The organism is Pseudomonas sp. HP_08, assembly GCF_055284095.1.
In genome coordinates, this window is the sequence record NZ_JBTOQC010000001.1 from 1 (window position 1) to 456,787 (window position 456,787).

Sequence of the window (456,787 nt, forward strand, 5' to 3'; positions counted from 1 at the left end):
CCGGGTCGGCTCCGTCCCGCGGGCGCCGGGGGGCCGCTGTTTTGGGCCCCGCGGTCCCGCCCCCCCACCCCGGGGGGGCCCCCCCGCCCCCCCCGCCCCCCCCCAAGCCGCCGATCCCGATCAATGGGTGACGCGGCTGGTGCCATTGACCGTCATGACGCGAACGCGGTCGCCCACACGGAAGATCTCGTTCTCTTCGACCTGTTGCACGTAGGCGCGCATGCCGCCGTCGTCTTCGCGGACCGTGATTTCCACGCCTTGGGTGCGAGTCAGGCCTTCTTCGGTCATCGAGCCGAGCAAGCCACCGGCTACCGCACCGATCACTGCCGCCACGACGCTGCCGCGACCGCCGCCGATGGCGCTGCCGCCGACACCACCGACCACTGCACCGGCGCCTGCGCCGATCGGGGTCTTGGTGCCTTCGATCTTGACCGGACGCAGCGACTCTACAGTGCCCAGGCGTACCGTTTGCACCGCACGCGCCTCACTGCGCGAGTAAGAGTCACCGGTCAGGTTTGAAGTACAACCGCCCAGGGTCAGAGCCATGGCGGTGAATGAAGCAACCAGCAGTGCAGACTTGCGCATAAGGGTATCTCCAGAAGAACCAGTCACCATTAGACCCCCGACCGGCAGGGCCCGTCACGGTGCTCGCTCGTGCATATCAAATTCATTCAGGCGTCATACAGCACACGCCCACGCACAGCGTATGACGGCTGCGCAGATGAATAATTCACACGTTTTGAGTCGCCTGTCAGGGCGCCAGCCGCTCGCGAGTCCAGGCATCGTTGTGCAAACGATAGTTCAAACGGTCGTGCAGCCGGCTTGGTCGCCCCTGCCAGAATTCGATACGGTCGGGCACCAGACGGTAGCCGCCCCAATGCGCCGGGCAATGCGGCAAGGTGTCGAGAAAACGCTGCTCGGTGTCGTGCAGCAAGCCTTGCAGTTGCTCGCGATCGGCAATCACCTGGCTCTGTGGCGAAGCCCAGGCACCGAGGCGGCTGCCCAAGGGGCGCACCTGATAATAGGCATCGGACTCTTGCGGGCTGACCTTGACCACCCGCCCTTCGATACGCACCTGACGCTCCAGAGTCGGCCAGAAAAAGGTCATGGCGGCAAACGGCTGCGCCGCCAGTTGCTGGCCCTTGGCGCTGTCGTAGTTGGTAAAGAAGGTGAAACCCTGACTGTCCAGTGCCTTGAGCAGCAGCACGCGACAATGCGGACGACCGTCGGCATCCACTGTGGCCAGTGTCATCGCGTTGGCTTCCACCGGCGCCTGTTCGGTCTTGACCGCCTCGGCGAACCATTGATGAAACAGGGCAAAGGGCTCACCCGGAGCCTGGGCTTCGGTCAGGCCATCACGGGCATAGTCGCGGCGCATATCGGCCAGGGAGGAAGTCATGGGGCAAGGTTCCTTCGAAGCAATCCAAAGCCGGCAGTTAAGCACAACCGCCTGGCAGCGGGTAGTTCGAACGCAGACAGCCCAGGCCCGCGGCCCTCATGTCGAGGGGGCGGGACCTGGGCTGTCTGTCAGCTAGAAAGAGGGCTCAGCCGGATGGCCGGGCTCAGTTACTGGCCTGGGTGTCGGTTTTCTTGGCGGTATCAGTTTTCTTGGCGGTGTCTTTCTTGGCCGGTGCTGCTGCCTTTTTGGCAGGTGCAGCCGCTTTCTTGGCCGTTGTTGCCTTTTTCGCGGTTTCTTTCTTGGCAGGTGCGGCTGCTTTTTTGGCTGCCGGTGCCGGGGCTACGGGCTTGACGTCCTGCACGGCCACCAGGGTCGGTGCGACCGCTGGCACTTCGTAGCGGCTCATCAGGGCGCGCATGGTGTCTTGCGGGGTCAGCAGGATTTCGACGCGGCGGTTAAGCGCACGGCCCTGCGGGCTGTCGTTGGCGGCACGTGGCATCACGGAGCCCATGCCACGGTTGCTCAGGCGGTTACGCTCCAGGCCACTGAGGCGGAAGATCGCAGAGATCGACTGTGCACGTTCCTGGCTGATTTTCTGGTTGACCGCTGCTGCACCGGTGGTGTCGGCATGGCCCAGGATCAGAACGGCGGTTTTCGGGTCGGCTTCGACCGCCTTGGCAAGACGGGTGATCGGCCCCAGGCTCACCGGCAGCAACATGGCCGGACGATCAGGGTTGAACGAGCTGTCGACAGGCGCCGTAACGATCAGCAGGTCTTCGCGACGCTCGACCTGAAAGCTGCTGTCCTTGATTGCCAGACGCACGCGCGGCTCGTACTCGTCGAGCCAGGCCTGGGTAATCTTCGGATCCGGCATCGGCAGGACCTTGGCTTCTTGCGGCTTCTCGGCGCTGTCGCTGTTGCCGAACGGCCACCACCACTTGCTGTCGGTTTCAGACTTGGCCACCAGCGCCGGCGCTGGCTTGGCGGCAGGCTTGACCTCAGGCTTTTGCGCAACTTTTTCAGCTGCGTCCTGTGGCTTGGCGTCAGCCGATGCCTCAGAACTGAATGGCCAGTACCAGGGGCCTGCTGTACTGGCGGATCCGGATTCGGTTTTAGGCGTTTGAGCACAGCCGGTAACAGCGATGCACAGGGCAAGAACGAGGTATTTATTCGAGGACATGGCAGACCTACAGCAAAAATTGATCAGACAGAGGGACGCAGGAGCGTCCATATAACACGCAACGGGACCGCGTTGGAAAAAGAAACCGTCCTACGGTTCAGGTTCGGCCACATTAACTGACAGTCGGTATTTAACAAGCACTTATACGCGATTGTTATTGCAAAGACTCACGCAGGACCGCTATCAGCTTTTGCGCCCTGGGATCCATCAGTACATAAGGGCCCAGCGTGTTGGTGACGAAGCCGAAGGCGACGTCGTAATCGGGGTCGGCAAAGCCCACCGAACCGCCCGCCCCCGGATGACCGAAAGCACGCGGCCCCAGGCCGTAGGTGGCATTGGCCACGGTGGGTTGGTCGAGCATGCAGCCCAGGCCAAAGCGGGTCGAGGTCAACAGGGTACGGTCCTGGCCGAGACTGTGTTCACGGGTCAGCTCGTTGAGCATGTCCGATTCGAGCAGGCTGCCGTCGAGCAAGCCGCTATAAAAGCCCGCCAGACTGCGCGCATTGCCATGGCCATTGGCGGCCGGTTGCTGGAAGCGGCGCCATTCGGGTTTGTTGGTGCTGGTCAGGATCGACGGCGGGTTGGTGAAGGCACGCGCGGTGATGGACTCAGGCTCGCGCATGGTCGCGTGGAGCAGACGCTGGGCGGCTTCGTCACCGGTATTGCCCTTGCCACGGGCGATGTGCGCCACCCGGTGAAACTCTTCATCGGCCAGGCCAATATGAAAATCCAGCCCCAGCGGCCGCGCGACGCGCGCCACGATTGCATCGCCCGGCTGACGACCGTCGGCGCGGCGCAGCATCTCGCCCACCAGCCAGCCATAGGTGATCGCGGCGTAGCCATGGCCTTGGCCAGGCGTCCACCATGGTGTCTCGGCGGCAAGGGCGGCGGTCATGGTTTGCCATTGATACAGCGCCTCGGCGGGCAGGCTGTCACGCAGCGCCGGCAGACCGGCCTGGTGGCACAGCAACTGGCGCAAGGTGATCGAGCCTTTGCCGGCAGCGGCAAACTCCGGCCAGAGCCGCGCCACCGGTTCGTCGAGGTTGAGCTTGCCCTCATCGACCAGTTGCAGGGCGGCGACCGCCGCAAAGGGTTTGGTGCAGGAAAACAGGTTGGCGATGGTATCGCTGTGCCAGACCTCGCTGCCGTGCTGATCGGCGGTGCCGGCCCACAGGTCGAGCACGGTCTGGCCACCGACCTGGATGCACAAGGCCGCGCCGCGCTCCTGAGGATCGTCGAACAATGCCGCAAACGCCTCGCGAACGGCTTCGAATTCAAGCTCGAAATGACCCTGGATCTGCAACGACTGGCTCCTGGTTGAATACTGAATAACGGGGCTGCATTGTTCCAGCCTTCACAGGCTTTGTGAACCTCAGGAAATCTCGCGATGAAACGGCGGCAGCGCATTGAGAATCGCCTTGCCATAACGCTGGGTCACCACGCGCCGGTCGAGCAAGGTGATCGTGCCGCGGTCAGCTTCGGTACGCAGCAGCCGACCGCAGGCCTGGATCAGGCGCAACGAGGCGTCGGGCACGGCGATTTCCATGAACGGGTTGCCGCCACGGGCTTCGATCCATTCCGCCAGCGCCGCTTCGACCGGATCGTCCGGCACCGCAAACGGAATCTTGGCGATCACCACATGCTCGCAATAGGCGCCCGGCAAGTCGACGCCTTCGGCAAAGCTGGCCAGGCCGAACAGCACGCTGGACTCGCCGCTGTCGACCCGCGCCTTGTGCTTGTTCAGCGTCTCTTGCTTGGACAGGTTGCCCTGGATGAACACCTGCTTGCGCCAGTCGCGCTCCAGGCCGTCGAACACGTCCTGCATTTGCCGGCGCGAAGAAAACAGCACCAGGCTGCCGCGTGAACCTTCGACCAGGCCAGGCAAGTCACGAATGATCGCCGCCGTGTGCGCCGGCGCATCCCGAGGGTCGGCCTTGAGGTCCGGTACGCGCAGCACGCCGGCGTCGGCATGGTGGAACGGGCTGGGCACTACAGCGGTGACGGCATCGCGCGGCAAGCCTGCACGCATGCGATAGCGGTCGAATTTGCCGAGCGCGGTCAGGGTTGCCGAGGTCACCAGGGCTGCATAAGCGACGTTCCACAGGTTACGTCGCAGCATCTCGGCGGCCAGGATCGGACTGGCGTTGACTTCGATGTCGAACAGCGCACCGCTGTCGGCCAGGGTCAGCCAGCGCGCCATGGGCGGGTTGTCTTCGGGGTCTTCGGCGGTGAAGGCGGTCCACAGTTCCCAGTTGCCCTGGGCACGGGCCAGCAGGCTGCCGAACAGCGGGTACCACTCTTCAGCCTGATGGCTGGCGATGCCGATGCTCACCTCGCCGTCCATGCCTTCTTTAAGCAGGTCGGTCAGGCGCGTGAACAGGTCGTTGAGGCGTGAAAAGCCTTTCTTGAGTTCGATGCCGATGTCACGAATGTGCTCCGGGATCACTCCACCGATAAAACGATGGCGCGGCCGCTCGCGGCCTTCCATGTCTTCACCGGCTCGGAAGTCGGCCAGTTGCTCGCAGGCCGCAAACATGAACTGCTGGTGGTTCTTGATCTCGCGGGCCAGTTCCGGCACCTGTTCGATCAGGCGGCCCAGGTCGCCGGGCAGCGTGTGCTGGGCCAGCAGCTTGGTGAGATTCTTGGCGGTCTGTTCCAGCCAGTCGGCGGTGGAACGCAGCCGTGTGTAGTGGGCGAAGTGACCAATGGCCTTGTCCGGCAAGTGATGGCCTTCGTCGAAGACATACATGGTGTCGCGCGGGTCGGGCAGCACCGCACCGCCGCCCAGCGCCAGGTCGGCCAGCACCATGTCGTGGTTGGTGACGATCACATCGACCTTGCCCATGCCTTCGCGGGCCTTGTAGAAGGCGCACTGCTGAAAGTTGGGGCAATGGCGGGTGGTGCACTGGCTGTGGTCGGTAGTCAGCCGGGCCCAGGTCTGGTCTTCCAGCTCCTGGGGCCAGCTGTCGCGGTCGCCGTCCCATTTGTTGCCGGCCAGTTTCTGCAACATGCTGTGAAACAGCTTCTGGCTGACCTCATCGACTTCGATCTTGAAGCCTTCTTCTTCGAAAAGCTGCGCAGTGGCGTTGGTCTGGTCGCCCTCCTGCAGCAGCACATCGAGCTTGGACAGGCACATGTAGCGCCCGCGTCCCTTGGCCAGGGCGAAGCTGAAGTTCAGGCCGCTGTTGCGCATCAGATCGGGCAAATCCTTGTAGACGATCTGCTCTTGCAGGGCCACGGTCGCGGTGGCGATGACCAGCCGCTTGCCCGCCGCCTTCGCCGCCGGAATCGAAGCGATGGCATAGGCCACGGTCTTGCCGGTACCGGTGCCCGCCTCTACCGCGACCACGGCAGGGTCGCCCACGCGCCGGCCTTCGTCGTCGGTTTTTACATCACCCAGCACCTTGGCCACCTCGGCGATCATCAGGCGCTGGCCATAACGTGGCTTGAGGCTTTTGGCTTCCAGAAAACGCGAGTAGGCGCCCTGGATCTGGGATTTGAGTTCTGTGGTGATCATTGGCTCGGTTCAGACGCAGCCCTAAAAGGCTGGATAAATTTTCAGTGTTTGCGAGTGGGCGCTATCATAGCGCGCTATGTTCAATCGCGCAGAACGCGCATTGGTAAAAAACATTACAGCCGACCGAACGGTATCCCTGGAGTTGCGAATGACCGCTTTTGCCTCTGTCTACACCCTGCACGTTCTGGCCGCGCTGGTCTGGGTGGGCGGCATGTTTTTCGCCTGGATGATTTTACGCCCGGCCATCATCGCCGCCCTGCCGGGCCCGCAACGCCTGCAGTTGTGGGTCGACGTGTTCCCGCGCTTTTTCGTCTGGGTCTGGGCCGCGGTGGTGGTATTGCCGGTCAGCGGGGTCGGCATGGTCCACCTCACCTACCCAAGCCTTGAACTGGCGCCGCGCTATGTGCAGGCGATGATGGGCCTGTATGTGGTCATGGTCGCGCTGTTTCTGCGCATTCATTCGTTACAGTTGCCGGAGCTGCAAAAAGCCGTGCAAGCCCAGCAATGGGCCGAAGGCGCGGCGGTACTGGGGCGTATCCGCAGGCTGGTGGGCATCAACCTGCTGATCGGCCTGGCGGTGGTCGCCATTGCCGCCGCCCGCCCAGGGTTTTAAAACCGCTGCACATTCACCGTGCCCGCCGGCCCCGCTACGCCAGCCTGGCCGGCCTGACCCGACTCGCCGGCCTTGCCACCGTCGGCGCGGTAGACGATGCAGCCTTTGGAATCGCCGCCCTTGCCAGCCTTGCCGCCGCTACCGCCAGGTCCACCCGCGCCGCCATCGACATTGACCTTGATCCGCTCGGCGGCAAAGGCCAGTGGCAGTTCCAGGCGTACCTGGCCACCGGGTGCGCCGTTATGGCCGTTGCCACCGGCATCGCCGTTATAACCACGCCCGGCCTGCCCCCAGGTGCAGCCCGGCGCCTCGCCATTGGCGCCATCAAGGCCGACAAAGCCTGGCGCACCTGCACCGCCGCGGGCATCGACCGACAGCAGTTCGGCATCCAGTTGCTGCACACGCAAGGTCAGGGTACGCCCCGGTGTGGCGGGCTTTTGATAGGTGCCCGGCGCACCACGGGCGGTAATCTGGCTGCCGCTGCCCAGTTGCCCATGAACCACTTGCACATTCAGCGGCTGGGCGCTGGGCACGATGGCGATGCGCGCTTCATGGCCGAGCAGCAGTTGCTCGACCTTGAGTTCAGTGACGCCGCCCGGTATCAGCAAGGTGCCGTAATCAGCCACTTCCAGGCGTTCGACCTGCAAATTTGTACCATTGGCCGGCAGGCGCATCAGTGAGTTGGGTTGAACCTGAATGTTCTGGGCCATGGCCAGCGGGCTGCACAGGGCAGTAAGCAACAGCAATTTACGCATGACGGGTCTCAAGGTGACGGCGGCCGATGGCCTGGATATGAAAGATGCCGAACAGGATGATCTTGCCGCGATCGCGCCAAGGGTGCTTGCGCCCGCGCAGGCTGCCATTGAAGAACACGACTTCGAGCACATGCACGACCAGCAGCACGGCACCGGCCATGGCGATCAGCACATCGAACGGTGTCGGGGTATCCATGACCGCGTTGGTCAGCACGACAGCCCAGAACCCCAGCGTCAGCAGTTTGCCCAGCCCCCACAACAGCTTCATGTCATGCCCCTGATCGTTGTTTTGCATGCAATTACGCGCTTTTTCCAGCACGCACAGTAACGCCAAGCATAAGCACTATGCCAGCGTCGAAAAATGATTGAGTGTTTGCGCCGCACTATCGGCCTGGCCATAAAGGCCAGACCGACAAGGACAGACAGAAGGATCAGCGGTTGATCTTGATTTCCACGCGGCGGTTCTGCGCGCGGCCATCAGCGGTGCTGTTATCGGCCACAGGACGGGCCTCGCCTTCACCGCTCACCGAGACGAACGAGGTGCGCGGGATGCCCGAGCTGATCAGGTAGTCGGTCACCGAATGGGCGCGACGCTCGGAGAGTTTCTGGTTGTAGGCATCGCTGCCGACACTGTCGGTGTGACCAGTGACGCGCAGTTGCACGTTGGGTGCTTCGTTTTTCAGGCGGCTGGCGACCACGTCCAGACCATTGCGGTCGGAAGGGGTCAGGCGCGCCGAGTCGAATTCGAACAGCACTTCCTTGTTGATCACAATGACTTCTTCACTCGGCTGCGGTGCAGGCGCGACCGGGATCGGCTCCGGTGCTGGCGGCACCAGCGGGCAACCGGTGGCATCGACTGGCGTACCTTTTGGTGTGTCGGGGCACTTGTCGACGCTGTTCAGAACGCCGTCGCCATCATCGTCGCCATCGCCATGAACCCAGCAATAAGCGCCGGCCATCACGCCGACCGCGCCGCCGAGACTGGCCGCCACGGCCGCCGTCTGGAACGCCCCCACCGCCGCACCACCCAGGAAGCCGCCAGCGGCACACTTGGGCCAGTCGGTCTTCTGCAAACCGGCACAACCGGTCAATACGCTGGTTACCAGAATCAAAGGTACAGCTGTCCGAAACATGGTCATTATTCTTCACTCCCATGGGGCGGCGGTTCTGCCGCTGATGCGACGGCACTTTGCCATTGCGCTAAGGTTTGTCTGTCGTGAATTCAAGAAGGTTCACCACCCGGAGCATTTAAGTTCACGAACCGGTGATCTGCTTGCCGATTGGGGTTTGCCCCCCGTATTTGCTCAGCGGCTAAGCTGGTTGAGATAGACTGCGCAGCCGTTGTGCCGGCCTTTATGAGGATTATTGATGACCGCAGGTTTCTCCACCCGCACGCCCCAGCAAGCGCTGGCTGCCCTGCTCGACCGCTATGCCCCGCAGCGTCTGCTGCTGATCGGTGCCCATGACTTTCCGGCCCTGCAAGCCTTCCGCGAGGCACACCCAGGCACCGAAGTCGCCCTGAGCGCCCCGGGCCTGCTGCCGGCAGAGCTTGCCGCACAGCGCTTCGACCTGGCCGTGGTCATCGATTGCCTGGAGCACATCCCGCGCCGCGACGGCTTGCAGTTGCTGGGCGGCATCCGCAATCTCAACGCCAGCCGCATCGCGGTGCTGGCCGACCTGGCCGCCTGCGGCTGGCAGGAAACCGATTTCTTCTCGCTGGCCCTGCAAGCCAGCGAGCGCTTTGCCCGCGACGAACAGGTGCTGACGCTGTTCACCTACGACCTGCGCGAATACAAACAGGTGCCCGACTGGCTGAACGCGAAGTTCTGGGCCAACCCGCAAAACTTTGGCAAATACTGGTGGTGATTGAATGAGTAGTACAACTTGCCCCTGTGGTAGCGGGGATTTGTTGCTGGCCTGCTGCGACCGCTATCACACAGGCCTTGCAGCCCCGTGTGCCGAAAAACTGATGCGCTCGCGCTACAGCGCCTATGTGCTGGGGCGGGTGGATTATCTGCTGGCGACCACGCTGCCGGCGCAACAGCCCGCACTGGACCGCAACGCCATTGCTCAGTGGAGTGCGCAAAGTACCTGGCTGGGGCTTGAGGTTGAGAGCACCGAGGTGCTGGGCGGCAAGCCCGAGCACGCTTTCGTGACCTTCACCGCGCGCTGGCACGACGAAAGCGGCGAACACAGCCACCGCGAGCGCTCGGCCTTTGTGCAGAATCAGGGCCGCTGGTATTTCATCGACCCGACCGTGGCGTTCAAGGCCGGGCGCAACGACAGCTGCCCGTGCGGCAGCGAACAGAAGTTCAAGAAATGCTGCGCGGGGTATGTGTAAACCTGGCCCGACAGGGTTGTAGAGCCAGGTTCATCACATATCAGAACTCCAGCTGCGCCGAGAAAGTCACGGTGCGCGGATCACCCAGGTAGCTGCTGTTGAGCCAGTATTCCTTGTTGGTCAGGTTGCTGACGTTCATGCGCAGGGTCAGGTCGTTCTGCGAAATGTTCATGCGGTAGCGGGCACCGGCATCGAAGGTGGTGAAGGCCGGCAGGTCATAGTCGTTGGCCAGGTCGGTGTACTGCTTGCCGGTGTAGAACGCACCGCCAGTCAGCGCCAGGCCCGGCACCGGATTGAGGTCGTATTCGGCATAGACCTTGGCCAGTTGCTTGGCAACGTTGGTCGGCACATTGCCGTCGTTGGCCGCAACGCCGGTTTTCTTGACCTTCGGATCCAGCAGGGTAAAGCCACCGACCACGGTCAGTTCTGGAATCACCTTGCCGGTCACGCTGAACTCCAGACCGTTGTTTTCCTGGCGACCATCGACCACGTAGACGTTGCCACCGGTGGTGTAGCCGTTAGGCTTCTCGATGTTGAACAGCGCCAGGGTCAGCAGGGTTTCACCGACAGTGGCCTTGGCGCCGATTTCATACTGCTCGCTGACTTCGGGCGCGAACGTCTGGCCGGCGTTGACGGTGCCGCTCGGTGCCACGCCGCCGGTTTGCAGGCCCTCGATGTAGGTCACATAGGTGGTCAGCCACGGCAGCGGCTTGTAGACCAGCGAGATGTTCGGTGAGGTTTCGGTCTGGTTGTAGCGCGTCTCGGTTTCGGCGCTGCCGAAGGCCTTGGCGTACACGAACTCGTTGGCGTAGGTCTTGATCCGGGTGTTGGTCACCCCAAGGATGGTCGACCACTGTTCGTTGAAGGTGATGACATCGCCGATCAGGAAGTTGTCGGTTTCGGTGACATTGGCCAGGCGCTGGTCGCCGTGACCGATGTAATACGACGGCTTGCCGACTTGCGGCCGCTGGCTGAGCGGAATCTCACCGACCGGCGAGTTGTATTGCGCGCCACCTACGCCTGCCACATAGGGAATATGGTCCTCATACTGCCGCTGGCGCGAGGTATTGCCCTGATAACCCGCCGTCAGCTTGTGGCCGATAAAGCCGGTATCGAACGCCGCATCGACAAACAGGTAGCCGGATTTTTCTTCGGTGTCGATCGGCGCAAACGCATACAGCGGTTGCGAGTAGCTACCGGCGCTGTAGACCGTCGGACCGGTGTAGGTGTTTTCGCTGGTGTACTGCGTGGCATAGAACGCGCCGCGCAGGGTGAAGGTGTCGTCCAGGCGCCACTTGCCGCGCACGCCGGCCTTGTCGCTTTCGAAATCGGAGAAGGACCATTTCTGGCTGTACAGCTCATCGTTTTTCAGCGACGAAGCGCTCGGGCGCAGCGAGCCGTTGCCGAAGTACCAGTAGCTGCTCAGGCCGCGTTGCTCGGTTTTCTTGTGCGAGGCATCGAACTGCAGCAACAGGTCGTCGGTGACGTTCCAGTCCAGCGCCAGCGAGAGCATTTCGCGGCGACGCTTGTTCATGTCGATGGCCGTTTCGCCATCCTGGGTCAGGACGTTGACGCGGTAGGCGAGCTTGCCTTCGCTGTCGATCGGCCCGCCAAAGTCGCCGTGCAGGTAGTAGTTCTCGCCGCCGGCATTGCCGAGGGTCACGCTGTTGTAGCGCTCGTAGGTCGGGCGCTTGAGCACATAGTTGACCAGGCCGCCTGGCGAGGCCGGGCCATACAGGAAGCCGGTCAGACCGGTGATGACCTCAAGCTGCTCCTGCTCTTCCAGATAGTTGTTGCCGTCGGCACCGGTGGTGAAACGCACGCCGTCGTTGGCCACGTTCAGGTTGCCGGCACTGCTGAAGCCGCGAATGTTCACCGCACTGGCATAGCCTGCGCTGGTCGGCGAGTACATCTGGGTGAACGGGTTGTGCTTGATCACATCGTCCAGCGAGGTGGCCTGGATATTCTTGAGCAGGGCCTGAGGCATGACGCTGATCGAATACGGCGTGTCTTGCAGCTTCATGCCGCCCAGTGCGCCGACGTTGCTGACGCTCTCGCTGCGATAGCCGACCGCTTCGCTGCCTTCACGGCTGGTGGCGTTGGCGTTGATATTCACGTCGGAAAGGTTGATCGCACCCTCCTGAATGGCCATCAGGGTGTAGGTGCCAGCGCCGCTCTGTACCAGTTGCAGACCGGTGCCGCGCAATGCTTCACGCAGGGCCGACGGCGCGTCGAGCTGACCCTTGACCGGCGCGTTGCGCTTGCCGGCCACCAGTGCCGGATCAAGGCTCAGGGCCAGGCCGCCCTGGCTGGCGATCTGGTTCAGGGTGCTGGCCAGAGTGCCGGCCGGAATATCGTAGGCGCTGACACCGCCAACCTGGCTGGCGGCCATCAGCGCAGTGCTGGCCAACGGGGTGCCGAGGGCGATGGCAACGGCCAGCAAACCTGGGCGCAGGAAGGTGTCGAGAGAGCGGGACATGGGGACAACTCCGGAAAGGAATGTAAGTCGATGCCCCTCTAGCCGGACGAAAAACCCAAAGTGACAGGGCCGATTGAACTTTTTATTCAGGCGACCTGTCGTTGCGCGCGCTTCAAGTCAATTGCAGTCAGCTCAACTTGAGGTGTGAAGTGTCCGGCGGCGGGCCGGCCTGGGGCTTTTTCGCCTGGCCCATGTCACTGCCGGCCGGCGCCAGGCTCAGGCCGGTAAGGTCAAGTTGTGGGGCGCGAGGTGCAGGCTTGGGGTCCTGCATGTCGCTGCCGACCTCGGCCAGCGACAGGGCCGGGGCATCGACGCTGACAAACGCCGCCATGTACACATCGCGCGGCACCACCTGCAACCGTCCGTCGGCAGACTTGGGCTTTTTCAGCCAGTTGGGCGCATCGGGCGGCGGCGCCAGCTCGACTTCTTCTATGTCCGGGTGCATATCCAGCATCTCGACCCGTGCGCCGGCGCGCTCCAGGGTCGAACGATATTTTTCCGCCGCCAGCGCATCGAGGTTGTTCTTGAGCACCAGCCGGCGCCCGGAAAACAGCAGCGCCATGCGCTGGGCATCGGCCTGGAACAATCGGGCCAGATTGGCTTTGACTTGCGCAGGCTCGGCGCCGTCGACCACCTGGCCGCTGAAGACAATTTCGTAAAGGGTCATCGTGGGCACTCTTGCAGCATGTGCCGCGAGTATGGCGCAGCGCTGATCGGGCGGACAAGCTGGCGGGCCAGGCGGTATACACTGTGCCATTAAATGCCGTGAACGGAGCCCGCCATGGCTACTCCAAGCTCCATGAACAGAACATTGTTGATCGTGATTATGCTGTGCGGGCTTGGCGGTTGCTCCAGTTGGTGGGGGGAGTCTGCCTGGCAAGAACCGCGCATACGCCTGCTCAAGGTCGAGCCGGTCAAGGTGCGCCTGTTGCAACAGGACCTGCGCCTGTATTTCGAGATCGATAACCCCAATGACGCACGCCTGCTGGTTCGCAGCCTGCGCTACAAGGTAATAATCGATGATATGCCGCTGCTCGACGATGAAGTCAGCGACTGGTTTTTCGTGTCCGGCCACAGCCACGAGATTCTCGTGGTGCCGGTGCGCACCAACCTGTGGCGCTATGCCAAACCCATTGCCCAGCGCCTCAAGCAACGCGACCGGCCGATCCCCTACCGGCTTGAAGGCAAACTCAAGACCGGGCTGCTGTTCAGGGACAGCGTGCGTATTGGCTTGAATGGCGAGATAATGCCCACCGATCAAATGATGGAGTACCCCAGATGAACCAGCCCCATGTCCATGGCCCTGATTGCAACCACGACCATGATCATGACCATCACTCGCATGACCACGGTCATGTGCATGGCCCGCACTGCAACCACGCCCCTCAGGAGCCGGTGCGCAACACCCTGAAGGATGTCGGTCGCAACGATCCTTGCCCGTGCGGCAGTGAAAAGAAATTCAAGAAGTGCCACGGCGCCTGATTCGCCCCGCTTCTGTTTGACGGCCTGCCTTGCAGGCCGTTTTCATGTGTGTAACGGCATGGAGCCCGCAATGATCGACCTGCACTACTGGATCACCCCCAACGGCCACAAGATCACCCTGTTTCTGGAAGAAGCCGGCCTGCCGTACACGATCTTCCCGGTCAATATCAGCAAGAACGAGCAGTTCAAGCCGGCGTTTCTGAGCATCGCCCCCAACAACCGGATTCCGGCCATTGTCGACCACGCGCCCGCCGATGGCGGCGAACCGATAAGCCTGTTCGAGTCCGGCGCCATCCTGCTGTACCTGGCCGAGAAGACCGGGCGCTTTATCGCTCAGGACCTGCGCGGCCGTCAGGAAACCTTGCAATGGCTGTTCTGGCAAATGGGCGGCCTGGGACCCATGGCCGGGCAGAATCACCACTTCAATCGCTTTGCCGCCGAGAAAATCCCCTACGCCATCAACCGCTACATGAGCGAAACCGCACGCTTGTACAGCGTGCTGGACAAGCGCCTGGCCGGCCGCGCGTTTGTCGCGGGCAATGAGTACAGCATCGCCGACATGGCCATTTATCCGTGGATCGCGCGGCACACCTGGCAGGACCAGAACCTTGAGGACTTCCCGAATATCAAGCGCTGGTACGACAGCATCACCGGGCGTGAAGCGACGCAGCGGGCGTATGCACTGGTGGACACGTTCGATCCGCCAAAAACCTGATTCATTCAAACCGGCGCGGGGCTGTCGCCTGCTCATCAGAAATATTCCGCAATAAACCCCGTTTCCACGCTTGCGCGTCGCAGGTCTGCTCTCTAACGTAGCGACCTTTGCAGTTGCCTCGCACGCCGGAGTTTCGCCATGGCCTCGCCCGCCTTTTCTCGTTCGTTTTCCCGTTTCGGTGCCGCCGCCCTGGCCACCGGTTTTCTGGGGCTTGTCGGTTGTCAGCTCAACGGTGGCGATAGCTCGACCCTGCTGCCGGACACCGGCACCTTTGCGATAAAGGGACTGGCGCAGAACGTCTCGGTACGGCGCAACCCGCAAGGCATGGCGCTGATCGAGAGCAGCTCGTTCCATGACGCGCTGTTCACCCTGGGCTATGTGCACGCCGGCGACCGCATCGGGCAAATGCTCAACATGCGCCTGCTGGCCCAGGGACGGCTGGCCGAAGTGGTGGGCCCCGAGGCGCTGCCGGTCGACCGGCTGATGCGCGCGGCCAATCTCAAGCGCAGTGCCAGCGAGCTGTACAAGGCCTCGTCGCCACGCCTGCAACGCTTCTTCGAAGTCTATGCGCGCGGCGTCAACGCTTACCTGTTCCGCTACCGCGACAAGCTGCCGGACGATCTGGCCAGCGCAGGTTACCGCCTGGAATACTGGCAACCCGAAGACTCGGCGCTGATCTTCAGCCTGCTGAGCTTCAACCTGTCGGTCAACCTGCAGGAAGAACTGGCAGCGCTGGTGCTGAACCAGAAAGTCGGCGCCGACAAGCTGGCCTGGCTGCTGCCGACCTACCCCGACGAAGCCTTGCCGGTCGCTGAAGCCGAGAAACTCAAGGGCCTGAGCCTGGCAGGTCAAGCGACCGCGCTGAACGACTTGAGCCGGGTGGCGATGCAGTTGTCCGATTTCAATCTGCTGGGCGCTGCGGCATCGAGCAACTGGGCCATCGGCCCGCAACGCAGCCGCAGCGGCGTCAGCCTGCTGGTCAGTGAGTTGCAAGTGCCGGCGGGCCCCGCGTCGGCCTGGAGCGTGGTGCAGGTTCGTGCGCCCAAGTATCAGGTTTCGGGCGTGACCCTGGCCGGCTTGCCGCTGTTCTTGAGCGGCTTCAACGGCAAGCTGGCCTGGAGCATGGGCAACCTCAAGGGCGACAACCAGGACCTGTTCCTGGAAAAGCTCGGCCGCGAAAACAATCGTTTGATGTACCAGGCCGACGGCAAGTGGCTGCCCGCCGCCAGCCATCAGGAAACCTTCCTGGTCAAGGGCGGCCAGCCCGTACGAGAAACCGTGTACACCACCAGGCACGGTGCCCTGCTCAATATCGGGCTCGATGCCGGCCAGTCGGCCAATGCCTTGGGCCTGGCCCTGCAGATGCCGGACTTCAAGGACGACAAGAGCCTCGATGCGTTCTTCGACCTGTCGCGTGCCGGCACCGTCGACAAAGGCTTCGACAGCACCCGCGAGATCCGTGCCATTGGCCTGAACATGATCTTCGCCACGCCCTCCAACATCGCCTGGCAAGTCACCGGCCGTTACCCGAACCGCCGCGACGGCCAGGGCCTGTTGCCGTCGCCGGGCTGGGACAGCCGCTACGACTGGGACGGCTTTGCCGACGCCATGCTCCATCCGTATGACCAGGACCCGCGTCAGGGCTGGCTGGGCACTGCCAATAACCGCGTGATCCCCAAGGGTTACGGCATGCAGTTGTCCAACACCTGGGGCGCCCCGGAGCGTGCCGAGCGCCTTGCCGAAGTAGCCGGCAACGGCAAGCACGACAGCCGCAGCAGCATCGCCTTGCAGTACGACCAGACCACGCCGTTTGCCGCAAAGCTCAAGCAGATGTTCGAGGCACCGGGCATGGGCAAGCCGCTCAAGCAGGCTATCGACGCCCTTCCCGAAGCGGACCGTGCCAAGGCGCGTGAAGCCTACAGCCGCCTGATGGCGTTCGACGGCAAACTGACCGCCACCTCGGCCGATGCCGCGCTGTATGAGCTGTTCTTGCAGCAAAGCGCGCAGCAGATCTTTCTCGATGAACTGGGCCCGAGCGACAGCCCGGCCTGGCAAGCGCTGGTCAGCCAGTCGCGCTCGGCATACTCGGCGCAGGCCGATCACCTGCTGGGCCGCGACGACAGCCCGTTCTGGGACGACATTCGCACCCCGCAAAAAGAAGACAAGCCCGCCATTCTGGCGCGCAGCCTGGCCGCCGCCATCAGCGCCGGCGAAAGCCAGTTGGGCAACGACCGCAAGGCCTGGCAATGGGGCAACCTGCACCGTTACGATTGGACGCCATCACGCAATCCACTGGCCCGTTCTCTGGGCGGCGAAGGCAACTTCCCGCGTGGCGCGGTCGCCACGGGCGGCGATGCCACCACGCTCAATGCCACCCCGTACGCCTGGGGCCAGAGCTTCGACACCCAACCGGTCGCCAGCCTGCGCCTGCTGGTCGACTTCAGCCAGGCAGAACCCTTGCAGGCACTGGTTTCTACCGGCCAGTCCGGCAACCCCGCCAGCCCGTATCACGCCAACAGCATCGAGGCCTGGCTCAAGGGCCAATACACCACCTTGCCGCTGCAACAACAGAACTACGAACGCGGCTACGGCAAACAGCGCCTGACCCTGACACCGCAGAAGTAGTCGCCCCCAAAGCGGTCGACGTTCCCATGGCAGGGAACGTCTGCCCTGCGCTGTTGCTCTAACCGGCAGATCCCTGTTGCCAATAGAGCCTACTCAGCCATGAAACTGCTTAGCAGGATGACTTCTGGCGAAGCCGCGTCCCCTCACTGCGACTTTCTCACCCATGGCGGTGCAGTCGGTGCGTTGCTGCAAAACGGCGCCCTGAACGGCTCGCCGCTGGGCGCGCCCGGTCAATGGCCGGAGACGCTTAAAACCCTCATGACCACCGTGTTTCCGGTGCAGGCGCAAATCGTCGTGTTCTGGGGGCCTGAGTATGTCGCGCTATACAACGACACCTACGCGCCCACCATCGGTAACAAACACCCGGCAGCCCTGGGTCGTCCGGCCATTGAGCACTGGCGTGAATTGTGGGACGACCTGGAGCCGCTGCTGCGCGGGGTACGCGAAACCGGGCAGACCTTTTCGGCCAAGGACCGGCCGTTCTATATCGAGCGCCATGGCCGGGGCGAAAACGTCTGGTTCGATGTGTCGTATTCGGCGGTGCGCGAGGCCGACGGCTCGATTGGCGGCGTGTTGTGCATCGTCACCGAAACCACCGAGCGGGTGCAGTTCGAGCGGCATCAGGCTTTCGTGCTCGAACTGGGCAAGATCCTGCCTTCCATCACCCTTCCCGAGCAGATCGAAGCCACGGTGCTGACCCGGCTATGCGAAACCCTGGGCAATGCGCAGGCCTTTCTTGCTGAAAGCCACAGTGCCGATGACAATCTGTTCCCGCACAAACCCTCATCCACTACTGGCCCGTCCTCGCCCTTGCGGCTGAATGCAGAACAACTCGGCCAATTGCTGGCGGGCAAGAGCGTGCATGCGCACAGTGCGAGCACGCCCGCCTCACGTTTGTTTGTGCCGGTACTGCGCCATGGCCAACTGGAAGCGGTGCTGGATGTGCAGCGCGACAGCCCGGCCGGTTTCGACAGCCATGAAGTGCATCTGGCTGAAGAAGCCGCCGGCCTCGCCTGGCTGTGGATCAACCACGCCCGCGCCGAAGCTGCCCTGCGCGCCAGCTCCGCGCAACTGTCGGCGATGTTCGACCAGGCCGGTGCCGGCATTGCCGTGTGCGACCTCGCCGGTGCAATCGTGCGGGCCAACGATCGCTATTGCGAGATCGTCGGCCGCTGTCGAGAAGCGCTGTTCGGCCTGCACATCGAAGACATCACCCATCCCGAGGACGCGGCGCTGCATACCCTGAACGGTGGCCACAACCTCGACAACATGACGCCTTTCGTCATCACCAAACGCTATACCCGCCCCGACCGCAGCCTGGTCTGGGTGCAGAACCACATCACCCCGCTGCGCGACGAAAACCAGCGTTTCAGTGGCCTGCTGTGTGTGTGCGTGGACATCAGCGCGCGCATCAACGCTGAAGTCGAACTGCGTGAGCTCAACGAAAGTCTTGAACAACGTGTTGCCGCCAGCATCGCCCAGCGCGAGCAGGCCATCGTGCAACTGCACGAGTCGCGCAAGCTGGAGATGGTCGGCCAGCTCAGCGGCGGTATCGCCCACGACTTCAATAACCTGCTGACGCCAATCATGGCCTCGCTGGAACTGATCCGCCGCCGCTCGCCGGACGCACAAGCCACTCGCTTGCTGGACGGCGCGCTACAGGCCGCCGACCGCGCACGCATTCTGGTCGGCCGGCTGCTGACCTTCGCCCGGCGCCAGACCCTCAAGCCGCAGGCAGTGGCGTTGCATACCCTGATCAACGACATGAACGATCTGATTCAGCGCTCGCTGGGGCCGATGTTCGAGGTGCTGATCGATATTGCCGAACCGTTGCCTGCGGTGTTCGTCGACCCGCATCAACTGGAGCTGTCGCTGCTCAACCTGGCAGTCAACGCCCGCGATGCCATGGACGAAGGCGGACAACTGAGTATTACCGCGCAACTGGCGACCGTTGCCGACGGCCAGGTCAACGGCCTGAGCGCAGGAAACTACGTGCAACTGGTGGTGGCCGACAACGGCAGCGGCATGCACATCGAGACCCTCAAGCGCTGCGTCGAACCGTTTTACTCCACTAAGGGCGTAGGCAAAGGCACCGGGCTGGGGCTGTCGATGGTTCAAGGCCTGGCGCTGCAATCGGGCGGCGGTTTCGACATCGCCTCGCAAGAGGGCCAGGGCACGCAAGTGATGCTGTGGCTGCCCATCAGCGAAGAAACAGTGGCCAGCGATCCGCAAGAACCGACGCCCGCGCCGACGTCGTCCTGCGCAGCGCATGTACTGCTGGTCGATGACGAAGATCTGGCGCGCTACGCCACCGCCCTGCAACTGCGCGACCTGGGCTACCAAGTGACCGACACCGCCTCGGCGCACCAGGCCTTGCAGATGATCGAATGCGGCCTGCGCCCTGACCTGCTGATCACCGACCACGCCATGAGCGACAAGACCGGCGCGCAACTGGCCTCGGAAGTACGCCAGACCCTCGCGCACCTGCCGGTATTGATCATCACCGGCTACGCCAATCTCAAGCGCGGACAGGTCGGGGATTTCGAGGTCCTGGCCAAACCGTTCCGCCGCGACGACATCGCCGCAAGGGTGGCGCAGTTGATCGAGAGGACGACGTAATGTCCCTGTCCGTCTACTACACCGCCCGGCGCAGTAAACCGCTGACTCCTGCCGAGATCGCCGGGGTCACGACCATCGTCGAGCGCTTCAGTGTCGATCGGTTCATTGCTGATTACCTGGCCAGCGGCGAAGGCCTGAACTGGGAGTCGTTCGACGTCCAGATCAATGGCAAGGCCACCGTAATCAGCGGTTCGACCAGGCTGCCCGACAACACTGAAGACGCCACCTGGGTCGGCGTGCAGCACTGGTGCCGCTGCCTGAGCCAGTTGCGCAGCGCCCTGCCCGGCTGCCAATGGCGTGTGGCGGTCGAGGATCACGAGATCCATTGGGACGCGGCGTCATCGGCGTATGACCCCAGCCGCTAATCGTATTTGAAGTCCACGCTGATCTTCGCGCTGTCCAGCGGCAGGCTGACCTGGCACTGGCTCCAGGGCTGGCCGTCGGCGTACAGGCCGTTGACCATGAAGAACTCACGCAACCGGGCCAGCAACACCAGAATGTCATGGTCGATACGCGCATTGGGCGGCATGAACCACTGCAATTCGCCCTGCTCGTCGAGGTAGTTGAAATGCAGCCTGGCGTGGTCGGCTTCATAGGAAACCCAGGCGTCCAGATACGCCACACGGGCGGTCTTGGGCACTATGGAGAGCAGAATCTCACCCAGTTCCTGATAAATGTCGTCGTCCCTGTTCATGCGTCACCCGGTTCATTTTCACGAAACGGTCAGAGGCGACAAATGCGTAAAAGTTTCCTTCTTCAAGCAGGTCCGCTTATTCACGTCCGGTATTTGCCGTGCATGCGCCGGTTTATTTGAGAATCACTACCATTTATCTTGCACACATCTTAAGGGGCATTTTCAGAGGGCGTGCGCCGGTGGGCAACGATCATCCCGGGCTTTTGTACGCAGAGCACAACAGTTGGCTCAAGGGTTGGCTCAAGGGTTTGGCTGTATCGGCGGCGGCTGCGCTGGATGTGCTGCTTGATGGCTTCAAAACCAGCCACTTGACTTTCGCCGCCCTGTTTACTGTTGTCTACTGTCATTTATGACAGGTAGACAACAGTTTCCACGCCCCTTAACGTCATTGAGTGACCTTGATCAGCCTCTAGAAACACAGTGTCCGAAGCGAACTTGTTCGCGAAACCATGGGCAGGATTGCCCACGCCCATAGATCGCCAACACATTAGCGCCTGCAGCGGGTCAAGTCGCGCAACAGACTAAGGAGTGTACCCATGCAAATTTATATAAAAGCGCTTACTAACATATTCAACGGCAGGACACTTGCGCTAGAAGTCGAGCCCAGCGATACGGTCATCAATTTGAAAGCCAAAATCGAGGAAACGGAAAAAATCCCCAGTGCCAACCAGCGACTGGTCTTTGCCGGTCAACAGCTGGAGGACCAGGAAACCCTCGCCAACTACAACATTCAACGGGCCAGCACGCTTCAGATAGTGATCAAGTAATCCGGAAAAACTTTCACGCCGTCTGTTTGAGTCAGAGCCAGCCGCAAGGCTGACTGTGGCTCAACCCGTTGATCGATGGCCTTGTTGCACTGTCACTTCTGACAGTAGCACCCCGAAATTACTCGGTATACGCTGAAACTGGACAGCCATCAGAGCGCGTCCAGGCAGTGATATTCAATTGATCAAAAGGATAATGATCATGACTACCGAATTTATTAAAAATGGAAACTTCGCCGACAAGTTCGAACACTGGAAGCAGGTCAACGAATTTGAACTGCGCTTCGAGCCATACGGGGAAGGCAACAGCATTTATGTGCCAGTCGATTCTGCCATCGAGCAGTCCATTCTCCCCATACGAGGGAAAACCATGCGTATCGAGTTTGAGGTTCGTTCTGACAAAGCGATCGAAAACACGATTTTCTTGGTCAACGTGGGGGGCGTGGCCAATGATGGCGGGTTACATATGTCGCCAATCATTGACCTCGTCACTCACCGCTGGAAAAAAGTCAGTGTGCGGTGCTACTTCGAAGTACCGCTGTCCAAATGCTTTGTGCGAGCGAGCGAACCGGTGACCGCTATGGCCGGCCACCGGGTGTCTACAGACCTCGACGCCAGGCAAGACAAGCAAAAATCGTTGTGGTTCGCAAATTTCAGCCTGATCGAAGAACCCGAAGCTTAACCCTGCGTCCCTCTACGCCCGCCCTTGCCGGGATTGAGCGCAGGCCTGGGCGTGCGTTATGTGCGCGGCAACCACGGCTCCGATTACGTCAGTAGTTGCGGCAGCGATCTGGACTGCGACTACGGCGAGAGCCGCACATTGACTGCGGATGTGACCTACAACGGGTGATCGACCTGAGTCCTGCGGGGCAGTTGCGTTAATATGCCCCGCTGCGATCATCGATAAGGACTCTTCAATGCGCCTGACCATGAACTGGCAAGCTCTTGAACATCAGTTGTTCGACTCGGCGCGGCAGGTTCTGCAAGCGCATCTCGATCAAGGCGAAGGCCCGCTGTATGCCGCCGCCTTTCACGCCAGCTATCGCGAGGAAGAGGCGGTGTTATCACTGCCCTCCTTTGCCGCCAACAGCCTGCAAGCCCTCGAAGAAAACGATCCTGACCTGCAGGAGCAAAGCTTCAGTTCGGTGAAGTGGAACCCGGCGGACTGGCAGTGGGACTGGGATGTCGGTGACTACGCCAGCGCTGAATTGATTGCTCTGGATGAGCCGCTGCAAGCCTTCGCCAATCGTGGGGGCTCTGACCTGTGGCGCAGTGCCGAGCGGCGTTTTCTGGTGACGGTGGCGCGGGCCGCACGGGCGCTGGGCAAGCATTTCAGCGGGCATCCGGGCGTGACCGAAGACTTCGTGGTGATATTTCACGATTTCGGTGGCGATGTTGCCCTGGCCAAACGCAGCATCAGCCGCCAGCAGTTCGAAGCCTTGTTCCCGGTTGAACTGGACATCGAGAACACCCTCAAGCACGTCAGTACGCTGCCGTTGCCTGAGCAGGCGGCGTTCTACTTAAGCCGCTTGCACTGCTTCGACGGCGTTTCCTGCGAAGTCGCCGAACCCTGGCTGATTGCGCATGGTGCCGTTGCGCAAGCGGGTTTGATCGAGCAGTTGAAGCACCACAAAGAAGCGACATCCGCCGCACGTATTCTGGGCCTGGCAGGCTGTAGCGATCCGGTGGTGATCGATGCCCTGCGCCAACAAGCCCTGCACACCGACCAGCCACCGCTGCGTAACTGGTGCGCCACGTCATTGGGGTATCTGGGCGATTTCGACTGGCTGATCGAGCAAGCAGCGGATATTGCCGTCAGCGGCTTTTGCGCCCACTTCAACCGTTTGCGCCTGCCAGGCGCGCAGCCACCGGTGCTGGACCCTGCGCCGCTGCGACGCTTGCTTGAACAGCGGCCTGAGTTGAGTGCGGCGATCGAAGAAAATCTGGATGAGCAAGACTGGCGCGCCATTATCGACCCGAAAATACCTCCACGCTCGCCAGGCGGCTGAGATAGGATGCCTGCCGGATTTATACCCTGCCCTCCTTTACCCGCCGCAACCTGGGGAACTGTTTGTCTGAAATACGACCCATTCTGCAGCGCGTCGTAGCTTTCGCTGCCTTGCTGCGCAATCGCGTGTGGCTGGCGTATACGACCAGCCTTGGTGTGTTCATCGCCAGCCTGTTGGCGCGCGTCCAGTTGATGGACGATTTGCCGGTCGGTTTTCCTTACCTGACGTTTTTTCCGGCGGTGATTCTGACCGCGTTTTTCTGCGGCACACGCCCCGGCATCCTGTGCGCGGTGCTGTCGGGAATCGCCGCCTGGGGCTGGTTTATTTCGCCGGGCGAGCCGTTCTCGACCAAGGGCGGTGACCTGCTGGCACTGGCGTTTTATGCCTTTATCGTCAGCGTGGACATTGCCCTGATTCATTACATGCAACGCAGCAGCGCACGGCTGCTTCGTGACAAGCAGGTCATCAGCCAGCTTTACGAACAACAGAACTTCATGTTTGCCGAACTCCAGCACCGGGTCGCCAATAACATGCAGTTCATTTCCAGCATTCTGTATGTCGGCCGGCAGAACGTGCAACGCGGCGCCAACGCCCTCGATGTGCTCAACGATGCGCAACTGCGCCTGCAAAACATCTCACGCATCCACCGCCGCCTGTACGACCCCAGCCGCGCCGACCTGCCGGCCAGTGCGTGCCTGGCAGAGCTGTGCGAAGACCTGCTCAGCGTCAGCGGCCAGAGCCATATCCAGTGCATCGTCGACCCCAGCGATGTGCGCCTGGACCTGACCCGCCTGACCACCTTGTCGATGCTGGTCGCAGAACTGGTGACCAACGCCCTCAAGCATGCGTTCGACGCCGCCCGGCCGGGCATTATCCGCGTGTCGCTGGAGCACCTGCCAGCCGACGGCTTTCGCCTGCGCGTGGCCGACGACGGCAAGGGTTTCGCAGGGCCAGACCCGGCGGCGGGCCGGCAAAGCCTGGGGCTGAAAATCATCGGCAGCTTCGCCGCCCAACTGGGCGCGACACCGACCTGGCGCACCGAGAACGGCACGGTGGTCGAGGTGCAGTTCAGTTAGACGGGGCATTGAACTGCAACTGCCACAAGGCTTGCCGGCACATTACGAAACAATCAGCACTGTGGTCTGCACGTCCAGCCGGAAACCGTACTCGCGAAAGAACGCTCTTTGCTCGTCATGGGAGACAACGACAAAAGGTCGGCGGTGTTTTTTGTTACAGGCAAAGGCCTTCTTGTGGCGGTATTGGCTCACGTCATGGTGCGCTTTTAAAAGCTCAATGGTTGATACCAGTTGCCGTTTGGCCTCAGCTTGCCAGCCAGGAGATTCACGCTCTTTCAGCTCGACAAGATACAGCCCTGTTTCAGTCGTCAGCATGCAATCGCAACGACCGTTTCCACGTGCCTCATCGTCTTTGATCACACACTTGTCCACGGCAGTAAAGGTCACTGCCTTGCGCAAGCGATTATCGACTCTGGCGATCCACTTATCCGTAGATGCCGTGTCGACATAGGCCATGGGCGACTGCTCGTTATCACACAAACCGAATTCGGCTTCATTGAATGGGCCACTCTGGCAACGCGGGTCAAAAAAATTCACCCGGCCAGTTCCTCTTCGATTTCCAGCAGTTGATCGAACAGCTCGTTGCCTTTGCGGAGCAGGTCGTTCAAATAATTGTGATCCGACGGTATGCCCTCGACAGCGCTCAACCTGCAAACCGTTCCGGTGGCCTCATCGGACTGGTAAATGGCCAGTTCATCCGGATCGACCAATGCATCCGGAGCAATGACCTGATCCAGTCTGGCGAGCAGTTCGGTTCGGCCCTGTTTGACGATCAACTCATGCAACTGGCTGCCTTGCAGTGCCAGGCTCAGGTAATTGACGATGTAGGGGCTGTGCGTGGTCATGACCAACTGGTTATGACTGCCCTGGCTATTGAAGGCCAGCAAGCTCTCAAGAATCTTCCACTGTGACGATGGGTAGAGGTTCTGTTCGGGCTCTTCGACAATATTGATAAACGCTGTCTTGTTGAACCGCGACGACAGTACAGACAGCGCCGCCCGTACTTGCTCCTCGGTCAAGGAGGGGTTGCCGAAAATTTTCTCGACGCCACTTTTGAAACGACTCAGTTCATCGGCGCTCATCGCATCATGGTTTTCATCGCCTGTGGCCTTGACGGTATCGGCCAGGTAATGACTGACCAGATAGAGCGGCACCGCCGACTGAAAACCACTTGAAGCATCGGTCAGCCGCAGCTTATAGCCAGGCTCACGGATATTGAGAATATCGTTGAGTTTGTCGTATTCAAGCTCTGCCTGATTGATAGGCAGGCGTAATTTTCCTTTGATACTGGCCTTGGCGTTGTCGAATTCGGTCAGAAACTCCTTGAGTGAATCAGAGGACAGTTTCAGCTCTCTGGGATGCCGGACATAGGCAATGAAGTTTCTTTCGGCAGGCACATACATCACTTGCGGCAGAGGGTAATGGCCGTCTTGCGTCTCGGTGACGTGCAACTGGCCTTGCGCATAGTTGATGGAGTACGCCTCTCCCTGATAGTCGATGCAGGCCTCATCCGAGACGTAATGTTCAAGGCGGTGATAGGCCAGAAACTGATTGAAGCGGTTCTTGCGCTCAAACCATTTCGTTTCATAGTCGCCTCGTACCAAGGCCTTTTCGATCCACACAAAAGTGGCGAACAACTTGGCCAGGGTACTTTTTCCGGAGCCCTGATTACCGATGAACACCGTCACGCGCTTGAAATCGATCCAGCCGTCGTTCTCGGTCATTCCTTCACGGACAGGGCCAAAATTCTTGACGCGCAAGCGAGGCATTGATTTCTCCAGCAAGGCAGACTCGGGTGGGCCGAAGTGTACTCCATGACACTCGGTTTGAGCCGACCGGTCTGCATGCTGGCGTTTGTTGCCGATCAGAAATCCCAGCGTGTAGTCAGCATCACGTTACGCGGATCGCCGTACGACACCGAGGTGTAGAAACCGACGTTGGTGTAGTACTTCTTGTCGAACACGTTGTTGACGTTGACCGTGGCCGAGAGGTTGTCGGTGATCTTGTAGCGGGCCATCAAGTCCACCAGCCAGAAGTCGTCCTGGGCGAATTTTTCCATCGTGCCTTTGGCGCGGTTGTTGACGATTTGCCAGGCCTGGCCCTGCCAGCGGGCGCCGCCACCGACGGTCAGGCGCTCCAGCGGGCCTTGCAGTTTGTAGGTGGTGTAGAAGTTGAGCTGGTCTTGCGGTTCCCAGGTCGAGACCTTGTCGCCATGCTGGTCGCGCACGATCTTGTGGGTGTAGCCGCTCAGCAGGTTCCAGCCGGGAGCCAGCTCGCCAGACAGCTCGGCTTCGAAGCCCTTTGTGGTCGCGGTAATGCCGTAATAGGCATCAAACAGGTCCGGATTGGTCGGGTTGGCGTTGTAGGCATCGTCCGATTCAGGACGGTTGTCCTGATGCACTTCGAAGTACGCCAGGCTGGCATTCAGGCGGCCATTGAGGAATTCGCCCTTGATGCCCAGCTCGTAGTTCTGGCCTTCGTCGGGTTCCAGAATCTTGTTGGTGCGGTCGCGGTAGTAGGTTTGCGGCAGGAAGATATCGGTGTAGCTGGCGTACAGCGACAGCTGCTCGTTAAGGTCATAGATGGCCCCGACATACGGCACCAGGCGACCAGTCTCGCGGGTGTCGTCGGTGCCGGTCATCTTGTAGTTGGCCAGGCGCGTACCGAGCATCAGGGTCAGGTCGTCGGTGAGGCTGAAGCGTGAGGTGATGTAGCCGCCGGTCTGCCAGGTGGTCTGGTCGGTGTAGCCGTTGGGCTGGCCCCAGTCGGGCTCCATGCTGTCGCCGTCCCAGCTCCAGAAATCGTGGACGTTGTTGGTGTAGACCGGGCTCCAGTACGACTTGCCTTTCCAGTGCGCCTTGGATGCCGCGCCGCCAATGACCAGCTCATGCTCGCGGCCGAACAGCGAGAACGGGCCGCTGAAGTACACGTCTGCCGAGTCGGTGGTGGTTTCGCCGGTGTATTTGTTGCCGTACACCGAAGTCAGGCCGGTAGTGGCGTTGGGGCGGCCCTGGATCGAGCCCAGCGGCGCGTAGTAGCCGTTGAGCTGGTGGTTGAACTGCGCCTTGCCGACCCAGCCATTGGCAAAGCTGTGTTCCAGGGTGGCGAACGCGGTGCGGGTGTATTGCTCCCAACGGCTCCACTCGGCGCCGTTGTTGAACGAGCGCGAGGTGCTGATGCGATTGCCGAGGCTGTCGTAGATCGGGCTGCTGCCCGACCAGCTGGAACCTTTCGGGTCGTTGTCCTGGTAATCGGCGCCGACGCTGAGCAGCGTGTCGGGGGTCAGGTCGATTTCCACAATGCCGTAGTAAACGCTGGATTTGCGCTGGTAGTGATCGATGAACGAGTGCTTGTCCTGATAGGCCGCCACCGCCCGGCCGCGCACGTTGCCCGAGTCGGTCAGCGGACCGCTGACATCCAGCTCGGAGCGGTAGTTGTCCCAGCTGCCAGCGCCCAGTTCGGCGTGGCCCTTGAACTCGGCGGTGGGCTTCTTGCGGATCAGGTTGATGGTGCCGCCAGGGCCGCCGGCGCCGGTCAGCAGGCCGGTGGCGCCCTTGAGCACCTCGACGCGGTCGTAGATGGCGGTGTCGCTCAGCGTCTGCCCGGCCGAATAGGCCGAGTTGCGCGTGGTGGGAATGCCGTCGTACTGGAAGTTCTCGATCGAGAAGCCGCGGGCATAGTAGTTGTTGCGGTCGGTGTCGAAGGCCGAGACGGTGATGCCCGGCGTGTGGCGCATCACGTCATCAAGGTTGTCCAGGCCCAGATCGTCCATCACCTGCCGCGTCACCACGGTGATCGATTGCGGCGTTTCGCGCGGTGTCAGTACCAGCCGGGTGGCGGTGGCAATGGTGCCGGGCGTGTAGGCGCCGCTTTCTTCGGTGATGGTGCCGAGCTGGTTGGAGGTGATGTTGGTCGCCTCCAGGTGCATCGAACCGTCGTTGACCGGCAGGCTTTCAAGCTGGAAGCCATCCTCACTGGTGCGCGCCCGTAGTGCGGTGCCGCGCAGCACCTGGGCAAAACCTTCGTCTACCGAGAACTGGCCTTTGACGCCGGGGCTGGTCAGCCCGGCGACCTGGCGCGACTCGAAGGAAATCGGTGCGCCGGCGGCCTGGGCGTAACGACCCAGCACTTCGCCGAGCGGGCCGGGGGCGATGTCGAAGGCTTGCACTTGCTGCTGGGCAAAGGCCAGCGCCGGCGCGGCCAGTGGCAGGCTGGCGATGATCATGCGCGTGGCCAACAGCAGGCTGGCGGGGCGTGAGGATGAAGCCATGGTTGCGGGTCTCCTTGATGAATTGATAGCGATCACTCAAGGCTGACGTCATGAATCTCACGACCCGCGCTGAACCTGCAGGAGGGAGCTCTGCTCGCGAATGCTGATTGACAGACGCAACTGATGTGCCGGTTTGACGGACCTCATCGCCAGCAGAGCTGCCTCCCACAAGTCCGCGTCGGGCCAGAATGATCGGCACGGCCTTAAGGGATGGGCCAAAGGAGGACGCTTCAGATTCGCAAACACGCAGAAAATTTTAGCGTGGCTTGATCGGGGTCTTCAGCGACACCCGCGTCACCCACGGCGTGTACTGCCGGACCTCGATCGGCAAGGTACGCGCCAGCAGGCGCAAGGCGCGTTCGCTGTCGTCGGTGGGCAGCATCACGGTGACGCGCAGCGCGGCCAGCGAGTCCTTGTCGAACAGCATCAGGCCCGGTCGATACCGGCCCAGGCGCTCCAGCACTTCGGCCAGCGGCTGGTCGTTGGCGATCAACTGGTCTTCGTCCCAGGCCTTCTGCACGGCCTGGCTGTCGATATTTTTAACCTCCTGCGGACCATTGGCGTCGAAGCGCACCTGCTGCCCGGCCTTGAGGGTCAGGCTGCGCCCGGCGCTGTCGATCCGGGTCGTCGATTCGAGCATGGTCACTTGCGTGGCATCGCCCAGCCGTTCGACGGTAAAGCGCGTGCCCAAGGCGCGAATACTGCCTTGTGGGGTGCGCACATAGAACGGCCGCTGCGGGTCTTTGGCGACATCGACCAGGATTGCACCGTGCAGCAGATTCAACACGCGCTGTTGCGCATCAAATTGCACATCCACTGCCGAGCGCCCCTCCAGCACCAGCGCACTCGCGTCTGCAAGTGCCTCGTTGCGCCATTCACCGGTGGCCGTGTGCAGGTCGGCAAACAGGTAACCCTGTTGCTTGTACTGCAAGACCGGCACAGCAGCCGCCACCATCAACGCCGTCAGCGCCAGCAACTTCAAGGCCCGCGCGCCGGAACCTGGCCGGGCAGCCTGACGCAGCGCAGCACCGCCCGATTGCGCGGGTAACTGGCGCAGCGGCTCAAGGTGGCCTTGCAACCGGGCAATGGCGGCGACATGCCGTGGGTCGGCCGCCAGCCAGGCTTCGAACGCCTGGCGAGTGGCCGGGTCGCGTTGATGGTCCAGTTGCACCAGCCATTCAGCGGCCTGGCGCAGCAGTGAAGTGGGCAGTGAAGTATTCAGGGTCATGGGTTGGCCGCGCGGTCGCAGGCCAGCAACGCCTCGACCAGATCGACCTGCACGGTACGGATCGACACGCCGAGGCGCTGGGCGATCTGCTCCTGGCTCAGGCCGTCCAGATGACGCAGGATAAAGGTCTCGCGCACCCGCAGTTTCATGCGCGCCAGTGCCCGGTCGATGCGCTCCAGAATCTGCACGGCCTGGAGAATCTGCTCCGGCGACGGCGCTTGGTCCAGGTGCTCGATGCCGCGCTCCAGCTCTTCGCGATACGCCTCTTCCAGGCGTCGACGCCGGCCCTTGTCCATCAGCAACCGCCGCGCCACGGTGGCCAGATACGCTTGCGGCTCCCTTGGCGCAACGTAAGGTCCTGCCGCCAACAGACGCAAAAACGTGTCTTGCGCCACATCGGCGGCGCTGTGCGAACAGTGCATGCGCCGCCGCAACCAGCCCAGCAGCCAGCCGTGATAGCCACGGTACAACCCGTCAAGGGTCGCGGCATCGAGGGTTTCGGCTTGAACGGTAGGGTTGGGTTTCATGACGATCGGCGCAATTGAGAATCATTAGATATTACTGTGATAGCGCATTGGCTCGCAATCATGTGTGCCGTCGAGTTGACCCAAGGTCGTTGCGCGTTTTAAAACATCGACCCTTCATGCCCGACCTCACCGGAAGCCATCGCCCATGAACCGCAGCGCATTTTTCAAACTGCTGGCACAGAAACTCTATCCCGTGCTGCGGGCCGAAGGCTTCAAAGGCTCGGGGCAAACGTTGCGGCGCATCGATGGGCCGTTGATCCATGTGTTCAATGTTCAGGGCTCAAGAGGGGGCAATCAGTGCTACCTGAACCTGGGCGCGCACCTGGACTTTCTGCCGGCCGAAGGCGGGCTGGCGGTGCAGCCTCAAGCGCTGGAAGAAGCGCATTGCGTGTTTCGGGAGCGGATCGAGCCACCGGCCGGCCCGGCGTTCGGCTGGGCGTATGGGGATAACGCGGAACAGGCCGAAGAAACCGTCGAGTTCATCGTCAGTGAATGGCCGCGGGTTGGCCGGACGTTCTTTGCGCAGCATGCTTTCTACCCACAAAGCTACGAGGCGCTGCTGGCGCGTGAGGTCGATGCAGATACCATTCATGCCCGCAGCGCTTTGCATCTGGCACGGATTGCCGCGCATCTGGGCCAGCCTGAACGTGCACGGCAGTTGGCCGAGATCGGCCTGGCGCGTGCGCCCGAGCGGGCCACGGGATTGAAAGCAGAGCTGGCGCAGGTCCTGTAGGAGCGCGCTTGCCCCGCGACCGAGTGCGTAGCGCTCGCAAAATCTCGGAAACGCTGAAATTTTACGACTGCTAACGCAGCCGGTCGCGGGCAGAGCGCGCTCCTACGGGTCTGCGGTTCAGGTATACGCCTCGACAACCCACTTCACCTTCGCCAGTGCCGTGCGCAAGGTCACAAGATCAACCGAGCCCAGCGCCAGGCGCAGGGCATGCGGCACGTGGCTAGAGACCGCGAACGGCTCGGCGCTGGAGACGGCGACCTGCTCGCGGTTGAGCGCCGCGACGATCCGGTCGGCGCGTGCGTCTTCGATCAGCGGCAGCCAGAGAAAATACGAGGCCGGGTGGCTGAGGTAATGCAGGCCATGCAGCACCTCGGCGGCGATGCGTTGGCGTGCCTGTGCATCTTCGCGTTTTTGCTCCTCCAGGCGCATTACGGTGCCGTCTTCCAGCCACTGGCAGGCGATGGCGGTCAACACGCCCGGTGTGTTCCAGGTGGTGGCGCGGATGATCCTCTCCAGCGCCGGCACCTGGTCCAGCGGCGCGCTGATAAAGCCGACGCGCAAGCCGGTGGCCACGCTCTTGGATAACCCGCACACATGCACCGTGCGCTCCGGCGCCAGGCTGGCCAAGGGTGCGGGGCTGTCTTCGACGAGAAAAGCGTAGGCGGCGTCTTCGATGATCAGCAGATCATGGCGGCGGGCAATGTCGACCATACGCTGGCGCTGCTCGATGTCCATCACCCAGCCCAGCGGGTTGTGCAAGGTCGGCATGCTGTACACCGCCCTCACCCGCCGGTTGCGACACAGCGTGTCCAGCGCGTCCAGATCCGGGCCGTGTTCCAGCACCGGGATGGCGACGATTTCCAGGTGCAGCGCTTCGGCCAGCACCTTGAAGCCTGAATAGGTCAAGGCGTCCGCCGCGATCACATCGCCCGGTTGCAACAGCGCCATCAAGGTCACCGCCAGGCCTTGTTGCGCGCCGTTGACCAGCAGCACCTGTTCGGCCTGCACCGTCAGCCCGCGTGCCGCCAGATGCCGCGCCACACAGGCACGTTCATGCGGGCGGCCGGCGTGGGGCTGGTAACGCAGCAATGCTTCCAGATCACCCGTCGCCGCCAGTTGGCGCAGGCCCGCGCGCAGCAGTTCGGCCTGTTCGGGCAGGGCCGGGTAATTGAAATTCAGATCGGCCATGCCGACCGCCACGTTTTTCTGATCGATGCCCAGCCCCGGCGGCAACGAGGTGTCGCGCACGAATGTCCCACGGCCGGTTTCGCAACTGACCAGGCCCATGCTTTGCAACTCGCTATACACCCTGGAGGCGGTCACCAGCGCCAGCCCTTCGCGGGCCGCCAACTGGCGATGGGTCGGCAAGCGAGTACCGGGCGGCAAGTCACCTGCGCGAATGTCAGCCGCCAGGGTATCGACCAGTGATTTGTAGCGAGCGCGGGGCATGGGCAAATGTATCCATGACAATTTTTTGATTGTGCTGATAGTGACTCCTAGCATGAGGTTCTCGCAACCCGTCATGAGCCCGCCCCGATGCAACGTACCTCTTCCTTGCAACACACGCCCTCAATGGCCGGCTGGCTCAATGGCCTGATCGGCGTAGTCATTTTCAGCGGCTCGCTGCCGGCCACGCGCCTGGCCGTGACGCAGTTCGACCCGCTGTTTCTGACCTTCGCCCGGGCCAGCATCGCCGGCGTCCTGGCGCTGTGCCTGTTGCTGCTGTTGCGCCAGCCACGCCCGGCCCGCGCGCAATTGATGTCGCTGGTGATTGTCGCGGCCGGCGTGGTGTTGGGCTTTCCGCTGTTGACGGCATTGGCACTGAAGCATGTGACTTCGGCGCACAGCATCGTGTTTGTCGGCCTGTTGCCACTGGCCACGGCGATTTTCGGCGTACTGCGTTGCGGCGAGCGCCCGCGCCTGGCGTTCTGGCTGTGCTCGGCGCTGGGCAGCCTGATGGTGGTCGGGTTTGCCTTTAGCCAGGGCGTAACCGCCAATCCGCTTGGCGATGTGCTGATGCTGCTGGCGATTCTCGCCTGCGGGCTGGGCTATGCCGAAGGCGCACGCCTGTCCAGAACCCTCGGTGGCTGGCAGGTGATCTGTTGGGCCCTGTTGCTGGCATTGCCGTTGATGCTGGTCCTCAGCCTGTGGACGGCGCCGGTTTCGTTCGCGGCTATCACCCTGCCGGCCTGGGTCAGCCTGGGGTATGTGTCGGTGTTCAGCATGCTGGTCGGCTTTGTGTTCTGGTACCGCGGGCTGGCGCAAGGGGGCGTGGCAGCGGTGGGTCAGTTGCAGCTTTTGCAGCCGTTCTTTGGCCTGGCGCTGGCGGCCACATTGCTGGGTGAACAGGTCAGTGCCGGCATGCTGGGCGTAACCCTTGCGGTGATTGGTTGCGTGGCGGGAGCGAAGCGTTTTGCAAGGTAAGACTTGCTCGTCACGCCTGCGTAAAAACCCTTTCGTTTGTAAGAATATTGTCAATTTTATGTAAGGCAAAACATACAATCCACTTCTAAATGATATTCATTTGCGTTAATGTCCCGATCCGTTTGAATTCTTCCCCCATGAATCCAACTGATCGACAAGGACTGTTCTGCAATGAAATGCCCTCCGTTTTCCCGTTGCCTGCTCACGGTAGCGCTGCTGTCAGCCACTGCCGTCCAGGCCGAGGAAATCCTCGAAGCCGACACTGCTGCCACCAGCGCCACCGAACTGGATGCCTCGTTTGTCACCGCCAGCGGTGGCGGCACCGACCTGCGCGATGCGCCGGCCAGTGTCAGTGTGATCACCCGCGAAGAGATCGAGCGCCAGCCGGTCTACGACCTCAATACCCTGCTGCGGCGCATTCCGGGCGTGACCGGCGGCTTTGGCCCGGTCGGTGAACAATCGAAGATCAAGCTGCGCGGCCTGGACGACAAGTACACGTTGATTCTGGTCGACGGCAAACGCATCGGCAGCTCGGCCGACACCAATTACCGCCGCGATCTGGGCCGTCAGGACCTGAACTGGATTTCGCCGAACATGATCGAGCGCATCGAAATCGTTCGCGGACCGATGTCGTCGCTGTATGGCTCGGACGCCATGGGCGGCGTGATCAATATCATCACCCGCAAGGTGGCACGCGAATGGAGCGGCTCGCTCAACGTCAACACCACGATCCCCGAGGACTCCGATCGCGGCCAGACGAATCAGACCAGTCTCAACCTGTCCGGCCCGCTGACCGAGTCGGTCGGCCTGCGCCTGGGCGCCAACCTGACCCGCCGCGCCAGCGACGAGGCCGAGCCGCGCCTGGATGCATTCGGTGACTACAAATACAACGATGGCGCCGGCGGCTCGAAGGATCACAGCGTCAATGCGTTGCTGGACTGGAAGATCAACGACAACCACAGCCTGTCGTTCGAGGCGACCCAGGGCGTGGAGCGTTCATGGTCATCGAAGAAGACCTTCGGCGATTGGGGCGACACGGTGGGCGAAGGCTTTGGCGCCGGGCGCCTGACCCGCGACAGCTTTGTGCTCTCGCACCACGGCGACTGGGGGTTTGGTACTTCGCGGGTGGATGCGTACCTGAACAAGTTCAAGAACGACATCAGCGTCGGCAAGGCCAGCTCCGAAGAGAAGATCGTCGAAGGCAGCCTCAACGTGCCCTTCGAGCTGTTGTTCAATCAGCGCCTGACGGTGGGCGGGCAATGGAAGCGTGAACAACTGACCAACACCGATACCCTGGGCACGGTGCCGGTGGATTATCAGGGCGTGGCCGTGGCCGGCTCGGATCTGGAAGGCGATTACTCGGCAGCGTTTATCGAAGATGAAATCTTCCTGCTCGACAACCTGTCGCTGACCCTGGGCAACCGCTTCGATCACAGCGAGGAATACGGCAACCACAACAGCCCGCGCGCCTATGTGGTGTATCACCCGCACCCGGACTGGACCGTACGCGGTGGCGTTTCACGGGGTTTCCGCGCGCCCAGCCTGAAAGAAGGCAGCGCGGGTGCGGCGACCAACTCCGGCGGCCGCGGCTGCACTTCACTGCGGCCCCTGGGCTACGTGACGGGCGCGTGCTGGATGGCCGGCAACCCCAACCTGCGCCCGGAAATCAGCACCAACAAGGAAATCGGCGTGGCCTTCGATCATGAGGGCTGGGAAGCGGGGCTGACCTACTTCCACACCGACTTCACCGACAAGATCGAATATGCGCCGCTGGGCTACTACGAGGGTCGCTGGTGGACCATGCTCGAAAACGCCGACAAGGCGCGCACCCGTGGCTGGGAGGGCAGCTTGCGCGTGCCCGTGGCCAGCAACGTCAACTGGCGCACCAACGCCACCTACATGCTCGAAAGCCGCAACCTGTCGACCGGCCGCGACCTGATCAGCTCGCCCAAACTGTCGCTGTACAGCGCCATCGACTGGCAGGTCACCGAGCGGTTCGGCACTGAACTGTCGGCGCAACATGTCGGCAAACAGCGCGGGGTGGGCACCGACTTCGTCAAGTCCTACACCACCTACGACCTGACGGCCAATTGGGCGGCGAACAAATGGCTGACCCTGAATGTCGGCGTGCAGAACCTGCTCGACGAAGACCCGCGCGACGACTCGACGGCCTTCTATGTGCCGGGCCGCGCGTTCTTTGCCGGCGCCACGACGTATTTTTGATTAACCCATTGCCTCAATGCATGACCCGGGTCACCAGGTAGTTGACCAGCTCCGGGTCATCGTCCAGCTCGATGGCGCGCGCCGGGCGGGGCAGGTCTTGCATGACCTTGTTCCAGAACGCATCGGCGACGTCGTCCTGCGGGTAGTAGCGCACCAGCCAGTTCTCATGACCGCCCATCAGCACCTGGCCCATCAAGGCGCGGCCGATGCCTTTGCGCCGGTAGCGCTTGAGAATAAAGATATCGGCCAGCTCCAGGGCGTCGATGCCCGGCACTTCACTGCGCTCGATCAACACAAAACCTGCGATTTCGCCGTTGACCCGCAACAGGTTGGCGCTCCAGTCCGGGTCTTGCCAGTAACGCACCAGGTGATCTTCATGGACATAGAAGCGGCCATCTTCTTCGACATCCTGAAACTCCCAGTCCGACGACTCGTAAGCATAGAACTGATAGAGGTTGGCGATCACCTCGATATCGTCGGGTTCGGTCGGGATCAACTCGATGGTGAGTTCGGTCATGGGCGAGCCTTCGGGTGCTGCACGGCAGCTATATATAGAAGAGAAACGAAAAACCTTGGCATGCACATCTCGGTAACAGGGAAACCAGGGGCGCTATTGTTTACAAAACGCGGCGAATGGCAAATCCCCTGAACTTGCACGCCTCGCCACGCCTCATAACTGACAAGCCTATCGTGGTGGTAATCCCATGGATCTTGTCGTTGCACGTCCTGAAGGTTTGTATTGTCCGCCCGGAGATTTTTATATCGATCCGTGGCGACCGGTGGCGCGTGCCGTGATCACCCACGGGCACGGTGACCATGCGCGCACCGGCAGCGGCCATTATCTGGCGGCGGCCAGTGGCGAAGGCATTCTGCGCTGGCGGCTGGGGCAGGACATCAACCTGCAAACCCTGGCCTACGGCGAAGCCGTGACGCATAACGGCGTGACCATCAGCCTGCACCCGGCCGGGCACGTGCTGGGCTCGGCGCAAGTACGCCTGGAATATGAGGGCGAGGTCTGGGTCGCGTCCGGCGATTACAAGGTCGAGCCCGACGGCACCTGCGAGGCATTCGAGCCGGTGCGCTGCCACACCTTTATTACCGAGTCGACCTTCGGCCTGCCGATTTATCGCTGGACACCGCAGGCGCAGATTTTCGCCGGCATCAACGACTGGTGGCGCAGCAATGCCGCGCAAGGCAAGGCCAGCGTGTTGTTCGCGTATGCCTTCGGCAAGGCGCAGCGGATTCTGCATGGCATTGACGCCGGCATCGGCCCGATTCTGGCGCATGGCTCGGTCGAGCCGCTGAACCGGGTATACCGCGATGGCGGCATCCGCATTCCCGAAACCCAGTACGCCGGCGACTTCAAGAAGACCGACCCCGCGCTGCGCCAGGCGTTGATCATCGCCCCGCCCTCGGCCGGTGGCAGTACCTGGATGAAACGCTTTGGCGAGTACAGCGATGCCTTTGCCAGTGGCTGGATGATGCTGCGCGGCACCCGCAGGCGCCGCGGCGTGGATCGCGGTTTTGTGCTGTCCGATCACGCCGACTGGCCGGGCCTGTTGTGGGCCATCGAACAGACCGGCGCCGAGCGGGTGATGGTCACCCACGGTTCGGTGGCGATTCTGGTGCGCTACCTGCGCGAACTCGGCCTGGATGCCCAAGGCTTTGAAACCGAATACGGCGACGAAGAAGACAGCACCACGGCGCCTGAAGCCGAGCAACCCACGCCTGAGCAAACCGCATGAAAGCCTTTGCCGAACTCTATGCCCGGCTGGACGCCACCACCTCCAGCAACGCCAAGCTGGCGGCGATGCACGACTATTTTTACCAGGCGGCGCCAGACGATGCAGCGTGGGCAGTGTTTTTCCTGGCCGGTGGCCGGCCACGGCAACTGGTGCCCAGCCGAGTACTGCGTGAGCAGGCCACCGAGTTGAGCGGCCTGCCGGCCTGGCTGTTCGAAGAAAGCTACCAGGCGGTCGGCGATCTGGCAGAAACCCTGTCGCTCTTGCTCCCGCATGCCGAACACAACAGCGATGAAGGTCTGGCGGTATGGCTGCAAGACAAGTTGCTGCCGCTGCGCGGTCTCGCGCCCGAGGTGCTGGCCGAACGCTTGCCGGCACTGTGGGCGCAACTGGATCGCAGCAGCCTGATGGTGTGCATCAAGCTGATCACCGGCAGCTTTCGTGTCGGCGTGTCCAAACTGCTGGTCACCCGCGCCCTGGCGGCCATGGCCGGGCTGGACAGCAAGCGCGTCGCCCAGCGACTGGTGGGTTACACCGATCTTTCGCACCGCCCGACGGCGGCGTCTTATCTGAAACTGATCGCGCCTGAATCGGACGACGAACATGCCCAGCGCGGTGGCCAGCCTTACCCGTTTTTTCTCGCCCATGCCCTGCAACAGCCGGTGGAGCAGTTCGAGGCGCTGATTGGCCCGGCACAAGACTGGCAAGTGGAGTGGAAGTGGGACGGCATTCGTGCCCAGGTGGTCAAGCGCGAGGGCCGCTTGTGGGTCTGGTCGCGGGGTGAAGAACTGGTCACCGAGCGCTTTCCGGAATTGCACAGCCTGGCCCAGTGCCTGCCCGACGGTACGGTGATCGACGGCGAGATCGTGGTGTGGAAGGCCCCGGATATCGAACCTTCAAGCGAAGCCGACTCTGCCCTGAATGACTTTGCCCTGAGTACTGAAAGCACGGCGCCATGGGTTCAGCCGTTTGCCCTGTTGCAGCAACGCATCGGGCGCAAGACGCTGGGCAAGAAGATCCTGGGCGATGCACCCGTCGTGATGCTCGCCTACGACCTGCTGGAATGGCAGGGCCATGACTGGCGCAGCCGTGCGCAACACGAGCGCCGCACTCAATTGGAACAAGTTATCGAGGCCAGTCACAGCCCGGTGCTGCTGCCCTCCCCCGTGATCACCGGTGCAGACTGGCAAGACCTCGCCCGCCAGCGTGAAGCGGCGCGCAGCCTGGGCGTGGAAGGCATGATGCTCAAGGCCCGCGAATCGTTGTATGGCGTCGGCCGCACCAAGGACATGGGCGTGTGGTGGAAATGGAAACTCGACCCGTTCAGTGTCGATGCCGTGTTGATCTATGCCCAGCGCGGCCACGGCCGGCGCGCCAGTTTGTACAGCGACTACACCTTTGCGGTGTGGGACGGCCCGCCCGGCGCCCGTGAGCGCACGCTGGTGCCGTTCGCCAAGGCCTATTCCGGGCTGACCGATGAAGAGATGCGCAAGGTTGACGCCATCATTCGCAAGACCACCGTTGAGAAGTTCGGCCCGGTGCGCAGCGTCACCCCGACCCTGGTATTCGAACTGGGCTTTGAAGGCATTGCCCTGTCGAAGCGGCACAAGAGCGGCATTGCCGTGCGCTTTCCGAGAATGCTGCGCTGGCGGCATGACAAGCCGGTGGATGAAGCGGACAGCCTGGCGACCTTGCAGGACTTGCTAGGCTAGCGCCCCAAAACAATGCAAGAAACAGGCACTGCATCATTTTGAATCACACCAGCGCCGCAGGAGCGGCTTTAGCTGCGAGCCTGCGTGGTCATTCGCAGCGATTCGCGGTCAAAGCCGCCGCTACGGTTGTGTGTGCCTCGAAGATGGCAAACAGACATAATTGCGACACGGGCTTATATTTCAAACGCACGTTTTGTTCGTTGGTTCAGAAATTGCTATCCGTTAGCTGTCTGGCATCCGCCGGTAGCAGTCTTCCAGGCTGCTGCGCCTTATTCTGGTTTTAGGAACTGAGCATGAAAAAAGCATGGTTGACCCTGTCTGCGCTGGCTCTGTGTGTCGCTGCTGGTAGCGCGATGGCCAAGGAATACAAGGAACTGCGTTTTGGCGTCGATCCATCTTATGCACCGTTCGAGTCCAAGGCTGCCGACGGCAGCCTGCAAGGCTTCGATATCGATCTGGGCAATGCGATCTGCAAGGAACTGAAAGTCACCTGCAAATGGGTCGAAAGCGATTTCGACGGCATGATTCCAGGCCTTAAGGCACGCAAGTTCGACGGCGTGATTTCGTCGATGACCGTGACCCCGGCCCGCGAAAAAGTCATCGATTTCTCCGATGAACTGTTCTCCGGCCCGACCTCGCTGGTGTTCAAAAAGGGTGCAGGCCTGAGCACCGATCTGGCCACCCTCAAGGGCAAGACCGTCGGTTACGAGCAAGGCACCATTCAGGAAGCCTACGCCAAGGCCGTGCTGGACAAGGCCGGCGTGGTGACCAAGGCCTACCAGAACCAGGACCAGGTTTACTCCGACCTGACCTCGGGCCGTCTGGACGCTTCGATCCAGGACATGCTGCAAGCCGAGCTGGGCTTTCTGAAGTCGCCAAAGGGCGCCGACTACGAAGTCAGCGAGCCGGTCGACAGCGAACTGCTGCCTGCCAAGACCGCCATCGGTATCGCCAAAGGTAACACTGAGCTCAAGGAACTCCTGAACAAAGGTATCAAAGCGTTACACGCTGATGGCACCTACGCCGAAATCCAGAAAAAACACTTCGGCGACCTGAACCTGTACAGCGGTAAATAAATAGCCCCCGATAAAGGGAGCCCGCCCATCGATTTCGGCTATGATCCGCCGCCGTTTTCGATGGGCGTTTTTGTTGCTGACCGCTGAAGGTTTTATCCATGTTCGAGACATTACTGACCACTCTGGGACTCTCGGCTTTCAGCCTCAGGGGCTTTGGCCCGCTGTTGCTTGAAGGCACCTGGATGACCATCAAGCTTTCAGTGCTGTCGCTGCTGCTGAGCATCGTGCTCGGGCTGATCGGCGCCAGCGCCAAACTGTCGGGCAGCGCCTTGCTGCGCGTGCCGGCACAGATCTACACCACCCTGATCCGCGGTGTGCCGGACCTGGTGCTGATGCTGTTGATTTTCTACAGCCTGCAGACCTGGCTGAGCCTGTTCACCGATGCCATGGGCTGGGATTACATCGAGATCGACCCGTTCAGCGCCGGTGTGATTACCCTGGGCTTTATCTATGGGGCGTATTTCACCGAGACCTTTCGTGGCGCGATCCTGTCGGTGCCGCGCGGTCAGGTCGAGGCGGCGGTTGCCTATGGCCTCAAGCGCAGCCAGCGGTTTCGTTATGTGGTGTTCCCGCAGATGATGCGCTTTGCCCTGCCGGGCATCGGCAATAACTGGCAGGTGCTGCTCAAGGCCACCGCGCTGGTGTCGATCATCGGTCTGGCCGATCTGGTCAAGGCTTCGCAGGACGCCGGCAAGAGCACCTATCAACTGTTCTACTTCCTGGTGGTGGCCGCTTTCATCTACCTGATGATCACCAGCGCCTCCAATATCGCCCTGCGTTGGGCGGAACGGCATTACGCCGCTGGCAGCCGGGAGGCCAAGCGATGATCGAGTTGCTGCAGGAATACTGGCGCCCCTTCCTCTATAGCGACGGCGTGCACATCACCGGTCTGGCCATGACGATGTGGCTGCTCAGCGCCTCGATCGCCATCGGCTTCTGTGTCTCGATTCCGTTGTCTATCGCACGGGTCTCGGACAGTCGCTGGTTGCGCTGGCCGGTGCAGTTCTACACCTATGTGTTTCGCGGCACGCCGCTGTATATCCAGTTGCTGATTTGCTACACCGGCATCTACAGCATCGCCGCGGTGCGCGAACAACCGCTGCTCGATGCGTTCTTTCGCGATGCGATGAACTGCACGCTGCTGGCCTTTACGCTCAACACCTGTGCCTACACCACAGAGATTTTTGCAGGCGCGATTCGCAGCATGGCGCACGGTGAAATCGAGGCGGCCAAGGCCTATGGCCTGAGCGGCTGGAAGCTGTATGCCCATGTGATCATGCCGTCGGTGCTGCGCCGTTCGCTGCCGTACTACAGCAACGAAGTGATCCTGATGCTGCATTCCACCACCGTGGCCTTTACCGCCACCGTGCCGGACATTCTCAAGGTGGCGCGGGACGCCAACTCGGCGACCTTCATGACCTTTCAGTCGTTCGGCATCGCTGCCTTGCTGTACCTGAGTGTCACTTTCATTCTGGTCGGGCTGTTTCGCCTGGCCGAACGGCGCTGGCTGGCCTTTCTCGGCCCGGCTCACTAGGAAGGTCCACCATGCGGCATTTGACTCATGACCTGCTGTCGCCGGTGCCGGGCACGGCGCGGCAGATTCACAGCTTTCATTACGGCCCGGACAACGGCGCCTGCAAGGTCTATATCCAGGCCTCTCTGCATGCCGACGAACTGCCGGGCATGCTGGTGGCGTGGTACCTCAAGCAGCGCCTGGACGAGCTGGAACGTGCGGGCAAGCTCAAGGGCGAGATCGTGGTGGTACCGGTGGCCAATCCGGCCGGCCTTGAACAAGTGCTGATGGACACGCCGCTGGGCCGCTACGAACTCGAAAGCGGACAGAACTTCAACCGCCACTTCGTCGACCTCGCTGAACAGGTCGGCGATGCCGTCCAAGACCTGCTGACCGACGATGTGCAAGACAATGCCCGGCTGATTCGCACGTACCTGCGCCAAGCGTTGCTTGAACAGAGTGCCGCCACGCAATTGCAGTCCCAGCGCCTGACCTTGCAGCGCCTGGCCTGCGACGCCGACATGGTGCTCGACCTGCACTGCGATTTCGAATCGGTCGAGCACTTGTACACCACGCCCGAAGCCTGGCCGCAGGTCGAGAATCTGGCGCGCTACCTGGGCTCGCACGCCAATATGCTCGCCACCGACTCGGGCGGTCAGTCGTTCGACGAATGCTTCACGCTGGTCTGGTGGCAGTTGCAGCAACGCTTTGGCGCGCGCGTGCCGATGGGCAGCTTCTCGGTGACCCTGGAGCTGCGCGGCCAGGCCGATGTCAGCCATGCCGTGGCCAGCCGCGACTGTCAGGCGATCATTCTGTACCTGATCAATTTTGGCGCCATCGACGGCGAACACACCGAGCCGCCCGAACTACTTTACCCCGCCACGCCGCTGGCAGCCGTGGAACCGGTGGCGACGCCGGTGGGCGGACTGCTGGTGTTCTGCGCAATGCCCGGCGAATACGTCGAGGCCGGCCAGTTGCTTGCCGACATCATCGACCCGATCAGCGATACCGTGACCCAGGTCCGCGCCCCGCAAGCCGGCTTGCTGTATGCCCGCTCCCTGCGGCGCATGGCGACGGCCGGCATGGTCATCGCCCACGTCGCCGGCACCCAGGTCTGTCGCGATGGCTACCTGCTTTCTCCTTGAGGACTTTATGTACAAACTGACCATCGATGGCCTGCACAAAAGCTACGGCGACAACCACGTGCTCAAGGGCGTTTCGCTCAAGGCAAAAAGCGGTGATGTGATCTGCCTGATCGGCGCCAGCGGCTCGGGCAAAAGCACGTTTTTGCGTTGCATCAACTTTCTTGAACAACCCAACGACGGCGCCATGAGCCTGGACGACAAGCAGATCCGCATGGTCCAGGACAAGGACGGCATGCGCGTCGCCGACCCGCAAGAGCTGCAACGCCTGCGCACCCGGCTGGCCATGGTGTTCCAGCACTTCAACCTGTGGGCGCACATGACGGTGCTGGAAAACATCACCATGGCCCCGCGCCGGGTGCTGGGCGTGCCCAAGGCTGAAGCCGAGGCACGGGCGCGCAAGTACCTGGAAAAGGTCGGCCTGCCCGAACGCGTCGCCGAGCAGTACCCGGCGTTTCTGTCCGGCGGCCAGCAGCAACGGGTGGCCATTGCCCGCGCCCTGGCGATGGAGCCGGACATCATGCTGTTCGATGAACCGACCTCGGCGCTTGACCCTGAACTGGTCGGCGAAGTGCTCAAGGTGATCCAGGGCCTGGCCGAGGAAGGCCGCACGATGATTCTGGTCACCCACGAGATGGGCTTTGCGCGCAAGGTCGCCACCCAGGTGGTGTTCCTGCACAAGGGCCTGATCGAGGAAGCGGGGCACCCGGATGAAGTGCTGAATAATCCGCAAAGCGAGCGCTTGCAGCAGTTTTTGAGCGGCAATCTGAAATAAGGCTTCCCACAAGAAAAACAATGGCCTTGTGCTGCGGTCCGTATCTTGAGCCCCTTCAGGAACGTGCCGTCGCGCATGAGCAAACATCCCGACATCGCCCGAGCGTGGTTTGACTCGCTGGGCTGGACGCCCTTCCCGTTCCAGAAACAGGTATGGGCGGCGGTCAAACGCGGTGAGTCGGGGCTGCTGCATGCCAGCACCGGGTCCGGCAAGACCTATGCAGTGTGGCTGGCGGCACTGAATAAATTTGTCCGCGTACCTGACAAACCACCCAAAGGCAAAGACAAGAGCGCGCCGCTGACGGTGATCTGGATCACGCCGATGCGCGCCCTGGCCGCCGACACGCAACGCTCGCTGCAAGCGCCTCTGGTCGAAATGGAAATCGCCTGGTCGGTGGGTTTGCGCACCGGCGACACCTCCAGCAGCGAGCGAGCACGCCAGGGCCGGCGCCTGCCTTCGGCGCTGGTCACCACACCTGAAAGCCTGACCCTGCTGCTGGCCCGTGCCGACGCGCAAAGCGCGCTGGGCAACCTGCAAATGGTCGTGGTGGATGAATGGCATGAGCTGCTCGGCAACAAGCGCGGCGTGCAATTGCAACTGGCGCTGGCACGCCTGCGGCGCTGGAATCCGCAACTGATCGTGTGGGGTATTTCCGCCACACTGGGCAATCAGGAACATGCCCGGCAGGTGCTGCTCGGTGGCGATGACAGTGACGGTAGCGGCGGCGTCACGGTGCAGGGCAAGGTGATCAAGGACTTGCAGGTCGACACGCTGTTACCGGCAACGATAGAGCGCTTTCCGTGGGCCGGGCACATGGGCCTGAGCATGCTCAAGCAAGTAGTCGCCGAGGTCGACAGCAGCAACAGTTGCCTGTTGTTCACCAACACCCGCGCGCAATCGGAGCTGTGGTATCAGGCCATTCTTGGCGCCCGCCCCGACTGGGCCGGGCTGATTGCCCTGCACCACGGCTCGCTGTCGCGCGAGGTGCGCGACTGGGTCGAACGGGCGCTAAAGGACGGCCAGCTCAAGGCCGTGGTGTGTACTTCAAGCCTGGACCTGGGCGTGGATTTTCTGCCGGTCGAGCGGGTGTTGCAGATTGGCTCGCCCAAGGGCGTGGCGCGGCTGATGCAACGCGCCGGGCGTTCAGGCCATGCGCCGGGACGGGCCTCGCGGGTCACGCTGGTGCCGACGCACAGCCTGGAACTGGTCGAAGCGGCCGCCGCGCAGGTGGCGGTGGCCGCGCGCATGATCGAGGCGCGGCACTCACCGCATCAGCCGCTGGATGTGCTGGTCCAGCATCTGGTCAGCATGGCGCTGGGCGGCGGTTTCAAGCCCGACGAACTGTTCGATGAGGTGCGCGGTGCCTGGGCCTATCGCAATCTCGACGAGGCGCACTGGCAATGGGCGCTGGCCTTTGTGCGTAGCGGCGGCCACTCGCTGACCGCCTACCCCGATTATCGCCGCGTCGAACCGGACGAGCACGGCATCTGGCGGGTGCCGGATGCACGCCTGGCGCGCCGGCACCGCATGAGCATCGGCACCATCGTCAGTGACGCCAGCATCACCGTGAAGTACTGGAAAAAAGGCGGCGGCTCGCTGGGCACGGTCGAAGAAGGCTTTATCGCCAGGCTCAGGCCCGGCGACCATTTTCTGTTTGGCGGTCGCCTGCTGGAGCTGGTGCGGGTCGAGGACATGACCGCCTATGTCAAGCGCGCCACCGGCAAGAAAGCGGCCGTGCCGCGCTGGAATGGCGGGCGCATGCCGCTGTCCAGCGAACTGGCCGAGGCGGTGGTGGACCAATTCGACGCCGCCGCCCATGGCGTGTTCGCCAGCCCCGCCATGCAGGCGGTCAAACCGCTGCTGGCGCTCCAAGAGCAGTGGTCGGCGTTGCCGCAACGTGACCGGCTACTGGCAGAAACCTTGAAGTCGCGCGAAGGCTGGCACCTGTTTCTTTACCCTTTCGCCGGGCGCCATGTGCACCTGGGGCTGGCCAGCCTGCTGGCCTGGCGGCTGAGCCGGCGCCAGCCGCTGACCTTTTCGATGGCGGTCAACGATTACGGCCTGGAACTGCTCAGCAGCAGCGAGCTGGACTGGCACGCGCTGCTGCATGAAGGCGGGCTGTTCGACGAGGCGCATCTGGCCGAGGACATCATGGCCAGCCTGAATGCCAGTGAACTGGCCCAAAGGCGCTTTCGCGAGATCGCCAGAATCGGCGGGCTGGTGTTTGCAGGCTATCCGGGCGCCGGCAAAAGCATTCGCCAGTTACAGGCCTCGAGCGGTCTGTTCTTTGAGGTGTTCAAGCAGTACGACCCCGACAACCGCCTGCTGGGCCAGGCCCACGATGAAGTGCTGAGTCTGGAGCTGGATTATCAGCGCCTGCAGGACACCTTGCAGCGCCTGGGCCGCTTGCCGCTGGACCTGCATGCTCTCAAGCGCGCCACGCCACTGGCATTTCCGCTACTGGTCGAGCGCCTGCGCGAAAGCCTCAGCAGCGAGAAACTCGCCGACCGTATTGCGCGCATGGTGCGCGATCTGGAAAAAGCCGCCGGTCCGCAGGTGGACGCATGAGCCCTGAACTTGAAGTGCAACTGGCTGGCGAGACCTTGTGGCTGCTGGCTGACAAGGCGCTGTATTACCCCTCGGCGAAAACATTGCTGATGGGCGATGTGCATTTTGGCAAGGCGGCTGCCTATCGCCGCCTGGGCCAACCGGTGCCGCATGGCACCACGCGCGGCAACCTTGAACGCATCGATCGGTTGCTCGCACGCTACCCGAGCGAACGGCTGATAGTTCTCGGCGACTTTCTACACGCGCCGCAATCCCACGCCCCGACAACCCTGGCAGCACTGGCCGAATGGCGGGCGCAGAATGCCGGACTGTCGATCACTCTGATCCGCGGCAACCATGACGATCGCGCTGGTGACCCGCCGGATTATCTGAGCATCGATGTGGTGGATGCGCCCTTGTTGCTGGGCCCGTTTGCCTTGCAGCATGAGCCTGACCCGCACCCGACTCACCATGTGCTGGCCGGCCATGTGCATCCGGTGTTTACCCTGCACGGGCGCGGTCGGCAAAGCCTGCGCTTGCCGTGCTTTGTACTGGGTGAAAAGGTCAGCCTGGTACCGGCATTCGGAGAATTCACCGGGGGCTACAGCGTGCGGCCGCAGCCGGACCAGCGCCTGTATGTCAGTGGCGATGGCGCGGTCTGGGCGTTACGCGGATAAAGCGCGGGCAAGCGTCAGACAACAGGCGCAGGCGGCGGCTTGTCAGGCAGGGTCGGCTCACCGGGTTCGATGGGCTGCGGCGTATCAGGCGTGGGTTGGCCTGGAATGCCGCCACCCACCATATTCAAGTGCTGGTCAGCCATCAGCGACCAGGCCAGCAGCCCGATCTCGTTGAGGGGCACAACTCGCTGTCCAGCATGTTTCGAATCGATTTTCATGGGGCACTCCTGAACGTTGGTTCCCTCACCGCTGGCGGGGAAGAACAGTCACCCAGTAGAGTGCCGATCCGGGCATAAATTCAATCACCCGTTCATGAAATCTGTGTTAAGGACGCCCTTAAGCGCGTGGCAGGGTCACGCCACGTTGCCCCTGGTACTTGCCGCCACGGTCCTTGTAAGACACTTCGCACTCTTCATCGGACTCAAGGAAAAGCATCTGTGCGACGCCCTCGTTGGCGTAGATCTTGGCCGGCAACGTGGTGGTATTGGAGAACTCCAGGGTCACATGGCCTTCCCATTCCGGCTCCAGCGGCGTGACGTTGACGATGATGCCGCAGCGCGCGTAGGTGCTCTTGCCCAGGCAGATAGTCAGTACGTTGCGCGGAATGCGGAAGTACTCGACGGTGCGGGCCAGGGCGAAGGAGTTTGGCGGGATGATGCAGACATCGCTTTTAACGTCGACGAAGCTGTTGGCATCGAAGTTTTTCGGATCGACGGTCGCCGAGTTGATGTTGGTGAAGATCTTGAATTCGTCGGCGCAACGCACATCGTAACCGTAGCTGGAGACGCCAAAGGAGATCAGGCGTTCAGCGCCTTCGCCACGCATCTGGCGCTCGACGAAAGGTTCGATCATGCCGTGCTCTTGCGCCATGCGGCGAATCCACTTGTCCGATTTGATGCTCATGGCGGTGTCCTGAAATAACGAGGTGAAAAATATGCGGGCATCTTACCGGGCCGAGGCGCCTCCTACAAAGGCCACGCGGCGCTGTCCGACGGGCAAAGGTGGCTAATGCAAATAATCCTCACCTGCCCATTGGCACTTTCCGGAAAAACGGTTAAGGTGGCGCCACTGTGTTGCTTGTGTCACTGAGAATCTCTACAAGATGTTGAATCCGATCACCATCACCATGAATTTCCAGCTCTTTGCACTCAGTCTCGGTCGGGGTGTTTCCTGATCCGCAGTTAACTTTGTCCAAGGAGATGCATCATGTCCAATCGCCAAACTGGTACCGTCAAGTGGTTCAACGATGAAAAAGGCTTCGGCTTCATCACTCCACAATCTGGCGAAGATCTGTTCGTGCACTTCAAAGCCATCCAGATCGACGGCTTCAAAACCCTGAAAGAAGGCCAGCAAGTTACTTTCGTCGCTACCCGCGGCCAGAAAGGCATGCAGGCTGAAGAAGTGCAAGTAGCTTAATTTGCGCTGATTCGCTTCAAAAAACCCCGCTCTCGAGCGGGGTTTTTTATTGCCTGCGAAAAGGTCTTGCCAGCTAGCAAGGGCCGACCACTATGGCCGGCCCTGAGACCTTTCAATCATCACTGACCGAAATGGTCGGCAGCGCCGGGCTGGCCGCCTCTTGCAGCACAATGCGCGCACCGACCTGACGGGCCAGCTCCTGGTAGACCATGGCGATCTGGCTTTGCGGCTCGGCGATGACCGTAGGCTTACCGCCGTCGGCCTGTTCGCGAATCAGGATCGATAGCGGCAGCGAGGCCAGCAGTTCGACGTCGTACTGGCTGGCGAGCTTCTCGCCGCCACCTTCGCCGAACAAATGCTCGGCATGGCCGCAATTGGAGCAGATGTGCACGGCCATGTTTTCGACCACGCCCAGCACCGGGATATTGACCTTGCGGAACATCTCTACGCCTTTCCTGGCGTCCAGCAACGCCAGGTCCTGTGGCGTGGTAACGATCACGGAACCGGCCACCGGGACTTTCTGCGCCAGGGTCAGCTGGATGTCGCCGGTGCCCGGTGGCATGTCGATGATCAGGTAGTCGAGGTCGTTCCAGGCGGTCTGGGTCACCAGTTGCAGCAAGGCGCCGGACACCATCGGCCCACGCCAGACCATCGGCGTGTTGTCATCGGTCAGAAAGGCCATCGACATGACTTCGACACCATGCGCCTCGATGGGCACAAACCACTTCTGATCCTTGACCTTGGGCCGGGTACCTTCGGCAATGCCGAACATGATGCCCTGGCTTGGACCATAGATATCGGCGTCGAGAATACCGACCCTCGCCCCTTCACGGGCCAGCGCCAGCGCCAGGTTGGCGGCGGTGGTCGACTTGCCGACGCCACCCTTGCCCGAGGCTACCGCGACAATGTTCTTTACATTGGCCAGGCCCGGAATCTGGCTTTGCGCCTTGTGCGCCTGAATCCGGCTGTCGATGCGCACATTGGCAGAGGTCACGCCATCCAGACCTTCGATGGCGGTCTGCAGCACCTGCGCCCAGCCCTTGCTGAACAAGCCTGCGGCATAGCCCAGCTCGATCTGCACGCTGACGTTGCCCGCATCGATATCGATGGCCTGCACGCAACCGGCGCTGACCGGGTCCTGATTAAGATAAGGGTCGGTGTACTGGCGAAGAATTGTCTCCACCGCTGCGCGGGTCACTGCGCTCATGGACTGGCTCCGATATAGAAACTTGAGTAAAACAGGCGGCTATCCTACCCGTTATGGCAGGCGGCGCCATGCTTTCACTGCAAATCCGGGCCGTTTCCTACGTGCGCACGGGGTGAAAAAAAATCCCCACACCTTTATAGTGGCCGGTCTTCGTTTGACTTCAAGTAGCCGAGCCCCATGTCCGAGCCACGCAAGATTCTCGTTACCAGCGCCCTGCCCTATGCCAATGGTTCCATCCACCTTGGCCACATGCTCGAGTACATCCAGACCGACATGTGGGTGCGCTACCAGAAGCACCGCGGCAACCAGTGCACCTATGTCTGCGCGGACGACGCCCACGGCTCGGCCATCATGCTGCGCGCCGAAAAGGAAGGCATTACTCCCGAGCAACTGATCGACAACGTCAAGGCCGAGCACAGCGCCGACTTTGCCGACTTTCTGGTCGACTTCGACAATTTTCACTCGACGCACTGCGATGAAAACCGCGAGCTGTCGAGCCTGATCTACACCCGCCTGCGCGATGCAGGTCATATCGCCACCCGTTCGGTCACCCAGTATTTCGACCCGGACAAGAAAATGTTCCTCGCCGACCGCTTCATCAAGGGCACCTGCCCGAAATGCAGCGCCGAGGACCAGTACGGCGACAACTGCGAAAAATGCGGTGCCACTTACGCACCGACCGAGCTGAAGGACCCGAAATCGGCGATCTCCGGCGCCACGCCGGTGCTCAAGGATTCCAAGCACTTCTTCTTCGACCTGCCCGCCTTCCAGGACATGCTCCAGCAGTGGACCCGTAGCGGCACGCTGCAGGAAGCGGTGGCCAACAAGCTGGCCGAATGGCTCGACAGCGGCTTGCAGCAGTGGGACATCTCACGTGACGCGCCGTATTTCGGCTTCGAGATCCCGGACGAGCCCGGCAAATATTTCTATGTGTGGCTGGATGCGCCGATCGGCTACATGGCCAGCTTCAAGAACCTGTGCGCCCGCCGCCCGGAACTGGACTTCGATGCGTACTGGAACAAGGATTCCAGCACCGAGCTGTACCACTTCATCGGCAAGGACATCGTCAACTTCCACGCCCTGTTCTGGCCCGCGATGCTGGAAGGCGCAGGCCTGCGCAAGCCGACTGCCATCAACGTACACGGCTACCTGACCGTCAACGGCCAGAAGATGTCCAAGTCGCGCGGCACCTTCATCAAGGCGCGCACCTACCTGGATCATCTGTCGCCGGAATACCTGCGCTACTACTACGCCTCCAAGCTGGGCCGTGGCGTCGACGATCTGGACCTGAACCTTGATGACTTCGTGCAGAAGGTCAACTCCGACCTGATCGGCAAACTGGTGAACATTGCCAGCCGTTGCGCCGGCTTCATTCACAAGGGCAATGCCGGCGTTCTGGTCGAGAGCAACGCCGCACCGGAACTGACCGAAGCGTTCCAGGCCGCTGCACCGAGCATCGCCGAGGCCTACGAGGCCCGCGACTTCTCCCGTGCAATGCGCGAAATCATGGCCCTGGCCGACCGCGCCAATGCCTTTATTGCCGACAAGGCGCCGTGGTCACTGGCCAAGCAGGAAGGCAAGCAGGATGAGGTTCAGGCCATCTGCGCACTGGGCATCAACCTGTTCCGCCAACTGGTGATTTTCCTCAAGCCGGTGCTGCCGAACCTGGCCAGCGACGCCGAGCAGTTCCTCAATGTGGCGCCGCTGACCTGGAACGATCACCTGACCCTGCTGGGCAACCATCAGCTCAATCCGTTCTCGGCGCTGATGACCCGTATCGACCCGGCCAAGATCGAGGCCATGGTTGCAGCGTCCAGGGAAGACCTGGCCGCCAGCAATGCAGAGCAAGCGCCCAAAGGCAATGGCGAACTGGCCAAGGACCCGCTGTCTCCGGAAATCGAGTTTGATGCCTTCGCCGCTGTCGACCTGCGCGTGGCGCTGATCGTCAAGGCCGAACCTGTTGAAGGTGCCGACAAGCTGTTGCGCCTGACCCTGGATATCGGCGACGAACAACGCAACGTGTTCTCCGGCATCAAGAGCGCTTACCCGGACCCGAGCCTGCTCGAAGGCCGCCTGACCATGATGATCGCCAACCTGAAAGCGCGCAAAATGCGCTTCGGCATCTCGGAAGGCATGGTCATGGCAGCCGGCCCTGGCGGTGAAGAAATCTACCTGCTTAGCCCGGACAGCGGTGCCAAGCCCGGTCAACGCATCAAGTAATACCTGATCGGGGGGCCCGATAACCGCTTTCGCCAGCGGTTATCGGGCCTTTGCCTGTGCGCCGCCCCGCCAGGTTGTCCCGTTAGCATGGGTGGATACCAGCATGAACCTGATTCAACGCATCGACGCCCTGCTGCCTCAGACCCAATGCGGCAAATGCGGCCACCCCGGCTGCATGCCCTACGCCGAAGGCATCGCCAAGGGTGAGGCAATCAATAAATGCCCGCCTGGCGGCGAAGAAACCCTGGCAGGCCTGGCGCGACTGCTCAATACCCAGGCTTTGCCACTGGATACAACCCGCGGCGCGGCGCCTGCGCAAGTGGCGTTTATCCGCGAGGCCGAGTGCATCGGCTGCACCAAGTGCATTCAGGCCTGCCCTGTCGATGCAATCGTTGGCGCAGCCAAATGGATGCACACCGTTCTGGTCGACGAATGCACGGGCTGTGACCTGTGTGTCGCACCCTGCCCGGTGGACTGCATCGACATGTTGCCACTTCCGCTGCACGGCGCAGCGCAGCCGGGCAAGGTCGTGCAAATGGTCGGCGACCTGGCCCTGGATGCCGGCCAGCTTCAGGCCCGTACCCACAAGCGCAACCTCGCCCGGTTGCGTTACCAGCGGCGCGAAGCCCGACTGCAGCGCGAGCGCGAACAACGCTTGACTCGCACCCCGCGCACGCAGGCGCCAGAGCCGGTACAGGTTGAGACAAGCACAGAAGACCAGGCGCTGAAACAGGCCAGGATTACCTTGAATATGCTTCAGGCGCAGTTGAATAAATCGCTCAAGGCTTTTGGTCATCCGCCTATTCGCGAACAGGCCATGCGCCTGGCCCAGCTCAAGGGCCAGGTCGATGCGGCGGAACAGGCGCTGCAAGGGCTGGAGCCTGCGAGCCCGCCCCAGCCCGGCCCTCAGACTGCCGCGCAGCCAAAAACCGCTACAGCGCAGCTCAAGCGCGCCAAAATCCAGTTAGCCATGGCCCGCGCCAGCCTCAGCAAGGCACAAACGGCTGGCGCCGCTGCCGAGCAACTGCACGCCTTGCATACCCAGGTGCATGACGCCGAACAGGCGCTGCGTGCCGCCGAACAACCCAGTTAGCCACAAGGGCCCATTCGAAGGCCTCATCAGGACCCAACCGACCATGAATGCCGCCAAACGCCAGGAGATCTTTCGCAGGCTCCACGAGGACAATCCGGACCCGAAAACCGAACTGGCCTATACCACGCCTTTCGAGTTACTGGTTGCCGTGACCCTGTCTGCCCAGGCCACCGATGTCAGCGTCAACAAGGCCACCGCCAGGCTGTTTCCGGTGGCCAATACGCCCGAGGCGATTTACGCGCTGGGTGTTGACGGGCTGTCTGCCTACATCAAGACCATTGGCTTGTATAACAGCAAGGCGCGCAATGTCATCGAAGCCTGCCGCCTGCTCATCGAGCGGCACAACAGTGAAGTGCCGCAAACGCGAGAAGCCCTGGAAGCGCTTCCGGGCGTAGGCCGCAAGACCGCCAACGTGGTGCTCAATACCGCATTCCGGCAGATCGCCATGGCCGTGGACACCCACATCTTCCGCGTCAGCAATCGCACCGGCATTGCGCCTGGCAAGAATGTGGTCGAGGTGGAAAAGCAGTTGATGAAGTTTGTGCCGAAAAATTACCTGCTCGATGCCCATCACTGGCTGATCCTGCATGGTCGCTACGTATGCCAGGCACGCAAGCCTCGCTGCGGCAGTTGCCGTATCGAAGACCTGTGCGACTACAAGGAAAAGACTTCCGACGATTGAGTAATAGATTCATCCAGGCCCCGATGATTGAAAAAATCTTTTTTACCCGCCTGGGGATTGGCGATATAAGGGGCGCCAATGACAGCCTAAGCCTGGAGTCAAATTGCATGAGTACCGGCAAAGAGCAATTGGACGTGGAAGATGATTTCGTGGTCGATGCGGACGACAGCGAAACCCCTTCCGTCGAGCCCGCCAAGACCAATCTGAGCAAACGCCGCACCATTGATAACATGCTTGAAGAACGGCGCCTGCAAAAGGAGCTGGCCGACTACGATTTCGACATCTAGGACCTTGCCCGCAATCCCCCTCAGACCAGCCCGTTGCGCTGTGCCAGCTCGATCAGGTCGACCAGCGAATGTGCATTGAGCTTGAGCAGCAGACGGGTCTTGTAGGTGCTGACCGTCTTGTTGCTCAGGAACATGCTGTCGGCTATTTCCTTGTTGGTCTTGCCCCGGGCCAGCTGCTGCAGAACCATCATTTCCCGTCCTGACAAGCGATCGACCATATCCGCTTCACTGGCGTTGCCCATGCTCGAACGCACCGTATGCAAAGCCTGATTGGGAAAGTAGCTGTACCCGGAAAGCACGGCCTTGATCGCGCTCAGCAACTCGGTGAGATCCTGCTGCTTGCACACATACCCTGCAGCGCCCGCCTGCATGCAACGCATGGAGAAATGCCCAGGCGCCTGGGAAGTGAGAATCAGCACCTTGAAAGGCAGGGCCATGGCCGAAAGGCGGGCAATGACCTCAAGGCCGTCGAGTTTGGGAATGCCGATATCGAGAATCACGATATCCGGCAAGTGCTCACGGGCCAGTTGCAGTGCATCGACGCCGTTGTCGGTCTCCGCAATCACCTCATAACCATGGCGCTCCATCAGCATGCGTACGGCAAGGCGAATGACAGGATGATCATCCACGATCAGCACTTTATTCATGGGCAGTCCAATTTTTGCTATTCGAATTTTCAGAGTCAGCACAATAGCCTAGTCGTTTAGTGCTTTGCATGACGCGCCCCCCTTGAGACCGACAGCCAAAGACCATTCCCACACTTAGCGCAGAACTTTCCTACAAATCTCGCCACAACTGACGAGTCGTCAATGTTCGTCACAAGTTATCCCTTCAAAATCCGGTGGAGTGATTGTTTTCCGGAACGCCGTGATAGAGCCGTTTGTTCCAGGCTTGACAAGCCTTATTGTGCGTCCCTGCACTAAGAGCCCGAACTCACGCAGGTGCTTCATGAACAGACAATCTTCATGACACTCATGCAGATCTTTGTCGGGCAGGAGGCCGATGAACAAAATATCATCCAGCAAAGTGCCATTACTGTGGAGCCAACCCTCTGCGGCCCACCTTCCGGGCACACTGGCGTCGCAGCTTACGCCAAGGTTGCCATGCTTCTTACTCCGACACGCGAAGCACGTGCCGAACGGCATTCAACAATCCTGCAGATGCCCGCAGCGTCGTTAACGCAAGGCCAAATGCCAGCTTGCCGTTTAAAACTACACGTAACCTGACACCGATTTCGTACATATATCTATTTTGGGAGTCAGACCACAAAATATTCAGAAATACCTTACAAGACTTTGTCCGATCTGGCTGACGCCGTGCCCGGTGTCACGTCACTCGGGGACAGGTCTTACACCCATGCAGGGCTCAGTCGCCAAGAAGCTAATACCATCTCCGACGCAGAATCCAGACCCGAAATGCGAAAGAGGAAATGGACTACAGCACTAACAGACGTTGCAATAAAATAAGTAAGACAGTTACCACACGAATAAGTGTATTTATGTAGCCTTCCAATTTTCACTTGCAAATCTTATTACCAGTCGTTACTTTTTTAACAACGACTCTTACTAGATACGGGTGCACCCCACTTACCGGGTAAGTGACCGGGCGAGGCAGGCCATTATAATGACGCCATGGCGTACTGTCTTTTAAGTGGGCGCCGCTTATCAGCAGCGTCGAACGGATTCGATCAACATAAACATGGCCAATCAACTGCACCCTTCCCTTTGTCATGGCCGACCGGGCCTGACAATTCTTTTTGAATGGCCGTGTGTATAACCATGTTCAAAAAGGAATAGACCATGAACAACAAATCTTCACGCTCGACTTCAACATCGTCAACCCCGATGGACCTGACGGCTGCGGTAGAAGAGTTCGTTGCCCAGGGCGGTGTCATTGCCGTCATTGCCGACGGTGAATCAGCAGAGCAGACGACGGGGATGAGCGACAAGGAACAGGCGGCACGCGAACCTGAACTTGACCTGCAGGCGCGGCTGGCACTGCTCAAATCACTGGCCAATAAAGGTGCCGGGGTTTCATCGTTGCAGTATTCCTTGCGCATGAACAAGAAGGACATTCGCCAACTGGCACTGAAACATGGCATCACGATCAACTTCAGCCGGCCGGTCAGAGAGAACCGGAACGCCGCCAGGCACGAGGCGCTCGACGTCGATGACGTGCTCGCCGGGCACGCCATGCATTACTCCAGCCTGGGTTACACGGTGCCTGAAATTGCGCAGGCGCTGGGGCTGAGCATTCGCCAGGTCTGGAATATCGGCAAGGCCTATCGGTTCGAGTTCAAGCAGCAGAAGCAAGGCGATACGCCCTGAACAGAACACCGCACACAGGCACGGGCACACCGGGCGTCGGATGCAAACTGTGCAACATGGCAGGAGAACACCCTTAGTTCATGTAGGAATCATCTACAGAACACAGATCATTCATCTTCACAGCAAGTAAGCTTCTGAAAAAATTCATTTACCCAGAATGAATTGCGCAATAGTGAAGCGCATAGCCAGCATGAGGCCGTCCGAAGCGTTTGCTGACAAAAGCGACTAACGTTATTGGTACCCCCACATAAAGGAGGATACATGCGCATTCCTGTACCTCATCGACTCGACACTTTTCGAATCGACCCGACACAATCATATAGATGGAAATATCATGTCCATACTGAACGAATACAGAAAGCTGGAACAGGCCTTGAAGGCTTGTCAGGAACGGCTTGAATCGCTCAAACACAGCGAGCAACTTTCCAGAGACCTGGCCTTTGAACAAAAACTGCTGACGCTGTTAAAGCGCCATAGCATGGGGATTGAAGACTTGCTGGTTTTTATTCCGAAAGCTGCGCGACAGTGCGTGCCGACGCTGCAAGAGGAGTCGCCTGCCTACAAGGCCTGCCCACCGGTGCAACGCAAGGCTGGCAGACCCCGCATAAAGGCATGAGGCGGTCATGCCGGCGTGCAATGCAGCCCCGGCCGGGGCTGCATTGCATCGTCAGGACGCGACTCAGAAGAACTTGCGGTTCTTGTTCGCAGCAATACGCATGCGCAGTGCATTGAGCTTGATGAAGCCCGCAGCGTCGGCCTGGTTGTAGGCACCGCCGTCTTCTTCGAAGGTGGCAATGTTGGCGTCGAACAGCGAGTCATCGGACTTGCGGCCCGTCACGATCACGTTGCCCTTGTACAGCTTCAGGCGGACCACGCCATTCACGTGCGCCTGGGAGGCATCGATCATCTGTTGCAGCATCAGACGCTCAGGGCTCCACCAGTAGCCGGTGTAGATCAGGCTGGCGTAACGCGGCATCAGCTCGTCCTTGAGGTGAGCCACTTCACGGTCCAGGGTGATCGACTCGATGGCGCGGTGAGCGCGCAGCATGATGGTGCCGCCCGGGGTCTCGTAGCAGCCACGGGACTTCATGCCCACATAACGGTTCTCGACGATGTCGAGGCGACCGATGCCGTTCTCGCCGCCGATGCGGTTCAGTTCAGCCAAAACCTGGGCCGGGCTCAGATCCTTGCCGTCGATGGCAACGATGTCGCCATTGCGGTAGGTCAGCTCGAGGTAGGTCGGGGTGTTAGGCGCGTCTTCGGGCGACTTGGTCCAGCGCCACATGTCTTCTTCGTGCTCGGTCCAGGTGTCTTCCAGTACACCGCCCTCGTAAGAGATGTGCAGCAGGTTGGCATCCATGGAGTACGGCGACTTCTTCTTGCCGTGACGCTCGATCGGGATGGCGTGCTTTTCAGCGTAATCCATCAGTTTTTCGCGCGACAGCAGGTCCCATTCACGCCATGGCGCAATGACCTTGACGCCGGGCTTGAGGGCATAAGCGCCCAGCTCGAAGCGAACCTGATCGTTGCCCTTGCCGGTGGCGCCGTGGGAGATCGCGTCGGCGCCGGTTTCATTGGCGATTTCGATCAGGCGTTTGGCGATCAGTGGACGTGCGATGGAAGTACCCAGCAGGTACTCGCCTTCGTAGACAGTGTTGGCACGGAACATCGGGAAGACGAAATCGCGCACGAACTCTTCGCGCAGATCGTCGATGTAGATTTCTTTGACGCCCATGGCCTGCGCCTTGGCGCGTGCAGGCTCCACCTCTTCGCCCTGCCCCAGGTCAGCGGTGAACGTCACCACCTCGCAGTTATAGGTATCTTGCAGCCACTTCAGAATTACTGAAGTATCGAGGCCACCCGAATACGCCAGAACGACCTTGTTTACGTCCGCCATGCCATCACTCCACCGGGTTGTACGGAAAACCGTCGAGTCTACCGTTCAAACCGGCAGATTTACAGTGGCGCGACAGCGTGTGATGACCAGGCGACAGTTCTTGCCAACCCTTGCGGCGTCAGGATGCCTTGCCGGGCGCGCCTGTTGCGGACGGTGCAGGCGCCGGCAGAGTCGCCGCCGGAGCGACCGGTGGCAGTTCTGCCGGGGCGGCGGGCACGGGCCGTTCTTGAGGGGCAACGCGCTCCAGTTGCACATTTACCCGGCGGTTGCGCGCGCGGTTGGCATTGTTGGTGTTGGCTGCCAGCGGGTAGCGTTCGCCATGAAAACGCAGGGTGATCTGCTCTTCAGGCACGCCATTGGCCTTGAGATAGTCCATGACCGCCAACGCCCGGCGCCGTGACAGGTCGCGGTTGGTGAGGCGGTTGCCGCTGTTGTCCGAGTGGCCGTCCAGTTCGATATGGTTGACCGTCGGGTCAGCCTTCAGGTACGCGAGCATGTTGTCCAGGCGCGCCTTGGCCTTGGCATCGAGTTCGATACCGCCGCCGGGGAAGCCCACCTCGGCTTGCTTGATCTGATCGAAGTTCATCGGCAGCAATTTGGCCGTACAGGCCTGATACTCGCCGAAAGCCTCACGGAACCGGGCCGGCAACAGGCGCACTTCCATCGCGCCGCCGCCGTCACGGGCAAAGTGACGAATAACCGGGCTGCGGCCTTCGAGCAGACCGGTAATCAGACGACCGGCTTGCGCCTGGGTGGTATTGAACGGGATTTCGCCGTTGCTGACGCGCACCGACCCCAGATTGATGTCGCCACGCCCCGGCTGCCAGGGCGAGGCGGCCGCCAGCAGCGTCGCAGAGCCATTGCCCAGCGTGTTGTAAGAAGCCTTCAGGCGAAAGGTCGCCTGCTCGCCGGCGCGGCGCACGAATTCGCCGGCGCCCAGGTCCGTGATGGGCTGGCTCAGACGGCACTCGAACTGATCGCCCTCGACCTTCCACTCGATGCTTTCCAGGCGCGTCTGGAAATTGACCGCCACAGCGGGAAGGCTGACGACGAGGCTGAGCAGGGCTAGATATCGCTGGCGCACGGGAGGCTCCACCTGAAAAAATGCCGGCAAAACAGAAAAATGCCGACCTACTTGCTTGCTATCGGTAACTTCCTACAAAACTTGATAGCGAGTGCCTGAGACTGTCTTTTCCGGTAGCATTCCGCGAGTTCGAACCGCCTGGAATCCCCAATGTCCGACCGCCTGACCCTATTGCGCCCCGACGACTGGCACATCCATCTCCGTGACGGAGCTGTGCTGCCTCATACCGTCGCCGACGCTGCGCGCACCTTTGGCCGCGCAATCATCATGCCCAACCTGGTGCCTCCCGTACGCAACGCGCAACAGGCCGATGCCTACCGCCAGCGTATCCTCGCAGCACGGCCAGCCGGCAGCCGCTTCGAACCCTTGATGGTGCTGTACCTGACCGACCAGACCACGGCCGAAGACGTGCGCACCGCCAAGGCCAGCGGCTTCGTGCATGCAGCCAAGCTGTACCCGGCCGGCGCGACCACCAACTCCGATTCCGGCGTCACCAGCCTCGACAAGATTTATCCGGCCCTTGAAGCCATGGCCGAAGTCGGCCTGCTGCTGCTGGTGCATGGCGAGGTCACCCGTGGCGAGGTCGACGTGTTCGATCGCGAAAAGATCTTCATCGACGAACACCTGCGCCGTGTCGTCGAGCGCTTCCCGACCCTGAAGGTGGTGTTCGAACACATCACCACCGGCGACGCCGTGCAGTTCGTCAACGAGGCGTCCGCCAATGTTGCGGCGACCATCACCGCGCATCACTTGCTGTATAACCGCAATCACATGTTGGTGGGTGGCATTCGTCCACACTTCTATTGCCTGCCGATCCTGAAGCGCAACACGCATCAGGTGGCACTGCTTGACGCTGCCACCGGTGGCAGCAACAAGTTCTTCCTGGGCACCGACTCGGCGCCGCATGCCCAGCATGCCAAGGAAGCGGCTTGCGGCTGTGCCGGCTGCTACACCGCCTATGCCGCCATCGAGTTGTATGCCGAAGCGTTTGAACAGCGCAATGCACTGGACAAGCTCGAAGGTTTTGCCAGCCTGCATGGCCCGGCGTTCTACGGTTTGCCTGCCAACCAGGACACCATCACTTTGATTCGCGACGAATGGACAGCGCCAGCCAGCCTGCCGTTTGGCGAACTGAACGTAATCCCGCTGCGCGCAGGTGAAAAACTGCGCTGGCGTGTTCTGGAGGAAAACGCGTGAGTGACGATCATCTCGACGACGATCTCGACATCCACCACGGCGGCGGCTCGCGCCACCCGATGGCCGCACGCTTTCGCGGCTATCTGCCGGTTGTGATCGATGTCGAAACCGGCGGTTTCAACTCGGCCACCGACGCCCTGCTGGAAATTGCAGCCGTCACCATCGGCATGGATGAAAAAGGTTTCGTGTACCCCGACCACACCTACTTCTTCCGTGTGGAGCCCTTCGAGGGCGCCAACATCGAAGCGGCAGCGCTGGAATTCACCGGGATCAAGCTCGACCATCCACTGCGCATGGCTGTCAGCGAAGAAACCGCGCTGACCGACATCTTCCGTGGCGTGCGCAAGGCCATCAAGGCCAATGGCTGCAAGCGTGCGGTACTGGTCGGCCACAATGCCAGCTTCGACCTGGGCTTCCTTAATGCCGCCGTGGCGCGCCTGGACATGAAGCGCAACCCGTTTCATCCGTTCTCCAGCTTCGATACCGCGACCCTGGCCGGCCTGGCCTATGGTCAGACCGTGCTCGCGAAGGCCTGTAATGCCGCTGGCATGGACTTCGACGGTCGCGAGGCACACTCGGCCCGCTACGACACGGAAAAGACTGCAGAGCTGTTCTGCGGCATCGTCAACCGCTGGAAAGATATGGGCGGCTGGCGCGATTACGACTAAATCCGCTTGCGCACCTGCACCACGCAGGTGCGCATTGGGTGACACGGTTATTGCAACACCGCACCATTCATCGGGCTGGCTGAATCCGGTTCAAAACAATTTTGACAAGCATTCTCATTATCATTAGTCTCGTCGGCAACTAGCAATCAATGCACAGCGACGGTTCAAGCTTATGTATGTTTGTCTCTGCCAAGGTGTTACTGACGGCCAGATCCGGGATGCCATTCTCGAAGGCTGCTGCAGTTATCGCGACGTTCGCCAGACACTCGGTGTTGCTACGCAATGCGGCAAATGCGCTTGTCTCGCCAAACAGGTCGTACGCGAAACCTTGACCGAACTCCAGACCAGCCAGGCCTCGCTGGCTTATCCTGCAGAATTTTCTGCAGCATAAAAGACCCTGTTTTATCGAACCGGACCTTGTGTCCGGTTTTTTTATGCCTGCAATTCAATTACTTAGCGCCAAGATGCAGAACTCAAACATTCTTATTCAGATTTAAATTCACTTATTATTCAATAACTTAGGTTTGACAGCCGTTTAGTGCCGGCTCAAACTCGCCGCCTATAGACATTAGCCTGCGGCAGGAACACAACATGAAAGGCGACATTACAGTCATCCAGCACCTCAACAAGATCCTCGGTAACGAGCTGGTCGCCATCAATCAGTACTTCCTGCATGCGCGTATGTACGACGACTGGGGCCTGACCAAAATCGGCGCCCACGAGTACCGCGAGTCCATCCAGGCAATGAAAGATGCCGACAAGGTCATCAAGCGCATCCTGTTCCTTGAAGGCCTGCCTAACCTTCAGGACCTGGGCAAGATCCTGATCGGCGAGCACACCAAGGAAATGCTCGAGTGCGATCTGCGCATCGAGCACAAAGGCCTGGCCGATCTGAAAGCTGCCATTGCGCACTTTGAAACCGTGGGCGATTTCGGTAGCCGCGAACTGCTCGAAGACATCCTGGAGTCCCAGGAAGAGCATATCGACTGGCTGGAGACCCAATTGGGCCTGATCGTCAAAGTCAGCATCGAGAACTACCTGCAGTCGCAGATGGACAGCTGATAACGCTGCCGGTCGCGCAATGAAAAAGCCCCGCTCTGTTGCCAGAAGCGGGGCTTTCTTTTGCCTGTCTGCTTGTGCCTGCCGGGTTCAGACCCGGCAGGTCACCGGCATCAAGCCTTGGCTTGTTCTACAGCCTGCTTGACCAGGGTCTGCAGCTCGCCGTTCTGATGCATTTCGACGATGATGTCGCTGCCGCCGACCAGTTCGCCGCCTACCCACAGTTGCGGGAAAGTCGGCCAGTTGGCGTACTTGGGCAGATTGGCGCGAATTTCCGGGTTCTGCAGAATGTCGACGTAGGCGAACTTTTCACCGCATGCCATCAACGCCTGGGAGGCCTTGGCAGAAAAACCGCACTGTGGCGCGTTGGGAGCGCCTTTCATGTAAAGCAGGATCGTGTTGTTGGCAATCTGCTCTTTAATCGTTTCGATGATATCCATGAAGCACCTCGGCTGAACTTTCCGACTCAGATGTCGGCACGGTGGCGCATTGTAACGGAAAGCCGAGCGTGGCGCTCAGTCTTATACCGCTCTGGCACAGTGGCACACGCTGCATTCAACTGATATCGGACACCGAACCGATTGGCGTGACCTTGCGCTGCATCTGGATCTCGGTCACGGTTTCGATCTGCTCCTGAGCCACCGGCACGCCGGTCAGCTCACCGATCAGGCGCCAATGCTCATCGAGGCCTGCGCTGATGGTTGCCATCCGATCGATCATCCTGCGTCCCGAAGCCCGGGTAACCTCGTCCTCACTGCGCAGCAACTCAAAAGACATGGAGGTCATCGAGGCCGTGAGATGCGTAAGGGTGCGGGCAGTCAATCCCAGAAGCTCCGTTAATTGACGCTCTTTTGAGTTCATGCCGATAAACCTCCTGTAGATCTGTATGCTTTATAACTCAGGGTTGATACTAAAGATACAAACGACTTCCTGGCGACGTGACGCACATCGCATCACTCACTCATCCACTGCCAGCCCCGGCGTGTACAGGGGTCAACGGGCACATCAGGCAACACACACAGCCCCTTGTGGCTTTATTGCAAATATTGCAAAACAATCGGGGCGCAGTGTACAAATGCTCTCTTGCCCTGATGAACAATGGATGGACTCTTCCCGCTACCCGGTCAATGCCTTCCCGTGGCCATGATGGGTCACCGATCAAGCAAAATACTCCGAACCCCTTATAAATCAACGGCGCCGTTGTGTTGCTGCGACATTTTTTTATACCATCGCGCCTTCCCTATTCGTCGTTCAATCGGCTTTCGCTGCAGGTCACAACCGTTTTCCCGATATAAAACCGGTTATGAACACCTGCGGTCTGTTGCAAAAAAGGTAATCAATAATGAGCGCCAGGCACTTTCTCTCGATGATGGATTACACCCCAGACGAACTGCTGGGCTTGATCCGTCGTGGCGTAGAGCTCAAAGACCTGCGAAATCGCGGCGTACTTATCGAACCCTTGAAGAATCGTGTCCTGGGCATGATCTTCGAGAAATCCTCGACACGTACCCGTCTTTCCTTCGAAGCCGGCATGATCCAGTTAGGTGGTCAGGCCATTTTTCTGTCCCATCGCGACACTCAATTGGGACGCGGCGAACCTATTTCCGACAGCGCCAAGGTCATGTCACGCATGCTCGACGCCGTCATGATCCGTACCTATGCCCACAGCAACCTGGTCGAATTTGCCGCCAACTCGCGCGTGCCGGTGATCAATGGCCTGTCGGACGACCTGCATCCCTGCCAGTTACTTGCAGACATGCAGACCTTCTTGGAGCACCGTGGCTCGATCAAGGGCAAGACCGTGGCCTGGATCGGTGACGGTAACAACATGTGCAACAGCTATATAGAAGCAGCGATTCAGTTCGACTTCCAGTTGCGGGTCGCCTGCCCTTCAGGCTACGAGCCCAATCCTGAATTCCTGGCCCTGGCCGGCGACCGTGTCACCGTGACCCGCGACCCGAAGGCAGCGGTGGCCGGCGCGCATCTGGTCAGCACCGATGTCTGGACCTCCATGGGCCAGGAAGACGAGACGGCCCGGCGCCTGGCGCTGTTCGCGCCCTATCAGGTCAACCGCGCACTGCTCGATCTCGCTGCCGAAGACGTGCTGTTCATGCACTGCCTGCCCGCTCACCGTGGCGAAGAAATCAGTGAAGACGTGCTCGACGACCCGCGCGCCGTGGCCTGGGATCAGGCTGAAAACCGCCTGCATGCACAAAAGGCCCTGCTGGAATTTCTGGTCGCGCCGTCCCGCCAGCCATGAGCCAGTCCTTGCTGCTGAACCTGCGCAACCTCGCCTGCGGCTATCAGGATCAACGTGTGGTGCAGGACCTGAACCTGCACCTCAACGTTGGCGACATCGGTTGCCTGCTGGGCTCCTCAGGCTGCGGCAAGACCACCACGCTGCGCGCCATTGCCGGCTTCGAGCCGGTGCATGCCGGTGAGATCAGCCTGGGCGGCGAGGTCATCTCGCGCCCAGGCTTCACCCTGGCACCGGAAAAGCGCCGGATCGGCATGGTCTTTCAGGACTACGCACTGTTTCCACACCTGAGCGTGGCGCAAAACATCGGCTTTGGCATTCGTCGCCATCCGCGCCTCAATCAGGTCGTCGATGAGCTGCTGGAGCTGGTCAACCTCACAGGGTTAGGCAAACGCTACCCGCACGAACTGTCCGGCGGTCAGCAGCAGCGCGTGGCCCTGGCCCGGGCACTCGCACCCGAGCCGCAATTGCTGCTGCTCGACGAGCCGTTTTCCAACCTCGATGTCGAACTGCGCAAACGCCTGAGCCATGAGGTGCGCAGCATTCTCAAGGCACGCGGCACCAGTGCGATTCTGGTCACCCACGATCAGGAAGAAGCCTTCGCGGTCAGTGATCATATCGGCGTGTTCAAGGAAGGACGACTGGAGCAGTGGGACACGCCCTACAACCTCTATCACGAACCACTGACGCCCTATGTGGCCAGCTTCGTCGGTCAGGGCTATTTCATCCGTGGCCAGTTGCTCGACCATGAATCGATCAACACCGAGCTGGGCGTGCTGCGCGGTAATCGCGCCTACCCCGGTGCGCCCGGCAGCGCTGTGGATGTGTTGCTGCGCCCCGATGACATCGTGCATGCCCCGGACAGTGCTTTGAAGGCGCGAGTGACCGGCCGCACCTTTCAGGGTGCCTCGACCCTGTACAGCCTGCAACTGTCCACCGGCAGTCAGCTTGAAGCGCTGTTCCCCAGCCATGTCGACCATATGCCCGGCGATGAAGTCGCCATCCGTGTAGCCGCCGAACACCTGGTCGCCTTTGCCGCCGCCGGCAGCGTTGCCACCCACAGCGTCAAACGCTGAGACTTCAGCCGCGGCCTATCGCCGCAAAGCGTGCCGCAGTCTGCTGAGCCAGTGCTGCGGCAGGCAACTCCACCTCCAGACCTCGCCGTCCGGCACTGACAAAGATCGTCTCGAATGGCTCGGCGCTCTGGTCGATGAACGTGCGCAAACGCTTCTTTTGTCCCAGCGGGCTGATGCCGCCCAGCAAATAACCGGTAGAGCGCTGCGCTGCCGCCGGGTCGGCCATCTCGGCCTTTTTGACCCCGGCCGCCTGGGCCAGCGCCTTGAGGTCCAGGGTTCCGGCAACCGGCACCACCGCGACCAGCAACTCGCCCTTTTCGCTGCTGGCCAGCAAGGTCTTGAACACCCGCGCCGCCTCCAGCCCCAGCTTTTCGACCGCTTCAAGGCCATAGGAAGCCGCCTTGGGGTCATGCTCGTAGCTGTGCACGCGATGTTCGATACGGTTTTTCTTCAGCAGATCCAGGGCAGGCGTCATGGGGCACTCCATTGCGGACAGGGCGGCCGCCACTTTAAGCGAAAAGTTGCCTCAATGCCGCCGTCCTGCCACCAGAAATTTCCCACATCAAAAGTAGACCGCCATGAAGCGCGCTCAAGGCCGGCCCGGTCTATGGTTCAGGGCAGCTGTCCAAGACCACCCCGGCACGCGGGGCAATAACAATAAAACCGAGGTACGCATGACGCTTTCGATCAACCAGCCCACCCTCACCGGCCAGTGTACGGCCGAGTTTCTCGGCACCGCCCTGATGATTTTCTTCGGCACCGGCTGCGTGGCCGCGCTCAAGGTTGCAGGCGCCAGCTTCGGCCTGTGGGAAATCAGCCTGATCTGGGGCATGGCCGTCAGCCTGGCCATTTACCTCAGCGCAGGTATTTCCGGGGCGCACCTGAACCCTGCGGTCAGCATTGCGCTTTGCCTGTTCGCCGGCTTCGAGCGGCGCAAACTGCCGTTCTACATCGCCGCTCAAGTCGGCGGGGCATTCTGCGGCGCAAGCCTGGTCTATCTGCTGTACGTCAGCCTGATCGTTGACGTCGAACAGACCCGGCTGATGGTGCGCGGCAGCCAGGCAAGCCTGGAACTGGCCGCCGTATTCGCCACCTACCCGCACCCGTCGATCTCGGTCGGCCAGGCGTTTGCGGTCGAAGTGATCATTACCGGCGTGCTGATGGCCGTGATCATGGCCCTGATCGACGACAAGAACGGACTGCCGCGCGGGGCACTGGCACCCTTGCTGATCGGCGTGCTGGTGGCGGTGATCGGCAGCTCCATGGGGCCGCTGACCGGCTTTGCGATGAACCCGGCACGGGATTTCGGGCCGCGCCTGATGACCTTCTGGGCCGGCTGGGGAGACAGGGTCTTTACCGGTGGCCGCGACATCCCCTACATGCTGGTGCCACTGCTGGCGCCGATTATCGGTGCCTGCCTGGGCGCCGCCGGGTATCGTCTGCTGATCGCCCGCCACCTGCCGGGCAGCAAAACCCAGTCCTGCTCTTGAGGCCCATCGACATGACCGACGCCAACAACAAGCACTACATCATTGCCCTTGATCAGGGCACGACCAGTTCGCGAGCCATTGTCTTCGATCGCAATGCCAACGTAGTGAGCAGCGCGCAGAGCGAATTCACCCAGCATTACCCGCAAGCGGGCTGGGTCGAGCACGACCCCATGGAAATCTTCGCTACCCAGAGCGCCTGCATGACCCAGGCGCTGGCCCAGGCCAACCTGCAGCCCGACCAGGTGGCCGCCATCGGCATCACCAACCAGCGCGAAACCACTCTGGTCTGGGAAAAAGACAGCGGCCGGCCGATTCATAACGCCATTGTCTGGCAATGCCGGCGCAGCACGCAGATCTGTCAGCAGCTCAAAAGCCTGGGCCTGGAAGATTACATCCGCAAGACCACAGGCCTGGTGATCGACCCGTATTTTTCCGGGACCAAGCTCAAGTGGATTCTGGACAATGTGCCCGGCAGCCGGGAACGCGCGCGCAATGGCGAGCTGCTGTTCGGCACCGTCGACAGCTGGCTGATCTGGAAACTGACCGCGGGCAAGGTGCATGTCACCGACTACACCAATGCCTCGCGCACCCTGCTGTTCAATATCCATAGCCTGAAGTGGGACGAACGCATGCTTGAGGTGCTGGACATCCCGGCGCAGATGCTGCCCCAGGTCAAAAGCTCCAGTGAAGTGTATGGGCACAGCGAAAGCGGCATCCCCATTGCCGGTATCGCTGGCGACCAGCAAGCCGCCTTGTTCGGCCAGATGTGTGTCGAGCCAGGCCAGGCCAAGAACACTTATGGCACTGGCTGTTTTCTGCTGATGAACACCGGCGACACGCCTGTGCAATCGGCCCATGGCCTGCTGACCACCATCGGTTGCGGGCCTCGGGGCGAGGTGGCGTACGCCCTTGAAGGTGCGGTATTCAATGGCGGCTCCACGGTGCAATGGCTGCGTGATGAGCTGAAAGTAGTCAACGATGCGCTCGACACCGAGTACTTCGCCAGCAAGGTCAAGGACAGCAATGGCGTGTATCTGGTCCCGGCCTTCACCGGCCTGGGCGCGCCCTATTGGGACCCTTATGCCAGAGGCGCCCTGTTCGGCCTGACCCGTGGAGTGAAGATCGACCACATCATTCGTGCAACCCTGGAGTCGATCGCGTTCCAGACCCGCGATGTGCTGGATGCCATGCAAAAGGACTCCGGTGCACGTCTCAAGTCGCTGCGCGTCGACGGCGGTGCGGTGGCCAACAATTTCCTCATGCAGTTTCAGGCCGACATTCTCGGCACCCACGTCGAGCGTCCGCATATGCGCGAAACCACGGCACTGGGCGCCGCATTCCTGGCGGGGCTGGCCACCGGTTTCTGGAGCAACCTGGACGAACTGCGTAACAAGGCCGGGATCGAGCGGGTCTTCGAGCCGCAACTGGACGAGGCGCAAAGACAGCGTCACTACGCCGGCTGGCAAAGGGCCGTGGAGCGCACCCGCGACTGGGCGCCTCATGATGACGAGCCATAAACGCGGGCAATGACAGGCAGGACACGGCTGGGTCATGATGGGCGCCACGTTTAAAAGGCGCCCACATCAAGGAACACCATGAACCTGCCTCCTCGCCAGAAACAGCTCCTGGAACTGGTGCGTGAACGCGGCTATGTCAGCATCGAGGAAATGGCCACCCGGTTCGTCATGACGCCACAGACCATTCGCCGCGACATCAACCAGCTTGCGCAAATGAACCTGTTGCGCCGCTACCATGGCGGCGCGGCGCACGACTCGAGTGTTGAGAACACCGCTTATGCGATGCGCGCCGACCAGATGCGTGACGAAAAGCAGCGCATCGCCGAGGCCGTCGCCGCACTGATTCCGGACAACGCCTCACTGTTCATCAACATCGGCACCACCACCGAAGCCATTGCGCATGCCCTGCTGGGGCACAGCAACCTGAAGATCATCACCAACAACTTGCACGTGGCCTCGATCCTGAGTACCAAGGACGACTTCGAGGTGCTGCTCGCCGGCGGCAATGTGCGGCGCGATGGTGGTGTGGTGGGCCAGGCCTGCGTGGACTTCATCAAGCAGTTCAAGGTCGACTTTGCCTTGATCGGTATCAGCGGCATCGATGAAGACGGCAGTCTGCTGGATTTCGATTATCAAGAGGTTCGGGTGTCTCAGGCAGCCATCGACAATGCCCGTCAGGTCATCCTTGCTGCTGACTCCAGCAAGTTCGGACGCAATGCCATGGTTCGCCTGGGACCGATCAGCCTGATCGACTGCCTGGTCACCGACCAGTTGCCAGCCCCGGCACTGCAACAGTTGCTGGCCCTGCAAAAAATTCGTCTTGAAGTCGCCTGACACTGCCAGGCATTCGAATCAAACCGGACCTGCCGCACATTCATGTAACCGTCATTGGTCGTAAGTCATCCTGTGGTCTATGATTTTCGAAAGTGAACATTTAATGTTCATATGAACCTTCAGAGCACAGCACAGGCTTTGCGCAGGAGATCACTCGATGTCGACTATCAATGCATCGGTTTCACCCGAGATCTACGACATCGTGGTCATCGGCGGCGGTATCAATGGCACCGGCATTGCCGCCGATGCCAGCGGTCGCGGGTTATCGGTGTTGCTTTGTGAACAGGACGACCTGGCCAACCATACGTCCTCGGCCAGCAGCAAACTGATCCACGGCGGCTTGCGCTACCTGGAACATTACGAGTTCCGCCTGGTGCGCGAAGCGCTGGCCGAACGCGAGGTGCTGCTGGCCAAGGCGCCGCATATCGTCAAGCCGATGCGCTTCGTGTTGCCACACCGGCCCCATTTGCGCCCCACATGGATGATCCGCGCCGGGATGTTTCTTTACGATCATCTGGGCAAGCGCGAAAAGCTGCCCGCGTCACGCAGGGTGCGGTTCGGCGCAGACAGCCCACTGAAACCGGCCATCACCCAAGGCTTCGAATACTCCGATTGCTGGGTCGATGACGCTCGTCTGGTGGTGCTCAATGCCATGGCTGCACGAGAAAACGGCGCACATATCCATACCCGTACCCGCTGCGTGAATGCCCAACGGGTCGACGGCCTGTGGCACGTGAACCTGCAGGATCGAGAGGGGCACGCGTTTTCGGTTCACGCCAGGGCACTGGTCAATGCCGCAGGTCCCTGGGTCGCACGTTTACTGCGTGAAGACCTCAAGCAGAATTCGCCCTATGGCATTCGTCTGATTCAGGGCAGCCATCTGATCGTGCCGAAACTCTACGAGGGCGATAACGCCTTTATCCTGCAGAACGAAGACAAACGCATCGTCTTCACCATTCCCTATCTTGAGCACTTCACCATTGTCGGCACCACGGACCGGGAATATCAGGGTGATCCGGCCAAGGTAAAGATCACCGACGCGGAAATGGGCTACATCCTTCAAGTGGCCAATGATCACTTCAAGCGGCAACTGAACCGCAGCGATGTCCTGCACACCTATTCGGGCGTTCGCCCACTGTGCAATGACGAGTCCGACAATCCCTCGGCCATCACCCGCGACTACACCCTGTCATTGAACGGCGCCAGCGGTGAAGCGCCGATTCTCTCGGTGTTCGGCGGCAAGCTGACCACCTACCGCAAGCTGGCCGAATCGGCGCTGGCACAACTGACCCCACGCTTCCCGAGCATGAAGCCAGCCTGGACCGCCCGCGCGCCATTGCCCGGCGGCGAACGCAGCCTCGAAGCCAGCGAGCTGGTGACCCGCTATCCCTGGCTGCCGACCGCATTGGCCCGCCGCTGGGTGCGCACCTATGGCACGCGCACCTGGCAACTGCTCGACGGCGTGCAAAACCTGGCAGGCATGGGCGAGCACTTTGGTGCCGACCTGTATGCGCGGGAGGTCGACTACCTGTGCACCCACGAATGGGCGGTGAACGCTGAAGACATTCTGTGGCGGCGTACCAAAATGGGGTTATTTACCAGCGCCGAACAGCAACTCGCCTTGCAGGCCTGGCTGGACAAGAGAGCCTGCGCAAGCGCTGCATAAATCATTCGGATTTCCGAACGCCGCCGTGGTCAAAATTCGGCTTCCCGGACGCCTTATAAGCGTCCCGAGGCTGAAACAATAATTTAATCCCTTAAAAATCAATAACATAACCATATCGTCCGATCTGGCACGAGTCATGCTCTACACTCATTGTCGACCGCTTCAGCACCAAGGCGCGTGTCTAGCAAAGGCGCTGCTGAAGCATTCGTTGAACCCGTGGACTGACGACAGATCGGCCACCCGAATAAAAAATGAAGTCGAGGATTCACCGATGCGTATCGTTCCCCAGTTGTTAGGCGCAGCCATCGCTGCCGCTCTGATCAGTACCCCGGTTTTCGCTGCCGAACTGACCGGCACACTGAAGAAAATCAAAGAGTCCGGCACCATCACTCTTGGTCACCGCGACGCGTCCATCCCGTTCTCGTACATTGCCGATGCTTCCGGCAAACCGGTTGGTTACTCCCACGACCTGCAACTGGCCGTCGTTGAAGCCATCAAGAAAGAACTCGATGTACCGAACCTGCAGGTCAAGTACAACCTGGTCACCTCCCAGACCCGTATTCCACTGGTGCAGAACGGTACTGTCGACCTTGAGTGCGGCTCGACCACCAACAACGCAGAACGCGGCCAGCAAGTCGACTTCTCGGTCGGCATCTTCGAAATCGGCACCCGTCTGCTGTCCAAGAAAGACTCCACCTACAAAGACTTTGCCGACCTGAAAGGCAAAAACGTAGTGACCACCGCCGGCACCACTTCCGAGCGCCTGCTCAAGTCCATGAATGCCGACAAGCAGATGGGCATGAACGTGATTTCTGCCAAGGACCACGGTGAGTCCTTCCAGATGCTTGAATCCGGCCGTGCCGTGGCGTTCATGATGGACGACGCGCTGCTGGCAGGCGAAATGGCCAAGGCCAAGAAGCCTGATGACTGGGCCGTAACCGGCACCGCACAGTCGTACGAAATCTACGGCTGCATGGTGCGCAAGGGCGACGAGGCCTTCAAGAAAGCCGTCGATGACGCCATTGTCGCGGTGTACAAGTCTGGCGAAATCAACACCATCTACAACAAGTGGTTCCAGTCGCCTATCCCGCCAAAAGGCCTGAACCTGCAATTCCCGATGAGCGACGAGCTGAAAAAGCTGATCGCAGAACCGACCGACAAACCGGCTGAAGCCAAAGCAGGCTGATCCGCCGTTGTCCGCCCGGAGCCGCCTGCGCGGCGCTCCGGGCTCGCTCAATCAACACGCAACAGAGGCTTTACGAAAAGTGGCCGTGTCACTTTTCGTAAAGCGCCTGGCGCAAGCGTGCATTTCGATCGACACCGAACAAGAGGGGGAGACCCTGATGAATTACAACTGGGACTGGGGCGTGTTCTTCAAGTCCACCGGCGTCGGCGACGAGACTTATCTGGACTGGTACATTTCCGGTCTGGGCTGGACCATCGCCATTGCTCTCGTTGCCTGGATCGTCGCACTGGCACTGGGTTCGGTGCTGGGCATCATGCGCACGGTGCCTAACCGTGTGGTCTCCGGCATCGCCACCGCCTACGTGGAAATCTTCCGTAACGTGCCGCTGCTGGTGCAGCTGTTCATGTGGTACTTCCTGGTCCCCGACCTGCTGCCCGAAGGCATGCAGGAGTGGTACAAGCAGGACCTGAACCCTACGACCTCGGCGTTCATCAGCGTCGTGGTGTGCCTGGGTCTGTTTACCGCCGCACGGGTGTGTGAACAGGTGCGTACCGGCATCGAAGCCTTGCCTCGCGGTCAGGAAGCTGCCGCACGGGCCATGGGTTTCAGCCTGCCGCAGATCTACTGGAACGTGCTGCTGCCGCAAGCCTACCGGATCATCATTCCGCCGCTGACCTCCGAATTTCTGAACGTGTTCAAGAACTCCTCGGTAGCGTCGCTGATCGGCCTGATGGAGCTGCTCGCGCAGACCAAGCAGACCGCCGAGTTTTCGGCCAACCTGTTCGAGGCTTTCACCCTGGCGACGCTGATCTACTTCACCCTGAACATGAGCCTGATGCTGCTCATGCGCCTGATCGAGAAGAAAGTCGCGGTGCCCGGCCTGATCTCCGTAGGGGGTAAATAATGGACTTCAGTGGAATCATTCCTGCCCTGCCCGGCCTGTGGAACGGCATGGTCATGACCTTGCAGTTGATGGTCATGGGTGTGGTCGGCGGTATTGCCCTGGGCACAGCGCTGGCCTTGATGCGCCTGTCGTCGAGCAAGCTGCTGGCCAATATTGCCGGTGCCTACGTCAACTACTTCCGCTCCATTCCGCTGCTGCTGGTGATTACCTGGTTCTACCTGGCGGTGCCGTTCGTGCTGCGCTGGATCACCGGCGAAGACACCCCGATCGGTGCGTTCACCTCCTGCGTCGTGGCCTTCATGATGTTCGAGGCGGCCTACTTCTGTGAAATCGTCCGCGCCGGTGTGCAGTCGATTTCCAAGGGCCAGATGGGTGCAGCCAAGGCACTGGGCATGACCTATGGGCAAATGATGCGCCTGATCATCCTGCCGCAGGCGTTTCGCAAGATGACCCCGCTGTTGCTGCAGCAGAGCATCATCCTGTTTCAGGACACCTCGCTGGTCTACACCGTGGGCCTGGTCGACTTCCTCAATGCCTCGCGCGCCAGCGGCGACATCATTGGCCGTGCCAATGAATTCCTGATTTTCGCCGGTCTTGTGTACTTCACGATCAGCTTCGCCGCCTCGCGCCTGGTGAAGCATCTGCAAAAAAGGTTCGCCGTATGATTTCCATCAAGAATGTTAACAAGTGGTATGGGGACTTCCAGGTACTGACCGATTGCACCACTGAGGTCAGCAAGGGCGAAGTGGTCGTGGTCTGCGGTCCGTCCGGCTCGGGCAAATCGACGCTGATCAAGTGCGTCAACGCGCTGGAACCGTTCCAGAAAGGCGACATCGTGGTCGACGGCACCTCGATTTCCGATCCCAAGACCAACCTGCCCAAGCTGCGCTCGCGCGTTGGCATGGTGTTCCAGCATTTCGAGCTGTTCCCGCACCTGTCGATCGTCGAGAACCTGACCATCGCGCAGATCAAGGTACTGGGCCGCAGCAAGGAAGAAGCCACGCAAAAAGGCCTGCAACTGCTGGAGCGCGTCGGCTTGTCGGCGCACGCCAACAAGCACCCTGGCCAGCTTTCCGGTGGCCAGCAGCAGCGTGTGGCGATTGCCCGCGCACTGGCCATGGACCCGATCGTCATGCTGTTCGACGAACCGACCTCGGCGCTGGACCCGGAAATGGTCAACGAAGTGCTCGACGTGATGGTGCAACTGGCCCACGAAGGCATGACCATGATGTGCGTGACCCACGAAATGGGCTTTGCCCGCAAGGTCGCCAACCGGGTGATCTTCATGGACAAGGGGCAGATCATCGAAGACTGCGCCAAAGAAGAGTTCTTCGGTGACGTGACGGCGCGCTCCGACCGCGCCCAGCAGTTCCTCGCCAAGATCCTGCAGCACTAAGTCGGCCGGCTGCCCGTGCCAGCGCACGGGCAGCTGTTCGCTCCGGAATAACTGTGATGAAATGCGACCCCACCCTGTCTCGCGCCGCACCGCCATCACTTGCCGTGAAACCCCGCCTGATCCGCCACCTGTTCCTGCCGCCGCTGCTGCTGATCCTGGTCATAGCACTGGGCTTTGGTGCCTATCGCGTCAGTGAACACTACGGCATCCGCGATTTGAGCGAGAGCGGCGCCCGCCAGCTCGAACTGCACGCGCGCACCGTCGAAAGCGAGATCAGCAAGTACACCTATCTGCCGAGCATCCTGGAACTGGAAGACAGTGTCGGGCAACTGCTCAACGACCCCAATCCCGAACTCCAGCAACAGGTCAACCGCTATCTGGAAGGCCTTAACCGGCGCAGCCAGAGCCGCGTGATTTATGTGCTGGACACCACCGGCCGCGTATTGGCCACCAGCAACTGGCGCGATGCCGACAGTTATCAAGGCGAAGACCTGTCGTTCCGCGCCTATTTTCAGGATGCCGTGCGCGGTACGCCGGGACGCTTTTACGGCATCGGCACCACAATTGGCGAGTCCGGCTATTATCTGGCTCACGGCCTGGAAGAAAAAGGCCGGATCATCGGCGTGGCGGTGGTCAAGGTGCGCCTGGACACCCTTGAAGAACGCTGGCAACGGGCGCGTCTTGAAGCATTCGTCAGCGACGAGAACGGCATCATCATTCTCTCCAGCGACCCGGCCCGGCGCCTGAAATCGGTGCGCCCGCTGACCCCGACCATCAAGGAGCGTCTGGCGCGCAGCCTGCAATATTACTGGTGGCCGCTCAACGAACTGGTGCCGCTGGAGCGCGAAAGCCTGACCGAAGGCGTCGAAGAGCTGACCTTCCCGGCCAACGCCAAAGTCGATCAGGAACACACTCAGGTCAGTTACCTGGCGCAGACCCGACAACTGAACGACACGCCGTGGCACCTGACCCTGCTGACCCCGCTTGAAGACCTGCGCCGCGAAGCCGCCAACCAGGGCATGTTGATGGCGGTGGCCTGCGCATTGGTGACCTTTCTGCTGATCGCCTGGAACGAACGGCGCAAGGTGATCTCGACCCGGCTGGCAGCCCGCGAGGCCTTGCAGGCGGCCAACGATGAACTGGAACGCAAGATCGCCGAGCGTACCGAACACCTGCGCGCCAGCAACGAACGGCTCAAGGCGCAGATTCGTGAGCGGCGGCAGGCCGAAGAAACCCTGCGCAAGGCCCAGGACGAACTGGTTCAGGCCGGCAAGCTGGCAGCCATCGGGCAGATGTCGACCAGCATCGCCCATGAGCTGAACCAGCCACTGGCGGCGCTGCGCACCCTGTCGGGCAACACCGTTCGGTTCATCGAACGCGGCTCGCTGGACATCGCCACCACTAACCTGCGCACCATCAACGACCTGATCGACCGCATGGGGCGCATCACCGCCAGCCTGCGCGCCTTTGCCCGACGTGGCGACGATCGCGGCCAGGCGCAGCTGGGCAAGGCGGTCGAGGCGGCGCTGCAATTGCTCGCCGGTCGCGTGGAAAGCAGCGCACTGACTTTGCACCACGAATACACCGACCGTTTGCTGGGCATCGATCAGACGCGCCTGGAACAGATTCTGGTCAATCTGATCGGCAATGCACTGGACGCCATGCAAGCCCAGCCGTTGCCCGAGCTCTGGCTGACCGGTGCGCAGGTCGAGGACCGCTATCAATTGCGGGTGCGCGACAATGGCCACGGCATCGACGACCAAGCACGCAAGCACCTGTTCGAACCGTTCTTCACCACCAAGCCAGGCGAACAAGGCCTGGGGCTTGGCCTGACCCTGTCGGCCAGCCTCGCCGCCGCCGCCGGTGGCAGCCTGAGCGCCGAGCAGCCCCTCGGCGCAGGCACGGTCTTCGTCCTTAGCCTGCCGCTGGTCGGCGCGCCCGCCCCCGGCACGGATGTGTCTACATGAGGCCACTGCCATGAGCATCAACCATGACCTGACCGTGCTGATCGTCGAAGACGACCCCCACGTATTGCTCGGCTGCCAACAGGCGCTGGCGCTGGAAGACATCGTCAGTGAAGGCGTGGGCAGCGCCGAGGAAGCGCTGACGCGGGTCGGCGAAAACTTCGCCGGTATCGTGATCAGTGATATCCGCCTGCCGGGCATCGACGGCCTGCAACTGCTCAGCCTGCTCAAGGCGCGCGACGCCAGCCTGCCGGTGGTGCTGATCACCGGCCACGGTGATATCTCGATGGCGGTCAATGCCATGCGCGACGGCGCCTACGACTTCATGGAAAAACCCTTCTCCCCCGAACGCCTGGTCGACGTCACGCGCCGCGCGCTGCAACAGCGCGGCCTGGCGCGTGAGGTGTGGGCGTTGCGCCGGCAACTGGCCGAGCGTGACAGCCTGGAAGGCAAGATCATCGGTCGTTCGCCAGCCATGCATAACCTGCGCGAACTGATCGCCAACGTTGCCGATACCTCGGCCAACGTGTTGATCGAAGGCGAAACCGGGACCGGCAAGGAACTGGTTGCCCGTTGCCTGCACGATTTCAGCCGACGCAGCAGCCACCCGTTCGTGGCACTCAACTGTGGTGGCCTGGCAGAAAGCCTGTTCGAGTCGGAAATCTTCGGTCACGAAGCCAATGCCTTTACCGGTGCCGGCAAGCGCCGTATCGGCAAGATCGAGCATGCACACAAGGGCACGCTGTTTCTCGATGAAGTCGAAAGCATGCCGATCCCGCTGCAGATCAAACTGCTGCGTGTGCTGCAGGAGCGCACGCTGGAACGCCTGGGCTCCAATCAACAGGTCGAAGTGGATTGCCGGGTGATTGCCGCGACCAAGTCCGATCTTGATGCCGCGAGCAAGGTCGGGCAGTTTCGCAGCGACCTGTACTACCGGCTCAATGTAGTGACCCTTGAACTGCCGCCACTGCGCGAGCGCCGCGAAGATATCCTGCAACTGTTCGAGCATTTTCTGCAGCTCTCGGCACTGCGTTTCGACCGCGAGCCACGCAGCATCGATCGCCAGACGCTGTCAGCGCTGAACAGCCATGACTGGCCGGGCAATGTCCGCGAACTGCGCAATGTCGCCGAGCGCTATGCCCTGGGTCTGCCGGCATTCAAAAACGTAAGCAGCGGCGTCGAAAACCCTGCCGTGAGCTTTGCTGAAGCCGTGGAAGCATTCGAAAAGAACCTGCTCAGCGAAGCGCTGCAACGCAGCGGCGGCAATCTCAGCCAGGCCAGCCAGGAACTGGGCATGGCCAAGACCACGCTGTTCGACAAGGTCAAGAAATACGGGTTGTGAATCCGTACCACAAGGCCTGATTACAACTGCGCCATCTGCCGCTGTTCGTCGTCATGATGCGCCCTCAGATAAGGCAGCACCGCCGCCAGCAATGGCGCCTTGAAGGCTTCCTGAAAACGGTGGGCAAACCCTGGAATCAGCTTGAGCTGGCTGCCACGAATGTGCGCCGCCAGGTGTACGCCGTGCATCACCGGCAATAACGGATCGGCCGTGCCGTGCACCACCAGGGTCGGCACGCGCAGGCGATTGAGCAGCTCGACACGACTGGGTTCGGCCAGGATCGCAGTGATCTGGCGCTTGACGCCTTCGGGGTTAAACGCCCGATCGTAGGCGATGGCCGCCTGTTGCAACAGCACTTGCCGATCGTCCTTGACCCGTGGGCTACCCAGTGCGGCCAACAGATCGGCCTGCTGCTCCAGCGCCATCGCCCGGTTCGGCGCGCCGCGGCGGGCGAGCAATTGCAGCAGGGCGGCATTGGGCATCGGCAGCCCTTCTGCGCCGGAGCTGCTCATCACCAACGTCAGGCTCTCGACCCGCTGCGGCGCCTGGTCCGCCAGATGCTGGGCAATCATGCCGCCCATGCTCGCGCCCAGTACGTGAAAACGGCGAATGTTCAAATGGTCCATAAGGCCCAGGGCATCGTCTGCCATGTCGCTGAGCGAGTAAGGCGCCGACACCGGCACCCCGAGCTTGAAGCGCAGCACCTCAAAAGTCAGATTGACCTCGGCCGCAGGCTTGACCCAGCTCGACAGGCCGACATCGCGATTGTCATAGCGAATCACCCGAAAGCCTTGCTGGCACAGGGCAGCCACGACCTCATCGGGCCAGTGAATCAACTGCCCGCCCAAGCCCATGACCAGCAGCAACGCAGGGTCCGATTCAGCGCCAATGCTTTGGTAGGCGATGCGCACATCCTTGAGTGCGGCCACCTGTACGGGTGTATCGACAGCACATTTTTCGGCAGCGAAAGACGGCAGGCCGCACAGCAGTGCAGCCAGAAAAAGAAAGACGCGCATTGCACAAACACCAAAAAAAAGATCCCCAGTTGGCGCGCAGTCTGATGATGTTTTGCCATTCGCGCTGCCACACTTTCGTGACGATTTGATGAACCAGGATCAGCGGTCAGAAGCAGCGGCAAGTGGTGAGCTGCAAGCGCCAAGATGAGTGGAGGGATCGACATCGGCCTGATCATGAGACAGACTCACCTTATTTTAATAAATCACAAATTCTGCTCATGGAGCGTCTGCCGTGCTGGAAATTCGTCATCTCAAGACTTTGCATGCCCTGCGCGAAGCCGACAGTCTGGTAGAGGCCGCCGAGCGTCTGCATCTGACCCAGTCGGCGCTGTCTCACCAGTTCAAGGAACTTGAAGAGCGTCTGGGTATGCCGCTGTTTGTGCGCAAGACCAAGCCGGTGCGTTTCACCAGCGCGGGGCTGCGCCTCTTGCAGCTGGCTGATTCGATGTTGCCGCAACTGCGCAGTGCCGAGCGTGACATGGCGCGCCTGGCAGGCGGCACCGCCGGACGTCTGCACATGGCGATCGAGTGCCACAGTTGTTTTCAGTGGCTGATGCCGACCATCGACCAGTTCCGCGATGCGTGGCCGGAGGTCGAGCTGGACTTGTCTTCGGGGTTTTCCTTCGCGCCGCTGCCAGCGCTGGCCCGTGGCGATCTGGATCTGGTGGTGACGTCAGACCCGCTGGACCTGCCGGGCATCACCTATGTGCCGCTGTTCACCTATGAAGCCATGCTGGCGGTGGCCAACCAGCACCCGCTGGCCAGCCGGCCGTACATCGTGCCGGAAGACCTGCTTACCGAAACGCTGATCACCTACCCGGTGGAGCGTGACCGCCTGGATGTGTTTACCCGCTTTCTGGAGCCGGCCGATGTCGAGCCGGCCCAGGTGCGTACCTCAGAGCTGACGGTGATGATGATGCAACTGGTGGCCAGCGGCCGCGGGGTCTGTGGCCTGCCGCACTGGGCGCTGCATGAATACAGCTCGCGCGGCTATGTGAAGGGCAAGCGCCTGGGCGAAAAGGGCCTGTTCGCCACCCTGCACGCGGCGATTCGCGCCGATATGCTCGACGTGCCCTACATGAGGGATTTTCTGCTCACCGCCAAAGACACCTCTTTCGCCACCCTGGACGGGGTCAGCGCGGTGCGTTAAGCGCTTTGCAGGGTTTGCCAGTAGGCCGGCAGAATCAGCTCGCCGGTCAGGGGCGCCAGTTCCAGCGCAGCGCTGGCCTGGGCATCGACCCACACCGCTTCTTCGATCTCGGCCGCCGGCTGCACCTGGCCGTCACAGGCCACGCGGAACAACTGGCAACGCACTTCAAACCCCGGCTCGTTGGCGGCCGGCGCCTTGAATTCACCGAGAAACAGCGCTTGCTCAGTGTCGATGCGCAGGCCCAGTTCTTCTTCGAGCTCCCGCGCCAAAGCTTGCACGGGCGGCTCACCGGCTTCGATCTTGCCACCCGGCTGCATGAACGCGCGGGTGCCGCGCTTGCGCACCAGCAAGGTCCTGCCGTCGGCGCCAACCAGCAGCGCGGCGGCGATGTCGATGATGTTCACAGGTTGACCTCTCTTTTCAGCAGACGGGCCTCTTCACCGCGCTCCAGCGCCAGTTCGATCAGGCGGTCGATCAGCCCGGCATAGGTCAGGCCATTGGCCTGCCAGAGCTTGGGGTACATGCTGATCGAGGTGAAACCGGGGATGGTGTTGATCTCGTTGATGACGATGTCACGCGCCTCGGTGACAAAGAAATCCACCCGCGACAGCCCGGCACACCCCAGCACGCGGTAGGCCTGCAAGGCCACTTCACGCACCTGCAAGGCCAGGTCCGGCGCCAGCTCGGCCGGGATCACGGTACGCGCCTGGCCATCGTTGAGGTACTTGGTGTCGTAGGCATAGAAGTCGTCGTTGGCAATCACCTCGCCACACACACTGGCTTGCGGCTGGCGGTTGCCCAGCACGGCGCATTCCACTTCACGCCCGACCATGCCCTGCTCGATCAAGACCTTGTGGTCGTATTCGAATGCCAGCGCCAGGGCAGCCTGCAAGCCGGCTTCATCGGTGACCTTGCTGACCCCGACCGAAGAGCCCTGGCTGGCCGGTTTGACGAACATCGGCACGCCCAGTTGCGCGGCCGCTTCATTGAAGGCCAGCGTCTGGCCGCGTTCGAGCACCACGAACGGCGCCACGGCAATACCGGCATCACGCAGCAAACGCTTGGTTACATCTTTATCCATGCAGGCGGCCGAACTCAGCACATCCGGGCCGACAAAAGGAATAGCCAGCAGGCGCAGCAAACCTTGCAGGGCGCCATCTTCGCCGAAAGCGCCATGAATCAGCGGAAAAACCACCTCGATACGCGGCAGGCTCCGGCCGGACTCGACCTCGATGAATTGCCCGCCGGTGCTGCCCGGCAACAAAGCCAGCTGAGTGCCTGAGTCGCTCAGGCTGATGTGCGCCGGGTCATTGGCATTGAGCAGATAATCGCTTTCATCGAAGCGCAGCCAGCGCCCCAGCTTGTCGACACCGATCAGGGTCAGGTCGTAGCTGGCACGGTCGATGGCATTGATGACATTGCGTGCCGACTGCAACGAAACTTCGTGCTCGCTGGATTGCCCGCCGAAGACGATGGCGACTGATTTTTTCAAAGCGCGGTACTCCTGTTTTTCAGGCCGCGAAGATAAAAGCAATACCGAGGGGAGTCCAGTGGGCCGGCTGTCGCAGCAGGCAAATGCGGAAAAAAAGATGCCGAGTGGTCATGTGTACGACGATAAATGACCGCCCGGCGGTGTCATGTAGATCATTGTGCGGCGCTTGTGTCCTTGAGCGCAGCCGAACCAAAACCGGCAAAACGCTTGTTGAAGCCCGCGATGCGGCCTTCGGTAGTGGTCTTGCGCTGCTGCCCGGTGTAGATAGGGTGCGAGGCGCTGGACACATCAAGTGCCACATAAGGGTAAGTCTGGCCGTCGCTGTGCGCATGGGTACGCGAGGTGTCGACGGTCGAACCGATCAGGAAGAACACATCGGCTGCCGTGTCGTGAAACAGGACGGTGCGGTAAGCAGGGTGAATATCAGGTCTCATGATAGCTCCGATTCGGGGGTTGATGATTACGTTATACAGTAACATATAGCATCATCCTGCGATTATCAACCGGCTAGCCGGTGCCATGGCGTCGCTTGATCAGGCCGGCACTTGCCGCTAAGGTTTCGCCCGCCTCCAGCAGATCGTGGCCCGGCCATACGGCTGCGCTCACTCGAGTGCCATCGGGTCGCCGCGCACGACATCACCTCTATCAGCAGGATTTTTCATGTCCGAGACCCTTGTCACCTATGACCTCCCCCCGCACGCCTATGCCCGCCTGATCGAGGCTCGCGACTCGTTGCGCTTGCTCGACAGCTACGTCAACAAGACCGATGTGCTGTGCAACCCGTCGATGCTGGTCGGCTATGTGGCCATGCTGCAAAGTGCGCTGCAGGAAGTGATCGCCGCCAGCACCCCGACCGAGCCGCGTGACGGTTTCATGCGCAAGGCCGACGAGCTGGGATTTGTCGCCCTCAACCCCAAAGAACATGAACTGATCGAGCATTTGCGCTGGACCAGCCCGCAAGGACGCGAAGATGTCTACAGCATGGTCGAGCGCATCCGGCAGATAAAACCCTGGGTGATGGAGAGCTGAGTTCAGCACCGTGTTGTTTATGGCCCATAAGCGCGGGCCAGACCGCTGCACCGAGACATTCTGTAATAGGGCATTTTTTGCATTTGCCGTAGAATCCGGCGACCCTGCCTCGCCCCGGCGACTCTGACTGACGGTAGGCAACCAAGGCCATCATGCGCCTGTCTCTAATTCATCGACATTTTTCAAGAGCCCACCGTTATGACTAACGGACGCGATTATCGAATCGACTTCTTTCGAGGCCTGGCGCTGATCTTCATCTTCTGGGATCACGTACCGGACAACCCCCTCGCGCAATCGACCGTGCGTAATTTCGGTTTCAGCGACGCTGCGGAAATTTTCGTATTTCTCGCCGGTTACGCCTCCATCCTGGCCTACGGACGCATCTCCCGACGCGACGGCTGGCTGGTGGCGAGCGTACGCATCCTCAGGCGCACCTGGGTGCTGTATGTCGTCCACATCTTTTTGCTGACCCTGTTGATGGGCATCGTGTTCGTGGCCAACAACTATGTCGAAACCCGCGACATGGTCCAGCAAATGGGCCTTGAACACTTTGTCGGCAATCCGCAGCAGGCGCTGGCCGATGAACTGCTGTTGCGCTTCAAGCCCAACCTTACCGACCCGTTGCCCCTGTATATCCTGCTGTTGCTGGCATTGCCGCTGATCCTGCCGTTGATGCTGCGCAAGGTCGAACTGGCCGTGGCCCTGTCGTTCGCGCTGTACATGATGGTGCCGCTGTACGGCTGGAACCTGCGCTCGTACGAAGGCGGCGGCGTCTGGTACTTCAACCCGGTGGCCTGGCAACTGGTGTTCGTGTTGGGCGGCGCCTTTGCCCTGTACAACGAACGCCCGCGCACCGCAGACAACCGTCCCCTGACTCAGCAACCCTTGTTCGCGCTGGCCGCGATCTATGTGCTGATTGCCGGTGCCCTGACCTTCAGCGAAAAATGGCCGCACATCCACACCGCGCTGGTCGCCAGCCTGCATCTGGAACACCTCTACCCGATCAGCAAGACCGACCTGGCGCCGGTACGCCTGCTGCACTTCGTGGCGCTGGTCTATGTCACCGCCAAACTGCTGCCCACTCATGCCAACTGGCTCGACAACTGGCCCGCCCGCCAGACCTGCCTGATGGGCCGCTACTCGCTGGAAGTCTTCTGCCTGGGCGTACTCCTCGCCCCGCTGGCCGATGCCGCCAATGCCCTGGCCGGTGATACCTGGCCCATGCAGGTGACCACCGCCATTGCAGGCCTGGGCCTGATGATGCTGATGGCCAACGGGCTGGAGCTGAACAAGCGGCTGGGCGCCAGTAAAGTGCCTGTCGAGAGTGGCAAGTTGAGAACGGCTTCGCAGTAAGCGGCGCCTTCAGACGTTCTGCAACGTGATCAGGCCAAGGTTTTCCAGACCTGGCCTGATCACTTTTCTGCCTCAGGATGAGCCGTTCAAATACTCAATGCGCTCATCCACCTCCCCCGGCACCGCTCCCGACAAATAATCACGCAGCACTCGCATCTGCTTCCCCTTGGGGCTGCTCTTCAACCACACCAGATAATAGCCATCTCCCGTCGCCACTGCCTGTTTGAACGGCAGGCGCAGTTGCCCGCTGCGCAGTTCGGCGTTGGCCAGCAGCAGGTCGGCCACCGACACGCCCAGCCCTTGCACGGCGGCGCTGATGCCTTGGTCGAGGGTGTCGAACAACTGACCGCGTTGCAGATTGATTCGCTGACCGGCGCCAGCGCGCTCAAGCCAGCGGCGCCAGTCGCGGCGGTCGGCGGAGGGATGCAGCAGCTCGACGTCATTGAGCCGCGACAGCGCAGGCTCGTCGGGCAGGTAATCCGGGTGACAGACCGGGATCAGCCACTCATCGAAGAGCTTGCAGCTGTCGATGTCAGCGCCGAAATGACCGGGGCCGAGCAGGATGGCGCAGTCATAGGGCTCGGTATAAAGGTCCACCGTGTCGATATCCATCCACACGCTGGAAAGCTGCACGTTGCAGTGATTGCCGGCCTGGCGAAAACGGTCGAGGGCCTTGAGCAGCCAGCGCATGGTCAGGGTCGAAGGCGCCTTCAGCCGCACGTTATGGCGATCGACCTTGAGCAGTGCGCAGGCATTTTCGATGATCTTGAAACCGGTCTTGAGTTCATCGGCCAGCAACCGGCCCTGATCGGTCAGGCTCAACCTGGGACCATGACGTTCGAACAGCGCGCAATCGAACAGCGACTCCAGATTCTTGATGTGGTGGCTGACTGCACTCTGGGTGACCGACAGTTCCTGCGCGGCCTTGCTGAACGAGCCAAGACGCGCCGCCACTTCAAAGGCACGCAGTGAATACAGCGCCGGGATCCGTTCAGTCATGCCCTGTCCGATGATGAGTAAAGCTAATAGTAGGGCAGAACTTAACCCGTTTTACAACGCAGCGGTGCAACGCAAGAATCAGCGTCCTCAGCTTCTGGACACCGCACTGTGAATATCGCCCTGACCCTCACTTATATCGCCACCGTCTTGCTGTTGATCGCCACGCCCGGCCCGGTCGTGGCGCTGGTGGTCAACACGGCCAGCCGCGCAGGCCGTCGCCCGGCCATTGCCACCGCACTGGGCAGCAACGCCGCATCGCTGGTGCTGATGGCTGTGGCAGCCTGGCTGATCATCGGCAGCACCACCATCGCTCCGCAATTGCTGACGGTTCTCAGCCTGGCCGGCTGCCTGTTTATCGCCTGGATGGCGCTGGCAATTCTGCGTAACACAACCGCGCAAGCCGTCACCCACAGCACGGGCCATGGCGGCGTGCGGCGCGGCTTCATGGTGGGCATCTCCAACCCCAAGGACATCATTTTCTTCCTGGCCTTCTTCCCGCAATTTCTGCAGATCAGCACATCGCTGAACACCAGCCTGGCGCTGCTTTCCTTACTTTGGATCATCATCGATCTATTGGTGCTGGGCGCCTGGATTGTGCTGGCCGGCACCTTGGCACGGCGCCTCGGCGGCCATCTGATCAGCCGCTGCTCGGGCATCGCCTTGCTGCTGATCGCTGTTGCCGGTGTGATTCATAACCTGCATCAGTGGCTGACATAGCGGCAGATTGCCTGACAATTTCCGCTGCTCTCTCCGGTCTGCGTCTACGCTTGTTTCAGGGCGCCTCTAAAAACGTTGCCGAGGAAGTCAGCGCAAGGCAAAAACGGGCGAAAAAGCGGAGTTTACACATTGTAAATGAGCATTTTGAGCCTGTTTTTAACGCAGTGATGACGACGCAGGTAGTTTTTAGAGGTGCCCTCAAGCAGGTTCAACAGGATGGCCGGAGCCAATTGTCTATGGGCGTATTACGGCATTCAGATACTGAGCAAGCGGCGGATTGCGCTGATCACCCGCCAGCGCCGCCCTCACCTTCGCCGCGCAAGCGTTACGGCTGGCGAGTGTTCTGGGTGCTGGTGGTCATGGGCGGCGTGGGGCTGGGTGTGGCCCTGGCGATGGAAAGCCGCAGCTCGCGCTGGCAGGCGCAAGAAATCTCGCGACTGGCGGCCGACCTGACCTGGAAGCTTGAGCCTGGCCCCAGCGATCTGCGTATTTATCCGGGCGAAGGGCCGTTCGACAAGCGCCTGGGCTATTCGGCACTGGAGGTCTTCACCCAGCGTTTGCTCAAGCGCGATTACCTGATTGCCGAACAAACGCGCTTTTCGCCGGAATTGATGCGCTATGGCCAACTCGGTTTTTTCGTGCCCTATCAGGAAAAGATCCAGACCGGGCTGACCATCACCGATTGCCGCGCCGCGCCGCTGTACCAGTTCAGTTATCCGCAGCAGTTTTATGCGGAGTTTGCCGCCATTCCGCCGCTGGTGGTGCAAAGCCTGTTGTTCATCGAGAACCGCAACCTGCTTGACCCCGAACAGCCGCTGGCCAACCCGGCGGTGGATTGGCCGCGCTTTGTCAAAGCGGCCTGGTCGCAAGTCGCCAAGCGCTTGTCACTGCCCGGCCAGTCGGCGGGCGGCAGCACGCTGGCCACACAACTGGAAAAGTACCGGCACTCCCCCGATGGCCTGACCCAGACCGGCATCGAGAAACTGCGGCAGATGTTCTCGGCCAGCGTGCGGGTTTACCAGCAAGGCGAACAGACCCTGCCGGCGCGCCAGCGCGTGGTGCGCGATTACCTCAACAGCGTGCCGCTGTCGGCCGTGCCGGGTCATGGCGAAGTGCATGGCCTGGCCGAAGGCTTGCGGGTCTGGTTCGGCGCCGACTTTGCCCGCACCAACCAGGTTCTGTCTGGCAACACCGACACCCCTCAGGCGCTGGATGAAAAAGCCCTGGCCCTGCGCGAAGTGCTGGCGCTGGTGATTGCCCAGCGGCGGCCGTCGTATTACCTGTCCAAGGGCCGCGCCGAACTGGCGGACCTGATCGATAGCCATCTGCGCGTGCTGGCCGGTGCCGGCATCATCGAGCAACCGCTGGCCGATGCCGCGCTGGCCCGGCAGCTGACCTACCGCGACTGGGAACAGCAGCCCACCTGGCAACCCATCGAAAACAACAAGGGCATCAGCGTGGCACGCAGTCGCCTGTCGAACATGCTCGACCGGCCGTTCTACGACCTGGACCGGCTCGACTTGTCGGCCACCACCACGTTGCAGGGCGAGTTGCAGGACAAGGTCACCCGCTATTTGCGCGAGCTGGCCGACCCGACATTCGCGGCCAGCCTGGGCCTGATCGGTGAGCGCTTGCTGAGCCCGGCCAGCACCGCGCAGGTGCGCTACAGCTTCACGCTGTTCGAAGGCACGCCGGACGGCTTTCGCGTGCGCGTGCAGACCGACAGCACCGACCAGCCCTTCGATATCAACGAAGGCAGCAAGCTGGAACTGGGCTCCACCGCCAAGTTGCGGGTGTTGACCACGTACCTGGAAATCATCGCCGAACTGCACCAGCGCTATGCCGAGACCAGCACCGGCGAGCTGCGCAAGGTGCCGGTCGAAGAGCCTGACCGGCTGACGCGCTGGGCACTGGATTACCTGATCCAGAACCCGGACCGCGACCTCTCGAAAATGCTTGCCGCCGCGCTCGACCGGCGTTATTCGGCAAGCCCCGGCGAGGCTTTTTTCACCGGTGGCGGGCTGCACCGCTTTAACAACTTTCGCAGCCAGGACAACGGCCGGCTGCCGACGCTGCGTGAGTCGCTGCGCGAGTCGATCAACCTGCCGTTCATTCGCCTGATGCGCGATGTGGTGCGCTACAGCACCTATCAGGCGCCCGGCAACAGTGCCGAACTGCTCAAGGACGATAGCGATCCCCGCCGTCAGGAATACCTGAGCCAGTTTGCCGACCGCGAAGGCCGGGTGTTCCTGCTGCGGTTCTGGAAACGCTACAAGGACAAGACCTCGCCAGCGCGCCTGGAGACCTTTCTGGACGGCATGCGCCCCACCGCTTCGCGCCTGGCGGCGGTGCATCGTTATTTGCAGCCCCAGGCCGATCAGAAAACCTTCAACACCTTTGTCCGTACGCGCCTGGCCGACAGCGAAGCGGCCAAGGTCACGGACAAACGCCTGACCGAGCTGTACAAAAACTATGGCCCCGGCGCTTACGATTTGCCCGATCAGGGCTACATTGCCCGGGTCCACCCGCTGGACCTGTGGCTGGTGGGCTTTTTGCTCGACAACCCGCAAGCGCAGTTCAAGGACGCCGTGGCCGCCAGTGTGCATGAGCGTCAGGAAGTCTATAGCTGGCTGTTCAAGAGCCGGCACAAGAGCGCCCGCGACAGCCGCATCCGCAGCATGATGGAGGTCGAGGCGTTTCTCGATATCGAGCAGCGCTGGCAGCGCCTGGGCTATCCGTTCGATCATCTGGTGCCGTCGCTGGCGACCGCCATCGGCAGCTCCGGAGACCGCCCGGCGGCGCTGGCCGAGTTGATCGGAATCATCCAGAACGACGGCATCCGCCTGCCGACGGTGCGCATCGACAGCCTGCACCTTGCCGCCGACACGCCTTATGAAACCCGACTGAGCATCAACCCCGACCTGGGCAAGCGCGTGCTGCCCTCCGAGGTGGCCACGGCCATGCGCGAGGCCTTGTCGGAGGTGGTCGACAGCGGTACCGCCAAGCGCGTATTGGGCACCTTCAAACTCCAGGACGGTAGTGTGCTGGCCATGGGCGGCAAGACCGGCACCGGGGATAACCGTATCGAAAGTGTCGGCTCTGGCGGGCGCATTCTGCAGTCACGGGCGATCAACCGTACCGCGACATTCGTGTTCTATCTGGGCGACCACCATTTCGGCACGCTCACCGCCTATGTGCCTGGCCGCGCCGCCGAAGGCTATCGCTTTACCTCTGCTTTGCCGGTGCAGGTGCTCAAGGGCATGGCGCCTATTCTCACGCCGTATCTGGAAGACCATGGCCTGGCCATGTGTGGTCCAGCCCCGCCACTTTAAATTTGCAAGAGAATCAGATACTTGATTCTCAAATGAGAATAATTCCAGACAAGGTGCTTGCGAAGACGTAAAGATATATCTTAAGGTATATCTAAACGTAACAACGAGAACCCTGATGAAAGATGACTTTCACCCTGCAGGCCCTCACGCCGACAAGCGTGGTGGCCGCGAACGCGGCGAACGTGGCGGGCGCGGGCCTCGGGTATTTGCCCCCGGCGACCTCAAGCTGCTGCTGCTGGACCTGATTGCCGGGCAGCCTTGCCATGGCTATGACCTGATCCGCCAGATCGAAGCCATGTTCGAGGGCGCCTACAGCCCGAGCCCTGGCGTGATCTACCCGACCCTGACCTTTCTTGAAGAAAGCGAACTGATTCAGGGCGATGCCGCCGCTGGCAAAAAACGCTATGCCCTGACCGAAGCCGGCCGCGCCTGGCTGGACGAACAGGCCGTCGCCATGGACGGCGTGCGCATGCGCATCGAAGTCAGCAAGCGCTCGCTGCGCGGCCATGACCGGCCCCAGGAAATTCACGAGGCCGTGAACAACCTGCGCCACGCGCTGCACATGCACCACGGCCGCTGGTCGCCCGCAGAAATCCTGCGCGTGCGCGACCTGCTCAACGACACCGCCAAAGCCATTGCCGACGGCCCTCATTCCCAAGCCGAGAAACCTTTATGAATTCACCTCAATCGATCCATCGCGTCATGCATGAAATCAAACGCCGCAAGCTCGAAGTGCTGCGCGTGACCGACATTACGCCGCTGATGCGCCGCGTCACCCTGCACGGGCCTGACCTGGCGGGTTTTATCAGCCTGGGCGCCGACGATCACGTCAAGCTGCTGTTTGCACGCACACCTGAAGAGCAGGCGGCGCTGGAAAACCTGAGCCTGGGCCGCGACAGCGAAGGCCCGCGCCCGGCGATGCGCGACTACACGCCACGGCGCTACGATGCGCACACCAACGAGCTGGACATCGACTTTGTGCTGCACGGTCACGGCCCTGCTGCCAGTTGGGCCGCCCAGGTGCAGCCCGGCCAGTTTCTGTACATCGCCGGCCCGCGTGGTTCGCTGGTGGTGCCGGACATCTTCGACAGCTACTTGCTGATTGGCGATGAAACCGCGATCCCGGCAATTGCCCGGCGCCTTGAAGAATTGCCGGCCGGACGTACGGCGCGGGTGCTGATCGAGGTGGCCAACCTGCAAGAGCGCCAGCCGCTGACCAGCCAGGCCCAGGTCGACGTCAGTTGGGTGGTGCGCGGCGAGCAGGACCTGCTCGACGTTATCCGTGATGTGCAAGTACCCGCAGGCAAGCTCTACGCCTGGGTGGCGACCGAGGCGGCGCTGTCACGCAAGGCACGGCGCATCTTGCTGGATGACCTGGGACTGGACGACGAATTCGTCAAGGCCGCCGGTTACTGGCGCCTGGATGAATCCGAGCCCGAAGCGCATTGATCGCCATCGCCCGATCCTCGCGGGTCGGGCCTCTCAAGCCTTCTTGAGCAAACGGTCCGCTGTCAGTACCAGCAGCGCGATCAGCACAAAACCTGCCAGTACGCCGCCTGCATTGAGCAGCGCCGGGGTAAAGCCAATGGTGCCGACATCGATGAACGGGTACATATAGTCGCCGAGCGCATTGCCGCGCAGCAGCACATAACCGAAGTAGGTAATGGGGTACAGCATCCACAGCAGGATATGGCGGATGCCCAGCGCCGCCCTTGGCACGTACAACGCCCAATAGATCACGAACAATAGCGGCATCACGTCGTGCAGCAGTTCATCGGCAATCCACTGCCAGCCTTGCGGTTGCCACAGGTGGCGCAACAGCAGGTTGTAGGCAAGCCCTACCAGCGCGATGCTGGCGGCGATACCGCTGCACACCGCAGGATTACGAAAGAACCGCCAGCCGGGACCATCGCGGCGGCTGAGCGCGCAGGTCAAGGCGACCGCCACCAGGGTATTGGTCAGCACGGTAAAAAAACTGAAGAAGCGCACCAGCCCGCCCAGCAGGCTGGCGTGATCGGCCCAACGGCCAAGAAAAATCAGGTATTGCTGAACGGCCAGGCCAAACCAGCCCAGGGAGGCGGCGACCAGAACGAAGCGGCGCATTACGATGGACGCTTGGTGCGCTGCAACTTCACGTACAGGCCTTCAACCTTTTCCCGTGCCCACGGGGTCTTGCGCAGGAACGTCAGGCTCGACTTGATGCTCGGGTCGCTCTTGAAGCAGCGGATATCGATGCGTTCGGCCAGCCCCGACCATTCATAGTGCGCGACCAGCGCTTCGAGGATGCCTTGCAGCGTGACGCCGTGCAGCGGGTCGTTGGAGGGTGTTGTCATGTCATACCTTGATGTGAGGCTGGGTGAAAACAGCGCACCTTAGCCCAGCGCGTGCGCGGCGGGAAGTGCTGAAGCAAGAAGTGCTGCTGGAAAACTCTAGCTGCAGCACCGGCCTTGCTGCCCGCCATCCGTCCTGTTTCCCGAATCTCGCTGAAACGTTTTGTTACCACCGACGTCTGCACTGTGTGCAACTGCATCCTGCCCCGGCGTTCGGGGGCGTGGCACCAGAACAATGATCAATACGGTGCCAGTTACTTAACCTTCACGGAGATTCGCACTATGAGCACTGAAGGTGCTATTGGGCGCAACCGTCTGCTGCCGAGACTGCTCGGGGTAGTTGTGTTGCTGATGGGGCTGTTCCTGCTGGCCTATGGGGTCAGGCTGCTGCAACTGGGCGGCTCGACGTATTACATCCTGACCGGCCTGGGGCTGATGGTGACTGCGATCCTGCTGTTCAAGGGCCATCGCGCGGCCTTGGGACTGTACGCAATCATCCTGTTCGCCAGCACCGTGTGGGCACTCTGGGAGGTGGGCCTGGACTGGTGGCAACTGGTGCCGCGCCTGGCACTGTGGTTTGCCCTGGGTATTGTCTTGTTGCTGCCCTGGGTACGTCGCCCGCTGCAGATCGATCGCCCCGCGCGCCTGCACACTGGCGGCCTGGGTATTGCCGTGGCACTGGCCGGCCTTGCCGCCATCGCCAGCCAGTTCACCCATCCAGGGCGTATCGAAGGTCAGCTGGATCGCGAAACAGCCGGCATCACCAATAGCGCGCCAGCCATGCCCGACGGCGACTGGCAGTCTTATGGCCGCACCGCCTACGGCGACCGGTATTCGCCACTGGCGCAGATCACGCCCGAGAACGTGCATAAGCTCGAAGCGGCCTGGACATTCCGCACCGGCGACATTCCGGGGCCGGGCGATCCGGGCGAGACCACCGCAGAAAACACCCCGCTCAAAGTCAACGGCATGCTGTACGTGTGTACCCCGCACAGCCAGGTGATTGCGCTGGACCCGGACAGCGGCAAGGAAATCTGGCGCTACGATCCGAAGATCAGCACCCAGAGCGCCAAGGACTTCAAGGGCTGGGCACACATGACCTGCCGTGGCGTGGCCTATCACGACGAAGCGGCTTATAGCGCGACGCCAGCCGCACAAAACGTCGCGGCCACTAGCTGTCCGCGGCGAATCTTCCTGCCCACCGCCGACACCCGCCTGATCGCGCTGAATGCCGACACCGGCAAGGTCTGCGAAGGCTTCGGCAACCAGGGTTCGGTCGACCTGCGAACCAATATCGGCAGCTTTGCGCCCGGCGGTTACTACTCGACCTCGCCGCCTGCGGTGACCAAGGACCTGGTAGTGATCGGCGGGCACGTCACTGACAACGTTTCGGTCGACGAGCCGTCCGGCGTGATCCGCGCCTTTGACGTGCGCACCGGCCGCCTGGTGTGGAACTGGGACAGCGGCAATCCTGCGCAGACCGCCCCGATTGCCGAAGGCCAGACCTACACGCGCAACTCGCCCAACATGTGGTCAATGTTCAGCGTCGATGAAAACCTCGGCCTGCTCTACCTGCCGATGGGCAACCAGATGCCCGATCAGTGGGGCGGCAACCGCACCGAAGACTCTGAGAGATTCAGCGCCGGCCTGGTCGCGCTGGACATCGCCACCGGTCAGTTGCGCTGGCACTACCAGTTCACCCATCACGACCTGTGGGACATGGACGTCGGTGGCCAGCCAACGCTGATGGACATGAAAACCGCCGACGGCCTCAAGCCTGCGGTGCTGGCCTCGACCAAGCAGGGCAGCATTTATGTGCTGGACCGGCGCAACGGCGAGCCTATCGTGCCGATCCATGAAGTGCCGGTGCCGCAAGGCGCGGTCGAAGGTGACCGTACCTCGCCGACCCAGCCCAAGTCAGAGCTGAACTTCATGCCGCCGCCGCTGCGCGAACGCGACATGTGGGGCGTCACGCCGTTCGACCAGCTGCTGTGCCGCATCGACTTCAAGTCGTTGCGTTACGAAGGGCCGTTCACCCCGCCGTCGCTGCAAGGCACGCTGGTGTATCCGGGTAACTTCGGGGTGTTCGACTGGGGCGGTATTTCGGTCGATCCGGTGCGCCAGATCGCCTTCGTCAACCCAAGCTATATGGCGTTCCGCTCCAAACTGGTGCCGGCCGCCGAGGTTGAAGCAGGCCCTGGCCGCAAGAGCGAGACCGAAGGCGTGCAGCCCAACAAGGGCGCACCATACGGGGTGATTCTTGAGGCCTTGCTGTCGCCCATGGGCCTGCCTTGCCAGGCACCGGCCTGGGGTTACGTGGCAGCTGTGGACCTGACCACCCACAAGACCATCTGGAAACACAAGAACGGTACCGTGCGCGACAGCTCACCGGTGCCGATCCCGTTGACCATGGGCGTGCCGAGTCTGGGTGGCACGATTACCACTGCCAGCGGCCTGGGCTTCCTGAGCGGTACGCTGGACCAGTATCTGCGCGCCTACGATCTGCGTAACGGCAAGCAACTCTGGGAAGCGCGCCTGCCAGCAGGCGCACAGACCACGCCGATGACCTACACCGGCAAGGACGGCCAGCAATACGTGCTGGTGATGGCCGGCGGTCATGGCTCGCTGGGGACAAAACAAGGGGATTATGTGGTGGCTTACAAGCTGCCTAAATAACCGGTGGGACCGAACCCGGTACTGGCATCTGCCGGACCGGGAAACGGGCCACAAAGCAGGTGCCGTGCTGCGCATCGGAGGTGACCGACAAGGTGCCTTCATGCCCTTGCATGATCTGCGCGGCGATGTACAGGCCCAGCCCCAGGCCTTCGCCGCGCGCACCGGCTTCACAGCGCGTGAACGGCCGGAACAGCAAAGGCATCAGGGCCACGGGAATCGGCTCGCCCTGGTTGGCCACCGACAGCATCAGGTCGCCCTCGTCGATACGCGCCACCAGCTTGATCGGCGATTGCCGCGCACCGTGGATCACGGCATTGCCCAGCAGATTGGAGAGCAGTTGCCCCATCCGTCCGGGGTCGCAGTAAATACCCGAGCCCAGACACAAGTCGACATCTATCTGGCTGTCCGGATTCGACGCCAGCACTTCGCCGACCACGGCTTGAAAATACCCTTCCAGGTCATCGACCCAGACACGCCGCACCGTGATGCCGTCGCCCAGCCGGCCGCGTGCGAAATCCAGCACGTCTTCGATCAAGGCGCCCATGCGCTGTGAACTCTTGCCGATGGCCGCCGCCAGCTTTTGCTCACGCTCGTTGGTGACGCGCGCCTGCAGCAGCTCGGCGCTCATGCGAATGGCACTCAAGGGCGTGCGCAGGTCATGGCCGAGCACGGCGATGAACTGCTCGCGCAATCTTCCGGCCTCTTCGGCGTCGGACAGGGCATGCTCTTTGATTTCAAGATCGCGTTGCAGATCCAGGTTGGCGGCGATCAATTGCGCGAAAAGCGTCAGGGTCGCCAGCAGGCTGGAGTCTTCGACATCGGCCGGCGCCGGATCAATGGCACACAAGGTGCCGAAGAAGTGCCCGTCAGCCTGCACAATCGGAATCGAGACGTAGCTCTGCAACTGGTAGATACGCGGCGTATGGTGCGCGGCATACAGCGGGTGTTCGCTGGCATGGCCGAACACCACCGGCTGACGATGCTGGCGTATTTCATGGCAGATGGTGGAATCGATCACCAGTTGACCGCCAGGCTTGAGGCCAAAATCAATCGAGTCGTCGACGGCGCACGCCACCCAGTGCTGTTCGGTGACCCGCGCCACGGCAGCGAAGCGCATGCCGGTCATCTGCTTCATCATGCGCAGGATGATCGGCACCGAATCGATACGGTCGATGGCGCCGATATCGCTGGAGAAGTCTTTTGCCGTCATGACATCCAGGCCCGGTTCAAGAGAAAGCCACGATCATACGCCTACTTGCCAATCACGTCCCCGCGCAGCGCGGCCAGGCGACCGATGAGGCGATTCTGCGTCGGCACCGGGATCTTCTGTTCATCCATGGACTTGATCAGGTTTTCCACCAGTGCATTGAAGTTGCTGCGGGTCAGGTTCTGGCCCTTGTGCGATTCCGCCAGGCTGTCGCCACCGTAGGTGCATGGGCCGCCGGCCTCAACGCAGAAAAACTCCACCAGACGGTCACGCAACAGCACGATGTTGACCCGGCGAAAGCGTTCAACGATGCGCTCGTCCTGCGCCACGTTGAGCAACATTCCTTCGACGATGCGCTGAATACCGGCACGCTGGCCCAGCGCCTGATACAGGCTGTCGTCTTTGGCAGGCTGCGGGGGCTGGGCGCAACCGACCAGCACGAGGAACATCAGGCACGCGAACAGACGCTTCATCAGAATCCTCCCTGCAAGGACACATAAGCGCCGTTCTGGTCTTCCAGGGTCGCGATCTCGCCCAGCCGGGCGTAGGCTGCGACCACGGAGAAATGCTTGTTGGGGAACCAGCCAACAAACACATCGGCCCAGTCGCTTTCACCGGCGAACGACAGGTTGTCGGGTTTTTCGCGGTACTCCAGGCCCACGGCCCAATGCGGGTTGAACAGCACCGCCACCGAGCCTTCCTTGAGCAGGCTGCGGCTGTCGCGGCGGTCGCCACCGAAGCCCAGCAGGCCGGTTTCGTTGGCCCGGCTATAGCGCACCCCGCCGTTGAGCAGCAGGTTGTAGCCAAACGCCCCACCAATGAACAACCGGCTGGCGGTCAGGTAGCCTTCGACGTCGGCATCGCGCCTGGCGCCGACCAGGCTGGGAATCAGGAAATCGTTCTGGTGCTTGTACTGCACGCCCAGCGACACCTGTGGCAGGTTGTCGAAAATCAAATCGCCGAACAGCCGCACTTTCACACCAAAGACGTCCTGGGTCAGGTTGTCTTCGGGCAGGCTCAGGTTGCGCTGCAAAGTGCCCAGGTCGAAGCGTTGGTGCGCATAGGAAAATTCGACGCGGTTGCCATACGACACCGTCACCCCGGCCACATCGAAGGTGTAGTCCGGCAGGTCGACGTGAGTGGCAGCGGCAGTCGCACCCCACTCACCCTCTTCGCTGTAGCCGCTGATCACCGCCCACGGAATGATCCCGCCGCCGGCGGCACCTTCGATACTGCCGGCGCCGCCGGTAGCAACCAGACGACCATTATCGGCCAGGGCCTGCGGCGCGACAGCGCCCAGCACGCAGCTCAGCAGGCAACTTGAAAAGCATGAAATCCGGTAGTGCATGTCAGTGAACCATCAGGCCGGTGGAGGTATGGCTCTTGGTAATCCAGGCCTCGAACGCCACCGCGCTGAGCGGTCGACTGATGAGGTAACCCTGAGCCGTATCACAGTGCCAGCGTTCGAGCAGTTGCAGGCTGTGCTCATACTCGACGCCTTCAGCAACCACCTTGAGCCCCAGGTTGTGGCTCATCTCGATGGTCGAACGAACAATCACCGCGTCTTCGCTGGTTTCATCCAGGTTGCGCACGAATGACTGATCAATCTTGAGTTCCTGCACCGGCAGGCGCTTGAGGTGCGCCAATGAGGAGTAACCGGTGCCGAAATCATCCACCGACAGGCTGATGCCGCATTCGCGCAGGCGATTGAGCACGACCAGGGCGCGCTCCGGCTCGCTCATGATGGCGCTTTCGGTGATCTCGAAAATCAATTGCTCGGCCGGCACCTGATGCAGGCGCAGCACATGCGTCACATGCCCGACCAGATCGCCACCGAGCAGGTCGTCGGCCGAGACGTTGACCGACAGCTGTACGAACAGGCCGCGCCGGCGCCATTCGGCCACCTGGCGCACGGCTTCGCTGATGACCCAGGTGGTCAGCAACTGGATACTGCCGGTGCGCTCGGCCAGCACAATGAATTCGCCCGGCGAGACGTTGCCGAACTGCGGATGGTTCCAGCGCAACAGAGCCTCGGCCTGGCGTACATGGCCCTGGCGAATGTCCAGTTTGGGCTGGTAGTGCAGGTGCAGCTCGCCGTTGCCAGGCGCTTTACGCAAATCGCGGATCAGGCTGATCTGGCGCTGGTGGGCCAGGTCGCGGCCGTCTTCATAGATATGCAGGCGGCCCGGCAGGCTGGCGGCATCCTTGCGGGCAATCAGTGCGCGATTGAGCAATTCTTGTGCAGCATCGCCGTGCTCGGGGTAGACGGCGATGCCGATGCAGCATTCCAGCGCGATATCGTGGCCATCAACGTGCTGCTGCTCGTTGAGCAGGCGCTGCAACTGGTCGCCGCGACCCACTGCGCTGTCGCTGCTGGTGTGGTCGAGCAACAATAGAAATTCGTTGGCGGTCAGCCGCGCGACCGTGTCGCCGGCATGCAGGCCCGATTGCAGGCGCTGGCCCAGCTCGCGCAGCAACAGGTCCATCGCCTCGGCTCCCACGCTGTCATGAACCGACTTGAAATTGTCGATGCCCAGGTACATCAGGGCCACCGGCCGTTCGGCCGCAATCGAGCTGCCCAGACGCTCCATGACCAGCGCCCGGTTGGGCAGGCCGGTCACTGCATCGTGCAAGGCGTTGTGCGCCAACTGGTCCTCACGCACCGCAATGCCGTGCTGCATGCTGTTGATCGCGCCCGCCAGCATGCCGAGTTCGTCCTGGCGCGCCATGTTCACCGGGGTGCGGTAATCGCCATCACCAATACGCTTGGCGGCCAGCGCCAGGGCACGCACCGGCAACGACACGCTGCGCGCCAGGGCCAGGGTGCCGATCAACGAAGCCAGCAAGGCGGCCAGGGATATCCAGAAAATCTTCTGATCCAGCGGCTCAAAGGCCTGCAAGGCTTTGTCCAGCGGGCTTTGCAGCAAGGCCAGTACCTGCCCTTCGCCGGAGTCGGCAAGGGTCAAAGTCTGGCTGAGAAATTTGAGGTCCGCGTGTTCGGTCATGTTCATCTGCCCGCCCGCCGACGACTGCATCAGCGCGACCAGGCTGGGATGCATGCCCTCTGGCTGGGTGCTGATCAGGTTGCCGGGCTGGCCGTTCTCGATGGTCAAAAACGACACCTCCAGGCCGCTGAGCGAGAGCATCTCTTTGGCGATGTCGCTGTCGATGGTAAAGCCCATGACCACACGGCCCAGTGGCAGCGGCGCCAATACGGTACTTTCGACCAACAGGTGCGGGATGCCACCGCCCGGCACAATCAGCATCGACTGGTTGTTGCGCTTGGCGTTGCGCAGCGCCTGATCGTAGATGAACTTCGAGCCCTCGGGCACTTCAGGCTCGGTACTGGCGATGACCTTGCCGTCCATGCCCAACAGGAACATGTCGCTGGCATTGATGCGCCCGCCATGGTTGAGCAGCACCGAGCGAATGGTCGAAGCATCCGAGCTGGCCACTGCATCGCGAAAGCCGAAGTCAGCCGCCAGCAGTTGCACCGCATCGCGCAGCCGCCGGCCGCGCAGGTCGATCAGGCGTTCGAAAACCCGGCTGCCGACCTCAAGCTGCGCCTGGGCCTGGCTGTGCACCGCATCGCTGGTGGCGAATTTGACGGCCACAAACACCGCGCAGATCACCACCAGCAGCAAGGCGATCAGCACGCCGGCAATGCGCGCCTGAAAGCTCAGACGAAGCTTCATTAATGCGCAGCCTTATGGAAGGCATCACCAAAGGCCCCCGGCGCAGGACGTGACGACGGCTCTTCAGGCTTGACATCGATGGCCAGGTCGAAACGCTTGCTCAGGCCGCCTGCCGGAACCTCGATGTCACCGCCGGCCACCGGTTGCAGGTCTTCGTTTTGCGGGTGCCAGAGGGTCGCGGTGTAGCGCCCCTCTGGCAGTTGATCGAGCTTAAGCTGGCCGCTGGCATCGGTCACGCCGAACCATGGGTCGTCGGTGACATAGATATAGCCCAGCATCCAGTCATGGATATTGCACCCCAGCACCACAAGACCGGGCTTGTCGAACAGCACAGGCTCCGACGGGGTCTTCTCGTAAAGCCGCAGTTCGAAGCGCTTGGCTTGCGAGAAGGAATACACCTGATGGCGAATGTCATCGCTATTGGGAAAGGACACTTGAGTGCCGGTGCGCACGGCCAGAACCCGTGGCACGAACTCCTGATTGCGCTGGTCCATGCTGGCCTTGAGCGCCGCGGACGGTGCCGCGCCACTGCCCTTGAGGGTCAGGACCGTGTTGGCCAGCGGCTGGCCCTGGCGATCGAACATCTGTGCGGTCAGGGTCGCTGCACTCGCACTCGCTACAGAACACACACACATGGCTGCCAGCAGCACGCGAGAAAAAACGTTGGTCATACTGAACTCATCCACAACGGCCAATGCCGGAAAGTTAAGCCAACCCTGGCAGCGATGTGTCTGGCTTGCAGATTACCGCTCGCGTCGGGCCAAGGGAACGCATGGATAGAATCATTTGGCCATCATTCAGCTATAGCCGACGGATGGCTCTTATCTGCGCCCGCGCAAGGGTTGTTTCACGCCTATGACACGCTATCGACCGATGCCATTGAAACCTGAGGCCAATCGCCCCATCTAAACAGGCATGTTCAATCTCCCAGGTGCACCATGAGCGACCAGCCGACCGCTACACACGACTCATCCGATGACGGCACTGAATATGAAGTGAATCTCGGCTCAGGCACCTCGCTGGCCCTTCCCGGACAGAACCTGCCGGACAAGGTCTACATCATCCCGATCCACAATCGCCCGTTCTTCCCCGCGCAAGTACTGCCGGTGATCGTCAACGAAGAGCCGTGGGCCGAGACGCTGGAACTGGTCAGCAAGTCGGACCATCATTCGCTGGCGCTGTTTTTCATGGACACGCCGCAGGAAGATCCGCGCCACTTCAATACCAAGGCCCTGCCGGAGTATGGCACGCTGGTAAAAGTCCACCACGCCAGCCGCGAAAACGGCCGCCTGCAGTTCGTGGCACAGGGTTTGTCGCGGGTGCGCATCAAGACCTGGCTCAAGCACCATCGCCCACCGTACATGGTCGAGGTCGAATACCCGCAGACCTCCAACCAGCCGACCGATGAGGTCAAGGCCTACGGCATGGCGCTGATCAATGCGATCAAGGAACTGCTGCCGCTCAACCCGCTGTACACCGAAGAGCTGAAAAACTACCTCAACCGCTTCAGCCCCAATGACCCGTCGCCGTTGACCGACTTTGCCGCCGCACTGACTTCGGCCAGCGGCGTGGACCTGCAAGAGGTGCTCGACTGCGTGCCGATCTTGCGGCGCATGGAAAAAGTGCTGCCGATGCTGCGCAAGGAAGTCGAAGTCGCGCGCCTGCAAAAAGAAATCTCGGCTGAAGTGAACCGCAAGATCGGCGAACACCAGCGCCAGTTCTTCCTCAAGGAACAGCTCAAGGTCATCCAGCAGGAACTGGGCCTGAGCAAGGACGACCGCAGCGCCGACATCGAGCAGTTCGAGCAGCGCCTGGAGGGCAAGACCCTGCCCGCCCAGGCGCGCAAGAAAATCGATGAAGAACTGAACAAGCTCAAGGTGCTGGAAACCGGCTCGCCCGAATACGCCGTGACCCGCAACTATCTGGACTGGGCCAGCGCCATCCCGTGGGGTGTGAACGGCGTCGACAAGCTCGACCTCAAGCACGCGCGCAAGGTGCTCGACCAGCATCACGCCGGGCTCGACGACATCAAGGCACGCATCCTCGAATTTCTTGCCATTGGCGCCTACAAAGGCGAGATCACCGGCTCCATCGTGCTGCTGGTCGGCCCGCCGGGCGTGGGCAAGACCAGCATCGGTCGCTCGATTGCGGAATCTCTGGGCCGTCCGTTCTACCGCCTGAGCGTGGGCGGCATGCGCGATGAAGCCGAGATCAAGGGCCATCGCCGCACCTACATCGGCGCCCAGCCGGGCAAGCTGGTGCAGGCGATCAAGGATGTCGAGGTGATGAACCCGGTGATCATGCTCGACGAGATCGACAAGATGGGCCAGAGCTACCAGGGCGACCCGGCCTCGGCGCTGCTCGAAACCCTGGACCCGGAACAGAACGTCGAATTCCTCGACCATTACCTCGACCTGCGCCTGGACTTGTCCAAGGTGCTGTTCATCTGTACCGCCAACACCCTGGACTCGATTCCGGGCCCGTTGATCGACCGCATGGAAGTGATCCGCCTGGCGGGTTACATCACCGAAGAAAAACTGGCCATCGCCAAGCGCCACCTGTGGCCCAAGCAACTGGAAAAGGCCGGTGTGGCCAAGACCAGCCTGTCGATCAGCGATGCTGCCCTGCGCGCCGTGATCGAAGGCTATGCCCGCGAATCCGGGGTGCGGCAACTGGAGAAACAACTGGGCAAGCTGGTGCGCAAATCGGTGGTCAAGCTGCTTGATGCGCCAGACACCGCGATCAAGATCGGCCCCAAGGATCTGGAAGCCTTGCTGGGCATGCCGGTGTTTCGCAGCGAGCAAGTGCTGTCCGGCACCGGGGTTATCACAGGCCTTGCCTGGACCAGCATGGGCGGTGCGACGCTGCCGATCGAGGCGACGCGCATCCACACCCACAACCGCGGCTTCAAGCTGACCGGCCAGTTGGGGGATGTGATGAAGGAGTCGGCAGAAATCGCCTACAGCTACGTCAGCTCCAACCTGTCCAAATTTGGCGGCGATGCGAAATTCTTCGACGAGGCCTTTGTGCATCTGCACGTGCCTGAAGGTGCCACACCCAAGGACGGCCCGAGCGCCGGCATCACCATCGCCAGCGCCCTGCTGTCGCTGGCGCGCAACCAGGCGCCGAAAAAGGGCGTGGCGATGACCGGCGAGCTGACCCTGACCGGGCATGTGCTGCCGATTGGCGGGGTGCGCGAGAAGGTGATTGCAGCGCGTCGGCAGAAGATCAACGAACTGATTCTGCCGGAGCCTAACCGGGGCAATTTCGAAGAACTGCCGGCGTACCTGAAGGAAGGCCTGACGGTGCATTTCGCCAAGCGCTTCAGCGATGTGGCGAAGGTGTTGTTCTAAAAACACGCACGGCACCGGCCTGCCCCATGGGTTGCCGGTCGGTGCCGTGATGGTATCCTCAGGCCCTTGTCTTGCCGAACGGACCTTGCCATGACCCCTGCCCGACTGATTGCGCCCTTCAGCCTTGTTCTGCTTGCTGCTTGTGCGCAAACGCCGGACCCGATCGTCTCGCTGGAAGAGCAGGACGATTGCCCGCTGGCCCTTGTCAAAGGCCAGACGCTGTTGTTGTCCCTGCCCAGCAATCCCACCACCGGCTTTCGCTGGCAGGTCCGCGACCCGGCAGCCGGCGTTTTGCGCAGCCTGGGGCCGGAGGTGTATAACGCCGACCGCAGTCAGGACATGGTAGTCGGCAGCGGCGGCCAGTCGGTCTGGCGTTATAAAGCTGAAAAGGCCGGTACCGGCCGTTTGCTGCTGACCTACAAGCAGCCGTGGGAACCGGATGCCGAGCCACAGACCACATTCGAGTGTGCCATCAGCGTGCAGTGAACCGGCGACTGGTCCGGCAACCTGCACAGGCCCATGCATCCGGCCCGCAACTTGGCTAGAATGCCGGGCTTTGCACGCCATGCGCCGGAATCGCCGTGACCCATCCAGCCGATCGCCTCTTCTCCCAGCCCTTGCCCCAGGTGCCTGACTTCGCCTTCAACGAAGACGTGGTGCGGGTTTTCCCGGACATGATCAAACGTTCTGTGCCCGGTTATCCGGCCATCGTCGAAAACCTCGGGGTGATCGCCGCGCATTTTGCCAGGCCCGACACCGTGCTCTACGACCTGGGCAGTTCGCTGGGCGCCGTGACCCAGGCCCTGCGCCGGCATGTGCGCCAGGATGGCTGCCGGGTGATTGCGGTCGACAACTCTTCGGCGATGGTCGAACGCTGCCGCGAATACCTCAATGCGCAGAATTCGATGTTCCAGGAGCTGCTGCCGGTCGAGGTCATCGAGGGCGATATCCTTGAGCTGCCCTGGCAGCCGGCCTCGGTGGTGGCGCTGAACTTCACCTTGCAGTTCATCGCCCCCGAACGGCGCCTGGAACTGCTCGGCCGCATTCGTCAGACCCTGGTGCCGGGCGGCGCGTTGATTCTTTCGGAAAAACTGCGCTTCAACGATGTCGATGAACACGACCTGCTCACCGAGCTGCACGTCGACTTCAAGCGCGCCAACGGCTACAGCGAACTGGAGATCGCCCAGAAACGCAGTGCCATCGAAAACGTCATGAAACCCGACAGCCTCGAAGAACACCGCCAGCGCCTGCGCGAGGCCGGTTTTTCGCGCGTGGTGCTGTGGTTTCAATGCATTAACTTTGCCTCGTTGATAGCCCTGCCATGATCGATCTCGCTCCACTGGTTCGCCGCCTGGCGAACACGCCTCTGGCCACTTGGGCCGAAGGCCTGCAAGCGCAACTTGATGCCAAGATGGCCAAGGGGCACGGCGACCTCGAACGCTGGAGCAATGCGCTGCAAGCCTTGCCGGCGCTGACGCCCAGCCGCGTTGAACTGCTCGACGGTTTTACCCTGGACGTGGACTGCGACGAGCAGACCCGTGCCCAGGTACGCAGCGCGTTGATGGGCCTGTCACCGTGGCGCAAGGGGCCGTTCGATGTGTTTGGCGTGCACGTCGACACTGAATGGCGCTCGGACTGGAAATGGTCGCGGGTCGCCCCGCACCTGAACCTGACCGGCAAGCGCGTGCTGGATGTCGGCTGCGGCAACGGTTATTACCAGTGGCGCATGCTCGGCGCCGGCGCCGACAGCGTGATTGGCGTCGATCCCAACTGGCTGTTCTTCTGCCAGTTCCAGGCCATGCAGCGCTACTTGCCCGACCTGCCGGCCTGGCACCTGCCGTTTGCCCTGGAAGATCTGCCAGCGGGGCTGGAAGGTTTCGACACGGTGTTTTCGATGGGCGTGCTGTATCACCGCAAGTCGCCCATCGACCATTTGCTGGCGCTGAAAGACTGCCTGCTCAAGGGCGGCGAACTGGTGCTGGAAACGTTGGTGGTGCCCGGCGATGTGCAACAGGTGCTGGTGCCCGAAGACCGCTACGCGCAGATGCGCAACGTGTGGTTCTTGCCTTCGGTGGCGGCGCTGGAGCTGTGGATGCGCCGCGCAGGCTTTACCGAAGTGCGCTGCGTGGACGTGAGCACCACCAGCGTTCAGGAACAGCGCAGCACCGACTGGATGCGCTATCAATCGCTGGGCGATTTCCTCGACCCCGACGACCACAGCCGCACCGTGGAAGGCCTGCCGGCCCCGATGCGCGCCGTGGTCATCGGCCGCAAGCCCTGATCGGGTTTAACGGGCCGCCGCGGTAATCAGCGCTTTCATTTCGGCCACGGCCGCCTTGAAGCCAACGAACAATGCATGCGCGACCAGCGCGTGGCCGATGTTCAGTTCGTTGATGCCTTTGATCGCGGCCACTGCCTCGACGTTGTGGTAATGCAGGCCGTGGCCGGCATTGACGATCAGGCCCTGGGCGACGCCAAAGGCGACGCCGTCGGCAATGCGCTGCAGTTCAACCGCGACCTCGGCCGGCGTTTCGGCATCGGCGTAGCGGCCGGTGTGCAGTTCGATGGCCGGTGCGCCAACGCGCCTGGAGGCTTCGATCTGGCGTGGGTCGGCATCGATGAACAGTGACACTTCGCTGCCGACTCGCGACAGGCGCTCCACCGCCGCCTTGATGCGCTCTTCTTGCCCGGCGACATCCAGACCGCCTTCGGTGGTCAGTTCCTGACGGGTTTCCGGCACCAGGCACACGTGGGCGGGGCGCAGGCGCTCGGCGAAGGCGAGCATTTCTTCAGTGACGCCCATTTCGAAGTTCATGCGCGTTTGCAGCACATCCTTGAGCAACAGGATGTCGCGGTCCTGAATGTGCCGGCGGTCTTCGCGCAGGTGCACGGTGATGCCATCGGCGCCCGCCTCTTCGGCATCCAGCGCGGCCTTGATCGGGTCCGGGTAACGGGTGCCGCGGGCCTGACGCAGGGTGGCGACGTGGTCGATATTCACGCCAAGAAGGATACGAGCGCTTTGGGTCACGGGGATCTCCTGGGAAGCAGGGGTTGTCTAGGGTTATCTGAAAAGACAGGCCGCAGAGCATAAAGCCTGTTCACGGCTTGCGAAACAGTTCGCGGCTGACCAGTGGCCGACCGCCCAGATGCACGGCCAGTGCCTGGCGCATCAGGCGTTTGGCGGCAGGCAATGCACCGGGTGTATCCCAGTCGGCGTTGCTCATGGCCAACAGCTCGACACCCTGGAACAGGCCGGGCTGCAATAGCCAGACGCGCTCAAGTCCGGCATCGACGCGCAAGCGGTAGAGGCCATCGGCATCCAGCGCCTGGCCGTCGACGTCGGTGTCCAGCGCAAAGCCGTAACCCAGGTCATCGAGCAGCCGCCATTCGAACGAACGCAATAACGGCTCCAGCGGCCGGCCTTCAGCCAGCGCCTCCAGTGTGGCGGCGTAATGGTCGAAAACCGCCGGGTGCGGGTCTTCGGCGGGCAGCAGGCGAATCAGCAGTTCATTGAGGTACATGCCGCTGAACAGCGCTTCGCCGATCAGCCAGCGGGCGATGCCTGCGCCTTCCATGCGCCCGACATTCTTGAGTTCGCCGCGCCCGCGAAACTCGGCTTCCAGTGGCACGAATGGCCGTGCCAGGGTGCCGGCCTTACCCCGCGCGTTGCGCAGCACGGCACGCAAACGGCCTTGCGGGGTAAGAAAGTCGACCAGCGCACTGTTTTCGCGATACGGCCGGCTATGCAGCACATAGGCAAGTTGAGCGATGGGCGTGCTCATCGAGGAGCCTTACAGGTCGTTGTAACCCAGCGAACGCAGGGCACGTTCGTCGTCAGACCAGCCACCCTTGACCTTGACCCACAGGTTGAGCATGACCTTGGAGTCGAACAGCACCTCCATGTCACGACGTGCATCGCTGCCGATGCGCTTGATGCGCTCGCCCTTGTCGCCAATGATGATTTTCTTCTGCCCGTCGCGCTCGACCAGAATCAGCGCATGGATGTGCAGAACACGCCCCTGCTGCTTGAACTCTTCGATTTCGACGGTGATCTGGTACGGCAGCTCGGCACCGAGCTGGCGCATGATCTTCTCGCGTACCAGCTCAGCGGCCAGGAAGCGGCTGCTACGGTCGGTGATCTGGTCTTCCGGGAAGAAGTGATCGCTCTCGGGCAGGTGCGAGGCAATCAGGCCTTCCAGCGCGTCGAGGTTGTGGCCGTGCTGGGCGGAGATCGGCACGATCGAAGCCTTGGGAAGCTGGCTTTGCAGCCATTCCAGGTGCGGCATCAACTCGCCCTTGTCTTCGATGCGGTCGGTCTTGTTGATCGCCAGAATCAGCGGTCCTTCGACGTATTGCACGCGCTCCAGCACCATCTGGTCCTCATCGGTCCAGCGGGTACGGTCGACCACGAAGATCACCACGTCGACGTCTTTCAACGCCGCCGAGGCGGTCTTGTTCATGTAGCGGTTCAAGGCCTTGTCGCTGTTCTTGTGCATGCCGGGAGTGTCGACATAGATGGCCTGCACGTCGCCTTCGGTCTTGATCCCCAGCATGTTGTGCCGCGTGGTCTGCGGCTTGCGCGAGGTAATCGCCAGCTTCTGGCCGAGGATGTGGTTGAGCAGCGTGGACTTGCCCACGTTGGGTCTGCCGACAATCGCGACATAGCCGCAGCGGGTTACATTTGTATCAGTCATTGCCATTCTCCACGCCCAGGGCGATTAGGGCCGCAGCAGCAGCGACCTGCTCTGCAATACGCCGGCTGACACCCTGGCCGCGGCTTTTTTCGTTCAACAGGCTGATTTCGCACTCGACAAAGAATGTCCGGCAATGCGGTTCGCCCTGGATATCGACCACCTCGTAGCGCGGCAAATCGCACGCGCGCGACTGCAAAAACTCCTGCAAACGGGTTTTCGGGTCTTTGTTGGTGTCGACCAGGGTCAGGCTGTCGAACTCATTGGTCAGCCAGGCCAGCACACGCTCGCGCGCGGTGCCCATGTCCGAGTCCAGATAGATCGCACCGATCAGCGCTTCCAGGGCATCGGCAAGAATCGACTCACGACGGAAACCGCCGCTTTTCAATTCACCCGAGCCCAGGCGCAGGTACTCGCCCAGCGCAAAGCCGCGAGCCAGCAGGGCCAGGGTTTCGCCCTTCACCAAACGGGCGCGCAAACGCGACAGCTGGCCTTCACGGGCCTGAGGAAAACGCTCGAACAGCGCCTCGCCGGCCACGAAGTTGAGAATCGCGTCACCGAGAAACTCCAGGCGCTCGTTGTTGCGACCGGCGAAGCTGCGGTGGGTCAGGGCCAGGATCATCAGGTCCTGGTCCTTGAAGGTATAACCGAGCTGACGCTCGAGACGACTTAAGGGTGCACTCACGGTTTGGCCACGCTGAATTGCTTGTCGAACTTCATGACCAGGTCGACATTGAAGATCAGGGGTTCACGTTGTTCGTAATCGAGGTGGGCCACGAACCTGTTGTTCTCCACCTTCAGTTTTAAAGCCTGTTTCAAATCTAGATTCCGGATATTGTTGACCTGCATGTTCTTACCGACATAACTGTAAAAGTCATCGACCGACTCGATCCCCAGTGACGGGTTGTTTTCGGCCGTCTCGATGATCTTCTTCATGGAAAAATAGTCGAGGTAATGAGGCACTGTCTTGAAGGCAGTGCTCACGGTAAACGCAATGAGTCCCAGCAGCAGCAACAGCCCTACCAGCGACAAACCCTTTTGCGTAGTACCGAACTTCATGTCCATTTCCAAAGAGTAGCTCGACACCGGTGCTTTACGAGCCATGGTTTCAAGCGATCCAAATGACATACGGCGCTGTTCGAGACAGCGCCGCAGCGATTACTTGATCAACCCGACCCGTGAAAAGGTCGGGAAGTGACTGAGCTTGGGCTCGGGCCAGCTCATCCATACAGCGAAGGCCTTGCCCACGATATTGCGATCCGGGACCATGCCCAGCTCATCCTTGGGAATATTGGGGTCATCCCAGTAACGGCTGTCGTTGGAGTTGTCCCGGTTGTCGCCCATCATGAAATAGTGCCCGGCAGGCACCGTCCACTCGGTGTCCGGCGGCGCGCGGTAGCGGGTCATTTCCTGACGAATCTGGTGTTCGACCTCACCGAGCTTTTCCGAATACAACTCGGCGCTGCCCAGCGTGCCCGGCTCGCTGCCGATCAGGGTCTTGGCCACCGGCTGCCCATTGATGAACAGACGCTTGTCGCTGGTGTAACGAATCTGGTCGCCCGGCAGGCCGATTACACGCTTGATGTAATTGACGCTTGGATCGCTGGGGTAGCGGAACACCATCACATCGCCGCGCTGCGGATCACCGATCTGGATGACCTTCTGGTCCAGCACCGGCAAGCGGATGCCGTACGAGAACTTGTTGACCAGAATGAAATCGCCCACATCGAGGGTCGGCTTCATCGAGCCCGACGGAATCTGGAAGGGTTCGACCAGAAACGAACGCAGCACCAGCACGATGAACAGCACCGGGAAGAACGACTTGCCGTATTCGACCAGTACCGGCTCCTTGCTCAGGCGCTCGACGACCGCCATGTCCGGCTGCCCGACACTGACCTGATAGTTCGAGATGGCGGCGCGGCGCCGGGGCGCCAGCAACACCAGATCGAGCAAGGCCAGCAGGCCGCAGACGAATACAGCAATGACCAACAACAGCGGGAAATTTAGTGACATATGACCTGCTATTCCAACCTGAGCACTGCAAGGAAGGCTTCTTGTGGAATTTCCACGTTACCGACCTGCTTCATGCGTTTCTTACCGGCCTTTTGCTTCTCGAGCAGCTTGCGCTTACGGCTGACGTCACCGCCATAACATTTGGCCAATACGTTCTTTCTGAGCGCCTTGACGGTTGTCCGCGCAATCACCTGCCCGCCAATGGCGGCCTGGATGGCAACATCGAACATCTGCCTTGGAATCAGTTCCTTCATCTTCTCAGTCAGCGCGCGGCCTTTATAGTTCGCGTTATCGCGGTGCACGATCAGCGCCAGGGCATCGACCTTGTCACCGTTGATCAGTACGTCGAGCTTGACCAGGTTGGCCGACTGATAGCGATCGAAATGGTAGTCCAGCGAAGCGTAACCGCGGCTGGTCGACTTCAGACGGTCGAAGAAGTCCAGAACCACTTCGTTCATCGGCAGGTCGTAGCGCACCTGCACCTGCGTGCCGAGGAACTGCATGTCGCGCTGCACGCCACGCTTTTCGATGCACAGGGTAATGACGTTGCCCAGGTGCTCTTGCGGCACAAGAATCGTCGCCTGGACGATCGGCTCGCGGAAGTCTTCGACCGCCGAAACATCCGGCAGGCGCGACGGGTTGTCGACGTAGACGGTTTCACCGGTCTTGAGCTTGATCTCGTAGATCACGCTCGGGGCGGTGGTGATCAGGTCCAGGTCGTACTCGCGCTCAAGGCGCTCCTGGATGATCTCCATGTGCAACATGCCCAGGAAGCCACAACGGAAGCCGAAGCCCAGCGCGTCGGAGCTTTCAGGCATGTACTGCAACGACGAGTCGTTGAGCGTCAGCTTTTGCAGGGCATCGCGGAAATCTTCGAAGTCATCGGAGCTGACCGGGAACAGGCCGGCATACACCTGCGGCTGAATGCGCTTGAAGCCTGGCAGCATCTCGACATCGGGTGTCGAGTTGAGGGTCAGGGTGTCACCCACCGGCGCGCCAAGGATTTCCTTGATGCCGGCGATGATGAAGCCTACTTCGCCGGCCTTCAGGTCAACGGTCGCGGTGTGCTTGGGGTTGAATACGCCAACGCTGTCGACCAGGTGCACCTTGCCGGTGGACTTGACGAGAATCTTGTCGCCCTTCTTGACCCGGCCCTGACGCACACGCACCAGCGAGACGACGCCCAGGTAGTTGTCGAACCAGGAGTCGATGATCAGTGCCTGCAACGGCGCGTCGATTTCACCGGTCGGCGGCGGAATGGTCGCGACCAGACGCTCAAGCACCTCGTCAACGCCCATGCCGCTCTTGGCGCTGCACGCCACCGCGTCAGTGGCGTCGATGCCGATGATCTTCTCGATTTCGTCCTTGACCCGGTCCGGGTCGGCCTGCGGCAGGTCCATCTTGTTCAGGACCGGCATGACTTCCAGGCCCTGCTCGATGGCGGTATAGCAGTTGGCGACCGACTGGGCTTCGACGCCCTGGCCGGCATCGACCACCAGCAGCGCGCCTTCACAGGCCGCCAGGGAGCGGCTGACTTCGTAGGTGAAGTCGACGTGGCCCGGGGTGTCAATGAAGTTCAACTGGTAGGTGATGCCGTCTTTTGCCTTGTAATACAGGGTAACGCTGTGGGCCTTGATGGTGATGCCGCGCTCGCGCTCAAGGTCCATGGAATCGAGAACCTGTGCCTCCATTTCGCGCTCGGACAAGCCGCCGCACATTTGAATGAAGCGGTCGGCCAGCGTCGACTTGCCATGGTCGATGTGGGCGATGATGGAGAAATTACGAATGTGGCTCAAATCACTCACGGATCAACACTCAGAAAGGGGCACAGGCAAATCGCCCGCTGAAAAATAGCCGGGAATTGTACCTGAAGGAACGCCGGGGCGTCACGCTCGCCGCAAAGCGAGCCCGACAGTAAAGCAAAAGGGCGACCGATGCCGCCCTTTCGCTGTTTGACCCCGAAAATTACTCGGCGAGCTTGAAGGTAATGAAACTTGCACGGCCCTGACGCAGCACGCGCATGGACACGGAGCGGTCCTTGGGCAGGCTCTTGGCGACTTCAGTGAACTGCTTGGCCGAGACGATCGCCTGGTTGTTGAGGTGAGTAATCACATCGCCACCTTGCAGCCCGATCAGGGCCGCCGGTCCGCCTTGAACCTCCTTGATCACCACGCCGCCCTTGAGATCCAGGCTCTTTTTCTGCTCGGCGGTCAGCTCAATCACCGAAACACCCAGGCGATTGCTGCTGCGCTCGGCACCCGAACCCGGCGTACCCATTTCCTGGCCCTCGTCAGGCAGCGCACCCACGGTGACGCTGACCTTCTGACGCTTGCCGTCGCGGATCACTTCCAGCTCGGCCTTGCTGCCGTCCTTGAGGTTGCCGATCAGGTGCGGCAAGTCAGCGGACATGACGATTGGCTGACCATTGGCGGTGAGGATCACGTCACCGACCTGCAAGCCACCCTTGGCGGCAGGGCTGTCTTCCAGCACCTGGGCGACCAGCGCACCGGCAGGACGCTCCAGACCGAAGGATTCGGCCAGGTCCTTGTTCACTTCCTGAATGACCACACCCAGCCAGCCGCGATTGACCTTGCCGCTGGCTTTGAGCTGATTGGCTACATCCATCGCCACATCGATCGGAATCGCGAACGACAGGCCCATGAAGCCGCCGGAGCGGGTGAAGATCTGCGAGTTGATGCCGACCACTTCGCCTTTCATGTTGAACAGCGGACCACCGGAGTTACCCGGATTGATCGCCACGTCGGTCTGAATGAACGGCACATAGGTATCGTTCGGCAGGCTGCGACCCTTGGCACTGACGATGCCTTTGGTCACCGAGTGGTCGAAGCCGAACGGGGAACCGATAGCCAGTACCCACTCACCGACCTTGAGGGTATTGGAGTTGCCCAGCTTGGCAGTCGGCAGGTTCTTGCCTTCGATTTTCAGCACGGCGACATCGGTGCGTGGATCGGTACCGACCAGCTTGGCCTTCAGCTCGCTGCGATCGGACAGGCGGACGAGGATTTCATCGGCACCGTCGACCACATGGTTGTTGGTCAGCACATAACCGTCATCGGAAATGATGAATCCTGAACCCAGCGACTGGGCCTCGCGCTGACGATCACCACGCCCTGGCGAGCGCGAGCCTGGCGGCACGCTGCGCTCAAGGAACTCGCGAAGCATCGGCGGCAGGCCTTCCATGTCCGGCATCTGGCCGGCAACGGCGCGCTCCGGCATTTTCTGCCGGGTACTGATGTTCACCACGGCAGGAGATGCCTGTTCAACCAACCCGGTGAAATCCGGCAGGTCCTCTGCCTGGACCGCAGCGATCTGGCCGAGCATGAGCACAGCGGCCATCAGTGAGAAATAAGATTTCAAGCGTGGTATCGACATACGGCTCCCGTTGGTACGAGCAAATTAAGCAATAGAGCGACTGATCCTTCAGCTCAAGGTATTGCCCTGGCGATCAGCGTTTTCGGCCCTTATAAACGACAAAGGCCACAGCTGCGAGGCTGTGACCTATAGAAAAAATTCAGCATTTTTGCAACGTGCAAAGCTCACCAAATATTTCCGTCGGACCGCTTCCAGACCAGACAGACTATAGGCCGTATCGCGGCCGCAGCCGAAGTGAAACCTTTTACATCTGCGACCGCGCGGCCCGCTCACCGGCTATTTGCTGCCGGCGGCATCGCCACGGCGCATCGACAGCGCAATACGTTCGGCCGTGCCGACCGGAATCTCGCCAACCACCGTCACCATGTCGTCACCCTGAGCCGAGCTCAGGTGCCGCGACACGACGGCCGTTGGACCGAACTGGGTACGGATGTCGGGCGCAACCTTGGCCGTCACAGGCTCGATGAAGACCGAAAAACGGGTCAGGCCATCGCCGTACAGCAGGCTGACAACCTGAGCGCTGGACTCGCCGTCCTTGCGCACCGACTGGTTACTCAGCTCAAAACCTGACGGCAGCCAGTCCGCACGCCAGGTAACGGGCGTGGATGGCGTTTGTGAGGCAGGCTTGTTTTTAGGCGCGGGCAAAGGCTTGCAATCGGCACTGGCCTGCAAGGACTGCTCGGAAGGACTCTGGGAGGGATCGAATTCAGTGAACTGGAATCGCTCCAGCAGCTGCCCTTTCTCGCTCAGCAACAGCGACTTGAGGGTCATGCCGGTGGCGTTGTCCAGATGCAGCTCGACACCATAACGGTGCTGGTCCTTGGGCGACATGACCAGAATAGTGGCAGGGCGTCCGGCAACGCGGGACTTGCCAGCCACTTTCATGTCGTACCACGCAGACAGTTTTCTGGCATCCAGCACACGCCCTGAAGGATCAGGCAGATTGGCCAGCCCTGTCACCAGCGTGCCACTGACGCATTGCGTCAGACCATCGACACGCAGGATCTCTTGCGCTGAGCCATCGAGCTGAAGAAGGCGCTCACGAACCTTGCCCTCTTCTACTCTGTGCCAGATGCGATGGGTGGAAAAACCACCGTTACGCTCGTAAACGAAAGTGCCTTGAAAGCTTTGTTGCTGCTCGGCTTGCGCAAGACGCTTGAGAAGGTCTTGCGCATCGTCGGCATACGCTGGAGCGGCTAGCCATCCACTGAACAACAACGGCAATAGAGGAATGGCTCGCATACTCTTCCTTAGCGGTTTTCCAGGCTGGCAGCGCGTGCGTAAGGCAGAGCGCTTTCAGTCTCCTTCAAAGCCGCCTGCTGGGCATGCTGACGCAGGTAACCTGGCACGCGCTGGTCGTCTGCACCGGCCTGAGCCTGTACAGCACCGTTGGCGGGACCGGCAGCTTCCTCGGTGTAACCGGCCAGTACCGCAGGGCCTTGAGGTTGGGCGACCGACAGGTTGGCCGGCTGCTGATTCTGCTGTGCCAGTTGTGTACCGGTGATTTCGTCCTGGTTGTACAGACGTACACCAGCCAGTACTGCAACTGTTACCGAGGCTGCAACTGCCAGACGACCCAGAGTACGCCATGGGCCGCGACCCGCCTTGACTGGCGAAGCCTCGTCGGCAATCGCGGCCGATACAGCGGCCGAGATGTCCAGATGGGGCAAAAGCAGTTCCTTGTGCATCGCCGCACGGGCTACCTGGTAACGCGACCAGGTGGCACGGGTGTCCGCATCGTCGATGGCACTCAGCACTCGACGTAATTCCAGTTCGTCCGCTTGGTTATCCATCACTGCGGACAGCGATTCCTGCAGGGCTTCACGACTCATGGCGGGTTCCTCTCTTGGCTATCGCCGCTGTCTCAGGATTCCTGCAACAACGGCTGCAGGGCTTTATCGATGGCTTCCCGAGCGCGGAAGATCCGAGAGCGCACGGTACCCACCGGACACTGCATGACGCTCGCAATGTCCTCATAACTCAGACCGTCGAATTCGCGCAAAGTTAGAGCCGTACGCAAATCTTCTGGGAGAAGCTGGATGGTTCGATGCACAGTGCTCTCGATTTCATCCCTCAACAATGAACGCTCCGGAGACTCGATGTCCTTGAGGCCATGATCGCCGTCGTAGAACTCTGCGTCTTCGGACTTCACATCACTGTCTGGTGGCCGCCGACCGCGCGACACCAGATAGTTTTTCGCCGTGTTGATAGCGATGCGGTACAGCCATGTATAAAAAGCACTGTCGCCGCGAAAGTTGCCGAGTGCGCGATACGCCTTGATAAAGGCCTCTTGCGCAACGTCTTGAGCTTCATGGGTGTCGTGCACGAATCGCACGATCAACCCGAGAATCTTGTGCTGGTATTTCAGCACCAACAGATCAAATGCTCGCCGATCGCCACGCTGAACGCGCTCGACCAGCTGCTGATCCTCTTCCTGGGTTAGCATGAACACTCCTCATTGAGCCTGAAGGAGTGTTGCATCAGCCATCGTTCAGGCTTGCAAACATAGACTCGGGCTTTTGACAAAAGTTCTCCCCCTTCAGGCAAGTTTCCTGCTGGCACTAAGCTGGCCCGCACGAAAAACGCAGCTCGAACACTGCCCGGCTGCGTGAATAGTCTTGTCGTCGATTTCGCTGCCGATGATCCTTCCAGGCATGGCCGACGCTGTTGCTGATACAGGCAACCTGCTATTGAACGCAGGGTTTGCTGAAAAGTTCCCGCGCCCCGTAAATGCAGGCGCAAGACCCACCTTGCCGACCTTGATCGAAGCCTCGCCTTGACGCCGGGAGGCCCCAACGAGCGATAGCACCGAAAAACGGTAGGCATGGCATCGGCGACTGGCGCACAATTCGACCCCGCCTCTGGTCTCACATTGCCATGTAAAGCGAGTCTATTGTGCCGGTCCCCCCTTACTTATACTAGTGGCCGCTCGACGCGGAGTTGATACATGAGCCAACATTTTCAGCATGACGTTCTGGTTATCGGCAGCGGCGCGGCGGGATTGAGCCTGGCCCTGACCCTTCCCTCGCACCTGCGCATTGCCATTTTGAGCAAGGGCGACCTGGCCGATGGTTCGACCTTCTGGGCCCAGGGCGGCGTTGCGGCGGTGCTGGACGACACCGACACCGTCGAATCGCACGTCGAGGACACCCTCAATGCCGGTGGCGGCCTGTGCAACGAAGAGGCGGTGCGCTTTACCGTCGAGCACAGCCGCGAAGCCATCGAGTGGCTGATCGAGCAAGGCGTGCCCTTCACCCGTGACGACGATGGCGACGAGCAGCCGCACAGCTTCGAATTCCACCTGACCCGCGAAGGCGGCCACAGCCACCGGCGCATCATCCATGCCGCCGATGCCACCGGCGCGGCAATCTTCAGGACGCTGCTGGAACAAACCCGCAAGCGCGACAATATCGAGCTGCTGGAGCAGCGCGTCGCGGTCGACCTGATCACTGAACCGCGCCTGGGCCTGCCCGGCCAGCGCTGCCTGGGCGCCTATGTGCTGGACCGCAATACCGGCGAGGTCGACACCCACGCCGCGCGCTTCACCATTCTGGCCTCGGGCGGCGCCGCCAAGGTCTACCTCTATACCAGCAACCCCGACAGCGCCTCCGGCGATGGCATTGCCATGGCCTGGCGTTCGGGTTGCCGGGTGGCCAACCTGGAATTCAACCAGTTCCACCCCACCTGCCTTTACCATCCGCAGGCCAAGAGCTTTCTGGTCACCGAAGCACTGCGCGGCGAAGGTGCCTACCTCAAGCTGCCCAACGGCGAGCGCTTCATGCCGCGCTTCGACGAACGCGCCGAGCTTGCCCCGCGCGATATCGTGGCACGCGCCATCGACCATGAAATGAAGCGCCTGGGCATCGACTGCGTCTACCTGGACATCAGCCACAAGCCCGAAGCCTTCATCAAGTCGCACTTTCCGACGGTTTACGAACGCTGCCTGGCGTTCTCGATCGACATCACCCGCGAACCGATTCCGGTGGTGCCGGCGGCGCATTACACCTGCGGCGGCGTGGTGGTCGACAGCCAGGGCCGCACCGATGTGCCGGGCTTGTACGCGATCGGCGAAACCAGTTGCACCGGCCTGCATGGCGCCAACCGCATGGCCAGCAACTCGCTGCTCGAGTGCTTCGTCTATGCCCGTTCGGCCGCCGCCGACATCGTCGACCAACTGGGCGACATCGACATGCCGATCTCCCTGCCAGGCTGGGACGCCAGCCAGGTGACCGACTCGGACGAGGACGTGATCATTGCCCACAACTGGGACGAGCTGCGCCGCTTCATGTGGGACTACGTCGGCATCGTGCGCACCAGCAAGCGCCTGCAACGTGCTGAACACCGCGTGCGCTTGTTGCTGGACGAGATCGATGAGTTCTATAGCAACTATCGAGTAAGCAGAGACCTGATCGAGCTGCGCAACCTGGCCCAGGTGGCGGAGCTGATGATTCGCTCGGCCATGGAGCGCAAGGAATCACGCGGCCTGCACTACACGCTGGATTATCCGGACATGCTGCCAGAGGCCAGGGACACGATCCTGGTACCGGGCAACTTCAAGAGCTGAGTCAGCCGCGCCGGGCAAACCGGAGCCGCACCCGCAGGCGACGGTGAATGTCCGGCGCCAGCGCATCGCGTGCAATACACACCGAATGCGCCCGCCAGCCGGGCCGTTCGCCGTGCAGCAGGCGAAAGCGCAACACCACCATCAAGGGCAGCGCCAGGCTGTCGGCCGCAATCTGCACCGGCTGCCAGCCGCCCTGCCCGCTCCATACCTGCCAGCCCTCGCGTCCATGGCGCAGCGCCTTGAATGCACGCGCATGGCTGAGCAGGATCGCGCGCGGCAAGGTATACGCCGCATGCGCCAGGCACAGCAACAGGCTAGCCGCCTGAGCCCAGAAAGGGATATCCAGCTGCCACAAGGCCAGCCATGCCAGCGCCTGGACAAGCAGATAACCCGTCAGCAACCCTCTGGAGGCTTGCCAACGGCATTCGAACGACTCACTTGGGCTGGACACGGTCCAGAATCATGCGAACCATGCGCTGCAACTCGGGATCTTCAGACTCGCCGCGCTGCATGAACCAGCCAAACATGTCCTGGTCTTCACATTCGAGCAGACGGCGATACAGCGCCCGATCGACGTCATTGAGGTTGGCGTAAACCTCGCGGACAAACGGCACCAGCAGCACGTCCAGCTCAAGCATGCCGCGACGGCTGTGCCAGAAAAGGCGGTTGAGTTCTACATCTTCGACCATGGATCGCTCCTCAAAGTAGCCGGCAAGTATACAGCCATGCCGCCGTACGTGGTGCCTGGCGGTTTGCGTATACCTTTATTGATGTCGCAGCACTATGATGTGCGTCATTCTTTTCAACCTTTGCGATGACCATGGCCGACTCAGCTTTCTTCTGCACGTTGTCTCACGAAGGCATTCTGGCCGTTCGCGGCGTGGATGCCGGCAAATTCCTCCAGGGTCAGTTGACCTGCAATATCAATTACCTGAGTGAAACGCGCTCAGGCCTGGGCGCACGCTGCACGCAAAAGGGCCGCATGCAATCGAGCTTCCGCATCCTGTTCGAAGCCGATGGTTGCCTGCTGGCCATGACAAGCGAACTGGTCGAGCCGCAACTGCTCGACTTGCGCAAGTACGCGGTGTTTTCCAAATCGAAACTGACCGATGAAAGCGCCGAGTGGGTGCGCTTCGGCCTACAGGACGGCGACCACGCGCTGGCCGCGCTGGATCTTGCCCTGCCGCCTGAAACCGACAGCCTGGTGCGCAACGAGCAATTGATTGCCACCCGTGTCAGCCCCGGCCGGGCCGAACTCTGGGTGCGCGCCGCTCACGCTGAAGCGATCAAGGCGAAACTGGCCAGCCATTTGAGCGAAGGCCCGCTCAACGACTGGCTGCTGGGGCAGATTCGCGCAGGCATCGGCCAGGTCATGCCCGCCACCCGCGAAGAATTCATCCCGCAGATGATCAACCTGCAGGCGGTGGGCGGCGTGAGTTTCAAGAAAGGCTGCTACACCGGCCAGGAAATCGTGGCGCGCATGCAGTATCTGGGCAAGCTCAAGCGCCATCTGTATCGCCTGAGCCTGGACGGCGCCGAACTGCCCGAGCCGGGCACCCCGCTGTTTTCGCCCGCGCACAAAAGCGCCGTGGGCAACGTGGTGCTGGCCGCCAACAGCGCAGGCACCAGTGAACTGCTCGCAGTCCTGCAAGCCGATGTCGCCGAAGCCGGGCTGATTCATCTGGGTAGCGCCGAAGGCCCTGCCCTGCACCTGCAAGACCTGCCTTACACGCTGGACAGCAAACTGGAAACCCAACGCTGAACAAAACCGACAGGCTATAGACCTGTCGGCTTTATAAGACACCCACAGCTACGAGACTTAGCATGAGCAAGATGGCTGATGAGGTACAAAAAGATCTGATCAAGGCTATCGACCGTGATGCCTTGTTTCTCCCGACCTTGCCTGAAGTTGCCTTGAAAATCCGCCAGGCTGCCGAAAACACCGAGATCAGCGTCGCCGCGCTGAGCCGGGTGATCGGCAGCGATACCGCCCTGTCGGCACGCCTGATCAAAGTGGCAAACAGCCCAATGCTGCGTGGCAGCGTCGAGGTCAGCGACGTCAACACCGCCATCCTGCGCCTGGGCGTTAACTACACCAGTAACCTGGCGATTGGTCTGGTGGTCGAGCAGATGTTTCATGCCAAGTCGCCAGTCGTCGAACAGAAAATGCGCGAAATCTGGCAGCAGAGCCTGCAAGTGGCCGGCATCGGCCACACCTTGTGCCAGCGCTACACCAGGCTCAAGCCCGACCAGGCCACACTGGCAGGGCTGGTGCACTTGATCGGCATCTTGCCAATCCTGACCTACGCTGAAGATCATTTCGAACTGTTGGCGGACCCGGTCAGCCTCAACCATGTCATCGACAACATTCACCCAACCATCGGCGAACGCCTGCTGCGCTCCTGGGACTTTCCTGAACCGCTGGCCACCTTGCCCAGCCAGTTCCAGGATTTGAGCCGGGTGTCGAAAAAGGCTGACTATGTCGACCTGGTACAGGTGGCGAGCGTGCATCTTTATAAAGGCAGCAACCACCCGTTTGGCCAGGTCGATGTGACCGACCTGCCAGCGTTCAACCAGTTAGGGCTCGACCCGGCCGGCGGGCAGCTGAGCGTAGAGATGGATGAAGCGCGCAAGATGCTCTATTGAACGACACTGAATCTGCGGGTGATCACACAAAACTCACCCGCACCTTCAATCCGCGTTCGGCGCCGTCGTGCAGCGAGATTTGCGCCAGATGGGCGCGGCAGATTTCACCCACGATGGCCAGACCCAGGCCCGTACCCGGCCCTTGCTGGCTGCGCCGGTAGAAACGCTCGAAGACCCGCACCCGATCGGCTTCCGGAATACCCGGCCCGTCGTCCTCGACCTCCAGAATCCCCGGCGCATGCACTCGCAGCACCACGTTGCCGCCCGACGGCGTGTGCGCCAGCGCGTTGTCGATCAGGTTGCTGAGCAGCTCGTTGAGCAAGGTCGGCTCGCCACGCAGCCACACCGGTTCATCGGCTTCCAGCGCCAGCGCGACGCCTCGCGCGTGCGCCAACGGCGCCATGGCCAGACCCAGCTCGCGGGCCAACTGGCTGAGGTCCAGTTGCTGCGCGCCACCCTCGCTGATCGCCCGGGCGCCGTTTTCGATGCGCGCCAGCGACAGTAACTGATTGGCCAGGTGCGTCAGCCGATCGGTACTTTGCGCCGCCAGCTCCAGGGTACGCCGCCACTGCGCCGGGTCCTGCTCACGCAAGCCCAGCTCGACCCGCGCCTTGAGCGCCGCCAGCGGCGTGCGCAGTTCATGCGCCGCATCGGCGATAAATTGTCCTTGTCGCTCAAACTGCACACGCAAACGCTCGGTGAAGTGGTTCAGTGCGCCGACCAGCGGACGCAGCTCGTGCTGCACCTCAACCATCGGCAAGGCGCGCAGGTCGTCAGGCTGACGCTCTTCCACCGCGCTGCGCAGGCGGCCCAGCGGACGCAGCGCGGCGCTGACCGTGAACCAGACCAGCAACAGCGCACCGCCACCCAGCATGCCCAGGCGCAGCAAGGTGTCGGCCATCAGGCTGCGGGCCATGTTGACCCGCGCCTCCTGAGTCTCGGCCACACGAATCTCGGCAATGCCGTTCATGCCCGGCTCGCTGACCGGCTTCAGCAGGCTGACCACACGCACGTCCTGGCCCAGATAAACGCCGTTATAAAAGCTGGCCAGCGCCGGGTAGTCATCGGTGCGCAAGGTGCCGGGCGGCGGCGATGGCAGGTTTTCGTAGCCGGAAATCAGCTTTTTGTTGATGTCGTTGACCTGGTAGTAAATCCGCCCCTCGCTGTCGTAGGCAAAGGTGTCGAGCGCCACATAGGGGATCTCGGCGCTCAAGGTGCCGTCGCGCTGGGTCAGGCCGGCCGCGATAGTCCGCGCCGAGGCCAGCAGTGTGCGGTCGTAGGCGGTGTCGGCCACTTCACGGCCGTTCCAGTAGGCACTCATGACACTGGCCAGCATCAGTACGATCAACAGCAACGCCAAGTTCCACAGCAGCCGCCCGCGCAGGCTGTTATTGCGCATCGCGGCTTTCCAGCAAGTAGCCCAGGCCACGGAAGGTCACGATCGCCACCGACTGCCCGTCGAGTTTCTTGCGCAGGCGATGGATATAAATCTCGATGGCGTCGGGACTCGCCTCCTCGTCCAGGCCGAAAACCTGCGAGGCCAGTTGCTCCTTGCTCATAACCCGCCCGGGCCGGGCAATCAACGCCTCAAGCACGGCCTGCTCACGCGAGGTCAGGTTGAGCAGCTCGCCCGCCAGGCTGAACCGCCGAGTGTCCAGGTCATACGACAGCGGGCCGCAACGCTGCTGGCGCTCACCGCCCAGCACACTGCGGCGCAACAGCGCCTTGACCCGCGCCTCCAGCTCCGACAGCTCGAACGGCTTGGCCAGATAATCATCGGCGCCCAGATTGAGGCCCAATACCCGATCCTTGACGTCACTGCGCGCGGTGAGCATCAGCACCGGCAGGTTCTTGCCGCGTGCGCGCAACCGGCCCAGCACCTCGAAGCCGTCCATGCGCGGCAAGCCGACATCGAGGATGACCACGGCATATTCCTCGCTGTTCAAGGCCAGGTCGGCGGCCACGCCATCGTGCAGCACATCAACGGTCAAACCTGCGCCCTTGAGCGCCTGCGCGACACTTTCAGCCAGTTGCAGATGGTCTTCGACGAGCAGAACGCGCATCAACGTCTCCAGAATCAGGATGTTGCCATGATGGCTTGTGGACACGGAGTTTACAGGCGCACCCAGGCCTGTGAAGCACCGAAACAACTCGACGCGATTAAACGCTTGCCAGAAAGGTAGCTGAAAGGTTTGTGAAAGGTTGGTGATTTAGCATCGAGCAAACGCCCGAAAATGAGGCGTGGCGAATAACAACAATAAGTAAACGGAGTTACTCATGACCAAGCCCTTTGCGGCCGGACACCACGTCCATCCCTCGACTGCCCTTGCGCAGCATTCCCCCCATACGATTTCAACGCTTCGATGCAGCCCTCTGCGTTGATGATGCCTTTCGCTTTGTGAGACACAGGCCGCTGTCTGAAACACAGGCTGCCGCCAACCGCTTCACCCTTCCAAAAACAAGAAACGCTTCAGGAGACTGACCATGAACCTGTCCCTTCGTCATCTGGCCCTGGCCGCCGGCAGCATGCTGATCGCCAGCCAACTGTTCGCCGCCGAACCCAAACGCCCCGAGTGCATCGCCCCGGCTTCACCTGGCGGCGGCTTTGACCTGACCTGCAAGCTGGTGCAAAGCGCGCTGATCAACGAGAAGATCCTGACCTCGCCGATGCGCGTGACCTACATGCCCGGCGGCGTAGGCGCGGTGGCCTATAACGCGGTGGTCGCCCAGCGGCCGGCAGATGCCGGGACTCTGGTGGCGTGGTCCAGCGGTTCATTGCTCAACCTGGCGCAGGGCAAGTTCGGTCGCTTCGATGAAAACGCGGTGCGCTGGCTGGCAGCGGTCGGCACCAGCTATGGCGCCATTGCGGTGAAAAGCGACTCGCCGTACAAAAACCTCGATGACCTGGTCAAGGCCCTCAAGGCTGACCCGAGCAAGGTCGTGATCGGCTCCGGCGGCACTGTCGGCAGCCAGGACTGGATGCAGACCGCACTGATCGCCAAGGCCGCCGGCATCAACCCGCGCGCACTGCGTTATGTGGCCCTTGAAGGCGGCGGTGAAATCGCCACCGCCCTGCTCGGCGGGCACATTCAGGTCGGCAGCACCGACATTTCCGACTCCATGCCGCACATCCTCAGCGGCGACATGCGCCTGCTGGCGGTGTTTGCCGACAAGCGCATCGACGAGCCGGAAATGAAAGACATCCCGACCGCCAAGGAACAGGGCTACGACATCGTCTGGCCGGTGGTGCGCGGCTTCTACCTGGGGCCAAAGGTCAGCGACGAAGACTACAACTGGTGGAAAGCCTCGTTCGACAAAGTGCTGGCCTCCGAAGACTTCGCCAAGCTGCGTGACCAGCGCGAGCTGTTCCCGTTCGCCATGACCGGCCAGGAGCTGGACACCTACGTCAAGAAGCAGGTCGCCGATTACAAGCTGCTGGCCAAAGAGTTTGGCCTGATTCAGTAAGCGAACCTGCCAACCTGACTAGCCATTGCGCCTGAACCCCAGGCGCAATTGGGGAGAATCCCATGGTCCTGCAACGTATTTTTGCTGGCGCGCTGCTGATCGTCTGCGCCGCCCTGGCCGTCATGGCCTGGCCTTACGAGGCCCCGTTTTCCTATGAACCGGTCGGCCCGCGCGCCTTTCCCCTGCTGATGCTGGGGCTGATGAGCGCCGCCTTGCTGTACATGATCTTTCGCCCGACAGCGATCGTCCACACCGAAGAAGAGCCGCCCCTGGACCGCGAAACCCTGATCAAGATCGGCATCTGCATTGCCCTTCTGCTGGTGTTTGCAGGTCTGTTCGAGCCGCTGGGCTTCATCCTCAGCAGCATCCTGATCGGCATCCCCATGGCCCGTCTGTACGGTGGCCGCTGGCTGCCGGGCGCGGTGGTCGTGACCTTGATGAGCGTCGGCCTTTACCTGCTGTTCGATAAAGCCATGGACGTTCCCCTGCCTTTGGGCCTGCTCAGCGTTCTGGAGAATTAATGTGGATACTTTCAGCTATCTGGGTCAGGGCTTTGGCGTTGCCCTCACTCCTTACAACCTGATTACGGCGCTGTCCGGCACCCTGATCGGCACCATCGTCGGCCTGCTGCCGGGGCTGGGACCGATCAACGGCGTGGCGCTGCTGATCCCTATCGCTTTCGCTTTGGGCCTGCCGCCGGAATCGGCGCTGATCCTGCTGGCGGCGGTGTACCTGGGCTGTGAATACGGCGGCCGGATCAGCTCGATCCTGCTGAACATTCCGGGCGAAGCCTCCACCGTGATGACCACGCTGGACGGCTACCCGATGGCCCGCAAAGGCCTGGCCGGTGTGGCGCTGTCGCTGTCGGCGTGGAGTTCGTTCATCGGGGCGTTTATCGCCACCTGCGGCATGGTGCTGTTTGCCCCGCTGCTGGCCAAATGGGCGATTGCCTTTGGACCCGCGGAATATTTCGTGCTGATGGTCTTTGCCATCGTCTGCCTGGGCGGCATGGCCGGTGATCGACCGCTGAAGACCTTTATTGCAGCGTTGATCGGCCTGTTTCTGTCGGCGGTCGGCATCGATGCCAACAGCGGCGTATACCGGTTTACCGGCGATAACATTCACCTCACCGACGGCATTCAGTTCGTGGTGCTGGTGCTGGGCCTGTTCTCGATCAGCGAAATCCTGTTGCTGCTGGAGAAAACCCACCGTGGCCAGGAAGCGGTAAAAGCCACCGGGCGCATGCTGTTCAATTTCAAGGAAGCGTCTTCGGTGTTCATCGTGAACATCCGTTGCGGCCTGCTGGGTTTCATCCTCGGCGTGCTGCCGGGTGCCGGCGCGACCCTGGCCAGTGCCGTGGCCTACATGACTGAAAAACGCATTGCCGGCGCCAGCGGCAAATTCGGCCAGGGCGACATGCGCGGCCTGGCGGCACCGGAAACGGCCATCGGCGCTACTGCCTGCGGCGCGCTGGTGCCCATGCTGACCCTCGGCGTTCCGGGTTCCGGCACCACGGCGGTGATGATCGGCGCGCTGTCGCTGTACAACATCACGCCGGGGCCGATGCTGTTCCAGCAACAACCGGACATCGTCTGGGGCCTGATCGCGTCGCTGTTCATCGCCAACGTCATGCTGGTGATCCTGAACATTCCGATGATCCGCATCTTCACCCGCATCCTGGCCGTGCCGAACTGGGCGCTGGTGCCGGTGATCGCGATCATCACCGCGATCGGCGTCTATGCGGTGCACGCCACCACGTTCGACCTGTTCCTGATGGTCGGCATCGGTATCTTCGGCTATATCCTGCGCAAGATGGATTTCCCGCTGTCGCCGATCCTGCTGGGCTTCATTCTCGGCGGCCTGATGGAACAGAACCTGCGCCGGGCGCTGTCGATCTCCAATGGCGAGCTGGGCATTCTGTGGAACAGCCCCATCACACTGGGCGTCTGGATTCTGACCACGTTCATGCTGCTGTTCCCGCTGTACCGCATCTGGCGCAAACGTGCCAAGCAACGCAGCGCGCTGGCCGATGCCTGACAGCACGTGGCGTAGCTGGTGGCCAACACCGCTGATCGGCCTGCTGGGCGGCTGGCTGGCCAGCCTGGTGGGCTGGCCGCTGCCGTGGATGGTCGGCTCGTTGCTGGCGATCATCCTGGTGCGCTGCCTGACACCCTGGCAGGTGACGCAAATCCCCGGCGGGCGCAAGTTCGGGCAGTTGATCATCGGTGTGGGCATCGGCCTGCATTTCAATGCCGAGATCATCGAGCAGGTGATGACGCATTTCGGCCTGATCTTCTTCGGCGCGCTGATCACCGGGCTGTCCAGCCTGATCGGCGTCTGGCTGATGCTGCGCACCGGAGAAGACCGCCCCACGGCGTTCTTCTCCAGCATGCCCGGCGGCTCGCAAGAGATGGTCAACCTGGGCGCGCGTAATGGCGCGATCCTCAGCAACGTGGCGGCGGCGCAAAGCCTGCGGGTCTTGGCGGTGGTGCTCTGCGTACCGGCGATCTTCAAATACCTGCTCGGCGATGGCGCCGTGGTCACGCACGCCACCAGCGTTGACTGGCGCTGGCTGGCGGGCCTGAGCCTCGGCGGCGCGGCCATGGCCGTGCTCTGGCAACGTCTCAAACAACCCAACCCGTGGTTGTTCGGGCCGCTGCTGTTGACCTCGGTGCTGAGCATCACTTGCGACCTCAACCTCGGCCTGCCCAACGGCGCCAGCCAGTTGGGCCAGCTGTTGATCGGCAGCGGCCTGGGCTGTCACTTCAACCGGGCATTCTTTCGCCGTGCGCCATCGTTTCTGGCGCGTACCCTGCTGGGCACCTCATTGATGATGCTCACCGCCGCACTGGCTGCATTGGGCCTGGGCACGCTGACCCATCTGGACGTGCGTTCGCTGACACTGGGCATGATGCCCGGCGGCATCGCCGAGATGAGCCTGACCGCCGAGGTGCTGCAACTGTCGGTGCCGCTGGTCACCGCCATGCAGGTCATGCGCTTGCTGTTCGTGCTGTTTCTGGCCGAGCCGCTCTATCGGCTGTGGGCCAGAAAAGTCGCCTGAGAGGTTGCTTAGGCCGGCGGCAGTCGCCAGTCGATCGGCGTCATCCCGTTCTGCTCCAGGTACTTGTTGGCGCGGCTGAAATGGCCGTTGCCGATAAAGCCTTTATAGGCCGACAGCGGCGAAGGATGTACCGAGGTCAGCACCAGATGCTTGGTCGCATCGACCAGCTTGCGCTTGCCCTGCGCATGCGCGCCCCACAGCAGAAACACCAGATGCGGCTGGTGCGCACTGACCACCTCGATGACCTTGTCGGTGAAATGCTGCCAACCCTTGCCCGCGTGCGAAGCCGCATTGGCGCGCTCCACCGTCAGGGTGGTATTAAGCAACAGCACGCCCTGATCCGCCCAGGATTGCAGATAGCCGTGATTGGGAATGTCGATATTCAGGTCGCGGTGCAGCTCTTTATAAATGTTCACCAGCGAAGGCGGCGTCGGCACGCCGGGCTGCACCGAAAAGCACAAGCCATGGGCCTGGCCCGGGCCGTGATAGGGGTCTTGCCCGATGATCACCACCTTGACGTTGTCCAGCGGCGTGGAGTTCAGGGCATTGAAAATCAACGGTCCCGGCGGATAGATCTCTTTGCCGGCGGCATGCTCCTGACGCAGGAACTCGCGCAGCTCGCTCATGTAGGGCTTTTCGAACTCGGGGCGCAGGGCCTCTTTCCAGCTGGGTTCGAGTTTGATCCGGTCATCGCTTGTCATGGTAATACCCGCTAGAAACAATGCGCGGACACTAGGAAAGCTGGCCGGCAAAGTCAAATGCCCTGCGTCGGGGTCCATAAAAAACGGCGCTGCAATGAGCGCCGTTGATCGGGGTAAATAAAGGCCTTAACGACGATCCCAGTTGCCGGGCCGGTGGTCGCGACCTCCGCGCTGGTAATCGCCACGGTCACGACGTTCCGAGCGGTACTCGGGACGGCGGTCATGACGGTCGCGATCGCCGCCTCGCCAGTGGTTGTCCCAGCCATGCCCAGGCGGGCGGCCTGGCGCGTAATAGCGCGGTGGCGGCGGTGGTGCGCGGTAGTAAACCCTCGGTGGCGGGCTGTAATAACGTGGCTGGGGTGCGACGTAGATGCGTCGCTCCTGATAGTAAGTCGGACTGTAACCGGTGTCGTAGTAACTCCTGACCTCAGTCGGCCGGGTGTACACATCGGACTCGTAGTACGAAGAGCCTCCATAACAGCCGGTAATGAATAGAGACAGCAGCAAGACAAGCAAGGATTGTCGATACATGGCGGCCTCCTGGACCGCAGGTGGTCACAACCAGCGACGCTGGTCGGCGCCCGCCGGGATAAACCGGGGGACGATACATCAGACTGGAAAACGTCCTTCAAGTGCGATACCGCCCGTACCCGGACGTCTACAAAGAACCTCGATAAAGGCCTGCAAGCCCTGCCGCGCAAGGATTTCAGGGCAGTTACAAGCCGTACAAGAATGTGCAACAAGACATTTCAAGTACCATTCAGAACCGGCTGTCGAGGCATCCAGCCAGGCGCTATATATAGTTAACCGCATGCGCCGTCAGGGCCGCGACATAGTGGGTTTCCATCCTTTTGTGAACCTTGCCATGCACGACGCCTTGAACCCGCCACCTGCCTTTTTCGAACCGGTCTTTCCTGACAGAGCCCTGCTGTCCGGCCAGGATCAGGAGCGCACTGACCAGTTGCCGGCAGCGGATGCCTTTGCCCTGTCGCCCTTCCATCATTCAACCGCCGATCAGCGTCTTCCGGCGCCGGTCACCGCGCCACCTTCCACCCGCGAGGTCGACACACAGCCTCTCAAACACCTGCAACGCTTGCGCAGAAGCCCAGGCTTTGCGCTGCTCGCCGACTCGGTGCTGCTGTTGCAGTCGGTGCAACTGGACATCGACTATCCGCTGCCGTGGCACCTGTATGTTCGCCAGCGCCTGAGCGCATGGTTGCTGGAGGTGACCGGCACAGCGCTGGACCCCGATACCCTGAAGCTGTACCTGAACAGCCCGCATGCCTGGGTTGATGCGCTAGACAATGAACGCGACAGCTTTGCCCTGAGCCTGACCGAGCTGGCCATTGCCAGCGCCGATCGGCAGCACGTGTCAGCACTGGCCAATTGCGTCCCGATCGACGACCAGCCACTGTCCGCCCTGCCGCGGTTCACCGTCAGCGCGCTGCTCAGGCAGGTGCTCGACAACCGCTGGTTCCACGATTACGGGCAGCAGCTCCAGAGCTTCTGGCAGCGTCATACCGACACATGGCTAAACCTTGCCAGACTGTCTTTTCTCGATGGCCTGGCCCGGCAGCGCAAGCGCAACGTCCTTAGCAAGGCGGGCCTGTACCTGACCCTCGATGCGCTGGGTTATCCGCAGCTCCCGACCGACAGCCAGGCACTCAAGCCTGGCGATCCGGGCGACAAGGCAGAGGTTCGCCTGCTGTACATAGACGATGAGGTTGTGCCCGGCCTGTTTCAGATTCGCTCCAGGCTCAACTCGCATTGCTTTATCCATCTGCCGGGCACCGCCAAGTCCGCCTTCGAATACATCAGCGAGGACAGCAGCGTCATGACGGCCCGTCTGCTCGACGCCATGAACGGCTCGAAGTGGCACCGTCAGTGGCTGGGTGACCGCCAGCCCCGGCACGATCAGTCACCGCACATCGAGTCGCGGCCGTTCACAGGCGATGTCTTCAACCAACTGCTGCTCGCCGCACGCGACGTTGCCGAGCGGCCTCCAGTCCCGCATGGCGATGCGCTGCTTTACCGCCTCATTGCCCGTGGCCTGACCCTGGCCAGCGCCGTCGATCTCTGGCAGACAACGCCTGAAATTCTCGAGGCGTTGCCCAGGCCCGATGATATTGCCGCAGGACGGATGAAACGCTGGCTGCAACGCCAGGGCCTGGACCTCGACCCGCGCAAGGTGTTCATTGCCTACCGGCCAGGGCCTGCCCACACGCCCTTGGGCCATGTAAGGCACGCCAACACTTTCGTGCATGTGCCCGACGAAACGCCACTGAACCTGGTCAACGCGCTGATTGGCTATTACCAGATCGAATCGCCCAGCGGTTACATCGACCCGGACGCACAGACCGTGGTCTACCACGACCCCGGCGGCAAAGGTGAATGGGCCGAGGAGCGGGTGCTGCCGGTCCGTGCTGCGGCGCTGTGCGCGTACATCGAGAAAGTCGACTTTCTTGCGGTGATGACCCGGCATATCGATCAATTCTGGGAGGGGCAGCAAGGCAAGATCGAACGAGCCCTGCGCACCCTGCTGATCACCCAGGCGGTGATCAGCCTCAAGCACGGCACGTTGCAACGCAGTGGCTTTGACGACGTCGTCGAGGGATTGAACAGCACCACGCCGTGCTGGAGGGCGCTGGGCTTCGAGGTTCAAAGCTCCTTTATCGAAGGCCTGACCCGCCAGCCCTGCGCCAGCCTGTTGATTCTGTGCCCGGCCAATACGTCACGCCGCGTGCTGTACCAGGCCGGTCAGCACAAGGCCTTTGTAGAGTTCAAGAACACCGATGCCTTGAGTGCGTACCTCAGAACCGCCGCCGCCCACGAGCACTGGCGCACGGCGGTGCTGCACTATGTGCCCAGCCATCATCGCGAGCGGCTCGCCTACCTGTTCAAGTACTGGAGCGGGATCATACCGGCCTTGCCGCCCGCCTCCATGCTCAGGCCCTGGACAGACGCGATCTATCAGCCCGATGCGCACCGCACGCTCGATCATTCGCTGCACGAACACCCTCTGCCGCCCGGACCGCCCATGGATTTCATGCGTCAGACCCTCAAGGCCAACACGCTGGAGGATGCTCGCCAGCTTATCGTGACCTCCCGCCAGGCTTCGTTGCAGTTCTGGAGGACACGTGTGCTGCACCTGCGCTACTTGCTGGCGCCGATGTCGCTGCTGATGACACCGGCGTTGATTGCGTCACTGGCCGCTGAAATCGGCCTGGTCACTGTGGATATCGCGCAAGCCCGGCTGCCCGGCCACCGCCAGGCCGAAAAGCGCCAGGCGCTGCTGTCGATGCTCTCGCTGGGATTGCTTGGCCTGGCGCCGCAGACGCCACGGCTGCTGAGTGCGATGAGCAAACTCGGAACCGCCAGCAAGGCCGTGCTGCGGGCGCCGCAGACCGGAACGCGGCCCTTGCAGGAATTCGGTGCCTGGCGACGTCACTCGCTAAACCCGCGCCAGACGCGCCTGGAAAAGTTCTTTCATACCGACAGCCTGCTCAAACGCTGGACGATCCAGCCTCGTCCTTATTTTGGCAGCCTGCCGGTCCACGCCTGGAAGCTGGGGCGTAATTTTCTGTTATGGACCTCGGACCGGGGACAGGCCCGCATCCTGGTGGTCAGCACCCATGGCTACGCCCTGCCGTGGAGCAGAACGGTGTCCATCCCCAACGGCACACTGATTCAGACCTATGCACCTCACGGGTACATGCTGGCCGACCCGCTGCTGCACCGTGTCGTCAGCCAGCGAGTCAGTCCATTCGGCATCTCCAGTGCAGCCGGCAACATCCTCAACCCTTCTGGTGCAACCCTGCCGCCGCTGTTACCGACCGATAAACTGGTGGCCGGGACCGACCTGCCCGGTCGTCTGAAAAACTACACGCTGTCCAAATTCCAGACCACCCACAGCGAAAGCTATCAAGAGGTCGCCCGCGTCGTGCGCAACAGCCATAACAGCCCGCTGGCCGGGCAGTTGCCTTCCGCGCCCATGGATGTCTTGTCGGTGCGCAACCGTTTCGGCAGCCCGTCACCGGCCTTGGCAGACCTGTTCAACACACTGGCCGGCCAGGGCATTCATTACGACCGGATTATTCTGTTGCACTGCCGCTGCACCGCCATCAACGGGCTGTTGCGCCGTGCACCGGTCTGGACACCGCCGCTCAGTCAGGGCTTGCCGGTGACGCCATAGCTGCGCATGGCCCGATAAATGCTGTGATTACCCGATAGAGTGCCACACGGTGTTTCGTCTAATATGCCAGCCCTCAGGGTTATCCAGCCATCCGGACTTGCCATGCCTTCGCCCAACACCATCACGTCACAGCGACCGTTGTTAATGACCCTGGTGTTGCTGCTTGCAAGCGGCTTTCTGGCGACTTCGCTGTTGAGCTACTACGCGTCGCGGACCTCGATCCGCGACAGCATCATCAATACCGAGTTGCCGCTGACCTCCGACACGGTCTATTCGGAAATCCAGAAAGACCTGGTCCGCCCGGTGCTGATTTCTTCGATGATGTCGCGCGACACGTTCATGCGCGACTGGGTGGTGGGTGGCGAGCGCAACCCCGAGCAGATCACCCGCTACCTGCGCGAAGTGATGGACCATTACGGTGCCTACACGGCCTTTTTCATTTCCGACGCCACGCTGACCTATTACCAGGCCAAAGGCGTGCTGAAAAAGGTCAAGCCCGGCGAGCCGCGCGATGAGTGGTATTACCGGGTACGCGACATGACTGAGCCCTATGAGATCAGCGTCGACCCGGACATGGCCAACCAGGACAGCATGACCTTTTTCATCAACTACAAGGTCTTCGACTACGATAACCGCTTCATCGGCGCCGCCGGCGTGGGCCTTACGGTCGATGCGGTGATCAAGCTGATCGACCGCTACCAGCAGCGCTACGACCGCAGTGTGTACTTCGTCGACACCGCCGGGCGCATCGTGCTCACCGGCGCCAGTGGCGGCCCGCGTGGCGCGGCCATCGGCCAGTCGCTCAAAGACCTGCCGAACCTGCGCGACCTGCAGGACAAGCTGCCCAAGCCCCACAGCGGCACCTACGAGTACAACACCGAGGGCGAAGGTCACTTTCTCAATGTGCGCTTCATTCCCGAGCTGAACTGGTACCTGTTCGTCGACAAACAGGAAGACGGTGCCCTGAGCGAGGTGCGCCAGTCGCTGTATATCAACCTGGTGATTTGCCTGGTGGTCACCCTGATCGTGGTGTTGCTGTTGCACCGCACCCTGCGCCGTTATCAGAGCCGCCTGGAAACCCAGGCCACACTCGACAGCCTGACCGGCCTGCCCAACCGTCGCGGCTTCAACCTGCTGGCGGGCAACACGCTCAGCAGCGCCAGCCCGGTGGTGGTCATGCTGCTGGACCTGGATCACTTCAAACAGCTTAATGACACCCACGGCCACCTGGCCGGCGACACGGTGCTGGCAGGCTTCGCCGAAGACCTGAAAAGCTGCCTGCGCCAGTCGGATGTGATCTGCCGCTGGGGCGGCGAAGAATTCATCATTCTGCTCAGGGACAGCGACATGGCCGGTGCCCGCCGGGTCGCCGAGCAGATCCGTCTGCTGGCCGAGCAGCACGACTATTCGTTTTCAGGCATCACCGTGCAAGTCACTGTCAGCGCCGGTCTTACCGAGCGCCAGGCCGACGACAGCCTGCAAGACCTGATCGCCCGCGCCGACCGGGCCTTGTACCGCGCCAAACTCAGCGGCCGTAATCAGGTGTGCATCGAGCAGGCGGTTCCGGCATGACCCTGACCCCGAACACGCTCGACCCCAACCTGTGCCCGGCGTGCGGGCACAGCAACCGCTGCACCCTGGCCGACCCGCGCACCGCCACGCGCCCCTGCTGGTGTTTCAGTGTCAGCATCGAACCTGCTCGCCTGGACGCCCTGCCCGCCGAGCTTCGCGACAAGGCCTGCCTGTGCCCGCGCTGCGCCGGCATCGAAGACCTCACGTCACAGAACAGCGACTGACGCCATGCGCCTGGACCGTTTTCTCGGCAATCTGCCGCGTTTCAACCGCCAGCAAGTGCGCCTGGCGCTGATTGCCGGCCGGGTGCAGGTCGACGGACAAGTGGCTCGTGACCCGTTGCATGAAGTCCGCGAATTCAGTTGCGTGCAGCTCGACGACGAAGTGCTGCAAGCCGGCAAACCGGCGCGTTACTACATGCTGCACAAACCTGCTGGCTGCGTCAGCGCCACCCATGACGCGCAACACCCCACGGTGCTCGATCTGCTCGATGTGCCCGACAAGCACGAACTGCACATTGCCGGCCGCCTTGACTTCAACACCACAGGCTTGATGCTGCTGACCAACGACGGGCTGTGGTCAAGGCGGCTGACGCAACCGCAGACCAAGCTGCCAAAGGTGTATTACGTCGAAACCGAACAAGTGATCGACGAGCGGTATGTGCCACGTTTTGCCGAAGGTTTTTACTTCGCCTTCGAGAACATCACCACCCAGCCCGCACAGCTGACCGTGCTCGGTCCACGACAGGCGCGTTTGAGCATTGTTGAAGGCCGCTATCACCAGGTGAAGCGCATGTTTGGCCACTTCGACAATAAGGTCTTGATTCTGCACAGAGAAAGCATGGGCCCATTGATGCTTGATGCAAACCTGTCCCCGGGCCAGTACCGCGAATTGACTGCCGCAGAAATCCTCGCCGTCTGAGACCGTCAGTCGGACGCAGGCAAATCATTGTCAACAAGGTACGAACGGCACTTGCGGGTTCCCGGATCGACTGCTTGAATCCAATCGTCGGTCTGCATGTGACCGATGAGTCATACCCGCATTCTAAGAAACCTTTTGCCGTACCGGGCCACGTGGCCCACGACAAAATGCCCGCCTAATAACAACACCTGTCGGACAGATCGTTCGGATCGACATGGGCCTTTCAGGCGTATGCCTACCTGTCACGAAACTCGTGCAAATTCAGTTGCGCGCACACTTGTCTACGCCAGGAGAAGACATATGAGGCCAGAAATCGCTGTGCTTGATATACAGGGACAGTTCAGGGTTTACACCGAATTCTATCGCTCGGACGCCGCGGAAAAGACCATCGTTCTGGTCAATGGCTCAATGGCCACCACGGCATCCTTTGCACAGACTGTTCGCAACCTGCACCCCCAATTCAACGTCGTGCTGTACGACCAACCCTATGCCGGCAAATCCAAGCCGCACAACCTCAACGACACGCCGCTGAGCCGCGAGATGGAAGGCCAGATCCTGCTGGAGCTGATCGACCACTTCCAGGCCGAGCACGTGATGTCCTTTTCCTGGGGTGGCGCCCCGACGCTGGTGGCCTTGTCGCATCGGCCAAAACGCATCGAAAAGGCAGTGATCAGCTCGTTCTCGCCATTGATCAACGACCCCATGCGCGACTACCTGGTGCGCGGCGTCAAACACCTCGGCGAACACAATCGCTACGAAATGGGCCATCTGGTCAACAACACCATTGGCAAGCACCTGCCATCGCTGTTCAAACGCTTCAACTACCGGCACGTCAGCAGCCTTGACCTGCATGAGTACGACCAGATGCACCACCACGTCAGCCAGGTGCTGGAAATCGATCCGCAGAACTACCTGGCTGCGGCACAGAACATCAATGTACCGGTGCTGTTCCTCAACGGTGCCCTGGATGAATACACCAGCGCCTGCGATGCACCATTGTTCGCCAATTATGTTGAACACAGCAGTTTCAGCGTCATCCAGGATGCCGGCCACTTTCTGGACATGGAAAACAAGGCCGCTTGCCGCGACTCGAAATACGCACTGACGCAATTCCTGAAGCCCGAACCACTGGCCTCCGGTACTGCCCGTTATTCCAGCAACCCGACTTTGGGCCACCATGCACTCGCCTTCTGAACCACGACGGTACCCAACACCGCGAATCCATTCGCCGACGCTCACCCCAAGCCTCTCGGCGAATGATTCTTGCAGCATGGGGTAAATCAGCGCTTCAATTCAGTTCGGCTATCTGGTACAACGTCAGTCGCTTTTCGCGGGTGTCGTATAATGGCATTACTCCAGCTTCCCAAGCTGATAACGAGGGTTCGATTCCCTTCACCCGCTCCAGCCTTCTCCGCGTAACCCCAGGTTACCGCCCCCGATAGCCATAAAGCCTGCAGTCATTGGCTTTGGCTATTCGTGATGCCCCGCTTTATCCTGCTTCATAGTCGTTTGCGACCTCTCTCAAAAGTCCTTGTCAACCGTCCCCCTGTCGACGGCTGTGCTTTCACGTTGAGTTGGCACCCATGAAGAAATACATCCTCTACCCGCTCTTGGCATTGCTCGCAGGATGCAGTACCGGGCCCTATCTGCATCCGGAATCCACTGTGGGCACAAATGCCGTGCTCGACCGCAACTGCCCTGGCCCGAAAGCGGCCATCAGCTATGCCCCTGTCTCGGAAGAACTCGACTGGGTTCATGTACTGGTCTATGTGGCGCCACCGGGGACCTCAAGCTGGCCGGGCAACGTGCGATCGACCGATACCGAGCTGCGCCTGTTTGGCCGACTCTACACACCGCCACGCTTGCGCAACCTCAATACCCCGGATCAACGCCGAGCGGCCTACAAACAAACCGACCCGCCGCTTTGGGTCAGCGCCGCATCCCCCATGGTCAGCGTAACGCTGGCCACAGGTGAAACCTGGCAAGTCAGTATCGAGCAACTGAAAACCGGCTTTGACCCGAGGGAGCAATCCAGCAGCAGCCGCAAGGGAACGCCCTTGGGCAAGGGCGATCTGGATGACTTCACCCTCACCTTCCCGGCTATATTCGTGAATGGTGAAAAAGTACCGATGGCGCCGATTCACTTTAAAAAACGTGAAGAGCGCTATGCGCCGGTATTCAACTGCTGAGTAAAAACCGTACATCACCCAAAGAACGCAGAATGCGCCGTTATTCGATCGAAGCACGCTCACTTAAAATCGTCGGTGTCGCCGGGCACACCTATTGGGTGCTGCGCGATGAGCACGGTAAGGCGCTGGCCGAGTTGCACGGCCTGGCCACCGAGCGACACACCGGCAAGCCCATTCCGATCGGCACCGACGAAGCCCGGCATTCGCTGCGGGCCTGGCATTTTCTACACGATGCAGACTATGCCGGGTCAATCGGCGCCAGGGTCGACAACATCAGCTTCATTCGCGCCAACCAGCAATCACGCACCGTCGCCATCGGCGACAGGGATGAAATTCTGGCGCGCTGGAACACGGCGGTAAACGCCGTACCCGCGCTCAACGCACAAGATCTCAACTACCCCAATTACGGCTTCAGGCTCTTGCGTGACACCATCAACAGCAACTCCGCTTACCGCACCTTTGGCGAGTTGATGAATGTATCGGTGCAGGGTTTTCCCCGCACGATTGAGCCGGGCATCGGCAACCGCGTGCTGTCGCCAGAGCGTACGCAAGCGCTGTGTTACGGCGCCCCCGCAACCAAGCATCAAACGCCGCGCTCACGCAATCGCCTGGCAATAACCGTGCTTGTGGCACTATTGCTGGCCCTGCTGTTATTTAAAGGAATGAAGCTCGATGCGTAAACTTTTTGCACTGGCGCTGCTGTGTACCCCGCTGTTTGTGTCAGCCGATTGCACGGAGCACTTACAGGCCTGGGCCAAGACTGTGCGTGCTGACCTGAAGCTCGACAGTGAACACGCTGTGTGCAAGATCAATCCGGGCAACCCGCGTCAGACCCTGGCCGCCCTGCCCTTTGCCGAGAACGTCGACGAAAATGGCGAGGGCGACTACAGCCTTGGCGTGGTCGTTGCGGACACCGACACCGGCAAGATCATTGCCCAGCACTACCAGCCCACCGCGATCGTGTCGGACGCCATCTATTTTGAAAGCCTTGCGCTGGACACCGCGCGCTATCAACTCACGCCTGCGCTGCGAGCGTTTGGCGTACGCATCAGTCATTTGGGCGCCTCGCGAGTCAATCCTTCCAGCAGCACACTGCTGAACCTCTATGTGCTCGACGGCCAGACCGTGCGCCCGGTCATGGACAAGCTGGAAGTGAGCAACGGTAGCGGTGAATGGGACGGCTCGTGCAGCGGCAGCTTCAGCCAGACCGAGCGCACGATCTCGATAGGCGACAAGGGCAAGAACGGGTTTGCCGGCCTGCAGATCGAGCAGAAAGTCACCAGCACGCAAAACCTGCCGAAGGGTGATGACTGCGAAGATATCGAAAGCACACCCGCCGTTTCCCGATTCACGCTGGACTATGACGGCAAGCGCTACCCGGTGCCGGCTGGATTGTCCTATCCGTAACAGGTGGTCAGATGAACACATTTACGACGTGGCGCACGTGCACGGCACGCGCGCTGGTAACTGCACTGATTGCGCTGCAACTGCCCTTCGCCGTCGCCGCCAACACGCAAGCGCAGGCGATCAGTCCGGAACCTGAACCGGTGTGTCCGTCTCAGGATTTCGATCGCTTCCTGCAACGTTTCGCCAATGACGTCGAGGAGCAGAAAGCCTTCGTCATTACGCCGCTGCAAAACGGGTTCATTGATCCCGAAGCACAACCCGAACCTCGCCAGGTGTCGCAACTTCTCGACAAGGCCAAGCTGGATTTCCCGTTGATGCCTGACGACAAGCAACAACGCGCACAAGGCCTGACGCTCACCAGACAACTCACCGGACCAGACCGGGCAATGATCAAGCTCACCAAGGCCGACACCGATTACCAACGCTCATTGTTCTTCAAGCGCGAGGCCTGCTGGATGCTCTATCGCATCCAGGACGATTCGCTGTAGGCGCCTGCGCGGTGGCGGGCTTATTGTTTCGGCAAAAAGACCATCTCGATCGGTGAGCCGTTCTTGCGATACAGCCCATTGGGTAACTCGTTCGGCTTCAAGCCCGGGTACCAGGCTCTGACCTGGGTGTCTGTCACCCATTCGACCTGCACTTGGTCGAGCCGCAATCCAGGTGGTCCCGCATCAAACCCCACCAGGGGCTCTACGAGGGAATGGCATCTTGACGATACACCGGCCTCAAGAATGTAGACCTCCAGCTGTTCGCCCCAGGTGATTGACCCGGTTTCCGGGCAGTGGCGAACCTGAGCGTGATACTTCCCGCTCGGCGAAGGCACCTCGTAGACCACCTTGTCAGGACCACAGCCCGTCAGCAGTACCGACGACAAAAGCACAGCCGGAATCGTTTTTTTCATTGCTGCAGTCCCTTTTGATCGATGGCAACCCGCATCGTACTGACGCTTTACTTCAGCAAAAGTTGCCGAAGGTCGGGCCACACATGCCACCCAGCACCTCAACTGCTTCCGCCAGAAACCGGCGCGCCGCTTCATCCTCGAACCGTCCCTCGCGAATCTTGCCGCTCACACCGCCAATCACAATCTGCGGGTACACCGCCAACCGTGCCTGCACCGCCCACAGGGTTTCGTTCACCTGCTGCTGCGCACGCACGCCGCCGGTAAACGCCGGCGATGCGGTAAAGGTCAGCACCGGTTTGTCTTTCAGGACCGAGCGGCCGTGTGGACGTGACAGCCAGTCGAGGGTGTTTTTCAGCACGCCCGACATGCCGTGGTTGTACTCGGGGGCCGCGAGTACGATGCCATCGGCCGCAGCCACCGCCTCGCGCAGGGCGCGGACTGATTCTGGCAAGGCCGCGCCGTCGTGGTCTTCGTTGTACATCGGGATATCGTGCAACGGGTGAATCACCAGCTGCACATGCTCCGGCAGCAGTTCGCTGGCCAGGGTACGCAGGATGACTTCATGGCTGGATGCCTGGCGCAGGCTGCCGCACAGGCCCAGCAGGTTCAGGGTTTTCATGGGTGTTTCTCCGGATTGCGCTGGATGGCCATGGCCACGCCCTGGCCGCCGCCGATGCACAGCGTGGCCAGCCCGCGGCTCAGGTCGCGATGAATCATTTCGTGCAGCAGGCTGACCAGAATGCGGCAGCCCGAAGCGCCCAGCGGATGGCCCAAGGCGATGGCACCGCCGTTGACGTTGACCCGTGAAAGGTCCCAGCCCAGCTCGCGTTGCAGCACCAACGCCTGCACGGCGAAGGCTTCGTTAGCTTCGATCAGCTCCAGTTGCTCAAGGGCCCAGCCGGCCTTTTGCAGGCACAGGTCGGTGGCGAATACCGGGCCGATGCCCATCACCGTCGGGTCGACACCGGCGCTGGCAAAGGCGGCAATGCGGCCCATGATCGGCAGGCCCAGTTTCCGGGCCTTGTCTTCACTCATGAGCATTACCGCTGCGGCGCCGTCGTTGAGTGACGAGGCGTTGCCGGCGGTGACGCTGCCGTCCAACGCAAAGGCCGGGCGCTGGCTGGCCAGGCTCTGGGCTGTCGGCAATGTCGTCGGGACTTCGTCGCGGTCGATAACGACGCAGCCGCCACGCCGGTCGCGCACCGTCACCGGTACGATTTCGGCCTGAAAGCGGCCACGGTTGCGCGCCTGTTCGGCGCGCTGATGCGACACCAGCGCGTAGGCGTCCTGTTGCTCGCGGCTGATGCCGTATTGCTCGGCGAGGTTCTCCGCGGTGATGCCCATGTGGTAATCGTTGAAGGCATCCCACAAACCGTCATGCAGCAGGCTGTCGCGCAATTGCCCGTGGCCCATGCGCAGGCCGCTGCGGGCATTGGGCAACAGGTACGGCGCGTTGCTCATGCTTTCCTGGCCACCGGCGATCACCACGTCGGCATCGCCGCAACGAATGGCCTGGGCGGCCAGTTGCACCGCTTTCAGGCCCGAGCCGCAGACCTTGTTGAGGGTCATCGCCGGCACGGTATACGGCAGCCCGGCACGCAGGGCGCTCTGGCGGGCCGGGTTCTGTCCGGCGCCTGCGGTCAGCACCTGGCCCATGATCACTTCATCAACCTGATCGGCCGCCAGCCCGGTGCGTTCCAGCAGGCCACGGATGACCGCCGCACCCAGCTCCACTGCCGACTCGTTGCCCAGAATGCCCTGGAACCGCCCTGTCGGCGTGCGGGCCGCTGCCACTATTACCGCGTCGCTCATTGCACATCTCACGGGCAAGACAAAGCCGCACCCTTGGAATGGATGGCTTGTCGGACCTTCAAGGAAAATCAGGCGGTGGGAGGGTTAAACCGTGCCCACCATGAAAAACAAGGCCTTGGCCACTTGCGTGGAGCGGTTGCGCCAGGCGTGGCGGGTGCCTTGCTGAATCACTACGTCGCCGGGGCGAATCAGGCGTTGCTCGCCGTTGTCCAGTTCCAGCCACAGCTCGCCTTCAAGCAGCACGCCGTAATCCAGCGTCGGTGAGCGATGCATGGCCGGGTCTGCAGCCTCGAAGGTTTCCAGCAGGCCGGGCATGGCTTCGATCATCTGTCCCACCAGCCGTTGTGGATCGAGCGGCGCGGCCATGACGGTGTCGGGCGGCAGGCTGACCATCAGCAGCGAAGTGCCGCCGGGGCCGGGAATCAGTGAGCCGCTGGCCTGGGTCAGATCCTGGGTGGTCGGCCAACCCGATTGGGTGGCCCATACCTGGCTGATGCCGTAGCCGGGCAAGTCTTCAAAATCTTTGCTGCGCGGTGCCGGGGCATCGGCAACGAATACGGCGTTGCCCTGTTCATCGTGTCCGGTAACGATTCTTCTGACGTGCATGGCAGGTTCTCAAACAGTCGGTCGTTCATGACGCCGGGTGAAGTCGTGGCACTTCACCCGGCGGCCCTTAGGTGCAGATCACGGGCAAATAACGTAATTGCCAAAGCCACCGTTACGGTTCTCGATGCCGCTGATGGCTTCGTTGATCTGCTCCAGCGCAAAGGCACTGTGTTCGAAGAACGACAGGTCCAGCACACCGGACTCCACCATGTCGGCCATGTTCTGGCCCTGGGCGGTAGTGAACCACGCCGAACCGCTGAGCTGGATGTCGTTGTCCATCATCCAGTGCAAATCCAGCGGTACCGGGCCTGCCACCGCGCCTATATTGACCAGATGACCGCCACGGTGCAGGCCGCGCATGGCATCGACCAGGGTTTCGCCTTGCGCACCGGGGCCCAGTGCGTCGATCACCACATCCAGGCCTTCGCCATCGGTAACCTGCGCCACCCAGTCGGCAATCGAGCCTTGGCCGAGGGTGTGAATCTGGATACGCCCCGGCGCGGCCAGGTCCTTGACCCGCTGGAACAGCGCCTCGTTACGCGCGGTGCCGAGGATCTTGCGCGCGCCCATCGCCAGTGCCAGCGCCACGGCGCCCAGCCCGAGAGTGCCGCTGATGCCGTTGATCAGCACGGTGGTGCCCGGCCCGACATTGGCCTTGAGCAGCGCCCGGTAAGCGGTGCCGAGGTAACCCAGGCGCGCGGCAGTGTTGAAGTTCAGGTTGTCCGGCAGCTTGACCAGGCTGTATTGCGGCGCCGGCATGAATTCGCACAGCCCGCCGTACGGGTAGTCTTCGAACATGCGCGGGCTGTTGGGGGTGAAGCCGAAATAACCGTTGAAGGTGTAGGCGGTGCAGGCGGTGGTGTTGCCCGAACGGCAGGCACGGCACGAGCCGCAAAAGCGCGCCGGGTTGACGTAGACGCGGTCGCCGGGCTTGAAGTCGTAGACCTGATCACCGACCGCTTCGATCACACCGGTCGGGTCCAGGCCAAAGATGGCCGGCAGTCTGGGCAACGGCAGGTGCGGAAACCAGGTGCTCCAGTTGGTCAGGATGTTGTGCAGGTTGGGCACGATGCCGCAGGCCTTGACCCGCACCAACACTTCGGTGGGCCGAATGGCAGGCACTGCAACCTGTTCGATTTCCATCGGTTTGCCGCCTTCGTACATCCGTGCGGCACGCATCATTTTCATGGTCATGCTGGTTTTCTCCGACTCTTGTTCTTGTTTTTGCTGGCCGCTCACAGCTGTTTCGGTGCGAGCGCAGAAACCTTGATGGTGTCTTGCATGTACAGCGTTTCAGCGCAGGCCGTCCTCACCCTTGACGTCGTCTGCCGCCAGGCCGCCCAGGCGTGCCTGAATGCGTCCGCCGGTGGCCATGGCCAAGGCAAAGGCGATTTCGTTGCGTCGCGGACCGTCCCACACGGTGACCTCGGCCGTACTGAAATGGCTGCGCACATAGGCGGCGTGAATGTGTCCCAGCGGCATCATCAGGCGGCTGCCCGGCCCGCCAATGGTCTTGGCCGCCGGCACGATTGCCCTGGGCTCGCCGAGCAGCGCGCGCATGGCCCAGCCGCCGGCTTCGTGCCACACCGCACCGTGTTCCAGTTCACCGTCTTCACCGACGATGGCCGCCTTGCCGTAGGCCTGTACCTGATCGGCCCCGCCCAGCGCATCGACCAGACGTTGCGACAACTCGGTGCCCAGCCCACGCAGTTCCTGCATGAACGGTAAAAGGTCCTCGACATAGCGCCCGGCATAGGGGTTTTCGATGACGGCGGTGGCCACGGCAATCTTCAACGGCGTGGCCGCCAGCGGGCCGCCTTCGTGCAGAACCTCCTCGATATCCAGCTTGAATTTGCGGACTTTCACCAATGCCATGCTCGCTCTCCTGGTAACGCCCTGAAATATTTATTGGCGTGTTTGCATTATGCATCTTGCGATTTATTGTGCAAGAAATTATGTTTTATGCACAAAACAACAGCGAGGCACCACCATGAAACTCATTTCCTTCACGCTAAACGGCCAATCCGGCTACGGCGCCGTGGTCGGCGAACGGGTCGTCGACCTGGCTCGCCACTTCAGCGAGGTGCCCGATCTGGCCAGCCTGCTGGCCGATTCCGCAAAGCTTGATGACGCCCGTCAGGTGGTTGCCAGCGGCAACAGCGATTACGCCCTGAGCGAGTTGACCCTGGCGCCGGTGATTCCCGCGCCGGGCAAGGTCATCTGCGTGGGCATCAACTATGTGGCCCACGCCGAAGAGGCCGGGCGCAAGGTCGGCCAACACCCGGTGATCTTCCAGCGTTTCGCCGAAACCCTGACTGCCCACGACGCGCCGCTGGTGCGCCCGAAGGTGTCCCAGGAGTTCGATTTCGAGGCCGAGCTGGCCGTGGTGATCGGCAAGGGCGGCTCGCACATCAGCCCGGAAAATGCCATGGACCACGTCGCCGGCTACACCTGCTTCAACGATGCCAGCGTGCGCGACTGGCAGTTTCATACCCACCAGTACGGCATGGGCAAGACCTTCCGCAACACCGGTGCGTTGGGCCCGTGGCTGGTGACTGCCGATGAAATCGCTGACTATCGCGAGCTGAAAGTTCGCGGCATTCTCAACGGCGAACAACTGCAGGAAGGCAGCCTCTCGGAACTGGCGTTCGATATCCCGCACCTGATCGCCTATGTCTCCCAGGCGCTGGACTGGAACCCGGGCGACATTCTGGCCACCGGCACACCGAGCGGTATCGGCTTCAAGCGCAACCCGCCGATATTTCTCAAGCCGGGCGATGTGTTCGAGGTGACCATCAGCCAGATCGGCACCTTGTCCAACCCGGTCGTCGATGAAGACTGAGCCATCAATCCTCTAACAAGTACAACACCAGGAAATCAGAACATGACCACCCTGCCCCGCATCGAGTTCACCCACACCGGCACCTTTTGCAGCGACCTGGACAACATGGTCGAGTTTTACTGCAGCACGCTTGGCTTCATCGTCAGCGACAAGGGCGTAGCCTCCACCGGCCACCGCTTGTTCTTCATGACCCAGAACCCTGAAGTGCATCACCAACTGGTGCTGTTCGACGGCAAGCCCACCGACCTGCCGTTCAACCCGATCAACCAGTTGTCGTTCCTGCTCGACAGCCTCGACGACCTCAAGGCCTTCTACGCCTTCGCCAAGGAAAAGGGCCTGGGCCCGCTCGATCAGGTCGACCACGGCAATGCCTGGTCGATGTACTTCAAGGACCCGGAAGGCAACCCGATCGAGATGTACGTCGATGCGCCGTTCTACACCAACCAGCCGTGCCGCGAACCGCTGGACCTTGAGCAGAGCAGCGAGCAGATTCTGGCCACCACCGAAGCCATGTGCCGGCGCCGTCCGGGCTTCCAGACCCGCGAGCAGTGGATCGAATCGACGCGCCAGCGCATCGCCGAACAGCGCGTGCGCTGGTAACGATCATGGCCAGGCCAAATACTGTTTACTCAGGCGCCACATAACGTGTGGGAGGCAGCTCTGCTGGCGAATGCTGCCGTACAGACGCAGCAAATGTGCCGGTTTTACTGGCCTCATCGTCGGTATGCCGCCCAGAGCAGAGCTCCCTCCCACATTGACCGCGCACTCTGACCAAACAGCATTGCAACCAAGCCACCTCTGTGCGGCCCGCCGGGCCGCACATCACTCGGGGCAGAATCTGTCATGCACAACAATTTCATCGATGGCCTGTGGTGCGAAGGCCACACGCAGCGCGACAACCTCAACCCGTCGAACCTGGCCGAAAGCGTCGGCCTGTACGCCCAGGGCGATGCCCACGACACCCAGCGCGCCATCGCCGCCGCCACGGCTGCCCAGCCGCTGTGGCAGGCGGCCGGCAGCCAGCGCCGCGCCGATGCGCTGGACCTGATCGGCAGCGAGATCCTCGCCCGTCGTGAAGAACTCGGCCGTTTGCTGGCCCGTGAGGAAGGCAAGGTGTTGGCCGAAGCGATTGGCGAGGTGGTGCGCGCCGGGCAGATTTTCAAATTCTTCGCCGGTGAAGCCTTGCGCGTCAGCGGCGAGCATCTGGATTCGGTACGGCCCGGCATCGAAGTCGATGTGCTGCGCCAGCCGGTCGGCGTGGTCGGCATCATCACGCCGTGGAATTTTCCCATCGCCATTCCGGCCTGGAAGATCGCCCCGGCGCTGGCCTACGGCAACGCGGTGGTGTTCAAGCCGGCCGATCTGGTGCCGGGCAGTGGCTGGGCGCTGGCCGACATCATCAGCCGCGCCGGCCTGCCGCCGGGCACCTTCAACCTGGTGATGGGCCGTGGCAGCGTGATCGGTCAGGCGCTGGCCGAGTCACCGGCAGTGCGCGCCATCAGCTTCACCGGCTCGACCGCCACCGGGCAGCGCCTGATGCACACCGCAGGTTCGCGCTTTGCCCGGCTGCAACTGGAAATGGGCGGCAAGAACCCGCTGGTGGTGCTCGCCGATGCCAACCTGGAACACGCGGTGGAGTGCGCCGTGCAAGGCGCGTATTTCTCCACCGGCCAGCGCTGCACCGCGTCGTCGCGCTTTATCGTCGACAAGGCCATTCACGGGCGCTTTGTCGAGGCGGCCATCAAGCGCCTGAAAAGCCTGCGCGTCGGCCATGCCCTGTTGCCAGACAGCCAGATCGGCCCGGTGGCCGACAGGGCGCAGTTCAGCCAGAACCTCGACTACATCGACATCGGCGTCAACGAAGGCGCCTCACTGGCCTGGGGCGGCGAAGCGCTCAAGCGCGACACCGAGGGTTATTACATGAGCCCTGCGCTGCTGGTCGACGCGCAGTCATCGATGCGCATTGCCCAGGAAGAAATCTTCGGCCCGGTGGCCTGCACGCTGGTTGCCGACAGCTACGAACACGCGCTGCACATCGCCAACGATACGCCGTTCGGCCTGTCGGCCGGCATCTGCACCACCTCGCTCAAGCACGCCACGCACTTCAAGCGCCATGTGCAGAGCGGCATGGTGATGGTCAACACGCCGACGGCGGGCGTCGACTATCACGTGCCGTTCGGCGGCACCAAGGCCTCCAGCCACGGCCCACGGGAACAGGGCCGGCACGCCATCGATTTCTTCACCACGCTGAAAACCGCCTACACCCAGGCCTGACAGCGCCCGGCAACTGAAAACAAGAGAGAAAACACTATGGATTACGACCTGATCATCGTCGGCCTGGGACCGGTGGGCGTTACCGCCGCCAACCTCGCAGGCACCTGGGGCCTGCGCACGCTGGTGCTGGACAAGAGCGACAGCGTTTATCAGAACCCGCGGGCCATGGGCATGGACCACGAGGCCATGCGCACCTTCGACAACATTGGCCTGGCCGACGCTATCGCCGAACATGTGATGCCGTATCGCGCCTCGCATTACCTCAATGGTGAGGCGCAGCTGATCAAGCACATCGACGCCGCCAAGCCGCCGTTCCAGCTGGGCTGGGCGCCGAACTACGTGTTCTCGCAGCCGCCGCTGGAGCGCGCCTTGCGCAGCAACCTGCAGCACTGGCCGCACGTCGAGGTGCGCCTGGGCCGTGAGGTGCTCGGTTTTCAGCAGCGCGAAGGCCAGGTCAGCGTCAGCTTCAGCAACCCTGATGGCACACAGGAACACGCCAGCGCCGCTTACCTGCTGGCCTGCGACGGCGGCACCAGCCCGATCCGCATGCACTTGCAACTGAACATGGAAGACCTGGCCTTCGACGAGCCGTGGCTGGTGGTCGATGTGATGCTCAAGGAAGGCGCCGGCGACAGCTTGCCGGTGACCAACGTGCAGTACTGCGAAACCGGGCGGCCGAGCACGTTCGTGGTCGGGCCGGGCCGGCACCGGCGCTGGGAGTTCATGATCAACGACGACGAATCGCCGACCGAAATCATGCAGCCCGAGTCGATCCAGAAACTGATCTCGCGCTGGCTGCCGGCGCAGGACTACGACATCTGGCGTGCGTCGAGCTACCGCTTTCATGCACTGATCCTGGAACAGTGGCGGGTCGGCAACCTGTTCTTCCTTGGCGATGCCGCGCACATGACCCCGCCGTTCCTGGCGCAAGGCATGTGCCAGGGCATTCGTGATGCGATGAACCTGATCTGGAAACTGGCGCTGGTGCGGCGCGGCGTCGCCACGCCGACGTTGCTCGACAGCTATCAGGTCGAACGCGCGCCGCATGTCAAACGCACCACGGAAGTTGCCAAGGAGTTCGGCCAGACCATCTGCGAACGCGACCCGGTGCGCGCCGTCGAGCGTGACCGGGTGCTGCTGGCCAGCCTGGAAAGCACACCCAGCGGCACGATTCGCCAGTCGCTGATTCCGGGGCTCAAGGGCGGCTTTATCGACGGTCAGGCGCCGGCGGGCGAGCTGTTCCCGCAGCCACGGGTGACCGACTGCAAGGGCCGCGAAGACCTGCTTGATCGCTTTACCGGGCAGAGTCTGCGGCTGGTGATCGGTGAAGGGTTTGCCGCCACCGAGGTGCTGTTGAGTGCGCTGCAAGACAGCCTGGCCGGGCAGGATATTCCGGTCAGCGTGGTGCAACTGAGCGCGCAGCCATCGAATGCACACCAGTACCGTGAGCATGACGGCGTGCTGGCCAGCTGGATGGCGCGGCATGGTTGCGAAGTGCTGCTGGTACGCCCGGACCATTACGTCTACGGCGGCGCCAACGACCTTGAACAGGCCGTGCAATTGATCCGTCAGGCATTGGGCCGCTTGCGCGGTTGATCTCGGTTTGACGCCGCGCTGTCGCGCAGCAAACATCGGACCGGTAGGAGCGCGCTCTGCCCGCGACCGGCTGCGCTAGCAGTCGTAAATTTTCAGCGTTTCGCAGAGTTTTGTGAGCGCTTTGCGCTCAATCGCGGGCAAAGCGCGCTCCTACAGACGGTGAATTTTAAACTCAATAAAATCAATAACTTATTTTATGCTTGATGAGAGGCAGCTCTGCTGACGATTGCTGCGGTACAGTCGCTAAAATGTGCCAGCTTTACTGGCCTCCTCGTCGGTATGCCGCCCAGAGCAGAGCTCCCTCCTACAATGACCGTGTTGCCACCCATCAATCGGTGTCAGGTTTTACGGGTTACTGCAACGTCGAATGCTGCTGGCGCAGCACGTCAGTGACGTTTTTCAGGGTGCCGCCGATGTGGTTGCCCAGCATCTGCGTCGAGGCTTCGATGTCGCGGGCCAGCACCGCGTCCATCAACACCTTGTGCTCGTCGCCCTTGTGGCGTTCGACCTTGCGGTGCAAGGCCGAGAAGCGCCGGTAGCGCTCGGCCTGGTCGAACAGCGAGTCGATCAGGCGCAGCAGCATCACCGACGGGCAGGCGGAGAACAGGGCGAAGTGGAACGCCTTGTGACGCACCGACCAGTCATCGTCCAGCGCCACCGAAATACTGCCCAGGCGCTTCTCGACCACACCGAGCCGATGGTAGGCGCCCAGCACGCTGGCCTCCCAGGCATCGTCGCCATGGCGGATAGCATCGGCCAGCGCTTCGCATTCGAGCAGGCGGCGCAGTTGGGTGATCTGCTGGAAATCTTCGACCGACAGCTTAGCGACGCGAAAGCCCTTGTTCTCGACGGCCTCGACGATGCCTTCCTGGGCCAGGCGATTGAGCGCTTCGCGAATCGGTGAGCTGCTCAGGCCGTAGTTCTGCGAGAGCTCGGCCACTTTGAGTTTTTCGCCGGGGGCCAGGTCGCAGCAGATGATCGACTTTTTCATCTGCTGCAAGGCCACCTCGATGAGAGAGCCGCTGTGTGGAGTAAGCATGTCAGTGGGTATCCATGGATGTTGCACGCTTGTCGATTTTATGCACAAAGGAAACTTTGTGCAATTTTTTGACATCATTCAAGCCTGAAATATCCCAACGCCTCGCGCCGTTGCCCGGCCAGTTGTTCCAGCTCATGGCTGGCCTGACGCAAGCGCACGCTGCGAGCCTGGCCCTGCACCGCCGCCTCACGCACGCACAGCATGCTGCGGCTGACCTCACCGGCCCTGCGGTTCTGTTCTTCGGTGGCGCTGGCGATCTGCAGATTCATGTGATGAATGGTCGCCACATCGCTGCTGACGCCACGCAGCGAATGAATGATCCGCGCCCGAATCAACCAGGCCGCAACGGCGCCAAGCAGCACCACCAGTACGGTCAGGCTTGCGGCGAGCAACGCCGCTTGCGCCTCTCCAAGGCCTTGCAGCAGGCGCTGCACCTCATCCTGATCGGCCTGGCGACCTTCCAGGCGATAGCTTTTTTCAGCGATGCGGGTCGCGAGAATCGCTTCGTGCACGCTGACAATTCTGTGCAGCCGGCCCTGGCCTTCGAACACCGCTTGCAGGTTGCCGGCAATCGCCGCCGCGAGCAGCACGCTCAACCCGCACAGCAGGCTGAAACCCAACGCCAGCAGGGTGCCGATGGACAGCGATCGCAGCGGCGCAGACATAGATTTCATCTTCTTGTGCTTCCTATGGCATTCCAGTGGTGGCGCCGTTGGCGGCAAGTCTTGGTTTTTTGCTTGACTTCCCTTCCTCAGGCATCCTATTTTTGTGCACAAAGCATAACAATAAGCAAAAAAGAATTAATAATGCACAAAAATAAAAGCATCATCTGAAGCCACCGTGCTCACAGATGGAACCCCCTGTAACAACAATAAAAATGCAGACGAGGTATCCATGAACATCCAGCAACGCCACCGCGTTACACCGGTTTTCACCCGGCGTACGGTCAACACCCTGAGCGCCGCCATCGCCCTGTGTTCGGCCAACGCCATGGCTTTCACCTTCGATACCGGCATCGACGGGCTCACCACCCGCTGGGACAACACCGTCAAGTACAGCAACGCCTGGCGCCTCAACGAGCGTGCCGACAACGTCATGTCTTCGGCGTCCAACCCCAACGTCGACGACGGTGATCGCAACTTCAGTACCGGCCTGATCTCGAACCGTTTCGACCTGCTCTCGGAGCTGGACATCAAGTACAAGGATGTCGGCGCGCGCATCAGCGGCGCGGCCTGGTACGACACCGTGTACAACGAGCGCAACGACAACAATTCGCCCGGCACGGCCAACCCGGTGAGCGTTCGCTACAACGAATTCACCCGCAAGACCCGCGACCTGCACGGCCGTGACGGCGAGTTGCTCGACGCCTTTGTCTACGGCGCCACCGACATCGGCTCAACCCGCTTGTCGGCACGCCTGGGTCAGTTCAACCAGATCTACGGCGAGAGCCTGTTCTTCGGCGCCAACGGCATCGCCAACGCGCAAAGCACCGTCGACCTGGTCAAGCTGCAATCGGTGCCCGGCTCGCAGTTCAAGGAAATCCTGCTGCCCACCGAGCAGTTCTCGTTCAACTGGCAACTGACCGACACCGTCAGTGTCGGCGCCTACTACCAGTTCGAGTGGAACAAGACCCGCCTGCCCGGCTCCGGCAGTTTTTTCAGCGCCGGCGACTTTGTGGGCGATGGCGCCGAAAGCATCTATTTCGCCGGCGGCCGCTTGCTGCGTGGCAGCGACATCAAGGCCCGCGACTCAGGCCAGTTCGGCGGCCAGATCCGCTTTGCCCTGCAGGACTGGGAGTTCGGCCTGTACGCGGCGCGCTATCACGACAAGACGCCCGTGTTTTACTGGCGCCCGGGCTTTCTGGGCGGCGACGACAGCTTCGTCAACGTCTACCCCGAAGACATCAAGACCTACGGCGCCAGCTTCAGCACCTTGGTGGGTGAAGCCAATATCGCCGGTGAAATCTCGATGCGCGTCGACACGCCGCTGGCCGCCAACGGCGGTGTCGTGGTCACCGGCGACATGACCGCCAACAACAGCAGCCGCGCGCTGTACCCGATCGGCGACTCGCTGCATGCACAACTGTCGATGGTCAATGTCTACGGCGGCACCGCGCTGTGGGACGGTGCCTCGCTGGTCGGCGAGGTGGCCTTCAACCGGCGCCTGAGCGTCAAGCGCAACGCCGAACGCCTGGACCCCAACAGCACCCGCGATGCCTATTCGGTGCGCGCCACCTTCGAGCCGCAGTACTTCCAGGTGTTTCCCGGCATCGACGTGCAGTTGCCGATCACCGTGGGCTACACCCCTTACGGTCGCTCGTCGGTGACCCCGCAGGCGTTCGCGCCCGAGCACGGTGGCGACATCACCCTGGCGCTCAAGGCCGACTATCAGAAGCAATGGTACGCCTCGCTCAGCTACACCAATTTCTTCGGCGACGGCGGCCCCATCGTCGGCCAGGACAACAACTACACCTTCGAGCAAACCCTGAAGGACAGAGACTTCATCGCCTTTTCGATCCAGCGCACTTTCTGATCCACGGAGAACAATAAGATGAAAAGACAAGTTCTGCTGCTGACTGCCCTGGCCGCCAGCCTGATCGTCGGCACCGCTATTGCGGCGGTCTCGCCTGAAGAAGCCGCCAAGCTCAAGACCTCTCTTACCCCGCTGGGCGCCGAGCGTGCCGGTAACGCCGACGGCAGCATTCCGGCGTGGACCGGCGGACTGAGCAAAGACATCGCCGGCCCCAAGTTCGGCGATGTGCCGGCTGACCCGTTCCCCGGTGAAAAACCGCTGGTGCGCATCACCGCCGCCAATGCCAGCCAGTACGCCGGCAAGCTCAGCGAAGGCACCCAGGCGCTGTTGCAGAAATACCCCAACAGTTTTTTCATCGACGTTTACCCCACCCATCGCACCGCGGCCGCGCCGCAATGGGTGTATGACAACACTGCCGCCAACGCCAGCAAATGCCAGCTCACCGAAGCCGGCTTGTCGGTGCAGGGCTGCTACGGCGGCATTCCGTTCCCGATTCCGAAAAACGGCAACGAGCTGATCTGGAACTCGCTGCTGCGCGTCGAGGCCGAGTCCATCGAAATGGGCTACCGCAACACCATCGGCAACGCCGACGGCTCGCGGACCATGGCCAGCCGGGGCGTCGAGAACTGGCAATACCCGTACTACTACAAAGACGGCAGCGCCGAGAAATGGCCCGGCCAGTATGTGCTGCTGCGCTTTATCACCAACGAGCCGCCGTTCAAGGCCGGTGAATCGCTGGTGACCCACGACAGCATCAACGCCGCCAGCCCCCGCGATGCCTGGCAATACCTGGTCGGCCAGCGCCGGGTGCGCCGCGCCCCGACCGTGGGTTACGACACCCCCGATTTCGTCGCCTCCGGCGCCAACTACTTCGATGAGGTGCACGGCTTCATTGGCCACCCGGACCGCTACGAGTGGAAGCTGATCGGCAAGAAAGAAATGTACGTGCCCTACAACACCAACAACTTTCACGCCCAGAAACCTGAGGATGTGAACACCAAAGACGTACTCAACCCCGAGAAGCTGCGCTGGGAATTGCACCGCGTCTGGGAAGTCGAGGCCACCGTTGCGCCCGGCAAACGTCATGCCGTGCCCAAGCGGCGCTTCTACATCGACGAAGACAGCTGGACGGTAGCGATGGTCGATGGCTACGACGCGCAGGGCAAACTGTGGCGGGTCAATCAGGTGCTGCCGTTCGTGGTGCCGTCGATCCCGGCCGTGGTGGTCAAGCCGGTGGTCATCTACAACCTGCAAGCCGGGACCTACAGCGTGGTGCAGGGCCTCAATGGCGAGCGCTATTCGGTAGTGCCGCGCAAGCCGGAGAACTTCTTCACCGGCAATGCGGTGGCGTCGGACTCCGCACGCTGACCCAGCCTCAAGGGCGGGCCTGCGTGCCCGCCCCTCGTTCGAGGATTCAACGATGCAACGATTTCCAGTCAGCCTGCTGACGGCATGCCTGTGCCTGCACGCCATGACCAGCAGCGCCCAAGAGGCGCCGGTGCTTACCGAGCCACTGCAACAACCGGCCCTGGTCAGTGCCCTGGCGCAACGCTCGCTGATGCTCGACGTCACCCGCGCCGGCAACGCCCTGGTGGCGGTCGGCGAGCGCGGTTTTATCGTACGTTCCGAAGACAATGGCCAAACCTGGCAGCAAGTGCCAGCGCCGGTCAGCGTGACCCTGACCCGCGTGACATTTCCCAGCGCCGAACAGGGCTGGGCCATCGGGCATGCCGGCGTGATCCTGCACAGCAATGACGGCGGGCGCAGTTGGCAGTTGAAACTGGACGGCCGCGAAGCGGCGCAATTGCTGGTGCAGGCCGCCGAGCAAAACCTGGCGGCTGAACCTGGCGCGGCGGCCGAGCGACGCTTGAGCGATGCACGCAATCAACTCGCCGACGGCCCGGACAAGCCGTTTCTGGCAGTGCATTTTTTCGACACGCAACGCGGCCTCATCGTCGGCGCCTATGGTCTGGCCTTTGCCACCCAGGACGGCGGCGCGCACTGGCAGCCGGTCGACCGGCAACTGGACAACCCCGGTGCGCTGCACCTGTACGCCATCCAAGCACTGGGCGATGCCGTGTTCATTGCCGGCGAGCAAGGCCTGCTGCTGCGCTCCAGCGATGGCGGCGCCAGCTTTCAGGCGCTGGATTCACCGGCCAGCGGAACCTTGTTCGGGCTGGTCGCGGCAGGCCCGCAACGCCTGCTGGCGTTCGGGCTGCGCGGCAAGATTTTCCTGTCCGACGATGCCGGCGACAGCTGGCAAGGCATCGCCAACCCGCAACCGATCACCCTCACCGCCGGTACGCGCCTGAGCGATGGCCGCGTGGTGCTGGTCGACGAATCCGGCCGGCTGCTGGGCAGCAACGATCCGCTACAGGGTTTTAGCGCCACACCGCTGGCTGAGCCGGCCTACCTCACCGGCATCACCGAATTGGCCGACGGCCAGGTGCTGGTCAGCAGCGCGCGCGGCTTGTCGCGGCTGAGCCTGGACGCACAGAGCCTTGATCCACAGAAGCGGAGCACGCCACGTGAACAGTAACGTTAACCCCCCGACGTCTGGCAGCGACTCCACGATCAGCCTGTTCGACCCGCGCTCCGGCGGGCTGCCCGAGCGAGTGCTATTCCGCTTTCGCTGGCTGATTGTGCTGCTGTGCCTGCTGGCCAGCGCACTGCTCGGCTGGCAGGCGCAGCACCTGCGCCTGAGCGCGGCCTTCGAGAGCATGATCCCGGTGGATCATCCGTACATCGAGAACTACTTCAAGTACCGCAGCCAGCTTGGCGAAGGCGGCAATACCTTGCGCATCGCCGTGCGCAGCAACGGCGCCAGCATCTATGACGCCCAGTACCTGGAAACCCTCAAGCAGCTCAACGACGAGTTGTTCCTGCTCGGCGGCGTCGACCGCCCGTATATGAAATCGCTGTGGACGCCGGCCACCCGCTGGATCGGCGTGACCGAAGAAGGCTTCGACGGCGGCCCGGTGATTCCTGAGGATTACAACGGCTCGCCGGCCAGCATCGAACAGGTGCGGCAGAACGTCGAACGCTCCGGCGAGATCGGCAGGCTGGTGGCGCCCAACCTGCGCTCCAGCGTGATCATCGTGCCGTTGCAAGACACCGCCAACGGCCAGGCGCTGGACTATCAAGCGCTGTCGCTGCAACTTGAAGCACTGCGCAGCAAGTACAGCAACGCGCAGGTCGACATTGCGATTACCGGCTTTGCCAAAGTGGTCGGCGATCTGATGGACGGCCTGGCGCTGATGCAGTTGTTCTTCGCCGGCACCCTGCTGATTTGCGCGCTGGTGTTGTACTGGTACACCCGTTGCGTGCGCAGCACCTTGCTGGTGCTGCTGTGTTCGGTGATCGCCGTGATCTGGCTGATGGGCCTGCTCGCAACGCTGGGCTATAGCCTGGACCCGTACTCGATTCTGGTGCCGTTCCTGATCTTCGCCATCGGCCTGTCGCATGGCGCGCAGAAGATGAACGGCATCATGCAGGACATCGGTCGCGGCGCCGACAAACTGACCGCCGCGCGCCTGACCTTCCGCCGCCTGTTCCTCACCGGCGCCATGGCCCTGCTGGCCGATGCGGTGGGCTTTGCGGTGCTGATGATCATCAACATCCCGGTGATTCAGGACCTGGCCGTCACCGCGACCCTCGGCGTGCTGGTATTGGTGCTGACCAACCTGGTGCTGCTGCCGGTGTTGCTGTCGTACACCGGCGTCAGCAAACAGGCCGCGCAACGCGAGGCCGACGCCGAACAACGCGCCACCCGCGATGTGCTCAACGAGCGCAATGCGCTGTGGGCGTTTCTCGATCTGTTTACCCGTCCGGGCCGCTGGAGCAACGGCGCCCTGTTGATCGCCGCCGCGCTGGCAGTGGCAGGCTTTGCGGTCAGCCTGCACCTGAAAGTCGGCGACCTCGACCCCGGCGCGCCAGAGCTGCGCCCCGAGTCGCGCTACAACCTGGACAACGCGTTCATGGTCAGCAACTACGCCGCCAGCAGCGACAAATACGTGGTGATGGTCAAGACCCCGCAGTACTACTGCGCCAACTACGAAACCCTGGTCAAGGTCGATGCCCTGGAAGCGCGCCTGCAACAACTGCCCGGCGTGGTCTCGACCACCTCGCTGGCCGCGCTGAGCAAACAAGCCGCCGCCGGCATGAACGAAGGCAGCCTGACCTGGTACGAGATTCCGCGTAACCAGGGCCTGCTCAACGCGATCATCACCCGCGCACCGCGCGAGCTGTTCAACCAGAACTGCGACCTGCTGACCCTCAACGTGTTTCTCGCCGACCACAAGGCCGACACCCTGACGCGGGTGGCCAATACCGTCGAGGCGTTTGCGGCGGCCAATAACAGCGAAACCCTGCAATTCATGTCGGCGGCCGGCAACGCCGGGATCGAGGCGGCGACCAATATCGTGGTCAAGAAATCCAACGTGCAGATGCTGCTGATGGTTTACGCGGCGGTGACACTGCTGTGCTACATCACCTTCCGCTCGTGGCGCGCGGTGGTGTGCACAGTGCTGCCACTGATGCTCACCTCGATTCTGTGCGAGGCGCTGATGGTCGGGCTGGGCATTGGTCTTAAGGTCGCCACCTTGCCGGTGATCGCCCTGGGCGTGGGCATTGGCGTGGACTATTCGCTGTACATTCTCAGCGTCACGCTGGCCAACTTGCGCCAGGGCATCGCGCTGTCGCGGGCCTACTACCTGGCGTTGCTGTCGACCGGCAAAGTGGTGGTGCTGACCGGCGTGACCCTGGGCATCGCCGTGGCGACCTGGGCCTTGTCGCCGATCAAGTTCCAGGCCGACATGGGGATTCTGCTGGCCTTCATGTTTATCTGGAACATGCTCGGCGCCCTGATCCTGACCCCGGCGCTGGCGCGGTTGCTGCTGAACGGTGAAGGTGCCCGGAAGATTACCTGAAAGGCTCGCGAATGCCTGGGCCGGATCACCACGCATCTACTGGTTTTCTGGTCCTTTCGCGAGCTGGCGCTCGCTCCTACGGATTTTGGGGGTGGCCTGGTATTGAACACGACACACATTGCGTAGGAGTGAGCGCAGCTTGCGAAAGGGTCAGTGAAACCAGCACATTTGCGGTGACTGCACCTTCGCCTTCGCGAGCTACCGCTCGCTCCTACGGAAACACGACACACATTGCGTAGGAGTGAGCGCAGCTCGCGAAAGGGCCAGTGAAATCAGCACATTTGCGGTGACTGCACCTTCGCCTTCGCGAGCTACCGCTCGCTCCTACGGTTTCAGCGCCTGTCGGATTCACGCCAGATTCAATAGCCTGATCTCGCGAATCTCGATGTGTTCCCACACACGTTCAAGCACATACGGTTCATCCGCCAGCCAGCGTTCGATGTCGGCGCGGCTGTCGAACGCCAGGTGGACGTTGGAGCCGATCATCTTGCCCTGTTCGTCGAGCAGCACACCGCCGCCCAGTAGCCGGCCTTCGCCAGCCAGTGCCTTGAGGCGTTCAAGGTGGCGTTCGCGGCAGGCCAGGCGACGGTCCAGCGCATCCGGGTAATCGTGGGCAATCAGTGCAAAAGGCATAGCAATTCCTGTGAGTGGATAAGGCTTTCAGTGGCGCTGGACGGAGGGCTGGAGCGCAGGCGCCATAGCGGTTTCACTGGCCGGGCGTGAGAGCATCGCGGCGATGGCGGCAATCAGTGCCAGGCCGCCCATGAAATAGCCGACCGGCAACCAGCCGCCGCCCGGTGTCAGCAGCGCGTAGCACAGGCTGGGCGAGAAGCCGGCGATGATGAAGCTCAGTTGCGTGGCCAGGCCCACACCGGTGTAGCGCACGCGGATGCTGAACATCTCGGCGTAGAACGATGGCCACAAGGCGTTCGGCGCGCTGTAGATCACGCCCTTGAGCAACACGGTGGCGAGGATGATCAGCGCGATATTGCCGGTGGTGATCGACCACATGAACACGAATACCCCGACGCTGCAGGCCAGCGAACCCAGCACGAAGATGCGCTTCTTGCCGATGCGGTCGGCCAGCAGACCGAACAGCGGCTGGCAGATCAGCGCCGCGACCTGGCTGGCGGCGATGGCCGAGAGCATCGAGGCACGGTCGATGCCCTGGTTATTGGTGCCCCACGACAGGCCGAAGATCATCACCAGCGACGACACCGAGCAGATCAGCGCGCAGCAGAACACGGTGATGAACGCACGCCATTCCTTGCTGAACATCTCGATCACCGGCGCTTGCTGCGCTTGGGCCTTGGCTGCCTGGTTGGCCAGAAACTCCGGGCTCTCGTCGACACCATGGCGAATGAACAAGGTAAAGCCGACCAGCACGGCGCTCAGCAGAAAGGGAATGCGCCAGCCCCAGGACAGCAGTTGTTCCTCGGACAGCATCGACAGCGGGATGAACACCGAGGTGGCCAGGATCGAACCCATCGATGCGCCGTTGATCAACCAGCTGGTGTAGAAGGCCTTCTTCTTGCCGGGCGCATGTTCCATGGTCAGCAGGCTGGCGCCGACCTGCTCGCCGCCGGCCGACAAGCCTTGCAGCAAGCGGCAGGCCACCAGCAGCCCCGGCGCCCACGCACCGATGCTGGCGTAGGTCGGCAACAGACCGATGGTGGTGGTGGCGATGCCCATCAGCAACAGGGTCAGCATCAGCACGTGCTTGCGCCCGAGGCGGTCGCCCAGGTGGCCGAACAGCAAGGCACCGATGGGCCGGGCGATGTAGCCGACGCCGAAGGTGGCCAATGCCGCCAGGGTGCCAGCCATCGGGTCGCTGGACGGGAAGAACAGCGTGCTGAACACCAGCGCCGCCGCCGAGCCGTAGATAAAGAAGTCGTAGTACTCGACCACGCTGCCCAGAAAGCTGCCAAAGGCAGCCTTGCGGGCCATGCGCGGATCTTTTGCGTGTGAAGTCGTCATGATTCAACCTGTACTTTTCTTGTCTTTATGAGGGTTGTAATGCGTGTTGCTGTCAGCTGCCGAACGGTGCCAGTTGGCTACCGCCGCACACATGCATCACCTCGGCGGTGATGAAGGCCGAGTCGCCAGAGGCCAGAAACGAGGTGGTGCCGGCGATGTCTTCAGGTGTGGTCAGGCGCTTGAGTGGCGTGCTGGCAATCGAGCCTGCGGCCATGCGTTCGAAGCTCTCGGCGTCGCGGCCATCGAGGGTAAAGGCCGACGGCAACAGGCCCGGCGCGATGGCATTGACCGTGACACCCAGCGGCGCCAGTTCACGGGCCATCGAGCGGGTCAGCCCGACCAGCCCGGCCTTGCACGCCACATAGGCCGGCGGGCCACCGGCGACCCAGCAACGCGAGACCATATTGATCACCCGCCCGCTACCTGCTTGAGCCTTCCAGTACGGGGCGACTTTCTGGCACAGCAAGGCCGGCCCGCGCAGGTTGACCGCCATCATGTGGTCCCACAGCAAAGGGTCGAAATCGAAGATCGAGCCGCGATGGTTGACCGCAGCGTTGTTGACCACCACGTCGATACGACCGAACGCCGCGCCAGCCTGTTCGACCATCGCGCTGATCGAAGCCTCGTTGCCCAGGTCGGCGTGCAGCGCCAGGGCGCGTTGGCCGGGCGCCAGTTGCAGGTCGGACACCTGCGCCTGCGCCGCTTCAAGGTTCAGGTCGACCGCAATGATGTCCAGGCCGTCGCGGCACAGGCGTGTGCAGATGGCACGCCCCAGTTCACCGGCAGCCCCTGTTATCAGCGCCACGCGGCGTTCAGCGTGAGAAGTGTTCATTGGCGCGATGCCTCGTTGTTGTCGTTGTGGGAGTGACGGACGTGGCAGACGAATCGCTCGACTGCATGTAGTCGCGAATCAGGTCGCGGTTGCGCAACAGCTTGTGGCGGTCGTCATGGCAGCTGGAAAAGTCTTCGATCGACACCCAGTCGGCAAAGCCATTGGCGGCCAGCGTGGCGAGCATGCTGCGCAGCGGCAGCACGCCTTCGTCCGGCGGGCACCAGTCCCATTGCCAGCCAAGCCCCGGTTCCAGCGGGCGGTAGGCAACATTCTTGACCTGCACATGAGCCAGGTGCTCGCCCATCAGGTCCAGCGACAACTGCACGTCTTCGCGGCCTTCGATGGCCAGGTTGCCGATGTCGTAGATGATGCCCAGATCGCTGGCCGGATAGTGCTCGGCGACGCGCATGGCCAGCGACGGGCTGGAGCAGATGGTGCGCTGATGCACTTCCAGCGCCAGGCGCACGCCCTGCGCTTGCGCATGCGGCAACAGACGATCAAGAAAGCGGCGCATGCGCGCATAGGCTTCGGGATAGCGTTCGTGTTCATAGCCCGGCGCCCACAGCCGCAGCCGTGCCTGATCGGCCATGGCGGCCAGGTCGATCAGGTGAAAGGCCGCCGGCAGATCACCGACCGCCAGGTACGGGCTCAGGCCGAAGATCTTCAGGCCCAGCGCCTGGCAGTGGCGCTGGATACGCCTCATGGCGACCTGATCGGGGGCGATGGTGCAGCGGTTGTTGTGCCGGGCATCCCAAGGCTGGCGCGGGTCGAGCTGGCCGGTGTCGGCGACCCGCCACTCGACGCCCTGATAACCCAGGCGGGCCAGTTCATCGGCCAGTGCTTCGGGGCTGAGGCTGGGCAACGAGGCGCTTGAAGCCCCCAGGCGCGGTGCGGGGTGCGTCATGAGGTTTTCCTTGAAGTTGTTATCGAGAACCTGAGCCGATACTAGGTCAAACCTCAAGTTGATTAAATTGATATAAAATCCGCGCTAATCAACCTGTGGGTTAACCCATCAAGAGCCCTGCGACATGAGCCAGTCCCCGATCAACCTTCGCCACCTGCGGGTATTTCTTGCCGTGGTCAGTGCCGGCAGCCTGGCCAGTGCTGCGCAACTGCTGCATATCACCTTGTCGGCGGTGTCCAAGAGCCTCAAGGAACTGGAACAGGAGCTGGGCACGCAATTGTTGATTCGCGGCCGCAAGGGCGTGCGCTTGTCAGCGGCCGGCGAGACCTTTCACAAGCATGCGGCCCAAACCCTGGCCAGTTTCGGCCAGGCCATGGACCCGACGCAAATGGCAACCGAGACCCCGCAACTGCTGCGCATCGGTGCCTTGCCCACCGCCGCCGGCTACATGCTGGCGCCGGTGGTTGCGCAGATGCGCGAGCTTTACCCGCATGTGCGGGTGCAGGTGTTGTCCGGGGTTTACGACTATCTGGTGGGCAAGTTGCGCACTGACGAAATCGACCTGATCGTCGGCCGCCTGATCGGCCGCGACATGCTCGGCGTGGCGTTCGAGGCGCTTTACGAAGAAGACCTGTTGATGGTGGTGCGCAAGGAGCATCCGCTGGCGGCACGCGAGCATTTGCGCCTTGATGACCTGCGCCCGTACGTGCTGATCGCCTCGCCGCAAGGCACGCTGGTGCGCATCAGCGTCGACAACTTTCTGCTGTCGCAAAACGCCGGCGCCGGCTTTCAGATCCTTGAGTCAGTGAGCGAAACCTTCTCGCGGGTGTATGTGCAGGACCATGACGCGGTGTGGTTCGTGCAGCGCGGCGTGGTCGATCTGGATGTGCGCCTGGGCATCGTGACGGCGTTGCCGTTCGCCAGCCCGCTGCTGCGTGCGCCGGTCGGCCTGACCACGCCGACCGACCGGCCGCTGTCCGAAGCCGCCGGGCATTTCACCCGCCTGTTGCGTGCGTGGAGGCAATGATGCTGACGTTGAACATTGGCCCTTTTGCTCTAGGCATGCACCATGCTTTGCTGCTGGCCTGCCTGCTTGTCGCCACGCTGACCGGCTGGTGGATGGGCCGGCGCCAGGGCTGCAACCCTGAACGCCAGCTGTTCAGGCTGTTGATCGCCGCGCTGGTGGTGGCACGGCTGGCGTTCGTGATTCGCTACTTCGAGCATTACCAGGGCGTGCTGTGGCGCATCGTCGATATCCGCGATGGCGGTTTCAGCGCGGTGCCTGGCCTGGTTGCCGCGTTGGCACTGGGCGGCTGGCAGCTATGGCGCAACCCCGGACTGCGCAAGCCGCTGGGCGTGGCAATGGCCGTGGGTGTGCTGGGCTGGGGCGGCGGTAATCTGATCCTGCAGAATCTGCAACGCGCCAGCTCGCTGCCTGAGCTGACCCTTTACGATCAACACGGCCAGCCCGCCGACTGGCGTAACCCGTCGGGCAAGCTGCGAGTGGTCAATCTCTGGGCCACCTGGTGCCCGCCGTGCCGACGCGAGATGCCGGTGCTGATGGCCGCCCAGGCCGAGCATGCCGATATCGAGTTTCTGTTCGTCAATCAGGGCGAGACACCCGACACCGTGCAGCGCTTTCTGAGCAGCCAGTCACTGAGCCTGCGTAACCTGCTGTTCGACCCGGAAGGCCAATTGGCGCGCAGTGCTGGCTCTGCCGCGCTGCCCACCACCCTGTTCTATGATGCCCAGGGCCGGCAGGTCGGCAATCATCTGGGCGAGCTGTCCGGCGCCAGCCTGGCGCAGGCGCTTGAAGCGTTGAGGGCGCAAGCGGCCCATTAGCACTCAGTCAGGCACCGGAATGCGCGTCACCGACTTGATTTCCTTGAGGGCCAGGCTGGACTGAATCGAGAGGATGCCCGGCTGGCAGCGCAGGACATCCTCGACGAAGCGGCCGTAGCTCTCAAGGTCGGTGGCCAGCACGTTGAGGTGGTAGTCCGCCTCGCCCGTCACCTTGTGGCACGACAGCACTTGCGGGTGTTGCAGAACGACCTGTTCGAATTGCGCCGCCACGTCGGTGTTGATCGCCGAGTGGTCGCCCAGCCGCACCTGAACGAACGCCAGCACATCGAAGCCCAGTTTGCGGCGGTCCAGATTGGCCTGGTAGTCGCGAATGATGCCCAGGTCTTCCAGGCGTTTACGTCGACGCCAGCACGGCGTCACGGTCATCGACAGTTTTTCGCCCAGCGCGGCGCTGGACAACGCGCCGTCGTCTTGCAGCAGGCGCAACAGCGAACGATCGACCCTGTCCAGTTCATCCAAAGCAATGACTTTGCCCATAACAGCCTCCAGACACCGATAGTTTGCTCGATGGTTGAATCAAGCCGTCGATAAAGCAAAGCATTTCTGCCGGATCAGCGCGAAAATTTTCCCGGTAGAAAATCCCTGTCCAGTCCAACAAGAGGCTTCGTCACGTGCTGACCATCTTCAGTCCCAGGCACCGCTTGCACCACGGCTCAGAACTCAAGGACGGCGTGATCAAGCCCTCCTTCGAAAACCCTCAACGCGCCGACACGGTGCTGGCCCGCGTGCAATCAAGCCGGTTGGGCGATGTCATTGCCGAAGCGCAATACGACCGCAGTTGCTATGTCGCCGCCCACAGCGAGCGCTATGTGGCCTTTCTGGAAAGTGCCTGGGGCGAATGGCGCGCCACGGGCAAGACCCATGATGCCTTGCCGCTGGTCTGGCCGGTGCGCGACCTGGCCATCACCAACCCGCCGGAGCACATCGACGGCAAGCTCGGTTTTTATGCCATGGATGCCGGCGCGCCGATCACCGCCACCACTTGGGAGGCCGTGCGCAGCAGCGCCAATGTGGCCCTGACCGGCATGGACCGGGTCATTCAGGGCGCCAGCGCCGCCTTTGCCCTGTGCCGCCCACCGGGCCATCACGCCGCGCGCGAATATATGGGCGGTTATTGCTACCTCAACAACGCGGCGATTGCCGCCGAACGGTGTTTGAGTGCCGGCGCCAAACGGGTGGCCGTGCTGGATGTCGACTTCCATCACGGCAACGGCACGCAGAACATTTTCTATGATCGCGCCGATGTGTTCTTCGCCTCGATTCATGGCGACCCGCGCGTCTCCTACCCGTACTTCTCCGGTTACCAGGATGAATCCGGGGTCGGCGCCGGCGCAGGATTCACCGCCAACTATCCGCTGGGCAAAGGCACGACCTGGGAGACGTACCAGCAGGCACTGGCGCACGCCCTGCAACGCATCGTCGATTACCGACCTGAGTTTCTGGTGATTTCACTGGGCGTGGACACCTTCGAAAACGACCCCATCAGTCACTTCCGCCTCAAAAGCGAAGACTTCACCCGCATGGGCGAACAACTGGCCAGGGCCGGCATTGCCACTCTGTTCGTCATGGAAGGCGGTTACATGGTCGATGAAATCGGCATCAACGCCGTCAACACCCTGCAAGGTTTTGAATCCAGTCGCTAAGGCCATGTGCCCGGATTGTTAGTGACTCCAGACCGTTGTTCGCTCACGCATTCATTCCAGTAAGCAATGGCCTGGAGGCCGGCGCGTGGGCGTGCCCTGACGTTTTTGAAGTGCCCCGACATAACAACAAGAGGCCTGTAATGAGTCAATATTCAAGCACGTCCCCCGTAGAAAAAGCGCACAACACAACCCTCAAGCGCACGCTTGAGAACCGTCATATCCAGTTGATTTCCATCGGCGGCGCCATTGGTACCGGGCTGTTCATGGGCTCTGGCAAAGTCATCGCCCTGTCCGGCACGTCGATTGTTCTGGTCTACGCGATCATTGGCTTTTTCGTGTTCATGGTCATGCGCGCCATGGGCGAGTTACTGCTGTCCAATCTGCAATTCAAATCCTTCGCCGACATCGTTGCGCAGTACCTGGGGCCGCGCGCCGGCTTCGTGCTCAGTTGGTCGTATTGGTTAAGCTGGTGTGTCGTCGCCATCGGTGATGTGGTGGTGGTCGCCGGCTTCTTTCAGTACTGGTTTCCCGAAGCCCCGACCTGGGTGCCGGCGTTTATCACCCTGCTGTTGCTGATCAGCCTGAACATGCTGGCGGTGAAGATATTCGGTGAAGTCGAATTCTGGTTTGGCCTGATCAAGATCATTGCCATCGTGCTGCTGATCGTCACCGCGTTCGTCATGATCGGCATGTCCTACACCTCACCCAACGGCGTGGTGGCCTCGTTGTCGCACATGGTCGAGCCCGGCGCGATGTTTCCCCATGGCCTGAGCGGCTTTCTGGCCGGTTTTCAGATCGCCATTTTTTCGTTTGCCGGCACCGAACTGATCGGCACCACGGCGGCCGAAGCGCGCAACCCCGAGAGGACGCTGCCCAAGGCCATCAACACCATTCCGGTGCGCATCCTGTTGTTCTACGTGTTGGCGCTGGTGTGCATCATCAGCGTGGTGTCCTGGGCCGAAGTGCCGGCCAATCGCAGCCCGTTCGTCGAGCTGTTTCTGCTGGCCGGTTTTCCGGCAGCGGCCGGCATGATCAATTTCGTGGTCCTGACCTCGGCAGCGTCCTCGGCCAACAGCGGCATCTACTCCGGCTGCCGCATGCTGTTCGGCCTGGCGCAGCGCAACCATGCGCCCGCGCTGTTCGCGCGGCTGTCCAGAGCCGGCACGCCGGTGCAAGCCTTGTTCTTCTCCGGCACCTGCATGCTGGCGGGCTTGTGCCTGCTGTTTCTGATTCCCGAGGTCATGGCCGTGTTCACGCTGGTCTCGACCGTCTCGGCAATCATCATCATTTTCACCTGGTCGATGATCCTGCTGTCCTACATCGCCTACCGCAAACACAACCCGCTGGCCCATCAACAATCGAAATACCGCATGCCCGGTGGCGTGTGGGCGGCCGTCATCACACAGGTTTTTCTGCTGATCGTGCTGGGCCTGCTGGCGCTGGAGCCCGACACCCGCGTCGCCCTTTACGTCATGCCGTTCTGGTTCCTGGCCTTGCTGCTCGCCTACCAGTGGCGCAGCAAGACAGCCGCACCCAATCCTGATTCCAATTCCGTATCCATGAACTGAGTGGAGGGCCTTATGACCCGTTTCGTCGATGTTTCTACAATGTCCCAGCTGGTTGAGCGCATCGGGCTTGCCCGCTTTATCGGTGAACTGGCCGATGAAATTGCCGATGACTTCAAGAAATGGCCTGAATTCGACAAGTCAGCCCGTGTTGCCAATCATTCGGCCACCGGCGTCATCGAACTGATGCCGGTCGCCAACACCCAACGCTATGCGTTCAAGTATGTGAACGGTCACCCCAGCAATACCCAGAACGGGCTGTACACGGTCATGGCCTTTGGTGTGCTGGCGGACGTCGACACCGGTTACCCGGTGTTGTTGTCCGAACTGACGGTCGCCACCGCCTTGCGCACCTGCGCCACCTCGCTGATGGCGGCCCGCGCCCTGGCGCGACCGAATGCGCAACGCATGGCACTGATCGGCAATGGCGCGCAAAGCGAGTTCCAGGCCCTGGCCTTTCACTTTCACCTGGGCATCAAAGAGATTGCCCTCTATGACGTCGACCCGCAGGCGACCGAAAAGCTGATCCGTAACCTGGCAGACTTTCCGTCACTGAAGCTGATCCGCGCCCGCTCGGTCGCCGAAGCCGTACGCGGTGCGGACATCGTCACCACCGTGACCGCCGACAAGGCCTACGCCACCATCCTGACCCCGGAGATGATCGAGCCGGGCATGCACATCAATGGTGTCGGCGGCGATTGCCCCGGCAAGACCGAACTGCATGCCGATGTGCTGCGCGCCGGCACGGTGTTCGTCGAGTACGAGCCGCAAACCCGCATCGAAGGCGACATTCAGCAGATGCCTGCGGACTTCGCGGTGACTGATCTGTGGCGGGTGCTGAACGCCGAAGTGCCCGGCCGGGTCAGCGACGCACAGGTGACGATCTTCGACTCGGTAGGCTTTGCCCTGGAGGACTACTCGACCTTGCGCTACATCAATGACCAGGCCGAACGGCTCAATCTCGGCGTCGGTATCGAGCTGGTTCCATGGGGCCGGGACGATGACGAGAACGATCCCAAGGACCTGTTTCGCCATACCCGCTCCTCCAGCCGCAAAGTGCGGCGTATCGCCTGACAAACCCGACAGCCCGCCTTGCAGCGGGCTGTTGTTGCTCAGATCCACTGATCGTTCACCGCCGTTCGCTCGCCGCCTTCATGGCCGGTGTTGAGCACGCCGCGAGGTTCGATCAGCAGCATCTTCACTTCCTGTTCGGCCCACGGTTTGTGCTCTATGCCTTTGGGCACCACATACAATTCGCCGCTATTGAGCAGCACATGGCCGTCGCGAAAATCGATGCGCAACGTGCCGTCGAGCACCAGAAAGGCTTCGTCGGTTTCGGGGTGGGAATGCCAGATGAAGTCGCCCTGGATACGCACCACCTTGAACTGGTAGTCGTTCATTTCGGCAATCACTTTGGGTGCCCACTGTTCGTTGAACAGCGACAGTTTGTGCATAAGGTTGATCGACTGGCTCACGGGGCGAAACTCCTGTTGGATGAAGTATCGCCAGCCTAATCAACAGGCCGGATCCGGCTCTTGTACGATCGTGCAACTTCAGCGCGATCGCGCCTGCATCTTCAGCCAGCGTGCCGGGCTTAACCCGTAGCTGTGGACGAAGTGCCGGGTCATATGGCTCTGGTCGAAGAAACCGGCGGCCAGGGCTGCGTCGACCAGATTGAAACCTGACCTGAGCAATTGCCGGCACAGGTCCAGGCGCCGCAAGGTCACGTAGCGATAAGGACTGGTGCCGTACAACGCCCGAAAATCGCGCGACAGGCTCCAGCGTTCGCGACCGCTGACCTGCTCCAGTTCTTCAAGGGTCACGCTGGCGCCCTGGCGGCCATGAATGTATTCCCGGGCACGCTCGGCGGCGCGGTAATCGAAGCGGCGCCGGGCCCTGGACTTTCCGGCCACGGCTTGCAGCGCCTGGGCCAGGTCGAACAGCGCGTCCTGTTCCTGCAAGGCCTCCAGCGGGCAATCCATGGCCTGCATGAATACATCGCAGGCGCGGTACAGACGAGCATCGGTGCTCAACGCGCCCTTGATGAACGGCAACGGCTGACCGCCCAGAATCTGCTGGATCAGCACCGGTTCGACGTAAATCATCCGGTAGCGAAAACCCGCTTCGGTGCCGGCCATGCCATCGTGCAGTTCATCGGGGTGCAGCACCAGCGTGCCGCCCGGCAAGCTGTGGCGCAGGGTTTTCTGGTACTCGAAACTCTGCACACCGGCCAGGGTGCGGCCAATGGCATAGGTGTCATGCCGGTGCGGGTCATAGCCATGACCACTGAAAAACGCCTCGATGCGCTCGATGCGCGTGGGCGATTCTCCGTGCTGTACCCAGTCGTGTGCACTCATGGCCGCGAGCTGCCTTGTCGGTTCTATTTCAGGTACGAACGCAGCAGCGTCGCAATCTGGTCGATCTCGGTCTGGCGCTGTTCGGTGCTCAGTTCGGCATCGCCCAGGTGGTCACGAATATGCCCTTCCATCACTTCGGCCATCAAGCCATTGACCGCGCCACGAATGGCGGCGATCTGCTGAAGAATTGCCAGGCAGTCCTTTTCCTGTTCCAGCGCAGTTTCCAGCGCCGTGGCCTGGCCCCTGATCTTGCGCACGCGGGTCAGCAGTTGTTTCTTGCCCTTGACGGTATGAGCCATTATCTTTCCTCGAAACTATACTGGGGTACAGTATAAAACCTGTTCATCTGGAGCATGCCGGCATGACCCTTCATACCTCGGAACGCTATCTGCATTCCCACCAGTTCCATCAGCCCGATCTGTCGGCCGAGCGTAAAACGCGGGTCGCAGTATGGGTCACGGCGGTGATGATGCTCGTGGAAATCGTGGGCGGTTGGCAATTCAATTCGATGGCTCTGCTCGCCGATGGCTGGCACATGAGCTCTCATACGCTGGCCTTGGGTCTGTCATTGCTGGCTTATGCGGCAGCCCGGCGCCTGGCGCACGACAAGCGTTTCACCTTCGGCACCTGGAAAATCGAGATTCTCGGCGGTTACTCCAGCGCCATCCTGCTGCTGGGCGTGGCCGGGCTGATGGTGTTTCAGTCCATCGAGCGGCTGTTGTCTCCGGGGCCGATTCGCTATGACGAGGCCATCGTCATCGCCGTCGTCGGGCTGGCGGTGAATCTGCTATGTGCCTGGCTGCTGCGCGACGACCATGCTCACCACCACGACCACGCGCATGATCACGGCCATGCACACCATCACGACCTCAACCTGCGCTCGGCCTATCTGCATGTGCTGGCCGATGCCGCCACCTCGGTGCTGGCAATCATTGCCCTGCTGGCAGGCAAATTCTGGGGCGCGGGCTGGCTTGACCCGGTCATGGGGCTGGTCGGCGCGATACTGGTGGGGGTATGGGCCAAGGGACTGTTGCGCGACACCGGCCGTGTGTTGCTGGATGCAGAAATGGACGCGCCGGTGGTGCAGGAAATCCGTGATGTCGTCGAACAGCTACCGGTTCCGGCAGGCATCACGGATTTGCATGTGTGGCGCGTCAGTAAAGACCAGTACGCTTGCGTGCTGACACTGGCCACCACCGCTGCGCTGGATGCCGACAGCGTGCGGCACGCGTTGTCCATCCATGAAGAACTGGTGCATGTGACGGTGGAAATCAACCGGCTTGAGGCGTGAATCAAACCTCGGCGCCGCTGACCTCCACCTTCCACACCCGCTCATCTTGTTGCTGACTGCGAATACGCACCGGCAAAAAGCGTTCGATCACGCTGATATTGCTTTGCAGGTGCTCGCTCAGGTGAGTGGTGGTAAAGCTTCCGGCACCGGCCAGGGCCATGGGCAGCAGCAACTGGTCGGCCAGGTGTTCGGCCACCGCCGCCGTGCCGGCCAGCCAGGGCCGGGCGTTATCCGCCAGGTAATCGGCGACCCTTTCAGCCCGCAGGCCGGAGTGGCCGAAGGCAATGAACAGTTCGCTCAGGTGCTCGCAAACGACTTCCATCATCAGCGCATTGCCCGGCCCGCATTCGGGATCGAGGACCTGCCAGTGCAGCTCTTCAGGTTGCAGGTTCAGGCGCTTGGCGATACGGCTCAATTCGCGTTCGGCCACATGCCCCGGTATGCCGGCGATCACGGCAGTCGCCCGACGGCTCAACCGCGCACCGCGCTCGCACAGGTGCAGGGGTTGCAAGGCCGAAGGCTCGACAAGCGCGAGCAGTTCACCGCCGCCCGCCGGTACGAAACCATGGCGCAGCAGTTGCAGTTCGACCCTGGCGCCCATGCGTTGCAGCAGCGGCAGAAATACCCGCTGCAGAAAGTCCGCCGGTGGCGCCAGCGGATTGTGGGTACCGCCGCTGACACTTACACGGCTGGGCTCAGGCGCATGCAGCAAGGCCGGCAGCAGGGTTTGCAGCACCAGGCTGCAACTGCCGGCGGTGCCGATGCTGAAACGGTAATCCCCGCCGCGAATCGGGCCAGGCGCAAAGCTGATGCACTGCGAATGCATCTGCGCGCCCTCGACCGTGGCGCCGCACAGCTCGGCGGCGGCCAGCACGCAGGTCAGGTGCTGACGCAGCAGGCCAGGCCGGGTACGACGGGCACGGATATTGGTGATTTGCAGCGGTTTGCCGGTCACCATCGACAGGCTCAAGGCGCTACGCAGCACCTGTCCGCCGCCGATGCTGCCGTCCAGTTCAATGACGTCCATTTTCATTTTTTTCTTCACATAAAATAATTGTTGTACCGACACACACGCTGTGGCCCAACACCCTCCTGTAGGAGCGCGTTTACCCGCGACCGAGTGCGTAAGCGCTCGCAAAATCCATGAAACGCCACAAATTTACGACTGCTAACGCAGCCGGTCGCGGTGGTCCGGCATTCCGGTAAACGCGCTCCTACCCGTCTGTTGCAGGCCGCAAGACCGTATTGCGCCACGGTGTCCCTTGTAAGAGCGCGCTCTGCCGGAATGCCGGAACAGACCGAGTGCGTAAGCGCTCGCAAAATCCATGAAACGCTGAAATCTTACGACTGCTAACGCAGCCGGTCGCGGTGGTCCGGCATTCCGGCAAACGCGCTCCTACTGTTGCAGGCCGCAAGACCGTATGTGTCAGGCGTATTGCGCCACGGTGTCGCGCAGGTACTGGTTGAGCAGTGTGTTGTCTTCCTGGGTGCGCGGCAGGCTGGGCACTTCGCGCTCCAGCTCGGCCTTGATGAACGCGTGCAGCAAGGGTCGACGCGGGCCGTAGGTGGCTTCGTCGGCATTGCGTTTCAACACCAGCAGTTCATCGATTTCGGCCAGCAACGGCCGGTCATCCAGTGTGCCCAGCAACTCGCTGAAGGTCATCGGCGGACGGCCACGGCCCTGGTCGATCCAGCGCACGGCCAGCAGTGGCCGCAGCACATAGAAGTATTTCTTGAAGCGCACGCTCTCTTCTTGCAGGTAGCCGCGAAAATTCTTGCGCGCCATCGACAGGTAATGATTACGCGCCGCCGGCGGGCTGTAGAACGTCTCGGCCAGTTCACGCAAACGTGCGGTGGCCGCCGCTTCCTGGCGATAAACCAGCGGTGAATCCAGCCACTCCAGCAAGGTCGGATTGGACTTGCGCAACAACCCGAGGGTCTTGCGCAGCTCCCAGCCGCTGACGTCCAGCTCATCGTCCAGAGGTCGCTCGATCACATCGCGCGGGGTGTCGACCTGCACGAACCAGTCAGGCTTTTCGACGTAGACAAAACGCACGTCGTAGTCGCTGTCGCTCGAGGCAAAGCCCCAGGCGCGGCTGCCCGATTCACAGGCATACAGCACCGTGACGTTGTGCTCGCGCTCTATGCGTTGCAGTTCTTGCAGCACGCGCTCGCGCATGGCGCTGTTGAGCGGATGAGCCTCTGTGTGATCCATTTTCACATCTCCTTTCTTAACCTTTCACGCACACCACCTGACGCAGGGTATGCAGCACTTCCACCAGTTCGCGCTGGGCATCCATCACTTGATCGATGTCCTTGTAGGCCATCGGGATCTCGTCTATGACATCGGCGTCCTTGCGGCATTCGACATGCGCGGTCGCACGAATCTGGTCTTCGACGGTGAACAGCTTCTTGGCCTTGGTGCGGCTCATGGTGCGTCCGGCGCCATGGCTGCACGAGCTGAACGCCTCTTCGTTACCCAGGCCGCGAACGATAAAGCTCTTGGCGCCCATCGAGCCTGGAATGATGCCCAGCTCGCCCTTCTTCGCCGACACCGCGCCTTTGCGGGTGATCAGTACGTCCTGACCGAAGTGCCGCTCTTTCTGCACATAGTTGTGGTGGCAGTTGACCGCCTCCAGCGCCACCTCGAACGGTTTGCTGATGATCTGCCGGGCCGCCTGAACCACCGCCCGCATCATCAACTCTCGGTTTTGCCGGGCAAAATCCTGGGCCCAGCCGACCGCTTCAACGTAGTCATCGAAATGCTGGCTGCCTTCTTCGAAGTACGCCAGATCGCGGTCCGGCAGGTTGGCGATGTGCTGACGCATATCGTCCTGGGCCAGGTGGATGAACAGGTTGCCGATGGCATTGCCCACCCCGCGCGAACCGCTGTGCAACATGAACCAGACCCGGTTGGCTTCATCCAGGCAGACCTCGACGAAGTGGTTACCGCCGCCCAGGGTTCCCAGGTGTTTGCGGTTGTTGGTGTTGCTCAGTTTCGGGTATTTGTCGGTGATCAGCTTGAAGCGTGTCGACAAGGCGCCCCAGGCGTCATCGGCCTGCTGCGGGACGTCTTCCCATGAACCTTTGTCGCGGCCGCCACGGGTCACGGTGCGCCCGTGCGGCACGGCCTTTTCGATCGCGCTGCGCAGCCCGCCGAGGTTGTCCGGCAGGTCGCTGGCGGTCAGCGAGGTACGCGCGGCGATCATGCCGCAACCGATGTCGACCCCGACCGCTGCCGGGATAATTGCGCCAACGGTGGGAATCACGCTGCCGATGGTCGAACCTTTACCCAGGTGCACATCGGGCATCACCGCCAGGTGCTTGAAGATGAACGGCATCTTCGCGGTGTTCATCAACTGCTCGCGCGCTTCGCTTTCTACCGGCACGCCTTGGGTCCACATCTTGATGGGTTTACCGTTGGCGACTTCCAGCAGTTGGTAAGTTTTCTCTTGCATGATTTCACTTCTTTTTTCTGGCCGAACACTCGGCATTTATTCCATATCCCCAGGCGACAATCGTCGGTGAAACATTGCATTGTGCTCTACCACTGAGCTACAGCCTGACGGCTGACGGGACTCGAACCCGCGACCTCAATAGTGTGTAGTTCCACCTGCATTCGCCGGGCAAACTCGGTAATAGGTGGCACGACAAAATCGGTGACTTATAAGAACATTGGATGTAAAGCCACCCGCATTCGTGCCGTTCACAGGCGCTGACAAGAGATAACGAGACGTCTTGGAATGTAGTCCCGTCGGCATTCAGCGCCGGTGAATCAAAACTCCATGGCCTCAATGGCCTGTACCCAGTGGCCAGCGCCGTAGCGCCCGCCGATGAACTGCTCGATCACATCGAACACCGCATCACTGAAGCCGCCGACATTGAGGATGTCCTCGCGGTCTGCCGCCTGAGTCGTCGCGCCGGGTTGCATGTCGATGCACACCAGCCGTGCCTGCGGGTTGCGCCGCTTGATCCGCTCCCACTGCAGCATTGTCTCGGTGGCGCCATGGCGCCGTGCGTCGATCCATGACTCGTTGTCAGAGACCAGAATCACCGTGTCGACCTTGTCGCCGGCATCGGCCAACCGCGCCAGTGGCGCCGAGCAGTTAGTGCCGCCACCACCAATGGCGGCCAGCTTTTGCGCATTGCTCATCACGCTGTCGCGAGGGTTGAGCTTTATGTCCACGACACTGCGTTCAAACGGCATCACCCGTGCCTCTGGCTGCTTGCGCAACACCGCGGCCGTCACCAGTGCCGCCACATCGATGCAGCGCACCGCCGTGGTCGCGCCTTCGCGGTAACCCGTCACCGGGTTGTGCATCGAGCCCGAGACATCGGGGCAAACCACTACGGCACCCGGCAACACCGGCACATTGCTCAGCGACAACTCCAGCGCATCCTGCAAGGCGTTACGCACGCTTTGCGGCACCGCATCGCCGGCCATTCGATACGCGGCCAGTAACTGGTACGGATACACCCGCGCCTTGGCCACGGCCGCCGGATCCGCCAGCCGTGCAGTCATGAACGGCGTGAAACCGGGCACCTGAAACGCGCCATTGCGCGCCAGGGTGTTGAGGTTCATGCGCAGCGCCTGCCAGCCCATGTTGCCTGCGAGGCGCGCCCATTGCGTCGCGTTCAGGGTTTCGTTGCTCAGCAGTTGAAACGGCACTGCCGGTACGATCAGGCTCGCCCCGCTGCGAAACGCCAGCAGCTCGCGGGTCAGTTCAGGCAGCGCCTTAACATCCACCGGCTTGCCGATCAGCCAGGCAAAGAATGCTTCGCGCCAGACCTCGACCGGCTTGGGGTGAACCATCTTCACCACATCCGCCAGCGACGGCTGATTACCCACCGAAGCCTGCAACAACTGGTACTCGGTGGCGCTGTTCAACCACTGTTGCACCAGACGCTTGGGCTGCGAACCCAAGGATTTTCGCCCGGTCACACCACTGCGCAGGATCTGCACAAAGGTGCGCAGCATCTTGCCGCTGTCGATGACCTGCTCGAACAGTGCCGGCACCAGCGCGGAACGCTGCGCCACCAGGGCGGCCAACAGCAGCGCCGGCATGTCTTTCATATGACCCTTGCGGCGGGCATACAGAGCGGCCTTGGCCACGTAGCGGCTGTCCAGTTCGCCGACCAGTCGCAGCACGCTGTCGAGCTGCGTCTGGGCAGAGGCATAGAACGTCTGGTTCAGGCAGCCGGTGACTGCCAGTTGCGCCAGCTGGTGCCGGGCACTGTAGGCATAGGCCGGGGCCTTGGCCGCATTGTGCGTGTCGCTGTCGGGCAGTGTTGCCGGGTGACTGTTGAACAGTTTGACGTTGGCCATCTTGGCATCTCGCTCTGTTTATCCTGTGTTGCCAGAGATATTGCAGTCGACGTGCCAGGTTTATTTTTAATGACAGATTATTTTTTAAACTACTGATTTATATGTACTTTATTTTTTAAACGGATTTTATACGTCGTTCAGAGAGACAGTCGACCCTTTAAAATTCTATCCTTTGTTATCAGCATTTATCTTCAGGTATCAGCATGTCAGCCAAGCAAACCGTTGCCATAGGTTTTGTCGGCGCCACCCTCGACCGGGTCGGCAAGGGCGCCACGCGCTGGAGCCACTGGCGCCCGAGCATCAGTCTGTGTCAGCAGCCGGATGTGCTGATCCATCGCCTGGAGTTGATCCACGGCGTGGATGCCCGCGACGTCAGCCTGGCCCAGCGGGTAACTGAAGACATTCGCCAAGTGTCACCGGAAACCGAGGTGCGCCTGCACCCCATGGCGCTGAAAGACCCCTGGGACTTTCAGGAGGTGTACGGCGCACTGCACGACTTTGCGACCGTTTACACGTTCGATACCGAGCGTGAGGATTACCTGGTACACATCACCACCGGCACCCACGTGGCGCAGATCTGCTGGTTTCTGCTGACCGAGGCGCGCTACCTGCCGGCGCGACTGATCCAGACCTCGCCGGCCCGGCGGCTGGGCAATGAACAACTGGCCGTGGGCAAACACAGCATCATCGACCTCGACCTGTCGTGCTACGACCACATCGCCTCGCGCTTCGCCGACAAGCGCCTGCAAGGCCTGGCCTTTCTCAAGTCCGGCATCGCTACGCGCAACGCAGTGTTCAACCGCTCGATCGAACAGATCGAGCGCGTTGCCGTGCGCTCCACCGCGCCGATGTTGCTGATCGGCCCGACCGGTGCGGGCAAGTCGTTTCTGGCCCGGCGCATCTATGAACTCAAGCGCAGCCGGCATCAGGTGCAGGGCCGCTTCGTCGAGGTGAACTGCGCGACCCTGCGGGGCGACGGCGCCATGTCGGCGTTGTTCGGCCATATCAAGGGCGCCTTCACCGGCGCACAAAACGCCCGCGACGGCCTGCTGCGCGCCGCAGATGGTGGCATGTTGTTTCTCGACGAAATCGGCGAACTGGGCGCCGACGAACAGGCAATGCTGCTCAAGGCCATCGAAGAAAAACGCTTCTTTCCGATGGGCGCGGACAAGGAAGTCGAGAGCGATTTTCTGATCATCGCCGGCACCCACCGCGACCTGCGCGAGCGCGTGGCCCAAGGACTGTTTCGTGAAGACCTGTATGCGCGGATCAACCTGTGGACCTTCAGCCTGCCGGGCCTCAGTGGCCGTCGCGAAGACATCGAGCCGAACATCGACTTCGAGCTGGAACGCCACGCCCGCGAACAAGGCCGCTTGGTGCGCTTCAACCTGGAAGCACGACGCCGCTACCTGGATTTTGCCTGTGCCAGCGAAGCCGCCTGGCTGGGCAACTTTCGCGAACTGTCAGCCTCGATCACCCGCATGGCCACGCTGGCCGACAGCGGGCGCGTTGATGAGGCTCAGGTCGAAGAAGAAATACAGCGCCTGCGCTTTGCCTGGGGGCTGAGTCAACACCTGGGCCAGGAACAGGATGACCTGCAACCGCTGCTTGAAGACGGTCTGGAACTGGACCTGTTCGACCGCTTGCAACTGAAAGCCGTCATCGACGTCTGCCGCCAGGCCGACAGCCTGTCCGACGCCGGGCGCAAACTGTTCGGGGTTTCGCGTCAGGGTAAAGCCAACCCCAATGATGCGGACCGGCTGCGCAAGTATCTGGCGCGGTTCGGGGTGGAATGGAAAAGGATTCGCCCGTAGGAATGCACGCTTTGTCACTGACACAGCGCAGTCTCGCAGCAAACACAGGACAACTGTAGGAGCGCGCTTGCCCGCGACCGAGTGCGCTAGCGCTCGTAAACTTTAAGCGTTTCATAGATTTCTGCGAGTGCTGCACACTCGGTCGCCGGCAAGCGGGCTCCTACAAATGCGTTCAATCAGATAGCTCTGCGTTGTGTTTGATGAGGGTCCGCTTGTTGTGCGACCGCGCTTTATCAGCGACAAAGCCCGGCCTCCATCTGAAGGTTATCCAGCGGCACCCAACCCGCAGCCCCATCCAATGGTCGATGGCACCACACCCAACCATTGAGCTGCCGCTCACCCACCAGACTGTCGCCTTCATCTACATCCAATTCCTGAGCACTGTAATCCTCCAGCGCCTGTACATTTTTCTCATCCAGCCAGTGAATCAGTTGCCTGGGCACCCAGCCTCCTGTTTGCTCAGCGCCGATGCAGTAGTACCAGCCATCCCAACCCTGGGGGCCCTGGTATTTTTCCCCGGCGATCAACTTGTCACCCTGTCTGAAACTGAGCGGCTCACCTGCTTCGCTGCGATGAGATTTGATGACCCGATAATTCATGACAGCATTCCTTGCGTTGATTTAAAGCGTGCGAACCACTGTAATGGATTCGGCCAACCCGAACCCCAACAGGAGCCTCATATGGCCCCCACTCTCGACATCCGCCGCTACCGGGGCGAGCACCCTCGGCACCAGCATGCGTTTACGCAACTGGTGCTGCCCATCAGCGGGCGTATGGAAATCGATGTGGAAGGTCGCGGCGCCCGGCTTGATGCCGGCACGGCGGCGCTGGTCGCGCCGGGTGCGGCGCATGCGCAGATGGCGGAGCCGGGCAGTCGCTTTCTGATCCTTGATTGCCCGTCGACCTGGCTTCAGGAACAGGCGCTGCACAGCCTGGCGCAGCGCATTTATGTGCCGATCTCGCCGGCCACTCGCCGCCTGATCGAATTTGCCGAACTGGTCGGCCAGGAAGCCCTGGTCAATAGCGCAGACCAACTCGCGCCCCTGCTGTTGTCGTCGTTAGCCAGCGGGCCACTGGCCGCGCCGAGCGGTATACAGCCGTTGCTGGCGCAATTGCAGGCCAACCCCGCCGCGGCCTGGAGCAACGAAGCCATGGCGCGGATTGCCGGCATGAGCCTGAGCCAGTTGCACCTGCGCTTTCGGCAGTTGTTCGATGAGACGCCACAGGCCTGGTTGACGAACGTGCGCATGCACAAAGCCCGGCAGTGGCTGGCCGACAGTCATTTGCCCATCGCTGAAATCGCCCTGCGCAGCGGCTTTTCCGATCAGGCCGCGCTGACCCGTGCCATGAGCCGCCTGTGCGGCACGACGCCGGCGGCTTATCGCAAGAGCCTGGGTAAAAAATCCGGGACTCCCGGACAATAAAACCGCTCGCCCACGCCCCAGACTGGCCGCTTTGAATTTGCACGGCGGTGGCTGTCATGTTGGCTGATCGGGTACTTCTCAAAGGCATTGGTTTCGGGGTGGGCGCCGGCCTGTGCTGGGGCGTGATCTTTCTTGGCCCCAAGCTCACGCCCGGCCTGTCGGGCGCGCAGTTTGCGGTGTTGCGCTTTCTTTGTTACGGGCTGATTTCAGCCCTGTTGCTGGCGCCACGCTGGCGGCAAGCGTGCGCCAAGCTGCGCCGCGAAGACTGGGTTTCGCTGTTCTGGCTCAGCCTGATCGGCAACCTGCTGTACTACTCGCTGGTCGGCAGCGGCGTGCAACTGGCCGGCGTCGCCACTACGTCGCTGATCGTCGGCCTGATTCCGGTACTGGTGGCGCTGGCCGGGCGCAAGGATGCCAATGCCGTCTCGATGATCCGGCTGGCGCCGTCACTGTGCTGCGCCACCGCCGGCGCGGTACTGATCAGCCTGCATGCGTTGCACACCGGCAGCCACGGCGAACAACCCACACACATTATCTGGGGCCTGCTGTGCGCCGTCGGTGCCTTGATCAGCTGGAGCTGGTTCGCGGTCAGCAATGCCAGGCGCCTGAGCGTCATGACCGGTGTGTCAGCCAACGACTGGGCGCTGCTGGCCGGCGTCATGACCGGCGCGCAGTCGCTGGTGCTGGCCGTGCCGTTGCTGGGGCCGGCGCTGAATACGCATGACAGCCATACCTGGCTGGAATTTCTGCTGGTTGCCGGTGGCGTAGCGTTACTTGCGTCGGTGATTGGCGGCGCCCTGTGGAATCAGGCCAGCCGCCTGTTGCCGCTCGCGCTCAGCGGCCAGGTGCTGGTCATCGAAACCCTGGCCGCGCTGCTGCTGGGCTTTCTCTGGGAAGGCCGCTGGCCCGAAAGCGTGGAGTGGGTAGCGATGGTGTTACTGGTGATCGGCGTGGTGTGGTGCCTGCGTTGTCATCAACAACATCCGCCTCGCGCCGCTGTGGTCTGAGCACCATCGGTCGCCTCGCCTGACAGCGCTGTTGACCTGTCGGCGCCTTGATCGTTAACTGTATATGCATACAGCAAAACAATATCAAGGAAGCCTCCATGAGCATCACCTTCCTCGGCACGTTGTCCGATATCGGCCAGGCGTTACCCCTGTACGCCTTTAAAGTGCCCGCCGGCTTTCCTTCGCCGGCAGCCGACCACCTTGAACACACGATTTCGCTCGACCAGTTGCTGAACATCCGTACCCCTCACACTTACCTGGTGCGTATCGACGGCCAGAGTATGGAAGGTGCGGGCATTTTCGAAGGTGATCTGGCGGTGGTAGACCGTTCGGCGACCGCAGGTCATGGCGATATCGTGATTGCCGCGATCGATGGCGATCCCCTGTGCAAGCGCCTGGCCAGGCATGGCACGCAAATCTCGCTGCTGTCCGAACATCCCGACTACCCGGAGCGCCTCATCGGCCAGGGTGAAGAGCTGCTGATCTGGGGCGTTGTGAAGTTCAGCGTGCGCACCCATGGCCAGAAAGCCTGAGCCGGTTTTCGCCCTGATCGACTGCAACAGCTTCTACGCCAGCTGCGAGCGGGTGTTCCGGCCGGACCTGAACAAAACGCCCATTGTGGTACTGAGCAATAACGACGGTTGCGTCATCGCCCGCAGCCATGAAGCCAAGCCATTTATTGCCATGGGCGCGCCCTATTACCAGATCAAGGACATCCTGCGTCAGCAGAACATTCGCGTCTTCAGCAGCAACTACGCGCTGTATGGCGACATGAGCGAGCGGGTGATGACCCTGATCGAGTCACGGGTGCCGGTGCTTGAGGTCTACAGCATCGACGAAGCGTTTGCCGACCTCACCGGCATGCCTGGCGACCTGACCGCTTTCGGTCATGAGTTGCGCACGCAGATCGAGCGCTGCACGAGCATACCGGTGAGCGTCGGCATTGCTTCGACCAAGACCCTGGCCAAGCTGGCCAACTACACCGCCAAGCGCTACATGGAGCGCACAGGTGGCGTGATCGACCTGCGCGACCCGCGCATTCGTGACTGGGTGCTGAACAAGATGCCGGCCTGTGCCGTGTGGGGCGTGGGCCGGCGCATGCAGGCGAATCTGCAGGCCCTGAATATTCACAGCGCCATGGACCTGGCCCAGGCCAACCCTGCCCTGCTGCGCCGGCGCTTCAGCGTGGTGATGGAAAAGACCGCCCGTGAACTGACCGGCACGCCTTGCCTGCAACTGCTCGACCAGGAGCCTGCCAAACAGGCGATCTGTTGCAGCCGCATGTTCGGCCGGCGCCTGACCACTATCGAACCGATCAAGCAGGCCGTGGCCACTTACGTGATGCGGGCAGCAGAAAAACTGCGCGTCCAGCGCTCGCTGTGCAAGCAGATGCGCATCAGCATCCGCACCGGCATGCACAACCCTGAAGAGCATAAATGGGCCAGCGGCACACTGGTCGAGCTGCCCTACCCTTGTAACGATGTGCGGCTGATGACCCGCCTGGCGCTGCAAGCGGTGGATCGAATCTTTCTGGACAATTTCAACTACAGCAAGGCCGAGGTCTTGTTGCTCGATTTGCGCCAGCAAGGACAATTCACCGACGACCTGTTCGCACCGTCCCAATCGCTGCAAAGCACCAGGGTGATGAACGTGCTGGACGATATCAACCAACGCTGGGGACGCGGCACCCTGCGCAGCGCAGCCGTGCCCCATGACCCCGACTGGGCGATGAAGCGTGAATTCCTGAGCCCGGCCTACACCACCCGCATCGATCAGTTATGGGCGGTTAAATGATCGTGAGCCGACGCCTTATGCACAGCTGAAAAAACTGGCTAGTCTCAGTTCGATACTCTGTGCCATCACCCGCACAGGCATGGACTCCCTTGTTGTTTCAGGCCGTGAATAAGGACTTTCATTGATGAACAGGCTCGTGTCGATAGTGCTGGTGGCAAGCCTTGCGCTGGGTGGTTGTGCGGCACGTCTGGAATCCAGCGGTGCGCCGCCACCGGCAATCAGCGAGGCGGCTAAAGCCAATCTGGTAGTGACCTTTATTGGCACCCAACGGGTTGAGGCCAATACCGACTGGTATCTGGTCAAGGGCACCTGGTCACAAGCGCTGGCCAGCGATGCAGCCGCTGCCGGTTATCGCACGACGTTTCTGGCCGGCAGACCGCAAACGCAAGCGCGTGACGGGCTGATGGTGATAATCCGGGTCGAAAACTTTCGTTATCTGACCGGTGCCGCACGTGCGGCGGGCAGCTTTGCCATCGGCAATGCCTGGGTCAATGCGCAAGTCGACTACAAGGACCTGCGCACCGGCCGGTTGCTGGGTTCACGCCAGTACGACACGAAATCGAAGGGCTGGCAGATGTGGTTCTCGGCCATGACCGACAAACAGCTAAAAGCCATTGCCCGGCAAATGGTGCAGGACATCGGCCAGGCCAGATAGCGCAAACAACCCTACAACGCCGCCTTGAAGATGCCCTCGATCTGCTGTTGATCCGCCGGGCGTGGGTTGGTCAGGCCGCAGGCGTCTTTCAGGGCATTGGCGGCCAGGGTCGGAATATCGGCCTCCTTGACGCCCAGTTGGGTCAGACCGGCCGGAATCTCGACGCTGGCCGCCAGGCGACTGATCGCCTCGATGGCCGCCTGGGCACCGGCTTCGAAGTCGAGGCCACGAATGTCGGCGCCAATGGCGTGGGCAACGTCGGTCAGCCGGGCGGCGCTGACGCTGGCGTTGAAGCGTTGCACATGCGGCAGCAATACCGCATTGCACACGCCGTGAGGCAGGTCGTAAAAGCCGCCCAACTGGTGCGCCATGGCGTGGACATAGCCCAGCGATGCATTGTTGAACGCCATGCCGGCCAGAAACTGCGCGTAGGCCATGTTTTCGCGGGCCTGCAGGTCGTCGCCGTGGTCGACGGCACGTTGCAGGTTGCCGGCGATCAGACTGATGGCCTTGAGCGCGCAGGCATCGGTGATCGGCGTGGCGGCGGTGGACACATAGGCTTCGATCGCATGGGTCAAGGCATCCATGCCGGTGGCGGCGGTCAGCGAGCGCGGCATGCCGGCCATCATTTGCGGGTCGTTGACCGACAGGATTGGTGTGACGTTACGATCGATGATGGCCATTTTCACGTGCCGCGCCGTGTCGGTGATGATGCAGAAGCGGGTCATCTCGCTGGCGGTGCCGGCCGTGGTGTTGATGGCGATCAGCGGCAGTTGCGGGTTCTGCGAGCGGTCCACGCCTTCATAGTCGCTGATGTGCCCGCCGTTGCTGGCGCACAGGGCGATGCCCTTGGCGCAGTCATGCGGCGAACCGCCGCCCAGTGAAATGACGAAGTCGCACTGCCGTTCCTGCAACAGCGCCAGGCCCTGCTCGACATTGGCGATGGTCGGATTGGGCCGGGCGCCATCGTAGACCACCGAATCGATGCCCTGCTCGACCAGCAGGCCTGCCACCTGGCTGGCCACACCCGCCCTGGCCAGACCGGCGTCGGTGACGATCAGCGCCTTGAGAAAGCCGTACTTGCGGATGGCCTGCATGGCCTCTTGCAGGCAACCGCTGCCGATCATGTTGACGGCGGGAATGAAAAAGGTGCTGCTCATGGCGGATTCTCCTGATTCGAAGCACCAGCATCGGCCTGACACAGCCCTGCGGTATTGACCCAGCGCAACGAAACCGGCACTGCAATGCGTTGACCCGACAAACTGTACGGCTCAATCGCTGCGCAGCTGTAAAGGAAAAAGACGGCGGTCTATGGCTAGATGCCGCCTTGCAACCCACCACAAGCAACCGGCGTCACTTATGTCCTCTCGTGAAAATACCGGCATGGCCCTGGGCCTGCTGGGCGTGATTATCTTCAGCCTGACCTTGCCGATGACGCGCATCGTGGTTCAGGAAATTCACCCACTGCTCAACGGTATGGGCCGCGCCCTGCTGGCGGCGATTCCGGCGGCGCTGTTGTTGCTGTGGCGCCGCGAGAAATGGCCGACCCGCGCGCAGCTCAAGGGCCTGGCGCTGGTGGTGCTGGGTGTGATCGTCGGTTTTCCGGTGTTGTCGGCCTGGGCCATGCAGAGCCTGCCGGCGTCGCACGGCGCGCTGGTCAACGGTATTCAGCCGCTGTTCGTGGCGATTTATGCCGCCTGGCTGTCCCACGAACGCCCGTCGCGGGCCTTCTGGGGCTGCGCGGCATTGGGCAGCGCGCTGGTGCTCGGTTATGCGCTGATCAATGGCGCTGGCACTATTCAGGTGGGCGATCTGTGGATGCTCGGCGCCATCGCAGTCGGTGCGCTGGGTTATGCCGAAGGTGGCCGGCTGGCCAAGGAAATGGGCGGCTGGCAGGTGATCTGCTGGGCGCTGGTGCTGTCGTTCCCGCTGCTGCTGGGACCGGTGGCGTGGCTGGCCAGCCAGCATCAAGGAGCGATTTCGTCGCAGGTCTGGTGGGCGTTCGGCTATGTGACGCTGTTTTCGCAGTTTCTGGGCTTCTTTGCCTGGTACTCAGGGCTGGCGATGGGCGGGATCTCGCGGGTCAGCCAGATCCAGCTGCTGCAGATTTTCTTCACCATCGCCCTGTCGGCGCTGCTGTTCGGCGAGCACGTCGAGCCGATCACCTGGATCTTTGCCATTGCCGTGATCGGCACGGTGGTTCTGGGACGCAAGACCACCGTGGTTGCACCCAAGCCTGCGGTCAGTTGATCAGGCCGTCGGCACGCAGCAGGGTTTCGAGGCATTGCTCGCTGATCGCATAGAACGCTTTCAGCTCTGCAATGCGCGCCAGCAAACGCGCCGGGTCGCCAGGTTCTGCGCGCTTGACCGCCAGGATCATCTTGTTCTTGTTGGTGTGTTCCAGCGAGATGAACTCGAACACCTTGGTCTCGTAGCCGCAGGCTTCAAGCAACAGGGCGCGCAGGCTGTCGGTGACCATTTCGGCCTGTTGGCCCATGTGCAGGCCGTATTGCAGCATCGGCTGCAACAGGCCGGGGCTCTGAATCTGCTGACGGATCTGTTTGTGGCAGCACGGCGAACACATGATGATGGCCGCGCCTGAGCGAATTCCAGTGTGAATCGCATAATCGGTGGCGATGTCGCAGGCATGCAGCGCGATCATCACATCAAGCTCGCTCGGCGCGACGCTGCGCACATCACCGCAGCGGAACACCAGGCCGGGATGCTCAAGCTGCGCGGCGGCGTTGTTGCACAGCGTCACCATGTCTTCGCGCAGTTCCACGCCGGTCACTTCGCCTTCGGCCTGCAAGGTGTTGCGCAAGTAGTCGTGGATGGCGAAGGTCAGATAGCCCTTGCCCGAACCGAAGTCGGCCACGCGAACCGGTTTTTCCAGGCTCAGTGGCGAGCTGCTCAAGGCATGGGAAAACACTTCGATGAACTTGTTGATCTGCTTCCATTTGCGCGACATCGCCGGGATCAGCTCATGCTGGCGATTGGTCACGCCCAGGTCGGTGAGAAACGGCCGGGTCAGTTCCAGATAGCGTTTTTTCTCACGATCATGCCCGGCCGACGGCGCTTCACGCGATTGTTGGCCGGTGTGCCGCGACAGGTTGGCCTTGCCCTTCTTGCTGAACTCCAGCTGCGCTTCATCGCTGAGCGTCAACAGGTGCGCATTGCGAAACGAGCCAGGCAACAGCTCGCCAATCAACGCCTGCGCCTCGCTCAGTGAATGGTTTTTGGTGATATCGCGGGTCTTGTAGCGGTAGACGAACGACAGGCAGGCCTGATCCTTGATCGTCACCGGGGTAATAAGGATGCGCTGCAGGTCCGGCTCGCTGCCCACATGACGGGCCAGGACCAGTTTGACCAGGGCGTTCTGCGTCAGGCAGTCGTCCAGCAAACCGAGGAATCGGGCACGTGGTTCGGTAGCGGACGCGGGGGTGGAAGCAGTGGCAGACATCGAAAACGCCTCGGGCGGCTGGGCAGATCAGGAAGCCGGGCATTTTAACGGCAGTGCCGTCAGAAGTCCGCTTTGTCTGCCTGCCAAATGCACCGCTAGCCGAGCACGACCAGACGATTGGTCAACTCATTGCGGCTGCGGGTCACCGGAATGTGGTCGGCCAGCAGTTCGCCACAGGCATGAATGCAGCCCAGGAACCCTTGCAGGTTCTGACCGTTGCGCAGTTGCTGGGTGAAGACATCGACCATGGCTTTAAAGGTTTCGTCGTGCAAACGGCTGGAAATGCCCTGATCGACCAGAATCTCGACGTAGCGCTCGGCTTCGCTGACAAACAGCAGCAGGCCGTTGCCACCGGGCGTGATGTGCAGGTTCTGCTCAAGAAAATGCCGGCGCGCCAGGTTACCGGCCCGCCAGCGACGTACCGACGAGGGCACCAGTTGACTGGTGACCCGGGTAATGCGGCACAGCAAGGCAACCAGCACGAACGTCGCCAACTGGGTCAACAGCAGTTGATTGGCCGAGAAAGCGCCGGTGGCGTAGCTGGCGATGCCTGGCAGCAGCAGCCCCATGACGCCCGCCCAGACCAGCGGCACATAGGCATAGTCGTCGGACCTTGCGGTCACTACAGTGACCAGTTCGGCATCGGTACGGCGTTCGACGCGGCTGATCGCTTCAGCAACCAGCCGCTGTTCGTCTTCTGTGAGTAAAGCCATCGGTGCCTCGTGTTCAATTCTTGTTTTACCAGTTGCCGGAAGCACCGCCACCGCCAAAGCCCTTGCCGCTGCCGCGAATCACGCGGCTGCCGGAAGGATCGAGTTTGGCCCCGCCACCGCCCGCCTTGCTGCGCAGGCGGCGGCCCAGGTTGGTCATCGCCAGCACCGCCATGAACAACGCGACACAGGCCAGCAACAGCAGTAGCAACGACCACACAATACTGCCCGTCTGCCCGACATAGGTGTTGTCCGGGAAAGGGTCAGGGTCGTCCGGCACATGCCCGCCCAACGCGGCAACCATGGCCTGGGCACCGCGCTCGATGCCCGTGGCGAAATTGCCCTCGCGAAACTCCGGCGTGATCAGCATGTTGATGATCATCGAAGACTGGGCCTCGTTGAGGCGACTTTGCAGCCCGGTACCGACTTCGATGCGCACCTTGCGGTTATCGCGTGCAACGATCAGCAGCGCGCCGTTTTCACGTCCCTTGCGGCCAACATCCCAGGCCTGGCGCAGGCGCAGGCTGTAGTCTTCGATGGTGGTGCCTTGCAGGTCGACCAGCGTCACCACCACGATTTGCTCGCCAGTCACCTGCTCGTGCTCGCCGAGCATGTTCGACAGGCGCACGGTCGTGGGGTTGTCGAGCATCTGGGCGGCATCGACCACGCTGCCGGTCATGGGTGGAAACAATAAAGCAGGCTCATCGGCCCGTGCCATCGTGCTGGCGACGCACAGCAACAGCCAGGACAGCATCATGTGTAGAGCAACCTTCAAATCTTCACCTGCCAGACCTTGCCAATCCGTAACCTGTAAAGGGTAACCCATTGGCCATTGGGCCTTCTATGCCGCAGTTTCTGGGTATCGCTGCAACCCTGTGCATGCATCCTGGAGTGTCTCCTGTTGTATTTTTTGAGGCGGCTGCAATTGACTGCCTTAGCCAAACCGCAAGTTCCCCGGCATAATCCGGCGCCAATGCCGGAGTATCGGTCAAAACTGGCTGCATCAGAGCGATATGATGCAACAAAACGTCCAGCGACTACCCTGTGCTCTGTCCTGACAATACCGCCAAAGGTTCAAACCCTAAAATCTGGTGGCCAGTATTTAACGCAAGTTACTGGCAAACGCCTTGAGAAATAATCCATGAACAAGTTGTGCTTAACAGGTTTCCTGGTCGTTATGGCCAGCCACTCGGCGCTGGCCGCAACCCCAGCCAGTGCTGCGCAGCAAACGCCACTGCAAGCCAAGAATGCCTTCATCGCCAATTTGATGAAACAGATGACCCTTGATGAAAAGATCGGCCAGTTGCGCCTGATCAGCATCAGCGGGGAAATGCCACAACCCATGATTCTCAAGGAAATTGCCGCCGGTCGGATTGGCAGTACCTTCAACTCCATTACACGCTCGGAAAACCGTCCTCTGCAAGAGGCCGCCGTCGCCAAGAGCCGCCTGAAAATTCCGATGTTCTTCGCCTATGACGTGGTCCACGGTCATCGGACGATTTTCCCGATCAGCCTGGGCATGGCCGCCAGCTGGGACATCGACGCCATTGCCCTGAGCGGCCGCATCTCGGCCAAAGAGGCCGCCGCCGACGGCATCGACATGACCTTCGCGCCAATGGTCGATATCTCCCGCGACCCGCGCTGGGGCCGTAGCTCCGAGGGCTTCGGTGAAGACACTTACCTGGTGTCGCGGATTTCCGAAACCATGGTTCGCGCGTTCCAGGGCAACAGCCCTGCCGAGCAGGCCAGCATCATGGCTGCGGTCAAGCATTTCGCCCTGTATGGCGCGGTCGAAGGCGGTCGCGACTACAACACCGTCGACATGAGCCCGACGCGCATGCACCAGGATTACCTGCCGCCGTATCGCGCAGGGATCGACGCCGGTGCAGGCGGTGTGATGGTCGCGCTGAACTCGATCAATGGCGTGCCTTCGACCTCCAACACCTGGCTGATGCAGGATTTGCTGCGCAAGGAATGGGGCTTCAAGGGTGTCACCATCAGCGACCACGGCGCCATCGGCGAACTGATCCAGCACGGCGTGGCCAAGGACGAGCGTGAAGCGGCCAAGCTGTCGATCAAGGCCGGCATCGACCTGAGCATGAACGATGTGGCCTACGGCAAATACTTGCCGGAGCTGGTCAAGGCCGGCGAAGTGTCGGTCAAGGAAATCGATAACGCCGTGCGTGAAGTGCTGGGCGCCAAGTATGACATGGGCCTGTTCAGCGATCCGTACAAGCGTATCGGTGTTGCCGCCGATGACCCGGCCGACACCTATTCCGATGACCGCCTGCACCGCGCCGAAGCCCGCGATGTGGCGCGCAAGACCTTGGTCCTGCTGAAAAACCAGAACGCTACCCTGCCGCTGAACAAGCAAGGCACGATCGCAGTGATCGGCGGCCTGGCGCAAAGCAAGCTGGACATGATGGGCAGCTGGTCGGCTGCCGGGCGTCCCAACCAGTCGGTCACCATTTATGAAGGCCTGACCCAGGCCGTCGGCGACAAGGCGAAACTGGTTTACGCCCGCGGCGCCAACGTCAGCGATAAAGAGAACGTGCTCACTTACCTGAACTTCATCGAGAAAGAAGTTGATGTAGACCCGCGTCCGGCCCAGGAAATGATCGATGAAGCGGTCAAGGTTGCCCAACAGGCCGATGTGATCGTCGCGGTGGTGGGTGAATCGCGCGGCATGTCGCATGAATCGGCCAGCCGTAGCAGCCTGGACATTCCCGGCAAGCAACGCGACCTGATCAAGGCTCTCAAGGCCACCGGCAAGCCGCTGGTGCTGGTACTGATGAATGGCCGGCCACTGGCGCTGGGCGACGAACTGGAGCAGGCCGATGCCGTGCTCGAAACCTGGTTCTCGGGCACCGAAGGCGGCAATGCCGTGGCCGATGTGCTGTTCGGCGACTACAACCCGTCGGGCAAACTGCCGATGACCTTCCCGCGTTCGATCGGCCAGTTGCCCAGCTACTATGCGCACCTGAACACCGGCCGGCCGTACACACCGGGCAAGCCGGGCAACTACACCTCGCAGTACTTCGAGGAAACCAACGGTCCGCTGTTCCCGTTTGGCTATGGCCTGAGCTACACCAGCTTTGACGTGTCGGACATCACCCTGTCCGACGACAAGCTGACCCGCCAGGGCAAGCTGACCGCCAGCGTGACGGTGAAGAACACCGGTAAAGTTGCCGGCGCCACCGTGGTGCAGTTGTACCTGCGTGACGTGGCCGCCTCGATCAGCCGCCCGGTCAAGGAGCTCAAAGGCTTCGAGAAAATCAGCCTGGAGCCCGGCCAGGAGAAGGTCGTGACCTTCACCCTGAGCGAGAATGACCTGAAGTTCTTCAACTCTGCACTCAAGTACGCAGCCGAAGCCGGAGAGTTCAAGGTGATGATCGGTCTGGACTCGGCCGACGTCAAAGAGGCCCGCTTCAATCTGTTGTAAAGCGGTTGGCGGCGCAGGGACCGGCATGATGCCCGGCCCTGCGCCAGTACTCAGACTGCCGGCAGCCCTTCGATGACGCTCACGCAACGCACCCTGCGACTGTTTGTCTATGTGCTGGTCATTGTCACCGGCGCCGCCATTTGCGCCGGGCTGGCCATGCGTCAGACGCAGCAGCATGTACTGAGCGAAGACGCCAGGCGCGCCAGCGACCGGCTCGCCCTGTATGCCAACACCCTGCACACCCTGATCGAACGTTATCGTGCGCTGCCGGCCGTGCTGGCGCTGGACACCGAGATTCGCGATGCCGTGCGCGGCACGCTGAGCGAACAGGCGCAGGCCTCGCTCAATCGCAAGCTCGAAAGCATCAATGGTGCGGCGCATTCCTCATCGCTGGAGCTGATGGACCGTCACGGCCTGGCCGTGGGCGCCAGCAACTGGCGCAGTCCCAGAAGCTATGTCGGCAACAACTACGGCTTTCGCCCCTATTTTCTGCAAACCCGCGCCAAAGGCACGGGGCGTTTCTATGCGGTGGGCGTGACCACCGGCATCCCCGGCTATTTCCTCTCCAGTGCGGTGCTTGATAACGACGGCGAGTTCATGGGCGCCATGGTCGTCAAGCTGGAGTTCCCGACCCTTGAAAGGGAATGGGCGCAGGACGATGACCTGCTGATGGTCAGCGATGCCAAGGGCATCGTGTTTATTGCCAACCGTCCGGACTGGCGCTACCGCGAACTCAAATCGATTTCCGTCGAAGATCGCGCTGAACTGCTGAGCACCCGTCAATACGACAAAAAGCCCTTGTCGCCGCTGCGCAGCCGGGTGTTGCAAAGCTTTGGTCCCAACAGCCATCTGAGCCGCGTCGAAGCCCCCGAAGGCAGCGCCGATTACCTGTGGCAATCGCGGGAAATGGTCGACGAAAGCTGGACCCTGCACCTGCTGCGCAAACCGGAGTCCGTCAACGAAGACATCCGTAATGCCGGCCTGGCTGCCGCCGGTATCTGGCTGGCGCTGGTGTTTCTCGCCCTGTTCCTGTCGCAGCGCTGGCGCATGGCGCGCTTGCGCGAACGCAGCCGCAATGAGCTGGAACGCCTGGTCGAAGAACGCACCCGCGACCTGCGCACCGCTCAGGAAGGCCTGGTGCAATCGACCAAACTGGCAGCCCTGGGGCAGATGTCGGCGGCCCTGGCGCATGAGATCAACCAGCCATTGACCGCCCAGCGCATGCAACTGGCAACCCTGCGCCTGCTGCTCGATCAGGGCCGTATAGAAGATGCAAGCCAGGCGCTGAGCTTGCTCGACCAGCAACTGACGCGCATGGCTGCGCTGACCGGCCACCTGAAAACCTTCGCCCGCAAGAGCCCCGACGGCTTGCGCGAGCGCCTGGACCTGGCCACCGTGGTCGACCAGGCGCTACTGCTGCTGGATACACGGCTGCGCGATGAACAGATCGAATGCGTGCTGTATCTGGCGCGCCCCGCCTGGGTGCGCGGCGACGCGATCCGCCTGGAGCAGGTGTTGATCAACCTGTTGCGCAACGCCCTGGATGCCATGCGCGACCAGCCGCGCAAGCGCCTTGAAGTGCGCATCGAAGCACAGGGTGAGCAATGGCAACTGAGCGTCATCGACACCGGCACCGGGATTGCCGCCGAACACCTGCCCAGCCTGTTCGATCCGTTCTTTACCACCAAGCCTGTGGGCGACGGACTGGGCCTGGGGCTGGCGGTGTCTTATGCGATCATCCACAGCCTGGGCGGGCAACTGAGCGCGCGTAATCACGATGACGGCGCGGTGTTCAGTTTCAGCCTGAACAATGATTTCCTGGAGTCCGAATCGTGATTCTGAACTCGGTTATCGTGGTCGATGACGAAGCGGCCATTCGCCAGGCCATCGAGCCCTGGCTGACCCTCGCAGGCTTTGAGGTAAAGCTTCACAGCCGCGCCGAAGAGTGCCTGGCGAATTTACCCGAGCATTTTCCCGGCGTGATCATCAGCGATGTGCGCATGCCCGGCATCGGCGGCCTGGCCCTGTTGGCGCAGGTGCAGGCGCGCGACAAGGACCTGCCGGTGATCCTGCTGACCGGGCATGGCGATGTGCCGATGGCCGTTGAGGCCATGCGCGAAGGCGCCTACGACTTTCTGGAGAAACCCTTCAGCCCGCAAGCACTGCTCGACACCCTGCGCCGCGCTCTGGAAAAACGTCAGCTGATTCTGGAAAACCGCCGCCTGCACGAACAGGCCGATGCGCGCACCCGGTTGGAGAATACGCTGCTGGGGGTTTCGCCCAGCCTGCAAACCCTGCGCCGACAGGTGCTGGAACTGGCGGGCATGCCGGTCAACGTGTTGATTCGCGGCGAAACCGGCAGCGGCAAAGAGCTGGTTGCCCGCTGCCTGCACGATTTCGGCCCGCGCGCCGGCAAGCCATTTGTCGCCCTGAACTGCGCGGCGATTCCCGAGCAGTTGTTCGAGGCCGAACTGTTCGGTCATGAGAGCGGCGCGTTCACCGGCGCTCAGGGCAAGCGCATCGGCCGGCTGGAATACGCCGATGGCGGCACGGTATTTCTCGACGAGATTGAAAGCATGCCACTGGCCCAGCAGGCCAAACTGCTGCGCGTGCTGCAGGACCGACAACTGCAACGCCTGGGCTCCAACCACAGCATCACGGTGGATGTGCGCATCATCGCCGCCACCAAACCCGACCTGCTGGACGAAGCACGCGCCGGGCGCTTTCGCGAAGACCTCGCGTACCGGCTGAACGTGGCAGAGCTGCGCCTGCCCGCCCTGCGTGAACGTCGCGAAGACATTGCCATGCTGTTCAAGTATTTCGCTCAGGCGGCCGCCGAGCGCCTGGGTCGCCCGACACCGGTGCCGGGCGGGGCACAACTGGGGCAGTTACTGGCGCACGACTGGCCTGGCAATGTGCGCGAGCTGGCCAACGCCGCAGAGCGTGAGGTGCTGGGCTTGAGCCAGCCGCCAAACGAACCTTCGGGGCAATCGCTGGTCGATCAACAGGAAGCATTTGAAGCTCAGTGCCTGCGCGCAGCGCTGACCCGGCACAAGGGCGATATCAAGGCGGTGCTCACTGAGTTGCAACTGCCGCGCAGAACCCTGAACGAGAAAATGCAGCGCCATGGTCTGGCCCGCGACATGTTCCTGAATTGAGCATTGCCCTGAGCCGCCGGTACTCGCCAGACGCAAAGCACAATGACATCATACGCCCGCGAAAATTTGCGCTTCATGGATCCATACCTGGGGTTTAGCTTGCCGTGACCATTTCCCCGACCGTGCCCGTGAGCGGCACAGAAGCGACGTGTTTCGTGCGCGATCATGACTGGTCGAGCAATGTGCTGGGCAGCCGCCAGCACTGGCCGCCGTCTTTGCTCGGCGCCTTGAACCTGATATTCGCCTCGCCTGCCTGCATGCTGCTGGTCTGGGGCCCACAACAGAGTGTATTTGCCAACGACGCCTGCTGCGCGGCGCTGGGCATCGCGGCGCATCTGCTGCAAGGCCAGCCCGCAGCGTCCCTGCCCGACCTGCCTTGGGCAAACTTGAGTCCGCTGATTGAACAGGCACTGGCCGGGCACAGTTCGCAGTGCGACGCCATCGCTGTAAAACGACTGCAGACTGAAACCCGTTGGTGGGCGCTCTCTTGCTCTCCCTTGTACGCCTCACTGCTGGACGACGACACCCGCCAGGTCGAAGGTGCGTTCTGTGTGCTGCGCGATTTGACTGAAGAGGTCCGTGCCAAAGCGCATCAGGACGAAGAGCACGCGTTCACCCAGCGAGTGCTGGCCAGTATCAACGACTGCATCAAGGTGCTGGACCTGGAGGCGCGGCTGACTTTCATGAGCGAAGGCGGCCAGCAGTTGATGGAAATCAGCGATTTCAATGCGGTGCGCGGCTGTCCCTGGCCGGACTTTTGGGAAGGCCAGGGCAACCATGAGGCCAAGGCCGCCATCGCAGCGGCTCAGGCCGGGCGCAGCGCAAGCTTCACCGGCATGGCGCAGACGCTGGCCGGCACCCGCAAATGGTGGCATGTGCAGGTCAGCCCGGTGCTGGACAAGGACGGCAAGCCCGAGAAGATTCTGTGCGTGTCGCGCGACATGACAGCGGTCTATAACGCCGAAGAAGCCCTGCGCGCCCTCAACGATTCGCTTGAGCAACGGGTGCTGGAACGCACCCGCGACCGCGACCGGATCTGGCAGATGTCGACCGACCTGATGCTGGTGGCGCGCTTCGACGGCACCATTCATGCGCTCAATCCTGCCTGGAGCAGCGTGATGGGCTGGGACGACCAGCAACTGCTGGGTACTGACTTCATGCACCTGGTGCATCCCGACGATGTCGAGCCAACCCGCGCCGCCATGCTCCGCCTTGCGCATGGCTTGAGGATTGCCGATTTCAAGAACCGCTACCGACATGCCAATGGCTCGTACCGGACCATCGCCTGGGCCGCCGTGCCCGACCAGCAGTTTGCACATGCCGTGGGGCGCGATATCCAGGACCAGGTCGAAGCCAGTGAAGCATTGCGGGTGTCCGAAGAGTCCTTGCGCCAGGCTCAGAAGCTGGAAGCCATCGGCCAGTTGACCGGCGGGGTGGCCCATGACTTCAATAACCTGCTGACGGTGATCAAATCGTGTACCGACCTGCTCAAGCCTGCGCAGTTGCCTGAGGCCAAGCGTGCCAAGTATGTACAGGCCATTTCCAGCACCGTGGACCGCGCCGCCCGCCTGACCGGCCAGTTACTGGCCTTTGCCCGTCGCCAGGCCTTGCAGCCGCAGGTGTTCGACATCAACGAGAGCGTGTCGCGCATCGGCGAAATGATGGACAGCCTCACCGGCTCACGCATTCAGGTCGACATCCAGGTACCGGCAGAACCCTGCTATATCTACGCCGATGGCAGCCAGTTCGATACCGCACTGATCAACATGGTCGTCAATGCCCGGGACGCCATGGCCGGTGTCGGCCATCTGAGTATCAGTATCGAGCGCATCGAACGCTCAACGGCGCCGCCGCTGCCCACCCTGACGCAAGGCGACTATGTGTCCATCGCCCTGACCGATACCGGCTCCGGCATCCCGGCCGAGAAGCTGGGTGTGATCTTCGAGCCGTTCTATACCACCAAGGCCATTGGCCAGGGCACCGGCCTTGGGTTGTCCCAGGTGTTCGGCTTTGCCAAGCAGTCCGGTGGTGAAGTCGCCGTACACAGCGAGCTGGGCAGCGGTAGCCGCTTTACCCTGTATTTGCCCAGTTCCACTCAGCCCCCGGAACCGCACACACGACCGGTGCAGGCTGCAACGACCGTGGGCACCGGGCTGACGGTGCTGATGGTCGAAGACAACCCGGAGATCGGCACCTATACCTCGGCAATGCTTGAACAAAGCGGCTTTCAGGTCGTGTGGGTACCGTCCGCAGAGCTGGCGTTGCAGACCCTGAACCTTGACGCTCAAGGCTTTGACGTGGTGTTTTCCGACATTGCCATGCCCGGCATGAGCGGCATCGAACTGTGCGCCGCCATAGAAACGGCCTGGCCTGAGCTGCCCGTGATTCTTACCACCGGCTACAGCACCGAGTTTGCCGACTTCAGCCAGGGTGAAGCCCGGCGTTTCGAGCTGTTGCAGAAGCCCTACCGGATCGAGGATCTGTGCGCGCGCCTGCATGCCGGTGTCCGGCAACACCGACGCTGAATCACGCCTATCGGCAATAATCCGCTCATTGCAATCAGGCAAACGAGCGGATTATTGCTCACCCACCACAGGTAAACCGCTCTATTGCGGGCCTTAAAGGTCTGGCACAAGTCCTGCTATGTCTAGCTCATGGGCCGCAGTCACGCGCCCCTTACTAACAACAATGAACTGGCAAGGATCAAGATGGCTATTCCCACCTCTTCCAATGAGTCGGCGGGCACCTCCGCCACCCCGAAAACCACTTCCTCGCGCCTGAAATCGATCTTCAGCGGCTCTGTCGGCAACATGGTCGAATGGTACGACTGGTATGTCTACGCGGCCTTCTCGCTGTATTTCGCCAAGGCATTCTTCCCCAAGGGCGACACCACCGCACAACTGCTCAACACCGCTGCGATCTTCGCCGTCGGCTTTCTGATGCGCCCTATCGGCGGCTGGCTGATGGGCCTGTATGCCGACTACAAGGGTCGCAAGGCTGCGTTGATGGCCTCGGTTATCCTGATGTGCTTCGGCTCGCTGGTCATTGCCCTGACACCGGGCTATGAAACCATCGGCATCGGCGCGCCGATCCTGCTGATCTTCGCCCGCCTGCTGCAAGGTCTGTCGGTGGGTGGCGAATACGGCACCTCGGCCACCTACCTCAGTGAAATGGCCACCAAGGAGCGTCGCGGCTTCTTCTCCAGCTTCCAGTACGTGACGCTGATCTCCGGCCAGCTCATCGCGCTGGGCGTGTTGATCGTCCTGCAAAACATACTGACCACCGAAGAGCTGTATGCCTGGGGCTGGCGTGTTCCGTTCGTGATCGGCGCACTGTGCGCTGTGGTCGCGCTGTACCTGCGCCGCGGCATGGAAGAAACCGAGTCGTTTACCAAGAAGAAGAAAGAAAAGGCCAAGGAAAGCCTCATGCGCACGCTGATGCGCCATCCCAAGGAACTGATGACCGTGGTCGGCCTGACCATGGGCGGCACCCTGGCGTTCTATACCTACACCACCTACATGCAGAAGTATCTGGTCAACACGGTGGGCATGAGTATCACTGACTCGACCAGCATCTCGGCCGCCACCCTGTTCCTGTTCATGCTGCTGCAACCGGTGATTGGCGCGCTGTCCGACAAGATCGGCCGCCGCCCGATCCTGATTGCTTTCGGCGTGCTGGGGACGCTGTTCACGGTGCCGATCCTGACCACCCTGCACACCATCCAGAGCTGGTGGGGCGCGTTCTTCCTGATCATGGGTGCGCTGATCATCGTCAGCGGCTATACCTCGATCAACGCGGTGGTCAAGGCCGAGCTGTTCCCGACCGAGATCCGCGCACTGGGCGTCGGCCTGCCATATGCCCTGACCGTTTCGCTGTTCGGCGGCACGGCTGAATACATCGCGCTGTGGTTCAAGAGCGTCGGCATGGAAACCGGTTACTACTGGTATGTCACCGCCTGCATCGCCTGCTCGCTGCTGGTGTACGTGTTCATGAAGGACACCCGCAAGCACTCGCGTATCGAAACCGACTGACAGAGGCCTGGCCTCGCGTCACGGTGATACACAGGGGCAACCCACATTCGTGGCCTGCCCCTTTTTTCATTCAGCTGCGCTCTGTCATCCGGCCCATGACGGTGCACGCGACAGTCCTCCCTTCCTTGATCCAGAGCCGCTAGAAGACGATTTCAATATTGTCAAGGGGCTTTATTTCACGATATTTCCGCAAATGCACCGCCAGTGCCCATTTTTGCCTGCGCGGCCCGAAAACCGGGCGTTGCGGCTAACTATCATTTTCAGCAATGTTGGCTAGCAATCCTATTAACTTCTTAATAATCATGAGCGGCGTAGCATTGCCTCCATACCGGGACAACAACCCACCCGACCTGACTTCCCGAACTTGGAGACACCCTCATGAAAAAGACTACTGTATTCGCCGGCCTGATCTTCTCCGTCCTGGCTTCCAGCGCTTTCGCCCTGCCAGCCACTGACGCCACTCAACAAGCCATCAGCGCTGACTACATCGCTGCCGATGGTTCCGACAATGTCGGCCCTAACCGCCAGCCTTTGATCGACAGCGACCGCGCTGACCAGAGCCTCGCCGCTGATGGTGCCGACCACGTAGGTGCCAACCGCCTGACCTCCGACGGTGCTGACCACGTAGGTGCCAACCGCCTGACCTCCGACGGCGCTGACCACGTAGGCGCCAACCGCCTGACTTCCGACGGTGCTGACCACGTAGGCGCCAACCGCCTGACTTCCGACGGCGCTGACCACGTAGGTGCAAACCGCCTGGCCGCTGACGGTGCTGATCGTGTCGGTGCCAACCGTCTGATCTGATCCGAAGATTTACGTTGTGTTCTTTCTCCTTGATGCTCCTGTTCAATGCCGGTCAGTCCCCCGCTGACCGGCATTTTTTTGTCTGGCCTTCAGTCATCTCACCGCACCGATTGCCACAGCCCGCCTGCGCCAGCACTATGTGCCTCAACAAAAAACTGTTGCCAGGAAGCTCGCCATGTCAGATGACATCTACTCCTACGAACCGTCCAAGGGCCACGGCCTGCCTCATGACCCGTTCAACGCCATCGTCGGCCCGCGCCCCATCGGCTGGATCTCGTCCCAGGATGCTCAGGGCGTACTGAATCTTGCGCCCTACAGCTTTTTCAATGCCTTCAACTATGTGCCGCCGATCATTGGTTTCTCCAGCGTCGGCCGCAAGGACAGCCTCAATAACATCGAGCAGACCGGCGAGTTTGTCTGGAACCTGGCCACCCGCTCATTGGCCGAGGCCATGAACCAGAGCTGCGCGCCCGTAGCGGCCGAAGTCGACGAGTTTCAATTGGCCGGGCTGACGCCGCAGGCCTCTCAGAAGGTGGCGGTGCCGAGGGTGAAAGAAACGCCGGTGGCGTTCGAATGCAAGGTGACCCAGATCGTGCAGCTCAAACGCGCCGATCAGCAACTGGTGCCGAGCTGGCTGATTCTGGGTGAAGTGGTGGCCGTGCACATCGCCACCTGGCTGCTCAAGGACGGTATCTACGACACCGCCGCCGCCGGGCCGATTCTGCGCGGCGGCGGCCCTGCCGATTATTTCCAGTTGGGGCCAGAAGCGTTGTTCAAGATGCGCAGGCCCGACGCCTGATCCGGCTTGCAGCCTGATATTACGAAAGTGGGCGCCACACCAGCTCGGCTTCGGCATCAACGTCGAGCAGGCGCTCAAGTTCGTCCACAGCGGCCTGGTCGGCCTCATCGGCAGTCTTGAAGGTCTGCCCGCTCAGCACGGCATGAAAACGCGGCGCCCCGCCACCTTCCAGCGCCTTGACGGCAATCGCCGCCTGATAAACGCCCTGCGCCGGGATCACCGCCGAGACGGCTTCAAAATGTGCAAATGCCTTGCGGGCCATGGCTTGCTCCTGTCATGAACATCAAACCGGGGATTCTAACCCTGGCGCGAAACCCTATAGATAGCGTTGTGCCAATTTTCTTTGCAAGGCAGGACTTTGTCCTACACTTCAAGTAACTCTTTCACTACTCCATCGGTTGATCCAAGGGGTGCGACATGAGAGTCACAACAAGAAAATGCCTGGCTGCACTGGGTCTGATTGGCGTCGTCGCACTGTATGCGGCAGGTGCCTGGCGCATCGAACAAATCCGTGAAGCACCCCGTGTCGCAGCGTGCGCCTTTGGCCACTGCTCGCCGGCCAATGCGTCTCTGGCCGCCTTGCGATGACGCTGCTGTTCAAGGCTATCGATTAGCAAGCTAACGGCTTAGACTGGCTGGCATTACAACCCGCCCGTGAGCGGGACAACTGCCCTCAGGTTTTGCCGTGACCCGTCCCAGCCCGACCCCGCCTGCAATTGGTAGCATTTTGTTCGCCTTGATGATGGCGACCTTTCTCAGCGCACTGGACCAAACCATTGTTGCGGTGTCACTGCCGGCCATTTCTGCGCAATTGAAAGAAGTCGATCTGCTGGCCTGGGTGATTTCCGGCTATATGGTTGCCATGACCGTCGCCGTGCCGATCTACGGCAAGCTGGGCGATTTGTATGGACGTCGTCGGTTGATGCTGATTGGCCTGGGCCTGTTCACCCTGGCCTCGCTGCTGTGTGGCCTGGCGCAGAGCATGGAGCAACTGGTTCTGGCGCGGGTGCTGCAAGGCATTGGTGCCGGCGGCATGGTCTCGGTCAGCCAGGCGATCATCGGCGACATCATCCCGCCCCGTGAACGCGGGCGCTATCAAGGCTATTTCATCGGCATGTATGCACTGGCCAGTGTTGCCGGCCCGGTATTGGGCGGGGTAATGACCGAGTACTGGTCGTGGCGCTGGGTGTTTCTGATCAACCTGCCGCTGGGCATCGTCGCCTTGATCGTCGCCCATCGCACACTCAAGGGCCTGCCTGTCCCGCAACGCAAACCGGTGATTGATTACCTGGGCACGGCGCTGATGATTGTCGGCCTGAGCGCCCTGCTGCTGGGGATCACCGAAATCGGTCAGGGTCATGGCCTGGCAGACAGGCAAGTGCAGGTACTGCTGGGCGTCGCCGTGCTGGCGCTGGTGGCCTTTATTGCCTATGAACGTCGCGCGGCGGAACCGTTGTTGCCGATGCACCTGTTTGCCAGCCGCAGCGCGGTGCTGTGTTGGCTGACCGTGTTTTTCGCCAGCTTTCAATCCATTTCGCTGACGGTGCTGATGCCCTTGCGCTATCAGACACTGACCGGTGCGGGCGCCGACAGCGCAGCCCTGCATCTATTGCCCCTGGCCATGGGCATGCCCATTGGCGCTTACTGCGCCGGTAAGCGCGCGTCGTTGACCGGGCGCTACAAGCCATTGATTCTCGGCGGCGCGCTGTTGTTGCCGCTGGCCATTCTGGGCATTGCGTTCACCGCACCGCAGCAGGTGCTGATGACCTGCGTCTTCATGGTGCTGACCGGCATTGCCACCGGCATGCTGTTCCCCACCGCCCTGGTGGGCGGCCAGAATGCCGTGCAGGCGCGCGATATCGGTGTGGCGACCAGCACCAGCAACCTGTTCCGCTCGCTGGGCGGTGCAATGGGCGTGGCACTGATGTCGGCGCTGTTGCTGGCCATGCTGCAAACCACCGGCATTGCCGCGTTGGGCGCAGGCGGGCTGAGTGCAGGTGCTTTAGGTGGCGAGGGCCACTCGGGCAATGCCTTGCTCGCCAGCCTCGATGCGCCCCATGGGCCGGCACTTGAAGCGCTGCGCGCCGAGTTGGCGCAGACCTTTCGCCATCTATTGCTGGTCAGCGTCGGCATCGCCCTGCTGGGCGTGGGCGTGGCAGTGGCAATGCCAAACACCGTACTACGCGGGCGCTAGCCCTGCAGCTTGTCCATGAACCACTGCGTACGTTCAGGCTTGAGCCCCTCGAAACCGGGCATGATGTCGCCCTCGCAAAACCGGCGCCTGGAACCGGCCCTGGCGTTGCTGAACCAATAGCCGCTTTGCGGGCATGCAGTGCCGGCATTCACCGGCGGCACGGGTTTGTCGTCGAAGCGCGCATACCAGCGGGCGGTGCTTTCCTCAGTGAAGCCCTTATCGGTCGGCAGATACGGATGCAGGCAACCGGTGTCCTGCAAACGTACCGGGCTGACCAGCCGATTGACCTGCACATAAGCCTTGGGCGCCGGTAACTTCACATCGCCCAGCTCCGGCACTGAACCTGCACGCACCAACAGCCCGCCGTCGTAGGCCTGAAACAGCACATCGCTCCAGCCGCTTGATCGCGCCCGCAAGGCATCGCTGCCGCCCAGGCGCTTGACGAACGACTGGCCCAGCACCGTGTACCAGCTCACGCCCTTGATATGGTTGAGCAGGCGCAAGCTGTCGATATGCGGACGAGGATCAACCATCAATCCGTTGTATTGCCGGGCGAACTGATATTCCAGCGGCAGATAGCGATGCCCTTCGGACGGCAGCACGCAAGCCAGCCCGCCAAAACCATGCTCGGCCTGTACAGCGCTGCACAGGTAGCGAATCCAGCCATCGTAGGTGTGCAGCCCGTCGGGCTCGCTCAGGCATGACACGGGCAGCACCATTTTCAGACAGGACAGGTCGTTTTCAGCCTGCACCCGGGTGGTGCCCATGACGAACAGGCTGCACGTCGCCGCCTGCTCGGCACTGCTGCTGGCCAGCGACCACAGCAGTGGCCGGTCTTGCGCGATCTCACGCACCCGTCGTCGACAAGCGGCAAAGCCGGAGGCGGTGAGTGTGCGTCGATGCTGGAAAAACTGGCACTTCAGCTCGGACCTGAACGCCTGGTAAAACCGCATGAAGCAGGCTTCAAGGCGCTCGCGCACAGCCTGCGTATGACCATTCTTGAAATACAGCGTAGTGATCAGGCCCAACCGGACGATGGGAATGCCGCGAGCATTATTGATGGCCAACGACTGCGCCTGGTGCGCCAGCCTTGCCAGTGAACGCTCCGATTCCGGAGTTGCTTGCAACATGTCTGCCTTCCTGCCCTGCACTGTCGAGGGCCGAAGAGTGAAGACAGATGGGCGCGTGAGCAATATGGCCAGACAAGTTTGGGAAATCAGCTACACATATCTGGAAATATCTGACTTGGGGTCTGTCAGACGAGGCGGTTTCCTACCCTCAATGACGATATGCGCACCTGGCGGGCGGATTATTTCGGACATGGCCGAAAAATTGCTCGCCAGTTTCATCAAGCCGTTCGCAGTGCCGGGCTAAGTTTCAACATGTCCAGGCAGGTGTCGACCAGAGGCTCGGCCTGCTCGTGCAGGCAAAAACTGTCCGGCACCAACAGCCACTGGCCGAGGATGCCATCGATATAGGCATGCATGCATACAGAGGCCCGGAAGATGTCCAGCGTCGCCGGTAACTGTCCCTTGCGCACGGCGTTGCTTAATGCAAGACCGATCCGTTCGTTACAGAACAGTGCATTGGCCCGGCGCTGACGGCGAAAATCGCACATCTCGTCAGTGAACTCGCATTTATGAAAAAGGATCTCATTGATGCGTCGGGTTTTCGGATCCTTGGAAACTTGATGAAACAAATGAATCAGCAGCTTCTTTATGCAGCCAAGAGGGTCATTTTCGGCCTCGTTCTGGCTGGCCAACGACATTTCTTCGAGGGGTTCATGCAGGCTGTCGAGCATCGCCTGCACCAGTTCTGCCTTGTTGGTGAAGTGCCAATAGATCGCGCCTCGGGTCACGCCGGCAAGCGTTGCGATGTCGGCCAGCGTGGTTCGCGCGACGCCGCGCTCATAGAACGCCTGCTCGGCAGCTTCCAAAATCTGGCTACGGGTGGCTTGTGCTTCCTCTTTAGTGCGGCGAACCATGGCAGTAAAACCTCAATAAAAATGCTCCAGCCTGTGTGCAGAGGGCAATGGAGTCGTGATCGGGCGAGCGTTTTTTACGGCGTCCCGATCCGCTGTGTGCGGCCTTTGGCCCCATAGCGTGCTGTTTACAAACAGCCGTGAATGTAAGTATATTAGTTAGCATGCTACGCATCTAGCAACAAAGTTTTTACAAATCTCTAAATTCTTGAGCAATCAAGGCTTCCGACCCCGAGGATCTTCATGCAATTCAAGCCAGCTGTTCCCGTTCTGGTCACTGCCGTCGCCCTGGCAACACTGCTCAGCGGTTGTAGCAAGAAGGAAGAAGCGGCTCCGCCCGCTCAGACTCCTCAGGTCGGCGTGGTGACCCTCAAAGCCCAGCCTTACACCTTGACCACCGAACTCCCGGGCCGGACCACCGCCTTCCGGGTCGCCGAAGTCAGGCCGCAGGTCGACGGCATCATTCTCAAGCGCCTGTTCACCGAAGGTGGCGACGTCAAGGCCGGTCAGCAGCTCTATCAGATCGACCCTGCGCTGTATGAAGCCACCGCCAACAGTGCCAAGGCCACGCTGCAATCGGCCAAGTCGCTGGCTGACCGCTACAAGCAACTGGTCAGCGAGCAAGCCGTGAGCCGTCAGGAATACGACCAGGCCCTGGCCACCAGCCTTGAAGCTCAAGCGACATTGCAGACTGCGCAGATCAACCTGCGCTACACCAAGGTGCTGGCGCCGATTTCCGGACGCATCGGTCGCTCGATCGTGACTGAAGGCGCGCTGGTTACCAGTGGCCAGACCAACGCCCTGGCCACCATCCAGCAGCTCGACCCGATCTATGTCGACGTGGTGCAGTCCTCGGCCGAGATGCTCAAGCTGCGCGCCGACCTTGAAAGCGGCAAGTTGCAGAAAACCGGCGACAACACCGCCAAGGTCCAGTTGACCCTTGAAGACAACAGCGCCTATCCGCAGGAAGGCACCCTGGAGTTCTCCGAAGTGACGGTCGACCAGACCAGTGGTTCGGTCACCCTGCGCGCCGTGTTCCCTAACCCCGAGCACCGTTTGCTGCCTGGCATGTTCGTTCACGCGCAACTGCAGGCCGGTACCAATGCCAAAGCGATTCTGGCCCCGCAGCAAGGCGTGACCCGCGACCAGAAAGGCACTCCGACCGCACTGGTCGTCAATCAGGACAACAAGGTTGAGCAACGCACCCTGGTGGCCAACCGCACCGTGGGCGACAAGTGGCTGATCGAGAAAGGCCTGAACGAAGGCGATCGCATCATCACCGAAGGTCTGCAATACGTAAAACCGGGCGCTGAAGTCAAAGCCAGCGAAGCGAGCAACGTCAAAGGCGCCAACCCGGCACCTGCTGCGGCCACCGATAAAGCCGCCGGCAGCCAAGGGGAGTAACCCATGTCGAAATTTTTTATTGACCGTCCCATCTTCGCCTGGGTAATAGCCCTGGTGATCATGCTGGTCGGCGGCTTGTCGATTCTCAAGCTGCCGATCAACCAGTACCCGAGCATCGCCCCGCCGGCCATCGACATTCAGGTTACCTACCCGGGCGCTTCGGCGCAGACCGTTCAGGACACCGTGGTCCAGGTCATCGAGCAACAGCTCAACGGTATCGACCGCCTGCGTTATGTCGGCTCGGAAAGTAACTCCGACGGCAGCATGACCATCACCGCGACCTTCGAGCAGGGCACCAACCCTGACACCGCGCAGGTTCAGGTGCAGAACAAGCTGAACCTGGCCACCCCGCTGCTGCCTCAAGAAGTGCAGCAGCAAGGTATCCGCGTCACCAAGGCGGTAAAAAACTTCCTGATGGTGATCGGCCTGGTGTCCGCAGACGGCAGCCTGACCAAGGAAGACCTGGCCAACTACATCGTGTCCAACATGCAGGACCCGATTTCGCGGACCTCGGGTGTGGGTGACTTTCAGGTGTTCGGTGCCCAGTACGCGATGCGTATCTGGCTCGACCCGGCCAAGCTGAACAACTTCCAGCTGACGCCAGGCGATGTAAGAACCGCCATCAGCGCGCAGAACGTACAGGTCGCGACCGGCCAGCTCGGTGGCCTGCCGTCGATCAGTGGCCAGCAGCTCAACGCCACGATTATCGGCAAGACCCGTCTGCAGACCGCCGAACAGTTTGAAAACATCCTGCTCAAGGTCAACACCGACGGCTCGCAAGTGCGCATCAAGGATGTCGCCACAGTCGGTCTGGGCGCACAGAACTACAGCGTCGACTCGCAGTTCAACGGTAAGCCGGCCTCGGGCCTGGCGATCAAGCTGGCGCCCGGCGCCAACGCCCTGGACACCGCCAAGGCCATCCGCGAAACCGTGGCCTCGCTGGAGCCGTTCTTCCCGCCAGGCATGGAAGTGGTCTTCCCGTATGACACCACGCCGGTGGTCAGTGAATCGATTTCCGGGGTTGTCCACACCCTGATCGAAGCGGTCGTGCTGGTGTTCCTGGTGATGTACCTGTTCCTGCAGAACTTCCGCGCCACGGTGATCACTACCCTGACGGTTCCGGTCGTATTGCTGGGTACATTCGGCATCCTGGCGGCCTTCGGCTTTACCATCAACACCCTGACCATGTTCGGTATGGTTCTGGCCATCGGCTTGCTGGTGGACGATGCCATCGTGGTGGTGGAAAACGTCGAACGGGTGATGATCGAAGACAAGCTGTCACCGCGTGACGCGACCATTCGTTCGATGAGCCAGATTCAGGGCGCACTGGTCGGTATTGCGCTGGTGCTGTCGGCAGTACTGCTGCCCATGGCGTTCTTCGGCGGCTCGACCGGCGTCATCTATAAGCAGTTCTCGATCACCATTGTCTCGGCCATGGCCCTTTCCGTGGTGGTGGCACTGATCTTCACCCCGGCGCTGTGCGCCACGATGCTCAAGCCTATCGATCACTCCCATGACCTGGAGAAACGCGGTTTCTTCGGCTGGTTCAACCGCACCTTCGACCGTGGCGTACACGGCTACGAACGCGGCGTGAACGGCATGCTCAAGCACAAGTGGCCGGCCTACCTGGCCTATGTGCTGATCTGCGTGGGCATGGTGTGGATGTTCAACCGCATTCCGGCAGCCTTCCTGCCTGAAGAAGACCAGGGCGTAATGTTCGTTCAGGTCCAGACCCCGGCAGGTTCGACCTCCGAACGCACTCAAGAAGTGCTGGACACCATGCGCGAACACCTGCTGACCAAAGAGTCGGGGTCCGTGAAGTCGGTCTTTACCGTCAACGGCTTCAACTTTGCCGGTCGCGGCCAGAGCTCGGCGATTGCCTTCGTATTGCTCAAACCGTGGGATGAACGCAACGCCGAGAACAGTGTGTTCGAACTGGCCAAGCGTGCTCAGGGCTACTTCTTCAGCCTGCGCGATGCGATGGTCTTTGCTGTCGTACCGCCTTCGGTACTGGAACTGGGTAACGCCACCGGTTTCGACGTTTACCTGCAAGACCAGGGCGGCGTCGGCCACGAGAAACTGCTTGAAGCACGTAACCAGATCCTTGGGGCCGCAGCACAAAGCAAGATCCTCGCCGGTGTGCGTCCGAACGGCCTGAACGATGAGCCGCAATACCAGTTGATCATCGACGACGAACACGCCAGTGCGCTGGGTGTGACCCTGTCGGACATCAACGACACCCTGTCCATTGCGCTGGGCGGCAGCTACGTCAACGACTTCATCGACCGTGGCCGGGTCAAGAAGGTCTACCTGCAAGGTGATGCCGGTTCGCGGATGAACCCTGAAGACCTGAAGAAATGGTATGTGCGCAACAACCAGGGGCAAATGGTGCCGTTGTCGGCCTTTGCCAGCGGCGAGTGGGTCTTCGGTGCGCCCAAGCTGACGCGCTATAACGGCGTGCCGGCCATGGAAGTGCTGGGTACTCCGGCGCCGGGCTACAGTACCGGTCAGGCCATGGCCGAGATCGAGCGTCTGGCCAAGGATCTGCCGGCAGGTATCGGTATTTCCTGGACCGGCCTGTCGTACGAAGAACGCCTGTCGGGCTCGCAAGCGCCTGCGCTGTATGCGCTGTCGTTGCTGGTGGTATTCCTCTGCCTTGCAGCCCTGTATGAAAGCTGGTCGATTCCGATCGCGGTCATGCTGGTTGTGCCGCTGGGGGTTATCGGTGCCTTGATGGCGACCAGCCTGCGCGGGCTGTCCAACGATGTGTTCTTCCAGGTCGGCTTGCTGGTGACGGTGGGTCTGGCGGCGAAGAACGCCATTCTGATCGTCGAATTCGCCAAAGAACTGCACGAACAGGGCAAGGGGCTGGTCGAGGCCACGGTCGAAGCGTGCCGCATGCGTCTGCGTCCGATCATCATGACGTCCATGGCCTTCATCCTTGGTGTCGTGCCGCTGGTGATCTCGACAGGCGCCGGTTCCGGCAGCCAACATTCGATTGGTACCGGCGTAATCGGCGGTATGATTACCGCCGTCGTTCTGGCGATCTTCTGGGTGCCGCTGTTCTTCGTCTCGATCTCCGCGATGTTCAAGAGCAAACAGAAAAACATTCCAAACCACGAGGCTGGCCAATGAGCAAGTCCCTGATTTCCCTTGCAGTCACCGCCTTCATTCTTAGCGGCTGCTCGCTGATACCCGAGTATCAGCAACCCGCCGCACCGGTGGCCGCGCAATACCCGCAAGGCCCGGCCTACGAGCCGGCCCAGGCGGCCAATGTGGCGGCGGCCGAGCAAGGCTGGCGGCAGTTTTTCCGCGACCCTGCGCTGCAACAGCTGATTCAGACCGCGCTGGTCAACAACCGCGACCTGCGCGTGGCAGCGTTGAACATCGACGCCTACCGCGCCCAGTACCGTATCCAGCGCGCCGACCTGTTCCCGGCCGTTTCGGCGACCGGCAGCGGCAATCGCCAGCGTCTGCCGGCCGACATGTCGACCACCGGCCAGAGCAGCATCAGCAGCACCTATTCGGCAACACTGGGCATCAGCGCCTACGAGCTGGACCTGTTCGGCCGGGTGCGCAGCCTCAGCGAACAAGCGCTGGAAAACTACTTCGCCACCGAAGAAGCCCGTCGCAGCACGCAGATCAGCCTGGTGGCCAGCGTGGCCAATGCCTACCTGACCTGGCAGGCCGACAAAGAGCTGCTCAAGCTGACCCAGGACACGCTCAAGACCTACGACGAAAGCCTGCGCCTGACCAGCCGCAGCAACGAAGTCGGCGTGGCGTCGGCGCTCGACCTGAGCCAGGCACGCACCTCGGTCGAAAGCGCCAAGGCACGTCTGGCCCAGTACCAGCGCCTGGTGGCACAGGATCAGAACAACCTGACCCTGCTGCTGGGCACCGGCCTGCCCGCCGGCCTGCCTCAAGCACAGCCGCTGAGCGCAGACCTGTTCAGCGAAATGCCGGCCGGCATGCCGTCGGACCTGTTGCAGCGCCGTCCTGACATCCTTCAGGCCGAGCACAGCCTCAAGGCTGCCAACGCCAATATCGGCGCGGCACGTGCAGCGTTTTTCCCCAGCATCAGCCTGACCGCCAATGCCGGCACCATCAGCCCGGACCTGTCGGGGCTGTTCAATGGCGGCTCGGGTACCTGGCTGTTCCAGCCGAGCATCAACCTGCCGATCTTCAACGCCGGCAGCCTGCGTGCCAGCCTGGACTACTCCAAGATCCAGAAGGAAATCAGCGTCGCCAACTACGAGAAGGCGATCCAAACCGCCTTCCAGGAAGTGTCCGACGGCCTGGCCGCACGCAAGACCTACGACGAACAGTTGCAGGCGCAGCGTGATTTCGTGACCGCCAACCAGGATTACTACCGCCTGGCCGAACGTCGCTACCGCATCGGCATCGACAGCAACCTGACCTTCCTCGACGCCCAGCGCTCACTGTTCAGTGCCCAACAGACACTGATCACCGACCGCCTGGCGCAGCTCACCAGCGAGGTCAACCTGTACAAGTCCCTCGGTGGCGGCTGGTACGAGAACAGCGCGCAGAACCAACCTATCGCCAAGGAAAAACCTTCGGTGCAGTTGTTCTGATCGTGCTGGACTGAAAAACAATGAACCCGCCATCAGGCGGGTTTGTTGTTTTTGGAGTAGATGGGCTTATTGGGGCGGTCTGTGAGATAGGTTCCGACCCTCTTCGGGCCGGGCTACTTTGTCATGGCAAAGTAGCCAAACCGTTTGCTCCTGGCTTGGCCCTTCGGGTTCCCTCCTTCCGGCGCCACTCCATCGGGCCGCGCCGATGGGCCGTCCATGGCCCAGCGGCGCTGGCTCGGCTTCCCTGCCTCGCTCCCCGACTCCGTGTCGCCTGCACTCGGCCTTGCGCCCAAGTCGCGTTCTGCGGCGCCTGTGACATTTGCGTAGAAGATCAAGATCAAAAGCTTTTGCTCTGCTTTTCATGCCCGATGGCACAGACGACACAAATCGCGACTTGTGCAGGCCGAGTGGAGGCGTTGCGCAGGGGGGAAAAGGGCCTGGACGGCCCGTTAGCCGCTTGGGCCATGGAGGGCCCATAAGCGGCGACCCCCGGAGTAATGCCGGAAGGAGGGGACCCCGAAGGGGCCGGAACCAGGAGCAAGCGGTTTGGTTACTTTGCCAAGACAAAGTAACCCGGCCCGAGGAGGGTCGGAACCCACCCCACAGACCACAACCACCAGTCAATCCAACACAATCCCCACCCAGAAAACCATCAAAACCATCAATGATCGTGATGCAGATAAGCAGGCTCTTTAGGCAAGCGCAGGCTAAACAGGAAAGCCACGGCCATCATCACCGTCACATACCAATAAAAGCTGTTCTCCATCCCCACATTCTTCAGATTCAACGCCACATACTCAGCCGAACCACCAAACATCGCGTTGGCCACCGCATACGCCAGCCCTACCCCAAGCGCACGCACTTGCGGCGGGAACATTTCGGCTTTCACCAGACCACTGATCGAGGTGTAGAAGCTGACGATGGCCAGCGCCAGAGTAATCAGCGCAAAGGCCACGAACGGGCTGGTCACAGTCTTCAGAGCCATCAGGATCGGGAAGGTACACAGCGTACCCAGCGCGCCGAACCAGAGCATCGAGTTACGACGCCCGATACGGTCGGCCAGCATGCCGAACAACGGCTGCATGCACATGTACACAAACAGCGCGCCGGTCATGATGTAGCTGGCGGTCTTGGGTTGCATGCCACCGGTATTGACCAGGTACTTCTGCATGTACGTGGTGAACGTGTAGAAAATCAGCGAGCCGCCGGCGGTGTAGCCCAGCACCGTGATAAAGGCCGCCTTGTGGTGCTTGAACAGCGCCGCGACGCTGCCGGCGTCCTTGTCCTTGCGGCTTTCGGCGGTGGTGGTTTCATTCAGGCTGCGACGCAAGAACAGCGCGATGACCGCCGCACAGGCGCCGACCACGAACGGGATGCGCCAGCCGTAATCGCGCAGTTCTTCAGTGCTGAGAAACTGCTGCAGGATCACCACGGTCAGCACCGCCAGTAACTGGCCGCCGATCAGGGTCACGTACTGGAACGAGGCAAAGAAGCCGCGCTGGCCGCGCAACGCCACTTCGCTCATGTAGGTGGCGGTGGTGCCGTATTCGCCGCCTACCGACAGGCCTTGAACCAGGCGCGCCACCAACAGCAGCGCCGGTGCCCAGGCGCCAATGCTGGCGTAGGTGGGCAGGCAGGCGATGACCAGCGAGCCTGCGCACATCATGCTGACCGAGATCAGCATCGAGCTTTTGCGCCCGTGCTTGTCGGCGACCCGGCCAAACAGCCAGCCACCGATAGGACGCATCAGAAAGCCTGCGGCAAATACGCCAGCGGTGTTGAGCAGTTGTACGGTGGGGTCATCGGAGGGGAAGAACGCAGGTGCAAAGTAGATCGCACAGAAGGCGTAGATGTAGAAGTCGAACCACTCGACGAGGTTGCCTGACGAGGCCCCTACGATGGCGAAGATGCGCTTGCGGCGCTCCTCCCCGGTGTAGTGCGGCTGCGTGGTTGTTGTCATGTGTCTTTCTCCCCATCCTGGTGTGTTATTGGCGCAATTGCTGGGTTCAGGATAACCCTTATCACGAAACAATTGGTCACAACTGATGGGATTAAAGTTCCACACGCCGAGCCCCGGCGCAGACGCCAGGAGCTGGAAAAAAAGACGCAGGCCGAAGCCTGCGAAGAGGAGGTAAAAGCTTTGTGAGTTGCGCAGCCGTCAGGTGCGCTCGATGGCCAGTGCCAGGCCCTGGCCTACGCCAACGCACATGGTCGCGAGGCCTTTGCGGCCGCCGGTTTTTTCCAGCTGATGCAGTGCTGTCAGTACCAGACGGGCGCCGCTCATGCCCAGTGGGTGACCCAGGGCAATGGCGCCGCCGTTGGGGTTGACCTGTGGCGCGTCGTCGGCCAGGCCCAGCTCGCGCAGGACTGCCAGGCCCTGGCTGGCGAAGGCTTCGTTGAGTTCAATCACATCGAAATCGGAAACGGCAACGCCCAGACGCTCGACCAGCTTGCGCACCGCAGGCACAGGACCGATGCCCATGACACGCGGCTCGACACCGGCGCTGGCCATGCCGAGAATCCGTGCACGCGGCGTCAGGCCGTGCTTTTTAACCGCTTCCGCCGAGGCCAGGATCAGCGCGGCGGCGCCGTCGTTGACGCCCGAGGCGTTGCCGGCAGTCACGGTCTTGTCCGGGCCGTTGACCGGCTTGAGTTTGCTCAGGGTTTCCAGGCTGGTGTCGGCACGCGGATGCTCGTCCTTGTCGACGATGGTTTCACCCTTCTTGTGCGCCACACGTACTGGCACGATTTCTTCGGCAAAAAAGCCCGCTGCCTGGGCGGCGGCCGTGCGCTGTTGGCTGCGCAGGGCGAAAGCGTCCTGGTCGGCGCGCGAAACCTTGTAGTCGTCGGCCACGTTGTCGGCGGTTTCCGGCATCGCATCGACGCCGTATTGGGCTTTCATCAACGGGTTGATGAAGCGCCAGCCGATGGTGGTGTCTTCCAGCTTCATGTTGCGCGAAAACGCAGCATCGGCCTTGCCCATCACGAACGGCGCACGCGACATCGACTCGACGCCGCCGGCAATCGCCAGCTCCATCTCACCCGACGCAATGGCGCGGAAGGCGGTGCCGATGGCGTCCATGCCCGAAGCGCACAGGCGGTTCAGGGTCACGCCCGGAATGCTCGCCGGCAAACCGGCCAGCAGGGCGGCCATGCGCGCCACGTTACGGTTGTCTTCGCCGGCCTGGTTGGCGCAGCCGAAGAACACTTCGTCGACATCGCTCCAGTTGACCGAAGGGTTGCGCTCGATCAGCGCCTTGAGCGGCACGGCAGCCAGGTCGTCGGCACGCACGGTGGACAAGCCACCGCCAAAGCGGCCGATCGGGGTGCGGATGGCGTCGCAGATAAAAACGTCACGCATCATGCTTCTCCTGGCGCCTGACCATGGGCGGCGGCAGTGCGCGCTTCCAGGTCACGCAGGGCGGTCAGTTCGACTTCGGTCGGGTCGGCCGAGAACGTCACGTTTTCGGCAAAGCGCACCGGCCAGCCGGTGGCGGCGGTCACTTGCTCGCGGGTCACGCCTGGGTGCAGGGTGGTGACCACGAACTCGTTGCTGCCCTCTTCCGGCTCCATGATGCACAGGTCAGTGATGATGCCGACCGGACCGGCGCCTGGCAGGCCGAGACGCTTGCGCGAGTCGCCGCCTTCGCCATGGCCGACCGAGGTAATGAAGTCCAGGCGCTCGACGAACGAACGTGGCGATTGCTTGAGGATGATCAGCACCGACTTGGCGGAACCGGCGATTTCCGGCGCGCCACCAGCACCCGGCAGGCGCACTTTCGGGTTGTGGTAGTCACCGACCACGGTGGTGTTGATGTTGCCGAAGCGGTCGACCTGCGCAGCACCGAGGAAGCCAAGATCGACGCGGCCGCCTTGCAGCCAGTAACGGAAGATCTCGCTGGTCGACACCACGGTGTCAGCGGTTTCGGCCAGTTCGCCGTCACCGATCGACAGCGGCAGCACGGTTGGCTTGGCGCCGATCGGGCCCGATTCATAAATCAGCACGACATCTGGCGAAGAGGTCAGGCGCGCCAGGTTGGCGGCCTTGGATGGCAGGCCGATGCCCACGAAGCAGACGGTGCCGTTGTTCAGACGACGCGCGGCGGCAATGGTCATCATTTCACTGGTGGTGTACGTCATTACTTTGCCTCCGCAGCGCTGGCCAGCTTGCTCTGGAATTCACTGAAATCCGCTGTGTCCTGAATGTACTCTTTGACCCAGGCCTGAAAGGTTTCACGGTCGCGGGCAATCGGGTCCCACTCTTGATAGAAGCGGTTGTCACGCTCGTAGTAGCCATGGGCGTACGACGGATGGGCACCACCCGGCACCAGGCAGACGGCGCTCAGGGCCCAGGTCGGCAGCACGCAGGAGTTCATCGGCGCTTGCAGGTCGTCGACGATCTCTTCGACGGTGACGATGCAGCGCTTGGCCGCCAGGGCCGCTTCTTTCTGCGAACCGAGAATGCCCCAGATCAGCACGTTGCCTTTACGGTCGGCCTTCTGCGCGTGAATCACAGTGACATCGGGGCGTACGGCAGGCACCGCCGCCAGCACTTCGCCGGTGAACGGGCAAGTAACAGTCTTGATCAGCGGGTTGACCTTGGGCAGGTCGGAGCCGGCATACGCACGCAGTACGGCGAACGGCAGGCCCGAGGCGCCGGCGACATAGGCGTTGGCGAGGTCGGCATGGCTGTGTTCTTCCAGCTCAAGGGTGCGCGGCCATTTCTTTTCAACGGCATCGCGCAGACGGTGCAGGGAACCGACACCCGGGTTACCGCCCCACGAGAAGATCAGACGCTTGACGCAACCGGCGCCGATCAACTGGTCGTAAATCAGGTCCGGGGTCATGCGCACCAGGGTCAGGTCGCGCTTGCCCTGACGGATGATTTCATGGCCGGCGGCCGAGGGGATCAAATGCGTGAAACCTTCCAGCGCGACGGTATCGCCGTCGTTGACCAGTTGTTTCACCGCATCACGTAAAGACATGATTTCAGCCATGAGGTGCTCCCGAACCCAACGTCACGTTCAATGATCGGCGCGATAACAGGCGCCGCGATGAGCATGAGGTTATGCGCGAGCCGGGCGGCAAACAATCCGATAATCGATTATTCGTTCGATAATCGAACAGGATCGCAAGCCGTCCTCAGGTGAAAATCTGCGCGCTCAATTCGCGACTGGCTTCGAGCATGATGGGCAGGAAACGCTGCTCCAGTTCATGACGCGCCACCCGCGCCGCGCTGGTGCTGACGTTCAGCGCCGCCAACACTTGGCCGGAGGCGTCATACACCGGTACCGCGATCGAACGAAGGCCTTGCTCAAGTTCCTGGTCGACGATGCACCAGCCTTGCTGGCGAACCTGCTGCAGGCATTCGAACAAGGCTTCGCGGGTGCGCAAGGTACGGCTGGTCTTGGGTTGCAGGTCGACGTGATCAAGGTATTCACGCAGGGTCACATCGTCCAGCGCCGCCAGCAGAATGCGCCCCATTGAGGTGCAATAGGCCGGCAGGCGGCCACCGACCGAGAGGTCGACGGAAATCAGCCGCTGGGTGGTCGCGGAACGGGCGATATAAAGGATGTCCTCACCTTCCAGCGTGGCCATGTTGCAGGCTTCGTGAAGTTGATCGCTCATGCGGTCCAGATAAGGCTGCGAAGACACCGCCAACGGCGTGGACGACAGATAGGCGTGGCCCAGGGTCAGCACCTTGGGCAGCAACGAATAGGTACGACCGTCTGTCGTCGCATAGCCGAGCTTGATCAGCGTGTGCAGGCAACGGCGTACGGCCGCCCGCGGGATTTCGGTGCGGTGGCTGATCTGAGCAATGGTCAGGTGCCGCTTGCGCTCTTGAAAGGCATGAATGACCGCCAGGCCACGCGCCAGTGAGGTCATGAAATCGGGGTCACCGGTCAGCGCCTGAATGCGCTTGGCAGGTGAGGCAACAATGGGCGGCGCCAGCGAGACAAAAGAATTACGCAGTTCTTCATTCATGACCACAACCTCAGCATTATCCTTGCAGACCTTGTATTTCAAAGGTTCAGGCCTTTATACGACACAATGCAGGCGGCCCAGGCGTGCGATTATCGAACAAGTGGCCGATAATCGCAATTGACCCCTGACAAATATACTTATACCTTTACCCCTGCCATGAAGTGGCTTCTTGGAAATCCTGGTCAGGTACCCACTGAGAAGTCCAAGGCAACGGCCTTGTCCACGAAGCAAGGCCGTTTTTATTGCTGCCTCTCCCCGCCTGTTTTGTTAGCACATCATTGTGCGTTCGCCGCTGAAAGTTCCCTGACAATTGCCACGGTGCAAAACAATTAACATTGTGCAGCCCCTGTAGTTGACGTCCCGGTACTTCTTGGAGATAGTAGCCCTCACTTGGCTGCTTATACCTTGCGTCGTGATTGTGCCCTCCGTGCCATCCCGGGCCGATCGCCATTTTTCGATGCGTCACGCAATGCCCTGTTGCGTTAACCTCGATGCAAGGTTCAGTCAATGTCCGCAATGTCCAGCATTGCGTCTTACTCATACGAATGTCGCTACGACAGCTGTTTTTTTCTGGTGCCCGTAGCCGCGAGCCACCACAAGCGTCGAGCATTACCCTCGAAGTACCGGACTGCCTGCACGGCCCGACTTTTTTGTCTGTCCTGCCCTCCGGTGCAGTGAGCGAATGCTCGCACTTGCAGTGCCTGGCGTTATCACTGGAACTCATTGGACATGATCAGGTAACACCCGTGACTAAAGATGAACTGCGCGCGGAACTTGAGCGCCACGAACAACGCTACAAGGAAGTTTACGGTGGTGAAGTGACCACCTATGCCGCACAGCCAGAACCTGAGCGCAAACCCTGGCGCAAGCGCGCCACGGTGCAGGACCAGGCGTTCAAGCAAGAGCTGCAACGAATGGAAAAAGAGCTTAAAGAAGACGAGTGACCGTCGGCTCGACAGAGCGACAACTGCCCTTTTACCTGATGTTTTCCCCTTTTCGGGGCGGTTTGGTCGTGCCCGCAGGCTGCTGATTATCGATACCGATCAGCGGCCGATATATGGAAGTGTATTTTTTCTGTCATAATCCCGCCCCCTTCAGAACGGGTCAGAAATTCTACATGATCGATTTATTCAGCGGGCTTGATGCATGGGTGCTTGTGAGCCTGTTGCTCGCCCTGGCATTCGTCCTATCGTTCGAGTTCATCAATGGCTTTCACGACACTGCCAACGCGGTGGCGACGGTCATCTATACCAAAGCCATGCCGCCGCACCTGGCGGTGTTCGCCTCCGGGGTGTTCAACTTCCTCGGCGTGCTGCTCGGCGGTGTCGGCGTGGCCTATGCGATCGTCCACCTGTTGCCGGTCGAGCTGCTGATCAACGTCAATACCGGCCACGGGCTGGCCATGGTGTTCTCGCTGCTGACCGCTGCCATCGCCTGGAACCTGGGTACCTGGTATTTCGGTATTCCGGCCTCCAGTTCCCACACTCTGATCGGCTCGATCCTGGGCGTGGGTCTGGCCAATGCCCTGATCAATGGCATTCCGGTCAGTGACGGCGTGAACTGGCAGAAAGCAATCGATATCGGTGCGTCGCTGGTGTTCTCGCCGCTGGCAGGTTTTCTGGTAGCCGGCCTGTTGCTGCTGGCACTGAAGAAGTGGCGTCCGCTGTCGAAGATGCACAAGACCCCCGAGCAGCGCCGCACGCTGGATGACAAGAAGCACCCACCGTTCTGGAACCGTCTGGTGCTGGTCATTTCGGCGATGGCGGTCAGCTTCGTGCATGGCTCCAACGATGGCCAGAAAGGCATCGGCCTGATCATGCTGGTGCTGATCGGTATCGTGCCGTCCCAGTTCGTTCTCGACCTGAACAGCACCACTTATCAGATCGAGCGTACCCGTGACGCGACCTTGCACCTGAGCCAGTTCTACCAGCGTAACCACGCTACCCTCGGTGAATACCTGGCCATGGGCAAGGCGGCACAAAGCGATCTGCCGTCCACGGCGGCGTGTGATGTGAAGCAGACCATGCCGACCATCGATGCCCTGCTGACCAAGCTTCAAGGCGTGACCGATTACACCGCGCTTAACGCCGAAGATCGTATCGAAGTGCGTCGTTACCTGCTGTGCCTGGACGACACCGCACGCAAGGTCGGCAAGCTGCCTGACCTGGCGGCCCGTGAAAAATCCGACCTGAACAAGCTGCGCAAGGACCTGACGGCCACCACCGAGTACGCCCCGTTCTGGGTGATTCTGGCGGTCGCACTGGCGCTGGGTATCGGCACCATGGTCGGCTGGAAACGTGTGGTACTGACCATCGGCGAGAAAATCGGCCGTCAAGGCATGACCTACGCGCAAGGCATGTCGGCACAGATCACCACCGCCACCGCCATTGGCCTGGCCAACGTGTTCAGCCTGCCGGTGTCCACCACGCATATTCTGTCGTCGGGCGTGGCCGGCACCATGGTCGCCAACCGCAGTGGCCTGCAAGGCGGCACGGTGCGTACCATCCTGCTGGCGTGGGTGCTGACCCTGCCGGCCACGGTCTCGCTGTCTGCCGGCCTGTTCTGGCTGGCGTCCATGGCGCTGTCTTGATCCGGCCTGGACCGAGCTGACCTGAAAAGCCCCCGGATGAACGTCCGGGGGCTTTTTTCTTTCAGCGCTTTTTACTGCCCAGCAACGAGCCCATCAAGCCACGCACCAGTTGCCGCCCAAGCTGGCCGGTGGCCTGGCGCATGACGTTTTTCATCGCCTGCCCGGCCAGCCCTGCAAAAAAATCACCGGCCTTGTCACTCAGGCTGGCGTCCTGCGGCGCTGCTTGATCGCCCACGGCCACCGTTGTTTTGCGTGCGGCGAGTATTTCGTAAGCCGACTCTCGATCAATGGGTTTGTCATACCGGCCGGCGAGCGGCGACCCCGCTATCAACGCCCTGCGCTCAGCTTCGCTCAGCGGTCCGATGCGCGATTGCGGCGGGGCGATCAGCACGCGCTGGACCATCGCCGGCGTGCCCTTGTCTTGCAGCGTGCCAACCAGCGCCTCCCCCGTCCCCAGCTCGGTCAATACCGCCCGTGCGTCGAAGGCAGGATTGGCCCTGAAACCTTCGGCAACCGCTCGCAGTGCCTTTTGCTCACGCGCGGTAAAGGCCCGCAGGCCGTGCTGGATACGCAGGCCGAGCTGGGCCAGCACATCATCGGGCAAATCACTCGGCGACTGGGTGACGAAAAATACCCCCACGCCCTTGGAGCGGATCAGCCGCACAACCTGTTCGAGCCGTTCCTGCAGCGCCTTGGGCGTATCGGCAAACAGCAGGTGCGCCTCATCGAAAAACAGCGCCAGTAGCGGTTTGTCAGCATCGCCACGCTCGGGCAACTGCTCGAACAGTTCTGCCAGCAGCCACAGCAGGAACGTGGCATAGACCTTGGGCGCCTCGTGTACCAGGCGACTGGCATCGAGCAGGTGAATACGCCCGCGCCCATCGCTGGCCGGTTGCAGGATGTCCTGCAATTGCAGGGCCGGCTCACCGAACAAGGCTTCGGCGCCCTGCTGCTCCAGCACCGCCAGACGCCGCTGCAAGGCCTGACTGGAACCGGTGGTCATCAGCGCTGCGTCTTCACCCAGCAATTGCGGGTGTTCGCGCAAATGAGCCAGTAAGGCCTTGAGGTCCTTGAGGTCGAGCAGCAATAAACCCTCACGGTCGGCCACCTTGAAGGCGGCGTACAAGGCGGCCTGCTGGCTGTCGGTCAACGCCAGCAAGTTGCCCAGCAACAAAGGCCCCATCTCACTCAGCGTGGTGCGCAGTGGATGACCGGACTGACCGTGGATGTCCCACAAGGTGACCGGATAGGCCTGAGGCCTGTGAGCCAGCCAGGGCATGCCGGCCAGTCGCTCGGCAATCTTGCCCTGCACCGCCCCCGCAGCCCCCAGGCCACAGAGGTCGCCCTTGATGTCGGCGGCAAACACCGCCACTCCGGCATCGCTGAAGGCTTCGGCCAGACGCTGCAAGGTCACGGTCTTGCCAGTCCCGGTCGCACCGGCGACCAGGCCATGGCGGTTGGCCAGGCGCAGCGCCTGGACCACCGGCTGGGCAGCAGGGTCTGCCCCCAGCACGATTGCTTGAGAATCCGGCATTGACTCAATCCTCTTGGCAGGATTGCCCAGTGTCCTCCCAAAACGCCGCGCATGACCTTCTACCCGGCGGACGGTCGCGGTGCGGCCTGAACAACTATTCTGTCAATGGCTCGCCACAGACACCCACGCATTGCAGGAGTGTGCCTTGTGCATATTGCCGACATGACCATGTTCTACGCCCCGGCCAGCGGAGGTGTGCGCACGTATCTGGACGCCAAGCATTGCCGCCTGATGCGCTATCCGGGTGTGCGTCACAGCCTGCTGATTCCGGGCGCGCGCAGCTGCCATAACGACGGCGTGCATGAAGTCCCCGCCCCGCCGCTGCCCTTCGGCAACGGCTATCGCTTTCCGTGGCGGGTCAGTCCCTGGCGGACGACCCTGCAAAGCCTCAAGCCGGACCTTATCGAGGTCGCCGATCCTTACCTGACCGCCTGGGCCGCACTGGATGCGCGCCGTCAGCTCGATATACCGGTCATCGGTTTCTATCATTCCGACCTGCCCTTGCTGGTCAGCAATCGCATGGGCCACTGGATGGGCAGCAGTGCGCAGGCGTATATCAGCAAGCTGTATGGCCACTTCGACCGGGTTCTGGCCCCCAGCCAGGCCATGGCCGACAAGCTGCTGGCTATGGGGGTCGAGCAGGTGTACGTGCAGCCGCTCGGTGTCGACTTGCAGATGTTTCATCCCGGACAGCGCGACCCGCGCCTCAGACAAGCGCTGGGGCTGAAGCCCGAGACCCGGCTGCTGGTCTTTGCCGGGCGCGGTTCCAGAGAGAAAAATCTTCCTGTGCTGCTGCGCTGCATGCAGCAACTTGGGCCGGGTTATCACCTGCTGCTGGTGGGTTCGCACATGCCGACTCAGGTGCCGGACAATGTGTCGGTGATCGAGCGCTTTTGCGCGCCCTGCGAGGTGGCGCATCTACTGGCCAGTGCCGACGCCTTGCTGCACGCCGGCGACCAGGAAACCTTTGGCCTGATCGTGCTTGAGGCCATGGCCTGCGGCATTGCCGTGGTGGCTGTCGATGCCGGCGCGTTCAGCGAGATCATTCCTTGCACCTGCGGCCTGTTGTGCGAGGCCAATCAGCCACAGGCCATGGCTGGCGCCGTACGCGAGCTGTTCAGCCGGGATGTACAGGCCATCGGGCGAGCCGCCCGGCGTCATGTCGAACAGCGCTACAGCTGGGACAGCGTGGTCGCCGGGCTGCTGGACCATTACCGCACCGTGCTGGGCTGCCACCTGCCGGCCGCAGTCCATGGCTAAGCCGCCAAAGCCGGCCTTGCTGCTGGTTCTGCACGATGTGGCGGCGTGTAACTGGCGGGCGTATCTGAGCTTCATTGCCGCCGTCGATGCGCTCGGGCCAATTCCCGTCACCTGGCTGGTGGTGCCGGATTTTCACAAGCGCCATCCGCTGGACAGCGATCCACAATTGCTCAACCTGCTGCACCAGCGCCTGATGCGCGGCGATGAGTTGGTATTGCACGGTTACTACCACTGCGACGACGCGCCCGCCCCGCGCCAGGCGGCTGATTACGTCATGCGCCGGCTGTACACCCACGAAGGCGAGTTCTACACCCTTTCAGAGCAGCAGGCGCTGGTGCGCCTGGACGCTGGCATCGAGGCGTTCAGACGGCATGCATGGCCGTTGCACGGTTTTGTCGCACCGGCCTGGTTGATGAGCAACGGCACCCGCCAGGCACTTGCCCAGCGGCCGCTGGACTACACCAGCGACGCGCGCGCCTTGTACCGGCTGCCCGATTTTGAGCGGCTTGCGGCACCGGGCCTGGTGTGGAGCGCCCGCAGCCCGCTGCGCCGAGGGGCCTCATGGCTGGTGGGTCAATGGCAGGAACGACAGTGGCGACAGGCGCCGGTGATCCGCCTGGGCTTGCACCCGGTCGACATGCAACACGCGCTGGCACGCAATTATTGGCTGGCAGTGGTGCAACGCCTGCTCGACCAGGGCCGTCAGCCATTGACCAAACAGGCCTGGCTCGCCACTCAGGGCTGTGGGTCGGGGTCGGTATTGTCGTCGGGGTCCGCAGAATGAGTCTGACGCCATAACTCGGCGGCGCCGGCAAACTCGGTGCCGTCCTCGGGACTCAAGGCATCGGGGTCATAACGGCTCAGGCAACCCTCGCCAATCACCGGCGGGGCTGTTGAAGTGGCTTTATCGAGTGGATCGCTCATGGCCAGGACTGCAAGGGGGAAGACGCTGCCAACCGTATCGCGGACCGCTACGGTTGGCCATGCCTTTGATCAGTCAAAGACCACGGTTTTGTTGTCGTGGACCATTACCCGGTCTTCCAGGTGGGCACGCAGACCGCGGGCCAGAACCAGTTTCTCGACATCGCGGCCCAGACGCACGGTGGTCTCGATGCTGTCGCGATGGCTGATGCGCGCCACGTCCTGCTCGATGATCGGGCCGGCGTCGAGCTCTTCGGTCACATAGTGGCAGGTGGCACCGATCAGCTTCACACCACGCAGCGCGGCCTGGTGGTAAGGCTTGGCGCCCACGAACGACGGCAGGAAGCTGTGGTGGATGTTGATGACCCGGTGAGCATATTCCTGGCACAGCTGCGGCGGCAGGATTTGCATGTAGCGCGCCAGCACCACGACATCGGCCTGATGCTCGCCCACCAGACGCGACACTTCGGCGAACGCAGGCTGCTTGTCCTTGGGATCGACCGGTACATGGTAGTAAGGAATGTTATGCCACTCGACCATGCTGCGCAGATCCTGGTGGTTGGAAATCACGCAGGCGATTTCGCAGTCCAGTTCTTCACTGTGCCAGCGGTGCAGCAAGTCGGCCAGGCAGTGGGACTCGCGGCTGGCCATCAATACCACACGCTTTTTCTGGCCAGAGTCGGTAATGCGCCAGTCCATGGAAAACTCTTCGGCAATCGGCGCGAACGCTTCGCGAAAACCGTCGAGATCGAAAGGCAGCGTGTCAGCACGGATTTCGTGGCGCATGAAGAACCAGCCACTGAGATTGTCAGAATGATGACTCGATTCTGTAATCCATCCGTTGTAGGACGCCAGAAAGTTACTGACCTTGGCAACGATGCCGACCCGATCCGGGCAAGCGGTCACCAGGCGAAAAGTGCGCATGGGTAAAACTCCAGAACTCCGTAAAGGCCGCCATTCTAGCCGCTGTGCTGCAAAACTGCAGTATTGCTGTCATGCCTTTGAGCGACCCGATATGGCATAAAGCCTTATTTTTTGCATTGCATCTTGCCAGTATGCTTTCAGCCCGACAGCTTGCAGGAAAAAGGCTGACATTCAAGACGGACTTTTCACGCAATAAATTCCGACATAACACCTCTTCCACCTGCGCTTAAACAGTGCCTTGTCGTTGTCATAAAGCAGACTAAGAACGATTTAACTGGCGGATATGACGCTTTTTATGCGCACCTGCATGGGCGCTGGCCGCGACATTCTGTACAGCCAAGACCCACCTGTTTAGGCAATGCACTGGTGCACGCCTAGTTCTGCGATGCTGTACAGACGCTGTAGTATTACGAACCACTTCAAATAAAACCTATTAAATGTTTACTTGCTCAAACCGCCTGACTATTATTGCCGCACTGTCTCCCTGCAACCCTTCGCACAATAGGTATGCCTCATGTCACTGATCATCGAATACCGCGCCACTGAAGAAGCTATCAAAGAGCTGCAGGCGCGTTTGAAAAATCTGTCCCAAGATGACAAATTGCAAGCCGAGCTCGAGTTTGAAGGCAAACTGCGCGCCCTGATGGGTGAGTACCAGAAGTCGCTGCGCGACATCATTGCCCTGCTCGATCCGGACGCCAAGATCAACAAGGCACCCCGCGGCGGCGTCGTGAAAACGACCACTACCAAGCGCGCGCGCAAGGTCAAGCAATACAAGAACCCGCATAACGGTGAAGTCATCGAAACCAAAGGTGGCAATCACAAAACCCTGAAAGAGTGGAAAGCTCGCTGGGGCGGTGACGAAGTTGAAAGCTGGGCCACTCTGCTGGGCTGATCACTGCGCCTGCAGCACCCAAAACGCCAGCCTGCTGGCGTTTTTTATTTGTATAAACTTGTACGAAAATTCGCAGCGCTGTTAATGCTCAGACAAACGCTGTCAGGCACTCAACGCGCCTGACACCTGATGCTAAAGCCCCAGCTTGCCACGCAATTGCTGTACATAATCCTGCCACTCATTCAATACCTTGAGCTGCGCAGGGCTGGCACTTGGCAACAACTCAAGCCAGGCACTGGTAAAACTTTGCAAAGTATTCGGAGCGCCTAATTCAGGACGACTCAAGCGTGCCCGGCAGAAATCCAGCCAGCGCTGTTGTTCATCGCCACTCAAGGTGTCGGCAAAATTACGCGCCCGATAGCGAAACAACAACTCAGGCAAGCGCAAGTCATCGAAAGGCCATACCGGCTGCGCCAATTGCTCCGGCTCGGCCGTGCGTACTTGTTCGCACAAACGGCGGTCACGGTCACCAATAAAACCGTCGTACAACTGCTGCTCGGGATCTTCACTGGCGCTGAAATCCTCTTTGCCATACACCGCCTGAATGCGCGCCTGCCAAAGTTGCTGACTGTGCTGCAACGACACTGCCCGCTCGCGCAAGAGCGTCATATCCAGTTGCAAACGCTGTTGATCTTGTTCGCGCAGAACATTCAGCGGCGCCAATACCGGACAGCGATTTATATGAATAAGTTTGAGCGGCACCGGCCGTTCACCTTCGGCCAGGTCCTCGCGACGGGTATATAAACGCTGGCGCAGCGTATCGGCGTCCTCCTCAAGCAGCGGCGCAGCGTCCAGGTGCAGGTCACAGACAATCAGCGCATTGCGGTTATGCGGGTGCCACGCCAGTGGCAGCACCACGCCCAGATAATGCCGGGCGGCCGAGAAGCGACCGGATATATGCACCAGCGGCTGTAACAGGTTGATCTGCTCCTGCACCTTGCGTTTGTTACGCAGGTTGAACAGGTAATCGTACAGTCGGGGCTGCCGGTCACGAATCAAGCGCGCCAACGCAATGGTCGCGCGTACATCCGACAGCGCATCGTGAGCCTGGCCATGTTCGATGCCGTTGGCGGCGGTCAGGCGTTCGAGTTTAAGGCTGACGCGCCCCTCTTCTTCGGGCCAGACAATGCCCTCGGGACGCAACGCATACGCTGCGCGCACAACATCGATCAGATCCCAGCGGCTGTTGCCGCCCTGCCATTCACGGCCATAGGGATCATAAAAGTTGCGATACAGGCTGTAGCGGGTCACTTCGTCGTCGAAACGCAAGGTGTTGTAACCCGCGCCACAGGTGCCCGGTGCAGCCAGTTGCGCATGCACCCGGGCCATGAAATCGGCTTCGCACAGGCCTTTTTCGGCCAGCCGCGCCGGGGTAATGCCGGTGATCAGGCACGCCGCCGGATGTGGCAGGATGTCATCGCTGGGTTGGCAGTAAAGGTTGACGGGGGTATCGATCTCATTGAGTTCAGCGTCGGTGCGGATACCGGCCATCTGCAACGGACGGTCGTTGCGCGGGTTGATGCCGGTGGTTTCGTAGTCGTACCAAAAGATGCTTGAGGTCACGGGCTGTTCCTGAACCAGGTAAGCGTGAAGTGTAGAACCTGCCGGTTGCAAATAGCCAATTGGCGAGCGGCAACGTGGCTTGCGTTACAACGCCCGCAGCCCCTAGCATCCACGTTCACTCTCAAGTGCGATGATCATGCTTGCAGCTTCGCCAAGGCCGGCCCCGCCACTGGATACCCGACTCAGGATCGAGACGCCCGAGGGTATCGACCTGATCCTGCGCCCTGCGGGCCTGGTGGTGCGCGCACTGGCTTTCAGCATCGATCTGGGCGTGCGCGGCCTGCTGATGTTCGGCATTTACGCGCTGTTTTCGCTGCTCGAACAATTGGGCGCGGGGCTGATCGCCATTGCCGTGTTTTTGCTCAACTGGTGGTACCCGGTCTTGTTCGAGGTCCTCAACCAGGGCCGTACGCCCGGCAAACAGCTGATGGGCCTGCGCGTCATGCACGATGACGGCACGCCCGTGGGCTGGTCGTCATCGCTGATTCGCAATCTGCTGCGAGTGGTCGACATGCTGCCCTTCGGCTATGCCCTTGGCGCGGTCGCCTGCCTTAATCATGCGCACTTCAAGCGTGCGGGCGACCTGGCGGCCGGTACGCTGGTGATCTACCGCGATCAGCCCTGGCAGCGTCCGGTATTGCCCGAGGCGCCGGCCTCGATAGCCCCCTTCGTCCTGAGCCTGGATGAACAGCGCGCCATTATCGAACTGGCCGAGCGCCAGGACCAATTGTCCCCCGCCCGTACTCAGGAACTGGCCGCCTATCTTGCAGAACCCCTGCACGTTCATCCCGATCAGGTTGTGGCCCGCCTCAATGGCATCGCTCGCACCTTGGTGGGCTCGGCATGAAACAGGCCCTGTTCGAATCACGCCATCAGGCCGACTGGGACGCCTTTGCCGAACAGTTGAATCGGCTGGAGCGCAACACGCGTAACGTGCGTCTCAGCAAGGTTCGACAGGGTAAACGCCAGCCGCGCAAATCCTTGCCCCACGAAACCTTCAGCCGCGACTACCGACGCATCTGTCAGCACCTGGCGCTGGCCCAGGCGCGTGGCTACAGCACGTTTCTGGTCGACTCGCTGCAACAACTGGCCATGCGCGGTCATCAGCAACTGTATCGCCATCAAGGTACCCGGACGATGCAGTTGCTGGTGTTCATACTGGCGGGTTTTCCGAGGCGGGTCAGGGCCGAGTGGCGTTTCGTGGCGGTGTCGACCGTGCTGTTATTCGCCAGCCTGCTGGGCATGGGCCTGCTGGTCTATCACGTGCCCGACCTGATCTACAGCATCGTCAGCCCGGATCAGGTGCGCGACATGCAAGCCATGTACGACCCTGGCGCCAGCCGCATCGGCAGAACCGAAGAACGCTCTTCCAGCGAAGACTGGGTGATGTTCGGTCACTACATCATGAACAACATCGGCATCGCCTTTCAGACCTATGCCACCGGCCTGCTGCTGGGCCTGGGCAGCCTGTTCTTTCTCCTCTACAACGGCCTGTTGATCGGCGCGTTCGCAGGCCACCTGACTGAAATCGGCTATGGCCAGACCTTCTGGACCTTTGTCGTCGCGCATGGCGCCTTCGAGCTGACCGGCATCGCGCTGGCCGGCGCTGCGGGCCTGAAGCTGGGCTGGGCGCTGCTGGCGCCGGGCAGAATGACCCGCAGCCACGCACTGCGCGAAGCGGCCCGGCACAGCATGCAATTGATGGCCGGCGTCATTGTCATGCTGCTGATCGCCGCCTTCATCGAAGCCTATTGGTCATCCATGGCCTGGCCGGCAGTCTGGATCAAATACCTGGTGGGCGGCATTTTATGGACTTTGGTGGCCGTCTGGCTGCTGTTGGCAGGACGCACCGCACATGCGCCTGACTGAAGCCTGCATCGCCGTCCGTCCGCGCCCGGCCTGGGAAGCGCTGGACCTGGGCATTCTGCTGGTACGCGAGCATCGCGGCTTGCTGATGACATCCTGGGCGCTGGTCACCTTGCCGGTGCTGGCGCTGCTCAGCCTGCTGTTATGGGACTACCCGACACTTGTCATGCTGCTGTTCTGGTGGCTGAAACCGCTTTATGAGCGCCTGCCGCTGTTGATTCTTTCGCGCGCGCTGTTTGGCGCGACGCCTACCCTTAAAGAAGCTCTCAAAGCCTGGCCGGCAACGCTCAGGTCGCAATGGCTGCCCAGTCTGTCATGGCGGCGCCTGAGCCTGGTGCGCAGCTTCACCTTGCCGGTGCAACAGCTCGAAGGCCTGAGCGGCGCTGAACGCACCCGACGCCTGAGCGTGCTGTGCCAGAGCGACATGCACGCCGCGCGCGTCCTGACGCTGGTAGGTATGCACCTGGAAATGGTCCTGTGCATCGGCATGATCATGCTGTTGTACATGCTCACGCCACAGTCACTCACGTATGACCTGGACTGGCCTGGACTGTTACAGGACAGCCAGCCGATGCTGTGGGTCGATCACTTGCTCAACCTGCTCTATGCCCTGGCGCTGCTTGTCTGGGAGCCGATCTATGTGGCCTGCGGCTTCACGCTGTATCTGAATCGACGCACCCGGCTGGAAGCCTGGGATATCGAACTGGTGTTCAGGCGCCTGCGCCAGCGGCTGGCCAGTGGCGCCACCAGCCTGTTGCTCGGCGTAGCGCTGATCTTCGCCACTGTGCCCTCATCGAGCTGGGCCGCTGACCTTGATAACGAGGCAGGCCCCGACAGCCCGCGCCTGACTCACCAGCCGCTCGACAGCCAGCAATCGCGTCAGGCCATCGATCAGCTACTCGACAAGCCACCGTTCAAGAATCCTGAAACCGTATCGGGCTGGCGCTTTGCCGAAGCCCCTCAGGACGCAAGCCCGTCCGCCGAACGCTCTGCTGCGCCGCAGTGGTTGGCTCGACTGCTCGAAGCCGCAAGCCTGATCGCCCGCATGATCGAAATCCTGCTGTGGGGTCTGGCTATTGGTGTGCTGGTATTGCTGGTCTGGCGCTACCGTCAATGGTTGCAACTGTTTGTCAGCCTCTTGAGCAAGCGCAAGCGCGTGGCCCCCGTTGCGCCGCAGCAGTTTTTCGGCTTGCAGGTGAGCGCCGAGAGCCTGCCCGACGACATTGCCGCCAGCGTGCAGGCGCTGTGGGCCAGCCAGCCGCGCGAAGCGCTTGGCCTGCTGTATCGGGCGCTGCTCAGCCGGCTGATCAGCGATTACCAATTGCCCCTGAGCCAGGCCGACACCGAAGAACAAGTGCTCGAACGCATCGCCCGGCTCAACCGCCCGGCACTCAGCGCGTTCAGCCAGGAACTGACCCGCCACTGGCAGAACCTCGCCTATGGCCACCGACTGCCTGAAGCCGATATTCAGCAGCGGCTCTGTGATGGCTGGCGACATCTGTTCGATGGCAGGAAGCACGCATGAAGCCCGGCTATCGTGTGCTTTGGCTGCTGCTGATCGCGGCTCTGGCCGGGCTGGCTGCTTTGTTCATCGCGCAACTGGAGCCCTATGAAGAAGTCGTCGACCAAGGGCCTTCGCCCGAAGCCCGGCGTAACCCTTTGCTGGCTGCCGAGCACTTTCTGCGCGAGCGCACAATCGATGTGCGGCGGTCCAACACCTGGAGCGACCTGCCCGACACCCGCCAACAACGCCAGACGCTGTTGCTGCTCGGCAAGCGCACGCACATGCGCCCTCCCGAGGTCGAACAATTGCTTGCCTGGACCCGAGCAGGCGGGCATCTGGTGCTGGTCGCCGAACAGACCTGGAACGAGCAGACCCAGCGCAGTGGCGACCTGCTGCTCGATCGCCTGCAAATCCGCCGCCTGCTGACCCGTGATCTGCCCGAGATCGAGCATGAACAGCCGGCGATTCCCTATGCATCCCCCGAAATGCCCACCCCGCGCTGGCCGGAACTGACACGCCTGTACCTTGAAAACGAGGATGCGCCGGCCTTCCTGAGTTTCGACCCGACCTTTCACCTCGAAGACCCCGAAGACCACGCCCGTTACTGGGCCAACAGCGCCAACGCCACGCACTTGCTGCAACTGGTGCAAGGCAAGGGTCTGGTGACGATTCTCACCGATGCGCAGCTGTGGCAAAACCACGTCATCGCCCGCAACGACAATGCCTGGTTGCTCTGGTACCTGACCCAGAACAGCACGGTCACACTCATCACCGACACCGACCACGAAAACCTGCTGACCCTGTTGCTGCGCCACTTCCCGCTGGCGCTGGTGGCGCTGGCCGTGCTCGTGGCACTGAGCGTATGGCGTGTGGCGCTGCGTGAAGGCCCCGTGCAATGGCCGGCACCGCTGGCGCGCCGGCAACTCACCGAGCATCTGCGTGCCAGTGCCAGCTTTCTGCTGCGCCGCCGCGGCCACCAGGCGCTGTTGAAGCATCTGCAACAGGATATTCTGCGCCGCGCCCGCCTGCGCCATCCGGGCTTTGAAACACTGGTCGTTGCCGAGCAGTGGCAGGTGCTGGCCCGACTGACCCGGCAACCCACCAGCGCCATCGGCGAAGCCCTGCACCCGCGTCCGGCACAGCGCCTGTCCAGCGCTGAATTCACCCGCCAGGTCGCCCACCTGCAAACAATCAGGAATGCCTTGTGATCCGGCCTCTGGAAAGCTTCGGTTATCTTTAAGAAAAACCCGCGCATCGATGCGCAGTTCTTATCTCGTAAAACCCCTGTAAATACTGGAAAAAATGGCATTCAGCGTCTACAGTCACCTCATGGCATATAGCGTCGCGCTGGAGGTAAGGAATGAAACTTGAAGATCGCATGACTCGCTCAATCAACCAGCGCGCAAGCGTGGTCGTCTTGCGTTCGGACTTTGCCAGAATGGGCAGTGACTCTCAGGTCGGACGAGTACTGGCTCGTTTTGTAGAAGAAGGAATGCTCATTCGAGTGAGCAAGGGAGCGTTCGCCAAGACTCGTATCAACAAGTTCACCGGCAAGCCAACGCCAGCGGGAACGCTGGAAATGATCGCAGCGGAGCTTTTCCGCAAGCTCAAGATTTCCGTAGAGCCGAGTTCACTCGTTTCGCAATACAACAGCGGCAGGTCGACCCAGATTCCCATGGGAGCAACTGTTAACACCGGACGTCGGCGTATTTCGCGGAAAGTGACTGTAGGAAACAGCACTTTAACTTATGAAAAAAATTCCAGACGATCTGAAATCTGACATCGAAGATGCTGCCACCGCAGGTCTGTTGGGAAATCTACCCGCTGCCGTTGCTGAAAAAGACCAGCACATCACTGACGCACTGCGCATTCTGACCAAAATCCAGGTCACTCACACCGCGCAGCAAAGGGATCGCCGCAGGGGAAATCCCACGCCAGCGTCGATCAATGTAGCCACACGATTGATTTTTGCTGGCGGCACCTGCCTTTCGAAAGCTCATGGCCTTATTGAGCGGATGTCCGAAGACATTGACATCAAGGTCATGCTTGAAGAAGTGCCTGAAGGCTACGTTTTGCAAAAAGGCAATCGGGGCCGCTTAAAGGATTTGCAACAAGAAGTAGAGCGCTGCCTGACGGAAGCGGGCTTTGAATGCGTAGCTCATGACAACGACGAAAACCCGGTATTGCGCGATAGCCGCCGCTATTACTGCCTGTTGGTTTCGTACGTTGCACATTTTCAGGACGTCTCTGGCGTGCTTCGCCCCCAACTCAAGCTTGAACTGATTCACCGCCCGCCGCTGCTGGCCGGTGAGAAGCGCGAAATGGGATATATGCTTGACCAGTTCGTCTCTCGTCCAACCCCCTACCGCTTTTCCATGACGTGTATCACAGTGGCAGAGACGCTGGCTGAAAAGGTGCTCTCGCTCTTGCGTCGCTGCGCCTGGAACCGGGATGGACATCAACGCGGCGAATTTGATACTGCCCTGGTTCGCCATGTCTACGATGTCTGGCGCATCGCGCAGAGCCAGCCTGATGCCATAGAACCGGCCTGCCAGATCTTTGCCGCGCTGGTGCAAAAGGATGTGGAAGAATTCAAGGGGCAGCATCCGGAATTTGACCAGGCTCCCTATGCGGTGCTTCGCCGAACGCTGGCCTGTGCAGCTACCCACAAAGGGCTACAGGCGAACTTTGAGCGGCGCCTGAAGCCGCTGCTCTACAGCGCAGACAAGCCGGACTTTCAAAGCTGTTATGCCGCTTTCGCGGCTGTTGCAGAGCAGTTACTGAATCACAACGCCTGAACATGATTGTCAGATCCACAGGGCAGTGTTGCCAGCACCTGGAAGCATGCCCTCTAACCTGGATAAAAAATCCATCTAACCGTGAGCAGGGCTGAGAAAATCATGAGCGAGTACAACAACCCGCTGCCCCCTGGCGAAACCCCCGCCATCCTTGATGAAGCTGTCGACAGCAACCAGACCCGTCAGCGCCAGCGTGCCAGCCAGTTGGCTCAGGCCTTGCGCCAGGAATTGCAAAAGGCCGTGATCGGCCAGCCGGCGGTCATCGACGATGTACTGACCGCCCTGATCGGCGCCGGCCATGTGTTGATCGAAGGCGTGCCGGGGCTGGGCAAGACCTTGCTGGTGCGCGCCCTGGCCCGCTGTTTCGGTGGTGAATTCGCGCGCATCCAGTTCACCCCCGACCTGATGCCCAGCGATGTGACCGGGCATGCGGTTTACGACCAGCAGAGCGAGCAGTTCAAGCTGCGCAAGGGGCCGTTGTTCACCCATCTGCTGCTGGCCGACGAGATCAACCGCGCCCCGGCCAAGACCCAGGCCGCGCTGCTTGAAGCCATGCAGGAACGCCAGGTCACGCTCGAGGGCCGGACGCTGCCTATCGCTCAGCCGTTCATGGTTTTGGCCACTCAGAATCCCATTGAGCAGGAAGGCACTTATCCATTGCCCGAGGCCGAGCTGGATCGCTTCATGCTCAAGCTGCACATGGATTACCCGGCAGCCCATGAAGAGTTGCTCATGGTCCGCCAGGTGACCCGCTCGACACGCACCGACATGCTCGATGTGCAGCCGCTGCGGGTGGTGATGCAGCCGCGTGAAGTGCAGGCGCTGCAACGCATCGCCAGCGAACTGCCGGTCGACGAACAGGTGCTGGAATACGCCGTGCGCCTGGCACGCGCGACCCGTAGCTGGCCAGGGCTGACCCTGGGCGCCGGGCCACGGGCGTCGATTGCTCTGGTACGCGGCGGACGCGCCCGGGCGTTGTTGCGTGGCGGCGAATTCGTTACCCCCGACGATATTCGTCACTGCGCACTGGCGGTGCTGCGCCACCGGGTGCGACTGACGCCGGAGCTGGACATTGAAGGGCTGTCGGTGGATCAGGTGCTCAGGCAAATGTTCGATCAGGTTCCGGCGCCGCGCCTGTGAAGCAGCTATTGCGCCCCTCTGCTGCCTTGCTGGGCTGGATCATTCTGTTGCTGGGCTGCGCTCTGGTGCTGGGAGTCCTTGATGCATTGGCGATTGAAGTGCCGGTACAGGTCATCACCTTGTTCTGGAGCGCTTTGCTGGCGCTGTCCGGCCTGGCGCTGGTCGACGCCATTCGGGCCACCCGCCTGCCCTCGCCGCGCCTGCAACGGCATCTGCCCGGCAGCCTGGCGCTGGGCCGCTGGAACGAGGCGCATCTGAGCCTTGAGCACGACGGCGCCCATGCGCTGCAGTTACAGGTGTTCGACCATCCGCCCCAAGGGCTGGAGTTCGAGCATCTGCCACAGAACCTGACCTTGCCCGCTGCCGGGCAGGCGCGCCTGAGCTATCGCTTGCGCGCGCTGAAGCGCGGGCGTCTGCTATTCGAGCGCTGCGAAGTGATTCTGCGCAGCCCTTTGCGTCTCTGGGAAACCCGCCGCTACCTGGTACTGAACGACACGGTACGGGTCTACCCGGATTTCACCCGCCTGCACGACGGACACCTGCATGGGGTAGACAACTGGCTGAGCCGCATCGGCGTGCGCCAGCGTCCGCGCCGTGGGCTGGGCCTGGAGTTTCACCAGCTGCGTGAATTTCGCGAAGGTGACAGCCTGCGCCAGATCGACTGGAAAGCCACCGCCCGGCATCGCACCCCGATTGCCAAGGAATATCAGGACGAGCGCGACCAGCACATTGTGTTTCTGCTCGATTGCGGCCGGCGCATGCGCAGCCAGGACGATGAGCTTGCGCATTTCGACCACGCCCTCAATGCCTGCCTGCTGCTGGGCCATATCGCATTGCGTCAGGGTGACGCCGTGGGCCTGTCGACCTTTGCCAGCGAGCAGAATCGCTACCTGCAGCCGCAAAAGGGCAACCGGCAACTGAACCTGTTGCTTGATGCGGTATTCGATCTGCAGAGCACGCAACAGCCTGCCGACTACAGCGCAGCGGTGCAGCATCTGATGGCCAGGCAGAAACGTCGCGCTCTGGTGGTGTTGGTCACCAACCTGCGCGATGAAGACGATGAGCAGTTATTGAGCGCCGCCCGTCAGTTGGGTCAGTGGCATCGGGTGCTGGTCGCCAGCCTGCGCGAAGGCGTGCTGGATCAACTGCGCCAGGCGCCGGTAGAGCGCCATGACCAGGCCCTGGACTATTGCGGCGCGATCGAGTTTTACAATGCTCGCAGCAGCGTGCATGAACGCCTGGCGGCACTGGGAATACCGGTGATCGATGCACGCCCCGACGAGCTGGGCGCGCAGCTGGTAAACCGTTATCTGGGCTGGAAAAAAGCCGGCACCTTATAAAGGCGCCGGCCAGGTTTCCAGCTCACCCTCTGATCTCAAGCCGAAGCTTCGAGAGGGTAGAAGCTGAAGTAGTGTTGCAGGCTGTGCATCAGATCAAGGTATTCGGCTGGTGCTTCCTGCACATGAAAACCTGAATCGTAGCAGCCTGGTGTTTCGTCCTCGTGGCACCACTGACATGTTGCGCTGACATCTACTGCGCGAAACCCGTCATTGCCGTAAGGCACTTTCAGGCGCAGGTCAAAACGCCCGCCAACCAGCATTGGCAGATCGCTGATCAGCATCAAACCGTCTTCGGACACATTACCAAGGCACCCCATGGGGCGATCGGTGTACCGATTGAAGACCTGGAGGTAATACTGCAACTGGTGTCGCTCTATTCGTCTTTCCATAAGCCTGGCAGCCCCTTCAATGACTACGGGAGGTCATCACGCCAACGTCGTGGAAGCACTGCAAACGTGAACCTGCCCGCTGCACGAAAATCCATGGATACAGAACCTCTCGGCCCTTTCATTCCGTTAACAGTCAGACTAGCGCACTATTTGCGAAGATCCACCCGATCACAGTACCAATCATCCAATCGGGTGTAACTAGCGTGAAGCAGGAAAGGTCCTGGCTGGTTCACGTGGCGGGTAGTGTCCCAGTTGCGCCAGCGTATCAAGACGCGCCCGTGCCCGGTACGCATATTCGTGCCCCGGGAACTGATTGACGATAAACAGGTAAGTCTGCGCCGCATCCACAAACAGATTCTGCCTTTCCAGGCACTGACCGCGCAGCATCGACACTTCAGGCTGTACGTAGCGGCGCGAGCGGCTTTGCCGGTCGACTCTGGAAAGCAGCAGCATGACGCGCTCGCAATCGCCGCGCTCGTAGGCGCCATAGGCGTCGTCGAGGTTGGAATTCATGGCCCAACGGGTGCAACCGCTGGCAGCGGCCAGCAATAGGACAAGCATCACGATACGCATGGGTCAAAATCTCCTGTTCTGAGCCCCATATCGGCCGCAGCGAGGATTTCTTCAGCACCAACTGTCAGACGATTGCCCTGTGTAACCGGTGACAGGTAGTGCAAAGGAACAATGACTACAGGTCCAGACAGGAGTAGCCTTTCGCTGCGCTTCAATCTAGGAGTTTGTGCATGACCGTTCGCCGCACCAAAATCGTCGCCACACTGGGCCCTGCCAGTAACTCACCGGAAGTCATCGAGCAACTGATCCTTTCGGGTCTGGATGTTGCCCGCCTCAACTTCTCCCACGGTACCCCGGACGAGCACAAGGCCCGCGCCGTGCTGATCCGCGAGATTGCCGCTAAACACGGCCGCTTCGTTGCCCTGCTGGGTGACCTGCAAGGGCCGAAAATCCGTATCGCCAAATTTACCAACAAGCGTATTGAGCTCAAGGTCGGTGACAAGTTCACCTTCTCCACCGCTCATCCGCTGACTGATGGCAATCAGGAAATCGTGGGCATCGACTATCCCGATCTGGTCAAGGATTGCGGTGTAGGCGATGTGTTGCTGCTTGACGATGGCCGTGTGGTCATGGAGGTCAATACCCAGACCGCCGATGCCCTGCACTGCACCGTTGTGGTTGGCGGCCCGCTGTCGGACCACAAAGGCATCAACCGTCGTGGCGGCGGCCTGACCGCGCCGGCGCTGACCGAGAAAGACAAGCGTGACATCAAGCTGGCTGCCGAGATGGACCTGGACTACCTGGCCGTCTCCTTCCCGCGTGACGCTGCCGACATGGAATACGCTCGCCAGTTGCGCGACGAGTCCGGCGGCACTGCGTGGCTGGTGGCCAAGATCGAACGCGCCGAAGCCGTGGCCAACGATGAAGTGCTCGATGCACTGATCCGCGCCAGCGATGCGGTGATGGTTGCTCGCGGCGACCTTGGCGTCGAAATCGGCGACGCCGAACTGGTTGGCGTACAGAAGAAAATCATTGCTCACGCGCGCACCCATAACAAGGCTGTGATCGTCGCCACGCAAATGATGGAGTCGATGATCACCAGCCCCATGCCGACCCGCGCCGAAGTGTCCGACGTGGCCAACGCCGTGCTCGACTACACCGATGCCGTGATGCTTTCGGCTGAAAGCGCCGCCGGCTCCTATCCGGTCGAAGCCGTGCAGGCCATGGCGCGCATCTGCCTGGGTGCCGAACGTCATCCGACCGGCAAGACCTCGAAGCATCGCATCGGTGAACAATTCACCCGTTGCGACGAGAGCATCGCGCTGGCGGCCATGTACACCGCCAACCACTTCCCCGGTGTAAAGGCGATCATCGCCCTGACCGAAAGTGGCTACACCCCGTTGATCATGTCGCGCATCCGTTCTTCGATGCCGATCTATGCCTTCTCTCCGCACCGCGGTACCCAGGCCCGTGCCGCCATGTTCCGTGGCGTCTACACCGTGCCGTTCGATCCGGCGGCCCTGCCACCAGGCCAGGTCAGCCAGGCGGCGGTCGACGAGCTGCTCAAGCGCGGACTGGTCGAGCAAGGTGACTGGGTGATCCTGACCAAGGGCGACAGCTACCACACCATCGGTGGCACCAATGGCATGAAGATCCTGCACGTTGGCGACCCGCTGGTCTGATACGGCGCAAGCAACACCCAAAAGCCCCGGTCGCTCATGCGCCGGGGCTTTTTATTTGCCGTGTCCTGCGCCGACGAACACATCTGCCAGCAACTGGTTGCGCGGCAACCCCGACAGGTACAGGCGCTTGGCAAAGGTCTCGACACTGCCCGGGCTGCCGCAAGCCAGCGCCACGGCCTTGCGCGACAGCAGGCGCAACTCGTCCAGTGCCGGCGTCAGTTGATCGGCGGTAATCAGCCGGACCTGTACCTGCGGATGCGCCTCGGCCAGGCGCTGAAGATCCTCGGCCAGATAATGTTCGGCCTGCTCATGCGCCAGATGCAGCAAGCGCACAGTGCCTTGATGCCCTTGGCGCAAGGCTTCGCGCAACACGCCCCACAACGGTCCCAGCCCGGTGCCGGCGGCCAGCAGCAGCAAGGGCCGGTCTTGCCAGTCGGCATCGTAGTGCAAGGCGCCGCCACGCAGTTCGCCCAGGCGCAGGCTGTCGCCGGGCCGCAACTGGCGAGCGGCATCGCAGAACGCGCCCGGCTGCCGGCAATCGAGATGAAACTCAAGCCACGGATCCTCGCCCGGCAGACTGGCCAGCGAGTAAGGCCGGGCAATGTCGCTGCCGATCCACAGCACCTGATGCTGGCCGGCCTGGTAACGCAATGGCCGTTGTGGCACAAGGCGCAAGCGCAGCACGTTCGGGCTGAGCCAGTCGCAGCCCTGCACCTGGGCCGGCAGGCCGTCGTGCAGCGGATCGAATACTTCTACCGCCAGATCGTCGACGACCCGGCACTGGCACGCCAGCCGCCAGCCTTCGCGGCGTTTGTCGACCGCGAGCGCCTCGGGCAGCAGGTCCTGCGGCTCACCTTCCACGCAACGCACCAGACAGGCATGACAACTGCCGGCCCGGCAACTGTAGGGGATGGCGATACCGGCCGCATGCAAGGCATCGAGAAGATTACTGGCGACGGCAACCGGCCACTGCCTTGCACCGATTCGCAACTGGGGCATCGAAAACGTCCTGGCGCCGCGTGTAGAAAATAAGCGCGATTGTACAGGTACACCTTCCGGGCAGGTTATACTGCCGCGCCTTTTTGCGCCCGCTACGGCTAACCTGACACTTTGGACCTGTACCGCAGTGCCAGATGTGCGCCGATAGCGTAATCAATGTTCCCGTCCAGATAGAGGAGCGCGCCGCATGACCGTGATCAAGCAAGACGACCTGATTCAGAGCGTTGCCGACGCCCTGCAATTCATTTCCTACTACCATCCCGTGGATTTCATCCAGGCGATGCACGAAGCCTATCTGCGTGAAGAGTCGCCGGCAGCCCGCGACTCCATCGCCCAGATTCTGATCAACTCGCGCATGTGCGCCACCGGCCACCGGCCGATCTGCCAGGACACCGGCATCGTCACCGTCTTCGTACGCGTCGGTATGGACGTGCGCTGGGATGGCGCGACCCTGAGCCTGGACGACATGATCAACGAAGGCGTGCGCCGCGCCTACAACCTGCCGGAAAACGTCCTGCGCGCCTCGATCCTGGCCGACCCGGCCGGTGCCCGCAAGAACACCAAGGACAACACCCCGGCCGTCATCCACTACTCCATCGTGCCGGGTAACACCGTCGAAGTGGACGTTGCTGCCAAGGGCGGCGGTTCGGAAAACAAGTCGAAGATGGCGATGCTCAACCCGTCCGACTCGATCGTCGACTGGGTACTGAAAACCGTACCGACCATGGGTGCCGGCTGGTGCCCGCCCGGCATGCTGGGCATCGGTATCGGCGGTACTGCCGAGAAGGCTGCGGTCATGGCCAAGGAAGTGTTGATGGAGTCCATCGACATTCACGAGCTCAAGGCTCGCGGCCCACAGAACCGCATCGAAGAGATCCGCCTGGAGCTGTTCGAGAAGGTCAACCAGCTGGGCATCGGCGCCCAGGGCCTGGGCGGCCTGACCACTGTGCTCGACGTCAAGATCATGGACTACCCGACCCACGCCGCTTCGCTGCCGGTGTGCATGATCCCCAACTGCGCCGCCACCCGTCACGCCCACTTCGTGCTCGACGGTTCCGGCCCTGCCGAGCTTGAAGCGCCGTCGCTGGATGCCTACCCGGAAATCGTCTGGGAAGCAGGCCCGTCGGCCCGTCGCGTCAACCTCGACACGCTGACGCCTGAAGAAGTGCAAAGCTGGAAGCCGGGCGAAACCGTCCTGCTCAACGGCAAGATGCTCACCGGCCGCGACGCCGCGCACAAGCGCATGGTCGAAATGCTCAACAAGGGCGAAACCCTGCCGGTGGACCTCAAAGGTCGTTTCATCTACTACGTCGGCCCGGTCGATCCGGTGCGCGAAGAAGTGGTTGGCCCGGCAGGCCCGACCACCGCGACGCGGATGGATAAGTTCACCCGGCAGATCCTCGATCAGACCGGCCTGCTGGGCATGATCGGCAAGTCCGAGCGCGGCCCGACCGCCATCGACGCGATCAAGGATTACAAGGCCGTGTACCTGATGGCCGTCGGCGGCGCCGCGTACCTGGTGGCTCAGGCGATCCGCAAGTCGAAAGTCGTGGCCTTTGCCGAACTGGGCATGGAAGCGATCTACGAGTTCGAGGTCAAGGACATGCCGGTCACCGTCGCGGTGGACAGCAAAGGTGAGTCGGTACACATCACCGGTCCTGCGATCTGGCAGAAAAAGATCAGCGACAGCCTGGCGGTAGAAGTGCAGTAAATCTTCACCGTACAGATCAAGCCCGGCCCGCAATGGCCGGGCTTTTTCATGCCTGCGGTTCTGATGACCATTGGGCGTCTACTGTCATAACTGTCAGTAGACGCCTGCCCTGCCGACTCGCACACTGGCCCCGTAGTCGCAGAAAACGTCAGGGACGACAAGTCCTTCTCTCTTGTGGCCAGGCCCGTCAGGATGTCGGGCGTGACCGAGTAACAGGGTAGTGCTGGCAACACTGGTGGTGTTGCCACCGTGAACGATCAGGGAGTTTTATCAGGCCTGTATTGATCGGTGAACGGATGGCCATCGGCAATGCCGAGAGGGAGAAGGCCGCACAGAATTACTTTGCCGGAACGCCCTTGTGGCGCTCCGGCATTTTCACGAGCGCATCAACCGCGCCGATCCAGCAGATTGACCACCAGCCGGTCCAGCCATCCCCACACCCGTTGCTTGACCCTGCGCCACAGCGGGCGGGCCTTCCAGTCGGCCAGGGTGACTGCCTTGCTGCGCGCAAAGTCGGTGTCGAAGCTGGCCACCACCTGCGCCGTCAGCGCAGGATCGATCGCCTCCAGATTGGCCTCCAGATTGAAGCGCAGGTTCCAGTGATCGAAGTTGCACGAGCCGATGCTGGTCCAGTCGTCGATCAACACCATTTTCAGGTGCAAGAAGCACGGCTGGTATTCGAAGATCTTGACGCCTGCGCGCAGCAGGCGCGGGTAATAGCGATGCCCGGCATAGCGCACCGACGGATGATCGGTGCGCGGCCCGGTGAGCAACAGACGCACATCCACGCCGCGCAGGGCCGCCTTGCGCAGCGAACGACGCACGCGCCAGGTGGGTAGAAAATACGGTGTCGCCAGCCAGATACGCCGCTGCCCGCTGTTCAGGGCGCGTACCAGCGACTGCAAGATGTCGCGGTGCTGGCGCGAGTCGGCATAGGCCACGCGCCCCAGCCCCTGACCGGAGGACGGTACTTTGGGCAGATGGGTCAGGCCGAAGTTTTCCACCGGACGCCAAGCCGTGGGCTTTTCATTGGCATGAAACTGCCGATTGAACAGCGCCTGCCAGTCGATCACCATGTCGCCGGTGATTTCGACCATCACCTCATGCCACTGGCTGACCGGCTTGTCAGGCTCCCAGAACTCATCGGTCACGCCGGTGCCACCGACCACCGCCAGCCGCTTGTCGACCAGCAACAGCTTGCGGTGATCGCGGTACAGATTGCGAAAGCCGCGGCGCAAGCCGATCGGGTTGTAAAAACGCAGAATCACTCCGGCATCGGTCAACCGCTGACGCAGGCGCGAATCAAACGCCTGGGCGCCGTAGCCATCGAACAGGCAACGCACGATCACCTTGCGCTGCGCAGCCTCGACCAGCGCCTTGACCACCGCGTCGGCGCAATGGCCGGCTTCGACCAGGTACAGCTCCAGATCGACCTGCTGTTCAGCCTTATCGATGGCGGCCAGCATGCGCGGAAAGAAATTCGGACCGTCGATCAATAACTCGAACCGGTTGCCGTTACGCCACGGAAAAATCGCCCCGGCCATATTCAGTACGCCGCAACGATCGATACAGCGTGATCGGCGTGCAACAGACGAATGAAATTGAACATGCGGACTCCGGAGCATGAAGGGACAACCTGTCGGCTGTCAGACCGCTGCCAATCAACCCGGTTCGCCGCCCATAGTCAAGGCGCCTGCAATAACCGGCAGCCCTGCCGCTCGCCCAGCCACATGGCCCGGTTGCTGCGGCCCATGCCGCTGGCGGTCACGGTGCGGGTGGCCGCATCGTCGCTCAGGGTGCCGGGCACGTACTGTTTGACGTAACCACGGCAATACTCGGCCGGATTGCCCGTGACATAACGGCACGAGCAGTACTCCTTGGCCGTGTAGGCGCTGATGATGTCGGGAAAGGCCTGCAAGGCGACCCGCTGCTGCCACAGCCACACCACCAGCGCCGCCATGCCCAGCAACAACAGGCTGACCAGAGGGTGACGACGAATAAAGCCTTTGCGCGTGTTCATGGCTGTACCTGCGTACCAAAGGCGGCCAGCGCCAGTTGCAGCAGCCGGTCGTGGCTGTAGCTGCCATCGCGGTCGTCGCCGTAACGCACGATCAACAGATTGGCGCTCGGAATGACATACAGCGCCTGGCCCCAATGCCCCAGGGCGGCGAAGGTATCGGCCGGCGCCTGCGGCCAGGGACCCGGCGCACCGCTAGAGGTGCGATTGAGCCACCAGTGACCGCCGATGGCATCGTTGCCGGCGTCGCTATCGGGCCCGGCAAAGGGCGTTAGCACAAAGTCGATCCAGGCTTGCGGCAATAATTGCGTATCACGCCAGCGCCCCGAACGCTGCATCAACAGCCCGACACGCGCCAGGTCGCGGGCACTCATGTACAGGTAGGACGAACCGACGAAGGTGCCGCTGGCATCGCTTTCCCAGACCGCACTGCGAATGCCCAGCGGTTCGAACAGCGCGGTCCAGGGATAATCGCCATAGGCCTGGGAGCCGACCATGCCCTTAAAGGCAGCGGCCAGCACCGTGCTGTCGCCGCTGGAATAGCGCCAGGCCGTGCCCGGCGCCCAGGCCGCGCCGTGATCGGCGGTGAAGCGCGCCATGTCCTGTCGGCCACGGGTATAGAGCATGGCCACCACTGAGGAGTTGAGCGGTGCGTATTCGTAGCCTTCCTGCCAGCCCAGCCCTGAAGCCCAATGCAGCAAATCCTCGATGGTCACGCGCGGGTGCGCCTTGAAGGGCGGGTAAAAGCTTGCCACCGGGTCCTGCAACCTGAAACGCCCTTCGCCAAACGCCACGCCCAACACCGTGGCCAGCACACTTTTGCTCACCGACCAGGTCAGGTGCGGCGTCTCGGCCGTGGTTACCCCGGCATACCGCTCATAAACGATTTGCCCGTCGCGCACCACCAGCAACGCATCGCTGCGCACACCTTGACGGCTGACCTCGTCACGCGGCGCAAAGGCATAGGTTTCCAGTGCCTGCACGGCGCTGCTGGCCGTCACGGGGGCAACGGCCCATTGCGGATTCGGCCAGCTTTCGGCCTGGCTGGCATTTGCGCAAAGGCTGATTGACAGCAACAGAACCAGACGCTGGATCATCGGAGGTTTTCCGGAAAAACGGTGGAGGCAACGCTAGCAGGCGTAAATGACAAAACGTCAACCACCCCGAAACCCCTCGTAACACAACCATCACCAAAGCTTCATGGGCATGACACGGCGCCTCCCTAGCCTGCATCTACAGCAAAGCGCTTGGACACATCAGTCGATCAGCCCTACAGGCTGGCTCCCGGAGAGTTCGCATGACCCAGATCGCTCGCATTCGTGAAACCCGCTCCGAACGTCGTCTTCAGGCCGAACGCCTGACCGGACCGCGTGCCCTCCAGGAAGCTCAGGCCTTGCGCTTCAGCGTTTTCAGCCAGGAATTCAATGCGCGCCTGAAGGGTGCCGAACTGGGCCTGGACATCGATGATTACGATGTCCATTGCATGCACATCGGCGTGCGCGACCTCAGCACTGGCCGACTGGTCGCCACCACGCGCCTGCTCGACCATAAAGCCGCCGATACCCTGGGCCGCTTTTACAGCGAAGAAGAATTCAACCTGCACGGCCTGCGCCATCTGCAAGGGCCGATCCTGGAACTGGGCCGCACCTGCGTCGACCCGGCCTATCGCAACGGCGGCACCATTGCCGTGCTCTGGAGCGAACTGGCCGAAGTGCTCAACGAAGGCCATTACAGCTACCTGATGGGCTGCGCCAGCATTCCGATGCAGGACGGCGGCGTGCAGGCCCACGCCATCATGCAGCGCTTGCGCGAACGCTACCTGTGCAACGAACACTTGCGCGCCGAACCCAAGACTCCGCTGCCCAGCCTTGATGTACCCGGCAACGTGATCTGCGAAATGCCGCCCTTGCTCAAGGCCTATATGCGCCTGGGCGCCAAGGTCTGTGGCGAACCCTGCTGGGACCAGGAATTCCAGGTGGCCGATGTGTTCATCTTGCTCAAGCGCGACGAGCTGTGCCCGCGCTACGCCCGCCATTTCAAGGCCGCCGTGTGATGAGTCGGGTGCGCAGCCTTGCGCGGGTGACCCGAGTGCTGCTGGTGATTGCCGCAGGCTTATTGATGGCCAGTGTGGTTGCAATGCTGGAGCGTCTGAAACTGGGCGGCTCGATGGCGCTGCGCCAGCGCTGCAGCCGCTGGTTCATGGCGCGCCTGAGCAATGCCCTGCCGTTTCGCGTCACGGTGATTGGCGAGGTGCCGCGCCAGCCGATGCTGTGGGTCTGCAACCACGTGTCGTGGACCGATATCCCGCTGCTGGGCCGGCTGGCGCCGTTGTCGTTTCTGTCCAAGGCCGAGGTGCGCACCTGGCCGATTGCCGGCTGGCTGGCGCTCAAGGCCGGAACCCTGTTTATTCGCCGTGGTGCCGGCGACAGTCGTCTGGTGCAACGCCAGATGAGCCAGCATCTGCAACAAGGCAGCCCGCTGCTGATCTTCCCCGAAGGCACCACCACCGATGGCCGCAGCCTGCGCACCTTCCATGGCCGCCTGCTGTCCAGCGCCATCGACGTTGACGTCGACCTGCAACCGGTGGCGATCCAGTACCTGCGCAATGGCCAGCCGGACACCCTCGCACCGTTCATTGGCGATGACGATCTGCTCTCGCATATTCGCAGGCTGTTTGCCCATGAACAGGGCGAAGTGCGCGTGCACCTGCTCAAGCCGATTGCCAGTGCCGGGCAAGAACGTGCAGCGCTGGCCTGGCAGGCGCAGCAGGCGGTTCAACAAGCGCTGTTTGGTGCAGCCACTGTCACTGATGTGCCGGTCGAACTGCCGGCCTCCTCCGCCAGAGCCGCCTGAGCAAATTCCTGTAACAGCGGATAAAACGCCTCGAAATCGGCACTCAAGGGCTCGTACAGGTCAGGCAATTGCTGCATGGCCTCGAACAGCCCCGCCGGCCGGGTCAGGCGCCGGGCAATGCCGTTCAAGGCCATCTCGACCACGTCATAGTCCTGATATGAACCCAGCCAGTCCTGCGCGGCCATGCGCGGCGCGATCAGCGCCAGGCGCTCTGGCAGCTCGGGCTCGGCGGCCAGTACGCGGTAGACCTTGCCGGTAAAGTCCGACAACGGGATAGCAGCATAGCGTTGCCAGTCGCGCGCCAGGCAATGGTCGAAAAACACATCCAGAACGATCCCGGCATAACGCCGCTGCTCACGCGCAAAGCGTTGCAGCGCGGTGCGGGTCAACGGGTGCTGGTCGGTAAATACATCGATGCGCCGGTGCAGGCGGATCGAAGCTTCCAGTTCCGGGGCAAAGCGCCCTGCCAACGGACCTTTGACGAAATCGCCATACAGGCTGCCGAGCAATTGGGCGGGCCGCTGGCCGCCAAGATGAAGGTGTGCGAGATAGTTCATGGGGCAAGCCTACGCCGTAAGCCAGGGTAACGGCCACCATATCGTTATAACCCGATATACCGATTTATCCAGTCCTCAGTCCTTCTTGATATTTTCATATCGCTAAATATCGATATAAGGTTCGTCGTATCGCGATACACCGCTACAACCCCTTGAGAACGACATGCCTATCGACCTCGACGACATCATCAAAGCCCTGGCCCATCCGGTTCGCCGCGAGATTCTGCTCTGGCTCAAAGACCCGCATGCCTGCTTTCCAGGCCAGGAGCACTCGCTGGAACACGGCGTGTGTGCCGGCCAGATCGATCAGCGTGCCGGGCTTTCACAATCCACCGTGTCTGCTCACCTCGCCACGTTGCAACGCGCAGGCCTGATCACCAGCAAGAAAGTCGGCCAATGGCATTTCTTCAAACGTAATGAAGAAACCCTGCAGGCTTTCGTCAAAGCGTTGGTGAACGAACTCGACGCCCCGCGTTGACCCTGATTTACCTTCCGCCAGACCGCCACTACCGATCTGGCTCCTGCGACGCATTGAGGGCATTTTGAATGACGACACTCTTTGACCCGATCACCGTGGGCGACCTGCACCTGCCCAACCGCATCATCATGGCGCCACTGACCCGCTGCCGCGCCGACGAAGGCCGGGTGCCCAACGCGATCATGGCCGAGTACTACGTACAGCGCGCCTCGGCCGGCCTGATCATCAGTGAGGCGACTTCGATCACGCCGATGGGCGTGGGTTATCCGGACACTCCCGGCATCTGGTCGAACGATCAAGTGCGCGGCTGGAGCAATGTCACCAAGGCGGTGCATGGCGCCGGCGGGCGTATCGTGGTGCAGCTCTGGCATGTCGGGCGTATCTCGCACCCGTCGTACCTGAATGGCGAGGCACCGGTCGCACCCAGCGCGGTAAAACCTGCAGGCCATGTCAGCCTGGTGCGCCCGCAGGCCGATTACCCGACACCCCGCGCTCTGGAGCTGGCCGAGATCGGTGATGTCATCGATGCCTATCGAGTGGCGGCTGAAAACGCCAAGGCCGCCGGTTTCGACGGGGTGGAAATCCATGCCGCCAACGGTTACCTGCTCGATCAGTTCTTGCAGAGCAGCACCAACCTGCGCACCGACGTATACGGCGGCTCGCTGGAAAACCGTGCTCGCCTGCTGCTGGAAGTGACCGATGCGGTCATCGATATCTGGGGCGCCGGTCGCGTAGGCGTACACCTGTCGCCACGCGCCGACTCCCATGACATGGGCGACGCCAACCTGGCTGAAACCTTCGGCTATGTGGCAACAGAACTGGGCAAGCGCAACATTGCCTTTATCTGCGCCCGCGAACGCGATGCCGATGACAGCCTTGGGCCACAACTGAAAAAGCAGTTTGGCGGCGTGTACATCGCCAACGAGAAATTCACCAAGGCCAGCGCCAATCAATGGCTGCAAAGCGGCAAGGCCGATGCGGTGGCATTCGGCGTGCCGTTCATTGCCAACCCCGACCTGCCCGAGCGGTTGGCTCAGGATGCGCCGCTGAACAAAGCCAATCCTGAGACCTTCTATGGCAACAGCCCGGTCGGCTACATCGATTACCCACGCCTGTAATCGACAGGACAAAACCCTGGCAAGCCAGGGTTTTGCCCGTCAGGGCGGTCAGGAAGGCTTGACCATGCCCAAAATATTGCCTTCGGCGTCGGTGACCGTACCGTCGGGATGCTGCCAGCGGCCATCGGGATATTTCACCGTACCGTCTGCCAGCTTCCAGGTGCCGTCCTTGTACTCAATGCTGCCATCGGGATGGGTTGTCGAGCCGTCGGCATGCACGGTCGTGCCATCGATGTTCTGCACGCTGCCATCCACATGCCTGACCGACTGACCTTGCGCATCGACGACACTGCCATCGGGCCAGGTGGTCGTGCCGTCGGGGTTGAATACGCTGTGGAGCGGGTGAATCAGGCCCAGCACGCCGGTCGCTGTATTAACGATCGACAACAGTCGATCAAGCCGCGAGGGCGGTGTCGGCACAACCGGCATACTGCTGCGGCTCAGAGGTTTTAACGGCTGGCCGGCCACGTGCCTGACCGCAGGCCTCTTCGGCCGGGTGTCAGGAACCTTGCCCGAGCCGCCGGCGGTGACCGGAGGCTTGACCAGGTTGTCCTTTTTTACCGTCGGCTTCTTGATTGGCGGCTTGAAGCGTTGATCGGCACTTTTATCCTCATCGACTTCAACGTTATCGATGTATTCGATATCTTGCTCAACGGTCGCCAGAGCGCCCGGTATATCCTTGATTCCATTCATGCTAAGGCCCCATTGGGTTTGACAATGGGCTTACTGTACGGTGGCGTTGCCGCATCAATTCGCTACATATGTAGTGCAGCGAATTTATTCCGGACCGAAATCAGGGACGGGTATTAAGCCGCTGAGAAAGGCTCTGCACCTGGCCACTCAGCGCGTTGATATTGCGTGTCACCTGAGCACGAAAGGCATCGAACTCGGCGGTATTGGTTGCGCTCGAAGCCTGTGCAGAGCCTGAAGCGACGCGGCTGTCCTGCTCGCTTCTGATCACCAGCAGTTCCTGTTCAAGACGCTCGATGGCGGCCGCCGGATTGTCTTGCTTCTTGAGGTTCGCGACATCCGTCCCCAGGCTCTTGAGCTGTGCCTCAAGCTTGCTCTGGTCACCTTGGGCGGCCTTGATCTGCTCGGGCAGCGCCTGTTTGAACGTAGTCAGCTCGGTTACCAGGCCCTTGAGCTGTTCCTGCAACTGGGCCAGTTCGTCCTGCTGGCGAGTGGACTGGGTGCCGATCAGTTCCAGGCGCTTGTCCAGGCTGCCCTGTGCGCCCTGGGCATTTTCACGCGCGGCGTCCTGCTCTTGCAGTTGCGTTTCAAGCAGCCGGATACGCTGCTTGAGCGCCTCGCCATCGCTGCTCAAGGCTTCGGTGGCCACCATCTTGCCGGAGATGTCCTGCAAGCGGCCGGCTGCCTCTTCGCTGATGCGCGCAAAGCTTTCCTGGGTTGCGACCAGTTGCTGTTCCATCAGCGAGATCTGCTGAAAGCTCCACCAGCCCAGCCCGCAGAACGCGATGACAAGCGCCCCGACCAATGCCCACAAGGGCCCGGTGCTCGGACTCTTGACCTTGACCACCGGCGGGGTGCGCGAATACACCGTAGTGCGCTCGCGCGCGCCGCGGGTTTGCACGAAGTCGTCATCGTCGTCATCCCTGGCACTGAGGTTAGGAATGTCATCGACGTCGTCGTGGGGATCTTTGCGCATAAGCAACCCTTTCAAGAACGGTTAGAAGCAGGCGGGGAGTATAAACGGCCCAGCCTTGCGAACAGGCGGCACAGCGATCAGTGACCTTGACCGGTTTGCCACCAGGCACAGAATTCATCCAGTGCCGCCCACAGGCTGACCTGCGGCTCGTAGCCCAGATAATGCCGGGCACGGCTGATATCCAGGGTGAAATCCTTGTTCATGACCTGCATGCCGAGGCGCGACAGGGTCGGCTCCGGCCGGCCGGGCCACAACAGGCAGGCACCTTCGTTAAGCGCCGCCAGCGTATAGGCCAGGCCGTACCCGCGATAGCGCGTGACTTGCGGCAACTGCAGGCGGCGCATCACATAGTTGATGGCGTCCCATAACGGTACCGGCTGGCCATTACTGATGTTATAGGCCTTGCCCAACGCCGCGGAACCGGCCAGCAAACTGCTGAACAGCGCCTGGTTGAGGTTGGCCATGCTGGTGAAATCCACCTTGTTGAGGCCGTTGCCAACGATCGACAGGCGCTTGCTGCGCTGCATGCGCAACAAGCGGGGGAAGATACTGCGATCGCCCGCGCCCGTCACCAGTCGCGGCCGCAAGGCGATGACCTGCAGACCGAACTCCTGGGCGCCGAAGACTTTTTGCTCAGCCAGCATCTTGGTCGCCGCATAGGCATTCCCCAACCGCCGCGGCACTTGATCTTCCTTGAGGCCCAGGTGCGAGCGGCCGTCAAAATAAATCGATGGCGACGACAGGTGCACCAGCCGCCGGACTTTCTGTTTCAGGCAGGCCTCGACGACATTCTCTGTGAGCTGCACGTTGGCCTGCTGCAAATCCTGACGACGGCCCCAGACGCCTACCGCCCCTGCGCAATGCACCACGGCATCGACATCGCGGCACATCACCCGGACCTGCTCGGCATCGCCCAAGTCGCCCGGGATGAACTCGGCGCCCTGCATGATCAGGTGCTCCAGTGCCTCACTGCGCCGGGCATTGATCCTGACGCTCAGGCCACGCTCCAGGGCGTGTTGCGCAAAGCGCCCGCCGATGAAGCCGCTCGCGCCGGTGACCAGAATCTTCATTGACCGCTCCCTTGACACTTTCGACGCAAACCGCGACACAAACATTAACCAGTGGGCAATGACGCTCCATCAGGCCCGCGCGGCACCAGCCATTGACCGGACTGTTGGGCCAGGTGCTCTGTCAGCCGGGTCAGCAACTGGCCGCCATTGCGCCAATGATGCCAGTACAACGGCACTTCGATGCAGCGTCCGGGAAACAGATCGCGCAATGTGCCGCCGTGTAGCTGCTCGCGCACTTGCAGGTCGGGCACCATGCCCCAGCCCAGCCCGGCTTCGAGCATGCGCACGAAGCCTTCGGACGAGGGGCACAGATGATGCTCGAAACCGCCATGCAGGCCAAGCGCTGCCAGGTAGCGATGCTGCAAGGTGTCGTCGGGGCCGAACACCAGCGCGGGCGCCTGGGCCAGCCCCGCCGGGTCCGGGCCGGCGCTAAAATGCCGCTCGATAAAGGCGGGGCTGGCCACCGCCAGATAGCGCATCGCCCCGATGGGCAGGCTGCGCGCACCGGCCACCGGGCGTTCGCTGGCACACAGGCAAGCGGCCACTTCACCGGCGCGCATGCGTTTGAGGCCGACGTCCTGGTCTTCTACCACCAGGTCGAGCAACAGACGATGACGAATGCAGAACTCGCCCACCGCCGTGGCCCACCAGGTGGCCAGGCTGTCGGCATTGAGCGCGACGCGCAGGCGCTCGGGCATGGCCTCTTCGTCCAGGCTCGGCACCTGGCCTTGCAGGTCACGCTCAAGCAGCCGCACCTGTTGCACATGGTTAAGCAGCCGCCGGCCGATCTCGGTCGGTCCCGGTGGCGTGGCGCGCACCAGCACCGGCTGGCCGACGCGCGCCTCCAGCAACTTGATGCGCTGCGACACCGCCGACTGCGACAAACCCAACACCTGAGCGGCGCGCTCAAAGCCGGCCTGTTCGACGACGGCGGCAAGGGCGGCCAGAAGCTTGTAATCGAACATCACTTTTCCTAATGAGTAATGAGCAGGATTGATTTTTCTTATAACCCCAATCCGCGCAGAATCGCCAGCTCAACCTGCTCCCGGACAATTTCCCCATGTGGCAAAGCTATATCAACGGCCTGTTGGTCGCCCTCGGACTGATCATGGCGATCGGCGCGCAGAACGCCTTTGTGCTGGCTCAGGGTCTGCGTCGCGAACATCACATTCCTGTGGCCTTGCTGTGCATTGTTTGCGATGCGCTGCTGGTAGCCGTCGGGGTCTTCGGCCTGGCCAACCTGCTGGTGCAGAACCCGACCCTGCTGGCGGTGGCGCGCTGGGGCGGCGTGGTGTTCTTGAGCTGGTACGGCCTTCAGGCGCTGCGCCGGGCCTGCTCTCGCCAGAGCCTGACCCACGGCGCCAACCAAGGCGTCAAATCACTACGCACCGTGTTGCTCAGCGCGTTGGCCGTCACTTTGCTGAACCCGCATGTTTATCTCGACACGGTGTTGCTGATCGGCTCGCTGGGCGCCCAGCAAAGTGTCCCCGGCGCCTACGTGTTCGGCGCCGCCAGCGCCTCCTTTATCTGGTTCTCGGTGCTGGCAATCGGCGCTGCCTGGCTGGCGCCCTGGCTCGCCCGCCCCGCCACCTGGCGGCTGCTGGACCTGATGGTGGCAGTGATGATGTTCAGCGTTGTGGTGCAATTGATCCGCAGCGCATGAAAGGCGCTTATGCCTTTTTATCGAAAACCCTTGAACCCCTATTCCACACAGTTGTTGCGTGGTTATGCTTAAGGGCCGGTGCTATGATCCGGGGTCTGCGTCGCAAAAGAGTAGAAAACTCCCGGCGCATGTTGTTGTAGACGGCCGCACCGTGAGTGGCCTCGCGATATTCGCACTCGACCTGAAAGGAGATAAACCATGGCTTTTGAATTGCCGCCGCTGCCTTACGCAAAAGACGCACTGTTGCCGCACATTTCCCCGGAAACTCTGGAATATCACCACGACAAGCACCACAACACCTACGTCGTGAACCTGAACAACCTGGTCCCTGGTACCGAGTTCGAAGGCAAGACCCTGGAAGAGATCATCAAGTCCTCTTCGGGCGGTATCTTCAACAACGCGGCCCAGGTCTGGAACCACACCTTCTACTGGGAATGCCTGTCGCCAAACGGCGGCGGCGAGCCTACCGGTGCACTGGCTGACGCCATCACCGCTTCCTTCGGTTCTTTCGAGAAATTCAAGGAAGAATTCAGCAAAGTCACCATCGCCACTTTCGGCGCTGGCTGGGGCTGGCTGGTGAAAAAGGCTGACGGTTCCCTGGCCCTGGCCAGCACCATCGGCGCCGGCAGCCCGCTGACCAGCGGCGACACCCCGCTGCTGACCTGCGACGTCTGGGAACACGCCTACTACATCGACTACCGCAACCAGCGTCCGAAGTACGTAGAAGCGTTCTGGAACCTGGTGAACTGGGACTTCGTGGCCAAGCAATACGCCGCCTGATCCCCCGTTGCACACAAAAAACCCGGCCAGTCCGGGTTTTTTGTTGCCTGCACAAAATACAGCGCAAAAAATGCCCTACTGCTTTGTAGAACGTCAGAAAGCGATAGCGGAGCAATATCACTTTTTGTATCGTGCTATTTCTCGCTCAAGTTCTTGGCGTATGCGTCCGACATTATGAGACGCCCTTCCCTGCGCAAGGAGGCAATGGCAGCGTAACCCGGCCAGTTGTTGGTTTGCCGGCGTCGCGGGTTGTTCAAGGTGTGTTGATCAGCAAGCTCCCGGAACCGATTAAAGGAATGAGCATTTGAAGCTGGAATTCAAACACAGCCTGTCGGTGAAGCTACTGCGTGTCGTGCTGCTGGCCGCGCTGATCGTAGGCGTTGTACTGAGTTGTGCGCAGATCGTCTTCGATGCCTACAAGACTCGCCAGACCCTGGCGTATGACGCCGAACGCATTCTCGATATGTTTCGCGACCCGTCGACTCAGGCGGTGTACAGCCTTGACCGCGAAATGGGCATGCAGGTCATCGAGGGTCTGTTCCAGGACGGCTCGGTGCGCCAGGCATCCATCGGCCATCCCAACGAAACCCTGCTGGCGGAAAAGGAACGCCCGCTCAAGGAATCTTCGAGCCGCTGGCTGACCGACCTGATCCTCGGCCAGGAGCGCAGTTTCACCACACAATTGATGGGCCGCAGCCCCTACAGCGAATACTACGGCGACCTGCGCATCACCCTGGACACCGCCAACTACGGCGAAAGCTTTCTGATCAGTGCGCTGATCATCTTCGTGTCAGGAACCTTGCGCGCGCTGGCACTGGGTCTGGTGCTGTACCTGATCTACCACTGGATGCTGACCAAACCGCTGTCCAGAATCATCGAACACCTGACCGACATCAATCCAGACCGGCCCAGCGAGCATCAGTTGCCCTTGCTCAAGGGCCATGAAAAGAACGAGCTGGGTGTGTGGATCAATACCGCCAACCAGTTGCTGGCCTCTATCGAGCGCAATACCCACTTACGTCACGAAGCCGAAAACAGCCTGCAACGCATGGCCCAGTACGACTTCCTGACCGGCCTGCCCAACCGCCTGCAACTGCAGTTGCAACTGGACCAGATCCTCGACGCCGCCGGGCGCGAACAGCGCCGGGTGGCCGTTCTGTGCGTGGGCCTGGACGACTTCAAGGGCATCAACGAGCAATTCAGCTATCAGGCCGGCGACCAGTTGCTGCTGGCCCTGGCCGATCGCCTGCGCGCCCACAGTGGCCGGCTGGGCGCATTGGCCCGCTTGGGTGGCGACCAGTTCGCGCTGGTCCAGGCCGATATCGAACAGCCTTACGAAGCCGCAGAACTGGCGCAAAACATTCTCGACGGCCTGGAAGCACCGTTTGCGCTGGAGCAGCAGGAAATCCGCCTGCGCGCCACCATCGGCATCACCCTGTTCCCGGAGGATGGCGACAGCACTGAAAAGCTGCTGCAAAAAGCCGAGCAGACCATGACCCTGGCCAAGACCCGCTCGCGCAATCGCTATCAGTTCTATATCGCCAGCGTCGACAGCGAAATAAGAAGGCGCCGCGAACTGGAAAAAGACCTGCGCGAAGCCCTGCCACGCAATCAGTTGTTTCTGGTTTACCAGCCGCAAGTCAGTTATCGCGACCATGCGGTAATGGGCGTTGAAGCCTTGATCCGCTGGCAACATCCGGAACATGGCCTGGTCCCGCCAGACGTGTTTATTCCATTGGCCGAGCAAAACGGCACCATCATTGCCATCGGCGAATGGGTACTCGACCAGGCCTGCCGCCAACTGCGCGAATGGCACGATCAGGGCTTCGTCGAGCTGCGCATGGCGGTGAACCTGTCCACCGTGCAGTTGCACCACGCCGAGTTGCCACGGGTGGTCAACAACCTGCTGCAGATCTATCGCCTGCCGCCGCGCAGCCTGGAGCTGGAAGTCACAGAAACCGGCCTGATGGAAGACATCAGCACCGCCGCCCAGCACCTGCTGAGCCTGCGCCGCTCCGGCGCGCTGATTGCCATCGACGACTTCGGCACCGGCTACTCGTCGCTGAGTTACCTCAAGAGCCTGCCGCTGGACAAGATCAAGATCGACAAGAGCTTCGTACAGGACCTGATCGACGACGATGACGATGCCACCATCGTGCGCGCCATTATCCAACTGGGTAAAAGCCTGGGCATGCAGGTCATCGCCGAAGGCGTGGAAACCGTCGAGCAAGAGGCCTATATCATTTCCGAAGGTTGCCACGAGGGCCAAGGCTACCTGTACAGCAAGCCGTTGGCGGCGCGCGAATTGCTCACCTACCTCAAACAGGCCAGGCGCAGCAGCGCCGCAACGTTATAGAGCGGTCGTTCAGGCGTCATGGCGCCTGGATGACCGGCTTGCCGGTCACGCCGATTCATACCCCGAAAACTTTAGTTACATCCGCAGGGGCGATGCCCCCCGGTTTACGGGCGTTATGCCTTTACACCGAATGTGAATGTTTCGCATTATGTCGCAGCTTTTTCGGGCGCCCTCGCCACTTCCTCTCCTAGACGCAGGATTTCGTCATGATTCGTATGCCCCTGGCTAGCGCCAGTCTGCTGGCCATCGCTATCTCTCTCGCCGGTTGCGGCGAAGGCAAGGACAAGGCAGCCGCCCCGGCACCTGCCGCAGCCCCTGCTCCGGCCGCTGCACCAGCGCCCGCACCGGCTGCCGCAGCACCTGCAACACCAGCAGCACCCGCCGCGGCACAGACCAACGATGCAGCCGCCAAGGCCGTGGTCGCCAACTACGCCAACATCGTGCATGCGGTGTTCAGCGATGCCGAAGCGGGCGCCAAAAAGCTGCAGGTCGCCATCGACGAATTCCTCGCCACGCCGAACGACACCACCCTCAAGGCCGCCCGTGATGCCTGGGTTGCCGCACGCGTGCCGTACATGCAGACCGAAGTGTTTCGCTTCGGCAACACCATCATCGACGACTGGGAAGGTCAGGTTAACGCCTGGCCACTGGACGAAGGCCTGATCGACTACGTCGCCAAGGACTACCAACACGCGCTGGGCAACCCGGGCGCCAGCGCCAATATCATCGCCAACACCGAGATTCAGGTCGGCGAAGACAAGGTCGACGTCAAGGAAATCACCGCCGAGAAACTGGCCAGCCTCAATGAGCTGGGCGGTTCCGAAGCCAACGTCGCCACCGGCTACCACGCTGTCGAGTTCCTGCTCTGGGGCCAGGACCTGCACGGCAACGGCCCGGGCGCCGGCGAGCGCCCGGCCAGTGACTACCTGGAAGGTGCTGGCGCCACCGGTGGCCACAACGAGCGCCGCCGCGCGTACCTGAAGGCGGTGACCGAACTGCTGGTGGCCGACCTCGAAGAAATGGTCAACAACTGGAAACCGGGTGTGGCCGACAACTACCGCGCCACGCTGGAAGGCGAGTCGGGCGAGAACGGCCTGCGCAAGATCCTGTTCGGTATGGGCAGCCTGTCGCTGGGCGAACTGGCCGGCGAGCGCATGAAAGTTGCACTGGAAGCCAACTCCAGCGAAGACGAGCACGACTGCTTCAGCGACAACACCCACAACTCGCACTTCTACAACGGCCTGGGCATCCGCAATGTCTACCTGGGCGAGTACACCCGCACCGACGGCAGCAAAGTCAGCGGCCCGAGCCTGTCCTCGCTGGTCGCCAAGGCTGACGCCGCCACCGACACCACCCTGCGCGCCGACCTGGACAACACCCAGGCCAAGCTTCAGGTACTGGTCGACCGTGCCAACAAGGGTGAGCATTTCGACCAGTTGATTGCTGCCGGCAACACCGAAGGCAATCAAGTGGTACGCGACGCCATCGCCGCCCTGGTCAAGCAGACCGGCGCCATCGAACAGGCCGCCGGCAAACTGGGCATCACCGACCTGAACCCGGACAACGCCGATCACGAATTCTGATCATGTTGTAAGGCGTCAAACAGAATGCCGGTCAGTTCGCTGACCGGCATTTTTTATGGCTTCTTTTCGTAAAAAGCGTTGGTAAAGAGCCGCCTCGCACCGTGATCCGTCTGCAAATGCTGTAGGGCTATTCCGAAACGCTGTTCAGCGTATTGTTTGTCTTACTACTCCTGTCGACTATCGCGCCTTGATCCTGTTCAAGGCGCACCTGCATGTCTGATTTTGAATCCGGCCCTACCCCTCAAGACGCATCTGTTCTTCAAGCGCAAGACGATGAAGACAGAAATGTCGTCTGGTTATCACCTAGACCGCGTCCCACTGGCTTCCCTGCCTACCGATCACCACGACTGGCCCTACAAAAAGGCAATGATGTTTATCTGGATTTCATTTCTAAGGTGCGCGCACCTGAAAAGGTGATTCGCAGCTGCATGAACGTCGTACTCATAATGACCGTGCTATTTCTATCACCAATCATGTTCATGGATATCAGCGCCACTCTCACAGAGGACCGCCCGGCCTTTGGAATCTTGCGCATGCTGCTAGCAGACGGCACGATCATTCTGAGCGGTGCCACCTTGATGGCATGTGCATTGGCCGCCTCGATCGCCTGGAGCATCTGGACATCGACGCGTCCCTACCCTGTGCGTTTCAACCGCCAGCGGCGTGAGATGGCCTACATTAACGACGCTGATCAACCTCCTTACTTCATTCGCTGGGAGGAAGTCCTGGCATTTGTCAGAACAACGGAAATAGATACACACTCAGGCCCATTCCATTACTACGCCTTGAACATATGCCTGTGTGCGAAAGATGATGAAGAGGTGAACGTGCTGCTTTCATTTCACTCAAGCCTGGAGATGGCTATAGGGGAATGGGAGAGCATTCGCGTCTTCATGGAGAAGGGCCCGAAATTCTTGCCGGATACCGATGTGCTCAGTGAGATTCCCAAAGATGCGCTCGAGCTCTTTCGCCTGCAGCGTCAAATTTTTCGGGAGGACCATGGCTACCTGCACTATCTGTTGGGTTTTGTTCTACCCAACCTCCTCAGTGGATGGACCCTCTCTTTTCATATCGCTAAATGGATAAAGAAACTGCCCCGATCAGATCATTCAACAGAAATGGAAGAATGGTCACAGCCGATTCCATTCAAATCATGGAAGCGTCCGGACCCTTGGTGTCGCTACGAAACCTGGAAAATGAATAAATATTTTGAGGCGGGAGGCACTCTTGAGGACTACCAACGCGAAGTTGAAAGAGAGCTTCTTCTGGATGCAGCGGGAGAAGATGACTAAAGACACCAATTCGTAACAACAAATTGCACCAGCGCCAGCAAACGATAATCCCTCTTATTCAAACCCTATAGGGCTGTTAAGCTTGCTCGCCCTGATTTTTGGCTGTTTGCAGATTGCGTATGACTGTGTCGTTGCGTTCATCCCAGGCTTTGCTGTTAGCCCTGGCCCTGAGTGGGTGTGAGGACGCACCGCGTTTCACCCAGGCCGAGCCGGGTGAAGCATTGTCGGGCGGCGCTACGACCGTGCAGCGCAGCGACAAGAATGCCTTTTCACTGCCCTCGGCCAATCTGCCGCCGGTCAAACGGGTGGATTTCAGCGTTGGTAACAGCTTTTTCCGTAGCCCTTGGGTGATTGCTCCGTCGACCACCACTGCGCGCGACGGCTTGGGGCCGTTGTTCAATACCAATGGCTGCCAGAACTGCCATATCCGTGATGGTCGCGGTCATCCGCCACAAGCGGGCGACAGTAATGCGGTGTCGATGCTGGTCAGGCTGTCGATCCCTGATCGTGCGGGTTCTGCCGATATCGTGCAGCGTCTCGGTGTGGTGCCGGAGCCGGTGTACGGCACGCAGTTGCAGGACATGGCCGTGCCTGGTGTCGCGCCGGAAGGCAAGGTGCGGGTCGAATACGATCCGCTCACGGTGCGCTTTCGCGATGGCACCGAAGTGGAGCTGCGCCAGCCCACGTTGCGCATTACCCAACTGGGTTATGGCCCGCTGCACCCCGACACGCACATTTCGGTACGCATCGCGCCGCCGATGATTGGCCTGGGCCTGCTTGAAGCCATACCGGAGGCGGCGATTCTGGCCAACGCCGATCCCGACAACAAAGATGACGACGCGATTTCCGGGCGACCCAACTGGGTCTGGGATGCTGCTCGCCAGCAGGTCGCACTGGGGCGTTTTGGCTGGAAGGCCGGGCAGCCCAATCTCAACCAACAGAATGCCCATGCGTTTTCCGGAGATCTGGGCCTGACCACCCGTCTGCTTCCCGCCGATGACTGTACGCCGGCCCAGATCGCTTGCCTGCAAGCCCCGAACGGCAACGGGCCGCAGGGCGAACCTGAGGTCAGCGACAATATTCTGCGCCTGGTCGAGTTTTACACTCGCAACCTGGGTGTACCGGCTCGCCGCGATGTCGACGACCCTCAGGTGCTGGCCGGCAAGAACCTGTTTTTCAAGGCCGGCTGCCAGCAGTGCCACACGCCGCAGTTCACCACACGTGCCGATGCCGCAGAACCCGAGCTGGCCAATCAGATCATTCGTCCCTATACCGACCTGTTATTGCATGACATGGGCGAAGGTCTGGCCGACAATCGCAGCGAATTTCAGGCCACGGGCCGCGAGTGGCGTACACCGCCGTTGTGGGGCCTGGGGCTGACACAGACGGTCAGCGGACACACTCAGCTGTTACACGATGGCCGGGCCCGCAATGTGCTTGAAGCGATTCTGTGGCATGGCGGCGAAGCCCAGGCCGCGCAGCGTCAGGTGCTGGCCTTTGATGCAGAACAACGGGCAGCCTTGCTGGCCTTCCTTAATTCATTATGATTGCGTCCCTTTAACCAAGGAGCCAGAGATGTTCCGTCCCAAGTTGTTGTTCACCGGCCTTGCAGCCCTGGCCCTGGGCGCCTGTACGCCCGCCGACCCACAGGCGGTCACCTCGGCAGCCATTGCCAAGCAGGTAATCCTGCCGACTTACAGCCGCTGGGTCGAAGCCGACCGTCAGTTGGCGGCCAGTGCCCTGGCGTTCTGCCAGGGCAAGACCGACCTGCAAAGCGCACGCACCGATTTTCTCAAGGCACAAAAAAGCTGGGCCGAGTTGCAACCTCTGCTGATCGGTCCGCTGGCCGAGGGCAATCGTGCCTGGCAGGTGCAGTTCTGGCCCGACAAGAAAAACCTGGTCGGCCGTCAGGTCGAGCAACTGGTCAACGCCCAGCCATCGGTCAGCGTCGAAGAGCTGACCAAGGCCAGCGTTGTGGTTCAGGGCCTGTCGGCGTACGAGTACATTCTGTTCGACGCCAATATCGACATGGCCAATGCCGAGCAGAAAGCCCGTTACTGCCCGCTGCTGACCGCCATCGGCGAGCGCCAGAAGGTGCTTGCCGAGGAGATCCTCAATAGCTGGAACAGCAACGATGGCATGCTTGCGCAACTGAGCAAGTTCCCCAACCAGCGTTATGCCGACTCGCATGAAGCCATCGCTGAACTGCTGCGCGTGCAGGTCACCGCACTGGATACATTGAAGAAAAAACTCGGTACGCCGCTGGGCAGACAAACCAAAGGCCTGCCGCAACCATTCCAGGCCGATTCCTGGCGCAGCCAGGCATCGCTGAGCAGCCTGCAAGCCAGCCTGAGCAGTGCCGAAACCGTCTGGGCCGGCGTGGATAACAAGGGCTTGCGCGGCTTGCTGAAAAGCGACCAGAAGGCGCTGGCCGACAAGATCGATGCGGCTTACGCGAACAGCAAACAGTTGCTGTCGCAACTCACCCCGCCGCTGTCCGATTTGCTCGCCAGTGAAGCCGGGCGCCAGCAGCTCAATGCCTTTTATGACAGCCTCAATGTGGTTCATCGTCTGCATGAAGGCGAGCTGGCCAAGGCCTTGGGCATTCAGTTGGGATTCAACGCTAACGACGGCGACTGACCAGGAGGAAACAAATGATGTTGCGACGTCAGGCCCTGGCCCTTGGCAGCCTGTTGCTCAGCGCCTTCACCCTTGGCGGCTGGACCCTGTTTCGGCAAAAGGGCAGCAGCCCGTTGCTGTTGTCTGCCCGCGACGATGGCGACGGCAAGCACTATGCCGTGGGCTATCGGCTCGACGGCAAGGAGGTGTTTGCCACCGAAGTGCGCCTGCGTTGCCACGACATCATCAACCACCCCGATCTGCCGCTGGCGGTATTCATTGCCCGGCGTCCGGGGACTGAAAGCTACCTGATCGACCTGCGCGATGGTCTCTTGCTGCAAACCATCGTCTCACCGCCGGGCCGTCATTTTTATGGTCATGCGGTCATTCATCAAGGTGGTGAATGGCTGTACGCCACTGAAAACGATACCCGTGATCCTGGTCGTGGCGTGCTGGGTATCTATCGCTTCGTGAATGAGCGGCTGGTGCGCGACAGCGAGATTCCGACTCACGGCATCGGCCCGCATCAGGTGTCGTGGATGCCGGATGGCGAGACGCTGATCGTGGCCAATGGCGGTATCCGCACCGAGGCCGAGAGCCGGGTCGAGATGAACCTGGATGCGATGCAGCCCAGCCTGGTGCTGATGCAGCGCGACGGTACGTTGTTGAGCAAGGAAACCCTGGCCCAGCAGATGAACAGCGTACGTCATCTGGCAGTGGCCAGCGATGGCACCATCGTCGCCGGCCAACAGTTCATGGGCGATGCTCACGAGACTGCCGAACTGCTGGCAATCAAGCGACCCGGCCAGGCGTTCCAGGCATTTCCGGTGGCCGTCGAGCAACTGCGCGCCATGAACCATTACACGGCCAGTGTCGCTATTCATGACGACCTGCGCCTGGTGGCCCTCACCGCACCGCGGGCCAACCGCTTGTTCATCTGGGATCTGGACAGTGGCGCACTGCGCCTTGATGCGTCCATGCCCGATTGTGCCGGCGTGGGTGCGGTAACCGATGGCTTTGTGGTCACTTCCGGCCAGGGGCGTTGCCGTTTTTACGATTGTCGTCAGGCGGATTTGCAAGCCCGGCCTCTGGATCTGCCGAGTGCATTCTGGGACAACCACCTGCATTTGCATGTGGCTTAACAGCTCGTTGTCGCTCTGATCCGTGCCAGTACCGCATGGGCACTGGATTCATCGGGAATGACCAATGCCTCGCGCAGGCGTTCTTCCAGGCGCTGGTCACGGGTGCACAGTGCATTCTGCGCTTCAAGGTGTTCAGCCACTTCCTGCTGGCGCTGGCGGATGGCATCGAGCGAGTCTGCCGCCGCCTGAAGACGGGCGCTCGCCTCGCAATGCGTGGCTGAAAACTTGCGCCCCATCCCGGGGTTGCGAAACACGTCAATCTGCCGTTTGAGTAAACGCAGCGTATCTTCGCCGCTCTCCAGCGAAGTGCGCAGGGTTTCTACGCTTCTGGCGTATTGCTGCGAGACGCGCTCGTCTTCGGCCAGTACCAGTTCACATCTGCCGATATGAGCGGCGATCTCAAGGGCCAGTTCATTGTGCCCCAGCGCCAGGGATTTCTCGGCGTTGCCGGTCAGTTCCGCCAGCCGCCCGGCTGTCTGCTCGACCTCTCTGGCAGCAAGAATGTTCTTGGCCATCAGATTGGCAAGGCTCGAACGACCGATACTCACCTGCTCTTCGGCCTCACCAATCTCCTGGTCGAGTATGCGCAAGGCCTGCCGAGGCATGATGGCGTCATCTGCTTCATGGGTACTACCCCGCAGGGCGATCAATATTTTTGTCCAGATCATGCCCATGGCAATTCCCTTCTGCGCAGTCGCGAGATGAATGAAAACGAGAGATCCAACCGTTCAGGGAAAACGATGACATATGTATTGCTCCAGAGATGCCGGAAACACGCGACCAGGAAAGTAAGAAACTTCCACGCGGCTTGAAGTTTTACTCATGCAGGGGTGCATGGCAGTAACGCCCGGACGAAAAAAAGCCCCGGGCAGAAAACGCTCGGGGCTTGTCGGGTCACGCATGGATTCAGCCTCTTTGCCGGGTCCCCTGAGCCATGCTGTACAGAAACAGCAACAGATCATGATCGGGCTGAATCACCTGTTGAGGCTTCGCGATACGCGGCAAGGGACAGTGGCCCTCCCCGTGTACGGCGCTCAGAATTTTAGTGGCCGGCTGCTCCCAGGCAGCCGTTGCCACAGTTGCAGTCGCCAGGGCGGCTACAACGAATAAACCTCGAGCCATTTCTAGCTTCATTACTCCAACCCCTTGAGAGCGCTGCCAAACGCTGTCTGATAAAAGTAGATGAACTTTTCCCAGTCAGGGGTGTTGAATGACGAATGGCGTCGCAATTGCTTGATGTCGTGCAGCGCAGCACGTCGTGCGGTCAGGCGCTTGCGGGCTTTTTCCAGATCAAGCAACGCGACGTGCGCACGGGCCTGTTCGCCCTCACCGCTGACTTTTACAAACACGTGCTTGATGTACAGGCAACTGTGTTGCCAGCGACCCCGGTGCATGCGGGCCAGGTTATCGGCCAGGGTCTTTAGCATCTGCTCATGCAGCGCCTCGCCATAGCACTCTCGACCACCCGCCGCGTACCAGTCGTCAAGGGGCTCGTAACCCTCCAGGGCCTCGGTCACCAGCAGGGCTCGCCATTGCTGCTGCTCATTGCGCTCGGCACCGCAGAACACAGTGGTCGGCGCAGCTACACCCAGGCGGTGCAAACCTTTCAGGGCGTCACGTTCACGCAGCACCGTAGGGCGCCCGAACGGATACAGCCAACTGCGGTAGATATGCCCGGTCTGGCGCTTTATGTACCAGAGCCTGCCATCGTCACTCTGCACGCGCTGCACGCCGCTTTCGCCACCACGCCGCAGATTGGGCGGCTCGACCCACTCACCGTGCATACGCCAGAAGTGCTCGAACTCACTTTCAGACTCTGTCAGTACTGCCTGTCCCATCGTGCACACCTGTTCTGATTACTTCTTGCGCAACAAATAAACTCGCCACATTGCATACAGCGGGAGGAAATCCATTCGTTGCTGAATACGAAAACCGGCCTGTTCAAACTCGGCTTCCACCGTAGCGGCCGGTAACACAAAGCGGTTCTGGTAACTGTCCTCCCCATCGGCCTGTTCGCCGGAACGCTTGCGATCGCGTTCCAGGCGCTTGCGTTTCCAGGCCTTGAAGTTGCCATCTACCCATAACGAAACAATGACGCTATCACGGGTAACCCGCTGAAACTCCCGTAACAGAGCGATACGATGCTCTGCTTGACCAATATGGTGCATCAAGCGCATGCAAAAGATGCTGTCCACGGCATTGTCGGGCAGATCGATGGCAAAGGCAGATGTCTGCAAAGGTTGTACCCGTTGCACGATTTCAGCAGGTTGTGCCTTGCATGCGGTCCTGAGCATATCGGCCGAATTGTCGGCACCGATAATCAAGCGGTTGGGTTTTTCCGCCAGCAGCGGCCAGAAACGCCCGGCCCCGCACGGAAGATCCAGCACAAGCCCGGGGTCGCCGGCCAGGCGCAAGGCCTTGCGGGCCAATTGCTCATCGCGACGATGGGACATCTGACGCCACAATCCGTTCTGGTGTTTGCGCAGATATTGTTGGGCGTGGTCATTGTCGTATTTGCTGGAAAATTCCAGTTCAATGCGGTCGTTCATGTCAGCACTTCCCGATTCAGATGCCGGCCACAATAAGTAGCTTCGCGTCATCTTCAGGTCATGCGTTTGTGAAAAAAACGTACTGCGTCGAGCGTGGATGTTTCCAGAAATTACAAGAACTTACGAGTGTTTCAAGGGTGTCACAGGTGTGTACGACACTTTCTCGACATCGATACATTCAGGCCTGTGAGCTGTCTACCCGCTCTTTATGAGCGGGCAACTTCCAGGCTGACCTTGAACCGGCAACCATTGGGTTCCATTGGCGTCAGGCTCACGGTCCAGCCCTGGTTGGCACAGATACGCTGCACTAGCGACAAGCCAAGGCCCAGCCCTTCACCACGCTGCTCGTTGCCACGCACGAACGGTTCGAACATGGCTTCGCGCTTCTCCTCAGGAATGCCTACGCCGCTGTCCTCGACCATAAAGCCCTGTTCGTACAAGGTCAGGGCAATGAAACCGTTGTCGGTGTAATGCAGCGCATTGCGCAACAGATTACCCATGACGGCGAGCAGGAACGTGGCGTTGTAGCTCACATCCGGCAGTGGATCGATTTCGCACGGGTTGTAAATCAGTTGCAGCCCCTTGCTTTCAATCGGGCCACGCCATTGGGCAACCAGTTGCTCGGCGGCGCTGTTCAGCGTTGCCTTGGGCGTCATGGTGGGGTCTTCACGCTGGGTTCGGGCCAGCATCAGGAAGGTCTGCACCAGGTCGCGCATCTCTTCGCAGGCCCGGGCAATACGCTCGACCTGGCGCCTGGCGCGCTGGTCAAGTGCCGGATTTTCCAGGAGCAGTTCGCACGAGCTGGCCAGCACCATCAACGGCGTACGCAGTTCGTGGCTGACATCGCTGGTGAACATCCGCTCGCGGCTCAACGCCTGACGCAAACGCCCCAGCGTGGCATCGAAGGCCACCGCCAGTTCGCCGACTTCATCGGCTGCGTAATCCGGCGCCAGCGGCGGCGCCAGACCCAGCAACTGGTCGCGGTGCCGTACCTGACGGGCCAGGCGCGACACCGGCGCAATGACGCGCCGCGCCAGCACCCAGCCGAGAAAGACGGCCAGTGCCAGGGCCATGACAAAGCCCACCAGCACGACGGCAAACAGCACGCGCTCGCGCTCTTCGAAATCGCTCTGGTCCTGTAGCAACGCATAATGGCGGCCTTCGACCACCTCGATCATCGCGTGGTAGGACAGCGGCCCGCGAAACACTTCATGAAAGCCGGGCTCCAGATGGCGCAAGTCCTGGGGCAGGTCGAAATCGCCAGGGCCATTGCTGAAGTAGAACAACTGATCCTGTTTGGGCCGATGGCTCCAGTCGCTGACGCTGTCGGCCAGCAACAGACGATTGAGGTCGCCGCCAAGGCCTGCCGAAATCAGCTTTTCTTCGACCAGGTGGACCGTGGAAATAATGCCCACGGCGAACGATCCGGCCACCAGTGCACTCATCAGTGCAAAGGCGATGATGATCCGTTGTGCAAGACTCTGTTTAAACTCCATCCCGGCCCTCGGCCAAACGGTAGCCCACGCCATGCACGGTGTGCAGCAAGGCTTTGGGGAACGGTTTGTCGATCACCTGGCGCAACTGGTGCACATGGCTGCGCAGGCTGTCGCTGTCCGGGCAGTCGTCGCCCCACAGCGCTTCTTCAAGAATCTCGCGGCGCAATACGTGCGGGCTTTTCTGCATCAGTACGGCCAGCAGTTTGAGCCCGACCGGGTTGAGCTTGAGCAGGCGCCCCTCGCGGGTGACTTCTAGGGTATCGAGGTCATAAACCAGGTCGGCAACCTGCAAGGTCCGCCGCCCGCCGCCCTGGGCACGGCGCAGCACCGCTTCGATGCGGGCGGCCAGTTCCGAAAGCGCGAAAGGCTTGAGCAGATAGTCGTCGGCACCCGAGCGAAAGCCTTGCAGGCGGTCGTCGAGCTGGTCACGGGCGGTGAGCATGATCACCGGCGTATCGCGCCGGGCATCCTCACGCAGGCGTTTGCACAAGGTGTAGCCATCGATGCCAGGCAGCATGATATCGAGCACGATCAGGTCGTAATGTTCGGTGGCTGCCAGGTGCAGGCCTGAAAGGCCATCCTGGGCACAATCGACTGTATATCCCTTCATCCCCAGATAATCGGCCAGGTTGGCCAGAATATCGCGGTTGTCTTCAACCAGAAGGATTCGCATAGGGTTCTCCGCATGCAGTTAGGGCTGGCGCAGCTTAGGGGCTGTTGACGTTACAGTGCAAGCCGAAGCCACCCGCTACAGCCAGACATTAAAACGCCGCAATACATTTTCACGCGCCAGAATAAAAAGAACCCCGCACAGGGCGGGGTTCTTCAGGTGACGCTAAAGGGTGAAGCAGCTTACATCATGCCGCCCATGCCACCCATGCCGCCCATGTCAGGCATGCCGCCGCCGGCTGGCTTGTCTTCCGGGATGTCGGCGATCATCGCTTCGGTGGTGATCATCAGGCTGGCGATCGAAGACGCTGCCTGCAGAGCCGAGCGAGTCACTTTGGCCGGGTCCAGGATGCCCAGGTCAATCATGTCGCCGTATTCGCCGGTCGCAGCGTTGTAACCGAAGTTACCCGAACCTTGCTTGACCTTGTCGACCACAACGCTTGGCTCGTCGCCGGAGTTGGCAACGATCTGACGCAGTGGTGCTTCAACAGCGCGACGCAGCAGAGCGATACCCACGTCCTGATCGGCGTTGTCGCCTTTCAGGCCTTCGATAGCCTGCAGCGAGCGAACCAGAGCCACGCCACCGCCAGGTACCACGCCTTCTTCAACGGCTGCACGGGTCGCGTGCAGGGCGTCTTCAACGCGGGCTTTCTTCTCTTTCATTTCGACTTCGGAGCCGGCGCCGACCTTGATCACGGCAACACCGCCGGACAGTTTGGCCAAACGCTCTTGCAGCTTCTCTTTGTCGTAGTCGGAGCTGGTGTCACCGATCTGCTGACGGATCTGAGCGATACGCGAGTCGATGTCACCTTTAACGCCAGCACCGTCGATGATGGTGGTGTTTTCTTTGTTCAGCACGACGCGCTTGGCGTTACCCAGGTGCTCCAGGGTAGTGCTTTCCAGGCTCAGACCGATCTCTTCGGAGATAACGGTACCGCCGGTCAGAACAGCGATGTCCTGCAGCATGGCCTTGCGACGGTCGCCGAAACCTGGCGCCTTGACGGCAGCCACTTTAACGATGCCGCGCATGTTGTTCACAACCAGAGTCGCCAGGGCTTCGCCTTCGACGTCTTCGGCAACGATCAGCAGCGGACGGCCAGCTTTGGCAACGGCTTCCAGGACTGGCAGCATTTCGCGGATGTTGGAGATCTTTTTATCGACCAGCAGCAGCAGCGGGCTGTCCAGCTCGGCAACCATGGTGTCCGGCTTGTTGATGAAGTACGGCGACAGGTAGCCGCGGTCGAACTGCATGCCTTCAACAACCGACAGTTCGTTTTCCAGGCCAGTGCCTTCCTCAACGGTGATAACGCCGTCTTTGGTCACTTTTTCCATGGCTTCGGCAATGATGTCGCCGATGGAATTGTCAGAGTTGGCCGAGATGGTACCAACCTGGGCAATTGCCTTGGTGTCGGTGCATGGCTTGGACAGCTTTTTCAACTCGGCAACGATGGCGATGGTCGCCTTGTCGATGCCGCGCTTCAGGTCCATCGGGTTCATGCCGGCAGCGACGGCTTTCAAGCCTTCGTTGACGATGGCTTGAGCCAGAACGGTAGCGGTGGTGGTACCGTCACCGGCGTCGTCGTTGGCACGGGAGGCAACGTCCTTGACCAGCTGCGCGCCCATGTTTTCGAAACGGTCTTTGAGTTCGATTTCTTTGGCAACCGAAACACCGTCTTTGGTGATCAGAGGAGCACCGAAGCTCTTCTCGATGATCACGTTACGGCCTTTAGGGCCCAGAGTTGCTTTTACCGCGTCAGCCAGGACGTTAACGCCTGCGAGCATTTTCTTGCGGCCGGCATCGCCGAATTTAACTTCTTTAGCAGCCATGATCGTTATTCCTTAAATACTTTGTAGTAGAGGGAAATTGAGCGCGAAGGACTTAGCCTTCGATGACGGCAAGAATCTCGTTCTCGCTCATCACCAGCAGGTCTTCGCCGTCTACTTTCACGGTGTTGCTGCCGGAGTAAGGACCAAATACCACTTTGTCACCCACTTTCACGGCCAGCGCGCGGACTTCACCGTTGTCCAGAACACGGCCGGTACCTACAGCGACGATTTCGCCACGGTTAGGCTTTTCGGCAGCCGAACCTGGCAGCACGATACCGCCGGCAGTTTTCGTTTCTTCTTCGCTGCGACGGATTACGACGCGGTCATGCAGAGGACGAAGCTTCATTGTCGATCTCCTGATTTTGTTAATTACGTCCGGTGATGGCACCGGCGAGTTGTTTAATCCGGTCTGGCCGGGTACGGCTCGACGTGCGAACCGCAGAATACGGTCTGACGTTCAGTCAGAAACCTTTCGGTGACCCATACATAAGGGCACCCAAGGTGATTACAAGTGCAGCGCTCGAAAATTTTTACATCGGCTTTAAATGCACACGGCACCCGAAGGTGCCGTGCGCCCCGCAAACACGGGTCATTTATCGCGATGTTCGAACTCGCCTTCGATCACATCGGGTTGACGGGTAGGCGCATGAATCGCACTCGGGCGATCGGTGCCAGGCTGTTGCGGGGCATGCTGATAAGCCTGCAGGTCATCGGCAAACGCGCGCTGGCGCATGGCCTGGTCTTCGGCGCGCTTGCGCAGCTTGCCGATCAGCAGGCGGCGGGTGAACGGCAACAGGCAGACCACGGCCAGAATGTCGCTGAGAAAACCCGGCAACAGCAGCAGGCCACCGCCGACGGCAACCATCAGGCCTTCAAGCATCTGCTGGGCGGGCAACTGGCCACGCGCCAGGCTTTCACGGGCGCTCAAGGCCGTGGCGATACCGGCCACGCGCATGATGAACAGGCCAAGCATCGAGGTGGCCAGCACCAGCAGGAATGTCCACAGGAAACCGATGGACATGCCGACCTTCACCAGTATGAACAGCTCAAGCACCGGAAAAAGTAGAAAAAGCAGCAGAAAAACACGCATCAAATCTATTCCTCTACGGAAGAACGTCTTCCAATAGACTCTATTTGCAGCCGGAAAGTCGTTAAATCAAGCCCCGGATGTTTCAGGAGTCGGCCATTGCTGGGCGCGAGCCAGATAAACCAAGGCTTCGCGAACCTGTATCGGAGTGTTGCAGGTTTGCGCAAAGGGTAACCAGAACAAAGCCTGTCCAATACGCAAATGCAGGCCCTCGCTGTCGACACCGACCATCTGCGCAGGCTCGGTCTGCGGCAGACCCGCCAGTTGTACATAGTGGGCAATGGCCTGGGCATGATCCTGATTCATGTGTTCGACCATGCCGGTTTCGCTGGCCCCGACAAACGGGTTGGGCAAGGCGACATCGTCCAGCCAGTGAATCGCGCCGAAGCCGCCGATGTAGCGGTAACGCACCGGTGTCAGCACCCAGAAGTCGAAGTCGTGGGCGCTGTGATAGTTCTGCGACTCGGGAAAGTAGCGGTAATAGCGCTGGGCGGCCGCTTCGATGCTTTCAGGGTCGGTGAGCTTGTGCCCTTCGGCCATCAGTGTGATGCGCCCTACCGCCTGGACATTGGCAGCCTCGCGCTCGCCCACCAGCAACGAGCACTTGGGGTCCTGCAACAGATTATGCGTGTGCTGGGCGATACGGCTGATCAGGATCAGCGGCCGGCCCTGCCCGTCCAGGCAATAAGGCACCACCGAGCCGAACGGAAAGCCGGGCATCGATTTGGAGTGCGTCGACAGTACGCCGCGGTATTCGCGCAGCAGAAGCTCGCGGGCCGATCGAGAGGCTTTCACGCTCATCATGTCTCCTTCGCTTATGGTTTTGTGGCAGGCCAACGCTTGCAGGTCGACTGCTATAACTATGAGTCAACGGCATGCCCGCCATGCCATCACTATGACTTGTTCAATGGGCACGCACATGGAATTGAAAGGCAAGTTAATCATTATTACCGGCGGATGCCAGGGTCTGGGCCTGGCAATGGCGCGCAACCTGGCGTCTCGTGGCGCCAACCTGGCGTTGCTGGACCTCGACCAGAGCAAGCTCGATGTGGCGGTGGCGCAGCTTGTGGCGCTGGGCATCGAGGCGCGTGGTTACCTGTGCAACGTGGCCGATGAAGCGCAGGTGGTCTACACGGTGGCGTGCATTGCTGCCGACGGCGGCACGATTCACGGGCTGATCAATAATGCCGGTATCTTGCGCGACGGGCTGTTGGTCAAGGTCAAGGACGGGCAGATCAGCACCATGAGTCTGGCGCAGTGGCAGTCGGTGATCGATGTCAACCTGACCGGGGTGTTCCTGTGTACCCGCGAGGTGGTGGCCAAGATGGTCGAGCAGAACAGCCAGGGTGCGATCATCAATATTTCGTCGATCTCGCGGGCCGGCAACATCGGCCAGACCAATTATGCGGCGTCAAAAGCGGGTGTGGTGGCGGCGACCGTGACCTGGGCGCGCGAGCTTGCGCGCTATGGCATTCGCGTGGCGGCGGTGGCGCCGGGGTTCATCGAAACGGAAATGACTGCCAGCATGAAGCCCGAAGCGCTGGAGAAGATGACCTCGGCCATCCCGCTCAAACGCATGGGCACCCCTGAAGAGATTGCCCATGCGGTGGCGTTCATTCTGGAAAACGACTATTTCAGCGGCCGGGTGCTGGAGCTCGATGGCGCCATGCGCATTTGACCGCCACTGGATTTACCAGGTCACGCCAAACCCTGCGGTGTAACGGGTCTTGTCGACGTCGCCGTTGCTGGAGCCGCTGATGATGTCTTTCTCGGCCTTGAGGTTGAGCGAGGCCCAGTCGGTGACCTTGTAGCGCAGGCCGACTTCGACATCCAGCGCGTAATCGGCCACGCCGCTCAGCGGCTTGCCCAGTTCGCCGTTGGTGAAGAACTCGAACTTCTTGCCGACCAGATAGCGGTTGTAGTCCCAGGTACCGGCCACGGCGTAGAAGTTTTCCTTCTCGCCGTTGGAGAACTCGTAGTCGGTGCGGTTGAGCAAGGCGCCAACCTTGAAGGCGCCCAGCTCGTCGTCCCAGAACTGGTAGCCAGGACCGGTACCGACGGTGCGTTCACGGGTGAGGTCTTCGATCTTGTCGCGCTTGTAATTGACCCGGCCGTCCCAGAAGAACTTGTCGGTCAGGAAGTAATCCAGCGAGTACTCGGCGCTCCAGTTGTCAGTGCTGACCACATCGTCCTGCGTCTCGCGGTTGTATTCGCCCTTGGCGTTGTGGCGCCAGCGGTCGTGACGCGCCGAGGTCTTGAACGACAGGTTGTAGTCGTCGGTGTCGTTCTCGGCCTTCTGGAAGTCCAGCGCGGCATCGATATTGCCCTTCCAGACCAGGTCGGTGACCACAGGTTTCGGCTTGATGATCTGCTGGATGCTGGCAAGCTCGACGGTCTTGGGCGCAGCGCCATTGGCCAGCACCACCTTGCCGTCATCACTGGCTTGCAGCGACTGGGCGACTTCACCGGTGTACTGGTTCTGTTTGACCAGCAACGGCTCCTTGCTTTCAAGGGTCTTGACCTGAGCCCAGTCCAGTGGAATCGATCCACCGTAGTCGGTCTGCAACAGCAGCTTGCCGCCGTCGAACATTTTGATCGTGCCGGTCAGGCGGTCGCCATTCTTCAACCACACGGTGTCGGCAAGCAGTGGCGTAGAAGCGCAGGTTACAGCGAGGCACAACAGGGTTCTGGACAACATAAGCAACTACCGGGCTCTGGCGAAAAATCAGGCATTATCCGTCTGGCGCGCTTCAGGAAGAACGGCCGCGGGGCGCGACTATCACTGACCCCGCGAATATTCTGTAGTTCAAATCCTACTGACCTTACATCGAATAAACATGAACAAAACCGCACCTTCACCTGTCGACGACGCTGGTGGGCTCTCCCCTGCCGAAGCCCGGCGCACCGCGCTGTACCTGACCCTCAGCCAGGTCGCGCCAGGTTATGTCGTCAGTTATGGCGAGCTGGCCCAGCTGGCCGGGCTGGGGCGCGCGGCACGCTGGGTCGGGCGCACCTTGAGCCAGTTGCCGGAAGGCTCCAGCTTGCCGTGGCACCGCGTACTGGGCGCCGGCGGTCGGCTCAGCCTGCAAGCCGGCACGCCTTCAGGGGATGAGCAACGCGCCCGGTTGCGCGCCGAAGGCATTACCATCCGTAATAATCGTGTGGATATGCAACGCCATGGCTGGCATCTCATACAGCACAGCGGTTAGAGTGCGCCCTTTGTTTTAGTTACCTGAGGCAGTTCCCAGCTCATGCCCCGTAAAACCTGGCGCGCCGCGCTCGCCGCTTATGCCAGCCCGTCGACCTTAGTGCTGTTGCTGCTCGGTTTCGCCGCCGGCCTGCCTTACATGCTGGTGTTTTCCACCCTGTCGGTCTGGTTGCGCGAAGCCGGGGTAGCCCGCGAAACCATCGGCTATGCCAGCCTGATCGGCCTGGCCTACGCATTCAAATGGGTGTGGTCGCCGTTGCTCGACCAATGGCGCCTGCCGTTTCTCGGCAAACTGGGGCGTCGCCGTTCCTGGCTGGTGCTGTCGCAGACACTGGTGATCCTGGGCCTGATCGGCATGGGCTTTTGCGACCCTCAACAGCACTTGTCCTGGTTGATCGCCATTGCCGTGGTGGTGGCCTTCGCCTCGGCCACTCAAGACATCGCCATCGACGCCTACCGCCTGGAAATCGCCAACGACACCCAGCAAGCCGCCCTGGCGGCCAGCTACATGTCCGGCTACCGGGTTGCCGCCCTGCTGTCGACCGCCGGCGCCCTGTACTTTGCCGAAGGCTTTGGCTCCACCGGCTTTGCCTACAAGCACTCGGCCTGGACCGGCACCTATGTGCTGTTCGGCCTGTTGATGCTGCCCGCCCTGGCGGTCACTTTCATCATGCGCGAGCCACCGGTGCCGATGCGCACCCAACTGTCGGCGGCGCGCTATGGCTTTACCCACCAGCTGGCGTCGGTGTTCGTGCTGATTGTGCTGTTGGTGTCGGTGCCGGCGATGTTCACCCAGTTGTACAACACCGACTTTGCCAGCGTGTTGTTCGGCACCACCGGCTGGACCGACCTGCTGCTCGAAGACCGTGCCTTTCTGCGGGCGATTCTCTACACCCTGCTCACCGTGGCCTGTCTGTCGTCCATGGGCCGCCGCGGCCTGGCGCCGGTGCTGACGCCGATCAACGACTTCATCATGCGTTACCGCTGGCAGGCGCTGCTGCTGCTGGGACTGATCGCCACCTACCGGATGTCAGACACGGTGATGGGCGTCATGGCCAACGTGTTCTATATCGATCAGGGCTTTACCAAGGATCAGATCGCCAGTGTCAGCAAGATTTTCGGCCTGGTCATGACCTTGTTGGGCGCCGGTGCGGGCGGCCTGTTGATCGTGCGCTTCGGCATCATGCCGATCCTGTTTATCGGCGGCCTGAGTTCGGCGGCGACCAATATCCTGTTCCTGCTGCTGGCCGACATGGGGCCGAACGTGCAGATGCTGGTGCTGACCATCTCGCTGGACAACTTCAGTTCGGGACTGGCGACATCGGCGTTCGTGGCTTACCTGTCGAGCCTGACCAACCTGCGCTTCTCGGCCACTCAGTACGCGCTGCTCAGCTCGATCATGCTGCTGCTGCCGCGCCTGATCGGCGGTTATTCAGGGGTGATGGTGGAGAAGCTCGGCTACCACAATTTCTTCCTGATCACGGCCCTGCTGGGAGTGCCGACACTGATCATGATCATCCTGCAGTGGAATCGGGAGATTCGACCGCAGGATGAGGATGGGATCGCGCAAAACGAAAAAGGCTAGGCCCGGCGCTCAGACCTTGGACAGCGTCTTGGGCTCATCCTGTACCACGCGGATCACCCGTTGCGGGTAAGGAATCTCGATGCCGGCCGCCTTCAGGCGGTCGCGGGCTTCGATGTTGAACTTCGAAAGCACCTCGCCGAGGTCGCCAGTCTTGGTCCAGACCCGCAGTTGCAAGGTGATCGCGCTGTCACCCAACACGGTGACCACCGCCTGTGGCGCCGGGTCCTTGAGTACCCGTGGGTCATCAGCCATGTCCAGCAACACCTGCAACGCTTTCTTCAAATCAGCGTCGTAGTCGACACCCACGTCGAACGCGATCTTGCGGGTGGGCTGGCGGTTGGTGTTGGTAATAATGCCGTTGGACAGAATGCCGTTGGGCACGATGACCGTGCGGTTATCACCAGTACGCAGGATGGTGTGGAAGATCTGGATATTGTCGACCGTGCCAGACACATTCTGCGCTTCGATCCAGTCACCGATACGAAACGGGCGGAACAGCAGAATCAGTACTCCGCCGGCAAAGTTCGACAGGCTGCCTTGCAAGGCCAAGCCAATGGCCAGGCCCGCCGCACCGATGGCGGCCACGAACGAGGTGGTTTCGACCCCGATCATCGAGGCCACGCTGATGATCAGCAAAACCTTGAGAATGATATTGGCCAGGCTGCTGACAAAGCCTTGCAGCGCCTGATCGGCATTGCGCAGCGCCAGCAGCGCGCCGACCCGGTTGGTCAGGCGGTTGATCAGCCACCAGCCGATGCACAGGGTTACCACCGCCAGCAACACGCGGCTGCCGTACTGCATGATCAGCGGAAGCCAGGACTGGGAAACCTTCCACAGCTGATCCACTTCAGCATTCAAATCCATCGTTTACTCCTTGAAAACGGTCAATCGACAACACCTGAACCCACCCGCGCCAGGCGAGTGGCGTTCAGGAAATACAGACCGCTGTGACGCGCAGAGGCCGCGAGGGTTCCCCGGGCGGCCTCGATGACCATCAATCGCGGAAGTTGTTGTACTGCAACGGCAGCTCGGCATCGAAGGCGCGCAGCAGGGCAATGGCATCCTGCAGATCGTCACGCTTCTTGCCGGTAATGCGCAGTTGCTCGCCCTGAATGGCGGCCTGCACCTTGAGCTTGGCGTCCTTGATGTGCGCGACGATTTTCTTGGCCTGCTCCTTATCGATGCCTTCGCGCAGGGTCACTTCCTGTTTCACCAGCTTGCCCGAGGCATAGGCGTCCTTGATGTCCAGGCACTTGGCGTCGATCTTGCGCTTGACCAGCGACAGCTTGAGGATCTCGATCATGGCCTCAAGCTGGAAATCCGCTTCGGCAGTGAGCGTGATCGCCAGGTCCTTTTCCTTGAATTCGAAAGTCCCTTTGCCTTTGAGGTCGTAACGGCGGTCCAGCTCTTTGATCGCGTTGTCGACGGCATTAGTGACTTCGTGTTTATCCAGTTCGGACACTACGTCGAACGAGGGCATGTCTATTCTCCAATTGAACGGCGTGCGCGAAAAAACTGACGGGCACGCATGACTTGACGGTTTGAAAGAGCGGTCATTATAACGAGACTTTTCCAGCCTTCACTGCGAGCCTTGATGTCTGACCCCGATTTGCTGCACACATTTGCCCGGCACAACGCCTGCGGGCGCCGCCAATGACGACCTGGCACATTCTCGGTGCCGGCAGCCTGGGCGGGCTGTGGGCGACGCGGCTGGCCCGTGCCGGCCGGCCGGTGCAGTTGATCCTGCGTGATGCGGCGCGGCTGGCCGACTATCGCCATCACGGCAGTCAATTGACGCTGGTCGAACAGAATCGTTGCGAACACCTGTCGATCCCGGCCCAGGTCTGCGACAGCGGCGAGCCCATCGAGCGCCTGCTGGTGGCGTGCAAGGCCTATGACGCCGAACAGGCCGTCGCCCGCCTGGCGCCGCGCCTGAGCGCGAACGCCGAGGTCATCCTGTTGCAGAACGGCCTGGGCAGCCAGGAAGCGGTCGCCGCACAGATTCCCGCACAGCGCTGTATTTTTGCCTCCAGCACCGAGGGCGCCTTCCGCGAATCCGACTGGCGAGTGCGCTTTGCCGGGCATGGTTTCAACTGGCTGGGCGATGTGCGTAACCCCGCCGCCCCGCAGGCGTTGCTCGACGACCTGCAGGCCAGCGGCATCAGCCACGAGTGGACGCCAGACATCCTGACCCGCCTGTGGCGCAAGCTGGCACTCAATTGCGCGATCAACCCGCTGACCGTGCTGCATGACTGCCGTAACGGCGGACTGCTTGCGCACCCATGCGAAGTCGCGACCTTGTGCGAGGAACTGACCGAACTGCTGGAGCGCTGCGGCCAGCCGGCGGCGGCGCAGGATCTGCACAGCGATGTGCTGCGGGTCATTCAGGCCACAGGGGCCAACTATTCGTCGATGTACCAGGATGTCGCTCATGGCCGGCGCACTGAAATCGCTTATCTGCTGGGTTACGCCTGTGCTGCAGCGGCGCGCCATCAATGCAGCGTGCCGCATTTGCAGCAGTTGCATGAGCGTCTGCGCCGGCATCTGGCCGCCAAGGGTTTGCGTAGCGACTAGCCCGCGCTACCCTGCTGGCACAAACCGTCGCCGTGTGATCAGCCCATGCCCTTGCGTCAGCGCTTAGATAACCTGCCCGTAGGCCAGAAACTGCTGGCGGCCTTGCTGGTCCTGCTGACCACCGTGCTGCTGGTGGCCAACCTGACCTTTATCGGCGCGGCCTATTACATCTCTCAGGAAGCCATGGCGCCGCAGGCGTTACAAACCATCGGCCGCCTGATCAGCAGCGCCAACCTTAACGAGCGAGCGCTCAACTCGAGCGAAGATGCCCAGGCGCTGCTGACCGAGCTCAGAAACTACGGCCCGCTGCGCGCCGCCGCGATCTATGACAACGACGGCCAGCGTCTGGCGCAGTTGCAGCAGGGCGAAGTGCTCGATCTGCCGACCCGCTTCAGCGGCGTCGAAAGCTGGCGGCTGAGCGAGTTTCGCAGCACGCAAGTGATCACGGTCCCCAAGGACGACCAGCCGCCAGGGCACCTGTTGCTGGTGGCCAGCAGCGAACTGCCTGCGGCGTTCTACAGCGGCACCCTGACCGCCAGCCTGGGCATTCTGGTGTTCAGCATTCTGTTGTGGGTCGTGGTCGCCCGGCAGATTCGCCGGCTGATTACCGAACCGATCTATCAACTTGAAGAACTGTCGCGCCAGGTCACCCGTGAAGAGAATTACGCCTTGCGTGTCGGCCCTGGCAACAAGGACGAAATCGGCAGCCTGGCCTCGGCCTTCAACACCATGCTGGCGCGAATCGAAGCCCGCGAGCAGCAACTCAAGCGCGCCCGCGACGAATCCCAGGAAGCCTACGACCAGGCCCGCGGGCTGGCCGAGGAAACCCGGCGTACCAACCGCAAGCTGGAGCTGGAAGTCCAGGTGCGCGGCAAGATCGAAAAGAAGCTCACCGGTTTCCAGAACTACCTCAACAGCATCATCGACTCGATGCCGTCGGCGATGATTGCCCTCGACGAGCAGCTTTACGTCACCCAGTGGAACCAGGAAGCGGCCACGCTCTCTGGTACGCGACTCGACGAGGCCCTCAACCAGCCGATCTTTATCGCCTTCGAGCCGATGCGCTCGTTCATGCCGCAGCTCAAGCAGACCGTTGAACAACACAGCGTGACCAAGATCGAGCGGGTGACCTGGATCAAGCAGGACGAGGCGCGCCACTATGCGCTGACGTTTTATCCGTTGACCGGCGACGCCGGGCGCGGCGTGGTGATCCGCATCGACGACATTACCCAGCGCATTTCACTCGAAGAGATGATGGTGCAATCGGAAAAAATGCTCTCGGTCGGCGGCCTCGCAGCCGGCATGGCCCACGAGATCAACAATCCGTTGGGCGCCATTGTGCATAACGTGCAAAACATCCGCCGCCGGCTGTCACCCGATTTGCCCAAGAACCTGGAGCAAGCGCAAAGCGATGGCCTCGATCTGGATCAGGTCAACCGCTACCTGACGGGCCGGGAGATACCGGCCCTGCTCGACGGCATCCAGCAGGCCGGCGCCAGGGCGGCCAAGATCGTCAGCCATATGCTCAACTTCAGCCGCCTGAGCAGCCGGCAACTGGCGCCGTGCGATTTGCCGGCGCTGATCGATCAGGCGCTGGAAATCGCCAGCAACGACTTTGACCTGAGCATCGGTTTCGACTTCAAGGGCCAGCACATCATTCGCCAGTTCGATCCGGAGCTGGAGCCGGTGCCGTGCATCGCCAACGAGCTGGAACAGGTGCTGCTCAACCTGCTCAAGAACGCCGCGCAGGCGATTCACCAGCGCGACGATGATCAAGAGCCCGGGCGCATCACCCTGCGCACCCGGCTCAACCCGCCATGGGCGGAAATCCAGGTCGAGGACAACGGCATCGGCATGTCGGAGAGCGTGCGCAAACGCACGTTCGAACCGTTCTTTACCACCAAGGAAATCGGCCAGGGCACGGGCTTAGGCCTGTCGGTCTCGTATTTCATCATCACCAACAACCACAAGGGTCAGATGGAGGTGCAGTCGTCCATCGGCACGGGCACCTGCTTTACCCTGCGCCTGCCACTGGTGGCCAATCAGGTTACGGTGCCGGCGTATATCATCAGCAAGTCTTGAACGGGAGCTACACACATGGGCTTTCGCCTGTCGAAAATCTACACGCGTACCGGAGACAGCGGCGAAACCGGGCTGGGCGATGGTCGTCGGGTGGCCAAGGATCACCCGCGCATCGAAGCCATCGGCGAAGTGGACACGCTCAACAGCCAACTCGGGCTGTTACTGGCCGGTTTGAACGAGGCGGCGCTGAGCGAACTGACCGAAGTGCTCGCGCCCTGTCAGCACCGTTTGTTCGACCTCGGCGGTGAGTTGGCGATGCCGGCTTATCAGGCCTTAAATGCGCTGGAAATCGAACGCCTGGAAGCGGCGATCGACCTGTGGAACGAAGAGCTGGGACCACTGGAAAACTTCATCCTGCCCGGCGGCTCGGCCCTGATCGCCCAGGCCCATGTGTGCCGCAGCCTGGCGCGCAGTGCCGAACGGCGCTGCCAGCAGCTCAATGCCGTCGAGCCATTGCAAGGCGTGGGACTGGCGTACATCAACCGGCTTTCGGATCTGCTGTTCGTGGCAGCCCGGTTGATCGCCAGGCGTCAGGGCATAGCCGAAATACTGTGGCAGGCAGCGGCAAAGCCGGTCTCGTAAGACCGGCTACCCAGGTCAGTCAGGCCACAGCGCGCGGATGCCGGCAACACCTTGTGCGCCGCTGTCCCAGGCTTGCTGGCGCTGGTCGGGGCCGACGCCGCCCAGCAGGAACACCGGCTTTTTGAAGCCCGCGATCAGTTGCGTCGCCTGCTCCCAGCCCAGTGGTTGCGCATCCGGATGCGTCTGGGTTGGCTGTACCGGTGACAGGGTGACGAAATCCACGCCCATCTGCTCGGCCAGGGCCAGCTCTTCGGCGTTGTGACACGAGGCCGCCAGCCAGCGCTCAGTCGGAAACGGCCGGCCACGGCTGGCGTATTTGCGCAGCTGGGCGGCAGTCAGGTGCCAGCCGGCCGCCGGAAAGTCACCCAGCCATTCCAGCGGTCCCTTGAGCATCAATTGCGCCTTGCCAGCACACAGGCCGACGGCATCCACCGCCAGATCGCGGTAGGCAGGGTCATAGCCGCCCGGTGCGCGCAGCTGGATCAACCGTGCGCCCTGGGCGACAGCGCGCTGAATGCCGCGCAGCAGCTCACCGTTTTCCAGGCCTTCGGGGGTAATCAGGTATTGGTCGGGCAAACGCGCTGCCGCGACGATCGGCTGGTTGGCCGCCGGAAACTCGTAATCGGGCAACTCGCGTGGCGTGACCCAGGCCAACGGCTGGCCTTCGGCGCCATGCGGCTCGCCGCTGAATGCCGTGACTTCCCAGACATCCAGCAACACGTGTTTGTCCGGGTAATCATGCTGGACCTTGATCAGCGGACGCGCCGCCTCGATCTCGATACCCAGCTCTTCGCGCAACTCACGCCCCAGTGCGAGACGGGCCGCTTCGCCCTCCTCGACCTTGCCACCGGGAAACTCCCAGAGGCCGCCCTGATGCTGAGTGTCGGCGCGCCGGGCGATGAGAATCCGGCCATCGTGGCCGCGAATCACAGCCGCTACTACGTGGATACGTTTCATTACTCGGCTTCCTCTTTGACAGCCTTCAGCCAGCGCTGAAGGCCGCCATTAACCAGGCGTTGATCAGGTGCGGTATTCAGCGTTGATCTTCACGTATTCGTGCGACAGGTCGGTGGTCCAGATGGTCTCGTTGCAGTCGCCACGACCCAGCTCGATACGAATGGTGATTTCCTCGCGGGCCATCACTTCGGCGCCCTGCGCTTCGGTGTAGCTCGCCGAACGGCCGCCCTTGCTGGCGATGGACACTTCACCAAGGAACACGTCGATCAGGCTGACGTCCAGGTTCGGTACGCCGGCACGGCCGACAGCAGCCAGAATGCGACCCCAGTTGGGGTCGGAGGCGAACAGTGCTGTCTTGATCAGCGGCGAGTGGGCCACGGCATAGCCGACGTCCAGGCATTCCTGATGGTTGCCGCCGCCGTTGACCTGCACGGTGACGAACTTGGTGGCGCCTTCGCCGTCGCGCACGATGGCCTGGGCCACTTCCATGCACACTTCAAAGACGGCCTTTTTCAGGGCTTCGAACAGCGGACCGCTGGCTTCGGTCACTTCCGGCAGGTTGGCCTGGCCGGTGGCGATCAGCATGCAGCAGTCGTTGGTCGAGGTATCGCCATCGATGGTGATGCGGTTGAACGACTTGTTCGCACCGTCGAGGATCAGGTCTTTAAGAACGCTTTGCGACACCTTGGCGTCGGTGGCGATGTAACCGAGCATGGTTGCCATGTTCGGGCGGATCATGCCCGCGCCCTTGCTGATGCCGGTCACCGTGACGGTCACGCCGTCGTGCTGGAACTGACGGCTGGCGCCTTTTGGCAAGGTGTCGGTGGTCATGATGCCGGTGGCGGCAGCCGCCCAGTTATCCACAGACAGGTCGTCCAGCGCCGCTTGCAGGGCACCTTCGATCTTTTCAACCGGCAATGGCTCGCCGATCACGCCGGTGGAGAATGGCAGCACGGCCTCGGCCGACACGCCGGTCAGCTCGGCCAGCTTGTCGCAAGTACGCTTGGCGGCAACCAGGCCCGGCTCACCGGTACCGGCGTTGGCATTGCCGGTGTTGGTCAGCAGGTAACGGATGGTGCCCTGCACGCGTTGCTTGGCGATGATCACAGGGGCTGCGCAAAAAGCGTTGAGGGTGAACACGCCGGCGACGCTGGAGCCTTCGGCGCAGCGCATGACCACCACGTCCTTGCGGCCGGGTCGCTTGATACCGGCCGAGGCAATACCCAGTTCAAAACCGGCAACCGGGTGCAATGTAGGCAAAGGACCAAGACCAACAGCCATGCGTGCGCTCCTTGAGCTTTATCTGCGCCGTCCGCCTATCGGTACGGCGATCAATGAAAAAACGCCGCGACGGCAGGGCCGGTCGCGGCGTGGTGTTCACGGGCAGCGGCTTAACCGATCTGACCGTGGCAGTGCTTGAACTTCTTGCCCGAACCACACCAGCAGACTTCGTTGCGACCCAGTTTCTGGTCGTTGCGAACCGGGTCCGCTGCAGCGACTGCCAGCTCTTCGGTGTCTTCGGTGGCTACCTGCTCAAGGCCTGGCGCCTCGGCATGCTGGAACTGCATGCGCTGGGCCAGCTCTTCGGCGTCGCGACGCAGACGGGCCTCTTCTTCCTCGGGATCTTCGCGACGGACCTGAACGTGGGACAGCACACGAATGGTGTCGCGCTTGATCGAGTCCAGCAGTTCCTGGAACAGGGTGAACGACTCGCGCTTGTATTCCTGCTTCGGGTTTTTCTGGGCATAGCCGCGCAGGTGGATACCGTGGCGCAGGTGATCCATGGTCGACAGGTGGTCTTTCCACAGGTCGTCGATGACGCGCAACAGAATCTGCTTCTCGAAGGTGCGCAGGGCATCGGCGCTGGCCTGCTCTTCCTTCTCGTGATAAGCGCCCAGCAGTTGCTCGAGCAGCTTGGCGCGCAGGCTTTCTTCGTGCAGGTGATCGTCTTCGTCCAGCCACTGCTGGACCGGCAGCTTCACCGCGAAATCCGAATTCAGCGACGCTTCCAGACCGGCCACATCCCATTGTTCAGGCAGCGATTGCGGCGGGATGTGCTGGTTGATCAGGTTGTTCAGCACTTCCTGGCGGAAGTCGGCAATGGTGTCGCCGATGTTGGTCGCCGCCAGCAGGCTGTTACGCATGTGATAGATCACTTTGCGCTGCTCGTTGGACACGTCGTCGAATTCCAGCAATTGCTTGCGGATATCGAAGTTGCGGCCTTCGACCTTGCGCTGGGCCTTTTCGATGGCGTTGGTGACCATGCGGTGTTCGATGGCTTCACCGGACTGCATGCCCAGCGCCTTCATGAAGTTCTTCACCCGGTCAGAGGCGAAAATGCGCATCAGGCTGTCTTCGAGCGACAGGTAGAAACGGCTCGAACCGGTATCGCCCTGGCGACCGGCACGGCCACGCAGCTGGTTGTCGATACGGCGCGATTCGTGACGCTCGGAAGCGATCACGTGCAGGCCGCCGGCCTCGATGACCTGTTGATGACGCTTCTGCCAGTCGGCCTTGATCTGTGCGATCTGCTCAGGCGTCGGGTCTTCAAGGCTCGCGACCTCAACTTCCCAGTTGCCGCCCAACAGAATGTCGGTACCGCGACCGGCCATGTTGGTGGCGATGGTCAGTGCACCAGGACGACCGGCCTGGGCGATGATCTCGGCTTCTTTTTCGTGGAACTTGGCGTTGAGAACCTTGTGATCGATGCCCTCTTTCTTCAACAGGGCCGACATGTGCTCGGAGGTCTCGATGGTCGCCGTACCGACCAGCACCGGGCGGTTTTCTGCCAGGCATGCCTTGATGTCGGTCACGATGGCCGCGTATTTCTCTTCGGCAGTCAGGTACACCAGGTCGTTGAAGTCTTTACGCGCCAACGGCTTGTTCGGCGGGATGACCATCACCGACAGGCTGTAGATCTGGTGAAATTCGAACGCTTCGGTGTCTGCGGTGCCGGTCATGCCCGACAGCTTGTTGTACAGACGGAAGTAGTTCTGGAAGGTGGTCGACGCCAGGGTCTGGCTTTCGGCCTGGATATTGAGGTTTTCCTTGGCCTCGATGGCCTGGTGCAGGCCTTCGGACAAGCGACGGCCCGGCATGGTACGGCCGGTGTGCTCGTCGACCAGCAGCACCTGGCCGTCCTGAACGATGTACTCGACGTTGCGGTTGAACAGCTTGTGCGCGCGCAGGCCGGCATAAACGTGGGTCAGCAGGCCCAGGTTGTGCGCCGAGTACAGGCTCTCGCCTTCGGCCAGCAGGCCGGCATTGGTGAGCATCTCTTCGATGAACTGGTGACCGGCCTCATTGAGTTCGACCTGGCGGGTCTTCTCGTCGATGGTGTAGTGGCCTTCCTGGGTCACCTGGCCTTCGACTTCCTCGACATGCTGCTTGAGGGTCGGGATCAGGCGGTTGATCTCGGTGTACAGGCGCGAGCTGTCTTCGGCCTGGCCGGAGATGATCAGCGGCGTACGGGCTTCGTCGATGAGAATCGAGTCGACTTCGTCGATGACCGCGAAGTTGAGTTCGCGCTGGAACTTGTCCTCCATGCTGAAGGCCATGTTGTCGCGCAGGTAATCGAAACCGAACTCGTTGTTGGTGCCATAGGTGATGTCGGCAGCGTAGGCGGCGCGCTTTTCTTCCGGCGGCTGGAACGGGGTAACGATACCCACGGTCAGGCCGAGGAACTCATACAGCGGGCGCATCCAGTTGGCGTCGCGACGGGCCAGGTAGTCGTTGACCGTGACCACGTGCACGCCCTTGCCGGACAGTGCGTTGAGGTACACGCCCAGGGTACCGACCAGGGTCTTGCCCTCACCGGTACGCATCTCGGCGATCTGGCCTTCGTGCAGGGTCATGCCGCCAATCAGCTGGACGTCGAAGTGACGCATGCCCATGACACGCTTACCGGCCTCACGGGCTACGGCAAACGCTTCAGGCAGCAGTTGATCGAGGGTTTCGCCTTTGGCTATGCGGGCCTTGAACTCTTCGGTCTTGGCACGCAGTTGCTCATCCGAAAGGGCCACCATTTGCTCTTCGAAGGCATTGACGATCTGTACCGTCTTGAGCATGCGTTTGACTTCACGCTCGTTCTTGCTTCCAAAAAGTTTTTTTAACAAAGGCGCAAACATATCGACAGGATCTTCCACACATAGGAATGGAGGGCGGCCCCGTGAGTCGCCCGTGCGACCCTCATGGCCGCATGCGAACGAGCATTCTACCCGGAAACGGTGGTGAGGAAAGTGGCGTTATTCCACGATGCTGGCACAGCGCTGTAAGGGGGCGCAGGTTCAATGGGGGCTTTTTGGCTTACTTCAACCCTCCCCAAAGGTGAAACTTCACGTGTGGCGGGCGGTGACAGCCGTGCAGTTGCGGCCATGCAGGAAGCACGACACTTTCTGTTAAGATTGCCGCCTTGTGACCCTTGGCATTGCATCCATGGCTTTTCGTCCTATCGACGCCCGACAACCTGCCGTATTACTGCGCGAGGCCAAGCCGCTGCGGGCGCTCATTCGTCAGGCCGAACGCCTCAGCCAGCTGCAACGCCTGGTCGAAAGCCAGCTGCAACCGGCGGCGCGCGAACATTGCCATGTCGCCTCATGGCGCGAAGGCTGCCTGCTGCTGGTGGTCACCGATGGCCACTGGGCCACGCGCTTGCGCTATCAGCAACGGCGCCTGCAACGCCAACTGGTGATTTTCGACGAGTTTGCCAGCCTGACGCGCATTCTGTTCAAGGTGCAGCCGCCTAATGTGCAGCAAGGGGCGGCGACCCACACCATCGACCTTTCGCTGAACGCTGCCGAAAATATCCAGGCCACCGCCGAAGGCATCAGCGATCCCAAGCTGCGTGCGGCGCTGGAGCGTCTGGCCAGCCATGGCAAGGCCAAACCTGTTTAAGCGCAAAGCTTATCCCTGAAGGCTAAATACCCCCCTTTCTATTGCGTCCTCCTTTCTTGCCAATGGCCATCATTTGGCTATTGTTACCCCGCCATTTGGCATCAGGGCTTTCTGGCCCCTCGGGGAAACTGCATTTCAGGGAGATTCAAATGGCCATACTTAACGTGTCATGCTTGCGGGCTCATGCCCCGACAGCAAAAGGGTATTACCTGCAAAAAACCGCCATTGCAGCATTGATTGTCGGCTGTGGCGCCGCGCCGGCCATGGCTGAGGAGGCACGAAGCTTCCTTAACCCACCCGACCTGGAACAAAGCGCCCCGACCCGGCTGGAGTCCAGCTCAACCCTGCTGACTCCGCTTAAAACCAGACCGGTGACGCTTGAGCAGCCCGTGCAGCGCAGCGGCAAGGAGCGCCAGCTGGTGCTCAATATCGACTATACCGACAACAAGATCTATAACCCGACCACCCAGCGCTATGACCCGGTCAGGCTGCGCAGTTACGTCGGCCCAAAGGTCAACCCGAACACCCCGTTTGTGGCACCGACCATCAATGCCACCCCCGGCGACACAGTGCGTATCACACTGAACAACAAGCTGCCGGCAGACGACCCAAGCTGCAAACCGTCCGAGGGTTCGATCAACCAGCCGCACTGCTTCAACAGCACCAACCTGCATTCCCATGGCTTGTGGGTCAGCCCGACCGGCAACAGCGACAATGTGCTGCTGTCGATCAACCCGCAGGTCAGTTTCCAGTACGAATACAACATCCCCGAAGATCACCCGGCCGGCACGTTCTGGTATCACCCGCACCGTCACGGCTCCACGGCCTTGCAGGTCGGCAGTGGCATGGCCGGTGCACTGGTCATTCATGGCAATCGCAAACCGACACTGGAATCCAACGGCGACATCGATACCCTGCTCAAGGGCGCCAAGGGCCATTCGTTTCCGGAACGCCTGCTGGTTTTTCAACAGATTGCCTATGCCTGCAAGCAACCTGACGGCACCTATTCCTGGGACTGCAAGGAAGGCCAGGTCGGCGAGATCGAGAACTACGCCATGTTCGGCCCTGGCGGTAATGACAGTTGGGCGCAATCGGGTCGCTACACGTCGATCAACGGCAAGGTCCAGCCGGTGTTCCAGACCCGCAGCGGCCAGGTGGAGCGCTGGAGAATGGTGCATGCGGGCATTCGTGACACCATCGTTCCGGAATTTCGCAGGATGGCCGACTCTGCCCGCTCGCTCAGCGAAAAAGGCGTCAGCGAAGCCGCTGCCAGCACCTTCATCAGCCAGCAGTGCACTGGCGAAGCCGTACCGTTTCAGGTGATTGCTGCCGACGGCCTGACCATGGCCCAGGCCCAGCAGAAAACCAGCCTGACGCTGCAGCCTGGCTATCGCAACGATGTACTGGTTGTCTTTCCAGGGCCTGGGCGTTATTGCATGGTCGACAAGCAAATCAGCGCCAATGGCAGCGTCAACCTTGAAACCGGCGGTAATGAGTTGCTGGGCTTCGTCGATGTCGCCTCGGGCCCGGCAGTGGCGGACGTCAACGCCCTGTTGACCCGTGAGCTGGTCGCTGCGGCAAAGCGCAACATGCCTGCCGACGTACAGACCCGAATCGTCAGCGACCTGAACAACGGGCTCAAGCTGAGCAAGTTCGTGCCGCACGCCGATGTCACCGATGAAGAGCTGAAGAAAAGCGGCAACCTTGAGCAGAACCTGGTGTTTGTCATCAGGAACCCCAAGACCACTCCCACCTTTGAAGTCGGCACGACCGCTGTGGACGCCAAGCCTTACGAGCCGGATGTGGTACAGCGCCAGTTGACACTGGGGACCGCAGAAACCTGGAAGCTGCAATCAGCCTTTGTCGGTCATCCGTTCCATATCCACGTCAACCCGTTCCAGATCGAGAAAATCATCGGCCCCGATGGCAAGGACCTGACCGCGCCTGACAGCGGCGACGATCAGTATTCAGGCCTGAAAGGCGTCTGGAAAGACACCCTGTTCATCAAGGGCCCAAGCAACCCCGATGCGGACCCCAACACCAACACCGAAGGCCTGTATGAGGTTTACGTGCGCACTCGCTACCAGCGCTACATCGGTGAATTCGTGTTGCACTGCCACATTCTCGACCATGAGGATCAGGGCATGATGCAGAACGTCAGCATCAGCATTCCTGATGGCAAGGGCGGCACCGCCAGCAACAGTCATGCGAATCACTGATCGGCTCGCCTGATCGACAAGGCACCGGCCCTGAATGATAGGGCCGGTGCTTTTCGAACGGCAATTTCCAAAGACATATAGCTAAAAAAAAGACCGCCCGAAGGCGGCCTTAAAAGAAAGGAAAGAGAGTAAAGCGTTTACCTTATGCTGCCGCTACAGGGCGCATATAGGAGATAGGTGCGGTACTGGCGTCCTCGAAAGTCACGACTTCCCAGGCGTCTTTCTGTTCGATCAGCGTGCGCAGCAGACGGTTGTTCAACGCGTGGCCGGATTTGAAGCCACGGAATTCGCCGATCAGGCTGTTGCCCAGCAGATAGAGGTCACCGATGGCGTCCAGGATCTTGTGTTTGACGAATTCGTCCTCGTAACGCAGGCCGTCTTCGTTCAATACGCCTTCCTTGTCGACCACGATGGCGTTTTCAACGCTGCCACCGAGTGCGAGGTTGTGCTTGCGCAGGTACTCGATGTCACTCATGAAGCCGAATGTACGGGCGCGGCTGACTTCCTTGACGAAGGAAGTGCTGGAAAAATCCACGCTGGCGCTTTGAGTCCGATCACGAAATACCGGGTGATCGAAGTCGATTTCGAAGCTCACCTTGAAGCCCTCGAAAGGCACGAAGGTGGCACGTTTGCCGCCCTCTTCCACAGTGACTTCACGCAGAATACGGATGAATTGTTTCGGCGCTTCCTGCTCTTGCAGGCCGGCCGATTGAATCAGGAACACGAAAGGTCCGGCGCTACCGTCCATGATTGGCACTTCGGAGGCGGACAGTTCGACATAGGCATTATCAATGCCCAGACCGGCCATGGCCGACAGCAGGTGCTCGACCGTATCGACCTTGATATCGCCCTGTACAAGGGTGGTCGACAAAGTGGTCTCGCCGACATTTTCCGCACGTGCAGGAATCTGCACGACAGGATCCAGGTCGGTGCGGCAAAACACGATACCAGTGTTCACAGGTGCGGGCTTCAGGGTCAGGTAAACCTTTTCCCCGGAATGCAGACCGACGCCTGTGGCACGGATGATATTTTTCAGGGTACGTTGTTTGATCATGGCATGGGCCGCTTCAGCGCTAGTTGCGAACGGATATCAACAAAGGCTGGGGATGATAGCAGACCCAGCCTGTGCTGAACACCAATTACCCGAATACCCCTGATAGACATAATCAATCGGCCTGGCGACGCAGGAAGGCCGGGATATCGAGATAGTCCAAATCATCGTTGGGGTTCAGTTTAGCCGCTGCAGTCGCGCCGGCATGAGCCTGGTTGCGCATTACGGTTGGACGGTCCAGGTCACGGTAGTTGACGGCGGCAGGTTCACGTACGGCCTGCTGGTGCACCGGCGCTTGTGGCGCTGCGCTTGGCAGGGTGTTGTCGATGATCTTGACCGGCTTCTCGATGCGCGCACCAAGGCCTGTGGCCACAACGGTAACGTGCAGTTCGTCGCGCATGTCCGGATCGATAACCGTACCGACCTTGACCATTGCATGATCCGAGGCGAAGGCCTCGATGATGCTGCCCACGTCCGAGTATTCACCCAGCGACAGGTCAGGACCTGCAGTGATGTTGACCAGAATGCCGCGTGCACCTTGCAGGTTGACGTCTTCGAGCAACGGGTTGCGAATCGCCGCCTCAGTGGCTTCGCGTGCACGATTAGGACCGCTGGCGCAGCCGGTGCCCATCATTGCCATGCCCATTTCGCTCATCACGGTACGCACGTCGGCGAAGTCGACGTTGATCATGCCGGGACGCTTGATGATGTCGGAGATACCGCGAACGGCACCGGCCAGTACATCGTCAGCCTTGGCGAAAGCCGACAGCAGGCTGGCGTCTTTACCCAGGATGGTCAGCAGCTTCTCGTTGGGAATGGTGATCAACGAGTCGACGCTTTCAGCCAGCATGCGAATGCCTTCGTCGGCGATCTGCATGCGCTTGCGGCCTTCGAACGGGAACGGACGGGTCACCACCGCAACGGTGAGGATGCCCATTTCCTTCGCCACTTCGGCAATGATCGGAGCCGCACCGGTACCGGTACCGCCACCCATGCCGGTGGTGATGAAAACCATGTTGGTGCCCTGCAGCACTTCCGCAATACGCTCGCGGTCTTCCAGTGCGGCCTGACGGCCTACTTCAGGATTTGCACCGGCACCGAGACCTTTGGTCACGCCGGCACCCAATTGCAGAATGGTCCGTGCACCGATGTTTTTCAGTGCCTGGGCATCAGTGTTGGCGCAAATGAATTCGACGCCTTCAATGCTGCTCTTGACCATGTGATTGACGGCGTTTCCGCCACCACCACCTACACCGATAACCTTGATTACCGGGCTCTGCGGGACGTTGTCTACGAGTTCGAACATTTTCCCTCTCCTTCAGCTCTCTAGTTGTTACTGCCCGCTACCACTTAGAAGCGTTGAACTTAGAAATTACCCTGAACCCAACGCTTGAAGCGCTCTAGCACGGGAGCCTTTGGTTCATCGCCATAGTTACTGCTGCTCACGCCCAGACCGGACAGCGAAATGCCGTCGGACTGCTTCTGCAACCCGTACTGCAACAAGCCCACGCCTGTGGAGTAAATCGGATTGCGAATGACGTCACTCAATCCCTTGACACTATGCGGCACGCCCAGGCGCACCGGCATGTGGAAGATTTCTTCGGCCAGTTCGACCGCACCTTCCATTTTCGACGTCCCGCCGGTCAGCACAATGCCCGCCGGGATCAGATCTTCATAACCGCTGCGGCGCAGCTCGGCCTGGATCAGGGTGAACAGCTCGTCGTAACGAGGTTCGACCACTTCGGCCAGGGCCTGGCGCGACAGCTCGCGAGGTGGGCGATCACCCACACTCGGCACCTTGATGGTTTCACCGGCACCGGCCAGTTTGGCCAGGGCGCAGGCATAACGAATCTTGATTTCTTCGGCGTACTGGGTCGGGGTACGCAACGCCATGGCGATGTCGTTGGTGACCTGGTCGCCGGCAATCGGGATCACTGCGGTGTGACGGATCGCGCCTTCTGTGAAGATCGCGATATCGGTGGTGCCGCCGCCGATGTCGACCAGGCACACGCCCAGCTCTTTCTCATCGTCGGTCAGTACCGCGTATGCCGAGGCCAGTTGCTCAAGAATGATGTCATCGACTTCCAGGCCACAGCGGCGCACGCACTTCTCGATGTTCTGCGCAGCGTTCACCGCACAGGTAACCACGTGCACCTTGGCTTCCAGGCGCACGCCCGACATGCCCAGTGGCTCACGCACGCCTTCCTGGTTGTCGATCACATAATCCTGCGGCAGGGTGTGCAACACACGCTGGTCGGCAGGAATGGCTACAGCCTGGGCAGCATCGAGCACGCGCTCAAGGTCCGCCGAACTGACTTCACGGTCGCGGATCGCCACGATGCCGTGCGAGTTGAGGCTGCGGATATGGTTGCCCGCCACCCCGACGAACGCCGAGTGAATACGGCAGCCGGCCATGATCTGCGCTTCTTCGATCGCGCGCTGGATCGACTGCACAGTGGACTCGATATTGACCACCACGCCCTTCTTCAGGCCGCGCGAAGGGTGGCTGCCAATGCCGACGATTTCCAGCGAACCATCGGCCGCGACTTCGCCTACCAGCGCCACCACCTTGGAGGTGCCGATATCCAGTCCGACGATCATTTTGCCGCTTTGCACATTTGCCATGGTTCTGCCTCTAGTCAATTCTTCGCGACAGCGGGCTTCGCCGCCGTCGGCGCTGCCTGTTCACGCCATCCGACCGCAAGGCCGTTGGAATAACGCAAGTCAACGCGTGCAATATTCGTTATTTGTTCTTTGAGCGTTTTGTCGTAGATCGAAATGAAGCGGCGCATTTTTTCAACCAAATGATCACGACCCAGCAACAACTCGATTCCAGGTCCGGCATTGCTGGCCCCCGTCGTCAAAAACCAACTGCCCCGCTCACGTAATTCAAGGCGCACTATTGAAAAACCCATAGGGCGCAACATCTGACTTAATACCTGATATTGCTGCATCACCTGCTGCTGAGCCCGTTGGGGACCAAACAACTGGGGAAGGTGTTCGTAATTGGATAACTCACGCGGCGTAAAGGCCTGTCCCTGGTTATTCAACAATGCTTCATCGCCCCACCGTGCAACCGGCAATTGTTCTTCAAGGCGAATCACCACTTGATCGGGCCAGACCCTGCGCACTTCGGCGTGGGCAATCCATGGCATTTGCTCAAGTTCGGTACGCATACCGGCCAGGTCAATGGTGAAGAAGCGAGCGGCCACATAAGGCGCGATCCGCTGCTGCACTGCCTGCTGGCTGATATAACTCAAATCGCCCTGCACATTAATGCGACTGATCGGGCGATCCACGTAAGGCAACAGACGCTGCGCGCCTTCATAAGTGCCAAACCCCAGCCCGACCAATAACACCGGCCACAACAAATATTTTAAAAACCCGGTTCCAGGTCTGGGTACACGCGCCGACAGCGGCTCTTTAGCCACCATCCGGCTTGCACCACGCGGTACCGGCTTGCGCCCGGGTACCGGTGGTTGCTGACGTGCCGACGCGCCGTTCATGCCTTAACCCCTCGCCTGAACGCTGTCGGCCAGAATCGCCAACACCAGTTGCTGAAAATCAAGCCCTGCCGCCCGCGCCGCCATGGGCACCAGGCTGTGATCGGTCATGCCAGGAACCGTATTGACCTCCAGCAACCAGAACTTGCCATTGGCGTCCTGCATGACATCGGTACGCGCCCAGCCGGTGACACCCACGGCGTCACAGGCACGCACAGTCAACGCTTCAAGTTCCTGCTGTTGCGCATTATCAAGGCCTGACGGAATCCGGTATTGAGTGTCGTCGGCCAGATACTTGGCATCGTAATCATAGAAACTGTGCGGTGTGCCCAAACCAATTGGCGGCAACACCTGGCCACACAAACACGCCACGGTGAACTCCGGACCTTCGATCCATTGCTCGACCAAAACGTTTGAATCATAGGTGCTGGCAGTTTTCCAGGCGGCGACCAATTGTTCTATGTCGCTCACCTTCGCCATTCCAATACTTGAACCCTCATGGGCCGGTTTGACGATTAAAGGAAAGCCCAGTTCCGTCGCTGCACAAATACAGTCATATTCGCTGCGTAATACCGCATGCACAGGCGTCGGTAAATCAAGGCTAGACCAGATCTGCTTGGTGCGCAGTTTGTCCATGGCCAGTGCCGAAGCCAATACACCGCTGCCGGTATAAGGAATATCCAGGCACTCCAGAAGCCCTTGCATACTGCCGTCTTCACCACCACGACCGTGCAGCACGATAAAGGCCCGATCAATCTTTTCGCCGCTCAAACGTTGCAGCAGGTCATCGCCCACATCGATCCCGAACGCATCCACACCGGCGCTCAGCAAGGCGTCCAGCACGGCCCCGCCGGACTTCAGCGAAACCTCACGCTCGGCGCTCTTGCCACCGAACAGCACAGCCACCCGCCCGAACGCTTCAGGCTTGAGGGTGCTGCGCAATGAGGATGCGTTCAGGTCAGTCATTTCAGCTTACCTTCGGTCGGCGCGGCCACGGCACCGGCAAACAGCGGGCTGCGCAGCAGTTGCGGGGCCAGGCCACCGATGTCGCCGGCGCCCTGGCACAGCAGGATGTCGCCGGCGCGCAACAGCGGCTTGACCAGTGGCGCAAGCTCGGCACCGCGCTCGATGTAGATCGGGTCCAGTTGGCCGCGCTGGCGGATGCTGTGGCACAGATTTCGGCTGTCGGCACCGGGAATAGGCTCTTCGCCGGCCGGGTAGACCTCCATCAGCAACAGCACGTTGGATTCGGCCAGCACCTGAACGAAATCGTCGTACAGGTCGCGGGTGCGACTGAAACGGTGCGGCTGGTAGACCATCACCAGACGACGCTCCGGCCAGCCGCCCCGTACGGCATTGATGACAGCGGCCACTTCACGCGGGTGGTGACCGTAGTCGTCGACCAGCATTACATGGCCGCCCTCGACCGGCAGCTCGCCATACACCTGGAAGCGGCGGCCGACGCCCTGGAAGCCCGACAGACCCTGAACGATGGCTTCGTCGCTGATGCCTTCGTCGGTGGCAATGGCGATGGTCGCCAGCGAGTTCAGCACGTTATGGTTGCCCGGCATGTTCACCGAAACGTCCAGCGGCTCGCGGTCGCGACGCAACACGGTGAAGAAGGTCCGCATACCGTCCTGACGGACATTGATGGCGCGCACATCGGCGTTTTCGCTGAAACCGTAGGTCACGGCCGGACGCTTGACCTGCGGTAGGATCTCGCGCACCACAGGATCGTCGATGCAGACCACGGCCAGGCCGTAGAACGGCAGGTTGTGCAGGAACTCGACGAAGGTTTTCTTCAGCTTGTTGAAGTCGCCTTCGTAGGTCGCCATGTGGTCGGCGTCGATATTGGTGACCACCGCGACCAGCGGCTGCAGGTGCAGGAAGCTGGCATCGCTTTCATCGGCTTCGGCGATCAGGTAACGGCTGGTGCCCAGTTGCGCATTGGTGCCTGCCGCGTTCAGCCGGCCACCGATTACAAAGGTCGGGTCCAGGCCACCGGCGGCAAACACCGAGGCCAGCAGGCTGGTGGTGGTGGTCTTGCCGTGGGTGCCGGCGACGGCGATGCCATGCCGGTAGCGCATCAGCTCGGCGAGCATTTCGGCGCGCGGCACGATAGGAATGCGCCGCTCCAGTGCCGTAGCGATTTCCGGGTTCGAGGTGTTGATCGCACTGGACACCACCAGCACGTCGGCACCGGCGGTGTTCTCGGCCTGGTGACCGATGAAAATCTGCGCACCGAAGGCGGTCAGGCGGTCAGTCACCGCCGAGTTTTTCAGGTCCGAGCCGGACACTTCATAGCCCAGGTTCAGCAGCACTTCAGCGATACCGCACATGCCGACACCGCCGATCCCGACGAAGTGGATGCGGCGGATGCGGCGCATTTCAGGCTGTGGCATGGCGCGTTGATTCTCAACCACGGGCCACCTCCACGCAGACATCGACAACGGTACGGGTGGCATCGGGTTTGGCCAGACGGCGGGCGGTACGGGCCATGCTGTTCAAATGTTCGGGTTGCATCAAAACCTCTTTCAGGCGGCTGGCCATGTCGGCGGCGCCAGTTGTCGCTTGCGGCATCACGAAGGCTGCGCCTTCACGGGCCAGATAATCGGCATTGCGCGACTGGTGATCGTCGATCGCATGCGGCAGCGGAATCAGCAGCGACGGCAGGCCGGCCGCCGCCAGTTCGCTGACCGTCAGGGCGCCGGCGCGGCAGACCACCAGATCGGCCCAGGCATAGGCTTGCGCCATGTCCTGGATGAACGGCGCGACCTGCGCCTGGACACCGGCGGTGCGGTAGCGCTCGGCGGTGATCTGGTCGTGTTGCTTGCCTGTCTGGTGAAACACTTCGGGCCGCAGATCGTCGGCAATCAGTGCCAATGCTTCAGGCAGCAGCTTGTTCAGTGGTTCGGCGCCCAGGCTGCCGCCCAGGATCAGCAGGCGCGCCTTGCGCCCGGCCAGCGGCTGGCGCGGCGTTTCGAAGAACAGCTCGGCCCGCACCGGGTTGCCGGTGGTGCGGCGCTTGTCCGACGTGGCGAAGGTGTCCGGAAAGGCCTCGCAGATACGGCTGGCGAACGACGCCAGGCTGCGGTTGGCCGTACCGGCCACCGCGTTCTGTTCGTGGATCACCAGCGGCACGCCGGCCAGTTTTGCCGCAAGACCGCCGGGGCCGGTGACATAGCCGCCGAAACCGACGACGAAGGCCGGCTTGAGCTGGCGTATCACCTTGCGCGCCTGCCATAACGCCTTGAGCAGCATCAACGGTGCCTTGAGCAGCGAGAGCTTGCCTTTGCCGCGCAGACCGCTGGCATCGATACGATGCAGGGTCAGGCCGGCCTGAGGCACCAGTTCGTTCTCGATGCCACGTGGCGTACCCAGCCAGTGCACTTTATAGCCACGCGCCTGCAATTCGCGGGCACAGGCCAGCGCCGGGAATACGTGCCCGCCGGTGCCGCCGGCCATGATCAGCACGTTAGCGTCCATTGGGCGGCTCCTCGGCAAAATCGCTTTCGTTGAATTCGGCCTCTTCGCTGCCCATGTTGTTGCGCGACTCCCACTCGATGCGCAGCAGCAGCCCGAGGCTGGCGCAGCAGATCACCAGCGAGCTGCCGCCATAGCTGAGAAACGGCAGGGTCAGGCCCTTGGTCGGCAGCAGGCCGACGTTCACGCCGATGTTGATCAGAAACTGGCCGATCCACAGGAACGACAGGCCATAGGCGGTATAGGCGCCGAAAAACTGCTTGGCGCGTTCGGCCCAGAAGCCGATGTACATGCCGCGAATACTGACGAACAGGAACAGGCCCACGGTGAGCAGCGAACCCACCACGCCCAGTTCTTCGGCCAGTACCGAGAACACAAAGTCGGTGTGTGCTTCTGGCAGATAGAACTGCTTCTGCACGCTGTTACCCAGACCCACGCCCAGCCATTCGCCACGCCCGAACGCGATCAACGCCTGCGTCAACTGATAACCGGAACCGAACTGGTCGGCCCACGGGTCGGTGAAGTTGGTCAGGCGCGCCATGCGGTACGGCTGCGCCTGGACCAGCACGAACACCGCCGCCACCGCCAGCACGACCATCAGCGAGTAGCGAAAAAGACCCACGCCGCCCAGAAACAGCATGGCGGCTGCGGCGCCCATCATTACCACGGTGGCGCCGAAGTCGGGCTCCATCAGCAACAGGCCGGCCATGGGCAACAGCACGATGAACGGCTTGAAGAAGCCCATCCAGCTCTCGCGCACTTCCTGCTGACGACGTACCAGGTAACCTGCCAGGAACAGCACCACAAAGACTTTGGCGATCTCCGAAGGCTGGACGTTGAACGCACCGAAACCGATCCAGCGCATCGAGCCATTGACCTCACGGCCGATGCCCGGCACCAGCACCATCAGCAACAGGCCAAACGCGCCGATCAGCATCAGCCAGCCCATACGCTGCCAGGTCGCAACCGGCACCATCATGGTCGCGCCACAGGCGCCCAGGCCGATGATCAGATAGACCAGATGGCGGGTCATCATGTACAGGGTGTTGCCCGACTGCGCCGCCGCCACTTCGGAGGAGGACGAGGTGATCATCACCAGGCCCAGCCCCAGCAGTGCCAGACAACCGGCCAGCATCGGGAAGTCGACGTCAATGCCCCGGCCGCTGATCAGCGGCGACGGATAGGGCTTGAGGATGCCGAAAATCATGTCAGCTCCTCCACGGCACGGGCAAACAGGCGCCCGCGCTCTTCATAATTCTTGAACATATCGAGGCTTGCACAGGCCGGCGACAGCAACACCGCATCTCCTGCCTGAGCCAGCCCGGCGCAGCGCAATACGGCCTCTTCAAGGGTGGCAACATTCACCAGCGGGACGGCGTCGCCCAGCGCTTCGGCAATTTTTCCGGCATCGCGGCCCAGCAGCACCACAGCACGGCAATGCGCCGCGACCGCTGCACGCAGGCCACTGAAATCGGCACCCTTGCCATCACCGCCGGCGACCAGCACCAGCTTGCCTTGAATGTCCACACCCAGCCCTTCGATGGCTGCCAGGGCGGCGCCGACGTTTGTCGCCTTCGAATCGTTGTAGTACTGCACGCCCGCACGCTCGCGCAGCCACTGGCAGCGATGCTCAAGACCGGTAAACGTGCGCAGGCTGGCAAGCATGGCGTCCATCGGCAGGCCCACTGCGTGACCCAGCGCCAGCGCCGACAAAGCATTGGCCTGATTGTGTGCGCCACGGACTTTCAATTCGCTGACCGGCAGCAACAGATCGAACTGGAACGCCAGGTATTTCACGCCGTGTTCTTCGCGCAGGCCGAAGCCACGGAAATCCGGCTTGTTCAGGCCGAAGGTCCAGCACGGTACATCTTCGCGAACCAACGGCCGCGACAGGGCATCCTGACGGTTGACCACGACCTGACGAGCGCCACGGAAAATCCGGTGCTTGGCCAGGTGATACGCCGGCAGGCCGCTGTAGCGGTCCATATGGTCTTCGCTGATGTTCAGCACGGTGGCCACTTCAGCATTCAATTGATCGGTGCTTTCCAGCTGGAAGCTCGACAGCTCAAGCACGTACAGCTCGACATCATCGGCGAGCAGGTCCAGCGCCGGCGTGCCCAGGTTACCGCCCACGGCCACACGCTTGCCGGCGGCTGCCGCCATTTCACCGACCAGCGTGGTCACGGTGCTTTTGGCATTGGAGCCGGTAATGGCCACGATCGGAGCCTTGGCGTGACGCGCGAACAGCTCGATGTCGCCGGACAATTTGACACCACGCGCCTGCGCTTGCTGCAAGGCTTCGGTGGCCAGGGCCAGGCCAGGGCTGACGTACAGCTCGCTGGCACGGCACAGGAACTCGACGTCCAGCTCGCCACAACGCACGTCCACCTGCGGATAATCGCGGCGCAAGGTCGCAAGCTCCGGTGGATTGTCCCGAGTATCGGCCACGGCAAACGCCACGCCCTGGTTCGCCAGGAAGCGAACCAGGGACATGCCGCTCTTGCCGAGGCCGACAACGATGCGGAACTGGTCGGTAACGATCAAAGACACTCGCGTTTACCTCAGTTTCAGCGTGGCAAGGCCGAACAAAACCAGAATCACGGTGATGATCCAGAAACGGACGATCACGCGCGGCTCGGGCCAGCCTTTGAGTTCAAAGTGGTGGTGAATGGGCGCCATGCGGAAAACACGACGACCGGTAAGCTTGAAGGAGGCCACCTGAATGACGACTGACAGGGTTTCCATCACGAACACGCCGCCCATGATGAACAGCACGATTTCCTGGCGAACGATGACGGCAATGGTGCCCAGCGCCGCACCCAGCGCCAGCGCGCCGACGTCGCCCATGAACACCTGGGCCGGATAGGTGTTGAACCACAGAAAGCCAAGGCCTGCGCCGATCAGTGCGCTACAGAACACAATCAGTTCACCTGCGCCCGGCACATACGGAATCAGCAGGTATTCGGCAAATTTCACGTTACCCGACAGGTAGCAGAAGATGCCCAGTGCGCCGCCGACCATCACCGTCGGCATGATCGCCAGACCGTCCAGGCCATCGGTGAGGTTGACCGCGTTGCTGGAGCCGACGATGACGAAGTAGGTCAGGACCACGAAGCCGATGCCCATCTGCCAATGCATGTCTTTGAGCATCGGCACGATCAGGGTGGTTTCGACTGGCGATTGCGCCGTCATGTACAGAAAGATAGCCGCGCCCAGGCCGAACACCGACTGCCAGAAATATTTCCAGCGGCTTGGCAAACCACGCGAATTTTTCTCGATGACCTTGCGATAGTCGTCGACCCAGCCGATGGCGCCGAACAACAGGGTAACCAGCAGAACGACCCACACATAGCGGTTGGTCAGGTCAGCCCACAACAGGGTGCTGACGGCAATCGAGGACAGGATCAGGGCGCCGCCCATGGTCGGCGTGCCGGACTTGGACAGGTGCGATTGCGGACCGTCGTTGCGCACTGCCTGGCCGATCTGGCGGGTCTGCAAGGTACGGATCATCCATGGCCCCAGGCACAGCGACAGGCTCAGGGCCGTAAGCACGCCGAGAATCCCGCGCAGGGTCAGGTATTGGAAGACGGCAAAGCCTTTGTAGAACTGTTGTAAAAATTCAGCCAACAGCAACAGCATCAACGTTTCTCCAGGCTGGAATTGCACAGGGCTGCCACGACGTTTTCCATGGCGGCACTGCGCGATCCCTTGATCAATAAAGTAGTGTTTGAATCGTGTTCGCCTGCCAGCGCGGCAATCAGCTCGGCCTGGCGGGTGAAGTGGTGCGCGTGCGCACCGAAGGCATTGACGGCGTGCTGCATCAGCGGGCCGACGGCATACAGAGCGTCGACTTTGCCGGCGGCGTAAGCGCCGACCTCGCGATGGCCTTGCTCGGCCCAGTCGCCCAGCTCACCGATATCACCCAGCACCAGCACCTTGCGCCCTTCGAAACCGGCGAGCAGATCGACAGCCGCATTGATCGAGGACGGGTTGGCGTTATAGGTATCGTCGATGACGCGCTGGCCATTGGCGGCGATCTGCGAGACGGCACGGCCCTTGACCGGTTGCATGGCCGCAAGCCCTGCGGCGATGCCGTCCAGGCTGACGCCCAGGGCACTCGCGGCGGCAGCAGCGGCCAGGGCGTTGGCCACGTTGTGCACGCCCAGCAAATTGAGTTGTACCGCTGCCGCGCCTTGCGGGCTGTGCAGCATGAAACCGGGGCAGCCTCGCGCATCGCGCTGCAACTGGCTGGCGTAAAAGTCGGCCTGCGGATTTTCCAGGGCAAAGCTCAGCACCTGGCGGTCGCCTGCACGCTTGTGCCAGATCGGGAAGGCCTTGTCGTCCAGGTTGAGTACCGCAACACCTTGGGCATCGAGGCCCTCGATGATTTCACCCTTGGCCTCGACAATGCGCTCCGGGCCACCGAACTCACCGACGTGGGCGGTACCGGCGTTGGTCAATATGGCAACGTGCGGTTTGGCCAGGCTCACGGTGTAGGCAATTTCACCCACCCGCGAAGCGCCCAGCTCGATCACCGCTGCGCTGTGTTCAGCAGCCAGTTCCAGCAGGGTCAGCGGTACGCCCAGATCGTTGTTGAGGTTGCCGCGCGTGGCCAGTACCGGGCCGCGCGTGCGCAGGATGCTGGCGAGCATCTCTTTGACCGTGGTCTTGCCGCTGGAGCCGGTCACGGCGGCGACAGGCCGGTCGATAAAGGCATTGCGGTTGAGCGCAGCCAGTTGCGCCAGCGCCTTGCGGGTGTCGAGCACCACCAGTTGCGGCAGGGTTGTGCCAGGCACTTCGCGCTCGACCAGTGCGCCTGTCGCGCCCTTGTCGGCAACCTGTTGCAAGTAATCATGGCCGTCGAAATTGGGGCCGGTCAGGGCCACGAACAACTCCCCTGCCTTGATGCTGCGGCTGTCGATGCTGACGCCGGAAAACAGGCAATCATCACCCACGCGACGAGCGTCCAGCGGGGTGAGCAGTTGGCTGAAGCTCAGCGGCTCAAGCATGTGCGGCCTCCCATGCAGCCAAGGCGTTGGCGGCCTGTTCAAGATCGGAAAACGGTTGGCGCTGGCCGTCGATTTCCTGATAGTCCTCATGCCCCTTGCCGGCCAGCAGCACGACATCGTCTGCGTGCGCCGCGGCAATGAACGCTTCGATGGCCTGACCACGGCCCTCGATAAAACGCACCTGGTCAGCGGCAGTAAACCCGCTGCGGATGTCGTCGAAAATCTGCGCCGGCGCTTCGCTGCGCGGATTGTCGTCGGTGACCAGCACGACATCGGCCAGGCGCTCGGCCACTTCGGCCATCAACGGACGCTTGCCGCGATCACGGTCGCCACCGCAGCCGAACAGGCACAACAGACGACCGCTGGCATGCGGACGCAGTGCTTCAAGTACTTTTTCCAGGGCATCGGGGGTGTGTGCGTAATCGACCACCACCAACGGCTTGTTGCCGCCGCCCAGGCGCTGCATGCGTCCAACCGGACCTTCTAGTTTCGCAAGGACCTTGAGAATTTCATCCAGGGCGTAGTTCAGGCCCAGCAAGGCGCCGATCGCCGCCAGCACATTGCTCAGGTTGAAACGCCCCAGCAGACTGCTGCGCAGGAAGTGCTCGCCGTGCGAGGTCACCAGCGTGGCGCGCACGCCGTGATCGTCGAACTGCGCTTCGCGGCAGTACAGCGAGGCGCTGCGATCAAGCAGGCTGTAGGTAATCAGGCGCCCGCGGTGCGGGGCATCGGCCAGTTCACGACCGAATGCATCGTCCAGGTTGATCACCCGGCATTGCAGGTCCGGCCAGGCGAACAGCTGCGCCTTGGCGGCGCCATAGGCCTCCATGGTGCCGTGATAATCAAGGTGGTCGCGGGACAGGTTGGTGAACACGGCGACATCGAACGCCAGCGCCTTGACCCGGCCTTGCTCCAGGCCGTGGGAAGACACTTCCATGGCCACGGCGCGCGCGCCGCTTTGCTTGAGGTCAGCCAGGGTGGCCTGTACGGCAATCGGGTCAGGTGTGGTGTGCCGGCCACTTTCGAGTGCGCCATAAAAGCCGGTGCCCAATGTACCGACGATGCCGCACGGCTGGCCCAGCAGGTCCAGCGCCTGGGCAATCAGTTGGGTGACGCTGGTCTTGCCATTGGTGCCGGTCACACCGACCAGATTCAGGCTGCGACTCGGCTCGCCATAAAAGCGCCCGGCAATGGCCGACAGTTGCCCCGCCAGGTTACGTACCGGAATCAGCGGTACTTCGGTGAGCGGCAGTACGCTGTGGCCTTGCGACTCATAGGCCACGGCCGCCGCGCCACGGTGCAGGGCATCGGCGATATGTTCGCGACCGTCGACCTTGAAACCCGGGACGGCCAGAAACAAATCCCCCGGACGCACCTTGCGGCTGTCCAGGGTCAATTCGCGAATCAGCGGATCGCGGTCGGTGCTCGGGAAAATCTTGCTCAGGTTAAAAGCCATCAGCCGCGCCCTCCTTTGGCAACCGGTGCTGTGTTGACCTGCTCCGGTGTCAGGTTGTCAGGCGGAATGTTCATCAGGCGCAGGGTGCCGGACATCACTTTGCTGAACACCGGTGCCGATACCAGACCACCGAAGTAGCCGCCCTTGCTGGGCTCGTCGATCACGACCACGACTGCATAACGCGGATTGCTCATCGGGCCGAAGCCTGCGAACAACGAGCGGTAGGAGTTTTCGGCGTAGCCCTTGGTGCCGATGGAGGTCTTGCGCGCCGTACCGCTCTTGCCGGCGACGTGATAGGAAGGCACACGGGCACGGTAAACACCACGCGTGTCTTCAATAACCTGTTGCAGCATGTTGTGCAGGGTCTTGGCGGTGGCTTCAGGGATCGCCTGCACCGAGGTCGGCTCGGCATCGCTCTTGAGAATGCTCAGCGGCACGATGCGGCCATTGTTGGCCAGCGCGCCGTAGGCATGCACCAGTTGCAGGGCCGTCACCGATACGCCATAGCCATAGGACAGGGTCGCGGTTTCAGCTTTACGCCATTCGCGATAGTTGGGCAGGTTGCCAACCCGCTCGCCCGGGAAACCCAGGCCGGTGTATTGGCCGAAGCCCATGCGCTGCATGGTACGGAACAGGTTTTCGCCGCCGACGTCGAAAGCCACCTTGCTCATCCCCACGTTACTGGAGTTGATCAGGATGCCGGTCAGGTCCAGCACGGGACCTTCGGTCTTGCTCACGTCACGGATGGTGTAGCGGCCGATCTGCAGGGTGCCGGGATAGACCTCGACCTTGTCGGTTGGCTTCCAGCGGCCACTTTCGAGGGCGGCGCCCATCGAGATCGGCTTCATGGTCGAGCCGGGCTCGAACACATCGATGATCGCCCGGTTACGCATGGCGGCCGGCACCATGGTGCGGCGGTTATTCGGGTTGTAGGTCGGGCTGTTGACCATGGCGAGAATTTCGCCGGTCTTGACGTCCATGATCACCAGGCTGCCGGCCTTGGCTTCGTTCTCGATGATTGCGTTACGCAGCTCGCGGGTCGCCAGATACTGCAGGCGCAGGTCGATAGACAACGCCAAGGTCTTGCCGGCCTTGGCGTTCTTGGTGACTTGCACATCCTTGATCAGTCGCCCTCGTCGGTCCTTGATGACCTGGCGCTTGCCGGGCACCCCGGCCAGCCAGTCGTCATAGGCCAGCTCGACACCTTCGCGACCGTGGTCGTCAAGGTCGGTGAAGCCGACCATGTGTGCGGTGACATCACCGGCCGGATAGAAACGCCGGAATTCCTCGATGCCATAGACACCGGGAACCTTGAGGTCGAGCACGGCCTGGCCATGCTCCGGGGTCAGGCCGCGGACCAGATAAATGAATTCTTTGCCGGCCAGCGATTCAAGGCGCTCATTGAGCGCCTTCGGGTCCTGCCCCAGCGCCTGGGCCAGCAGCGGCCATTTGCTGCGGTCCTGAAGCATTTCCTTGGGGTTGGCCCACAGGGTGGTCACTGGCGTACTGACCGCCAGCGGCTCGCCATTGCGGTCGGTGATCAGGCCACGGTGCGCCGGAATCGGAATGTGCCGCAGGCTGCGGGCATCGCCCTGCTCTTGCAGGAAGGTATGGTCGATAACCTGCAGGTCGACGATGCGCCAGCAGATGGCAAGCACCAGCAGGACCAGCAGCCCGACCACCACGCGAAAACGCCAGGGATACAGCGCGCCTTCAAGCTTCATCATGGCGCCACCATCCGTACTTCGGCGGCGCTGGGGATGCGCATTTTGAGTTGCTCGGCGGCAAGGTTTTCGATGCGGCTATGCGCGGTCCAGGTGCTTTGCTCCAGGATCAAACGACCCCATTCGGCCTGGGCCTTGTCGCGCACGCTCATTTCGGCGTACAGCGAGTTGAGCAACTGGCGGTTCCAGTGGGCGCTGTACGAAACGCCAATGGCCGACACCAGCACGCCGATGAACAACAGCAGCATGAAAAAGCTGCCAGTGGGCAAAGGCTTGGAGAACAGGCGGCTCAACGCAACTTCTCCGCCACACGCATGACAGCGCTGCGCGAGCGTGGATTGGCACGGGTTTCGGCCTCGGAGGCGAACTGTGCCTTGCCAATCAGGCGCACTTTGGGTTCGAACGGGACGGACTTGATCGGCAGGTTGCGCGGCAAGTTGTCGGCTTCGCCCTTCACCAGCTTGCGCATGAACAATTTGACGATGCGGTCTTCCAAGGAATGGAAGCTGATCACCACCAGTCGACCGCCAATCTCCAGTGCATCGAGAGCGGCTTCAAGGCCGGCCTCAAGATCGCCCAGTTCGTTGTTTACGTGAATGCGCAAACCCTGGAAGGCACGAGTGGCAGGGTGCTTGCCCTTTTCCCAGGCCGGATTGGCGACCTTGAGTACTTCGGCAATGTCTGCGGTGCGCTCGAACGGGGTGACCTCACGGCGCGCGACCACGGCATTGGCCATGCGTCGGGCAAAGCGTTCTTCGCCGTACTCTTTAAAGACGCGCGCCAGCTCTTCGGCAGAGGCGGTGGCAACAAATTGCGCAGCACTGACACCCAGTCCGGGGTTCATGCGCATGTCCAGCGGGCCATCGTTCATGAAGCTGAAACCGCGTTCGGGATCGTCGAGCTGCGGCGAAGAGACGCCCAGGTCCAGCAGCACACCGCTGACCTTGCCATGCAGGTCACGGTCGCGCACCTCGCTGCCCAGCTCGGCAAAACTGCGCTGCACAATGAAGAAGCGGCCGTCTTCGGCCGCCAGCGCTTGCCCCGTGGCAATCGCTTGCGGGTCTTTGTCGAAGCCCAGCAACTGCCCTTCGGGACCTAACTGCTCAAGCACGAGACGACTGTGACCGCCACGACCGAACGTGCCATCCAGATAGCAGCCATCGGCACGTACGGCCAAGGCCTCTACTGCTTCTTCAAGCAGCACGGTGGTGTGGGTAAAACCGCCATTCATAGTCACAGGATCAGGTCACGTAAATCATCGGGCATCGCGCCAGGTTGTTGAATAGCCGCAAGGTCCGCTTCAGCAAGAGCGTTCCAGGCGTCCTCGTCCCACAATTGAAACTTGTTTAGCTGGCCAACTAACATCACGCTTTTATCCAACTTGGCATGCAGGCGTAAACGTGGCGGTACAAGCAATCGTCCACTGCCATCAAGCTCCAGATCGACGGCATTGCCGATCAGTAGCCGCTGCAAACGACGATTTTCTTCACGAAAGGTGGCGAGCTCACGCAGCTTCGCCTCAATCAGTTCCCACTCGGACAGCGGATAAATGCACAAGCAGGGATCAACAGCATCTATGGTCACGATCAGTTGGCCACCACTACGCGATTCAAGCTCGGCGCGATAACGACTCGGCATGGCGAGACGTCCCTTTGCGTCGAGATTGATTGCGTTGGCACCACGGAACACAGGCGAAGTCTCCGAATTCTATCTTCTCGCGCTGAAAAAACCCACTTCGTGCCACTTTCTGCCACTTGCGCACACTATAGGAACGCGCCCACCACACCGTCAAGGCGCGGCCCTAAGGAAAACCCTTACATAACCGAGATTTAGGAGTGGTATTAGATGAGCGGATATGTATCGGGCAGATCGCCCACAGATTAATCCGCAGAAATTCAGGAGAGTGAGAACAGAAGTTAAAGTGATTTGTGAAGTTCGGAAATATTTTTGATATTTACGAACCCATTCACATCCAGCAAAAAGCAGATGGAAGGAGGTGGAGAGTCGATCTGTAAGCCGGGTTCTGTCGAGGACAGTCATTCCTCTACGACGGCCATCACTGGACGTCTTTAGCAACCTACCCGGTTCCAGCGCGGGCCACGCCTAGGAACCCTATTTGGTCTTGCTCCGAGTGGGGTTTACCTTGCCACGAACTGTTGCCAGACGTGCGGTGCGCTCTTACCGCACCTTTTCACCCTTACCGGCACCGAAGTGCTTAGGCGGTTATTTTCTGTGGCACTTTCCGTAGGCTCGCGCCTCCCAGGCGTTACCTGGCACTCCGCCCTATGGAGCCCGGACTTTCCTCCCCCCCTTGTTGCGGAACAACAAGAGGCAGCGACTGTCCAATCGACTCTCCGCCGCCAAGGTTAGCGGCACACGCCGGCAAGAACAAGCTTTAAAAGCCTGCAAGTGCCTGTGTGCGTAACGAAAATGCCTTATTTATCCTTTTGTTTATCAAGCGCTAACTGATAAAGCAGGTTTTTGCGCACCCCGGTAATCTCGGCAGCCAGGGCCGCCGCACGCTTGACCGGCAAATCCTGCAACAGTAAATCCAGCACCCGGCGCGCTTCGGTACTGACCGCCTCATCCCCCTCAGGCGCACTCCAGCCAGCCACCAGCACCACACATTCGCCGCGCTGCTGATTGCTGTCTGCTTCGACAAACTCGCGCAACTGCGCCAGCGGCAAGCCCTTGAGTGTTTCAAAGGTCTTGGTCAGCTCGCGGGCCAGCAATGCCGGACGCTCGGCACCAAAGACAGCCTCCATGTCCTGCAGGCACTCCAGAATACGGTGCGGGGCCTCATAAAAAATCAGCGTGCGCGGCTCTTCGACCAGTTGCTCAAGACGCGATCTGCGCCCCACCGCCTTGGCCGGCAAAAAGCCCTCAAAAATGAAGCGATCCGAAGGCAGCCCCGCCGCCGACAGTGCTGCGATCAGTGCACACGCGCCAGGCACCGGCACCACTGCAATGCCGGCGGCACGCGCCTGACGCACCAGGTGATAGCCCGGATCGGAGATCAATGGCGTGCCCGCATCGGAAATCAGCGCCACGTTATCGCCGGCCAGAAGACGCTCGATAAACCGGCTACCTTCTGCACGTTCATTATGCTCATGGCAGGCGGCCAGCGGCGTCGCTATGCCAAAGTGCTGCATCAATCGCAATGAATGGCGTGTATCCTCGGCAGCAATCAGCGCGACTTCCCGCAGAACTTTCAGCGCCCGCACACTCATGTCGTCCAGATTGCCGATGGGCGTGGCCACGACATAAAGCGAGCCGACGGCGGAATTCGAAGCGACCTGAATAGTCAAAGCGCACACCTCATGTTGATGACTCCAAAGCGATCTATAAAGAAAGCATTGTACAGACTGCATGCGCTTTACACGGGATCGACCACAGACAAGCCTATAAAAGGAAGTAAGGCATGATGACTCCGCATCACCGTGGACCGCCACCGGCAAGAAAAAGCGTGACGGTTCGACCGCAATACCTGTCAGAGCTTTACCTGCCTTCAAGAGGCACCCCAACGTCGCACCCCGGCCAGTGCTTGGGTACAATTGCCCGCTAATTTGCTTGAGTACCAGGAACATATACATGATCGCTTGTCTGCGGCTGTTCTCTGCCCTCGGTCTTGCTGCCTTACTGGCGGCCTGCGCCGGCTCACCCACCTCCAGCCTCGGTGAGCTGCCTCGCACCCCCGATGCCAGTATCGAACAACTGCTGGAGCAGGCGTCGACCGCCAAGACCCCGGAGCAGGCCGCCACGCTGCGCCTGAGCGCTGCCGACAAGGCCAACAGCCAGGGTAACGCCGGTCGCGCCGCGCAACTGCTCGAGCAGGTCAAGCTCGACGTGTTGCCGCCAGGCCTGCAAGTGTTCGCCAGCACCTTGTCGGCAGAACTGGCCCTGGGACGCAACCAGCCCAAGGCAGCCCTCACCGCCCTGACCCACCCGAGCCTGCAACGCCTGGGTGAACTGTCGGTCGAACAACAGGTGCGCACCCACACCGTTCGCGCCCGCGCCCTGGAAATGGACGGCCAGATCCTGCCGGCCGTACGCGAGCGCGTGTTTGCAGGCCCCTTGCTGCAAGGCAACGAGCTGAGCGCCAACAACGACGCGATCTGGAAACTGCTTTCCACTCTGCCTGTCGAGCAACTGCAAGCGACCAGTAACGATGACTTCGGCGGCTGGCTGAACCTGGCCCGCACCCTCAAAAGCAGCGGCACCCTGGAACAGCAACAGGCCGCTATCGACACCTGGAAAGCGCAAAACCCTCAGCACCCTGCCGCTCTGCAACTGCCGGCGGCGCTGGCTCAATTGCGCTCGCTGACCAGTGAGCCGGTGACCCGCATCGCCCTGCTGCTGCCTCAGGAAGGCCAGTTGGCCAACGTGGCCAAAGCCCTGCGCGAAGGTTTTCTGGCGGCCCACTATCAGGCCCAGCAAGCCGGTCAGAACCCTCCCGCCATTCAAGTCTTTGACAGCTCGCGACTGACCTCGATGGACGAGTTCTATCGCCAGGCCCAGGCCGCAGGCGTGCAGCTGGTGGTCGGGCCGCTGGAAAAGGATCTGGTCAAGCAACTCAGCGCCCGCCCGAGCCTGCCCATCACCACCCTGGCCCTCAATTACAGCGACAGCGCCACTGCCGGCCCGCAGGAACTGTTCCAGTTCGGCCTGGCTGCCGAAGACGAAGCCCGCGAAGTTGCACGCCGCGCCTGGGCCGACGGCAAGCGCACCGCGGTTGCCATGGTGCCGAAGGGCGAATGGGGCGATCGTGTCCTGAGCGCCTTCAACAATAGCTGGCGCGCCAAGGGCGGCACCCTGGTAGCCGTCGAACGCATCGATCAACCCGTCGATCTGGCCCGCCAGATTGGCGACATGTTCCAGCTGCGCGCCAGCGAAGGCCGTGCCCAGCGCCTACAAAGCGCTACCGGCGCACAGGTTGCCGCACAGCCATCGCGCCGTCACGACATCGACTTCATGTTCTTGGTCGCCACACCGCAACTGGCCCAGCAGATCAAACCGACCATGGTTTTCCAGTACGCCGGTGATGTACCGGTGTATGCGACGTCCCAGCTGTTCACCAACAGCAACGATCAGGCTCAATACAACGACCTCAACGGCGTACGCTTCTGCGACACGCCCTGGCTGCTCAACGCCAACGACCCGCTGCGCCAACAGGTCGTTGCGCAATGGCCGCAAGCCGCCGGCAGCCTCGGCCGCCTGTACGCCATGGGCGTCGACGCTTACCGCCTGGCACCGCGCCTCGGCCAGCTCAAGGCCTTGCCTGACAGCCGCCTCGAAGGCCTGTCCGGCAGCCTAAGCCTGAACCCGAATCGCCGCATCGAGCGTCAACTGCCGTGGGCAGAGTTCGTCAACGGTCAGGTACAGCGCCTGCCGGACACCGCTCCTTGAAGTCAGACAGTAACCGTGCAGGGCGCGAGGCCGAGGCCTGCGCCCTGCACCATTTACAGCAGCAAGGCCTGAGCCTGATCGAGAAGAACTGGTCATGCCGACGCGGCGAGCTGGATCTGGTCATGCTCGACGGCGATACAGTAGTATTCGTCGAAGTTCGCTACCGACGCTCCAAAGGCTGGGGTGGCGCACTGGAAAGTGTCGATGCACGCAAGCAGGAAAAGCTGGTCATGGCAGCCCAACTGTTCCTGCAGCACGCACCGCACTGGGCCGATCACCCTTGTCGCTTCGATGTGCTGGCGGTTGAGGGAATGGCCGACAATGCAACACCCCTGAACTGGCTCAAGAACGCATTCGACAGCTGAGCAGGCCGGCATCATCCTCGAATATCCTACGCACCCGACACCGATTCTCTGCTGTTTGCCGCGCAGGCCGCACACCTGTCGTGTCGGGAGCCTGCAAAACATCAAGGGCGGCACCAATAGCCGCCTTACGCTCTAACCAAGGTCACTCTAGATGGACATGCAATCGCGTATTCGCCGGCTCTTCCAGGCCAGCATCGACACCAAGCAACAGGCGATGGACGTCCTGGCTCCACACATCGAGCTGGCCAGCCAGGTCATGGTCAATGCCCTGCTCAACGAGGGCAAGATGCTGTCCTGCGGCAACGGCGGCTCGGCAGGCGACGCCCAGCATTTCTCGTCGGAGCTGCTGAACCGCTTCGAGCGTGAACGCCCCAGCCTTCCAGCCATTGCGCTGACCACCGACAGCTCGACCATCACCTCGATTGCCAACGATTACAGCTACAACGAAGTGTTCTCCAAGCAGATCCGCGCCCTGGGCCAACCGGGCGATGTGTTGCTGGCCATTTCCACCAGCGGTAACTCGGCGAACATTATTCAAGCCATCCAGGCCGCACATGATCGCGAAATGATTGTCGTAGCATTGACCGGACGCGATGGCGGCGACGTAGCGTCGCTGTTGCTGCCAGAGGACGTGGAAATCCGCGTACCCGCCAAAGTCACGGCGCGCATCCAGGAAGTCCACCTGCTGGCGATCCATTGCCTCTGCGATCTGATCGACAGCCAATTGTTCGGGAGTGAAGAATGACCCCTAATCGTCTCAGTCTGGCATTACTGGCCCTGTGCCTGGGCCTTGGTGGTTGCAGCTCGGTGCTGACCGCCACTCGCGACAACCCGATCGAAGATGATCGTGGCACTCGCACCATCGGCAGCAAGATCGATGACTCATTGATCGAAACCAAAGCTGCCGTGAATATTTCCAAGGCCGATCCAGACCTGGCCGAAGGTTCGCACATCGTGGTGACCAGCTATAACGGCATCGTCCTGCTGGCCGGCCAGACTCCGCGCGCCGAACTCAAGACCGTTGCCGAACAGGCCGCAGCCTCTGTGCAGCGCGTCAAAAAGGTCAATAACGAGCTGCAGGTGCTGCCGCCTTCGTCTCTGCTGGCGCGCAATAACGATGCCTGGCTGACCACCAAGATCAAGTCGCAGATGCTGACCGACAATTCGATTCCGGGCTCACGCATCAAAGTGGTGACCGAGAACGGTATCGTCTATCTGCTGGGCCTGGTAACCCAGCAGGAAGCCACCCGCGCAACCAACCTGGTTCAGGGCGTGTCGGGCGTGCAGAAAATCGTCAAGCTGTTCGAGTACATCGACTGAGCCGTCGCAGGCAGCAATAAAAAAGGCGATCCGGATGGATCGCCTTTTTTTATTTCACAACCTTCAGGCTTGGCCTGCCGCTGGGACGCGGTGGCTCGCTGTTGGGCGGCGGAGCATCATCTTCCATGTCGACTTCCTCGACATCGTGCTCCTCGAGGGAGGGCTCCAGGTCAAAGACCATGCCCTGACCATTTTCCCTGGCATAAATACCCAGTATCGCGCCAACCGGCACGTACAAGGTGTGTGGAACGCCGCCGAAACGGCCTTCGAAACTCACCGCCTCATTGTCCATGTGCAAGTGACGCACGGCAGTGGGCGAAACATTCAGGACAATCTGGCCATCGTTGGCAAATCCCTGAGGGACCTGCACGGAGGGATACTCCGCGTTGACCAGCACATGTGGGGTGCAATCGTTATCTACAATCCACTCATAAAGAGCACGAATCAGATAAGGGCGACTGGAGTTCATCAACGGCTCCTTAAGCCTTAGCGCATTTCACGTTCGGCAGCAGACAGGCTTGCCTGGAATGCCTCACGTACGAACTGGCGCTCCATGTAGTCGAGCAACGGCTTGGCAGGCCGAGGCAATTCGATGCCCAACACCGGCAAACGCCAGAGTATGGGCAATAGACAGCAATCAACGAGACTTTGCTCGTCACTGAGGAAAAAAGGTTTCTCCGCAAACAGCGGCGATACCCCGGTCAGACTCTCGCGCAGCTCCTTGCGGGCCTGCACACGTGCACTTTCCTTGCTCCGTGGATCCAGGATCAGATCCACAAGCCCACACCAGTCACGCTGGATGCGATGCATCAGCAGACGGCTATTGGCCTTGGCCACAGGGTACACCGGCATCAACGGCGGATGCGGATAACGCTCCTCCAGATACTCCATCACCACGCTGGGCTCGTACAACGCCAGATCGCGGTCGACCAGCGTCGGCAAGGTGCCATAAGGGTTGACCTCGACCAGCTGCGGCGGCACACGACCGGCCACAACATCGATGATCTCGGCCACAACACCTTTCTCGGCGAGCACGATACGTACGCGGTGGGAATAGTGATCGGCGGGGTCGGAATAACAGGCCAACCGGTTGGTCACGCCCATGGTGATCCTCCTCGCTTGTAAAAATGGATGGAACAGACAGGCAAAAGCGGCCTGAGAAACCTGCGCTCACGATCGCTTCGCGGGCGACAAGATAGCTTATTTACAGCAAAGAATTTGGCAATCTTGCGCCGCCCGGCGCGGGCGCTGCAATCATTACTTCACATAAGCGCCGCACTGCACGTGCTTCAAGCCTGATATCAGTGGATGTCTTTCCAGTATTCACGCTTGAGCAGCCCGGCCAGGACGATGAAGAACGCCAGATACAACAACACCCAGGTACCGATGCGGCGGTGTTCAAGCTTGAGCGGGTCAGCCGAGTAAGCCAGGAAGGTCACCAGGTTTCTGAGCGTCTCGTCGAATTGCTCGACACTCAGACTGCCGGTACCGGTCAAGACGATCAATTGATCACAGCTCAAGTCGCCGGGCACCTGACAACCGGGCACCTGGCGCCCTTGCAGACGCTGTAGCACGTTAGGCATACCGACATTGGGGTAAACCCGGTTATTGACGCCCAGCGGTCGCGCCGGATCCTCGTAAAACGAGCGCAGGTAATGATACAGCCAGTCCGTGCCACGCACCCGCGCCACCAGGGTCAAGTCCGGCGGCTCAGCCCCGAACCAGGCCTTGGCGTCCACTGAGCGCATGCCGGCTTTCATATGATCGCCAATTTTGGCCCCGGTAAAGACCAGCTTTTCCAGCATCACCTCATGGGCAATGCCCAGATCGTCGGCCACCCGCTCATAGCGCTGGTACTGAGCACTGTGACAGCCCATGCAGTAGTTGACGAACGTGCGCGCGCCATCCTGCAGCGCAGCCTTGTCGGAGACATCGATGCTGACCGGCTCCAGCACTTGCGTACCGCTCACCTGCGCCAGTGACAGCACTGGCAGCCAGGCCAACACCAACATAGCCAGTAACCTTCTCATCGGCTCGTGACCCTTTCCGGAACGGGCCTGGTCTTTTCAAGCCGGGTATAGAACGGCATCAGCAGAAAATAGGCGAAATACAACACGGCGCAGACCTGCGACAACAACGTGCGCCCAGGCGTAGGCGCCTGCACGCCCAGCACCCCAAGGGTGATGAAGGCAACGCAGAAGACCAGCAGCCCTGCCCGGCTCAGCCAGCCCTTGTAGCGCATCGAACGTACCGGGCTGCGGTCGAGCCACGGCAGCACAAACAGCACGGCAATCGCGGCGCCCATGGCCATGACACCCATGAGCTTGTCCGGTATCGCCCGCAAAATGGCGTAGAACGGGGTGAAGTACCACACCGGCGCAATATGCTCAGGCGTCTTGAAAGCGTTGGCGGCCTCGAAGTTCGGCTTCTCCAGAAAGTAGCCGCCCATCTCCGGAAAGAAAAACACGACGATGCAGAACACGAACAGAAAAACGCCGACACCGAAGAGGTCCTTCACAGTGTAATAAGGATGAAACGGTATACCGTCCAGTGGGACGCCGTTTTCGTCCTTGTGTTTCTTGATGTCGATGCCGTCAGGGTTATTCGAGCCCACCTCATGCAGCGCCAGAATGTGCAGCACCACCAGCCCCAGAATGACAATCGGCAGCGCAACCACGTGCAAGGCGAAGAAGCGGTTCAGGGTGATTCCGGAAACCAGATAGTCACCGCGAATCCATTGGGTCAATCCTTCGCCAATCACAGGAATGGCACCAAACAGCGAAATGATGACCTGCGCGCCCCAATACGACATCTGCCCCCACGGCAGCAGATAGCCCATGAACGCCTCGGCCATCAGCGCCAGGTAGATGAACATGCCGAAGATCCACACAAGTTCGCGCGGCTGCTGGTACGAGCCGTAGAGCAGCCCGCGAAACATGTGCAGGTAGATCACGATGAAAAACGCTGACGCGCCGGTGGAGTGCATCTGCCGCAGGATGGCGCCGTAATCGACATCGCGCATGAGGTATTCGATCGAGGCAAAAGCCCCTTCGGCCGTCGGCGTGTAATACATCGTCAGCCAGATGCCGGTGAGCAACTGATTGACCAGCACCAGCAATGCCAACGAACCAAAGAAGTACAGAATGTTGAAGTTCTTCGGGACGTAGTATTTGCTCAGATGCTCTTCGAACACGCGGCTGACAGGAAAGCGCGCATCGACCCAGCGCATGAACCGGCTCATAACGCAGCCTCCTGATCGACGCCGATGACGATTATCGCGTCCGACTCATAGTGATGAGGCGGCACCGGCAGGTTCAGCGGGGCGGGCTGCGATTTGTAGACTCGCCCGGCCAGATCGTAGCGCGAGCCGTGACAGGGGCAAAAATACCCACCCTGCCAGTTCTTGCCGAGGTCGCTGGGCGCCACCTCTGGCCGAAAGGTCGGCGAGCAGCCCAAATGCGTACAAATGCCGACCAACAGCACGATCTGCGGCTTGATCGAGCGCGTCACCGGGTCAACGTAAGCGGGCTGTACCGACGCCCTGGATTCGGGGTCCGACAACTGGTCGGCAAGCTGGCGCAGGCTGTCGAGGGTCTGCGGTGTTCGGCGCAGGATGAACACCGGCTGACCGCGCCATTCGGCGATCAGTTGCTGGCCGGGCTCGATCTTGTCGACATTGACCTTTACCGGCGCACCGGCGGCGCGGGCCCTGGCGCCTGGAAACCACGACCCCACGAATGGAACGGCCGCCCCCGCCAACCCTACCGCTCCCACCGCCGAGGTCGCGGTCACCAGAAAGCGGCGGCGCCCTGTATCTATCCCGCCAGGCTCAATCTGGTCTGGATTGAAGCAATCGGTGCTCATTCCACCCGCTCCCGCGCACATGCAGAACCTGCATGTGCAGCGGCCTGCCTGATAACAATCTAGTCGTTACCCGGCCGCAGGGACGGCAAATAAAGCCCCTTCCATCTGCAAGTCTTCAAGACTGCCAAGAAGCAGGAGTGACTGTAAACAGGGAATTACAGCCACACCGTGTTTTGCCTCAACAGCCTGTCACAGGCATAAAAAAACGCCCGGCTTCGTGAGAAGCGGGCGTTTTTCTTGAGCGCAGAAAGCGAATTAACGCTTCGAGTACTGCGGACGCTTACGCGCTTTACGCAGACCGACTTTCTTACGTTCAACTTCACGGGCGTCGCGAGTCACGAAGCCAGCTTTGCGCAGTGCAGGGCGCAGGGTTTCGTCGTACTGCATCAGAGCGCGAGTGATACCGTGGCGGATTGCGCCAGCCTGGCCACTTACGCCGCCACCGATAACGGTGACGTAGATGTCGAACTTCTCGACGGTTGCGGTCAGCTCCAGCGGCTGACGAACTACCATGCGGGCAGTTTCACGACCGAAGAACACGTCCAGCGAACGGTTGTTGATCGAGATGTTACCAGTACCCGGACGCAGGAAAACGCGAGCGGTTGCGGTCTTGCGACGGCCAGTGCCGTAATTTTGAGTCGCCGACATAATCAACTATTCCGTTAAAACTTCAGTTCTTGGGGCTGTTGAGCAGTATGAGGGTGAACAGCGCCCGCATAGACTTTCAGCTTACGATACATGTCGCGACCCAGTGGGTTCTTAGGCAGCATGCCTTTGACCGCGGTCTCGAGCACGCGCTCAGGAGCTTTGTCGATCAGCTTTTCGAAAGTGATCGATTTGATCCCGCCCGGGAAGCCGGAGTGAGAATAGTAGATCTTGTCGGAAGCTTTGGCACCGGTAACACGCACTTGCTCGGCGTTGATGACGACGATGTAGTCGCCAGTGTCAACGTGAGGGGTGTACTCAGGCTTGTGCTTGCCACGAAGACGGCTCGCGATTTCGGTAGCCAGACGACCCAGGGTCTGGCCAGCGGCGTCGACGACGAACCAGTCGCGCTGAACTGTTTCCGGTTTAGCAGTAAAAGTTTTCATTCTTTATAGCCTCAGGGGCCGCCTGAAAATATGAGACGGCGGAGCTTACTGAACAGTGCATTCCTTGACAAGCCAACAGGGCAGGTCAAAGTCGGCCGGAAACAGACGCTATCGGGGGCTCGGGTCAGCGCGTCCGTATACGGCAGGATCTTCGATGGACGGGGCATCACGCCGGCCACCAAGAGGTGCGCAATTATACAGACTGCAACGATAAGCTCAACCTGAATTTATTGCAGCGCACAGCCCTGCCACAGCGCATTGGCGCCAATTGTTCACAGGCCGGATCGAGGCTGGACAGAGATCGCAAAACATAAGACGATTCAGCCGCTGCTTGACCACTTTACCCACTATAAGAACAAAAGATCATGCCGATTCAACCAACCGCCGTCCTGCGGCGCGTGAGCATCCTGGCTGTCGACCGGGTGTTCGCCTCGACTCTGATGCAAGCCAAAGACTTCTTTCACCTGGCCAGCCTGCGCTACAGCAAGCAATTGGGCCACGGCCTCAAACCGGCTTTTGAAATTCGCCTGGTGAGCCCCGACGGTCAGCCCGTCAACAGCTTCAGCGATGTCATGATGCCGGTCGACGGCGCCCTGGAACCCAGCGATATCATCGTGCTCCCGGCTTTCTGGGACGATTTCGATGCGCTCAGCCAGCGCTACCCGCAGATTCTGCCGTGGCTGCGCGAACAGCACGCCAATGGCGCGGTGCTGTGCGCCGAAGCCAGTGGCGTGTTCTGGATGGCCGCCACCGGCTTGCTGGACGGCAAAGAGGCAACCACGTACTGGCGCTTTTTCAACGAATTCGCCGAGCGCTTTCCCAAGGTCCAGCTCAACCAGGACAAGCACATTACCGACGCCGACAACCTGTACTGCGCTGGCGGCAGCACATCGGCGTGCGACTTGTACATCTACCTGATCGAGCGTTTCTGCGGGGCCAACGTGGCGCAGGCGGTGGCGCGCGACATCCTCTACGAAGTGCGGCGCAACTACTCACCGGGCAGGATCGGCTTTGGCGGCCAGAAACTGCATCAGGACATGACCATCCTGCAGATCCAGCACTGGCTTGAAGAACACTTCGCCGACAAGTTCCGCTTCGAAGACGTGGCCCGGGAACACGGCATGAGCATCCGCAACTTCATGCGCCGCTTCCAGAGCGCCACCGGCGACAAGCCGCTGCACTATCTGCAGCGCCTGCGCATCGAAACCGCCAAGGGCCTGCTGTCGGCCACACGCAAGAGCATCAAGACCATCAGCTACGAAGTCGGTTACGACGACGCCAGCTTCTTCGCCCGCCTGTTCCGCCAGCACACTGAACTGTCACCCAACCAATACCGGCAACAATTCCAGCAGGCGGCCTGAAGGCGGCGGCAAGTTTTCAGCTTCAAGCTGCAAGTAAAAGCCGATCGCATACTGCCTTTACTTGCAGCTTGCCGTTGCCGTCAAGGCTTGTGGGCGCGGGACAGGAATTCGTGGGATTGCATTTCCAGCAAGCGGCTGAGGGTGCGCTGGAATTCAAAGTTCAGGCGGCCACCGGAGTACAGGTCCTTGAGTTCGACCTCGGCCGAGATGATCAGCTTGACGTTGCGGTCGTAGAATTCGTCGACCATGTTGATGAACCGGCGGGCGATGTCGTCGGTGGTCACGCTCATCTGTTCGACGTTGCTGAGCAACACGGCATGGAAGATCTTGCCCAGTTCGATGTAGTCGTTCTGGCTGCGCGGCCCGTCGCACAGGTCGCGGAAGTTGAACCAGGCCACGTCGTCGCAAGTGCGCAGCGCGCGAATTTCACGGTTCTCGATCATCAACACGTCGTTTTCGACGGTTTCTGCGCAATCGGGCGTCAGCGCCTTGAAACTGGCGCGCAGGCTTTCATGAGCGGCGTCATTGAGCGGGAAGTGAAACAGCTCGGCCTGCTCCAGGTGACGCAGGCGATAGTCGACGCCGCTGTCGACGTTGACCACTTCGGTGTGCAGCTTGATCAAGGCAATGGCCGGCAGGAAGCGCGCCCGTTGCAAGCCGTCCTTGTACAAGCCGTCCGGAACGATGTTCGAGGTGGCGACCAGCGAGACGCCATTCTTGAACAGCTCTTCCATCAGCGTGCCGAGGATCATGGCGTCAGTGATGTCGGAGACAAAGAATTCATCGAAGCAGATAACCCGTGCTTCTTCGGAAAAACGCTTGGCGATGACCGTCAGCGGGTTTTTCTCGCCCTTGAGCGTCCTCATTTCTTCGTGCACACGCTTCATGAAGCGGTGAAAGTGCGTACGCATTTTCTGCTTGAACGGCAGCGCGTCGAAGAAAGTGTCGACCAGATAGGTCTTGCCACGCCCTACTCCACCCCAGAAATACAGGCCCTTGACGACCTGCGGCTCTTTCTTGCCGAACAGCTTGCCGAACAGGCCAGGCTTGCTGTCTTGTGCAGCGATCAGGTCTTCATACAGACGCTGCAAATGACGCACAGCGTTTTCCTGAGCGGCATCATGAAAGAAGTCCGGGCGTTTCAGGTCGGCTTGATATCGTTCTAGGGGCGTGGTCATAGTCATCGGCGGGGGCTGAAAAACGGGCCGTCACTGTAGCGACGGCCTTGGGGAATGGCAATCAGTCCTGTGCAGGAGCGAGTGCCAGCTTGAGGGTCTCGATGGCGCTGTCACGCGCGGTTGCATCACTGAAGGCCGGGCTGTCGGCCACGCTTTCGCCGTCGAGCCACAGGCTGAAACGGTCAGCGTCGGCACGCAGATCCAGCTCGCCACCCTGCTGCAACTGCTTGCTCACCGCACCTGCGGTCTTGCCATCGGCAAAGGCACGCGACAGCAGCAATTGCTCGCCGTCGGCGGCCAGCAGGCGGAAGCGGAAGCTGCCGTCTTCGTCGCGGAAGCTGACAAAGCGCGCAGTCTTGGCGGCCTTTTTCTTGACGGTATCGCTGCTCTGCACGGCGCTGCGGAACGAGCGCAGGCCCACCGCCTCGCGCAGGGTTTCAAGGAACGGCGTGGCGAGGCTGCGAGCCTTCTGCGCACCGGTGAGCAGGATATCTTCCAGATCGGCAGGGCGCGCAATCAGACGCTGATAGGTTTCGCGGGCTTCACCCAGCTCAGTGTCGAGCAGGCTGACCAGACGCGCCTTGGCCTCGCCCCAACCCAGGCCGTCGAGCAGTTCGGCGCGCAGCGCAGCACTTTGCTCTGGCGTGGAGAAGGCGTGATAAAGCGTAAACAGATGGGAGTTGTCAGGGTCCTTGGCTTCACCCGGCGCACGCGAGTCGGTGACGATGCGCGAGACCGCGTCCTTGAGTTCCTTGGTGCTGCTGAACAGCGGGATGGTGTTGTCGTAGCTCTTGGACATCTTGCGGCCATCCAGGCCCGGCAGCGTGGCCACGCCTTCTTCGATCAACGCTTCGGGCATGGCGAAGAATTCCTTGCCATTGCCGAACAGGTGATTGAAGCGCTGGCCGATGTCACGGGCCATTTCTACGTGCTGGATCTGGTCGCGACCGACCGGCACCTTGTTGGCGTTGAACATCAGGATGTCGGCCGCCATCAGCACCGGGTAGCTGTACAGGCCCATGCTGATGCCGGCATCCGGGTCTTCACCGGTCTCGACGTTGCGGTCGACCGACGCCTTGTAGGCGTGGGCGCGGTTGAGCAGGCCCTTGGCCGCGACACAGGTCAGCAGCCAGCACAGCTCGGGGATTTCCGGGATATCGGACTGCCGATAAAACGTCACACGATCGACGTCCAGGCCTGCGGCCAGCCAGGTGGCTGCGATTTCCTGACGCGAACGCTGAATGCGCAGCGGGTCATCGCATTTGATCAGGGCGTGGTAGTCGGCCAGGAAGTAGAACGAGTCGACGCCAGGCTGGCGGCTGGCGACAACCGCCGGGCGGATGGCACCGGCATAGTTCCCCAGGTGGGGAGTACCGGTCGTGGTAATGCCGGTCAGGATACGAGTGGTCATGGCAGGTCGCTTAATGCAGTGGGCGGTTATCAGTTCGCAAGCCGGGGCATGACCAGATCCTTCAGATCGGTCAGCTTGCCGTGAAAGAAGTGTCCGCATTCTGCCACTTTCAGCAGCTCATGGGGACGTTGCAGCGCGCCGGACCATTCATACACCAGCGCAGGCTCGATGACCTCGTCGGCATCGGGCTGGATGACGGTCAGCGGCGCCTGCTGCGCCAGATCGGCCTGGGCCTTGAAGCGCCCGGCAGCCGGTGCGATCAGAAACACATGCTCAAGCGCCTCGCCGCGCGCTTCCAGCCAGCCGCTGAGGCTGCCGGCCACGTAACCGCCAAAAGAGAAACCAAACACCGTCAGCGGCAGATCAGGCTGCTGCTCGCGCAGCCACACGGCGACCGCCTGGGCGTCTTCGATCTCTTCAGGCCCCGCCACCGAGGTGCCGGCGCTGGCACCGACACCTCGGTAGTTGAAGCGCAAAGTGCTCAGGCCGGCATCGCGAGCGGCACGTTGCAATGTCGAAACAACCTTGTTGAGCATCGTTCCGCCCTGAATCGGGTTAGGATGGCAAATCAGCGCCACGCCCCTTGCATCGGGCAGGTCTTGATAAAGTGCTTCGAGCGGACCTTGCGGGCCGTCGATGAAGACAGGGGTTTCAGGCATGGGTAAATAGAACTCCGTGACCCCGAAATGGGTCGACTCGTCTAGCTGAATGTCTGTGGCTGGCATATCGGCGACGCGTCGCGGCTATACAGCGCAGGTTCGAGCCGTTAACGTAAAGCAAAGCCGTTTATAGAGGAAGGACTCGTGGAACACTCGCTCTTAGTTTGGTTGTTGCCGACTCTTGCCCTGGTGGCCGGTGTCGTCATTGGTTTCCTGGTCGCGCGTCTGCTGCCCAACACTGTTCCGAGCAGCACCCAGCGTCAGCTGGATGATGTGCAGGAACGTTTCGACACTTATCAGAATGAGGTGGTCACCCACTTCAACAGCACGGCTACCCTGATTCAGAAGCTCAACCATCAGTATCAGGAAGTACAGGAACATCTTGCCGAGAGCGCCAATCGCCTTGCCCTTGACGAGTTGACCCGCCAACGTCTGCTGGCCTCGCTGCACCCTGAGGCTCATCAGGCGCCACGCGACCGCCTGACCCCACCACGCTACACCGAGGCGCCGAAAGATTACGCGCCCAAGACGCCCAATGCCCCAGGCATGCTGGACGAGCAATACGGCTTGAAGAAATGATCGGTTGATCGGCCATACGAAAAAGCCCCCGCGCCGCAAGGCCGGGGGCTTTTTCGTGTCACGCAGGCGGCGTCAGATTGCGCCGCGGCTGCGCAGCAGGTCCAGGACCTGTTTGACACCTTCTTCGACGCTCAGACGCTGGGTGTCGAGCACCAGATCAGCATTGAGCGGCACGTCATAGGCGAAGGACTCGCCCGGAATGTTGTCGCCACCGGCGGCATACAGGCCTTGCGGGTCACGCTCGCGGCAGACCAAAGGCGAGGCCTGAACGTACACGGTGATCAGGCGCTCTTTGCCGATCAATGCCTTGGCCTGCTCGCGGCCTTCGGCATCGGGGGCAACAAAAGCGGCCAGGGTCAGCAGGCCGGCTTCGTTGAACTGACGCGCCACATGGGCAGCGCGACGCCAGTTCTCGGTACGCCCGGCACGGTCCTGCGGCAAGCCCTTGTTCAGGTCATGACGCAGGTTCTGGCCATCGAGCACATAGACCGAACGGCCCATGTCGAACAGCTTGCGCTCCACGGCATAGGCCAGCGTGCTCTTGCCGGCGCCGGACAGGCCGCTGAACAACACGGTGGCCGGTTGCTGACCCAGACGCAGGGCGCGCTCTTCGGTGGACACGTGCGCCAGTTCGCCGTGCTGGCCATGGCCGCCATGCGGCAGGACCGGTGGTGCGATGATCATGCCGGCGCCGACGGTGCCGTTGGTCAGGCGATCGATGACGATAAACGCACCGGTGGTGCGGTTGCTGTCGTAACCGTCCAGCGCGATGGCTGCATCGAGGCTGACCTTGACCCGGCCGATCTCGTTGAGCTGCAAGGCACTGGCAGTGCCGTGCTCCAGAGTGTTCACATCGACCTTGTGGGTGATGCTGGCAATCGAGCCCGGCACATAGCTGGTGGCGCGCTTGATGTCGTATTTCTTGCCCGGCAGCATCGGCTCTTCAGCCATCCACACCAGCATCGCGTCGAACTGGTCGGAGACCGTCGGCACGTTGTCGGCATGCACCAGCAGATCGCCACGCGAGATATCGATCTCGTCTTCCATGGTCAGGGTCACAGCTTGACCAGGACCGGCCTGTTCCAGCTCGCCTTCATAGGTGACGATGGACTTGACCCGGCTGCTCTTGCCCGACGGCAAGACCACGACTTCGTCGCCCTTGTGCACGATGCCGCTGGCCAGGGTGCCGGCGAAACCGCGGAAGTTCAGGTTCGGGCGGTTGACGTACTGCACCGGGAAACGCAGGTCGGTGAAGTTACGGTCGGCGGCCACTTCGACGGTTTCGAGAATCTCCATCAGCGCAGGGCCCGTGTACCACGGCGAACGCTCGCTGCGGTTGACCACGTTATCGCCCTTGAGCGCCGACATCGGCACGAAATGCAGGCTGCTCGGGTTCAGCTCGATGGCATCGGCGAACTGCAGGTAATCGGCCTTGATCGACTCGAACACCTGCTCATCGAAGCCCTTGAGGTCCATCTTGTTGATGGCCACAACGATGTGCTTGATGCCCAGCAACGAAGCGATGTAGCTGTGACGACGGGTCTGGGTCTGCACACCGTAGCGGGCATCGACCAGAATGATCGCCAGATCGCACGTCGAGGCACCGGTGGCCATGTTGCGGGTGTACTGCTCGTGGCCCGGGGTGTCGGCAATGATGAACTTGCGCTTGGCCGTCGAGAAATAGCGGTACGCCACATCGATGGTAATGCCCTGCTCGCGCTCGGCCTGCAGACCGTCGACCAGCAGCGCCAGATCGATGTCTTCGCCGGTGGTGCCGCTCTTCTTCGAGTCGCGGGTGATGGCTTCGAGGTGGTCCTCGTAGATCATCTTCGAGTCGTGCAGCAGACGCCCGATCAGGGTGCTCTTGCCGTCGTCGACGTTGCCACAGGTCAGGAAACGCAACAGCTCCTTGCGCTCGTGCTGGGACAGGTAGGCGAGGATATCCTCGCTGATCAGATCAGATTGGTGGCTCATTGCATTCAAGCTCCAAGCTGTAAGCTTCAAGCGGCAAGCTTGTCGGCACAGCTAGTCAGAAATTTTGTTGATCGACCACTGCCGGCCTTTTTCAGGCCTAGTCACAGTGCAGGCGGCAATCCACAAACCTCAGAAGCTACACACCGCTTCTGACTTGCAGCTTGCCGCTTGTAACTTGAAGCTTAAAAATAACCTTGGCGTTTTTTATCTTCCATGGAGCCTGCACCATCGTGGTCGATGACGCGGCCCTGGCGCTCGGACGTTCGGGTCAGAAGCATTTCCTGGATGATGTCCGTCAGGCTTTCGGCCTCCGACTCGACAGCGCCCGTCAACGGGTAGCAGCCAAGGGTACGGAAACGCACCTTCTTCTTGACGATGCGGGCTTTCTCTTCCTCGGAGAGGTGCTCGAGAATGCGCTCGTCGTCGATCATGATCAGGGTGCCGTTCTTCTCGATCACTTCGCGTTCGGCGGCGAAGTACAGCGGCACGATCGGGATGCCTTCGAGGTAGATGTATTGCCAGATGTCCAGCTCGGTCCAGTTCGACAACGGGAAGACGCGGATCGACTCGCCCTTGTTGACCTTGCCGTTATAAACGTTCCACAGCTCTGGACGCTGGTTCTTCGGGTCCCAGCGGTGCTTGCTGTCACGGAACGAGTAGACGCGCTCTTTGGCGCGGGACTTTTCTTCGTCGCGGCGCGCGCCGCCGAAGGCCGCATCGAAGCCGTACTTGTCCAGCGCCTGCTTGAGGCCCTGGGTTTTCATGATGTCGGTGTGCTTGGCACTGCCGTGGGTAAACGGGTTGATGCCCTGCGCCACACCCTCGGGGTTGACGTGGGTGATCAGCTCCAGGCCCATTTCCTCGACCATCTTGTCGCGGAAGCTGTACATCTCCTGGAATTTCCACCGGGTATCGACATGCATCACCGGAAACGGCAGCTTGCCCGGAAAGAAGGCTTTGCGTGCCAGGTGCAGCATCACGGCCGAGTCTTTGCCGATCGAGTACAGCATCACCGGGTTATCGAACTCGGCGGCGACCTCGCGGATGATGTGGATGCTTTCCGCCTCCAGCTGTTTCAGATGCGTCAGTTTGTCAACCATGGCTACTCACGGATTGCATTCGTTGTGGATCAGGATAGGGGGTCAACCCAAGTCCCGCTGCGGCCTGCGGGCCGTATTCGAGCCGCGCACTTTATCATGCACGGCAGGCTGTCTTCAGCGAGGCATATAGATCGAAACGATCTAACGATATAGCTTCTCGTTTGGACACCTGCCTCGCAGCGACCTCACAAAGCGCCTCATATCGGGTTGGGACAGTCGATGAAGGTGTGCTCGACGGCAAAGCGCCGCGCCAGATAATCGCCCAGCGCCTGCACGCCATAGCGCTCGGTGGCGTGATGGCCGGCCGCGATGAAACTGATGTCGTTCTCGCGGGCGCTATGAAAGGTTTGCTCCGAGGCTTCGCCGCTCAGGTACAGGTCAACGCCTTCAAGGATCGCCTGATCGATGTAGCCCTGGCCGCCGCCGGTGCACCAGCCAACCCTGCGAATCATCGAACTGCCCTCGATCAGCAAGGGTTCGCGTCCCAGAGCGTCCTGCACACGACGGGCAAAGTCACGCGCCGTCAGCGGCTCGGCCAATGAGCCGACCAGCCCTACCACGCGCGGATTTTCAGGGTCCAGCGGGCCTTCGACGGTGATATCCAGTTGCCGTGCCAGCTGCACGTTGTTGCCGACTTCAGGGTGCACGTCCAGCGGCAAGTGATAGGCCAGCAGACTGATATCGTGCTTGAGCAGGGTTTTCAGGCGGCGCTGCTTCATGCCCACGACACAGGGGTTTTCACCCTTCCAGAAATAACCATGGTGAACCAGCACCAGATCGGCCTGAGCCTCGACGGCGGCGTCCAGCAACGCCTGGCTGGCCGTCACGCCACTGACGATACGCATGACCTGCGGACGCCCTTCGACCTGTAAACCATTGGGGCAATAATCCTGGATGCGAGCGCTATTAAGGTAGCGGTCGGCTTCTTCGACCAGGGTGCTGAGGGATACGGCCATGTAAAGACTCCTCGGTAGGCAGTTCGGCGGCAGGCGGCAAGACGACATCATTTATTGCACATGAAGTGCGAGACAGCGCACGCGGTGCTCGTATAATGCCCGCCATTATGGCGCACCCGGCTTAAAAATTTCTGCGCCAGCACCCTCAGGACTTCACTCACATGCTAAAGGCACTGCGCTTTTATGGCTGGCCATTGCTGGCAGGCGTATTGATCGCCCTGCTGATCATCCAGCGCTACCCTCAGTGGGTCGGCTTGCCCAGTCTGGATGTCAATCTGCAACAGGCTCCGCAAACCACCCAGTTCGTGCAAGGCCCTTCCTCGTATGCCGATGCGGTCAGCGCGGCGGCGCCGGCGGTGGTCAACCTGTATACCACCAAGGTCTCCAAGGCCAATCCGCTGTTCGAAGACCCGCAGTTCCGGCGCTTTTTCGGCGACAACCAGCCCAAGCAGAAACGCATGGAATCCAGCCTCGGCTCGGGCGTGCTGATGAGCCCGGAAGGCTACATCCTGACCAACAACCACGTTACCAGCGGCGCCGATCAGATCATCGTGGCCCTCAAGGACGGCCGGGAAACGATTGGCCGGGTCATCGGCAGCGACCCGGAAACCGATCTTGCGGTGCTCAAGATCGACCTGAAGAACCTGCCGGCGATGACCATCGCCCGCTCCGACGGCATTCGCATCGGCGATGTCGCACTGGCCATCGGCAACCCGTTCGGGGTCGGCCAGACCGTGACCATGGGCATCATCAGCGCCACCGGTCGCAACCAGTTGGGCCTTAACACCTATGAAGACTTCATTCAGACCGATGCGGCCATCAACCCCGGCAACTCCGGCGGCGCACTGGTCGATGCCAGCGGCAACCTGACCGGCATCAACACGGCAATCTTCTCCAAGTCCGGCGGCTCACAAGGCATCGGCTTCGCCATCCCCACCAAGCTGGCGATGGAGGTCATGAAGTCGATCATCGAGCATGGCCAGGTGATTCGTGGCTGGCTGGGCATTGAAGTACAACCACTGACGGCAGAGCTGGCAGAGTCCTTCGGCCTGAAGGATCGGCCTGGCATCGTGGTGTCGGGGATTTTCCGCGACGGTCCGGCCCAGAAGGCCGGCCTGCAGTTGGGTGATGTGATTCTGGCGATCAATGGCGAGCCCGCCAGCGACGGCCGCCGCTCGATGAATCAGGTGGCGCGCACCCGTCCCAAGGACAAGATTGCCATCAACGTGATGCGCAACAACAAGGAAATTCGCCTGAGCGCCGAAGTCGGCATCCGCCCACCACCGGCACCGGCGGCAACACCACAACCTGCGGAGTGATCCACAGGTTGCGCTGCAGGACCAGCCGCCCGGCCGGTCCTGCCTTCAGATACCGCTCAACCCATCCAGCAATGCCTGGTTCTGCTCCGGCGTACCGATGGTGATACGCAGGAACTGGGCGATACGTTCTTGCTTGAAGTGACGCACGATCACGCCCTGTTCGCGCAATGTCGCCGCCAGGCCTGCCGCATCGTGCTGCGGGTGACGGGCAAAAATGAAATTGGCCGCCGACGGCAGCACTTCAAAGCCCTTGCCGCGCAGTTGCTCGACCAGGGCTTCACGGCTGGCAATCACCGCATTGCGGGTGGTATCGAAGTGCTCTTTATCTTCAAAGGCCGCCGCCGCTCCGACGATTGCCAGACGGTCCAGCGGGTAGGAGTTGAAGCTGTTCTTGACCCGCTCCAGCGCCTCGATCAGGTCCGGATGGCCGACCGCAAGCCCGACCCGCAACCCGGCCAGCGAGCGCGATTTGGACAGCGTCTGGGTGACCAGCAGGTTCGGGTAGCGCTGCACCAGGCTGATCGCCGTCTCGCCGCCGAAGTCGATATACGCCTCATCCACCACGACCACTGAATCCGGGCTGGCCTTGAGGATCTGCTCGACCGCATCCAGCGCCAGCAGGCAGCCGGTCGGTGCGTTCGGGTTGGGGAAAATAATCCCGCCGTTAGGCCGCGCATAGTCTTGCGGGCGAATCTGGAACTGCTCATCCAGCGCGACGGCTTCGTGTTTTACACCGTACAGGCCGCAATACACCGGATAGAAGCTGTAGCTGATGTCCGGAAACAGCAAGGGCAGATCGTGCTGGAACAGGCCATAGAAGATATGCGCCAGCACCTCGTCCGAACCGTTGCCGAGAAACACGTGGCTGGCCGGTACCTGGTAATAAGCGGCCACGGCCTGCTTGAGCAGGTCGCTGTTGGGATCCGGGTACAGGCGCAGGTTGTCGCCAAGCTCTGCACGCATGGCTTGCAGTGCCTTGGGCGACGGGCCATAGGGGTTTTCGTTGGTGTTGAGCTTGACCAGCTTGCTCAGCTTGGGCTGCTCGCCCGGCACGTACGGCACCAGGCTTTTGACGAAAGGACTCCAGAATTTGCTCATGTTATTCGCCTTGCTCGCTGCGTACGGGTTGCCAGTCGGTGTCGGTAATGCGGTATTCGGCACTGCGCGCGTGACCGCTCAGCGACTCGCCACGCGCCAGTACCGAGGCAGTCTTGCCCAGCTCCGATGCGCCTTGCGGCGAGCAGAAGATGATCGAGGAACGCTTCTGGAAGTCATAAACGCCCAGCGGTGACGAAAACCGCGCGGTGCCGGAGGTCGGCAAGACGTGGTTGGGGCCTGCGCAATAGTCGCCCAGCGCTTCGCTGGTGTGGCGGCCCATGAAGATCGCGCCGGCATGGCGGATCTGCGGCAACCAGGCTTGCGGGTCTTCGACCGACAACTCAAGGTGTTCAGGCGCAATGCGGTTGGCGACATCGATGGCCTGCTGCATGTCGGCCACCTTGATCAGCGCGCCACGGCCGTTGATCGAGGTCTCGATGATCGTGGCGCGGTCCATGGTTGGCAGCAACCTGGCAATGCTGGCCGCAACGCGGTCGAGAAACTCGCCATCGGGGCTGACCAGAATCGACTGGGCGTCTTCGTCGTGCTCGGCCTGAGAGAACAGGTCCATGGCGATCCAGTCAGGATCGGTCTGGCCATCGCAGACCACCAGAATCTCCGAGGGGCCGGCAATCATGTCGATACCGACCTGGCCGAACACATGGCGCTTGGCGGTGGCCACATAGATGTTGCCGGGGCCGACGACCTTGTCGACCCTGGGCACGCTTTCGGTGCCGTAGGCCAGGGCCGCCACGGCCTGGGCGCCACCGATGGTGAAGACCCGGTCGACGCCAGCGATGCAGGCCGCCGCCAGCACCAGCTCGTTGATTTCACCGCGCGGGGTCGGCACCACCATGACCACCTCAGTGACGCCGGCCACCTTGGCCGGAATGGCGTTCATAAGCACCGATGAGGGGTACGACGCCTTGCCGCCCGGCACATACAGGCCGGCGCGATCCAGCGGGGTGACCTTCTGGCCCAGCACCGTGCCGTCGGCTTCGGTGTAGCTCCAGGAATCCTGCTTCTGTTTTTCGTGGTAGCTGCGCACCCGCTCGGCGGCGGTTTCCAGCGCCTGGCGCTGTGCGTCGGTGATCCGGGTCAGGGCCAGCTCCAGGCGTTCGCGGGGCAGGATCAGATCGGCCATCGAGGCCACTTCAAGCGCGTCGAAACGCTGGGTGAACTCCACCAGCGCTGCGTCGCCACGCTCGCGAACGGCCTTGATGATGTCCAGCACTCGCTGGTTGACCGAGTCGTCGGACACGCTTTCCCAGCTCAGCAGATGATCCAGATGTCGAGCGAAATCCGGATCGGCAGCATCGAGTCGGCGTATTGCAGTGGACGTGGTCATAGCGAGGGCCTCAGTAATTGGCGAATGCTCAGGTGCCATAAGCTACCAAGCTATCCGCGCTGACACCTGAGAAATTTGGCTATGACACGGATAGCTGGGCGCGGCTTGATGCCGCGCGAAGAATCAGCCGTGGTGTCGTGACTCGACGGCCTGGCGCAGGGTGTCGATGAGGGCCTGGATGCGCGCATGCTGCATCTTCATGGAGGCCTTGTTGACCACCAGACGCGAACTGATGTGCGCGATCATTTCCTGGGGTTCGAGGCCGTTGGCGCGCAAGGTGTTACCGGTGTCGACAACGTCGATGATCTTGTCGGCCAGACCGATCAGCGGTGCCAGTTCCATCGAGCCGTAGAGCTTGATGATATCGACCTGACGGCCTTGTTCGGCGTAATAGCGCTTGGCGACATTGACGAACTTGGTGGCCACCCGCAGGCGTCCCTTTGGCTCGACAGCGCCGATGGCGCCGGCAGTCATCAGCTTGCAGCGGGCGATGTTCAGGTCCAGCGGCTCGTACAAACCCTGGCCACCGTACTCCATCAGCACATCCTTGCCGGCGACACCCAGGTCTGCGGCACCGTGTTCGACATAGGTCGGCACGTCGGTGGCGCGCACGATCAACAGGCGGACATCTTCCTGGGTCGTGGGAATGATGAGCTTGCGGCTCTTGTCCGGATTCTCGGTCGGCACGATACCGGCTGCAGCGAGCAGCGGCAGGGTGTCATCGAGGATACGGCCCTTGGACAGTGCGATGGTCAGCATGGAAAACGTAAGTCCTTATCAGGAAACTCATACCCTGGCGCCAGGCTTTGTACATAAAGTGGCTGCGCTCGCTCGCCGACTTTTCGTACCAGGCCTGAATCCCAGAGCTTGCCCGGCCTGTGCGCGCGCAAAACGCGAGCGTCCGGGTGACGCATTAGAAATCACAGCGGCGTGCAAAGCAACGGCCCCGAGTGGGGCCGCTGATCGTTAGCCTGGAACGCGACGAATCTTCGCGCCCAGCATTTGCAGTTTTTCTTCGATGCATTCGTAGCCGCGATCTATGTGGTAGATGCGGTCGATCAGCGTGTCGCCTTCAGCGACCAGCGCCGAAATCACCAGGCTGGCAGAGGCCCGCAGGTCGGTGGCCATGACCGGTGCGCCCTTGAGCACGTCGGTACCGGTGACGATTGCCGTGTTGCCTTCAACCTGGATCTGCGCGCCCATGCGGTGCATTTCATACACGTGCATGAAGCGGTTTTCGAAGATCGTCTCGATCACGGCACCGGTGCCTTCGGCAATGGCGTTGAGCGAGATGAACTGCGCCTGCATGTCGGTGGGGAACGCAGGATACGGTGCGGTGCGGATATTGACCGCTTTGGGACGACGACCGTGCATGTTCAGCTCGATCCAGTCTTCACCGGTGGTGATCTCGGCGCCGGCTTCCTGCAGCTTGAGCAGTACGGCCTCAAGGATGGTCGGATCGGTGTCCTTGACCTTGACGCGACCGCCGGTGGCAGCAGCGGCAACCAGGTAAGTGCCGGTTTCGATGCGGTCAGGCATGACGCGGTAGGTCGCCGAATGCAGACGCTCGACGCCATCGATGGTGATGGTGTCGGTGCCGGCGCCCTGGATCTTCGCGCCCATGGCGATCAGGAAGTTCGCCAGGTCGACGACTTCAGGCTCGCGCGCAGCGTTCTGCAGGACCGAACGGCCCTTGGCCAGGCTGGCCGCCATCATGATGTTCTCGGTACCGGTCACGCTGACGGTATCGAAGAAGAAGTTGGCACCGCGCAAGCCGCCTTCCGGCGCCTTGGCCTTGATGTAGCCACCGTCGACGTCGATGATCGCGCCCATGGCTTCAAGGCCACGGATGTGCAGGTCGACAGGACGCGAGCCAATCGCGCAACCGCCTGGCAGGGCCACTTCGGCCTCACCGAAACGGGCAACCATCGGGCCCAGTACCAGGATCGAGGCGCGCATGGTTTTCACCAGCTCGTACGGCGCGATCAGGGTCTTGATGGTGCGCGGGTCGATCTCGACGCTGAGCTTCTCGTCGATCACCGGCTCAATGCCCATGCGCCCGAACAGCTCGATCATGGTGGTGATGTCGTGCAGGTGCGGCAGGTTCTGGACCGTGACCGGCCCATCGGCCAGCAAGGTGGCGGAAAGAATCGGCAAGGCCGAGTTCTTGGCGCCGGAAATGCGGATTTCGCCGTCCAGACGGACGCCGCCGGTAATAATCAGTTTGTCCATTGCAATCTCGACACCCGTAAGGTCAGGCGCGCTCGGCCCAGGCCGCGCTGCTGAAGAATTTCATAGTGACCGCATGGATACTGCCATCGGCGATCCATGGGTTCAGATGTGTGTAGATCTGTTGTTGACGCTTGACGGGGCTCAGTGCGGCCAGCTCGTCACTGATGATATTCAGCTGGAAATTGCAGCCTTCGCCTTCGACTTCCACTTTGATATCGGGCAGCTTTCCTTCAAGGAAGCTTTTCACTTCAACAGCCTGCATGCTTAACCTCGTTCGGCGCTCGGTGCGCGCGGGTCGGCCATGATACAAAAAAGCCCTTGCGATGCGAACCCTGATCACAGGGCTGCGACAAAGGGGCTCCTCGGCGGCGCCCCAAGGGAGGTCGTTCAGGCGCTCAGGGATTGATTGCCAAAAAGCTCGCTGACGCCTGAGACTTCGGCAATCTTGCGCATATCGTCGGGCAGCGAGTGGACACTGACCGACTTTCCGGCCTCATGCGCGTCACGAATGAAAGCCAGCAGCAGGGACAGACCGACGCTGCTGGACTTTTCGACACCGGAACAATCGATGACCAGCGTCTCCAGGTTGCTGGAGCGGATCAGCGCCGCGCCCTGCTTGCGCAGGGTCGGCCCGGTCAGGTAATCGAGCACGCCGACCAGGCGCAGCTCACCGGCACCGACCAGACGCACGGCCGATTCGGTCATTGCGGAGCCTTTTGTGTTGCTTCGTCAGTAACCTGCTTGGCCTTGGCCACTTCGCCGGCCCAGCCATCAATGGTCTTGTCCAGGTTGTTGCCGTTACGCTGCATGGCATCGGCGAACTGGTCGCGGAACAGCTTGCCGATGTTGATGCCATTGATGATGACATTGCGTACTTTCCACTGACCGGCAACTTTTTCCAGGGTGTAGGACACAGGGTAGTTGGCGCCGTTGGTGCCCTTGACCTGCATGTCGACGCTGGTACGGTCGCCGCTTTCATCCTTGGCCGGTGCCACGGTGATGCCCTGGTTGTTGTATTCCAGCAGGGCATTGCCATAGAACTGCATCAGGCTGCGCTTGAAGTTTTCCTGAAAGCGCTGCATCTGCGCAGGCGTGGCATTGCGCGAATACTTGACGGTCATGATGCTGCGCGAAATGCCATCGGCGTCCACCACAGGACCGACGATACGGTTCAGTGCGTCATAGAACTGACTGGGGCTGGCCTTGTACTGCTCTTTATTGGCAGACAGATCACTGAGCAATTCGCGGGTGGTGCGTTCCACCAGATCGTGAGCCGAAGGCGTAGCTGCCGCATTGGCCAGCAGAGGCATCGTCGCCAGCAGAACCAGCAGACCGCGACGCAAGATAGAAATCATGGGAAAGCTCCTCATTTGGCTTCTTTACTCACTGTATTGAGCAGGAATTTACCGATCAGGTCCTCAAGCACCAGCGACGACTGGGTGTCATGGATTGTGCCGCCATCCTTGAGCAAGCCTTCATCGCCGCCCACGCTGATACCGATATATTTCTCACCCAGCAGGCCCGCCGTCAGAATCGACGCCGTGGAGTCGAGTGGCAGGTTATCCACTTTCTTCTGCACTTCCAGGGTCACCCGGCCGGTAAACGTGTCGCGATCCAGGTCGATCGCCGTTACCCGGCCAATGGTCACGCCCGCCATGCTGACCTTTGCTCTGACAGTCAAACCGGCAATATTGTCGAAGTAGGCATAAAGTTTATAAGTGTCGGTGGTCGCACTGGCGCTCAGGCCACTGACACGCAACGCCAGCAGGAGCAGAGCCAGAATGCCGGCCAGCAGGAACAGGCCGACACCGGTTTCGATGGCGCGGTTTTGCATCAGAAATCTCCAAACATCAAGGCGGTCAGAATAAAGTCCAGGCCAAGCACAGCCAGGGATGCGTACACCACAGTCCTTGTCGTGGCCCGACCGATCCCCTCGGAGGTGGGATCGCAATCGTATCCCTGGAATACCGCGATCCAGGTCACTACCAAGGCAAATACGACGCTTTTAAGGACGCCATTGAGCACATCGTCAACGAAAGAAACACTGTTCTGCATGTTGGACCAGAAAGATCCCTCATAGACTCCCAACCAATCGATGGCCACCCACGAGCCGCCCCAGATGCCGACCACACTGAAGATCACGGTCAGGATCGGCAACGAGATAAAACCGGCCCACAAGCGTGGCGCAACGATGTATTTGAGGGGGTCGACGCCGATCATTTCCAGGCTCGACAGTTGCTCGGTGGCCTTCATGTTGCCGATTTCGGCAGTCAAGGCAGAGCCTGCACGCCCGGCGAACAGCAAGGCGGCAACCACCGGCGCCAGTTCGCGCAGCAGGGTCAGGGCAACCATCTGCCCTACCGCCTGCTCGGAGCCGTACTTGGTCAGGATGCTGAAGCCCTGCAAGGCCAGCACCATGCCGATGAACATGCCCGACACCACAATAATGACCAGCGACAGTACGCCGACTGAATACAACTGCCGCACCAGTAACTGGAAGCCGCCACTGACGTTGCCACGCCCCAGCAGGGCGTTGACCAGAAAAATGCCGGAGCGACCCATTACCGTAACGATATCGATGGCCGAGCGCCCAAGCAGGCGAACACGATCCATGATTGATTTCTTGCGCATCAGCGCTTCCCCAACAGGTCTTCGCGAAAATCCGGCGCGGGATAATGAAATGGCACCGGACCATCCGGTTCGCCGGTCATGAACTGACGAATGCGCGGGTTATCCGAGCCCATCAGTTCTTCAGGAGTGCCCTGCCCCAGTACCTGGCCATCACCCACGACATAGATATAGTCGGCAATGCTGGCCGTCTCGGTCAGGTCGTGCGACACCACGATACTGGTGATACCCAATGCATCGTTGAGCAGACGGATCAGCCGCACCAGCACGCCCATGGCGATCGGGTCCTGGCCGACGAATGGTTCGTCGTACATCAGAATCTGCGGGTCCAGGGCTATCGCCCGGGCCAGCGCAACGCGTCGTTTCATACCGCCGGACAACTCGTCGGGCATCAGCTCGACGGCGCCACGCAATCCCACCGCCTGCAATTTCAGCAGCACGATGTCGCGGATCATGTCCTCGGGCAGTTGGGTATGGACACGCAAAGGGAAGGCCACGTTCTCGAACACATCAAGATCAGTGAACAGCGCGCCGCTCTGGAACAGCACGCCCATCTGCTTGCGGGCATCGAACAGATCACCACGCGACAGCTCGGGCAGGTTCTGGCCATTGACCCACACTTCTCCGGCATCGGGACGCAATTGGGCGCCCATCAGGCGCAGCAGCGTGGTCTTGCCACACCCTGAAGGCCCCATGATCCCGGTGACCTTGCCCCGAGGAATACGGATATCGACATCACTGAAAATGTTGCGGGCACCGCGCTTGAAGGTAACGCCCTTCAACTCGACCGCATACGCGTCATCGGCACTCATTTAAACTCCTTGCGATACGGCCTCACCCTGCCCACAGCCCCTGCGTGGGGAGGCAACGACGGTAGGGTCGGGCCGACAAGCCGCGAACTATACCACCGCAGCATCACGCCACCCAAGCGCATAACCGACGCCTCATGCTCGTGTTCACATGCTGTTACGATGCAGGTCAGACACCCCGAAAGGCGTTACGGTTTCCCGAAAGGGCCCAATTGAGCATTGCTGCTGCGATCAGAGCGTGAGCGCAGGCGATATTACGGCTATAATCCTTGGCTTTTCCCAGGCTGACCGATTTCAGACATGAGCCCAACCAGCGACCTGATTCATTCCGCACAGCGCACTATCCGTCTTGAAATAGAAGCTATCGACGGCCTGCTGGGGCACATCGACGCTGACTTCGTGCGTGCCTGCGAACTGATTCTGGCCAGCAAGGGCCGCGTGGTCGTAGTCGGCATGGGCAAGTCCGGCCATATCGGCCGCAAGATCGCTGCCACCCTGGCCAGCACCGGCACCACGGCGTTTTTCGTGCATCCTGCCGAAGCCAGCCACGGCGACATGGGCATGATCACCCGCGACGATGTGATCCTGGCCCTGTCCAATTCCGGCACCACCAGCGAGATCGTCACCCTGCTGCCGCTGATCAAGCGCCTGGGCATCCAGATGATCAGCCTGACCGGCAACCCCGAGTCGACCCTGGCCAAGGCCGCCGATGTCAATCTCAATGCCCGTGTCGAGCAGGAAGCCTGCCCGCTGAACCTGGCCCCGACCTCATCGACCACCGCCGCGCTGGTGATGGGCGATGCTCTGGCAGTCGCCCTGCTCGATGCCCGCGGCTTTACCGCCGAAGACTTCGCCTTTTCGCACCCTGGCGGCGCCCTGGGCCGACGCTTGCTGCTCAAGGTCGAGCATGTGATGCACAGCGGCGATGCCCTGCCCAAGGTGCAACGCGGTACGCTACTGCGCGATGCGCTGCTTGAAATGACCCGCAAGGGCCTGGGCATGACCGCCATTCTTGAACACGACGGCAGACTGGCCGGGGTTTTCACCGACGGCGACCTGCGCCGCACCCTGGATCGTCCGCTCGACATTCGTCAGATCATCATCGACGACGTCATGACCGTGCATGGCAAGACCGCCCACGCCAACATGCTGGCCGCCGAAGCACTGAAAATCATGGAAGACCACAAGATCAGCGCACTGGTCGTGGTCGACGAAGAAGACCGCCCGACAGGCGCTTTCAACCTGCAAGACCTCCTGCGCGCAGGAGTCATGTAATGGAGAACCGGACCATGAGCGACGAACTGCTGCAACGCGCCAGCAAGATCAAGCTGGCAATCTTCGATGTCGATGGCGTGCTGACCGATGGCCGCCTGTATTTCCTGGAAGACGGCAGCGAATTCAAGACCTTCAATACCCTCGACGGCCACGGCATCAAGATGCTGATTGCCTCGGGCGTCGACACCGCGATCATCAGCGGACGCAAGACCCCACTGGTCGAGCGCCGCGCGAAAAACCTGGGCATTGCCCACCTGTTTCAAGGCCGTGAAGACAAGCTGGTGGTGCTTGACCAGTTGCTCGGCGAATTGAAGCTGAGTTACGAACAGGTCGCCTATCTGGGTGATGATCTGCCAGACTTGCCGGTCATTCGCCGCGTTGGCCTGGGCATGGCCGTCGCCAATGCGGCCAGCTTTGTTCGCCAGCACGCCCATGGCGTGACCAGCGCCCGGGGCGGCGAAGGCGCAGCGCGCGAGTTCTGCGAGCTGATCCTGAACGCCCAGGGCAACCTTGAAGCGGCCAACGCCGCCTACTTGTAGAAATCGCTCATGCTCAGCAAAAAGATTCGGACTTTCCTGATACTTGGTGTGCTGGCTTTCCTGCTGGCGGCCGTTGGCTACTGGAACGTCAGCCCCGAGAGCTTCATGGAGCAACCCGCCGTGACGCCCGACGAGACGGCCATCGACTACTACGCCATCAATGCCCGCAGCGTTCAGTACCTGCCCGACGGCAAGGTGCAGTACGAAATGACCGCCGACAAGGTCGAACACGTCAAGGCCACCGACGTCAGCCTGCTGACCAGACCGGACCTGCAGATGTACCGCGGCACGGCATTTCCGTGGCACGTGCAGAGCAGCCGCGGCGAGGTGTCGCCCGGCGGCGAACAGGTCGAATTGATCGACAATGTTCGCGTGGCGCGCACCGATGAAAAGAACCGTTCGACTATTATTACCAGCAGTCGAATGACTGTATTCCCACAGAAGCAATATGCGCAGACCGAGCAAGCCGTTAGAATCGACGCCGGCGGCGGTGTCACTACGGCCAAAGGGATGAAAGCGTATTTGAACGACGGCAGGATGGACCTGCTGTCCAACGTAAGAGGACAGTATGAGTCTCGTTAAAACTCTTCCTTTCTTGCTCGGCCTGGGCGCAGTACTGGGAAGCGCGAGCGCCTGGGCTCTGCCGACAGACCGTGACCAGCCGATTCATATCCAGTCAGACGACGCGCAGCTCGATGACAAGAAAGGCATTGCCACCTACAAGGGCAATGTCATCATCACCCAGGGCTCGATGAAGATCACCGGCAACACCGTGACCATCACGCGTAACGCCCAGGGCGAAGTCGATGTCTTCACCTCGGTCGGCAACCTGGCCTATTACGAGCAGAAGCCTTCGACCACCAAGCCTATCGTTCAGGCCTACGCGGTCACGATCCAGTACTACGCGGCACAAGATCGCATCGTCCTGATCGACAAGGCCAAGGTGATCAACGATGGCAACACCTCCGAAGGCGAGAAGATCGTCTACGACACCGTGCGCCAGATCGTCAGCGCGGGTCGCGCCACCGGCAGCCAGGTGACCACACCGCGGCCACGGATCGACATGGTCATCCAGCCGAAAAAGAAAACCGAACAGCCGCAGAAGGCCGAGTAAATGGCAACGCTTAAAGCCCAGCACCTGGCCAAGAGTTACAAGAACCGCCAGGTGGTTCGCGATGTCAGCCTGTCCATCGACAGTGGCCAGATCGTCGGTTTGCTGGGCCCCAACGGTGCCGGCAAAACCACGTGCTTCTACATGATCGTCGGCCTGGTACAGGCCGATCAAGGCCGTGTACTGATCGACGACCTGGATGTCAGCCACCAGCCCATGCACGGCCGCGCGCGCGCCGGCATCGGCTATCTGCCCCAGGAAGCCTCGATCTTTCGCAAGCTGACCGTGGCCGACAACATCATGGCCATCCTCGAAACCCGCAAGGAGCTCGACGGCGCCGCGCGCCGCAAAGAGCTGGAAAACCTCTTGCAGGAATTCCATATCACCCATATCCGCGACAGCCTGGGCATGAGCCTGTCCGGCGGTGAACGGCGCCGCGTGGAAATTGCCCGCGCCCTGGCCACTGCGCCGAAGTTCATCTTGCTGGACGAACCCTTTGCCGGGGTCGACCCGATTTCGGTCGGCGACATCAAGCAGATCATTCATCACCTGAAGTCCAAGGGCATTGGCGTGCTTATCACTGACCACAACGTCCGTGAAACCCTGGATATCTGCGAAACCGCCTACATCGTCAACGACGGGCAACTGATCGCTGAAGGCGATTCAGAGACCATTCTGGCTAACCAGCTGGTGAAAGAGGTCTACCTCGGCCACGAGTTCCGCCTCTAGCCATCACAATGACCGTTGACAGCGGATTATTTGTCGTGGCGCTCTAGGCAAGCGCTTCAATTTCAGGCATATAACTTGCTTATAAAAGGCGGCGCTCAGGCGCCCTGTAGTGGACGGCGCACGTGCGCCGGCGAATGAAGGTGTTGAGCCTCTGCCATGAAACCATCGCTAGTCTTGAGAATGGGCCAGCAGCTGACGATGACACCGCAGCTGCAACAGGCTATCCGCTTACTCCAGTTGTCGACCCTGGACCTGCAACAGGAGATCCAGGAGGCTCTGGAATCCAACCCTATGCTTGAACGCCAGGAAGAAGGCGACGACTTCGATAATTCCGACCCTATGGCGGACAATGTCGAGAACAAGCCCAACAGCGAACGCGAAACCCAGGAACCGACCTATCAGGAATCATCCGCGCCCACCGTGGACAACCTTGAAGACGGCGAATGGAACGAGCGCATCCCCAACGAGCTGCCCGTCGATACCGCCTGGGAAGACATTTACCAGACCAGCGCCAGCAGCCTGCCAAGCAGTGACGACGACGAGTGGGACTTCACCACGCGCACCTCTGCCGGCGAAAGCCTGCAAAGCCACCTGCTGTGGCAGCTCAATGTGGCACCGATGTCCGACACCGATCGCCTCATCGCCGTCACCCTGATCGACTGCATCAATAGCCAGGGTTATCTGGAAGAGTCGCTGGAAGAGCTGCTTGAAGCCTTCGATCCCGAACTGGACATCGAACTCGACGAGATCGAGGCCGTACTGCATCGCATCCAGCAATTCGAGCCTGCCGGCATCGCTGCCCGCTCCCTTAGCGAATGCCTGCTGCTGCAACTGCGGCAGATGCACGCCAGCACACCATGGCTGAGCGAAGCCCAGCGCCTGGTCACCGACTATATCGACCTGCTGGGCGGGCGCGACTACGCACAGCTGATGCGGCGCATGAAGCTCAAGGAAGATGATCTGCGCCAGATCATCGAACTGGTCCAGAGCCTCAACCCGCGCCCTGGCTCACAGATCGAGTCCAGCGAGCCGGAATATGTCGTGCCCGACGTCATCGTGCGCAAGGACAGCGAGCGCTGGCTGGTCGAGCTGAACCAGGAAGCGGTGCCGCGCCTGCGGGTCAACCCGCAATACGCAGGCTTTGTGCGCCGCGCCGACACCAGTGCCGACAACACCTTCATGCGCAATCAGCTGCAAGAGGCGCGCTGGTTCATCAAGAGCCTGCAAAGCCGCAATGAAACCCTGATGAAGGTTGCCACCCAGATCGTCGAGCATCAGCGCGGTTTTCTCGAATATGGCGACGAGGCCATGAAACCTCTGGTATTGCATGACATCGCCGAAGCGGTGGGCATGCACGAATCGACCATTTCGCGGGTCACCACCCAGAAGTTCATGCACACCCCGCGCGGCATATACGAACTGAAATACTTCTTTTCCAGCCACGTCAGCACCTCCGAAGGCGGTGAATGCTCATCCACGGCCATCCGCGCAATCATCAAGAAACTGGTCGCCGCGGAAAATCAGAAAAAGCCATTGAGCGACAGCAAGATCGCTGGTTTACTGGAGGCACAAGGCATTCAAGTCGCCCGTCGCACAGTCGCCAAGTACCGCGAATCCCTGGGGATAGCGCCATCCAGCGAGCGCAAGCGGCTGATGTAGCGGACGAGGCACTTGCAGGGCAGCGCACCAGAGCTCACGCCGCCCGCCTGTGTCAGGCCACAGCGTTCCAGCGGCAGGTCACCGACCTGCCTCTTATGCACTGGCAAAGGAGAGAGCTGTATGCAAGTTAATATCAGTGGACATCACCTGGAAGTGACCAAGCCCCTTCGTGAGTATGTGGAGCTCAAACTCAAGAAGCTTGAAGGGCATTTCGACAAGATTACCAACGTCCAGGTCACGATGACGGTCGAGAAACTGAAGCAGAAAATCGAAGCCACCCTGCATATTCATGGTGGGGAGGTCGTTGCCAACGCCGAACATGACGATATGTACGCGGCCATCGACCTGCTCACCGACAAGCTCGACAGACAATTGCTCAAGCACAAGGAAAAGCAGCAAAGCATCCTCAAGGGTGCGACCGCTCGCTAACAAACCAATCCATGACTCAACTTGAAAACATACTGACCCCCGGCCGTTCCCTCGTGAACGTGCCGGGAGGCAGCAAAAAACGCGTGCTGGAGCAGATCGCCGATCTGATCGGCCGCGAAGTGCCCGAGCTGGACGCGCAAGACGTGTTCGAAAAGCTCGTGAACCGTGAAAAACTCGGCTCGACCGGCTTCGGTAACGGTATCGCTATTCCCCACTGTCGTCTCGAGGCCTGCCAGTCGCCTATCAGCGCAGTATTGAGCCTTGAGAAACCGGTCGATTTCGATGCCATCGATGGCGCGCCAGTCGACCTGCTGTTCGTTCTGCTGGTACCGCAAGCGGCCACCGACGAGCATCTGAAGCTGCTCAGCCAGATTGCCGGCATGCTTGACCGTAGCGATGTGCGCGAACGCCTGCGCAGCGCGCAAAGCAGTGAAGACCTTTACCAGTCCGTACTGGAAGAACTCAAAGGCCGTTGAGCATGCGCATGATCATCGTCAGTGGCCGCTCAGGCTCAGGCAAGAGCACTGCGCTGGACGTTCTGGAAGACAACGGCTTCTATTGCGTCGACAACCTGCCAGCCGGCCTGCTGCCGGAACTGGCCGAGCGCGCCCTGCTCAATAGCGAGCAGGCAGAACCGCTGCTGGCCGTGTCGATCGATGCACGCAACATGCCCAGCCACCTGACCCGATTCCCGCAAATGCTCGACGAAGTCCGCGCGCGGCACATCCAGTGCGATGTGTTGTACCTGGACGCCGACGACGCCACCTTGCTCAAGCGCTTCTCCGAAACCCGGCGGCGTCACCCACTCAGCAATGCGCAGCGCTCGCTGGCCGAAGCCATTCGTGACGAGAGCCTGCTGCTGGGGCCGATCATCGATCTGGCCGACCTCAAGATCAACACGACCCACCTGAACCTGTACCAGCTGCGTGACACCATCAAGTTGCGCCTGCTGAACCGACCGGAGCCCGGCACCGCCTTTCTCATCGAGTCGTTCGGCTTCAAGCGCGGCATGCCGGTGGATGCCGACCTGGTCTTCGATGTCCGTTGCCTGCCCAATCCTTACTGGAAGCCCGAGCTGCGCGACCACTCGGGCCTTGATCCGGTGGTGATGGAATACCTGGCAGCCCAGCCTGACGTCGAAGAAATGTTTCAGGACATCTTCACATACCTCAACAAATGGCTGCCACGCTTTGCCGCCAGCAACCGCTCCTACGTGACCATCGCCATCGGCTGCACCGGCGGACATCACCGTTCGGTCTATCTGACCGAGCGCCTGGGCAAGGTCCTGCAACAATCACTCAAGAACGTTCAGGTTCGCCACCGCGACCTCAGCTGAAGGATTTCAACTGCGATGCCCGCTCGTCAAATCACCATCATCAACAAACTCGGCCTTCACGCCCGGGCCGCCGCCAAGTTTGTCGGCGTGGCCGGCAAGTTTCCCTGCCAGATCCGGGTCGGACGCACACCGGAAAGCCTGGTCGACGGTAAAAGCATCATGGCCGTCATGATGCTCGCTGCCGGCAAAGGCACCGAGCTTCATCTGTCTACCGAAGGCGAGAGCGCCGAACAGGCACTGGATGGCCTGGTCGAGTTGATCAACAACAAGTTCGATGAGGGCGAGTAACCGCGCCACCTGAATTGACCGGCACTAAAAAAGGGGCCCTGTTTGTCAGGTAGCCCCTTTTTTAATGCGGGTAGCGCACACGATCAGCTTGAAGCCAACCCCAGGGCGCAGGTCGCACCTTCTTCCAGAGCCCGCAACACACAAGGCTCCAGATCAAGCCAGGCCAGCGCCTGAGCCACCAGCAAGACCATGCCGGCCAGCAGCAACAGACTGCCAAAGGCCAGACGAAACATACGCACACTGCGGGCTGACCGTATGGGTGAACGCATAAAATACCCTGGATTATCCACCTGGTTGATCAGGCCAGCGCAGCGGCATAACGCTTGGCAACTTCATCCCAATTGATGACGTTGTAGAACGCACCGATGTATTCGGCACGGCGGTTCTGGTACTTGAGGTAGTAGGCGTGCTCCCAGACGTCCAGACCGAGGATCGGCGTATTGCCTTTCTCCAGCGGGCTGTCCTGGTTGGCACTGTGCTCAACCACCAGTTTTTTCTCCGAGGTGACGCTCAGCCACGCCCAGCCGCTGCCGAAACGCTTTACAGCGGCATCGGTGAAGGCGGTCTTGAACGCCTCGAAGCCGCCCAGCTCATCCGCGATGGCCTTGGCCAGGTCGCCTGTCGGCTCACCACCGCCGCCAGGCTTCATGATGGTCCAGAACAGCGAGTGGTTGGCGTGACCGCCACCGTGGTTGGTGACGACAGGACGCAGGTTTTCCGGCAGCTCTTTGACCTTGGCCACCAGCGCCTCGACCGAGAGGCTCTCGTATTCGGTGCCGGCAACGGCCTTGTTGAGGTTGTCGATATAGGTCTGGTGATGCTTGGTGTGGTGGATCTTCATGGTTTCCGTATCGACGTACGGTTCCAGAGCATCGTAGGCGTAAGGCAATTCAGGCAGGCTATAAGGCATTTCAATGGACTCCGTGGAAATGGCCAGCTGAGGGGTTCTGCAACGACGTGCGGGTGTGCTCGCTGTTACTGCTCAGCAGTCGGTGGGTACGTGGATATTCGCCGTGTTCACTGATAAAGCTCAGCAACTCGGCATACGTCTTGTTGCTGTGGCGCAGCGCCGCCTGGCGCAGAGCATCGGGCAGACGAGAATCCTGAAGAACCTGCAGCAAGCGTTGATGGATCGCGCACAGGTATTCGGCGCTCTCCTCGGGCTGCCCCAGACTCAAGTGTAGATCGGCCAGGTTGTGATGCGAGATAACACAGGCGGCCACGGCTTCGTCCGGGTCCGCCCAGCGCTCGAACAACACCTGCGCCAGCGCCAGCGCCTGGAGGTACAACTCACGAGCTTCGACCCACTCGCCAAGATTGAAACAGCGATTGGCCTGTTCGATAGTGCGTTTCCAATGCTGCATAGCTACCTCCAGAGGCATGGCGGGCGTGAATCAGATGCCGCCAGCGGTCAGTTTTTCAGGGTTGAGCAACACTTCCAGCTGGCTGCGTTGCAGGTCGGTGTGTTCCAGCGCCACGTCGATGATCGGACGGCCTTGCTGATAAGCCTTCTTGGCAATTTCGGCGGCCTTCTGATAACCGATGATCGGGTTCAGCGCGGTGACCAGGATCGGGTTGCGCGATAAGGCTTCCTGGAGTTTTTCCTGGTTGACCTTGAAGCTGGCGATGGCCTTGTCGGCCAGCAGGCGGCTGGAGTTGGCCAGCAACTCAATGCTGCCCAGCAGGTTCAGGGCCACGATCGGCAGCATCACGTTCAGCTCGAAGTTGCCCGACTGACCGGCCACGGTGATTGCGGTGTCGTTGCCGATCACTTGCGCTGCGACCATCGCGGTGGCTTCCGGGATCACCGGGTTGACCTTGCCAGGCATGATCGAGGAGCCCGGCTGCAAGGCTTGCAACTCGATCTCGCCCAGACCTGCCAGGGGACCGGAGTTCATCCAGCGCAAATCGTTGGCGATCTTCATCAGCGACACGGCGGTAGCCTTGAGCTGGCCGGAGACCGACACCGCGGTGTCCTGCGAGCCGATCAGGGCAAACAGATCCTTACCGGGCGTGAAGGTCACACCGCTCAGGGCGCTCAGTTGTGCATTGAAGCGTGCGGCGAACTCAGGGTGCGCGTTGATTCCGGTGCCCACTGCAGTGCCGCCCTGAGCCAGCGATTGCAAGCTCGGTTGCAGGGCCTGAAGGTTTTCCAGGTTGGCGCGGATCTGTTGCGCCCAGCCATTGAGTACCTGGCTCAGGCGCACCGGCATGGCGTCCATCAAGTGGGTACGGCCGGTCTTGACGAACGGATGCACTTGGGTGGCCTTGTGCTCGGTGACCTGAATCAGGTGCTGCAAGGCCGGCAGCAGGTGCTCATGCAGCGCCAGAGCCGCACTGACATGAATGGTGGTCGGGATGATGTCGTTGCTGCTCTGGCCGCAGTTGACGTGGTCATTGGCATTGACCACTTCGCCATGGATACGGGTCGCCAGGGTGGCGATCACCTCGTTGGCGTTCATGTTGGAGCTGGTGCCGGAACCGGTCTGGAAGACATCGACCGGGAAGTGAACCATGAAATCACCTGCCAGCAGGTCACTGACCGCCTGGACGATGGCCTTGCTCTGCCCTTCTGTGATCTGCTCCAGTTCCAGGTTGGCCTTGGCCGCAGCGGCCTTGGCCAGCAGCAACGCGCGAATGAACTGCTTGGGCATGCGCTGATGGCTGATCGGGAAGTTGTCGACCGCACGCTGGGTCTGCGCGCCATACAGGGCCTCGGCCGGCACCTGCAGTTCGCCCATGCTGTCGCGTTCGATACGGGTATTACTCATCGGAATATCCTTGGACCAGTTCAGTGAGAGAAATCGATGGCTGCAGTACGCACGTTGCCAGCTCATGGACGCAGGCTTGCCACTGCCGATGCCGGGCCGGGGTCACGGCCAGCGCCTTGACATCGCGCAACGGGCGCCAGGCCTGATCCAGGCACAGGCAACGCCAGTGCCAGGGCAGAACCGTGTCGCGCGCGGTATCGAGCAGCAGGCGCAAGGCGGTCAGCGCGATCATGGCTTTGGGCGTCGCGGTAAACCGCGCCAGATACCGCCCTTCGGCCAGGTAATGCTCGATCAGCCGCGGCTCATCGGGGTCCAGCCCACAGCGGATCCGCAGACCCAGCTCGCGCCAGTGATCCAGATAAGGCAGCTCGTGCAGGACAGACCCCATGACCCATGACCCAGCCAAGAAATGATATTCATTATTGAATGAGATTAAGAATCAAAACAAGACTCTGGGGCGAATCTGTTTATTGGAGGGAGGAAAAAGAGGGGGTTGTAGGAGCGCGCTTGCCCGCGACCGAGTGCGTAGCGCTCGTAAAATTTTGGAGACGCTGAAATTTTACGACTGCTGACGCAGCCGGTCGCGGGCAGAGCGCGCTCCTACTGGGTTAGCGATCAGCTACCGGCGACGGTCATGCGTTCGATCAGCACGGAGCCGGTGCGGATGTTGCTGCGCAGCTCGAGATCGCTGCCGATGGCGACAATCTGCTTGAACATGTCGCGCATATTGCCGGCGATGGTCACTTCCTGAACCGGGAATTGGATCTCGCCGTTCTCGACCCAGAAACCGGCCGCGCCGCGTGAATAGTCGCCCGTCACCATGTTCAGGCCGCTGCCCATCAGTTCGGTCACCAGCAGGCCACGCCCCATGCGCCGTACCAGCGCGGCCTGGTCTTCAGTGCCATGGGTGACGAACAGGTTATGCACGCCGCCCGCATTCGCGGTGCTCGGCAGGCCCAGTTTGCGGCCCGAGTAGGTGCTCAGGATGTAAGACACCAGGTCGCCATTCTCGACGAACGGCTTGGCATAGGTCGCCAGGCCATCACCGTCGAATGAAGTACTGCCCATCGCCTGCATCAGGTGTGGACGCTCATCGATGGTCAGCCATTCAGGGAACAGTCGCTGCCCCAGCGCGCCCTCCAGAAAGGACGACTTGCGGTACAGGTTGCCGCCGGAGATCGCTCCGAGAAAGCTGCCGAACAAGCCACCGGCCAGTTCGGCCGAGAACAGCACCGGCACTTCGCACGTCGGTACCGGACGAGCGCCCAGACGGCTGGCAGCACGTTGCGCAGCCTTGCGTCCGATGCTTTCGGCATCCGCCAGCAACGTACCCTGGCGGTTGACGTCATACCAGTAATCGCGCTGCATGTTGCCGCCTTCTTCGGCGATCATGACGCAACTGAGGCTATGGCGGGTCGACGCATAGCCACCAATAAAACCGTTGCTGTTGCCGTATACGCGGCAGCCCTGATGGGTATTGAGGGTGGTGCCATCAGCGTTGCGGATGCGGCTGTCAGCCTCGAACGCTGCCGCTTCGCAGATCAGCGCTTTCTCGATGGCCTGCTCCGGGGTGATGTCCCAGGCATGAAACAGGTCGAAATCCTTGAGATCGCGAGCCATCAGGGCCGGATCCGCCAGCCCCGAGCTTTCATCTTCAGAGGTGTGCTGGGCAATCGCCAGGGCAGCCGCCACTGTTTCGCGGATCGCCTCCGGGCCGCTGGCCGAGGTGCTGGCAGAACCTTTGCGCTGGCCGACATACAGGGTGATGCCAAACCCTTGGTCGCGGTTGAACTCTACGGTTTCGACTTCACGCTGACGCACCGAGGTCGACAGTCCCTGATCCACAGAAACGGCCACTTCACAGGCGCTGGCGCCCTGGCGGCGGGCTTCGGCGATGATCTGCTCGACCTGTTCCTGAAGTGCTGGCAGGGCCTGTGGGCCGACGCTTTGGGTTGCACTCATGACTTTCTCCATCAAATTCTGCTTTCGGCACGGCTCACTTACCGAGCGGGCCGGACAAGCGGCCCCCGACTGGTTATCATGGCGGCGTTTATTTGCGGACGGCCCCCATGGTTGATTCTTACGACGACTCCCTCGACGGGGAGAAAAGCAAAACCCAGGTAAAACGCGAGCAGCAGGCTCTGGTTGAACTGGGCGCGCGACTGACTACCCTCAAACCCGATGTGCTGGACAAGCTGCCACTGACCGACAATTTGCGCCGGGCATTGGCTGAAGCGCCGAAGCACACCGCGAACATCGCGAAAAAGCGCCACATCCTGTTCATCGGCAGGCTGATGCGCGACCAGGACCAGGAAGCCATCCTTGCCCTGCTGGACCAGCTCGACAGCTCGACCCGGCAGTACAACGAACGCTTCCACTCGCTGGAGCGCTGGCGTGATCGCCTGATTGCCGGCGATGACAGCGTCCTGGAGAAATTCGTCTCCGAGTACCCGGACGCCGATCGCCAGCAACTGCGCTCCCTGATCCGTCAGGCCCAGCACGAGGTGGCGCACAACAAGCCACCGGCCTCCAGCCGCAAGATCTTCAAGTACATCCGCGACCTGGACGAAGTGCAGCGCGGCCTGCGTTAACCCGCATTCAGGGCTGGTACTCACTCACCAGCCCTGCCCTTTTCTTACGCCCCTGTGCCGCCCACGGTGATCGCATCGATCTTCAGGGTCGGCTGGCCGACACCGACCGGCACCGATTGACCGTCCTTGCCGCACGTGCCTACGCCGCTGTCCAGCGACAGGTCGTTACCGACCATCGACACCCGGCTCATGGCTTCCGGTCCGTTGCCGATCAGCGTCGCGCCTTTGACCGGCGTGGTGATCTTGCCGTCTTCGATCAGGTAAGCCTCGCTGGTCGAGAACACGAATTTGCCGCTGGTGATGTCCACCTGACCACCGCCCAGGTTGGCGCAGTAGATGCCCCGTTTCACCGACGCGATGATTTCTTGCGGATCGCTCTGCCCGCCCAGCATGTAGGTGTTGGTCATGCGCGGCATCGGCAGGTGCGCATAGGATTCGCGACGGCCGTTGCCGGTACGCGCCACGCCCATCAGGCGGGCGTTGAGCTTGTCTTGCATATAGCCCTTGAGCACGCCGTTCTCGATCAGCGTGGTGCACTCGGTCGGCGTGCCTTCGTCATCGACGCTCAGCGAGCCGCGACGGCCTGCCAAAGTGCCGTCATCGACGATGGTGCACAGCTTGGAGGCAACCATTTCGCCCATCCGGCCGCTGTAGGCCGAGCTGCCCTTGCGGTTGAAGTCGCCTTCCAGGCCATGACCGACCGCTTCGTGCAACAGCACGCCCGACCAGCCGGAGCCCAGCACCACCGGCAAGGTACCGGCCGGCGCAGGCACCGCTTCAAGGTTGACCAGCGCCTGGCGCAAGGCCTCGCGGGCATAGCCCATGGCGCGGTCTTCATTGAGGAAATAACGGTAGTCGGTACGCCCGCCGCCGCCATGCCCGCCGCGTTCGCGACGGCCATTCTGCTCGACGATCACACTGACATTGAAACGCACCAGCGGGCGCACATCGGCGGCCAGGCTGCCATCGGCCGCCGCGACCAGAATCCGCTCCCAGACGCCGGCCATGCTTACCGAAACCTGCTGGATACGCGGGTCCAGCGCACGGGTGGCGACGTCGATACGCTTGAGCAGTTCGACTTTCTCGGCACGGCTCAGCACTTCAAGCGGGTTGTCCGGCGCATACAACTGGGCGACGTCCTGGGCGGTGAACGCCTGGACGCGGCCGTTCTGGCCGGCCCGCGAGATGGAACGGGCCGCGCGCGCCGCTGCGCTCAAGGCTTCGAGGTTGATGGCATTGCTGTAGGCGAAACCGGTTTTTTCACCCGATTGCGCACGCACCCCGACACCCTGGTCGAGGTTGAAACTGCCTTCCTTGACGATGCCGTCCTCGAGCGCCCAGGACTCGGAAATCATGCCCTGGAAATACAGATCGGCCGCGTCGATCCCAGGCCCGGCCAGATCGCCCAGCACCGATTGCAGGGTGTCCAGGTTCAGGCCGCCAGGCGCCAGAAGATGTTCGCTGACTGAGGACACGTCACTCATATTCACTCCGAAGCAGGCCGCACCGCGTCCTGCACTGAAAATCGCCGGTGACTGGACACCGGCATCCGCGCCCGTATGGACGCCTGTTCTTCACTGTCGCGCTGCGCCAGCAGCACGGCTTCACCTTTGTCCTGCTCGGCCAGTATTCGCCCCCACGGGTCGATGATTGCCGTCTGGCCCCAGGTTTCCCGTGGGCCTGGATGTACGCCGCCCTGGGCGGCAGCCAGCAGGTAACACTGAGTCTCGATGGCGCGCGCGCGAATCAGGATTTCCCAGTGCGCCGCACCGGTGACGGCGGTGAACGCCGAGGGTGCGGTAATCAGCTCCGCGCCCGCTTCACGCAGGGCGGTGTACAACTCCGGGAAGCGCAGGTCGTAGCACACGCTCAGACCCAGGCGCCCTACCGGCGTGTCGGCCACTACCACGTTGCTTCCATGAGCATAGTCATCGGATTCACGGTAGCGGCCGCGATTGTCGGTCACATCGACATCGAACAAGTGCAGCTTGTCATAACGGGCAGCCTGTTCACCGTGTTCGTCGATCAGCAACGAGCAGGCCGTGATCTTGCCGTCGGGTTGACCCTGCGGCGGCAGCGGCAATGTGCCGGCCACAATCCATAACTTGAGGTCGCGGGCGGCCTGTTTCAACCATGGCAGGATCGGACCTTGCCCCAAGGCCTCGGCGCGACCGATGTCAGCGGCGTCGCGACGCCCCAGCGCCGGGAAGTTTTCCGGCAGCACGGCCAGTTGCGCACCTTGCTCGGCAGCCTGCTCCAGCAGGCCCCGGGCATGGCGCAGATTCTCGGCGATATCGCTCTGGCTGACCATTTGAATCACGGCAAACGTCATGGATCCCTCCTATTGCGGCTTCTCGAACGGCTTGTCGAAGGTAATCTTCGGCTCCTTCCAGGGCCCCTCGACTTTGTACTGGACACTGGCGAAGCGCGCAATGCGATCGCCCAGCAGCTTGTCCACCAGAAACAGTGCGCCACCGACTGCCGGCGCACCAACCAGCAGCGCGGCAATCGGCAGGTTATTGCTCACCGGCAAGGTGACCAGCAGCTTGGCGTCGACCCGGTCCTTGACCATGTCCAGCGTGCCGTCCAGCTCAAGATTGCTCGATGGCCCGGTCAAGGTGATCGGCTTGCGCGTCACATAGACGCCTTCGCTGGCGACCAGCAGGCCCTTGACCCGGTCATAGCCCAAGCCCTTGCCCAGCAGGTCGGAGAAGTCCAGACGCAGGCGGCGGCCGATGGAATTGAAGTTGAGCAAGCCAAACACCCGCAATGCTTGGGCGCCGCCTTCGACCTCGACGAACTGACCATTGCGCAGCGTCGCATCGAGGCTGCCGGAATAGCGCTTCAAGCCCACCCAGGCCGGCGAACCGGGCCAGCGGCCGTCGATGTCCAGCTCGAACGATTCACTGGTCACCGTCGGCGCAAAGCCCCAGGCCTTGAGGATATCGCCCAGGTTCTTGCCAGCCACATGGCCCTTGATCCAGCTGGTGCTGACGCCCGGCGCACCTTCCCAGCCGCCATCGCCCTCCAGCAGCAAGCCCTTGAGTCCAAGACTCAGGTCGCTGAAGCGCAAGCCGTTGGCAGTCGGCCGGGTCTTCAGCGCCCAGCCGCCAATCAATTGCTCGCCCTGGAACAACTGATTGATGCGCACGTTCAGCGCCGGAATCTTGCGCGGGTCGACATCGGCCAGCGGGTCGGGGGCATTCTCGACCACTGGCGCATTGGGGTCGGCGGCCGGCAGGCGCACATACTGCAGGTCGATATCCAGAGGCGCACTCTTCGCATCCGGCAGCGCGGCACGGCCCTTGACCTGCTGGCTGTCCAGCGACAACTGCCAGGCCGAAGCACTGCGCTGCAACTGCACGCGCGCCTGCTCCAGCGTGGTGCCCATCGCGGTCAGCCGGCCGACCTGTACGTCGACCCGATTGAGCGTCTGCCGGGCGCTGCCGCCCGGGTCGTTGCCGCTGTAGCGCTGGGCAACGTCCTGCCACGGGCTAATGTCCAGCTCGGGCAGGCTGCCACTGACCCGCAAGCCCTTGGCCTGCGGCACAACCGCGCCGCCCTGCCCCAGAAACAGCTCGCCACGCCCTTGCAACGGATCGCTCGCCGGTGCCGCCCAGGCCAGGCTTGCCAACGCGCCGTAGACGGCGTCATAACGCCGCTCGCTGCCTTGCAGGGTCATGCGAAATTCGCTGGGCCGCGCCTGTTCGCGGGTCTTGCCGAACGGCGCCGGCAGATCCACCGCCAGGCCTTGCAGGCTGGAATTGATCGACAACGGGGTATCGCCGCCGTCGAGCAACAATTGCAGCTGATAGGGAATGTCGCCCGAAGCCGGTATCGGCTGATTGAAGCTCAGCCAGTCGGTCAGGCGCTTGAGGGCAATCTGGCCACTGGCATTGATGCGCGTGACATTCGCGCCCGGCTTGCCCTCGGCCAGAATCTGCGCGGTCACCGGGCGATCGAATGCCTGGGCGCTGATGTCCTTGCCGCTCAGGCCGCGCTCACTGTCGAAGCGGAAATCACCCTTGAGCTGGGTCAGTTCGAGCGGCGGCTCTGCCAGTTTCAGGCGAGCGCCTTCGCTGGCAAAGTCCACGCCGATCTTGGGCTCTATGCCTTTTTCCAGCGGGATATCCAGTTGCAGCTTGCCCTTGAGCGGCCCTTCGCCTTCCCAGTTGGCAAAGGTGCTGCCGGTGCCGATCGGCGCGTCCTGAAGGATTTTCAGGCCATCGCCCAGGGTACCGACAAACTCGCCGTCCACCAGCAAATGACTGGGCTGCCCGGCAGCGGCCGGCGGGACATTGACCTGCACGTTACTGACCTTGGTACCGAGCATCTGCCCTTTGCTGGCCTTGATCCGCACATCATTGTTTTCGACCCAGACCTTTCCGTCCACGCCGGTCAACGACGGCCAGCCGGGCTGGAAGTCCAGCGTGGCATTCTTGACGTTGAAGAACAGGCTGATGACCCGCGAGTGCTCCGGCGAATTCTTGTTCAGCGAACCCTGGTACTGGAAAAAACCCTGCTTGACATCGCCGGTGACGATGGCGGTGCGCAGCCAGTGATCCAGCGCCGGGCTGAGCACTGCGGGCAGGTATTTGCCGGTGTAGCGGCCGTCGCCATCGAGCATGCCGACGCGCAGGTCCATGTAGTCTTCGTGGTCGTGCTTGAGGTGGATGCGAATCAGAAAGTCCGCCGCGATCTTGCCTTCATCGCCCAGCACCTTGATATACGGCGCGACCAGGGTGAAGCGCTCCTGATCAAGCGTCCAGGTCAGGCGCGCATTGGCCTTGGGGTAGCGCCAGGCATTCTTGAAGATCGGGTCCAAGTGCAGCATGAAGTCTTCAGTGGCCAGGCGCAGTTCGCCCTTGCCCAGATCGCCGCTGATGGCGCCGCTGACATTCCCGGCCGCCGGCGCGCCGTGATAGGCGTCGAAGCCAACCTTCTCAAGGTTGGCAGCAAAGCTTACGCGCTCATCGCCCTGGGCTTGCGGGCGCCAGTCGAGCAAGACGTTATGCAGCGTGCCGGTGACGTTCAGACGATCAAGCACTTCGCGCAGGGTGTCGGGCAACGGCGCCAGCGAATCGAGCAACGGTGTCAGCGGTGTCAGGTCCAGTCGATCGGCTTCGACATGCCACAGCTCCTGGCGCTCGGCGCTGGCGGCGCTTTGCTGCAACTGCACGCGGCTTTCCCAGCGCTGCTCGCCGAGGTTCATGGCCAATGAACCCAGGGTCAGTTTGAAACCCTGTTCGTTGCGCGCAAACCAGGCATTAAGGGCCAGATTGTCGATTTTTGCCGGTGCGTGCTGCGCATAGCGGCCCTGAAGATGCGGTGCATTAAGGCGCACGGTCGCGTTCTGCACCGTGCCCTTGCCCCAGCCGAGCCAGAACTGCCCGCCAGCCTTGAGCGCCGAGATATCCCAGTCGCGGGTCAGGGTCTTGGGCAACCATTGCGCCCAGTCGCTTTGCGGCAGGCTCAGGTACGCATCGGCCTGGGCCTCGCGCCATTGGCTGGCCTGGATGCGTGAACGAACATTGAGCGCCAGAGGCTGGCCGTCGGGCAGGTTCAGACGCGCATCCAGGCGCTGCTGGCGAGTGCCGGTGGCCAGGCTCAGATTGATATAGGTGAGGGTCAGCGGCGACTGCTCGAATGGCTGCACGGTCAACTGGCTGTCGAACAACGACAGCTGCGCGACCTGTTGCAGGCGGGTCAGGATCTGCTCGGGGTCCAGCGGCTTTTCTTCACGCTGCGGCAATCCCTGCAACGCCCATTTACCGTCCTTGTCCTGACGCACAATCATCTGCAGGCCGCTGACTTCGAGGTCGGCAATGCGCACCTCGCGCGCCATCAGGCTGTCCCACAGCGCCGGCACCACGCGCACCTGATCCAGACGCAGCGCGCTGCGGCCTTCGCCGATCATCACGTCGTGGGCCAGCAGCACCGGGGCAAAGCCGCTCCAGCGGCCTTCGAGGCGGCCAATGCTCAATGGCATGTCCAGCGCGGCCTGGGCTCGGGTTTCGACATCGACCCGGTATTCGGCCAGCATCGGCGTCAGCTGCCGCCCAAGGCTGACGTACAGGGCCGCCAGCACCAGAAACAGGGCGCACAGGATCAAGCCCCAGCGCGTCAGGCGTGACAGGACCCGCTCCGGAATTTGCTCATTGACCACTCATTATTCTCACTCAAAGGGCATCCATGCCACGGCCCCGCCGGGCAGGGCGGGTGTCATATCTGCATTGTGAGCAATTCAGAGCAGCACGACGTCGTATTGTTCCTGTGAATACATTGATTCGACCTGAAAACGTATGGTCCGGCCAATGAACGCTTCAAGTTCGGCGACATTGCCCGATTCTTCGTCGAGCAAACGGTCGACCACCCGCTGGCTGGCCAGCACCCGATAACCCACTGCCTGATACGCCCGGGCTTCGCGCAGAATCTCGCGGAAGATTTCGTAGCAGATGGTTTCCGGGGTCTTGAGCTTGCCGCGCCCCTGGCAGCAGTGGCACGACTCGCAAAGAATCTGCTCCAGGCTTTCGCGGGTGCGCTTGCGGGTCATCTGCACCAGGCCCAGCTCGGTGATGCCGATGATGTTGGTCTTGGCGTGATCGCGTTCGAGCTGCTTTTCCAGCGTGCGCAGCACCTGACGCTGGTGCTCGCCGTCTTCCATGTCGATGAAGTCGATGATGATGATGCCGCCCAGGTTACGCAGGCGCAGTTGCCGGGCAATCGCGGTGGCCGCTTCCAGGTTGGTCTTGAAGATGGTCTCTTCGAGGTTGCGATGCCCGACGAAGGCGCCGGTATTGACGTCGATGGTGGTCATCGCCTCGGCCGGATCGACCACCAGATAGCCGCCGGACTTGAGCGGCACCTTGCGCTCCAGCGCCTTCTGGATTTCGTCCTCGACGCCATACAGGTCGAAGATCGGCCGCTCGCCGGGGTAATGCTCCAGGCGGTCTTCGATCTCGGGCATCAGTTCGGCGACGAACTGCCGGGTTTTCTGGAAGGTTTCCCGCGAGTCGATGCGAATCTTCTCGATGCGCGGGCTGACCAGGTCGCGCAGGGTGCGCAGGGCCAGGCCCAGGTCTTCGTAGATCACGGTCGGCGGGCTGACGGTCTTGATCTGCTCGCCAATCTGGTCCCACAGGCGGCGCAGGTAGCGGATGTCCATGAGGATTTCTTCGGCGCCGGCCCCTTCGGCAGCGGTGCGCAGAATGAAGCCGCCCGCCTCTTTGATGCCTTCCTGGGCCACGCAATCGCTGACCACCTTCTTGAGCCGGTCGCGCTCGCCTTCATCTTCGATTTTCAGCGAAATACCGACATGCGCGGTGCGCGGCATGTACACCAGATAGCGCGACGGAATCGACAGCTGAGTCGTCAGCCGTGCGCCCTTGCTGCCGATCGGGTCTTTGGTGACCTGCACCACCAGGCTCTGGCCATCATGGACCAGCGCGCTGATCGGCTCGACGGCCGACCCCTCGCGCAACGAAATTTCCGAGGCGTGGATAAACGCCGCACGGTCCAGGCCGATGTCGATGAATGCCGCCTGCATGCCGGGCAACACCCGCACCACCTTGCCCTTGTAGATATTGCCGACGATGCCGCGCCGTTGGGTCCGCTCGACGTGGACCTCTTGCAGAACACCGTTTTCGACCACCGCCACCCGCGACTCCATGGGCGTGATGTTGATCAGGATTTCTTCACTCATGGCTTATCACCTTCCAGGCCTTGCCAACAGGGTATGCCGAAATGGCCCAGCAGGTCTGCGGTTTCGCACAGTGGCAAGCCCACGACCCCGGAATAGCTGCCGTGCAGGGCCTCGACGAAGATCGCTGCCAGCCCCTGAACCGCATAGCTGCCCGCCTTATCCACAGGCTCGCCGCTGGCCCAGTAGGTGCGTGCTTCATGCTCCTGAATGGCACGAAAGCGGACCCGGCTGGTGACCACCCGGCTTTCACAGCGCTGATGATCGAGCACCGCCACGGCGGTCAGCACTTCATGCTCGCGCCCCGACAATGCCGCCAGCATGGCCAGCGCATCGTGTTGATCAACGGGTTTACCGAGAATCTGCCCGTCGAGCACCACGGCGGTGTCGGCGCCCAGCACACAGGCATCCTGCGCATTGGCGAGCGAAGCCAGGCCGGCCTGCGCCTTGCTGCGCGCCAGCCGCTGGACATAGTCGCCAGGTTGTTCATCGGCAAGGGCGGTTTCGTCGATTGGCGCGCTCAGCACGCTGAACGGCACGCCGATCTGGGTGAGCAGCTCACGACGTCGCGGTGAACCGGAAGCCAGGTATAGCGAAGGCATGGGGACGTCTCCATGTCGGTGACGCCCCAATTGGAGCGCCTGCACTCAGTGCGCTCAATTGATTTTCAGGTGCTTGCGCAGCCCGCGTAATCCATAACTGATCCAGGGCCATAACAAGGCGCTGACCAGCGCCGGAAGGACCAGCGCCAGGGTCGGCTGGCGATTGCCGGTCAAGGCGCTGAGCCACAACTGGGCCAACTGCGCCAAGCCGAACACCACCAGCAGAATCAGGCATTGCTGCCAGGTCGGAAAGATCCGCAGCCGGTGCTGCAAAGACATCACCAGAAAGGCGATCAGGCTCAGGGTCAGCGCGTTCTGGCCCAGCAAGGTGCCATACAGCACATCTTCCATCAGCCCCAGCAGCCAGGCAGTGGTCATGCCGACCTTGTGCGGCAGCGCCAGGATCCAGAAGGTCAGCAGCAACGCCAGCCAGAGCGGGCGGAAGATTTCCATGAATTGCGGCAGCGGCGAAACGCTGAGCAACAGGCCGATGGCGAAGGTCAACCAGACCACCCAGCCATTGCGTCCGGAGACGTGACTAACCATCGATTGGCTCTCGGGAGTTGGACGGCGCGGCGGCCGGTGGCGTCGCAGGCCTTGAGGCCGGGCGACTGCTGGCCGGGGCTGGCGTACTGCGCGCAGGCGCCGGATGCGATGTGGAGGCGGCGTTGGGCACGTTGTTGATCGGCAACACCGGCAACAATGCCCCAGGCATGGCCGGGAATACCGGCGCATAAGCTCCGGGCGCCGGCGCCAGATTCGCAGGCCCGCTGCGTCGACCCAGCAACTCCTGCGCCTGACCCGCCTCGGCCACACGCTCCTCGGCCGAGCGGCCATCGGAGAACACCAGCAGCAGGTAACGGCTGCGGTTCAGCGCCGCGGTCGGCTCGGCACGCACAATGGCAAACGGCTGACCGGAATCGTGGATGACTTCCTTGACCGTCGCCACCGGATAACCGGCCGGAAAACGCTGGCCCAGCCCTGAGCTGACCAGCAGATCGCCTTCCTTGATGTCGGCGGTGTCGGCCACATGACGAAGTTCCAGGCGCTCGGGGTTACCGGTGCCGCTGGCGATGGCGCGCAAGCCATTGCGGTTGACCTGTACCGGAATGCTGTGGGTCGTGTCGGTCAACAGCAGGACGCGCGAGGTGTAGGGCATCAATTCGACCACCTGGCCCATCAGGCCACGGGCATCGAGCACCGGCTGACCAAGGATCACGCCATCGCGCTCACCCTTGTTGATGATGATCCGGTGGGTGAACGGGTTCGGGTCCATGCCGATCAACTCGGCGACCTCGACCTTCTCGTTGACCAGCGCCGAGGAGTTGAGCAGTTCGCGCAGGCGCACGTTCTGCTCGGTCAGGGCCGCCAGCTTTTGCAGACGCCCCTGCAACAGCAGGGCTTCGGTCTTGAGTTTTTCGTTCTCGGCCAGCAGTTCGGTGCGGCTGCCAAATTGCATGGCCACGCCCTGATACAGGCGTTGCGGCAGATCGACAACCCAATAGGATTGCATCAGCACCAGTGACATCTGGCTGCGCAGCGGCTTGAGCAGGGTGAAACGGGCATCGACCACCATCAACGCAACCGACAGCACCGCCAGCACAAGCAGGCGTACGCCCAGCGAAGGGCCTTTGGCAAAAAGCGGTTTAATAGGCCGCTCCTGTCGGGCATTCGCTCGACGGATTGAGCCTTGACTGGCTGTTATTCATGCGCAAGGGGAATGTGCCTGGACGGATTGAAAGGCGTGTTCAAGGGTCAGCCTGAAGCCTACAGGTAGCACAAGGCCTACCTGTAGACAAAGGACTGCTTGAAGCGCTCCCGACGAATCACTCGCTGGAGAGCAGGTCCATGGTGTGCTTGTCCATCATTTCCAGGGCACGGCCACCGCCGCGCGCCACGCAGGTCAGCGGGTCTTCGGCAACGATCACCGGCAGGCCGGTTTCCTGGGCCAGCAGCTTGTCGAGGTCACGCAACAGGGCGCCACCACCGGTCAGCACCAGGCCACGCTCGGCGATGTCCGAAGCCAGCTCCGGCGGCGACTGCTCCAGCGCGCTCTTGACCGCCTGGACGATGGTCGCCAGCGACTCCTGCAGCGCTTCGAGCACTTCGTTGGAGTTCAGGGTGAAGGCACGCGGAACGCCTTCGGCCAGGTTACGGCCGCGCACGTCGACTTCGCGGGTTTCGCCACCCGGGAACGCGGTGCCGATTTCCTGCTTGATGCGCTCGGCGGTGGATTCGCCGATCAGGCTGCCGTAGTTACGACGTACGTAAGTCACGATCGCTTCGTCGAAACGGTCGCCGCCAACCCGTACGGATTCGGCATAGACCACGCCATTGAGCGAGATCAGAGCGATTTCAGTGGTACCACCACCGATATCGACCACCATCGAACCACGCGCTTCTTCGACCGGCAGGCCGGCACCGATGGCGGCAGCCATCGGTTCTTCGATCAGGAACACTTCGCGAGCACCGGCACCCAGTGCCGATTCACGAATGGCGCGACGCTCAACCTGGGTGGATTTGCACGGAACGCAGATCAACACGCGAGGGCTGGGTTGCAGGAAGCTGTTTTCATGCACCTTGTTGATGAAGTACTGCAGCATCTTTTCACAGACGCTGAAATCGGCGATGACGCCGTCTTTCATCGGACGAATGGCAGCAATGTTGCCGGGAGTACGGCCCAACATGCGTTTGGCCTCGGTCCCTACGGCCACAACGCTTTTCTGGTTGCCATGAGTACGAATGGCGACGACAGAAGGTTCATTCAGTACGATACCGCGCTCACGCACGTAAATAAGGGTGTTGGCAGTGCCCAGGTCGATGGAAAGATCACTGGAAAACATGCCACGCAGTTTCTTGAACATGGGAAAGGGACCCTAGGGAACGCGTGGGTAAAAAAGTGCGGCAAACTCTAACAACGACAGGGATTTTGGGCAAGGAGCCAATATGTTAAATTGGCAGCTTTTCCGAGCAAGAGCCTAGACGTTCGCGGCCATCAGACCGACGAAACGCCGTCATGTTCCGCAACCCGCCCCGGATCCGTCCGGCGCACTCACCTGGAGATACCCCCATGGCGCTCGAGCGCAGCGACGTGGAAAAGATCGCTCACCTGGCCCGTCTGGGCCTCAACGACGACGATCTGCCACGTACTACCGAAGCACTGAACAGCATTCTCGGGCTGGTCGACCAGATGCAAGCGGTCGACACCACCGGCATCGAACCCCTTGCTCACCCGCTGGAAGCGTCCCAGCGCCTGCGCGACGACGTCGTGGCCGAGAGCAATCATCGCGACGAATACCAGGCCATCGCCCCTGCGGTCGAGCAAGGCCTGTATCTGGTTCCGAAAGTCATCGAGTAAAGGGAAAGCGCCTGCATGCATCAATTGACCCTGGCCGAGATCGCCCGCGGACTCGCCGACAAGAAATTCTCCTCCGAAGAGCTGACCCGCGTCCTGCTGGCGCGTATCGCCGAACTGGACCCGAAGCTCAACAGCTTCATCACCCGCACCGAAGACCTGGCCATTACCCAGGCCCAGGCCGCCGACGCCCGTCGCGCCGCCGGTGAGACCGGCGCTCTGCTGGGCGCCCCGCTGGCGCACAAGGACCTGTTCTGCACCCAGGGCATCCGCACCAGTTGCGGCTCGCGCATGCTCGACAACTTCAAGGCGCCCTACGACGCCACCGTGGTCGCAAAGCTGGCCGCTGCCGGCACCGTGACCCTGGGCAAGACCAACATGGACGAGTTCGCCATGGGCTCGGGCAACGAGTCGAGCTTCTACGGCGCCGTGAACAACCCGTGGAATCTTGAACACGTACCGGGCGGTTCGTCCGGCGGTTCGGCCGCCGCCGTGGCCGCGCGCCTGCTGCCGGCCACCACCGGTACCGACACCGGCGGTTCTATCCGACAGCCGGCAGCGCTGACCAACCTGACCGGCCTGAAACCGACCTACGGTCGTGTGTCGCGCTGGGGCATGATCGCCTACGCCTCCAGCCTCGATCAGGCTGGGCCTCTGGCGCGCACCGCCGAAGACTGCGCCCTGCTGCTGCAAGGCATGGCCGGTTTCGACCCGCTGGACTCCACCAGCATCGATGAGCCGGTGCCGGATTACTCGGCCACTCTGAACAACTCGCTGCAAGGCCTGCGCATCGGCCTGCCGAAGGAATACTTTGGCGCAGGCCTGGACCCGCGCATCGCGCAACTGGTGCAGGACAGCGTCAAGGCGCTGGAAAAACTCGGCGCCGTGGTCAAAGAGATCACCCTGCCGAACCTGCAACACGGCATCCCGGCCTACTACGTTATCGCCCCGGCCGAGGCTTCCTCGAACCTGTCGCGTTTCGACGGCGTGCGCTTCGGCCACCGCTGCGACCAGCCCAAGGACCTCACCGACCTGTACAAGCGTTCGCGTGGCGAAGGCTTCGGTGCCGAAGTGCAGCGCCGGATCATGGTCGGCGCCTATGCGCTGTCGGCTGGCTACTACGACGCCTATTACCTCAAGGCGCAGAAAATCCGTCGCCTGATCAAGAACGACTTCGTCAATGCCTTCGCCGAGGTTGACGTGATCCTGGGCCCGACCACGCCGAACCCGGCCTGGAAGATCGGCGCCAAGAGCAGCGACCCGGTCGCCGCCTACCTCGAAGACGTCTACACCATCGCCGCCAACCTCGCAGGCTTGCCGGGCCTGTCGATGCCGGCCGGCTTTGTCGACGGTCTGCCGGTGGGTGTGCAGTTGCTCGCCCCCTACTTCCAGGAAGGTCGCCTGTTGAACGTTGCGCATCAGTACCAGCAGGTCACTGACTGGCACACCCGTGCCCCTGAAGGCTTCTGAGGAGAATATAAATGCAATGGGAAGTCGTCATCGGGCTGGAAATCCATACCCAGCTTTTGACCCAATCGAAGATTTTCTCCGCCAGCGCCACCACGTTCGGCTCCGAACCCAACACCCAGGCCAGCCTGGTCGACCTCGGCATGCCCGGCGTGCTGCCAGTACTCAATAAAGAAGCCGTGCGCATGGCGGTCAAGTTCGGTCTGGCGGTCGACGCCGAGATCGGCCAGCACAACGTGTTTGCGCGCAAGAACTACTTCTACCCCGACCTGCCCAAGGGCTACCAGATCAGCCAGATGGAGCTGCCGATCGTCGGCAAGGGCCACCTGGACATCACCCTGGAAGACGGCACCGTCAAGCGCATCGGCATTACCCGCGCGCACCTTGAAGAAGACGCCGGCAAAAGCCTGCACGAAGACTTCCAGGGCATGACCGGCATCGACCTGAACCGCGCCGGCACGCCGCTGCTGGAAATCGTCTCGGAGCCGGACATGCGCAGCGCCAAAGAGGCGGTGGCCTACGTCAAGGCGATCCACGCGATGGTTCGCTACCTGGGCATCTGCGACGGCAACATGGCCGAAGGTTCGCTGCGCTGCGACTGCAACGTGTCGATCCGGCCCAAGGGCCAGGTCGAATTCGGCACCCGCTGCGAGATCAAGAACGTCAACTCGTTCCGTTTCATCGAGAAGGCGATCAACAGCGAGATCCAGCGCCAGATCGACCTGATCGAAGACGGCGGCAAGGTCATCCAGCAAACCCGCCTGTACGATCCGAACACCAACGAAACCCGCGCCATGCGCAGCAAAGAGGAAGCCAACGACTACCGTTACTTCCCCGACCCGGACCTGTTGCCGGTGATCATCGAGGACTCGTTCCTCGAGCAGACCCGCGCCACCCTGCCGGAATTGCCGCCGCAAAAGCGCGAGCGTTTCCAGAGCCAGTTCGGCCTGTCGGCCTATGACGCCAGCGTGCTGTCGTCCAGCCGCGAGCAGGCCGACTACTTTGAACAGGTGGTCACGATTGGCGGCGACGCCAAGCTGGCGGCCAACTGGGTGATGGTCGAGCTGGGCAGCCTGCTCAACAAGCAGGGCCTGGAAATCGAACAGTCGCCGGTCAGCGCCGAGCAACTGGGCGGCATGCTCAAGCGCATCCAGGACAACACCATTTCCGGCAAGATCGCCAAGATGGTCTTCGAGGCCATGGCCAACGGTGAAGGCAGCGCCGATGAAGTGATCGACAAGCGTGGCCTCAAGCAAGTCACCGACAGCGGCGCGATTGAAACCATGCTCGACGAAATGCTCGCGGCCAACGCGGCGCAGGTCGAACAATACCGCGCCGCCGACGAAGCCAAGCGCGGCAAGATGTTCGGCTTCTTTGTCGGTCAGGCGATGAAAGTCTCCAAAGGCAAGGCCAACCCGCAGCAAGTCAACGAACTGCTCAAGGCCAAGCTCGAAGGCTGATACATGTTTCCCATGACCGGCCGCCCGGCCGGTCATGGGGGATCGCCTTCGCGCAGGTTCACAGGATATGTTCCATGCACCGACTGCTCACTGCCTGCACTCTGCTTTCTTTGCTGGCCGGTTGCTCCAGCCACTCGGTTGACCCGCATGGCTATGACGACACCGGTACAGCGTCCTGGTACGGCGCGCGTCATCATGGCAAGCGCACTGCCAGCGGCGAGTCGTTCAACCAGAACGCACTCACCGCCGCCCACCGCGAACTGCCGTTCGGCAGCCGCGTCAAAGTCACTAACATGGCCAATAAACGCAGCGTGGTCGTACGCATCAACGATCGCGGCCCGAATACCCGCGGGCGCCTGATCGATGTGTCGAAACAGGCCGCCGAACAACTGGGCATGCTGCGCAGCGGCACCGCCAAAGTACGTGTCCAGGGACTGGACTGAGGGCCACCGACATTTTCCAGATTTCGAGCCTGCCATCTCCCGCCCTGCTGCAACTGGCCGGCGGCCTGCTGCTGTTGCTGATCGGCGCCGGGCTGTCGGTGCGCGCCGCCGTGCACCTGGCGGCGTGGCTCAAGGTTCGCCCGCTGATCATTGGCCTGACCCTGATAGCCCTGGGCAATAGCGCACCGCAATTGTCGGTCGGCGTGCAGGCTGCGTTGTCGGCCAATGCGGACATCGCGGTGGGCAGCGTGGTCGGCAGCCATATTTTCAATGTGCTGGTCACGCTCGGCCTGTGTGCATTGATCATACCGCTGCGTGTGCCGCTGCAAGTGGTGCGCATCGATATTCCACTGATGATCGGTGCCTGCGCCTTGCTGATGGCCGTGGCCTGGGATCAACACATCAGCCTGATCGACGGCGTTCTGCTGCTGGCGGGCCTGGCCTTGTGTCTGCTGATCATCATGCGCCAGGCCAGCCATGACGCCCGCCATGGTCATGGCCATGGACACAAGCCGGCCAACGACAGCCCGCCGCGCATCCTGCTCGCCCTGCTGAGCCTGGCCGGCGGCCTGTTACTGTTGATCGGCGGCGGGCACCTGCTGGTCGATGCCACGGTGGTGCTGGCCATTCACCTGGGATTGTCGGAACGGATCATGGGCCTGACCCTGATGGCCGTCGCCACCTCGATGCCGGCGCTGATCACTTCGCTGGTTGCCGCCCTGCGCGGCGAACGCGACATGGCCGTGGGCAATGTGATCGGCAGCAGCCTGTTCAACCTGCTCGGCGTGCTGGGGCTGACCGCATTGATTGCGCCCACACCGCTGTCGGTGTCGCCCAACTCACTGGACTATGACCTGCCGATCATGCTCGGCGTCGCGGTCCTGAGCCTGCCGCTGTTCTACTCGGGCTACCGCATCACCCGCCTGGAAGGCCTGTTATTGCTGGCGCTGTATGCCGCCTACGGCCTGGACATCATCGGCTTCAGCACCGGCATGCTGCTGGCCGAACGCCTGGAAAGCTGGATACTGCACGCTGTCTTGCCGCTGCTGACGGCCCTGGTGATCCTGGGCATGATCCGCACCTGGCGACGTCATCATCGTTGACCCTTTCGAGACCCCGAGGAAATGCCCATGAGCGATCAGAAGACCCAAGCCGGAGAAACCATTCGCCGCCAGGTGATGGGCGATGCCTATGTCGACCGCGCACGCGCCAACGCCAGTGAGTTCAGCCTGCCATTGCAGGACTTCATCAACGAACAGGCCTGGGGCAGCGTCTGGGGTCGCGAAGGCCTGGACCTGAAAACCCGCAGCCTGATCACCCTCTCTACTCTTACCGCACTCAAATGCTCGCAAGAACTCAAGGGCCACGTGCGCGGCGCGCTGAACAACGGCTGCACCCCGGAAGAAATCCGCGAAACCTTCCTGCACTGCGCGGTCTACGCCGGCATGCCGGCCGCCATCGACGCCTTTCGCGCGGCCCAGGAAGTCATCGACGACTTGTAGGAGCGCGCTCTGCCCGCGACCGAGTGCGGAGCGCTCGCAAAATCTGCGAAACGCTGAAAATTTACGACTGCTAACGCAGCCGGTCGCGGTGGTCCGGCATTCCGGCAGAGCGCGCTCCTAAATCCAGCCGCCCCATTGCAGCAGGAAGATGCCGATGTTGGTGGTGATCGCGGCGGCCAGGGTGGTGAGCACGATGATCGCCGCCGCCAGCTCGTAGTTGCCGTTGGCGCTGCGCGCCATGATGTAGCTGGACGCGGCCGTCGGGCTGGCGAAGTACAGGAACAGGATGCCCAGTTCCGGGCCGCGAAAGCCGCAGGCCCAGGCGGCGGTGGTGCAGATCAGCGGCAGCCAGACCATTTTCATCAGGCTGGCGCCGACCGCCATCTTGCCGCTCTGGCGCAACGAGGTCAGCGACAGCGTGCCGCCGATACAGATCAACGCCAGGGGCAAGGTCATCTGTGCCAGGTAATTGGCCGAGGTCTCGAACCAGGTCGGCATGCGCACGCCGTAATAGGCGAATGGCGAGGCGACGATCACGCTGATGATCAGCGGGTTGGAGAACACGCTCTTGATCACGCTCCACGGGTCGGATTTGATCACCGGGCTGTACACCGCCAGGATCATGGTCGACAGCGCGTTGTAGTAGAGGATGACCATCGCCGCGAGAATCGCGCCGACCGAGATGCCGTGGCTGCCGTACATGCTGGCCGCCAGCGCCAGACCGACCACGCCGTTATTGCCACGAAACGCGCCTTGCACATAGACGCCGCGGTCTGCGTGCGGAATGCGCCAGATCGCCCAGCCCCAGAGCAGAGCGAAGCTGAGCAAGGTGGCAACGGTGAAGAAGATCAGCAGGTCCGCTTGCAGGGCGGTTTTCAGGTCGGCATGCACGATGCCCATGAATAACAGGGCCGGCATGGTGACGTTGAACACCAGCGACGAGGCGGTGACGATGAAGCCGTCATTGATCGCCCCGATGCGCTTGAGAAACACGCCCATGAACAACATCGCAAAGACCGGCGCGGTGACATTGAGTGTTTCCAGAAAGATAGCCAGCATGCCCTGCGATCCCTGTCCCGTCGTTAGGTGGCTAATGATAAGCCAGATACGACGTCATATGTAGGACCGGCTTCAGCCGGGAAGCAGACACCGCCATTCGCGGTTAAAACCGCTCCTACGAGACAACCTCCATCTCCACAACCTCCGGCCGTTTCAATACCGCATACAACACACCGGTCACCAGGCTGCCGGCAACAATGGCCAGCAGATACAGCAACGCATGGTTGATGGCGTTAGGAATCAGCATCACGAACAGCCCGCCATGCGGCGCCATCAGCTTGCAGCCGAAATACATCGACAGCGCACCGGTCAGCGCGCCGCCGGCAATGCTGGCCGGGATCACGCGCAGCGGGTCCTTGGCGGCAAACGGAATCGCCCCTTCGGAAATGAAGCACAGCCCCAGCACAAACGAGGCCTTGCCCGCCTCACGCTCGCTTTGCGCAAACTTGTGCCGCGCCAACAGGCTGGCGATGCCCATGCCGATCGGCGGCACCATGCCGGCCGCCATCGCCGCGGCCATCGGCGCATAGCTTTGCGAGGCCAGGAGACCCACCGAGAAAGCGTAGGACGCCTTGTTGATCGGCCCACCGAGGTCGACGCACATCATCGCGCCCAGCACCAGGCCCAGCAGAATCGCGTTGGCGGTGCCCATGCTGGCAAGGAAATCGGTCAATGCGGTCAGCATGCTGGCCACCGGGCGACCGACCACATAGATCATCATCAGGCCGGTGAACAGACTGGCCAGCAGCGGAATGATCAGGATCGGCTTGAGCGCCTCAAGGCTTGAGGGCAGGCGCGCATAACGGCTGATCAGTTTGGCGCTGTAGCCGGCCAGGAAGCCGGCGACGATGCCACCGATAAAACCGGCGCCCAGGGTGCCGGCCAGCAAGCCGCCAATCATCCCCGGTGCCAGGCCCGGACGGTCAGCGATGGACCAGGCGATGTAACCCGCCAGCATCGGCACCATCAACTTGAACGCCGCCTCGCCGCCGATCTGCATCAGGGCCGCCGCCAGCGTTCCCTCCTGCTTGAAGGCGTCGATGCCGAACACGAACGACAAGGCAATCAGCAGACCGCCCGCCACCACCATCGGCAGCATGAACGACACGCCCGTCAGCAAATGCTTGTAGACGCCCGCGCTCTCCGACTTGGCCGGTGCCTTGGCGGCATTGGCGCTGCTTTCAACCTTGGCTTCGGCCAGCGCCTTGGCCAGCGTGGCGTCCGGTTGTTTGAGAGCGATGCCGGTGCCGCAACGATAAATACGCTTGCCGGCAAAACGCTCGGTAGCCACTTCAATGTCGGTGGCCAGCAGCACCACATCGGCATCGGCGATGGCTTGGGGGCTGAGCGGCGTACGTGCGCCGACCGAACCCTGGGTTTCCACTTGCAGCTCGTGCCCCAGGCGTTTGGCCGACTGTTGCAGCGCCTCGGCGGCCATGAAGGTGTGCGCCACGCCGGTCGGGCACGCGGTGATCGCGACGATGCGCGCAGCGCTTGGTGCCGCCGGCGCAGGTTCGCTTGCGACCGCCTGCCAGGGCTGGGCCTGTTCGTCGGCACGCTTGAGAAAGGCATCGACGTCTTGCAATGCCTGGGCGGGCGAGCCCTGGAACAGGCGCTTGCCGGCAAAACGATTCAAGTCCAGCGGACCGCTGAACACTGCCAGGACCAGATCGGCCTGCTCGATGTCCTGAGCGGACAACTGGCGCTCGGGCTTGTGCGGATCGACCACCTCGACACACGTCGCCCAGCCCAGGCGCTGCGCGGCAGCCGCCAGCAAACGGGCACTGAGGACGCTACTGACCTTACCGTTGGGGCAGGCCGTCACTATGGCTAATTTCATTAACGTAGCCTCTCTTATTGTTCGGTCAGGCTGCGCACGGTCACACCGTTTGCGAGCTGTTCAAGGTGGGCGGCATCGGTAATGCCGAAACCGATCTGGGTCACGGCCATGGCCGCGATCGCCGTGGCGGTGCGCAGGGTTTGCTGCGGCGCATGGCCGCTGAGCAGGCCGTGGAGCATGCCGGCCAGCAGCGAGTCGCCGGCGCCTACGGTACTGGCGACCGATACCTTGGGCGGCTGTGCGTGTAACGCGCCATCGGCGCTGAACCAGTTCACGCCGTCGGCGCCCTGGGAAATCACCACATGCTCGATGCCTTGCGCCCGCAGGCGCTGGGCGGCATCGGCCTGTTCGCTGGACGAATTCACCGCCACGCCCAGTGCTTCGGTCAGCTCTTCCGTGTTGGGCTTGACCAGCCACGGGCCGGCCTCAAGCCCGGCCTTCAAAGCCTGGCCGCTGCTGTCCAGCGCCACCTTCAGACCCTTGGCCTTGAGCATCGCCAGCAGGCGCTGCAACCATTGCGGGCTGACGCCGCGCGGCAGGCTGCCGGCCACCACCAGCGCCTCGAAACCTGGAGCGATCTGCTCAAGGCGCTCGAACAGGCGCTGCTGCTCGGCATCGCTGACGTGCAGGCCCGGGCCGTTGACATCGGTGATACGTCCGTCAGCTTCGGCCAGCTTGATATTGCTGCGGGTTTCGCCCGGCACACGGACGAACTCATCGACAAAGCCACGCCGGGCGAACAGCGCATCGAAGGCTTGAGGATTGTCCAGGCCCAGAAAGCCCGCCACGGTCAGTTCATGGCCCAGATCGGCCAGCACCTGGGCGACGTTGAGGCCCTTGCCGGCCGCGTGGGTGAGCATGGCGTCACTGCGATTGACTTCGCCCACCGTCAATTGACCCAACTGCACGGTCAGGTCCAGCGCCGGGTTGAGGGTCAGGGTCAGAATACGAGCCATTACAAAGCCTCCACGAGCGCACGGACTTCGACGGCGCTGCCCACCGTCAGCGCGTCATGCGCCAGTGCCTGAGCGCCACTCAAGCTGAGTTCACGCACGCAGGCCTTGACCTCGGCGATGCTGCGCGGCGACACGCTGAGCTCATCCACGCCCAGCCCGACCAGCACCGGCACCGCCAGCGGATCGGCGGCCAGCTCACCGCACACGCCGACCCATTTGCCGTTGGCATGAGCAGCGCGCACGGTGATGTCGATCAGTTGCAGCACCGCCGGGTGCAGGCCATCGGCCTGGGCCGACAGCGTCGGGTGGCCACGGTCGATGGCCAGGGTGTACTGGGTCAGGTCATTGGTGCCGACGCTGAAGAAGTCCACTTCCTTGGCCAGCACCGGCGCCAGCAAGGCGGCCGACGGCACTTCGATCATGATCCCCAGTTGCAGGTCGCTGACCGGGATTTCGAGGCGCAGGCGCTCGACCATGTCGCGGCCCTGACGCCACTCGTCGACGCTGCCGACCATCGGGAACATGATGCGCAGCGGCCGGTTGTCGGCGGCGCGCAGCAAGGCGCGCAATTGCGCCTCCATGATTTCCGGGCGTTGCAGGGTCAGGCGAATGCCGCGCACACCGAGAAACGGGTTCTCTTCCTTGTCGATGGGCCAGTACGGCAGCGGTTTGTCGCCGCCGACGTCCAGGGTGCGCACCACCAGCGGACGACCGTCGAGATCGTCCAGCACGCGGCGGTATTCGGCTTCCTGGGTCGCTTCGTCCGGGGCCTGGTTGTGGGCCATGAACAGCAATTCGGTGCGCAGCAGGCCAATGCCTTCGGCGCCCTGCTTCACCGCCGCCGGAGTACCGGTGCTGTCGCCGATGTTGGCGCAGATTTCCACCGCATGGCCGTCGCGGGTGACTGCCGGCTCCATGCGCGCGGCATGCGCGGCTTGCAGGCGCAGCTCGCGGGCATCGCGCTCCTCGGCGGCGCGCTGCATGACCGCAGCGTCCGGCGCCACAGTCAGGCGGCCGCGCTGGGCATCGAGCAGCAAGGCGGTGCCCGGCTCGATCAGCAGCACCTGCTCGCCGGCACCGACCAGCGCAGTGATGCCCAAGGCACGGGCGACGATGGCGCTGTGCGCGGTCGCACCGCCGCGCGCGGTCAGAATGCCCGCCACGCGCGCCGGGTCCAGGCGCGCCACATCGGAGGGCCCGACTTCGTCCATGACCAGAATGTAGGGTTGTTCGGGTTCGGCAAGGGCCTGAACGCCGCACAGATGCGCCAGCACCCGCCGCCCGACATCACGCAGGTCGGCGGCACGCTCGGCCAGCAGCGCGTCGTTGAGCGACTCCTGACGGGTCGCAGCCGTCTCGATAACGATGTCCCAGGCAGCGGCGGCGCTCTTGCCCTGGTTCAGGTGCAGGTCGACGTCCTGGGTCAATTCCGGGTCGTCGAGCATTTCCTGGTGGGTGATGAAAATCTCGCCAATGGCTTTGGAGGTGCTGCGCGCGATCAACTGGCCGATTTCTTCACGCACCCGAGCCAGCGCGGCCTGCAAGCGCTCGCGCTCGGCTGCCGGCGATTCGCCCTGCTGTGGATAATCGAACGTCAACGGCACCTGCACATGCGCAGGGCCCATCGCCACGCCTGGAGAAGCCGGCACCGCCGCAATGACCGCGCCGGCCTGCGGTGCCACCACCGCGCGTGGCGCGACCGGTTGCACCGCCGCTGCCGGCGCGTGCGCGGCCACGACCGGCTCGACTTCTTCACCCAGGCCCTGCTCCACCGCTGCCAGCAACGCCGGCAAGGCATCGTCGGCAATGGTCGGCTCGGCAATGAATTCCAGGGTCTGGCCGCGCCGCGCACCCAGGCTCAGCAGCTTGCTCAGGCTCTTGGCCGACACCGCGTTATCGTCACTTTCGACGATGCGCAGCCGGATATCGCCGTCGAAGCTTTTCGCCAGTTGCGCAAGAATCTTCGCCGGCCGCGCATGCAGGCCATGGGCGTTGGCCAGCACGATCTGCGCGCTGGGCCATTCGGCCGGCACTTCGCCGCCCAACGCTTGCAACACGGCGCGGCTGTTGGTGGCCTGACCCAATTCCTGGCCGCGGCCCTCGATCAACAAGGCGCACAGGCGTTCGAGCAGGTTCTGGTGCGCTTCGCCCAGGCTGGCCAGGCAGAACAGCCCGGTCAGTGGCTGACCGAGAAAACGCAGCGGTTTGTCCGGGGTAACGAAGGCAAGACCCGGACGCTTGACCATCTGCTCGCTGTGCAGCCACCACAGGCCATCGCCCAACGGCAGGGCTTCGACCTGTTGCAGCACGGCGGCAAAGCCGTTGTTGACGCAATCGGCCTTGCGCAGCAGACGCGCACCGCGCCACACCAGCTCTTCGAAATCGTCGACCGACAGGCCCAGGCTGATCATTTGTGCATCCAGCGCCAGTTCTTGCGGCGCCCCTTGCAGCAATTTGAGCAGGTCTTGCGGCGTTGTCGCCGCACGCAGCGACGGTCCCAGATCAGCCTCACCCAGTGCGCGGGTCAATAATTGCAGCAGGCGCAGGTGCTCATCGGACTTGGCGGCGATGCCGATCGCCAGGTAGACAATCTGCCCGTCGCCCCAGTCGACGCCTTCGGGGAACTGCATCAGGCGCACCCCGGTGCTGAACACCTGGTCGCGGGTATCGGGGGTGCCATGCGGAATGGCGATGCCCTGGCCAAGGAAGGTCGAGCCTTGCTGCTCGCGGTCCTGCAGGCCCTTGAGGTAACCCGGTGCAACCAGTCCATCGGCGACCAGATGCTCGGCCAGCAGGTGCAGTGCGGCAGATTTATCCACCGCCACCTGGGCCATGGAGATCTGCTCCAGAGTGAGTTCGAGCATGCCTTGACTCCTGTGCAGCGCCGCAGCGCCACCTGATTCTTGTTTTAGGTACACGACAGATTAGAAACAAATACACATTTCGTCTGACCATGTCCTTCACACGATATCAGCAAGATATAAGCTTGCTGAATCGTTTAATCTTGAAATTGTGCGGCACGTTACTTGATTCTGCAAACCCGTAGAAGCCCAGCCGGTCCGATTGACCGTACGTTGATCAAATACTGCGAGTACTGGGCTTAAACCGAAGGTCTGCTGTAAAGATCGCCCCGCATGGGCGAGAATCCCGGCGGCCATGAGGCACCAACAAAAAAGGAAACCTCGGTGAAACTCAGTGATATAGCCCGCCTGGCGGGTGTTTCTGTGACCACTGCCAGCTATGTGATCAATGGTAAGGCCGAACAGCAGCGCATCAGCGCCGCGACCGTCGAACGGGTGCGCGCGGTGGTCGAGCAGCACGATTTTCGGCCTAACCCTCAAGCCGCCGGCTTGCGCAGTCGGCATAGTCGTACCCTGGGCTTTATCCTGCCGGACCTGGAAAACCCCAGTTATGCGCGCATTGCCAAGCTGCTGGAACAGGGCGCCCGAGCACGTGGCTACCAGTTGCTGATTGCCAGCTCCGACGATGACCCGCTCAGCGAGCTGCAATTGCTGCAACTGTTCCGGGCCCGGCGTTGCGATGCGCTGCTGGTCGCCAGTTGCCTGCCGGCCAGCGATGACAGCTATCGGCAGTTGCAGGCCAAAGGGCTGCCGGTCATCGCCATCGACCGGGAAATGGATCGCGAAGTGTTCTGCTCGGTGGTCAGCGACGACCAGCAAGCCAGCCTGCAATTGACCCGCAGCCTGCTGCAAACCCGCCCGCAGCGCATTGCCCTGCTCGGTGCGCGCCCGGAACTGAGCGTCAGCCGCGCACGCGCCGGCGGTTTCCAGCAAGCGCTGCAAGGCTTTGAAGGTGAAGTGATCGTCGAACATGGCCAGGCCTTCAGCCGTGCCTGCGGGCAGCGCCTGATGAGCGAGTTGCAACAGCGCCTCGGCGGCCTGCCCGATGCCCTGATCACCACCTCCTATGTGCTGCTGCAAGGCGTGTTCGATGCGCTACAGCCGCAAGCGGCCCTGCGCCTTGGTACGTTTGGCGACACGCAGTTGCTGGACTTTCTGCCGTTACCGGTCAATGCCATGGCGCAACAGCATCAACTGATCGCCGACACCGCGCTGGAACTGGCGCTGGCCGCCATCGAGAACAGTCAGTACCAGCCCGGCGTACACGCCATCGCGCGGACCTTCAAGCAGCGCATCGGCGAGGTATGACGTGAGGCTGATTGACACCCACACCCATCTGGACTTTGCCGATTTCGACGCCGACCGCGCGCAGGTGCTGGAGCACTGCCTGGCCTTGGGCGTGGAGCGCATGGTGGTGTTGGGCGTCTATCGGCAAAACTGGCAACGACTGTGGCAACTGTGCCTGGACAATACGCCGCTGTACGCAGCCTTCGGCTTGCATCCGGTGTATCTGCAGCAGCATCGACCTGAGCATGTACAGGAGCTGGGCGACTGGCTGAGCCGCCTGAAGGGTCACGGCAAACTGTGCGCGGTGGGCGAGATCGGTCTGGATTACTACGTACCGGAGCTGGATCGCGAACGGCAGCAAACGTTGTTCGAGGCACAACTGGGGCTGGCAGCGGACATCGACCTGCCGGTGCTGTTGCATGTGCGCCGCAGCCATGCCGAGGTGATCGCTACGCTCAAGCGCTACAAGCTCAAGCGCAGCGGTGTCGTGCATGCCTTTGCCGGCAGCGTCGAACAGGCCCGCGAATACATCAGGCTCGGTTACAGGCTGGGCCTGGGCGGTGCGGCGACCTGGCCGCAGGCGCTGCGCATGCACCGGGTGTTGCCGCAATTGCCACTGGACAGCATCGTGCTGGAAACCGACGCGCCGGACATGGCGCCGGCCATGTACCCCAATCAGCGCAATAGCCCGCAGCATTTACCGGACATCTGCACGGCGCTGGCGGGGTTGATGAACATCAGCCCCGAGCGGCTCAGCGATGCCAGCACCGACAATGCCATGCAGGTCTTCGGCTGGTCTTGAGCACCGCCACAGCAAAAAGCCGTCAGAACAACAGGGTCCACAAGGCAAAGCCTGCGTACCAGACGATTGCCGAGCGCACCAGCAGCTCCCAGATCAGGTTGAGGCTGGTCACCGCATCGGCACCCACCACGGGTATGGCTTTTTCACTGGCCACTTCACTGGCGGCGCAGCCCGCACGGGCAATCAATTGCTCGGCACTGATGTTCCAGTTGAGCAAGTCGTGCAGCAGTTCACGGCTGACCGCGGCGAAATTGCCCACCAGCGCAAAGCTGGCGGCCAGCAGCCTGACCGGGATCCAGTCGAAAGCGTGCCGCAACTGGCTGGCGCGTTCGGCGATGGCCGGGGTTGTGCTGTGTTCGGCGGCCAGCGCCAGCAAGCGATACGCCAGCGCCGCCACCGGCCCGAGCAGGAAGTACCAGAAGATCACCGCAAAGAAGCCTTGATAGGCCTGCCACAACAAATGCCCCTGCACGCCGGCCAGCAACTGCTCGCTGTCGTCGGCCTTGACGCCCATGTCGCGCTCGGCCACATGCACCGCCGCTTGCGTGTCACCACGCCGGCAGGCATCGCGAAACGGTCCCAGCGCGGTGATCACATCATTGCGCCCCAGGCTGTAGATCAGCACCAGCAAATGCACTGGCAGCAGCAACCAGCCGTACGCCACGGAGCCGATGATCACCATCGCCAGGTGCAGTGCCAGCACCGGCAGCGCAACCAGGAGCGCCAGGATCAGCCAGGACCGCGATGCGGTGCGCGGCGAAGCCTGCAGCCGGGCCAGTTGTTTCAGCCACGGACCATCACGCTGGACCCGCTGGCGCAAGGCCGAAAACTTCTCGACCGCGATCAATAGCAACAGCACCAGAAAACTCATTGTTCAACTCCCGTTTGCATCCTGCACAGTCAATCGGAAACGCGCCCAGTCAAAGCACGGGCCAGGATCGGTCTTGCGTTGCGGGGCGATGTCGCTGTGCCCGCAGATACGCGCCAGCGTGATCAAAGGCCAGGCCTGGCGCAGCTGGCGGGTCAGCTCGCCCAACGCGGTGTATTGCGCATCGGTAAAGGGCTGATCGTCAGTGCCTTCCAGCTCGATGCCAATGGAAAAATCGTTACACCCTTCGCGGCCTTCGAAACACGAGACGCCGGCGTGCCAGGCACGCTCCAGACAAGAGACGAACTGAGTGACCTCGCCATCACGCTCGATAAGAAAATGCGCCGACACGCGCAAATCGGCGATGCCTTCGAAATAGGGATGGGCGCTGATGTCCAGGCGGTTCTGGAAGAACGCCTGGACCTGACCGGTCTTGAAGCAGGCAGGCGGCAGGCTGATGTTGTGGATGACCAGCAGCGAGATTTCAGCCGCCGGCCGCGCATTGAAATTGGGCGACGGGCAATGCGCTACGCCGGCGCACCAGCCGCTTGCACAGTCCAGCTGCATGGGGACTCCTGGATGGACGTTTGAATGGCCGCCAGTATGCCCGCGCCGTCAGGCAGCGCAACAGCGGCAAAACGCCCTTCATTTGCACTCAAGCGCCTTTGACCCGCCGCAGATTCCCCATCACCGAGGCCAGCGCACGGTCGAACAGCAGCGCGTCGTCGAGCACGCGGATCGAGCCGCGACGAAACTCCACGGCCAGGCCCATGCGGGTTTTTTCCAGCACCTTCATGCCGGTGCGGTTGACGAAGATGTAACGCCCGCCAGGCTCGACAATGGCAGCCAGCTTGCAGCGCAGCTTGTGTTCTTCGTCTTCCTGAATCTCGACCCAGCGCCCGACGCGCAGTTGATCGACCTTTTGCAGGCCGCTGTCGTCTTCGGGCAGAGGCGAAGCCGGCTCGTTGAACAACTGCTCTTCAGGGGCGATCAAGACGATTTCCTCGACCACATCGACCATCATCGGCCGCTCGCCATCCTGCTGGCGCGAGAAATGCTGGAAAGCCTGCACGTGCAGCACCTCCAGCTGGCTGAAGAATTCACTGGTGGCAAAGGGATCGAAGGCGGCACTCGACAGCCCGTCACGCAGCACTTTGAGCAGGCCGGGCACACGCTCCAGCAGTTGCTGGCGGGCCTCGGGCTCTTCGTGCAGTTCGACACTCCAGATCAGGTCGTCGACGGTATCGAGGCCGGTTTGCCATTCTGGCGAGTCGTCACCATGCTTCAGGCAGATCAACAACAGCACCTTGCTCCAGGCCTCTTGCAGCAAACGCACCACCACGTGCGGCAAGGTCTTGCCCACCAGGCGACGGTTCAGTTCCTGCTGCACACGCTGACGGGCAAGCTCTGCGCGCGCGCGGCCCTCTTCGGCATCGCGGGTGCGCTGCTCAAGCAACTCGCTGCGCCGCCGCTCGTCATTGGTGAAGGCCAGAAAGTCCGCCAGCAGTTCGGCAAAGATCGCGGTGTCGTCGACAAAGTCATTCAACAGGCGCTGGACGATCTGTTCGACACGCAGATACAGCGAGTCGCGCTGATAATCGTCACGCCCGCCCCAACCCAGCGCCGCCGTGGCGATTTCGTTGAGCAGACGGCGCGCCGGATGGCTCGCACGACTGAAAAAGCTTTTGTCGATGACCGCAACCTTGAGCATCGGGATCTGCAAGCGGCCGATCAGGGCACGCAGCGATGGCGGCAGGTTACGGTCGTCGAGAATGAACTCGAACAGCATGGCCACCAGGTTGATCACATCTTCATCGCCGACCCCGACGATGCGCGACTTGCCGCTTTTGACACTGACCCGGGTCAGCAACTGCTCCAGCTGATGACGCAGGTCGAAATCCTCGACTTCCGCAGATGGCGGCACGTATTGCTGAAGATGCGACAACAGACGCAGCAGATCCTGGCTCGAGATCGGCCGCACCTCGGCGTTGAGCTCATGACGCGGCGCCAGGTTACCGCGCAGGTGCGCAAGCAGTTGCTGCATCGCGGTGAATACTTCCTGCACGCCCTTGTCGAGCTTCTCCGTGGCCTGCGCCAGTGCCGGATCGTCCAGCTGTGGCGCTGCGCGCGGGTGCTGTGGGCGGTCGCTGATGCGGCGGGTCGGCAGGGCTTTCATGTCGGGCAGGATGCCGGTGGCGATCAGCAAGCGATTGGCTTCGGTGTACAACTGGTCGGCATCGGCCAGCACGTATTTCTCGAACAGCTTGAGAATGATCAGCTTGACGCGAATCTCGACCCCCAGGCTGCGCCCGGCCTGCAGGAAAAAATCGCACAGCAGGGTCGGGCCCAGCGGGTTGCTCTGGTCATTCAGGGTCTGCGGCACCAGCTCGTTGAGGCGCAGGGTCAGTTGCCCCAGGGCCAGCCCGTCACGGCTCATGACTTTGGCGACCATGGCTTCGACCGCCACGGTTTTTTCCAGATCGTCGTTGTGCACCAGCTCAAGCTTGTCGAACGACACCGGTCCAGGCAGCACCGGCTCATCGACGCGGTACTGGCCGAGCAGCAAAAAGGCATCGTAAAACTTGTCGATAAATGCCCGCTCGATGCTTTTGCGCTTCAGACGCAAGTCGCGCATGGCTTCGAAAAAAGTGTTCTGTTCGCTGTTGTTGCGCGCCCGGTCGGCCATTTCGAAAAGGGTATCGTCGGCATTGTCGAACAATACCTGCAAGGCATCCTTGAGCTGCTGGGCCGCCTTGTCGCGTACCTGCAGCAACACCACCGACAAGCGAGCCAAGGGCGTCTGCGTCCCCTGTAAAGGGACGGCCCGATTCAATGGCACAACCTTATCGTCGTTCTGCATCACACCTCCTGACAGGAAAACAGCCTTTACCCCGTCACAGGTGCGGCACAACCCCTCACCTGTGAAGCGACCGCCTTGCCGATGAGCGTCAACCATATGACGTCAATTACAAGTCGCATTATCTTGCAAAACCCGTTTGCAATTCCAGTAGGTGTCCTTGCCTGTGTGCATAGACCACAAGATTGTTGATCTGTCGCAAATAGCGATTTGAAACCGACAAACTGTCATCGGCAAAAATGCGCCCCAACCTGTGCCTATGAGTGGGTTGCGGCTGTTGAGGTGGCTTATACTCGGCCGACTTTGTAGTGGAGCTTGCTATGCCGAACGTACGACTTGCCGCCCTGACAGCCGAAATCGAAGCCAATGTGCGCCGCGCGCTGCTTGAGGATGTCGGCAGCGGCGATATCACCGCCCAGTTGATCCCCGAGGCGCGCCTGGCCAAGGCCACGATCATTTCCCGCGATGCCGCCGTAATCGCCGGCACGGCCTGGGTAGACGCGGTTTTCCGCCAGCTTGACCCGCGCGTGGCGGTGCATTGGCAAGTGGTCGATGGCGACCGGGTCACGCCCGATCAGGTGCTGTTTCATCTTGAAGGACCGGCCCGCTCGTTGCTGACCGGTGAACGCAGTGCACTGAATTTTCTGCAGCTGCTGTCTGGCGTCGCCACCCGCGCGCAATTTTTTGCCGACCTGGTCGCCGGTACGCAGGTGCGGCTGCTCGATACCCGCAAGACCCTGCCCGGCCTGCGCCTGGCGCAAAAATATGCGGTCACCTGTGGCGGTTGCGATAACCACCGCATCGGTCTGTACGATGCCTTCCTGATCAAGGAAAACCACATTGCAGCCTGCGGCGGCATTGCCCAGGCCGTGGTTGCCGCGCACCGGATCGCTCCCGGCAAGCCGGTGGAAGTCGAAGTCGAAAGCCTCGACGAACTGCAGCAAGCCCTCGATGCCGGCGCCGACATCGTCATGCTCGACGAGCTGAGCCTGGACGACATGCGCGAAGCGGTACGCCTGAACAATGGCCGCGCGAAGCTGGAAGCCAGTGGCGGTATCAGCGAACAAACCTTGCGTACGATTGCCGAAACCGGTGTGGATTACATTTCCATCGGCGCCATGACCAAGGATGTGAAAGCGGTGGACCTGTCCATGCGCCTGAGTCTTTGAGACCTGAAGTTTGATAGCCGGGAAGGAGTAGCCAAGTGCAACAGTGGTTCGTAGTCAACGCCGGCAAACAGACCGGCCCGCTGGACGCTGCCGCCGCGCGGCTGATTGCCCGTGAGGCACCGGGCGCCTGGTGCTGGCGCCAGGGCATGGCCGACTGGCAGCCGATCTATCAGATCCCCGAAGTGCGGGCGGTCAAGAAAGACGGCGTGACGCCCTTTCCCGACCCCACGCCGGACATGATTCAGCCGCGCCCCGGCGCGTTGCCGGCCGGCGCTGCCCCTGCCACCAGCCCGGCGCCGTCACCTGCCCCACTGCCGCGCCCCTCGTTCAGCCCTGATCCACCGGCGTCTGGCGGCTATGGTTCGACGGCCGTCACCGATGGCGTCGATTTCAAGCTGTTTGGCACCGAAACCCAGTTCGTCGAGCTGGAGCTGGACCGTGGCGAAAGCGCCGTGGCCGAAGCCGGGGCCATGATGTACAAGACCTGCGACGTGCAGATGGAAACCATTTTTGGCGATGGCAGCAGCCAGTCCTCAGGCTTGCTGGGCTCGCTGTTCGGTGCCGGCAAACGCCTGCTGACCGGCGAGAGCATGTTTACCACGGTGTTTTCCCAGCAGGGTTCGGGCAAGGGCCGCGTAGCCTTTGCCGCGCCCTACCCCGGCACGATTCTGCCGCTGAACCTGCGTGATTTCGGCGGCAAGCTGATTTGTCAGAAAGACAGCTTTCTGGCCGGCGCCAAGGGCGTGTCGATCGGTATCCAGTTTCAGAAGAAGATCCTCACCGGCCTGTTCGGCGGCGAAGGCTTCGTGCTGCAAAAACTGGAAGGCGACGGCTGGGTGTTCGTGCACACCGGCGGCACGGTGCGCAAGATCGAGCTGGCGGCCGGTGAATCGCTGGACGTCGACACCGGTTGCCTGGCGGCCATGACCCAGACGGTCGATTACGACATCCGCATGGTCGGCGGCATCAAATCGATGCTGTTCGGCGGCGAAGGCGTGTTCTTCGCCAAGCTGACCGGCCCAGGCACCGTGTGGCTGCAAAGCCTGCCCTTCTCACGACTGGCCGGACGCATGCTGGCGGCCCTGCCGGCAGGCAGCGTGGGCCGCAGCGAACGCTGATAAAAGCATCCAATGTGCAAGGAAGAATCATGCTGATTACTCAAGGACAACGCGTCCCGCTCTCGACCCTGATGACCGGCCAGGCATTGACCCTGACCATCGCCATCGATTCCCCGCACGTGATCGACTACGTGTGTTTCGGCGTCGATGCCCACGGCAAGCTGTCGGACGATCGCTACATGATCTTCTTCAACCAGCCGAACAGCCCGTGCAACAGTCTTCAGCAAGTGCAGGGTGGCGAATTTCGCATCAACCTGGCCGGGCTGCCGGCCAGTATCGATCGTCTGGTGTTCACCGCCTCGATCGATGGCGCCGGGACCATGAACGATATCCGCGCCAGCCATTTCAGCATTCGTGAAGCAGGCAACGAAAAGGCACGCGGCGAATTTTCAGGCGCCAGCTTTACCGCCGAGAAAGCGATCATGGTCATCGACCTGTACCGCAAGAACGGCGAATGGCGCCTGGCGTCCAACCTGCAAGGCTACAACGCAGGCCTGGCGGCGCTGGTGGTGCACTTTGGTGGCGAGGTGGCCGACGAGCCAGCGCCAGCGCCAGCACCCGTTCCCGCAGCCGCGCCGTCCAGAATCTCGCTGGAAAAGAAAATCGCCGATGCCGCGCCGCAGTTGATCAATCTGGCCAAGAAAGCCCAGATCAGCCTGGAAAAGGCCAGGCTGACCGATACCCGCGCACGGGTCGGCCTGGTGCTGGACGCTTCCGGCTCCATGAACGGCCAGTATTCCAAAGGCCACGTGCAGGAAGTGGTCGACCGGCTGCTGCCGATGGCGGTGCATTTCGACGATGACGGCGCGCTGGACTGCTGGGCCTTTGCCGCACGCTCCACGCAACTGACGCCGGTGACGCTGAGCAATTTTCGTGACTACATCAAGACCGATCATGGCGGCTGGCGCGACTGGGAGCTGGGCTCACGGATCAATAACGAGCCGGAAGTGATGCGCAAGGTCATCGACTTCTACAAGCGCTCGGGCGACCGGACGCCGGTGTATATCCTGTTTATCAGCGACGGCGGCGTCTCGCAGAACCGCGAGATCATCAAGCTGATGACCGAAGCTGCGAAGCTGCCGATCTTCTGGCAATTCGTGGGCCTGGGCGGGCGCGGCTACGGCATTCTGGAAAAGCTCGACGACATGGAAGGCCGGGTGGTGGATAACTGCAACTTCTTTGCCCTCGACCGGCTGGACGAAATCTCCGAAGAGAAGCTGTATGACCTGCTGATGGAGGAATTTCCCGACTGGCTCAAGGCAGCCAAGGTGGCCGGGATTCTGTAGCCGCGCCCATGGCGCACATAAAAAAACCGCTATCGACGATAGCGGTTTTTTTTGATGCGTCATCAGCGTTTAGCCGATCGAAACACCGTGTGCTTCAGCCAGTGGCTTCAGGCCGCCGGCAAAACCTTGGCCGATGGCCTTGAACTTGAACTCTTCGCCATGACGATACAGCTCGCCGAAGATCATCGCGGTTTCGGTCGATGCATCTTCCGACAGGTCGTAACGGGCGATTTCCTTGCCGTCGGCCTTGTTCAGGACGCGGATGTAGGCGTTGCCCACCTGACCGAAGCTTTGCTTGCGCGCTTCAGCGTCGTGGATGGTCACAGCGAACACCAGCTTCTTCACAGCAGCGTTCAGGCCGGTCAGCTTGACCTGGACCGCTTCGTCGTCACCGTCGCCAGCGCCGGAGCGGTTGTCGCCCAGGTGCTCGACCGAGCCGTCGGCAGAGGTCTTGTTGTTGTAGAAAATGAAGCTGTTGTCATCCAGTACCTTGCCGCTCTCGCCAACGATGAAGATCGAAGCGTCGAGGTCGAATTCGGTGCCATCGGTGACACGTGGATCCCAGCCCAGGCCGACAGTGATTTCGGTCAGGCCCGGGGCCTCTTTGGACAGGGAAACGTTACCGCCTTTACTCAGACTTACAGCCATTTGCGTGTTCCTTTGTTGAAGACAATAAGGGACTGAATCAGAAATTCAGACCGTAAGAATTGGCGACAGCGCGCAGACCACCGGCATAACCCTGGCCCACGGCGCGGAATTTCCACTCGCCGTTGCTGCGGTACAGCTCGGCAAACAGCATGGCGGTTTCGGTCGAAGCGTCTTCGGCCAGGTCGTAGCGCACGATTTCAGCGCCGCTTTTTTCATTGACCACGCGGATGAACGAACCACCCACCTGACCGAAGTTCTGCTTGCGTGCGTCAGCTTCGTGGATGGTCACCACGAACACGACTTTCTCGACGTCGGCAGGCACGCGGGTCAGGTCGACCTTGAGCACTTCGTCGTCACCGTCGCCGGCACCGGTGCGGTTGTCACCGGTGTGCTCGACGGAACCATCGGCGCTTTTGAGCTGGTTGTAGAAAATGAAGTCCGCGTCACTGCGAACCTTGCCGCTGGCGCCGATGAGAAAGGCGCTGGCGTCCAGGTCGAATTCCTGGCCATCGGTGGCACGCGGGTCCCAACCCAGTCCGATCAGGACATTGGTCAGGCTCGGGTCGGTTTTGGACAGCGAAAGGTTGCCACCTTTTTGCAGAGTCAAAGCCATGATGGGTAATCTCCTTTTTCCAGTATTTATGCTTCTTTCGCCGGCTCATCGTCCTTGCCAGGGAACAGCAGGCTGGCAACGATACCGATGGCAAGCACGACCATAACCACGATCAGGCTGCTATTGGCGCTGATGCTGTAGCCGTGACCGAAGATGTGGTCGGTCGCATTGAGGCCCAGCTTGATCGCGATGAAGAACAACAGTGCGATAACCGCTTTTTCGAGGTGAACCAGGTAGCGCTTGAGGGCTTCAAGCACGAAGTACAGGGTACGCAGGCCGAGGATGGCGAACAACATGGCCGAATACACGATCAGTGGCTCGCGGCTCACGGCGATGATGGCCGGGACCGAGTCGAAGGCGAACAGGACGTCGGAGATCTCGGCCACGACCACGCAGAGGAACAGCGGGGTGGCGAACAGCGTGCCCTTGGCAGCCAGGGTCATGCCGCTGTTTTCCGGCTTCTTGATTTCCTGCTCCAGTACCGAGCGGCGAACGAAGAAGTTGTGACCGTGCAGCTTCGGCCAGACCGGGAACAGCTTCTTGGCGAAGCGGTAGGCCATGTGCTGCGAGTAGTCGATTTCTTCGTCGTCATCGTCGCCGGCGCGCAGCATCATCACTGCCGTCCAGGCCACGATCAGCGCGAACACCACCTCGACCCACGGGCCCAGGGCCAGCAGGCCGGTACCGATGGCGACGAAGATGCCGCGGAACACGATGGCGCCCATGATGCCCCAGTACAGCACGCGGTGACGCAGGCCGTCAGGGATCTTGAACCAGGCGAACAGGGCCATGAACACGAACAGGTTGTCGACGCTGAGGACTTTCTCGAGCGCGTAACCGGTCACGAACAGAGTGGCGACTTCAGAGCCGTGCTGGACATACAGGAAACCTGCGAACGCCAGCGAGATGGCCACCCAGAAGACCGACCACAGGGATGCCTGAGTCAGGGTGATCGGCTTGTTGCCCCGGTGCGAGACCAGGTCAATGATCATCGCGCCGATGGCCAGACCGATGAAGACGGCCATAGTGAGTGGAGGGAAGCCGATAGCAGTGCTGCTTTCCATTTAACTGAGTTCCTCAGGGGATAAAAATTACAGGTCGAATTCGGAGGGGTTCAGACCCAGTTCCTGGCAGATGAGGCGGCATACCTGACGCTCGCTCTCGTCGAAGCTGCCGTCTGCACCGCCGATGGCGCAGCAGACACGCACCAGCAGGCGGGAAGCGTCTTCTTTTTTCTTGATCTTGCCAATGGTCTTGAGTGCTTCGGCACGGCCGATCTGCACATCGAACTCGAACTTGCTGCAGACATCATTGAAAGCGGTGATCACTTCCTTGATATCAAAGGCCTTGAGTTCCTGGGAGTTCTGGATGAAGCCGGCCATTTTCTGCTTCTCGGTGGCGCTGATGTCGCCATCGGCAGCGGCGACCAGCGCACAACCGGATACGACGGCGTCAAGAAACTCGCGGTTCTTGAATTTCGACACTTCGGAGGCGAGTTTTTCGCGCGCCGCTGTTGCATTAGTTTTCAACCAACCCAGCATTTTAGACCCCCAAGAGGCGGCAATAGCCGCCCCGGATACTTCGTTATGAATGATTACTTGGAACCGGCAGCCCAGCGCATGCCCCATCCATAGGCCTTGTCCATGTTGCTGTGTCCATTGTGGAAATCGACCCGGCGGGTCACCTTGACCGCGCCATTATCGTTTTCCAGCAGTGCGATCGCACACATGCCCTGGCGACCACCCTCTTCGTTCAAGCGCACTTCGATAGGCGGCTGACCGGGTACGTGGATGGTGACCACGCCGTCGGTTTCCTTCCAGTTGGGCGCGCCTTCGTAAATGAAGGCGTAGACCAGGATGCGACGGATCTGGCTCCAGTGCTGGCCGTTGATGTGCAGCCATTCACCGTCGCTGACCGAACCGGTGCGGTCGTCGCCCATCAGCTTGATGTAGGGCTCGCCATGCAGGCTGCCGAACGCATTGCCGAGTGCCTGGACCGCGCCTTTATGGCCATCCTGCAGCTCGAACAGGCAGCCTACATCAAGGTCGATTGCAGAGTTCTTGCGCATCGAAAAGAAACCGCCGCCCTTGTTGTCGCTGCGACGGTTCCAGTTCAGGTTGACCCTGATCTCGCCAAAACCGGCTGCGGTCTTTTCCAGGCTGATGGAAGAGCGGGTCTTGTCGAGGGTGATCTTGCTCAGGCTGACGGTCGACTTGACTGCCGGAGCCGGAGCCGGTGCAGGCGCTGGAGCGGGCGTCGGGGCCGGAGTCGGTGCTGGCGCCGGCGCAGGTGGCGCAGGCGCAGGCTCGGCAGCGGCGACTTCCACGCCGAAGTTCTTCGCCAATGGCTCCAGGCCACCGGCAAAACCCTGGGCTACGCAGCGAAACTTCCAGGCGCCCTGGCGCAGATAGAATTCGCCAAGGATCAGCGCGGTTTCTTTCATGCCAGCGGTCGGGATCGGTGCCTCGAGGCCGCCAGTGACGGTCACCACCAGCCGCGAGACCTTGTCGAAACTGGCCTTGTTTTCGTAGATGGTCGCCGTCAGGGCAACCTTCTCGATGGCCGGGTCCAGCCGGCTGGTATCAAGGCTGAAACGCGCCTTGCCAGCCGAGCTGTCGGTCAGTTGCACGGCACCGCCGCTGACACTTTTCTGACCGAAGAAACACATGTCCTGGTCGCCACGCACCTTGCCGGTACTGGTCAGCAGGAATGCAGAAACGTCGATGTCCGCGCCGGCGAGGGGCGAATAGTCGACCTCGACCGTCAAGGATCCCGCCGCAACGGGCGCGTTGGCACCTGGGACAAGTTGGGTCATGCGCGGATCGCTCCAATCGCCAGGTCGACCAGATCGTCAGCAGTACGGCCGTTGGTGACCTGGCCGACAGCGGTGAAATCCCAGCCGCTGGCTGTGCGCGACAGGTAGGACATGACCACGCCGGTGTGATGGCCTTTTTCCGACAGGTCGAAGCGGCCCAGCTCGTTGCGGCTGCCGTTGTCGACGATGCGGCAATAGGCATTGGCAACTTTTTCGAAAGTCTGGCCAGTGAACGAGTTGACGGTGAACACCAGGTATTTCACGGTGCCCGGCAGGCGTTCCAGGTCGACGCTGATGGTTTCGTCGTCACCTGCGCCTTCACCGGTACGGTTGTCGCCGGAGTGCTGGATGGCGCCATCGCGCGATTGCAGCTGACGGAACCAGACCAGGTCCAGAGGTTTCTTGTCGGCATCGAGCACGATGCAGGAAGCATCCAGGTCGATTTCGCCGCCACCGCCCAGCAGTTTGCCAAAGAAACCACTGGCTTTTTCCGGGTCCCAGCCCAGGCCCATGCTGACTTTTTTCAGGCCCGTGCCGGCGGTTTTCTCCAGCGAGATCGTCTGATTCTTTGCCAAAGTGAGTGCCATGTTTTCGCTCCCTGTGTACGGTAGTCGGATAAAAGCGTGACAGCGTTACCGCGTTGGCTCATCAACGCCATCACGATTGTGTAACCGGGCATTAACAGGCCCTTTGTAGCGGCCACGTCGCCATGAAGGATGAAAGTGTCGCCAGTGGGCATCCTGAGCGGCGGCAAGCAGTTCGTGATCGCCACTGGTGTCGCCCCAGGCGCGCACGCGAAACTGGTCCAACGGACCATAAACGCCTTCAAGGCGCGCCACTTTAGAGTCACGGCGGCAATTGCTGCCTTCGATCAGGCCGGTCAGTTTGCCGTCGATGATTTCCAGAGTGGTGCCGATCAGTTGCACTTTCAAGCGGTTGGCGAAAGGCTGCAGGACGATTTCCGGCGAAGCTGAGCACAGCGTCACAATTGCGCCCTTGTCGATCTCGGCGGCCACCGACTCCAGCGCAGCCGGGCGCATCAGGCGCTCCCACCAGGCTTCGCAAAAGGCTTCGGCCTGTTCCTGGACCCATTGCACCTCGACGCCGCTCAGGAAGGCCTTGATCAAACGCGCCTTGAGTTCGTCGCGGGTTACCCGCCGGGCCAGAAAGCCCAGGCTGGGCAGGACCATACGGGCCATGCGCCTGGAGAAGGTCCGCTGGCCGAAGGCAAATTTGAGGAAAGGCACAAAACTGTCGTGCCGGGTCAGGGTGCCGTCGAAATCGAACACCGCCAGCAGGCGCTCCTGCACCTCTATTTCCAGATCGGGCTCTATCATTTAACTGACTGCCTCCGCGAGTCGAATGCTGGCATCCACGATCGGAGCGGATGCCGGCAGTACGCCATGCCACTTGGCGCGCTCCAGGATGTGGGTTGCCCATTTGTAGTGTGTGGCCGGCTCACACATCGCGTCGTTGTACTTGAACACCGCCGCAGCCGCAGAGTTCAATATCATCCGTGCAGAATTCATGTCATCGAGGCTGACGCGCAAGGCGTTCTGGATGATCGTGATCTGCGATGGATGAATGGCGGTCTTGCCGACCAGGCCATGAGAGATGTCCAGCGCCAGCTCCTGATCGAGAATATCCGGCGTGGCCAATTGCTCGAACACCGGCGCCGTCAGGGCAAAACCTTGCGAGCCCATGATTCCGGCGAGCATGGGAATCACATAGCCCATGGGCGTGGAATACAGGGTCATGGCTGGATTGCGGCGCAAGCCCAGGCAGCCCATCAGGTCGTTGCCGCCGATGCGCAAGGCGATAATGCGCTGATCCAGGCTGGCCTTGAGGGCCTGGCCCAGCTCGACCATCGCTACCGGGTTAAACACTTCAGGCGTTTCCAGGGTCGGCATCAGCGCCATGGACGCATTGGTCACTGCCAGTTCCCACTGGCGAATGTTGCTCAGCGACAGCTTGGGAACCACGAAACCGTCCACGTGTTTCATCAACGGCCAGTCGTTGAGCACCGCTGCCATCTGCGCATCGCGCGGGCGCACGAACAGCAGCGGGCCGCCTTCGGGGCGGCCGCCATAGGCGTCGATACGCAGCAACACATCGCGCAGGTTTTCAAGCGCGGTGTCGACGTCGATCGGCGCCACGGCATCTTCCAGGCATACCACCAGGGAACGCAGCTCGGGGATTCTTTGCGCGACCACCACTTCAAGAATGTCATCCCGGGTAGCCGGCATGTACAAGGTGGCACCCAGGGCGTAAGGCGAAAATAGTGCCATCAACTCAGGCTCCGAATGATGGTTGCCGCCCGATAGGGGCCAAGAGCGGCGCCGGCCTGTTCGACGGGAACCCCCGCCTGTTCGGTCAGATGCAGTAGCAATTGCACGTCGGCGTCGCGAAGGTCGCGCACCAGTACGTGGTCCGGCACCCGCCGCATCACTGCCCGGGTTGCCTCGGCAATCCCTGGCTTGATGCGGTTCGGATTATTGACCTCAAAGCGTACGGCCAGCCCGTCGATAACCTGGCCCGCCGCTGCTTGTAGATCAAGGCGTTGAGCCACTGTCCTGGGTTCGACCGCGGCGGCAGCGGTCAGTTGCCGGCGCAGACCGTCGACCTGCTCGATGAACGACCGGGTCACGTCGAAGGGCTGCAAATGATCGTAGACCACGCAACCGTGCAGGCCGCCATCGGCCGGCCAGATCGAGCGCGAGACCAGGCCGGACACGGTGGCGCCGAGAATGCCCGAAGGAATGACCCAGTCTTCGGCCGAGGCCGCCAGCCATGCCCGGCCACACGGGTCGGCGAGCACGACAAGGCGCGGTTGCTCGGGAAAGCGTACATCGCCTGCCAGGCTGCGGCTGATTTCGCCGCTGATTGCGCCCTTGCCGGTCCAGCCATCGACGAACACGATGGCCTGCGCACCGTGCGCCCGGATAATTGCATCGAGCGCCGTCTTGTCGATACCACGGTCACGAACGATGCTGATGCCGTAGTGATGCGCTTCACGGCCCAGGTCGCGCAATGCCCGGCGCAACAGCACGCCCAGCGGCAGGCCGGCGCGCACGAACGACACCAGGACAATCTCCGGGCCGGTGTAAAAGCGGTCCAGCGCCTGGGCCAGCGCCAGCACATCGCTCGCCATGCGCGCGCCGTTCTGTGCCAGTGCGCGCTCGAACAGGTCCTGATGCACCGGGCTGGGCGCTTTCTCCTGGCTGATCATTTCCGAATAGTGTTTCTGCCGGGTCTGGATCAGGCGTTCCTTTTCCTCGACGTCGGTGACTTCGATGTCGACGCTGCGCAGCAGAAAATGCACGTCGTCCGGTGCATAACTGCCGCTGCCGACCGTGTCCAGGCCACTCTCCAACGGGCTACTCACCGGCGTGTTCCTCTACCAGCCGCGCCAACTGGCTGCGCGCCGGTGTCGCCCACCAGTGGCAATCGTTCATGAAGCCCAGGTCGGTGATGCTGTCGCCAAAGCCCAGCACCGGGCGCTCGCCATTCAGCGCGCGGTCGCGGCGCAGCCATTCCTGCACGGCGTGACGCTTGGCCAGACCCTGTGGCAGGAAAGCCAGGTTATTGCCGTTGCCATGAATGTGCAGGCCTTCGAGCAGGCCACGCGCCTGCACCTCGGCCAGCACCCGGTCCAGCACGCTGTCGTCGTTTTCGTTGTGCTTGGTCACCACGTAGTGGAACAGGCGCGCCTCTTCGACCACCCAGCCGCGCAGCGAGATGCCCAGTTCCTGGCCGATGGCCAATGTTGCCGCGCTCAGGTCGTGCAACCGCGCCTGGTAAGGCGCCAGCGTGTCCTGCATCTGAGCATGCCAGTCGCGATCGAGCTGGCCGGCGGCATCGAGCATTACCCCGCCGTGGGAGCAGATCGCCCCGGCACTGAACGGCAACTTCACACGGCTATAGGCCTCGACACTGCGGGCGGTAACCGGCACTACATCGGCATTGGCCAGCATCCAGTTGACGAACGAGCGCTGCACGTTGGTCATGTAGCCATTGGGGTTGCCGCTGATATCCACGGTCGCTACGTGCTTTTCGATATCGGCTGCGGTCTTGCGCGCGGTCTGGAACAGGGTGTCGTCCAGATCGACGAGGATCAGCGGGCGTTCGTTACTCATCACAGATAACCTCGGCGTTCAGCGCAGCGATCAGCTCGGCCGATACGGCCTGTGCCGGTGTCTCGGTACAGATCAGCACCCGGTCGAACTGACCGGGTTGCACGTTGTACAGGAAGTTGGGAATGCCCAGCCCGTAATTGTCGCCAAACGACAGGGCGTGGCCGATGGCATGCCCCAATGCGATCGGTGAACGGCTGGTGGAACTGAAATGCACATCGGCACCCGCCCGTTCCAGGCGTTCGGCCAGCAGAAAAGGACGCCAGACAAATTCGCTGGTGCCGATCACCAATACCCGCTCGCCCGACGCCACGTGCAGGTCCGGCGCCAGCGTGTCGGCGACTGTGCGTACGCCCAGGCGGCCCCAATCATTGCCTGCGCTCAACGGCCAGTCGCCTGCCGAAACGGTGCCGACTTCCGGCATGTCCGGCAGCGGCGCGCTGAGGTCTTCGGCGAAATGGTAGGCGCCCTGCAGCAGTGACACCTGGTCGGTAGTGACCTCCATCGCGCGGCTGACCGCGCCCGCCGACCAGTCGGTGAGTACGCAGGTGACCACCCGCTCGATGTTGTTCAGGCCGGCGTCGACCAATGCGCGGTGCAGGTTGATAAAGGTCTTGCCGGTCGAAGCTTCGTCGTCGACCAATACCAGCGACCGGGCAGCCAGCATCGATTCACGCAGTTGCGCATCGACCGGCAGATGGATCAGGTGGGCACTGGCGTGGCTGTGTTCTTCTTCGAAGCGGGCGAACAGTTCGGTGCCGGTCGGGTGCCGGGTGCTGACCAGATACAGCGCATCCGTCCGGGTCTGGCTGTAGGCGCGGTGCACGCCGGCGCCCAGGCCGACGGCGGTCTCGGCCATGCCGATCACCAGTACCGGGCCCGGCAGGTCGGCCGGAATCCTGTCGGCCAGGTCCTGAAAGCTCTGGCGCATGACGCCGGGACGTACCGGGATATGCCGGCCCAGCACCCTGGAGACGAACAGAAAAGCGCGTTTGGGGTTGCGCCGCTCGCCAAAGCCGAACAGCGCGTCCGGTGCGATGGTTGAAGCCTGAACGGTTACGTCGAGGCGTCCGCGAAGCAGCTCGGCATGCAGCGAAGTCGATTGGTTGAGCGCCTGGCGGCTGTCCATCGTTTGATTCCTGATTGGTAAGGCTGGGTGACTGGGCCGGCAAGGGCTTTCAGCCACGAGACGCTTCGACGAGCCATAAAGACGACTGGGCGACACGCGAGATTTCAGTGGTGGTGTAAGTTCTGTCCGGTTGTTTCAGGCTGGTCGGTACGCGACATGCCTGCAAGAACGCCACCAGCAAGGCCGACTTGACCGCAAAGTTCATGTTTTGTGCATCCGGCACGCTGGAAGTGACCATCCCGACCACCGCACCGCCGCTGTCAAACAGCGGGCTGCCACTGGAGCCCGGCTGAATGGGCGCTGTGAACTGCATCAGGCTGGCATCGCTGTGCAAGCCGAACAGGCTGGAAATACCGCCCTGAGTCACTTGCAGGCTGCCACCGGAAATAGAGGCCAGCGGGTAACCCAGTGCCACGACGTTATCGCCGGCTTCACTGCCCGGCCCGTCGCGAAACGGCAAGGCGGTGAGTGGCGAAGCGCCCTGAACGCGCAACAACGCGATATCGTTGCGCCGGTCGACCACCACCGGCTCGACCTTGTAGCGCCCTTCCAGCGAACTGATGTACAGCACGCTCATGTCTTCAATCACATGCGCACAGGTCATCAGATGTGCAGGCCCGACCACAAAGGCCGTGCCGGTGGCCGACTGGTGCCGATGGCCGTCCTGGCCGCCGTTGTTGCTGCCGCGCCGTGGGTGAAAATCGCTGACATCCAGGCCGATTTTGCGCCCGAACGCAGCCAGGCCATAAGCCGAGCCTTCGCTCAGGGCGCGAAATTTCCATTGATCGTTACGGCGGTAGAACTCGCCGATGATGATCGAGGCTTCACCGTAGTCGCGCAGTTCGAGCGAGTATTCGATATCGCTGTCGACCTGCAGGCTCAGGCTGCCGATCTCACTGATGGGACCTGCCGCCGCATACACGTAGACCATCAACAGCGCCCGGTCGCTTCCGGCCGGCAAGCTGCCAAGGGTCAGTGTGCAGCCAACATCCTGCGGCCCACCGCTCCATTGCATCCACGACTGCTCTTCATGCAGCAGCGCGGCGGGGCCGGTGGGGTGGCGTTTTTCATTCACCGGCAACAGGGCAACGGCTGCGTACTCGCCGAAGATAGAGGCTTTGCCACTCTTCAGGTTCCATGAACAACGGTCGGCGGCAAGGGCAACATTCGCGCCGGGCGCAAGAACTTTCATGCCGGTCCTCCTTGATAGGCTGAAGAGCGAGGTTAATAGCAAAAATCTATTATCACGATCAAGCCAAAGCCCGTACAGCGACGGTGATGGCCTTGACCTGAATATTATCCTGCCAATGTGTTTCCGGTTCTTTCAAGCCAAGACGGCGGGTGGCGAAAATACCCGGCAGGTTGACCCCGGTTTCGCGCGTGTAGCCGATGCCGCCGGAATAGCGCGGGTTGATTTCCAGCAAATGCGGCGTGCCTTCATCGTCATCGCGGGTCTGTACATTGACCAGGCCGTCACAGCCAAAATGCTCGGCCGCGCGCATGGCAAGCTGCACCGCTGCGCTGTCGCGCTCGAAGGTCTGATGCAAGCCCTGCTTGCGCCGCCCCACGCAGGCGACCACCTTGCCTTGTTCGCACACCAGGTCGACCGAGCACTCGCTGCCGGCCATGTAGGGCATGACCAACATCGGCGGGCGTTCGCCCGGTTGGCGATACGCCTGCAAATAAGCCTCGAAACTGGTTTCGCGGGCATCGGGGTTGGCAAAACAGCGAAAGGCGTCCACATCCGCCTTGAAGCGCCAGAAACCCTGGCCAAAGATGCCCACGGTCGGCTTGATGCACACCTCGCCGCTGGCCGACAGGGTGTCGAAAGCCTGTTGCAGCTGTTCGGCGTCGGTCACCGTGATGCCTGGCACGCAAGGCAAGCCTGCCTGCTCGGCAGCCGCCGTGAAGCAACTCTTGTCATCGACCAGGCGGAAAGTCTCGGTCGATACCCCGCCGGTCACCAGCTCAAGGCCTGCGTCGACAAAGCGCTGGCGATGGTCTTCATAAAAACCACCGATACGCCCGGCGATCACTACGTTTACGCCTTGCCGGGTCGCGGTCTCAATAATCCACTCAAGACGTTCGAGGTTGTCACGCGGTTCTTGCAGCGCCACATCGGCAAGCCCGGTAATCTCCGGGCGCGCTTGCCGGTGCGAGGCAATAATGCGCACTGAATCCGGCAGAGCCTCGCGCGCGCCCATGATTACTTCACGCTGGCTGGATTGCCCCTCAAGGAACCAAATCATGCAACTCTCCGTCGTTCTTAGCCATGCAGATGGCCTTGTCGAATTTTGTAATAACTGTTTTGCTTCAAAATGTTCGGATTAGGGCAAAGTCACGCAATTTTTCATAGGGGAACAATGGCATGAAATGGCTCAAGCGGTCGATTTGGCTGGTGGTATTTCTGGTTATCGGGGTCGGCGCACTCAGCCTTCACTATCTTTTGCCGCGCCATGACGTGGTCATGATCACCGGCGTGGAGGTCAAGCGCATGGACGCCGACGGGGTGATCAACGCCGAAAACCCGGCAGACGGCCCGACCCGCGATGTGTATTTCATCAATACCGAGCACCCGGACAACAAGCATGTCGTGGTGTATCGCAACGAAGATACCGGTTGGAGCTTCCCGTGGTACTTCAAGTTCGATTCGGCCGATATCCAGGCCAAGGCGCAAGGTTACTCGCGTGACGCGCAACAACTGGCAATTATTCGTTACTACGGCTGGCGGATTCAGATCCTGTCGATGTTCCCCAATGTGACCGCGATCGAATCCACTACCAGCCGTGACGAGCCGTTCCCGGTGTTCAACACGATCTTCTTCACCGTGCTGGCATTGCTGGTGCTGATCGTTGCCCTCGCCATCCGTCGTCGCCTGCGCAAGCAGCGGGTCAATGGCGTAGTGCGTTAAGCCTGCAGCCATAATTGCGGGCACCGGTCATCGCTGGCTGCCCGCTAACTGGTAAACTCCCGCGCCTCAATTCCTGCCCGAGGCGCTCTGCATGTCTTCCTTGAATCAGGCGCTCAGCGTCGCCCTCGACCACCGCCAGTTGCTGCTGGCCGACCTGCATGCCCAGGGCACCGATTGCTACCGGTTGTTCCACGGCAGCCAGGAAGGCGCCAGCGGGCTGACGGTCGACCGTTATGGTCCGCAATTGCTGGTGCAGAGTTTCCATACCAGCCTGGAGCGCGACGCGCTGCTCGAGCTGCATGCCACCGTGCAAGCGCGCCTGGGGATGGAGCTGTTGCTGGTCTATAACGATCGCTCCCGTGGCAACTCGCGCATCGACCGTCAAGACAGTGTCTATCAAGCCAGTGAAGCGGCGCTTGAAGACCTGGTCGGCCATGAATGGGGGTTGAACTATCGGGTACGCGGCCGGCATGCCGGGCAAGACCCTTTGCTGTTTCTGGATTTGCGCAACACCCGCGGCTGGGTGAAACGGCACAGTGCCGGCAAGCGTGTGCTGAACCTGTTTGCCTATACGTGCGGCGTTGGCCTGAGCGCAGCGGCGGGTGGCGCCAGCGAGGTCTGCAACCTGGATTTTGCCGAGGGCAATCTGGCGGTCGGTCGCGAGAACGGCGCCCTCAACCCGCAATTGCCGCCCATGCAGTTCATTCAGTCCGACTATTTTCCGGCGATCCGCCAACTGGCCGGCCTGCCGGTGACCGCCCGGCGCTCGCAAAAACTGCCGGACTATCCGCGCCTGCAACCACGCCAATACGATCTGGTCCTGCTCGACCCGCCGGCCTGGGCCAAGAGTGCATTCGGCACTGTCGATTTGCTGCGCGACTACCAGAGCCTGCTCAAGCCGGCGCTGCTGGCCACCAGCGACGACGGCGTGCTGATCTGCTGTAACAATCTGGCGCGGGTCAGCATGGACGACTGGCGCGAGCAAGTGTTGCGCTGCGCTGACAAGGTCGGCAAGCCGGTGCGTGAGTGGCAAGTGATACACCCGGCAGAAGATTTTCCGTCCATGGACCATCAGCCGCCCTTGAAAACACTGGTTCTGCATTTTTGAGCCGACAAATATAAAGACTTTTCCTACACCTCTGGACAGCTGCGGCATGTGAACCCAAAGCGCATGCCATACTCCAAGCACCTCCGTTCAGAGAGAGACGCCGCCTCCAATGCCTAAAGTTCTCAAGCGTATTATTGGCACCCTGGTGGCCGTCCTGGTCCTTTACAGCCTGTTGGGCTTTTTTATCCTGCCCGGCATTGCCCTGCGCATCGCCAATCAGAAACTGGCCGAATACGCCACTGTACCGGCCAGGATCGAGCGTCTGGAGCTCAACCCCTTCAGCCTTGAACTGACCGCCTGGGGGCTGAACATCGGCACGCCGGGCAAGGAACAGGTGGGATTCGAAAAGCTCTACGCCAACCTGCAACTCGACAGTTTGTGGAGCGGCGCCCTGCATTTGCTCGATGTCGAACTGGTCAAGGCGAAAACCGAGCTGTTGTTCGATAAAAAGGGCCAGTTCAACCTGAGCCAGTTGTTCAAACTGCCAGCCGCGCAACCGGCATCGGAGCCGGCAACGCCCAGCGAGCCGTTTGCCTTGCGCATCGGGCGCATCAAGCTGGTCGAGGGTTATCTGCATTTTCGCGACGAGCGCCCGGGCGACCCCATCGAGTTTCTGTACGACACGCTGAACCTGGAGCTGAAGAACCTCAGCACCCTGCCTGAGGACCACGCCGATGCGACGCTGGTCGCCATCGGCCCCGACGGTGGCCAGATCGACTGGGAAGGACGTATCGGCCTGTCGCCCATTGCCTCCGAAGGCACGCTGAAAATCACCGACAGCAAGATGAAACTCTGGTGGCCGTATGTGCGCGACGCCGTGCCGCTGGCCTTGCAGGACGGCCGCCTGAGCCTGAGCACCGCCTACACACTGAGCTTTGCCAAAGACACCGAACTGAAACTGACCAATACCCACGCCAGCGTGGCGGGACTGTCGATCAATGCCGCCGACGGCCGCTCGCTGGTGCGCTTGCAGCAACTGGACATCAGCGACAGTTCGCTGGACCTGGCCCGCCAGCAAGTGGTGATCGGCAAGGTGCGCAGCCAGAAGATGGAAACCTGGGCCGCCCGCGAAGCCGACGGGCAACTGGACTGGCAGAAGCTGTTCGCCAGCCAGCCGGCCAGACCCGCTGCGGCGGCCGCCAAACCTGCGGTCGATGAGAAAGCCGCCAAGCCTGCCGAAAAGCCGGCACCCGTTGCGCCGGGCAAACCCTGGCAGGTGCTGGTGCGCGATGTGCAACTGCGCAGTTATCAGGTCCATCTGGCCGACCGCGTACCCGCCGAACCGGTGGCGCTGGAAGTGGGCCCGCTCAATGTCGACATGCAGAATTTCGACAGCCTGAACAAGTCGCCCTTCAAGGTGCGGCTCGATACCGGGCTGGGCAAGCAAGGCAAGCTGACCGCCGCCGGCGAAGTCAACCTGGCCCCGGTCAACGCCCGCTTGCAGGTCACTACTCAAGACATCGACCTGCGCGTGGCGCAGGCCTATATCAGCCCGTTCATTCGCCTGGAACTGCGCAGCGGCATGCTGGGCAGCGATCTGGCGGTCGATCTGCAAAGTACCGAGCCGCTGGCCTTGAGCATCACCGGCAAGGCGCAGGTCAACCAGCTGCACACCCTGGATACCCTCAAGCAACGCGATTTCGTCAAATGGGAAAACCTGACGGTCGACGACCTCAGCTATCGACACGGCCAGGGCCTGTCGATCGGTCGGGTCAATCTGCAGCAGCCTTATGCGCGCTTTATGATCAACGAAGATCGCACCACCAACGTCGATGACCTGCTGATCCCGCAACCGGCCGAGGCGAAATCCGCCCCCCACGAAAAGCGCACCGCCAGCGCGGAAAAACCACTGGGCATCCATGTGGGCGAGGTCAATATCAAGGACGGCTCGGCGTATTTTGCCGACTTTACCCTGACGCCGAACTTCGCCACCGCCGTGCAGCAGCTCAATGGACGCATCGGCACCATCGATAACCAGCAGGCCAAACCTGCGCCGGTCGATATCGAAGGCAAGGTCGACCGTTATGCACCGGTAACCATCAAGGGCGGCCTCAATCCATTCAACCCGATGGCCAGCCTCGACATCGCCGCCAGTTTCAAACGGGTCGAACTGACGACCCTGACGCCCTACTCCGGCAAATTCGCCGGCTTCCGCATTCGCAAGGGCCGGCTCAATCTGGACCTGCACTACCTGATTACCCAAGGCCAGCTCAAGGCACAGAACAAGGTGCTGGTCGAACAATTGCAACTGGGTGAAAAGGTCGATAGCCCCGATGCCGTGGACTTGCCGATTCGTCTGGCTGTAGCACTGCTGAAGGATACCGAAGGACGGATTTCCATCGAGCTGCCGCTTGAAGGCGACCTGAATAACCCGCAGTTCAGCGTCATGCCGATCGTCTGGCAGACCCTGCGCAATCTGGTCCTGCGCGCAGCCCAGGCGCCGTTCAAGTTCATTGGCGGGCTGGTTGCCGGTGGCGGCTCGCAAGACCTGGGCACCGTACTGTTCGATGCGGGCTCCAGCGCCCTAACCGTCGAGGCACAACAGGCACTGGACAAGCTGGCTGTCGGACTGCGTGAGCGGCCGACCCTGCGCCTGGAAATCGAAGGCACCAGTGCTGCCGACAGCGACGGCCCCTTGCTGGCTCGCCAGCGCCTGGAGCGTGAATACCAGTTCACCTGGTACAAGATTCTGCAACGCCGTGGCGACAAGGTTCCGGCCCGCGCCGGTTTGCTGGAGGTGCCTGAAGACGAGAAGGCGCCGATGCTCGAAGGCATTTACCGTGCCCGCCTCAAGCAGCAGCCACCGGCGCAATGGACCGATCTGGGCAAGGAAGAGCGCCAGAACCAGTTGCGCAATGCGGTGCTGCAGTTCTGGAGTAAAAATGAGGTACTGTTGCGCGAGCTGGGCCAGGACCGGGCCAGCAGTATCAAGGATTATCTGGTCGACAAGGGCAAGCTTGAAGACGAGCGGGTGTATTTCATCGACGCCCAGCTCGGCAAGCCACAACCGGATGGCCGCGTGATCACTCCCCTGCACCTGGACAGCGAGTAACCCTTTGAACCATCGGCTTGCATCTTTGGCATTTCTGAGCCTGCTGGCGGGCGCCTGCATAAGCCCGGCACAGGCGTCGACCATGCGCTGTAACAGCCAGTTGATCAGCGTGGGCGATCCTGCGTTCGAGGTGCAGAAGAAATGCGGCCAGCCCGCCAGCCGGGCGACCGTAGGCTCCAGAGAAAACTTCAGCAGCAATTACCGGCATTCTGAGCAGATGCTGGTAGAGGAATGGATTTACGGCCCCGATCACGGAATGTACCGCTATTTGCGTTTCGAAGGCGGTCGCCTGACCAAGATCGAAAGCAAGCGCGGCCAATAATCCACCGGCCACAATAGAACAGGCCCCGACTCGAGAGCCGGGGCCTGTAATGACCACATCCGTATGGTCGGTCGCATGAACCATCTCTTATTCAGTCGATCACCTCCCTGGCGCTCGACTGTCTTTCAGAGGGTCATAGTCGATAATGCTTAGTCAGCTTTCAGGCCATCAGCCGATACAGCGGTAACGCCTTTGATGTTCTTGGCGATGCTGACCGCTTGTTTCTTCTGGGCTTCGGTCACTTTCACTTCCGAGGACAGGGAAACTACGCCTTTGGCGGTTTCAACAGTGATGTCCGAGCCTGGAATGCCTTTTTCGGTCAGCAGATCAGCTTTGACCTTGGTGGTGATCCAGGTGTCGCTGCCTTCTTGCTTGGCATGGTCGACAGTGTCAGCGGCAGCCAGCATCATTGGAGCCTGGTTAGCCTGGTTGGCGGTCTGGGCGAATGCGCCACCGGCCATGGTCAGAGTCAGGGCAGTGGCAGCAGCGATAGCGAACTTCTTCATACGATAACTCCTGTTTTTCTCAAAAACTGCGCTCACGTTGTAGCGCAGGGTTATCAGGTATATCGCAAGCGCTGTGCCAGTTTTCACAAGACTAAAAAACCTTTAATAATCAACAGCTTATTATTTTTTTAAAATTAGCCGATCGTGCAGTTTGCCCGTTCGTCCATCGTGCACGCATGCAAGATGCAAGTTTTCAAAAGTTCCCTGCGTACACCTCAAAATCCAACGCTTAACGAGGCCGTCAACGAAGCCGGTTCACCGGCATAGTTGCCCGCGCTGGCAATGGTTTCGATGTAGTCGCGGTCGGTCACGTTGCGCGCATTGAGCGACACCCGCACCTGATCGTTGATGTCGTAGAACAGGCTCATGTCGATGCGCCCGTAGCCGCTTGCGCTGTAGCTGTTGGCCAGATTGCCCTGACGCTTGCCGGCAAATACGACACCGGCGCCCATGCCCAGGCCACGCAAGGGACCGCTCTGTAACTGGTAGCTGGACCACAGCGAGCCGCTGACCACCGGAATGCCTTCCAGCCGGTTGCCTTCTTCAAGCTGGGTGTCCTTGATCAACCTGGCATCGAGCACGGCAATGTTGCCGATGACATTCCAGCCTTCGCTTATTTCACCGCTGACATCCAGTTCCAGGCCGCGCACGCGCTGTTCGCCGGTCTGGATCGAATAGCTGCTGTCGGCAGGATCGGTGGTCGACAGGTTTTGCCGGGTGATTTCAAATGCCGCCAGCGTGGCAATCAGGCGCTCGGGGATCAGGTCGTATTTCGCACCGATTTCATACTGCTTGCCGGTCTCGGGGTCGAGCACGCTGCCATTGCGGGTGAGGCGGTTCTGCGGTGCGAACGAGGTGCTGTAGCTGGCGTACAGCGCCAGGCGCTCGGTGGGCTGATAGACGATGCCGGCGCGCGGCGAGGTGTCCGAAGGAGCAATATCGATGTCGCTGTAACTGCCGCTGACGGTGTAGCTGCGGTTGCGCTGGTCGACCTTGTCCCAGCGCACACCCAGCAGCAGCTTCCATTGCTCGCTGAGGTCGATCTGGTCTTGCAGGTAAAGCCCGTAGCTGCTTTGCCTGAAGTCGGTGTCTTCACCAAAGCTGAACGGTCCCGGCGCGGCACCGTACACCGGGTTATAGATGTCCAGCGGCGCCAGGTTGGCGCGCAGCATGGTCACCCGCCGCGTGCCCCTGACCGTCTCGACCCCGCCAAGCACTTGATGCTGCAAGCCCAGCGTGTCGAAGTCGGCGATGGCTTCGAACTGGGCGCTGAGGGATCTGGCCGACTCATCGAAGTCGGTGGCGCGCCGCTGAGTGGTGCGACCGTCGCTCTGCAGGCTTTGCTGGGAGACATTGAGCATGTCCTTGTTGGAGCGGTCCCAGCGGGTCACCTGACGCAGGGTCAGCCAGTCGCTGGCTTCGTGTTCGATACGCACCCAGGCGGCCGTCTTGTCGCTTTCGGCGCGCGACCAGGGCTCTTCAAGAAACAGTTTCGAACGCGAGTCGACCCTGCCGTTGATGGCCAGCAGGCCGCGATCGTACTGGGCGTCGGTTTCGGTGTACTCCAGGCCCATTTCCACACGCGTGTCTTCGCTCGGTTCCCAGAGCAGCGTCGGCGCAATGAAGCGCCGGTGGCTGTCGCGGTACAGGTCACGGAAGCTGCCCTCGGTCTGGGTGGCGATGGCCAGGCCGCCGGCCAGCGAATGCCCGGCGTCGAGCGGCCCGCTGACATACGCCTGCAAGCGGCGAAAATCCCATGAACCGACCTGCGCCTTGACCTGACCCTGAGCGGTATAGGTCGGCTTGCGGGTCACCAGATTGATCAATCCGCCCGGATTGCCGCGCCCGTACAGGACCGAGGCCGGTCCCTTGAGCACTTCGACCCGCTCGATATTGCTCAGGTCGCTGAGGATTTCGGGTCGCACCACCAGCGAGTTGGTCATCATGCCGTCGACCGCATAGGTGGTGTTCTGGAAACCGCGAATGAAAAAGCTCTCGGTGGTGCCGCCATGGGTGTTGCCGCGCTGAATACTGCTGACGTTGCTCAGCGCATCGCCAAGGCTGGTGAGTTGCTGGTCTTCGATGACCTGGCGCGACACCACCTGAACCGATTGCGGGATATCGCGCAGCGGCGCGTCGGTCTTGGTTGCGGAGCTACTGCGCGACACGTTGTAGCCTTCGACCGGGCCGATGGCGCGGCTGCCGTCATGCAGCCCGGCAATCGTCGTCGCGTCCAGTTGCACAGCAGAACCGGCCACCGGCAGCGGCCTCAGCGTCCAGGTATTGCCGGCCTGCGGCACCGCTTCCAGGCCTGTGCCGCGCAACAGTTGCGTAAAACCTTGTACGGTACTCCACTCCCCTTTCAAACCGGGGCTGCGCAGGTCGAGCGCCACGTTCGGGTCAATCGGCAGGGTAATCCCGGCCTTTGCGGCGAACGTCGCCAGGGTGTCGCTCAAGGCACCAGCGGGAATGTCGTAATACCGGGTTTGAGCCTGGGCCTGCGCGGTCAGGCCAAGACCGGCCACAAAGGCCAGGCTGAACAAGGGTGAGATGTGGCTAGGGATGGGCATGCAAGGGATCCTGAGCACGTGATTATCCGGATTCAGCAGGGAGGACACGCCACAGGTAAAAAACACGACACGGTTTTCCGGTTTTTCTGGAAAAACTTCAGACAGGTTCCAGCGTGACCCAATAGCGCGTGACATAGCGCACCTTGACCGGCAGGGTCAGGGCAACCGCCGCCAGCGCATTGTCGGTGTCCTGCAACTGGAAGGCGCCGGAGATCAGCAGATCGGCCACTTGTGGCTCACAGCGCGTCCAGCCGCGCCGATAGCGGCCCAGTTCAGTGACGAAGTCGCCCAGACGCATACGGTTGACGCGCAATACGCCGTCGACCCAGTCGATGCCCTGCCCGGTCTCTGGCAGCAACTGCACCTGCGTGTCGCTGATGCGCGCCTGCTGGCCGGCCAGCACCTGCAAACCCGATACCGGCGCCTGATGCGCGACGGCAGCAACCTTGCCTTCCACCACCCGCAGCAGGTCATGATCGTCGAGCTGACGAACCGAAAAGCGTGTGCCCATCGGCTGGTAATTACCGCGCACCGACTCCACCGAGAAGGGCCTGGCATCCTGACTGCCGGTCATGACGAAGATCTCGCCCTTTCTCAGCACCAGCATGCGCTCGCCGGCGGTGTAGCGAATGTCGATGGCGCTGTCGGTGTTCAGGCAAATCTCGGTGCCGTCGCTCAGGGTCATCTTGCGCCGCTCGCCGACGCCGGTGCTGACATCGGCGGTCAGAGAAGTCACCGTCGGGCTGCGCGCCGCAACAAATCCAAGCGAGCCAATGACCACCATCGAGGTCAGTGCCTTGAGCGCCGAACGGCGCTTGAGGGTGCCGCTGTGCGCCAGCGTCGTGCGCCCCAGGGCCGGTGGAATACTGTGCAATTGCTCGCTGAAGCGACTCGCCAGCTGCCAGGCACGCTCATGATCACTGTGCGCCCGTCGCCATTGCGCGCAGGCTTGCTGATCGTGCTCTGTGGCCGTCGGCGATTGCAGGCGCAGAAACCAGGCGGCGGCCTGCCGGGCGATCTTGCGATCAATGGGGGCGGTACTGGCGCTCATGCGGCGTGACTCGATGCCAGCACGATGCACTCTTCAAAGCCTTGCAGCAGGTAGCGCTGCACGGTGCGCACGCTGACGCTCAGCACGTCGGCAATTTCTTCCTGGGTGTAGCCTTCAAGTTGTGACATCAGGAACGCCTGCCGGGCCTTGGCCGACAAGGCGGCCAGCACCTGATCGACTTCATGCAGCGCTTCCAGAATGGCGGCCCGGGATTCGGCGCTGGGCGCCTCTTCTTCCGGCACGCTGGCCAGGGCTTCGAGCCAGGCTTCTTCCAGCGAGCGGCGGCGATAGAGATTGGCCAGCAGGCGTTTGGCGATGGTCGCCAGATAAGCACGCGGCTCACGCAGGTCATCGGCCTTGTACGGCGAGGTCAACAGGCGCACAAAGGTGTCCTGACTCAGGTCGGCGGCATCGCAGCGATTACCCGTGCGACGGCTCAGCCAGCCGGTCAGCCAGGCATGGTGAGCGCTGTACAGCCGTTGAACGGGTGCATGATCGGCGGGCGTCGACATGAGATGAATAGACTTGGTGATGAGAATGTATCTCAGTTTATACAGTTCATCCTCGTGCCAGCAATCGGCATGCTTCCCATTTGCGCCTGATGCGCGCCCATAAAAAAATCCGCGACCATCACTGATCGCGGATTTTTCAGGCAACGCGGCGTCTTGCAGACGCCGGCTGACGGGTTACATCAGACGCCGGACGCTTTGGCAGCGGCTACGTCTTTGATCGACAGTTTGATACGGCCGCGGTTGTCCACGTCCAGTACCAGTACTTCAACTTCCTGACCTTCCTTGAGGATGTCGGTCACTTTCTCGACGCGTGCGTCGCTCAGCATCGAGATGTGAACCAGACCGTCCTTGCCAGGCAGGATGTTGACGAAGGCGCCGAAGTCGACGATGCGCTCGACCTTGCCGACGTAGATCTTGCCGATTTCGGCTTCGGCAGTGATGCCCAGGACGCGCTGGCGAGCTGCCTCGGCCGCTTCCTTGGTTTCACCGAAGATCTTGATGGTGCCGTCGTCTTCGATATCGATCGACGCCTTGGTTTCTTCGCAGATTGCACGGATGGTCGCGCCACCCTTGCCGATGACGTCACGGATCTTGTCGGTGTCGATCTTCATCGCGATCATGGTCGGCGCGTTGGCCGACAGTTCGCTGCGCGACTGACCGATGATCTGGTTCATCTGGCCGAGGATGTTCAGGCGAGCTTCCAGGGCCTGGCCCAGGGCGATCTCCATGATCTCTTCGGTGATGCCCTTGATCTTGATGTCCATCTGCAGTGCAGTGACACCCTTGGCGGTACCGGCAACCTTGAAGTCCATGTCGCCCAGGTGGTCTTCGTCACCCAGGATGTCGGTCAGAACAGCGAACTTGCCGCCTTCCTTGACCAGGCCCATGGCGATACCGGCAACCGGCGCCTTGACCGGCACACCGGCGTCCATCAGCGCCAGCGAAGCACCGCAGACCGAAGCCATGGAGCTGGAACCGTTGGACTCGGTGATTTCCGAGACCACGCGAATGGTGTACGGGAATACGTCGGCACCTGGCAGCATGGCCTGGATACTGCGACGGGCCAGACGGCCGTGACCGATTTCACGACGACCGGCGCCGCCCATGCGACCACACTCGCCCACCGAGAACGGAGGGAAGTTGTAGTGCAGCATGAAGCCGTCTTTTTTCTCGCCTTCAAGGGTGTCGAGCAGTTGCGCGTCGCGAGCAGTACCCAGGGTCGCAACGACCAGGGCCTGGGTTTCGCCACGGGTGAACAGCGCCGAACCGTGAGTCTTCGGCAGAACGCCGACTTCGATGTTCAGCGGACGTACGGTGCGGGTGTCGCGACCGTCGATGCGCGGCTTGCCGTTGACGATGTTCTCGCGCACGGTGCGGTATTCGATTTCACCGAAAGCCGCCTTGATTTCGCTGGCAGTCGGGCTGCCTTCTTCGACGGCCAGCTTGGCAACGATCTGCTCGCGCAGCTCGCCCAGGCGGGCATAACGGTCGGCTTTGACGGTGATGGTGTAGGCGTCGGAGATCGCGTCGCCGAACTCGGCGCGGATGGCGCCCAGCAGCTCGGTGGCCTCGGCTTTTGGCTGCCAGTTCCACAGTGGCTTGGCGGCTTCGGCGGCCAGTTCCTTGACGGCGTTGATCACCACCTGGAACTCGTCGTGAGCGAACAGCACGGCGCCCAGCATCTGGTCTTCGGTCAGCTCTTTGGCTTCCGATTCAACCATCAGAACGGCTTCGGAAGTACCGGCCACGACCATGTCCAGGCTCGATGCCTGCAGTTGCTCGTAGGTCGGGTTCAACAGGTAGCCGGTGCTTTCGTGGAACGCAACGCGGGCAGCGCCGACAGGACCGTCGAAAGGAATACCGGAGATGGCCAGGGCGGCCGAGGTACCGATCATGGCAGCGATGTCCGGATCGGTTTTCTTGCTGGTCGACACCACGGTGCAGACGACCTGGACTTCGTTCATGAAGCCTTCAGGGAACAGCGGACGGATCGGACGGTCGATCAGTCGCGAAGTCAGGGTTTCTTTCTCGGAAGGACGGCCTTCACGCTTGAAGAAGCCACCAGGGATCTTGCCGGCGGCGTAGGTTTTTTCCTGGTAGTGCACGGACAGCGGGAAGAAGCCTTTGCTCGGGTCCGCATGCTTGGCGCCCACTACGGTCACCAATACGCTGACGTCGTCGTCAACGGTGACCAATACTGCGCCCGATGCCTGGCGAGCGATGCGGCCTGTCTCCAGGGTTACGGTCGACTGACCAAACTGAAACTTCTTGATTACCGGGTTCACGGTTTCCTACCTTATTTGCGACTTTTGGGGGAACTGGTTTCTTGCGAATTCTTGGGCCAGGCGGGGAATCGGCCCCTTCCACAGTCCAGATAAAACTTGAGGCTGGAAGCCTGCCAGGTTCACCGGTTCAACCGATGAGCCCAGGCAGGCAACCAACCTCAGATTCCTGCTCGCCAATGCGTGTCCGATCTCATCGAAAAGACCCGCACGGACCGAGGCAGGAGAAGCGCCACATCGCTATTAGCGACGCAGGCCCAGACGACCGATCAGGGTGCTGTAACGGCTGACGTCTTTGCCTTTCAGGTAGTCCAGCAGCTTGCGACGCTGGTTTACCATGCGGATCAGACCACGACGGGAGTGGTGATCTTTACCGTTGGCTTTGAAGTGACCTTGCAGCTTGTTGATGTTGGCGGTCAGCAGTGCAACTTGCACTTCTGGCGAACCAGTATCACCTGGAGCTTGCTGGTAGTCGGTTACGATCTGAGCTTTATCTTCAACGCTGAGTGCCATGTGGGCAATCCTTCAAGTCAAGGAAGCGTCTGCAAAAGACGATTCCAACAGGCCGAGGCTAATACCTCGTATTAAATAATGAGATGTGACCGTGCCTGTTGACAGCCACCCTCGCCCCCGCTTCAACCGGACAAACCGGCCGTTGCGCGGGTTTTCGGTCACTCTGACCGAATCAGCCGACGCGGGGCAATTCGCCCGTCATCGCTTACTTCACCGATTCCGATGAAGCGTCCTTCGTGATCCTGCACCCGCACCATACCGAATTTCGGCGCGTCCGGGGCTCTGACTGGCTGACCATGCAACCAGTAGAACGCACTGTGTTCGGAAAACTTCAACAGTGGCCAGTCCTGCAACCCGCTGTCCGATGGCATCAGGAAGCGATCGATCGCTTCGTTGCCGCCTTCGGCATGGGCCTGTTCGAGCTCTTCCAGCGTAACGGTCTGGGCCAGCGTAAAGGGACCGGCCTGAGTGCGTCGCAGTTCAGCGACATACGCACCACAACCCAGTTGCTCACCGATATCTTCCACCAGGGTACGGATATAGGTGCCTTTGCTGCAGTCCACGGACAGCCGCGCGGTGTCGCCTTCACTCGCCAGCAATTCCAGGCGCGCAATAGTAACAGAACGCGCTTCGCGCTCCACTACTTCCCCTGCACGCGCCAGCTTGTACAACGGCTGGCCATCGCGTTTGAGGGCCGAGTACATCGGCGGTATCTGACTGATTTGACCACGAAATTGTGGCAAAACCGCTTCGATATCCACGCGACCAACGGTCACAGGCCGCTCCAGCAATACATCGCCTTCGGCATCGCCCGTGGTGGTGGTCTTGCCCAGTTGCATCAGGGTTTCGTAGGACTTGTCCGAATCGAGCAGGTACTGCGAGAACTTGGTCGCCTCGCCGAAGCACAGCGGCAAGACGCCGGTGGCCAGCGGATCGAGGCTGCCGGTGTGCCCGGCCTTCTCGGCATTGAGCAGCCAGCGCACCTTTTGCAGGGCCGCATTGGAGGTGAACCCCAAGGGCTTGTCGAGCAGAATGATCCCGCTGACGTTACGGCGGATACGTTTGACCTGAGCCACCCGTTACTCCTTCGAATCGTCTGAGGCGGCATCGCCCTGATGCTGGCTGTCTTCGGCCACGGCACGCTCGATCAGCGACGACAGATGGGCGCCACGCACCACGCTTTCGTCGTAATGGAAGTGCAGTTGCGGCACGCTGCGCAGTTTCATTTCGCGACCCAGCTGCATGCGCAGGAAGCCGGCAGCGGTGTTGAGCACCTTGATGCTTTGCGCGATGGCTTCGGCATCGTCCTGGCCCATCACGGTCACGTAGATCTTGGCGTGACCGACATCGCGGCTGACATCCACCGCGGTGATGGTGACCAGACCGACACGCGGGTCTTTGACTTCACGGCGGATCAGTTGTGCCAGCTCACGCTGCATCTGATCGCCAATACGTTGGGTACGGCTATATTCTTTGGCCATGTTTGATACCTGTTACTGACCCGGGAACAAACCCTGACGGTCTGAAAGCGGCAAACGCCCGGCCTGACATAAGTCAGACCGGGCGTTGCGTTCAGCTCGCGACACGGTACAGAGGCACCGTGCCCGAAGCCTGCGGTTTAGAGGCTACGAGCCACCTGGACCTTCTCGAAGACTTCGATCTTGTCACCGACCTTGACGTCGTTGTAGCTCTTGACGCCGATACCGCATTCCATGCCGTTACGCACTTCAGCAGCGTCGTCCTTGAAGCGGCGCAGCGATTCCAGCTCGCCTTCGAAGATAACGATGTCTTCACGCAGTACGCGGATCGGACGGTTACGGTGAACCGTACCCTCGATCACCATACAGCCTGCGATCGCACCGAACTTCGGCGAACGGAACACATCACGCACTTCGGCGATGCCCAGAATGTTCTCGCGAACATCGCTGCCCAGCATACCGGTCAGGGCTTTCTTGACGTCTTCGATGATGTCGTAGATGACGTTGTAGTAACGCATATCCAGACCTTCCTGCTCGACGATCTTGCGCGCACCGGCATCGGCACGCACGTTGAAGCCGAACAGAACAGCGTTGGAGGCCAGCGCCAGGTTGGCGTCGCTTTCGGTGATACCACCGACACCGCCACCAATGACCCGGACCTGCACTTCATCGTTACCCAGACCACCCAAGGCACCTTGCAGGGCCTCGAGGGAACCACGGACGTCGGATTTGAGGACGATGTTGAGCGTCTTCTTCTCTTCCTGGCCCATGTTCTCGAAGATGTTTTCCAGCTTGCCGGCATGTGCGCGAGCCAGTTTGACTTCGCGGAACTTGCCTTGACGGAACAGGGCAACTTCACGGGCCTTCTTCTCGTCGGCCAGTACAGTCATCTCGTCACCGGCTTCCGGCGTACCATCCAGGCCGAGAATCTCGACAGGGATCGACGGGCCGGCTTCCTTCACAGGCTTGCCGTTTTCGTCGAGCATGGCGCGGATACGGCCGAAGTTCGAACCGATCAGAGCCATGTCGCCCTGGCGCAGCGTACCGTCCTGAACCAGAACGGTGGCTACCGGGCCGCGGCCCTTGTCCAGACGCGATTCGACGACAACACCACGGCCAGGAGCCGATGGCGTGGCCTTGAGTTCGAGAACCTCGGCCTGCAGCAGAACGGCTTCGAGCAGTTCGTCGACACCGGTACCCATTTTTGCGGAAACCGGAACGAACGGCGTATCACCGCCCCACTCTTCAGACGTTACGCCGTAGATCGACAGCTCGCTGCGAATGCGATCCAGGTCTGCACCCGGCTTGTCGATCTTGTTCACCGCAACTACCAGCGGCACGCCAGCAGCCACGGCGTGCTGAACGGCTTCGATGGTTTGCGGCATCACGCCGTCGTCGGCCGCGACCACCAGGATCACGATGTCGGTCGCCTTGGCACCACGAGCACGCATGGCGGTAAACGCCGCGTGACCCGGGGTGTCGAGGAAGGTGACCATGCCGCGCTCGGTTTCTACGTGGTAGGCACCGATGTGCTGGGTGATACCACCAGCCTCGCCAGCAGCGACCTTGGCACGACGGATATAGTCGAGCAGGGACGTCTTGCCGTGGTCAACGTGACCCATTACGGTCACAACCGGAGCGCGGGAGAAGGTTTCACCTTCGAACTTCAGGGACTCGGCCAGCGATTCTTCCAGGGCGTTGTCGCTGACCAGCGTGACCTTGTGGCCCAGCTCTTCGGCGATCAGATGAGCAGTTTCCTGATCCAGCACCTGGTTGATGGTCACTGGAGTGCCCATCTTGAACATGAACTTGATGACTTCTGCAGCCTTGACCGACATCTTCGCGGCCAGCTCGCCCACGGTGATGGTCTCGCCGATGGCTACGTCGCGGATGACCGGACCGGTCGGCGCCTGGAAGCCATGCGCATTGCGCTTCTTCAGCTTGGACTTGCCACGGCCGCCACGGCGGAAGCCGTCGCTTTCTTCATCGGTGGTACGCGGTGCAACACGCACTGCCGGTGCCTTGTCCTTGCTCGACGGACGATGCGGAGCGCTTTTGCGTTCGCCATCGCCACGCGGGGTGCGGTCGTCGCCACCACGAGAAGGGGCTTTGTCCGGACGACGCTCTTCGCGCTTGCGCACTTCGATGGTCGTAGGAGCCGGGGCGCCATTGGCGTTCGCAGCGCCAGACGCATCACGCGCAGGCTCTGGTGTTGCAGCACGAGGTGCTGGTGCTTCGGCAGGCTTGCTGGCCGGGGCTTGTTGAGCCGGGGCCGCAGGTGCTGCTGGTGCAGGCTGACGGCGCGCCGGGTCGTCGCCACGACGCTTGGCTTCTTCAGCCTCGGCCTTTTGACGGGCTGCGTTTTCTACCGCGCGACGTTCATCCAGCTCGCGCTTGCGCTCGGCTTCGATTTCTTCGGCGCTGCGCTGCACGAAAACTTTCTTCTTGCGCACTTCAACGCTAATGCTCTTGCTGCCGGCAACGCGCAGGGTGCTGGTGGTCTTGCGCTGCAAGGTAATCTTGCGCGGCTCTTCCACTTTAGCCTTGTGGCTGCTTTTCAGGTGAGTCAGCAACGACTGCTTCTCACTGTCGGACACGTGTTCCTCGGCGGCGGTGTGCGGCAGACCTGCCTCACGCATCTGCTGCAGCAGGCGCTCTACCGGTGTTTTGACCTCATCGGCCAGTTGTTTCACCGTGACTTGCGTCATGCACTTCTCTCCTCAGGCCGCGCCTGTTACTCGAACCAATGGGCTCGGGCGGCCATGATCAACTTGCCGGCACGATCATCGTCAATGCCGTCGATGTCGAGCAGGTCATCTATAGACTGCTCGGCCAGGTCTTCGCGGGTAATTACGCCGCGCACCGCCAGTTCCATCGCCAAATCCTTGTCCATACCCTCAAGCGAGAGCAGGTCTTCGGCCGGATGGGCGTCTGCCAGCTTTTCCTCAGTAGCGATGGCTTTGGTCAACAAGCGATCCTTGGCACGAGCACGAAGCTCATTGACAATATCTTCGTCAAAGCCGTCGATGTTGAGCATTTCTTCCAACGGTACGTAGGCAATTTCTTCCAGGCTGGTGAAGCCTTCATCAACCAGTACCTGCGCCAGTTCTTCGTCGACTTCCAGCTCGTCGATGAAGTTGCGCAGAATGTCACCGGTCTCTGCCTGCTGTTTGGCCTGGATATCGGACTCGGTCATCACGTTGAGCGTCCAGCCGGTCAACTGACTGGCCAGGCGTACGTTCTGTCCGCCACGACCAATCGCTTGCGCCAGGTTGTCTGCGCCAACAGCGATATCCATTGCATGGGCATCTTCATCGACGATGATTGCCGCTACTTCAGCAGGGGACATTGCATTGATCACGAACTGTGCCGGGTTATCGTCCCACAGCACAATATCCACACGCTCGCCACCCAGCTCGCCGGAAACAGCCTGGACACGCGAACCGCGCATGCCGATGCAGGCGCCTTGCGGGTCGATGCGTTTGTCCTTGGAGCGAACAGCGATTTTTGCACGCGAACCCGGGTCACGGGAGGCAGCCATCACCTCGATCAGACCTTCAGCGATTTCCGGAACTTCGATACGGAAAAGCTCGATCAGCATCTCTGGCGCAGTACGCGACAGAATCAGCTGCGGGCCACGGTTTTCGGTGCGAATTTCTTTAAGCAGTGCCCGTACACGAACACCTACCCGGAATGTCTCGCGGGAGATGATGTCTTCGCGTGCCAGCAAGGCTTCGGCATTGTTGCCCAGATCAACGATGACATTGTCGCGCGTCACCTTTTTTACAGTACCGGAAATGATCTCGCCCAGACGCTCGCGGTAGGCGTCGACAACCTGGGCACGTTCAGCTTCACGGACTTTCTGCACGATGACCTGTTTGGCCGTTTGCGCAGCAATACGACCGAACTCGATGGACTCGATTTTCTCTTCGATCACTTCACCGGCAACAGCGCCCGGCTTGTGCGCCTGAGCCTGGTCTACCGCGTATTGGTGTGCCGGATCGTCCAGGTCTTCGTCTTCGACCACGGTCCAGCGACGGAAAGTCTCGTAATTACCTGTGTGGCGGTTGATTTCAACACGCACGTCCACTTCATCTTCGTAGCGCTTCTTGGTGGCTGTAGCGAGTGCCAGCTCCAGCGCCTCAAAAATAACACCGGCCGGTACACCCTTTTCATTGGATACCGACTCAACTACCAGCAGTACTTCTTTGCTCATCGTACGCCTCGCCTTTCGCAAGCCATTGGATCCGCGGGATCCGCAGCATCTGGCACGTTTCAGTCAAACGCGGGAATAATGTTGGCTTTGTCGATCAAGTCGATTGGCAACAAGTATTCGTTGCTGTCGACCTGCACCACGACATCCTGCTCCTCCACCCCGCGGAGAACGCCTTGAAAGTTGCGCCGCCCTTCAAATGGAGAACGCAGCTTTATTTTCACTTGTTGTCCGGCGTGCGCCGCAAACTGCTCAATGCTGAACAGAGGACGATCCATGCCAGGCGACGACACTTCCAGGGTGTATTCAGAGCTGATTGGATCTTCTACATCCAACACGCCGCTGACCTGACGACTGACGATTTCGCAGTCTTCCACCAGAACGCCATCTTCTTTGTCGATATAAATGCGCAGCAGTGAATGCCGGCCTTGGGAAATGAACTCGATTCCCCAGCATTGATAGCCAAGCGCTTCAACCACTGGGGCCAGTATGGCCTGCAACTGTTCCAGCTTGCTCGACATCTGAACCCCCTCGTGCATGCTTTAGAAATAAAAAAATGGGCAAAAGCCCATCACTGAAGACGCCGCTGAACACCGGCGTCATGTTCTGTCCAGCTAGCAAAAAGCCCCTTAAAAGGGGCTTCGCCAAAACTGGTTGCGGGAGCTGGATTTGAACCAACGACCTTCGGGTTATGAGCCCGACGAGCTACCAGACTGCTCCATCCCGCGACAAAGCTGGGGGCGGATTATACGACTGATACCTTGGCAGGTCAATCGAACATCCGCCCACAAGAAAGCCCGCCAAAGCGGGCTTTCCTGCTAAATGGTACCGAGAAGGGGACTCGAACCCCTACACCCTATGGGCACAACCACCTCAAGGTTGCGTGTCTACCAATTCCACCACCTCGGCATTACAACTCTTTGGCGACCTCTACAAACATCGCCTGAAATCTGTATTACATCAAAAGCTTTTACTTCTGCTCTGGAGCGGCAGGTACATCAGCCGGAGTAACAGCTGGCTTCTGACCTTCAAGCATCGGCACATCATCTGAGGCTGGCTTTTGCTTGATTTCCATTACAGCTGGATCTGGCAAACCGACCTGATCAAACTGTTGAGCTTTTTCTTTAGCAAAGTAGCCTAAGCCCAAGCTAGTTATGAAAAAACATGCTGCAAGTATAGCAGTAAACTTACTCAGAAAGGTAGCACTTCCTTGCCCTCCGAAGACAGTATTTGATGCGCCTGCACCAAAAGAAGCTCCTGCCTCCGCACCTTTACCCTGCTGCATCAGAACCAGGGCAACAACACCCAGCGCACCCAGCAGATGAAAAACGACTACGACTGTTTCCAGCATTTTTTCAGTTTCCCGCGGCGCGACAGATCGCACCGAATTCATCTGCATTCAGGGAGGCTCCACCCACAAGCCCACCATCGATATCCGGCATGCTGAACAACTCGGCCGCATTGGCCGCCTTGACGCTGCCGCCATATAGAAGCCGCACACCTTGCGCGACTTCGGGATTCTCTTTTGCCAACTGCGCACGAATCGCTGCGTGCACGTCTTGCGCCTGCTCCGGCGTTGCAGTCAATCCGGTGCCGATGGCCCATACAGGCTCATAAGCAATCACCGCATTGACCAGCGCCTGAATACCAAACGCCTTGATGACGCTGTCGAGCTGCTGCCCGACCACTTCAAGGGTTTGATTCGCCTCGCGCTGCTCCAGGGTTTCCCCGATACACAGCACAGGGATCAGGCCCGCCGATTGAACAGCAGCAAACTTGCGGTTCAGCACCTCATCGGATTCACCCAGTAACAGGCGACGCTCAGAGTGCCCAACCAGCACCAGCTTGCAACCCGCATCAGCCAGCTGACTCGACGCAATCTCGCCTGTCAGTGCACCAGGGCCTGCCTGTACGGCTGCGTCCTGAGCACCAACAGCGATCGACGTATCCCGAAGGCCGTCGATCACCTGACCAACATGCAGGCTTGAAGGAAAGACTGCTACATCGACACTGCCAGGCAGAGTCTGTGCGGCAAGCCCGTCGATCAGCTCAGCGACGCTGGCGCGGGTACCGTGCATTTTCCAGTTACCAGCTACCATCGTGCGACGCATGCTGTACCTCGTCGGTCAAAGTGGGCGCAGATGTTACCCAACGCTGCAAAGACTGGCAAGCCGTATCAAGCACAAACTTCAGTGACCAGTTTCGCCAGCTCTTCGGCGTAGCCGCGCACTTGCGCCTCATCCTCGCCCTCGACCATCACCCGCACCAGCGGCTCGGTCCCGGACTTGCGCAGCAATACCCGGCCGCGACCTGCCATTTCTGCGGTTACACGAGCGCAAGCGTCCTGCACCGACGGATGGGAAACCGGATCGACACCACCGGCAAAACGCACATTGATCAGCACCTGCGGGCATTTACGCAGCGCTTGTCGAGCCTCTGCCAGGCTCTTGCCGCTGCGACGCAGGGCCATCAGCACCTGCAAGGCGGCAATGATCGCATCGCCCGTCGTAGTGTGCTGCAGGCACACCACATGACCCGAGTTCTCACCACCCAGTTGCCAGTTGCGCTCCAGCAGCTCGGCAATGACATAACGGTCGCCGACATTGGCGCGCACAAACGGAATATTCAGCTCGGCCAGGCCCAGCTCCAGCCCCAGGTTGCTCATCAGCGTACCGACCACGCCGCCATTCAGGCGATCACGCTCATGCAGGTCGCGCGCAATGATGTACATCAACTCGTCACCGTCGACGACCGCACCGGTGTGATCGATCATCAATACCCGATCGCCATCGCCATCGAAGGCGATACCCAGGTCGGCCTTTTCCGCCACCACAGCCGCCTGAACGGACTCAAGGTGGGTGGAACCGCAGTTTTCGTTGATATTGAGGCCGTTTGGCTGCGCGGCCAGCACAGTGACCTGCGCACCCAGCTCACGAAACACATTGGGCGCAATCTTGTAGGTCGCACCGTGCGCACAGTCGACCACCAGCTTGAGACCGGCAAAGCTGGTGCTGGTCGGTACGCTGCTTTTGCAGAATTCGATATAGCGGCCGGCCGCGTCATTGATTCGCGACACTTTGCCGAGCTTGTCGGATTCGGCGACAGTCATTGGCGCATCGAGTAGCTCTTCGATCATCAGCTCGATTTCGTCGGGCAGCTTGGTACCCTGCCCCGAGAAGAACTTGATGCCGTTGTCGTAGTGCGGGTTGTGCGAAGCACTGATCACGATACCCGCCTCGGCATGGAAGGTTCGGGTCAGATAGGCAATGGCCGGGGTCGGCATCGGCCCCAGCAGCATGACGTCAGCGCCTGCAGCAGACAAACCTGCTTCCAGTGCCGACTCGAACATGTAGCCCGAAATACGGGTGTCTTTGCCGACCAGAATCCGGCAGGCACCCATACGACGAAAAGCCATGCCCGCCGCCCAACCCAGTTTGAGCATGAAATCAGGGGTAATAGGGTACTGACCGACCCGACCGCGAATGCCATCGGTTCCAAAATATTTTCTGCTGCTCATGGGTGCTCCACCGTGTTCTTATTCTGCCGATTCGACAGCTGCAATCATGCGCACTACATCGGCTGTTTCAGCGACATCATGCACACGCAGGATTCGTGCTCCCTTGGTCATTGCCAAGGCAGCCAGGGCCAACCCGCCATACAACCGCTCGCCTACCGGACGTCCCAGTACGGCGCCGATCATGCTCTTGCGCGACACACCGACCAACAGCGGCCGGCCCAATGCGTGCAAGACTTCCATGTGCCGGAACAGGCTGAGATTGTGCTCGACGGTCTTGGCGAAACCAAACCCGGGATCGAGGATAATCCGCTCGGCGCCGATACCTGCCGCTGCACACTCAGCCATGCGCGCCACCAGGAAATCGCTCACCTCTGTCAGCAGATTCTCGTAATGCGGATTGTCCTGCATATCGCCAGGCTCGCCCAGCATGTGCATAAGACAGACCGGCAAACCGGTTTGCGCAGCAGCCTGCAACGCACCGGGACGCCGCAGCGACCTGACATCGTTGATCAGACCCGCACCGAGCCGGGCAGTTTCGCGCATCACTTCAGGCGTCGACGTATCGACCGAGATGATGACATCCAGCTCTCGGGCAATACGCTCAACCAGCGGTGCGACGCGATCCAGCTCTTCATCGACCGATACCACGGCAGCGCCGGGCCGGGTCGACTCTCCACCGACATCGATCAGGGTTGCTCCGCAGCGCACCATGGCGTCGGCATGCTGCATGGCAGCATCGAGCCGAGCGTATCGACCACCATCGGAGAAGGAGTCCGGGGTCGCGTTAAGGATGCCCATGACATGCGTCCGGGCCAAATCAAGAACCCGGTTGCCGCAAGGCAACCGGGTCGGGTACAGCGCAACTGTCATGTCAGGCCTTAATGGTCAGCAGCAGGGCCGCCGATAGGGGCTTCAGGACGGGAATCGGGAATTGGCGTACCTTTGGTACCCGAACCACCTTCCCAGTCACGCGGCTCACGAGGTGGACGACCGGACATGATGTCGTCGATCTGATCCGCATCGATAGTCTCGTACTTCATCAGCGCCTCAGCCATGGCATCGAGCTTGTCACGGTTGTCGGTCAGCAACTGCCTGGCCGTGTCGTAACAATGATCGATGATGCTGCGCACTTCCGAGTCGATCAGCTTGGCAGTATCACCGGAGAAGCTGGTGTTCTGGCTCGAACCGCGACCCAGGAAACCCGAGTCTTCGTCTTCGGTATACATCAGCGGGCCAAGCTTCTCGGACAGGCCCCACTTGGTCACCATGTTCCGGGCAATCTGGCTGGCGCGCATGATGTCGTTGGAAGCACCGGTGGTGACGCCATCGAAACCAAGGGTCATTTCTTCAGCGATACGACCACCGTACAGCGAGCAGATCTGGCTGTTCAAGGCACGCTTGGACAGACTGTAGCGATCTTCTTCCGGCAGGAACATGGTCACGCCCAGCGCACGGCCACGCGGAATGATCGACACCTTGTAGACCGGATCATGCTCAGGCACCAGGCGACCGACGATGGCATGGCCTGCCTCGTGGTAAGCGGTGTTCTGTTTTTCTTTCTCGGACATGACCATGGTCTTGCGCTCGGCGCCCATCATGATCTTGTCTTTGGCCAGCTCGAACTCTTTCATCTCGACCAGGCGCTTGCCATTGCGAGCGGCGAACAGCGATGCCTCGTTGACCAGGTTGGCCAGGTCGGCACCGGAGAAGCCAGGTGTACCACGTGCGATGACGGCAGGCTGGACATCTTCGCCCATCGGCACCTTGCGCATGTGCACCTTGAGGATCTGCTCACGGCCACGGATGTCCGGCAAGCCGACCACTACCTGACGGTCGAAGCGACCGGGACGCAGCAGCGCCGGGTCCAGCACGTCGGGACGGTTGGTGGCTGCAATGACGATGATGCCATCGTTCATTTCGAAGCCGTCCATTTCAACCAGCAACTGGTTGAGGGTCTGCTCACGCTCGTCGTGACCGCCACCCATGCCGGCGCCACGATGGCGACCTACAGCGTCGATCTCGTCGATGAAGATGATGCAGGGTGCGTGCTTCTTGGCTTGCTCGAACATGTCACGGACACGGCTGGCGCCGACACCCACGAACATCTCGACGAAGTCGGAACCGGAGATGGTGAAGAACGGCACCTTGGCTTCGCCCGCAATGGCCTTGGCCAGCAGGGTCTTACCCGTACCCGGAGGACCCACCATCAGCACGCCGCGCGGAATACGACCACCCAGGCGCTGGAACTTGCCCGGATCGCGCAGGAACTCGACCAGCTCGCCGACTTCTTCCTTCGCTTCATCACAACCAGCCACATCGGCCAGGGTCGTCTTGACCTGATCTTCGGAGAGCAGGCGCGCCTTGCTCTTGCCAAAGCTCATCGGCCCGCCCTTGCCACCGGCACCGCCCTGCATCTGGCGCATGAAGAACATGAACACCGCGATAATGACGAGGATCGGGAAGCTGGCGACCAGCAACTGGGTCCAGATGCTCTGCTGCTCAGGCTGCTTGCCTTCGACAACCACGTTGTTGTCGACCAGATCGCCGATCAGGCCGTTATCCTGAATCGCCGGACGAATGGTCTTGAAGGTGTCGCCGTCACTGCGCTTGCCGGTGATGACATAGCCATCCACAGCGACCTTCTCGACTTTGCCGTCCTTCACCTGCTGGATGAATTCGGAATAGTTGAGGGTCTGCGGTTCGTTCGGGCTGGAGAAGTTGTTCATCACCGTCACCAGGACAGCCGCGATGATCAACCACAAGATCAAATTCTTTGCCATATCGTTCAATTAGCTACCCTCTGAAGCAAGCTCCACGCCGCAAGCGTGCCTCGCATGATAATCACCGCCCTAACTTACTACAGAACCCCCCAATGATGGCAGGCGCCGTCTGTAACCCTTTGTGAAACTTTAGCTACGCGATGTTCGTTCAGGCGGCATTTTCATGCCATTTGAAAAAAGCTATCGCCAGACCTCAAAACCGCTCAATGCTGGCCGAACCTTCAATGCCGCGGAAACCACGGGCCAGCAAATACTGCTCGCGAGACCTGTCACGCGATGACAATGGTTTGCGCATCTGTACCTTGTCGAACAGCTTGCGTACGTCCTTGTGATAGACGTCAAAGCCTTCGCCCTGGAAAATCTTGATCAGAAAATCTCCACCGGGACGCAATATACGACCCGCCAGATCCAGTGCCAGTTCGCAAAGGAACATCGCGCGCGGCATATCAACCGCACTCAATCCACTCATATTGGGGGCCATATCGGAAATCACAAGGTCTACCTGCGTATTACCGACCGCCTCGAGGATTTTCGTCAGCACCGCGTCTTCGGTGAAATCACCCTGAATGAAGGTGACATCGCCAATGGCGTCCATCTCAAGAATGTCAGAAGCGATGAGACGCCCCTGCCCGCCAATCAGCCGGCTGGTCACTTGCGACCAGCCACCGGGCGCGGCGCCCAGGTCGACAACGGTCATGCCGGGACGGATGATCTTGTCCTTCTCCTGGATTTCCAGAAGCTTGTAGCTGGCACGTGAACGGTAGCCGTCCTTTTGCGCCATCTTCACGTATTTGTCGTCGAAATGTTCTTTCAGCCAGTTCTGGCTGGACTTGGAAGGTTTCACTGGGCACCTCGAAAATAAACGGGTCACGATTAATAGGGCGGTCCCCGACTCGCTCGGGTAAACTGGCCGCCGTTTTTACCAGACCAGACGCAGGGGTCATTATGCCGCTCACTCAAGAGCAGAAGAAACAGTACAAATCCATTGGCCACCATCTGAAACCGGTTCTGATCGTGGCGGACAACGGATTGACCGAAGGTGTGCTCGCAGAGCTGGAGCGCGCGCTGAGCGATCACGAACTGATCAAGGTCAAGCTCAACATCCTCGACCGTGAAAGCCGCCTGCAAGCAATTGCCGGGCTGTGCAAGACAGGTTCTGCGGAGCTGGTGCAGGTCATTGGCAAGATGGCACTGATCTACCGCAAGAACCCGAAGGTCAACAAGAACCTGTCCAACGTTCATCGCGCCAGCTGATAACGCTTCGACGCAGGTTGCGCATGCATCCAGGCGTCTAAAAGCAGGCCGCCCACCCGGAGTTTCCGGGCGGGCGGCCAAAGCGTCATGACAGACTCACGATTCGCCTCAGATGTGGCGAACCTCGATGATCTCGTACTCGATCACACCGCCCGGTGTTTTCACGACCACCACATCACCCTCTTCCTTGGCAATCAAGGCGCGAGCAATGGGTGAGCCTACCGAGATCTTGCCCAGCTTGATGTCGGCTTCATCTTCCCCAACGATCTGATAGACCACACTCTCGTCAGTTTCGACATTGGCGATTTCCACGGTCGTGCCGAAAATCACCTTGCCGGTGTGCGCAATCGTGGTGACGTCAATCACCACGGCATTCTGCATGCGGCCTTCGATATCACGGATACGCGCCTCGACCATGCCTTGCTGCTCGCGCGCAGCATGGTATTCAGCGTTTTCCTTGAGGTCACCCAACTCGCGTGCAGTACCGATGTCCTGGCTGAGCTTGGGGCGAACCACCTTGGTCAGGTGGGCATGTTCCTCTTCCAGGGCGCGAGCGCCCTGGACGGTCATTGGGTATTTAATCATCCTTTCAATCCTGCATGCAGATCCTGCAGGCGACGTACGGTCTTCTCGGGACCGAACTTGAGCGCCTCACAGACAGCTTCGCCAGCCGCAATGGTCGTGGTGCAGTAGATCTTGTGCTGCAACGCATTGCGACGAATGGAGTAGGAATCAGCGATCGACTGACGCCCTTCGGTGGTGTTGATAATCAGCGTGACTTCGTCATTCTTGATCATGTCGACAACGTGCGGACGACCTTCGGTCACCTTGTTGACGCGACGCACTTTCAGGCCTGCCGCTTCGATCAGCTTGGCAGTGCCTGCGGTCGCAACCACATCAAAGCCCAGCTCGATCAGGTCACGCGCAACGCCGGCCACCAGAGGTTTGTCGTCATCGCGCACGCTGATGAAAGCAGTACCGCCGGTCGGCAAGGTCTCGCTGGCACCCATCTGCGCCTTGGCGAAGGCTTCGCCAAAGGTGTCGCCCACGCCCATCACTTCGCCGGTCGACTTCATTTCAGGGCCAAGGATCGGGTCGACGCCAGGGAACTTGGCGAACGGGAACACCGCTTCCTTGACGCTGTAGAAGTTCGGAATGATTTCCTTGGTGAAGCCCAGTTCCTTGAGGGTCTTGCCGGCCATGACGCGCGCGGCAATCATCGCCAGGGAAACACCGATGCACTTGGAAACGAACGGCACGGTACGCGAAGCACGCGGGTTGACTTCGATGACGTAGATGTCTTCACCCTGCAACGCCAACTGCACGTTCATCAGGCCGACCACACCCAGCTCCAGAGCCATTTTCTTGACCTGCTCGCGCATCTCGTCCTGGATGTGGGCCGGCAGCGAGTACGGCGGCAGCGAGCATGCCGAGTCACCGGAGTGAACGCCGGCCTGCTCGATGTGCTGCATGATGGCGCCGATGACGACATCGGTGCCGTCGCAGACGGCGTCCACGTCCATTTCGATGGCGCAGTTGAGGAAGTGGTCCAGCAGCACCGGGCTGTCGTTGGACACCTGCACCGCTTCGCGCAGGTAACGCTTGAGTTCATCTTCCTGGTAAACGATTTCCATCGCCCGGCCGCCCAGTACATAGGACGGACGCACAACCAGCGGGTAACCGATCTTGGCGGCAGCACGAATCGCTTCGTCTTCGCTGCGCACGGTGGCGTTTGGCGGCTGACGCAGGTTCAGGCGCTCGACCATCTGCTGGAAGCGCTCACGGTCTTCGGCACGGTCGATGGCATCAGGGCTGGTGCCGATGATCGGCACGCCGGCCGCTTCCAGGGCACGCGCCAGTTTCAGCGGGGTCTGGCCGCCGTACTGGACGATGACGCCTTTAGGCTTCTCGACGCGGACGATTTCGAGCACATCTTCCAGGGTCACCGGTTCGAAATACAGGCGGTCGGAAGTGTCGTAGTCGGTGGAAACGGTTTCCGGGTTGCAGTTGACCATGATCGTTTCATAGCCATCTTCACGCAGTGCCAGGGCCGCATGCACACAGCAATAGTCGAACTCGATGCCCTGGCCGATACGGTTAGGACCGCCGCCCAGAATCATGATCTTGTCGCGGGTCGACGGGTTGGCCTCGCACTCTTCTTCGTACGTCGAGTACATGTAGGCGGTGTCGGTGGCGAACTCGGCCGCGCAGGTGTCAACGCGCTTGTAGACCGGCAGCACGTCCAGCTTGTGGCGATGCGTGCGCAGGTTTTTCTCGGTCACACCCAGCAGCTTGGCCAGGCGCGCATCGGAGAAGCCTTTGCGCTTCAGACGCAGCATCAGGTCACGATCGATGCTCGACAGGCCCAGGGTCTTGACCTTCTCTTCGTCCTTGATCAGGTCTTCGATCTGCACCAGGAACCAGGGATCGATCATGTTCATGTCGAAGATTTCTTCGACGGTCATGCCGGCACGGAAAGCATCGGCGACGTACCAGATACGCTCGGCGCCCGGCACGGTCAGCTCGCGCTTGAGGGTGCTCATGCTATCCGGATGGCTCAGGTCGACCTTCGGATCAAGACCGCAGACACCGACTTCCAGGCCGCGCAGGGCCTTTTGCAGGGACTCCTGGAACGTACGACCGATGGCCATGACTTCACCCACCGACTTCATCTGAGTGGTCAGACGTGCGTCGGCGTTGGAGAATTTCTCGAAAGCAAAGCGTGGCAGCTTGGTGACCACGTAGTCGATCGACGGCTCGAAGGACGCCGGGGTCTTGCCACCGGTGATGTCGTTCTGCAGCTCATCGAGGGTGTAACCGACTGCCAGCTTGGCGGCGACCTTGGCGATCGGGAAACCGGTGGCCTTGGAAGCCAGTGCCGAGGAACGCGACACGCGCGGGTTCATCTCGATCACGACCATGCGGCCAGTGTTCGGGCAGATACCGAACTGCACGTTGGAACCGCCGGTTTCAACGCCGATCTCGCGCAGTACCGCCAGCGAGGCGTTACGCAGGATCTGGTATTCCTTGTCGGTCAGGGTCTGGGCTGGAGCGACAGTGATCGAGTCGCCGGTGTGCACGCCCATCGGGTCGAAGTTTTCGATCGAGCAAACGATGATGCAGTTGTCCTTTTTGTCGCGGACCACCTCCATCTCGTACTCTTTCCAGCCGATCAGCGATTCGTCGATCAGCAGTTCCTTGGTCGGCGACAGGTCCAGACCACGGGCGCAGATTTCTTCGAACTCTTCACGGTTGTAAGCGATGCCGCCACCGGTGCCGCCCATGGTGAAGGACGGACGGATGATGCACGGGAAGCCGAGCTTCTCGAGAACCGCGAAGGCCTCTTCCATGCTGTGGGCAATGCCGGAACGCGGGCACGCCAGGCCGATGGACTTCATGGCCTTGTCGAAACGCGAACGGTCTTCGGCCTTGTCGATGGTGTCGGCATTGGCGCCGATCATTTCCACACCGAACTTCTCCAGAACGCCTTCACGCTCCAGGTCCAGGGCGCAGTTCAGTGCAGTCTGGCCGCCCATGGTTGGCAGCACGGCATCAGGACGCTCTTTTTCGATGATCTTGGCAACGGTCTGCCACTTGATCGGCTCGATATACGTGGCGTCAGCCATGGCCGGGTCGGTCATGATGGTGGCCGGGTTGGAGTTCACCAGAATGACGCGGTAACCCTCTTCGCGCAGGGCTTTACAGGCCTGGGCGCCGGAGTAGTCGAATTCGCAGGCCTGGCCGATCACGATGGGGCCGGCGCCAAGAATCAGGATACTTTTAATGTCTGTACGTTTTGGCATGGGTTGTCACTCAACTCCGCAAATCAGTCGGCAAGCCGTCTTGAATATTCATTGAGATGCCGGGTGGCAGCGACCGGACCGGCTAGCGTCCGGGGCCACCCAGGGCACCTGCTTACTTCATTTTCAAGGCAACCGGTCAGCGGCGCTTGGCCATGGCATCAATGAAGCGATCGAACAATGGCGCTACGTCGTTTGGACCCGGGCTCGCCTCAGGGTGACCCTGGAAGCTGAACGCGCTCTTGTCGGTGCGCTCGATACCTTGCAGGGTACCGTCGAACAGCGACTTGTGGATGGCGCGAACGTTGCCTGGCAAGGTCGCCTCGTCCACCGCAAAACCGTGGTTCTGGCTGGTGATCATCACCACACCGGTGTCCAGATCCTGGACCGGGTGGTTGGCGCCGTGGTGGCCGTGGCCCATCTTGACGGTCTTGGCACCGGAGGCCAGAGCCAGCAACTGGTGACCCAGGCAGATACCGAACACCGGAATCTCGGTCTCCAGCACTTCCTTGATAGCCTGGATAGCGTAATCGCATGGCTCCGGGTCACCCGGACCGTTGGACAGGAATACACCGTCAGGATTGAGTGCCAGCACATCACTGGCCGGGGTTTGCGCCGGCACGACCGTCACGCGGCAACCGCGCTCGACCAGCATGCGCAGGATGTTGACCTTGACGCCGTAGTCGAAAGCAACGACATGGTACGGCAGATCGGCAGCAGCGATTTCCGGATGGCTGTCGGTCTTCAGTTCCCAGACACTGAAGCGCCACTCGTAGCGCTCTTTGGTGCTGACCACCTTGGCCAGGTCCATGCCTTTAAGGCCCGGAAAACCGCGAGCGGCTTCGATGGCAGCTTCTTCGCTGATGTTGTCACCGGCCAGGATGCAGCCGTTCTGAGCGCCCTTCTCACGCAGGATGCGGGTCAGGCGGCGTGTATCGATACCGGCGATGGCCACAACATTGTTGGCCTTCAGGTAATCCTGCAGCGACATCTTGTTGCGCCAGTTGCTGGCAACCAGCGGCAGGTCGCGAATAACCAGACCGGCCGACCAGACGCGGTCGGATTCGGCGTCTTCCGGCGTGGTGCCGGTGTTGCCGATGTGCGGGTAAGTCAGGGTAACGATTTGCTGGGCATAGGAAGGATCGGTAAGGATTTCCTGATAGCCGGTCATAGCGGTGTTGAACACCACCTCACCAACAGTCTGGCCGTCGGCGCCAATGGCTTCACCGCGAAAAATGCTGCCATCAGCAAGGGCAAGTATGGCTGGCTTAGTCAAGAAGACCTCCCGTAAATAAAGCCTGAAAGGGCGTTCGCAGGTTGTAAAAAAGCGGAATGACGTTTTGATACGTCACCCCGCTTTCTTATGGATTCATCTGCGCGCTTTTAGTGGACACACTAAAGCTGTATCTTACAGAAAAGGCCTGTTTTGGTCTACCACCAATGCAACACAGACGCTTCACTGAAGACTTTCGCGACTCAAGCGAGCCGCGAAAAGCACGGATATTCGCCGATACTATCGACTGATCAGCGCAGCTCGAGCACATCCTGCATGTCGTAAAGACCTGGCGCCTTGCCTTCCAGCCACAGCGCGGCACGCACTGCACCACGGGCAAAGGTCATGCGACTGGACGCCTTGTGGGTAATTTCCACGCGCTCGCCATCGGCAGCAAACAGCACCGTGTGATCACCGACGATGTCGCCGGCGCGGGTCGTGGCAAAGCCGATGGTCTGACGCTCACGCGCGCCGGTCTGGCCTTCGCGACCATAAACCGCGACCTTCTCAAGATCACGCCCCAGCGCATTGGCGACAACCTCACCCATGCGCAAGGCCGTACCCGAAGGCGCATCGACCTTGTGCCGGTGATGAGCTTCGCTGATCTCGATATCGACTTCATCGCCCAGCACGCGGGCGGCGGTATCGAGCAGTTTCAGGCACAGATTCACGCCGACACTGTAGTTGGCGGCGAACACGACCGGAATTTCTTTGGCCGCCTCTGCCAGGCGCAGCTTCTCTTCGGCAGTGAAACCGGTGGTACCGATCACAATGGCCTTGCCCGCCTTGCGGCAGAACGACAAGTTCTTCAAGGTGACCGACGGGTGAGTGAAGTCGATCAACACATCGAACTCTTCCGCCACCCGCGCCAGATCGCCCGACAGCGGCACACCAATACGCCCTTGCCCCGCCAGCTCACCGGCATCGGCACCGACCAGCGTACTGTCGGGGCGATCGATGGCAGCCGTCAGCCCGGCGCCCGGCGCCTGGCCGACCGCCTCGATCAGAATCTTGCCCATGCGCCCGGCGGCGCCTGTCACAGCAATACGTCGCATACCCTGCTCCTGTGAATAACCTTATAGATCGCCGAAGAAACGCTTCACACCCTCGAACCAGCCACTGGCCTTGGGAGAGTGCGATTCGTTGCTTTCCAGCGACTCACGGAACTCTTCGAGCAGTTCACGCTGACGCTTGTCGAGATTGACCGGCGTTTCGACGGCCACCCGGCACATCAGATCGCCTGGGCCACCACCGCGCACCGGCGCCACACCCTTGCCACGCAGACGGAATTGCTTGCCGGTCTGAGTACCTTCAGGAATCTTCAGCTTGACGCGACCGTCCAGGGTCGGCACTTCCAGCTCGCCGCCCAGCGCCGCATCGGTGAAGCTGATCGGCACTTCACAGAACAGGTGCTTGCCATCGCGCTGGAAGATCGCGTGCTCGCGCACATTGATGACCACATACAGGTCGCCACTCGGTCCACTGTGCGGACCCGCTTCGCCTTCACCCGACAGACGGATACGGTCGCCGGTGTCGACACCTGGCGGCACCTTGACCGACAAGGTCTTGTATTCCTCGACCCGGCCTTCGCCATTACAGGAATCGCACGGATCAGAGATGATCTTGCCGTTGCCGTGGCAACGCGGGCAGGTCTGCTGCACCGAGAAGAAGCCTTGCTGCATGCGCACCTGGCCGATACCGCCACAGGTCGGGCAAGTGACCGGTGCCGAGCCTTTCTTGGCACCGCTGCCGTCGCACGGCTTGCAGTTGACCAGCGTCGGCACACGGATATTCACGGTCGTGCCGCGCACCGCTTCTTCAAGGTTCAGTTCCAGGGTGTAGCGCAGGTCGCTGCCGCGCTGCGGGCCACCACGACCACCGCCACCGCGGCCACCACCGAAAAAGTCGCTGAATACATCGCCGAAAATATCGGAGAAGTTCGCACCGCCAGCGCCAAAGCCGCCACCGCCACCCATGCTCGGGTCTACGCCGGCATGACCGTACTGATCGAAAGCCGCGCGCTTGCTGGCATCGGAAAGCACTTCGTAGGCCTCGTTGGCCTCCTTGAACAACTCTTCCGACGCTTTGTCATCGGGGTTGCGGTCAGGGTGGTGCTTCATCGCCAGACGACGATAGGCCTTTTTCAGCTCCGCCTCACTGGCGCCTCGCTCAACCCCCAATACTTCGTAATAGTCACGCTTCGCCATATCTTCTTCCGCACTCTTGAGGATGTCCGGCCAAACCCTCCTGAGCCTGGCCTGACTCGTTGAGCCCAATACAGGCCCGGACCCAACTCACGTCAATTCAACGATCCTGGTCTTCGTTCAACGGCCGAAAACGACCGAGAAAGCGGCACAGCGAGCCGCGATGCAGGAGCATCGCGCCCTTGCCGCCAAGTGTTCGCCGGCAGGCGGCAAACACCAAAAATTTCGTCTGCTCCAGACACGCCAACGCGGGAGCAAGCTCCCGCGCGGCGACATCCTACCAGTGACCGCAACGCAGCGGTCAACCGGCTTGCAAGTGAGCCTGCGCTTACTTGTTGTCTTTGACTTCTTCGAACTCGGCGTCGACGACGTCGTCAGGCTTGGCTGCGCCTTCGGCTGGCTTGGCAGCCGCTTCCGGGTTTTCAGCCTGCTCGGCGTACATTTTCTGCGCGATTGGCGCCGAAACCTTCGACAGCTCTTCGACCTTGGCTTCGATCAGCGCCTTGTCGTCGCCTTTGACAGCGGCTTCCAGGGCGACCAATGCAGCCTCGACAGCAGCCTTCTCTTCAGCAGTGACCTTGTCGCCCGCGTCGGAAATCATCTTGCGAGTCGAGTGCACCAGCGCGTCACCCTGGTTACGGGCAGAGGCCAGCTCTTCGAACTTGCGGTCTTCTTCGGCGTTGACTTCAGCGTCACGCACCATCTGCTGGATTTCTTCCTCGGACAGACCGGAGTTGGCCTTGATCACGATGGACTGCTGCTTGCCGGTGGCCTTGTCTTTGGCGCCGACGTGCAGGATGCCGTTGGCGTCGATGTCGAAGGTCACTTCGATTTGCGGCACGCCACGTGGCGCTGGCGGAATCTCGGCCAGGTCGAACTTGCCCAGGGACTTGTTCTGGCCAGCCTGCTTGCGCTCACCTTGCAGCACGTGAATGGTCACGGCGTTCTGGTTGTCGTCGGCAGTGGAGAACACTTGCGATTTCTTGGTAGGAATCGTGGTGTTCTTCTCGATCAGCGCCGTCATCACGCCACCCATGGTTTCGATACCCAGGGTCAGCGGGCTGACGTCGAGCAGCAGAACGTCTTTGACGTCGCCGGCCAGTACCGCACCCTGGATGGCAGCACCCATGGCAACGGCTTCGTCAGGGTTGACGTCTTTACGCGCTTCTTTACCGAAGAAATCGGTGACCAGCTTCTGGACCAGCGGCATGCGGGTTTGACCACCGACCAGGATCACGTCGTTGATCGCGCCAATGTCGATACCGGCATCTTTCAGGGCAACGCGGCAAGGCTCGATGGTGCGCTGAACCAGGTCTTCAACCAGCGATTCCAGCTTGGAACGGGAGATTTTCACGTTCAAGTGCTTAGGACCGGTGGCGTCTGCAGTGATGTACGGCAGGTTGACGTCGGTCTGCAGGCTGGAAGACAACTCGATCTTGGCTTTCTCGGCCGATTCTTTCAGACGCTGCATGGCCAGCGGATCACCTTTGAGGTTGATGCCGCTTTCTTTCTTGAATTCGTCAACGAGGTAGTCGATCAGACGGATGTCGAAGTCTTCACCACCCAGGAACGTGTCACCGTTGGTCGCCAGTACTTCGAACTGGTGCTCACCGTCGACTTCGGCAATTTCGATAACCGAAACGTCGAAGGTACCGCCACCCAGGTCATAAACGATCACGGTGTGATCGCCCTTGGCCTTGTCCATACCGTAGGCCAGAGCGGCTGCGGTCGGTTCGTTGATGATGCGTTTTACGTCCAGACCCGCGATACGGCCGGCGTCTTTGGTCGCCTGACGCTGGCTGTCGTTGAAGTAGGCCGGAACGGTGATGACCGCTTCCGTAACCGGCTCGCCGAGATAGTCTTCGGCGGTTTTCTTCATCTTTTTCAGGATTTCAGCGGAAATCTGAGGAGGTGCCATTTTCTGGCCATTGACCTCAACCCAGGCATCACCGTTGTCAGCCTTGGAAATCTTGTAAGGCACCATCTGGATGTCTTTCTGAACGACTTCTTCGTCGAAACGACGGCCGATCAGACGCTTTACTGCGTACAGGGTGTTGTGCGGGTTAGTGACCGCCTGACGCTTGGCCGACTGGCCAACCAGGATTTCGCCATCATTGGCGTACGCAACGATCGACGGCGTGGTGCGGGTGCCTTCGGCGTTTTCGATAACCTTGACGTTACCGCCTTCCAGAATCGAAACGCAGGAGTTGGTGGTCCCCAGGTCGATACCGATAATTCTGCCCATCTTTAACTCTCCAGAAACTTGTGTAGGGTTGCCGCAACCGGGTTCACAGATTGCGGTAGCACTTTTAACGCTTGACCTTTAAATGGGGGCTGGTCTGCCGATTTCAAGCCTGCTCGTCAATCGACGGTTTGGCAGGCGAAGGTGCCTTGCTGACCACGACCATGGCCGGGCGCAGCAGGCGACCATTGAGCTGATAGCCCTTCTGAAACACTTTGAGCACGGTGTTGGGCTCGACGTTGGCATTTTCTTCCATCGCCATGGCCTGATGCTGATCAGCGTTGAACGGCTGACCATGCGGATCGACTGCTTCAAGCTGATAACGCTTGAGCGTGTCCTGGAACATTTTCAGCGTCAGCTCGATGCCTTCGCGCATTGGGCGGATGCTTTGATCGTCCGGGCTCGACAGGTCGAGACCACGCTCCAGGCTGTCGATGATCGGCAGCAAGTCGCCTGCAAATTTTTCCAGCGCAAATTTGTGCGCCTTTTCTACATCCTGCTCGGCACGGCGGCGGACATTCTGCAGATCCGCAGCCACTCGCAGAGACTGGTCCTGCGCGGCAGCCAGTTGCTCTTCGAGCACTTGCACGCGCACTGCCAGATCTTCACCTGCTGCCGATTGCGCAGCCTGGTCCTGAGCCTGCGTATCCAGATTCTGTTCGTCAGCCATAAATCTCTCCTTTCAAAACGTCCGCGAACCCAGCTCGCGCTTCTGTCCCCCTATATGGGAACGGAATTTCCGGCTTCAAGGGGACACGTGCGGGAAGTTGAGGTTTATGGCGAAAAACCTTCCCATAAACACCCGGAAGGAATGCTGGCAAATTACCCGAACAACTAAAAGCGGGCTTCAACCAATCAAATCGAGCTAAGGGCAGGCATTGTCAGGCACAAACAAAACACTGTATAAATAACCAGAAGAGCCACCTCGGAGCCACTTCATGCTGGTCCATCTTTCCGTACACAACTACGCCATCGTTGAACACCTCGACCTCGAACTCGATCGGGGGATGAGCGTCATCACGGGCGAAACCGGTGCCGGCAAGTCGATCATGCTCGACGCCCTGGGCCTGACCCTGGGCGACCGGGCCGACAGTGGCGTGGTTCGTCCCGGAGCCGAAAAGGCCGACATCCTGGCCACCTTCGACCTTTCCGATATCCCCGAGGCACAAGCCTGGCTCGCCGAGCACGACCTTGATAACCAGGGACCGTGCATCCTGCGCCGGGTCATCACTGCCGAAGGCCGCTCACGCGCCTATATCAACGGCACGCCATGCCCACAGGGTGACCTGAAGGCGCTGGGCGAGTTGATGATCGATATTCACAGCCAGCACGAGCATCAATCGCTGCTCAAGGCCGAAACCCACCGCCGCCTGCTCGATGAATACGCCGGCGCCACCGACCTCGCCCGCCAGGTGCACCTGGCCTCGCAACGCTGGCGCCAGACCCGCCAGGAGCTGGAACGCCTGTCCAACTCCGGCGACGAGCAACGCGCCCGCCACCAACTGCTCAGCTATCAGCTTGAAGAACTCGAAAGCCTGAGCCTGGGCGAAAACGAGCTGGAGAATCTCGAACAGGACCACAAGGCGCTGACCAACGCGGAAAGCCTGCTCGGTATCTGCCGTCAGGTGATCGAGCAATGCAGCGAGAGTGATTCGGGCAATGTCCTGCACGCCCTGACCAACAGCCTCAATCGCCTGTCAGGCGTCAGCAACAGCTCGACCGCTTTGAATGAGGCCACCGAGCTCTTGTCCAGCGCCCAGATTCAGGTTGAAGAAGCCATGGGCGAGCTCAATCGCTTTCTTGATCACTTCGACGCCGATCCCGCACGCCTGCAACAGATAGAAGAACGTCTGGATGCTATCTATAGCCTGGCGCGCAAGCACCGTATCCAGCCCAATGAAGTCGCGACCATGCATCAGAAGCTGCTGGACGAGATCGAAACGCTCAATGCCAACGACGAGTCCATCGAGCGCCTGCAGAACGAACTGGCCGCCTTTGCCCGTCACTATCAGGAAAAGGCGCGGGAATTGAGCGACCTGCGGCACCGTTCGTCGGGAGAACTGGCGCACGCCGTCGAGCAGGAAATCCATCGACTCGGCATGCCGGGCGGTCGCTTCAGCATTGAGCTGAAAGCTCATACCGGTGGCGAACTATTGCCTTATGGCCTGGAGCAGGTCGAACTGCTGGTCAGCGCCAACCCCGGGCAGCCGCTCAAGCCATTGGCCAAGGTGGCATCCGGTGGCGAGCTGTCGCGTATCAGCCTTGCCATCCAGGTCATCACTGCCCAGACCTCACGTATCCCGACCCTGGTCTTCGACGAAGTGGACGTTGGCATTGGCGGCCCGACCGCTGAAATCGTAGGTCAGTTACTGCGCAGGCTTGGCGATCGCGGCCAAGTCATGACCGTGACCCACCTGCCACAGGTGGCTGCACAAGGTCATCAACACCTGTTCGTACACAAGGTCCGCGACAGCAATGCCACGCGCACCGCCGTGTCGAAGCTGGGCAAGAACGAACGCATTGAAGAAGTTGCGCGCATGCTGGGCGGGATCGATCTGACCAAGGAATCCCTGGCCCATGCGAAAAAGATGATCGTCACCTCAAAAGGCTGAGGGCAAAACCGAGACACAAAAAAACGCCCCTTGTCGCGCTGAGTCGACAAGGGGCGTTTTGCTATGCGCGAATAAGAAGGACTCAGTCTTTCTTGCTACGCACGTACAGCACCAGATTGTGATCGACCAGCTCGAAGCCGTGCCGCTCGACAATGGCTTTTTGCAGCGCTTCGATGTCTTCGTCGAAGAATTCGATGACTTCGCCAGAATCCACGTTGACCATATGGTCGTGGTGGCCGCCGTCAGCCAGCTCGAATACCGCATGACCGCCGTCGAAATTGTGACGCACAACGAGCCCTGCGGCCTCGAACTGAGTCAAAACACGATAGACCGTGGCCAGGCCGACATCCTCGCTAGCGTCCATCAGAGCCTTGTAAACATCCTCGGCACTCATGTGGCGCTGCTCGGCAGAATCGAGCATTTGAAGGATCTTGACCCGCGGAAGGGTCACCTTGAGTCCTGCTTTACGTAGTTCGCTATTTTCAACCATGGTCAGCTTTCTCGCAGACGCTGCTTCGCAGCTTCTCTTAATGCAGGTATGATCGGAGTTTACGTTATCCCAGCCAAGATAGTGGAAGTCGCCCACCGATGCAAAACACCAAGCTCTTGCTAACCAGTTTCACACTCGTGGGACTGCTCGCACTCGCCGGTTGTTCGTTCCCCGGGGTTTATAAAATCGACATCCAACAGGGAAATGTCGTCACGCAAGACATGATAGACCAGTTGCGCCCGGGAATGACCCGACGGCAAGTACGGTTTATCATGGGCAACCCTCTGCTGACCGATACTTTCCACAATGACCGCTGGGATTATCTGTACAGCCTGCAGCCCGGTGGCGGTGAACGCCAGCAGGAGCACGTAAGCCTGATTTTCAACGGCAACGATCAACTGGTCAGCCTGTCCGGCGATTTCAGACCCGGCGTCAGCCGCGATGAAGCCATTCTGGGTAAAACCGAAAGCGGCCTGCCAATCGAAAATCAGCCGGTCGAGAACCAGCCACAGCCCAAGGCAGAAGAACCTGCCCGCCCAGGCTCGCTGCTCGATCAGATCCAGAAGGATGTCGACAGCGTCGAAACCGTTCCCGCGCCGGTCCAGGAACCTCTGGAAACCTCGCCACGGTAACGCAGCGACAACAAAAAGCCCGGCATGCCGGGCTTTTTTGTGTCTGCATATTCTTTAGTGGCTACCTGTAGCGCAAGCGATCAGGGGCGACTCTTCTTCAGGACCCGCGCCGTTCTGGCCGCACGCAAACGCCTGACCTCTTTGGGATCGGCCAGCAGCGCTCGATAAATCTCGATACGCTCGCCCGCCTGCACGATACGCACCTGCGGATCGCCAATCACCTTGCCAAAAATACCGACCGGACAAGCCGCCAGATCCAGATCAGGAAACGACTGGCCGATCCCGCTTGCCACAAGGGCCTGAGACACCGTACTGCCGGCCGGCACCTGACAACTCAGCAAGACCTGACGCGCAAGACCGGCATGCGCTACTTCAATCTCGATCAAGGCGTCAGCCATGCAACTGCTTGACTCGCTGGCAGAACGCATCGACCAGCGTATTGGCCGCCTGATTGAACAACGGCCCCAGCGTCGCGCGAACCAGGGGACCTGCATAATCAAAAGACAGGTCCAGGCTGATCTTGCAGGCTTTATCGCCGAGCGCCTTGAACGTCCACACGCCATGCAACTGGCTGAACGGTCCTTCGACCAGGTCCATGGTCAGCGACTCGCCCGGCACCAGCGTATTGCGGGTCACGAATTTCTGGCTCAGCCCGCCCTTGGCGATTTCCAGGCTGGCACGCATCTGCGTTTCACTGGCCTCGTGCACAACGGCCGCCGAGCACCACGGCAAGAATTCCGGGTAACGAGCCACGTCGTTGACCAGGTCATAGAGAAACCGGGCCGGGTACGGCAACAGGGCCGAGCGTTGAATATGCGTAGTCATGTCAGCGTCATTTCCAAAACTGAGCGGCAAACATCACAAGAATGCCGAATGGCGCTACAAAGCGCATCTGGTAGAAATATCAGGATAGGCAACACCGGCATTGTCCGGGATTCATCCTGTGTGCTCAAGCGCACTGCTTGCCCATAGCCGACATCGAAGCAACTGCCTATAATGCGCCCCCTATGGCCAAACTCAGAAAGCACCCTACAGGGACCATCGCGCAAAATAAAAAGGCGCGTCACGATTACTTCATCGAACACAAGTTCGAGGCCGGTCTGGTCCTGTCCGGTTGGGAAGTAAAAAGCTTGCGTGCCACCAAGGTACAGCTAGTCGACAGCTACGTGCTGCTCAAGGATGGCGAGGCCTGGCTGATGGGCTGCCATATCACGCCGCTCAAGACGGCCAGCACGCACGTTATCGCCGACCCGACACGCACCCGTAAACTGTTGCTCAACCAGCGCGAGCTGGAAAAGCTCTTCAGCTCCGTACAGCAAAAAGGCTACGCCTGCGTCGCCCTGTCGCTGTACTGGAAGCAGCACCTGATCAAGTGCGAAATTGCACTCGGCAAGGGCAAGAAGGAATACGACAAGCGCCACACCGAGCGCGAACGCGATTCCGACCGCGAGCTGCAACGCGCCGTGCGCAGCAAGGGCAAGGACGACTGATCCTGCCCGCTGTCGTCGTGGCCGCGCGTGCGGCCGCGACTACAGGTTATGCCGCCGCTCGGCCCGTGCTGCGCGTTCGCCCTGCTGACGCACCTCATCCAGCACCTCCTGCACATACATCAAGTGCCGGCTGGACACCTCACGCGCATCTTCTGCACGTCTTTCGATAATCGCCAGATACAGCTCACGATGCTGCTCGATAAGCATGTTGCGCGTTTCACTGCGCTGCTTGTACATCCCGCCGATATTGATCACCACGTTGCGCTGCACCAGATCGAACAACCCGCGAATGGTGTGCAGCAGCACGGTGTTATGGCTCGCCTCGGCAATCGCCAGATGAAAATTGGCATCGGCGATACCTTCTTGCGTTCCGCCCTCTTCCTCGGCCCGCGCATAACAATCCTGCAACGCATCGAAGGCCTCGCGCAGGCGCTCACGGTCCAGGTCCGTCGCGCGCAACGCCGCGTAATAAGCGCATGACGCTTCCAGGGTATGGCGAAACTCCAGCAGGTCGCGCTGGGCGTCGGGGCTGTTTTCCAGCAAATGCAGCAACGGATCACTGAATGTCGATCCAAGGTTTTCGGCCACATAGTTGCCGCCACCCTGACGACTGATCAGCAGCCCTTTTGCGGTGAGCTTCTGAATCGCCTCACGCAATGATGGACGTGACACACCGAACTGCTCCGCCAGCGCACGCTCGGCCGGCAAACGCCCGCCTGCCTTCAACGTGCCCTCAAGAATCATTTTTTCCAGCTGCTCGACGATATCGTCCGACAAACGACGCTGCCGTACCTGACCAAACCCCATAACCCTCACTCCACTTCCCCGATCCCGTTGTCGGGCGCTCTATTCTGGCCGATCGAGACCTTCTCGGCACCTGTCGCAAGCCCCCACCTCAAGCATCATTTCACGCTGCAGGACAGCGGCATGAGACCAAAGTAGAAAAACCACAAATTGACACACCCCGAGCAAGGCCTCTAACCTAGCGACCAGGCATTGTAAATTGGTATTACCAATTATCCAATACCGATGTTCAGATGATTGACCACCATCACATCGCCGGACCTTTTCCATCAGAAAAGGCCAGCACTGGTGAGCCGGGCGATACACGACCTGAGACGTCCGCCACAGCACACCGGGCCTAACCAAAAACAACTAGGGGCCAACCCAATGCAAACCTGGCAACAACTCTATTCCCCGCTTGGCAGCCTGGGCTTATCCGCCGCCGCTGCGCTTATTCCTATCGTGTTCTTCTTTTTGGCGCTGGCGATTTTCCGGCTCAAGGGACACATTGCCGGCAGCATTACCCTGGCGCTGTCGGTGCTGGTGGCGATCTTCGCCTTCCAGATGCCGGTCGACATGGCGCTGGCCGCCGCCGGGTACGGGTTTGCCTATGGCTTGTGGCCGATTGCCTGGATCATCGTCGCGGCGGTGTTTCTCTACAAACTGACCGTCAAGAGCGGCCAGTTCGAGATCATCCGCAGCTCGGTGCTGACCATCACCGACGACCAGCGCCTGCAAGTGTTGCTGATCGGCTTCTGCTTCGGCGCCTTTCTGGAAGGCGCGGCAGGCTTCGGCGCACCGGTGGCCATTACCGCAGCGCTGCTGGTCGGCCTGGGCCTGAACCCGCTGTACGCCGCCGGCCTGTGCCTGATCGCCAACACCGCGCCGGTGGCCTTTGGCGCACTGGGCATTCCGATCATCGTCGCCGGCCAGGTCTCGGGCATCGACGCTTTCAAGATCGGCGCAATGACCGGCCGCCAGTTGCCCTTCCTCTCGGTTTTCGTGCCGTTCTGGCTGATGTTCATCATGGACGGCACGCGCGGCGTCAAGGAAACCTGGCCCGCCGCCCTGGTGGCCGGCGCCAGCTTTGCGATCACCCAGTACCTGACCTCCAACTTCATCGGTCCCGAGCTGCCGGACATCACCTCGGCACTGGTCAGCATCATTTCCCTGACCCTGTTCCTCAAGGTCTGGCAGCCAAAACGCACAGCCGATGCCGCCCCGTCACGCACCGCGTCACCTTACAGCCTGGGGCAGATCTTCAAAGCCTGGTCGCCGTTCCTGATCCTGACCGCCATGGTCACCGTCTGGACCCTGAAACCGTTCAAGGCGCTGTTCGCCGCCGGCGGCCCGCTGCAAGCCTGGACCATCAACACCGCGGTGCCCTTCCTGGATCAACTGGTGATCAAGGGCACGCCCATCGTCGCCAAGGCCACCGCCATGCCGGCGGTGTACAAGCTCGACATCATTGCTGCCTCCGGCACCGCGATTCTGCTCTCGGCGATTGTGTCGATGATCGTACTGCGCATCAGCGCCAGGATTGGTCTTACCACTTTTAAAGAGACCGTCATCGAGCTGCGCTGGGCCATTGTCTCGATCGGTATGGTGCTGGCGTTTGCCTTCGTCATGAACTACTCGGGCATGTCCTCGACCCTGGCGCTGGTATTGGCCGGCACCGGTGCCGCCTTCCCGTTCTTCTCGCCGTTCCTTGGCTGGCTGGGCGTGTTCCTGACCGGCTCCGACACCTCGGCCAACGCGCTGTTCGGCTCCTTGCAAGCCACCACCGCACACCAGGTCGGCGTCAGCGATGTGCTGATGGTCGCGGCCAACTCCAGCGGCGGCGTGACCGGCAAGATGATTTCGCCGCAATCCATCGCCGTGGCCTGCGCCGCCACCGGCCTGGTGGGCAAAGAGTCGGACCTGTTCCGCTTTACCCTCAAGCACAGCCTGTTCTTCGCCACTCTGGTCGGCTGCATCACCTACGCCCAGGCGTACTGGTTCACCGGCATGCTGGTGCATTGATCACACCCTGACGTCGGCATGCCGGTCAACAAGGCACTGCCGGCGTCAGCCATCGATAACCCGTCCACACCTGCGTGGACGGATAACCGGGCCCACCCGGAGAAGCACCTGATGAGCGACCTGTTCTATAACGCGGCCTCCGCTGCCAATCCCAACGCCACCCGCGTCGCCCCTCGGCACACGCCGCGCCAGTACCCGACCGGCAAACCCCAGCGCGTCTACCTGTACGGCACCTGCGTGGTCGACCTGTTCTTCCCCGAAGCCGGCATGGACGCCATTCACCTGCTGGAACGCGAAGGCATCGAGGTCAACTACCCGCCCGGCCAGAGCTGCTGCGGCCAGCCGGCCTATACCAGCGGCTACACCGAACAGGCCCGCGACGTGGCCCGCGCCCAGGTCAAGCTGTTCGAAGGCGACGACCCGGTCATCGTGCCGTCGGGCTCCTGCGCCGGCATGTTTCGCGAGCACTACCCGGATCTGTTCAAGGACGAACCGCAGATGCTCGAAAAAGTCCGCGCCCTGGCCGCCCGCACCTATGAGCTGACCGAGTTTCTGCTGCACGTCTGCAAGGTCCGTTTCAACGACCACGGCCAACCCACACGTATTGCGCTGCACACCTCATGCTCGGCGCGCCGGGAAATGAACACCCATTTGCACGCGCGCGAACTGCTCGGCCAACTGAGCAACGTCGAGCGCGTCGAACACGACCACGAAAGTGAATGCTGCGGCTTTGGCGGCACCTTCAGCGTGCGCATGCCGGACATCTCCGGCGCCATGGTCGCCGACAAGACCCGCGCACTGAAAGCCTCCGGCGCCGAGCAGATTCTTACTGCCGACTGCGGCTGCCTGATGAATATCAATGGCGCCCTGGAAAAACAGCGCGAATCCCTGCGCGGCCAACACCTGGCCAGTTTTCTCTGGCAACGCAGCGGAGGCCGCCCATGACCCGTATCCCCGCCCTGCAAATAGAAGAACCCGACTTTCGCGAGCGTGCTCGCCAAGCCCTGGGCGACAACCAATTACGCGGCAACTTCCGCCGCGCGATGGACTCGCTGATGACCAAGCGCGCCGCCGCCTTCAACGACCCGGATGAACGCGAAGACCTGCGCGACCTCGGCAACGCGATCCGCGCCCGCGCCCTGTCGAAACTGCCCGACCTGCTGGAGCAACTGGAACGCAACCTGATCCGCAATGGGGTCAAGGTGCACTGGGCCGAAACCGTCGAAGAAGCCAACGCCATCGTGCTGTCGATCGTTGAAGCCCACGAAGCCCGGCAACTGATCAAGGGCAAGTCGATGGTCAGCGAAGAAATGGAGATGAACCATTTTCTCGGCGAGCGCGGCATCGAGTGCCTGGAAGCCGACATGGGCGAGTACATCGTGCAGATGGACCACGAAAAGCCCTCGCACATCATCATGCCGGCCATTCACAAGAACGCCCGCCAGGTCGGCACGCTGTTCCATGAAAAACTCGGCGTCGACTACACCACCGACGTCGACCAGTTGATCCAGATCGGCCGCCGCGTGCTGCGGCAGAAATTCTTCGAGGCCGATATCGGCGTGTCCGGCGTCAACTTCGCCGTGGCCGAAACCGGCACCTTGCTGCTGGTGGAAAACGAAGGCAACGGGCGCATGGTCACTAGCGTGCCGCCGGTACACATCGCCGTGACCGGCATTGAGAAGGTCGTCGAAAATCTGCGCGACACCGTGCCGCTGCTGTCGCTGCTGACCCGTTCGTCCCTGGGCATTCCGATCACCACTTACGTCAACATGATCTCCGGCCCGCGCAAGCCCCACGAACTGGACGGCCCGCAAGAAGTGCACCTGGTGCTGCTCGACAACGGCCGCAGCCAGGCGTTTGCCGACAGCGAACTGCGCCAGACGCTCAACTGCATTCGCTGCGGCGCGTGCATGAACCATTGCCCGGTGTATACCCGCGTCGGCGGCCATACCTACGGCGAGGTGTATCCCGGCCCGATCGGCAAGATCATCACCCCGCATATGGCTGGCCTGAGCAAAGTGCCGGACCATCCCAGCGCCTCTTCTTTATGTGGCGCCTGCGGCGAAGTCTGCCCGGTGAAAATCCCGATTCCGGCCCTGCTGCGCCGCCTGCGCGAAGAAAACGTCAAGTCACCCGACAGCCCCAACCCGGTCATGCGCGATCAAGGCCGCAAATACTCGCGCAAGGAACGGCTGATCTGGAACCTCTGGGCAAGGCTCAACACCTCGCCTGCGCTGTATCGCGCCTTCGGTTACATGGCCACCCGCCTGCGCAGCCTGATGCCGGGCAACATCGGGCCCTGGACGCAAAACCACAGCGCGCCGAAACCTGCCGCCCGTTCACTGCATGACCTGGCTCGCGAACACAAGCAGCGCGCCACCCAGACAGGAGAGCGTCAATGAATGCCCGGCACAACATCCTCGCCAAATTGCGCCGCAGCCTTGAAGGCACCCAGCCCATCGCCGACACCTTCAATGAGGTGCTGGTCACCGAACCGTGGCGCTACACTGCCGAGCAGCGCCTTACCCGGCTGCGCACCTTGATGGAGGCGGTACACACCGAAATCCACCTGTGCCGCGAACAAGACTGGCCGCAACGCCTGGCCGCGCTGACCGCCGAGCGCCAGTTGCCGAACCTGCTGATCGCGCCAAACACGCCGCACGGACAACGCATCACTGAACACTGGGCGCAGCATCCACAACTGACGCCGCTGAAGGCCTACGACAAACCCATCGAACAGTGGAAGCAGGAAATGTTCGACGACACCGCCGCCAGCCTGACCACGACCCTCGGCGCCATTGCCGCCACCGGCAGCCTGATACTCTGGCCGACCCGGGAAGAGCCGCGTTTGATGAGCCTGGTGCCGCCGGTGCATTTTGCTCTGCTCAAGGCCAGCCAGATCTACGACAACCTGTACCAGGTGCAGCGCGAGCAAGACTGGGCCGGCGGCATGCCGACCAACGCCCTGCTGGTGTCCGGCCCGTCCAAGACCGCCGACATCGAACAAGTGCTGGCTTACGGCGCCCACGGCCCGAAAGACCTTGTGGTGCTGATTCTGGAGGACGCATGACCCTGCCCGCCAATTTCCTGCGCCAGGCGCAGTTGCTCATTCCAGCCGCACGACGCTTCGACGACCCGCTGTCGACCCTGGCGTTCGGCACTGACGCCAGCTTCTACCGGCTGATCCCGAAACTGGTGATCCGCGTCGAATCCGAAGACGAAGTGGTCGCCCTGCTCAAACTGGCCCAGACCCATAAAGTACCGGTCACCTTTCGCGCCGCCGGCACCAGCCTGTCCGGCCAGGCGATCAGCGACTCGGTGTTGCTGGTGCTGGGCGATAACTGGAACGGCCGTGAAATACGTCAGCACGGCGCACAAATCCGCCTGCAACCGGGCGTCATCGGCGCCCAGGCCAACGCCTGGCTGGCACCGTTCGGTCGCAAGATCGGCCCGGACCCGGCCTCGATCAACGCCTGCAAGATCGGCGGCATCGTCGCCAACAACGCCAGCGGCATGTGCTGCGGCACCGCGCAAAACACCTACCACACCCTCGCCGGCATCCGCCTGGTGCTGGCCGACAGCACGCGCCTGGACACCGAAGATGCCAGCAGCGTCGCAGCCTTTCGCGCCAGCCATGCCGACCTGCTGGAACAGCTCGCCCATTTGGGCCGGCAAACCCGCGCCAATATCGAACTGGCCGCGCGCATTCGCCACAAGTACCGGCTGAAAAACACCACCGGCCTGTCGCTCAACGCGCTGGTCGACTTCGATGAGCCGCTGGATATTCTCAGCCATCTGCTGGTCGGCTCCGAAGGCACGCTGGGCTTTATCAGCGCGGTCACCTACGACACCGTTCACGACCACCCGAACAAGGCCTCGGCGCTGATCGTCTTCCCGGATGTCGAAACCTGCTGCCACGCCGTCACCGTGCTCAAGCAACAACCGGTAGCCGCCGTCGAACTGCTCGACCGCCGCAGCATGCGCTCAGTGCAAGACAAACCCGGCATGCCGGCCTTCGTCCGCGAACTCTCGGAAAACGCCTGCGCACTATTAATAGAAGCCCGCGCCGCCAGCCAGGCGCTGCTGCACGAACAACTCGCACAGATCATGGCGGCGCTGGCGCCGTTCCCGGTGGAAAAGCAGGTCGACTTCAGCGAAGACCCGGTGGAAAACGCCCGCCTGTGGGCGATCCGCAAAGACACCTTCCCCGCCGTCGGCGCCGTTCGCCAGACCGGCACCACGGTGATCATCGAAGACGTCACCTTTCCGGTCGAGCAACTGGCGATTGGCGTACGCCGCCTGATCGCGCTGTTCGAAAAACACCGCTACGACGAAGCGATCCTGTTCGGCCACGCCCTGGAGGGCAACCTGCACTTCGTCTTCACCCAGGGCTTCAACAGCCCGGCCGAAGTGGCGCGTTACCAGGCATTCATGGACGACGTCGCGGAACTGGTGGCCGTGGAATTCGGCGGCTCGCTCAAGGCCGAACACGGCACCGGGCGCAACATGGCGCCCTTTGTCGAAAAGGAATGGGGCAGCGACGCCTACCAGTTGATGTGGCAGCTCAAACGCCTGCTCGACCCCAACGGCATCCTCAACCCCGACGTGGTGCTGAGCAACGACCCGCAGATTCACCTGAAAAACCTCAAGCCCCTGCCCGCCGCCGACGACATCGTCGACAAATGCATCGAGTGCGGCTTCTGCGAGCCGGTCTGCCCGTCCAAGGGACTGACCCTCAGCCCACGGCAACGCATCGTCATCTGGCGCGACATTCAGGCCAAAAAGCGCAACGGCGAAGACACCACCGCGCTGGAGCGCGATTATCAATACCAGGGCATCGACACCTGCGCCGCCACCGGCTTGTGTGCGCAACGCTGCCCGGTCGGCATCAACACCGGCGAACTGGTGAAAAAACTGCGCAGCCAACACGCCAGCCACACCAAAACCGCCCACTGGCTGGCCAGCCACTTCAAAACCGCCCTGCTGGGCGCACGTTTCACCCTGCACGCCGCCAACGGCGCGCGCATGTTGCTCGGCGCGCCACGCCTGGAGAAACTATCGGCCGGCCTGAGCAAAATCTCCGCCGGCCGCCTGCCGCAATGGACTCCGGCCATGCCCCAGGCCGAGCAGGCCATTCGCTTCACTGCACCGGTCGACGACCCGCGCCCGCGCGTGGTCTACCTCGCCGCCTGCGTCTCGCGGATCATGGGCCCGGCCGCTGGCGATAAAGAACAATCTTCACTGCTCGACAAAACCCGCAGCCTGCTGGAAAAAGCCGGCTACCAAGTGGTGTTTCCCGACGACCAGGACAGCCTGTGCTGCGGCCAGCCCTTTGCCTCCAAGGGCTACAGCGAACAGGCCGACGCCAAACGCACCGAGCTGATCAACGCCCTGCTCAAGGCCAGCCGCGGCGGCCTCGACCCGATCTACTGCGACACCAGCCCCTGCACCCTGCGCCTGGTGCAAGACCTGAAAGAAACGCGCCTCGACCTCTACGACCCGGTGCGCTTCATTCGTACCTACCTGCTCGACAAACTGACCTTCACCCCGCAACAGGAACCGGTGGCCGTGCACGTCACCTGCAGCACCCAGCACCTCGGCGAAAGCCAGGCGCTGATCGAACTGGCGCGCCTGTGCAGCGTCAACGTGGTCATCCCGGAAGGCATTCATTGCTGTGGCTTTGCCGGCGATAAAGGCTTCACCACCCCAGAACTCAACGCTCACGCCCTGCGCCCGCTAAAACAGGCCGTGCAGCACTGTAACGAAGGCATTTCGACCAGCCGCACCTGTGAAATCGGCCTGTCGCAACATTCGGGCATCGACTATCACAGCCTGGTGTATCTGGTAGATCGTGTGACCCGGCCACGTGTGAACTGATCGATACAAAAAGGGGCATTAAACGCCCCTCTTTGGGGCAAATGCCGGCATTTTCGACTTTTTATTTCAACGCGAAAAATAAATAGAACCCCTGCCAAACAGCACAGTCAATCCTGTAAGCCTTCCAGACGATGGCTTTTTAATCTCGGACAGCGCCCCACCCCAATGGCCACACCGAGCTCACAGGTTTAAGGAGAAACAACATGAAACGTACCGCTCTCACCGGACTGTTTTTCAGTGCAGCACTGTTGGCTTCGCCAGTATTCGCCGCAGACGACCTGTGCGATTCCAACCTGCAAACCCTCAAGGACGCCCAGGTATCGACCAACACCAACCTGAGCGCCGAGAACAAGACAGCCCTGTCGACCACTCACGATGAAGCCGCCGCCGCCAAAGCCGCCGGTGACGAAAAGAAATGCATCGAGCTGACCGCCAAGGCTATTTCGGACCTCAAGCTGATCGGTTCGGGCAGCCAGGGCGCCAAATAATTGCCGTTGAGTAGTCTCAGTGGGTCGACGCGCCACGCCAATCGGCGTACACTGCGCCCCACTGACTGCCCGCAAAGCAGTCACGGGGCCGATTAGGATTCGACGCCGGTGATGAAACTTTAGGTGCATGCCGACTTGGTAACAGAAGTCGTAAATCCACTGTTGCAACTTTCTATAGTTGCCAATGACGAAAACTACGAGGGCTACGCTCTCGCCGCGTAAGCGGTGCGACTAGCTCTTCTGGTAGCTTCGGCTCCAGCAATCACCAGGGGATGCCTGTAAACCCAAAGTGATTGTCATATAGAACAGGATCGTCGCTTAGGACGTTGTGGCCGATGTGACTAAAACTTACACAACTCGCCCAAAGCACCCTGCCCGTCGGGTCGCTGAGGGTTAACTTAATAGACACGGCTAAGCATGTAGGACCGACAGCGGAGTACTGGCGGACGGGGGTTCAAATCCCCCCGGCTCCACCAAATAAGCGTTATAAATCAAGCACTTAGCGTTTATCGCAAGTGCTTTTTTTGTGCCTTTTAGGGCTGTTTTGGCTGGGAAATGCCAGCTTTATGACAGCCTCGCCCTTCCGTTCATCACCAAAAGCTACCCAAAACCATGCAAGCCCGATTACTGTATATAAAAACAGTAACTGGACCCCATTCTATGGATATCGATTTCGACGCTGAGAGCTGGTTTGGAAACCCAACTCCCCTGGAAATGATGCGTCAACAGCTATTGCTTGTTGAAACAGAGAACGAGCTGCTTCGATCTCAGGTAGAACGCTATCGCCTGAACCAATCAAAGCTCATTAGGATGCTGACTGTAGCTACTGAGGAGCGCGATGCCTTTCGACGCGACGCGCATGGCTGCAGCAGGAAGCTCTCTGATTTGTATGTCCATAATGCGCAACTCACAGACAAATTGAACGAACTACAATTTGTTCATGACCGCTCACAAAGCGATGCGGCGATGATTTGCCTCCAGGATGGCTTGAGATCATCCGCAAGCCCGGACACAGCCTACCAACACTCACAGGCAAAATAGCTATGGTCGACTTGCGTAAAAAATTAGGCAGCGTCACACAGCGGCGCCCAGACTTGACGCTAGAATTTGTGCTCGAGCAAGTCGAGAAACTCGCCAACGAAACTGTCTACGACTGTCATCACTGGGCTCAGATTTGCGTCGATAGAGCTACCACCGATAGCTCCCTTCCATGGGAGCCCGGCTATCTTGAACGAACCTATCTCTCTCTACTCGCCAAGCACAATATTTCCCCCTCGCAACTTTAAAGCTCTGTAGGCTTTTTCACACGCCAGCCCAGCAATTCGGGATCTGTCATAAGCCTCTGCCAACTCTCCCGCTCGAACGTCAGCCCGGTTGAGCAGGTCGGATAGCACCATGGCGGCGCGGCGGGCTGCCTCGCCTCGATGGGTAGCTCCGGGAGCGCCGGAGGTGCAACTGGCTCTGCTGGCAAGCTCGGTTGATGCGACACGCAGCCGCTCGCCAGCAGCGTCAGCGCGACCAGCAGCATCAATGGCCATAGCCTGTTCTCTTCTAGCATTATTCGCTATCTCATTTACGGCAGTCTGCCGGCGTTGTTCTTCTGTGCGGGCGCTGGCCTGAGCCAGCCCCCATGATTGCTGGTCGCCTGCATCGCGGTCGCTCCAGCGCACTTGCCATTCAGACCGCTCAACAGACCGGCCATGGTCGTACGCTAGGTAAAGGCTTTCCGCAATCAGGGCCAGTACTAATGCACCGCCTGCCAGTGGCAGCCAGAACCGGCCAGTGCCGGCCGTGGTCAAGGCAATCACGCCAATTCCCCGCCTGCCGCCTTGTACATCGCTAACAGATCAGGCTCGGGCTTTTCTTCCTGCGCTCGCTCGGCGGAATAGATCTCTAGCAACTGGGCCAGTTTGTGCTCGTGCTGGCCATAACCTGCACCCGGCAGGCTGGCCCAGATCGGCGCCGCCAGGGCAATGGCCTCAGTAATGCGCCCGGCCTTGATCGCCGGCAGCGCTTTGCACTCAGCCAGCAGCTTGATGGCCGCCAGATCTTGTGCCTCTGGAATAAAGCGTCCCTTGAAGCCGTAGTTCTTTACTATGGCGTCCCAAGTCCGGGCCAGGAACTGGTAGCGGCCGGCGGCCGTGGACTTGATTCCATAGCGCGGTAGGCCGACCAATACTCGCGGGTGCGCGCTGTAATCCCTGAACAGCTTGCCGCCTACTAACACGTTATAGCCATCGTCGCTGGCATTGATTGTCGATGTGCCCTCAGACCAGGCGAGCATGTCGAGGAATGCCAAGACGTTCTTTCCGCCGGCGCGCTGTGCGTCTATTCGTGCCATTTATTTTCTCCAGAAAAAAGCCCGCACGGGGCGGGCTGGGTTGCCAGAATTTGTAGTCGTTGTGTCAGACCGGATCGGCGGGGGCCGGCTCGACCTCGTCAGGCTCTTTGACGGTGATGCTGACCTGAGCGCTGTACTCCTGAATCACCTGGGCCGTGAAGACCTGGGCGGTGGGAAACTGCGCAAGGATCTCCCGGGCACGCGTGTCGGCTTCGGGCTTGGTCGCGTAGCGGGTCAGGTTTGCGGCGTCGTACAGGTTGCTGGTGTTAACTGCGATGAAAGGCATATGAAGCTCCGTTATTTCAAGCAAAAAGAAACCCGCTCGATGGCGGGTTATTCAGGGTTTTGTGTTGCGATTGGTGTTGCTGTCAGCCTTCCATCTTTGCAAATAGCGCAGGTAGATAAAAAGCATAAGGGTTACTGGTGCTGGTGGTAGTGGCGTAAAGCTTTCCCGCCGAAAAATCCCACACACACCCTAATAATCTACCGGGCGCGTTTCCGGCAATCATATTCATGGAAAAGCTATTGATCAAAATGTATTCGTTTTCTGGAAAATTGAATGGCACCGAATAAAAGTTAGTTGAGCCTATATCAAGTTGCTCTGTGAATCCATAGGACCAATTCTGAAAAGCCCTTGTGAAAATTGCGCAAGACGTCCCGCTATCAAAGATCACGCCTCCTGCTGCGTCGAACAAACGCATTCCGAACTTAGCCACCGCTTTCGACTTGAAAACAGCCACGAACCATTTTCCATAAGGCCGGTTGAAATGAATGCTTCGTGTGCGGATTTGGAAACCAGTCCAGTTCCCCGGTGAGCCATACATGATTACAGTGTTTGTTGCTGCCCTTCCAGACTCTGTTCGTGGTCGGGCAAAAACAAGCGGCGGCTCTTGCGTTTCAATGGGAGTAGCAAAGTAGACAATCGAAGTCAGTCCACTTTCTGCGTTGGGCGCATAGGTGCCTGACTCGCGGATTGTGAGCCGGGCAAACTCAGAGTCCAGCGTCACAACGTTGCTGTTGTTCATGAAACGCAGGCCAAACGTCATGCGAACCTCACTACGAATAAGCGCATTGACGCGGCGTTAGCGGTCAGGCCGTACTCCCAGCCTCGATTATGGTTGTAAACCCGCACAACTCCGTCGAGCATTTCAGTTTCAAACTGCGTCGTATAGTCCATTTGAAATTCACCATCTGGAATAACAAAAGCAACGCTGTTACTTGCGTTGGCGTCGACAGCCCATTGCTTATGCCCTTTATTTGGACTAGGCCCGGACTGAGTCCACCCGTTATTATCAACGGTGGTCGTAAATACAACACGCATCGTAAACGAATTCTCGTTTATTTGTACGGCGCCGTCAGCGCCGTACACCCTCAAACCGAATGCCATTATCCCAAGTTTCCTAGTTGCACGCGCAGTACGCCGTTTTCATCAAACACGTTAAGGCCATTAGCATTCAGAATGACACGGCCAGCGCCTGGAATCGTGCTGTTGATTTCAAAGATGCCATCCTTGCGGAGAATCCAGCCCTGACGCCCTGCGATATAGTTGCTGGAGTAGATCACATCGCCAATTTTTGCGTTATCAATAGAGCCGTCTTTAATGAACGCTTGGTTCATGAAGACTTGCCCGTTCGTTACTGCGAAAGGCGAAAAGATAGAGCCATTGCTAGCGTTATCGTTAAGAATCATGAATTGATTAGCACTGACAACAAACGATGTTTGCACTGTGCCGCCGCTGTAATCCACGCCTAAAGCATATCCCGCGTTGTAACGAATACCATTTTGGGTGATTTGCACTTTGTTAACGATGGAACTTGAAACTTTCCCGTCAACAGCGGCAGCGGTATTCATCGCCGTCTGCGCGCTTGCACTGGCAGTTCCTGCTGTCGATTGCACGGTATCGATACGCTTGCCCAGGGCAGTATCAGCGTTTGCCCGTGCGGTCGCCTCGCTCTGAATCGCCGTGTTGGTATTGCCTACAGAGGTGGTCAGCCCGTCGATCCGCGTCGAATCAGCCGCCAACGTTTTACCCTGCTCTGTCACCGTCGAAGTCAGCGACGACAGAGCCGACGCACTGGCCTTGGTCGCCAGACCGCTGGCCGTGCTGTTGACCGAAGTCTCCAGCGACGTAATGCGCGACGCCTGACTGGAGACGCCGGTCTCAGTGGCAGTAACCCGGTTGGCCAGAGTATCGAGCGCCGACGCGCTGGCCTTGGTCGCCAGACCGTTGGCGGTGCTGTTGACCGTGTTCTCCAAAGCCGTGGTGCGGGTCGACACGCTGTTGATCGTGCCGCGCTGCGAGGTCACGGTGGCCGACAGGGAACCCACTGCACTGGCTGTCACAGCCTGGTCTGCTGCAGTTAACTGGCTGTTGTCGTGCCAGCCTGTAAGCAGGTCGCCTTGCTCCAGCTGGGCGCGGTCCCAGAATACAGCACCGGACGAAGCGCCCGACGCCAAACCGAACGTGCGCAGCAGGATATCAACCGCCACAGTACCCGCCGGCGCGGCTTGAGAGGTTCGGCTGATCCGCTGCCAGTCAGAGCCCAGAACCAGGGTGGTCGGCCCCATGGTCTGGATCGTCGAGCCGGCTGCGTTCTTGAACTGGAAGTAGAGCGCAGCACCAAAACCAACCACACCCCGCACGTAGGCAGATGCGGTCAGGATCTGGCCGGGCGAGCATGATGCAAACCGTGCCGAGTTCAGGGCCAGGTCACAGTAGGTGCCGCTGGACGTCAGGCCGTTCAGATCGAAACGCTGGCACTTGCCCTTGGGATCAAGGGTCGAGTCCACAAGGCTGTAAGTGCCGGTAACGCTGGCAAAGCCTACCCGCCAACCGTCAGCGATGCCGGCGACGTTGCCGGCGACTTCGAACGATGGGTTGAAGATCAGGTTTTCCCCGCCAACCTCGCTCATGCTGGCCCGCAGGTTGGTCAACTGCGTGCTTTGACTGGTGATCGCACCCTCTGCCGTTGTCACTCGTGTAGTCAGTGCGTTAACCGCGCTGGTATCGGCCTTGCCGCTGACCGTCGTCGTCAGGTTGGTGATTTGCTGAGCTTGTGACTCAATCTTGCCCTCGGCGGTGGTTACACGGGTACCCAAGCTGCTCAGCGCGCTGGTGTCGGCTTTGCCGGCAACTGCCGACGTCAGACTGGTGATCTGCTGGGACTGCGACGTAAGTGCATTCCCCTGAGCGGTGACTGTCGTCGTCAGGGTATCCAAGGCCTGCCCCGACGCTGCCGCCGACTTACGACCCAGCGCAACGTAGGCCATGTCCACCACTGCGCCGGTATCAGCGCTGTTCACCAGGTCGAGGCGAATGCCGTAGATGCCGGTTTTGCTGGTCCACGATGCGGTGTTAGACAGGTCCAGCTCAATCTCTTGCCAGTCCTCGGTCGCGGTGCTGATGCTGTACACAAACGTCCGGGCTTCGGCCAAACCACCCGTTTCGTCTGCCCAGTACAGGCGGCAGCTGTTTCGGGTGCTGCCCTTACGGCGGAACCGGAATCGAACGTATGGGTTCTGGGCGCCGCTGACTTTGCCAAACGTGTTGCTCGTCACTTGCAGGTTGGTGCCGCCTGTGACCGTGGCGAAAGCAGGCCCCGCGACTATGGTCGAACCTGACGCATTGGCGTACCAGTTGCGCACCGAGTCCGCGAATTCCCAGGTCACGCCTGCAACAAAATCGCCTGAACCGACAGAGGCTTTCAGGTCGGTGATTGCCTGGGACTGGGTAGTCAGCGCGGTCTCGGTTGCTGTAACCCGAGTGGTAAGGGTGTTGACTGCCGCCGCCGTCGCTTTGGTTGCCAAACCAGCAGTCGGGCTGTTGACCGTACTCTCAAGGTTCGTGATCGCCGTGCCTTGCGATGTGATCTTGCCCTCGGCAGTGGTCACCCGCGTGGCCAGGCTGTTGAGCGCAGTCGTGTCAGCCTTGTTGCCGACTGTTGTCTGCAGGCTGGTGATCGACTGGGCTTGTGCACTGATCGCCTGACCCTGAGAGGTCACAGTGGTGGTCAACGATGACAGGGCGGTTGCCAGTGCTGCTTGGTCAGCGTTCACGTTAGCGTTGTTGTCGCGCCACCCGCTGGCAACAGAACCCAACTCCAACTGGGCGCGGTCGTATTCGATGTAACCGGATGCAGCGTTTGCCGTTGAACCACCGACGCGGCACAACACGTTCAGACCCTCGGTGTTGGTCGGCATGGCCAAAGACGCGAAAGCCATCCGCTGCCACTCGCCTGTAGCCACCAGCGCCGGGCCGTTATAGGTCACGATAGTGACGTTGTTGGAGCTGCGCGGTTGCAGATAGAACCTGACGACCAGTCCAGCGGTTGCCTTGAAGTAGATCGAGGCCACAAGGAACTGACCAGGGCTTGCAGGCGCCACCGGGTTGGGCGCGATATCAACGTAGTTGCCGCCGTTGGTCAGGCCGGCCAGTTCAAACCGCTGCGCCTTTCCGGTCGGTTCAAGGCTGGACTTGATGAGAGACCAGGTAACAGTGGAGCTGCCAGCGGCACCCACTGCCCAGCTTTCAGCCAGGCCCGCGAACCGCGAACTTTCTTTCTCAAACGACGGGTTGGCAATCAGGTTTTCGCTACCGATATCACCAAGAGAACTCGTTAGGCTGGTGATCGACTGGCCCTGGCTTGTAAGGGCCGTCTCGGTTGCAGTAACCCGCGTAGTCAGGCTGTTCAGCGCCGAGGTTGTGGCTTTGGTCGCCAGACCAGCAGTTGGGCTGTTGACCGCACTGTTCAAGCTGGTGATTGCGGAGCCTTGACTGGAAATGGTGCCCTCGGCAGTGGTCACGCGGCCCGACAGAGCCTGAGTCGCGTTGGCGTTAGCGTCGGTCGCCTCGCCCAGCATGAGGGTGTTGTCCTGCCAGCCAGACATCTGAGCCCCAATTTCCAGCTGAGCGCGGTCTACCTCAGCAAACCCGTTCAGGCTGCCTGAAAGAGTCCTGACCCTGATGCGTGGCAGCAATGATGCAGCGTCTGCGGGCAGGTCAGCGGCGACCAGCAAAATCCGCTGCCATTTGCCGTCTGCTGCTAAGTTGCCCGTACTGTAAGTCTGGACCACAGCACCGGCGGCGTTGACCACCTGCAAGAACAGTTGCGCAACGGCGCCTGTGGTTGCCCGGATATAGGTAGATAGCGTGAACGTGGCGCCCTGAGACGCACCAGGACGACGGGCCGGAATTGTCGTGACATCAACGTACTGCTGGCTTTGGGCTCCAGTGAAGTCGAACCGCTGCGCCTTGCCGGTGTTGTCGATGCCTGACGTCACCAAAGATGACACATGCGACATGCCTGCTGTAGAGGCGACGTTCCAGCCACTGGCAACTAAACCTGTGACGTCCGGGGTATCGAACGACGGGTTGAACAGGAAGTTACCGCCGCCGATGTTGCTTAGGTTGGCGTCGATTGTGGTGATCGATTGCCCCAACGCCGTCAGCTGATTGCCCTGAGCGGTCACGGCGTTGCTCAGTGACTGCACCGTCGAGGCGCTGGCCTTGGTCGCCAGACCCGCAGTTGGGCTGTTGACGCTATTCTCCAGCGCCGTAATCGCCGTGCCTTGACTGGTGATTTTGCCCTCAGCGGTGGTTACGCGGGTACTCAGGCCGCTGACAGCCGACGCGTCCGCCTTGCCGCTCAATGTGGTAGTCAGGTTCGTAATCTGCTGGGCCTGAGCGGTGATGCTGCCCTCTGCAGTAGTCACACGACCACTCAGTGCCGTGGTGGCCTGAGCGTTGGCCACAACATCAGCCCCCACAACACCTGTGTTGTCTCGCCAGCCGGTGGCAATGTTGCCGGCCTCCAGTTGCGTGCGGTCCCACTCGACAAATCCCGAAGACGGGTCGCCATTGATACGGAACAACAGGTCGACCGCAACTGTACCGTCCGGTGCCGGCAGCGAGGTACGACTGATCCTCTGCCAGGCATCAGTTACCGTCAGAGCGGTAGGCCCCATGGTCTGGATAGTCTGACCGGCTGCGTTCTTGAACTGGAAGAACACACGGGCCGTCATGCCCGGCGTCCCGCGCACATAACTGGACGCCGTGTAGACCTGACCGGCACCGACACTGGGCAGATAGGACGAATGGATACCCAAATCAATGTAGGTGCCCGAAGGCGCAATGCCCGTAACATCCAGGCGCTGGGCCAACCCCTTGGGGTCCAGCGATGAGGTGACCTGAGTAGCTGCAGCGGTAGTCCCGGCAGGGATGCCAAGCCTCCAGCCAAGCCCCAAACCAGCGAAGTCAGTGCGGACCTTTTCGAAAGAAGGGTTGAAAATCAGGTTCTCGCTGCCGGCATTCGACAGGTTCACGTCAATATTCGTCACCGACTCGCCCAGCGCCGTCAGGGCGTTGCCCTGCGCAGTGACCGTGTTGCTAAGCGCCTGAACCGTTGACGCACTGGCTTTTGTGGCCAGTCCGGCAGTAGAACTGTTGACGCTGTTCTCAAGATTGGTGATTGCCGAACCCTGAGACGTGTTGACGCCCTCAGCCGCCGTGACCCGCGTCGTCAGCGATTGAAGCGCCGAAGCGTCCGCTTTCCCGCCGACTGTGGTTTGCAGGTTCGTGATCGCCTGCGCCTGACTGGTGATCGCCGCGTCCTGGCTGTTGTTCTTGCCTTCGGAGGTCGTCACGCGGGTGGTCAGCGATTGCAGGGCCGACGAATCCGCCTTACCGGCCACCGCGCTTTGCAGGCCGGTGATCTGCTGGGCCTGGCTGGTGGTGGTCCCCTCTAGGTTGGTGACTTTGGTTTCAACCGTCTGCACGCGGGTGGCCAGCGCGCCGACGCCGGCAGCGGCCTGGCCGACATTGAGCCAGTAAGTAGCATTGGGCGGCGGCGTGTTCGCCGGCACATTCTGGACCGCCTGATAAATAATCTTGTCGCCGCCCAGTACGCTCTGCCCAGCGCTGTACGTGCTGGCCGCCTTGTACGGCAGTGAACCTGCCAGGGCATTGACCGCATCGATCTGCGGCTGCAGGTCAGTGCGTACCTTGGCGACCGCTGCACCAACAGACGTTACCTGACCCTGCAGGTCGCTTTTCACGGACGTGAGCGTGTTGTTAACCCCAGTAATCTGACTCTGCAACTCACTCTTGGTGGACGAGATACTGCTGTTGATTGCAGTGACCTGGCCGGCTAGTTCGCTGCGTACCTTGCCCACGTCTTTTACTTGATCTGCCAGATCCTTACGCACGCCTTCAACGGTGGTGTTGACGTCATCGATCTGGCCGCCCAGTTCGGTTTTGGCCTCCTCGATCCGGTCATTCACCGACCCAGGACCAGTGCCGGTGATCAGATCGATATCCGACAGCAGCTCCTCACCCAGGGCGGATTTGACGAACTCCTCAGTGATCAACTCAAGATATTCACCTGCGTCTGCGCTGGCCTGCCCCATGACCCAATCGTTCCATGGGCCGGCATTGCCGGTGCGGTCGATCAGTCGACCCCGGAAAAACACGGTGACACCGGCAGCCAGGCCGCTCAGGGTGTAGGTGTTGGTCGGGTAGGCCAGCAGGCCCAAGGTTGAGGCATTGCTGCCGTCAACACTTTCGGCGCGCTGAATCTCGGTGTAACCGGCGTCCTCGGCACCGGCCGGAAACGCCCAGTCCAACGTGATTTTCCACGGCCCCGGCGTCGCGGTCAGGCTGGCCAGTGCCGGCGGCTCACCCGTCTTGCCAGCCAGGTCAGTTGGATTGGAGTAAGCCCACAGCGAAGCGTTACCCGTAACGCCAACGGCAGACACCCGGGCGGTGTAGGTGCCCGAGTAAATGCCCTGCACTTCAATGGCCGTCGTGTACGTCACGCCGGCATAGACCCAGTCGCCCGAATTGCGCCGCCACCAGACGTTGTAGCTCTGAGCGCCCTGGGCGGCCTCCCAGGTGATGCGCATTGTGGCAACGTTGATACCCTGCCTGACGCTGTCGAAGGTCGACAGCGCCACATTGGCGGGCATGGCCTGCGCCGCGTTGGGCAGCGTACTGGTCGGCGGTATGACGATCTGCGCGCCCGAATCAATGGCCGCAAATTTGCTCGCGTTGTGCTGCACCGCAACAATGTCGTACTGCAGCTTGTCGTCTCCGAACGACTCGGTAACGCTCAGGATCCGGTAGGTCTCGGCCACCACTTCGGCGGTCTCGACGGTGTAAACCGAATCGACGACAGGCGCCGCGCTAAAGTCCTCGGTAACGTTAATCAACCGGCCTGCGACTGAGGCAATAACCCGGGTCTGAGCCACACCGTTGGGCTGGATGATGACCAGCGTATCGCCGGCCGCCACGGTCAGATCGTCGTCGACGGTCACGCTGTCGAGCGTGGACGCCCGCACGCGGCCGCCAATCGGCTTGCCAACGTAGTTCTGGTCAGCGACCCGGACAATCTGTCCAGGGCGTGCCATGACGCCATCAAGACCCACACTGAACTGGACCGTGCCGGTCTCCAGGTGGTTGGTCATCAGCGTATAGAGCCCCAGGCGCTGCGCCTGGCCCTGCGACACGCAACCGAACGCGGTCAGCTCGGTTTCGCGGATCCCGTAACGGCGAATAGCGTCCGGGAACGGCACGTACTCGACCCGCTGGGCGCCGAAGTTCTCGCGGTCCGTCCAAGACACTTTGCACACGCTGAATCGGGTCGAACCGCTGGAACCCGGACGGTTGAACAGGCCATCGATCACGTTGGCGTTGGTGTAGGTGTACACAGGGTCGCTGGGCATGTCCGCCGAACACACAACCTCACTACCGGCGTAATAGCTCATGCCGCGAAAGATGCTGGCCAGATCCTGCAGGACCTGCAACCCATTGGCCCGCGCCTGCAGATAGAGGTTGCAGGTAAAGCGCGGCTCCTTGCCGCCCTTGCCGTCATCGACCATCTGGTCGCTGTATTGGGCGATTTGATAGAGCGCCCATTTGTCGACCTGCGAAGGCGAGATATAACGCCCAAAGCCATAGCGGTCGTTCAGCACCAGGTCGCGGTAGATCCACGCCGGGTTATCGGTCCAGGCCAGCTTGAATGTGCCGTCCCATGTCCCGCTGTAACTGCGCGTAGCTACATCGTAGTTGCTCGGCACCTGAACAATGCGCAGCTTGACCCGGTAGGCACGCTCTGGCGTCGACGAGAACTGGCTGGCATCGAGTTTTAGACCGGCCAGTGCGGTATACGGATACTGCAGCTTGGCGTCGATGATCTCGGTGTAACTGACCACCGATGTGGTGTCGCCAATCTTCGCCTCTGCAGAATCAGGCGTCGTACGGCGAACGCGCAGGCTCCAGCCTTGCTCTGCCTTCGGCAGGTCGATGCGGTGCGAGCGCTGATAGCCGCTGGTGGTCTTGCCGGTAAACGCGCTGTCGACCACCACCTTATAGTCGCTGCCATCGGTGGCCAGCTCGACCACGTAAGCGACGGTGTAACCGTGGGTGTCGCCGTCTTCGTTCTGCTCGAACAGCGACGAAGCCCCCAGGCGCACACGCACGGCGGACAACTCCAGGTTGCTAAAGGCCTGTGTCCACGCCTGAGCCGCTTTCAGCTCGATACCCACCCCATGCTCGCTCTCGACCGCCGGAAAGCCGCTGATGTGCTCCTGATCGTGCTCGCCGGTGCGCTGCTCCCACGTCACGCCGGTAAAGTTGTAGGAGCCGTCCGCGTTCTGCAGCGGGGTCTGGTCCAGATAGATGGACTGCGCGCCGTTCACCAGGCCGACAATCGGGCCTTCGCTGATTGCGTCTAGGATGTTCGCGTAACTGGTGTTGATCAGGCTGTCTGGGCTTTCTACAGGCGAATGGGCGCTTTCGCTGCCCTTGGAGCCGCGAATGGTCAGGTCGGTCATGAATGCCTCGTTATTGCTGGTCTTCGGCGTAGATGCCCAGAGAGAGCTGTGCAGAGCCTGTGATCATTTCCCCGTAACCCAGCGGCATGCAGACGCCCTGGGTGACAGTGTTTTTGATGCCGGAAAAGTTGTAGCTGGGCTTGTTGTCGGCAGATTCGGAACTGTCGATGCCGGTCTGGGTGCCGGCGACCATTTGCGCCACGCCACCCAGGGCAAGGGAAATACCGATGCTGCCGGCAATGACCCAGCCGCTACCGGCAGCGGCGCCGCCAAACAGCCCCGCACCGCCTGCAGCAAGACCGCCGGTGAAGTAGCTGGCCACCACGATCAGGGCAATGCCCAGCACGGTCTGCAGGCCGCCACTTTTCTTGCTGCCCTGCACCACAGGCGCAATGCGTATGTCGTTGTGGCTGGGCGGGTCGCACAGCTCGGACTGGCCGAGGTTGCGACGGCCATAAAACACCGTGAAGGCCAGCCCCTGCGCCTTGGAGTCGGCCAGAAACTGGTTGAATCCTTCATGCAACACGCCCAGGGCGCGTACCGCCTCGGCCGCCGAGTTGACGGCCAGTCGGTGCACACGCCCGAAACGGGTGCCGAGCTTTCCGTAAAGGCGCACGGTGCGCAGCCGGTCAGCCATGCGGCGAATCCTTGTGACGAAGGTAGAACTGCGCCGACTCACGCCAGAACGCGCCGAACAGATCGCGCTTGGCTTCACGGCCGTACAGGTGGTGCAGGATCGCCCCGGGCACGGGGTGGTGGTCCGGCTCGGTAGTCAACTTGCCGTCAGCCAGGTACACGCCGGCATGGTTCACCACGGGCGAGCGAACCTGCATCAGGATCACATCGCCTTGGCGCAGATCGGCAGGATCCACCGGCGAGAATCCAGCCCCGGCGAACTGGCGGGCATAGAGGTCTTGCCCCTTGTCCCACCAGCCGTCCTCGCGCTCGTAGTCGGGCAGCTCAATGCCCAGCTCGCGGCGGTAGTAGTCGCGCACCAGGGTGTAGCAGTCGAGCACGCCGTGATGAAACGGCCGACCCACCAACGGCGCTTGATAGCCGGTCGGCACATGCACCAGGTGACCCACCGGCTCGCCTTGGCGCACCTCGACAATCAGCCAGGGCAAGGCCGTCGCTTCCATGGAAACCCGATCAGCCTGGCTCAGGCGGGCCGACTGCCCAGGGTGACTGTGAACGATGGCCACAATCTGGCCCACATCCTCGGCATCGGCCCAGGCCTCGGGTCCGATGCGAAAATCGTTCGCCGGATCCGGCGCGGTGTTCGGCGCCGGCACGTAGCGGTTCGCCCGTCCGCTGCGCACGATGAACCCGCAGGATTCATGGGGCAGCCGGGCGCGTGCGTCAGCGTAGATCGCTGACACCGTGTCTTTGGAAAGCTTCATTAGGCACCTTGAGCGGATAAAAACAGTAAGCGAGTGACCGAAGCTGTAGTAGCTTTCTGGCGCAACGAAGCGCCTCGGTCTGTTGCCGGCGCAATGACCATATGGGAGTTCTTTTGACTGAGTACGCACTGCCACAACACTTGAAGTACGTCACCATCAAATTCATGGATGATCAGGGAGTCGTGCGAGATCGTCGCCCGGGGCGACCTGTTGTCCAGGTGGTGTTGAGGTACGAGCCTAACCATCCGCAGTCATTTGCACCGATAGGCTACACCACGGTTTATGCCTTGCTGGATACGGGTGCCGATTGCAACTACGGAACAGTAGAAGCCATTACGGCGGCTCAGTGCCTGCAGATTGGAACGTCAACGACCCATGGCGGTACAGCCTCAATTGAAAGCACACAACACAGATGCCATCTGTACTTTCCAGAGGCAGCCGTGCAGATTGAAACGGATATATTTTCTGCCCCATTGCGTAACAGCACCGCCACAGAGCATCTAGTCATCGGGATGCTCACAATTGAGTGTGGCGTGCTCCTGATGGACTTCAAGAAAGATATTTATCGCCTTTACTTGGGCTAGTGACTCGCGCAGACGTGATCGTTTTGAAGGCGTGATCACCGGGCGTTATCGACACACCTTCGGCACCCGGGTTGATCCGCGTTTCAAGCAGGGATAGATGAGCTGGGTCAATAATCTTGGCCTTAGTAAGGGTCAAGGCCCGTATCAAAGCTTCGCTAATATAGAGTCGGCCATCACTTCCGGACAAAAAAGGACGGGCAACAGGCGACTGTATTGCTGGTTTGTTGTTCATACGTGCTCCTGCGGCCACGCCGCTCATTGATTAATAACCTGCAGTCGGGAACGAGCCGTAACGCAGTGGGTTGTGTTCGCCGTTGCGCAGCTTGCAAGCCGTCAACGTGCCCGAGCACGAATCCTTGCCCGGGTCGTCGGTGGGAACATTCTTGTCAGTGAAATAGGCCGATCCGGTGTATCCGCAGTACGCGCCCCGGTAACCGCCGATCACCAGCCACTGACAGCAGTTCGCAATCACTTGGCGTCCCGGCAACTGCCGGTCGACCGCGATCAACGGCGACTTGAGAACGAACGACACCAGCGACGGATTGGCCGAGTCCTTCTGATCGATGGTGTACACATCGTTCGTGAAGTGCTCGGCCGGGTCAGCCTCGGCGTTGCCGCCCGGGAAGTTCACCGCGTCCAGGTAGCGGCCCAAAGTGCGCCGGCGGATCACCTTCGCGTCGACCAGGTCCTGATACGTCATGCACAACGCCGTGATGAACCCGGTGACGTTGCCCACCGTTAGCGCTGGGTTGTTCTGCTGCCCCTCGCCGGTCATGCCCATGCCCGTCACCTGAATGGGCCAGGGCGAATAGGCCTCGCCTTGCCAGGTGATCGGGCCGATCTGCGTGTAACCGTGGAACAGGTAGCGGTCGCCGCCGATGCCCGTCAGGTCCAGCTCGAACAGCTCGACATACTGGCCCGGCGTGAGCCGCTGAACGTCCGCATAAATAATCTCGGCCATCAGGCAACCCCGAAATATTGATCAAAGGTGCAGGCAAGCGTGTAAAGCTCGCCACCCAGCGGGGTGAGGGTCCAGGACCCACAGGTAAACAACGCCTCTTCGCCCAGCGGCGGCGTCCACTTGAACGGGATAAAGCCCTTGTGCGCACGCAGAAAGGCCAGGATCGGCTGCACTTCGTCGTCGCTCTCGCGAAAGCTCAGCGGCCAGCTCTGGACCTCGTTGTTGATGCCGTCGCCGGCCACCTGCTTGTAACCGTTGCCGAACTGGGCCGACCGGACCCGGAATGTCCCGGTGCCGGTCGGCTCGATCAGCGGATCCCATGTAAACGTTTCCGCCATTACCCCCTCCCCATAATTGCCTTGCGGATGTTGCCTTGCGGGGCCAGAGACCGCGCCTCAAGCTGCTTGTACTTCGTTTCAACGAAGCGACCGATTTCCTCCCCAAAGGCCTGCAGTCCGCTGTTGTCGCTGCTGACTTGCGTGTTTCCGTTGCCGTTGATGGTGATCTCGACTTTGACCCCGCCAGAGGCCCCCACACCTACACCGGCCGTTTGGGCTTCGGTGGTCGCTGCCGCAGCGGCCGCAGACTGGCCGACATAGCCGCCATTGGCGTAACCCTTGCCGGTGGCGTTCAAGCGCTCCAGGTAATCGCGCATGCCGGGCTGGCCCACGACTTCGCGGCGCAGGACAAACTCACCTCCATGCACCACACCCGCCTCGTCGTACTTGCCGCCGTAGCCGGTAAAACCACCGTCCGAGAATTGCGGCGGGGTGTATGTCATACCGGCAGAGGACGAGCCCAGGCTGTAATCCATGCCTGAACTGGCCGTGGTGCCCGCCGACACACCGCCGGCAAGACCGCTGGCCCCGGCGCTCAGGAAACTGCCGAACACGCTGGAATACACGCTGCTGGCTGCTGCCTGCAGGGCCATCTGAGCCAGCATCTTGGCGAAGCTGACCGCCACGTCACCAAAGGTCACGTCCGCGCCAAAGGCCCACTCGACCGCCGCGTTGGTCAGCCCATCGAACAGACTGGTAAAGGCGCTCTCCATCTGGCCGGCGACGTCCTTGGCTTTGTCGGCATAGTTCTGCCAGGCGTTGCTGATACCGGCGCCCCAGTCGGCCTGCGCCGCGTCGACCGCCTTGTAATAGCGGCCTTGCAGATCCTGCCGCTGAGCCAGCGCATCACTGAGCAGCTTGGTTTCCTTGTCGAACAGGTCTTGGCTGATATCGCCGCTGTTGCGCTGCAACACCAGCTCACGCTGCTGCCGATTAAAGTCCTGCTCGATCTGCAGGCGCTCTTGCAAACGCTCGCGGTACTTGTCGCCCATGCCGGCGCCGGCCAGTTCCTGCTCGTAACCGAATTTGACGGTCTGATAGTCCTCGTTGAGGCTGGACCTGAACGCGGCCAGCTTCTTGGCGTCTTCCTCGGCCTGCTTGATCGCCTTCAAGCTGTCCAGCTCGGCAGCCAGCCCTTTCAGACGTTTTTGCTGCTGGGCGTTGACCCCCTCCAGCTTGCCGCTGGACACCTCAAAGGCCAGTTTCTCGACCTCGGTGGCGTTCTTGCGCTTGTCGGTCGTGGTGTTGATCAGTTCGATCTGCCGCTGATACCCCTCTTCCATCTCCTCAAAACGCTTGCTGAGCGCTTTTTCGTCCTTGGCCGAGGCCTTCGACGCCTTGATGGCCGTATTGGCCTTGTCGATGGCTGCAGCGGCTGCCAGTGCCTTCTTTTCATCGTCCGGCGTGAATTTGAGCGAGCCGGCGGCGATCTGTGCGCGCAGCTTTTCAACTTCGGTCAGTTTCCCTGCCACGACAGCCTGTTTCTCAAGGTTCTTGAGATAGGTGTCACCGTCCTTGCTCGATGCCAGACGTACGCTGGCCAGCTCCTTTTGTACGCTGGTGATCGACAGCTTGAGCGACTCGATATTTTCCTTGGTATCGGCCAGCGGCGTGTCCATCGGCACGTCCGATTTACTGTCGACACCTTTCTGGAAACGCTCCTGCAGTTCCTGCGCCGTTTTGAGGTCCGCCTGTAGCGATTTCAGCCGCGTCTGCAGTTGCTCATAGCTCTGGGTGCTGATGTCCTCGGGCAGCATTGCGCGGGACGCTTTGCGGATCCGTGTCGACGCATCCTCAAAAGCCGACGCCGCCGTATTCGCGCCCGTTTCGGCCTTGCTCCCAAAGTCGATGAACGAATAGGCCAGCACACCCAAGGTCAGAATGATGCCTGGCCAGCCGGCGGCCATGCGCAGGATCCAAGCGCCTGCCGTTTTGAGGGTCTGCAGCCCTGCGCCCAGCGCGGTACTGGCCGCAAACCATGACCCCATCGCCGCAGTAGATGCGATCTGCGCCCCAGTGGCAGTAGTAGTGGCCACAGCCAGCGCCTCAGTCAGCAAGGTTCGTTGAGCAATCAGCGCGTTAGCTTCGGCCTGGCCGGCCACGGTGACGCTGGCCAGCTTCGCTTCTTCGATAATCAGCTTTTCTGCCAGCGCAATCTGCTCAAGGCGTAACGCGTTGGTGCGGGCCATGGACTGTTGCAAGGCCGTCTCACTGATCTGTCGTCGTGCCCACTGCTCCTCCTGGATCAGTTCAGCCGCAATCGACTCCTGCCGCACCCTCAAGCGCGCCACTTCGGCAGCCTGGAACTGGGCAGCCGCCGTGCTGCGCGCTAAAGACGCCGTGACAGCCGCTCGGGCGGCCTCCACATCAGCCAGCGTACCAATCTTGACCATTTCCGCACGGCGCACTTCGCTCGTCGCCGCCAGGGAGTTCTGGTAGGTCTGCTCCTGGGTGGCTTTGATGTCCAGGTACTTGGCCGCTGCCGAATTGATGAACCCGGCAGCAACCCGGGCAAGGGCCACATACAGCCCGACCTCCAAGATGTCGATCATCGCCCGGATGTCGAGCGAGTCCATGGCCGTGCCCAGATCGAGCATGGCCTGAACGGTGTTTTTCGTCAGATTCAGGGTTTCATCCAGAGAACCAAAAATCTTGCTGGCACTGTTTTCGATGACCGTCCAGCCACCCGACAGGGTGGTTTGCGAACGGGCAAAGGCGTCGTCAATCGCCTGGGTCTGGCTGAGAATGGCGTTGAATACCTCTTTCGAGGTCAATTTTCCCTCGGCCCCCATGGCCCGCAGCGACTCTTTGGCAATGCCCATGCCGTCCGCAATCGCCGTGGCAAGGCCCGGGGCCTGCTCAAGCACAGAGTTCAGTTCCTGGCCGCGCAACACACCCGAGGCGAAGGCCTGCCCGAGCTGCACCAGAGCGCCCTGTGCTGCCTCGGCGGATACGCCGCTGGCCGACATGGATTTACTGATGTTCTGCGTGACCTGCGCGACCTTCTCCTGAGTCGCGCCCAGTTGCCCCGAGTTGGAGGCAATGCGTTGATACAGCTCGGCAGTCGCATCGAGCCCGGACTGCGAATTCTGCGCAATCTGGAATACCGATTTTGACTGCGTTTCAAATTCTGCGTAGGTCGCGGAGACCTGTTTGACCCGGTTCTGAACACCGATCCAGGTCTGTGACAGATCGACCGCTTTTTCAATGCTCAGGTATGCCGTTACCCCGGCGGCGATACCCTTCAACGATGAAACGACATTCTGCGACGTGCTCTGCACCTGCCGTTCAACCTGCGTCATGCTGCGCTGTGTGACCCGCGCAGCCTGATCCATGCTCTGCTGAAACCCGCCGATCCGTGCAATCAGATCCAGCGTCAGCGTGCCAAGAGACCTGCTCGCCATACGTTTCTCCCAGGCGAAAAAAAACCCGCCAAAGCAGGCTTTCTGTTCATTTCACGTCAGGCGATCGGGCATTACACCCAGGCGCTTTTCGCTTGCTCCAAGGTCAACGCAGGCCGAGGTCTGGACGGCATAAAGTCAGCCAGTTCGGCTTTACCCCCGGCGCCACGATTGACCTGAAACGCGATCATGGCTAAAGACCACTCATTGCGGCCCATCGGGTTCAAACACCCATGCTTCTCCCGATAGGTGATCCAGTCGAGAACCTCGGCATAGGTCAATGTGGCTTTGGCTTCGGCAATCGTGCGACCGCCTATGCCGTTGAGGACGAGTTCGTGCCAGAACTCTTCCGCCGGGGTAATTTCTTTGCCGGCGGGTTATTCACCGAGTTGACCGCATCGAGCAAAGCCACACCCAAACCGGGGTGCAGGTTCTTGGCATCTTCCACCGGCAATGCCTCGGTGCCGTCCTTGCCCAGCATGACACTGGCCGCCAGGTAGCGAGCATTCCCGGATGCATCGGTGTCGTTGCCGGCGTGCATGGTGGCCATGACATCGAAGGTATGCCGGCGGATCCAGACGTCGAATTTGACGACTTCGGGTTTGTCTGGAGTAGCACCGGGGCGCTTCCATTCGATTTTCTTCTTTACCAGCGGCACGGTGATGACGCCGCCGCTGTCTTTGAGTTGCTGCAGATTCATGCTGACCCCTTAGGTGGTTTTGTAGATCCACTGGCCTTTGCCAGAACGCTGGATGCTCAGCGCCGTGGTGATGTTGGCATTCGCCGCGTGTTCAAACGGGAAGTCCGCGACATAGCCGGCAAACTTGAACCAGGTGCGCGAGGTGGGCAGGACAAAATCAGTGCCGTCCTCATTGGCGGTCGGCGGCGCCGTCGACTCCCCATCTTCATCGACAGGCCCGTCCGGCCAACCGATGACGAACTTGGTCTGGATGTTGGTATCGTCCTCGTACAGCTCGTACAGGATCTGGTGACTGCGATTGGCCGAGTCGGCCAGCACCGTTGCCGACGCCGAGCCCGGCGTGCGCAGGCCTTTTTTCGAGGTTTTTTCGCCCCGGGTTTTCAGGGTGGTGGTGTCGACCTGTTCAGCCGGGGAACCGCCAGGGTTGAACGTGGTGACATCGTCGATTTCTACGACACTGCGCTTCGCCGCATTGGCGGTCGCTTTCACCAGCATGTAAATCTGAGTGCCTTGGGCTAAAACAGACATGTTTTCTCCGAATTTCGGGCAAAAGAAAGCCCGCGCTTGGCGGGCTGGTGAGTTCAACGGCGGACTATCCAGTCCACGTCAAAACTGCGGTGAAAATCGCGCGTGACAGGGTCACGGTCAGTGCCTCCCCATCGCACGATGTTGGCTCGCAGCTCGATGGCATCGCGTAATGCCTCGGCCACAACCCGCGCCGTGGCGCCCGTGCCGGCGTACACGTCGA

General features: G+C 61.1%; 428 protein-coding genes, 3 tRNA genes, 2 other RNA genes and 1 pseudogene (1 of these 434 cut by a window edge). 193 read left to right on the top strand and 241 right to left on the bottom strand.

Features of this window, described 5'->3' with window-relative positions; translation table 11 throughout:
* Positions 1–120 precede the first annotated feature (120 nt).
* The 5 genes from ACYAS9_RS00005 to dinG form a co-directional block, all read right to left on the bottom strand.
* Positions 121–585: an outer membrane lipoprotein gene (locus ACYAS9_RS00005; protein WP_056834771.1), complete on the bottom strand. Its 465-nt coding sequence runs from the start codon at positions 583–585 to the stop codon at positions 121–123.
* Positions 586–751: 166 nt separating this feature from the next.
* Positions 752–1,399 carry a pyridoxamine 5'-phosphate oxidase gene (gene pdxH, locus ACYAS9_RS00010; RefSeq protein WP_463566292.1) on the bottom strand — a complete coding sequence of 216 codons (648 nt, stop codon included), beginning with the start codon at positions 1,397–1,399 and terminating at the stop codon, positions 752–754.
* 163 nt (positions 1,400–1,562) lie between these two features.
* Positions 1,563–2,579, bottom strand: coding sequence for an OmpA family protein (locus ACYAS9_RS00015; RefSeq protein WP_463566293.1), 1,017 nt, complete (start codon positions 2,577–2,579; stop codon positions 1,563–1,565).
* A 154-nt stretch (positions 2,580–2,733) separates the two neighbouring features.
* Positions 2,734–3,882, bottom strand: a complete 1,149-nt coding sequence (locus tag ACYAS9_RS00020; protein ID WP_463566294.1) for a serine hydrolase domain-containing protein — start codon at positions 3,880–3,882, stop codon at positions 2,734–2,736.
* Between the two features lie 69 nt (positions 3,883–3,951).
* Positions 3,952–6,096: an ATP-dependent DNA helicase DinG gene (dinG, locus tag ACYAS9_RS00025; protein ID WP_463566295.1), complete on the bottom strand. Its 2,145-nt coding sequence runs from the start codon at positions 6,094–6,096 to the stop codon at positions 3,952–3,954.
* Positions 6,097–6,244: 148 nt separating this feature from the next.
* On the opposite strand from dinG, the gene ACYAS9_RS00030 reads away from it, so the two are divergent.
* Complete coding sequence (locus ACYAS9_RS00030; RefSeq protein WP_463566296.1) at positions 6,245–6,709, top strand: CopD family protein; 465 nt, start codon at positions 6,245–6,247, stop codon at positions 6,707–6,709.
* Here ACYAS9_RS00030 and ACYAS9_RS00035 read toward each other — a convergent pair.
* The 3 genes from ACYAS9_RS00035 to ACYAS9_RS00045 form a co-directional block, all read right to left on the bottom strand.
* On the bottom strand, positions 6,706–7,464 hold the full coding sequence (locus tag ACYAS9_RS00035) for a collagen-like protein (protein ID WP_463566297.1): 759 nt from the start codon (positions 7,462–7,464) through the stop codon (positions 6,706–6,708). The two genes, ACYAS9_RS00030 and ACYAS9_RS00035, sit on opposite strands and share 4 nt — an antisense overlap.
* Positions 7,457–7,732 (bottom strand): DUF1145 domain-containing protein, encoded by a 276-nt coding sequence (locus ACYAS9_RS00040; RefSeq protein WP_463566816.1) that lies wholly within the window; start codon positions 7,730–7,732, stop codon positions 7,457–7,459. Before ACYAS9_RS00040 ends, ACYAS9_RS00035 begins: the two co-directional genes overlap by 8 nt.
* A 163-nt stretch (positions 7,733–7,895) precedes the next feature.
* Positions 7,896–8,603, bottom strand: a complete 708-nt coding sequence (locus ACYAS9_RS00045; RefSeq protein WP_463566298.1) for an OmpA family protein — start codon at positions 8,601–8,603, stop codon at positions 7,896–7,898.
* Positions 8,604–8,832: 229 nt separating this feature from the next.
* Between ACYAS9_RS00045 and ACYAS9_RS00050 the strand changes: the two genes are divergently transcribed.
* Together ACYAS9_RS00050 and ACYAS9_RS00055 are read left to right on the top strand one after the other, a co-directional pair.
* Positions 8,833–9,330, top strand: coding sequence for a DUF6231 family protein (locus ACYAS9_RS00050; protein WP_463566299.1), 498 nt, complete (start codon positions 8,833–8,835; stop codon positions 9,328–9,330).
* 4 nt (positions 9,331–9,334) lie between these two features.
* Positions 9,335–9,805 (top strand): YchJ family protein, encoded by a 471-nt coding sequence (locus ACYAS9_RS00055; protein WP_463566300.1) that lies wholly within the window; start codon positions 9,335–9,337, stop codon positions 9,803–9,805.
* Between the two features lie 40 nt (positions 9,806–9,845).
* Here the strand turns inward: ACYAS9_RS00055 and ACYAS9_RS00060 are convergent, their stop codons facing one another.
* Complete coding sequence (locus ACYAS9_RS00060; protein WP_463566301.1) at positions 9,846–12,284, bottom strand: TonB-dependent siderophore receptor; 2,439 nt, start codon at positions 12,282–12,284, stop codon at positions 9,846–9,848.
* A 127-nt stretch (positions 12,285–12,411) separates the two neighbouring features.
* Complete coding sequence (locus ACYAS9_RS00065; RefSeq protein ID WP_463566302.1) at positions 12,412–12,951, bottom strand: hypothetical protein; 540 nt, start codon at positions 12,949–12,951, stop codon at positions 12,412–12,414.
* Between the two features lie 114 nt (positions 12,952–13,065).
* Between ACYAS9_RS00065 and ACYAS9_RS00070 the strand changes: the two genes are divergently transcribed.
* The 6 genes from ACYAS9_RS00070 to ACYAS9_RS00095 all read left to right on the top strand — a co-directional run bounded on the left by ACYAS9_RS00070 (position 13,066) and on the right by ACYAS9_RS00095 (position 20,090).
* Positions 13,066–13,566, top strand: a complete 501-nt coding sequence (locus ACYAS9_RS00070) for an LEA/WHy family protein (protein ID WP_463566303.1) — start codon at positions 13,066–13,068, stop codon at positions 13,564–13,566.
* Entirely contained in the window at positions 13,563–13,766 is a 204-nt protein-coding gene (locus ACYAS9_RS00075; protein ID WP_463566304.1) for an SEC-C metal-binding domain-containing protein, read from the top strand. Before ACYAS9_RS00070 ends, ACYAS9_RS00075 begins: the two co-directional genes overlap by 4 nt.
* A gap of 70 nt (positions 13,767–13,836) precedes the next feature.
* Complete coding sequence (locus ACYAS9_RS00080; RefSeq protein ID WP_463566305.1) at positions 13,837–14,481, top strand: glutathione binding-like protein; 645 nt, start codon at positions 13,837–13,839, stop codon at positions 14,479–14,481.
* Positions 14,482–14,619: 138 nt separating this feature from the next.
* Complete coding sequence (locus ACYAS9_RS00085) at positions 14,620–17,106, top strand: penicillin acylase family protein (RefSeq protein WP_463566306.1); 2,487 nt, start codon at positions 14,620–14,622, stop codon at positions 17,104–17,106.
* 99 nt (positions 17,107–17,205) lie between these two features.
* Positions 17,206–19,725: a PAS domain S-box protein gene (locus tag ACYAS9_RS00090; protein WP_463566307.1), complete on the top strand. Its 2,520-nt coding sequence runs from the start codon at positions 17,206–17,208 to the stop codon at positions 19,723–19,725.
* Positions 19,725–20,090 carry a hypothetical protein gene (locus ACYAS9_RS00095; protein WP_463566308.1) on the top strand — a complete coding sequence of 122 codons (366 nt, stop codon included), beginning with the start codon at positions 19,725–19,727 and terminating at the stop codon, positions 20,088–20,090. Before ACYAS9_RS00090 ends, ACYAS9_RS00095 begins: the two co-directional genes overlap by 1 nt.
* Here the strand turns inward: ACYAS9_RS00095 and ACYAS9_RS00100 are convergent.
* The gene (locus ACYAS9_RS00100) at positions 20,087–20,419 is read right to left on the bottom strand and encodes an antitoxin YezG family protein (RefSeq protein ID WP_463566309.1); all 333 of its coding nucleotides are present in this window, start codon (positions 20,417–20,419) and stop codon (positions 20,087–20,089) included. The two genes, ACYAS9_RS00095 and ACYAS9_RS00100, sit on opposite strands and share 4 nt — an antisense overlap.
* A gap of 98 nt (positions 20,420–20,517) precedes the next feature.
* Here ACYAS9_RS00100 and ACYAS9_RS00105 point away from each other — a divergent pair, with 98 nt between their 5' ends.
* The 6 genes from ACYAS9_RS00105 to ACYAS9_RS00130 all read left to right on the top strand — a co-directional run bounded on the left by ACYAS9_RS00105 (position 20,518) and on the right by ACYAS9_RS00130 (position 24,268).
* Complete coding sequence (locus ACYAS9_RS00105; RefSeq protein ID WP_463566310.1) at positions 20,518–20,772, top strand: hypothetical protein; 255 nt, start codon at positions 20,518–20,520, stop codon at positions 20,770–20,772.
* A gap of 183 nt (positions 20,773–20,955) precedes the next feature.
* A complete protein-coding gene (locus ACYAS9_RS00110; RefSeq protein WP_463566311.1) occupies positions 20,956–21,186 on the top strand; it encodes a ubiquitin-like protein in 231 nt (76 codons plus the stop codon).
* 199 nt (positions 21,187–21,385) lie between these two features.
* The gene (locus ACYAS9_RS00115) at positions 21,386–21,865 is read left to right on the top strand and encodes a hypothetical protein (RefSeq protein WP_463566312.1); all 480 of its coding nucleotides are present in this window, start codon (positions 21,386–21,388) and stop codon (positions 21,863–21,865) included.
* A 24-nt stretch (positions 21,866–21,889) separates the two neighbouring features.
* Positions 21,890–22,033, top strand: coding sequence for a hypothetical protein (locus ACYAS9_RS00120; RefSeq protein WP_463566313.1), 144 nt, complete (start codon positions 21,890–21,892; stop codon positions 22,031–22,033).
* A 67-nt stretch (positions 22,034–22,100) separates the two neighbouring features.
* The gene (locus ACYAS9_RS00125; RefSeq protein ID WP_463566314.1) at positions 22,101–23,192 is read left to right on the top strand and encodes a DUF4303 domain-containing protein; all 1,092 of its coding nucleotides are present in this window, start codon (positions 22,101–22,103) and stop codon (positions 23,190–23,192) included.
* A 62-nt stretch (positions 23,193–23,254) separates the two neighbouring features.
* Positions 23,255–24,268, top strand: a complete 1,014-nt coding sequence (locus tag ACYAS9_RS00130; RefSeq protein WP_463566315.1) for a sensor histidine kinase — start codon at positions 23,255–23,257, stop codon at positions 24,266–24,268.
* Positions 24,269–24,310: 42 nt separating this feature from the next.
* Here ACYAS9_RS00130 and ACYAS9_RS00135 read toward each other — a convergent pair whose 3' ends face one another.
* The 5 genes from ACYAS9_RS00135 to ACYAS9_RS00155 all read right to left on the bottom strand — a co-directional run bounded on the left by ACYAS9_RS00135 (position 24,311) and on the right by ACYAS9_RS00155 (position 30,293).
* On the bottom strand, positions 24,311–24,805 hold the full coding sequence (locus ACYAS9_RS00135) for a hypothetical protein (protein ID WP_463566316.1): 495 nt from the start codon (positions 24,803–24,805) through the stop codon (positions 24,311–24,313).
* Positions 24,802–26,037, bottom strand: a complete 1,236-nt coding sequence (locus ACYAS9_RS00140; protein WP_463566317.1) for an AAA family ATPase — start codon at positions 26,035–26,037, stop codon at positions 24,802–24,804. The genes ACYAS9_RS00135 and ACYAS9_RS00140 overlap by 4 nt, the downstream gene beginning before the upstream one ends.
* A 95-nt stretch (positions 26,038–26,132) precedes the next feature.
* Positions 26,133–28,538 carry a TonB-dependent siderophore receptor gene (locus ACYAS9_RS00145; RefSeq protein WP_463566318.1) on the bottom strand — a complete coding sequence of 802 codons (2,406 nt, stop codon included), beginning with the start codon at positions 28,536–28,538 and terminating at the stop codon, positions 26,133–26,135.
* Positions 28,539–28,794: 256 nt separating this feature from the next.
* Complete coding sequence (locus ACYAS9_RS00150; protein WP_463566319.1) at positions 28,795–29,766, bottom strand: FecR family protein; 972 nt, start codon at positions 29,764–29,766, stop codon at positions 28,795–28,797.
* Entirely contained in the window at positions 29,763–30,293 is a 531-nt protein-coding gene (locus ACYAS9_RS00155; protein ID WP_463566320.1) for a sigma-70 family RNA polymerase sigma factor, read from the bottom strand. Before ACYAS9_RS00155 ends, ACYAS9_RS00150 begins: the two co-directional genes overlap by 4 nt.
* A gap of 145 nt (positions 30,294–30,438) precedes the next feature.
* Between ACYAS9_RS00155 and ACYAS9_RS00160 the strand changes: the two genes are divergently transcribed.
* The gene (locus tag ACYAS9_RS00160; RefSeq protein WP_463566321.1) at positions 30,439–31,026 is read left to right on the top strand and encodes a DUF4304 domain-containing protein; all 588 of its coding nucleotides are present in this window, start codon (positions 30,439–30,441) and stop codon (positions 31,024–31,026) included.
* 117 nt (positions 31,027–31,143) lie between these two features.
* Here the strand turns inward: ACYAS9_RS00160 and ACYAS9_RS00165 are convergent, their stop codons facing one another.
* Positions 31,144–32,475, bottom strand: a complete 1,332-nt coding sequence (locus tag ACYAS9_RS00165; protein WP_463566322.1) for an aminotransferase-like domain-containing protein — start codon at positions 32,473–32,475, stop codon at positions 31,144–31,146.
* Between the two features lie 87 nt (positions 32,476–32,562).
* On the opposite strand from ACYAS9_RS00165, the gene ACYAS9_RS00170 reads away from it, so the two are divergent.
* Together ACYAS9_RS00170 and ACYAS9_RS00175 are read left to right on the top strand one after the other, a co-directional pair.
* Positions 32,563–33,450 carry a DMT family transporter gene (locus tag ACYAS9_RS00170; protein WP_463566323.1) on the top strand — a complete coding sequence of 296 codons (888 nt, stop codon included), beginning with the start codon at positions 32,563–32,565 and terminating at the stop codon, positions 33,448–33,450.
* 171 nt (positions 33,451–33,621) lie between these two features.
* The gene (locus ACYAS9_RS00175) at positions 33,622–35,673 is read left to right on the top strand and encodes a TonB-dependent receptor domain-containing protein (RefSeq protein ID WP_463566324.1); all 2,052 of its coding nucleotides are present in this window, start codon (positions 33,622–33,624) and stop codon (positions 35,671–35,673) included.
* A 13-nt stretch (positions 35,674–35,686) separates the two neighbouring features.
* Here ACYAS9_RS00175 and ACYAS9_RS00180 read toward each other — a convergent pair whose 3' ends face one another.
* Positions 35,687–36,190: a GNAT family N-acetyltransferase gene (locus ACYAS9_RS00180; RefSeq protein WP_463566325.1), complete on the bottom strand. Its 504-nt coding sequence runs from the start codon at positions 36,188–36,190 to the stop codon at positions 35,687–35,689.
* A gap of 187 nt (positions 36,191–36,377) precedes the next feature.
* Between ACYAS9_RS00180 and ACYAS9_RS00185 the strand changes: the two genes are divergently transcribed.
* The 9 genes from ACYAS9_RS00185 (at position 36,378) to pdeM (ending at position 46,857) form a co-directional block, all read left to right on the top strand.
* On the top strand, positions 36,378–37,418 hold the full coding sequence (locus ACYAS9_RS00185; RefSeq protein ID WP_463566326.1) for a ligase-associated DNA damage response exonuclease: 1,041 nt from the start codon (positions 36,378–36,380) through the stop codon (positions 37,416–37,418).
* On the top strand, positions 37,415–39,127 hold the full coding sequence (locus ACYAS9_RS00190; protein WP_463566327.1) for an ATP-dependent DNA ligase: 1,713 nt from the start codon (positions 37,415–37,417) through the stop codon (positions 39,125–39,127). The genes ACYAS9_RS00185 and ACYAS9_RS00190 overlap by 4 nt, the downstream gene beginning before the upstream one ends.
* A gap of 293 nt (positions 39,128–39,420) precedes the next feature.
* Positions 39,421–40,203 (top strand): transporter substrate-binding domain-containing protein, encoded by a 783-nt coding sequence (locus ACYAS9_RS00195; protein ID WP_463566328.1) that lies wholly within the window; start codon positions 39,421–39,423, stop codon positions 40,201–40,203.
* Positions 40,204–40,301: 98 nt separating this feature from the next.
* Positions 40,302–41,030: an ABC transporter permease gene (locus tag ACYAS9_RS00200; protein WP_463566329.1), complete on the top strand. Its 729-nt coding sequence runs from the start codon at positions 40,302–40,304 to the stop codon at positions 41,028–41,030.
* Complete coding sequence (locus ACYAS9_RS00205; protein ID WP_463566330.1) at positions 41,027–41,737, top strand: ABC transporter permease; 711 nt, start codon at positions 41,027–41,029, stop codon at positions 41,735–41,737. The genes ACYAS9_RS00200 and ACYAS9_RS00205 overlap by 4 nt, the downstream gene beginning before the upstream one ends.
* Before the next feature lie 11 nt (positions 41,738–41,748).
* Positions 41,749–42,861 (top strand): succinylglutamate desuccinylase/aspartoacylase family protein, encoded by a 1,113-nt coding sequence (locus ACYAS9_RS00210; protein ID WP_463566331.1) that lies wholly within the window; start codon positions 41,749–41,751, stop codon positions 42,859–42,861.
* A 7-nt stretch (positions 42,862–42,868) separates the two neighbouring features.
* Positions 42,869–43,633, top strand: a complete 765-nt coding sequence (locus tag ACYAS9_RS00215) for an ABC transporter ATP-binding protein (RefSeq protein ID WP_463566332.1) — start codon at positions 42,869–42,871, stop codon at positions 43,631–43,633.
* Positions 43,634–43,708: 75 nt separating this feature from the next.
* Positions 43,709–46,201, top strand: coding sequence for a ligase-associated DNA damage response DEXH box helicase (locus ACYAS9_RS00220; RefSeq protein ID WP_463566333.1), 2,493 nt, complete (start codon positions 43,709–43,711; stop codon positions 46,199–46,201).
* Entirely contained in the window at positions 46,198–46,857 is a 660-nt protein-coding gene (gene pdeM, locus ACYAS9_RS00225) for a ligase-associated DNA damage response endonuclease PdeM (protein WP_463566334.1), read from the top strand. Before ACYAS9_RS00220 ends, pdeM begins: the two co-directional genes overlap by 4 nt.
* A 14-nt stretch (positions 46,858–46,871) precedes the next feature.
* Here the strand turns inward: pdeM and ACYAS9_RS00230 are convergent, their stop codons facing one another.
* Both ACYAS9_RS00230 and dcd read right to left on the bottom strand, forming a co-directional pair.
* Positions 46,872–47,075, bottom strand: coding sequence for a hypothetical protein (locus ACYAS9_RS00230; protein ID WP_463566335.1), 204 nt, complete (start codon positions 47,073–47,075; stop codon positions 46,872–46,874).
* 118 nt (positions 47,076–47,193) lie between these two features.
* The gene (gene dcd, locus ACYAS9_RS00235; protein WP_463566336.1) at positions 47,194–47,760 is read right to left on the bottom strand and encodes a dCTP deaminase; all 567 of its coding nucleotides are present in this window, start codon (positions 47,758–47,760) and stop codon (positions 47,194–47,196) included.
* A gap of 303 nt (positions 47,761–48,063) precedes the next feature.
* Between dcd and ACYAS9_RS00240 the strand changes: the two genes are divergently transcribed.
* Positions 48,064–48,273, top strand: coding sequence for a cold-shock protein (locus ACYAS9_RS00240; RefSeq protein ID WP_463566337.1), 210 nt, complete (start codon positions 48,064–48,066; stop codon positions 48,271–48,273).
* Between the two features lie 112 nt (positions 48,274–48,385).
* On the opposite strand, the gene apbC is transcribed toward ACYAS9_RS00240, so the two are convergent.
* Complete coding sequence (gene apbC / locus ACYAS9_RS00245; protein ID WP_463566338.1) at positions 48,386–49,480, bottom strand: iron-sulfur cluster carrier protein ApbC; 1,095 nt, start codon at positions 49,478–49,480, stop codon at positions 48,386–48,388.
* 177 nt (positions 49,481–49,657) lie between these two features.
* Here apbC and metG point away from each other — a divergent pair, with 177 nt between their 5' ends.
* The 4 genes from metG (at position 49,658) to ACYAS9_RS00265 (ending at position 53,762) form a co-directional block, all read left to right on the top strand.
* Positions 49,658–51,700: a methionine--tRNA ligase gene (metG, locus tag ACYAS9_RS00250; protein WP_463566339.1), complete on the top strand. Its 2,043-nt coding sequence runs from the start codon at positions 49,658–49,660 to the stop codon at positions 51,698–51,700.
* A gap of 103 nt (positions 51,701–51,803) precedes the next feature.
* Positions 51,804–52,793: an electron transport complex subunit RsxB gene (gene rsxB, locus ACYAS9_RS00255; RefSeq protein ID WP_463566340.1), complete on the top strand. Its 990-nt coding sequence runs from the start codon at positions 51,804–51,806 to the stop codon at positions 52,791–52,793.
* Positions 52,794–52,836: 43 nt separating this feature from the next.
* Positions 52,837–53,475 (top strand): endonuclease III, encoded by a 639-nt coding sequence (gene nth, locus ACYAS9_RS00260; protein WP_463566341.1) that lies wholly within the window; start codon positions 52,837–52,839, stop codon positions 53,473–53,475.
* Between the two features lie 107 nt (positions 53,476–53,582).
* Positions 53,583–53,762 carry a PA3496 family putative envelope integrity protein gene (locus tag ACYAS9_RS00265; RefSeq protein ID WP_459749453.1) on the top strand — a complete coding sequence of 60 codons (180 nt, stop codon included), beginning with the start codon at positions 53,583–53,585 and terminating at the stop codon, positions 53,760–53,762.
* A 20-nt stretch (positions 53,763–53,782) separates the two neighbouring features.
* Here the strand turns inward: ACYAS9_RS00265 and ACYAS9_RS00270 are convergent, their stop codons facing one another.
* Positions 53,783–54,409, bottom strand: a complete 627-nt coding sequence (locus ACYAS9_RS00270; RefSeq protein WP_295470960.1) for a response regulator transcription factor — start codon at positions 54,407–54,409, stop codon at positions 53,783–53,785.
* A gap of 1,152 nt (positions 54,410–55,561) precedes the next feature.
* Between ACYAS9_RS00270 and ACYAS9_RS00275 the strand changes: the two genes are divergently transcribed.
* Both ACYAS9_RS00275 and ACYAS9_RS00280 read left to right on the top strand, forming a co-directional pair.
* On the top strand, positions 55,562–56,089 hold the full coding sequence (locus ACYAS9_RS00275; protein ID WP_463566342.1) for a hypothetical protein: 528 nt from the start codon (positions 55,562–55,564) through the stop codon (positions 56,087–56,089).
* Positions 56,090–56,423: 334 nt separating this feature from the next.
* Positions 56,424–56,705: a hypothetical protein gene (locus tag ACYAS9_RS00280; protein WP_463566343.1), complete on the top strand. Its 282-nt coding sequence runs from the start codon at positions 56,424–56,426 to the stop codon at positions 56,703–56,705.
* Positions 56,706–56,768: 63 nt separating this feature from the next.
* On the opposite strand, the gene ACYAS9_RS00285 is transcribed toward ACYAS9_RS00280, so the two are convergent.
* Both ACYAS9_RS00285 and ACYAS9_RS00290 read right to left on the bottom strand, forming a co-directional pair.
* Entirely contained in the window at positions 56,769–57,986 is a 1,218-nt protein-coding gene (locus ACYAS9_RS00285) for an argininosuccinate synthase (protein WP_463566344.1), read from the bottom strand.
* Positions 57,987–58,104: 118 nt separating this feature from the next.
* Positions 58,105–59,070 carry a flagellar protein MotY gene (locus tag ACYAS9_RS00290; RefSeq protein WP_463566345.1) on the bottom strand — a complete coding sequence of 322 codons (966 nt, stop codon included), beginning with the start codon at positions 59,068–59,070 and terminating at the stop codon, positions 58,105–58,107.
* Between the two features lie 150 nt (positions 59,071–59,220).
* Here ACYAS9_RS00290 and pyrC point away from each other — a divergent pair, with 150 nt between their 5' ends.
* From pyrC to bfr, 4 genes are all read left to right on the top strand, one after another.
* Complete coding sequence (gene pyrC, locus ACYAS9_RS00295; protein ID WP_463566346.1) at positions 59,221–60,267, top strand: dihydroorotase; 1,047 nt, start codon at positions 59,221–59,223, stop codon at positions 60,265–60,267.
* A complete protein-coding gene (gene rnt, locus ACYAS9_RS00300) occupies positions 60,264–60,935 on the top strand; it encodes a ribonuclease T (protein WP_463566347.1) in 672 nt (223 codons plus the stop codon). The genes pyrC and rnt overlap by 4 nt, the downstream gene beginning before the upstream one ends.
* Before the next feature lie 172 nt (positions 60,936–61,107).
* The gene (locus ACYAS9_RS00305) at positions 61,108–61,326 is read left to right on the top strand and encodes a bacterioferritin-associated ferredoxin (RefSeq protein WP_459749461.1); all 219 of its coding nucleotides are present in this window, start codon (positions 61,108–61,110) and stop codon (positions 61,324–61,326) included.
* A 200-nt stretch (positions 61,327–61,526) separates the two neighbouring features.
* Positions 61,527–61,997 (top strand): bacterioferritin, encoded by a 471-nt coding sequence (gene bfr, locus ACYAS9_RS00310; RefSeq protein WP_459749462.1) that lies wholly within the window; start codon positions 61,527–61,529, stop codon positions 61,995–61,997.
* A gap of 110 nt (positions 61,998–62,107) precedes the next feature.
* Here the strand turns inward: bfr and grxD are convergent, their stop codons facing one another.
* Together grxD and ACYAS9_RS00320 are read right to left on the bottom strand one after the other, a co-directional pair.
* The gene (gene grxD / locus ACYAS9_RS00315; RefSeq protein WP_463566348.1) at positions 62,108–62,434 is read right to left on the bottom strand and encodes a Grx4 family monothiol glutaredoxin; all 327 of its coding nucleotides are present in this window, start codon (positions 62,432–62,434) and stop codon (positions 62,108–62,110) included.
* A gap of 115 nt (positions 62,435–62,549) precedes the next feature.
* Positions 62,550–62,855 (bottom strand): hypothetical protein, encoded by a 306-nt coding sequence (locus tag ACYAS9_RS00320; RefSeq protein WP_463566349.1) that lies wholly within the window; start codon positions 62,853–62,855, stop codon positions 62,550–62,552.
* A gap of 481 nt (positions 62,856–63,336) precedes the next feature.
* Between ACYAS9_RS00320 and argF the strand changes: the two genes are divergently transcribed.
* Positions 63,337–64,254 carry an ornithine carbamoyltransferase gene (gene argF, locus ACYAS9_RS00325; RefSeq protein WP_463566350.1) on the top strand — a complete coding sequence of 306 codons (918 nt, stop codon included), beginning with the start codon at positions 63,337–63,339 and terminating at the stop codon, positions 64,252–64,254.
* Positions 64,251–65,327, top strand: a complete 1,077-nt coding sequence (locus tag ACYAS9_RS00330) for an ABC transporter ATP-binding protein (RefSeq protein ID WP_463566351.1) — start codon at positions 64,251–64,253, stop codon at positions 65,325–65,327. The genes argF and ACYAS9_RS00330 overlap by 4 nt, the downstream gene beginning before the upstream one ends.
* A gap of 4 nt (positions 65,328–65,331) precedes the next feature.
* On the opposite strand, the gene ybaK is transcribed toward ACYAS9_RS00330, so the two are convergent.
* Positions 65,332–65,802, bottom strand: a complete 471-nt coding sequence (gene ybaK, locus ACYAS9_RS00335; RefSeq protein WP_463566352.1) for a Cys-tRNA(Pro) deacylase — start codon at positions 65,800–65,802, stop codon at positions 65,332–65,334.
* Between the two features lie 199 nt (positions 65,803–66,001).
* Between ybaK and ACYAS9_RS00340 the strand changes: the two genes are divergently transcribed.
* From ACYAS9_RS00340 to aauR, 10 genes are all read left to right on the top strand, one after another.
* Complete coding sequence (locus ACYAS9_RS00340; RefSeq protein WP_463566353.1) at positions 66,002–66,817, top strand: MIP/aquaporin family protein; 816 nt, start codon at positions 66,002–66,004, stop codon at positions 66,815–66,817.
* 11 nt (positions 66,818–66,828) lie between these two features.
* Complete coding sequence (gene glpK, locus ACYAS9_RS00345) at positions 66,829–68,334, top strand: glycerol kinase GlpK (RefSeq protein ID WP_463566354.1); 1,506 nt, start codon at positions 66,829–66,831, stop codon at positions 68,332–68,334.
* Positions 68,335–68,412: 78 nt separating this feature from the next.
* Entirely contained in the window at positions 68,413–69,168 is a 756-nt protein-coding gene (locus tag ACYAS9_RS00350; protein ID WP_463566355.1) for a DeoR family transcriptional regulator, read from the top strand.
* Positions 69,169–69,325: 157 nt separating this feature from the next.
* Positions 69,326–70,834 carry a glycerol-3-phosphate dehydrogenase gene (gene glpD / locus ACYAS9_RS00355; RefSeq protein ID WP_463566356.1) on the top strand — a complete coding sequence of 503 codons (1,509 nt, stop codon included), beginning with the start codon at positions 69,326–69,328 and terminating at the stop codon, positions 70,832–70,834.
* 271 nt (positions 70,835–71,105) lie between these two features.
* Positions 71,106–72,020, top strand: a complete 915-nt coding sequence (locus tag ACYAS9_RS00360) for a glutamate/aspartate ABC transporter substrate-binding protein (RefSeq protein WP_463566357.1) — start codon at positions 71,106–71,108, stop codon at positions 72,018–72,020.
* A gap of 157 nt (positions 72,021–72,177) precedes the next feature.
* Complete coding sequence (locus ACYAS9_RS00365; protein ID WP_463566358.1) at positions 72,178–72,924, top strand: amino acid ABC transporter permease; 747 nt, start codon at positions 72,178–72,180, stop codon at positions 72,922–72,924.
* Positions 72,921–73,589, top strand: a complete 669-nt coding sequence (locus tag ACYAS9_RS00370) for an amino acid ABC transporter permease (protein ID WP_463566817.1) — start codon at positions 72,921–72,923, stop codon at positions 73,587–73,589. Before ACYAS9_RS00365 ends, ACYAS9_RS00370 begins: the two co-directional genes overlap by 4 nt.
* Positions 73,586–74,320, top strand: coding sequence for an amino acid ABC transporter ATP-binding protein (locus tag ACYAS9_RS00375; RefSeq protein ID WP_459749472.1), 735 nt, complete (start codon positions 73,586–73,588; stop codon positions 74,318–74,320). Before ACYAS9_RS00370 ends, ACYAS9_RS00375 begins: the two co-directional genes overlap by 4 nt.
* A 56-nt stretch (positions 74,321–74,376) precedes the next feature.
* The gene (gene aauS / locus ACYAS9_RS00380; protein ID WP_463566359.1) at positions 74,377–76,287 is read left to right on the top strand and encodes a two-component sensor histidine kinase AauS; all 1,911 of its coding nucleotides are present in this window, start codon (positions 74,377–74,379) and stop codon (positions 76,285–76,287) included.
* Between the two features lie 10 nt (positions 76,288–76,297).
* Positions 76,298–77,626 carry a two-component response regulator AauR gene (gene aauR / locus ACYAS9_RS00385; RefSeq protein WP_463566360.1) on the top strand — a complete coding sequence of 443 codons (1,329 nt, stop codon included), beginning with the start codon at positions 76,298–76,300 and terminating at the stop codon, positions 77,624–77,626.
* A 20-nt stretch (positions 77,627–77,646) separates the two neighbouring features.
* Here the strand turns inward: aauR and ACYAS9_RS00390 are convergent, their stop codons facing one another.
* Positions 77,647–78,642, bottom strand: coding sequence for an alpha/beta fold hydrolase (locus ACYAS9_RS00390; RefSeq protein ID WP_463566361.1), 996 nt, complete (start codon positions 78,640–78,642; stop codon positions 77,647–77,649).
* A 232-nt stretch (positions 78,643–78,874) separates the two neighbouring features.
* Between ACYAS9_RS00390 and metR the strand changes: the two genes are divergently transcribed.
* On the top strand, positions 78,875–79,792 hold the full coding sequence (metR, locus tag ACYAS9_RS00395; RefSeq protein ID WP_463566362.1) for a transcriptional regulator MetR: 918 nt from the start codon (positions 78,875–78,877) through the stop codon (positions 79,790–79,792).
* Here metR and ACYAS9_RS00400 read toward each other — a convergent pair.
* From ACYAS9_RS00400 to ACYAS9_RS00410, 3 genes are all read right to left on the bottom strand, one after another.
* Positions 79,789–80,196 carry an NUDIX hydrolase gene (locus ACYAS9_RS00400; protein ID WP_463566363.1) on the bottom strand — a complete coding sequence of 136 codons (408 nt, stop codon included), beginning with the start codon at positions 80,194–80,196 and terminating at the stop codon, positions 79,789–79,791. The genes metR and ACYAS9_RS00400 overlap by 4 nt on opposite strands.
* Positions 80,193–81,284, bottom strand: a complete 1,092-nt coding sequence (gene ddlA, locus ACYAS9_RS00405; protein ID WP_463566364.1) for a D-alanine--D-alanine ligase — start codon at positions 81,282–81,284, stop codon at positions 80,193–80,195. Before ddlA ends, ACYAS9_RS00400 begins: the two co-directional genes overlap by 4 nt.
* 152 nt (positions 81,285–81,436) lie before the next feature.
* A complete protein-coding gene (locus tag ACYAS9_RS00410; protein ID WP_463566365.1) occupies positions 81,437–81,718 on the bottom strand; it encodes a type B 50S ribosomal protein L31 in 282 nt (93 codons plus the stop codon).
* Between the two features lie 226 nt (positions 81,719–81,944).
* On the opposite strand from ACYAS9_RS00410, the gene ACYAS9_RS00415 reads away from it, so the two are divergent.
* Both ACYAS9_RS00415 and ACYAS9_RS00420 read left to right on the top strand, forming a co-directional pair.
* The gene (locus ACYAS9_RS00415) at positions 81,945–82,313 is read left to right on the top strand and encodes a hypothetical protein (RefSeq protein ID WP_463566366.1); all 369 of its coding nucleotides are present in this window, start codon (positions 81,945–81,947) and stop codon (positions 82,311–82,313) included.
* A gap of 198 nt (positions 82,314–82,511) precedes the next feature.
* Positions 82,512–83,666, top strand: coding sequence for an OpgC domain-containing protein (locus ACYAS9_RS00420; RefSeq protein WP_463566367.1), 1,155 nt, complete (start codon positions 82,512–82,514; stop codon positions 83,664–83,666).
* A gap of 72 nt (positions 83,667–83,738) precedes the next feature.
* Here the strand turns inward: ACYAS9_RS00420 and ACYAS9_RS00425 are convergent, their stop codons facing one another.
* Positions 83,739–84,665, bottom strand: a complete 927-nt coding sequence (locus ACYAS9_RS00425) for a LysR substrate-binding domain-containing protein (RefSeq protein ID WP_463566368.1) — start codon at positions 84,663–84,665, stop codon at positions 83,739–83,741.
* Between the two features lie 108 nt (positions 84,666–84,773).
* On the opposite strand from ACYAS9_RS00425, the gene ACYAS9_RS00430 reads away from it, so the two are divergent.
* The 4 genes from ACYAS9_RS00430 (at position 84,774) to ACYAS9_RS00445 (ending at position 90,163) form a co-directional block, all read left to right on the top strand.
* On the top strand, positions 84,774–85,382 hold the full coding sequence (locus tag ACYAS9_RS00430; RefSeq protein WP_463566369.1) for a LysE family translocator: 609 nt from the start codon (positions 84,774–84,776) through the stop codon (positions 85,380–85,382).
* Between the two features lie 236 nt (positions 85,383–85,618).
* Positions 85,619–88,714, top strand: coding sequence for a transglycosylase domain-containing protein (locus tag ACYAS9_RS00435; protein WP_463566370.1), 3,096 nt, complete (start codon positions 85,619–85,621; stop codon positions 88,712–88,714).
* 115 nt (positions 88,715–88,829) lie between these two features.
* Positions 88,830–89,390, top strand: coding sequence for a PadR family transcriptional regulator (locus ACYAS9_RS00440; protein ID WP_463566371.1), 561 nt, complete (start codon positions 88,830–88,832; stop codon positions 89,388–89,390).
* Positions 89,387–90,163: a siderophore-interacting protein gene (locus ACYAS9_RS00445; RefSeq protein ID WP_463566372.1), complete on the top strand. Its 777-nt coding sequence runs from the start codon at positions 89,387–89,389 to the stop codon at positions 90,161–90,163. Before ACYAS9_RS00440 ends, ACYAS9_RS00445 begins: the two co-directional genes overlap by 4 nt.
* Before the next feature lie 33 nt (positions 90,164–90,196).
* On the opposite strand, the gene ACYAS9_RS00450 is transcribed toward ACYAS9_RS00445, so the two are convergent.
* A complete protein-coding gene (locus ACYAS9_RS00450; protein ID WP_463566373.1) occupies positions 90,197–90,817 on the bottom strand; it encodes a Pr6Pr family membrane protein in 621 nt (206 codons plus the stop codon).
* The gene (locus ACYAS9_RS00455; protein ID WP_459749489.1) at positions 90,817–91,047 is read right to left on the bottom strand and encodes a VF530 family protein; all 231 of its coding nucleotides are present in this window, start codon (positions 91,045–91,047) and stop codon (positions 90,817–90,819) included. Before ACYAS9_RS00455 ends, ACYAS9_RS00450 begins: the two co-directional genes overlap by 1 nt.
* A 279-nt stretch (positions 91,048–91,326) precedes the next feature.
* Between ACYAS9_RS00455 and ACYAS9_RS00460 the strand changes: the two genes are divergently transcribed.
* Entirely contained in the window at positions 91,327–93,720 is a 2,394-nt protein-coding gene (locus tag ACYAS9_RS00460) for a glucose/quinate/shikimate family membrane-bound PQQ-dependent dehydrogenase (protein ID WP_463566374.1), read from the top strand.
* Here the strand turns inward: ACYAS9_RS00460 and ACYAS9_RS00465 are convergent.
* Genes ACYAS9_RS00465 through ACYAS9_RS00485 form a run of 5 tightly spaced genes read right to left on the bottom strand, consistent with a single transcriptional unit; the run spans position 93,713 to position 99,293 of the window.
* Complete coding sequence (locus ACYAS9_RS00465) at positions 93,713–94,930, bottom strand: GAF domain-containing sensor histidine kinase (protein ID WP_463566375.1); 1,218 nt, start codon at positions 94,928–94,930, stop codon at positions 93,713–93,715. The two genes, ACYAS9_RS00460 and ACYAS9_RS00465, sit on opposite strands and share 8 nt — an antisense overlap.
* Positions 94,931–94,971: 41 nt before the next feature.
* Positions 94,972–95,400, bottom strand: coding sequence for a group I truncated hemoglobin (locus ACYAS9_RS00470; protein ID WP_463566376.1), 429 nt, complete (start codon positions 95,398–95,400; stop codon positions 94,972–94,974).
* Complete coding sequence (locus ACYAS9_RS00475; RefSeq protein ID WP_463566377.1) at positions 95,400–96,275, bottom strand: DUF3034 family protein; 876 nt, start codon at positions 96,273–96,275, stop codon at positions 95,400–95,402. Before ACYAS9_RS00475 ends, ACYAS9_RS00470 begins: the two co-directional genes overlap by 1 nt.
* A 1-nt stretch (position 96,276) precedes the next feature.
* A complete protein-coding gene (locus ACYAS9_RS00480; protein WP_463566378.1) occupies positions 96,277–98,622 on the bottom strand; it encodes a bifunctional diguanylate cyclase/phosphodiesterase in 2,346 nt (781 codons plus the stop codon).
* Positions 98,622–99,293 carry a methylamine utilization protein gene (locus tag ACYAS9_RS00485; protein WP_463566379.1) on the bottom strand — a complete coding sequence of 224 codons (672 nt, stop codon included), beginning with the start codon at positions 99,291–99,293 and terminating at the stop codon, positions 98,622–98,624. The genes ACYAS9_RS00480 and ACYAS9_RS00485 overlap by 1 nt, the downstream gene beginning before the upstream one ends.
* Before the next feature lie 267 nt (positions 99,294–99,560).
* On the opposite strand from ACYAS9_RS00485, the gene lon reads away from it, so the two are divergent.
* The 4 genes from lon to cmoB all read left to right on the top strand — a co-directional run bounded on the left by lon (position 99,561) and on the right by cmoB (position 104,256).
* Positions 99,561–101,975 (top strand): endopeptidase La, encoded by a 2,415-nt coding sequence (lon, locus tag ACYAS9_RS00490; RefSeq protein ID WP_463566380.1) that lies wholly within the window; start codon positions 99,561–99,563, stop codon positions 101,973–101,975.
* Between the two features lie 90 nt (positions 101,976–102,065).
* Positions 102,066–102,461 (top strand): protease inhibitor I42 family protein, encoded by a 396-nt coding sequence (locus ACYAS9_RS00495; RefSeq protein ID WP_463566381.1) that lies wholly within the window; start codon positions 102,066–102,068, stop codon positions 102,459–102,461.
* Positions 102,462–102,556: 95 nt separating this feature from the next.
* Entirely contained in the window at positions 102,557–103,300 is a 744-nt protein-coding gene (cmoA, locus tag ACYAS9_RS00500) for a carboxy-S-adenosyl-L-methionine synthase CmoA (protein WP_463566382.1), read from the top strand.
* On the top strand, positions 103,297–104,256 hold the full coding sequence (cmoB, locus tag ACYAS9_RS00505; protein WP_463566383.1) for a tRNA 5-methoxyuridine(34)/uridine 5-oxyacetic acid(34) synthase CmoB: 960 nt from the start codon (positions 103,297–103,299) through the stop codon (positions 104,254–104,256). The genes cmoA and cmoB overlap by 4 nt, the downstream gene beginning before the upstream one ends.
* Positions 104,257–104,262: 6 nt before the next feature.
* Here cmoB and pdxJ read toward each other — a convergent pair whose 3' ends face one another.
* From pdxJ to rpoE, 11 genes are all read right to left on the bottom strand, one after another.
* Positions 104,263–105,003 (bottom strand): pyridoxine 5'-phosphate synthase, encoded by a 741-nt coding sequence (gene pdxJ / locus ACYAS9_RS00510; protein ID WP_463566384.1) that lies wholly within the window; start codon positions 105,001–105,003, stop codon positions 104,263–104,265.
* A 70-nt stretch (positions 105,004–105,073) separates the two neighbouring features.
* The gene (recO, locus tag ACYAS9_RS00515) at positions 105,074–105,757 is read right to left on the bottom strand and encodes a DNA repair protein RecO (protein WP_463566385.1); all 684 of its coding nucleotides are present in this window, start codon (positions 105,755–105,757) and stop codon (positions 105,074–105,076) included.
* A 9-nt stretch (positions 105,758–105,766) separates the two neighbouring features.
* Positions 105,767–106,669, bottom strand: a complete 903-nt coding sequence (era, locus tag ACYAS9_RS00520) for a GTPase Era (RefSeq protein ID WP_463566386.1) — start codon at positions 106,667–106,669, stop codon at positions 105,767–105,769.
* Positions 106,662–107,351 (bottom strand): ribonuclease III, encoded by a 690-nt coding sequence (gene rnc, locus ACYAS9_RS00525; RefSeq protein ID WP_463566387.1) that lies wholly within the window; start codon positions 107,349–107,351, stop codon positions 106,662–106,664. The genes era and rnc overlap by 8 nt, the downstream gene beginning before the upstream one ends.
* Positions 107,348–107,725, bottom strand: coding sequence for a DUF4845 domain-containing protein (locus ACYAS9_RS00530; protein ID WP_463566818.1), 378 nt, complete (start codon positions 107,723–107,725; stop codon positions 107,348–107,350). Before ACYAS9_RS00530 ends, rnc begins: the two co-directional genes overlap by 4 nt.
* 99 nt (positions 107,726–107,824) lie before the next feature.
* Positions 107,825–108,679 carry a signal peptidase I gene (gene lepB / locus ACYAS9_RS00535; protein ID WP_463566388.1) on the bottom strand — a complete coding sequence of 285 codons (855 nt, stop codon included), beginning with the start codon at positions 108,677–108,679 and terminating at the stop codon, positions 107,825–107,827.
* Between the two features lie 8 nt (positions 108,680–108,687).
* Entirely contained in the window at positions 108,688–110,484 is a 1,797-nt protein-coding gene (lepA, locus tag ACYAS9_RS00540) for a translation elongation factor 4 (protein ID WP_463566389.1), read from the bottom strand.
* Positions 110,485–110,644: 160 nt separating this feature from the next.
* Positions 110,645–112,036, bottom strand: coding sequence for a DegQ family serine endoprotease (locus ACYAS9_RS00545; protein WP_463566819.1), 1,392 nt, complete (start codon positions 112,034–112,036; stop codon positions 110,645–110,647).
* 312 nt (positions 112,037–112,348) lie between these two features.
* Positions 112,349–113,314: a MucB/RseB C-terminal domain-containing protein gene (locus ACYAS9_RS00550; RefSeq protein ID WP_463566390.1), complete on the bottom strand. Its 966-nt coding sequence runs from the start codon at positions 113,312–113,314 to the stop codon at positions 112,349–112,351.
* An 8-nt stretch (positions 113,315–113,322) separates the two neighbouring features.
* The gene (locus ACYAS9_RS00555) at positions 113,323–113,904 is read right to left on the bottom strand and encodes an RseA family anti-sigma factor (protein WP_463566391.1); all 582 of its coding nucleotides are present in this window, start codon (positions 113,902–113,904) and stop codon (positions 113,323–113,325) included.
* A gap of 32 nt (positions 113,905–113,936) precedes the next feature.
* On the bottom strand, positions 113,937–114,518 hold the full coding sequence (rpoE, locus tag ACYAS9_RS00560; protein ID WP_056834582.1) for an RNA polymerase sigma factor RpoE: 582 nt from the start codon (positions 114,516–114,518) through the stop codon (positions 113,937–113,939).
* A 501-nt stretch (positions 114,519–115,019) separates the two neighbouring features.
* Between rpoE and nadB the strand changes: the two genes are divergently transcribed.
* Positions 115,020–116,636: an L-aspartate oxidase gene (gene nadB / locus ACYAS9_RS00565; RefSeq protein ID WP_463566392.1), complete on the top strand. Its 1,617-nt coding sequence runs from the start codon at positions 115,020–115,022 to the stop codon at positions 116,634–116,636.
* A 1-nt stretch (position 116,637) separates the two neighbouring features.
* On the opposite strand, the gene ACYAS9_RS00570 is transcribed toward nadB, so the two are convergent.
* On the bottom strand, positions 116,638–117,087 hold the full coding sequence (locus ACYAS9_RS00570) for a protein YgfX (RefSeq protein WP_463566393.1): 450 nt from the start codon (positions 117,085–117,087) through the stop codon (positions 116,638–116,640).
* Positions 117,071–117,325 (bottom strand): FAD assembly factor SdhE, encoded by a 255-nt coding sequence (locus ACYAS9_RS00575; RefSeq protein WP_459749511.1) that lies wholly within the window; start codon positions 117,323–117,325, stop codon positions 117,071–117,073. The genes ACYAS9_RS00570 and ACYAS9_RS00575 overlap by 17 nt, the downstream gene beginning before the upstream one ends.
* A gap of 131 nt (positions 117,326–117,456) precedes the next feature.
* Here ACYAS9_RS00575 and ygfZ point away from each other — a divergent pair, with 131 nt between their 5' ends.
* Positions 117,457–118,398, top strand: coding sequence for a CAF17-like 4Fe-4S cluster assembly/insertion protein YgfZ (gene ygfZ / locus ACYAS9_RS00580; RefSeq protein ID WP_463566394.1), 942 nt, complete (start codon positions 117,457–117,459; stop codon positions 118,396–118,398).
* A 62-nt stretch (positions 118,399–118,460) separates the two neighbouring features.
* On the top strand, positions 118,461–119,282 hold the full coding sequence (locus tag ACYAS9_RS00585; protein WP_463566395.1) for an HDOD domain-containing protein: 822 nt from the start codon (positions 118,461–118,463) through the stop codon (positions 119,280–119,282).
* A gap of 22 nt (positions 119,283–119,304) precedes the next feature.
* Here the strand turns inward: ACYAS9_RS00585 and ACYAS9_RS00590 are convergent, their stop codons facing one another.
* Together ACYAS9_RS00590 and ACYAS9_RS00595 are read right to left on the bottom strand one after the other, a co-directional pair.
* Positions 119,305–120,681 carry a sensor histidine kinase gene (locus tag ACYAS9_RS00590; RefSeq protein ID WP_463566396.1) on the bottom strand — a complete coding sequence of 459 codons (1,377 nt, stop codon included), beginning with the start codon at positions 120,679–120,681 and terminating at the stop codon, positions 119,305–119,307.
* A complete protein-coding gene (locus ACYAS9_RS00595; RefSeq protein WP_463566397.1) occupies positions 120,671–121,345 on the bottom strand; it encodes a response regulator in 675 nt (224 codons plus the stop codon). The genes ACYAS9_RS00590 and ACYAS9_RS00595 overlap by 11 nt, the downstream gene beginning before the upstream one ends.
* Before the next feature lie 415 nt (positions 121,346–121,760).
* On the opposite strand from ACYAS9_RS00595, the gene ACYAS9_RS00600 reads away from it, so the two are divergent.
* The 4 genes from ACYAS9_RS00600 (at position 121,761) to ACYAS9_RS00615 (ending at position 125,808) form a co-directional block, all read left to right on the top strand.
* Positions 121,761–122,747 carry a Bug family tripartite tricarboxylate transporter substrate binding protein gene (locus tag ACYAS9_RS00600; RefSeq protein WP_463566820.1) on the top strand — a complete coding sequence of 329 codons (987 nt, stop codon included), beginning with the start codon at positions 121,761–121,763 and terminating at the stop codon, positions 122,745–122,747.
* 62 nt (positions 122,748–122,809) lie between these two features.
* Positions 122,810–123,268, top strand: coding sequence for a tripartite tricarboxylate transporter TctB family protein (locus ACYAS9_RS00605; protein ID WP_463566398.1), 459 nt, complete (start codon positions 122,810–122,812; stop codon positions 123,266–123,268).
* Position 123,269: 1 nt separating this feature from the next.
* Entirely contained in the window at positions 123,270–124,784 is a 1,515-nt protein-coding gene (locus ACYAS9_RS00610) for a tripartite tricarboxylate transporter permease (RefSeq protein WP_463566399.1), read from the top strand.
* Positions 124,777–125,808, top strand: coding sequence for an AbrB family transcriptional regulator (locus ACYAS9_RS00615; protein ID WP_463566400.1), 1,032 nt, complete (start codon positions 124,777–124,779; stop codon positions 125,806–125,808). Before ACYAS9_RS00610 ends, ACYAS9_RS00615 begins: the two co-directional genes overlap by 8 nt.
* Before the next feature lie 8 nt (positions 125,809–125,816).
* Here ACYAS9_RS00615 and ung read toward each other — a convergent pair whose 3' ends face one another.
* On the bottom strand, positions 125,817–126,509 hold the full coding sequence (gene ung / locus ACYAS9_RS00620; RefSeq protein WP_463566401.1) for a uracil-DNA glycosylase: 693 nt from the start codon (positions 126,507–126,509) through the stop codon (positions 125,817–125,819).
* A 126-nt stretch (positions 126,510–126,635) separates the two neighbouring features.
* Positions 126,636–126,956 (bottom strand): hypothetical protein, encoded by a 321-nt coding sequence (locus ACYAS9_RS00625; protein ID WP_463566821.1) that lies wholly within the window; start codon positions 126,954–126,956, stop codon positions 126,636–126,638.
* A gap of 418 nt (positions 126,957–127,374) precedes the next feature.
* On the opposite strand from ACYAS9_RS00625, the gene ACYAS9_RS00630 reads away from it, so the two are divergent.
* From ACYAS9_RS00630 to ACYAS9_RS00675, 10 genes are all read left to right on the top strand, one after another.
* Entirely contained in the window at positions 127,375–130,701 is a 3,327-nt protein-coding gene (locus tag ACYAS9_RS00630) for a dermonecrotic toxin domain-containing protein (RefSeq protein WP_463566402.1), read from the top strand.
* A 102-nt stretch (positions 130,702–130,803) separates the two neighbouring features.
* A complete protein-coding gene (locus ACYAS9_RS00635) occupies positions 130,804–132,273 on the top strand; it encodes a sensor domain-containing diguanylate cyclase (protein WP_463566403.1) in 1,470 nt (489 codons plus the stop codon).
* Complete coding sequence (locus tag ACYAS9_RS00640; protein WP_463566404.1) at positions 132,270–132,497, top strand: cysteine-rich CWC family protein; 228 nt, start codon at positions 132,270–132,272, stop codon at positions 132,495–132,497. Before ACYAS9_RS00635 ends, ACYAS9_RS00640 begins: the two co-directional genes overlap by 4 nt.
* Positions 132,498–132,501: 4 nt before the next feature.
* Complete coding sequence (locus tag ACYAS9_RS00645; RefSeq protein ID WP_463566405.1) at positions 132,502–133,194, top strand: pseudouridine synthase; 693 nt, start codon at positions 132,502–132,504, stop codon at positions 133,192–133,194.
* 300 nt (positions 133,195–133,494) lie between these two features.
* Positions 133,495–134,388, top strand: a complete 894-nt coding sequence (locus tag ACYAS9_RS00650) for an alpha/beta fold hydrolase (protein ID WP_463566406.1) — start codon at positions 133,495–133,497, stop codon at positions 134,386–134,388.
* 136 nt (positions 134,389–134,524) lie between these two features.
* Positions 134,525–134,598: transfer RNA gene (locus ACYAS9_RS00655), tRNA-Gly, on the top strand.
* A 179-nt stretch (positions 134,599–134,777) separates the two neighbouring features.
* Positions 134,778–135,383, top strand: coding sequence for a hypothetical protein (locus tag ACYAS9_RS00660; protein WP_463566407.1), 606 nt, complete (start codon positions 134,778–134,780; stop codon positions 135,381–135,383).
* Positions 135,384–135,415: 32 nt separating this feature from the next.
* A complete protein-coding gene (locus ACYAS9_RS00665) occupies positions 135,416–136,063 on the top strand; it encodes a hypothetical protein (RefSeq protein ID WP_463566408.1) in 648 nt (215 codons plus the stop codon).
* A complete protein-coding gene (locus ACYAS9_RS00670; protein ID WP_463566409.1) occupies positions 136,056–136,790 on the top strand; it encodes a PA3715 family protein in 735 nt (244 codons plus the stop codon). The genes ACYAS9_RS00665 and ACYAS9_RS00670 overlap by 8 nt, the downstream gene beginning before the upstream one ends.
* An 11-nt stretch (positions 136,791–136,801) precedes the next feature.
* Positions 136,802–137,278, top strand: a complete 477-nt coding sequence (locus tag ACYAS9_RS00675) for a hypothetical protein (RefSeq protein ID WP_463566410.1) — start codon at positions 136,802–136,804, stop codon at positions 137,276–137,278.
* 20 nt (positions 137,279–137,298) lie between these two features.
* Here the strand turns inward: ACYAS9_RS00675 and ACYAS9_RS00680 are convergent, their stop codons facing one another.
* The 6 genes from ACYAS9_RS00680 to ACYAS9_RS00705 all read right to left on the bottom strand — a co-directional run bounded on the left by ACYAS9_RS00680 (position 137,299) and on the right by ACYAS9_RS00705 (position 141,984).
* Complete coding sequence (locus ACYAS9_RS00680; RefSeq protein WP_463566411.1) at positions 137,299–137,691, bottom strand: hypothetical protein; 393 nt, start codon at positions 137,689–137,691, stop codon at positions 137,299–137,301.
* Positions 137,692–137,743: 52 nt separating this feature from the next.
* The gene (locus ACYAS9_RS00685) at positions 137,744–138,310 is read right to left on the bottom strand and encodes an NADPH-dependent FMN reductase (RefSeq protein WP_463566412.1); all 567 of its coding nucleotides are present in this window, start codon (positions 138,308–138,310) and stop codon (positions 137,744–137,746) included.
* Positions 138,307–139,503: an acetyl-CoA C-acetyltransferase gene (locus ACYAS9_RS00690; protein ID WP_463566413.1), complete on the bottom strand. Its 1,197-nt coding sequence runs from the start codon at positions 139,501–139,503 to the stop codon at positions 138,307–138,309. Before ACYAS9_RS00690 ends, ACYAS9_RS00685 begins: the two co-directional genes overlap by 4 nt.
* Before the next feature lie 84 nt (positions 139,504–139,587).
* The gene (locus tag ACYAS9_RS00695; protein ID WP_463566414.1) at positions 139,588–140,109 is read right to left on the bottom strand and encodes a cupin domain-containing protein; all 522 of its coding nucleotides are present in this window, start codon (positions 140,107–140,109) and stop codon (positions 139,588–139,590) included.
* Between the two features lie 78 nt (positions 140,110–140,187).
* Positions 140,188–141,303 (bottom strand): alcohol dehydrogenase catalytic domain-containing protein, encoded by a 1,116-nt coding sequence (locus ACYAS9_RS00700; RefSeq protein WP_463566415.1) that lies wholly within the window; start codon positions 141,301–141,303, stop codon positions 140,188–140,190.
* A 99-nt stretch (positions 141,304–141,402) separates the two neighbouring features.
* Positions 141,403–141,984, bottom strand: coding sequence for an amino acid synthesis family protein (locus ACYAS9_RS00705; protein ID WP_463566416.1), 582 nt, complete (start codon positions 141,982–141,984; stop codon positions 141,403–141,405).
* Between the two features lie 115 nt (positions 141,985–142,099).
* Here ACYAS9_RS00705 and ACYAS9_RS00710 point away from each other — a divergent pair, with 115 nt between their 5' ends.
* The 4 genes from ACYAS9_RS00710 to ACYAS9_RS00725 all read left to right on the top strand — a co-directional run bounded on the left by ACYAS9_RS00710 (position 142,100) and on the right by ACYAS9_RS00725 (position 146,821).
* A complete protein-coding gene (locus ACYAS9_RS00710; protein ID WP_463566417.1) occupies positions 142,100–142,951 on the top strand; it encodes a fumarylacetoacetate hydrolase family protein in 852 nt (283 codons plus the stop codon).
* Positions 142,952–142,993: 42 nt separating this feature from the next.
* On the top strand, positions 142,994–143,551 hold the full coding sequence (locus ACYAS9_RS00715) for a VOC family protein (RefSeq protein ID WP_463566418.1): 558 nt from the start codon (positions 142,994–142,996) through the stop codon (positions 143,549–143,551).
* A 243-nt stretch (positions 143,552–143,794) separates the two neighbouring features.
* Entirely contained in the window at positions 143,795–145,225 is a 1,431-nt protein-coding gene (locus tag ACYAS9_RS00720; RefSeq protein WP_463566420.1) for an aldehyde dehydrogenase family protein, read from the top strand.
* Positions 145,226–145,261: 36 nt separating this feature from the next.
* Complete coding sequence (locus ACYAS9_RS00725; protein WP_463566421.1) at positions 145,262–146,821, top strand: bifunctional 3-(3-hydroxy-phenyl)propionate/3-hydroxycinnamic acid hydroxylase; 1,560 nt, start codon at positions 145,262–145,264, stop codon at positions 146,819–146,821.
* Positions 146,822–147,173: 352 nt separating this feature from the next.
* Here the strand turns inward: ACYAS9_RS00725 and ACYAS9_RS00730 are convergent, their stop codons facing one another.
* Together ACYAS9_RS00730 and ACYAS9_RS00735 are read right to left on the bottom strand one after the other, a co-directional pair.
* Positions 147,174–147,860, bottom strand: a complete 687-nt coding sequence (locus ACYAS9_RS00730; protein ID WP_463566422.1) for a GntR family transcriptional regulator — start codon at positions 147,858–147,860, stop codon at positions 147,174–147,176.
* Positions 147,861–147,934: 74 nt separating this feature from the next.
* The gene (locus tag ACYAS9_RS00735; RefSeq protein ID WP_463566423.1) at positions 147,935–148,534 is read right to left on the bottom strand and encodes a hypothetical protein; all 600 of its coding nucleotides are present in this window, start codon (positions 148,532–148,534) and stop codon (positions 147,935–147,937) included.
* 220 nt (positions 148,535–148,754) lie between these two features.
* Here ACYAS9_RS00735 and ACYAS9_RS00740 point away from each other — a divergent pair, with 220 nt between their 5' ends.
* From ACYAS9_RS00740 to ACYAS9_RS00755, 4 genes are read left to right on the top strand one after another with little or no spacing between them, the layout of a single operon-like run.
* Complete coding sequence (locus ACYAS9_RS00740; RefSeq protein WP_463566424.1) at positions 148,755–150,392, top strand: DUF1302 domain-containing protein; 1,638 nt, start codon at positions 148,755–148,757, stop codon at positions 150,390–150,392.
* An 18-nt stretch (positions 150,393–150,410) separates the two neighbouring features.
* Positions 150,411–151,760, top strand: a complete 1,350-nt coding sequence (locus ACYAS9_RS00745) for a DUF1329 domain-containing protein (RefSeq protein ID WP_463566425.1) — start codon at positions 150,411–150,413, stop codon at positions 151,758–151,760.
* Positions 151,761–151,812: 52 nt separating this feature from the next.
* A complete protein-coding gene (locus ACYAS9_RS00750; RefSeq protein ID WP_463566426.1) occupies positions 151,813–152,931 on the top strand; it encodes a WD40/YVTN/BNR-like repeat-containing protein in 1,119 nt (372 codons plus the stop codon).
* Positions 152,921–155,320: an efflux RND transporter permease subunit gene (locus tag ACYAS9_RS00755; RefSeq protein WP_463566427.1), complete on the top strand. Its 2,400-nt coding sequence runs from the start codon at positions 152,921–152,923 to the stop codon at positions 155,318–155,320. Before ACYAS9_RS00750 ends, ACYAS9_RS00755 begins: the two co-directional genes overlap by 11 nt.
* A 348-nt stretch (positions 155,321–155,668) precedes the next feature.
* Here ACYAS9_RS00755 and ACYAS9_RS00760 read toward each other — a convergent pair whose 3' ends face one another.
* From ACYAS9_RS00760 to ACYAS9_RS00775, 4 genes are read right to left on the bottom strand one after another with little or no spacing between them, the layout of a single operon-like run.
* Positions 155,669–155,953 carry a YciI family protein gene (locus ACYAS9_RS00760; RefSeq protein WP_463566428.1) on the bottom strand — a complete coding sequence of 95 codons (285 nt, stop codon included), beginning with the start codon at positions 155,951–155,953 and terminating at the stop codon, positions 155,669–155,671.
* Positions 155,954–155,980: 27 nt separating this feature from the next.
* Positions 155,981–157,297, bottom strand: coding sequence for an MFS transporter (locus tag ACYAS9_RS00765; RefSeq protein WP_463566429.1), 1,317 nt, complete (start codon positions 157,295–157,297; stop codon positions 155,981–155,983).
* Between the two features lie 52 nt (positions 157,298–157,349).
* On the bottom strand, positions 157,350–158,129 hold the full coding sequence (locus ACYAS9_RS00770; protein WP_463566430.1) for an SDR family NAD(P)-dependent oxidoreductase: 780 nt from the start codon (positions 158,127–158,129) through the stop codon (positions 157,350–157,352).
* A complete protein-coding gene (locus ACYAS9_RS00775) occupies positions 158,110–159,033 on the bottom strand; it encodes a sugar phosphate isomerase/epimerase family protein (protein ID WP_463566431.1) in 924 nt (307 codons plus the stop codon). The genes ACYAS9_RS00770 and ACYAS9_RS00775 overlap by 20 nt, the downstream gene beginning before the upstream one ends.
* Positions 159,034–159,157: 124 nt before the next feature.
* On the opposite strand from ACYAS9_RS00775, the gene ACYAS9_RS00780 reads away from it, so the two are divergent.
* Together ACYAS9_RS00780 and ACYAS9_RS00785 are read left to right on the top strand one after the other, a co-directional pair.
* Positions 159,158–160,060, top strand: coding sequence for a LysR substrate-binding domain-containing protein (locus tag ACYAS9_RS00780; RefSeq protein ID WP_463566432.1), 903 nt, complete (start codon positions 159,158–159,160; stop codon positions 160,058–160,060).
* Entirely contained in the window at positions 160,060–160,875 is an 816-nt protein-coding gene (locus ACYAS9_RS00785; RefSeq protein ID WP_463566433.1) for a TlpA family protein disulfide reductase, read from the top strand. Before ACYAS9_RS00780 ends, ACYAS9_RS00785 begins: the two co-directional genes overlap by 1 nt.
* A gap of 3 nt (positions 160,876–160,878) precedes the next feature.
* Here the strand turns inward: ACYAS9_RS00785 and ACYAS9_RS00790 are convergent, their stop codons facing one another.
* Complete coding sequence (locus ACYAS9_RS00790) at positions 160,879–161,373, bottom strand: Lrp/AsnC family transcriptional regulator (protein ID WP_463566434.1); 495 nt, start codon at positions 161,371–161,373, stop codon at positions 160,879–160,881.
* Positions 161,374–161,507: 134 nt separating this feature from the next.
* On the opposite strand from ACYAS9_RS00790, the gene ACYAS9_RS00795 reads away from it, so the two are divergent.
* From ACYAS9_RS00795 to ACYAS9_RS00805, 3 genes are all read left to right on the top strand, one after another.
* Positions 161,508–162,539: a histone deacetylase family protein gene (locus ACYAS9_RS00795; RefSeq protein WP_463566435.1), complete on the top strand. Its 1,032-nt coding sequence runs from the start codon at positions 161,508–161,510 to the stop codon at positions 162,537–162,539.
* A 140-nt stretch (positions 162,540–162,679) separates the two neighbouring features.
* Positions 162,680–164,107: an amino acid permease gene (locus ACYAS9_RS00800; RefSeq protein ID WP_463566436.1), complete on the top strand. Its 1,428-nt coding sequence runs from the start codon at positions 162,680–162,682 to the stop codon at positions 164,105–164,107.
* 12 nt (positions 164,108–164,119) lie between these two features.
* Positions 164,120–165,178 (top strand): ornithine cyclodeaminase, encoded by a 1,059-nt coding sequence (locus ACYAS9_RS00805; protein ID WP_463566437.1) that lies wholly within the window; start codon positions 164,120–164,122, stop codon positions 165,176–165,178.
* Between the two features lie 38 nt (positions 165,179–165,216).
* Here ACYAS9_RS00805 and ACYAS9_RS00810 read toward each other — a convergent pair whose 3' ends face one another.
* The 3 genes from ACYAS9_RS00810 to ACYAS9_RS00820 form a co-directional block, all read right to left on the bottom strand.
* Positions 165,217–165,558 carry a cupin domain-containing protein gene (locus tag ACYAS9_RS00810; protein ID WP_463566822.1) on the bottom strand — a complete coding sequence of 114 codons (342 nt, stop codon included), beginning with the start codon at positions 165,556–165,558 and terminating at the stop codon, positions 165,217–165,219.
* Between the two features lie 99 nt (positions 165,559–165,657).
* On the bottom strand, positions 165,658–166,461 hold the full coding sequence (locus tag ACYAS9_RS00815) for an AraC family transcriptional regulator (protein ID WP_463566438.1): 804 nt from the start codon (positions 166,459–166,461) through the stop codon (positions 165,658–165,660).
* 23 nt (positions 166,462–166,484) lie between these two features.
* The gene (locus ACYAS9_RS00820) at positions 166,485–166,760 is read right to left on the bottom strand and encodes a metal/formaldehyde-sensitive transcriptional repressor (RefSeq protein ID WP_463566439.1); all 276 of its coding nucleotides are present in this window, start codon (positions 166,758–166,760) and stop codon (positions 166,485–166,487) included.
* Between the two features lie 62 nt (positions 166,761–166,822).
* Here ACYAS9_RS00820 and dmeF point away from each other — a divergent pair, with 62 nt between their 5' ends.
* Positions 166,823–167,752 (top strand): CDF family Co(II)/Ni(II) efflux transporter DmeF, encoded by a 930-nt coding sequence (dmeF, locus tag ACYAS9_RS00825; RefSeq protein WP_463566440.1) that lies wholly within the window; start codon positions 166,823–166,825, stop codon positions 167,750–167,752.
* Position 167,753: 1 nt separating this feature from the next.
* Here the strand turns inward: dmeF and rtcA are convergent, their stop codons facing one another.
* The 4 genes from rtcA to ACYAS9_RS00845 all read right to left on the bottom strand — a co-directional run bounded on the left by rtcA (position 167,754) and on the right by ACYAS9_RS00845 (position 173,078).
* Positions 167,754–168,785, bottom strand: a complete 1,032-nt coding sequence (gene rtcA, locus ACYAS9_RS00830) for an RNA 3'-terminal phosphate cyclase (protein ID WP_463566441.1) — start codon at positions 168,783–168,785, stop codon at positions 167,754–167,756.
* 393 nt (positions 168,786–169,178) lie between these two features.
* Positions 169,179–169,967 (bottom strand): nucleotidyltransferase domain-containing protein, encoded by a 789-nt coding sequence (locus ACYAS9_RS00835; RefSeq protein WP_463566442.1) that lies wholly within the window; start codon positions 169,965–169,967, stop codon positions 169,179–169,181.
* Between the two features lie 16 nt (positions 169,968–169,983).
* Positions 169,984–171,210, bottom strand: a complete 1,227-nt coding sequence (locus tag ACYAS9_RS00840) for an RtcB family protein (protein WP_463566443.1) — start codon at positions 171,208–171,210, stop codon at positions 169,984–169,986.
* A gap of 317 nt (positions 171,211–171,527) precedes the next feature.
* A complete protein-coding gene (locus ACYAS9_RS00845; RefSeq protein WP_463566444.1) occupies positions 171,528–173,078 on the bottom strand; it encodes a vWA domain-containing protein in 1,551 nt (516 codons plus the stop codon).
* 203 nt (positions 173,079–173,281) lie between these two features.
* Here ACYAS9_RS00845 and rtcR point away from each other — a divergent pair, with 203 nt between their 5' ends.
* Positions 173,282–174,892 carry an RNA repair transcriptional activator RtcR gene (rtcR, locus tag ACYAS9_RS00850; protein WP_463566445.1) on the top strand — a complete coding sequence of 537 codons (1,611 nt, stop codon included), beginning with the start codon at positions 173,282–173,284 and terminating at the stop codon, positions 174,890–174,892.
* Between the two features lie 233 nt (positions 174,893–175,125).
* Here the strand turns inward: rtcR and ACYAS9_RS00855 are convergent, their stop codons facing one another.
* The gene (locus ACYAS9_RS00855; protein WP_463566446.1) at positions 175,126–175,491 is read right to left on the bottom strand and encodes an SH3 domain-containing protein; all 366 of its coding nucleotides are present in this window, start codon (positions 175,489–175,491) and stop codon (positions 175,126–175,128) included.
* Positions 175,492–175,572: 81 nt separating this feature from the next.
* Between ACYAS9_RS00855 and ACYAS9_RS00860 the strand changes: the two genes are divergently transcribed.
* The 5 genes from ACYAS9_RS00860 to ACYAS9_RS00880 all read left to right on the top strand — a co-directional run bounded on the left by ACYAS9_RS00860 (position 175,573) and on the right by ACYAS9_RS00880 (position 179,772).
* The gene (locus ACYAS9_RS00860) at positions 175,573–176,316 is read left to right on the top strand and encodes a helix-turn-helix transcriptional regulator (protein ID WP_463566447.1); all 744 of its coding nucleotides are present in this window, start codon (positions 175,573–175,575) and stop codon (positions 176,314–176,316) included.
* Positions 176,317–176,372: 56 nt separating this feature from the next.
* Positions 176,373–177,323 carry a DMT family transporter gene (locus ACYAS9_RS00865; RefSeq protein ID WP_463566448.1) on the top strand — a complete coding sequence of 317 codons (951 nt, stop codon included), beginning with the start codon at positions 176,373–176,375 and terminating at the stop codon, positions 177,321–177,323.
* Positions 177,324–177,421: 98 nt separating this feature from the next.
* Positions 177,422–177,856 carry a LexA family protein gene (locus ACYAS9_RS00870; RefSeq protein ID WP_463566449.1) on the top strand — a complete coding sequence of 145 codons (435 nt, stop codon included), beginning with the start codon at positions 177,422–177,424 and terminating at the stop codon, positions 177,854–177,856.
* Complete coding sequence (locus ACYAS9_RS00875) at positions 177,840–179,117, top strand: Y-family DNA polymerase (RefSeq protein WP_463566450.1); 1,278 nt, start codon at positions 177,840–177,842, stop codon at positions 179,115–179,117. The genes ACYAS9_RS00870 and ACYAS9_RS00875 overlap by 17 nt, the downstream gene beginning before the upstream one ends.
* A 124-nt stretch (positions 179,118–179,241) precedes the next feature.
* Positions 179,242–179,772, top strand: coding sequence for a hypothetical protein (locus tag ACYAS9_RS00880; protein ID WP_463566451.1), 531 nt, complete (start codon positions 179,242–179,244; stop codon positions 179,770–179,772).
* Positions 179,773–179,783: 11 nt separating this feature from the next.
* On the opposite strand, the gene yiaY is transcribed toward ACYAS9_RS00880, so the two are convergent.
* The gene (gene yiaY, locus ACYAS9_RS00885) at positions 179,784–180,932 is read right to left on the bottom strand and encodes an L-threonine dehydrogenase (RefSeq protein ID WP_463566452.1); all 1,149 of its coding nucleotides are present in this window, start codon (positions 180,930–180,932) and stop codon (positions 179,784–179,786) included.
* A 199-nt stretch (positions 180,933–181,131) separates the two neighbouring features.
* On the opposite strand from yiaY, the gene ACYAS9_RS00890 reads away from it, so the two are divergent.
* Positions 181,132–182,022, top strand: a complete 891-nt coding sequence (locus ACYAS9_RS00890; RefSeq protein ID WP_463566453.1) for a DMT family transporter — start codon at positions 181,132–181,134, stop codon at positions 182,020–182,022.
* Here ACYAS9_RS00890 and ACYAS9_RS00895 read toward each other — a convergent pair.
* The 3 genes from ACYAS9_RS00895 to ACYAS9_RS00905 all read right to left on the bottom strand — a co-directional run bounded on the left by ACYAS9_RS00895 (position 182,015) and on the right by ACYAS9_RS00905 (position 184,696).
* Positions 182,015–183,232, bottom strand: a complete 1,218-nt coding sequence (locus ACYAS9_RS00895) for a class I SAM-dependent methyltransferase (RefSeq protein WP_463566454.1) — start codon at positions 183,230–183,232, stop codon at positions 182,015–182,017. The genes ACYAS9_RS00890 and ACYAS9_RS00895 overlap by 8 nt on opposite strands.
* Positions 183,233–183,327: 95 nt before the next feature.
* Positions 183,328–183,945 (bottom strand): TPM domain-containing protein, encoded by a 618-nt coding sequence (locus tag ACYAS9_RS00900; protein WP_463566455.1) that lies wholly within the window; start codon positions 183,943–183,945, stop codon positions 183,328–183,330.
* A 25-nt stretch (positions 183,946–183,970) separates the two neighbouring features.
* Positions 183,971–184,696 (bottom strand): TPM domain-containing protein, encoded by a 726-nt coding sequence (locus ACYAS9_RS00905; RefSeq protein WP_463566823.1) that lies wholly within the window; start codon positions 184,694–184,696, stop codon positions 183,971–183,973.
* Positions 184,697–185,083: 387 nt separating this feature from the next.
* Here ACYAS9_RS00905 and bglX point away from each other — a divergent pair, with 387 nt between their 5' ends.
* The 7 genes from bglX to ACYAS9_RS00940 all read left to right on the top strand — a co-directional run bounded on the left by bglX (position 185,084) and on the right by ACYAS9_RS00940 (position 196,176).
* On the top strand, positions 185,084–187,384 hold the full coding sequence (bglX, locus tag ACYAS9_RS00910) for a beta-glucosidase BglX (RefSeq protein WP_463566456.1): 2,301 nt from the start codon (positions 185,084–185,086) through the stop codon (positions 187,382–187,384).
* Positions 187,385–187,456: 72 nt separating this feature from the next.
* Positions 187,457–189,220, top strand: a complete 1,764-nt coding sequence (locus tag ACYAS9_RS00915) for a sensor histidine kinase (protein ID WP_463566457.1) — start codon at positions 187,457–187,459, stop codon at positions 189,218–189,220.
* Positions 189,220–190,542 (top strand): sigma-54-dependent transcriptional regulator, encoded by a 1,323-nt coding sequence (locus ACYAS9_RS00920; protein ID WP_463566824.1) that lies wholly within the window; start codon positions 189,220–189,222, stop codon positions 190,540–190,542. Before ACYAS9_RS00915 ends, ACYAS9_RS00920 begins: the two co-directional genes overlap by 1 nt.
* A 257-nt stretch (positions 190,543–190,799) precedes the next feature.
* Positions 190,800–193,067, top strand: a complete 2,268-nt coding sequence (locus ACYAS9_RS00925; protein ID WP_463566825.1) for a PAS domain-containing protein — start codon at positions 190,800–190,802, stop codon at positions 193,065–193,067.
* A gap of 183 nt (positions 193,068–193,250) precedes the next feature.
* A complete protein-coding gene (locus tag ACYAS9_RS00930; RefSeq protein WP_463566458.1) occupies positions 193,251–194,573 on the top strand; it encodes an MFS transporter in 1,323 nt (440 codons plus the stop codon).
* Positions 194,574–194,951: 378 nt separating this feature from the next.
* A complete protein-coding gene (locus ACYAS9_RS00935) occupies positions 194,952–195,377 on the top strand; it encodes a hypothetical protein (RefSeq protein ID WP_463566459.1) in 426 nt (141 codons plus the stop codon).
* A gap of 175 nt (positions 195,378–195,552) precedes the next feature.
* Positions 195,553–196,176, top strand: a complete 624-nt coding sequence (locus ACYAS9_RS00940; RefSeq protein WP_463566460.1) for a flavin reductase family protein — start codon at positions 195,553–195,555, stop codon at positions 196,174–196,176.
* Positions 196,177–196,195: 19 nt separating this feature from the next.
* Here ACYAS9_RS00940 and ACYAS9_RS00945 read toward each other — a convergent pair whose 3' ends face one another.
* Positions 196,196–196,438, bottom strand: coding sequence for a hypothetical protein (locus ACYAS9_RS00945; RefSeq protein ID WP_463566461.1), 243 nt, complete (start codon positions 196,436–196,438; stop codon positions 196,196–196,198).
* A 155-nt stretch (positions 196,439–196,593) separates the two neighbouring features.
* Between ACYAS9_RS00945 and ACYAS9_RS00950 the strand changes: the two genes are divergently transcribed.
* The gene (locus ACYAS9_RS00950) at positions 196,594–196,764 is read left to right on the top strand and encodes a hypothetical protein (RefSeq protein WP_463566462.1); all 171 of its coding nucleotides are present in this window, start codon (positions 196,594–196,596) and stop codon (positions 196,762–196,764) included.
* 97 nt (positions 196,765–196,861) lie between these two features.
* The gene (locus tag ACYAS9_RS00955; RefSeq protein WP_463566463.1) at positions 196,862–198,370 is read left to right on the top strand and encodes an MDR family MFS transporter; all 1,509 of its coding nucleotides are present in this window, start codon (positions 196,862–196,864) and stop codon (positions 198,368–198,370) included.
* On the opposite strand, the gene ACYAS9_RS00960 is transcribed toward ACYAS9_RS00955, so the two are convergent.
* On the bottom strand, positions 198,367–199,500 hold the full coding sequence (locus ACYAS9_RS00960) for a DUF3396 domain-containing protein (protein ID WP_463566464.1): 1,134 nt from the start codon (positions 199,498–199,500) through the stop codon (positions 198,367–198,369). The two genes, ACYAS9_RS00955 and ACYAS9_RS00960, sit on opposite strands and share 4 nt — an antisense overlap.
* Before the next feature lie 218 nt (positions 199,501–199,718).
* Positions 199,719–200,354, bottom strand: a complete 636-nt coding sequence (locus ACYAS9_RS00965; RefSeq protein WP_463566465.1) for a TetR family transcriptional regulator — start codon at positions 200,352–200,354, stop codon at positions 199,719–199,721.
* 240 nt (positions 200,355–200,594) lie between these two features.
* Here ACYAS9_RS00965 and ACYAS9_RS00970 point away from each other — a divergent pair, with 240 nt between their 5' ends.
* Genes ACYAS9_RS00970 through ACYAS9_RS00980 form a run of 3 tightly spaced genes read left to right on the top strand, consistent with a single transcriptional unit; the run spans position 200,595 to position 206,347 of the window.
* A complete protein-coding gene (locus ACYAS9_RS00970) occupies positions 200,595–201,755 on the top strand; it encodes an efflux RND transporter periplasmic adaptor subunit (RefSeq protein WP_463566466.1) in 1,161 nt (386 codons plus the stop codon).
* Positions 201,756–201,758: 3 nt separating this feature from the next.
* On the top strand, positions 201,759–204,890 hold the full coding sequence (locus ACYAS9_RS00975) for an efflux RND transporter permease subunit (protein ID WP_463566467.1): 3,132 nt from the start codon (positions 201,759–201,761) through the stop codon (positions 204,888–204,890).
* On the top strand, positions 204,887–206,347 hold the full coding sequence (locus tag ACYAS9_RS00980; protein ID WP_463566468.1) for an AdeC/AdeK/OprM family multidrug efflux complex outer membrane factor: 1,461 nt from the start codon (positions 204,887–204,889) through the stop codon (positions 206,345–206,347). Before ACYAS9_RS00975 ends, ACYAS9_RS00980 begins: the two co-directional genes overlap by 4 nt.
* 661 nt (positions 206,348–207,008) lie before the next feature.
* Here the strand turns inward: ACYAS9_RS00980 and ACYAS9_RS00985 are convergent.
* The 5 genes from ACYAS9_RS00985 to pcaR all read right to left on the bottom strand — a co-directional run bounded on the left by ACYAS9_RS00985 (position 207,009) and on the right by pcaR (position 212,332).
* Positions 207,009–208,307 carry an MFS family transporter gene (locus ACYAS9_RS00985; RefSeq protein WP_463566469.1) on the bottom strand — a complete coding sequence of 433 codons (1,299 nt, stop codon included), beginning with the start codon at positions 208,305–208,307 and terminating at the stop codon, positions 207,009–207,011.
* A gap of 198 nt (positions 208,308–208,505) precedes the next feature.
* Positions 208,506–209,711 (bottom strand): 3-oxoadipyl-CoA thiolase, encoded by a 1,206-nt coding sequence (gene pcaF / locus ACYAS9_RS00990; RefSeq protein WP_463566470.1) that lies wholly within the window; start codon positions 209,709–209,711, stop codon positions 208,506–208,508.
* Positions 209,708–210,487: a CoA-transferase subunit beta gene (locus ACYAS9_RS00995; protein WP_463566471.1), complete on the bottom strand. Its 780-nt coding sequence runs from the start codon at positions 210,485–210,487 to the stop codon at positions 209,708–209,710. Before ACYAS9_RS00995 ends, pcaF begins: the two co-directional genes overlap by 4 nt.
* Complete coding sequence (locus tag ACYAS9_RS01000; protein ID WP_463566472.1) at positions 210,487–211,344, bottom strand: CoA transferase subunit A; 858 nt, start codon at positions 211,342–211,344, stop codon at positions 210,487–210,489. The genes ACYAS9_RS00995 and ACYAS9_RS01000 overlap by 1 nt, the downstream gene beginning before the upstream one ends.
* 145 nt (positions 211,345–211,489) lie before the next feature.
* On the bottom strand, positions 211,490–212,332 hold the full coding sequence (pcaR, locus tag ACYAS9_RS01005; RefSeq protein WP_463566473.1) for a pca regulon transcriptional regulator PcaR: 843 nt from the start codon (positions 212,330–212,332) through the stop codon (positions 211,490–211,492).
* Positions 212,333–213,078: 746 nt separating this feature from the next.
* Here pcaR and ACYAS9_RS01010 point away from each other — a divergent pair.
* Both ACYAS9_RS01010 and ACYAS9_RS01015 read left to right on the top strand, forming a co-directional pair.
* Positions 213,079–213,276 carry a hypothetical protein gene (locus tag ACYAS9_RS01010; protein ID WP_459749594.1) on the top strand — a complete coding sequence of 66 codons (198 nt, stop codon included), beginning with the start codon at positions 213,079–213,081 and terminating at the stop codon, positions 213,274–213,276.
* A gap of 173 nt (positions 213,277–213,449) precedes the next feature.
* On the top strand, positions 213,450–214,922 hold the full coding sequence (locus tag ACYAS9_RS01015; protein WP_463566474.1) for an inorganic phosphate transporter: 1,473 nt from the start codon (positions 213,450–213,452) through the stop codon (positions 214,920–214,922).
* 61 nt (positions 214,923–214,983) lie between these two features.
* On the opposite strand, the gene ACYAS9_RS01020 is transcribed toward ACYAS9_RS01015, so the two are convergent.
* A complete protein-coding gene (locus tag ACYAS9_RS01020; protein ID WP_463566475.1) occupies positions 214,984–216,456 on the bottom strand; it encodes a helicase HerA-like domain-containing protein in 1,473 nt (490 codons plus the stop codon).
* Positions 216,457–216,603: 147 nt separating this feature from the next.
* Here ACYAS9_RS01020 and ACYAS9_RS01025 point away from each other — a divergent pair, with 147 nt between their 5' ends.
* Both ACYAS9_RS01025 and ACYAS9_RS01030 read left to right on the top strand, forming a co-directional pair.
* The gene (locus ACYAS9_RS01025; RefSeq protein ID WP_463566476.1) at positions 216,604–217,716 is read left to right on the top strand and encodes a glycosyltransferase family 4 protein; all 1,113 of its coding nucleotides are present in this window, start codon (positions 216,604–216,606) and stop codon (positions 217,714–217,716) included.
* A complete protein-coding gene (locus tag ACYAS9_RS01030) occupies positions 217,709–218,500 on the top strand; it encodes a DUF2334 domain-containing protein (protein WP_463566477.1) in 792 nt (263 codons plus the stop codon). Before ACYAS9_RS01025 ends, ACYAS9_RS01030 begins: the two co-directional genes overlap by 8 nt.
* Here ACYAS9_RS01030 and ACYAS9_RS01035 read toward each other — a convergent pair.
* Together ACYAS9_RS01035 and purU are read right to left on the bottom strand one after the other, a co-directional pair.
* A complete protein-coding gene (locus tag ACYAS9_RS01035; protein ID WP_463566478.1) occupies positions 218,452–218,640 on the bottom strand; it encodes a hypothetical protein in 189 nt (62 codons plus the stop codon). The two genes, ACYAS9_RS01030 and ACYAS9_RS01035, sit on opposite strands and share 49 nt — an antisense overlap.
* A gap of 69 nt (positions 218,641–218,709) precedes the next feature.
* Positions 218,710–219,561 carry a formyltetrahydrofolate deformylase gene (purU, locus tag ACYAS9_RS01040; RefSeq protein WP_463566479.1) on the bottom strand — a complete coding sequence of 284 codons (852 nt, stop codon included), beginning with the start codon at positions 219,559–219,561 and terminating at the stop codon, positions 218,710–218,712.
* A 514-nt stretch (positions 219,562–220,075) separates the two neighbouring features.
* Between purU and mvaT the strand changes: the two genes are divergently transcribed.
* A complete protein-coding gene (gene mvaT / locus ACYAS9_RS01045) occupies positions 220,076–220,456 on the top strand; it encodes a histone-like nucleoid-structuring protein MvaT (RefSeq protein ID WP_463566480.1) in 381 nt (126 codons plus the stop codon).
* A 132-nt stretch (positions 220,457–220,588) separates the two neighbouring features.
* On the opposite strand, the gene sbcB is transcribed toward mvaT, so the two are convergent.
* Positions 220,589–222,019, bottom strand: a complete 1,431-nt coding sequence (sbcB, locus tag ACYAS9_RS01050; protein ID WP_463566481.1) for an exodeoxyribonuclease I — start codon at positions 222,017–222,019, stop codon at positions 220,589–220,591.
* A gap of 130 nt (positions 222,020–222,149) precedes the next feature.
* Here sbcB and ACYAS9_RS01055 point away from each other — a divergent pair, with 130 nt between their 5' ends.
* The 8 genes from ACYAS9_RS01055 to ACYAS9_RS01090 all read left to right on the top strand — a co-directional run bounded on the left by ACYAS9_RS01055 (position 222,150) and on the right by ACYAS9_RS01090 (position 230,667).
* A complete protein-coding gene (locus ACYAS9_RS01055) occupies positions 222,150–222,866 on the top strand; it encodes an RDD family protein (RefSeq protein WP_463566482.1) in 717 nt (238 codons plus the stop codon).
* Entirely contained in the window at positions 222,863–223,888 is a 1,026-nt protein-coding gene (locus tag ACYAS9_RS01060) for a stage II sporulation protein M (protein ID WP_463566483.1), read from the top strand. Before ACYAS9_RS01055 ends, ACYAS9_RS01060 begins: the two co-directional genes overlap by 4 nt.
* Positions 223,875–225,410, top strand: coding sequence for a DUF4129 domain-containing protein (locus tag ACYAS9_RS01065; protein WP_463566484.1), 1,536 nt, complete (start codon positions 223,875–223,877; stop codon positions 225,408–225,410). The genes ACYAS9_RS01060 and ACYAS9_RS01065 overlap by 14 nt, the downstream gene beginning before the upstream one ends.
* Complete coding sequence (locus tag ACYAS9_RS01070) at positions 225,407–226,597, top strand: DUF4350 domain-containing protein (protein WP_463566485.1); 1,191 nt, start codon at positions 225,407–225,409, stop codon at positions 226,595–226,597. Before ACYAS9_RS01065 ends, ACYAS9_RS01070 begins: the two co-directional genes overlap by 4 nt.
* Positions 226,598–226,749: 152 nt before the next feature.
* Entirely contained in the window at positions 226,750–227,169 is a 420-nt protein-coding gene (locus tag ACYAS9_RS01075) for a DUF6088 family protein (RefSeq protein ID WP_463566486.1), read from the top strand.
* Positions 227,138–228,187, top strand: a complete 1,050-nt coding sequence (locus tag ACYAS9_RS01080) for a nucleotidyl transferase AbiEii/AbiGii toxin family protein (protein ID WP_463566487.1) — start codon at positions 227,138–227,140, stop codon at positions 228,185–228,187. Before ACYAS9_RS01075 ends, ACYAS9_RS01080 begins: the two co-directional genes overlap by 32 nt.
* Positions 228,188–228,289: 102 nt before the next feature.
* Positions 228,290–229,327 (top strand): AAA family ATPase, encoded by a 1,038-nt coding sequence (locus ACYAS9_RS01085; protein WP_463566488.1) that lies wholly within the window; start codon positions 228,290–228,292, stop codon positions 229,325–229,327.
* On the top strand, positions 229,324–230,667 hold the full coding sequence (locus tag ACYAS9_RS01090; RefSeq protein ID WP_463566489.1) for a DUF58 domain-containing protein: 1,344 nt from the start codon (positions 229,324–229,326) through the stop codon (positions 230,665–230,667). Before ACYAS9_RS01085 ends, ACYAS9_RS01090 begins: the two co-directional genes overlap by 4 nt.
* Before the next feature lie 35 nt (positions 230,668–230,702).
* On the opposite strand, the gene ACYAS9_RS01095 is transcribed toward ACYAS9_RS01090, so the two are convergent.
* Entirely contained in the window at positions 230,703–231,056 is a 354-nt protein-coding gene (locus ACYAS9_RS01095) for a PilZ domain-containing protein (protein WP_463566490.1), read from the bottom strand.
* A gap of 198 nt (positions 231,057–231,254) precedes the next feature.
* Positions 231,255–231,629 carry a tetratricopeptide repeat protein gene (locus ACYAS9_RS01100; RefSeq protein ID WP_463566491.1) on the bottom strand — a complete coding sequence of 125 codons (375 nt, stop codon included), beginning with the start codon at positions 231,627–231,629 and terminating at the stop codon, positions 231,255–231,257.
* Positions 231,630–231,799: 170 nt separating this feature from the next.
* On the opposite strand from ACYAS9_RS01100, the gene pyk reads away from it, so the two are divergent.
* Positions 231,800–233,251, top strand: coding sequence for a pyruvate kinase (pyk, locus tag ACYAS9_RS01105; RefSeq protein WP_463566492.1), 1,452 nt, complete (start codon positions 231,800–231,802; stop codon positions 233,249–233,251).
* Positions 233,252–233,302: 51 nt separating this feature from the next.
* Here pyk and ACYAS9_RS01110 read toward each other — a convergent pair whose 3' ends face one another.
* Positions 233,303–234,250 (bottom strand): iron-sulfur-binding ferredoxin reductase, encoded by a 948-nt coding sequence (locus tag ACYAS9_RS01110; protein ID WP_463566493.1) that lies wholly within the window; start codon positions 234,248–234,250, stop codon positions 233,303–233,305.
* A 187-nt stretch (positions 234,251–234,437) separates the two neighbouring features.
* Between ACYAS9_RS01110 and ACYAS9_RS01115 the strand changes: the two genes are divergently transcribed.
* Positions 234,438–235,961, top strand: coding sequence for a fumarate hydratase (locus ACYAS9_RS01115; protein WP_463566494.1), 1,524 nt, complete (start codon positions 234,438–234,440; stop codon positions 235,959–235,961).
* 386 nt (positions 235,962–236,347) lie between these two features.
* Here ACYAS9_RS01115 and ACYAS9_RS01120 read toward each other — a convergent pair whose 3' ends face one another.
* The 3 genes from ACYAS9_RS01120 to ACYAS9_RS01130 form a co-directional block, all read right to left on the bottom strand.
* Positions 236,348–237,505, bottom strand: a complete 1,158-nt coding sequence (locus ACYAS9_RS01120) for a phospholipase D-like domain-containing protein (protein WP_463566495.1) — start codon at positions 237,503–237,505, stop codon at positions 236,348–236,350.
* Between the two features lie 140 nt (positions 237,506–237,645).
* Entirely contained in the window at positions 237,646–237,981 is a 336-nt protein-coding gene (locus tag ACYAS9_RS01125) for an amidase (RefSeq protein WP_463566496.1), read from the bottom strand.
* Positions 237,978–239,075 (bottom strand): serine hydrolase domain-containing protein, encoded by a 1,098-nt coding sequence (locus ACYAS9_RS01130; protein ID WP_463566497.1) that lies wholly within the window; start codon positions 239,073–239,075, stop codon positions 237,978–237,980. The genes ACYAS9_RS01125 and ACYAS9_RS01130 overlap by 4 nt, the downstream gene beginning before the upstream one ends.
* Positions 239,076–239,275: 200 nt before the next feature.
* Here ACYAS9_RS01130 and olsB point away from each other — a divergent pair, with 200 nt between their 5' ends.
* Positions 239,276–240,031 (top strand): L-ornithine N(alpha)-acyltransferase, encoded by a 756-nt coding sequence (gene olsB, locus ACYAS9_RS01135; protein WP_463566498.1) that lies wholly within the window; start codon positions 239,276–239,278, stop codon positions 240,029–240,031.
* A complete protein-coding gene (locus ACYAS9_RS01140; protein ID WP_463566499.1) occupies positions 240,031–240,831 on the top strand; it encodes a lysophospholipid acyltransferase family protein in 801 nt (266 codons plus the stop codon). Before olsB ends, ACYAS9_RS01140 begins: the two co-directional genes overlap by 1 nt.
* Here the strand turns inward: ACYAS9_RS01140 and ACYAS9_RS01145 are convergent.
* On the bottom strand, positions 240,753–241,388 hold the full coding sequence (locus tag ACYAS9_RS01145) for an acyl carrier protein phosphodiesterase (RefSeq protein WP_463566500.1): 636 nt from the start codon (positions 241,386–241,388) through the stop codon (positions 240,753–240,755). The genes ACYAS9_RS01140 and ACYAS9_RS01145 overlap by 79 nt on opposite strands.
* 163 nt (positions 241,389–241,551) lie before the next feature.
* Between ACYAS9_RS01145 and ACYAS9_RS01150 the strand changes: the two genes are divergently transcribed.
* Both ACYAS9_RS01150 and ACYAS9_RS01155 read left to right on the top strand, forming a co-directional pair.
* Entirely contained in the window at positions 241,552–241,866 is a 315-nt protein-coding gene (locus ACYAS9_RS01150) for an ArsR/SmtB family transcription factor (RefSeq protein WP_463566501.1), read from the top strand.
* 68 nt (positions 241,867–241,934) lie between these two features.
* Positions 241,935–242,984, top strand: a complete 1,050-nt coding sequence (locus tag ACYAS9_RS01155) for an alkene reductase (RefSeq protein WP_463566502.1) — start codon at positions 241,935–241,937, stop codon at positions 242,982–242,984.
* A 48-nt stretch (positions 242,985–243,032) separates the two neighbouring features.
* Here ACYAS9_RS01155 and ACYAS9_RS01160 read toward each other — a convergent pair whose 3' ends face one another.
* The 4 genes from ACYAS9_RS01160 to ACYAS9_RS01175 all read right to left on the bottom strand — a co-directional run bounded on the left by ACYAS9_RS01160 (position 243,033) and on the right by ACYAS9_RS01175 (position 246,685).
* On the bottom strand, positions 243,033–243,677 hold the full coding sequence (locus ACYAS9_RS01160) for a hypothetical protein (RefSeq protein ID WP_463566503.1): 645 nt from the start codon (positions 243,675–243,677) through the stop codon (positions 243,033–243,035).
* 100 nt (positions 243,678–243,777) lie between these two features.
* Entirely contained in the window at positions 243,778–244,650 is an 873-nt protein-coding gene (locus tag ACYAS9_RS01165) for an ATPase (protein ID WP_463566504.1), read from the bottom strand.
* Positions 244,651–244,727: 77 nt separating this feature from the next.
* On the bottom strand, positions 244,728–245,720 hold the full coding sequence (locus ACYAS9_RS01170) for an NAD-dependent epimerase/dehydratase family protein (RefSeq protein ID WP_463566505.1): 993 nt from the start codon (positions 245,718–245,720) through the stop codon (positions 244,728–244,730).
* 44 nt (positions 245,721–245,764) lie between these two features.
* On the bottom strand, positions 245,765–246,685 hold the full coding sequence (locus ACYAS9_RS01175) for a LysR family transcriptional regulator ArgP (protein WP_463566506.1): 921 nt from the start codon (positions 246,683–246,685) through the stop codon (positions 245,765–245,767).
* 95 nt (positions 246,686–246,780) lie between these two features.
* On the opposite strand from ACYAS9_RS01175, the gene ACYAS9_RS01180 reads away from it, so the two are divergent.
* The 8 genes from ACYAS9_RS01180 to ACYAS9_RS01215 all read left to right on the top strand — a co-directional run bounded on the left by ACYAS9_RS01180 (position 246,781) and on the right by ACYAS9_RS01215 (position 257,155).
* Positions 246,781–247,383 carry a LysE/ArgO family amino acid transporter gene (locus ACYAS9_RS01180; protein WP_463566507.1) on the top strand — a complete coding sequence of 201 codons (603 nt, stop codon included), beginning with the start codon at positions 246,781–246,783 and terminating at the stop codon, positions 247,381–247,383.
* Between the two features lie 198 nt (positions 247,384–247,581).
* Positions 247,582–248,163 (top strand): superoxide dismutase, encoded by a 582-nt coding sequence (locus ACYAS9_RS01185; RefSeq protein ID WP_463566508.1) that lies wholly within the window; start codon positions 247,582–247,584, stop codon positions 248,161–248,163.
* 304 nt (positions 248,164–248,467) lie between these two features.
* Positions 248,468–250,519: a putative bifunctional diguanylate cyclase/phosphodiesterase gene (locus ACYAS9_RS01190; protein ID WP_463566509.1), complete on the top strand. Its 2,052-nt coding sequence runs from the start codon at positions 248,468–248,470 to the stop codon at positions 250,517–250,519.
* Positions 250,520–250,725: 206 nt separating this feature from the next.
* Positions 250,726–252,102: an imelysin family protein gene (locus ACYAS9_RS01195; protein WP_463566510.1), complete on the top strand. Its 1,377-nt coding sequence runs from the start codon at positions 250,726–250,728 to the stop codon at positions 252,100–252,102.
* Between the two features lie 212 nt (positions 252,103–252,314).
* Positions 252,315–253,394, top strand: a complete 1,080-nt coding sequence (locus tag ACYAS9_RS01200) for a DUF6708 domain-containing protein (protein ID WP_463566511.1) — start codon at positions 252,315–252,317, stop codon at positions 253,392–253,394.
* Between the two features lie 119 nt (positions 253,395–253,513).
* Positions 253,514–254,941 carry a di-heme oxidoreductase family protein gene (locus tag ACYAS9_RS01205; protein WP_463566512.1) on the top strand — a complete coding sequence of 476 codons (1,428 nt, stop codon included), beginning with the start codon at positions 253,514–253,516 and terminating at the stop codon, positions 254,939–254,941.
* Positions 254,942–254,969: 28 nt separating this feature from the next.
* A complete protein-coding gene (locus ACYAS9_RS01210) occupies positions 254,970–256,034 on the top strand; it encodes an imelysin family protein (RefSeq protein ID WP_463566513.1) in 1,065 nt (354 codons plus the stop codon).
* Positions 256,035–256,051: 17 nt separating this feature from the next.
* Complete coding sequence (locus ACYAS9_RS01215; RefSeq protein ID WP_463566826.1) at positions 256,052–257,155, top strand: DUF1513 domain-containing protein; 1,104 nt, start codon at positions 256,052–256,054, stop codon at positions 257,153–257,155.
* Here ACYAS9_RS01215 and ACYAS9_RS01220 read toward each other — a convergent pair.
* From ACYAS9_RS01220 to ACYAS9_RS01265, 10 genes are all read right to left on the bottom strand, one after another.
* Entirely contained in the window at positions 257,152–257,829 is a 678-nt protein-coding gene (locus tag ACYAS9_RS01220) for a PspA/IM30 family protein (RefSeq protein WP_463566514.1), read from the bottom strand. The two genes, ACYAS9_RS01215 and ACYAS9_RS01220, sit on opposite strands and share 4 nt — an antisense overlap.
* 232 nt (positions 257,830–258,061) lie before the next feature.
* Positions 258,062–258,289, bottom strand: coding sequence for a hypothetical protein (locus ACYAS9_RS01225; RefSeq protein WP_463566515.1), 228 nt, complete (start codon positions 258,287–258,289; stop codon positions 258,062–258,064).
* Positions 258,289–258,993 (bottom strand): lipopolysaccharide kinase InaA family protein, encoded by a 705-nt coding sequence (locus ACYAS9_RS01230; protein WP_463566516.1) that lies wholly within the window; start codon positions 258,991–258,993, stop codon positions 258,289–258,291. The genes ACYAS9_RS01225 and ACYAS9_RS01230 overlap by 1 nt, the downstream gene beginning before the upstream one ends.
* Before the next feature lie 18 nt (positions 258,994–259,011).
* Entirely contained in the window at positions 259,012–259,704 is a 693-nt protein-coding gene (locus ACYAS9_RS01235; RefSeq protein WP_463566517.1) for a class I SAM-dependent methyltransferase, read from the bottom strand.
* 206 nt (positions 259,705–259,910) lie between these two features.
* Entirely contained in the window at positions 259,911–261,200 is a 1,290-nt protein-coding gene (locus tag ACYAS9_RS01240) for a sensor histidine kinase (protein ID WP_463566518.1), read from the bottom strand.
* Positions 261,190–261,873, bottom strand: a complete 684-nt coding sequence (gene colR / locus ACYAS9_RS01245; RefSeq protein ID WP_056834281.1) for a two-component system response regulator ColR — start codon at positions 261,871–261,873, stop codon at positions 261,190–261,192. Before colR ends, ACYAS9_RS01240 begins: the two co-directional genes overlap by 11 nt.
* A gap of 179 nt (positions 261,874–262,052) precedes the next feature.
* Positions 262,053–263,696, bottom strand: a complete 1,644-nt coding sequence (gene groL, locus ACYAS9_RS01250) for a chaperonin GroEL (protein ID WP_459749643.1) — start codon at positions 263,694–263,696, stop codon at positions 262,053–262,055.
* A gap of 52 nt (positions 263,697–263,748) precedes the next feature.
* Positions 263,749–264,042, bottom strand: a complete 294-nt coding sequence (locus ACYAS9_RS01255; protein WP_004881479.1) for a co-chaperone GroES — start codon at positions 264,040–264,042, stop codon at positions 263,749–263,751.
* Between the two features lie 243 nt (positions 264,043–264,285).
* The gene (locus ACYAS9_RS01260) at positions 264,286–264,786 is read right to left on the bottom strand and encodes an FxsA family protein (protein ID WP_463566519.1); all 501 of its coding nucleotides are present in this window, start codon (positions 264,784–264,786) and stop codon (positions 264,286–264,288) included.
* A gap of 66 nt (positions 264,787–264,852) precedes the next feature.
* Complete coding sequence (locus tag ACYAS9_RS01265) at positions 264,853–265,584, bottom strand: HugZ family pyridoxamine 5'-phosphate oxidase (protein ID WP_463566520.1); 732 nt, start codon at positions 265,582–265,584, stop codon at positions 264,853–264,855.
* Between the two features lie 118 nt (positions 265,585–265,702).
* Between ACYAS9_RS01265 and ACYAS9_RS01270 the strand changes: the two genes are divergently transcribed.
* Positions 265,703–266,461 carry an SDR family oxidoreductase gene (locus tag ACYAS9_RS01270; RefSeq protein WP_463566521.1) on the top strand — a complete coding sequence of 253 codons (759 nt, stop codon included), beginning with the start codon at positions 265,703–265,705 and terminating at the stop codon, positions 266,459–266,461.
* 12 nt (positions 266,462–266,473) lie between these two features.
* Here the strand turns inward: ACYAS9_RS01270 and ACYAS9_RS01275 are convergent, their stop codons facing one another.
* The gene (locus ACYAS9_RS01275; RefSeq protein WP_463566522.1) at positions 266,474–267,481 is read right to left on the bottom strand and encodes a DUF481 domain-containing protein; all 1,008 of its coding nucleotides are present in this window, start codon (positions 267,479–267,481) and stop codon (positions 266,474–266,476) included.
* Between the two features lie 139 nt (positions 267,482–267,620).
* Between ACYAS9_RS01275 and ACYAS9_RS01280 the strand changes: the two genes are divergently transcribed.
* Together ACYAS9_RS01280 and ACYAS9_RS01285 are read left to right on the top strand one after the other, a co-directional pair.
* Positions 267,621–267,992 carry an MGMT family protein gene (locus ACYAS9_RS01280; protein WP_463566523.1) on the top strand — a complete coding sequence of 124 codons (372 nt, stop codon included), beginning with the start codon at positions 267,621–267,623 and terminating at the stop codon, positions 267,990–267,992.
* Positions 267,993–268,034: 42 nt separating this feature from the next.
* Entirely contained in the window at positions 268,035–269,576 is a 1,542-nt protein-coding gene (locus ACYAS9_RS01285; protein ID WP_463566524.1) for an AmpG family muropeptide MFS transporter, read from the top strand.
* Between the two features lie 9 nt (positions 269,577–269,585).
* On the opposite strand, the gene ACYAS9_RS01290 is transcribed toward ACYAS9_RS01285, so the two are convergent.
* Both ACYAS9_RS01290 and ACYAS9_RS01295 read right to left on the bottom strand, forming a co-directional pair.
* Positions 269,586–270,440, bottom strand: coding sequence for a mechanosensitive ion channel family protein (locus tag ACYAS9_RS01290; protein ID WP_463566525.1), 855 nt, complete (start codon positions 270,438–270,440; stop codon positions 269,586–269,588).
* A 130-nt stretch (positions 270,441–270,570) separates the two neighbouring features.
* Positions 270,571–271,056, bottom strand: coding sequence for a YajQ family cyclic di-GMP-binding protein (locus ACYAS9_RS01295; protein ID WP_463566526.1), 486 nt, complete (start codon positions 271,054–271,056; stop codon positions 270,571–270,573).
* A gap of 173 nt (positions 271,057–271,229) precedes the next feature.
* On the opposite strand from ACYAS9_RS01295, the gene ACYAS9_RS01300 reads away from it, so the two are divergent.
* From ACYAS9_RS01300 to ACYAS9_RS01310, 3 genes are read left to right on the top strand one after another with little or no spacing between them, the layout of a single operon-like run.
* Positions 271,230–272,150, top strand: coding sequence for a putative 2-dehydropantoate 2-reductase (locus ACYAS9_RS01300; protein ID WP_463566527.1), 921 nt, complete (start codon positions 271,230–271,232; stop codon positions 272,148–272,150).
* 45 nt (positions 272,151–272,195) lie between these two features.
* The gene (locus ACYAS9_RS01305; RefSeq protein WP_463566528.1) at positions 272,196–274,232 is read left to right on the top strand and encodes a sensor histidine kinase; all 2,037 of its coding nucleotides are present in this window, start codon (positions 272,196–272,198) and stop codon (positions 274,230–274,232) included.
* Between the two features lie 15 nt (positions 274,233–274,247).
* A complete protein-coding gene (locus tag ACYAS9_RS01310) occupies positions 274,248–274,814 on the top strand; it encodes a cob(I)yrinic acid a,c-diamide adenosyltransferase (protein ID WP_463566529.1) in 567 nt (188 codons plus the stop codon).
* A gap of 15 nt (positions 274,815–274,829) precedes the next feature.
* Here the strand turns inward: ACYAS9_RS01310 and ACYAS9_RS01315 are convergent, their stop codons facing one another.
* From ACYAS9_RS01315 to secA, 3 genes are all read right to left on the bottom strand, one after another.
* A complete protein-coding gene (locus ACYAS9_RS01315; protein WP_463566530.1) occupies positions 274,830–275,771 on the bottom strand; it encodes a Nudix family hydrolase in 942 nt (313 codons plus the stop codon).
* A 63-nt stretch (positions 275,772–275,834) separates the two neighbouring features.
* Positions 275,835–277,052 carry a bifunctional glutamate N-acetyltransferase/amino-acid acetyltransferase ArgJ gene (gene argJ, locus ACYAS9_RS01320; protein ID WP_463566531.1) on the bottom strand — a complete coding sequence of 406 codons (1,218 nt, stop codon included), beginning with the start codon at positions 277,050–277,052 and terminating at the stop codon, positions 275,835–275,837.
* A gap of 110 nt (positions 277,053–277,162) precedes the next feature.
* Positions 277,163–279,898: a preprotein translocase subunit SecA gene (secA, locus tag ACYAS9_RS01325; RefSeq protein WP_463566532.1), complete on the bottom strand. Its 2,736-nt coding sequence runs from the start codon at positions 279,896–279,898 to the stop codon at positions 277,163–277,165.
* A 307-nt stretch (positions 279,899–280,205) separates the two neighbouring features.
* Between secA and ACYAS9_RS01330 the strand changes: the two genes are divergently transcribed.
* Both ACYAS9_RS01330 and ACYAS9_RS01335 read left to right on the top strand, forming a co-directional pair.
* Positions 280,206–280,664 (top strand): DUF721 domain-containing protein, encoded by a 459-nt coding sequence (locus ACYAS9_RS01330; protein ID WP_463566533.1) that lies wholly within the window; start codon positions 280,206–280,208, stop codon positions 280,662–280,664.
* A gap of 149 nt (positions 280,665–280,813) precedes the next feature.
* Positions 280,814–282,883, top strand: coding sequence for a multicopper oxidase family protein (locus tag ACYAS9_RS01335; RefSeq protein WP_463566534.1), 2,070 nt, complete (start codon positions 280,814–280,816; stop codon positions 282,881–282,883).
* 142 nt (positions 282,884–283,025) lie between these two features.
* Here ACYAS9_RS01335 and lpxC read toward each other — a convergent pair whose 3' ends face one another.
* The 18 genes from lpxC to rsmI form a co-directional block, all read right to left on the bottom strand.
* Positions 283,026–283,937, bottom strand: coding sequence for a UDP-3-O-acyl-N-acetylglucosamine deacetylase (lpxC, locus tag ACYAS9_RS01340; protein ID WP_459749659.1), 912 nt, complete (start codon positions 283,935–283,937; stop codon positions 283,026–283,028).
* A 112-nt stretch (positions 283,938–284,049) separates the two neighbouring features.
* Positions 284,050–285,240: a cell division protein FtsZ gene (gene ftsZ / locus ACYAS9_RS01345; RefSeq protein ID WP_463566535.1), complete on the bottom strand. Its 1,191-nt coding sequence runs from the start codon at positions 285,238–285,240 to the stop codon at positions 284,050–284,052.
* Positions 285,241–285,299: 59 nt separating this feature from the next.
* On the bottom strand, positions 285,300–286,559 hold the full coding sequence (gene ftsA / locus ACYAS9_RS01350; RefSeq protein WP_459749661.1) for a cell division protein FtsA: 1,260 nt from the start codon (positions 286,557–286,559) through the stop codon (positions 285,300–285,302).
* Between the two features lie 14 nt (positions 286,560–286,573).
* Complete coding sequence (locus ACYAS9_RS01355) at positions 286,574–287,440, bottom strand: cell division protein FtsQ/DivIB (RefSeq protein WP_463566536.1); 867 nt, start codon at positions 287,438–287,440, stop codon at positions 286,574–286,576.
* A gap of 3 nt (positions 287,441–287,443) precedes the next feature.
* Positions 287,444–288,403 (bottom strand): D-alanine--D-alanine ligase, encoded by a 960-nt coding sequence (locus ACYAS9_RS01360; protein ID WP_463566537.1) that lies wholly within the window; start codon positions 288,401–288,403, stop codon positions 287,444–287,446.
* On the bottom strand, positions 288,400–289,839 hold the full coding sequence (murC, locus tag ACYAS9_RS01365) for a UDP-N-acetylmuramate--L-alanine ligase (RefSeq protein WP_463566827.1): 1,440 nt from the start codon (positions 289,837–289,839) through the stop codon (positions 288,400–288,402). The genes ACYAS9_RS01360 and murC overlap by 4 nt, the downstream gene beginning before the upstream one ends.
* A gap of 13 nt (positions 289,840–289,852) precedes the next feature.
* On the bottom strand, positions 289,853–290,923 hold the full coding sequence (murG, locus tag ACYAS9_RS01370; protein ID WP_463566538.1) for an undecaprenyldiphospho-muramoylpentapeptide beta-N-acetylglucosaminyltransferase: 1,071 nt from the start codon (positions 290,921–290,923) through the stop codon (positions 289,853–289,855).
* Positions 290,913–292,127 (bottom strand): putative lipid II flippase FtsW, encoded by a 1,215-nt coding sequence (gene ftsW, locus ACYAS9_RS01375; protein ID WP_463566539.1) that lies wholly within the window; start codon positions 292,125–292,127, stop codon positions 290,913–290,915. Before ftsW ends, murG begins: the two co-directional genes overlap by 11 nt.
* On the bottom strand, positions 292,124–293,470 hold the full coding sequence (gene murD, locus ACYAS9_RS01380; protein ID WP_463566540.1) for a UDP-N-acetylmuramoyl-L-alanine--D-glutamate ligase: 1,347 nt from the start codon (positions 293,468–293,470) through the stop codon (positions 292,124–292,126). The genes ftsW and murD overlap by 4 nt, the downstream gene beginning before the upstream one ends.
* A 6-nt stretch (positions 293,471–293,476) precedes the next feature.
* Positions 293,477–294,559 carry a phospho-N-acetylmuramoyl-pentapeptide-transferase gene (mraY, locus tag ACYAS9_RS01385; RefSeq protein ID WP_459749667.1) on the bottom strand — a complete coding sequence of 361 codons (1,083 nt, stop codon included), beginning with the start codon at positions 294,557–294,559 and terminating at the stop codon, positions 293,477–293,479.
* A complete protein-coding gene (locus tag ACYAS9_RS01390) occupies positions 294,559–295,929 on the bottom strand; it encodes a UDP-N-acetylmuramoyl-tripeptide--D-alanyl-D-alanine ligase (protein ID WP_463566541.1) in 1,371 nt (456 codons plus the stop codon). Before ACYAS9_RS01390 ends, mraY begins: the two co-directional genes overlap by 1 nt.
* On the bottom strand, positions 295,922–297,385 hold the full coding sequence (gene murE / locus ACYAS9_RS01395; RefSeq protein WP_463566542.1) for a UDP-N-acetylmuramoyl-L-alanyl-D-glutamate--2,6-diaminopimelate ligase: 1,464 nt from the start codon (positions 297,383–297,385) through the stop codon (positions 295,922–295,924). The genes ACYAS9_RS01390 and murE overlap by 8 nt, the downstream gene beginning before the upstream one ends.
* Positions 297,385–299,109, bottom strand: a complete 1,725-nt coding sequence (locus tag ACYAS9_RS01400) for a peptidoglycan D,D-transpeptidase FtsI family protein (RefSeq protein ID WP_463566828.1) — start codon at positions 299,107–299,109, stop codon at positions 297,385–297,387. Before ACYAS9_RS01400 ends, murE begins: the two co-directional genes overlap by 1 nt.
* A complete protein-coding gene (gene ftsL, locus ACYAS9_RS01405) occupies positions 299,109–299,402 on the bottom strand; it encodes a cell division protein FtsL (protein ID WP_459749670.1) in 294 nt (97 codons plus the stop codon). The genes ACYAS9_RS01400 and ftsL overlap by 1 nt, the downstream gene beginning before the upstream one ends.
* Positions 299,399–300,340: a 16S rRNA (cytosine(1402)-N(4))-methyltransferase RsmH gene (gene rsmH, locus ACYAS9_RS01410; protein ID WP_463566543.1), complete on the bottom strand. Its 942-nt coding sequence runs from the start codon at positions 300,338–300,340 to the stop codon at positions 299,399–299,401. Before rsmH ends, ftsL begins: the two co-directional genes overlap by 4 nt.
* Positions 300,341–300,342: 2 nt before the next feature.
* Positions 300,343–300,798: a division/cell wall cluster transcriptional repressor MraZ gene (gene mraZ / locus ACYAS9_RS01415; protein WP_463566544.1), complete on the bottom strand. Its 456-nt coding sequence runs from the start codon at positions 300,796–300,798 to the stop codon at positions 300,343–300,345.
* A 307-nt stretch (positions 300,799–301,105) separates the two neighbouring features.
* An RNA gene (gene rnpB, locus ACYAS9_RS01420) (RNase P RNA component class A) lies at positions 301,106–301,463 on the bottom strand.
* Positions 301,464–301,544: 81 nt separating this feature from the next.
* On the bottom strand, positions 301,545–302,417 hold the full coding sequence (gene rsmI / locus ACYAS9_RS01425; RefSeq protein ID WP_463566829.1) for a 16S rRNA (cytidine(1402)-2'-O)-methyltransferase: 873 nt from the start codon (positions 302,415–302,417) through the stop codon (positions 301,545–301,547).
* 283 nt (positions 302,418–302,700) lie between these two features.
* Between rsmI and ACYAS9_RS01430 the strand changes: the two genes are divergently transcribed.
* The 4 genes from ACYAS9_RS01430 (at position 302,701) to ACYAS9_RS01445 (ending at position 306,200) form a co-directional block, all read left to right on the top strand.
* Positions 302,701–304,515, top strand: a complete 1,815-nt coding sequence (locus ACYAS9_RS01430) for a penicillin-binding protein activator (RefSeq protein WP_463566545.1) — start codon at positions 302,701–302,703, stop codon at positions 304,513–304,515.
* Positions 304,512–304,880, top strand: a complete 369-nt coding sequence (locus ACYAS9_RS01435) for a YraN family protein (RefSeq protein WP_463566546.1) — start codon at positions 304,512–304,514, stop codon at positions 304,878–304,880. The genes ACYAS9_RS01430 and ACYAS9_RS01435 overlap by 4 nt, the downstream gene beginning before the upstream one ends.
* A 151-nt stretch (positions 304,881–305,031) precedes the next feature.
* The gene (locus ACYAS9_RS01440; protein WP_463566547.1) at positions 305,032–305,625 is read left to right on the top strand and encodes a phosphoheptose isomerase; all 594 of its coding nucleotides are present in this window, start codon (positions 305,032–305,034) and stop codon (positions 305,623–305,625) included.
* Positions 305,622–306,200, top strand: a complete 579-nt coding sequence (locus ACYAS9_RS01445; protein WP_463566548.1) for a BON domain-containing protein — start codon at positions 305,622–305,624, stop codon at positions 306,198–306,200. Before ACYAS9_RS01440 ends, ACYAS9_RS01445 begins: the two co-directional genes overlap by 4 nt.
* Before the next feature lie 49 nt (positions 306,201–306,249).
* Here the strand turns inward: ACYAS9_RS01445 and ACYAS9_RS01450 are convergent, their stop codons facing one another.
* From ACYAS9_RS01450 to rplM, 7 genes are all read right to left on the bottom strand, one after another.
* On the bottom strand, positions 306,250–306,669 hold the full coding sequence (locus ACYAS9_RS01450; RefSeq protein WP_463566549.1) for a ClpXP protease specificity-enhancing factor: 420 nt from the start codon (positions 306,667–306,669) through the stop codon (positions 306,250–306,252).
* 17 nt (positions 306,670–306,686) lie between these two features.
* Positions 306,687–307,304 (bottom strand): glutathione S-transferase N-terminal domain-containing protein, encoded by a 618-nt coding sequence (locus tag ACYAS9_RS01455; protein WP_463566550.1) that lies wholly within the window; start codon positions 307,302–307,304, stop codon positions 306,687–306,689.
* Positions 307,305–307,501: 197 nt separating this feature from the next.
* A complete protein-coding gene (locus tag ACYAS9_RS01460) occupies positions 307,502–308,230 on the bottom strand; it encodes a cytochrome c1 (RefSeq protein WP_463566551.1) in 729 nt (242 codons plus the stop codon).
* Positions 308,227–309,441: a cytochrome b gene (locus ACYAS9_RS01465; protein WP_463566552.1), complete on the bottom strand. Its 1,215-nt coding sequence runs from the start codon at positions 309,439–309,441 to the stop codon at positions 308,227–308,229. Before ACYAS9_RS01465 ends, ACYAS9_RS01460 begins: the two co-directional genes overlap by 4 nt.
* Positions 309,438–310,064 carry a ubiquinol-cytochrome c reductase iron-sulfur subunit gene (petA, locus tag ACYAS9_RS01470; RefSeq protein ID WP_463566553.1) on the bottom strand — a complete coding sequence of 209 codons (627 nt, stop codon included), beginning with the start codon at positions 310,062–310,064 and terminating at the stop codon, positions 309,438–309,440. The genes ACYAS9_RS01465 and petA overlap by 4 nt, the downstream gene beginning before the upstream one ends.
* A 255-nt stretch (positions 310,065–310,319) precedes the next feature.
* The gene (rpsI, locus tag ACYAS9_RS01475; RefSeq protein ID WP_056834195.1) at positions 310,320–310,712 is read right to left on the bottom strand and encodes a 30S ribosomal protein S9; all 393 of its coding nucleotides are present in this window, start codon (positions 310,710–310,712) and stop codon (positions 310,320–310,322) included.
* Positions 310,713–310,726: 14 nt separating this feature from the next.
* Positions 310,727–311,155 (bottom strand): 50S ribosomal protein L13, encoded by a 429-nt coding sequence (gene rplM / locus ACYAS9_RS01480; RefSeq protein ID WP_056834193.1) that lies wholly within the window; start codon positions 311,153–311,155, stop codon positions 310,727–310,729.
* Positions 311,156–311,619: 464 nt separating this feature from the next.
* Between rplM and ACYAS9_RS01485 the strand changes: the two genes are divergently transcribed.
* Positions 311,620–312,516 (top strand): GlxA family transcriptional regulator, encoded by an 897-nt coding sequence (locus ACYAS9_RS01485; RefSeq protein ID WP_463566830.1) that lies wholly within the window; start codon positions 311,620–311,622, stop codon positions 312,514–312,516.
* 80 nt (positions 312,517–312,596) lie between these two features.
* Here the strand turns inward: ACYAS9_RS01485 and zapE are convergent, their stop codons facing one another.
* The 3 genes from zapE to ACYAS9_RS01500 form a co-directional block, all read right to left on the bottom strand.
* A complete protein-coding gene (zapE, locus tag ACYAS9_RS01490) occupies positions 312,597–313,694 on the bottom strand; it encodes a cell division protein ZapE (protein WP_463566554.1) in 1,098 nt (365 codons plus the stop codon).
* A 61-nt stretch (positions 313,695–313,755) separates the two neighbouring features.
* The gene (locus ACYAS9_RS01495) at positions 313,756–315,105 is read right to left on the bottom strand and encodes a tryptophan--tRNA ligase (RefSeq protein WP_463566555.1); all 1,350 of its coding nucleotides are present in this window, start codon (positions 315,103–315,105) and stop codon (positions 313,756–313,758) included.
* 29 nt (positions 315,106–315,134) lie between these two features.
* The gene (locus ACYAS9_RS01500; protein WP_463566556.1) at positions 315,135–315,764 is read right to left on the bottom strand and encodes an alpha/beta hydrolase; all 630 of its coding nucleotides are present in this window, start codon (positions 315,762–315,764) and stop codon (positions 315,135–315,137) included.
* A 144-nt stretch (positions 315,765–315,908) separates the two neighbouring features.
* Between ACYAS9_RS01500 and ACYAS9_RS01505 the strand changes: the two genes are divergently transcribed.
* Positions 315,909–316,343 (top strand): Z-ring associated ZapG family protein, encoded by a 435-nt coding sequence (locus ACYAS9_RS01505; RefSeq protein WP_459749686.1) that lies wholly within the window; start codon positions 315,909–315,911, stop codon positions 316,341–316,343.
* Between the two features lie 72 nt (positions 316,344–316,415).
* Here the strand turns inward: ACYAS9_RS01505 and cysN are convergent, their stop codons facing one another.
* From cysN to ACYAS9_RS01520, 3 genes are all read right to left on the bottom strand, one after another.
* Entirely contained in the window at positions 316,416–318,317 is a 1,902-nt protein-coding gene (cysN, locus tag ACYAS9_RS01510) for a sulfate adenylyltransferase subunit CysN (RefSeq protein WP_463566557.1), read from the bottom strand.
* 182 nt (positions 318,318–318,499) lie between these two features.
* Positions 318,500–319,417, bottom strand: a complete 918-nt coding sequence (cysD, locus tag ACYAS9_RS01515) for a sulfate adenylyltransferase subunit CysD (RefSeq protein ID WP_463566558.1) — start codon at positions 319,415–319,417, stop codon at positions 318,500–318,502.
* A gap of 197 nt (positions 319,418–319,614) precedes the next feature.
* On the bottom strand, positions 319,615–320,373 hold the full coding sequence (locus ACYAS9_RS01520) for a Nif3-like dinuclear metal center hexameric protein (RefSeq protein ID WP_463566559.1): 759 nt from the start codon (positions 320,371–320,373) through the stop codon (positions 319,615–319,617).
* A gap of 161 nt (positions 320,374–320,534) precedes the next feature.
* Between ACYAS9_RS01520 and algW the strand changes: the two genes are divergently transcribed.
* Entirely contained in the window at positions 320,535–321,692 is a 1,158-nt protein-coding gene (gene algW / locus ACYAS9_RS01525; protein WP_463566560.1) for a Do family serine endopeptidase AlgW, read from the top strand.
* Between the two features lie 45 nt (positions 321,693–321,737).
* On the opposite strand, the gene hisC is transcribed toward algW, so the two are convergent.
* The 10 genes from hisC to ACYAS9_RS01575 all read right to left on the bottom strand — a co-directional run bounded on the left by hisC (position 321,738) and on the right by ACYAS9_RS01575 (position 329,810).
* A complete protein-coding gene (gene hisC, locus ACYAS9_RS01530; protein WP_463566561.1) occupies positions 321,738–322,790 on the bottom strand; it encodes a histidinol-phosphate transaminase in 1,053 nt (350 codons plus the stop codon).
* Between the two features lies 1 nt (position 322,791).
* Positions 322,792–324,138: a histidinol dehydrogenase gene (gene hisD, locus ACYAS9_RS01535; RefSeq protein ID WP_463566562.1), complete on the bottom strand. Its 1,347-nt coding sequence runs from the start codon at positions 324,136–324,138 to the stop codon at positions 322,792–322,794.
* A gap of 123 nt (positions 324,139–324,261) precedes the next feature.
* Complete coding sequence (gene hisG / locus ACYAS9_RS01540) at positions 324,262–324,897, bottom strand: ATP phosphoribosyltransferase (RefSeq protein ID WP_463566563.1); 636 nt, start codon at positions 324,895–324,897, stop codon at positions 324,262–324,264.
* Between the two features lie 207 nt (positions 324,898–325,104).
* Positions 325,105–326,370: a UDP-N-acetylglucosamine 1-carboxyvinyltransferase gene (gene murA, locus ACYAS9_RS01545; RefSeq protein ID WP_463566564.1), complete on the bottom strand. Its 1,266-nt coding sequence runs from the start codon at positions 326,368–326,370 to the stop codon at positions 325,105–325,107.
* Positions 326,371–326,392: 22 nt separating this feature from the next.
* Entirely contained in the window at positions 326,393–326,632 is a 240-nt protein-coding gene (locus ACYAS9_RS01550) for a BolA family protein (protein WP_463566565.1), read from the bottom strand.
* A 125-nt stretch (positions 326,633–326,757) separates the two neighbouring features.
* Positions 326,758–327,075, bottom strand: a complete 318-nt coding sequence (locus tag ACYAS9_RS01555) for an STAS domain-containing protein (protein ID WP_463566566.1) — start codon at positions 327,073–327,075, stop codon at positions 326,758–326,760.
* Entirely contained in the window at positions 327,072–327,725 is a 654-nt protein-coding gene (locus ACYAS9_RS01560) for an MlaC/ttg2D family ABC transporter substrate-binding protein (protein ID WP_463566567.1), read from the bottom strand. Before ACYAS9_RS01560 ends, ACYAS9_RS01555 begins: the two co-directional genes overlap by 4 nt.
* 11 nt (positions 327,726–327,736) lie before the next feature.
* A complete protein-coding gene (mlaD, locus tag ACYAS9_RS01565; RefSeq protein ID WP_459749697.1) occupies positions 327,737–328,204 on the bottom strand; it encodes an outer membrane lipid asymmetry maintenance protein MlaD in 468 nt (155 codons plus the stop codon).
* Positions 328,204–329,001, bottom strand: a complete 798-nt coding sequence (gene mlaE, locus ACYAS9_RS01570; protein ID WP_463566568.1) for a lipid asymmetry maintenance ABC transporter permease subunit MlaE — start codon at positions 328,999–329,001, stop codon at positions 328,204–328,206. The genes mlaD and mlaE overlap by 1 nt, the downstream gene beginning before the upstream one ends.
* Positions 329,001–329,810: an ATP-binding cassette domain-containing protein gene (locus tag ACYAS9_RS01575; RefSeq protein ID WP_463566569.1), complete on the bottom strand. Its 810-nt coding sequence runs from the start codon at positions 329,808–329,810 to the stop codon at positions 329,001–329,003. Before ACYAS9_RS01575 ends, mlaE begins: the two co-directional genes overlap by 1 nt.
* A gap of 297 nt (positions 329,811–330,107) precedes the next feature.
* Between ACYAS9_RS01575 and ACYAS9_RS01580 the strand changes: the two genes are divergently transcribed.
* The 10 genes from ACYAS9_RS01580 (at position 330,108) to ACYAS9_RS01625 (ending at position 337,173) form a co-directional block, all read left to right on the top strand.
* Positions 330,108–331,082: a KpsF/GutQ family sugar-phosphate isomerase gene (locus ACYAS9_RS01580; protein WP_463566570.1), complete on the top strand. Its 975-nt coding sequence runs from the start codon at positions 330,108–330,110 to the stop codon at positions 331,080–331,082.
* Between the two features lie 14 nt (positions 331,083–331,096).
* The gene (gene kdsC / locus ACYAS9_RS01585) at positions 331,097–331,621 is read left to right on the top strand and encodes a 3-deoxy-manno-octulosonate-8-phosphatase KdsC (protein WP_463566571.1); all 525 of its coding nucleotides are present in this window, start codon (positions 331,097–331,099) and stop codon (positions 331,619–331,621) included.
* 9 nt (positions 331,622–331,630) lie between these two features.
* Positions 331,631–332,203, top strand: a complete 573-nt coding sequence (lptC, locus tag ACYAS9_RS01590) for an LPS export ABC transporter periplasmic protein LptC (protein WP_463566572.1) — start codon at positions 331,631–331,633, stop codon at positions 332,201–332,203.
* Positions 332,190–332,735, top strand: coding sequence for a lipopolysaccharide transport periplasmic protein LptA (gene lptA, locus ACYAS9_RS01595; RefSeq protein WP_463566573.1), 546 nt, complete (start codon positions 332,190–332,192; stop codon positions 332,733–332,735). Before lptC ends, lptA begins: the two co-directional genes overlap by 14 nt.
* Complete coding sequence (gene lptB, locus ACYAS9_RS01600) at positions 332,736–333,461, top strand: LPS export ABC transporter ATP-binding protein (RefSeq protein WP_463566574.1); 726 nt, start codon at positions 332,736–332,738, stop codon at positions 333,459–333,461.
* Positions 333,462–333,617: 156 nt separating this feature from the next.
* Positions 333,618–335,120, top strand: a complete 1,503-nt coding sequence (locus ACYAS9_RS01605) for an RNA polymerase factor sigma-54 (RefSeq protein WP_463566575.1) — start codon at positions 333,618–333,620, stop codon at positions 335,118–335,120.
* A 120-nt stretch (positions 335,121–335,240) separates the two neighbouring features.
* A complete protein-coding gene (gene hpf, locus ACYAS9_RS01610) occupies positions 335,241–335,549 on the top strand; it encodes a ribosome hibernation-promoting factor, HPF/YfiA family (RefSeq protein WP_459749706.1) in 309 nt (102 codons plus the stop codon).
* A gap of 11 nt (positions 335,550–335,560) precedes the next feature.
* A complete protein-coding gene (ptsN, locus tag ACYAS9_RS01615) occupies positions 335,561–336,025 on the top strand; it encodes a PTS IIA-like nitrogen regulatory protein PtsN (protein ID WP_463566576.1) in 465 nt (154 codons plus the stop codon).
* Positions 336,026–336,027: 2 nt separating this feature from the next.
* Positions 336,028–336,885: an RNase adapter RapZ gene (gene rapZ / locus ACYAS9_RS01620; protein WP_463566577.1), complete on the top strand. Its 858-nt coding sequence runs from the start codon at positions 336,028–336,030 to the stop codon at positions 336,883–336,885.
* Between the two features lie 15 nt (positions 336,886–336,900).
* Positions 336,901–337,173: an HPr family phosphocarrier protein gene (locus tag ACYAS9_RS01625; protein ID WP_463566578.1), complete on the top strand. Its 273-nt coding sequence runs from the start codon at positions 336,901–336,903 to the stop codon at positions 337,171–337,173.
* 92 nt (positions 337,174–337,265) lie between these two features.
* On the opposite strand, the pseudogene ACYAS9_RS01630 reads toward ACYAS9_RS01625, so the two are convergent.
* From ACYAS9_RS01630 to pmbA, 6 genes and pseudogenes are all read right to left on the bottom strand, one after another.
* Positions 337,266–337,442, bottom strand: a pseudogene (locus tag ACYAS9_RS01630) (ZIP family metal transporter); the annotation flags it as partial.
* A gap of 29 nt (positions 337,443–337,471) precedes the next feature.
* Positions 337,472–338,083: a superoxide dismutase gene (locus tag ACYAS9_RS01635; RefSeq protein ID WP_463566579.1), complete on the bottom strand. Its 612-nt coding sequence runs from the start codon at positions 338,081–338,083 to the stop codon at positions 337,472–337,474.
* A gap of 1 nt (position 338,084) precedes the next feature.
* Positions 338,085–338,537 (bottom strand): hypothetical protein, encoded by a 453-nt coding sequence (locus ACYAS9_RS01640; protein WP_463566580.1) that lies wholly within the window; start codon positions 338,535–338,537, stop codon positions 338,085–338,087.
* Between the two features lie 30 nt (positions 338,538–338,567).
* Entirely contained in the window at positions 338,568–339,944 is a 1,377-nt protein-coding gene (locus ACYAS9_RS01645) for a class II fumarate hydratase (RefSeq protein ID WP_463566581.1), read from the bottom strand.
* Positions 339,937–340,332 carry a FagA protein gene (locus ACYAS9_RS01650; RefSeq protein ID WP_463566582.1) on the bottom strand — a complete coding sequence of 132 codons (396 nt, stop codon included), beginning with the start codon at positions 340,330–340,332 and terminating at the stop codon, positions 339,937–339,939. Before ACYAS9_RS01650 ends, ACYAS9_RS01645 begins: the two co-directional genes overlap by 8 nt.
* 227 nt (positions 340,333–340,559) lie before the next feature.
* A complete protein-coding gene (gene pmbA / locus ACYAS9_RS01655; RefSeq protein ID WP_463566583.1) occupies positions 340,560–341,906 on the bottom strand; it encodes a metalloprotease PmbA in 1,347 nt (448 codons plus the stop codon).
* 107 nt (positions 341,907–342,013) lie between these two features.
* Between pmbA and yjgA the strand changes: the two genes are divergently transcribed.
* Positions 342,014–342,535 (top strand): ribosome biogenesis factor YjgA, encoded by a 522-nt coding sequence (gene yjgA / locus ACYAS9_RS01660; protein WP_463566584.1) that lies wholly within the window; start codon positions 342,014–342,016, stop codon positions 342,533–342,535.
* A 44-nt stretch (positions 342,536–342,579) separates the two neighbouring features.
* Here yjgA and tldD read toward each other — a convergent pair whose 3' ends face one another.
* From tldD to mreB, 8 genes are all read right to left on the bottom strand, one after another.
* Positions 342,580–344,019 carry a metalloprotease TldD gene (tldD, locus tag ACYAS9_RS01665; RefSeq protein WP_463566585.1) on the bottom strand — a complete coding sequence of 480 codons (1,440 nt, stop codon included), beginning with the start codon at positions 344,017–344,019 and terminating at the stop codon, positions 342,580–342,582.
* Between the two features lie 2 nt (positions 344,020–344,021).
* Positions 344,022–344,867, bottom strand: a complete 846-nt coding sequence (locus ACYAS9_RS01670) for a carbon-nitrogen hydrolase family protein (protein ID WP_463566586.1) — start codon at positions 344,865–344,867, stop codon at positions 344,022–344,024.
* A gap of 9 nt (positions 344,868–344,876) precedes the next feature.
* A complete protein-coding gene (locus tag ACYAS9_RS01675) occupies positions 344,877–348,701 on the bottom strand; it encodes a YhdP family protein (RefSeq protein ID WP_463566587.1) in 3,825 nt (1,274 codons plus the stop codon).
* A gap of 78 nt (positions 348,702–348,779) precedes the next feature.
* Positions 348,780–350,237, bottom strand: a complete 1,458-nt coding sequence (rng, locus tag ACYAS9_RS01680) for a ribonuclease G (protein ID WP_463566588.1) — start codon at positions 350,235–350,237, stop codon at positions 348,780–348,782.
* Entirely contained in the window at positions 350,234–350,836 is a 603-nt protein-coding gene (locus ACYAS9_RS01685) for a Maf family protein (RefSeq protein ID WP_463566589.1), read from the bottom strand. Before ACYAS9_RS01685 ends, rng begins: the two co-directional genes overlap by 4 nt.
* 54 nt (positions 350,837–350,890) lie before the next feature.
* The gene (gene mreD / locus ACYAS9_RS01690; protein ID WP_056834115.1) at positions 350,891–351,382 is read right to left on the bottom strand and encodes a rod shape-determining protein MreD; all 492 of its coding nucleotides are present in this window, start codon (positions 351,380–351,382) and stop codon (positions 350,891–350,893) included.
* On the bottom strand, positions 351,375–352,487 hold the full coding sequence (gene mreC / locus ACYAS9_RS01695) for a rod shape-determining protein MreC (protein WP_463566831.1): 1,113 nt from the start codon (positions 352,485–352,487) through the stop codon (positions 351,375–351,377). The genes mreD and mreC overlap by 8 nt, the downstream gene beginning before the upstream one ends.
* A 175-nt stretch (positions 352,488–352,662) precedes the next feature.
* Positions 352,663–353,700 (bottom strand): rod shape-determining protein MreB, encoded by a 1,038-nt coding sequence (mreB, locus tag ACYAS9_RS01700; RefSeq protein ID WP_056834111.1) that lies wholly within the window; start codon positions 353,698–353,700, stop codon positions 352,663–352,665.
* Positions 353,701–353,906: 206 nt separating this feature from the next.
* Here mreB and gatC point away from each other — a divergent pair, with 206 nt between their 5' ends.
* The 6 genes from gatC (at position 353,907) to ACYAS9_RS01730 (ending at position 359,063) form a co-directional block, all read left to right on the top strand.
* On the top strand, positions 353,907–354,194 hold the full coding sequence (gene gatC, locus ACYAS9_RS01705) for an Asp-tRNA(Asn)/Glu-tRNA(Gln) amidotransferase subunit GatC (RefSeq protein ID WP_459749721.1): 288 nt from the start codon (positions 353,907–353,909) through the stop codon (positions 354,192–354,194).
* 15 nt (positions 354,195–354,209) lie between these two features.
* Positions 354,210–355,661 carry an Asp-tRNA(Asn)/Glu-tRNA(Gln) amidotransferase subunit GatA gene (gene gatA, locus ACYAS9_RS01710; protein WP_463566590.1) on the top strand — a complete coding sequence of 484 codons (1,452 nt, stop codon included), beginning with the start codon at positions 354,210–354,212 and terminating at the stop codon, positions 355,659–355,661.
* A gap of 11 nt (positions 355,662–355,672) precedes the next feature.
* Entirely contained in the window at positions 355,673–357,118 is a 1,446-nt protein-coding gene (gatB, locus tag ACYAS9_RS01715; RefSeq protein ID WP_463566591.1) for an Asp-tRNA(Asn)/Glu-tRNA(Gln) amidotransferase subunit GatB, read from the top strand.
* A gap of 74 nt (positions 357,119–357,192) precedes the next feature.
* Entirely contained in the window at positions 357,193–357,561 is a 369-nt protein-coding gene (locus ACYAS9_RS01720) for a septal ring lytic transglycosylase RlpA family protein (RefSeq protein ID WP_463566592.1), read from the top strand.
* 53 nt (positions 357,562–357,614) lie between these two features.
* Positions 357,615–358,664, top strand: coding sequence for a calcium/sodium antiporter (locus ACYAS9_RS01725; RefSeq protein ID WP_463566832.1), 1,050 nt, complete (start codon positions 357,615–357,617; stop codon positions 358,662–358,664).
* Between the two features lie 27 nt (positions 358,665–358,691).
* The gene (locus ACYAS9_RS01730; protein WP_463566593.1) at positions 358,692–359,063 is read left to right on the top strand and encodes a carboxymuconolactone decarboxylase family protein; all 372 of its coding nucleotides are present in this window, start codon (positions 358,692–358,694) and stop codon (positions 359,061–359,063) included.
* Positions 359,064–359,180: 117 nt separating this feature from the next.
* On the opposite strand, the gene ACYAS9_RS01735 is transcribed toward ACYAS9_RS01730, so the two are convergent.
* The 4 genes from ACYAS9_RS01735 to ptsP all read right to left on the bottom strand — a co-directional run bounded on the left by ACYAS9_RS01735 (position 359,181) and on the right by ptsP (position 365,782).
* Positions 359,181–360,122, bottom strand: a complete 942-nt coding sequence (locus tag ACYAS9_RS01735) for an AEC family transporter (RefSeq protein ID WP_459749726.1) — start codon at positions 360,120–360,122, stop codon at positions 359,181–359,183.
* Between the two features lie 115 nt (positions 360,123–360,237).
* A complete protein-coding gene (locus ACYAS9_RS01740; RefSeq protein ID WP_463566594.1) occupies positions 360,238–361,962 on the bottom strand; it encodes a PTS fructose-like transporter subunit IIB in 1,725 nt (574 codons plus the stop codon).
* Between the two features lie 14 nt (positions 361,963–361,976).
* The gene (gene pfkB, locus ACYAS9_RS01745; protein WP_463566595.1) at positions 361,977–362,918 is read right to left on the bottom strand and encodes a 1-phosphofructokinase; all 942 of its coding nucleotides are present in this window, start codon (positions 362,916–362,918) and stop codon (positions 361,977–361,979) included.
* On the bottom strand, positions 362,918–365,782 hold the full coding sequence (ptsP, locus tag ACYAS9_RS01750) for a phosphoenolpyruvate--protein phosphotransferase (protein WP_463566596.1): 2,865 nt from the start codon (positions 365,780–365,782) through the stop codon (positions 362,918–362,920). Before ptsP ends, pfkB begins: the two co-directional genes overlap by 1 nt.
* Positions 365,783–366,103: 321 nt before the next feature.
* Here ptsP and cra point away from each other — a divergent pair, with 321 nt between their 5' ends.
* Together cra and ACYAS9_RS01760 are read left to right on the top strand one after the other, a co-directional pair.
* Positions 366,104–367,087 carry a catabolite repressor/activator gene (gene cra, locus ACYAS9_RS01755; protein ID WP_463566597.1) on the top strand — a complete coding sequence of 328 codons (984 nt, stop codon included), beginning with the start codon at positions 366,104–366,106 and terminating at the stop codon, positions 367,085–367,087.
* A 1-nt stretch (position 367,088) separates the two neighbouring features.
* Positions 367,089–367,868: a TatD family hydrolase gene (locus ACYAS9_RS01760; protein WP_463566598.1), complete on the top strand. Its 780-nt coding sequence runs from the start codon at positions 367,089–367,091 to the stop codon at positions 367,866–367,868.
* Positions 367,869–367,890: 22 nt separating this feature from the next.
* Here the strand turns inward: ACYAS9_RS01760 and ampE are convergent, their stop codons facing one another.
* The 3 genes from ampE to ACYAS9_RS01775 all read right to left on the bottom strand — a co-directional run bounded on the left by ampE (position 367,891) and on the right by ACYAS9_RS01775 (position 371,596).
* Complete coding sequence (gene ampE, locus ACYAS9_RS01765; protein ID WP_463566599.1) at positions 367,891–368,739, bottom strand: regulatory signaling modulator protein AmpE; 849 nt, start codon at positions 368,737–368,739, stop codon at positions 367,891–367,893.
* Positions 368,740–368,742: 3 nt separating this feature from the next.
* Positions 368,743–369,303, bottom strand: a complete 561-nt coding sequence (gene ampD / locus ACYAS9_RS01770) for a 1,6-anhydro-N-acetylmuramyl-L-alanine amidase AmpD (RefSeq protein ID WP_463566600.1) — start codon at positions 369,301–369,303, stop codon at positions 368,743–368,745.
* 88 nt (positions 369,304–369,391) lie between these two features.
* A complete protein-coding gene (locus ACYAS9_RS01775) occupies positions 369,392–371,596 on the bottom strand; it encodes a DUF1631 domain-containing protein (RefSeq protein WP_463566601.1) in 2,205 nt (734 codons plus the stop codon).
* Between the two features lie 317 nt (positions 371,597–371,913).
* Between ACYAS9_RS01775 and nadC the strand changes: the two genes are divergently transcribed.
* Genes nadC through ACYAS9_RS01790 form a run of 3 tightly spaced genes read left to right on the top strand, consistent with a single transcriptional unit; the run spans position 371,914 to position 375,166 of the window.
* Positions 371,914–372,762: a carboxylating nicotinate-nucleotide diphosphorylase gene (nadC, locus tag ACYAS9_RS01780; RefSeq protein ID WP_463566602.1), complete on the top strand. Its 849-nt coding sequence runs from the start codon at positions 371,914–371,916 to the stop codon at positions 372,760–372,762.
* Positions 372,763–372,797: 35 nt separating this feature from the next.
* Positions 372,798–373,880: a TIGR00266 family protein gene (locus ACYAS9_RS01785; RefSeq protein ID WP_463566603.1), complete on the top strand. Its 1,083-nt coding sequence runs from the start codon at positions 372,798–372,800 to the stop codon at positions 373,878–373,880.
* Positions 373,881–373,909: 29 nt separating this feature from the next.
* Positions 373,910–375,166 carry a VWA domain-containing protein gene (locus ACYAS9_RS01790; RefSeq protein ID WP_463566604.1) on the top strand — a complete coding sequence of 419 codons (1,257 nt, stop codon included), beginning with the start codon at positions 373,910–373,912 and terminating at the stop codon, positions 375,164–375,166.
* 69 nt (positions 375,167–375,235) lie between these two features.
* On the opposite strand, the gene ACYAS9_RS01795 is transcribed toward ACYAS9_RS01790, so the two are convergent.
* The 13 genes from ACYAS9_RS01795 to ACYAS9_RS01855 are packed head-to-tail and all read right to left on the bottom strand — an operon-like array spanning position 375,236 to position 386,753.
* Positions 375,236–375,814, bottom strand: coding sequence for a TerD family protein (locus ACYAS9_RS01795; protein WP_463566605.1), 579 nt, complete (start codon positions 375,812–375,814; stop codon positions 375,236–375,238).
* A 37-nt stretch (positions 375,815–375,851) separates the two neighbouring features.
* Positions 375,852–376,427, bottom strand: coding sequence for a TerD family protein (locus ACYAS9_RS01800; RefSeq protein ID WP_459749739.1), 576 nt, complete (start codon positions 376,425–376,427; stop codon positions 375,852–375,854).
* 26 nt (positions 376,428–376,453) lie between these two features.
* Entirely contained in the window at positions 376,454–377,491 is a 1,038-nt protein-coding gene (locus tag ACYAS9_RS01805) for a TerC/Alx family metal homeostasis membrane protein (RefSeq protein ID WP_463566606.1), read from the bottom strand.
* A gap of 27 nt (positions 377,492–377,518) precedes the next feature.
* Complete coding sequence (locus ACYAS9_RS01810; protein ID WP_463566833.1) at positions 377,519–377,968, bottom strand: tellurite resistance TerB family protein; 450 nt, start codon at positions 377,966–377,968, stop codon at positions 377,519–377,521.
* A gap of 53 nt (positions 377,969–378,021) precedes the next feature.
* Positions 378,022–379,242, bottom strand: coding sequence for a TerD family protein (locus ACYAS9_RS01815; protein WP_463566607.1), 1,221 nt, complete (start codon positions 379,240–379,242; stop codon positions 378,022–378,024).
* Positions 379,239–379,829, bottom strand: a complete 591-nt coding sequence (locus ACYAS9_RS01820) for a TerD family protein (RefSeq protein WP_463566608.1) — start codon at positions 379,827–379,829, stop codon at positions 379,239–379,241. The genes ACYAS9_RS01815 and ACYAS9_RS01820 overlap by 4 nt, the downstream gene beginning before the upstream one ends.
* Before the next feature lie 45 nt (positions 379,830–379,874).
* The gene (locus tag ACYAS9_RS01825) at positions 379,875–380,579 is read right to left on the bottom strand and encodes an HAD-IB family hydrolase (protein WP_463566609.1); all 705 of its coding nucleotides are present in this window, start codon (positions 380,577–380,579) and stop codon (positions 379,875–379,877) included.
* Complete coding sequence (locus ACYAS9_RS01830; RefSeq protein ID WP_463566610.1) at positions 380,580–381,530, bottom strand: HpcH/HpaI aldolase/citrate lyase family protein; 951 nt, start codon at positions 381,528–381,530, stop codon at positions 380,580–380,582.
* On the bottom strand, positions 381,530–382,627 hold the full coding sequence (locus ACYAS9_RS01835; protein WP_463566611.1) for a cysteine protease StiP domain-containing protein: 1,098 nt from the start codon (positions 382,625–382,627) through the stop codon (positions 381,530–381,532). Before ACYAS9_RS01835 ends, ACYAS9_RS01830 begins: the two co-directional genes overlap by 1 nt.
* Positions 382,620–383,378, bottom strand: a complete 759-nt coding sequence (locus ACYAS9_RS01840) for an HAD family hydrolase (protein WP_463566612.1) — start codon at positions 383,376–383,378, stop codon at positions 382,620–382,622. The genes ACYAS9_RS01835 and ACYAS9_RS01840 overlap by 8 nt, the downstream gene beginning before the upstream one ends.
* Positions 383,371–384,504: a phosphoribosyltransferase domain-containing protein gene (locus ACYAS9_RS01845; protein WP_463566613.1), complete on the bottom strand. Its 1,134-nt coding sequence runs from the start codon at positions 384,502–384,504 to the stop codon at positions 383,371–383,373. Before ACYAS9_RS01845 ends, ACYAS9_RS01840 begins: the two co-directional genes overlap by 8 nt.
* A gap of 49 nt (positions 384,505–384,553) precedes the next feature.
* On the bottom strand, positions 384,554–385,696 hold the full coding sequence (locus tag ACYAS9_RS01850) for a trypsin-like peptidase domain-containing protein (RefSeq protein WP_463566614.1): 1,143 nt from the start codon (positions 385,694–385,696) through the stop codon (positions 384,554–384,556).
* 58 nt (positions 385,697–385,754) lie between these two features.
* On the bottom strand, positions 385,755–386,753 hold the full coding sequence (locus ACYAS9_RS01855) for an ATP-grasp domain-containing protein (protein ID WP_463566615.1): 999 nt from the start codon (positions 386,751–386,753) through the stop codon (positions 385,755–385,757).
* A gap of 119 nt (positions 386,754–386,872) precedes the next feature.
* Here ACYAS9_RS01855 and ACYAS9_RS01860 point away from each other — a divergent pair, with 119 nt between their 5' ends.
* The 4 genes from ACYAS9_RS01860 to ACYAS9_RS01875 all read left to right on the top strand — a co-directional run bounded on the left by ACYAS9_RS01860 (position 386,873) and on the right by ACYAS9_RS01875 (position 391,897).
* A complete protein-coding gene (locus ACYAS9_RS01860; RefSeq protein WP_463566616.1) occupies positions 386,873–387,415 on the top strand; it encodes a DUF1523 family protein in 543 nt (180 codons plus the stop codon).
* 91 nt (positions 387,416–387,506) lie between these two features.
* Entirely contained in the window at positions 387,507–388,523 is a 1,017-nt protein-coding gene (locus tag ACYAS9_RS01865) for a class I SAM-dependent rRNA methyltransferase (protein WP_463566617.1), read from the top strand.
* Between the two features lie 109 nt (positions 388,524–388,632).
* Positions 388,633–391,575 (top strand): DUF748 domain-containing protein, encoded by a 2,943-nt coding sequence (locus tag ACYAS9_RS01870; protein WP_463566618.1) that lies wholly within the window; start codon positions 388,633–388,635, stop codon positions 391,573–391,575.
* A gap of 82 nt (positions 391,576–391,657) precedes the next feature.
* The gene (locus tag ACYAS9_RS01875; RefSeq protein WP_463566619.1) at positions 391,658–391,897 is read left to right on the top strand and encodes a DUF2845 domain-containing protein; all 240 of its coding nucleotides are present in this window, start codon (positions 391,658–391,660) and stop codon (positions 391,895–391,897) included.
* A gap of 149 nt (positions 391,898–392,046) precedes the next feature.
* Here ACYAS9_RS01875 and ACYAS9_RS01880 read toward each other — a convergent pair whose 3' ends face one another.
* The 19 genes from ACYAS9_RS01880 to rlmE form a co-directional block, all read right to left on the bottom strand.
* Positions 392,047–392,403 (bottom strand): BON domain-containing protein, encoded by a 357-nt coding sequence (locus ACYAS9_RS01880; protein ID WP_463566620.1) that lies wholly within the window; start codon positions 392,401–392,403, stop codon positions 392,047–392,049.
* A 215-nt stretch (positions 392,404–392,618) separates the two neighbouring features.
* A complete protein-coding gene (locus tag ACYAS9_RS01885) occupies positions 392,619–394,973 on the bottom strand; it encodes a TonB-dependent siderophore receptor (RefSeq protein ID WP_463566621.1) in 2,355 nt (784 codons plus the stop codon).
* A 97-nt stretch (positions 394,974–395,070) separates the two neighbouring features.
* Complete coding sequence (locus tag ACYAS9_RS01890; protein ID WP_463566622.1) at positions 395,071–396,024, bottom strand: FecR domain-containing protein; 954 nt, start codon at positions 396,022–396,024, stop codon at positions 395,071–395,073.
* The gene (locus ACYAS9_RS01895; protein WP_463566623.1) at positions 396,021–396,536 is read right to left on the bottom strand and encodes a sigma-70 family RNA polymerase sigma factor; all 516 of its coding nucleotides are present in this window, start codon (positions 396,534–396,536) and stop codon (positions 396,021–396,023) included. Before ACYAS9_RS01895 ends, ACYAS9_RS01890 begins: the two co-directional genes overlap by 4 nt.
* Positions 396,537–396,715: 179 nt before the next feature.
* Positions 396,716–398,821, bottom strand: coding sequence for a polyribonucleotide nucleotidyltransferase (gene pnp, locus ACYAS9_RS01900; protein WP_463566624.1), 2,106 nt, complete (start codon positions 398,819–398,821; stop codon positions 396,716–396,718).
* Positions 398,822–399,061: 240 nt separating this feature from the next.
* Positions 399,062–399,331 (bottom strand): 30S ribosomal protein S15, encoded by a 270-nt coding sequence (rpsO, locus tag ACYAS9_RS01905; RefSeq protein ID WP_459749759.1) that lies wholly within the window; start codon positions 399,329–399,331, stop codon positions 399,062–399,064.
* Positions 399,332–399,489: 158 nt separating this feature from the next.
* A complete protein-coding gene (gene truB, locus ACYAS9_RS01910) occupies positions 399,490–400,407 on the bottom strand; it encodes a tRNA pseudouridine(55) synthase TruB (protein WP_463566625.1) in 918 nt (305 codons plus the stop codon).
* Between the two features lie 3 nt (positions 400,408–400,410).
* On the bottom strand, positions 400,411–400,812 hold the full coding sequence (gene rbfA / locus ACYAS9_RS01915) for a 30S ribosome-binding factor RbfA (RefSeq protein WP_463566626.1): 402 nt from the start codon (positions 400,810–400,812) through the stop codon (positions 400,411–400,413).
* Between the two features lie 137 nt (positions 400,813–400,949).
* Positions 400,950–403,517 carry a translation initiation factor IF-2 gene (gene infB / locus ACYAS9_RS01920; RefSeq protein ID WP_463566627.1) on the bottom strand — a complete coding sequence of 856 codons (2,568 nt, stop codon included), beginning with the start codon at positions 403,515–403,517 and terminating at the stop codon, positions 400,950–400,952.
* Between the two features lie 26 nt (positions 403,518–403,543).
* Complete coding sequence (nusA, locus tag ACYAS9_RS01925) at positions 403,544–405,025, bottom strand: transcription termination factor NusA (protein ID WP_459749763.1); 1,482 nt, start codon at positions 405,023–405,025, stop codon at positions 403,544–403,546.
* A gap of 59 nt (positions 405,026–405,084) precedes the next feature.
* Entirely contained in the window at positions 405,085–405,543 is a 459-nt protein-coding gene (gene rimP / locus ACYAS9_RS01930; protein WP_463566628.1) for a ribosome maturation factor RimP, read from the bottom strand.
* Positions 405,544–405,673: 130 nt separating this feature from the next.
* Positions 405,674–405,750 (bottom strand) — tRNA-Met (locus tag ACYAS9_RS01935).
* A gap of 95 nt (positions 405,751–405,845) precedes the next feature.
* A tRNA-Leu gene (locus ACYAS9_RS01940) sits at positions 405,846–405,931 on the bottom strand.
* 61 nt (positions 405,932–405,992) lie between these two features.
* Positions 405,993–406,373, bottom strand: a complete 381-nt coding sequence (gene secG / locus ACYAS9_RS01945; RefSeq protein ID WP_463566629.1) for a preprotein translocase subunit SecG — start codon at positions 406,371–406,373, stop codon at positions 405,993–405,995.
* Positions 406,374–406,377: 4 nt separating this feature from the next.
* Positions 406,378–407,133, bottom strand: a complete 756-nt coding sequence (gene tpiA / locus ACYAS9_RS01950; RefSeq protein WP_463566630.1) for a triose-phosphate isomerase — start codon at positions 407,131–407,133, stop codon at positions 406,378–406,380.
* Positions 407,134–407,198: 65 nt separating this feature from the next.
* The gene (glmM, locus tag ACYAS9_RS01955; protein ID WP_463566631.1) at positions 407,199–408,539 is read right to left on the bottom strand and encodes a phosphoglucosamine mutase; all 1,341 of its coding nucleotides are present in this window, start codon (positions 408,537–408,539) and stop codon (positions 407,199–407,201) included.
* 18 nt (positions 408,540–408,557) lie between these two features.
* Entirely contained in the window at positions 408,558–409,409 is an 852-nt protein-coding gene (folP, locus tag ACYAS9_RS01960; RefSeq protein WP_463566632.1) for a dihydropteroate synthase, read from the bottom strand.
* Between the two features lie 8 nt (positions 409,410–409,417).
* The gene (ftsH, locus tag ACYAS9_RS01965; protein ID WP_459749769.1) at positions 409,418–411,319 is read right to left on the bottom strand and encodes an ATP-dependent zinc metalloprotease FtsH; all 1,902 of its coding nucleotides are present in this window, start codon (positions 411,317–411,319) and stop codon (positions 409,418–409,420) included.
* A gap of 193 nt (positions 411,320–411,512) precedes the next feature.
* On the bottom strand, positions 411,513–412,163 hold the full coding sequence (rlmE, locus tag ACYAS9_RS01970; RefSeq protein ID WP_463566633.1) for a 23S rRNA (uridine(2552)-2'-O)-methyltransferase RlmE: 651 nt from the start codon (positions 412,161–412,163) through the stop codon (positions 411,513–411,515).
* A gap of 101 nt (positions 412,164–412,264) precedes the next feature.
* Here rlmE and ACYAS9_RS01975 point away from each other — a divergent pair, with 101 nt between their 5' ends.
* On the top strand, positions 412,265–412,573 hold the full coding sequence (locus ACYAS9_RS01975) for a YhbY family RNA-binding protein (protein WP_459749771.1): 309 nt from the start codon (positions 412,265–412,267) through the stop codon (positions 412,571–412,573).
* Between the two features lie 108 nt (positions 412,574–412,681).
* On the opposite strand, the gene greA is transcribed toward ACYAS9_RS01975, so the two are convergent.
* The 7 genes from greA to grpE form a co-directional block, all read right to left on the bottom strand.
* Positions 412,682–413,158: a transcription elongation factor GreA gene (gene greA, locus ACYAS9_RS01980; RefSeq protein WP_459749772.1), complete on the bottom strand. Its 477-nt coding sequence runs from the start codon at positions 413,156–413,158 to the stop codon at positions 412,682–412,684.
* A complete protein-coding gene (gene carB / locus ACYAS9_RS01985; protein ID WP_463566634.1) occupies positions 413,155–416,376 on the bottom strand; it encodes a carbamoyl-phosphate synthase large subunit in 3,222 nt (1,073 codons plus the stop codon). The genes greA and carB overlap by 4 nt, the downstream gene beginning before the upstream one ends.
* A gap of 136 nt (positions 416,377–416,512) precedes the next feature.
* Positions 416,513–417,649, bottom strand: coding sequence for a glutamine-hydrolyzing carbamoyl-phosphate synthase small subunit (gene carA, locus ACYAS9_RS01990; RefSeq protein ID WP_463566635.1), 1,137 nt, complete (start codon positions 417,647–417,649; stop codon positions 416,513–416,515).
* A gap of 248 nt (positions 417,650–417,897) precedes the next feature.
* Positions 417,898–418,701 carry a 4-hydroxy-tetrahydrodipicolinate reductase gene (gene dapB, locus ACYAS9_RS01995; protein WP_463566636.1) on the bottom strand — a complete coding sequence of 268 codons (804 nt, stop codon included), beginning with the start codon at positions 418,699–418,701 and terminating at the stop codon, positions 417,898–417,900.
* A 21-nt stretch (positions 418,702–418,722) separates the two neighbouring features.
* Complete coding sequence (dnaJ, locus tag ACYAS9_RS02000; RefSeq protein WP_463566637.1) at positions 418,723–419,853, bottom strand: molecular chaperone DnaJ; 1,131 nt, start codon at positions 419,851–419,853, stop codon at positions 418,723–418,725.
* 325 nt (positions 419,854–420,178) lie between these two features.
* A complete protein-coding gene (dnaK, locus tag ACYAS9_RS02005; protein WP_463566638.1) occupies positions 420,179–422,095 on the bottom strand; it encodes a molecular chaperone DnaK in 1,917 nt (638 codons plus the stop codon).
* Positions 422,096–422,198: 103 nt separating this feature from the next.
* Entirely contained in the window at positions 422,199–422,762 is a 564-nt protein-coding gene (grpE, locus tag ACYAS9_RS02010) for a nucleotide exchange factor GrpE (RefSeq protein ID WP_463566639.1), read from the bottom strand.
* 268 nt (positions 422,763–423,030) lie between these two features.
* Here grpE and recN point away from each other — a divergent pair, with 268 nt between their 5' ends.
* Positions 423,031–424,704, top strand: coding sequence for a DNA repair protein RecN (gene recN, locus ACYAS9_RS02015; RefSeq protein WP_463566640.1), 1,674 nt, complete (start codon positions 423,031–423,033; stop codon positions 424,702–424,704).
* An 82-nt stretch (positions 424,705–424,786) separates the two neighbouring features.
* On the opposite strand, the gene fur is transcribed toward recN, so the two are convergent.
* Positions 424,787–425,194: a ferric iron uptake transcriptional regulator gene (gene fur / locus ACYAS9_RS02020; RefSeq protein WP_463566641.1), complete on the bottom strand. Its 408-nt coding sequence runs from the start codon at positions 425,192–425,194 to the stop codon at positions 424,787–424,789.
* 98 nt (positions 425,195–425,292) lie between these two features.
* Here fur and ACYAS9_RS02025 point away from each other — a divergent pair, with 98 nt between their 5' ends.
* Positions 425,293–425,826, top strand: coding sequence for an outer membrane protein assembly factor BamE (locus tag ACYAS9_RS02025; protein WP_463566642.1), 534 nt, complete (start codon positions 425,293–425,295; stop codon positions 425,824–425,826).
* An 80-nt stretch (positions 425,827–425,906) separates the two neighbouring features.
* Here ACYAS9_RS02025 and ACYAS9_RS02030 read toward each other — a convergent pair whose 3' ends face one another.
* The gene (locus ACYAS9_RS02030; RefSeq protein WP_463566643.1) at positions 425,907–426,224 is read right to left on the bottom strand and encodes an RnfH family protein; all 318 of its coding nucleotides are present in this window, start codon (positions 426,222–426,224) and stop codon (positions 425,907–425,909) included.
* On the bottom strand, positions 426,217–426,651 hold the full coding sequence (locus ACYAS9_RS02035; RefSeq protein WP_463566644.1) for a type II toxin-antitoxin system RatA family toxin: 435 nt from the start codon (positions 426,649–426,651) through the stop codon (positions 426,217–426,219). Before ACYAS9_RS02035 ends, ACYAS9_RS02030 begins: the two co-directional genes overlap by 8 nt.
* Before the next feature lie 182 nt (positions 426,652–426,833).
* Here ACYAS9_RS02035 and smpB point away from each other — a divergent pair, with 182 nt between their 5' ends.
* Positions 426,834–427,316 (top strand): SsrA-binding protein SmpB, encoded by a 483-nt coding sequence (smpB, locus tag ACYAS9_RS02040; RefSeq protein WP_463566645.1) that lies wholly within the window; start codon positions 426,834–426,836, stop codon positions 427,314–427,316.
* A 39-nt stretch (positions 427,317–427,355) separates the two neighbouring features.
* On the opposite strand, the gene ACYAS9_RS02045 is transcribed toward smpB, so the two are convergent.
* The gene (locus ACYAS9_RS02045) at positions 427,356–428,123 is read right to left on the bottom strand and encodes a GntR family transcriptional regulator (protein WP_463566646.1); all 768 of its coding nucleotides are present in this window, start codon (positions 428,121–428,123) and stop codon (positions 427,356–427,358) included.
* Positions 428,124–428,486: 363 nt separating this feature from the next.
* Here ACYAS9_RS02045 and ACYAS9_RS02050 point away from each other — a divergent pair, with 363 nt between their 5' ends.
* From ACYAS9_RS02050 to ACYAS9_RS02085, 8 genes are all read left to right on the top strand, one after another.
* A complete protein-coding gene (locus tag ACYAS9_RS02050) occupies positions 428,487–430,121 on the top strand; it encodes a lactate permease LctP family transporter (protein ID WP_463566647.1) in 1,635 nt (544 codons plus the stop codon).
* 111 nt (positions 430,122–430,232) lie between these two features.
* The gene (locus ACYAS9_RS02055) at positions 430,233–431,066 is read left to right on the top strand and encodes a (Fe-S)-binding protein (protein WP_463566834.1); all 834 of its coding nucleotides are present in this window, start codon (positions 430,233–430,235) and stop codon (positions 431,064–431,066) included.
* A complete protein-coding gene (locus tag ACYAS9_RS02060; protein WP_463566648.1) occupies positions 431,063–432,523 on the top strand; it encodes a LutB/LldF family L-lactate oxidation iron-sulfur protein in 1,461 nt (486 codons plus the stop codon). The genes ACYAS9_RS02055 and ACYAS9_RS02060 overlap by 4 nt, the downstream gene beginning before the upstream one ends.
* Positions 432,520–433,191 (top strand): LutC/YkgG family protein, encoded by a 672-nt coding sequence (locus ACYAS9_RS02065; protein ID WP_463566649.1) that lies wholly within the window; start codon positions 432,520–432,522, stop codon positions 433,189–433,191. The genes ACYAS9_RS02060 and ACYAS9_RS02065 overlap by 4 nt, the downstream gene beginning before the upstream one ends.
* Positions 433,188–435,998 carry an FAD-binding and (Fe-S)-binding domain-containing protein gene (locus tag ACYAS9_RS02070; RefSeq protein WP_463566650.1) on the top strand — a complete coding sequence of 937 codons (2,811 nt, stop codon included), beginning with the start codon at positions 433,188–433,190 and terminating at the stop codon, positions 435,996–435,998. Before ACYAS9_RS02065 ends, ACYAS9_RS02070 begins: the two co-directional genes overlap by 4 nt.
* A 203-nt stretch (positions 435,999–436,201) precedes the next feature.
* Positions 436,202–436,486, top strand: coding sequence for a hypothetical protein (locus tag ACYAS9_RS02075; RefSeq protein ID WP_463566651.1), 285 nt, complete (start codon positions 436,202–436,204; stop codon positions 436,484–436,486).
* An 84-nt stretch (positions 436,487–436,570) separates the two neighbouring features.
* Positions 436,571–436,962, top strand: a transfer-messenger RNA (tmRNA) gene (gene ssrA, locus ACYAS9_RS02080).
* Positions 436,963–437,146: 184 nt separating this feature from the next.
* A complete protein-coding gene (locus tag ACYAS9_RS02085; protein ID WP_463566652.1) occupies positions 437,147–437,527 on the top strand; it encodes a hypothetical protein in 381 nt (126 codons plus the stop codon).
* A gap of 206 nt (positions 437,528–437,733) precedes the next feature.
* Here the strand turns inward: ACYAS9_RS02085 and ACYAS9_RS02090 are convergent, their stop codons facing one another.
* From ACYAS9_RS02090 to ACYAS9_RS02125, 8 genes are all read right to left on the bottom strand, one after another.
* Positions 437,734–438,294, bottom strand: a complete 561-nt coding sequence (locus ACYAS9_RS02090) for a DUF2514 domain-containing protein (RefSeq protein ID WP_463566653.1) — start codon at positions 438,292–438,294, stop codon at positions 437,734–437,736.
* Positions 438,291–438,827 carry a glycoside hydrolase family 24 protein gene (locus ACYAS9_RS02095; protein ID WP_463566654.1) on the bottom strand — a complete coding sequence of 179 codons (537 nt, stop codon included), beginning with the start codon at positions 438,825–438,827 and terminating at the stop codon, positions 438,291–438,293. Before ACYAS9_RS02095 ends, ACYAS9_RS02090 begins: the two co-directional genes overlap by 4 nt.
* Before the next feature lie 64 nt (positions 438,828–438,891).
* Positions 438,892–439,113, bottom strand: coding sequence for a hypothetical protein (locus ACYAS9_RS02100; protein ID WP_463566655.1), 222 nt, complete (start codon positions 439,111–439,113; stop codon positions 438,892–438,894).
* An 82-nt stretch (positions 439,114–439,195) separates the two neighbouring features.
* A complete protein-coding gene (locus ACYAS9_RS02105; RefSeq protein WP_463566656.1) occupies positions 439,196–439,873 on the bottom strand; it encodes a hypothetical protein in 678 nt (225 codons plus the stop codon).
* Entirely contained in the window at positions 439,870–440,214 is a 345-nt protein-coding gene (locus ACYAS9_RS02110; protein WP_463566657.1) for a hypothetical protein, read from the bottom strand. The genes ACYAS9_RS02105 and ACYAS9_RS02110 overlap by 4 nt, the downstream gene beginning before the upstream one ends.
* Positions 440,214–448,655 carry a TipJ family phage tail tip protein gene (gene gpJ / locus ACYAS9_RS02115; protein WP_463566658.1) on the bottom strand — a complete coding sequence of 2,814 codons (8,442 nt, stop codon included), beginning with the start codon at positions 448,653–448,655 and terminating at the stop codon, positions 440,214–440,216. Before gpJ ends, ACYAS9_RS02110 begins: the two co-directional genes overlap by 1 nt.
* 10 nt (positions 448,656–448,665) lie before the next feature.
* Complete coding sequence (locus ACYAS9_RS02120; protein ID WP_463566659.1) at positions 448,666–449,292, bottom strand: tail assembly protein; 627 nt, start codon at positions 449,290–449,292, stop codon at positions 448,666–448,668.
* Positions 449,285–450,055 carry a C40 family peptidase gene (locus ACYAS9_RS02125; RefSeq protein ID WP_463566660.1) on the bottom strand — a complete coding sequence of 257 codons (771 nt, stop codon included), beginning with the start codon at positions 450,053–450,055 and terminating at the stop codon, positions 449,285–449,287. Before ACYAS9_RS02125 ends, ACYAS9_RS02120 begins: the two co-directional genes overlap by 8 nt.
* Before the next feature lie 113 nt (positions 450,056–450,168).
* On the opposite strand from ACYAS9_RS02125, the gene ACYAS9_RS02130 reads away from it, so the two are divergent.
* Positions 450,169–450,639, top strand: a complete 471-nt coding sequence (locus ACYAS9_RS02130; RefSeq protein ID WP_463566661.1) for a hypothetical protein — start codon at positions 450,169–450,171, stop codon at positions 450,637–450,639.
* Here the strand turns inward: ACYAS9_RS02130 and ACYAS9_RS02135 are convergent.
* From ACYAS9_RS02135 to ACYAS9_RS02170, 8 genes are all read right to left on the bottom strand, one after another.
* Complete coding sequence (locus ACYAS9_RS02135) at positions 450,605–450,871, bottom strand: hypothetical protein (RefSeq protein WP_463566662.1); 267 nt, start codon at positions 450,869–450,871, stop codon at positions 450,605–450,607. The two genes, ACYAS9_RS02130 and ACYAS9_RS02135, sit on opposite strands and share 35 nt — an antisense overlap.
* Before the next feature lie 30 nt (positions 450,872–450,901).
* Positions 450,902–451,600, bottom strand: coding sequence for a phage minor tail protein L (locus tag ACYAS9_RS02140; RefSeq protein WP_463566663.1), 699 nt, complete (start codon positions 451,598–451,600; stop codon positions 450,902–450,904).
* Positions 451,600–451,938 carry a phage tail protein gene (locus tag ACYAS9_RS02145; protein WP_463566664.1) on the bottom strand — a complete coding sequence of 113 codons (339 nt, stop codon included), beginning with the start codon at positions 451,936–451,938 and terminating at the stop codon, positions 451,600–451,602. Before ACYAS9_RS02145 ends, ACYAS9_RS02140 begins: the two co-directional genes overlap by 1 nt.
* The gene (locus tag ACYAS9_RS02150; protein ID WP_463566665.1) at positions 451,938–455,342 is read right to left on the bottom strand and encodes a phage tail tape measure protein; all 3,405 of its coding nucleotides are present in this window, start codon (positions 455,340–455,342) and stop codon (positions 451,938–451,940) included. Before ACYAS9_RS02150 ends, ACYAS9_RS02145 begins: the two co-directional genes overlap by 1 nt.
* A 71-nt stretch (positions 455,343–455,413) precedes the next feature.
* Entirely contained in the window at positions 455,414–455,620 is a 207-nt protein-coding gene (locus tag ACYAS9_RS02155) for a phage tail assembly protein T (RefSeq protein ID WP_463566666.1), read from the bottom strand.
* Positions 455,621–455,652: 32 nt separating this feature from the next.
* Positions 455,653–456,039 carry a phage tail assembly chaperone family protein, TAC gene (locus ACYAS9_RS02160; protein WP_463566667.1) on the bottom strand — a complete coding sequence of 129 codons (387 nt, stop codon included), beginning with the start codon at positions 456,037–456,039 and terminating at the stop codon, positions 455,653–455,655.
* A 9-nt stretch (positions 456,040–456,048) separates the two neighbouring features.
* Positions 456,049–456,567 (bottom strand): phage tail tube protein, encoded by a 519-nt coding sequence (locus ACYAS9_RS02165; RefSeq protein WP_463566668.1) that lies wholly within the window; start codon positions 456,565–456,567, stop codon positions 456,049–456,051.
* 53 nt (positions 456,568–456,620) lie between these two features.
* A protein-coding gene (locus ACYAS9_RS02170) for a DUF3168 domain-containing protein (RefSeq protein ID WP_463566669.1) crosses the window boundary here: on the bottom strand, positions 456,621–456,787 show its end. It continues 202 nt past the right edge of the window; 167 of the gene's 369 nt are visible here — the last part of the coding sequence; the start codon falls outside the window, past its right edge; it ends in the stop codon at positions 456,621–456,623.

Bases quoted from the DNA above. Each gene is read 5' to 3' on its own strand.
- olsB (WP_463566498.1), top strand. From the start codon at position 239,276: ATGACCCAGATCGCTCGCATTCGTGAAACCCGCTCCGAACGTCGTCTT.
- ACYAS9_RS01240 (WP_463566518.1), bottom strand. From the start codon at position 261,200: ATGGAGTTTAAACAGAGTCTTGCACAACGGATCATCATCGCCTTTGCA.
- ACYAS9_RS00040 (WP_463566816.1), bottom strand. From the start codon at position 7,732: ATGAAGCTGTTGTGGGGGCTGGGCAAACTGCTGACGCTGGGGTTCTGG.
- ACYAS9_RS01605 (WP_463566575.1), top strand. From the start codon at position 333,618: ATGAAACCATCGCTAGTCTTGAGAATGGGCCAGCAGCTGACGATGACA.
- fur (WP_463566641.1), bottom strand. From the start codon at position 425,194: ATGGTTGAAAATAGCGAACTACGTAAAGCAGGACTCAAGGTGACCCTT.
- folP (WP_463566632.1), bottom strand. From the start codon at position 409,409: ATGACAGTTGCGCTGTACCCGACCCGGTTGCCTTGCGGCAACCGGGTT.
- pcaF (WP_463566470.1), bottom strand. From the start codon at position 209,711: ATGATGCGTGACGTTTTTATCTGCGACGCCATCCGCACCCCGATCGGC.
- ACYAS9_RS00900 (WP_463566455.1), bottom strand. From the start codon at position 183,945: ATGGCTTTACTCACAGAAGACGAACAGCGGCTGGTTGCTGAAGCGATC.
- ACYAS9_RS02070 (WP_463566650.1), top strand. From the start codon at position 433,188: ATGACCCTGCCCGCCAATTTCCTGCGCCAGGCGCAGTTGCTCATTCCA.
- ACYAS9_RS00045 (WP_463566298.1), bottom strand. From the start codon at position 8,603: ATGACCATGTTTCGGACAGCTGTACCTTTGATTCTGGTAACCAGCGTA.
- ACYAS9_RS01310 (WP_463566529.1), top strand. From the start codon at position 274,248: ATGGGCTTTCGCCTGTCGAAAATCTACACGCGTACCGGAGACAGCGGC.
- grxD (WP_463566348.1), bottom strand. From the start codon at position 62,434: ATGGATATCATCGAAACGATTAAAGAGCAGATTGCCAACAACACGATC.
- argJ (WP_463566531.1), bottom strand. From the start codon at position 277,052: ATGGCTGTTGGTCTTGGTCCTTTGCCTACATTGCACCCGGTTGCCGGT.
- ACYAS9_RS00340 (WP_463566353.1), top strand. From the start codon at position 66,002: ATGACGCTTTCGATCAACCAGCCCACCCTCACCGGCCAGTGTACGGCC.
- ACYAS9_RS00495 (WP_463566381.1), top strand. From the start codon at position 102,066: ATGACCCCTGCCCGACTGATTGCGCCCTTCAGCCTTGTTCTGCTTGCT.
- ACYAS9_RS00455 (WP_459749489.1), bottom strand. From the start codon at position 91,047: ATGACAACACCCTCCAACGACCCGCTGCACGGCGTCACGCTGCAAGGC.
- ptsP (WP_463566596.1), bottom strand. From the start codon at position 365,782: ATGCTCGAACTCACTCTGGAGCAGATCTCCATGGCCCAGGTGGCGGTG.
- ACYAS9_RS01020 (WP_463566475.1), bottom strand. From the start codon at position 216,456: ATGCCGGATTCTCAAGCAATCGTGCTGGGGGCAGACCCTGCTGCCCAG.
- gpJ (WP_463566658.1), bottom strand. From the start codon at position 448,655: ATGACCGACCTGACCATTCGCGGCTCCAAGGGCAGCGAAAGCGCCCAT.
- ACYAS9_RS01175 (WP_463566506.1), bottom strand. From the start codon at position 246,685: ATGTTCGATTACAAGCTTCTGGCCGCCCTTGCCGCCGTCGTCGAACAG.
- ACYAS9_RS00805 (WP_463566437.1), top strand. From the start codon at position 164,120: ATGACCCGTTTCGTCGATGTTTCTACAATGTCCCAGCTGGTTGAGCGC.
- ACYAS9_RS00390 (WP_463566361.1), bottom strand. From the start codon at position 78,642: ATGCGCGTCTTTCTTTTTCTGGCTGCACTGCTGTGCGGCCTGCCGTCT.
- ACYAS9_RS01265 (WP_463566520.1), bottom strand. From the start codon at position 265,584: ATGAGCGTGAAAGCCTCTCGATCGGCCCGCGAGCTTCTGCTGCGCGAA.
- ACYAS9_RS02160 (WP_463566667.1), bottom strand. From the start codon at position 456,039: ATGAATCTGCAGCAACTCAAAGACAGCGGCGGCGTCATCACCGTGCCG.
- rng (WP_463566588.1), bottom strand. From the start codon at position 350,237: ATGAGTGAAGAAATCCTGATCAACATCACGCCCATGGAGTCGCGGGTG.
- ACYAS9_RS01775 (WP_463566601.1), bottom strand. From the start codon at position 371,596: ATGCAGAACGACGATAAGGTTGTGCCATTGAATCGGGCCGTCCCTTTA.
- ACYAS9_RS01255 (WP_004881479.1), bottom strand. From the start codon at position 264,042: ATGAAGCTTCGTCCTCTGCATGACCGCGTCGTAATCCGTCGCAGCGAA.
- ACYAS9_RS01580 (WP_463566570.1), top strand. From the start codon at position 330,108: ATGAGCCCAACCAGCGACCTGATTCATTCCGCACAGCGCACTATCCGT.
- ACYAS9_RS01145 (WP_463566500.1), bottom strand. From the start codon at position 241,388: ATGAACTATCTCGCACACCTTCATCTTGGCGGCCAGCGGCCCGCCCAA.
- rtcA (WP_463566441.1), bottom strand. From the start codon at position 168,785: ATGAAAATGGACGTCATTGAACTGGACGGCAGCATCGGCGGCGGACAG.
- ACYAS9_RS01075 (WP_463566486.1), top strand. From the start codon at position 226,750: ATGAAACTTGAAGATCGCATGACTCGCTCAATCAACCAGCGCGCAAGC.
- ACYAS9_RS00930 (WP_463566458.1), top strand. From the start codon at position 193,251: ATGGCTATTCCCACCTCTTCCAATGAGTCGGCGGGCACCTCCGCCACC.
- ACYAS9_RS00265 (WP_459749453.1), top strand. From the start codon at position 53,583: ATGAGTACCGGCAAAGAGCAATTGGACGTGGAAGATGATTTCGTGGTC.
- tpiA (WP_463566630.1), bottom strand. From the start codon at position 407,133: ATGCGTCGCACGATGGTAGCTGGTAACTGGAAAATGCACGGTACCCGC.
- ACYAS9_RS00945 (WP_463566461.1), bottom strand. From the start codon at position 196,438: ATGGCCCGCAAGGCATTTGCACATTTTGAAGCCGTCTCGGCGGTGATC.
- ACYAS9_RS01285 (WP_463566524.1), top strand. From the start codon at position 268,035: ATGCCCCGTAAAACCTGGCGCGCCGCGCTCGCCGCTTATGCCAGCCCG.
- ACYAS9_RS00485 (WP_463566379.1), bottom strand. From the start codon at position 99,293: ATGACCAACGTTTTTTCTCGCGTGCTGCTGGCAGCCATGTGTGTGTGT.
- ACYAS9_RS00615 (WP_463566400.1), top strand. From the start codon at position 124,777: ATGCCTGACAGCACGTGGCGTAGCTGGTGGCCAACACCGCTGATCGGC.
- ACYAS9_RS00280 (WP_463566343.1), top strand. From the start codon at position 56,424: ATGTCCATACTGAACGAATACAGAAAGCTGGAACAGGCCTTGAAGGCT.
- ACYAS9_RS00785 (WP_463566433.1), top strand. From the start codon at position 160,060: ATGCTGACGTTGAACATTGGCCCTTTTGCTCTAGGCATGCACCATGCT.
- ACYAS9_RS00550 (WP_463566390.1), bottom strand. From the start codon at position 113,314: ATGCGAGCCATTCCTCTATTGCCGTTGTTGTTCAGTGGATGGCTAGCC.
- nth (WP_463566341.1), top strand. From the start codon at position 52,837: ATGAATGCCGCCAAACGCCAGGAGATCTTTCGCAGGCTCCACGAGGAC.
- ACYAS9_RS01520 (WP_463566559.1), bottom strand. From the start codon at position 320,373: ATGGCCGTATCCCTCAGCACCCTGGTCGAAGAAGCCGACCGCTACCTT.
- ACYAS9_RS00665 (WP_463566408.1), top strand. From the start codon at position 135,416: ATGCGCCGTTATTCGATCGAAGCACGCTCACTTAAAATCGTCGGTGTC.
- ACYAS9_RS01800 (WP_459749739.1), bottom strand. From the start codon at position 376,427: ATGGCTTTGACTCTGCAAAAAGGTGGCAACCTTTCGCTGTCCAAAACC.
- era (WP_463566386.1), bottom strand. From the start codon at position 106,669: ATGACTGATACAAATGTAACCCGCTGCGGCTATGTCGCGATTGTCGGC.
- ACYAS9_RS01260 (WP_463566519.1), bottom strand. From the start codon at position 264,786: ATGCGTGTTTTTCTGCTGCTTTTTCTACTTTTTCCGGTGCTTGAGCTG.
- colR (WP_056834281.1), bottom strand. From the start codon at position 261,873: ATGCGAATCCTTCTGGTTGAAGACAACCGCGATATTCTGGCCAACCTG.
- ACYAS9_RS01400 (WP_463566828.1), bottom strand. From the start codon at position 299,109: ATGAAGCTTGAAGGCGCGCTGTATCCCTGGCGTTTTCGCGTGGTGGTC.
- ACYAS9_RS01390 (WP_463566541.1), bottom strand. From the start codon at position 295,929: ATGCTTGAGCCGCTGAGCTTCAGCCAACTGCTCACCCCGCTGGACGCT.
- secA (WP_463566532.1), bottom strand. From the start codon at position 279,898: ATGTTTGCGCCTTTGTTAAAAAAACTTTTTGGAAGCAAGAACGAGCGT.
- ACYAS9_RS00585 (WP_463566395.1), top strand. From the start codon at position 118,461: ATGAGCAAGATGGCTGATGAGGTACAAAAAGATCTGATCAAGGCTATC.
- ACYAS9_RS00415 (WP_463566366.1), top strand. From the start codon at position 81,945: ATGTCCGAGACCCTTGTCACCTATGACCTCCCCCCGCACGCCTATGCC.
- ACYAS9_RS00005 (WP_056834771.1), bottom strand. From the start codon at position 585: ATGCGCAAGTCTGCACTGCTGGTTGCTTCATTCACCGCCATGGCTCTG.
- ACYAS9_RS01330 (WP_463566533.1), top strand. From the start codon at position 280,206: ATGGCTTTTCGTCCTATCGACGCCCGACAACCTGCCGTATTACTGCGC.
- ACYAS9_RS02065 (WP_463566649.1), top strand. From the start codon at position 432,520: ATGAATGCCCGGCACAACATCCTCGCCAAATTGCGCCGCAGCCTTGAA.
- ACYAS9_RS01300 (WP_463566527.1), top strand. From the start codon at position 271,230: ATGACGACCTGGCACATTCTCGGTGCCGGCAGCCTGGGCGGGCTGTGG.
- ACYAS9_RS00750 (WP_463566426.1), top strand. From the start codon at position 151,813: ATGCAACGATTTCCAGTCAGCCTGCTGACGGCATGCCTGTGCCTGCAC.
- ACYAS9_RS00935 (WP_463566459.1), top strand. From the start codon at position 194,952: ATGAAAAAGACTACTGTATTCGCCGGCCTGATCTTCTCCGTCCTGGCT.
- ACYAS9_RS00450 (WP_463566373.1), bottom strand. From the start codon at position 90,817: ATGCGCCGCTTCGTTCTGGTCGCCGCCTCCCTGGGCTGGTTTGGCCTG.
- ACYAS9_RS00115 (WP_463566312.1), top strand. From the start codon at position 21,386: ATGACTACCGAATTTATTAAAAATGGAAACTTCGCCGACAAGTTCGAA.
- ACYAS9_RS02100 (WP_463566655.1), bottom strand. From the start codon at position 439,113: ATGCCTTTCATCGCAGTTAACACCAGCAACCTGTACGACGCCGCAAAC.
- ACYAS9_RS02125 (WP_463566660.1), bottom strand. From the start codon at position 450,055: ATGAAGCTTTCCAAAGACACGGTGTCAGCGATCTACGCTGACGCACGC.
- ACYAS9_RS00530 (WP_463566818.1), bottom strand. From the start codon at position 107,725: ATGAAGTTCGGTACTACGCAAAAGGGTTTGTCGCTGGTAGGGCTGTTG.
- ACYAS9_RS01555 (WP_463566566.1), bottom strand. From the start codon at position 327,075: ATGACCGAATCGGCCGTGCGTCTGGTCGGTGCCGGTGAGCTGCGCCTG.
- ACYAS9_RS00435 (WP_463566370.1), top strand. From the start codon at position 85,619: ATGGGCGTATTACGGCATTCAGATACTGAGCAAGCGGCGGATTGCGCT.
- ACYAS9_RS00070 (WP_463566303.1), top strand. From the start codon at position 13,066: ATGGCTACTCCAAGCTCCATGAACAGAACATTGTTGATCGTGATTATG.
- ACYAS9_RS00975 (WP_463566467.1), top strand. From the start codon at position 201,759: ATGTCGAAATTTTTTATTGACCGTCCCATCTTCGCCTGGGTAATAGCC.
- ACYAS9_RS01560 (WP_463566567.1), bottom strand. From the start codon at position 327,725: ATGATTTCTATCTTGCGTCGCGGTCTGCTGGTTCTGCTGGCGACGATG.
- ACYAS9_RS01305 (WP_463566528.1), top strand. From the start codon at position 272,196: ATGCCCTTGCGTCAGCGCTTAGATAACCTGCCCGTAGGCCAGAAACTG.
- ACYAS9_RS00605 (WP_463566398.1), top strand. From the start codon at position 122,810: ATGGTCCTGCAACGTATTTTTGCTGGCGCGCTGCTGATCGTCTGCGCC.
- ACYAS9_RS00685 (WP_463566412.1), bottom strand. From the start codon at position 138,310: ATGAAAACCCTGAACCTGCTGGGCCTGTGCGGCAGCCTGCGCCAGGCA.
- mreB (WP_056834111.1), bottom strand. From the start codon at position 353,700: ATGTTCAAGAAACTGCGTGGCATGTTTTCCAGTGATCTTTCCATCGAC.
- ACYAS9_RS00720 (WP_463566420.1), top strand. From the start codon at position 143,795: ATGCACAACAATTTCATCGATGGCCTGTGGTGCGAAGGCCACACGCAG.
- apbC (WP_463566338.1), bottom strand. From the start codon at position 49,480: ATGAGCGCAGTGACCCGCGCAGCGGTGGAGACAATTCTTCGCCAGTAC.
- ACYAS9_RS00425 (WP_463566368.1), bottom strand. From the start codon at position 84,665: ATGACTGAACGGATCCCGGCGCTGTATTCACTGCGTGCCTTTGAAGTG.
- pyk (WP_463566492.1), top strand. From the start codon at position 231,800: ATGACCGTTCGCCGCACCAAAATCGTCGCCACACTGGGCCCTGCCAGT.
- ACYAS9_RS01845 (WP_463566613.1), bottom strand. From the start codon at position 384,504: ATGGACAGCCGCCAGGCGCTCAACCAATCGACTTCGCTGCATGCCGAG.
- pdeM (WP_463566334.1), top strand. From the start codon at position 46,198: ATGAGCCCTGAACTTGAAGTGCAACTGGCTGGCGAGACCTTGTGGCTG.
- ACYAS9_RS00150 (WP_463566319.1), bottom strand. From the start codon at position 29,766: ATGACCCTGAATACTTCACTGCCCACTTCACTGCTGCGCCAGGCCGCT.
- ACYAS9_RS00110 (WP_463566311.1), top strand. From the start codon at position 20,956: ATGCAAATTTATATAAAAGCGCTTACTAACATATTCAACGGCAGGACA.
- ACYAS9_RS01205 (WP_463566512.1), top strand. From the start codon at position 253,514: ATGACTGTGTCGTTGCGTTCATCCCAGGCTTTGCTGTTAGCCCTGGCC.
- ACYAS9_RS00350 (WP_463566355.1), top strand. From the start codon at position 68,413: ATGAACCTGCCTCCTCGCCAGAAACAGCTCCTGGAACTGGTGCGTGAA.
- ACYAS9_RS00590 (WP_463566396.1), bottom strand. From the start codon at position 120,681: ATGCGCAATAACAGCCTGCGCGGGCGGCTGCTGTGGAACTTGGCGTTG.
- ACYAS9_RS00050 (WP_463566299.1), top strand. From the start codon at position 8,833: ATGACCGCAGGTTTCTCCACCCGCACGCCCCAGCAAGCGCTGGCTGCC.
- ACYAS9_RS01810 (WP_463566833.1), bottom strand. From the start codon at position 377,968: ATGCTGGGTTGGTTGAAAACTAATGCAACAGCGGCGCGCGAAAAACTC.
- ACYAS9_RS00445 (WP_463566372.1), top strand. From the start codon at position 89,387: ATGAATTCACCTCAATCGATCCATCGCGTCATGCATGAAATCAAACGC.
- ACYAS9_RS00940 (WP_463566460.1), top strand. From the start codon at position 195,553: ATGTCAGATGACATCTACTCCTACGAACCGTCCAAGGGCCACGGCCTG.
- ACYAS9_RS01185 (WP_463566508.1), top strand. From the start codon at position 247,582: ATGGCTTTTGAATTGCCGCCGCTGCCTTACGCAAAAGACGCACTGTTG.
- ACYAS9_RS01880 (WP_463566620.1), bottom strand. From the start codon at position 392,403: ATGAAGAAGTTCGCTATCGCTGCTGCCACTGCCCTGACTCTGACCATG.
- rtcR (WP_463566445.1), top strand. From the start codon at position 173,282: ATGTCAGCCAAGCAAACCGTTGCCATAGGTTTTGTCGGCGCCACCCTC.
- ygfZ (WP_463566394.1), top strand. From the start codon at position 117,457: ATGGCCGACTCAGCTTTCTTCTGCACGTTGTCTCACGAAGGCATTCTG.
- ACYAS9_RS01730 (WP_463566593.1), top strand. From the start codon at position 358,692: ATGAGCGATCAGAAGACCCAAGCCGGAGAAACCATTCGCCGCCAGGTG.
- ACYAS9_RS00575 (WP_459749511.1), bottom strand. From the start codon at position 117,325: ATGGTCGAAGATGTAGAACTCAACCGCCTTTTCTGGCACAGCCGTCGC.
- kdsC (WP_463566571.1), top strand. From the start codon at position 331,097: ATGAGCGACGAACTGCTGCAACGCGCCAGCAAGATCAAGCTGGCAATC.
- ACYAS9_RS00810 (WP_463566822.1), bottom strand. From the start codon at position 165,558: ATGCACAAACTGTCGCTGTTCAACGAACAGTGGGCACCCAAAGTGATT.
- ACYAS9_RS00160 (WP_463566321.1), top strand. From the start codon at position 30,439: ATGAACCGCAGCGCATTTTTCAAACTGCTGGCACAGAAACTCTATCCC.
- ACYAS9_RS00980 (WP_463566468.1), top strand. From the start codon at position 204,887: ATGAGCAAGTCCCTGATTTCCCTTGCAGTCACCGCCTTCATTCTTAGC.
- dapB (WP_463566636.1), bottom strand. From the start codon at position 418,701: ATGCGACGTATTGCTGTGACAGGCGCCGCCGGGCGCATGGGCAAGATT.
- ACYAS9_RS00970 (WP_463566466.1), top strand. From the start codon at position 200,595: ATGCAATTCAAGCCAGCTGTTCCCGTTCTGGTCACTGCCGTCGCCCTG.
- ACYAS9_RS01230 (WP_463566516.1), bottom strand. From the start codon at position 258,993: ATGGGACAGGCAGTACTGACAGAGTCTGAAAGTGAGTTCGAGCACTTC.
- ACYAS9_RS01440 (WP_463566547.1), top strand. From the start codon at position 305,032: ATGGACATGCAATCGCGTATTCGCCGGCTCTTCCAGGCCAGCATCGAC.
- ACYAS9_RS00765 (WP_463566429.1), bottom strand. From the start codon at position 157,297: ATGACGACTTCACACGCAAAAGATCCGCGCATGGCCCGCAAGGCTGCC.
- ACYAS9_RS00780 (WP_463566432.1), top strand. From the start codon at position 159,158: ATGAGCCAGTCCCCGATCAACCTTCGCCACCTGCGGGTATTTCTTGCC.
- ACYAS9_RS00950 (WP_463566462.1), top strand. From the start codon at position 196,594: ATGAGAGTCACAACAAGAAAATGCCTGGCTGCACTGGGTCTGATTGGC.
- ACYAS9_RS01650 (WP_463566582.1), bottom strand. From the start codon at position 340,332: ATGGGGTCTGTCCTGCACGAGCTGCCTTATCTGGATCACTGGCGCGAG.
- ACYAS9_RS01170 (WP_463566505.1), bottom strand. From the start codon at position 245,720: ATGAAGATTCTGGTCACCGGCGCGAGCGGCTTCATCGGCGGGCGCTTT.
- ACYAS9_RS01085 (WP_463566488.1), top strand. From the start codon at position 228,290: ATGAGCGAGTACAACAACCCGCTGCCCCCTGGCGAAACCCCCGCCATC.
- ACYAS9_RS00815 (WP_463566438.1), bottom strand. From the start codon at position 166,461: ATGAGTGCACACGACTGGGTACAGCACGGAGAATCGCCCACGCGCATC.
- ACYAS9_RS00170 (WP_463566323.1), top strand. From the start codon at position 32,563: ATGCAACGTACCTCTTCCTTGCAACACACGCCCTCAATGGCCGGCTGG.
- ACYAS9_RS00820 (WP_463566439.1), bottom strand. From the start codon at position 166,760: ATGGCTCATACCGTCAAGGGCAAGAAACAACTGCTGACCCGCGTGCGC.
- ACYAS9_RS01495 (WP_463566555.1), bottom strand. From the start codon at position 315,105: ATGACCACTCGTATCCTGACCGGCATTACCACGACCGGTACTCCCCAC.
- ACYAS9_RS01450 (WP_463566549.1), bottom strand. From the start codon at position 306,669: ATGAACTCCAGTCGCCCTTATCTGATTCGTGCTCTTTATGAGTGGATT.
- ACYAS9_RS01430 (WP_463566545.1), top strand. From the start codon at position 302,701: ATGATCGCTTGTCTGCGGCTGTTCTCTGCCCTCGGTCTTGCTGCCTTA.
- ACYAS9_RS02110 (WP_463566657.1), bottom strand. From the start codon at position 440,214: ATGGCATTCGGTTTGAGGGTGTACGGCGCTGACGGCGCCGTACAAATA.
- aauR (WP_463566360.1), top strand. From the start codon at position 76,298: ATGAGCATCAACCATGACCTGACCGTGCTGATCGTCGAAGACGACCCC.
- ACYAS9_RS00880 (WP_463566451.1), top strand. From the start codon at position 179,242: ATGAACAGGCTCGTGTCGATAGTGCTGGTGGCAAGCCTTGCGCTGGGT.
- dnaK (WP_463566638.1), bottom strand. From the start codon at position 422,095: ATGGGCAGAATTATCGGTATCGACCTGGGGACCACCAACTCCTGCGTT.
- ACYAS9_RS00285 (WP_463566344.1), bottom strand. From the start codon at position 57,986: ATGGCGGACGTAAACAAGGTCGTTCTGGCGTATTCGGGTGGCCTCGAT.
- ACYAS9_RS00065 (WP_463566302.1), bottom strand. From the start codon at position 12,951: ATGACCCTTTACGAAATTGTCTTCAGCGGCCAGGTGGTCGACGGCGCC.
- ACYAS9_RS00460 (WP_463566374.1), top strand. From the start codon at position 91,327: ATGAGCACTGAAGGTGCTATTGGGCGCAACCGTCTGCTGCCGAGACTG.
- ACYAS9_RS01805 (WP_463566606.1), bottom strand. From the start codon at position 377,491: ATGGAAAGCAGCACTGCTATCGGCTTCCCTCCACTCACTATGGCCGTC.
- ACYAS9_RS00015 (WP_463566293.1), bottom strand. From the start codon at position 2,579: ATGTCCTCGAATAAATACCTCGTTCTTGCCCTGTGCATCGCTGTTACC.
- ACYAS9_RS01670 (WP_463566586.1), bottom strand. From the start codon at position 344,867: ATGACGTTTGCCGTGATTCAAATGGTCAGCCAGAGCGATATCGCCGAG.
- ACYAS9_RS00690 (WP_463566413.1), bottom strand. From the start codon at position 139,503: ATGAGCGACGCGGTAATAGTGGCAGCGGCCCGCACGCCGACAGGGCGG.
- ACYAS9_RS01870 (WP_463566618.1), top strand. From the start codon at position 388,633: ATGCCTAAAGTTCTCAAGCGTATTATTGGCACCCTGGTGGCCGTCCTG.
- rimP (WP_463566628.1), bottom strand. From the start codon at position 405,543: ATGTCGAGCAAGCTGGAACAGTTGCAGGCCATACTGGCCCCAGTGGTT.
- metG (WP_463566339.1), top strand. From the start codon at position 49,658: ATGTCCGAGCCACGCAAGATTCTCGTTACCAGCGCCCTGCCCTATGCC.
- ACYAS9_RS00555 (WP_463566391.1), bottom strand. From the start codon at position 113,904: ATGAGTCGTGAAGCCCTGCAGGAATCGCTGTCCGCAGTGATGGATAAC.
- ACYAS9_RS02140 (WP_463566663.1), bottom strand. From the start codon at position 451,600: ATGGCCGAGATTATTTATGCGGACGTTCAGCGGCTCACGCCGGGCCAG.
- ACYAS9_RS00165 (WP_463566322.1), bottom strand. From the start codon at position 32,475: ATGCCCCGCGCTCGCTACAAATCACTGGTCGATACCCTGGCGGCTGAC.
- ACYAS9_RS01295 (WP_463566526.1), bottom strand. From the start codon at position 271,056: ATGCCCTCGTTCGACGTAGTGTCCGAACTGGATAAACACGAAGTCACT.
- ACYAS9_RS00740 (WP_463566424.1), top strand. From the start codon at position 148,755: ATGAACATCCAGCAACGCCACCGCGTTACACCGGTTTTCACCCGGCGT.
- yjgA (WP_463566584.1), top strand. From the start codon at position 342,014: ATGGTTGATTCTTACGACGACTCCCTCGACGGGGAGAAAAGCAAAACC.
- ACYAS9_RS02050 (WP_463566647.1), top strand. From the start codon at position 428,487: ATGCAAACCTGGCAACAACTCTATTCCCCGCTTGGCAGCCTGGGCTTA.
- ACYAS9_RS00205 (WP_463566330.1), top strand. From the start codon at position 41,027: ATGATCGAGTTGCTGCAGGAATACTGGCGCCCCTTCCTCTATAGCGAC.
- ampD (WP_463566600.1), bottom strand. From the start codon at position 369,303: ATGCAGCTGGACTGTGCAAGCGGCTGGTGCGCCGGCGTAGCGCATTGC.
- ftsH (WP_459749769.1), bottom strand. From the start codon at position 411,319: ATGGCAAAGAATTTGATCTTGTGGTTGATCATCGCGGCTGTCCTGGTG.
- ACYAS9_RS00680 (WP_463566411.1), bottom strand. From the start codon at position 137,691: ATGAAAAAAACGATTCCGGCTGTGCTTTTGTCGTCGGTACTGCTGACG.
- mraY (WP_459749667.1), bottom strand. From the start codon at position 294,559: ATGCTGTTGCTGTTGGCTGAATTTTTACAACAGTTCTACAAAGGCTTT.
- ACYAS9_RS01685 (WP_463566589.1), bottom strand. From the start codon at position 350,836: ATGCCTTCGCTATACCTGGCTTCCGGTTCACCGCGACGTCGTGAGCTG.
- algW (WP_463566560.1), top strand. From the start codon at position 320,535: ATGCTAAAGGCACTGCGCTTTTATGGCTGGCCATTGCTGGCAGGCGTA.
- ACYAS9_RS00670 (WP_463566409.1), top strand. From the start codon at position 136,056: ATGCGTAAACTTTTTGCACTGGCGCTGCTGTGTACCCCGCTGTTTGTG.
- gatA (WP_463566590.1), top strand. From the start codon at position 354,210: ATGCATCAATTGACCCTGGCCGAGATCGCCCGCGGACTCGCCGACAAG.
- ACYAS9_RS01815 (WP_463566607.1), bottom strand. From the start codon at position 379,242: ATGACCCAACTTGTCCCAGGTGCCAACGCGCCCGTTGCGGCGGGATCC.
- pyrC (WP_463566346.1), top strand. From the start codon at position 59,221: ATGTCCGACCGCCTGACCCTATTGCGCCCCGACGACTGGCACATCCAT.
- ACYAS9_RS00995 (WP_463566471.1), bottom strand. From the start codon at position 210,487: ATGACGTACACCACCAGTGAAATGATGACCATTGCCGCCGCGCGTCGT.
- nadC (WP_463566602.1), top strand. From the start codon at position 371,914: ATGCCGAACGTACGACTTGCCGCCCTGACAGCCGAAATCGAAGCCAAT.
- pcaR (WP_463566473.1), bottom strand. From the start codon at position 212,332: ATGAATGAAGAACTGCGTAATTCTTTTGTCTCGCTGGCGCCGCCCATT.
- murG (WP_463566538.1), bottom strand. From the start codon at position 290,923: ATGGACGCTAACGTGCTGATCATGGCCGGCGGCACCGGCGGGCACGTA.
- ACYAS9_RS01830 (WP_463566610.1), bottom strand. From the start codon at position 381,530: ATGGCACTATTTTCGCCTTACGCCCTGGGTGCCACCTTGTACATGCCG.
- ACYAS9_RS01165 (WP_463566504.1), bottom strand. From the start codon at position 244,650: ATGCGCAAAGATCCCCACGACGACGTCGATGACATTCCTAACCTCAGT.
- ACYAS9_RS00190 (WP_463566327.1), top strand. From the start codon at position 37,415: ATGAAAGCCTTTGCCGAACTCTATGCCCGGCTGGACGCCACCACCTCC.
- ACYAS9_RS00200 (WP_463566329.1), top strand. From the start codon at position 40,302: ATGTTCGAGACATTACTGACCACTCTGGGACTCTCGGCTTTCAGCCTC.
- ACYAS9_RS00375 (WP_459749472.1), top strand. From the start codon at position 73,586: ATGATTTCCATCAAGAATGTTAACAAGTGGTATGGGGACTTCCAGGTA.
- ACYAS9_RS02105 (WP_463566656.1), bottom strand. From the start codon at position 439,873: ATGACGTTTGGCCTGCGTTTCATGAACAACAGCAACGTTGTGACGCTG.
- rsmH (WP_463566543.1), bottom strand. From the start codon at position 300,340: ATGAATGGCGGTTTTACCCACACCACCGTGCTGCTTGAAGAAGCAGTA.
- ACYAS9_RS00650 (WP_463566406.1), top strand. From the start codon at position 133,495: ATGAGGCCAGAAATCGCTGTGCTTGATATACAGGGACAGTTCAGGGTT.
- ACYAS9_RS00470 (WP_463566376.1), bottom strand. From the start codon at position 95,400: ATGAAGCGTCTGTTCGCGTGCCTGATGTTCCTCGTGCTGGTCGGTTGC.
- ACYAS9_RS00905 (WP_463566823.1), bottom strand. From the start codon at position 184,696: ATGCTGTCCTGGCTGTTGCTGTGCGTCGCCAGCACGATGGCACGGGCC.
- ACYAS9_RS01280 (WP_463566523.1), top strand. From the start codon at position 267,621: ATGAACAAAACCGCACCTTCACCTGTCGACGACGCTGGTGGGCTCTCC.
- ACYAS9_RS01860 (WP_463566616.1), top strand. From the start codon at position 386,873: ATGAAATGGCTCAAGCGGTCGATTTGGCTGGTGGTATTTCTGGTTATC.
- ACYAS9_RS00090 (WP_463566307.1), top strand. From the start codon at position 17,206: ATGAAACTGCTTAGCAGGATGACTTCTGGCGAAGCCGCGTCCCCTCAC.
- ACYAS9_RS00895 (WP_463566454.1), bottom strand. From the start codon at position 183,232: ATGTCTGCCACTGCTTCCACCCCCGCGTCCGCTACCGAACCACGTGCC.
- ACYAS9_RS00210 (WP_463566331.1), top strand. From the start codon at position 41,749: ATGCGGCATTTGACTCATGACCTGCTGTCGCCGGTGCCGGGCACGGCG.
- recN (WP_463566640.1), top strand. From the start codon at position 423,031: ATGCTGGTCCATCTTTCCGTACACAACTACGCCATCGTTGAACACCTC.
- mvaT (WP_463566480.1), top strand. From the start codon at position 220,076: ATGTCACTGATCATCGAATACCGCGCCACTGAAGAAGCTATCAAAGAG.
- ACYAS9_RS01200 (WP_463566511.1), top strand. From the start codon at position 252,315: ATGTCTGATTTTGAATCCGGCCCTACCCCTCAAGACGCATCTGTTCTT.
- hpf (WP_459749706.1), top strand. From the start codon at position 335,241: ATGCAAGTTAATATCAGTGGACATCACCTGGAAGTGACCAAGCCCCTT.
- ACYAS9_RS00185 (WP_463566326.1), top strand. From the start codon at position 36,378: ATGGATCTTGTCGTTGCACGTCCTGAAGGTTTGTATTGTCCGCCCGGA.
- ACYAS9_RS00410 (WP_463566365.1), bottom strand. From the start codon at position 81,718: ATGAGACCTGATATTCACCCTGCTTACCGCACCGTCCTGTTTCACGAC.
- ACYAS9_RS00965 (WP_463566465.1), bottom strand. From the start codon at position 200,354: ATGGTTCGCCGCACTAAAGAGGAAGCACAAGCCACCCGTAGCCAGATT.
- aauS (WP_463566359.1), top strand. From the start codon at position 74,377: ATGAAATGCGACCCCACCCTGTCTCGCGCCGCACCGCCATCACTTGCC.
- ACYAS9_RS00420 (WP_463566367.1), top strand. From the start codon at position 82,512: ATGACTAACGGACGCGATTATCGAATCGACTTCTTTCGAGGCCTGGCG.
- ACYAS9_RS01720 (WP_463566592.1), top strand. From the start codon at position 357,193: ATGCACCGACTGCTCACTGCCTGCACTCTGCTTTCTTTGCTGGCCGGT.
- bfr (WP_459749462.1), top strand. From the start codon at position 61,527: ATGAAAGGCGACATTACAGTCATCCAGCACCTCAACAAGATCCTCGGT.
- glmM (WP_463566631.1), bottom strand. From the start codon at position 408,539: ATGAGCAGCAGAAAATATTTTGGAACCGATGGCATTCGCGGTCGGGTC.
- ACYAS9_RS01150 (WP_463566501.1), top strand. From the start codon at position 241,552: ATGCCTATCGACCTCGACGACATCATCAAAGCCCTGGCCCATCCGGTT.
- ACYAS9_RS01290 (WP_463566525.1), bottom strand. From the start codon at position 270,440: ATGGATTTGAATGCTGAAGTGGATCAGCTGTGGAAGGTTTCCCAGTCC.
- ACYAS9_RS01335 (WP_463566534.1), top strand. From the start codon at position 280,814: ATGGCCATACTTAACGTGTCATGCTTGCGGGCTCATGCCCCGACAGCA.
- dmeF (WP_463566440.1), top strand. From the start codon at position 166,823: ATGACCCTTCATACCTCGGAACGCTATCTGCATTCCCACCAGTTCCAT.
- ACYAS9_RS02030 (WP_463566643.1), bottom strand. From the start codon at position 426,224: ATGGCTGACGCCTTGATCGAGATTGAAGTAGCGCATGCCGGTCTTGCG.
- ACYAS9_RS00925 (WP_463566825.1), top strand. From the start codon at position 190,800: ATGCTGCTGGTCTGGGGCCCACAACAGAGTGTATTTGCCAACGACGCC.
- gatC (WP_459749721.1), top strand. From the start codon at position 353,907: ATGGCGCTCGAGCGCAGCGACGTGGAAAAGATCGCTCACCTGGCCCGT.
- ACYAS9_RS01885 (WP_463566621.1), bottom strand. From the start codon at position 394,973: ATGCCCATCCCTAGCCACATCTCACCCTTGTTCAGCCTGGCCTTTGTG.
- ACYAS9_RS00480 (WP_463566378.1), bottom strand. From the start codon at position 98,622: ATGAAGCTTCGTCTGAGCTTTCAGGCGCGCATTGCCGGCGTGCTGATC.
- ACYAS9_RS01120 (WP_463566495.1), bottom strand. From the start codon at position 237,505: ATGGCCGGGGCGATTTTTCCGTGGCGTAACGGCAACCGGTTCGAGTTA.
- ACYAS9_RS00635 (WP_463566403.1), top strand. From the start codon at position 130,804: ATGCCTTCGCCCAACACCATCACGTCACAGCGACCGTTGTTAATGACC.
- hisC (WP_463566561.1), bottom strand. From the start codon at position 322,790: ATGAGCAAATTCTGGAGTCCTTTCGTCAAAAGCCTGGTGCCGTACGTG.
- ACYAS9_RS00985 (WP_463566469.1), bottom strand. From the start codon at position 208,307: ATGACAACAACCACGCAGCCGCACTACACCGGGGAGGAGCGCCGCAAG.
- ACYAS9_RS01840 (WP_463566612.1), bottom strand. From the start codon at position 383,378: ATGAGTAACGAACGCCCGCTGATCCTCGTCGATCTGGACGACACCCTG.
- ACYAS9_RS01855 (WP_463566615.1), bottom strand. From the start codon at position 386,753: ATGATTTGGTTCCTTGAGGGGCAATCCAGCCAGCGTGAAGTAATCATG.
- ACYAS9_RS00675 (WP_463566410.1), top strand. From the start codon at position 136,802: ATGAACACATTTACGACGTGGCGCACGTGCACGGCACGCGCGCTGGTA.
- rpsI (WP_056834195.1), bottom strand. From the start codon at position 310,712: ATGTCGGCGACTCAAAATTACGGCACTGGCCGTCGCAAGACCGCAACC.
- carB (WP_463566634.1), bottom strand. From the start codon at position 416,376: ATGCCAAAACGTACAGACATTAAAAGTATCCTGATTCTTGGCGCCGGC.
- ACYAS9_RS00230 (WP_463566335.1), bottom strand. From the start codon at position 47,075: ATGAAAATCGATTCGAAACATGCTGGACAGCGAGTTGTGCCCCTCAAC.
- ACYAS9_RS01635 (WP_463566579.1), bottom strand. From the start codon at position 338,083: ATGCCTTATAGCCTGCCTGAATTGCCTTACGCCTACGATGCTCTGGAA.
- yiaY (WP_463566452.1), bottom strand. From the start codon at position 180,932: ATGAGCAGCACCTTTTTCATTCCCGCCGTCAACATGATCGGCAGCGGT.
- zapE (WP_463566554.1), bottom strand. From the start codon at position 313,694: ATGACCACGCCCCTAGAACGATATCAAGCCGACCTGAAACGCCCGGAC.
- ACYAS9_RS00305 (WP_459749461.1), top strand. From the start codon at position 61,108: ATGTATGTTTGTCTCTGCCAAGGTGTTACTGACGGCCAGATCCGGGAT.
- ACYAS9_RS00630 (WP_463566402.1), top strand. From the start codon at position 127,375: ATGCACGACGCCTTGAACCCGCCACCTGCCTTTTTCGAACCGGTCTTT.
- ACYAS9_RS00870 (WP_463566449.1), top strand. From the start codon at position 177,422: ATGAGCATCACCTTCCTCGGCACGTTGTCCGATATCGGCCAGGCGTTA.
- ACYAS9_RS01060 (WP_463566483.1), top strand. From the start codon at position 222,863: ATGAAACAGGCCCTGTTCGAATCACGCCATCAGGCCGACTGGGACGCC.
- ACYAS9_RS00545 (WP_463566819.1), bottom strand. From the start codon at position 112,036: ATGGCCGCTGTGCTCATGCTCGGCCAGATCGCTGCGGTCCAGGCAGAG.
- lpxC (WP_459749659.1), bottom strand. From the start codon at position 283,937: ATGATCAAACAACGTACCCTGAAAAATATCATCCGTGCCACAGGCGTC.
- ACYAS9_RS00595 (WP_463566397.1), bottom strand. From the start codon at position 121,345: ATGCGCGTTCTGCTCGTCGAAGACCATCTGCAACTGGCTGAAAGTGTC.
- ACYAS9_RS01030 (WP_463566477.1), top strand. From the start codon at position 217,709: ATGGCTAAGCCGCCAAAGCCGGCCTTGCTGCTGGTTCTGCACGATGTG.
- ACYAS9_RS00725 (WP_463566421.1), top strand. From the start codon at position 145,262: ATGGATTACGACCTGATCATCGTCGGCCTGGGACCGGTGGGCGTTACC.
- ACYAS9_RS00915 (WP_463566457.1), top strand. From the start codon at position 187,457: ATGACGCTCACGCAACGCACCCTGCGACTGTTTGTCTATGTGCTGGTC.
- ACYAS9_RS02045 (WP_463566646.1), bottom strand. From the start codon at position 428,123: ATGGGGTTTGGTCAGGTACGGCAGCGTCGTTTGTCGGACGATATCGTC.
- rpoE (WP_056834582.1), bottom strand. From the start codon at position 114,518: ATGCTAACCCAGGAAGAGGATCAGCAGCTGGTCGAGCGCGTTCAGCGT.
- ACYAS9_RS00730 (WP_463566422.1), bottom strand. From the start codon at position 147,860: ATGCTTACTCCACACAGCGGCTCTCTCATCGAGGTGGCCTTGCAGCAG.
- ACYAS9_RS00760 (WP_463566428.1), bottom strand. From the start codon at position 155,953: ATGCCTTTTGCACTGATTGCCCACGATTACCCGGATGCGCTGGACCGT.
- ACYAS9_RS01070 (WP_463566485.1), top strand. From the start codon at position 225,407: ATGAAGCCCGGCTATCGTGTGCTTTGGCTGCTGCTGATCGCGGCTCTG.
- mreD (WP_056834115.1), bottom strand. From the start codon at position 351,382: ATGGTTAGTCACGTCTCCGGACGCAATGGCTGGGTGGTCTGGTTGACC.
- mlaD (WP_459749697.1), bottom strand. From the start codon at position 328,204: ATGCAAAACCGCGCCATCGAAACCGGTGTCGGCCTGTTCCTGCTGGCC.
- ACYAS9_RS01000 (WP_463566472.1), bottom strand. From the start codon at position 211,344: ATGGCTGAAATCATGTCTTTACGTGATGCGGTGAAACAACTGGTCAAC.
- ACYAS9_RS00875 (WP_463566450.1), top strand. From the start codon at position 177,840: ATGGCCAGAAAGCCTGAGCCGGTTTTCGCCCTGATCGACTGCAACAGC.
- ampE (WP_463566599.1), bottom strand. From the start codon at position 368,739: ATGAGTTTTCTGGTGCTGTTGCTATTGATCGCGGTCGAGAAGTTTTCG.
- petA (WP_463566553.1), bottom strand. From the start codon at position 310,064: ATGAGCACCGATTGCTTCAATCCAGACCAGATTGAGCCTGGCGGGATA.
- ACYAS9_RS00360 (WP_463566357.1), top strand. From the start codon at position 71,106: ATGCGTATCGTTCCCCAGTTGTTAGGCGCAGCCATCGCTGCCGCTCTG.
- ACYAS9_RS00175 (WP_463566324.1), top strand. From the start codon at position 33,622: ATGAAATGCCCTCCGTTTTCCCGTTGCCTGCTCACGGTAGCGCTGCTG.
- ACYAS9_RS00320 (WP_463566349.1), bottom strand. From the start codon at position 62,855: ATGAACTCAAAAGAGCGTCAATTAACGGAGCTTCTGGGATTGACTGCC.
- ACYAS9_RS01225 (WP_463566515.1), bottom strand. From the start codon at position 258,289: ATGAAGCTAGAAATGGCTCGAGGTTTATTCGTTGTAGCCGCCCTGGCG.
- ACYAS9_RS02165 (WP_463566668.1), bottom strand. From the start codon at position 456,567: ATGTCTGTTTTAGCCCAAGGCACTCAGATTTACATGCTGGTGAAAGCG.
- ACYAS9_RS00100 (WP_463566309.1), bottom strand. From the start codon at position 20,419: ATGAACAGGGACGACGACATTTATCAGGAACTGGGTGAGATTCTGCTC.
- mlaE (WP_463566568.1), bottom strand. From the start codon at position 329,001: ATGCGCAAGAAATCAATCATGGATCGTGTTCGCCTGCTTGGGCGCTCG.
- purU (WP_463566479.1), bottom strand. From the start codon at position 219,561: ATGCGCACTTTTCGCCTGGTGACCGCTTGCCCGGATCGGGTCGGCATC.
- ACYAS9_RS00060 (WP_463566301.1), bottom strand. From the start codon at position 12,284: ATGTCCCGCTCTCTCGACACCTTCCTGCGCCCAGGTTTGCTGGCCGTT.
- ACYAS9_RS01445 (WP_463566548.1), top strand. From the start codon at position 305,622: ATGACCCCTAATCGTCTCAGTCTGGCATTACTGGCCCTGTGCCTGGGC.
- argF (WP_463566350.1), top strand. From the start codon at position 63,337: ATGAGCGCCAGGCACTTTCTCTCGATGATGGATTACACCCCAGACGAA.
- murA (WP_463566564.1), bottom strand. From the start codon at position 326,370: ATGGACAAACTGATTATTACCGGCGGCGTCCGTCTGGACGGCGAAATC.
- ACYAS9_RS00860 (WP_463566447.1), top strand. From the start codon at position 175,573: ATGGCCCCCACTCTCGACATCCGCCGCTACCGGGGCGAGCACCCTCGG.
- ACYAS9_RS01195 (WP_463566510.1), top strand. From the start codon at position 250,726: ATGATTCGTATGCCCCTGGCTAGCGCCAGTCTGCTGGCCATCGCTATC.
- ACYAS9_RS01790 (WP_463566604.1), top strand. From the start codon at position 373,910: ATGCTGATTACTCAAGGACAACGCGTCCCGCTCTCGACCCTGATGACC.
- ACYAS9_RS00365 (WP_463566358.1), top strand. From the start codon at position 72,178: ATGAATTACAACTGGGACTGGGGCGTGTTCTTCAAGTCCACCGGCGTC.
- ACYAS9_RS02035 (WP_463566644.1), bottom strand. From the start codon at position 426,651: ATGACTACGCATATTCAACGCTCGGCCCTGTTGCCGTACCCGGCCCGG.
- ACYAS9_RS01850 (WP_463566614.1), bottom strand. From the start codon at position 385,696: ATGAAAGTTCTTGCGCCCGGCGCGAATGTTGCCCTTGCCGCCGACCGT.
- dcd (WP_463566336.1), bottom strand. From the start codon at position 47,760: ATGAGCATCAAATCGGACAAGTGGATTCGCCGCATGGCGCAAGAGCAC.
- rsxB (WP_463566340.1), top strand. From the start codon at position 51,804: ATGAACCTGATTCAACGCATCGACGCCCTGCTGCCTCAGACCCAATGC.
- ACYAS9_RS01825 (WP_463566609.1), bottom strand. From the start codon at position 380,579: ATGATAGAGCCCGATCTGGAAATAGAGGTGCAGGAGCGCCTGCTGGCG.
- ACYAS9_RS01500 (WP_463566556.1), bottom strand. From the start codon at position 315,764: ATGCCTGAAACCCCTGTCTTCATCGACGGCCCGCAAGGTCCGCTCGAA.
- nusA (WP_459749763.1), bottom strand. From the start codon at position 405,025: ATGAGCAAAGAAGTACTGCTGGTAGTTGAGTCGGTATCCAATGAAAAG.
- lptB (WP_463566574.1), top strand. From the start codon at position 332,736: ATGGCAACGCTTAAAGCCCAGCACCTGGCCAAGAGTTACAAGAACCGC.
- ACYAS9_RS01795 (WP_463566605.1), bottom strand. From the start codon at position 375,814: ATGGCTGTAAGTCTGAGTAAAGGCGGTAACGTTTCCCTGTCCAAAGAG.
- ACYAS9_RS01215 (WP_463566826.1), top strand. From the start codon at position 256,052: ATGTTGCGACGTCAGGCCCTGGCCCTTGGCAGCCTGTTGCTCAGCGCC.
- ACYAS9_RS00180 (WP_463566325.1), bottom strand. From the start codon at position 36,190: ATGACCGAACTCACCATCGAGTTGATCCCGACCGAACCCGACGATATC.
- ACYAS9_RS01360 (WP_463566537.1), bottom strand. From the start codon at position 288,403: ATGACTGACCTGAACGCATCCTCATTGCGCAGCACCCTCAAGCCTGAA.
- ACYAS9_RS01130 (WP_463566497.1), bottom strand. From the start codon at position 239,075: ATGATCCAGCGTCTGGTTCTGTTGCTGTCAATCAGCCTTTGCGCAAAT.
- ACYAS9_RS00710 (WP_463566417.1), top strand. From the start codon at position 142,100: ATGAAACTCATTTCCTTCACGCTAAACGGCCAATCCGGCTACGGCGCC.
- ACYAS9_RS01735 (WP_459749726.1), bottom strand. From the start codon at position 360,122: ATGCTGGCTATCTTTCTGGAAACACTCAATGTCACCGCGCCGGTCTTT.
- ACYAS9_RS00645 (WP_463566405.1), top strand. From the start codon at position 132,502: ATGCGCCTGGACCGTTTTCTCGGCAATCTGCCGCGTTTCAACCGCCAG.
- pmbA (WP_463566583.1), bottom strand. From the start codon at position 341,906: ATGAGTGCAACCCAAAGCGTCGGCCCACAGGCCCTGCCAGCACTTCAG.
- ACYAS9_RS01820 (WP_463566608.1), bottom strand. From the start codon at position 379,829: ATGGCACTCACTTTGGCAAAGAATCAGACGATCTCGCTGGAGAAAACC.
- ACYAS9_RS02135 (WP_463566662.1), bottom strand. From the start codon at position 450,871: ATGAACAACAAACCAGCAATACAGTCGCCTGTTGCCCGTCCTTTTTTG.
- ACYAS9_RS00660 (WP_463566407.1), top strand. From the start codon at position 134,778: ATGAAGAAATACATCCTCTACCCGCTCTTGGCATTGCTCGCAGGATGC.
- dinG (WP_463566295.1), bottom strand. From the start codon at position 6,096: ATGATCACCACAGAACTCAAATCCCAGATCCAGGGCGCCTACTCGCGT.
- pdxH (WP_463566292.1), bottom strand. From the start codon at position 1,399: ATGACTTCCTCCCTGGCCGATATGCGCCGCGACTATGCCCGTGATGGC.
- tldD (WP_463566585.1), bottom strand. From the start codon at position 344,019: ATGAGTGACGTGTCCTCAGTCAGCGAACATCTTCTGGCGCCTGGCGGC.
- ACYAS9_RS00960 (WP_463566464.1), bottom strand. From the start codon at position 199,500: ATGTTGCAAGCAACTCCGGAATCGGAGCGTTCACTGGCAAGGCTGGCG.
- ptsN (WP_463566576.1), top strand. From the start codon at position 335,561: ATGACTCAACTTGAAAACATACTGACCCCCGGCCGTTCCCTCGTGAAC.
- ftsA (WP_459749661.1), bottom strand. From the start codon at position 286,559: ATGGCAAATGTGCAAAGCGGCAAAATGATCGTCGGACTGGATATCGGC.
- ACYAS9_RS01125 (WP_463566496.1), bottom strand. From the start codon at position 237,981: ATGAACACGCGCAAAGGCTTTATTCGTCGTCACCCTCTGGTCAGCCTG.
- ACYAS9_RS02055 (WP_463566834.1), top strand. From the start codon at position 430,233: ATGAGCGACCTGTTCTATAACGCGGCCTCCGCTGCCAATCCCAACGCC.
- ACYAS9_RS02150 (WP_463566665.1), bottom strand. From the start codon at position 455,342: ATGGCGAGCAGGTCTCTTGGCACGCTGACGCTGGATCTGATTGCACGG.
- groL (WP_459749643.1), bottom strand. From the start codon at position 263,696: ATGGCTGCTAAAGAAGTTAAATTCGGCGATGCCGGCCGCAAGAAAATG.
- ACYAS9_RS00465 (WP_463566375.1), bottom strand. From the start codon at position 94,930: ATGACGGCAAAAGACTTCTCCAGCGATATCGGCGCCATCGACCGTATC.
- greA (WP_459749772.1), bottom strand. From the start codon at position 413,158: ATGATTAAATACCCAATGACCGTCCAGGGCGCTCGCGCCCTGGAAGAG.
- ACYAS9_RS00840 (WP_463566443.1), bottom strand. From the start codon at position 171,210: ATGCAAGAGAAAACTTACCAACTGCTGGAAGTCGCCAACGGTAAACCC.
- glpD (WP_463566356.1), top strand. From the start codon at position 69,326: ATGTCGACTATCAATGCATCGGTTTCACCCGAGATCTACGACATCGTG.
- ACYAS9_RS01160 (WP_463566503.1), bottom strand. From the start codon at position 243,677: ATGAATGGAATCAAGGATATACCGGGCGCTCTGGCGACCGTTGAGCAA.
- cysN (WP_463566557.1), bottom strand. From the start codon at position 318,317: ATGAGCCACCAATCTGATCTGATCAGCGAGGATATCCTCGCCTACCTG.
- ACYAS9_RS00035 (WP_463566297.1), bottom strand. From the start codon at position 7,464: ATGCGTAAATTGCTGTTGCTTACTGCCCTGTGCAGCCCGCTGGCCATG.
- ACYAS9_RS00845 (WP_463566444.1), bottom strand. From the start codon at position 173,078: ATGGCCAACGTCAAACTGTTCAACAGTCACCCGGCAACACTGCCCGAC.
- ACYAS9_RS00095 (WP_463566308.1), top strand. From the start codon at position 19,725: ATGTCCCTGTCCGTCTACTACACCGCCCGGCGCAGTAAACCGCTGACT.
- ACYAS9_RS00705 (WP_463566416.1), bottom strand. From the start codon at position 141,984: ATGGCATTGGTGAAAGTCCGCAAATTCAAGCTGGATATCGAGGAGGTT.
- glpK (WP_463566354.1), top strand. From the start codon at position 66,829: ATGACCGACGCCAACAACAAGCACTACATCATTGCCCTTGATCAGGGC.
- ACYAS9_RS00145 (WP_463566318.1), bottom strand. From the start codon at position 28,538: ATGGCTTCATCCTCACGCCCCGCCAGCCTGCTGTTGGCCACGCGCATG.
- ACYAS9_RS00865 (WP_463566448.1), top strand. From the start codon at position 176,373: ATGTTGGCTGATCGGGTACTTCTCAAAGGCATTGGTTTCGGGGTGGGC.
- ACYAS9_RS00140 (WP_463566317.1), bottom strand. From the start codon at position 26,037: ATGCCTCGCTTGCGCGTCAAGAATTTTGGCCCTGTCCGTGAAGGAATG.
- ACYAS9_RS00855 (WP_463566446.1), bottom strand. From the start codon at position 175,491: ATGAATTATCGGGTCATCAAATCTCATCGCAGCGAAGCAGGTGAGCCG.
- ACYAS9_RS01110 (WP_463566493.1), bottom strand. From the start codon at position 234,250: ATGCCCCAGTTGCGAATCGGTGCAAGGCAGTGGCCGGTTGCCGTCGCC.
- dnaJ (WP_463566637.1), bottom strand. From the start codon at position 419,853: ATGGCGAAGCGTGACTATTACGAAGTATTGGGGGTTGAGCGAGGCGCC.
- rbfA (WP_463566626.1), bottom strand. From the start codon at position 400,812: ATGGCCAAAGAATATAGCCGTACCCAACGTATTGGCGATCAGATGCAG.
- ACYAS9_RS01100 (WP_463566491.1), bottom strand. From the start codon at position 231,629: ATGCGTATCGTGATGCTTGTCCTATTGCTGGCCGCTGCCAGCGGTTGC.
- ACYAS9_RS01270 (WP_463566521.1), top strand. From the start codon at position 265,703: ATGGAATTGAAAGGCAAGTTAATCATTATTACCGGCGGATGCCAGGGT.
- ACYAS9_RS00745 (WP_463566425.1), top strand. From the start codon at position 150,411: ATGAAAAGACAAGTTCTGCTGCTGACTGCCCTGGCCGCCAGCCTGATC.
- ftsW (WP_463566539.1), bottom strand. From the start codon at position 292,127: ATGATTTTCGGCATCCTCAAGCCCTATCCGTCGCCGCTGATCAGCGGC.
- ACYAS9_RS01455 (WP_463566550.1), bottom strand. From the start codon at position 307,304: ATGGGCGTGACCAACCGGTTGGCCTGTTATTCCGACCCCGCCGATCAC.
- smpB (WP_463566645.1), top strand. From the start codon at position 426,834: ATGGCCAAACTCAGAAAGCACCCTACAGGGACCATCGCGCAAAATAAA.
- ACYAS9_RS01155 (WP_463566502.1), top strand. From the start codon at position 241,935: ATGACGACACTCTTTGACCCGATCACCGTGGGCGACCTGCACCTGCCC.
- ACYAS9_RS01235 (WP_463566517.1), bottom strand. From the start codon at position 259,704: ATGAACGACCGCATTGAACTGGAATTTTCCAGCAAATACGACAATGAC.
- ung (WP_463566401.1), bottom strand. From the start codon at position 126,509: ATGACAAGCGATGACCGGATCAAACTCGAACCCAGCTGGAAAGAGGCC.
- ACYAS9_RS00085 (WP_463566306.1), top strand. From the start codon at position 14,620: ATGGCCTCGCCCGCCTTTTCTCGTTCGTTTTCCCGTTTCGGTGCCGCC.
- ACYAS9_RS00695 (WP_463566414.1), bottom strand. From the start codon at position 140,109: ATGCACGTCAGAAGAATCGTTACCGGACACGATGAACAGGGCAACGCC.
- ACYAS9_RS01550 (WP_463566565.1), bottom strand. From the start codon at position 326,632: ATGCAGGCTGTTGAAGTGAAAAGCTTCCTTGAAGGAAAGCTGCCCGAT.
- ACYAS9_RS02120 (WP_463566659.1), bottom strand. From the start codon at position 449,292: ATGGCTGACCGGCTGCGCACCGTGCGCCTTTACGGAAAGCTCGGCACC.
- grpE (WP_463566639.1), bottom strand. From the start codon at position 422,762: ATGGCTGACGAACAGAATCTGGATACGCAGGCTCAGGACCAGGCTGCG.
- hisG (WP_463566563.1), bottom strand. From the start codon at position 324,897: ATGCTGACCATCGCACTGTCCAAGGGCCGTATCCTCGATGACACCCTG.
- ACYAS9_RS00215 (WP_463566332.1), top strand. From the start codon at position 42,869: ATGTACAAACTGACCATCGATGGCCTGCACAAAAGCTACGGCGACAAC.
- ACYAS9_RS02075 (WP_463566651.1), top strand. From the start codon at position 436,202: ATGAAACGTACCGCTCTCACCGGACTGTTTTTCAGTGCAGCACTGTTG.
- ACYAS9_RS00800 (WP_463566436.1), top strand. From the start codon at position 162,680: ATGAGTCAATATTCAAGCACGTCCCCCGTAGAAAAAGCGCACAACACA.
- ACYAS9_RS00055 (WP_463566300.1), top strand. From the start codon at position 9,335: ATGAGTAGTACAACTTGCCCCTGTGGTAGCGGGGATTTGTTGCTGGCC.
- ACYAS9_RS01645 (WP_463566581.1), bottom strand. From the start codon at position 339,944: ATGAGTAATACCCGTATCGAACGCGACAGCATGGGCGAACTGCAGGTG.
- ACYAS9_RS00125 (WP_463566314.1), top strand. From the start codon at position 22,101: ATGCGCCTGACCATGAACTGGCAAGCTCTTGAACATCAGTTGTTCGAC.
- cysD (WP_463566558.1), bottom strand. From the start codon at position 319,417: ATGGTTGACAAACTGACGCATCTGAAACAGCTGGAGGCGGAAAGCATC.
- ACYAS9_RS00080 (WP_463566305.1), top strand. From the start codon at position 13,837: ATGATCGACCTGCACTACTGGATCACCCCCAACGGCCACAAGATCACC.
- ACYAS9_RS01640 (WP_463566580.1), bottom strand. From the start codon at position 338,537: ATGCAGCATTGGAAACGCACTATCGAACAGGCCAATCGCTGTTTCAAT.
- ACYAS9_RS00330 (WP_463566351.1), top strand. From the start codon at position 64,251: ATGAGCCAGTCCTTGCTGCTGAACCTGCGCAACCTCGCCTGCGGCTAT.
- pfkB (WP_463566595.1), bottom strand. From the start codon at position 362,918: ATGGCTCGTATTCTGACCCTGACCCTCAACCCGGCGCTGGACCTGACC.
- ACYAS9_RS01065 (WP_463566484.1), top strand. From the start codon at position 223,875: ATGCGCCTGACTGAAGCCTGCATCGCCGTCCGTCCGCGCCCGGCCTGG.
- ACYAS9_RS01865 (WP_463566617.1), top strand. From the start codon at position 387,507: ATGTCTTCCTTGAATCAGGCGCTCAGCGTCGCCCTCGACCACCGCCAG.
- ACYAS9_RS00735 (WP_463566423.1), bottom strand. From the start codon at position 148,534: ATGAAATCTATGTCTGCGCCGCTGCGATCGCTGTCCATCGGCACCCTG.
- ACYAS9_RS00270 (WP_295470960.1), bottom strand. From the start codon at position 54,409: ATGAATAAAGTGCTGATCGTGGATGATCATCCTGTCATTCGCCTTGCC.
- ACYAS9_RS01080 (WP_463566487.1), top strand. From the start codon at position 227,138: ATGAAAAAAATTCCAGACGATCTGAAATCTGACATCGAAGATGCTGCC.
- ACYAS9_RS01575 (WP_463566569.1), bottom strand. From the start codon at position 329,810: ATGAGTGCCGATGACGCGTATGCGGTCGAGTTGAAGGGCGTTACCTTC.
- ACYAS9_RS00030 (WP_463566296.1), top strand. From the start codon at position 6,245: ATGACCGCTTTTGCCTCTGTCTACACCCTGCACGTTCTGGCCGCGCTG.
- ACYAS9_RS01975 (WP_459749771.1), top strand. From the start codon at position 412,265: ATGCCGCTCACTCAAGAGCAGAAGAAACAGTACAAATCCATTGGCCAC.
- ACYAS9_RS00835 (WP_463566442.1), bottom strand. From the start codon at position 169,967: ATGGATCACACAGAGGCTCATCCGCTCAACAGCGCCATGCGCGAGCGC.
- ACYAS9_RS01890 (WP_463566622.1), bottom strand. From the start codon at position 396,024: ATGAGCGCCAGTACCGCCCCCATTGATCGCAAGATCGCCCGGCAGGCC.
- rapZ (WP_463566577.1), top strand. From the start codon at position 336,028: ATGCGCATGATCATCGTCAGTGGCCGCTCAGGCTCAGGCAAGAGCACT.
- ACYAS9_RS00195 (WP_463566328.1), top strand. From the start codon at position 39,421: ATGAAAAAAGCATGGTTGACCCTGTCTGCGCTGGCTCTGTGTGTCGCT.
- ACYAS9_RS00240 (WP_463566337.1), top strand. From the start codon at position 48,064: ATGTCCAATCGCCAAACTGGTACCGTCAAGTGGTTCAACGATGAAAAA.
- ACYAS9_RS01895 (WP_463566623.1), bottom strand. From the start codon at position 396,536: ATGTCGACGCCCGCCGATCATGCACCCGTTCAACGGCTGTACAGCGCT.
- ACYAS9_RS00790 (WP_463566434.1), bottom strand. From the start codon at position 161,373: ATGGGCAAAGTCATTGCTTTGGATGAACTGGACAGGGTCGATCGTTCG.
- ACYAS9_RS01140 (WP_463566499.1), top strand. From the start codon at position 240,031: ATGAGTCGGGTGCGCAGCCTTGCGCGGGTGACCCGAGTGCTGCTGGTG.
- ACYAS9_RS02145 (WP_463566664.1), bottom strand. From the start codon at position 451,938: ATGGCGGAAACGTTTACATGGGATCCGCTGATCGAGCCGACCGGCACC.
- hisD (WP_463566562.1), bottom strand. From the start codon at position 324,138: ATGACCACGTCCACTGCAATACGCCGACTCGATGCTGCCGATCCGGAT.
- ACYAS9_RS00890 (WP_463566453.1), top strand. From the start codon at position 181,132: ATGTCCTCTCGTGAAAATACCGGCATGGCCCTGGGCCTGCTGGGCGTG.
- ACYAS9_RS01740 (WP_463566594.1), bottom strand. From the start codon at position 361,962: ATGAAATTAGCCATAGTGACGGCCTGCCCCAACGGTAAGGTCAGTAGC.
- ACYAS9_RS01625 (WP_463566578.1), top strand. From the start codon at position 336,901: ATGCCCGCTCGTCAAATCACCATCATCAACAAACTCGGCCTTCACGCC.
- ACYAS9_RS01460 (WP_463566551.1), bottom strand. From the start codon at position 308,230: ATGAGAAGGTTACTGGCTATGTTGGTGTTGGCCTGGCTGCCAGTGCTG.
- nadB (WP_463566392.1), top strand. From the start codon at position 115,020: ATGAGCCAACATTTTCAGCATGACGTTCTGGTTATCGGCAGCGGCGCG.
- ACYAS9_RS01275 (WP_463566522.1), bottom strand. From the start codon at position 267,481: ATGTTGTCCAGAACCCTGTTGTGCCTCGCTGTAACCTGCGCTTCTACG.
- ACYAS9_RS01465 (WP_463566552.1), bottom strand. From the start codon at position 309,441: ATGAGCCGGTTCATGCGCTGGGTCGATGCGCGCTTTCCTGTCAGCCGC.
- ACYAS9_RS01015 (WP_463566474.1), top strand. From the start codon at position 213,450: ATGATCGATTTATTCAGCGGGCTTGATGCATGGGTGCTTGTGAGCCTG.
- ACYAS9_RS00640 (WP_463566404.1), top strand. From the start codon at position 132,270: ATGACCCTGACCCCGAACACGCTCGACCCCAACCTGTGCCCGGCGTGC.
- ACYAS9_RS01220 (WP_463566514.1), bottom strand. From the start codon at position 257,829: ATGGGCATGATCTGGACAAAAATATTGATCGCCCTGCGGGGTAGTACC.
- ACYAS9_RS00770 (WP_463566430.1), bottom strand. From the start codon at position 158,129: ATGAACACTTCTCACGCTGAACGCCGCGTGGCGCTGATAACAGGGGCT.
- ACYAS9_RS00075 (WP_463566304.1), top strand. From the start codon at position 13,563: ATGAACCAGCCCCATGTCCATGGCCCTGATTGCAACCACGACCATGAT.
- ACYAS9_RS00220 (WP_463566333.1), top strand. From the start codon at position 43,709: ATGAGCAAACATCCCGACATCGCCCGAGCGTGGTTTGACTCGCTGGGC.
- lptC (WP_463566572.1), top strand. From the start codon at position 331,631: ATGCTCAGCAAAAAGATTCGGACTTTCCTGATACTTGGTGTGCTGGCT.
- lon (WP_463566380.1), top strand. From the start codon at position 99,561: ATGAGCGACCAGCCGACCGCTACACACGACTCATCCGATGACGGCACT.
- ACYAS9_RS01035 (WP_463566478.1), bottom strand. From the start codon at position 218,640: ATGAGCGATCCACTCGATAAAGCCACTTCAACAGCCCCGCCGGTGATT.
- ftsZ (WP_463566535.1), bottom strand. From the start codon at position 285,240: ATGTTCGAACTCGTAGACAACGTCCCGCAGAGCCCGGTAATCAAGGTT.
- ACYAS9_RS01055 (WP_463566482.1), top strand. From the start codon at position 222,150: ATGATCATGCTTGCAGCTTCGCCAAGGCCGGCCCCGCCACTGGATACC.
- ybaK (WP_463566352.1), bottom strand. From the start codon at position 65,802: ATGACGCCTGCCCTGGATCTGCTGAAGAAAAACCGTATCGAACATCGC.
- ACYAS9_RS01315 (WP_463566530.1), bottom strand. From the start codon at position 275,771: ATGAAACGTATCCACGTAGTAGCGGCTGTGATTCGCGGCCACGATGGC.
- ACYAS9_RS00155 (WP_463566320.1), bottom strand. From the start codon at position 30,293: ATGAAACCCAACCCTACCGTTCAAGCCGAAACCCTCGATGCCGCGACC.
- ACYAS9_RS00715 (WP_463566418.1), top strand. From the start codon at position 142,994: ATGACCACCCTGCCCCGCATCGAGTTCACCCACACCGGCACCTTTTGC.
- rpsO (WP_459749759.1), bottom strand. From the start codon at position 399,331: ATGGCACTCAGCGTTGAAGATAAAGCTCAGATCGTAACCGACTACCAG.
- ACYAS9_RS01355 (WP_463566536.1), bottom strand. From the start codon at position 287,440: ATGAACGGCGCGTCGGCACGTCAGCAACCACCGGTACCCGGGCGCAAG.
- ACYAS9_RS01095 (WP_463566490.1), bottom strand. From the start codon at position 231,056: ATGGAAAGACGAATAGAGCGACACCAGTTGCAGTATTACCTCCAGGTC.
- ACYAS9_RS00475 (WP_463566377.1), bottom strand. From the start codon at position 96,275: ATGCACTACCGGATTTCATGCTTTTCAAGTTGCCTGCTGAGCTGCGTG.
- ACYAS9_RS02085 (WP_463566652.1), top strand. From the start codon at position 437,147: ATGGATATCGATTTCGACGCTGAGAGCTGGTTTGGAAACCCAACTCCC.
- murC (WP_463566827.1), bottom strand. From the start codon at position 289,839: ATGCCACAGCCTGAAATGCGCCGCATCCGCCGCATCCACTTCGTCGGG.
- rplM (WP_056834193.1), bottom strand. From the start codon at position 311,155: ATGAAAACTTTTACTGCTAAACCGGAAACAGTTCAGCGCGACTGGTTC.
- lptA (WP_463566573.1), top strand. From the start codon at position 332,190: ATGAGTCTCGTTAAAACTCTTCCTTTCTTGCTCGGCCTGGGCGCAGTA.
- recO (WP_463566385.1), bottom strand. From the start codon at position 105,757: ATGAGCACGCCCATCGCTCAACTTGCCTATGTGCTGCATAGCCGGCCG.
- secG (WP_463566629.1), bottom strand. From the start codon at position 406,373: ATGCTGGAAACAGTCGTAGTCGTTTTTCATCTGCTGGGTGCGCTGGGT.
- lepB (WP_463566388.1), bottom strand. From the start codon at position 108,679: ATGTCACTAAATTTCCCGCTGTTGTTGGTCATTGCTGTATTCGTCTGC.
- ACYAS9_RS02095 (WP_463566654.1), bottom strand. From the start codon at position 438,827: ATGGCACGAATAGACGCACAGCGCGCCGGCGGAAAGAACGTCTTGGCA.
- ACYAS9_RS00775 (WP_463566431.1), bottom strand. From the start codon at position 159,033: ATGACGCACCCCGCACCGCGCCTGGGGGCTTCAAGCGCCTCGTTGCCC.
- ACYAS9_RS00700 (WP_463566415.1), bottom strand. From the start codon at position 141,303: ATGACCATGAAAATGATGCGTGCCGCACGGATGTACGAAGGCGGCAAA.
- gatB (WP_463566591.1), top strand. From the start codon at position 355,673: ATGCAATGGGAAGTCGTCATCGGGCTGGAAATCCATACCCAGCTTTTG.
- ACYAS9_RS01180 (WP_463566507.1), top strand. From the start codon at position 246,781: ATGTGGCAAAGCTATATCAACGGCCTGTTGGTCGCCCTCGGACTGATC.
- murE (WP_463566542.1), bottom strand. From the start codon at position 297,385: ATGGCTTTTAACCTGAGCAAGATTTTCCCGAGCACCGACCGCGATCCG.
- ACYAS9_RS00440 (WP_463566371.1), top strand. From the start codon at position 88,830: ATGAAAGATGACTTTCACCCTGCAGGCCCTCACGCCGACAAGCGTGGT.
- cmoB (WP_463566383.1), top strand. From the start codon at position 103,297: ATGATCGATCTCGCTCCACTGGTTCGCCGCCTGGCGAACACGCCTCTG.
- ACYAS9_RS01210 (WP_463566513.1), top strand. From the start codon at position 254,970: ATGTTCCGTCCCAAGTTGTTGTTCACCGGCCTTGCAGCCCTGGCCCTG.
- ACYAS9_RS00275 (WP_463566342.1), top strand. From the start codon at position 55,562: ATGAACAACAAATCTTCACGCTCGACTTCAACATCGTCAACCCCGATG.
- bglX (WP_463566456.1), top strand. From the start codon at position 185,084: ATGAACAAGTTGTGCTTAACAGGTTTCCTGGTCGTTATGGCCAGCCAC.
- ACYAS9_RS01875 (WP_463566619.1), top strand. From the start codon at position 391,658: ATGCGCTGTAACAGCCAGTTGATCAGCGTGGGCGATCCTGCGTTCGAG.
- ACYAS9_RS02060 (WP_463566648.1), top strand. From the start codon at position 431,063: ATGACCCGTATCCCCGCCCTGCAAATAGAAGAACCCGACTTTCGCGAG.
- ACYAS9_RS02025 (WP_463566642.1), top strand. From the start codon at position 425,293: ATGCAAAACACCAAGCTCTTGCTAACCAGTTTCACACTCGTGGGACTG.
- infB (WP_463566627.1), bottom strand. From the start codon at position 403,517: ATGACGCAAGTCACGGTGAAACAACTGGCCGATGAGGTCAAAACACCG.
- ACYAS9_RS01115 (WP_463566494.1), top strand. From the start codon at position 234,438: ATGACCGTGATCAAGCAAGACGACCTGATTCAGAGCGTTGCCGACGCC.